Genomic DNA, 461,373 nt, shown 5'->3' with positions numbered 1-461,373 from the left:
TTATGCAATGCAGATATGGGCACAGCCCGATAAATTGGCGAATTTCGGTCTGACCGTGCAGGACTTGCAAAATGCCTTGAAAGATCAGAACCGTGAATCTGCGGCAGGTGTGCTAGGACAACAACCGGTACAGGGATTGGATATAACGATTCCTATTACAACTCAAGGACGCCTTTCTACGGTTGGACAGTTTGAGGATATTGTGGTGCGTGCCAATGCAAACGGTTCCATCATTCGGTTGAGGGATGTGGCACGTGTTTCTTTGGAGGCTTCTTCCTACAATACAGAGAGTGGTATCAACGGTGAGAATGCCGCCGTGCTTGGTATCTATATGTTGCCGGGTGCCAATGCGATGGAGGTGGCTGAAAGAGTGAAGGAAGCGATGGCGGAAATTAGCAAGAACTTCCCGGAAGGGTTGAGCTACGAGATTCCGTTTGATATGACAACCTATATTTCAGAATCTATCCATGAAGTATATAAAACCTTATTTGAGGCTTTAGTACTGGTAGTGTTGGTGGTATATCTTTCTTTACAGAGCTGGCGTGCGACGTTGATTCCTGTAGTGGCGGTACCTATTTCATTGATCGGTACTTTCGGTTTTATGCTGATTTTTGGTTTCTCTTTGAATATCTTGACTTTGCTCGGATTGATTCTTGCCATCGGTATTGTGGTGGACGATGCAATTGTAGTGGTGGAAGGAGTAGAGCATATTATGGAAACGGAAAAGCTGAGTCCTTATGAAGCTACCAAGAAAGCGATGAACGGACTGGCAAGCGCCTTGATTGCCACTTCATTGGTATTGGCTGCTGTGTTCGTTCCTGTCAGTTTTTTGAGCGGAATTACAGGACAGTTATATCGTCAGTTTACAGTGACGATTGTAGTGTCCGTACTCATTTCCACAGTCGTAGCTTTGACATTGAGTCCGGTCATGTGTTCTCTGATCTTAAAACCGGATAGTGGGAAGAAGAAAAACATTGTTTTCAGGAAAATCAATGAATGGTTAGGTATTGGCGGTAATAAATATGTAGCTGCCGTTACCCGGACTATCAAGCATCCTCGCCGGGTGTTGAGTGCTTTCGGTATGGTGTTGATAGCCATAATGTTGGTTCATCGTATTATTCCGACTAGTTTTTTGCCCGTAGAGGACCAGGGTTACTTTAAGATTGAATTGGAATTGCCGGAGGGAGCTACTTTGGAACGTACGCGCATTGTGACCGATCGTGCCATTGCTTATCTGGAAAAGAATCCATACATAGAATATATTCAGAATGTGACGGGAAGCAGTCCGCGTGTAGGCAGTAATCAGGGACGTGCCGAGTTGACGGTTATACTGAAACCTTGGGAAGAGCGCAAGAACACAAGTATCGAAAAGATTATGGATACAGTGGAGAGACATCTTGAGGAATATCCGGAATGTAAAGTCTATCTTTCCACTCCGCCGGTGATACCGGGTTTAGGTACTTCGGGAGGCTTTGAAATGCAGTTGGAAGCTCGTGGGGAAGCCACTTTTGACAATTTGGTGGATGCGGCGGATACATTAATGTATTACGCTTCTAAAAATAAGGCATTGACGGGTTTGTCTTCTTCTTTGCAATCGGAGATACCGCAGCTCTATTTTGATGTAGACCGGGACAAAGTGAAAATGCTCGGTGTACCTTTGGCTGATGTATTTTCTACCATGAAAGCCTATACCGGCTCGGTATACGTAAATGACTTCAATATGTTCAACCGTATATATAAGGTATACATTCAGGCGGAAGCTCCTTACCGTGAACATAAGGATAATATCAATCTATTCTTCGTCAAGGCCTCTAATGGAGCTATGATACCGTTAACATCTTTAGGAAACGCTTCTTATACCACAGGGCCGGGTAGTATCAAGCGCTTCAATATGTTTACTACGGCAGTCATTCGTGGGGCGGCTGCGCAAGGATACAGTTCCGGACAAGCGATGGAGATCATGGAACAGATTGCTCGTGAACATCTTCCCGACAATATCGGTTTGGAATGGAGCGGACTTTCTTACCAGGAAAAACAGGCCGGAGGTCAGACAGGCATGGTGATGGCATTGGTATTCCTTTTCGTATTCCTCTTTCTTGCCGCGCAATATGAAAGCTGGACAGTACCTATTGCCGTATTGCTTTCTTTGCCCGTTGCCGCTTTGGGTGCTTATCTTGGGGTATGGGTATGCGGATTGGAGAACGATGTGTATTTTCAGATCGGTCTGGTCATGTTGGTGGGGCTTGCCGCCAAGAATGCAATTTTGATTGTTGAATTTGCTAAGGTGCAGGTTGACAAGGGAGAAGACTTGGTGCAGTCGGCTATTTATGCGGCCCGTTTACGTTTCCGTCCGATCTTGATGACTTCTCTCGCGTTTGTGCTCGGTATGCTTCCAATGGTTTTGGCTAGCGGACCCGGTTCGGCAAGTCGGCAGGCAATCGGTACAGGTGTCTTTTTCGGAATGATATTTGCTATTGTATTCGGTATCATTCTTGTACCGTTTTTCTTTGTGATGGTATATAAGACGAAGTCTAAACTCTTAAAACAGAAGAAATGATGAAACGAAAGAAACTATATATTGCCATATTGTTATTTGCAGGAATATTGACTTCCTGCAAGGTAGGAAAAAGTTATGTCCGTCCCGATCTTCATCTACCCGACAGTTTGGCTCAACATCAGGACTCAGTTAGCTTTGGTGATCAGGACTGGAAAGATATTTATACGGATTCTACATTGAGAAGCTTGATAGAACGGGCATTGGATCATAATAAGGATATGCTGATAGCTGCTGCCCGTGTGAAAGAGATGGCTGCACAGAAGAGGATTTCTACGGCAGCATTGCTTCCTGATATAAAAGGGAAAGTGACGGCAGAGCGTGAACTCGAAAATCATGGAGGAGAGGCTTTTAAGAGGTCGGATACCTTTGAAGCGCAGTTTCTAGTTTCTTGGGAACTCGATCTTTGGGGAAATTTGCGTTGGGCGCGTTCGGCTAGCATTGCCGAGTATTTACAGTCAGTAGAGGCACAACGGGCACTCCGAATGACTATTGTAGCGGAGGTGGCACAGGCATATTATGAGTTGGTGGCTTTGGATACGGAATTGGATATCGTAAAACAAACCTTGAAAGCCCGTGAAGAAGGAGTCCGTTTGGCTCGTATCCGTTTTGCCGGAGGATTGACTTCGGAGACGTCGTACCGTCAGTCGCAGGTGGAATTGGCACGTACGGCAACTTTGGTTCCGGACTTGGAACGGAAGATTTCCTTGAAAGAGAATGATATAGCTTTTCTGGCAGGTGAATATCCAAACAAGATTGCCCGCTCACGTTTGCTTCAGGAGTTTAAGTCACCGGAAACGCTTCCTATCGGATTACCGTCCACTTTATTGGAACGTCGTCCCGACATCCGTCAGGCTGAACAAAAGCTGATTGCAGCCAATGCCAAAGTAGGGGTGGCTTATACGAATATGTTTCCGCGTCTTGCCCTGACAGGAGGATTTGGCTCGGAAAGCACGTCTCTATCGGAACTGTTGAAATCTCCTTATGCGGTTATGGAAGGGGCTTTATTGACTCCAATTTTTGGCTGGGGAAAGAACCGTGCCGCATTGAAAGCGAAAAAGGCGGCCTATGAAGCCGAAGTACACAATTATGAGAAGTCTGTATTGCAGGCTTTCAAAGAGACACGTAATGCGATAGTGAATTTCAACAAGATAAAAGAGGTATATGAGCTTCGTGCGAATCTGGAACGTTCGGCGAAGAGCTATATGGATCTTGCACAGCTTCAATACATTAACGGTGTCATTAATTATCTGGACGTGTTGGATGCGCAACGTGGATACTTCGATGCGCAGATCGGCTTGAGTAATGCGATTCGCGACGAATTGATAACTGTAGTACAACTTTATAAGGCTTTAGGTGGAGGTTGGAAACAAAATCCCTAAACAAAAGAAAGAAGAATTTTCATAATTCGGAAAAAAGTGCGAAATTTGCAACGCTTTTCAAGTTTGATAAGAAACTTACTAACACCTTTAAATAAAAATAAAGAAAATGACTAAAAGTGCATTGCAAATCGCAAGGGCTGCTTATCAGCCCAAACTTCCAAAAGCATTGGCATCAGGAGCCGTTAAAGCAGTGGCAGGTACTGCTACTGAATCTGTAGCCGATCAGGAAGCTATCAAAGCTTTGTTCCCCAACACGTACGGAATGCCGTTGATTACATTTGAAGCCGGTGAAGCGGTAGCTCTTCCTGCTATGAATGTAGGTGTGATTCTTTCGGGTGGTCAAGCTCCCGGTGGACACAATGTGATTTCCGGTTTGTTTGACGGTATCAAGAAACTGAATCCGGAAAACAAATTGTATGGTTTCATCTTAGGTCCCGGTGGCTTGGTAGACCATAACTATATGGAGCTGACTGCTGACATCATCGACGAATATCGTAATACTGGTGGTTTCGATATTATCGGTTCCGGTCGTACGAAATTGGAGAAGGAAGATCAGTTTGAAAAAGGACTTGAGATTATCAAGAAACTCGGTATCAAAGCATTGGTTATCATTGGTGGTGACGACTCTAACACAAACGCTTGTGTTTTGGCTGAATACTATGCCGCCAAGAAGTATGGTGTACAGGTAATCGGTTGCCCGAAAACAATCGACGGTGACTTGAAGAACGATATGATTGAAACTTCTTTCGGTTTCGATACAGCTTGTAAGACTTATGCTGAAGTAATCGGTAACATCCAACGTGACTGTAACTCTGCACGTAAATACTGGCACTTCATCAAATTGATGGGTCGTTCGGCTTCTCACATTGCATTGGAATGCGCTTTGCAGGTACAACCGAACGTATGTATCATTTCAGAAGAAGTTGAAGCTAAGGATATGTCTTTGGATGACGTGGTAACATACATCGCTAAAGTAGTGGCAGAACGTGCCGCACAGGGACATAACTTCGGTACAGTGTTGATTCCTGAAGGTTTGGTTGAGTTCATTCCGGCTATGAAACGTCTGATTGCTGAGCTGAATGACTTCCTGGCTGCTAATGCAGAAGAATTCGCTCAGATTAAAAAGTCTCACCAGCGTGATTATATCATCCGCAAACTTTCTCCGGAGAACTCTGCTATCTATGCAAGTCTGCCGGAAGGTGTTGCCCGTCAGTTAACTTTGGACCGTGACCCTCATGGAAACGTTCAGGTATCATTGATCGAAACAGAAAAACTGTTGTCTGAAATGGTAGCTACGAAGTTGGCGGCTTGGAAAGAAGAAGGTAAGTATGTAGGTAAGTTTGCTGCTCAGCACCACTTCTTCGGTTACGAAGGACGTTGCGCTGCTCCGTCAAACTTCGATGCAGATTACTGCTATTCTTTGGGTTACACAGCTTCTATGCTGATTGCTAACGGTAAGACAGGTTATATGTCTTCTGTACGCAATACCACTGCTCCTGCTGCCGAATGGATTGCAGGTGGTGTGCCTATCACAATGATGATGAATATGGAACGCCGTCACGGTGAAATGAAACCGGTTATCCAGAAAGCATTGGTAAAACTGGATGGTGCTCCTTTCAAAGCATTTGCCGCACAACGTGACCGTTGGGCTATTGAAACGGATTATGTATATCCGGGTCCGATTCAGTACTTTGGTCCTACGGAAGTTTGCGACCAGGCAACAAAGACTTTGCAGTTGGAACAACAGAAATAATCTTAACTGTTAGCGGTTAACGATTAACGGTAAATAATAAATTAACGATGGACGGTAGGTGTCGTATGACAGATTATCGTTCATCGTTTTTCACTAACCCTTAATCATTCAGTCATTTGTCGTCACGTAATAATCCGATAGCTGCAGTTCAGAAGAAAAAGACGGTTTCCGCCACTCGAAAAAAGGGAACTGCTTCTTCTAAATCTTCCCGTGCCCCGAAAAGGGTGCAGATGAAGATGAGCCATGGTATGCCTGTCTGGTTGCGTAATATTCTGGCAGTACTGATTGTGGGTTGTTTCTCTGTTGCTTTCTATTATTTCTTTATTCGCCCTTATGCTTATCGTTGGAAGCCTTGCCACGGATTAAAAGAATATGGAGTTTGTATTCCTGACGGCTACGATGTTCATGGAATTGATGTTTCTCATTATCAGGGAAAAATAGACTGGCAGAAACTTCGGCAAAACAAGGAGACAGTGACTCCTTTGCATTTTGTCTTTATGAAGGCGACAGAAGGAGGCGATCATGGTGACACTACTTTCTCGGCAAACTTTGCCAATGCGCGTAATCATGGATTTATACGTGGAGCTTATCATTTTTATATTCCGAGTACAGATGCTTTGAAGCAAGCCGACTTTTTTATTCGTACGGTAAAACTGGATACCGGAGATTTGCCCCCTGTGCTTGATGTAGAAGTGACCGGAAGAAAGAATAAGACAGAATTGCAGCAAGGTATCAAGCGCTGGCTCGACCGTGTGGAGGCTTATTATGGGGTAAAACCTATTCTTTATACTTCTTATAAATTTAAAACTCGTTATCTGGACGATTCTATCTTTAACGCATATCCTTATTGGATTGCCCACTATTATGTGGACTCTGTGAAATATCAAGGTAAATGGGATTTCTGGCAACATACGGATGTGGGAAATGTACCCGGCATTGAAGAAGAGGTGGATCTGAATGTCTTCAACGGTACATTGGAAGATCTCAAGAAGCTGACAATAAAATAGCAGCTGTTTCTTTTTCAAACAACTTATCTCTTCTCTTATTTGTTATAATCGTATTATTATTAAAAATATACGATTATGAACTTTGATATAGCTATTATTGGTGGAGGCCCGGCCGGTTATACGGCTGCCGAAAGGGCAGGTGCAAACGGATTGAAAGCTGTTCTTTTCGAGAAAAAGGCAATAGGGGGAGTATGTCTGAATGAAGGATGTATTCCTACTAAGACTTTATTGTATTCTGCTAAAATACTGGATAGTGTTAAGGCTGCTTCCAAATATGGAGTTTCTGCTGAATCTCCTTCCTTTGATTTGTCTAAAATAATGAGCCGTAAAGATAAGACGGTGAAGATGTTGACAGGTGGTGTGAAGATGACTGTAAACTCTTATGGTGTGACGATTGTAGAGAAAGAGGCTTTCATAGAAGGGGAGAAGGACGGGCAGATTCACATCTCTTGCAGTGGTGAGACCTACTTTGTAAAATATCTGTTGGTGTGTACCGGTTCTGATACGGTAATACCTCCGATACCGGGATTATCGGAAACCGCTTATTGGACTTCCAAAGAGGCTTTGGAAGTAAAGCAGCTACCTAAGACTTTGGTTATTATAGGTGGCGGTGTAATAGGGATGGAATTTGCTTCTTTCTTTAATAGCATGGGCGTGAAAGTTCATGTAGTGGAAATGATGGCTGAAATTCTAGGGGTGATGGATAAGGAGACAAGTGGTATGCTTCGTTCCGAATATACCAAAAGAGGAGTTACTTTTTATTTGAATACGAAGGTGGTGGAGGTGAATCCTCATGGAGTGGTGATAGAGAAAGATGGAAAAACTTCGACTATTGAAGCCGAACAGCTATTGCTTAGCGTGGGGCGTAAAGCGAATCTCTCCGGTGTAGGATTGGATAAGCTGAATATCGAACTTCTGCGTAACGGAGTGAAAGTGGATGAACATTTGCTGACATCTCACCCTAGGGTGTATGCTTGCGGGGATATAACAGGTTATTCCCTGTTGGCACATACTGCCATTCGGGAAGCGGAAGTTGCTATCAATCATATTTTGGGAGTAGAAGACCGAATGAATTATGAGTGTGTTCCGGGTGTCGTCTATACTAATCCGGAAGTTGCAGGAGTAGGAAAGACAGAAGAAGAACTGATCAAACAGGGGATTCCTTATCGTGTTTCGAAGTTACCGATGGCTTATTCCGGACGATTTGTGGCGGAGAATGAGCAAGGCAACGGACTTTGTAAATTGATTCAGGACGAAAAAGGAAAAATCATAGGTTGTCATATGCTAGGGAATCCGGTATCGGAATTGATTGTGATAGCAGGAATTGCTATTCAAAAAGGTTATACCGTAGAAGAATTTCAGAAGACAGTATTTCCACATCCTACGGTCGGAGAGATTTATCATGAGATTATGTTTTGACTTCTGCGATCTATGATTCGATGTATATATAGTCCGTCTACTGATATTTACTTCCATTTAGCGGCGGAAGAATACTTGCTGAAACAGGGAAACGAAGATGTTTTTATGCTTTGGCAGGATACTCCTTCTGTTGTGATAGGAAAACATCAACGCCTGCAGGCAGAGGTGGATCGGGAATGGGTAGAGCGGAAACGGATACATATAGCCCGTCGATTTTCGGGTGGAGGAGCAGTGTATCATGATTTGGGTAATGTCAATCTGACGTTTATTGAAAAAGCTTCGCGTTTTCCCGATTTTACCGTTTATCTTCAGCGGACACTGGATTTTCTGGTTGCTATGGGGATAATGGCAAAGGGGGACGATCGGTTGGGAATCTATCTGAATGGATTAAAAATATCGGGAAGTGCGCAGTGTGTACATAAAAACCGGGTTTTATATCATTGTACTTTGCTTTATGATACAGACCTCACCGCATTAAATAAGGCATTAAATCCTAAATCATTGTTCAATGAAGAGGGAAATAAAGAGAGAATATCTTCCACATACGCTGTTCCTTCGGTTCGGAGTGAAGTGACAAATATCCGTAGACACGTATCGAGGGGGAGCGTGGACGATTTCAAGGAAGAGGCTTTTCGCTATTTCAGCCGGTCACAGGTGGTCAGTTCCTTCAGTGAGGAGGAGAGGAGGATTGTCAACCGGCTTCGGAAAGAGAAGTATATGCGGGATGAATGGATATTAAAAATACCTTAACATAAAACTTTCTATTTCAACCTATTGTTCTACTATATCAAGGTTGAATAAATAAAATTACTGTCTATGTCAAGATTCGAAATAAAAATGCCTAAGTTGGGCGAGAGTATAACAGAAGGGACGATCGTTTCCTGGTCTGTGAAAGTGGGTGATATGATTCAGGAAGATGATGTTCTTTTTGAAGTGAATACAGCTAAAGTAAGTGCTGAGATACCTTCTCCGGTAGCGGGAAAGGTTGTTGATATTTTATATAAAGAAGGAGATACCGTAGCGGTGGGTACGGTGGTCGCTATTATTAATTTGGATGGTGAAGCTACATCTGACGAAGAGATTATCCATGAAGAAAGCGTAAAAGAGGAGGAAGAACGTTGGTATTCTCCCGTTGTCATTCAGTTGGCAAGAGAAGCGAAGATTTCTAAGGAAGAACTGGACTCTATTCAGGGAACCGGTTATGAAGGACGGCTGAGTAAGAAAGATATTAAAGATTATATTGATAAAAAGAAAAGAGGAAGTAATAAAACGTCTGCTACCGTTCCTTCTGAATCTGTAAGTCCTCAATCTTCTCCGGTTGAACCTAAATCTGCTGCCCCTGTCGCAATGTCGGGAGTAGAAGTGAAGGAGATGGATCGTGTCCGTCGGATTATTGCCGACCACATGGTCATGTCCAAGAAAGTATCTCCGCATGTCACCAATGTGGTCGAAGTGGATGTCACCCGGTTAGTAATTTGGCGTGAGAAGAACAAAGATGCTTTCTTCCGTCGTGAAGGTGTGAAGTTGACCTATATGCCTATGATTGCGGAAGCCGTAGCGAAAGCATTGGCAACCTATCCGCAGGTGAATGTATCGGTGGATGGATACAATATTCTCTTCAAGAAACATATCAATGTGGGTATTGCCGTTTCTTTGAACGATGGAAATCTGATTGTGCCTGTAGTACATGATGCCGACCGTCTGAGTCTGAACGGATTGGCTGTTGCCATTGATTCTTTGGCTTTGAAGGCGAGGGACAATAAATTGCTGCCCGATGATATTGACGGTGGTACGTTTACTATTACTAACTTCGGTACATTCAAGAGTTTGTTTGGAACCCCTATCATTAACCAGCCTCAGGTTGCCATTCTGGGTGTAGGTTATATTGAAAAGAAACCTGCTGTTGTAGAGACTCCGGAGGGGGATACGATTGCTATCCGTCATAAAATGTACCTTTCTTTGTCTTATGACCATCGTGTAGTGGATGGAATGCTGGGAGGGAATTTCCTCCATTTTATAGCTGATTACCTGGAAAACTGGAAAGGTTGATAACCGATTATTTTATTCATTAAGAACTTCATTAACTATGAGACAGTATGATATAAAAAATACAGATGTCGAAACTTTGAAGAAGTGGTATCATCTGATGACATTAGGGCGTGCGCTGGATGAGAAGGCGCCGTCTTACTTATTGCAATCTCTAGGTTGGTCTTACCATGCTCCCTATGCGGGACATGATGGAATCCAACTGGCCATCGGGCAAGTCTTTACTCTTGGCGAAGATTTCCTGTTTCCCTATTACCGGGATATGCTGACCGTACTATCTGCCGGAATGACTGCAGAGGAAATTATCCTGAACGGTATCTCAAAGGCAACAGATCCCGGAAGCGGAGGACGTCATATGTCGAACCATTTTGCCAAACCTGAATGGCATATCGAGAACATCTCTTCCGCAACAGGAACACATGACCTTCATGCGGTGGGTGTGGCAAGAGCAATGGTATATTATGGGCATAAAGGAGTGGCTATCACCTCGCATGGAGAATCGGCGACTTCCGAAGGATTTGTCTATGAGGCCATCAACGGTGCCAGCCTCGAACGGCTTCCTGTTATTTTTGTAATACAAGATAACGGCTATGGAATTTCCGTTCCTAAATCGGAACAGACTGCTAACCGGAAAGTGGCGGAGAATTTCTCCGGTTTCAAGAATCTGAAGATTATCTATTGCAACGGAAAAGACGTATTCGATTCGATGAATGCCATGACCGAAGCTCGTGAATATGCTATCAGCACGCGTAATCCGGTGATTGTACAAGCTAACTGTGTTCGTATCGGTTCCCATTCCAATTCGGATAAGCATACCTTATACCGGGATGAGAACGAACTGGAATATGTGAAGGATGCCGACCCGTTGATGAAATTTCGACGAATGTTGTTGCGCTACAAGCGTTTGACTGAAGAAGAACTGCAACAAATAGAAGCTAATGCTAAAAAAGAGTTGTCTGCTGCCAACCGGAAAGCTTTGGCTGCTCCCGATCCTGATCCTAAGAGTATTTATGATTTTGTAATGCCGGAACCTTACCAACCGCAGAAATATAAGGATGGAACTCATGATGCGGAAGGGGAAAAGACTTTCTTAGTCAATGCGATTAACGAAACATTGAAAGCGGAATTTCGTCATAATCCCGATACGTTTATCTGGGGGCAAGATGTTGCCAATAAGGAAAAAGGCGGTGTGTTTAATGTAACGAAAGGTATGCAGCAAGAATTTGGGGAAGCACGTGTGTTCAGTGCCCCGATAGCTGAAGATTATATTGTAGGTACAGCTAATGGAATGAGCCGCTTTGATCCAAAGATTCATGTTGTGATAGAAGGAGCGGAGTTTGCCGATTATTTTTGGCCTGCTGTCGAACAATATGTGGAATGTACGCATGAATATTGGCGTAGCAATGGAAAGTTTGCTCCTAACATCACCCTGCGTTTGGCTTCCGGTGGTTATATTGGCGGAGGACTTTATCATTCTCAAAACATAGAAGGTGCTTTGACCACTTTGCCCGGAGCGCGTATTGTCTGTCCGTCTTTTGCGGATGATGCAGCCGGGCTACTCCGTACCAGTATGCGTTCCAAAGGCTTTACTTTATTCCTTGAGCCGAAAGCATTGTATAATTCCGTTGAGGCTGCTGCAGTCGTACCGGAAGATTTTGAAGTTCCTTTCGGAAAGGCACGTATTCGTCGTGAAGGGACAGATCTAAGTATCATTACGTATGGAAATACAACGCATTTCTGTCTGAATGCTGCGGAACGGTTGGAGAAAGAAAAGGGGTGGAAAGTAGAGGTTATAGATATCCGTTCTTTGATTCCTTTGGACAAGGAAACGATATTCGAATCAGTGAAAAAGACGAGTAAGGCATTGGTTGTACATGAAGATAAAGTTTTCTCCGGCTTTGGAGCGGAGCTTGCCGCAATGATAGGTGGAGAGATGTTTCGCTATTTGGACGGACCTGTGCAACGTGTCGGCTCTACCTTTACACCCGTCGGTTTCAATCCTATTTTGGAAAAGGAGATTTTGCCGGATGAAGCTAAGATCTATGAAGCAGCCAGGAAGTTATTAGAATATTAAACAGTATGGATTATGAAGAAGATAGGTTTGTTTTATGCTGCCAAAGCTGAGAAAACGAGTTGGGTGGCGGAAAGAATACAGAAAGAATTCGGTGAAAGTCATATAGAAGTGGTACCGATAGAACAGGCTTGGCAGAACGATTTTGCCGCTTATGATTGTTTTATTGTCGGAGCCTCCACTTGGTTTGACGGAGAGTTGCCTACTTATTGGGACGAGCTGTTGCCGGAGCTTAGAACGATGGATTTGAAAGGAAAGAAGGTAGCTATCTTTGGATTGGGAGATCAGGTACGCTATCCGGAAAACTTTGCCGATGGTATCGGGCTATTGGCAGAAGTATTCGAAGAAGACGGGGCGGCATTGGTGGGCTTTACTTCTTCGGAAGGATATACTTTTGAGCGTTCCAGAGCATTGCGTGACAATCAGTGGTGTGGGTTGGTTATCGACTTGGATAATCAGTCGGACCAGGCAAAAAAGAAAATCAAGGATTGGTGTGAACAAGTAAAAAAGGAGTTTGCGTAACTCCTTTTATAAGCTATTATATATTATGAGGGTGTCATAATGAATAATCTGCGTTTTGACACTCTCTATTTTTATCCCTGTATTCCTTGTTTCTGTTGGCAGAGTAATAGTATTAAACTTTATAAATGAATTTCACTGCCGCCCAGCGATTCTTTTCTTTGTGATGGATATAAGTCAGTCCGTTCTTTTCCGCTTCTTCGCGGATAACAGGGATGTCATCCACATAAAATCCGCTCATGTATAGTTCCGCTCCGGGATGCATACAAGTGACATATTGTTTCATATCATTCAGTAGGATATTGCGGTTAATATTAGCTATAACCACATCAAACGGCCCTTTTCCGGAAAGTGAAGAGGCATCTTCTTGAGAAACGGCAATATTATCTACGTGGTTCAATTCGATGTTTTCGATAGAGTTTCGTACACACCATTCGTCTATGTCGATAGCGGTACATGGATGTGCGCCTTTCATTCGTGCAAGGATGGCGAGAATAGAAGTTCCACAACCCATATCCAGCAATGATTTATCTTTCAGCTCGCTATCCAACAGTTCTTCGATAATAAGGCTGGTAGTCTCGTGATGTCCTGTGCCGAAAGCCATTTGCGGATTGATTACGATATCGTATTCTGCTTTAGGAACATCCTGATGAAATGTACTGTGGATTACACAGCGGTCACCGATGATAATCGGTTGAAAGAAATTCTTTTCCCATTCCTCGTTCCAGTCCTTGTCTTCTGCTTCTGCATATGTATAGGTGATTTCCGTATCGGGTAGAGGAAATTCGGCGATTGCATTCTTTATGGAGGTTTCGTCACATAAAGTTTGTTGGATATATGCGGTTAATCCGTTCTCATTTTCAACAAAACTCTCGAAACCGGTTTCGCCTAATACGGCAGCTAATACATCATTTACAATCTCTGTGGACGGATTCGTATGAAAAGTGAACTCAAAATACTTCATAGTTGTTTCTAATGCTGGTGAATAATGTGCAAAGATAATCACAATTTTAGGGAAATCCCTACTATCCTTTGGGGAAAATCTCCCCAAGGCGATAAATCTCTTCCTTATCTTTGTAACGTGAATAAGTTTAAGTAATTACATAAACCCAGATGATATGAAAAAGATTGTTTACTTCTTGCTAGTTGCCTTGTGTCTCCCGATAGGCTTGATGGCACAAAGCGTTGATGACGACCTTTACTTCGTACCTTCCAAAGACAAAAAGGAGAAAAAAGAAACTCCGGTGAGGAAGGAACCGAAAAAACAGGTGACAAACATCTATACTTCACCGGGAACTACAGTTGTGGTTCAGGACCGTAGGGGGAGAACACGGGATGTGGATGAATATAACCGCCGTTACGATGCACGTGATAATGAATTCGTAATGGATAATGATACCTTATATATAAAGGAGAAATCTACTCCGGACTTGGACGGGGAATGGGTGACCGGCGAATTCAATGGTACGCAGGACGACTATGAATATGCCGAACGCATCATCCGTTTCCGTAATCCGCGTTTCGCTATCAGTATCAGCAGTCCGTTATATTGGGATGTAGTCTACGGACCGAATTCTTGGGACTGGAATATATATACTGATGGTATGTATGCTTACGCATTCCCGACATTCAGTAATCCACTTTGGTGGGATTGGCGTTATGGTTCATACGGCTGGGGCTGGAATTATGGTTGGGGCTGGAATCGTCCTTATTATGCTTGGGGATATTATCCGGGCTATTGGGGCGGCTGGCATGGTGGCTACTGGGGTGGCTGGTATGGCGGTGGATATTGGGGACATCATCATCACCATTATTGGAACAATGGATATGGTTGGGGTGGTGGCCGTTATAATGGTATGATGTATACTAACCGTCGTTCTCCCAATAGGTATACAGGTAGTCGTGCGGGAAATACCAGATATACATCTAATCGTTATCAGTCTACACGTACTTCTAGTAATCGTTATCAGTCTACACGGACATCTTCTGATAGAGGGACTTCAGGTCGTGTTGTTGGTACTAGAGAAAATGGCAGAATAAGGTCGGGTATTGGTAATAGAGTGGATAATACATCTTCTCGTAGAGATACGTACACTCGTCCGAGTAGTACCCGAAGCAATACATATACTCGTTCTAGTAGTACCCGGAGCAGTACATACGGAAATCGTGTGAACAGTACCAGACCATCAGGAAATTCTTACAATAGGGGGAGTTCAACTAGAACTTATGAAAGAAATAACGGCAATTTTTCAAGAGGGAGCGGTAACCGAACTTCTTCTCCAAGCAGTGGTCGTTCCGGTAGTTCTTATTCTCCAAGTAGAGGTACTTCTGGTGGTAGCTATTCATCAGGCAATCGCGGGGGAAGCAGTAGTCGTGGTAGCTCTGGAGGAAGTTCGACGAGAGGTGGTAGCAGAAGATAAAGACTGTATTATACAATAATATTGATAAGCGTATGAAAAAGGTAATAAATATGGTTGTGCTTGCTTTTATGACAGTGGCAAGCATAAGTGCTCAAACTATATATGATGGTGCCAAATTTACTCAAAAAGATTTGAATGGAACTGCCCGCTTCGTAGGAATGGGTGGAGCAATGGGGGCTTTGGGAGGTGATATTTCTACAATGGGAACAAATCCTGCCGGCATTGGTATTTATCGTAGTAATGATATTATGGGTACTTTCGGCTTCCTGTCTTATGGCTTGGAAAGTAATTATGCCGGTTCAAAGTTTAATGTAGATAAGACTCGTATGTCGTTTGATAATATCGGATTTGTATTCTCAAATAAAATAGGGAATCAGACTGCTTTGCGTTATGTTAACTTTGGATTTAATTATACACGGTCGAAATCATTTGATAAGTATATGACAATGGAGGGGCTGATTAATTTGGGAGCTAATAATGCTATTCTTTCTCAAACTAATCAGATGGCTAACCAAGCGAATAGGATGATTGATACTTATGGTGAGTATATTCACGAGTTAGCAGCGGATGATATAAACTTATTTAGAGACCCTAAGGTTGGCTGGCTGGCTGCTACAGGCTGGAACGGATATTTGTATAATAGAGATGATGTAAACGATGGATATATAGCTTATTTACCACAACCGTTTTCCTATTTTGATTCTCATGAAAAAGGTGGAATCAATCAATTTGACTTTAATTTGGCGTTGAATTTTAATGACCGTGTATATTTGGGGTTGACTGTCGGTGCTTATGATATTGATTATTCCAAAATGTCTACTTATGGAGAAGAATATGGAGATTATGTGGAAAATAATGTAAATTATGGTCAGGCAAGTTATGAGATAGGAACTGAGAATAGAATAAAGGGTTCCGGTGTAGACTTTAAATTTGGTGCTATTGTACGCCCTTTTGAAGATTCTCCGTTCCGTATTGGTGTGGCTATTCATACTCCTACATTCTATAATTTGACCATTAAGACGAATGTTCGGGCTATAACACGTACTCCAGAACAGAAAACTCAGAATATTGTGGAGGAAGTAGTGGATTCTTATGATTATACGAATGGAGAAGATTATGGGTATGATTTTCGTTTTCGTACACCGTGGAAGTATAATTTCAGTTTAGGGTATACTTACGGTTCATCTTTCGCTATTGGTGCGGAATATGAATATCAGGATTATTCAACCATGCGTTTCAGTTATGATGATGGCTATGAAATGGGCTGGGAAAATGACTTGGCGAAAATGATGCTGAAAGGTGTAAATACCTTTCGCATCGGTGCTGAATGGAAAGTAATTCCTGAGTTTGCTTTCCGTGTTGGATACAATTATGAATCGGCGGCTTTTAAAAATACAGCTTATAAAGATTTGAGCCCTAATTCAATTAACACAGATACGGATTTCGCCAACAGGAAGGCGAATAATAACTTCACGTTGGGTATTGGGTACAGAGGTTCAAATTTTTATGCGGATTTAGCATATATGTATAGTACTTATGATGAAGATTTTTATGCTTTCAATGACGCTGCTTTGCAGAAAACGAAAGTGACGAACGATCGTAGTAAAGTGCTATTTACACTAGGCTATCGTTTCTAAACCAGACAGTTTTCAATTTCAATAATAACTTTTGTGTGTAAAGAATCCCTGGAATGCTGAGTGTCTACAGTACTTCCGGGGATTTCTATTAGTCGTCCGTTATGAACGGTTGTCCGTCTAATATTCTATTTTATCCTCCTTGTTCATCCATGCTTTGAAAGCGGAAATAGCTTCCTCGTGCAATAAAATCTCAGAAGGAAGTTTTCTCTCTTCCGGTTTCAGTCCCAGTTCATCATAGATGAAGGAATCATCGAAGCCAATATTTTTTGCGTCGGTTTTATTGTTGCCATAGTACATTTTGTCCAACCGTGCCCAGTAAATGGCACCTAAACACATGGGGCAAGGTTCGCAAGAAGTATATATCTCATAGCCGCTAAGATTGAATGTACCAAGCTTTGCAGCGGCAGCGCGTATGGCGCTTACTTCGGCATGAGCGGTAGGATCGCAGGAAGCGGTGACACGATTTACTCCGGTGGCAACTATCTCTCCCTCTTTAGTGGCAATCACAGCACCGAAAGGACCTCCACCATTTTCGATATTCTCCTTTGAAAGCTCGATGGCTTTCCGCATCAATTCTTCTTTAGTCATGGTATAAAATAGATTGTTAGTTTAATATGAGGATTATATCTTTCCAAGAATCTTATCCATTACCCAGTTGGTCAGTGTTGCACTTTCACCGTCGCAGGAACAGATAGATTTGCCCAATAAATGGTCTACTACGGCTTGGATAAGAGGTTGCTGTACGTGTTCCGGGTTGCCGATACAGATTTCTTCCCGTCCTTTTTCTGTGTGCAGGCCGATAGGTTCGTAAGTGAAGACAGAAAAACAAATCATTCCTTTGTCCCCAATAATCTCTATACGGTCTTCGCGAGCTGAATCATGAGCAACAAAGCACCAGGAACCACTGCCTACCAATCCGTTATCGAACTGGAAACAAGCGCTCAACGTATCCTCGGCAGGATAAAGCCCGCCACGATTGCTCTTGTAGCCGTTTGCTTCGAGGATACATCCGAACATATCCTGTAATAAATCAATCTGATGCGGAGCAAGATCGTAGAAATAACCACCGCCTGCAATGTCAGCCTGTACACGCCAGGGAAGATTTTCACGGTTATAATCCAAGTCACGTGGCGGTTGGGCAAAACGGATCTGTACATTGATTACGTTACCGATAGTTCCGTTTTCCACCAATTCTTTTACTTTCTGGAAGTAGGGAAGATAACGGCGGTAGTATGCAACGAAACAGGGAACTCCCGTTTCTTTGGATATGCGGTTAATGCGGGTACATTCTTCGTATGTGACGGCCATCGGTTTCTCAATATAGGCAGGCTTGCCTGCTTTCATCGACATGATGGCGTATGTAGCATGGGATGAGGGAGGAGTAGCGATATAGATAGCATTCACTTCCGGATCATCTATAAGTTCTTGTGCATCGTCATACCATCTTTTGATACCTCTCTCTTTGGCGTATGCTTTTGCTTTCGCACCGTCACGGCTCATCACGGCTACTACTTCCGAATGTTCTACTTTTTGGAAAGCAGGGCCGCTTTTAGTTTTCGTCACTTCTCCGCAACCGATGAATCCCCATTTGATTATCTTTTCACTCATAATACAATTACCTATTTACTTATTCTAATAAACTCCAAAGATAAAGCAATTTTTTGTCAAGAGCAACTTTATTGATTATTAACTTACTGGAGGAATTTGGAAAATAAAGCCTCTATTTTGCTAAAATGGAGATGTTGTTTGTATGGAATAGATTTTCCGTTTCGGGTGGATAGGACCTTTGTTCTTGTGAAAGCACATCCTATTTGCAGTATAAAGGCAGGTGAGTAGAGATAAGCCCGGGGATGAAGGACAATATGCCAATGGGGAAATGAGAAGGAAAGCTGGGATGAGAAGGAACTTATCCCTTTTTGAAAAAGAGAAAGGCGAGAATTGGAGTTCCCGCCTTTGCGTGTAGTTTAATTGAAACTACTTTATCATTAACTCTGTAAAGATACGACATTCGGAAGCGAAAGTCAAGTCTTTGATGGTTTATTTTTGGTAATAGGCATTCTCACTAGGAGGAATAACCTTTTTGACCGTTATCTTTCCCGGCACAACTAATTTCTGGTCGTTACCCAATGAATTATCATAAATAAGAGTGATGGTGAATTCTGTATCCATATTTACTTCTGGAGCTTTGAAAGTGATTTCTGTTGCGTTTTTACTCTCCATCGTTATTGATTCTTCATTAGCCTGCAGTGTTGTGACAATATTCAAATCAGTTCCTGTGATAGTGATAATGTCGCCTGGCTCTACTTCACCGGATAAGGTAGTAGAGGTTGTAGGAATAACAGGTGCAATATAAACAGTCAGCTCCTCACATACAACTAGATGATGTACTGAATTATACAATACGGCTAGAGGAACGACTTTTGTTTCTTCGAATACTTCAGTCGGCACATAAACAGTGAGTGATTGGTGGTCACGATCCGTTTGCGGTGTTTTAATATCAATCGTGATATCGTTGCCGAAATATACTTTGGAGATAAGATGCATATTTTCGCCTGTCAGAGTAATTGCTTCTCCCGGTTGTACGGTTGTTGCTTCCATCATATTGACGGAAGTCTGCGGTATATCAATATCATTGTCACGGGTACATCCGCTTAATAGACATATCAGGCATAAGGTTACCGTCAATGTGATAGCTGCTATATAATTTCTTTTCTTCATGATCTTTCTTTTTTAGCGTTGATAATAAAGGTCGAATGTAATGTAGGCAATACCTTGATTGTTCTTATCACCGTTATTGACTTTGCTGGATTGATCGTAATCGATGTGCACATCCAGAATATCAAGAATTCCGTATTTGTTTTTATATTTATTGTGGAATACGATAATACTGCCTTTTTCAAAAATCTGCTCACTTACTGTACCTTCAGCTTCTTCTGCTTTACGAGTGCGGACAGAGCTTTTAGTAATGTTCAGACTAGTAAAAAGTGTAGGAGTAATTTCCAATTGATCTTTGTTGGTTCTTATCTGTTCGATAAGTGCCGCATTTTTAGTTGTATTCAATACTACGAATCTAGTTTGTACTGCCGTAAATGATGTATATTCTGTGGGCAGATCTGTGTTGGGCAGAGGAGATGTTCCACACCAGTAATTTTTTAGATTGTTTTTGGATGGATTAAGTATGCCATCCGGTGAATTTAACTGAAAATCCAAAGTCCCGTTTACACATGCCCCGAAATCTATCTTATCATGATTCTCCTTATCTTTCAGAACACAAGGAGTACAGATAGGATTACCGTCAGCAGAATTACCATTAAGCATACTACCATAACCATATTTACTGTTACGTGTCCCTATCGCTTGATTAGCAGCGAATAAGTTCTTCATTCGAATCACCTTACAAGCGTCGGCTAGAATGATCTCTTTCGTCTCGTTATAATACGTCACTTTTATTTGCACTGTACTTGTTTCATCCAAAGTCGGTACTCTAAATACAATGATATTTTCTTCCTGACTGACTGGAGTGCATTTCTCTTCTCCAAAATAGATATACTCAATCAGATTGAGATGTGTGCCGCTTAAGGTAAGCAGGCTTCTTTCCATCAGGCTTTCCTGATCTATCTTCTCTATTTCCGGTTGGTCTTTTTCTACGAGAAAATCATCGGATTCTCCCTTTATTTCAGACTCACCACCTGTTTGATTGGTATACTTTAAAGAAACGGTCGTATTATCATCAATGATAAAAGGTACTTTGACGGCAATTTCTTCTTCACTCTGATAGACAATTTCTCCTTCTTCGTCTCCCATATAAACTTTGGAGATAATATCAAGGTCTGTTCCCAAAATCTCTACATTATTTCCGACTCTTCCACCTTTCGGAAATTCTGTCACAACCGGAGTAGGATAGGTGACTGTAAATGATTGAGAACTTTCCGCACGGGTACTTTCGCTATCATCATTTTTGCGTGAGGTAGAAAGTACAATTTTGCCATTCTTTGTACCCTCACGAGGAACTACGATTACGATTTCCTGCTGTGATAGTTTATAAAGTATCTGTGCCTCCACACCACCAATGGTTGCAGTTTCTATATCGCGTAGATTATTACCTTTGACAGTTACCTGTGTTCCTGCTTTTCCGCTTACAGGAGCAAACTCAATGATTTCCGGCGCTCCTTGAACCTCTGTCTCAATGCTCAACTTTTCGTTGCAACTTGTCAATGTGACAAGTACACAGAGGACCAATAGGCTATATAGTTTATTTTTCATACTGTTTTCGTTTTGAGAATTAGTAATGTGGATTTTGGGTGATTACACTTGGATTATTGTCTATCACACTTTGAGGGATAGGAAGCAATAATTGCCATTCCGCCATTGGGTTGACGGTGAAAGCATATTCTCCGTAGAAGCTCTCGGTTTCTGTAATTTGTTTATTGATAGTTTCCAAAGCCTTGCCCCAACGAACGAGGTCGAACCAGCGTTGGTTTTCGAATGCCAGTTCCAAACGACGTTCTTTTTCCAACTTTTCACGGAAAGCGGAACGTACAGGCACTTCGGAAATGTCGATAGCCCCCAATCCGGCACGGCGGCGTACCTCGTTGAGATACGGTAGTCCGGCAGCGGGACCGTCTATCTTGTTCAGTACTTCAGCGTACATCAACAGTACATCTGCATGACGAATAACAGGCCAGTCGTTTTCTGCGTCATAACGTACGCTGACGGGCGAAACAAATTTCTTGATATATGCCGATTGATTTGAAATGACTACCGGATCTTTCTTACTCGGGTCAATATAATGATCGCTTACGCTAACTTCTTTACGCAAGTCACCTTCCGGATAAATACCTAGTACTTCAGTGGTCGGGTAGTTGCGCCCGTCTCCATCTCCCGTCACTACATTGGCACCACTCTTGGTAGGCGCAAATGTGTTGGCAAAAGGAGAGCCGATCCCCAGACTTCCCGATTTGTAACGGACAGCAAAGATTATTTCATCATTCATTTCTTTGGAAATATCAAACACATCAGAATAACTGACAGTCAACTGATCTCCTTTTACATCCACTACCGATTTGAGCAGCTTCTTGGCTTCTTCATATTTCCCGATAGTCAGATAAACTTTGGCAAGCAAAGATTGAGCGGCCGGCTGGGTGACGCGTCCTAAATCGGCTACATCGTATGTCACATCTTCCAAGTCATCAATGGACGTTTTCAAATCGTCAATAATCTGCTGATAGGTAGCCTCCACACTGCTACGGTCTTTCTTCATAGCATCTGCTACACTCAATTCTTCCGTTATAATGAAAGTCGGACCGAAAAGACGTACTAGGTTGAAGTAATGATAAGCACGGATGAAACATGCTTCTCCCTCAAATTGAGCCCGTTTTTTCTCATTGGCTACTACCGCCAGATTCTCAGGAGCAAGTACGTTATTGCAACTGTTGATATTACTGTAAGTGGCTTCCCAATAAGTACGTATGTTCGCGTTGCTGGCATCCATTGTACCAAGATCCAATGCCTGTTGTTGCAGGAAAGCGTCATTGGTGGAGCTGTTGCTATTCATGCGGGTATTGTCCGCACGCAGTTCGGTAAGTGTCCATTCAATGTTTAACGGAGCCTGCATACCTCCGTAACAGCCAATAACGGCAGTATTCATTTCTGCTTCATTCTTATAGAACGAACTGTCGGGGATATAGGAGTCCGGTGTGATGTTGAGGTCACAGGAAGAAAGCCCCGGCAGACAAGTAGACAGACTAATGATAAATATATGTTTTAGTTTCATTTCTGTACGTTTTAAGATGATTAGAAATTAAGTTCGAATCCGAAATTGACGGTAGACTGTATCGGGAATCCTCCGCGTTGGTATCCGTTCACCAATGGCGAAGCGTACGATCCGCTTGTCACACGGGCTTCCGGATTGATACCCCGGTAACTCTTTCCCCAGAAGTAAAGCAAGTTCTGACCGGAAGCATAAAGGCGAAGCGAGTTGAGTCCTGCCTTTTTCAGTTTTTTCTTATCAAATGTATAACCTAAAACTACGTCGCGCAATGCTACGAATGATCCGTTTTCAATCATGTAGTCGGTGAACTCCCATGAGATTCCGGCAGAACCTACTGTCGGCGTGCGTCCGTCGCCTGGATATTCGGCACTGATCCAGCGGTCTTTCGCATAATTGCGATTGAATTTCTTGGATTCGGTATAGTATCCGTCACCGTTGAATACATCCAGTCCGCTTACACCTTGAATCAGGAAATAAAGATCGAACCCTTTCCATCTGAAGGTATTGGAAATACCCCACGTCGCTTTCGGGAAGGGATTACCAATGACGGTACGGTCTTTGTCATTGATGACACCGTCGTCGTTGACGTCTACAATCTTGAGACTGCCCGGAGTGGCACTTGCCAAGTGTGGTGAAGAATCCAGGTCGGCCTGATTGAGGTAAACTCCGTCAGTCTTGTATCCGAAGAAAGAAATGGCACGATGACCGACTTGTGCCAGATAGGTTTCGTTACGTTCTCCGGTAGAAATCAGTCTTTCTTCACCGGAAAGTTCGAGTAACTTGTTGAAGTTGGATGAGATGTTGAACGAGGTGGTCCATTCAAAATCCTTAGTACGGATATTGTGTGTATTCAATTCGATTTCGATACCACTGTTACGGATGCGCCCGATATTGTTCCAATAGTCACTGTAACCCATGAAAGATACGACCGGTTGCTTGAACAGCAGTTGCTTGGTGATGGAATAGTATCCCTCCAGTGTCAGGTTTATGCGATTGTTCAAGGCACTGAAATCGATACCGGCATTATATTCGTAAGTCTGTTCCCAAGTGATGTTGTAATTGCCTTTTGTTGAGGTAGCCTTGTTGAGTCCGGGAATGAGTGCTCCTGTTCCACTGCCTAATGGGTAGTTGCTGGCATAAAGCAGATTGTAGTAAGAGTTGGCAGGAATATTATTGTTGCCCGTTACACCGAAGCTGGCACGGAGTTTCAGCATATTCAACCAACTGATACCTTTCAGGAAGGATTCTTCCGAAACACGCCATCCCAGAGATACGGATGGGAACCAGCCCCATTGGTGTCCGTCGGCAAATAGGGAACTACCGTCCGTACGTAGACTGGCGGAGAACAGGTATTTGTCGGCATAGCTGTAATTGATACGTGCCAGAGCAGACATCATAGCAGTACGGAATTTAACCGTATTTGTTTGGCTTACATCAAAAGAGGTAGCTGCATTGAGTGTATGGACATAGTCGGTCGGGAAGCCCAAGCCTACGATATTCGCTGTGGTTTCCGATGTTGTCTGTGCTGTATATCCCAATAAGGCTGCATAGTCATGCTTACCTTTCTTACCGGTATAGTTCAGTGTGTTTTCGCTCAATAAGTCTACATAGAGACGGTTTTTATAAGTACCCATCGCCGATTCCTCATCTTTGCGGGATTCGTAGTTGCGGTACTCGTTATTTTGACGGTATTTGATGTAGAAACCGTTGGAGGTGGTAAAGGTAAGTCCCTTCATTATCTGCACATTGATAGAAGAATTGGCTTGCAGGTTATAATCTTCTTTGAAGCGTTCTTCGGTATCCATCAATGATTTCGGATTATTGTTGCTGGTGTTGAAAGGGCTTGCTTTCACTTGCGTACCGTCTTCACGGGTGTACATGATATTGCTGAAGTCGCTACCGCGTGCCCATGAGCCGATGGCTTTTCCGGTGAGAGCTGCCGTTTCTGCCGTATGGCGTACCGGCATGAAAGACGGAGTACGGTAGAAGTCGATAAAGTTGGTCGATGGAGTCTCTGTTTTGGTGTAAGACGGAGCGATGTTCAAGCTGAGATCTACACGCTTGGATAACTTCGCGTTGATGCGTGAGCGGAGATTCAGACGTTTGTAGTTACTGTTAATCATAATACCGTCTTCCTGTGCGTAGTTGCCGGAGATATAGTAAGTAAGACCTTTCTTTCCACCCGATACGGAGAGTTGTACCTGATGGATTTGCGGAGTATCCTGCAGACCTTCACGTTGCCAGTCGGTATAATTATCGATAAGCCCGAAGGCTTCGTCATTGGCTGCTATGGATTTATTTTGCAGGGCAGCCTCGTAGCCCATCATATTGTAATAGTCTTTAGAACTCATGATGGGGTGCAGCTTGTAGGCCCATTTTAATCCGGTAGAGGCTTTTACGCTATATTTGGCTTTACTGGCACTTCCTTCTTTTGTAGTCACCAGGATAACACCGTTAGCCGCACGTGAACCGTAGATGGCAGCGGAAGCGGCATCTTTTAATACTTCGATGGAAGCGATATCCGCCATATCGAGCGTAGAAAGTCCTTCGGGAACAGGATAACCGTCAATGACAATCAATGGAGAGCTGTCGGCACTGATGGAACCCATACCACGAACACGGATTTGAGGGGCAGCTCCGGCTTCGGAAGTGGAATTCTGGATATTCACACCGGCAATCTTTCCTTGCAGCAGTTGGTCTACTTGCGTCACGGGAATATCTGTGAGACTGTTGACATCCATCTTGGATACCGAACCGGTCAAGTGAGATTTTTTCTGTACACCGTAACCGACCACTACTACTTCGTCCAACACTTTTGTGTCTTCCTTTAATTTGATGTTCAGAGTTTTCTGATTATTGACAGGTACTTCTTGTGTGGTGTATCCGATATAAGAGATGACAAGTATAGACTTGGAGGAAGGGACATTTAATGTAAATTTACCATCTATATCGGTGATAGTACCGGTGGTACTTCCTTTTACCTTCACATTTACTCCGGGAACACCGCCTTGACTATCGGCAACTGTACCTGTAACTGTAAATGATTGTGCGTAGACAACCGTTACGAACGGGGTGCATAATAACAGCAAGAAAGCTATTATTAAAGGATAATGAAACGATTTATTCCTCATAATATTGGGATTTAATAGGATTTATTCTAAACTGTATAATAAATGCATACGGCTGGAAACTGGAGTCGTACGGTATTTGGCGCCGATAGTTTCGTATCCGGCTTTCGGATCAAAGAAAGAGGCTTTGCGGAGTACCCAACAAGATTCATCTTGTTTCTTCTCCCATTCTTTGATTTGCTGGTAAGGCCATTGGCTTTGGGGCTTGCCGATATAAGGAATTACAAACTTCAGGGCAGCAGTAATGGAACGTCCGTCTTTGCTGGTAGCGTTGTAAATATCGATTCCTTCTGTGGAAGCAATGAAAGACATATCCAGCATATGAGTCAGGTTAAAGAGCGTATAGCCGAATGCGGTTGTGCGTTCCAGTTCCAACGGTTGTTTTCCGTCCGGTTCAATTTGAGGGAACAAACGCTTTTCAGGAAATGCTTTCAATATTTGTGTTGCTAGTTCTTTATTACCTATGTAGAGTGCGTATGCTGTCAACTGTACGTCATATGCCAAACCATGATTGTTTTTCGCCGCATTTTCTTCGGCAGCAACCGGACTGGTCTGTATCCATTCAACGAACTGTGTGAACCACTCTTTCATACCTTTCTTGATGGCAGGTGTCATCGCCTTTGAGCTATCCAGCAAGGTGAGCGCATCCAGCATTTCTACAAAACAATACGTATCGATCATGCCTGTTCCACGTCCTAATCCTTTTCTGTGGCCGGGGATAGTCTGCCCGTAGTTTAAGTTCGGATTCATTTTTGTTTTAGCGTCCAAGAACCAGACATTCAGGAAATCAGTAGCTTTCTTTGCATATTGTTCGTTACCTGAAAAATAGTAGGCGATTCCCAAAGTAGTGACGGCTTTCGCCATATCCCCCAATCGATTACGGTCTAATTTTGACAGTTCGGGATTACGTTGTCCGTCTTTACGGATATAGGGTAACCCGTCCGGTTTGGAAGGATCAGGCCACCAGTAAGGGCCCATACTCATATAGTCATGCTTGTCACCGCTAGAGGCCGTCATACTTTTGTCCATCACAGACGGAGGAGTCATTTTCATCGCTTTGTCAGCGTCTCTCATTAAAGTTTTAATAGCCGGAGCGTATGCAGGGGTATCGGCTTTAGCCTTCACTTTAGCCAGCTTTTCTGCCGGATAGATACGGGTATTAACGGTCTGTGCATTCATTGGAAGCAGACAAACCAGAGTAAAAGCACTCAATAGTAAGTTTCTCATAATTATTTTATTTTAAGCGAATTAGTTTAGCCATAATAAAGGGTGTCGGATAGGAAGGTTGCGTATCACTTCCTCATTGGTAGGGAAATGTTCCAGCTTCTTCCATGTCTGAAAGTAGTCTTTTCGGTAGTGATGTATGCTGCCGAATAGCAAGAACGGATGCGCAACAGGCCATTCTTCCCAAAACATGATGTCCGGTTGGTGTTTCCACGAGTTTTTGTCTTTCACAAAAGGAAACAGCCAGGCAATTCCTTTTTCGATATTCCGTCCGTCTGTTGTGGTGTAGTCCCATAGATTTTCTTCGGGAGTTGTCAAGAGATGACAAAGAGTAGTCATCGCGTCCAGATTAAAAAGAGAGTAACCGTAAGGTTTGGTGCGTTCCAGTTCTAAGGGAAAACTGCCGTTAGCGGCCATCTGATTGGGGATCAATATTGTCCGGTAACGTTCGCGGCAGAAATGAATCATTTCTTCATTCTGCGTGAATAAGGCGAAGGCAGCGGCTTGCATAGTCCAACAAGTGCCGTGATTATTCTTGGCTTCCATCTCATTGATTCCGTAACGGTGGGTAGACATCCAGGTCAGATAGTCGGAAAACCACAGGCGGATCGTTCTCAGTTCCTTTTCTTCGATGATTCCCTGCGCTTCCATTAACCGGAGTGACTGCACGACTTCAATCAGATGAATGGTATCGATGATTCCGATTCCGCGTCCGGTAGCTATACCTTTGATAGCTTGTGCATACAAGAGATTAGGGTTCATCATTGTCTCTTGATCGACAAACCAGGCACGGATATGACGCATGGCGGCTTCTGTATATTTTTTGTCACCTGTCAGTATCCAGGCGGAGGTCAGGTCGCCTACCAACTGGCTGAATCGTATCATGGCATGACGGTGAGCGGTGAAGTTGTCCGGATTCGTTTCTCCATCACGACGGATGAACGGACCGTCCGGGTCTTGAGGGTTTGCCCACCAGTAATCACCTTCGGAATAGAAGTCGTGAATGCCTCCCGCGCTTCTTTGAGCACGGGCAGCAGTGACGGTCACAGGTACGGACTCTAATGCTGCGTCTGCCCGTTGCAGGGTTTCTGCTTGTAGGAGTCGGCGTACTTGTTCTTTCACATCTTCTTTAGCCGTCACCGTGGTGAGGCCGAAGAGTATCATTAATAATCCTATTGAAATTCTTAATCTGTTCATTGTGCATTCAATTGAGTGTAAACGGTTTTGATTCCGGCTGATTGAACGGATACGTAACAAGCGTCGGTTACTTGGGCACGTATCATTGCTTTTCCATTATAGGCTTGTACTTTGCGTGATCCGGTCGAAGTACCCAAGTTTTGAAGTAGTTTTCCGTCTCCGGCAATTTCAAATGAGATGATGTTAGCTGCGTCCAGACAGAGAACTCCTTTTTCATCGGTCAACTGTGCTTCAACGCGAACGATATTGTTACCTTCAGGATGATGTGTCACCTTTAATTGTTTCGGTTCTCCCCATTGGCTGGTTTGATAAGCAACGGTGATCTCATCGGAAACGGTTTCCTTACTCTTTACGGCTACCGCTTTCAAATGATTATTTCCTTCACGCAATATACTTTTCCAGCGAAGTCCGGCTGCCGGAAAGTCCTGGCTGTTCCGTTGTTTTATGCCTTGGCTGACTCCATTGACAAACAGTTCTACTGCTGGACAGTTGGAGTATACCAGTATTTCTTTAGGTTCGTCTGCGGCCCCCCAACGTGTCGGCCATGTGTGGCCGTAGATGTGTATCATCGGCTTCTCCGTCCAATAAGACTGGAATACATAAAACACTTCCTTCTTGGTGAAGTCCCGTTCGATTACTCCCTTTTGATTGACGTATGGTACCGGATTTTCCGGTCGTAGAGGAGTGGAGAAATCTTTGAAAGGCCAATAGGCTGTTCCTGTCAGCCAAGTCATGGTTTCCTGTTCTTTCAAGTGCCAGTCCACTAGTTTTACAATATAGGATTCCGACCAGTCACCGTCTCTCGATGCACGGGCGTCACCGCCAACGAAGGAGAAGTCTCCTGCGCGTTCATCGGCTCCGGCTCCGACAGGAATGCCGCCCAATGATTTGAAAGGGTCTTCCGAATGTCTTCGGGCATGAGAGTCACCGCCCCATTCCACATGCAGGAAGTGTTTAACCTGTTTCATCTCTTTCTCGGAGGTAGGCTTGTAGTCGGTGAATTGCCCGCGATACCAGCCTGCCCAGATGGAAGGGGAATATACATCGACAATATCTTTACAGAAGTCGCACCGGCGGATAGAAGTGACACGTGACGGATCCAGACGGTGTGCCAGGTCATTCAGTTCTTTCATAAAGGCGCGTATCTGTGATTGTTCGAAAGTCGGGAAATCATTCGGCCAGTCATTCTCATTGCCCAGTCCCCAAAGAATTACAGAAGGATGGTTGTAGTGCTGATTTATCATGTTTGTGAGCATTCGTCGGGCTTGTGTCTGGTAGCTCTCTCCACCCAAGCCACCGCGACACCAAGGGATTTCTTCCCAAACGAGAATGCCCAGCTCGTCACACAGGCGGAGAATGATATTCGATTGTTGGTAATGTCCCAGACGGATGAAGTTGACGCCCATTTCTTTCATCATCTTTATTTCCGTTACCATTTGCTCTTCTGTCATGGCAGCGCCTACGCCGGCATGATCTTCGTGGCGGTGGGTACCTTTTAGTAACAGGCGTTTGCCGTTCAGTTTGAAAGGCCCATAGTCTACAAACTCGAAATGGCGAAAGCCAATCTGTTCTGTTACGGTTTGTTCGCCTTCAGTAGTTTTGAGAGTGAACTCGCAGGTGTATAGCTGAGGCTGCTCCGGGCTCCAAAGTAGCGGGCTTTTGACAGCAATGTCGAATAGTCGCACTTCTCCTAAGGGAAGAACATCCGTCACAGTCTGTTCGGCTACTTTCTTGCCGTTCGGGTCTTTCAGTGTGAGGTGCACCGTGGCTCGGCGGGTATCATCCGGATTATAGAAGTTGGCTTGCACTTTCAGGCTTGCATTCTTTAAATCTTTTTGCACCGGAGTCTCCAGTTTGAAACTACTGAAAGAAAGCGCAGGTTGATAAACCAGATTAACGTAACGGTAAAGTCCGCCGTACACATTGAAGTCCGATAAATCTGAAGGGATCATTTCCGTATCTCTTGAATTATCGCAACGGATAGATAAAGGTATTTTTCCGTTGAAACGCTTCCGGCAGTCGGGATTGGCCAATGCCTGCCGGATAGCCTCTGTGATGTCGACGCTCCATTCATCGTAACCGCCTACATGGGTACCGACTTTTTGCGTGTAGATATATACTTCTGTTTTTTGTCCGGCTCCTTCAAATTCGAGGATAGTACGGCCATTGACTGAGGGATTCTGAATATCGAGCAAAGTACGATACCATCCGGGACCCTGGTAATAGTTGACATCCGGATCTACAGCATCTTCCGCATTGAAGCAGTGAGGAAGGGTGACCGGTTGCCAGATGGGCACAGCTTCCGAAGAACCGGGTGCTACCATGCGTACAGCTTCCCAGATGCTTCCGAGATCACCTTTGAGATATTCCCATTGGTCGGTCAGGCGGATTCTTTGGTTGGTAGGAATCCGGGCACTTATCGGTAGAGCGAATGTTATAAGGGCTGTCAATATGTAGATAATTGTTTTTTTCATGGTCTGTATAAGTGATGATGATTAGAGTTGTTCTCCTTTTTCCAATTTGTTTTTACGAAGCAGGGCTTCGAGGAAATAATAATCGGCATATACGATAGGTACATCAATTTCGCTGTCGTGAGGTTTGGAACCGGTACTGTGGAGTAGCAAGAATCCGTTGTCTCCATTCTGTTGTGCACGGTAGCTGGCAGTGAGATTCTCTAAAATCCGATCGGCTTCCTGTTTGTAGAGATCCTTGTTTTCCGGTACGTAGGTGCTCAGCTCATAGAGTGCGGAAGCTATACAGGTTGCTGCAGATGCATCGCGTGGTTCGTCCGGTATTTCAGGAGCATTGAAATCCCAGTAAGGAATCAGGTCTTTGGGTAGGTTGGGATGGGTGAAGATGTATCTTTCTACCTGTTTTGCCTGTTCCAGAAATTCGGGGAGTCCGGTTTCACGATAACATAGAGTGTAGCCATATAGTGCCCATGCTTGTCCGCGTGCCCATGCCGAGTCGTCGGAATATCCTTGATGGGTGACTTTACAAATCGGGCTACCGGTGATCGTGTCGTAATTGACCACGTGGTATGTACTGAAGTCATCGCGGAAATGATTTTTCATCGTAGTCCGTGCATGACTGACTGCTATATTATAAAAGGTGGAATCGTTCGTTTCGCGAGAAGCCCAAAACAATAACTCCAGATTCAGCATATTGTCGATGATCACGGGACATTCCCATTGGTCGGCGTGATGATCCCAAGAACGGATGCAGCCTACGTTGGGTTTGAAACGGGTAATCAGAGTCCGGGCAGATTCGATAAGTATATCTTTATAGGTAGGGTTACCGGTCAGACGGTAGCCGTTGCCATAGCTGCAATACATTTTGAAACCCATATCGTGTGTAGTGCCGTTTTTCTTTTCGCGTTCCAGCATTTCAGTATGTTTTTCGGCTTTCTCCTTCCAAAAAGGATCGTGCGTATATTCATATACATACCAAAGTTCTCCGGGAAAGAATCCGCTCGTCCAGTCTCTGGAAGGTACGAGGTGTAAAGAACCGTCCGGTTCCGTGTTACGTGGGTTGGTAAGCTCACCCCATTGTTTGGCGATTCTTTTGTCTCTGCTTTCTTGGGATTCGTTTGCACGCGCTTCATCTATTTTAGAAAAAGCATACTTGAATTGTTGTTCGGCAAAAGTAAAATTAGAAGCAACTAAATTTGACTCTTTGGGAGATTGGCAACCAACTAAAGCGGTCACTCCGATGCTAAGGGCTAAAAGATAATGTTTCATATTTTCATATTTGTTTCCATATTATTATTTCTAAGTAGGATGTTGCAAATGTATGGAAACAGTGCGAATTTGGTTTGTCTGGTAGTACCGTAAGTTTATAAAATCATCCCATTCTTATATAGGACAATCGCTTCTGTGACGTTCTTGGAACGATTTTTATAACTTGGAATGATTTTACAAACCTTTGATGTATTCGGTGGGCGAGACTCCGTAGGTAGCTTTGAAACATTTGGTGAAATAGGCAAGTGTGCTGAATCCGGTGGCTATTGAGACTTCTGTTATGTTCATGTCCGTTTCTTTCAGTAATTGCGCAGCTACTTCAAGACGCTTGTGGCGAATCAGGTCATTCAGAGATAAATCTGTCACTGCTTTGAGCTTGCGGTAGAAGTTACTTCGGCTGAATCCCATCTCGTCGCATATCAACTCAACTTTTAAGTCCGGGTTGGCAAGATGACTTTCTATAATTTCGAATAATTTCTGCATGAATTTATCATCGGCGGAACTGGCTTCGATACCCATTGACTGGAGCGAGAAGTTTTTTCCATACATTGATTTCAGTTTTTCCCGTTGCGTCAGCAGGTTGTAAATTCGTATTAGCAGCACATCTATATTGAACGGCTTTACTATATAATCATCAGCCCCCGAAAGGAAACCTTCTTTGACGTGCATTACCATGGTGCGGGCTGTAAGTAGAATTACCGGAATGTGTCCCGTCTGCAAATCATTCTTTATCATGGAACAGAGTTCCAGTCCATCGACTCCCGGCATCATGATGTCTGTCACAACTAAATCGGGAAACTCTTTCAGTACGATATTGAAGGCTTCGGAGCCGTTATCCGCTTCGAGTATCCGGTAATAGCGTTCAAGATGTTCTTTTACATAGCTGCGTATGTCCTCATTGTCTTCCACTAGCAGGATTGTCTTGCCTTTCAAAAAAGGAAGTTCCTCTTCGGAGTCAAGAGCTTGCCCAACTACTGCCTGCTCTTCCTGTACATCTTCGGGTTGGGTATTTTTCGTGTCTTCCTCTGTTGGTTGCACCTGCTCATTATTCGGAAGTATGATAGTGAATATGCTTCCTTTCGGCTGATTAGAGTCCACACTAATTGTGCCGTGATGTAAATGTACGATGGATTGTGTCAGACTTAGGCCGATACCTGTTCCGTTTACGTTGTCATTGACAGTCTGTGGGGTATTGACTTGATAGAACGGATCGAAAATATGGGTACGGGCATTTTCCGGAATTCCTTTCCCTGTGTCCGCTACCTGGATGATGATACGATTGTCGGGAGCCGTTATTAGTCTTAAAGAAACTGTCTCTCCTAAAGAAGTGAATTTAAAAGCATTTGAAAGCAGGTTGAATATAGCTTTTTCCAGCAGACTTTGGTCGAAATACACAGGGATTTCCCCTTCTGGAGCTTCATATTGGAAAGTAATCTGTTTGCTTTCCGCTATTTGTTTGAAGGTGTAATAAATTTCAAGCAGGAAAGCATTCAGATCCGAGTGGGTAAGTTTCAATGTGAGGCTACCGCTTTGATTTTTTTGCAAATCCATTAATTGATTGACCAGCAACAACAGGCGGCGGGCATTCTTTAATACCAAATCCAGTTTGGTTTTGATAAAGAGGGGAACTTCTGCCTGACGTACCAGCTCATCGATAGGGCTGATAATCAGAGTTAGCGGTGTGCGCAATTCATGTGAGAAGTTGGTGAAAAGCCGGATTTTGGTTTGATGAAATTCCTCCATCCGTTGCTTTTCCATTTGTCGCATCCGCAGGTTCAGTTCCAGCTTGTGCTTGCTGTACATATAATATCCGATGGTGTAGGTGATTCCTATAAACAACAACGCGTAGATGATATAAGCCCAAGTTGTTTTCCACCAAGGAGAAAGGATTACTATTTCCAAAGTCTTTCCTTGAGAGTTCCATACACCGTCATTGTTGGAGGCAATGACGTGGAATGTATATTTGCCGGGAGCAATATTGGTATAGAAAGCTTCTTTACGGGTTCCTACATGGTTCCAATCTTGGTCATGGCCTATTAATTTATAAGCATATTGATTCTGTTCGTGCAGGATATAGTTCAGGGCGCAATATGCGATAGAGAAATTATTCTGGTTGTAGGCGAGGGTAACCGTTTCCGCATCGTCCGGGTTGGTCTCCAATAATTGGCTTTTATCACCCGGTTGTACAACTTTATTGTTAACAGTCAATCGGGTAAGCACTACCGGTGGCATCATATTATTCTTAATCAATGAACGGGGAGTGAAAGAGAGAAATCCGTTGCTTCCACTAAAATAGACTTCTCCATTGGGCAAGCAGATACCTCCTTGGGGGGTAAACTCCAATGTTTCGAGTCCGGCAAAGCAGTCATAGGTATGCACTTTTCCTGTTTTTGTATTTATTTCGGTAATGCCGTTATCTATGCTTGCCCATATATTCTGATTATATTCCACCAGGGTATATACTTCCTCATTCGCCAATCCTTCTTTTGCACCGATATGGCGGATGATTCCTTTACCTTCCTGATACTGATAAATTCCTGCGCCGAAAGTTCCTATCCATATCTCACCGTTCGTTTTTCTCAGTATACCGGTGATATAATTGTTCTCCAGTTTACGGGACGGTTCTTTCTCTTCTGTTGAATATCGTATCAAGGTTCTTTTTTCCGTATCATATTCGTAAAGTCCGAATGAACGCGTCCCGATCAGGTATACGTTTTCACGAAGCGGCAGAAATGCCCGTATACTGGAGAAACCAATTGTTTCTCCAGTATCTCCGATAGGGAATTTACGGGTTACCTTTTTATCTTTCGTAATTCTGACCAGTCCCTGACGGGAAGTCGTTCCTAGCCAGATAGTTTCTTTTGCATCGCGATAAATAGTATAAATACCTAGATTTTTCTCTTTGAACTGGTGGATAAGTGAAAAACGTTTTGTCGGAATGTGGAAGCAATACAGTCCGCCGTTATTTGTTCCACACCAGATATTTTCTCCTTCTACCATCAGAGATTTGATGATATTCTTATTATGCATCCCTACAGGATGTTCTAATAGATAATTGGCGTATTCTTTTGTGGCCGGATTGAATTGCAATAGCCCGCCACCTTCTGTTGCTATCCAAAGGGAATTGGAACTATATACCATCGGACCGAAAATGTTATATAGCTTTTGCTCACTGTTTTCTAAAGGGTGGTAGAATATAAAACGGTTATTAAGAGGATTATAATAATTAACCCCACCGGAATAAGTTCCTACCCATAATGTTCCGGCACGGTCTACACATAAGCTGCGTACAGAAAAGTGGCTTAGATTATTACGATTTGCTTCGAATGTATTGTATTGGGTGATGACGTCATTCGTCAGATTGAGAACGCTCAGACCATCGAATGTTCCGATTATCAGCCGTTGGTTTTGTTCCTGAATACAACGAATGTAATTATCCGTCAGCCCACTGTTATGCTTTGAAAAAGTGACAATGCTCTGTTGGTCCGGGTTCCATTTATTCAGCCCTTTCATATCCGTACCTATCCATATCTGATGCTGTGAGTCTTCAAAAATGCAACTGATGGTATTATCGGAAAGGGAAGGAGTACTCTCTTTGTTCAGCTTTTGTATGATATTCAGGTTTTTATCGCATATCAGCAGACCTTTGTTATGAGTGCCTATGTAGAGTCTTTCCTCCTTATCTATATATAGAGAGGTGATCGATTCCCGTTCCAACAGTCCGTCAAAAGTTATGGGCTGGAATGTATTCTTTTCCGGTATCCAACGGCAGAGTCCCAAACGTGTGCCTATCCATAGCTCTCCTGACTTATTCAAACAGAGCGAAAGTATCCTGTTACTGGGAAGTGACGGATAATCTGCTATTTGGTAATTGGTGATAAGATTGGTCTTTTGATTGAGATAATTCAGTCCGTTGGTCGTTCCAATCCAAAGCCCTCCATGAATATTATCCGGCAGTAGTTTGGTGATGTGATTGTCTGTTAAGGAATTGGTGTTTTGATTGCTGTGTTTGTAAATAGTGAAAGTGGCTCCATCATATTTATTCAGTCCGTTGCGGGTGGCAAACCACATATATCCTTTGGCGTCTTGACAAATATCGAGTACGGATAACTGTGATAAGCCGTTGTTCAGATTGATTGTTGAAAAGTTGAATGCCCGATTTTCTTCCGCATACGAAAGGGTATTGCCGAAAGACAATAGAGAGATGAAGAAAAATAGATAAAAAGTATAGGATTGTTTTCGTTTAGTAAATAGATTGATAAGGTTATTTTTTATCATAGTATTTCTTGTAAATCTTTTGATATTCTTCTTCCTTCTGGAATCTATCCAGCCATGCATTCAAACTGTCGAGTAAGACAGGTGATTGTTTGCTGACTGCCCATGAGTAGAATTGTGTGAAACTGATTGCCGTGTTGATATCTATTTGTGGCAAAGAATCTGCAGCAGCCCGTGCGATACTTTCATCACATACGGCATAGTCGATGTCTCCATGTGCCACGAGTGAAATCAATTGTTCCGAGCCGTATTTTTCTATTTCCTTTATATAAATGGTATCTCCAATCTCATTTCCCAAGTTCTGAATACGCAAGATTGACGGGGAACCCTTTATGACATGGAGTGTTCTTTGCGCTAAATCCAACTGACTGCGTATGTAGAGGGAATCGTTTTCTCCGGTTGCTTTCCGTTGCACTAACACTTGTTTGTTGAGTACGATGGGAGAGGTGAGCAGTAAAGAATCCTTCAATTTGCTGGTTGCTAATATACCGTATGCTATTACGTCATAACGGTCCTCGCTCAATCCTCTCAGACGATCTTCAAAACTCATATAAGGGCTGATGTCAACTCTTAGTCCTTTATCTCGGCCGAATGCCTGTATCAGTTCATAATTAAACCCTGCAACCGTATCCCCGTCTACATAAAAACTGATGGAATTGTACTCTGTCGCTACACGTAATACACCTTCTCTGATAATATCTGCATAGTCGCGTGGGGGAAGCGGTTGTTTTTGCTGATTGTCGCATCGACGGAAACAGAAGAACAATGCCAGTACGATAATTACAGGTATCAGATATCTAAGCAATCTTATTTTGGGGCGTGTCACCATAAGCTGTAGAAGTTTTATCAATCATAGAAGTTCCATGAAAGGCCGAATTTCAGCACACGTGGGTTGATAGGGTAATGAGGAGACAGGAAATAATTCGGTCTGCTCATTCCTTGATTCACGTGATACATCATTACATAGAAACGTGTACGCTTTAAATGTAAGTTTGCGTAAACATTTACAATAGGATAGCCGCCTATCTCTACCTGGTCGTCTGTTGGTTGCAGATGGAAGTTCTGAATGGCGGGCATATATGCAGGGGCATTGTATTTGGTAAAATATCTTAGATCAGCGCCCAATTGTACGCTGAGTACTTTTTTTGCCAGTTTGAACTGCATATAAAAGTTATGATATAGCGAGAGGTCCGGCAAGGGAAGCACGGTCTGGTCGCTGGACTTCTGCCAGGTTATCTCATTATCCAAATGGAAGATACCCAATTTGAAGTCCTGATTAAGACTTGCTGACAACACTTGCAGACTTCCGCTTTTTTGTTCGGGCAATGCTTGCTGATTGAAATAAGTATAGTTCTTTATATTCTCTACTCCTGCTTTCAACTTAGTCCTCCAGCGGGCAATGCTCAATTCTCCTTCAATGCGGGTATGGAATTCCTTATCCATATCATTGTCCCACCAGAAATGCTTGGAGTGATAGTGGCGCATATAGAACGGAGCCAGTTTATTGCTGACCTCTCCACGGGCTATAAGGCTGACCGTATCTTTCCACAGAGGAAAATTCAAGTCTATATCGCCTTTTACATTAAACTGTCCGATTGCTTTTCCTCCCAGTCCCACTTCACCGATGGCATGATAATGGAGTACATTACCTTCACGTTTGGACAATTCTCCTCCTACGAATATCTCATTCTCATTGTATTTGTCATTTCCTATGCCTTCCAGGTTCATCAGTGTATATTTGCTGATTTTATAGGAGGCAAATGCCGTCAGTCCGGCTTTGGCATATTTATTGAACCCTTCCAACAGGGCAATACCTACGGTGTTTTTGATTCCTATATAGGTCGTACTGTCTTTTACTAATGGATTATCAGGCTCTAAATAAGTGTTCTGATAGTAATCTTTCACGTCATCTTCAGAATGGAAACTATGCCGTGCACGTTCCACTTGAACGGTATGTATAAAACTGGTGACCGGAACGAATTCTTGTTTGGCGGGCATGGTGTCGTTTTCAGCCTGTGGTATATCCCGTTTGAATCCCAAGTTATAGCGTTGGGTCAGAAAAACGTAAAAGTCGTGGTTACGGTTGGTCGTAGCGCTTAGTATGGTAGGAATATTCGTTGATTCATACTCCCTTTGACCCTGTGCCATTTCCTCCGGTGCAGTGATATATCGGTCATCTTCGATACCTCCGTTCTCGTTTGTTTTCAGATAGTTATTGCTGTATATGGCTTGCATTTGGTAGCGGTCGCCGATATAACTACCGAAAAAAGCTGCATTGAAATGTGATGTACTTTGATTATTGTAATATCCCCGTCCGTACAGATAGTCTATGTTGAAGCCGAAAGCCAGACGTTTGTTTACATTGACAGAGAAGTATGATTTGAAACGTTCTTCCCCGTTCACCTTGTTACCGGCTTTGTGATATGTCAGGTTGGTATAAGGTACGTTACTGTTCGTAAAGTTGAATTCCGTAGGACGGATAAAGAAACTGGAGAAAGGCTCCATGAAAATAGTTGGCTCAGGGTCACGACGGTCGAAGAAAATACGTGACATACGGGGAGAACCCATATTGGCCAGATAATTGTAATGTCCGGTCAGTCCGTCAGTTAGGTTCGTGTTCTGGAAATGATGATATGCAGTATCCGCCGGAATCATAGTCCGGTCACCCAACTGGTTTTTGATACGCCACATATATAATTTGGGAGGTAACCCCTGTACTTCAACATTTGCACTGTCCAGTTTGTCCGGAATCATGGCAGGGTCTACCTGATTACCGTATTGGTCGTATCCGTTTTCGTCGATTCTTTGGCGACCATTATCAAACTGTGCATGAACAGTTGTCAGACCTATAACGGTAAGTAATATATATAATAGTAAGATTCGTCTCATAATTGGAGGCAAAGATACTTACTTTAATTGATTTAATGATAATGGATAATTGAAAATTATGTTGCATACGTACAACACGTAGCTAATAATTATCAATTATCCATTGTTCACTATCCATTAATTAAACTTCGCGGATAAGCTCCATACCTTTCTTGATAGCTTCCTCGTTCATAGGAATCAAGTGGTGGTGGCGTTCCGGCAAAGTCTTTTTCAAGCCTTTGATGACATTTTCTAAAGTAACAATCGGGCGAAGTTTCAGCAGACCGCCTAATACGATCATGTTGAACGCTTTAGCGTTGTTCATTTCATTGGCTGCATCCATTGCGTCGATACGGTATACTTTGATGTCTTTGCGGGTAGGAGGGTTGATTATTCCGTAACCGTCATAAATCAAGACACCACCGGGTTTCACCTTACTTTCAAACTTTTCGAGTGAAGGCTGGTTCAAGATGATGGCGGCATCGTATTTACTAAGAATCGGTGAAGATATCTTGTCATCGCTGACGATTACTGTAACGTTGGCAGTACCACCCCGTTGTTCCGGACCGTATGCCGGCATCCAACTCACTTCCTTGCCTTCCATCAAACCGGAATAAGCCAGAATCTTACCCATAGACAATACGCCTTGTCCACCGAATCCTGCTATAATTATTTCTTCTTTCATTGTTCTGTTGACTTTTAGCGTTATTCTTTATCTTTTAAATCACCCAGCGGATAGAACGGGAACATATGTTCTTCCATCCATTTGTTTGCTTTTTCCGGGGTCATCTTCCAACCGGAACTACAAGTGGAAACGATTTCTACCAAGTTGGAACCTTTACCGTTCATCGAGTTCTCGAAAGCCTTGCGAATAGCTTTCTTCGCTTTACGGATGGCCGGTACCGATTGTACGGACTGGCGGCTTACGTAAGCTGTTCCTTCCAGTTGGGCGGCGATTTCTGTGATTTTCAATGGATAGCCGTGAAGTTCAACGTCACGTCCGTAAGGACAAGTCGAGCTCTTCATACCTACCAGTGTAGTCGGGGCCATCTGACCGCCTGTCATACCGTAAATGGCATTGTTGATAAAGATAATCGTGATGTTTTCGCCACGGTTCAAAGCGTGTATAGTTTCGGCTGTACCGATACAAGCCAAGTCGCCGTCACCCTGGTAAGTAAATACGAGGCGATCAGGCCACAGGCGCTTCACAGCAGTTGCCACAGCAGGAGCACGTCCGTGTGCAGCTTCCTGCCAGTCAATATCCAAATAGTTATAGGCGAAAACTGCACATCCTACCGGAGAGATTCCCACCGTTTTATCTTCCATACCCATCTCCTCTATTACTTCGGCAATGAGCTTGTGTACCACACCGTGACTGCAGCCCGGACAGTAGTGCATGGCGTTGTCGTTCATCAGAGTCGGTTTTTTGTAAACCAGATTCTCGGGTTTGATTATTTCTTCTTTAGTCATAACTTCTTCTCCTTATCTGTTGGTGAACCGTATAAAAAACTCCATCAGCTTGACAAAGATTGCCGCGCCGCATACGTAGATAAACATTTTGAAATCTTCCTTTCCTACAACGAAATAGGTGATAATGGCTGCAACAGCCAGAATCATGAAAAGGATGTTCAGTACGTTTCTTATTTTATCGGGATTCATCGTTTCGTTATTTGATTATTTTTTCTTCCAAAGCAGTTACAATTTCATCCGGATCGGGGACGATACCACCGAGACGTCCGAAATGCTCTACCTTTATTTTACCGTTAACAGCCAGGCGGACATCTTCAATCATCTGTCCGGCATTCAACTCCGTAACAAGCATACCTTTTACTTTGTCAGCATAAGCGGCAATAGCCTTTGTAGGGAACGGCCACAAAGTAATCGGACGAAGGATACCTACCTTGATACCTTTCTCACGAGCCAGCTCCATGGCTTTCTGACCGATACGTGCCATTGAGCCAAAAGCAATAATCAGATATTCTGCATCTTCACAGTTTATTTCTTCAAAACGTACTTCGTTTTCTTCGATTTGGCGATACTTAGCCTGGAAGCGGAGGTTGTTGATTTCCATTGCTTCCGGTTTCAGTTCCAAAGAAGTGATGATGTTCGGTCTGCGATCTTTAGCCTTTCCGGTAGTAGCCCACGGACATTGCTCAATCACTTCCGCTTCTGTGCGGCGTGGCTTTTGTGCAGGAAGCACTACCTTTTCCATCATCTGTCCGATCACACCGTCAGCAAGAATAATGGCTGGATTACGATATTTGAAAGCCAGTTCGAATCCCAATGCCACGAAATCTGCCATTTCCTGTACAGATGCCGGAGCAAGAGCGATTAGCTTGTAGTCGCCATGACCACCGCCTTTCACAGTCTGGAAATAGTCGGCCTGACTCGGTTGGATGGTTCCTAATCCGGGACCGCCACGCATCACGTTTACAATCAGACAAGGAAGTTCGGCACCTGCGATGTAAGATATACCTTCCTGTTTCAGACTGACGCCGGGACTTGAAGACGATGTCATTACCATTTTTCCGCTGCCTGCGCCTCCATATACCATATTGATAGCTGCCACTTCACTTTCTGCCTGGAGTACTACCATGCCGGTTGTTTCCCACGGTTTCAGTTCGGCAAGTGTTTCCAACACTTCCGATTGGGGAGTAATAGGATAACCGAAGTATCCGTCCGCACCGCAACGGATAGCTGCGTGGGCGATGGCTTCGTTTCCTTTCATTAATACAACTTCTTCTGCCATATTCTTTTCTTTTATTCTACTTTTACTTTATACACTGAGATACATCCGTCCGGACAAACTGTTGCACACGAGCTGCATCCATTACAGGTATCTTCTTTCACTTGCCAGGCATAGTTATAGCCTTTCATGTTTACCTCTTTGTTGAGGGCGATTACATCGAGCGGACACGCCACTACGCATAGGTTACATCCTTTGCAACGCTCCGTGTCGACTACGATTGCTCCTTTGATTTTTGCCATAATCTTTATTTATTACGTTATCTTTGAGTTCGATTATTGATTATACATATCTTTGTGATAGAAGTTTAGAATATCTATCGCCATTTTCCGGGCCTGAACGGCGGGGCTGTCAGGATTAAGGTCGATAGCGTACTGGTAATTGTCCAACGCTTGCTTCCAGTCTCCTTTTTTCCGGTAGGCATTTCCCCGTAAATAGTAGAGAATATCTTTCTCGTTTTCGACAGAAGTGTCTAGGAGAAGTTGGTTCAATTGCTCAATCGCTGTGTCCACATCCCCCTGATTGATAAGCTCTTTTAGGTTTTCTATTTGCTCCATTTCTTTTGTCTTTCGGGATTCTGAAACGCAAAGATAGTTTTTATTTGTGTAAATGAGACAAATGAAGCCGGAAATTTGTATTTGGGAAAAGACTTTCCTGTGGATATTGTTATGCTCACAAGGATAAATGAAATAAAAAAAGACCTTCACTTTTTCTCTGTATCGACCTGTTTATCGGAATTAGCGGGTGAAGGGCAATCTTTTCACCTGCTGTTTCACCTTCCTTGAATCCGAATCAAATATACGGTCACTTTAGTCTATTGTATTGGCAATAGACTTCTGGGAGACTAATGGATAACTTCGTGTACCTTATTAGAGAAACTCCTTGTTAGGGTAGACAAAGTTGCATTTCATTAGATGTATTCTATAAACAAAGGCTTCGTTTGTAAAAACAAAGGTTTGGTTTATATAAACGAAGCCTTCATTTATAAAAACGGAACCTTCGTTTATAGATTGTTTGTAGTAGAAAGCAAGTTAGGTTGTAACAAAAGTAAGTTTAGTTGGATTGAAAAATAAGTTCTACTACAATAGAAACATAGAGAATTAGCATATTATCGGATTGTATGGGTGAGGAGAAGGTGAAAGAGCTGCTCTTCACCCGCAAACATTGATAAACAAAGCGTTTTAGCGAAAAGGTGAAGGGCATTTGAAACAGGAAAAAGTGTGTAAATTGTAGGGGTGGACAACAATGAAGATTTAGATTTTTGCAAATAATAGCAGAAATAAGGGCAGATAATCTTTCAATTCATTTCGCAGAAGCTCCATTGTTTTTTGTTTGTACCGATTGATGGACTTCACGCTAAGATTCATTTCTTCCGCAATTTCCGCATGGGTCTTTCCTTCAAAGAAACTTTTTATAAATACCGTGCGATAACTTTCCGGGAGTTTATTCAGTGTTTCGTACAGCATTCTGTATAATTCGTCAAGGGTATATACGCTGTCCGGTTCCACTTCGTAAATGGGAGCTTTCTTTTGAACAACTTCTGCATAGTTCCATTCATACTCTTGATGTTTCAGATAATTCAGGCAGCTGTTTTTTACACACATTTTGATATATCCCAATGCCGTGTCCGATTGAAAATCAAAAGAATCTATTTTATCCCATAGTGAAGTAAATACATCCGAAACAATATCTTCCCGTGTCTCTTTATCATCAATAAATCTTTTTGCATATAGGACGAATGGAGCATAAAACTCTTCATAAAGTTGCTTGAAGGTCTGTTCTTTAGGCTGTTTTTGAAAAGATATTTTCATTATTTTGAGATTCTGTTGTTTTTCATTTCGTTGCAAATATATAATAAGATAATTAGTAAAATTGCATATTCTCATTTTTTTTCTGTTTTAAATAAGTATTATGGCTTTTATTTTATCAGATTCAAAAAAAATAAAATTTATCTGTCCCTTTTGGAAGGCTTTAATTGTATTATTAGTGTTGTTGAACTTAAAAGAATAGATTATGGAATAAACACATCAATTAAATTAATGCAATCAATAGCCAGCTTCTCCTTAATTCTTTGTATAGGGTCTCGCAATCGTTTATGAGAATTAAAAATAAGGTATCTTGAGTAAATTATAGTACTGAAATAGAACAGGAGAAATTGATTGGCAATGTTAAATCATTTAGTAATAAATTATTAATCAACAAAAAAGTTAGAAACATGAAACGATTAAGGTTTTTATTTATGACAGTAGTTTGTACTGTGCTCTTCTCGTGTGGAGAAGATGACGGTACTCAGAACCATTCGGTTACTGCATTTGCGGGTTATGGTGGTGCTGCTGTAACTGTTGACAGAGAAAAGGCTATGGTGGGTGAAACTGTAACTATTATGGCGACTCCCAATGATGGTTTTCTGTTTAAAGAATGGAAAGTAAGAGTTGGTAATGCAGTTATTGAGAATGTGCAAGCTACCACTTCTACATTTACGATGCCTATGGAGGATGTGGTAATTGTAGCCACATTTATGATAAGAAATGATGTGCTTGAAAGGATTACTGATCCTGTATTGAAGGCTTATTGTCAGTCTCGGATGGATACGGAGCAGGAAATAGATGGAATTGTTTATCCGAAGTGGGATAAAAATAATAATGGTGTGCTTTCTCCGGACGAAGCAATAGAAATAAAAGCGATAGATGTGACTGGAGGTATGAATGGAGCAAAAGTTAAAAGTGTAGATGGATTATTAGAATTTTTGTCATTGGAAATTCTGAATATTTCCGGAAATGAGTTAACCGCATTAGATCTGAAATGGACAAATCTTACAAAACTTGATTGTAGTAATAATAAATTGAGTGACTTATCAATTGGTGGGATTAAAAAATTAAAGAAGTTATATTGTAACAGTAATCATTTGTCTTCATTAAACTTGAAAACAATGCTGTATGGAGATGGATATATGCTTTGTTGTGGAAATCAAACAGCAGAGGATGGAGAACCTCAAGCTATTGAAGTCTTATTATCAGGTGAACAATTTGCTTTTTGGGAAAGTGATTTGAAGGGCCTTGATGAAAATGCGAATGTAGTAGCTGAAATAGCACCTGAGGTAGATATATATTTGACAATGACTAAGGTCACTAAATTCCCACTTGGTACTTTGATGGTAACATTTTCGGATACTAGCAATAATAGTATACAATTGTACTTGGAATCATTATCAAATTTACTTCCAGGTGAATATTCTAAAGATCAACTAAATAATAGTATGAATAATGTTCGGATACAAAGTGCTGGAGGAAAACGAGCGTTAGATTCTGACGATCCAGGTTCGTTTACGGTGGAATATGATGAGGCTAGTGGAATTTATACTGTCAGGGGAGTGCTAAACTTGAAACCGAATGTATCTTATCCTGATTTGAATGTTGTGGGATTTGAATATGTAGGTTCTATATAATAGAAAAGAAGAGTATGAAAAGATACTTCCTTTTTTTATTATTGAAAGATTATTAGTTTTTTGTGTCCTTTTTCGGTGAATCGGTTGTATTATTTATATAGTTGCAATTATAAAAAGAGGAAATATGAAAAATAAAGAATTGGAAGTATTGTTGCGAAAAGCACAGGCATTAGGAGATGACATTAGAGAAATGGAGTCTATTGATGCATCGGAAGCATATCATCGTGACCGAGTTAAAGCAAAAAGGGTGCGAACGAAAAAAATGTATAATCAACTGATGCGTTGTGCGGCATTTCTAACTATACCGTTGCTGTTAACTTCCTTAGTCTTTGGATATTTATATCTTGGAGAACCAAAAGAAGAGGTAAGATATGCAGAAGTAACTTCTACAATGGGTACGGTGATACGTTATGAGCTTCCGGATCACTCTATTGTATGGTTGAACTCTGGTACTACATTGCGTTATCCTACAGTGTTTAATAAAGATAATCGTAGTGTAGAGTTGAAGGGAGAGGCTTACTTTGAAGTAAAGGCAGATCATGAATATCCGTTTTGGGTACATACGCCGAATGGGTTAAGTGTATATGTTTATGGAACCAAATTTAATGTTGCGGCCTATGAAGATGATAGTTACATAGAGACTGTATTAGAAAAAGGTAGAGTAAATGTAGTTACACCTAATCGTGAAACGATTGTTTTAACTCCTGGTGAACAACTATTGTATGACAAACATACTTCACGAGCAGAAAAGGAAAAGGTTGATGTTTATGGAAAAGTGGCGTGGAAAGAGGGAAAAATGATTTTCAGGAATGCTTCATTGGAGGAAATTCTAAAACGCCTGGAACGCCATTTTAATGTGGATATCGAGTTCCATAATAATTCAGGAAAAACATATAATTATAGAGCAACTTTCCGGAGAGAAACATTGACTCAGATATTGGATTATTTGGCAAAGTCTGCAAATTTGAAGTGGGAAATCCAAACGCCTGAACAGCAAGAGGATGACACATTTACGAAGACAAAAATAGTAGTGAATTTATATTAGTAATAACCTTTTAAAAGACTATGTATGACACAGAAAAAAGAGTAAAAAAGGAAGAGAGTCGCTACCAACGACTATCTTCCTACAATTTAAGATTCACGGCACAGGGTCTCGCAAACGCTAGCCGGAATCAAACCATAGTTCATTTAGTAATAAACTTTAGTCAGCTACAAATGTATGAAAAAAAATCATTCATTTATCGCATTATGTTCTAAATATGCTTTAAATCTAAAACTTCCTTTGGTTATGAGGGTCAGTTTAACGCTGCTTTTTGCAGTAGTACTACAACTTTCTGCCGCAAATGGCTATGCACAACGCATACGAGGAGCCATTTCGATGAGCAATGTATCTGTTGAACAGGTACTGAATAAGATAGAGGAATCTTCTGATTATGTATTTCTCTATAATGACAAAGCGATTCAAAAGAACCGTATTGTCTCAGTAAATAATACCTCCGGTAAGATACAGGATATCTTGGATGAAGTATTTCGGGGTACTTCTATTTCTTATACGGTAGTGGATAAACAGATTATTCTTTCTGAGAAACCTTTAGTACAGAAAACTGTGGAAGATACGACTATCCCGGTGAAAGGTACAGTAAAGGATGTGAATGGAGAGCCTCTTATTGGGGTGAATGTCAAAGTAAAAGATTCGAATATCGGTACAATTACGGATATTGATGGTAATTTTACGCTTAAAACCAAAAAAGGAGATATTCTGGAAATCTCTTATGTAGGATATACTGTGCAAAACGTAACAATTACAGGCAATACTGTTTTGAACATCGTGCTTCATGAAGACAATGCGGTGCTTGATGAGGTAGTGGTGACTGCATTGGGTATCAAACGTTCAGACAAAGCATTGAGTTATAATGTACAGAAACTTGGTGATGCTCAATTTATGTCAGTCAAAGAGGCTAGTGTACCGAATGCACTGACCGGTAAGGTAGCCGGTGTGACTATCAGTCAGGGTGCTTCTGGTATTGGTGGTTCCACTAAGGTGGTGATGCGTGGTAATAAATCTGTAAATGCAGAGGGAAATAACAACGCATTATACGTATTGGATGGTATACCTCTACCCGATCTTTTCCCTAGAAGAGGAGCCAGTTCCAATGCTCAGTATGGTGGTGTGGATGAAGGTGATGGCATTTCTAATATCAACATGGAAGATATTGCAGAGGTGACAGTGTTGACCGGCCCTTCAGCAGCAGCTCTTTATGGTGGTCAAGCAGCTAATGGTGTAATAATGTTAACTTCTAAGCAAGGTGGAATGAAAGATGGGAAGCCTCGTATTTCATTTTCTCATTACTCTGATTTTTATCAACCACTTCTTTTGCCGAAGTTACAAAATACGTATGGAAGTCGAACGGATGAATTTTCGAGTTGGGGACCCAAATTGGACATTCCTGCAAATTATGATCCGGCAGATTTCTTTGATACGGGTATGAGCTTTTCCAATAGTATTGGAGCACAGTTGGGAACGGAAAATCATAAATCTTATATCTCTCTTTCTTCTTATAATGCCCGAGGGATAGTTCATAATAATAATCTTGATCGTTATAACGTCTCGTATAATGGTACATATTCTATTACAGATAAGCTTTCTTTGGCGGCTACTTTTATGTATACGAACAAAAAGGCACAGAATATGCTTTCGCAAGGTGATTATTATAATCCAATTGTACCGATTTATCTATTTCCTCGTGGAGATAATATAGATAAGTATAAATCATATGAACGTTATAGTGCAGATAGAGGATTCCCGGTTCAGTTCTGGCCATATGGTGATCAAAAAAGAAGTATACAGAATCCGTATTGGATTACGCATCGTAATTTCAATATTAATCATAATGAACGTTTCATTATCGGTGGAAGTCTGAAATATACTTTTAATGATTGGTTTAATGTCAGTGCTCGATTCCGTACGGACCGTGATAATAAAAAGAATGAAATCAAGAATTATGCTTCTACCTTGCTGTTGTTAGCTTCTAGTTCGGATAAAGGTTCTTACTTGTTGGCAACGGAGAAAAATATTCAGGATTATGGAGATGTGATTGCTAATTTCCAGAAAACAATATCAGACTGGGGATTTGTAGTAAATGCGGGTGCTAGTTTTAAAAATGTAACATTTGATTATACAGCTAACTCTAATAAACTGGAGTTCGGTGCACCTCTTGCTAGTGTCGCCAATAAGTTTACATTGAATAATCTGACTCCGGAACCGCAATATCAAGAGGGTAAAAAAATGAAATCTCAAGCTGTATTCTTCAGTGCATCTGTGGATTGGAAGAGAAAGGTATTTCTTGATGTAACAGGACGTAATGAGTGGACTTCACTGCTTGCTAATACAAAAAACAAAAGTTTCTTCTATCCGTCGGTAGGTATGTCTTTTGTTTTGACGGAATTTTTCAAGATTCCAGAAGAGATACTGACCTTCTCCAAGCTTCGTCTTTCGTATGCTAAAGTAGGAAATGTCCCTTTATCACTTGCTGGAATCACTATTCCTTCTTATCCGATTAGTCCGGGTGGTGGTGTAAGTATCAATCCTGATTTGCCTATTGATAATTTGAAATTTGAAAAGACTCAATCGTTTGAAATTGGTTTGAATGCTCGATTCCTTAATAATAGATTAGGATTGGATATAACATACTACAATGCTAATACGTACGATCAACTATTCAAGTTCAGAGCACCGGAAAGTAGTGGTTATGCTAACTTCTATGTGAATGCGGGTAAAGTAAATAATAAAGGGCTTGAAGCTTCTATTGATGCAGATCTGACGTTTGGAAAATTCAACTATTCACCGAGATTGACCGTCACATACAATAAGAATAAAATTGTGGAATTGGTGAGAAATATTCCTAATCCGTTTACCGGAGCTGATATGAATGTTTCCCATTTTGATATGGGAGGTCTTTCTTATTCATTCCGCAACTATATTGATGAGGGCGGATCTATTGGAGATATATATGTCAATTCGGTAAAGAAAGACGGAAATGGATACGTTTATGTAAATCCGAATACATTGAGTATGGTAGTTGATAATGAGAACTTGGTATATGCGGGAAATACTAATCCTGACTGTTCTCTAGGATTTAATAATGAGTTTAGTTATAAAGGGTTTACATTGTCGTTCTTGATTGATGCAAGAATTGGTGGAAAGGTGGTTTCTGCTACACAGGCTGTTCTTGATTCTTTTGGTGTATCCGAGCAGAGTGCAAAAGCCAGGGATAATGGTGGTGTACTTGTGAATGGAGTGTTGATGGACGCTGAAACTTACTATACTCAAATGGGAGCAGGAACAGGTGTCTTGTCTAATTATGTATACGATGCTACGAATATACGTTTGAGAGAAGCTTCACTTTCCTATCGTTTCAAACCACTGTTCAAGAATTTCGTAAAAGATCTGACTCTCTCGGTAACGGGACGTAATTTGTTTATGATCTATAATAAGGCTCCTTTTGATCCGCAACTGACCTCTTCGGTTGGCACCTTCTATCAGGGCATTGATTATTTCTTGATGCCAAGTTTAAGAAGCTTCGGTGTAAGTCTTAAATTTACATTATAACTAAATTAACAAACAGATGAAAATGATACTAAATAACAAATATTTCGGTAAAGGTTTGCTTTTAATTTCTGCTTGTTCTTTGTGGATGTTAGAAGCCTGTACGGGAGATTTCATAGAGACGAATACCGATCCTAACGCGGCAACGGAGGAAGAATTGGGTTATGATAACTTAGGTACAGGATCTATGATAACACAGATGCAATATCAAATGTATCCGTGTATTACAAAAGATCAGAATATAGATGTCAACAACTATCAGAAAATGTTTTGTCTTGCTGGAGATATTTTCTCCGGACATCAGGGGGCTTCCAATATGTTTGATAGTAACGGACGAAATAATACGACTTATGATATGTATCCTGATTGGTGTGCGGCTGCATATACGGTAGCTTATCAGAATTATATGGCTCCTTGGTATACCCTTTATACTAAAAGGGATATTAATCCTTCTACATTTGCTGTGGGACAGATTTTGAAAGTGTTTGGTATGCACCGTATTACGGATATGTATGGCCCGATTCCTTATAAAGATTTTGCTCCTGCTTCCGATGTTCCTTTTACTTCCCAACAGATTATTTACAAGCAGTTCTTTGAAGAGTTGGATGAAGCCATTGGTATTTTAAAGGCGTACATAAAGGATAATCCAGGGGCTAAGCCGTTAGCTAGTTATGATAAAATTTATGGAGGTGACTTTGAAAAGTGGGTAAAATTTGCCAATTCATTGAAATTGCGTTTAGCTCTTCGTATTGTGTATGTGGATGCAACAACAGCTCAGCAAAAAGCGGAAGAAGCAATAAGAGATGGCGTATTTACTGATAATGAGGATAATGCAATGTTGAAGGTCGATGGCTCTGCTACGGTTAATCCTTTATATATGATTTGTTATACCTATAATGATAGCCGTTTGGGAGCGACAATGGAAAGTTATTTGAAGGGTTATGAGGATCCACGTTTGGATATTTGGTTTGCTAAATCGGAGGTATCTGAGTATAAAGACTATAATGGAATTAGATGTGGAAGTATGTTTACAGGAAATGATTATAAAATATTTTCTAATTTGAATGTATCCTCAAGTACTCCCATTCAGTTTATGAATGCAGCTGAGGTTTATTTCCTGCGTTCAGAGGCTGCTCTACGCGGATGGAATGCGGGAGGGAATGAGAAGACACTATATGAGAGTGGAATCATGACAGCCTTTTCTCAGCCATTGGGGGCAACTCAGGCAAAAGCTGGAGATGCTAGTGCGTATATAAAAGGCACAACTTTGCCACTACCATATACTGATCCTAAGAATACTAGCTATAATAATGCTAGTGTTGGACAAGTATCTGTTAGTTGGGAAGATGCTACTAATTTTGAAGAAAGATTGGAAAAAATCATCACTCAAAAATGGATTGCTTTATTTCCTGATGGTCAAGAAGCATGGAGTGAATTTAGGAGAACGGGGTGTCCGAGAGTAATTCGGGTTGCCAGAAATAATAGTGGTGGACTTATTGACACGAAAAAACAGATCGCTAGATTACCATATCCTACAAATTTGGCTAAAGATTATCCAAATTTATACCAGGAAGCTGTAAATAATTCTGATTTATTGGGTGGTGGAGATAATGGCGGTACGAGACTTTGGTGGGATAAGAGAAGTGATAAGCCGTATCAAAATTAAAAAATGTTTAATCTTAATCATTTGATATTTATATGAAAACAGACCGAATTATAAAATTTTTGTGTTGCATATTTGTCGTAACTCAAATTATTGGATGTAGCGATTGGATAGAAGCGGAACCTGTTATCCTGCCTGAATTGCAATATAAAGAGTTGACACCGGAGGAGGAAGCTGCATTGATTGCTTATAAAAATTCAGATCATAAAATATTTTTTGCATGGATGAATTATAGTCCTGCAACAGCTTCTATGCAGACCCGTTTGAAAGGTATACCAGACAGTCTTGATATCGTGTCCTTTTTTACAGGATATGTGAATAACAAACAAAATCGAGAAGATGTGAAATTTCTTCAAGAGCGAAGAGGAACTAAAGTTTTATTGACAATGTGGCCCGAACCCTACTTTGCTATTAATTCAGAAGGTGAGGAGGATTTAGATTCTATGATTGTATATGCTGAAAATCTGGTTGATTCTATTTACACATGGGGATTGGACGGATTTGATTTGGACTATGAACCAAATTTTGGTGGTAAAGAATATTCTCAACAAATGATGCGTACCTTTATTGATGTGATGAGCAAATATTTGGGACCTAAATGTGATGAACAATTTAAAGTGGATGGTAAACATAAATTGTTGGTTGTTGATGGACAATGGTTAGACGCTGAGTATGCTGATCGTTTTGATTATTTTATTGGGCAAGCCTACAGTGCAGGTTCTGAAAGTACGTTAAATAGTAGATGCCAGGGTGGTTATCAGGATTATGGAAAAGGATTTCCGAATGAAAAACGGATCTTTTGTGAATGGGTCAGTCAAGTTGGTAATGCATTTGGACATGGAGGAGTATCTTACTATTATAAAGGTGAATATATTCCAAGTTTGTGGGGAATGGCTCATTATGCAGCGGAAAGTCCGAAAAATGTGGCAGGTTGTGGTGCTTATGTTCTTCAGTTCGGATATTCCGAAAGTAACCATTTGAATCTGCCTGTACCACCTAATAACTACTATTATGCGCGTCAAGCTATTCAGATTATGAATCCTGCGAATAAAGGGAATGGAAGTGGTGAAGACGAAAACGTTGAAGTAGAAAATAACATTAAAGTAGCAAAAAGATGAAGAATTTATTTCAAAAAAATATATTAGCAGTTGCTTGTCTTTCATGTTTGTTTTTGGGGACGTCATGCAATGAAAGTATAAAAGTGGATGCCGTTTATATTACAGCTGCCGAGAATACACCTATAACGACATTTTCTGCAACTAATAACGAAGATGAATTAGGAATTACTATTTCTAGCTCGTTGATTGCAAATTCTAATATAGAAGGTGAACTTATGATTGATAATTCATTGGTAGAACGTTATAATAGTGACCATGGAGAGTCTTATAAAACTTTGCCAGAAGGTGCTTGTGTATTGTCTAGTAACTCTGTGTTAGTAGAGAATGGTAAATACCGTTCGGAAGCAGTTAAATTAGTTGTGAAGGATATAGATGCAATACAGAAAGGAGTTAACTTTTTGTTACCTATAAGATTGGTTAGTAAGAGCAAGGATTATCCAAGTTTGCCGGGAAGTGATGTTTTGTATGTCATAGTCAATAGGAAGTTACTTGTAAATGTTCCAAAGTTGAATGGGCAGAACTATTTTAAGATAAACTTTAAAGATAATGATGTTAGTAGATTCCAAAATATGACTGCGTTTACTCTCGAAGCTAGGGTCAGTATGTGGGAATTCCCTAAATATTATGGAGGTAACTTGATGGGAATTATAGGTTTTCCAGGAGGAGATAATTCGGAAAAAGGAGCATGGATATTTGTGGATGGAACGCCAGACCGTGTGGGAGGTGAAGGAGATGTGCCTGTCTTTATGTTTTCAACAAAAGGTTGGTCCGTATATGCTGGTAAATTGGGTTATACGCTCGAAAAGAATGCCTGGTATCATGTAGCTGGAGTATTTGAAAACAATACACTTTCTTTATATATTGATGGAATTCTGTTTGTACAAGCAGAATATGCCAACCCTATTTCTTTCTCGGATGAATTTTATATTGGTGCTGCGCCTGGAGTACAAAAGGGTTTCTATTTGAAAGGATCTGTAAGTGAAGCACGTTTTTGGACAAGGGCATTGAAGGCTTCTGAATTAAAGAATCCTTTGCACCGGTGTTTTGTAGAGGTTGATAGTGAAGGACTCGAGGGATATTGGAAGTTGGATGATATGAATAATGAATGCAAAGACTATACAGGTCATGGTCATACTGCAACAAAAGAGGGTAGTGGAGATCTTGAATGGACGAGGTTGTAAATTAAACTGTGTCAACAAAGGGAATGAATAAAATATTAACTTTGCAAACACAGTTTATTTATGAGCGAAGAATTTGATTTTGAAAGTATCAAGAACAAGGCCATCGAACAGCTAAAAGCCGGTAAGCCCTTGTTGGGAAAGGATGGAGCGTTTGCTCCCTTATTGGAGAGTATTTTAAATGCGGCCCTTGAAGGCGAGATGGATGCCCATCTCTCCGATGAAGAGCGTATGAGTGGCAATCGTCGTAACGGAAAGATGCGGAAGCAGGTACAGACTTCCATGGGTGAAGTGACCGTATCTACTCCGCGTGACCGCAATGCCACGTTTGAGCCTCAATTTATAAAGAAGCGTGAGACCATTCTTGCCGAGGGTGTTGCAGACCGCATCATCGGGCTTTATGCTTTGGGAAACAGCACACGTGAGATAAGCGACTGGATGGAAGAGAATCTGGGTAACCGTGTATCTGCCGAGACAATCAGTTCCATCACCGACCGTGTACTTCCGGAGATAAAGGCATGGCGTTCCCGGAGTCTGGACCCGGTTTATCCGATAGTCTGGCTCGACGCCATTCATTACAAGGTAATGGATGACAGAGGTTGTGCCGTCAGCCGTGCGATCTACAATGTCCTGGCTATAGACAAGGAAGGACGTAAGGACTTACTTGGCATGTATATCTCTAAAAATGAGGGCGCAAACTTCTGGCTGAATGTGTTGACCGATTTACAGAACCGTGGCGTGCGTGACATCCTCATAGCTTGTGTCGACGGTTTGAAAGGCTTCCCCGATGCCATCCAAAGCGTGTTCCCCAATACCGTCGTCCAACTCTGTATCGTCCATCAGATACGCAATTCCGTCAAGTATGTCGGCAGCAAACATCAAAAAGAGTTCATGAAAGACCTGAGACGTGTCTATGGCGCTGTAAGCAAGGAAGCCGCGGAAACAGAGCTTCTTAATCTGGATGAGAAATGGGGTGAGAAATATCCGATTGTCATCAGGTCATGGCAGGACAACTGGGAAAGGCTTGCTGAATACTTCCAGTTTACACCGGATATACGCCGCATGATATATACCACCAATACTGTCGAGGGCTATCATCGCCAAGTACGGAAAGTTACAAAAAACAAGGGCGTATTCCCTAATGATACCGCCCTTGAGAAGCTTGTCTACCTCGCTTACCGCAACATACGCAAGAAATGGACCATGCCCATTGCTAATTGGGCGGCCATCGCTGGGCAATTAGCGATAAAGTTTGGAGATAGATTTAAATTATTGTAATTTTACGCTCGTCGGGACGGGTGGTCCCGCCCCTTGGCGCTGGCCGCTCCCCGACCGATGAGTTTGAAAGGAAAATAGAGCATGACACAGTTTATTTTACGCCCCCTGAATGGACAACCGAAGTTCCTTGTCCTTGATTCTTTTAACTTATAAGCTTTGATATAAAAGACCATGCTCAAATGTTTAGTGCATGGTCTTTTTTATTAATATCTATATTAATAGATTTCCTGTTTCGTTTTCTCTTAATAAAAAAAGAGAGAATATTCCTTTTGCGGAAATATCCTCTCTTTTTCACCTAAAACTTAGCCCTTTTATCTCAATTACTTACTATTATAAGCCACCAACATCCAAACTAGTTTTTCCTGTTCTTTCAGATAATCGCTCATCATCGAAGCGGTTACTTCATCTCCGGCTTGAGAAGCGATAGACAAAATCTTGCGTTCCTCACCGATCAGATAGCTGATAGACTGGAGAATGCTGTTCAAAGCTTCGTCACCATTGCTCACCTTGTCCACTTCATTGATATTAGCCACTTTCAGATAATCACTGAATTTGTTGGCAGGAGTTCCGCCCAACATTAGGATTCGTTCTGCTATTTCGTCCACCTTTTCGGCTGTGTCGTCATACATCTTCTCGAACTGGCTGTGGAGAACGAAGAAATTATGTCCTTTGATATTCCAGTGGAAACCGCGAAGATTGGTGTAATATACTTGGAAGTCCGCTAATAGTTGTTGCAAAGATGCTACTACGTTGTTTGCTCCCGATTCATTCAGTTTGATAAATTCTAAAGTTTTCATATTCGTTTTATTTTTAATGATTTATACTCGTTTTATTTTTTTTCTGTACTGCAAAGATAAGGCGTAAAATGCTTGCTGTCAAACTGAAAATTTCTATCTTTGCATAGATGAAATCTATAACTTTAAATAATTTGATAGATGACAATACAACAATTGGAATACATATTAGCGGTAGATCAGTTCCGGCATTTTGCCCGGGCGGCTGAATATTGCCGGGTGACGCAGCCTACATTGAGTGCCATGATTCAGAAGTTGGAAGACGAGCTGGGCGTGAAACTGTTCGACCGAACCGTGCAACCCGTTTGCCCTACTACTATCGGGCAAAAAGTGATTGATCAGGCACGGGTGATTTTAGCTCAGGCAGCTCAGGTGAAAGAGATAATCAGTGAAGAGAAACAATCATTGTCCGGCATATTCCGTTTAGGAGTATTGCCGACGGTAGCTCCTTACCTGCTTCCGCGTTTCTTCCCCCAATTGATGGAGAAGTATCCGGAGTTGGATATTCGGGTGACGGAAATGAAGACGCAGGATATTCAGCAGGCCTTGCACGCCGGAGATCTGGATGCGGGAATTATCGCCAGCAAGCTGGAGGATAGTTTTCTGACGGAAGAAACATTGTTTTACGAGCAATTTTATGCGTATGTATCCAAGAAAGAACCCTCCTTCAAACATGATGTTATCCGCACCTCCGATATAACCGGTGAACGGCTTTGGCTGTTGGATGAGGGACATTGCTTTCGCGACCAACTCGTTCGCTTCTGCCAGATGGAAGCGGTGAAAGTCAGTCAGATGGCTTATCGTTTGGGTAGTATGGAAACCTTCATGCGGATGGTGGAAAGCGGAAAAGGAATCACGTTTATCCCCGAACTGGCTGTCGTGCAGTTGACGGAAGAACAACGTAAACTAGTGCGGCCCTTCGCTATCCCGCGTCCTACACGCCAGGTTGTGTTGGCTACAAGCAAAGATTTCGTTCGCCACACTTTGCTTTGCGTCCTCAAGGAAGAGATAAAATCAGCGGTCCCTAAAGAAATGCTGACGTTGCAGTCCGTTCAGTGTTTGCTGTAGTCTGTCAACTCAGTGTTTGCTGTAATCTGTCAACTCGGTGTTTGCCGTAATCTGTCAACTCGGTGTTTGCCGTATCAACTTACTTTCGTCGTTTTATTCTTGAGCCATTGGCTTATTTCAGCTCCTTTGAAATAGATAATCAAGGAGCTGACAATAATAATCATTCCTGCCACTGTACTGAATGTGGGATATTCGTCCGGCAGCATAACCCAACTCAGTACTGCACCGAGAATGGGATTGATCAGCCTGCACATATTGATATCGCTGACTTTCGCTCCTTTGCTTTGCAAGGCGATAAACCAGAAGCTGAAGGCGAAGACCGAGATAAATACGAGAATGCCGAGACTGATATAGAATCCGCTTGGCTTTCCGATGAAAGAATGATAACCTTCCGTGCCCAATCCTACCATATATATAAGTAGTCCTCCGAAAAACATCTGTACGGCATTCAGGAAAATAGGATTCACCTTTCCCTTATCTTCCGAAACAGAGATGGCGGAATAGCCTTGAAAAATGATACTAAGCAGCAGAAGCACGATACCCGTAATTCCTTTCCAGTCGAGCGGCTCGCCGTCACTTCCCATTCCGATGATAAGGAACAGTCCGATAAGGCTGACAATGAGACTGATAATCTTATGCGCGTTTAGGCGGTCATCGCTTGCGAGCAGATGAGCCAACAATACATTGATAAGGGGAGTCATTCCCATGATGATAGACGAGATGGCCCCGCTTACAAAGTCCACGCCAAAATAAAAGGCCGTGTATCCCATAAACATATTGATAAGCACCAGGTTCAGAAATAGTTTGCTGTGTTGCCGTATTTCCTGCCACATTCCTTTGTGCCAGGTATATGCGAATAAGATAATCCCCACAGTCGTGAAACGGAGTCCGGCAAAATTCATGGGAGTGAAATCGTAGCTCAGTCCTTGTTTGATAAAGGGATTGACGATAGCCCATAGAACAGAGGCCAATATAGCATAAAAGGGTCCTTTTTTCATTTGAAATAATTCCTTTGTTTAAAAAATGTTGCAAAGATAGCTATAATTGTATAGATATACTTTGATTTTCAGACTTAATTGCTTATTTTTGGAAAATAAACAAATAACAATATTGATTTACTATGAAGAAGTACATTTCAGAAATGATCGGGACAATGGTACTTGTCCTTATGGGATGTGGTAGTGCCGTTTTTGCGGGCAGTATGGCGGGAACAGTAGGTGCCGGTGTGGGCACGGTAGGTGTGGCTTTGGCCTTTGGATTATCAGTAGTGGCGATGGCGTATGCTATCGGAGGCATTTCGGGATGTCATATTAACCCTGCTATCACTTTAGGGGTATTTCTGACAGGACGTATGAATGGAAAAGATGCAGGAATGTATATGCTTTTCCAAGTGATCGGAGCTATTATCGGCTCGGCTATTCTTTTTGCTTTGGTTTCTACCGGAGCCCATGACGGTCCTACGGCAACGGGATCGAACAGTTTTGGTGACGGGGAGATGTTACAGGCATTCATCGCGGAAGCGGTATTTACTTTCATTTTTGTATTGGTAGTGCTTGGTGCTACCGACTCGAAGAAGGGGGCAGGTAATTTGGCAGGACTTGCTATCGGTCTCACTCTGGTGTTGGTGCATATCGTATGTATTCCTATTACGGGCACTTCTGTCAATCCGGCACGCAGTATTGCTCCGGCATTGTTCGAGGGAGGAGAAGCCTTGTCACAGTTGTGGCTATTCATCATTGCTCCTTTCGTCGGAGCTGCCTTGAGCGCTGCCGTATGGAATTATCTGGGAGATAAGAAATAACTCATAAAAAAAAGAAAAGGACGGCAGTTTCACAACTACCGTCCTCTTTGCGTAATTAATATATTAAAAAAAGAGTGTTTTTCATCTTAGATTAGCAGATTAGGGAAATTTTACTTCATAAGTTTTAATGCCGCTATATAGGGTATTTACGCGAATTCTCAGTCCTTTCTTTCCTTCCATCCGGTCCTTGATTTTATCCAGCTTGAAAGAGACGTATCCCTCACCCAAAGTCTGGGGATAGTCTCCCTCACTGTTGTGACGGAATTCAAGATTGATATATTCATCCTTTCCGCTACCGTCTTCTGCGGTAGGAGCGGCTTCCGCTTTGGGGATTACCAGATTCAGGAAATGTTTTTTATCTGCACTGTGCGTACCGTAGTATTGGAATTCAATCGTCAGATATTTGTTATCTTTGTTGATACGCATATCAGTAGTGTTTATTTTATCATCTCCGATTTTCTCTTCAGTATTTTCATCGTCATCCATCTCGACGATATCTTTTGTAAGTATTTCATTAATCTGTTTTACTAGCACATTGTAGTCATATCCGTTTACGGGAGTTTCCAGTTCGTTAAAAATGACAAAGGCGCGTTGCCCCTCTGCAAATTCTGCACTGTTCCATTCCTGACCATTATTGGGATACATCTTTTCACCGTTATCGAGAGTGAAATAAAAATCCTTGCTATCCTGGCTGATTTTGTTGATCGTGCTGATAACCAGCAGGTCGGCCGGACCGTCGTTATCGTCCAGACATGACTGAAGAATCAGCGTAGTGGTCATAATAGCAAAGATAAAGGCAATGAATTTAAATTTCTTCATATACATACTTAGGTTTTAGATTGATTATAATTATTGCTTTGTATTGGAGAAATGCGTAGAGAACGGAAATATTGCATTCGAATCTGTTAAAGAAACAAAAGTGCAAAAAGAGTTGTTCTCTAGGTGCAGTATTTCTATCTTTGCTGCATTTATAAGGTAAACACGTGTATAGGAGAATGGAAGAATTTGAGTTGTCGGAACAATGCAGGCTAGGCAATAACCGTGCCCGCAAGGAGCTGTATGAGCAGTATGCGGGGCGTATGCTTGGCATTTGTCTTCGGTATACCGGCGACCGTGATACTGCCCAAGACCTGCTTCACGACGGTTTTATAAAGATATTCGATTCTTTCGATAAGTTCACCTGGCGGGGTGAAGGTTCCCTGCGGGCGTGGATGGAGAGAGTGATGGTCAACATTGCATTGCAGTATCTTCGCAAGAACGATGTGATGAATCAGTCGACACCTTTGGAAGAGCTGCCAGAGGAATATGAAGAGCCGGATGCATCCGATGTAGAGGCGATTCCGCAAAAAGTGCTGATGCAGTTTATCGAAGAGTTGCCCGTCGGATACCGTACCGTGTTTAACCTTTATACCTTCGAAGACAAGTCGCATAAGGAAATTGCCCAAGCATTAGGTATCAATGAAAAATCTTCGGCTTCGCAACTGTTTCGCGCGAAGAGTGTATTGGCAAAAAGAGTAAAAGAATGGATAATGCATAATGGATAGATAGAGATGGAAGAGAAAGAATTGTGGATGAATAAGTTGAAGGAGAAGCTCGCGGATTATTCCGAGCCTGTACCTGCTTCCGGTTGGGAACAACTGGAGAAAGAGCTTATGCCTCCTGTGGAGAGGAGAATATATCCTTATCGAAGATGGATGATGGCTGCTGCAGCCGTTATATTACTGGCCGTTGTCTCGTCCGTAAGCCTGTATTTTCTGGGAACACCTGCTGCGGATCATATACGTCATACGCAAACTCCGGCATTGGCTTCTATGCCCGATGCGTTGCCGGGAGTGCAGCGACCGGATGTACAGGGCTCTTCCGTGGAACCTGTATTGAGACCGGTGGCTCGTGAGAACCGGTTGGCTAAGGCGGCTCCTGCAGTTGCCGAACATAAGGCGATAGGAGACGAATTTGCAGTGAAGGAGGTTGAATCTGTTTCGGAAGAAGTTGAACCTACGGTGAAGGAAGAAGCGGAAAAAATGGAAGAAAAGCGTTCGGATATGACACAGACAGAGAATGATGACCGATCTACTGTCAGAAGACCTCGCCGGCCTTCCGGTAAGGATAAATATCATATTCCGGCAGAGAAAGCGACTTCCCGAAAAGGGACATGGTCGATGGGGCTTTCAGTCGGCAATTCAGGAGGGGCTTCGACGGAAGTGGGGACAGGAATCAATCCTTACATGTCTCGTGTGAGTATGCTTTCTGTTTCAGACGGTTTGATGGAGATTCCTAACGACCAGACATTGGTTTTTGAGGGTGGAGTACCTTATCTGCTTCAAAAGGAAAGGCGGGTAGTAGACATTAAGCATCACCAACCCATCTCTTTCGGATTATCCGTCCGTAAAGCTTTGGCGAGAGGCTTTTCCCTTGAGACGGGGCTGACCTATACATTACTTTCTTCGGACGCGAAACTTGCAAATGAAGAACATCAGATAGAACAGAAGCTGCACTATGTCGGTATCCCATTGCGTGCCAACTGGAATTTTCTGGATAAGAAACTCGTGACTCTTTATGTATCCGGTGGTGGTATGGTCGAGAAGTGTGTTTATGGCAAGCTCGGTTCGGACAAGGAGACGGTGAAACCTCTGCAATTCTCGGTATCCGGTGCAGTGGGTGCGCAGTTGAATGCCACGAAGCATATCGGTATTTATGTAGAACCGGGTGTCGCTTACTATTTCGATGATGGTTCGGATATTCAGACGATACGAAAGGAGAATCCGTTCAATTTCAATATACAGGCGGGTGTCCGTTTAACTTATTAGATAGAAACTTTCATGCGGTATCTTTGCTTATTCATCGAATAACCTCTATATTTGTGGGATACTAATTTGAAGATGCAATGGATACATTGGAACGTAAACTGCCGATTGGGATACAGATATTTTTCAATGTTTTTGCTGGATTGATGTTTGATAACTATTGGTTCCAGACCGGTACTCCCACATATCTTGTGGATTTGTTGAAGCAAAGCGACTATGATTTACGTTTGTTGATAGATGGGTTGGAAGTCGGTAGTTCCGGTTTTGCGGAATACCGTGCCGAGACAAAGAATCCCCTTCCGATGATTTACCAAAGCGGTTATCTGACTATTAAAAACTTTGATAAACTATTGAACCTATACACGCGAATATAAAGTAGTGTAATGTTGCAAAATTCTAGGATATGGTGGATTCAACAGATGAAAAACATTTATTAATAGATTTAAGAGACGGTTCTTTTCAAGCATTCGAAAGATTGTATAATATGTATAGTGGTAAACTGTACAATTTCATTATGCGGTTGTCTTCCGGCAATCAATATATGGCAGAGGAGATAGTGCAGTCCACTTTCATCCGTATATGGGAAGTGCGGGAGAAAGTAGACTCCGATGCTTCATTCATATCCTTTCTCTGTACGATAGCTAAGAACCTGTTGATGAATATGTACCAGCGTCAGACTGTTGAATATGTTTACAATGAATACTTGATGAAAAACGGGGTAGACCGTGATTCGCAAACCGAAGATAACATCGATTTGCGTTTTCTGAACGACTATATTGATTCTTTGGCGGAAGAATTGCCGACACAACGCAAGAAAATCTTTATATTAAGCAAGCGTCAGAATTATACAAATAAGGAAATAGCCGAGATAATGGGAATTTCCGAAAGTACGGTTGCTACCCAACTATCTTTGGCGGTAAAGTTTATGCGCGAGCAGTTGATGAAACATTACGATAAGATAATTGCGCTTTTGCTCGCTTTTTGTGTTAATGAAATGTAATTATAACCTGCTCTTTTAGATAAAGGATAAGATGAAAATGTATACTAGTAAATAAGTAGGCAAGAAGATGGATAAGACATATTATAAGGAACTGATTGAAAAATATTTCGAAGGAAATATAACGGATGACGAAATAAAGGAATTGTCCGGCTGGATAAAGAACGACCGTCGGTTGCAGGACTGGTGGGAAGATGAATTCTCCCGGTCGGATACCGATATCAACCCGATACTGCGTGATAAACTCTTTGCACGTATCAAAGAAAAGACACAAGGAAAAGAGAAAAAAAGAACCATTCGCCCGAATTATTGGAGATGGGTTGCCGCTATGCTTCTACCTGTCTGTATCGTTTTTTTTACCTACTATCTTATAGATTCTTCCCGGACAATGGAAGCCCCCTTTGTGGTGAAAGCCAATAAAGGGGACAAAGCGACTATTGAATTGCCGGACGGCACGAATGTCGTGCTCAATTCAGCTTCCCAATTAAGTTATCTGAATAATTTCGGAGAAAAAGTTCGTCGTGTGCAACTGAATGGTGAAGCCTATTTTAAAGTAGCCCATGATGAGAAACATCCCTTTGTCGTGCAAATCGGTGATTTGGAAGTGAAAGTACTTGGTACATCTTTCAATGTATCCGCCTATGAAGACTCCAGGGATGTGACAGTTGTTCTGTTGGAAGGGAAAGTAGGTGTTTATGTGCAAGCAACCTCACATATAATGAAGCCCGGAGATAAAATTGAGTACAATAAAGTCACTCATAAGATAACAACCACCCAAGTGCATCCGAGTGATTACATTGAGTGGACAAAAGGAAATATGTACTTTGAGAAAGAATCTTTGGAAAATATCATGAAAACCCTCTCACGTATTTATGACGTAGAGATCCGCTTCGATTCCGGTAAACTACCTAAAGAATACTTCACGGGAACTATTCCGGCTGGCGGTATACAGAATGCTTTGAATATTTTGATGCTAACTTCACCTTTCTATTATGAGATGGATGGTTCGGTGATTGTTTTAAAAGAGAAATAAATAGATAAGTATTATCTCAAATAGTAATAAAAAGCCATTTCGGAATTTCACTTCTAAGGAATGGCTTTTTTATTCACAGGATTGAATTGGTTAACAAGAGTTAAAGATTGATAGGCGCTTGGACGGGAGGATATAGCAGTCTGTATACCTATCAAACAACTTAAAAGTTTGGATATATGAAAAACAGAAAACACCTTGTAAATCTCCCTCAAACCCACGGGGAGAGAAGTAAGAACAGGAGAACACTACGGGCTGTATGCCTGCTATTGTTTCTAAGCATCTCTTTTGCCGCTTATTCTCAAATAACGGTTAATTTGAAAAATTTGTCTTTAAGAGCCTCCTTAAAGAAGATTGAGCAAGTAAGTAGCTACAAATTTTTCTACAATGAAAATCTACCCGAGTTAGATCAAAAAGTATCTCTGAATGTAAAGAACGCAACAGTAGAACAGACGATGAATCAACTGTTGAACGGAATGGAACTGACTTATAGGCAAGAGAAAGATAATGTACTTGTTTTACTTCGTAAGTCATCGGAGAAACAGGAGACAAAGAAAGTGACAGGAATCGTGGTTGATGAAAAAGGAGAACCCATCATCGGAGCCAGCGTTCAGGTGAAAGGAGAGAATAACGGTACGATCACCAATATTGACGGATATTATTCATTGATGAATGTTCCCGAATCGGCTACCTTAACCATTTCCTATATCGGCTATCGGACAGTCACTCTTCCTGTTAAAAGCCAAAATACCGGAAAAGTGACATTGATAGAAGATAGTAAGATGATTGATGAAGTAGTAGTGGTTGGTTATGGAGTTCAGAGAAAGAGAGACGTGTCCACCGCCATTTCCTCCATCCGTGCATCGGATATTGCAGACGTTGCGGCAACAAGTATTGAACAGGCATTGGTCGGGCGTATGGCAGGTGTGCAAATCACTCAACCCAATGGTACACCAGGGGCAGGTTTTGAAGTCAAAGTGCGTGGGGTAGGAACAGTAACTGCCGGGAGTTCTCCGTTGTATGTTATTGACGGAGTGCCGTTGAGTGACGATACAGGAGACGCTACCGGTATCACAGTCAGCCCATTGGCATCCATCGAGACATCTGATATTGAATCTATTGAAGTACTGAAAGATGCTTCGGCTGCCGCCATTTACGGTTCGAGAGGAAGTAATGGCGTTGTCATCATCACCACGAAACAAGGAAAAGAGGGAAAGCCGGTTGTGAAATACAACGGTTATGCAGGTGCGCAGATGGTGACCGATAAAATCGACGTGCTCAATGCCTATGAGTATGCCCAACTCGTATTCGACGGTCACAACAATACTTACTATGACCAATTGCGGGCAGCGGGCAAAGCTGATTTATATAATCCGTATGCAACGAATCAGGAACGTTGGAATAATTTAAAAACCGGAAGTATTGTAGAAAATCAAGGATGGATGCTTCCCCCGGAAATACTTCCTTATGTGAAAGGTGAGCAAGGATTGGTGGATACAGACTGGCAGGATGCTGTATTGCGTACGGGTTTCATTACGAAACATAACTTGTCCGTAAGCGGAGGAAATAAAAATATAAAATATATGCTTTCCGGAAACTATCAGAATGAAGAGGGAATAGTTATCAATTCTGATTTTACGAAAATGGGATTCCGTGCCAAAGTAGATGTGAACTATCATCGTTGGAAATTTGGAGGAAACATTAATTTGACCCGGAATATCTATAACCTGGTGAATACCGAAGGACGATATGGAGATGACGGAGTACTGTCACTGGCATTGGGAGCAGCCCCTATTTATCCGATTTACGATGAGAACGGTGAATTTAATTATGAACATAATAACACTAGCTACGGACAATCCAAATTGAATAATCCGGTAGCCGTGGCTACACTTATTGAAGACCAGATGACCTCCATACAAATGCTGGGAACCGCATATGCAGAATATGAAATACTGAAAGGATTAAATTATAAAATGCAAGGAAGCTGGAATTATAATAATTATGTGCGCGATTACTACCGTCCGGCAGCTTTACCTAACTCAACAAACCGTACTCCACCCTCCAACCCGACTGGAGAATCACGGACTAAAAATAAATATACCTGGGTTTGGGAGAATACATTAAACTATAAAAAGAAAATAAACAAACTGCATAACATAAGTGCATTGGCCGGATGGACCGCTCAACGATATCAGAGTAATGCCAATCGAATTACGGCTACAGATCTTCCGATGAACGACCTGGTGCATACGATACCCAGTAATTCTACAGCCACTAAATACGACTCGAATAAAGAAGCCTGGTCCTTGCTTTCAGGTATTGCCCGGGCACAATATAGCTATGCGGACAAATATATCTTCTCGGCAGCCATCCGCGCTGATGGTTCTTCCCGTTTTGGAGAAAATAATCGTTGGGGATATTTTCCGTCCGTGTCCGGAGCGTGGTATGTGACAGAAGAAGACTTTATGAAGCCGCTGTCTTCCTGGCTGACTAACTTGAAACTTCGTGCCAGTTGGGGAGAAACGGGAAATATGAGTATTGGTAACTATGCTTCCTATGGCATTGTAAATGGTGATAATTACGTATTTGGCGGCGTGTATAGTATCGGATCGAAAGAGAGCACTTATGGTAATCCCAATCTGAGTTGGGAGAAAACTTCCCAAGTGAATTTAGGTTTGGAAATCGGTTTGCTTAATTGGTTGAATATTGAAGTCGATATTTATAAAGGTATGACTTCTGATATGTTACTGGATGTGCCTGTGATGGAAGCTTCCGGTTTCTCTACGATCCTTCAGAACATAGGAAAAGTAGAGAACAAAGGACTTGAAATCACTTTAGGAACCAATCTAAAGTTAGGCAAAGTGCGCTGGACCAATAGCTTTAATTATGCCATGAACCGTAATAAAGTAAAATCGTTGGGAGGTGCGACGGAAATGGTCACTCAAGCGAACAGCGTGATTGATTTCATAACCAAAGTAGGCGAACCGATTGGTAATTATTACACTTATGTCACTGACGGAGTATATAAAAATCAATCAGAGATTGAGACCGATGTAGCCAATGGGATTATTGTACCCAATGCACAACCCGGTGATTTCCGCTTTAAGAAGTTGGGAGAAGACGACACCATCAATGCCGACGACAAGCAGATAACCGGAAACTATATGCCCGATTTCACGTATGGTTATTCTACCTCACTACGCTATCAGTCATTTGACTTTAGCCTTTCCTTACAAGGCGTCTATGGAAATGAGATTGCCAACATCAATCGTCGTTACTTGGCTAATATGGAAGGAAATGCCAACCAGTTAGCTCTTGCAAAAGACCGCTGGCAGTCGAAAGATGACCCGGGCAGTGGCAGTGTATATAAAGCGAATCGTAGCGCAACAGGTATGAACTCTGTTATTTCTACCTGGCATATTGAAGATGGTTCGTATATGCGTATTCGTGAAATCACATTAGGATATACACTCCCTAAACATTTGTTGAAGCGGATGGGAATAAGTAATCTGCGTATTTACGGATCAGCATTCAATCCGTTTACATTCACTAAATATAGCGGATACAATCCTGAAGTCAGCACTAATTCCAGTCCCATCATGCAGGGAGTTGACTATGGTACCTATCCATTGTCGAAAAGTTTTGTGGTGGGAATTAACTTTAGTCTGTAAAATAAAAAATACAAATGAAAGATATGAAAACGATATTAACCAATTTATGTGTCATAACCGTTGCTCTGTTCTCATTATCAGGCTGTAGCGATTTTCTGGATGAGAAACCGCAAGGAAATACCGGGACTACCGGAAACTTTTACAAGAATAAAGAAGATATAGCATATGCGCTTACCGCTGCTTATGCCAACTTACAGACAAGTGCCATGTATCAAAACAATCTGGTATTGATGACAGATGTTCGTTCGGACGATTTAGGTTCGTTTACCAATACTGGAGGGAATGCGGGACGGGAATATAGCATTAAAATATTTACTGCACAGTCAGACAATCAGATATTCCGTCGTGTATGGCAAAAAACGTATGAAACGATCTATCGTTGCAATAATGTGATTTACCACGTTGACGTAGTAAAAGAGAACAAACTGAAACTCCAGTACGAAGCTGAAGCACGTTTTCTACGGGCGTTGTGTTATTTCAATATTGTCCGTTTCTGGGGAGATGCCCCTCTGATTCTTACTCCGTTGACAGCAGCAGAGGTTGCAGAATGTGAACGTAATAAAGTAGCGGACATCTATACGGCTATAGAAACTGATTTGTTGTTTGCTTCGGATGTGAATAACTTGCCGAAAGTATTTACCGGGAAAAACTCTGGGCGTGCCACCTCATTGGCAGCCAAGGCCCTTTTAGGTAAAGTATATCTTCAGGAGAAGAAATGGCAGGCGGCCAAGCAGACATTGGGCGAACTTATCAACACAGATAATGCTGGTACACATACATTATTACCTGATATTGCCAATGTGTTCAGTACAGCACCGGCACCGGGAAGTTCCGCTTCCGATTTTAAAAACTATGCCGGTTGGTCACCGCAAACGATGAACAAGGAAATCCTATTTGAAGTTATTTTCGACAAAGATATTGCAGGAGAGGGACGTAATGCGTTGGCATATCACTCTAATCAGGCAGACTTGAACGAAGTCTTTAAACTGACCAATACAGCCAAGTGTATATACAGTTCTACCGACCGTCGCGCTGATTTGATGCGAAGTATGAAAGGTACCAATACCGATAATAACCTGTTGGTGAAATATGCTGATATTCAAAGTTCGTTAGAACAATACGGTTACAATACTCCGATACTTCGTTGGGCGGATGTACTGTTGATGTATGCCGAAGCTTGCAATGAAGTTTCTTTCGACAATTCCGCAACCAGTCCGGCACTGTTGGCACTGAACGATGTCAGAACACGTTCTTATGTTGGCGGAGCATACACGGGTAATCAACTTTCTGATCAGGATGCCTTCCGAGATGCTATTTTCTTAGAGCGTCGTTTGGAATTCCCGATGGAGATGCAACGCTGGTTCGACCTTATCCGTTCGGGAAATGCAATCAATGAACTGTCCAAGATTGGGATTATTATAGATCAAGACGATCTGTTGTTTCCGGTTCCCAATAGTGAAGTGACCTTGCGCAACAATCCGGATAAGTTTCCTCAAAATCCAGGTTACTAAGCTGATATAATTGTATACGGTTACGAAAACCTAATAAGTATAATCACGAAGATGAAAATAAAGAAAACAATCATTGTATTGCTTTTATGTTTTCTTCCTGTAGCCTCCTCTTTCGCGCAGAAAGTGGGAGAGGCCTTGTCTGCATGGAAAGAAGGATATATGGACATTCACCATATTAATACAGGCTGTGGAGAATGTGCTTATATCATCTTTCCCGACGGTACCACAATGCTGGTAGACGCAGGAGAAAATAAAGCCGACAACTCCCGGCATGTATTGCCCAAACCTAATGCCGGTCGTACTCCCGGCGAATGGATCGTGGATTACATCCAAGCGATGGCACCCGATCAGAATCAGCAGTTGGACTATGCGTTGATTACTCATTTCCATAGCGACCATATGGGAGGTGTATTCAAGACGAAGAACGAATCGGGCAGATATTATAATACAGGTATAATAACCGTGGCGGAAAATATCCGGATCAATAAATTGGTGGACAGGGGATTTCCGGACTATAAGTTTCTAGTTAATACAGAAGATAAAATGATAAAGAATTACTTCAATTTTTTACATTTTACGAAACGTAGAATCCATGTGGAGCAATTCCGGCCGGGAGTGGAGAATCAATTCAAACTCTTGCATGATTCCATCCGTTATGCCGGGAGTTTCAGTGTACAGAACCTCTATGCCAATGGCTGGCTGTGGACAGGAAAAGAACAAGAGACGAAATACCTGTTTCCTGATTTTAGTACACTGGAAAAGTATGATATTCCGCAAGAGAATACGTTGAGTTGTGCGCTGAAAATCACATACGGCAAGTTTTCGTATTATACCGGAGGAGATGTGACCGGCTATCCTAAACCGGGAAGAAGCCGATTCCATGATGTAGAAACACAGATGGCTTCCGTTGTGGGGCGCACGGAGGTATGTTGCGTGAATCATCATGGATACAATAATGCCACTAATGATACTTTTATTTCCACTCTGTCTCCGCGGATATTTGTCATTCAGGCAAGTGATGCCCTGCATCCCAATCATTCTACATTGGACCGGATGCTTTCCAAACAGATATATCCCGAAAAGAGGGATGTGTTTGCTACTAATTTGCATCCTGCTGCTGAAATAGTGATTGGCAAGAATGTGGAAAAGATGAAAAGTAAGCAAGGGCATATTGTTGTCCGGGTATTGCCGGGAGGTGCCGAATATTATGTTTATATTTTGGAGGATAGCAATACCAAACGTAAAATTAAGCAGATATACGGTCCTTATGTCTGTCGTTCGGCATCCTGTTCGGAAGCTGCAAAATAACATTGAAATGAAGTTGAATTATAGTAGATAAGAAACAATGAAAACAATCAATTATATAGTAAAAAGAGGTCCGATAGCGGTATTATTTATGATATTTATCACGTTTTGTGCTTGTAGTGATGATGATCAGCCGCAGAGTCAGAAAGCAGAAGTGACAGATTTCTCTCCTGTAATGGGTAGTCGCAACACGTTGCTTACCTTGAACGGAGTTAATTTTGGCACAGATCCGAATCAGGTTAAAGTGACCATAAATGGAAAAGAAGCATTGGTGAAAACAGTCACCAATGAAGTAATCACAGCTGAAGTGCAGAAAGGCACCAGTTCGGGGTTGGTGAGGGTCATTCTCGGTGAGAGGCCCAATGCGCAGATATTGATTTATGATCAGTCTTTTACGTATGTATCTAATCAGGTTGTATCCACTTATTTAGGAGGAAAAGGCAGTGGCGAGACAGATGGGGATTTTTCTATGGCTACCTTGTCCAAGCCTCGTTTTTTGGCGTGGGGGAAAGAGAATGCTTTGTATATTGTTGAGGACGGAGCAAGTGTGGCAGATGATATGGCATGTATTCGTGTAGCAAAGAATAATCAGCTGATTACTCTCTTGAAAGCTACGGAAAGCCCGTTGGTGCAACGGATACGGGCTATCGACTTCTCATTGGATAAGAATACAATGTACATAGCTAATGATAGTAATGCGGATGGAATTATGGGATTCGGTACAATGACCAATAACGGAAATAAGTTTGAGAATTTGACTTCACTATGGGAGCAGGGCGGCATTACAACTGTGAAAGTACACCCGAAGACCGGGGCTGTCTTTATCGGATATCATTCCGGTTCATGGATATATCAGTATGATGGTACGGACTTTATCCCTAAATGTCAACTTCCGGATGCCTCTGGAGCGGCTGCAAGCAAAGGGAATATCAATGGAATTGCATTTGATAAGTCAGGTACGACCGCCTATTTTGTTTCACGTAAGAATCATGTGATATATAAGGCAAATTACGATCTTGTTACTGGAGAATTTAGCGATGTGAAGTTGTTAGCCGGCTCTTTTGGGGTGACAGGATATGCCGATGGGACAGGTACTTCTGCCAAGTTTAACGAACCGTCACAGGGTGATGTGGGCGAGGACGGTAATTTCTATGTAGCCGACAGGGGAAACCATTGTATCAGGGTCATCACTCCCGACGGTGAAGTGTCAACCTATGCAGGACAAAATAAGGCAGGTATGACAGATGGAATCGCTTCACAGGCAGAATTTAATAATCCGGAAGGTTGCCAGTTTGGTCCCGATGGAGCATTGTATATAGCCGATTATTCCAACCATGCTATCCGTAAAGTAGAGGATGGTCCTATGCAACCTTAATGACTAATATCAATCAAAGAAAGAATAACATGATAAAAAATAGATTTTTATGTAGCTGCCTGTTGGTGTGGTGTACTTTTATCTCGTGCGCACAACAGTCTGATGAGAATGTGAGCAAAGCACTGCAGATGATAGATGGGCAGTCGGTGATGGTCGTTTCGCATCGTGCCGACTGGCGCAACGCTCCCGAAAATTCCTTGCAAGCTATTCAGAATTGTATTGAGATGGGAGTGGATATGGTGGAAATAGATTTGAAGAAAACCAAGGATGGGCATTTAATTCTGATGCACGATAAAAAGATTGATCGTACAACAACCGGGAAAGGATTGCCACAAGATTACACCCTGGCGGAACTAAAGAAGTTGCGTTTGAAAAATGGAGCCGGACATAAGACTGCTCATCTCATTCCAACCTTGGAAGAGGTGATGAATCTGTGTAAAGGTAAAATTCTGGTTAATGTAGATAAAGGATATGACTATTTTCAGGAAGCTTATCAAGTGCTGGAAAAGACCGGTACAACCAATCAGTGTATCATCAAATCTGATTTTCCATATGAGAAAGTGGCGGGTGAGCACGGCGAAGTGCTTGAAAAGATGACTTTTATGCCTGTTGTCAATCTGGACAAGCCGGAAGCACAGGCTATTATCGACGGTTATATCAGTAATCTGAAACCTGCTGTTTTCGAACTGGTATTTAGTAAGGATTCGGAGGAGACATTACGGTTAATAAAAAGGGTACGTGATAGTGGGGCAAAGGTCTTTGTAAATGCCATGTGGCCGGAGTTATGCGGTGGACATGACGATGATAAGGCCGTTGAAGAGCAGAAGTATGAGCAGAGTTGGGGGTGGATCTTGGAGCAGAACATAGGTCTTATCCAAACAGACCGCCCCTGTGAACTTCTTCATTATTTGAAGAAAAAGAATCTTCATCCATAATAGAATAAACATGTTGAAACAGCTTATCAATTTTTACAAGGTCTCCTCACCGAGACCTTGTAACAGGGAAGCTTTGTCTTCACCCGACTCGCAGCATCTTCTTTCCGATGCCCGTCGCCTGAAATACCTGAAATGGTCTACGTTCCTTTCAGCCACTTTCGGTTACGGCATGTACTATGTTTGTCGTCTTAGCCTGAATGTCGTGAAGAAGCCTATCGTAGATGAAGGGATCTTCTCCGAAACAGAACTGGGAATTATTGGTTCGGTACTTTTCTTCACTTATGCCATTGGGAAATTCACGAATGGTTTTCTTGCCGACCGTAGTAATATCAATCGCTTTATGACTACCGGTTTATTGGTCACGGCTTTGGTTAACCTCTGTTTAGGTTTTACCCATTCGTTTCTTTTGTTCGCTATACTTTGGGGGATCAGCGGTTGGTTTCAGTCTATGGGAGCTGCCTCTTGTGTAGTGGGACTTTCCCGTTGGTTTACGGATAAGGAACGGGGTTCCTATTATGGATTCTGGTCTGCCAGCCACAATATCGGTGAAGCATTGACCTTTCTGATTATTGCGTCTATTGTCAGTGTACTGGGTTGGCGTTACGGTTTCTTTGGGGCAGGTATCGTGGGATTGATTGGTGCATTGATCGTCTGGAAGTTCTTTCATGATACTCCTGAAAGTCAGGGCTTTCTTCCTGTGAATATTCCCAAAGAGAAAAAGGAGATGAGCGTCACGGAAGCGGCCGATTTTAATAAGGCGCAGCGACAGGTATTGTTGATGCCTGCTATCTGGATACTGGCTCTTTCGAGTGCTTTTATGTATATCAGCCGTTATGCCATCAATAGCTGGGGCGTTTTTTATCTGGAAGCGCAAAAAGGATATTCTACGTTGGATGCCAGTTTCATTATTTCCATCTGTCCGGTCTGTGGTATTATCGGCACCATGTTTTCGGGAGTCATTTCTGATAAGCTGTTTGGTGGTCGTCGAAATGTTCCGGCGCTGATATTCGGATTGATGAATGTTTCTGCACTTAGCCTGTTCCTATTGGTTCCGGGCGTACACTTCTGGATAGATGTGTTGGCCATGGTTCTTTTCGGGTTGGGTATCGGAGTTCTCATCTGTTTTCTAGGTGGTTTGATGGCTGTCGATATTGCTCCCCGTAATGCTTCCGGAGCGGCTTTGGGAGTAGTCGGTATCGCCAGTTATATCGGAGCCGGATTGCAAGATGTGATGAGTGGCATTTTAATAGAAGGTCAGAAGACGGTTCAAAATGGAGTGGAGGTTTACGACTTTACCTATATCAATTGGTTCTGGATTGGTGCGGCTTTACTATCTGTTTTCTTTGCCTTATTGGTTTGGAATGCGAAATCGAAAGAAGTGGATTAAAAGTGAGTACATTAGGTTAAAAATAAAGTCTTAGTTTTCGAAGTATTAGTTACTATTTCGGGGGAGAGTTATTATAAGTCTTCCCGGAATAGTTTTTATTTATTTAATAATTTAATGTGATTGTTTTATGAAACACGTATTTGACGATGAGTTATTTTGTTCGTTGAAAAACGAACTTAGTGAGGTAAGCGCACAGATTGATGCGCAAAGTGCAAAATTGATGGGGCTGATCGACCAAAAAAAAGAATATCCGCTCAACTGATTCGGGAAACGAAGTCGGAGATACCTGCTAGCATAGAATATCTGGGAGATCCGAAAAGATTCATCGCCATTATTCTGCGGGCTATTGATCAGAAGAGGTTGACTTTCAATGGAACTGCTAATAGCGAACAGACTATCCGTTATTTAGCGACTGTGATAGACGTGATTAGCCCGAAAACTGGCAAGGTACTTAAGGTAGAGACACTGGTATCTTATGCGAAGAAGATACATGCCGGAGAGATAGAGGGCTGTAAGGAAGAGGAGTTTGACTGGCTTGGATAAGCCAGGTTGCTGGATTGAGAAAAACGTGGCGGGAAATTTGAAAAAGACGGTGGGCTTTTTCAGATTTCCCGCTGTCTTTTTCAGAAAGAGAATACAAAAGTGTGAGAGGTGTGAGAGAGAGTTTTCAACTTTCTACTTTTCTATTATTTAATTCTATTATCTATATATTCAATTAAAAAAAATACAAATGTTACAAATCCTCTCTCACACCTCTCACACTTTCTTGGTAAATAGAATGAAAATAGATAAAAAACAGGAAATTTTGTTGTATAGTTGAACAACGTTTCGTATATTTGTAGTATGGAAAGACACCTAAAAAAGAGATTGAAAAAGCAAAGATATTAAGAAAGGAGTATTATGCAGATAAACAATCATCAGCTAGTAGATTATGATGTAGTTCTTGATGCGAAATTTGGTGCAGAAGGAACTCCTGAGCGTGCGGAAGCAGAGGAGAAAGCCTATGCTTTTTATACAGGGCAGATTATTGAGGATGCACGGAAGAAGGCTAAAATCAGTCAAGCTGAATTAGCCCGGCGTATAGGTTCTGATCGTTCTTATATATCCCGAGTGGAGAGTGGTCAGACTGAACCTAAGGTATCTACTTTTTATCGGATAATGAATGCCTTAGGGTGTAGAATCGAATTTTCGATGAATTTGTAGGGATAAAAAAATGCAGAGTTATCTTTGACAACTCTGCATTTTTATTAGCTACTGTACCCAATCATGGGTCGCTCTTCTTATTCGTATAGCCTGTTCGATTTTACCTGTTCGGGGGCAATGATAAATACGGCATATCTTCTTCCATTTCTTCCCTTTTTAGACTCAAAATTATGCTTAACCATTACTTTGCCAATCTGGATCTTCGCTCCGATGGAATATTGATAACCGGTACGCTCACGGATCAGTTCGGCAATTTCGCTGACAGTGAGGTACTGTACCTTTTCAAACCGTTCCGGCTTGCGGATATGGGTGAGTACCAGCTCCTCTTCCGGTGAATGGAAAATGAAATCTTCATTATTCTTTTCGATCCGGTTGTTGTCCTCCTGCGTGAACCAATATTGATAACCCGGAGTGTTGAGCAAATGCTTTATCTGCGCATACAGTTGAGTATAATTGATTTTGATAAACTCGATGGAATCGGCATGGAAACAAAGGAAGCGTCGGGTGCCTGTCGTGTCGTGAAGAATCTCCTGATAGTTGCACGTTCCGGCAAAGGAGGCGGTGTGTGGGAAGTTCTGCGAACGGCGTGCGTACGGGAGACGGATACTGATTACTTTGCGGGTCACCAGATCCTTGAATGTATTCAGATCGCGCCCGCTCATTCCCTCGAATTCGTCAAGGTTGATAAGCATTGATTGCGCTATTTTGGCCAAATCGTCTTTACTGTTCGGATTGATAAGGCCGGTAGAAAGATAAGTGCGCAGTTCGGGCGGAAGCAGGTTGTTGATAAAGGTTGTCTTGCCGATATTCTGCACCTCGCTGCATAGTAAAAGCACGGTGTGGTTGACGACATCGTCTTGGGTGGCGGCAGCGCACATCCCTACCAGATAACGCTCCAGGCACTCCGTCCAGAAACTCTGGTGGTTGGTACGGACACTGTCCGCCAGAATACGGATATAATCTATCCCGTCCCATTCGGGAAGCTCCTTAAAATACTTGCGGATAGGGTGGTAGCTGCTACTGAAATCGGAGTAAATCAGATTCTGAATCATCTTCACGTTGCAGGCATAGCCCAGCTCATTCATCTCCATCCAAATGCTGTTCTCCATCCTGTCGTCAAGAATGCGGAAAGGATCCGGCTGCTCTGTTTCGGAAACCCTCCGGCGATATTCCATGATGTGGAGCAACTCGTTATAGCGCGTCTCATAACACTCGCTGATATGCTGTTCTATTTGCAGCATTCGTTTTTGGGTACTGTTCAGCTTGTTCGTGTTGAACTCCTCCGTATGTGCATAAGCACTGGCAATCAGCGAATCCGTTTCCTCCGCCGGGAGGTCGGTAAACAGGCTCTTTATGAAAGCTGCCGCTTCCTGTTCGGGAATGCCGTGACGGTTGTATTTGCACGCCAGATGATGCAGGTAATTGTTGCGGTTTCCTTCGGTGTATTTTTCCGACTTGTTGTGATAGTAGTTCAGGGTCACCATTAATGAAGCGTGTGAGGAATGATAGTTGCGTGCGGTCTCTTCACTGACCGGATTGTTGTCCGTTTCCTGCTTTTTCCTTCCGGGTGTTTTCTTCTTCTTTTGCGTTTTATAGAACAGAGGGGGCTGTTCCACGATGAAGGGAGTGGCGTCACGATTGAAATAGATGCCCGGATCATATGACAACAGACAGGTACGCCCCACATCCTGACCGGAGGTGTCAATCTCGGTCTGACAAAGTTGGGAGTAAAAAGAAGCGACCTTATTGTAGGCTGCATTGTGGAAATCTTCTATTTCCTGAATGGTGTCGGGCAATGTCCCGTCCGGCCGTTGTGTGTGCGCTATGATTTTCAGTCCCATCCCTTTGGGGCTGATAAAGGCGATTCGGGTGTAGCTGCACGCTCTCACCGTTTGCAGGATACGCGCTAACTCTTCTTTACTCAAATGGTCTATATCTATCACGATATATCCCAGATATTTGACAAGGGTCGCATTGGAACGGCCACCCCGATAATTGGCGGAGAATGTGACGGAAGGCAGTTTCTTCTTCTCTTCGTTTGCAGCTTTCTCTCCCTGCTCCAGGAAGGTGCGTCGTACGCTTTCTACTATGTTACGATACTTTGCACTACCGATGGCAGATACGATTTCTTCTTCGGTCATTTCTGCTATGATGCGATAGAAGTCAAGAAAAATGTTGAATTGATTCATTTCTTTAGTTTACTTTTTTAGTCGGCTGCGAAATAACTCTTTTGCAGCGAGATGTAACGAAACTTTCGGGAAAATAGTGAAAAGTTCTTTCAGGGCTCTCCCAGATATTGCACGATGGTGGCCACCTGTTTGGGAGAGAGCAGGCGGTTGCGTGCACGGTAACCCTCCGCTTCCAGTTCGTGTAGGAGAGGGAGGTTGAAGAGGATCCATCTCCGGAGAATTTGTAAGGCAACTTTGATACATACGGTAGGGTTGTAAAGATGTGCCAGCTCTGCTTTCGTATAGGTGCGGATGATGAAGAGGTTTTCTTTGTTATTCATAACTGATTGTTCTTGTTGTATGCTATAAAGTTACTGAAAATAAACGGTTTGGGAAAGGAATAACCTCACTTTTATTCATTGGAAATCAAGAAACTTCATTCGAGATCAAGAAACTTCGTTGGGGAACAGGGAGTGTGGAAGAGGTTGTATCTTTGTGTCGTTAACAAGAAGGAAATGCATTTCGAATGTACAAAAACTTTAAAATTATTTTAGTATGGCAATGACAGTTTCTTATTCAGTAGTACCGCGTAAGAATCCTGCAAAAAAGGATGAACCGGCTAAGTATTATGCCCAAGCGCAATCGGCGGGCGAGTTGGATTTTGAAGAGTTGTGTGAGGCGATCACCAGTCGTTCCACCTGTACGGAAACGGATGTGCGTGCCTCGATTTCCGGTATTCTTTATGAGGCGAAGCGTTCGTTGAAGGCGGGGCGTATTGTGCGGCTGGGTGATTTGGGCAGTTTGCAGATCGGGTTGACCAGTGAGGGAGCAGAGTCGGTTAAGGAGTTCGCCACTTCGATGATCAAGGGAGCGCATATCATTTTCCGTCCGGGAAAACAGTTGGCGGAATTGCTGAAGATTCTTAGTTATCAGCAAGTGCGTACACGCGCGGCTGCCCAGTCGGGCGATGGAAGCGACGGCGGCAACGGTGACGGAGGTAGTGGTGATAAAGGTGACGGCGGTTCCGGTGATGGCGGATCGGACAACAACGGAGAAGCTCCGGACCCGGCAGAATAATAGTACTAACATTAATTTGGGAAAAATATGAAAGAGATCGTAAGTAAAATCCTGGAGGTGATCATGTGCCTCATTCCTTTCTTCGGAAAGGGAAAACGTGAGAGAGTAGTGAGGGAAGTGCGTTATAATGCTACGCACAAGGAGGTGTGCAACGTGAAAACAACGGAAAGGGCGAAGGAAGATGAGAAAGATTAGTCTGATTGTCATTCATTGTTCCGCCACCCGTGCCGACCGTGATTTTACGGCAAAGGATGTGGATACGGCTCACCGTTTCAGGGGATTCTCGTGCTGGGGGTATCACTATTACGTGCGTAAGTCGGGGCAGATAGAACCGATGCGGGACGAGGATATGGTAGGTGCTCATGCGCGTGGCTACAACTCGATCAGTTTAGGTGTGTGCTTTGAAGGCGGATTGGACGCGAACGGGAAACCGGCAGATACACGCACCCCGCGTCAGAAAGAGGCTTTGCATCGCTTGGTGGGAGAGTTGTTACAGCGTTATCCCGAAGCGAAAGTTGTGGGACACCGGGATCTGAGTCCTGATACGAATTATAACGGAATCGTGGACCCGTGGGAACGGATCAAAGAATGCCCCTGTTTCGAGGTGATTGAAGAATTCTTCAACTAATTGACCACCACAGTAGTGAAATATTCTTTAAATACCTTCGCGGCTTTTTCAAGTTGGTCGGGGGTATTTTCTTTTACGTCTTTCAGCTTGTATTCCTGCTCCATCGCTTCATACTTATGTACGCCTAATGTGTGATAAGGCAGGATTTCCACTCGTTGCACCATCTTGTATTTTCCCAGAGCCTCTCCTAAACGGCGGATATCTTCTTCGAAATCGCTGTAGCCGGGCACTAATACGTAGCGTAACCAGAACGGCTTTTCGTTCTTTTCGAGCCAGGCTGCCGTGCGTAGCGTCTGTTCGTTGCTTCTTCCGGTCAATGCACGATGGCGTGCCGGATTAAACTCCTTGATATCGAGCAAGACAAGATCTGTCAGTTTGAGAAGCTCTTCCACATCTTCGTTCCAGATACCGCCGTTGCTGTCTATGCACACATGAATCCCTTTCTCTTTCAGTTCGCGAACCAGCGGGACGAGAGCTTTGGCTTGAAACGTGGGTTCTCCGCCCGAGAAAGTGACTCCTCCGCGTTTACCGAAGAAAGGACGCTGGCTCATGGCCATACGGATGATTTCTTCCGGTGGGGTGGGAGTGCCGCCTTTGCCGGCTATCGTATCCGGGTTGGCGCAATACAGGCAACGGAAATTGCAACCTTGAAGAAAAACGACGAGCCGTAAGCCCGGCCCGTCAAATGTTCCCATACTTTCGTATGAATGAACTCGTACGAGTTGAAAGTTGAAAGTTGAAAGTTGAAAGTTCATGACTTTGTGATTGAGTTTTTGGTGGTTTTTACGATACTTGCTAATAATTTTATTAGTTCACGGCAATCTTGGTGGATTGATTCAAAAGAGCTGTTAGTAATATAGTCGCTGTCTTTCAGCAGCATGAGCCAATATTCCGTTTCGTTGGCTTCTTTTAAAGAGATATTCATTTTGTTTAAAAAATCAGCTCTGCTTTGGGCATGTTCTGCTTCACGGCATAGGGCTCCTATGGCTGTTCCACTCCGAAGTATTTGTTTTGATAAAACATATTCCTTCTTTTCATGATATAAATATTTGTATAACTTTATAATCCGAAGCGCAAAACTGTACGATTTTCCTCCTACTATAGCCTGCCCCATATCCTAGTCATTCTCAAAACTTTCAACTTTCAACTCTCAACTCTCAACTAAAATCGTTCGTGGAACGAACGATTGATAACCTCCAATTGGTGTTCGCGGCTCAACTTCACGAAGTTTACGGCATAACCGGAAACGCGGATGGTAAGCTGCGGGTATTTTTCCGGATGTTCCATCGCATCATAAAGCATTTCACGGTTCAGAACATTCACGTTCAGGTGGTGAGCGCCTTTGGTGAAGTAACCATCCATCATTGTTACCAGATTTTCGATACGGTCCTCCTCAGTGGCTCCCAATGATTTCGGAACAATGGAGAACGTGTTGCTGATACCGTCTTGAGAGTCGCGGTAACGAAGTTTCGCTACGGAACTCAAAGAAGCGATAGCACCGTTCTTGTCGCGTCCGTGCATCGGGTTGGCTCCCGGAGCGAAAGCGACACCTTTGGCACGTCCGTCGGGAGTGGCGCCGGTCTTCTTGCCATACATCACGTTGGAAGTGATGGTCAGCAGCGAAAGGGTAGGACGGGCATTCTTGTAAACCGGAAGTTTCTTCAATTCTTCACTGAAGAAATATACCAGGTCGACACCCAAGTGGTCTACCTTGTCGTTGTCATTTCCGAAGCAAGGGAACTCACCTTCGATATCGAAACCTTCCGTCAGACCGATGTCGTTGCGGCGTGCGGTTACTTTCGCATATTTGATAGCCGACAGTGAATCGAGCGCGATGGAGAGTCCGGCTACACCGTAAGCGAGGTTGATGCGCGGGTTCGTATCTACAAGCGCCATCTGGGCTTTCTCGTAGTAATACTTGTCGTGCATATAGTGGATGATGTTCATCGCTTCGTTGTAGACGCGGGCGATTTCCGTCAATACCTTTTTATAATTACTCATCACTTCCTCAAAGTTCAGCGTGTCGCTGGTCAGTACAGGGATGTTCTTTACCATTACCGTACCGGTGTTCTCGCAACGTCCGCCGTTGATGGCAAGCAGCAGGGCTTTCGCCAGGTTGCAGCGTGCACCGAAGAACTGGATCTGCTTTCCGATTTCCTGATAAGATACGCAGCAGGCGATTCCGTAGTCGTCCGACTGGCGCACTTCACGCATCAGGTCATCGTTCTCATATTGGATGGAAGAAGTGTCGATAGAAACTTTAGCACAGAATTCTTTGAACCCTTCCGGCAGTTCCGGGCTCCACAGTACAGTCAGGTTCGGTTCCGGTGAAGGACCGAGATTGTACAATGTCTGCAAGAAACGGAAAGAAGTCTTTGTAACCTTCGTGCGTCCGTCGTTGAGACGGCCTCCCAGAGATTCGGTTACCCAAGTCGGGTCGCCGGCAAAGATATCGTTGTAGGATTGCATACGCAGGTGGCGTACCATACGCAGTTTGATGACAAACTGGTCGATCAGCTCCTGTGCGAAAGACTCGGTGATGGTTCCTTTGCTCAATTCATATTCCATGTAGATATCGAGGAAAGAAGAAACATTACCCAATGACATGGCTGCTCCGTCTTGTTCTTTCACGGCAGCCAGATAAGCCATGTACACCCATTGTACGGCTTCCTGTGCGGTATAGGCGGGACGGCTCAAGTCGAGACCGTAGTATTCGCCCAGCACCTTCATATCCTTCAATGCCTTGATCTGTTCCGCTACTTCTTCGCGCAGACGGATGCGGGATTCGGTCATCGGGCCGGTCAGGTTGCGGAGGTCTTCTTTCTTGGCCTCTATCAGTCGGTCGATACCGTAAAGAGCCATACGGCGGTAGTCACCGATGATACGTCCGCGCGCATAGTTGTCGGGCAGTCCGGTGAGGAATCCCAATGAGCGGAACGAACGGATTTCTTCTGTATATACGTCGAATACCCCGTCATTGTGCGTCTTACGGTAATGAGTGAAAATATCTTTTACGCGGTCGTCCACTTCGACACCGTTTTCGTGACACGCCTTGCTTACTACGTTGATACCCCCGAAAGGTTTGATGGCACGCTTCAGCAGTTCGTCTGTCTGCAGACCGACGATCAGCTCGTTTTCCTTGTCGATATATCCCGCTTTGTGGGAAGTGATGGTAGATACGGTAACATTATCCAGTGCGCGGACACCGTTGTTTGCTCTCTCTTCAGCCAATGCTTCGAGGCAGCGGTTCCATACAGCTTTTGTGCGTTCGGTAGGTCCTTCGAGGAAAGATGCATCTCCGTAGTACGGAGTGATGTTATGACTTACGAAATCTCTTACGTTGATTTCGCTGCTCCAAAGACCGTCTTTAAAGATCTTGTTTAATTCCATAATGATATAATTAGAGGTTGTAGTTATCCTTTTCTTTAGAGCGCACAAAGTTACAATCATTTTTCATATAATCAGCATAAATATACTCTGATTTTATGCTGTCCAACATAAAATACCTATAAATTGCTATCTTTTGGAAATAGATGGCTGATTTTTTTAGAGAAACTCTTGCAGATTTGAAATATCTTCGTACCTTTGCACCGCTTTTGACGAAAAGCACTCCTGATAAAGGAGTTTTGGAGAGGTGGCAGAGTGGTCGATTGCGGCGGTCTTGAAAACCGTTGAAGGTAACACTTCCCGGGGTTCGAATCCCTGTCTCTCCGCTGAAAAGCAGCAGGTTAGCTGCTTTTTTATTTTATAGGGAAGCGAATTTCCCCCTTAAGGAGAGGTGCTCGAGTGGTTGAAGAGGCACGCCTGGAAAGCGTGTATACCCCTAAAGGGTATCACGAGTTCGAATCTCGTTCTCTCCGCATGTTCATTATTTTTTTGATTACGAAAACGGCTGTCTTGATTTGTCAGGAGAGTCGTTTTTTTGTGTTGTATAGAGATACTGGGAAAATAAACCTGTCTTTGGCGGGGACTTTAGGTAAATAAATGTTTATCTTCGTATTTAATAGGTAGCAAACCTAAAAAAGATATTGAAGTATGAGACGAATTTTACTGGGACTATGTTTTCTATCTTTCCTCAATAGTGCGTCCGGACAAGAAATTCCCTTGCCGGAGAGTATGCCGCAGGCTCATCCGAGAGTGCTGACTACACCGGAAGGGAAGCAGGAAACGTGGAACTTGATTAAGACCGAAGAATGGGCAAAGGATGTTTTCGATAAGCTGAGAGAGCGTACGGAGAAATATACCGATCTGACGGCCACCCGGCCGGATTGGTTGTTGTCGCGTCTGGCTATGTATTGGAAATCCCATGCTACTGAGGTATATATAAAAGGTGAAACTTTCGACCATGCGGGCGGTGAGAAAGCTCCGTATCCCACCGTGCGCTATACGGGAACACGTGGAACTGCCGCTACTCACGGCCGTCCCCGACTGGCGGATATTGTGCCGTACGATGATGATGATAACGGGAATGTGATATTCTGTAATAATGCGCTTCCCGACCGTCCTATGGAGAGTGTGCATCCGTCTAAAACCGGACGTAACATCGAAAGTCTGAATTGTGAGATATTGGGAATCGCCCGTGATGCTGCTTTCCTCTATTGGATGACGGAGGAGGAGAAATTTGCAAAGTTGGCAGCCGGAGTGTTCGATACTTATATGACGGGTATTTATTACAGAAATGTTCCGGTTGATCTGAATCACGGTCATCAGCAGACACTGGTGGGGCTGACTTCCTTTGAAGTGATCCACGAAGATGCGTTGCATATCGCTGTCCCTCTATACGACTTCCTGTATGATTATCTGAAAGCAAACTACCCGCAGAAGATGGAAATCTACGCCGGAGCATTCAAGAAATGGGCGGACAATATCATAGCGAACGGAGTGCCGCATAATAACTGGGATTTGTTGCAGGCACGGTTTATCATGAATGTGGGGCTGGTGCTGGAAGACAACAAGGCGTATGCCGATGGGAAAGGACGGGAATATTACATAGACTATGTGATGAACCGTTCCGGCATTCGTCAATGGAGCTTGACGCGTCTTGCCGAATATGGTTTTGACTCTAAAACGGGTATCTGGGCGGAATGTCCGGGATATAGCAGTGTGGTGATTAATGATTATGCCAATTTTGTGAATCAGTTTGACAACAACCTGCAATATGATTTGGTGAAGGCGATGCCTGTATTGTCGAAAGCGGTAGCGACAACCCCTCAATATCTGTTTCCCAACCGTATGATTTGCGGTTTCGGAGATACGCATCCGGGGTATCTGAACACTAATTTCTTTGTCCGTATGATACAGAATGCACAGGCAAACGGGAAGAAGGAACAGGAAGACTATTTCACTGCCTTGTTGAAATGCCTGAATCCCGGTGCCGGAAATGAGAAAGCGGAAAAGAAGAATGTGCGGGTGTCTGTCAATTCTTTTTTTGAAGATAAGCCATTGACGCTGAATCCGGAGGTGCAGGCGGGAAAGATAGAAGAATATGTCTCTCCTTTGTTCCATGCACCTAACGTCTCTTGGCTGGTGCAGCGAAATGGTATGGATCCGCGCAGCAGTCTGATGATTTCGCAGAATGGAAGTGAGGGCAACCACATGCACGCCAACGGCATTTCTATGGAACTTTACGGAAAAGGATATGTGCTGGGACCCGATGCGGGTATCGGTCTTTTCCTGTATAGCGGGTTGGATTATGCGGAATATTATTCTCAGTTTCCGAGTCATAATACGGTTTGCGTAGATGGAATATCGAGTTATCCGGTGATGAAAAGCAATCATTCTTTTGAGTTGCTCTCCTGTTTTCCGGCTTCGGCGGAACCGGGTGGGGAGTTTACCTCTGTCACATACAGCAATCTCTATTTCCGCGAACCGGAAAGCAGGGCGGATCAGACGCGTATGATGAGTATCGTCACCACTGCTCCGGAAACGGGGTATTATGTGGATGTGTTCCGCAGCCGGAAAGAAAAAGGAGGGGACAAGATGCATGATTATTTTTATCATAATCTCGGGCAGACGCTCACATTGACCGCTGCCGACGGAACGGATCTGAATCTGCAGCCTACGGAGGAACTGGCGTTTGCCGGTGCGCATCTTTATGCCTATTCTTATTTATATGATAAGAAAGTAGCGGCTACCGGCAAGGATGTGAAAGCGACCTTTACCATTGATATGAAAGATAAGGGAGGCGATGATATATCCATGAATCTCTGGATGAAGGGAGAACCGGACCGTGAAGTCTTTACGGCTCTGTCGCCTATGACCGAAGGGTTGAGCCGTACACCCGGTATGCCTTATAATATAAAGGAGCAACCCACATTGACTTTTGTTGCCCGTCAGCATGGAGAGGCTTGGAACCGTCCTTTTGTCGCTGTTTATGAACCGAGTACACGGAAAGAGCCGTCGGCTATTCAGGCTGTGTCCTACTTTGATGCGGAGGCAACTGCTCTGACGGATTTTGCCGGAATCTGCGTGAAAAGCAAGAATGGGCGTACAGATCATATCTTCTCGCTTTCCGACGCTACGCAGACGGCTACTTATCAAGGGATGAAAGTAAAAGCGGATTATGCGGTAATCAGTAACCGGTATGCGGGAGATAACCGTACGCTGTTTATGGGTAACGGAACGCAACTGATAGCACCGGGAGTCAGTATCCGTACTTCTGTTCCCGCCCATGTTCTGCTCGAACAGAAGCAAGGGAAATGGTATATCTTGTCTTCCGCTTCTTGCACGGTGGTGATCGGCGGCAAGAAGATGAAAGTGGAAGCTGCACCGAAGACAAAAAGATGTATATCCTGTCCATAGATTGATAATATTGTAATGTATTGGCAGACTGCTAAGGAAATATTGCAATAAAAAATAAAAAAAACGTAGGCAAACGTTGTGAATGCCATATTTTTTCTAATTTTGCGGCTTCTTGTCTGATTCGGAAGAAACGGACAAGAAGTCCTTATTTATATAGGGTGGATATTTAGTGGGAAATATTTAGTGGGAAAATAATTATGGTATATGCACTGAGAAATGGTCGCAGAGTGGTCGCTCTGTTGTCATTTCTGTTATTGTGTTGTGGGGTACATGTACACGCACAACGAGTGGCTGTGAAAACGAACACGTTGGGATGGCTGACTGCCAGCCCTAATGTCGAGGCCGAATTTGTTTTGGGTCGTCATATCTCTCTCAATATGGGAGTCGCTGCGAATCCGATCAGTACAGACAATTTTAAAACTACTTTCACACATTTTCAGCCGGAAGTACGTTATTGGTTAAACCGTCCGATGGTGAGCCATTTTCTAGGTGTCACCGCTTTCGCGAACAATTTTAATATGCTGGTTAAAGATGTGCATCACAAAGGCGATGCGCTGGCAGTCGGTTTGACGTACGGTTATGCTTGGGTGCTGAACGATCATTGGAATATTGAGGCGACGGCAGGTATCGGGGTGATGCACTACCGCCAGTTTAAGTACGACAAGGGTGCTCCGAAACCGGATGCGGCGAATGACAGTAAGACAACGCTGGCACCGGTGAAGCTGGGAGTGTCTTTTGTGTATATTATCCGGTAACGGAACGAACATTTATAGTTAGAAAAGAGAATGAAAATCAATTGTAAACGTGATAGATTAATCGGAATCCTCCTGGCAGCCATGCTGCTACTCGGTACGGATGCGTACGCCCAACGTATGCGTGTGCAAGGACACGTCACCAACCAACAGGGAAAAAGCATTCCGAACGTGAATATTATAGATCCTGTAACGAATGAACGCATTGAAATCTCCGATGAGGACGGACGCTACAGTGTGCTGGCGGAACGGCACGGATCGTTGAAATATACCTGTGTCGGGTATGAAGACAAGACGGTCAAGGTGGGCGGAAAGCAGATTATCAACGTGGTGCTCAAAGATGCGGTCATTGAACTTGACGAGGTGACTGTGATTTCAAAAGTGAAGGATAAAGTGGTGCCCGAGCCTACGGACATTGAGATAAAAGGCAATTACTTCCATCTGAAAACCCGTGTGCCGGTGCCTAAGGAGATGTTCACTTCCAACCGCCGTCTGGTATTGCAACCTTCTATCTATGATGTGACACAGAAGAAGCGTTTGCTGTTACGTCCCGTGGTGTTCGACGGAGGTACGTATAATACTACCCAGCGGCGTATGTATGATTATAATATCGAACAGGACCCGCTGCACGAATACATACAGGTGAAGACTACTTCCTCGCGGAACGGGGATATTATCGCCTATCATGATTCTATCTATATAGAGTATCTGCAACATGATTATCGTGCGGATGTGCATCTTGCGATGGAGAATTACCGTGCTATTATCTATCGGGATTCTTTCTCTATCGCACGCGGTACTGTCAATCCGTTGCGTTTCCTGGAATATAAATTCTCCGCTTTCAATCTGACGGATGAGAAATATCTCCCCAAACCTGTGATGCAATTGAGGGATACCAAAGGAGAAGTCAACTTGACTTTCGTTGTGGGAAAAGCTGATCTGGATGATAAGAATCCACAGAATCAGGTGGAACTGAATCGCTTGAATCAAGAGTTGCACGCTATCGAGATGAATCCGGAGGCTTCATTGAAAAGTTTCCATATTACGGGTGTCGCTTCGCCGGACGGTTCGTATGAATCGAATCTGCGACTGGCTAAGTTGCGTACGGACAAGGCACTGGACCGTATCTTGTCGCAACTCGACCCGGAGACCCGCAAACTTCTGGAGGTGAAATCGGACGCGTCGGTCGCTTCGTGGAAAGAAGTGGCGGAGTTGCTGCGGAAAGATTCCAGACAGGATACGGCCGACGAGATCACGGAATTGATTAAGCGATACGGAGAAAAGAATTACCAGTTGAATCGCGCTCTGAAATCGAAACCTTTTTATAAGGAGGTTGCTGCTGTGTATCTGCCTAAGTTGAGAAAAGTGCAGTACACTTACGGATATTCTATTTTCCGTTCTTTGACGGATGAGGAAATTATGCAGCTCTATAAGAAAGATCCGAAGGAGCTGACACGTTTTGAATATTACCGGATGATTGCAACGGCTAAAACGCCGGATGAAAAAGAGAGGTATTGTAAAGAAGCTCTTGAATTGTACGATAACTTTACGTATGCGGCGAATGAGCTGGCTGTGTTGAATATTCAGAAAGATACGCCGGACTCCAAGATTCTTGAACCGTTCGTCAGCAAGTCAGCTCCGGTGGAATTGCTTTCCAATCAAGCGATTGCCCTGTTGCATGAAGGTAAATATACGAAGGCTGATTCTGTGTTGACACTGCTTCCTGAGGGAGTTGTTGCCGATGATTTGCAGGCGATCGTTCAGGCGATGGCAGGCTATTACGACGATGCGTTTGAGAAAGTGGCGGCTACCAGTCCTTTCAATGAAGTGATCATGTTGCTGGCGATGAAGAAGAATAAGGAAGCATGGGAGAAGGCTTCGCAGCTGAATACGGGCTCGGCTCGCGAGTATTATGTGAAGGCTATCGCTGCCAACCGTATGGAAAAGGTGGGTGAAGCACTTACGTATATTGAGAAAGCTTTGGAACTGGATCCTTCCTTGCTGGAGACCGCGAGAGTGGACGGCGACATTATCGACCTGTTGCCCGAAGAGCAGAAAATAAAGAATGATAATACAACGAAAGAGTAAATGATGGATATCCTCAGAATCAAAAATAAATATGCGGCAGTGGCATTGTTCTTGATGTTGTCTGTTGCTTTGCAGGCACAGGATTATGGTGCATTGAAATATATGTTGCAGAAAAGACCTGCCAATGAGAGGTTTGAAAGTAATAAATTCAATGAACACCTCTTTTTCTCTGCCGGGCTGGGACCTTACGGTTTGCTGACGAGCGGAGGACAGGATGGCATGGGAATGACAGCCAATGCTTTTATAGGCAAATGGTTCACTCCTGTTCACGGCGCGCGTCTGGGAGCGACTTTGGGCTATTTGCCGTCGGAAGTATATAACAGTAAGATAAAAATGGTAGGAGGCAGCTTCGACTACCTGCTGAATATATCTTCTCTTACATTCGGATACAACGAACAGCGCAGGTTCGAACTTTTGGGTATAGCGGGAGTTGAAGCCGGCTATTCCAGGGCCAATGACAATTCGGCCGGTGATAATCCGGCTGTGAAGAATGGACATGAGTTCTATTATGGTGTCCGTATGGGATTGCAGGGGAATGTCCGTCTTTCACGGACACTCGATTTATTTGTCGAACCCCGAATCGGATGGTATAACGATGGATTGGGGCATACGGAAAGTTGGAGAAACTATAAAATGGGAGGATCGGTCTTGGTGGGTCTGACCTATATGCCTGCTGCGGCGATGGGCAGGAAGATTCATTTTGACAACTTCGATAACAGCTCATTCCTCAATCATATGTTTGTCTCGTTGTCCGGTGGAATCAGTACGCTGAAAATGCCGGGGATAAAGAATACACTCAAAGGATTCGGACCGCAGTTCTCTGCCGGAATCGGTAAATGGTTCAGTCCGTCGTCGGGAGTACGCTTGTCCGGAACCGTTGGCTACAGCGATACGCCTGCCGGTAGTGCGAGCAGCTATTTCAAGCATGTAGACCTGCATGCCGATTATTTGCTCAATATCAATAATATACTTTGGGGATATGATGAACAGAGGCTTTTCACTTTGATCGGTATAGCCGGTGTCAATCTGTCCGGGACAAAAGGAGTGGCGCAGACAGCCAAGTATGCACCGGGATTGGGTATCGGGCTTCAAGGAAGTTTCCGGTTGAACCGTTCCGTAGATTTGTTTGTGGAACCCCGCCTTAATGTTTATCAGAAGAGATATGCCGGTGGATGTGGTTTCGGTAGTACAGACCAGCTCGGAGAACTGAACTTCGGTGTGACGTATCACGCAATAGACCGTGCAGCCCGTCCTCAGAATGGATTCTCAAGCAATCATATTGCCGACAATCTATTCATGACGTCAGGTATCGGGGCACAGTTATTCCTGAATAAGACTAATCTGAAACATCTCGCTGCATGGGGACCGCAACTTTCCGCTTCTATCGGAAAATGGTTTACTCCGTATTCCGGTCTGCGACTGGTAGGGACGGGAGGTTTCTTCTCCAATTATTTGCTTCCGACAGATATGGAGGCGGAGAGACTCAGACATATCACCGTAACCGGAGGATTGGATTATTTATGGAATATCACTTCTACTATGAGCGGATATGATCCGGAACGTATTTTTGAACTGATCGGTTCGGTAGGATTTAATCTGGCTTATACGTCGAATTCAGAGCATAAGTTCCAGCCGGGACTCAATGCGGGGGTACAGGGAGTATGGCACATCAATGATTTCTTCGGTTTGTATCTCGAACCGCAAATCCGCCTGTATCGTGATAAGTTTATCGAAGGAAATCTGGGCTTCATGCAGAAGGATGTGATGGTGGGGATCAATGCCGGTTTCCATTATCGTTTTGTTCCTTATTCCAAAGCGGCCAATCGCAGTGTGTTTGAGAAAGATGACAAACGGTATTTTATATCGGGAGCATTGGGCGTAAGCAGTCTGCTGGTTGCCAATCGGGATTTGGTAAAGAATATGGGTGTGGAAGCTAAGGGTAGTATCGGAAAATGGTATACTCCGCTTTCTGCATGGCGTGTGAACGGAACAATCATGTATAAGGCGAAAACACCGGATAAGTTGAATCTTCATTATGCGGGGTTAGGAATGGATTATATGATGAGTCTCGCTACTTTGGCGAAGGGATATAGCCGGGATCACGTGATAGATGTTGTTCCTTTTGTCGGAGTGACAGCCGGATTGGTACGTCGTAGAGGTGAGTTTAAAGCTGTTCCGGGTATTGACGCCGGTGCGCAAGTCAAACTGAAACTGGGCTCTTCCCTCGACTTCTATGTGGAACCCAAAGTGGGCATTCGCACGGACACGTATGATGGTATGGATCAGGGAAGACCCGACCGCGTTGCTTCTATGGTGGGAGGATTGATTTACAAGTTTAAAATGCCTAGCTTTAAATAAAGTTAGCATTCTACTTACAAAAATACAGCTGTATATTCGATAAAAACAAATTCAAGAGTGAAAGTTTTGTCGCTCTTTACTTGATTTTGTCTGCTAACTGTTATCTTTGTTTCAAAATAATAGTGGAGTAGGATAAGGGGATTTCATTTTTCGTTCGTACTAATAATAGTACTACAAAAAAGAAAACTATGAAGATTCGAATATGCATATTGATTATTATATGGGGGATATTATATCCGGAGTACCTGAACTCGCAGGAATCCCCTTACGTATTCCGGCAAATCGGAGTTGTCGAAGGATTGCCGGATAACTATGTCAAGAGTGTTTTTCCTATTCCCGACGGACGTATCGGGGTGAGAAGCACTGTGTTGCTAAGCCTGTATGACGGTGCGAACTATTCAAATTTCCCTTTCAATATTCATGGTGAATATCCGATAGTATATAACCACATCATTCCGGAACAATATATTGATACCGATAAACGTTTGTGGATGAAAGAACGTAAAAGCCTGCGCGTTTTTGATTTGACTACCGAACAGTATATCTATAATGTAGATTCGCTGTTTCTTCAGTTCGGGTTGAAAGATAGGGTGGAGGATCTGATTATTGATTCCGAGAAGCGTTATTGGTTTCTCACGCCGGGATCTTCCGTCTATACGTATGATACGGAGACGAAATCGGCAGAACTGGTTTGCAGGAATGATGAGTTTATGGAATATTATGGCGGACTGTTGGGAATAGAAAGTCACGGCAACTATAGTTGGATGGTACATCAGAAAGGGGCTATCCGCTGCTATGACTGGGAGAAGAAACGTTTTATTCAGGAACTCGATTTCTTGAAAGGCCAGCTGAAACCGGATGACCGTGTTGTCTTACGGATACTCGATAACGGTGACTTCTGGCTGATGTGGGATCGGGGGATAGGTTACTATGATGTCTATAATAAAAAATGGAACCCGATTTCAAGTATCCGGTTGGGACATTATTCATGGTTCACCTCAATGGATGTGGATAAAGGTGGAAATGCGTGGGTAGGAACCGTTATCGATGGATTTTATGTAATTGATATGCATAATTTCTCCGTAACTCAAACACTGGATATACCTTTGTTGTCGGGCAACAGAGTGAGAAATGCAGTTCAGAGCATTTATTGCGATCATGAGAATAATTCCGTCTGGATGGGGCTTTACAATCAGGGAATCTGTTATTACCATCCCAGCATGAACAAGATAATGCTGTGTAATAAGAAAATGATTCGCGGAGATTGGAAAGGAGAGGAGATCCGTTGTATGTTGGAGACTTCGAAAGGCGAGATTCTTATGGGAACCACTTCGGGACTGTATCGTTACGAACCGGCAACACGGAGCTTGAACAGGCTGCATGATGAATTCAATCAAAAGAATTGCCGTGTCCTCTACGAAGACAAAGAAAACCGTATTTGGGTGGGGACCTATCATGACGGATTATATTGTATAGAACACGGGAAAGTAAGATCTTATGACTATCCGGACACGGATTATCAGAATGAGTTGGATTTCAGTAATATACGTGTTATGGTCGAGGATCCTTCCGGACGGTTGTGGGTGAGTATATACGGAGGTGTAGGCTTGTTCAATCCGGAGAATGGACAGATAAAACTATTATCCGAACAGTTTCCCGAGTTGAAGAAATATAAAGTAGCCAATGCGTTGGCTATTGACGACCGGTCTCGATTGGTAGTGGGTAGCGATAATGGCTTGTATATCTATGATCCTGCAAAAAATACAATCTGGATATCCGAACAGGATGGACAAGCCAATTCAATCTTTAATCAAGGAAGTATGAAGTATAACCAGATATTGAAAGATCATGAAGGTACTTTATGGTTTGCTACCCAATACGGTTTGAATGTCCTTACCCATCATGGGCAAAGTTATACATTGGGGAAAGAAGAAGGGTTGTCACAAGCTATCCTGAATGTGGTGGAAGATAAAAATCATGATATATGGATATCGACAGTCACTTCTATCTATAAGATAAAGGTAGACCGTAAGACAGATAAATACAGTTTTCACGTTGTCAGTTATTTGTCCGAAGATGAGATCCGGCAGGATGATTTATATAGCTTTCCTTCCCTGATAACCCGTGACAATCAACTCTTCTTAGGCTTGATGAATGGATTTATTGTCTTTTCTCCTGAGAATATGGTTGATAACCAATGCCTCAATCGGCCTTTATTCACTTCATTCCGCCTGTTCAATGTTCCGGTAGTGTCGGGAGAGGAATATAATGGTCGCATATTGTTTGACAAAGCATTGAGTTATTCGGATGCAGTGCAATTGGAATATGATGAGAATTATGTAACACTTGAATTTTCGGGACTAAACTTCTCTAATCCTTCTCAGACTTCTTTTCGTTATCAGTTGGAAGGTTTTGATAAAGAATGGATTGAAACATCGTTTGAGAATGGACAGGGACGTGTTGTGTATAATAATCTTCCGTCAGGTGAATATGTTTTCCGTGTGTCCGCAGCCGGAAACGACCGGGTATGGGGACCGGAGTCTGAATTCAGAATTGTGATTTATCCTCCGTTTTGGGATACATTGGCTGCCCGCATCCTCTATGCCGTTTTGGGTATTTTGTTGGTCTTCGGTCTTATTTATGTGATTAACCGCCGTAATCGGCAGAAGATGATCCGTATGCAAGAAGAGGAAGCTTTGAGGCAGAAAGAAGAGTTGGACCAGATGAAATTCCGTTTCTTTACCAATATCAGTCATGAGCTGCGTACTCCGCTGACACTGATTATCACTCCGTTGGATATGATGATACGCCGTTTGACGGATGAGACGATGAAAAAACAACTGAATACAATTTATAAGAATGCTCAAAACCTTTTGTCATTGGTAAATCAATTACTGGATTTTCGTAAACTTGAAATGAAGGGTGAGAGATTGCATTTGATGAATGGCGATATGGAGGAGTTTATTGTTTCTGCCTACAATAATTTTATGCCGATGGCTGTAGAGAAGCATCTTAACTTTGTAAACCAGTCGGAACACAGAGCGCTTTATATGTTTTTCGATCGGGATAAAGTACATAAAATTGTAAATAATCTCTTGTCCAATGCCTTTAAGTACACTCCGGAGGGAGGAACCGTGAACTTATTACTTGCGACGGAGGAAGTGGAAGGGAGAAACTATGTGAGAATATCGGTATCCGACACAGGAATCGGAATATCCGAGTCCGATCTTCCCTACATCTTTGACCGTTTCTATCAGGTTGGCAATGAAGGGGATGAAAAGATAGGCAGTGGTATCGGACTCCATCTGGTCAGGGAATATGTGAATATTCACGGTGGACGTATAAAGGTTGACAGTCAGATGGATCGCGGGTCGGTCTTCACCGTTTGGTTACCTATGGATTTGACACCTGAACCGGATGAACTGCCGGATGAAATAGCTGAAATGGAATCGACGGGTATGAAAGAAAAGGAAACCGTTGTGCCTGCGTCAGATGAAAATATGAAGAAATTGTTGTTGGTAGAAGATAATCAGGAATTCCGTACTTTCCTGAAAGAGCAGTTGGAGGATTTTTATCGGATAGTGGAAGCGGCGGATGGTGAAGAAGGGGAAAGAAAGGCGATTGAAGAAAATCCCGATCTCATTATCAGTGATATCATGATGCCGAAAGTGGATGGTATCGAACTTTGCCGTCGTATCAAAACGAATGTGCAGACTTCTCATATTCCTGTGATATTGCTGACTGCCCGTACGGCTGACGATATCAAGATAAACAGCTACGAAGTAGGAGCCGACTCTTATATGTCGAAACCTTTCAACTTTGATATGCTTATGGTACGCATTGAGAAGTTGATAGAACAGCAGGAAAGGAGGAAACAGGAATTCCGTAAGAATATAGAAGTAAATCCGAGCGCTATCACAATTACTTCCGTAGACGAGCAATTGATACAGAAATGCTTGGAATACATAGAAAAAAATATGGATAACCCGGAATATGGTGTAGAGGAGTTGAGTGGCGATTTGGGGATGGTACGCATGAGTCTTTACCGTAAGCTGCAATCCATAACCGGACATACCCCGACGGACTTTATCCGCAGTATCCGTTTGAAACGGGCAGCGCAATTATTGCAAGGAAGCCGATTGCCGATCATCGAAATAGCGAATCGGGTAGGATTCAGCTCTTCCAGTTATTTTTCGAAGTGTTTTAAAGAAATGTTTGGGATGTTGCCTAAGCAATATGCAGAAGAGTCTGGAAAAAAAGAATGACATTATAGTTACGTTTATTAGTTTAATTATTACATTTGTGCCAATTTATAATAAATAGCGATATGAAAGTATTAGTTTTAATTTCATTGGTAGGAGGTTTGTTGTTGTCCTCTTGCGGAGGTAGTTCAAAAAATAGTGCGAACGGTCAGGAAGTGAATCCGGCAGATACCATCTATCTGGGTGATTTGCGTGAAAAGTTTGCAGGGGACAGTCTTTTCTTTAAAGTAGTGGCTCCGGACCTGATGTTGATGGATTACCAGTATTTTTGGCCGGCAACGGAATCGGATGCAATAGAGAAAGGGCTGACAAAAGAATATTATAAGCGTGTCAAGAAAGAAATCACCGAAACAAATGAGGCCATTAAAAAAGGTGTCATGAAAGGTGCGGATGTGAAACGTATTCCGGATTTTCAGGCTGCGCAGTAAAGCAAATACCAGAGATAATCTGCATCTGTGGCGAATCATGCCACAGACTTATGCAAAGTACAGAACAGGGGAGCCGCCAAATGTAACGGCTTCCCTTTTTTTGTTACTATGAAACCTGCATTTATGCCGATGGAATGGGGATATTTTGCAAAAAAACATGCTTGTTACCATAGTTTTGTTTTCTGTTACTTTTGTGTTATTTGTTTTTTAAACTTGTTCTTACTTTTGTAACATCGTTAAACGGATAAATTTAATGCCATGAGTAAACAACAAGCTACATTTGACGACTTCTTTTCAGAATGCTACCTGAAATATCGGGAGTATATCAAAAACTATATCGCTCTTCGTATTTGCCGTCCGTATGAAGCGGAAGATTTGGCACAGGATGTTTTTGTCCGCTTGTGGGAATACAGAACGTTCGTAAACCCCGACACTGTCTGGTCTTTGCTTTTTACGATTGCCCGTAATATTGTGACTGATCAGATACGCCGTTATTATAAGCAGGAAGATTTTGTTGCTTATATATATAATAAGGTGAACGACTCTGATAGAAACACGACGGAAGATGTAATCTGTTATCGCGAATTGAAAGAAAAACATGAGGAGGTGGTGAAAAGTCTTCCTGCCAAGCGCCGCCGGATTTACGAGTTAAGCTTCAATCATGAACTATCTTGCCCTGCTATTGCAGGAAAATTGTCTTTGTCTCCTCGTACGGTAGAGTGTCAGTTATTGTTGGCGCGTAAGACTGTACGTGGTTGTTTGCGGAATGAATTTTCCCAAGTCGGTTAAATACCGTCTCGGAATAAAGCATATTAACTTTAATAATTTAATAGTATTATGGAAATTAAATCCAAATTCTTATGTAGTAGAGGAGTTGCATTGGCTTTTGCCATGTTGCTGGGTGGTTCACCCGGTGTATTGCTCTATGCGAATGATTCTGTAGAAGAGAGTTTGATTGTAGCCCAGACAGGACGTACTATCAAAGGACTTGTCACAGATGTGAATGGCGAACCGCTGATTGGTTGTAACGTAGTGGTTGTAGGAAGTAATGCAGGAGTAATTACCGACATCGACGGTCGGTTTACATTGAACGTGCCTGCGGATGCTAAGCAAATAAAGATTAGTTATATCGGTTATGTAGACCAGATTATCAATTTGAATAATCATTCAGATTTTACAATCAAACTGAAGGAAGACAATAATGCATTGGATGAAGTAGTTGTTGTTGGTTACGGTACACAAAAGAAAGCTACTTTGACGGGTGCGGTAGAATCGGTGAGCAGTAAAACATTGCAGAGTCGTGCAATTACTAATGTCGGCGCAGCTCTGCAGGGAGCTACTCCGGGTCTGGTCGTTACTCGTTCATCTACACGTCCGGGTAATGAAGGCCTGAATTTTCAGATTCGTGGTGCGACGTCTATCAACGGAGGTAGCCCGCTGATTGTTATTGACGGTGTGCCTGCATTGAACTCAGTTTCCTTCCAAAACCTGAATATGGATGATATCGAAAATATAAGCGTTTTGAAGGACGGTGCAGCCTCTATCTATGGAGCAAAAGCTGCTAATGGTGTTATATTGGTGACAACCAAAAAGGGTAAAGGCAAGGCTACGGTGGATTATAACTTCAATATGCGTTTTACTACCAACGGTATTATGTCTTATTCTCCTTCTATGCAGGAATATGCTACTATGTGGATAGAAGCTAATAAGGAAATGGAAACCAAAGACTGGTGGAATTGGGGTGAAGAAACTTTACGGAAGATGCAGACTGGATATGAAGGCATCTATCATACTGTTGATGCGGGATGGGGTGATCTTTTTATAGGCAATGCCAATCGTTTGGATGAGCTGTTTGCACGTCGTTATTCTTATCAGCATAACTTAAGTGTGTCAGGTTCTACTGAAAAAACGGACTACCGTATTTCTTTGGCGTATGCGGATAATCAGGCCAACTTGGCGGTTGCTTATGATGGACAGACACAACTTAACTTACGTCTGAATTATGGAATTAAACTGACAGACTGGTTTAAATTAGAAACCTCAGCCAGCATGATAAAGACAGATACGAGTACTCCCTCTACGGGAATTGATGCTAATATGTATGCTTTTGACCCTCCTTTCTTCCCGGCTAAGAATCCCTATGGACAGTGGTATTCTATTTTTGGAACCAGAGGAGAACGTCAACCGGTAGCTGCTATTTCGGATGGTGGACGTGATGACAGAACGAATCTGACTACTCGTGTAGACTTAAAAGCTACAATTGATATCTGGAAAGGAATCAGTTTTGAAGGTATGGCTTCTTTCCAAAATGAGGAATACCGTCGCGACCGCTATGTTATTCCGGTACAAGTATATGACTGGTTCGGCAATCCGGTACGAACCATCGTGAGTACTCAGCAGACGTTGGATAATTCAGCCGGTGTTTTTCCTCTAAAAGATACGAATAATCCTGCCTATTTGATGGAAGCTAATAACCAGCTTTATCAATATTATTCCGGCTTGCTGAAATATAACCGTACTTTTGCTGATGTACACAATGTATCGGCGACTTTAGGTATTAATGCAGAAAAATGGACATCGAAAAAACTTTCGGCTGCTCGTGAAACGATGGAAGATTCAGGTGTGTATGATCTCGAATTGGCAGGTGGAAAAAGAAACAGTAGTGGAGGGAAAACACAGACCGGTACTTATTCTTATCTTATGAGATTGAATTATAACTATGCAGAGAAGTATTTGGTGGAATTTTTGGGACGTCGTGATGGTGATTCTAAATTCGCTCCGGGATATAAGTTCCGTAATTTCTTTTCCGGTTCTTTGGGATGGGTATTTACGGCTGAAGAATTTATGAATTTTATCACTCCGGTGGTTAGCTTTGGTAAGGTTCGTTTAAGCTATGGTAACTCCGGTAATAATGGAGGTTTGGGTGACTTCTCTTATTTGTCTTTGATTAGTCAGGGTAATACAGCTTTCGGTACTAATGTCTCTCAACAGATATCTTCCGGTTTTGCTAATGGCGGATTGATTAGTTTTGATACGACATGGGAACGGGTGGAACAAAAGAATATAGGTGTCGATTTAAATTTTCTGGATAATCGTTTGACTGCCTCTTTCGACTACTTTATTAAAGATAATATCGGAATGCTTTCTAATGTTACTTATCCCGGAGTGTTGGGAGGAACAGCTCCTAAGACCAACAGTGGTCATCTGAACGTAAAAGGATGGGAAATTACCGTTGGCTGGCGTGATCAAGTGAAGGATTTTTCTTACTATGCAAACTTCAATATCGGAAATAACAAGAGTTTGTTGAAGAATGTAGAAGGTGCTGATACATATACAGCAGGCACGAATAATGTGAACGGCTATCCGTTGGGAGCTTTCTTTCTTTATCGTACTGATGGTTTTTTCAAAGATCAGGAAGAAGTTGATCGCTACTATGCGTTGTATGGTGGTAAAGGTGATTTGCTGAACGTTGGAAAGAACAGCGACAGAGAATTGCGTCCGGGAGATGTGAAGCGTATTGACCTGAATGGCGACTATAAGATCAGTGCTGACGGAAGTACGAACAGTGATTTACAGTATGTTGGCGACTCTGCTCCTCATTTTGTATTCGGATTGAATCTTGGAGGTTCATGGAAAGGGATTGACGTCAGTGCCATGTTCCAGGGAGTGGGGAAACAGTTTATCTTACGTAAAGACTATATGGCTTATCCGTTCCGTATGCGTACCACCAACCAAAATCCTACTTATATTGGTAAGACATGGACAAAAGAGAATCCGAATGCTGAGTTTCCTCGTTTGACCACTAACTCTACGCTGGCTCAATGGAATTATGAGAACAACGATTATATGCTTCAGAACAGTCGCTATATTCGTTTGAAAACATTGGTTGTCGGTTATACATTACCGCAGATATGGACACGCAAGGTAAAATTGGAAAAAGTACGTTTATATTTCTCTGGCAACGACTTGTGGGAAGCAAGTAGTATTCGTGACGGCTTCGACCCTGAAATGGGAGCTGCTTCCAATACCGGAGGGTATCCGTTTGCCCGTACTTGGTCGTTCGGATTGAATGTTACCTTATAATATGTATGAACCAATCGATAAAAAGAAAATAGTATGAAAAAATTAGTTTATATATTGGCTTGTAGTTGTTTACTGGGACTCAATTCCTGCCAGAATACTTTCCTGGATTTGGATCCGTTGGATGCAAAGACAGATGCGGTTTACTTCAAAACACCGGAGCATTTCCGTGAGTATGCCAACGGCTTATATTCGCAGTTAATCGGGTGGCGTTCGGGCATCCTCGATCATATGGATATTCAGTCCGATCTCATAACCAATCCATCCAATCAGTGGAATTTGGGACATGGAACAATTAACGTAGGATATGATGACAGTCGCTGGACGGGTCTTTATGGTAGTATCCGGGCGGATAATATGTTATTGGAGAGAGCGGAAACCTATGCAGGCGATCCAGCGGAAATTACTCAATATGTAGGTGAAGCCTATTTCTTCCGTGCTTACAATTATTTCTATCTGCTGAAATATTTTGGAGGAGTACCTATTCTGACTAGGTCTCTTGATACGGAATCTCCTGAATTATATTATCCGCGTAACAGTCGTTATGAAGTGGTCGATCAGATCTTGGCTGATCTTCAGAAGGCTATTGACAGGTTACCTATCGAACAGAATATCTCATCTTCGGATAAAGGGCACATCAGTAAGCAAGGAGCAAAAGCTTTCAAAGCGCGTGTATTGCTTTACGAAGCTACTTGGCGGAAGAATGTAGGAACACAAACTGATTTTGAAGGTTCGGCAGGACCGGCAACCGATCAAGTGAACGCTTTTCTTGAAGAGAGTATCTCCTTGTCGGAAGAAGTGATGAAAGATCAGGTTTATGCCTTGTGGAACTATAATGGGGATGCGAGAATGAACAACATGAGTAGCCGTTATCTTTTTTGTATTGAAGATGCAGAGAGTAATCCCGGCGGTTATGGAAGAGAAACGAATAAGGAATTCATCATTTATTCTGTGTTCGACCGTGATGCCGCTCCCGGTAAGTTTCAGTTGAATCTGAATATGTCCTATGTTTATCCTAGCAGAAAGTTTATGGATATGTTCCTCTGCAAAAACGGAATGCCGATTTGTGAGGCTAATTCCCAATTCGGTGGTTATTATACTCCGACATCAGAATATAAGAATCGTGATTACCGTATGGAAGCTTACGTAGGGAAAAGTGCGGATGATATGAAACTGAATGGAACTTCTGGTTATGGTAATATGAAATTTATTACTTATAAACCAGCTGCGGAACGTGAAGAATCTGCCAATTGTCCGAACCTTCGTTTGGCGGAAGTTTATCTGAACTACGCTGAAGCGGTCATGACACGCTACAATAAAATAGAGGATACCCAATTGGAAGCTTCTATTAATAATTTGCGCAGACGTGCCAATGTAGCTTCTCTTACGAATGCTTTGGTCGATCAGATTATAGAGTTGACCGGTTCAACGAAGTCGCACGAAGAAGTAATGATGGACGAAATTCGTCGTGAGCGTACAATAGAACTTTATATGGAAGATTTTCGCTTTGATGACTTGAAACGTTGGGGAATGCTGGAACAAGAATTGAATCAACCCCGTTGTGGTAGAGTATTGGGAGGAACAAACTATGGTACGACATTTAAAGATGCAAATGGCAATAATCTTGCTGCTTATAATCCAAGTGCTTATGTAAACGGTGAATTGAAGGTTGAAACAGGACACGGAGAATTATACTGTGTGCAGCTTTCCAAGAAGTCGGATAGTTCACTTTCTTCACGTCATTATCTGTATCCTATTCCGCAACATCAGATTAACTTGAATCCTAATCTGAAGCAGAATCCGGGTTACTAAATCACTTATTAATCTATATATATGAATGTTATGAAATACTCATTAATAAAAAATGCGTTTGGCCTGTTGGCTTTGATTTCTTTTCCGGTGTTATTTGCTGGATGCGAGCAAGACGCAAAATTTAAGGCTTATGTATATCCTACGGCAGAGGTCTCGGAAATGTACCCCAAGCTGGGATATGCGGCAGAGAAGGTTACATTCACGGGAACTAACTTTGGTGACCGGAAAGAGGCTTTGAAAGTTGCTTTTGGAGGAGTAGCGGTGAGCAATATTTTATCTTGTAACAATAACTGCGTAGTGGTAGAAGTACCTGAAGGTGCGGTAGCCGGTGATGTGACTTTACAGACATGGAACAATGAGCCTATCACGGTGGGTACATTTAAAGTATATCCTACTCCTGTAATAGAAGAGATCTTTTCACACAATACGGAATATGGTTCGAATATGGCTATTGAAGGTGATTTAGTTACAATTAAAGGAGCGAACTTCGGAACTGACAAAAAACTGGTTGAAGTGAAGTTTAATGGAACGGTAGCTCCGATCGAATCTTTGGTGGATGAACAGATAGTTGTTAAAACTCCGGCATATAAGTCAGGGCTGGTCACTGTTACTATTCGTCCCGAAGCGAATGCCAATAGCATTACGCTAACCGGTACAGGGTTGATGGATCCTCAGGCAACAGGTGACGTAACGTCTATTTTCTTGCAGAATAGTGTAGCTCCTTTCAGTCCGAGTGGTGCAGTGAATACTTGGGCAATAGCTACAGGATGGCATACATCCGGTGGTTTCGTTGGGGCGAATACTTTACTGTTTACGGAAGAAAATCCTGATGGTTTGTTCGTACTGGAATGTTGGAATAATGGCAAGAAGGAAAATGCGAAGATATATCAGGTTGCCACTTTGCCTAAGGGAGACTATAAATTTACATTGAATTTTGTGGAAATTGTAAAAGAAGCAGGGCGTTTCGGTGTGCATTTTGTGATAGCCGAAGGTGATGAAACTATTCCTAACTTAGTAGCTAATGGAGATAAATTCGATGATACAGATGAGAATACAGCAAAAGTGAAAACGTCCTATCCTATCACGGGTTCTATGGATCCGCATACAAAAGAAATATCACTTCATCTGGATGAGACGAAACAGTTGACCATAGGATTTGTAACTCAGTTGAATAATAAGGGAACGGTAAAACTCTCTGCTATCAGAATTTATAGAGAAATGCCTAATGATAATCAAGATTAAAAAGAAGGTTTATGAAAAAGATATATTATAGCTTATGCTTACTGTTGTCCTTGTTTATATGGACATCATGTGACAAAGGTGGAGAAGAAAGGGTAGACCTGAAGTATGAGGCGCGTACAATTAGCGTGTCCAGTATATCTCCGGTAGCAGGTTATATTGGTGAGAATCTGACAATTAACGGGAAGCAGTTCGGTGTGTCTCCGGAATTGATGAAAGTTTTCATTGGTGAAGATGAAACGGAAATTATTTCATGTTCGGAAGAACAGTTGATTGTGAAAGTACCGCAGGGGGCAACAACCGGGAAAATCATACTGAATTTAATGGGTGATACGTATGTATCGGAGCTCACCTACACAGTACTTGGGCAGCCATCAGTAACAGCTATCTCGCCTGTAATGGCTTTTGCCAATGATGAAATTACAATTACAGGTGATAATTTCGGTTCTACTGTGTCTGCGGTAAAATTAGGATTTACCGGAACAAAGGAAACTGCTTTAGTCATTTCTTGCGAGAATACAAAAATTATAGCGAAAGTACCGGCAAAAGCTGTTACCGGTCCTATTGATTTGACTATCTCGAAACAGCATGTGAATACTCCTTTGAGCACTGGTTCAGGAGAATTTACGGTATTGCAACATGCCTCATTTACTGAAATGTCTGCTGTAAGCGGTTATCGTGGCGCAACGGTTACCTTAAAAGGTGAAGGCTTTGTAGGCACAGATGAGAAATCACTGAAAGTTTACTTTGGGGATACTGAGGCTGAAGTCGTTAGTTCAACAAATGAGGAGATCGTGATAATTGTTCCGGAAGAAGCGACGAATGGTGATAATGCCGTGATGGTAGAAACGGCTTATGAATTAATAGAAGCTGTTCAAGTATTCAATGTACTTCCTTCACCTGTAATAACAGAAGTTTCTAGTGAAAGTGACTATGTTGGTGCAACAGTGACAATCACGGGGGAAAACTTCCCGAAAGAAGTAGATAATGTGAAAGTAAGGTTTGGTAATAATGAGGCTACTATTGTTTCTAACTCGGAAACGGAATTACAGGTTTTAGTACCATCTCCTATTGATGCACAATTTGGAGAACTTGATTTAACAATTTCTATGTCCGATATAATCTTCTATACAGGTCGTTTTATCGTGAAAGAAACCCCATATATAACTTCTGTAACTTCTACTAACATTATTAGTGGCCACTTAGTTACAATAGGGGATGAGATAACAGTTGTTGGTAGAGGATTTACGGAAGATGTACAGGTGAATGTAGGTGGCATAGAAGTGACACCGACGGCAATAACTGAAACAGAAATTAAAGTAAATATTCCTGTTGGTTTTACTGATGGTGAAGTAGTTCTGAAATTTAAGGGAATACCTACAGATGTAACTAGTGATAAATTAACATTGTTGGTGAATGGTACAGATATTACAGAATTTGTATTGAAAAACTATAAACAGCCATTTGTTGGCTTGGAAGTAGGTAGTACTGCTGATTGGCAAACTCCTATGTATTGGAATCCGAATGCTGAAATTAAAAATAGAGATGAGAACGGTGTTGGTGGTATGCAGTATGAGAAAGGTACAACTTATCTTGCATTCCAAAGAGGATATGGAAGACAAGCTTGTTACAATGGTAAAATGTCACAATCGTTTAAGCTTCCGGCAGGAAAATATAAGTTGGAGGCAGTATATCCAGTTATAAATTTAAATAATGGAAAAGATCATGTTTATATAATTATGGGGAAAGGCACATCTAATAATGATATTCCTAATATAGATAAACTAGATGCAAATTCTGATGTATATGTTTATGCTGGAACTCAAGGTCCTGCGTCGGGTTCAGGTATATTTGAAACAGAAATATTTGAGTTGTCAGAAACATCAGATGTTATTGTAGGTTTTCTTATCACTATTGATAATGATAAACGTTGGTTTAAAGTTTCAGAGTTGAAATTGATATATGTAGAATAATAACTGAAAGACATTATGAAAAAAATATATTACTTAGTTGCAGTGTTGGCATGCATGTCCATGACATCGTGTGGTGACGGATTTAATTTCCCGGAAGTGGAAGCTGAGACTGATTTATATAAAATACCTCTACCGGAAACAAGTCTGGTAGAGATAGAGTCGAAAGACATATCAGTTGCGATGGATCATGTCGGAGGTCTTCATACAGAAGAAGATTTTGAGCGTATACGTGAAAAGTTGAAAGCTGGAGAATCTCCTTGGGTGGAAGGATATGAAGTCTTGAAGAACAGTAAATATGCTCAGTTGAGCTTTCAGACTTATCCAACTGAAATTATAGTCAGAGGTGGTGGCAGTGGAGAAAACTATATGAATGCGGCTCGTGGAGCCGCCGCTGCTTATCAGTTGGCTTTACGTTGGAAGATCGAAGAAAATGGTCAATATGCAAAAAAGGCAGTAGAGATTCTGAATAAATGGGCAAAAACCTGTACAGGTTTAGGAGGGGATTCTAATGTCTCTTTGGGTGCCGGAATCTATGGATTTGAATTTGCTATAGCCGGAGAATTGCTGAGAGGCTATGCAGGATGGGCTCCTAAAGATTTTGCCGCATACCAACAATGGATGCTATCTGTCTTTTATCCTGCGAATAAAGATTTCTTAGTTCGCCATCATAATACGAATCCTTTACACTATTGGGCTAATTGGGGATTATGCAATATCGCTTCTACTATGGCAATTGGTATTCTGGCAGATCGTCGTGATATTTATAATGAAGCTATTGAACATTTTCAGACAGGAGAAACCAATGGTCGTATTTCGCTGGCTATCTATCACGTATATGATGGTGCTTATGCTAATTTTGCACAATTACAGGAGAGCGGCCGTGATCAAGGGCATTCATTGATGTGTATTGGATTATTAGGGACTATTTGTCAGCTTGCATATAATCAGGGCGATGATTTCTTCGCATATAAAGATAATATGTTTTTGAAAGCTTGTGAATATGCAGCATGTTTCAATTACACAAATGACGGAGTACCTTACACATTGTATACATGGAATAAACAGAATGCTTGGGGCGGAATATCTCCGGAAGACCAGCCGGAGATCGGAGCAGGCGGACGTGGAGGAATGAGACCGATATGGGCACTTCCTTATTATCATTATGCTAAAGTAAAAAATGTGCTGGATACTAAAGTGAAATATACAGAAATAGCCCGTGATAAGGTCTTCCCCGAAGGCGGAGGCGGTAACTATGGTGAAACAAGTGGTGGCTTTGACGCTCTAGGTTTCGGCACTTTGATGTATGCAAGATAAAAACAAGTAGTTTTGAGAATGAGACATTTGAAATTTATTATAATGTGTCTGCTTGTTATGGGAACAGGGATTTTACGGGCGGAGATACTCGTATACCCTGTCCCGCAAGGTATTTACTATGCCCGTCATAACGACGACTACACAGTAAAAGTACGGCAAGCAGGTGAAAAAGATTGGGTAGACCTTTTCGAATATAACGTAAAGGTGGATATGGATACAAAATCGGATGCAACTATGGTGCAGTTTGATTTTTCCGGTAAAGTGGAAGTATTAATACGGAAGAACAATGGAGAGATCCGTTCGGCAATAGTACGTCCACTATCTAAAGGCATTCAGCCGAAGATAGACGGAAACTTTCTGCTGTTCACATTGGATAAGCCACAAAAACTATCTGTAGAGTTTAACGGTGACCGCTTGAATAATCTACACGTATTTGCCAATCCGATAATTAAGGATATACCTGATAAGAATGATCCGAACGTGATGTATTTTGAGTCCGGTATCCATGAACCTACCGATGCGGCAGGCAAGTGTTTCCGTATTCCTTCCAACACTACGGTCTATTTGGAAGGTGGGGCAGTGCTGAAAGGTTGTCTTAATTGTGACAGCGTGGAAAATGTGAAGATTCTGGGGCATGGTATGTTGCTCGAACCGCAACAGGGCATATCGGTGGCATATTCCAAAAATGTATTGATTGATGGAATTACTGTTGTCAATTCACGTCACTATACCGTTTCCGGCGGACAAAGTCAAGGAATAACCATCAAAAACCTGAAATCATTCAGCTATCAAGGGTGGAGTGACGGACTGGATTTCATGTCTTGCTCCGATATTGTCATTGATGATGTGTTTCTGCGTAATTCCGATGATTGTCTTGCTTTCTATACTCACCGTTGGAATTATTATGGAGATTGCCGGAAAGTACGTGTTCAGAATTCTACTCTTTGGGCTGATATTGCGCACCCCATTAATATCGGTACGCATGGCAATACAAAGACGGGAGATGAAGTGCTCGAAGATATGTTATTCAAAAATATCGATATCTTGGAGCATGATGAAGACGACCGCAATTATCAAGGATGTATGACCATCAACGTTGGAGACCATAACTTGGCACGCAACATAACGTTCGAGGATATTCGGGTCGAAAATATTCAGGAAGGGCAACTGTTCCATCTTCGTGTGATGTATAACCAAAAGTATAATACCGGTCCGGGAAGAGGCGTGAAGGATATTGTGTTCCGTAATATCTCTTGTACAGGCAAGTATATCAATCCTTCCTTGATAGAAGGTTATGATAAGAACCGCAAAGTAGAGAATGTCCTGTTCGAGAATATCGTATTGAACGGTAAGCGGGTGACTTCGCTGGAAGAATTGAATGTGAATAAGAAGGATTTTGTAGAGAAAGTGAGAATAAAGTAGTTATTTTCATAAAGTAATTTTTCAAATTAAGTTTTATTCAAATAAAAGTTGAAAAACTTTTATTTGAATAACTTAATTGTGCTTTGTATATTTGTGAAGAAACATACAAGATTGAATCTTGGCTTAATTTGAGTACCATGAAAAAAAGTATTTTGCTTTTCCTCTTTACTTTGGCGTGTTGGATATTATATGCACAGGAATATCCTAAAGTGATAATTCCGGGTGACTATGCTGATCCAAGTATCGTACGGGACGGAAGTGATTATTATATGACGCATTCTCCCTTTTACTATGCACCGGGATTCCTGATCTGGCATTCTCGGGATTTGATAAATTGGAAACCGGTGTGTCGTGCTTTGTCGGCTTGGGAAGGTTCTGCCATGGCTCCTGATTTGATAAAATATAAAAATAGATTCTATATTTACTATCCATCTGCCGGAACTAACTGGGTAACTTGGGCGGACGACATTAAAGGTCCATGGAGTGAACCGGTGGATTTGAAAGTTTCCGGCATTGATCCCGGGCATATTTCCGATGAGAATGGTAACCGTTATCTGTATGTAAATGAAGGCGAAGTAGTCCGCCTGACGGATGACGGACTAGCCACAATCGGAGAGAAAAAAGCAGTATATGCAGGTTGGGAATATCCCAAAAGCTGGGATACTGAATGTATGTGTCTCGAATCACCCAAACTGAACTATCGGGATGGCTACTATTATATGACATCCGCACAAGGTGGAACGGCAGGGCCTGCTACCAGCCACATGGTTGTTTCCGCCCGTTCCAAAAATATCATGGGACCTTGGGAAAATTCACCTTATAACCCTATTGTCCATACCTATAGTACAACTGATAACTGGTGGTCTAAAGGTCATGGTACATTAATCGATGATGTAAACGGTAACTGGTGGATTATTTATCATGCCTATGCGAAAGGATACCATACGCTGGGACGTCAAACCCTACTCGAACCTATCGAATGGACTAAAGATGGATGGTACCGTACAAAACCGACAGCTACCCCGATACAAACAGATAAACTGATAAAACACGGATTACATCTGTCTGACGACTTTGAAGGTCCTGAACTGGGTATTCAATGGACTTTTTGGAAAGAATATGCACCCCAGGCTTTGACATTTAAACAACGAACATTATGGATAGATGCCAAAGGTACTACCCCGGCTGACGGACGATTGCTGTTGACGACTGCCGAAGATAGAAACTATGAAACGCAAGTCGAGATTAATGTCGGTAAAGAGAATATAGCAGGACTCATCTTATACTATCGTGAAAAAGCCTATGCAGGAATAGTATCCGATGGAAAGAAGTTCACTATCTATCAGAATGCGGATAAGAAAATAGACTTACCCAACACATTAGGGAAGCGATTTACCGTAAGACTTCAGAATCAGGGAAATAATGTCCGGATTATGGTCAGCAAAGACACTAAGACATGGACTACCCTGATAGAAAATATGGATGTTTCACAACTCCATCACAATAACTATTACGGCTTTTTTGCTTTGCGTATCGGTCTGCTCTCTGCGGGAAAGGGAAGTGCGGGATTCAGTCAGTTCCGTTATAAAAATGCCATTCCCCAGGAAAAGGATATGAGTGCTTACCTGATGGTATTCCACAAAGATGAAACCCATGGACTTTATATGGCTATTAGTCGTGATGGCTATACATTTACTGCCTTGAATGATGGCGAACCGGTGATTGCAGGAGATACAATCGCCTGGCAGAGAGGTATTCGTGACCCGCATATCTTCCGTGGTCCGGATGGTGCGTTTTATCTTGCAATGACCGATTTACGTGTTTTTGCACAAAGGGATGGTTATCAGGATACAGAATGGGAACGTGACGGGCGTGAATATGGCTGGGGGAATAATCGGGGGTTAGTATTGATGAAATCATGGGATTTAATAAACTGGAAACGTACTAATATCCGCTTCGACAAACTATCTGCTGGATTGAGCGAGATAGGTTGTGTCTGGGCACCGGAAGTAGCGTATGATGATAAGAATGGGAGACTGATGATTTACTTCACTATGCGTTTTAAAAATGAAGCAAACAAACTTTATTATGTGTACGTGAATGATGAATTTGATAAAATAGAAACACTTCCGCAAATTTTATTCGAGTATCCTAGTGAGAAGGTTTCGGCCATAGATGGAGACATAACAAAAGTAGGTGATAACTATCATCTGTTCTATGTCTCCCATGATGGAGAAGCAGGCATTAAACAAGCTGTTTCGAATCGGATCAATGGCGACTATGAATTTGATTCCCGTTGGTACGATTTGGAACCAAAGGCTTGCGAAGCCCCTAATGTATGGAAACGTATCGGAGAAGATAAATGGGTGTTGATGTACGATGTATATAGCATTCATCCTCACAACTTCGCCTTTGTTGAGACCTCGGACTTTGTGAACTTCAAGAATTTGGGACGTTTCAACGAAGGAGTGATGAAAACAGTTCATTTTACCTCTCCTAAACATGGAGCCGTTATACATTTAACTGCTGAAGAAGTTGATAAACTGGAGAATTATTGGCAGAAGAATAAAAGAAAATATATTCCGATGCCATCTGTACAAATGAATATAATTACAAAATGAAAAGAAACATTTACCTTTTATTCCTTATATTGATATACAGCTTGCCAAGCGCAGCCGATACTCTTTTTCAACTGAAAAAGCTACAAGTGGAATATGCTGTAACTCCGTTAGGGATTGACGTAGAGAAACCTCGTTTCAGTTGGCAGATGGAAGGAATGGCGAGTGAAAGAGGATTGTCGCAGACAGCCCGTCAAATAATAGTGACCGATGAGGCCGGTATGCAAGTATGGGATTCAAAGAAAATCACTGATGATAAATCCTTGAATATCGAATATGCCGGACTTCCATTGAAAGCTGCTACCCGCTATCAGTGGACGGTTCATGTATGGGATATGAAACATAGAAAAACATCCGCTTCTTCCTGGTTCGAAACTGGGCTGATGAGTAGCGATCATACTTATCAGGGATGGGATGGTGCGAAGTGGATTGGGCCAGGCGATAAGGACAGAACTTTCTACTCTCATTATCTTCCGGTTTTTAAGTTGAACTTCTCTTTGCAGTTGGACGAAGCATCGAAAACTACCCATTCGGGATTTATTTACGGGGCAAATGATGAACGTTTGATGGAACGGTACAAGAATCTCTATCAGTTGAAAAAACCAAAAGACGAATCATATATTAAGGTTGAACTGGATATTGCTCCGTTATTTTCGGGTAAAGATGCGGTATTGAATATATATCGGGCAGGCTATCATCCGAATGATAAAAAAGACGTTCCCTATAGAAGCTTCACTATTCCACAGGAGATTATCAACGAGCATAATAAATATGATTGGCATAGGATAAGTCTTCACTCGAATTTGGGCTTTACACAATTTTATGTGGATAATGCAGATAAACAAATCGGCTCTGTTAATCTGAATCCTTTAGGGCAGGGAGGTGACTTTATTGCTTTTCCGGTAGTAGGAGATGTGGGCTACTTTGTTCCTGTCGGACAAGGGGCTTCTTTCTCAAAAGTGGAAATTGCCAACTTCCGAAGTCCTTCAAATGTAATCACTACGTTGCAAGATGCAGCATGCCGTATAGATGGTGCTACATCAGGTGTTTTCACTACTTTCACTCCTGAATCTCATTCAGCCCCCATGCTAAGAACGGTCTTTGCTTCTTTGGATGCGAAAGTAAAGAAAGCACGACTATATGTTACTTCACGCGGTATCTATGAGATTTATCTGAATGGCAGACGGGTAGGAGACGATTACTTTAATCCCGGAATTACTCAATATAATAAAACTCACTTATATCAGACATTTGATGTTACAGAATATATTCATTCTGGACGAAATGCACTCGGTGCCTTACTGTCTGAGGGATGGTGGAGTGGAGGAGCAACTTTTACGGGAGATAACTGGAACTTCTTCGGTGACCACCAGTCATTACTGGCAAAACTGGTAATCACCTACGCCGACGGACAGGAGAAAGTGATAATAACCGAACCCTCTACCTGGCAATATTACAATAAAGGCCCTATCTGTTACAGTAGCTTTTTTCAGGGAGAAGTGTATGACGCTCTGCGTGATGCAAGGCTGGAAGGATGGAGCACGGCTACCTATGATGCCGTAGGTTGGAAACCTGCCTGTGAAATTGCCTTGGAAGGTAATATCAGTACGGAAGGGAACCCGGATAAACCTTGGGTAAATGATTACTCTGGTTTTGAACTGATAGGACAGTTCGGCCAGACAGTGAAAGCGAAAATGGAACTGACCGCCCTCTCGATGGAAGAAGTACGCCCCGGTGTATTTGTTTATGATATGGGACAGAATATGGTGGGAGTGCCTAAAATAAAACTGTCCGGCATGAAACCCGGAACAAGAATCTATCTGCGTTTTGCTGAAGTGAAGTATCCGGACTTGCCCGAATATAAGGACAATATCGGAATGATTATGTTGGAGAATATCCGCGCTGCCATGGTGCAGGATATCTATATCGCCAAAGGGGGTGAGGAAACGATTCTTCCACGTTTCACCTACCATGGCTATCGCTTTGTGGAAATAACAGGCATTGACAACCCCCTTCCCGTAGCGTCGGTGAAAGGAGTAGTGCTTAGCTCTATTCACGAATTGACTTCCTATTACGAGACATCGAATGTGAAAGTAAACAAGTTGTGGGAGAACATCACGTGGTCTTCTTTGGCTAATTTCATATCTATCCCCACCGACTGCCCTCAACGGAACGAACGTTTAGGATGGGCGGGGGATATTTCTGTATTTTCCCGCACGGCTACATACTTGGGAGATGTTTCGCAATTCTTGAGAAGATACCTTCGCTCTATGCGTGATGTGCAGCGTGAAGACGGACGCTTCCCTGATATTGCTCCTTTGGGTGGAGGATTCGGTGGTTTGTTATGGGGGAGTGCTGGAATTACAGTGCCTTGGGAGTGTTACCAGCAATATGGGGATAAAGTCTTGTTGGCTGAACACTATGACGCCATGAAACGATATATTTCCTATATCCTCGACAAGACTATCGACCCGAAAACAAACCTGCTTGTGCAGAACAGAGCATGGGGAGATTTGTGCGATTGGCTCGGGCTCGAAGATAATAGGAATGATAAATCTCTCTTGTGGGAAGCTTATTTTATTTATGACCTCGAATTAATGAGCAAGATAGCCACCGTTTTGGAAAAGACCGCAGATGCGGAAGAATACCGGAAGTTGCACAGCGACAGAAAGGCTTTCTTTAACAGCACCTACCTGCAACCGGAAACCTGCAAGACCATCCATTCCGCTTTCATACCGAAGAGGCAGGGAACACTGGTAGATACACAAACTTCTTATGTTCTTCCATTGGTATTCGACATCATTAATGAAGAGAATAAATCGAAGTTTGTCAAGAACCTGATGGAGACAATCGCCAGGGAGAACAAGACAGAACAAGGCAAATGGTGTCCACCTTATTCGTTGATGACAGGGTTTATAGGAACGGCATGGATCAGTAAAGCTTTGTCGGATAATGGTTGCAGTGAGGCGGCATATAGACTGTTACAGCAAACAAACTATCCGTCGTGGCTGTATTCAGTGGAGCAGGGAGCCACTACTATTTGGGAACGGTTGAATTCCTATACTCACGAAGATGGATTCGGTGGAAATAACCGTATGAATTCTTTCAATCATTATTCTTTTGGTGCAGTCGGTGCATGGATATACAATTACTCCTTAGGCATAGAACGGGATGAAAACTTTCCCGGATTTAAACACTTTGTGCTGAAACCGGAAGTGGATACTACTGGAAATATGACTTATGCCAAAGGATATTACAACTCTATGTATGGGCGTATCGAAAGTAGTTGGAGAGTAGAAAAAGATGCAGTTATTTATCAATGCATAGTTCCGGCTAATACAACTGCAACGTTGCATCTTCCTGCAACTTCAGTGAAGAATATTGTTGAGGGGAATAGAACTTTAAAGAAAAGCAAAGGGATAGAGTATGTCGGAATAGAAGATGGTAAGGTAGTATTGCGGCTTTTGTCTGGTAGCTATTCTTTTAAAGTTGCAAAATAAACCATTTAAGTATTGTAATCTTGCTAGATAGTAGGAGTTGTTCTTGTTGAAGGTCTTGTCAAGAACAGACATTTTATAAATGTTGTTTTTGACAAGACTTTCAGATATTGGGCCTTGGTATGGATTTATAACTTCATTTGCCGTTCTTTCTCATCATCCACCACAGCCATCATTCCTTCTACTTGTGCAAGAGCCAGCATACGTCCGTGAAAAGAATATCCCGGGTTGTAGCCTTTATCTTCATCTCCCAGCATCATTCGTCCGTGATCTACACGCATCGGTAATCCCGGATTCTCATTTTCGAAGATACGGATAAGGTCAATCAGATGTCCTCTTCCCGTAAGATGGGAGCTTTCAATGAAGTTTCCACCTTGCATGGCAGCTGTGCTGCGCAGATGTACGAAATGAGTTCTTTTCGCAAATTTCTTAGCCAACTCACGTGTATCGTTATGTTCGCCTGCACTCAAAGAGCCTGCACAGAAAGTCAATCCATTATGAAGATTATCTACGGCATTCAGGAACCATTCAATATCATTTTCATTGGTAACGATACGTGGTAAACCTAATACCTGGAATGGAGGGTCATCCGGATGTACGCACATATTAACTCCATATTCTTCGCATACAGGCATGATTGCAGATAAGAAGTAACGCATATTTTCACGCAAAGCATCCCGGTCTATATCTTTGTACAAAGCAAGTAACCGCTTGAAGATGGAAACCGGATTCTTATCTCCTTCTTTGATATTGCCATTAACAAAACCTTGAGTCTTGACAATGATCGTATCAATCAGAGCGTCTTTTTCTGCTTCTGTGATAACCTTATCTAGCTCGGCAACTTTCTGAAGTTCTTTTTCAGTGTAATCTTTTTCAGCTCCTTCACGTTCCAAGATTCGGATATCGAAATAAGCAAAGCGGATATGGTCGTAATACAGGGAACTGGTACCATCTGGCCAAGGGTGTTGCAAGTCTGTACGTATCCAGTCAATAACGGGCATGAAGTTGTAACATACTGTCTTTATACCGCATTTGCCCAAATTGGCAAGGCTTATTTTGTAGTTTTCAATTAACTGTTCACGTTCCGCTCCTGCGTATTTGATTGCTTCGCATACAGGAAGACTTTCCACTACCGACCAACGTAAACCATAAGATTCGATGTATGATTTCAAATCGTTAATAGCTTCTACTGTCCATATTTCACCATTCGGTACATCATGCAGGGCAGTGACAATCCCTTCTACCCCTATTTGTCGGAGCATCGGCAAGGTTATCTTATCCTTTTTGCCGAACCATCTCCAAGTCTTTTCCATCATAGTCTTTCTTTTTATAACAGGCTATTATTTATTGCTTAAACTCCGCTGAATGCACTGAAACCACCATCAATAGGTAACATTGCTCCGGTTACGAAGCTAGCGGCTTCACTACACAGGAAATGCACTGCACCATTCAACTCTTTGATGTCGCCGAAACGTTTCATTGGGGTTTTAGCCAATACTTTCTTGCTTCTATCTGTTAATGAACCATCTGGGTTGATGAGTACACGACGGTTTTGGTCGCCGATGAAGAAGCCCGGTGCAATAGCGTTTACACGGATACCATCACCGTATTTAAGTGCCATTTCGCTTGCCAGCCATTGAGTGAAATTGGCTACGGCAGTTTTTGCAGCCGAATATCCCGGTACGCGGGTGATAGCGCTGTATGCTGCCATTGAGGATACATTAATGATACATCCTTTGCCTTGTTTTGCCATTACTTTACCGAATATCATAGATGGATAGACTGTCCCGTTCATATTCAGATTAGTCACTTTTTCCCAGCAAGAGATATCCATATCATAGAAGTGCTGATCCGGCTCAAGAGTAGCTCCCTGCATATTGCCACCGGCAATGTTCAATAGAATATCGATCTGTCCCCATTTGGCTACGATTTCTTTGGCTACTTTCTCCAGGCTGGCGATGTCAAGTACATTACCGATGATACCGATTACATCGTCACCGTATTGCTTAAGTTCAGCCACACGGTTGTCCAGTTGCTCCTGACGAATGTCAATAGCTACTACTTTTGCTCCCTGCTGTACAAAGTGTTGGGCAATATTTCCACCCAGTACACCACCTGCTCCGGTAATAACAGCAACTTTACCGGCAATACTAAATAATTCGTTCATGGTTTCTATTAAATGTTTTTATGAATGGATGCAAAAATAGTGGGTTTTTATACATGCTATGATGCGTATTTTTGCAAGATATTTACCTATCTTTGCAAAAGCAGTTTAGAAAGGAGATTTATGAAGAAGATAATGAATGAGAAGTTGACTATTACGACTTCCAATCCCGTCCGTGCCCGCTTTTATGAATATCCGCGTTTCACGTATCCGTGGCATTTTCATAGTGAGTATGAAATTATTTATGTGGAGAAGGGAGAGGGGGATTGTCTGGTGGGTGACAGCATTATCGCCTATTCAAAAGGTGATTTGATTCTTTTCGGTTCCGAACTGCCTCATAGTATGCAAAGTCCACCGGACGACGGGGAAGAATCTGATAACGAAGAAAAATCCGAACTGAAAGTAAGAGGAGTCAATATTCAGTTTGAGAAAGACTTTATGCATTATTCTATTTCTCAATACTCCCAGTTTGTTCCTATCAGGAATTTATTGGAGGATGCTTGCAGAGGAATAAAATTCACAATTACCCGTTCGGGGAAAATCATTAAGTTATTGAAACAGATTCCTTCTGCTAAAGGAGCAGATCAAATTATCCTGTTGCTTTCACTTTTACAGATGATGGCTATCAGCAATCATAAGAAATATCTGACTACTTCTCATTATACTCCGTCCCCTTCGATTATGCGTAATGAAAGAATGGAAAAGGTGATTGCCTATTTGAATAAACATTATACCGAGTCTATCGGTCTGGATGAAATTGCTTCTTATACAGCGATGAACCCTACTGCTTTCTGCCGATACTTTAAAGAAAATACAGGAAAGACATTCAAAGAGTATGTACTTGATATGCGTATCGGATATGCTTGTAAACTATTGAATAGTAGTATGATGAATATATCTCAAATCAGTGCTACTTGCGGATTTGAATCACCTGTACATTTTAACCGCATCTTTAAAAGGGTGACAGGAATGACACCGACTTTATATAGAGAGCAGATGGAATAAGCTTTTCAGGCAATAAACATTTGAGTATAATTTCTTCCTCGTTCGTATATAATAGGAAAGATGAATAAACATGAACGTAAATAGAATGAAGAAAAGAATTTTGCTTTTGTTGTTGGTGATACCGGCATTGGTAAAAGCGCAAGATGTGATGACAGAAACCCGTCAGGAACTGACGTCTCCTGATGGAGCTTATCGTTTTACCTTTTATCAACGTGCGGTGGGAGAGGATAATGCACAAATGTATTATACCTTGACTTATAAAAATCGTCCGGTGATTGAAGAAAGTAAATTGGGAGTTTTGATTGAGAATCAACTGTTTGAGTCGGCGTTGGGAGTTCCGAATGATACTTGTCATTTTTGGTGTGAAAATCTGAAGTTGACTGGGACTGAACAACGAAAGGCGGATGAAACATGGAAGGCCGTATATGGCGAACGTGCGGAGGTTCGTGATTGCTACAATGAGATGACTTTAAAATTCAAAAAGGGAGAAGGGAATGGCAATCAGGATGGTGGTTATGATAAGCGTAAGAATTACTTTATGAACATTATTGTTCGTGCTTATAATGAAGGAATTGCTTTTCGCTATCATTTTCCGGAAACGACAAATGGACTTTTCTTACATATCGTCGGTGAGCAGACTAGCTTCACAATGCCTGAAGGAACGATGGCATATTACGAACGTTGGGCACAAGGACCTTGCGTACTTCGTCCGTTGGAAGGATGGGGCAAAGAGGAGAGTGAGCGTCCTTTGACCTTGAAACTGCCTGATGGATTATCTGTAGCTTTGTTGGAAGCGGAAATGGTGGATTATGTTCGTGGTAAATTCCGTTTATCGGCAGAGAAACCTTCCACTTTGGAGACAAGCCTGTATAGTAGTGTCGATATTATTTCTCCTTACAGTACTCCGTGGCGTGTAATCATGGTTGGCGAACGTCCGGTCGATTTAATTAATAATAATGATATTGTCTTGAATCTGAATCCGGCTTGCAAACTGGCTGATACTTCTTGGATCAAACCCGGGAAAGTATTCCGTTCGGGCGACTTGAAACATGATAGAGTAAAAGCAGCCATTGACTTTGCGGCAGAACGTGGTATTCAGTATGTGCACATGGATGCAGGATGGTACGGACCGGAAATGAAAATGAGTTCGGACGCTACTACTGTTTCTCCTGATAAAGACCTTGATATACCCGCTTTGTGTAAATATGCCGAATCGAAAGGAATCGGACTTATGGTGTATGTCAATCAGCGTGCATTAGTGCAGCAGTTGGATACTCTGTTGCCTTTGTATAAAAAATGGGGACTGAAAGGTGTCAAGTTCGGTTTTGTACAGATAGGTAATCAGCGTTGGAGTACTTGGCTGCATGATGCAGTTCGTAAATGTGGAGAATATGGTCTGATGGTAGATATTCATGACGAATATCGTCCGACAGGTTTCAGCCGTACTTATCCTAACCTGATGACGCAGGAGGGTATTCGTGGAAATGAAGAAATGCCGGATGCCACACACAATACGATTCTTCCTTTTACCCGCTATCTGGCAGGTGCAGGAGACTATACGCTTTGCTATTTCAATAATCGGGTGAAGAATACGAAAGCACATCAGTTGGCGATGGCAGCTGTGTATTACAGTCCTTTGCAATTTATGTTTTGGTATGACAGACCGGAATTCTACCAGGGAGAAGAAGAACTGGAATTTTGGAAAGCAATCCCGAGTGTATGGGATGACAGCCGCGCGTTAGATGGAGAAATTGGTGAATATATCGTTCAAGCACGTCGTTCGGGGAATGACTGGTTTGTAGGAGCAATGACGAATACGGAAGCCCGCACAATTACATTGACTACGGATTTTCTGGAACCGGGTAAGAAGTATATGCTTCACCTGTACGAAGATGATGACAAGCTGAAGACACGGACGAAAGTACGCAGTACTCATAAGAAGATAAAAACCGGAGATAAGCTTGTTTTGAAGCTAAAATCAAGTGGCGGAGCCGCATTGCATTTCACTCCACTGGAAAAATAAATTAGTTGTTTATAGATAAATGCAACTATAATAAATGCAATTATAAGAAGCATTATGAATAAATATTTTCTTGTTGTTTTGTTATCTCTGTTCATGCAGACTACCCGAGTTGCAGCAGCTCCCTGGCAGTGGTCCGTAGAAATAAAAGAGCTGATTTCAGAAGAGACAAACGCCCATCCTTCTGCCTATCTATGGATACCGGAAAACTGCAAACAAGTCCGTGCCGTCATCATTGGGCAACATAATATGACCGAAGAGACAATTTTCGAGCATCCTGAATTTCGGAAGAATATGGGTAAACTGGGAATTGCAGAGATATGGATCACTCCCGGAATAGACCAACGCTGGGACGTGACAAAAGGTACCCAGCAAATCTTTGAAACAATGATGAAGAACTTGTCTGAAATAAGCGGATATGCAGAACTGGAGTTCGCTCCGGTCATCCCTATCGGACACTCGGCAATGGCTACTTATCCGTGGAACTTTGCCGCCTGGAATCCCGAACGTACATTGGCTGTACTCTCTATTCACGGTGATTCTCCCAGAACTCATTTGACAGGTTACGGGCGTGCGAATTTGGATTGGGGAACCCGTACGATTGAAGGTATCCCTTCATTAATGGTAATGGGAGAGGACGAATGGTGGGAAGACCGGTTGATAACCTCTTTCGATTATCGTCGTGAATATCCGAATGCTCCCCTTTCATTTCTTGCTGATGCAGGACATGGACATTTCGACATATCCGATGAATTGATTGATTATCTTTCTCTTTTTCTAAAAAAGGCAGTGGAATACCGGTTGCCGAAACATTCGTCATCGGATATTCCGGTTCAGTTAATTCCGGTAGAAGCAAAGAATGGCTGGCTGGCAGACCGTTGGCGAAAGAATGAAAAACCTACAGCCGAAGCCGCTTCCTATGATAAGTATGAAGGAGACAAGCACCATGCATTTTGGTATTTTGATAAGGAAATGGCAGATGCCACAGAAAAATATTACGCTAATGAGCGTGGAAAGACAGAACAGTATATCGGCTTTGAGCAAAAAGGAAAACTGATAACTTTCAATCCGAAATCCCATGTACGTATGTCTCCTTCTTTTCAACCTGAAGCGGATGGAGTCACTTTCCACTTGAAAGCAGTGTACACCGATACGTTAAGGAACGAATATTCAAAAGAACACAGTACACGTCCCATTCGAATGTCGAGAATTTGCGGTCCGGTGGAAGTGGTGAATGATACAACTTTTACTGTTCGTTTCTATCGGATGGGATTGGATAATCCAAAACGTACAGGAGGCATCTGTCTGATGGCTTCCGTAAAACAGGATCATAAATACCGGAGTGCCGTTCAGCAGGTAGAGATTCGTATTCCTTACCGGAATAAGGAAGGGATACCCCAACGTATAATTTTCCCGAAACTATCCGATGTAAAGGCTTCAGTGAAAGAAATAAGTTTAAAAGGAACTGCTGACTCCGGCCTTCCGGTTTACTATTATGTAAAAGAAGGGCCGGCAGAGATAAAGAGGGATAAACTGGTATTGACTAAAATTCCCCCGCGTGCAAAATTTCCGGTAAAGGTGACAGTGGTAGCCTGGCAATATGGGCGTAGCGGAGAACCTAAAGTGCAGACTGCTGAAGCAGTAGAGCAGAGCTTTTATATTACCGCCCGTTAGTTTGACAAAGAGATTGTTCAAGGAATCAGAGTACTAATTCCTTGAACAATCTTTCCAAAGTCTTATCTAAATCAGTAGAAAGTCCCGGATGTGGGCGAGATACTTGTATGCAGGAACTTTTTACTGCAGTCAGCCAACGAAATCTGTCAGGAATATCCATATTGGCTATGGCTCCTCCTTCTTTATTTCCCATGCATATCTTGTCAAAGACCTGTAACCCTTCTTTCAGGCAGTTAATATCCAGTTCGGAAGAAAACAGTTTTAGTTTGTTCTCATCTATCGTATAGAGGGATTTCAGGTATTTGGCTTGTTTGGAAAACAACACAATCCCCATATTGATAAACTCCTCCCGTTCTACTTTAGGAACGAAACGGATGACTGCGTATTCATATAAGTGCCTTTCTTGCATTTTGCGCTTCATTTACAAATGTTTCGGAATGCTTAATCCTTTCTTCTAAGAATCGAATATAAATGTCTCTCAAATCCTGTGGAGTTTCTGTGCCTTCTGTCCAGTTTAACCAGTCATCGGGAATAGCATTGACTATCTCACGGATTTTATCAGAAGTTAATATCTGCCTGAATTCAATATCTACCTCTTCCAGTTTATCGGCAAACGGCAATAATACATGGTCTTTTATCTGTACAAAAGGAACCAGTGCCTGTTTTTGCCAGTTAGTCCAGGAATGGTGGAAATAAAGGGATGCCCCATGATCTATCAACCATAGTTCTTTGTGCCATATCAACATATTGGTGTTTTTAATGGTACGGTCTACGTTAGTCAGCAAGGCATCCAGCCATACTACTTGCGAAGCCGTTTTTCCATCTACTTGATGTACTATCGGATCAAAAGTCAACGAACCGGAAAGGAAATGCAATCCCATATTCAGTCCGCGACTCCATTGAAGTAGATCCTGTATCTCTTCGTCTGCTTCCGTTCGTCCGAAGGCCTCGTCCAGATTCAGAAAAACTATTTCGGGGACTCTGAAACCCAGTGCACGGGCTATCTCTCCACCAATCAGTTCGGCAATCAGTGCTTTTGTTCCGTGGCCTGCCCCCCTGAATTTGACTACATACTTAAATTCATCGTCAGCTTCGGCTAAAGCGGGCAATGAGCCTCCCTCTCGCAGAGGAAGAATATATCTTGTAACATTTGCCGTACGTAAATCCATGTAGCTCCTTTCTTTGATTTGGGGAATAAAGATAGGACGTTTCAGATGAATTTTATAAGAAAGTGGGCTTTAAATTAAAGAATTGTAGCTTAATTAAATAATTTTGTGGCTTTGAGTGTTTAAGGCACCTTGTTCGTATCTTATAGATAAAAGATAGAAATAATATGAATAAGAAAGTTTTAGTTACGGTAATCTTGTTTGGTTCATTGACAGTATCGGGTATAGTGTCAGCTCAATCTGTATATCCCGGACAACATCAGGGAAAGTTGAAAAAGGAAACAGTCGCTCCCCTTCAGGCGGAAAGTTTTGATTTGAAAGATGTTCGCCTGTTGCCAAGTCGTTTCCGTGATAATATGCTTCGGGATTCTGCTTGGATGACGTCAATAGATGTGAATCGTCTGCTACATAGCTTCCGTACCAATGCCGGTGTATTTGCCGGACGTGAGGGCGGATATATGACAGTGAAGAAACTGGGTGGTTGGGAATCTTTGGATTGCGAACTTCGCGGACATACTACCGGACACATGCTCTCGGCACTTGGTTTGATGTACGCAGCTACCGGCAGTGAGATATTCAAACTGAAAGGCGATAGCTTGGTTAACGGATTGGAAGAAGTGCAGAATGCACTGAAAAACGGATATTTGAGTGCCTGGCCCGAGGAACTGATAAACCGGAATATTCAGGGAAAAGGTGTATGGGCTCCCTGGTATACTCTGCACAAACTTTTCTCCGGACTGATAGATCAGTATCTGTATGCGGATAATAAGAAAGCATTGACTATCGTCACCCGAATGGGCGATTGGGCATACAATAAATTGAAACCCCTTAGTGAAGAAACACGTAAACTTATGATCCGCAATGAATTTGGCGGTATCAATGAATCATTCTATAATTTATACTCAATAACGGGAGACGAACGTTATCGCTGGCTGGCGGAATATTTCTACCACAATGACGTAATCGACCCTTTGAAAGAACTTCGCGATGACTTGGGAACGAAGCATACCAATACTTTCATCCCGAAAGTGATAGCTGAAGCCCGCAACTACGAATTAACCCACAACGAGACAAGTAGGAAACTTTCGGAATTCTTCTGGCACACCATGATTGACCATCATACTTTTGCTCCGGGATGCAGCAGTGACAAAGAACACTACTTTGATCCGAAGAAGTTATCTCAACATCTGACCGGCTATACCGGAGAAACTTGTTGTACCTATAATATGCTCAAACTTAGCCGCCATCTTTTCTGCTGGACGGGCGATTCATCTATTGCAGATTATTACGAAAGGGCATTGTATAATCACATCTTGGGACAACAAGACCCTGAAACAGGTATGGTAGCTTATTTTCTGCCTTTGCTTTCCGGGTCTCATAAACTGTATAGCACAAAAGAGAACTCTTTCTGGTGCTGCGTAGGTAGCGGATTTGAGAATCATGCAAAGTTTGGAGAAGCCATCTACTACCATAACAATCAGGGAATATATGTAAATCTATTTATCCCTTCACAGGTAACCTGGAAAGAAAAAGGACTGACAATCCGTCAGGAAACGGAATTCCCACAGGAAGAAACAACGCGTTTTACTCTCCGTACAGAAAATCCTGTTCGTACCACCATTTATCTGCGCTATCCTTCGTGGAGCAAGGATATAAAAGTGTTGGTGAATGATAAGAGAATATCTGTAAAACAGAAACCTGGTTCTTATATTGCCATTACCCGTGAATGGAAAGGTGGCGACCAAATCTCGGCTACTTATCCGATGCAAATCAAATTGGAGACTACCCCGGATAACCCGAACAAGGCAGCTCTGTTATATGGTCCATTGGTATTGGCAGGAGAACGGGGGACTGAAGGTATGCAAGCACCTGCTCCTTTCTCAAATCCGGCTCTTTATAATGATTATTATACCTATAATTTTCATGTCCCAGCACATTTGCGTACCTCTTTGAAACTAGATAAGAAACACCCTGAACGTGCCTTGCAACGTGTAGGAAGTGATTTGAAGTTTACGACAGAACAAGGAGATGTGATTCGTCCGTTATACGATTTGCATCACCAGCGCTATGTCGTATATTGGGATTTACAATCAGAAAAATAGATAGTAAACAACGATATGAAGAATCGTTTATTAATTGCCGTTTTTGTAAGTGTCTGCTTTTTGTCCGGTTCTTGCAAAATATCATCCGGTCAGGGAAGTCAGTATGACTTCTCTTCTTTGGATTCTGTTATCCAAGGATGGGTAGACAAGGGATATTACCCCGGAGCATCCATTTGTGTAGTGAAGAATGATACCGTCATTTTCCAGAAGAACTATCGAGACTATACGCCCGATACAAAAGTATATGTCGCTTCTGCCGGGAAATGGGTAGCGGCTGCTGTCATTGGCGCAGTGGTAGACCGTACTGATTTGGGATGGGATGATCCGGTAGAAAAATGGTTGCCGGAATTTAAAGACGATGCTAAAGGTAAGATTCCTCTCCGGCAATTATTATCCCATACATCAGGAGTACGTCCATATCTTCCCGAGCCCCGTGTAGATAACTATAATCATTTGGATTCGGCAGTCACTGAAATTCTTCCTTTGGATACAGTCTTTACTCCCGGCACTCGTTTTGAATATGGTGGACTTGCCATGCAAATTGCCGGAAGAATGGCAGAAGTGGCGATGGGAAAGGAGTTTGAAACTCTTTTCCAGGAATTGCTGGCACAACCTTTGGAGATGAAGAACTCTCATTTTACCCCAATCAATACGGATGGCGGACATGCACCTATGTTAGGGGGCGGACTGTGTACTACCTTGAATGATTATCTTCATTTCCTGTCTATGATTTATCACGATGGAATGTATAATGGCAAGCAGATTATATCAGCAGAAACAATAAAGGAGATGCAGGCCGACCAAGTGAAAGATGCCATCATCCCTTCGCATGACTCGGATAATTATGTAGCGAAAGGACTGGGACAATCCCACAATGGAATCTACGGATTGGGAGAATGGCGTGAATTAATAGATAAAAAGACAGGTGAAGCTTATCAGATAAGTTCACCGGGATGGGCTGGTGCTTATCCGTGGATAAATAAACACGATAAGGTTTACGGATTCTTCATTTCTCATGTAACAGGTTCTTCTGCTAAAGAAGACGGTTTCTCTTCTTTCTTCGGCAGCCCTGTCATTTCACGGACTGTTTCAGAAATACTGAAAGGCAAGCCATTGGTTGTCAAACAAGGACGTATCAGTGTAGGAAACGGCTCTCTATACTATGAAGAAGCCGGTCAGGGTGAACCGATAATTTTTGTTCACGGTCATTCGCTCGACCATCGTATGTGGGATGAACAATTTTCTGTGTTTGCGAAAAAGTATCATGTCATTCGCTATGATTTAAGAGGATACGGCATTTCTTCTGCCCAAACAGAAGATTATCAATTTATGCATGTTGAAGATTTAGTTACTTTAATGGACTCTTTACATATCTCAAAAGCGCATATTGTCGGGCTTTCTTTGGGTGGATTTATCACTGCTGATATGTTGGCGTATTTCCCAGACCGGATGTTATCAGCTTTTTTAGCCAGTGGAAATATCCGGAAATCGAAAGGTCCCAGTGAGCCGATGACTAAAGAAGAAGCAAAGGTGCGTGATGAAGAAATAGCTGCCCTGAAAAAGAAAGGAGTGGAGGTGATGAAGAAAGAGTGGTTTGAAGGATTAATGAAATCCGGTGGAAGTCAACGTGATCGGATGCATGCGCCTTTGTGGCAGATGATTGACGAATGGGGTGCATGGCAACCGCTACACAAAGAAGTACGGGTAGTAGCAGGGCTGGATGCTATTGAAAAATTAAAGAAGAGTCACCCTGCCGTACCTGCCTTAATTGTAGAAGGTCATTCTTCTGATAACAAATTCTTAAAAAATCCTCCCATATTGGAATATCTACCTAATGGAAAGCTGAAGGTCATAGAGGATTGCGGGCACATGATGAATATGGAGCGACCGGAGGAATTCAATGCAGCTTTAGCAGAATTTTTAATCAATATTAAACAGTAAAATAAAAGCAATAAATATCATGAAACAAATAGTTCTATGTCTGATCGGAATATTATTTGCATCGTTTGTATCTGCACAAAAGATAAATCATCCTTCGCTTTTGTACACCCCTCAACGTATTCAGCAGGTAAAACAACGTATGCAGAATGAACCGAAATTGCAGGAAGCCTGGGAAGATATTCAGAAAACTGCGGATGAAGCCTTACAGAAGAAAGATTTCAACCGGTTGGATTATTTATCGTTGGCCTATCTGATGACGGATAATAAAGAGTATGCAGATGTAATCAAAGAGATCCTTTCGAAAGCTGTGGAAGCTGAATCCTGGGGAGATATGGAAATGATGGCACGTATTCCTGCCTGGCGTTCGCAACTGGGCATGGCACATAAGAGTTTTCTTTCTGCCATAGGCTATGATGCGGCTTATAACGTAATGTCTTCTTCGGAAAGAAAAAAGATTGCCGAAGGCTTGAAACGATTGGCTGTAGAACCTGCATTGGGCGACTGGCTGCTGGAACCTACCCGTATTCATTCTTTGAATTCTATGGGACATAACTGGTGGACTTCCTGTGTATGCCAGGGTGGAATATTAGCATTAAGCCTACAGAATGAACTTCCCGAAGTAAAAGATTGGGTGGAGCAACTTCATGAATCACTTCCCGAATGGTTTGACTTTGCAGGCGATGCCTTGCAACAGAAAGCAAAGAGCTTTGATGAGGCCGGAGGAATGTATGAAAGTCTGAATTATGCAAACTTTGGTATTCAGGAAGCTCTATTGTTTCGGATCGCTTGGATAAACACTCATCCGGGACAAAATCCCGGTGATATACCCCAATTGGCAAAACTTCCGAACTACTTTTCTCAAGTATGCTATCCCCGTATAGGTATGCTGCATAGTTTGAATTTTGGTGATAGTCATAAGAACGTATCAGCAGAATCCAGTATGATGTTATTGTATGCATTGGGACTGAAAGACCCGACTATTCTGTGGTATATAGCCCAAGTAGAGCAAGGACAGCATCGCGATGGATTTTTTCTGAATCGTCCGATGGGTTTTCTCTATACCCCTGATTTGAATAAAGCCCCCGTAACTCCCGATTTGAAAACCTCACAATTATTCTCGGATTTCGGTTGGGCTACTATGCGTACTTCATGGGAAAAGGATGCTACGATGCTTGCTGTGAAAAGCGGTCATACGTGGAATCATTCCCATGCGGATGCCAACTCCTTTATTGTTTTTCATAAAGGCGTTGATATTATCAAGGATGGAGGAAACTGCTGGTATCCCAATCCGAATTATCGCAACTATTTCTTCCAAAGCCAGGCACATAATGTAGTCCTGTTCAACGGGGAGGGACAACCTCGTGAACAACAGTATAGCGGCTCTACTTTGCGAGGAAATCTTTATCATCTCTTGGATGCAGGCAATGTGAAATATGTTTTGGCCAATGGAACAGGACCTGTCTCTAATAATTTCAGCCGTAACTTCCGTCATTTCCTGTGGATGGATAATGTGATTTATATGATCGATGATTTGAAGACACATAAGGTAGGACAGTTTGAATGGTTATGGCATACCAATGGAACCTATAAGAAATCGGGCATTGACGTAAATGTGACAAATGGAAATTCTTCAGTAGTCATTCGTCCTTTATATCCCCGCATGCTGGCTAAGTCCGATTTTGTGCACGACTATCCCGAAGATTTATATTGGGAAGAAATAGAAGCTCCTACGGAAGATCTGAAAGGAACCGAAAAATATTATTCATTCCATTTACCAGCCGAGGTGAATCGTGTGAAAGGACTGACAGCTATTATTCTGAAAGATGCTCCCGATGAAAAAGACCTGCCTCAAATGGAAAGACGTGAAGGGCAGGACTGGATAGGGCTTCGTATCCGTCATAAAGGTAAAATTACCGATTTATATATCAACCAACTGGCAGACGGAAGATTAATGCACAGTAATTCATGGATTATGCCCGACGGCTGGATGACAGATGCTTATATGTTTGCAGTCTCTTACCCGGAAGGTACTGAAGCAAAGGATGCTAAGGACTTCTTCATTGCCTACGGAAGTGCATTGAGACGGGATAATGAAACCTACTTCTCCTCATTGGCTAAACTATTTGTTATTCAGAAAGCAGAAGATAAGAAACTTAATCTTTGGATAGACGGACAGCCGAAGATAAATACCACTTTTAGAAGCACAAAGAAGCCTGTGTCTGTAGAAGTGAATGATAAGAAAATCCCGGTAGTTTATCAGAAATCGCAGGTAAAGGTGAAACTTTAAATAAGTATATCCGGGATAGATTCTATCTTTTTAAAGAGAGTAAGTTCCTTGTTTTTTGTGCAAACCTATATAAAATCCGAGATATTTTATGTAGGTTTGCATTGTTTCGTTAAATATGAATCCTCTATGCATAATCTAATACGACATATAGTAAAGGCTTTAGTTACTCTTTGTCTGCTACTCATAAGTATGCCTATTTATCCGATTTCTTACTCTTTTCGCAGCATTTCCGAAACAGACGGACTTTCCGACCTGATGGTCAGCTCTTTTTATAAAGATTCATTAGGCTATATCTGGATTGGCACGGCAAGTTCTGTTGAACGTTTTGACGGAGTCCATTTGAAACATTATCCTATATTAGGGAATAATGAAAAACAAAAATGGGTGAATGTAATAACAGAGACGGCTGGTAATAGGATATGGATAGGAAATGATATGGGATTGTGGACGGTTCATAAGGAAACAGAAAAACTGGAACCCTTTAGTCCGGAGACTATTAATTGTGGTGTTCGTGCCCTTTTACCAACTCGGGATGGAGGATTGTATATAGGTAGTGAAAAAGGATTATTTATCTATCGAAATAATCAATTGGAGCGACTGACAGTAAGTTCCGACATCTTATCGGCAGAAAATTTCATCGTTGCATTGAATTTGGATGAAAATGGAGCTTTATGGATTCTTACCAAAGGTGGATTACATTCCATGAATATTTCAAACCGGAAAATAACCTCTTATCCATACAAGCAGGGATTCTCCTATAGAAATATGACACGTATCGGCCAAAAGCTCTATTTAGGAACAATGGATCATGGGTTGCTATGTTTTGATAGCTCGACGGGTGAGTTTAAAGAAAATATTATTGACTTGGGTTGTAATGTTATCATGTCTCTCTCCAGTGATGAAAAGAATTTGTTGTATATAGGCACTGATGGAAACGGGGTACATTTTGTTTCTGCGAATAACATGAAGATTGTTCGTACCTTTTGTTACGAATCGGGAAATAAACAGGCGATCCGTTCCAATTCTGTCTATGCATTATTGGTTGATAGGGAAGGAGTGATTTGGATTGGTTTTTATCAGCTAGGCTTGGATTATACACTATATCAGAGCGGATTATTTTCTACCTATGCCTATCTTCCTTATTTCGACTCCAAAGAGATGCCTGTTCGTGCAATAGCTGTTTCGAAAGACGAGAAACTGATAGGTTCGCGCAATGGACTTTTCTATATAGACGAAAAGAAACAGCGGTTTAAAAGTTTTAAGGTTCCCGAATTACGTTCCAATATGATCTTGTGTATTTATGCTTTTGAAGGAAAGTATTACATAGGTACTTATGGTGGCGGTATATATATCCTCAATCCTTCCACGTTGACTTTATCCGATTTTGAAACAGCAGACCTAAAATCAACTCCATTCCTGAAAGGACATGTGTTTTGCATAAAATCGGATGATGAAGGAAGTTTGTGGATGGCGACGTCTATGGGACTTTACTGTTATAGAGATGGAAAGCAAATCCGGCATTATACTACCGAAAATTCGAAATTACCGGGAGAAAATGTATATGATATATGTTTTGATTCCACTCGTAAAGGATGGATTTGTACAGAGAACGGTTTATGCATTTGGGATCCATCAACCAATAGTTTGAAGTCGGATATGTTTCCTGAAGGGTTTATTCATAAAGATAAAATCCGGACAGTATACGAAGATTCTAATCATGAGCTTTATTTCCTTCCGGATAAAGGTGCTATTTTTATATCTGATTTGTCGATGAATCATTTTCGGAGAATGCAGTCGGGCACTCCTTTGGATGGAAAGGATGCAATGTTTATTATAGAAGATCATGAAGGTTGGTTGTGGATTGGTACTAATTTGGGCTTATATCGTTATGATAAGAAAGATAATTTTATTCCCTATAATTTCGTAGATGGCTTGCCCAGTTCTATATTTATTACTTGTTTCCCTGTGATAGATGAAGAGGGTACGATGTGGTTCGGCAATTCGAAAGGTATGATTTATCTGACCTCGGAACAAAACGGCAGAAAAGCAAAATGGCATTATCCGGTTGCTATTACCGATGTATTAGTGAATGGAAAGCAATCGGTTTATGCTAAGATGAGTAGAGAAAATAACGTGTATAAAATAAAATTGGAAGCAGATCAGCGTAATCTGACAATCCGTTTCTCTGGGTTCACTTATTCGGAGCCTGCATATATGTCTTATAAATGTAAGATGGAAGGGATAGATAGCGACTGGCAATTATTGAGTGGACAATCTGAAATAACGTATTATGACTTATCATCCGGCAATTATCAGTTTAGAATTCATCGGGTGGATGATCCGGAGTCAGAAATTTGCCTGATGGTGACTATTGCTCCTCGTTTCAATGCTGTTATGTGGAGTGTGACTGTTTTAGTGATATTGATAATAACCTTGGCTTATATATATTATCGCCGGAGAATGAAACGAAACAACCTGATTCAGTCGAAGGAAAAACAGCAACCGGTAATAGAAGAAAAATATAGAAAGAGTAATGTGACTGAAGAAGAATGTAGGCGCTTGGCTGGCGAACTGGAACTTCTAATGCAAAGGGATCGACTATATGTTAATCCAAATCTGAAAATAGCAGATTTGGCTGCAATATTGAATGTTTCCACTTATACATTATCCTATTTATTCAATCAATATTTGGATAAAAACTATTATGACTATTTGAATGACTATCGCATAGAGGAGTTTAAGCGTTTGGTTGATAAAGATGAATATTCTAAATATACGTTGACAGCTTTAGCCGAACTATGTGGTTTTAGTTCGCGCACCTCCTTCTTTCGCTATTTTAAAAAGGTTATTGGAATTACTCCGAATGAATATATTCGAAGTATCGGAAAGACCAATGAAGAATAATATACCTATGTACCTTTCATTTTAAACTTTAGATTGATAAATATCTCTTTAGAGTCTCAAATAATAAATTGAGACTCTATGGAATTGAGAGTTAACTACTTGATAATTAGGGTGTGTGATGATCGTTTGCTCTCCGCCAATAGGACGGAATTTATCTCTTTCTTTTTGAATATCCGTTTTCATATTTACCTTCTATATTTGCCAACGTAATGATAAACAAAAATCTAAGCAATGGAAAATATAGATATGTCATCCGTACAGCTGATTACTGATTCTTATCAGAATTACCATCGTTCCGTTTACTTGTATATCTTATATAAGATAGGAAAAGATGAAGACGCGAAAGATCTGGCCCAAGATGTATTTTTACGTTTGATGGATTATAAGCAAATGTTGCGACCGGAAACAGTAAAGTACTTTATCTTCTCTATTTGTCGGAATCTGGTTACTGATTATTTGCGTCGTCATTATAAAATGCAGGAAATCACGTCCTATTTTTTAGATCAGATTCCTACCTCTACCAATGATGTAGAGAGTCAGATAATAGCCAATGATATATCTACATGTGAGCAGAACAGGGTTCTTCGGCTTCCTGCACAACGGAGGAAAATTTATGCGATGAGCCGTTTCGGTCATAAATCATCAGCAGATATTTCCGCTTGTCTCGGGTTATCTGTCCGTACAGTAGAAAATCATTTGTTTATCAGCCGGAAAGAAATCCGCGAATATATCCAACAGTGTATCTAATATTAGAATAAATAGTATAAATGTTAGTTTTAAATTTTATGTATATGAAAAAAAATCTCTTCAGATTTTCATCGAGAAGGATTCTATTCTCCACGGTGATAGCCTCTGCTCTTCTAGCAAGTGGTTCGCAGACTGTCTTTGCAGATGCTGGGGAAGTACAAGCCGTATTACAGGCTGGTGCAATCAAAGGAAAAATTGTGGACTCTAATGGCGAACCTGTCATTGGCGCCAATGTCAAAGTGAAAGGTACCACTAATGGGACAATAACCGATATAGATGGAAATTTTGCTTTGAATAATGTATCGGGCGGTACTTTGACTATCTCTTTTATAGGTTATAAGACATTGGAAATTCCCGTAAAAGGCACGAATTTGGCACGTATTGTCATGCACGAAGATACAGAAGTATTGGATGAAGTCGTAGTAGTCGGTTATGGTACAATGAAAAAAGAATCATTGACCGGTTCGGTAGCCGTAGTAGACCAGAAAATATTTAAAGACAAAGGTACAGTAGCCAATCCACTCCAGGCAATGCAGGGACAAGTGCCTGGTATTCGCATCACCCGTTCTTCAGCTGCTCCGGGAGAAGAAGGATGGAATGTATCCGTTCGTGGTGCTGTTTCAAAGAATTCTACCGAGCCACTTGTGATAATTGATGGTGTACCGGCTGATGGAACAGGAGTTTTGGCACAGCTAAATGCCTCGGATATTGAATCCATTAACTTTCTGAAAGATGCATCTGCAGCAATTTATGGTTCAAAAGCAGCGGGTGGTGTTATATTAGTTACGACCAAAAAGCCTGATGCGGGAAAAGCAAAAATTGAGTATAGCGGTTCTTACACACGCAAAATTGTTGGTTTACAACCCAAATTGATGGGATATGACGAATGGACAGATGCTGTTATACAGGCTGTAAAGAATGATCCGGAATCAACTTCTGATGCTTGGATACAATATGCTACTATGGCTAAGGAATTAAAAGGACAATATTTAGATTTGTTGAATGGACAGAATCCTTCCCAGCCTATGCCGGGATATTTTGCCGGAGTACCAGATCTGGTTTTCATGGATGTCGATTGGAATGATGTTCTATGGGGAGGGGCTAATTCCACTCAACACGATTTAAGTATTTCCGGAGGAACAGAGAAAGCGAACTACCGTTTATCGTTAGGATATTTATATGATGGGAGTACTTTGAAATGTGGAAATAACTCTAACGAACGCTATAATGTACGTTTATCTAATAATTTTAAAGTTACGGATCGTTTTAATATAACTTCTGTGATATCGGCCAGTCGCCAAAATCAGGTAGCTCCGACGATGCTTAGTTCAGTAGTTTCAACATTGCCTCTTCATCCGGGATTTCCTGTTGCTACAATTGATGGGAAACCTTATCAATGGGGATCTGAATATGCTCCTAACTGGTTGGCGGAGTTGGGAGGAGATAATAAGCTGCTGGTAACATCTTTGAATATCAATGAAACATTCAAATATGAGTTTATGAAAGGGCTGAATTTGACTGCAACTTTGGGATATGCCACTAATGATGCAATCAGAGATGAACAATACTTATCAATAGAATGGTATAGTTACAATGGTAATAAATTGAATACTGATAGTAATCCTTATCCTACTTCGTCAGAAAGTTCTTATACTAAGAGTACAGCAAAAACAGATAATTATACGGCTTCTGCCTATTTAACTTACACAAAAAACTGGAGAGGCGTTCATGATTTCAGTGCGATGTTAGGAACACAATACGATCGTAAGTCTTATCAATACAGTGCGACAAAGGCAAAAGATATCCAGCCCTCTTTGGAAGTATTGAATGGTAGTGGAGAAGTAAGCATAAATAAGGTTGAAAAGTATGAAGAGGCTTTAATGTCTTATTTTTCCCGTCTTAACTACAATTATAAAGGTAAGTATCTTGTGGAAGCTAATGCACGTTATGACGGTTCGTCTAAATTTCAGCCGGAAAATCGTTGGAGTTTTTTCTATGGTTTTTCTGGAGGATGGAGACTTACGGAAGAGTCTTTTATGGCTCCGGTGAAAAATGTTTTGGATGAGTTGAAACTGAAGGTCTCTTATGGAGAAGTAGGTAATCAAAGTGGTATTTCCCGTTTTGATGGAATACAGTTATATGATTATCATTCTGCCGGAGGTGTGTACATTGGCGATGGACGTATTTCTTATGTTGCTGCTTCCGGAACACTGGTGAGCAAAGACAGGACATGGGAGCGGATTCATAATTATAACATTGGATTGGATTTCTCCACTTTAAACAATCGTCTTTCCGGGTCCATTGATTTTTATATGAAGAAAAATAACAATATGTTGATAGAACGTCTTTATCCTGGTGTATTAGGTGGAAAGGCTCCATCAGGTAACGATGGAAAATTTGAGAGTAAAGGATATGATGGTACTATAAACTGGAAAGATCGGGTTCGGGATTTTTCTTACCATGTGGGAGTTACCTTTAGTTATATGACTAATACGCTGAAAAGTGGTGGAACAGACGTTATTTCGGCCGGATATAATGGATCGGTAAACGGATATCCGTTGAACTCTATATTTGGGTATCAATATGTTGGTAAAATACAGAATGAAGAACAACTCAAGAAATATAAAGAAAAATACCTAGGGACTAATACCGTTAGTTTACCTTCTGTAATACGTTTGGGAGATAATATGTATCAGGACGTAAACGGAGATGGACGATTAACACAGGATGATTTAGTTTATCTGGGTTCTGATGATCCAAAAGTTTCTTACTCTTTTAATTTGGGTTTTGAGTGGAAAGGTCTCGATTTCTCGGCAGATTTTCAGGGGGTAGCCAAACGGACAGTATTTCGTGAAGCAGACGCATATAAAGTGCCGTTTAGAACCGTCTACCGGAATACTTCTGACTATACATTGGGAAATACTTGGAGTCCGGAAACTCCAAATAACCGTTATCCGGCTTATACTACTAATTCGAGAATTAATACTTATAATTATATGGCTTCTTCCTGGTCTGTAGAAAATGGTTCCTATCTCCGTTTGAAGAATATAGTTGTAGGATATACCTTGCCCTCATCTGTGTATAAGAAGCTAAACAATGTAATCAGTAATATGAGAATTTATGTATCAGGTGCGGATCTTTGGGAAGTATCGAAGATTAATGACGGATGGGATCCGGAAACTACTCGTACAGTGAAAGGTGGTAGAGAACGTTACCCATTTAATAGAACGTTTACGGTAGGTTTAAATGCAACTTTTTAATTTTATACGATCATGAAATTAGTTAAATTCAATACAATATTATTTTTGTTGTTAGGACTTGCTTTCCAGTCATGCCTGGATATCGAACCTAAAGATCAGCTTTCGGAAACCAATTATTGGAAAAATCCGGATCAGTTCACTTTATTTTCTAGTCAGTTTTATGGTTGGACGCATAATTTTAGTAATATCGTAAGCGATGGGTTGCATAGTGATTTGCGTTCAGATTTGTTGATGACTTCTACATTAAGTGAATATAGTAATGGAACAAATACTATTCCTCAGGAAGATAAGAATTATACAGATATCTATAGCAGAATTCGTCAGGTAAATATTTTGCTGAAAAATGCAGAGAATTATTCGTCTCCATTAGATATAAAAGTCCCTGTAGCGGAGGCGCAGTTTTTCAGGGCATATTTGTATTTCGACTTATTACAGATTTATGGAGATGCGATTATTGTAAAAGAACCAATGACAATTGATTCACCGGAATTGCAAGTGTCGCAGAATCCGAGAGAAGAGGTAGTCGATTTTATTATTCAGGATCTGAACAATGCTATTGCAGGGCTACCTGCTTATAAATCTCTTTCGGCTGCCGAGGAGGGACGAGTTTCTATGGAGGCTGCACAGGCCTTTTTATCCAGAGTGGCGCTTTATGAGGGTACATGGCAAAAGTTTAGAGAGAATGACGAAAGAGGTAAAGAATTGTTGAAGATAGCTGTAGATGCAGCAAAGGCGGTAATAGACAGCCGTGTCTTTTCTTTGTTCCAACCAAAAGAATTAGGCGTTTTTGCTTATAAGTATCTGTTTATATTGGAGAATACCCAATCAAATCCTGCCAATCTGACGAAAAGTGCCAATACGGAGTATATCTTCTCCAGAAGATATGATGAAGTGCTTAACTCGATAGGCTTTAATATTACTCAAGGATTTGTTAATAAGGCTGTGTTTATGACGCGTAAGATGGCAAACATGTATCTGACAGATAAAGGATTGCCTATTGACCCAACAGACGAGAATATGTATAAAAAGATGGATTCAGAATTTGCGAATCGTGATAATAGAATGCAGAATACAATGATGATAGCAGGACGTCCATATTGGGCTAATACAAATGGTAGAATGACATGGAAAGAAGATGCCACGGATTTGGAACTTGCATTTTATAAGTCTTTTGATCCGAAATCTCGAAGTGGATATTTCTGTCAAAAGTGGGCTACAGAACGAAAGGTGGCGAGTGGTAAAGAAGGGTACGACTTTCCAATTATTCGTTATGCAGAAGTATTATTGAACTATGCTGAAGCTGTATATGAACTTAATGAGAGTGAGGGAAAAGCAGACGATCAAGCTGTGACGGATGCTCTTAATATTTCTTTGAATTTAGTACGTACACGAGTGAATCCTGATATGGAGTACTTGACGGTTGCATTTGCCAAAGCGCATAACTTGAATCTTCGAACAGAGATTCGTAGAGAACGTACGGTCGAATTATTCCACGAAGGGTTCCGAATGGATGATTTAAAGCGCTGGAATATAGCTGTTAATGAAATGAATCAGAATCTGTTGGGAGTGAAATGGGAAGATACAGAGTTTGAAGAGAAGTGGACGGCAATGTCGAACGCTACGGATGCTGAAGGTTGTATTATTATGGAAAGTGGCAGAAAATGGAATGCAAAGAATAACCTCTATCCTTTATCTGCCGACCAATTAAGATTGAATACAAATTTGAAACAAAACCCAGGATGGGGTGAATAATGCGTTGATACATAAATATTATGATTATGAAATACATTAATATAAAAATAAAAAAGGAACTTTTCTCTTTGTTGACCGTACTATGTCTGTCAGCAGTGTTAGGTGCATGTTCCGATGAAAAAACGTATGAAGCGTTAGATGAAGCATCAATTTTAACAGAAATCAAACTAAACGTGACAAATCCTTTGCCACTGTTGATTGGAACGGATTCGGTAATTTCCTATTCTGTGGCTCCGGATTATGCTACGACAAAAGAAATAGTATGGAGTTCTGATGATACAGAAATAGCTACGGTGGATGAGACTGGACGTATTTCTGCCCATAAAGTGGGAGAAGTAACTATAAGAGCTCGTTCAAAAGCTGGATACGTAGCTACAGCTTCTCTGAAAGTACAAGTCATTAGCGAAATAATAAAAGTTTCGGATTTTACTGTAACTCCGGAAAATCCAGAACTTTTTGAAACGGGTACACTGCAGTTAAATGTGGCTATCTCTCCAGAAAATGCCACCTATAAAGCGATGAAATGGACAAGTGAATCACCGGACATCGTTTCTGTTTCTGAAACAGGTATAGTAACAGGTTTAAAAGTCGGTACTGCCCGGATTAAAGTGGAGGCAACAGATGGTAGCGGGGTAGCAAAAACTGTTACTGTAAATGTGAAAGAACTAATTCCGGTAACTGACATTATTGTGGCAGATGAAGATCGAAATTTAGCAATGTATGAGACTTCTAAATTAAATATTAAGGTTGTTCCAGATAATGCGACTTCAACAGCTTTATCATGGTATAGCTCTGATTCTAACATTATTAGCATTGATGAATTAACAGGAGTATATACGGTAAAGACTTATGGAAGCGTTACATTGACAGCGAAACAGGGAAATTTTGAAAAGTCTTTTGATGTGACTGTAGTAGAAGGGAAGATTAACGATACATTCTTGTACAACACGATTTGGGCAAAGTTTAGTAATGATGCAAATACAGTTGAAGTAGTAGACGGTAATTTAGTGGTGATACCAGCAAAAATAAGTGGTGGTTATCGTGCGCAAATAGCTAGAGACAGAAACACTTATAAGACCGATTTTCATCCGGGCAATTATCCGATTCTTGCTCTGAAAATCACTCAGCCAGAGGTTGCAGCAGATTATCAATTGGATGTCTGGGGAGGTGACATAACCGGAGGAAAATATGGAAACGCCCGAAATACAATGCCGACAATCCAGTTAGAAGATGGAACCGTAGTTTATTATGCTGATTTGTCAAATAATGGTTTAGGTTTTGGTGGTTATTATCTTTCCGCAAATGCTAAATCAACGATAACTAATGTAATATTTGGACTGTTTTACTCCTCTGCCATCACGGATAGTGATGTAGCTACTGGGTTGGCAACATTCAAACTACATTGGATGAAAACATTCCGAAGTGTTCAGGCTATGAAAGATTATTTGAATGTAAATGAGTGATTATTGATAATATAATGTTGAATTTATGAAAAGGAATTTTATTTATACCATTTTGTGTGCATTATTGTCATTAAATACAAGTTGCGCATCTGAATTTACAGAAGAAAAAAGTTCTGATATTGATAATTGGCCGGCATCACCGACTTATACCTTTACGCATCCTTGTTTATTGCATACAGATGCAGACTTTGAGTATGTGTATCAGAAAGCAATGGTAGAGAAAAAACAACCATGGCTGATGGGATATGAAAAGTTACAGGAAAGTCCACGTGCTCAAAAGAATTATGCACCACGTCCTGTTGCGAAAATAGAAAGACCGGGTAGCGGATATAACGCAATTAGTGATGATGGAGCAGCTGCTTATCAGTTAGCTTTGATGTGGAAAATGACAAATGATACTGATTATGCAGATGCCTCTATTCGGGTAATGAATGAATGGGCAAAGACTTGTAAGGCGATTACAGGTACTGAAGCCATATTAGTGGCAGGATTTACCGGATATCAATATGCGAATGCGGCTGAGATTATGCGTGACTATGAAGGATGGAAAAAAGATGATTTCGAGAAATTTAAGCGATGGATTGTCGATTTGTATTTTCCTATATGCGATGCCTTTCTAGGTAATCATGATGCAAATGCTCCTTATAGCACTTGGATGAGTTGGGAACTTCCTGCCATGGTTTCTATATTATCTATAGGTATTTTATGTGATGACTCGGATAAAGTGAATGTAGCATTAAACTATTTCTACAATGGAGTAGGTGCAGGTTGTATCAAGAATTCTGTGGTGGCCAGACATAAAGATCCGGATGGACATGTGGAGACATTCGCTCAAAGTCAGGAAATGGGGCGCGATCAGGGACACTCTACATTAAATGTACCTCAGCATGCATATTTTTGCCAAATGGTTTTGAATGCTATCGGAACAGATTTGTTTGCGTATGATAATAATTTAATTCTTGATTTATGTGAATACACGGCAAAGTATAATTTGAAACCAAATGAGATTCCGGCAATGCCGTATACTACCTACTATACCACTAAAGAGCCTATACATGATAAGCTTGACCCGGATGGTCAAGGTCGCGCACGTCCGGGATGGGAACTTATTTATAATCATTATAAAGTGAAAGGAGCAAATCCTTATTATTCGAGAGAATTTGCACGTACAATGAGACCCGAGGGTGGTGGCCATCGTGGGACAGCAGAGTCTGATGATATGGGATTCGGTACATTGATGTACACAAGAGAGCCGGTTGAAGTTGGTGAAGATCAGGCCGCTTATCCTGTTAGAGAGTATTAGTGATTAGTGAAAGATTGTGCCAGAAGTTTTTAAGTTTAGCGAACTTTTGGCACATTCTTCTAGTATATGACTCATGAATATGAGTTTGTTTGATTTATTGAAAAGTATGAAAAATATAAAATTCATTCTATTTGTTATTTCCTGTTTGTTTGGAGTAAATATGGCCTATAGTCAGCAGAATGAATGGGAGAATCCAGTAAAATACGAGTGGAATAAGGAACAACCACATACTGATTTTATGATTTATGATCGTTCCGGGGATGCAATTAAAGATGAATATGAATTATCTCCTTGGTATAAATCACTGAATGGTAAATGGAAATTTATCTATTCACCTGCTATTGATAAAAGTGAAAAACAGTTTTATCGTATGGATTTATCTAACGATTATTGGTCTGATATTGAAGTGCCTTCCAACTGGGAGTTGCAAGGATTTGGTGAACCCATTATCCGCAATATACAATATGTTTTTTCACCTAATCCACCCTATATTGATGTGGAAAATCCGGTAGGAACTTATCGAAAGACTTTCACTGTTCCGTCTGACTGGCAAAACAAAGAGGTAATGCTTCATTTCGGTTCCATAACGGGCTATGCACAAATATACGTAAATGGTCAAAAAGTCGGTATGACCAAAGCCTCCAAAACTCCGGCCGAATTTAATGTGACTAACTATCTGAAAGAAGGAGAGAATTTACTGGCAGTGCAGGTTTATCGTTGGCATGATGGTAGCTATATGGAAGATCAGGATTTTTGGCGACTGACCGGGATTGAGCGTGATGTATTCTTACAAGCTTACCCAAAACTGACTATTTGGGATTTCTTCTTAAAATCAAGTCTGGATGGCGCATATAAAAATGGTATATTCAATGCCACCGTAGATTTGCGTGAATTTACAGGCAACCATATAAAAAAAGGAACACTCAAACTGGAATTATTGGATAAAACCGGCAAAACAGTTTTGTCACAACAAAAGAAATTTAACGTAGAAGAAGAGTTTACCCGGTTAGCTTTTTCGGGTGTCATAAAGAATGTATCTAAATGGAATGCCGAAAAACCATCTCTTTATGATTGTGTCATCACACTTTTGGATGATAAAAACAAGCAGCTTGCAGTTACTGCCTATAAGACAGGTTTCAGAAAGATAGAAATAAAGAATGCCCAACTATTAGTGAATGGCATTCCGACTTATATAAAGGGTGTCAACCGACATGAACATAACGACAGCTTGGGTCATACTCAAACTCGCGAAATTATGATGAATGACCTGAAGCTGATAAAGCAACTGAATATGAACGCCGTTCGTACCAGTCATTATCCCAATCATCCGTTGTTTTATAAATTATGCGACCAATATGGCATTTACATTGTAGATGAAGCTAATATTGAAACCCACGGAATGGGATCAGTTCCTTATTTCAAAGATACCATTCCACATCCTGCTTATCGTCCCGAATGGTATGCAGCCCATGTAGACCGTATCACTCGAATGGTAGAAAGAGATAAAAACCATCCATGTATCATTGGCTGGTCATTAGGAAATGAATGTGGTAATGGACTCGTATTCCATGATGAATATAAACGCCTGAAAGAATACGATCCAAGCCGTTTTGTACAGTTCGAACAAGCTTGGGAAGATTGGAATACAGATATTGTTTGTCCGATGTATCCTAATATGTGGAAAATAACGGAATATGCCAAGTCCGGTAAACAGCGTCCGTTTATCATGTGTGAGTATGCTCACGCCCAGGGGAATAGCAATGGAAATTTTAAAGACCTTTGGGATGTTATTTATGATAGTCCTAATTTACAAGGTGGCTTTATCTGGGATTTTATGGATCAAGGATTTAAAATGAAGACAGAACCGAGAGACGGACGTACCTACTGGATGTACAATGGCAAAATGGGAAGTTATAAATGGTTGGAAGATAAGAAAGGGGAATTAAATACAGGAACTGATGGCTTAATCTCCGCTAATGGTATTCCCAAGCCGCAAGCGTATGAAGTAAAGAAAGTCTATCAGTACATTCAGTTTAATGCGAAAGATTTGAGTAAAGGAATTATTTCAATTAGAAACCGTTATGACTTTACCAATCTGAATGAATATGCTTTCACTTGGGAAGTTTTTAAAAACGGAGAGAAATTCTCTACAGGAAATTTCAATGTTGAATTAAAACCTCATGCGGAAAAAGAGGTACGATTGAATCTTCCAGTCATTCCGGAAGATGGAAATGAATATTTTCTCAACCTCTATGCCTATACAAAGGTTGCTACCGATTTAGTTCCCGTACATCATGAAGTAGCTAAAGAGCAGATAAAATTGAATAAGAGCAGTTTCTTTACTTCTCTTCCGGCTTGTTCGGGTAAGTTGTCTTATGAAACGAAAGACCATATTTTATCTTTCAAATCAGGTGCTGTCTCTGGCAAGATTGATTTGAAGAAAGGTGTTTTATTTAATTATACAATAAATGACAAACAACCCATCAAGCAATATCCGGAACCAGCCTTTTGGCGTGCTCCGGTTGATAACGACTTCGGCAATAAAATGCCAGCTTTGGCAGGTGTTTGGCGGACAGCTCATGTCAACCGTTATGTGAAGAATGTAATAATAGACGAGAAGAATGAAAAGGGATTGTCCATAAAGATTGATTGGATATTAAGTGATATTCAGGTTCCTTACACGATAGAATATTTAATACGTAATAATGCATCTATTATCGTGACAGGAAGCATTGACCTGACAGGGACGAGACTTCCCGAACTTCCCCGTTTCGGTATGCGGATGGAATTGCAACACCCCTATGAGAATCTGACTTATTACGGAAGAGGACCTTTTGAAAACTATATCGACCGCTATTCAAGTTCATTCATCGGACGTTATAATGATAAAGTGGAAAATCAGTTTTACTGGTATATTCGTCCGCAGGAAACCGGCAACAAAACAGATGTCCGCTGGCTATCTTTACTGGATAACGAAGGACAAGGAGTGAAAATAACAGGTCTGCAACCTATCGCATTCTCTGCTTTGCATTTCTCACCGGAAGATCTTGATCCGGGGCTAACCCGCAAACTGCAACATACTATTGACATTGTTCCTCAAAAGAATATCTTCCTGCATATAGACTTGAAGCAGCGTGGACTGGGAGGTGATAATAGTTGGGGAATGTACCCACATAACGAATATAGGCTACTTGATAAGAAATATACATATAGCTATATGATTGAATTGATTCAAAAATGAGTAGAAAAAACAGAATCACTTGTATATTCCTGAAAAAGGTAATTGCATTGGCAGGAGGCTTCTTTCTGTCTGCAAGTTTATCTGGACAGAACATTACGGACTTGTCCGTGATAGAAGATAAATCTGCCGATCGGGTTGACTTATTAAATATAGGAACTACTCCTGCCATCCAGGATTCCGTATTTTTACATCCGGAGCGTATTCGTTATAATCATCGCTGTTTTCAATTGGAGGGGAAAGATACATTTATCTTTAGCGGAACTTTCCATTATTTTCGTGTGCCGCAACCTTTATGGGCAGACCGCTTCCGTAAATTGAAAAAGGCAGGTTTTAATTGTGTGGAAACATACATTCCCTGGAATTGGCATGAACGTACAATGCCGCGTTCCGTTGATGATGAATCACAAATAGATCTCCGTGAATTGGACGATTTCTTGAAAATGGCAGAAGAGTTTGGACTTTACGTCATTCTTCGTCCGGGTCCTTATATTTGTGCAGAATGGAGTGGTGGTGGGTTTCCGCAATGGATTATGCGGAAGAAACCTGCAAAAACAGCTTTTGAAACATGGTTGCAGAGTAATGATCCGGAGTTTATGCGTTGGAATGAGCATTGGTATCGTGCCGTGTGTCGTGTAGTGGTTCCTCATCAGTTGACGAATAAGCCGGTAGGGAGTACAGGCGTGATCTTGTTTCAGGTAGAAAATGAATTTAACCGTGTTCGTTGGTTCACGAAAGAAACGAAGAAGGATTATTTGGAGAAACTGACTTTGATTGCACGTAAGTATAAAATAGAGGTTCCCATAATAACCTGCTGGACTGACGAATCACGAAATGTAGAAAACGGGGTTTTGAATGGAGTAGTAGATATGGTGAATAGTTATCCTCGATGGCAGATTGAACGGGCTTTAGGTAGGCAAGTGGATTTGTATATGAAAACTCAATCCGGAAAGCCATTGATTTCCGGAGAATTGCAGGGAGGATGGTGCTGCGAATTAGGCTGGCAGTTGAGTTGGAATCAGGACGGACTCCCACCTGTGCAAACACAGAATATTACTCTGTATACCTTGCAACGAGGATTTAGCGCATTGAACTTCTACATGGCAGTAGGTGGAACCAACTTTGACGACTGGGCTGCCCGGCAACAGGTTACTTCTTATGATTATGCAGCGGCTATAGGTGAATCAGGTGCTACAAACGAACGTTACCGTCGTTTCTGTGGATTGACAGCGTTTGTCCATGAACATGGGGTGAATATTGCTCGTGCTGATTTGAAACCATTAGATTATTCTTCTACCGATCCGGCAGTGAAAATGGCTATGAGACAGGCGAAGAATGGAGACCGATACTATTTCATCCGTACCGAAGAACATTCACGGCAGCATTTTGGCACTATTACAACAGCAGATTGGGCTATTGATTTTGCTTTGGAGCCTTTTGGTGCGATGGTTTATTATTTACCTGCCGGCAGTTCACAGGGAAAATGGTATCCGGAACTTCCTGAACCGCAAACTTATGCGATTAAAACCGTTAGCGAACTTGTCAAGTTAAACAAATTGGGTGAATGGACGGACGAGATACCTACCCGTTGGACTAAACTGAAAAAAGGGGAGACTGTGGATGAGAGAGGTATTTATGGTCGTCACTTCATTTACTATAAAGCATCCGTATTTGAGGGCTGTACTCTTGAGATAGGTCGCATTGGGAATAAAGTAGTGAATAATAGTGCGGCAGATACCGTATTAGTGTCTGTAGATGGTAAGTTGATCCCTATTTCATCAGAAACAATGGAAAGTGCTTGCTATCATATTCCGGGTGATTCGCTAAGTGGCAGGAAAGTGGAGGCGGTGATGTTATATGAAAGTCGGGGTCTGCATCATCACACGAATGCTTCAGTGGAGAAGTTTTGGCAGATTGGTCCTGTGTATGTACGTAGTAAAGGGGTAGATGTTCCCTTGCACTATGCTTATGTGGAGAAAGAACGTGGACTTCGCTATTCATCAGGAGATAATAGTATGCCATCCGCGCAATCTCGTATAAATAAAGAGGAACCTTTGCTCAAATGGTATCAGTATTCGTTTGAACTACCAGATAAAAAACAGGTGACTCCCTATGCTTTTAGATTGGAGCAGCAGGGGAATGGCTTTATTTATGTCAATGGGCATTGTATCGGACGTTGTTGGGAACAAGGACCGCAACGTGAATATTACATACCTGAATGTTGGTTGTATGCGGATAAGCCTAATATAATAACTGTAAGTTTGCGTCCTACGGCACGTGGGGAGCGTATAAATGCAGTTGATATAAGTGTTTTTAGGTAGATTTCTTTCTTCAACCGTATGATTATTAAAAAATACGATATGAGAAGATATAAATTATTAGCGTTAGCTTTTTTAGTTCTGCCACTGAATGCACAGGAACACCTGAAATTATGGTATGAACAACCTGCCCGGCAATGGGTGGAGGCTTTACCCCTTGGTAACGGACAAATAGGTGCAATGCTATTTGGGGGTGTTGAAAATGAACTGATACAGTTGAATGAAGGTACTCTTTGGTCTGGTGGCCCGCAAAAGAGAAATGTGAATCCGGACGCTTATACATATTTAGCTCCTATTCGGGAAGCATTGGCAAAGGAAGACTATCAGACGGCAACTCAACTTTGCAGAAAGATGCAGGGGCATTATACCGAAAGTTTTTTGCCTTTGGGAGATCTACGTATTAAGCAAAGTTTCGATAGTAAAGTGGAACCTGCTCATTATGTGAGAAGTCTGCAGTTGGATAAAGCGATTGCAACGACACAGTTCGAAGTGGGTGGTGTGAAATATATGCGTGAAGTATTTACTACGGCGCCGGATAGCATTATGGTTATGCGGTTCACTGCTGATAAACCTGGTATGTTGACATTGGACATTAATCTGGCCAGTCTTCTTCAACATACGATTACTGTTCAAGGAAATACTTTACTTGTAATGCACGGACAAGCTCCTGCACGTGTGGATCCTAATTATTATAATAAACCGGGTAGGGAAGCTGTAGAACAAATAGATAAAGATGGACGGACAGGTATGCGTTTCCAGACCATTCTGAAAGCTATTCCTGTGGCAGGCTCAATTCATACAGATAAAGAAGGCATTCATGTGAAGAATGCCGATGAGCTAACTCTTCTCTTGTCAGCGGCCACTAGCTTCAATGGTTTTGATAAACATCCTGATAAAGAGGGAAAGGATGAAAAACTGATTTCCGAGCGAAGAATTGACCGTTTGAAAGAAATAACCTTTGATGAACTGAAAACGAGACATATATCAGATTATAAAACTTATTTTGATCGTGTATCTTTGCAGTTGGCAGATACTTTGAATAATAAAACGAATGAGATGCTTCCTTCGGATTTTCGATTGAAACTTTATTCTTATGGAAACTACGATCCGAAACTGGAAGAGCTTTATTTTCAATATGGGCGGTATTTATTGATTTCTTCTTCCCGTCCGGGCGGTGCGGCTGCCAATCTGCAAGGTCTGTGGAATAAGGATTTTCGTCCGCCCTGGAGTTCCAACTATACTATCAACATTAATACGGAGATGAATTATTGGCCGGCGGAAACGACAAATTTGTCAGAGATGCATTTACCACTCATAAACTGGATTAAGAATCTGTCAAAAACGGGAAAGGTCACAGCGAAAGAATATTATCGTGCAAAGGGCTGGGTGGCTCATCACAATTCGGATATTTGGGGATTAAGCAATGCCGTAGGGAATTGTGGAGACGGTGATCCTGTTTGGGCAAACTGGTGTATGGGAGGAAATTGGCTTTGTCAGCATTTATGGGAACATTACTGTTTTACGGGGGATAAAGAGTTTCTAAGAAATGAGGCATATCCTGTTATGAAAGAAGCTGCCTTGTTCTGTTTCGACTGGTTGGTTGAGAAAGATGGTTATTTGATTACTTCCCCTTCTACATCACCGGAAAATAACTTTTGGGCGGATAACAAGCGTTACGCTGTATCAGAAGCTACCACTATGGACATGGCGATTATTCGTGATTTGTTTACGAATCTTATAGAAGCTTCAGAAGTACTGAACGTTGATAAGAAATTCCGTAAGCAGTTGATCGAAAAGAAAGAGAAACTGCTTCCTTATCAAATTGGATCTCAAGGTCAATTGCAGGAATGGAGTAAAGATTATAAAGAGACGGATCCGCGTCACCGGCATCTTTCTCATTTATTTGGATTGCACCCGGGACGTCAGATATCTCCTCTGACTACTCCTGAACTGGCAAAGGCTGCCAACAGAACTTTTGAAATTCGTGGTGATGAAGGAACAGGATGGAGTAAGGGATGGAAAATTAATTTTGCAGCCCGTTTGCTGGATGGAGATCATGCCTATAAAATGATTCGTGAAATCATGCGTTATTGCGATCCGGCAGCAGGTGGTGCGGGTGGTACTTATCCTAACTTCTTCGATGCTCATCCACCCTTTCAAATTGACGGAAACTTCGGCGCGACAGCCGGCTTTGTAGAAATGCTTCTTCAAAGCCATTTGAAAGAACTTCATTTGCTCCCTGCATTGCCTCACGTATGGCCTTCCGGAAGTGTTTCCGGATTGAAAGCACGCGGTAACTTCGAAGTGGATATGGATTGGGAAAATCATCAGTTGAAACAAGCAAAAATAAAGTCGAATATAGGTGGTGAATGTGTGCTAAGGACTTCCGTACCTGTAAAAATAAAAGATGCAGAGTCGAAACAAGTGAAAGAAGGGAGGTATTATATAAACACTTTTAAAACGCAAAAAGGAAGTACCTATCTAATTGAGACTTCAAATTATTAAATAACAATGACCAATAAATAATTTAAATAGCATTGAGTAAATGCAATTGCCTCTTCGTATTTGTCTATAAACTTATAGCAAATATGAAGAGGCAATTCTTATTATTTATATTTATCACTTGTGCGGTTGTCACGAATGTGCAGAGTGCAAACCAAAGTATAAATGGAACTTACAATATTTTGAATTATGGCGCGGACACACTGAATGTCTGTACACAAGCCATAAACAATGCTATTGAGAGTGCCTACCGAAATGGCGGTGGAAAAGTGATAATCCCTGCCGGAAGATTCCGGTCGGGTACTATTTTTCTGAAAGACAATATCGAATTACACTTATCGGGTGGAGCCATATTGGAAGCTAGTGACGATTATTCAGATTTTCCTCTTATGCCGCCTACTACCTATCGTTCATTGAAAGATGCCGGTGGATGGTCTGCATTAATCTATGCCGAGAAGGCTAATCATATAAGTATCACAGGAAAAGGAACGATTGATGGCAAAGGGAAAGGGAGAAAGGGACGTGTTCAGGGAGTTGCAGGAGATTGCAATGGACGACCGCGTAATATTCTTCTAATATCTTGCAAGAATGTATCTGTCTCGGGTGTGACGATGCTTAATTCTGCCATTTGGAACCAACATTATCTGGATTGTGAAGATGTGACCGTTACAGATATCAGAGTTTTTAATCATGCCAACGGTAACAATGATGGTATCGACATTGATGGCTGTCGCAGATTTATATTGTCTGATAGCGTTATTGACTCCGATGATGACGGTATTGTTCTAAAAAGTACTGGCATTGCTCCTTGCGAGGATATTGTAATAACTGATTGCATCGTCAGCAGTTTTGCCAATGCAATAAAATGCGGAACGGAATCCACCGGTGGCTTTCGCAATATTCTTATTTCCGATTGCATAGTGAAACCAAGCCGTTCTGAAGGCGAACGAGTTATCAAATCAACTCCTACCGGTATAACAGCAATATCTCTGGAAGTAGTCGACGGTGGAGTGATGGAAGGCGTAACCGTTAATAATATATTGATTGAAGGTACGGAATGTCCACTGTATATACGTTTGGCTAATAGAGGACGCAAGCATATCAGTAGCGCTCCTATTCCTCCAATAGGCGTGATGCGGAACATCCAAATTAGTAATATCACTGCCTACGGTACTGGAAACTTCTGTTCTTCTATTACCGGTATTCCCGAACGTAAAATAGAGAATATCTACTTAAATAATATCCGTTTTGTGAATAAAGGAGGTTTGGCAAAGGGGAACTTTCTGACAAAAGAACTTGTAGAAGGAGTACGGCATGATATGGCTAAAAGTATGTGTCCGGATAAATATTGGGCTTCTTTCAAGGATATTATTGAGGATGAAAAAGGCTATCCGCAGCCTACTGTATGGCGCAATCTTCCCAGCTATGGCCTGTTTATCAGAAATGTAGAGACTTTGGAGTTGAGCAATGGAACATTCATTTCAGAAAAGCCGGAATCTCGTAATCCTATTATTGCAGTGAACGTAGATAAGCTGTATTTGCACCAAATAAATGCCGGGCAAAACTCATCCTCCGAGGTACTTTTACATAAAGTGCCGGACATTGATGCAGATCCGTCATTGAAGGTTCGTATCGAAAAGTAATTTAAGCAATATATTGGATGAGGCTTTAGAATGCTAAAAATCAATACTCATGTATCTTGTTTCTGTATAAACTTTAATGGATAATTTAAATTGTATTGAGGAAATGTGTATCTTTGTCTTTGAAAAACTTATAATATGTGATATTACTAAGACAGATAAGTTTGATACGTTTAATAAGAAAGAATTGTTAGCAGGTGAGAAGCACGATTAAATATCTGATATTCTTAATAATATGCTTGGCTTGTAGTATAAATATACAAGCCCAGAGTTATACTTTCCGTAATCTTGTTATGTCCGACGGCTTGTCCGGTTTGCTAGTGAATGCTATTTATAAAGATTCGGAAGGATTTGTATGGCTCGGCACAGATAACTGTCTCGACCGTTTTGATGGAGTGAAAATACGACATTTTGAGTTTCGGAGTATCGAATCCGGAATGAAAAAACGAGTAAATTGTATTGTAGAAACAGATAATAATCAGCTTTGGGTGGGAAATGGTGTCGGACTTTGGCGCTTAAACCGTACGGGTGTACAGCTAGAGAGAATCGTTCCCGAGAAGATCGATTTTTCAGTCAATGCCTTGTTGACTGATAAAGATATCCTTTATATTGGTACGGAAAAAGGATTGTTTATTCAGAAAGAAGGTCAATTACAACAGATATTGACAGATAGGAATATGTTGGCCGCTTGCAACAGGATTATGGATCTTTGCCTGAATGAAGATAAAACTGTTTTATGGTTGGCTACTGTGAAAGGGTTGTTTGCTTATTCATTGAGGGATGGGAAAATGGCTTCCTGGCACTTCCGGGAGAATGTGCCTGAAGCCGATTATTTCCGTTGTATAACCCGTATCGGTGATACCCTTTATTTAGGAACAATGAGTCAGGGGGTAGTACGTTTCGATATAGGGAAGAAAACTTTTTCTCATACAGTGTCATTGGGATGTGATGTTATCTCTGATATTTCCAGTGATGGGAAAGAAACTGTATATATAGCTACAGACGGTAATGGTGTTCACTTCCTTTCTCATAAAGAACAACAGGTAATGCGCCGTTTTTATCATGATGTGAATGATAAAGAAGGGATTCACAGTAATTCTATCTACTCATTACTTGTAGATGATAGAGGAGCAGTTTGGGTTGGACATTTTCAAGCAGGATTGGATTATTCACTTTATCAAAATGGTCTTTTCCGTACTTATGCCTACCCGCCTCAATTTAATTCTACTAATCTTTCTATCCGTTCTTTTGTGAATAGAGGAAAAGAAAAGGTTATCGGTTCACGCGATGGTTTGTTCTATATCAATGAGTCTATAGGAGTAGTAAAGAGTTTTGTAAAACCTGTCTTGACTTCCGATCTGATACTGACAACCTGTTTTTATCAAGGAGAATATTATATCGGTACATACGGTGGAGGTATGATGGTACTCAATCCGGAAACATTATCTCTTAATTATTTTGCTCAAGGTGATACTGAACTGTTTCAAAGAGGGCATGTGTTCTGTGTGAAACCCGATACAAAAGGAAATCTTTGGATAGGTACTTCGCAAGGATTATACAGTTATAACGGACGGACAAAGCAGATCAAACATTTTTCCAGTGCTAATTCTCAATTGCCGGAGGGTAATGTTTATGAAGTTAACTTTGATTCTACCGGTAAAGGATGGATTGCTACAGAAACAGGTATGTGCATTTATGATCCTGCCTCTCAAAGTTTGCGTTCCAATGTATTTCCGGAGGGATTCGTTCATCGGGATAAAGTGCGTACCATCTACGAAGATGCTGAACACAATCTCTATTTTATCCGTGAGAAAGGGAGTCTGTTTACATCTACTTTAACGATGGATCGTTTCTGGAATCGCTCTATCTTTTCTACTCTTCCGGACAATTCGCTGATGTCTGTTATAGAAGATAACCAAGGTTGGCTGTGGGTGGCTTGCAATGACGGGTTGTTGCGTATCAAAGAAGAAGGGGAGGAGTATGATGCTTTCACCTTCAATGATGGAGTGCCGGGACCAACTTTTACGAATGGAGCCGCTTATAAAGATGAAAAAGGACTATTGTGGTTTGGTAACACCAAAGGGCTGATTTATGTTGATCCGAAACGTGTGGACGAAGTGCGTGGCAAGGTTCGTCCGATTGTATTTACCGACATACTGGCTAATGGCGTACCTTTTACCAGTTCCTCTTTGAAATACAATCAGAATAATTTGACTTTCTGTTTTACAGATTTCGCCTATGGTCTGCCATCTGCCTTACTATATGAATATCGATTGGAGGGAGTGGACAAAGACTGGAAATTATTGGCTGCACAGAACGAAGTCTCTTATTACGGACTTTCTTCCGGAACTTATACTTTCCGGGTACGTCTTCCGGGAAATGAGCAATCGGAAGCTATCTGTCAAGTGACAGTACGCCCTATGATACCTTGGTGGGGATGGGCACTTTCCATTTTATTAATCGTAGGAATTATAGCCTTTATACGGTATTATGTTTGGAAACGTATGCGTCGTTTACTTGCTTCTTCTGCTTCGTCGATTTCGACATCAACGGAGGAGGAAATACAACAGAGAGAACAAACAGGAGAACATCCGGAAGTAATTTCAGAGCAACAATCTTCCACTGTTGAAGAGAAATATAAGACCAATAGACTGACCGAAGAGGAGTGTAAAGAACTTCATAAGAAACTGGTGGCTTATGTAGAGAAAGAAAAGCCATATATCCATCCCGACTTAAAAATGGGTGACTTGGCTTCTGCATTGGATACTTCTTCACATTCATTATCGTATCTTTTGAACCAGTATCTTAATCAGTCTTACTATGACTTCATCAATGAATACCGTGTCACTCAATTCAAAAAGATGGTAGCAGATAGCCAATATTCCCGCTATACTTTGACTGCACTGGCAGAGCTTTGTGGTTTTAGTTCGCGTGCTTCTTTCTTCCGTTCATTTAAAAAGAGTACGGGAGTTACTCCGAATGAATACATTCGTAGTATAGGCGGAACAGCCAAAGAAGAGTAACTTTTCGCCTTATTATCCCTGAAATCTATTTTGCACCCATATTCCCTTCACCCTTCACTTCTCCCTGTTCATCGGGGATAGAGGGTGAAGGTTCTTGATTCACTAAGTGACTTTCTTCCTTTCACTTGTTTCTTTCCATTATCTATTAATAGATAAGTTCTTCTTCTCCCTATATAAACTTCTTTTGGTCCTATTGCAAAGTTGTTTTTTATAGGGAGTAATCTATAAACGAAAGCTTTGTTTTTATAAATGAAACTTGCGTTTATAAAAACAAAGCTTGCAATTATATAATTGAAGCTTGCATTTATAGTTTACCCTTAATCAAACGTAACTTTGCAATAAGTGCAAAGCAAGTTTGTCTTTAATGAAATGAAAGTTTTCTCTTAATGTTTATGTCTCATTAACAGCTTTGATGAAACAATGAATCGGTAAGATCGTGAAATGGTGAAGTTGAAGAGGAGAGAAAGGTAAGGGCAAACAGGTGTAAGTGGAGCGAGAATGCGTGGATTTTAGTGTATAGAGTCTCATTTTATAAAGTGATACTCTATTTGGAATGAGTATAATTTATTGATAATGAGAATAATGTGTTTAAATAAGTCTATCTAGATTCGTTGAGATTGATCTGCCTTATTTTCTAGCTGTTATATCCGAAATCCCCTCTATATTTGCATCGTGATTAAAACCGAAAAAGATAGTATTATGGAGACAATAGCTAACACTTACGACGACATTATCACCCGTTCTTATGAAGAATATTATCAGGTGATTCTTACCTATATTACTTATCGTATCACTCATCGCTACGAAGCGGAGGATCTAACCCAAGATGTATTTGTACGTCTGTTGGACTACAAACAAATGCTCCGTCCCGACACAGTGAAATATTTTTTGTTCACTATTGCCCGCAATATTGTAATCGACTATATCCGTCGCTATTATAAAAAGCAGGAAATAGATGGCTATATCTATGATACCATGTCTACTTCTACGAATGAAACCGAAGAAAAAATTATCGGTGATGATTTAATGACAATGGAGCGGACCCGTCTGGCTGCCATGCCCGAACAACGTCGGTTAATTTATACATTAAACCGTTTCGAAAATAAAACTTCATCGGAAATTGCTAATGAGCTGAATCTTAGTTGCCGGACAGTTGAAAATCACCTATTCTTAGGACGTCGTGAAATGCGCGAGTTCTTCCGAAATTGTATATAATCTTATTTAACTAATAAATAACCCTTTGTGCTTATGGAAAAGGAGTCTGAATTTACAATGAGGTATCTGTATGCCTCGTCTTATTTTAGAGAACGAAAAATTAATATTATTTTTAAACCTCAAATTTAATGTTATGAAACAAAGAGGATTAATTTTTAATTCACGACCGGGCAAAACCGCAGTGTTTGCCTTGGGATTGATGTTGGGACTGTGTCCTGTTTCGCAGGCATGGGCTGATACGGATTTAAGTGACAATCAAGTAGTAATGCAGACGCAAAAGAAAGTGAAAGGTCAAGTGATTGATGCGACTGGCGAACCATTGATTGGTGTGAATATTAGCGTTGTTGGTGGAACTGAAGGCACGATTACTGATATTGACGGGAATTACACGGTCAGTGTGCCGGCAGGTGCAAAATTGAAGTTTAGCTATATAGGCTATAAAGACCAGCTAGTGGAGGTGGGTACGCAAACTATTGTCAATGTGAAAATGCAGGAAGATAGTGAAGTTCTGGATGAAGTAGTTGTTGTGGGATATGGTTCACAGAAGAAAGAGACATTAACTGGTGCGGTGACAGTCGTTTCCGATAAAATGCTGGAAAATAAAGGTGCTATGTCGAGTCCAGTACAGGCATTGCAAGGGCAAGTACCGGGAGTTATTATTACCCGTTCCTCCGGTGCTCCGGGTGATGAAAGCTGGGGAATGAAACTGCGTGGTGCTGTATCGGCCAATTCCACAGACCCGTTAATCATTATTGATGGAGTAGAATACGAAAGTGTGAATGAACTTCGTTTGCTTAACTCTGCCGATATTGAATCCATCAACTTTTTAAAAGATGCTTCGGCGGCTATCTACGGATCGAAGGCAGCAGGTGGTGTTATTTTGGTGACCACCAAACAGGCTAAAGAAGGAAAGGCTAAAATAGAATATAGTGGTTCTTATACGCATAAATTTGTGGGTTTACAGCCTAAAATGATGAGTATTGACCAATGGAGTGAAGCTATTATTACTACTCGTCACAACGATGGTTTAGGTGATGATGACCAATGGATTAAATATGCACAGCTTGCTCAAGCTTATAAAGGTGGATATATTGATTTATCTAAAAATCCGAATCCGATACCCGCTTTCGGTGATGTGGACGATTATGTCTTTATGGATACTAACTGGCAGGATGTATTGTTTGGCAATGCAGGTTCTACGCAGCACAATTTGAGCGTATCCGGTGGAAACGAAAAGTCGTTGTATCGTCTTTCTGTAGGTTATATGTATGATGATAGTACATTGAAATGGGGAAATAATAATAATAAACGTTTCAATGTTCGTTTGACGAATACGGTAAAGTTGACGGATAGGTTTACTATCGAATCCGTGATGGCTTATAACCGCCAAGATCAGGTGTCTCCAACGATGATTGACAGGGTTCTGACTTCCAGTTATCCCCAGCCGGGATTGCCTTCCTCTACTATGGATGGCAAACCTTATCATTGGGGTGGAAATTATACTCCCAACTGGTATGCAGAACTGGGAGGTGATAATAAATTGAAAGTATCCGGTATTAATATTAGTGAGAATTTGAAGTATCAATTTACTTCTTACTTGGATGCAGTAGTCAATTTAGGTTACAATACATCTACTGCGACACGTGATGGGGTAAAGAACAGCATTACTTGGTACACCTATGACGGAACGTTGAGTACGGCAAAGACAAATGCTATCAATAATCCTAATCAGGCCTCTACGGAATATTCGAAATCTTTTGCCCGTACTGATTACTACTCTGTTTCAGGCTATCTGAATTATCACCAGACATTGGGAGAAAAACATAATGTTACAGCTATGCTTGGTGCACAATATAATTTGAAAGAGTATGATTATACAGTGGTGACAGCGAAGGATGTGCAGAGTTCATTGGAAATATTGAATGGATCGGGTGAAATAACATTGAAAAACTCGGCAAAAACTTCCGGTCCAAGTAAATGGCATGAAGCTATGATGTCATATTTCGGACGTTTCAATTACAATTATATGTCTAAGTATCTGTTGGAAATGAATCTCCGTTATGATGGTTCTTCTAAGTTCCGTCCTGAGAACCGATGGGATTTCTTTTATGGATTCTCGGGTGGATGGCGTCTTTCCGAAGAGGAATTTATGAAAAACGTAAAATTTGTCAATGAACTAAAATTGCGTCTTTCTTATGGAGTTGTTGGTAATCAGTCAGGTATTTCACGTTATGATGGTATGCAGTTATACAACTTTAATTCAGTCAATGGGGCTTACATTGGCGATGGAAGAATCTCCTATATTAAGACTAGCGGTGAAATTGCTACTATGGGACGTAGTTGGGAACGTATTCATAATTATAACTTAGGATTGGACTTTCATTTGTTTGACAGCCGCCTGCAGGGTACGGTAGAGTTGTTTATGAAGAAGAATAACAATATGCTGATAGCAGTTGCTTATCCGGGAATTCTGGGAGATAAAGCTCCTGCTTCCAATAGTGGAAAATTTGAAGCAAAAGGATATGAAGGAACTGTGACATGGTCAGATAAAATTGGAAAAGTGAATTATCATGTGGGAGGTACATTTACCTATGCTGATAATAAACTGGTAGACTATGGTGGAGTGACGGTATTTAAATCCGGCTTTGTAGACAAACAACAGGGATACTCGTTGAACTCGGTATTCGGTCTGAAATATTGTGGAAAGATTCAGACAGAAGAACAATTACGCAAGTACATTTATAAATATTATAATAGTAACGGTATAGGTATGCCGAAGGATCTCCGTTTGGGTGATAATATGTATGAAGATGTAAACGGTGATGGTAAGTTGGATGAAAAGGATTATGTTTATTTGGGTTCGGATGATCCGAAAATTTCCTATTCGTTCAATGTCGGAATAGAATGGAATAATTTTGATTTGTCTGCTGTATTCCAAGGTGCGGCCAAACGAACCATTTTCCGTGACGAAAGTAATGATAATTATCGCATACCGATGCGAGCCGCTCACTTGAATTCAACGACACAATCTGTGGGAAATGTGTGGAGTCCTGATAATAGAGACGGACGCTATCCGACATATACTAATATTAGTACGATTAATAATTATAATTATCAGTGTTCTTCTTGGTCGGTAGAAAATGGTAATTATCTGCGTCTGAAGAGTTTGACATTAGGCTATAACTTCCCGGCTTCATTGCTTAGCAAGACAAAAGCGATCAGCAGACTTCGTATATACGTATCTGGAGCCGATTTGTGGGAAGTGAGTAAGATTAACGATGGATGGGACCCCGAAGCTTCACGCAAGGTATCCGGTAATGGACGTTTCCCGCTCAATCGTACTTGTACTGTCGGATTAGATGTAACCTTTTAATACTTAGAATATGAAAATAGTAAATACAATAAAAACTATATTGCTGCTTTCGGTAGTGGTGATTTTACCGTCTTGCCTTGATCTTGATCCGCAAGATCAAATGTCGGATGCAAATTTGTGGCAGACTCCAAATGATTATAAACTGTATGCTAATCAGTTTTATGAATGGACTCGTGATTTTTCGAGTGCCGTATATGATGGTCCTCATAGTGATACCCGTTCGGACTTGATGACTTCAAGTAGCTACAATGAATATAGTAAGGGAATTAATAATATTCCGGTGTCGGATGGAAATTATACGGGAGCTTATACAAAGATTCGTTATGCTAATATTTTGTTACAAAAAGCAGAAAGTTATCCTAACCCGACAGACATAGCACGCTATGTTGCTGAAGCTAAGTTCTTTCGTGCATACGAATATTTTGATTTACTTCAGTTATTTGGAGATGTAATTGTGGTGACTGAACCTATTGATATCACCGATCCGAAAATGAATGCCCCTCGTGATGACCGTTCGAAAGTGGTAGACCTGATCATTGAAGATTTGAAGCAAGCCATTCCTGATTTACCGAAAGAGAATGCTATTGCAACAGCTGATAAGGGACGTGTTTCACAGGGAGCTGCCCAGGCTTTTCTTTCTCGTGTGGCGTTGTATGAAGGTACATGGCAGAAATTTAGGACAGGGGATGTAACTCGAATCAATGATTTGCTTGATATTGCTGCTGAGTCTGCTTGGGAAGTAATTGATAGTAAGCAGTATGAAATATTTAAACCGGCAGAATTAGGTACAGATGCTTATAAATATCTATTTATTTTAGAAGATGTTCAGTCCAATCCGGCTAATATTAAGAAAGATAAAAATAAGGAATATATTTTCTCACGTCGTCATGATGAAGTGATTGCTCCAATCGGTAAGAATATTACTAAGAATTGTTTTGCCAATGTACAATGGGTAACTCGTAAATTGGCGGAAATGTATTTGGGAGCGGATGGACTTCCAATTGACAATGCGCAGTCGACTGCCGGTGTTGACTATTCTACTCCAGACAACGAGTATGCAAAACGTGATAACCGCATGACGAATACTTTAATGGCACCGGGACGGAAATATTGGAATAACAATGCTTCTCATACCACTTGGACAGATGCGGATAAAGCTGCTTTTGATAATAAAGATTTCTATCCGACTAGTGGTAGTGGATATAACAATCAAAAATGGGCAACGGAACGTAATGTGAAAGATGAATATGAAGGATATGACTTTCCGATTATTCGTTATGCTGAAGTGTTACTGAATTATGCCGAAGCGGTATTTGAGAGAAATGCGGATGCAGAAGGTAACATCATGGATGCTTCTAAAGTGGATGCAGCATTGGTATATTTGAATGAGGTTCGTCAACGTGTGAATCCGAATATGCCGGGACTCACTACTTCTTTTGCTACTACTCATAATCTGAAAATGCGTGAAGAGATTCGCCGGGAGCGTACAGTGGAACTTTTCAATGAGGGCTTCCGTATTGATGATTTGAAACGTTGGAAAACTGCTGAAACGGAAATGCCGGAGAATATGTTAGGCGTAAAATGGAACACGTCCGGTGATTGGGCAACGTGGGCCGGAAAATGGTCTCCTTCTTATTCGTTGGAAGATGGCTGTTTGCTTATCGAAACCAATCGTGTGTGGAGTAATAAAAATTATCTTTATCCACTGCCGTCAGACCAACGTCAGTTGAATCCTAATATCGGTCAGAATCCGGGATGGTAACGTCGGGAAGAACTGATTTTATATGTTGAACATTAAAAGAATAGAATTATGAAATATACATTATTGAGTCTAGGCTTAGTGGCTGTTTTCTCATTGTCGGCATGTGATGACGGCAAGGTGTTTGGTGATGGGCTGGATGAAAAGACACTAATCTCCGAGATTGAATTGACCAATGTGGAGAATGGAAAATTAACATTGGCTGCAACTGTAGATTATACAGACTCTTTGATTACTTATAAATATTCTCCGGAACAACCGAGTAACCCTAAGGTTAAATGGACATCATCGAATGAAAAAGTAGCTACTGTGTCACAGGATGGACTTGTGCATGCTGTAAGTGCAGGTAAGGCAAATATTATGATTACTCCGGAAGTAGGCTTTGGTGCAACTGCTCTTTTTGAATTGACTGTTGTGCCTGAATTTAAGCCGATTACAGATTTTGAATTTACGGAAGCCGATAAGGCTGAGCTATTTGTTTCAGAAGAAAGGACATTGAAACCAACCATTCTTCCGGCAGACCGTACTTATTCGACGATAACATGGAAAAGTAGTGATACGTCTATTGCGACTGTAACGAAAGATGGTGTAGTGAGAGGTATTGATGGTGGAGAAGAAGGAAGAATTGTCACCATTACTGCTATTTCTTTGGATAGAGGAGGCTATGAGGAATCTTTTGAGCTAAAAATAATTCCGATAATTTATATTGATGAAATAATATTTGGAACACAAGCGGACTTGTTGCCGGGTGAAAGTATGAAACTGAACTTTACTACCTCTCCGGAAAATGCAACCGTAGCTTCTTTGGACTGGTCTAGTAGTGATCCGAATGTTGTAGAGGTAAGTGATCAAGGAGTTGTAACTGCCAAGAATTATGGTGAAGTTACTATTACAGCTACTACAACTGAGAAACAAAAGTTTACCACAACTGTGAAAGTACCTTATGGTCTGATGAAATATTCATTTGAAACATCATTGTCTCCTTGGTATTTAAAACAGTCTGATGGGTTTACTTCATCTGTAGATTTTAAGGATGGAGGAGCAGTTGTGTCAATGAATCCAAATCCTTCGAAAGGAAATTCTTGTCGTGCCGATCTTGTATTAACGGCAAATGGTAGTTATAAAGATAAAGTGTATTTGAATGTAGGTGTATACAGGTATTTAGCAATAAAAATGATTAGACCTTATGGAGGAAATAAATTGCAAGGAAATGTCAAATTAGATACACAGTATGGTGCTTATAAAGAAAATGAAGGAAGTGGAAATAATAAATATCAAATTCTGGATGGTGAAGAAACTCCAGGAAGTCCGGAGGTGTATTATTATGACTTACAAATCGAAAATGCGGTTGGCAATGGGACAAATAAACCTTTCCATACATTCTCACAGACAGAGGAAGAAGAAATAAGGACATTCCAATTTGTAATGGCTGACTTTAAAGAGGCTAATGGATCAAATACTGAATATACTGTATATTGGGTTCGTACATTTAAGACGTTAGATGATTTGAAAGCTTTTGTTGAACAAGAAAATAAGAATTGATAAACTATGAGAACGAAAATATATATATTATCAACGATGCTTGCATTCAACTTGAGTGCATGCACCGATATCGAAGATGGTACTACTGATATCGATTCATGGCCAGCTATAAATGAATATACATTGAATCATCCTTGTATGCTTCATACGGATGCTGATTTTACTTATGTGAAGTCTAAATTAACTCAGTCTCCTTGGAGCGAAGGATTAGCTAAATTGAAAAATTCGGGATATTCCTATTCTGGTTATACTCCTGAAGCACAAGAGATCTTGGGACGTATGGATAAAACGAATTGGTCTGCTGCTTTTCCTGATTGGTGGAATAATTATACTTATTTCTACGAAGATGCGGCAGCAGCTTACCAATTAGCCCTTCGCTGGAAACTAGAAAATGATTTAGCCTGTGGACAAGCTGCAGTTAGAATCCTGAATGAGTGGGCTACTACTTGCAAAGGACTTGTTCGTGTCAAGAGTCTTGCCAACGATAGAACGTATGATCCGAATGGAGAAATTGCCGACCCGAATGAATATTTGATTTCTATTAATGTTCATCAGATAGTAAATGCTGCAGAAATCATGCGTACAGACGAAACTCTTTTCAAGAAGGATGAATTGGCTGCATTTCAAACAATGGTAAAGAATGTTTTTTATCCGGCTGCTTCTGATTTTCTGGCTCATAAAGAAAGTTGCAAACAGCACAGTTGGTTGAATTGGGATCTGGCACAGATGACTTCTATTTTATCTATTGGTATTCTTTGTGATGATCAGGATATGATTAATGAGGCTATTCTTTATTTTAAATATGGAGTAGGAAATGGTTGTATTGACAATGCAGTACCTTTTCTTCATCAAGATCCGGATGGTCATGGAATGTTAGGGCAAGGACAGGAGTCCGGTCGTGATCAGGGGCATGCAACGCTTTGTGTTTCTTTGATGGGGGCATTCTGCCAAATGGCATATAATATCGGTGAGGATTTGTTTGCTTATGATGGAAACAAGGTACTTGCTATGGCTGAATATACGGCTAAATATAATTTGTGGAAAGACTTTGGTGATACTTCTTCCACGTCAGATGAGAAGTTTGTGTATCGTAAAAAAGATTTCCCCTATACCTATTATGAGAATTGTAGCTGGCAGTGCCCTGAACTTTCTTCTCAGGAAGAGAATGATAAATCGAGAGGTGAAATACGTCCTTGTTGGGCTTTGATTTATAATCATTATAAAACCAAAGGCTTGGATGCATATTATACCAAACAGTTTATGGATGGCATGGGTGTCGAAGGTGGTGGAGGACATTACGGAGGCACAAGTGGTGGATTTGACCAATTAGGGTTTGGTACACTAATGTACACAAGAGAATAAAATATTATTTTCTAAAAATAATTATGAGGGGATTAGGTATTTACCTAATCCCCTTCGTATATATAAGCAAATAGGTCAGTAAATAGATTGTTTTAAAAAAAGAGATAAGATTCAGTTTTACGGCTGATTAGTTTTATATAAGGTAGAAAGAACCTGTTTTTAGGAATGACACTTGAATTAAGAAAAGAATTATTAGTTAGGTACTATGCGTAAAAAGATTCTGTTTTTAGCAGGAATGATGGCATGCTGTTCATTGGCAGGTGCACAAGAAATTTCTAAGACCTGGGTGGCTGATAAGGGAAATGGAACTTATCAGAACCCGGTTCTTCATGCAGACTATTCGGATCCGGATGTATGTGCAGCCGGAGATGATTTCTATATGACAGCGTCCAGTTTTAATTGTATTCCCGGAATTCCTATTCTTCATTCCAATGACTTGGTGAATTGGTCGCTGGTAAACTATGCGTTACCAGTTCAGGAGCCGGAAGAATTCTTCGATAAGGCACAGCATGGTAAAGGCGTATGGGCACCGGCTATTCGTTTTCATAACGGGGAGTTCTACATTTACTGGGGTGATCCGGATTATGGAATCTATATGATTAAAACCAAAGACCCGAAAGGAAAATGGAGCAAGCCAGTATTGGTGAAAGCCGGGAAAGGTATGATTGATGCCACTCCTTTGTGGGACGAAGACGGAAAAGTATATCTGATACATGCTTATGCCGGAAGCCGTAGCGGAGTGAATAGTATTCTCGTTATTTGCGAACTGAATGCAGAGGGAACAGAAGTAATTTCCGATCCGGTGATGGTATTTGACGGAAATGATGGAAAGAACCATACGGTAGAAGGACCGAAGCTTTACAAACGCAACGGATACTACTATATTTTTGCTCCGGCAGGTGGAGTAGCAACCGGTTGGCAATTAGTACTTCGCTCGAAGAACATTTACGGTCCTTACGAATCGAAGATCGTAATGGCACAAGGAAAGACAAATATCAACGGGCCTCATCAGGGCGGCTGGGTAGATACGAATACAGGAGAATCCTGGTTCGTTCATTTTCAAGATAAAGGAGCTTACGGACGTGTGATTCATCTGAATCCGATGACTTGGGTAAATGATTGGCCTGTAATCGGAGTAGACAAGGATAAAGATGGTTGCGGTGAACCGGTAACGACCTATAAGAAACCGAATGTAGGAAAGACATATCCGATAGCTACTCCGCCGGAGAGTGATGAATTCAATACCCGTCATTTGGGGGTACAATGGCAATGGCATGCCAATAAAAAAGACACTTACGGGTTCACGACCGACTTGGGGTATATTCGTCTTTATGCAGGCAGCCTCTCGAAAGAATTTGTGAACTTCTGGGAAGTTCCTAACTTGTTGATGCAAAAGTTTCCGGCTGAAGAGTTTACAGCTACGACCAAGTTGACATTTACTGCCAAGCAGGATAGGGAACAAACCGGAATCATTGTGATGGGATGGGATTATAGCTATCTCTCCATTCGTAAGGCGGGAGACCAGTTTATTCTGCAACAAGCAGTCTGCAAGGATGCGGAACAGCAAAATCCCGAACAGATAAAAGAATTGGCAAACATTCCGGTGGAACATCTGAAGATGCCGGGAGTAGCAGATAATGAGTGGCAAACAGTTTACTTGCAAGTAAAGGTTCGAAAAGGAGCCGTTTGTACATTCGCTTATAGTCTGGACGGAAAGAAATACACGACAGTGGGAGAGCCTTTCACAGCCCGACAAGGCAAATGGATTGGAGCCAAAGTTGGAGTATTTTGCGTAACTCCGAATGAGGGCAATCGTGGATGGGCGGATGTAGACTGGTTCAGAGTCAATTAAAAATTAAGAATTAGAAATTAAAGTAGATATATCAGATTAAGATGAAAAAGATTGTAGTAGGTCTGGCTGTGGTGTTAGGTTTTTGTATGTGTACTCACAAGCCTTCCGGTACATTGGATGTGAATAAGGCATTGGACTACTGCGCAAAGCAGACACAACGTACACTTACGGAACTGGAAACAGATTCCGGAATTGACTATACGATGATGCCGCGCAATATCATGGCTGACGAACAACATTGGAATTGTCGTAAGGCGACGAAGGAGGAGTGGTGTGCTGGTTTTTGGCCGGGAGTACTTTGGTATGATTACGAATATACAAAAGATAAGCAAGTGTTGGAAGAAGCAAAGAATTTCACTCACTCATTGAAGTTTCTTTCTCATATTCCAGCTTACGATCACGATTTGGGATTTCTTGTATTTTGTAGCTATGGAAATGGTTACCGTCTGACTAAGAATCCGGCATATAAACAGGTGATATTGGACACTGCCGATACATTAGCTACCTTGTTCAATCCAATTGTAGGAACAATTCTTTCATGGCCTCGTGAGGTAGAACCGCGTAATTGGCCTCACAATACAATCATGGACAATATGATTAATCTGGAAATGCTTTTCTGGGCAGCTAAGAATGGCGGTAATCCTTATTTGTATGACATTGCCGTGTCTCATGCGGACAAAACGATGAAAAGCCAGTTCCGTCCTGATTATACTTCTTATCATGTGGCTGTATATGATACCATCACAGGCAATCTGATTAAAGGTGTTACTCACCAGGGATATGCCGATAGTACAATGTGGGCGCGTGGACAGGCATGGGCTATTTATGGATATACTGTGGTCTATCGTGAGACAAAAGATCCTAAATACTTGGATTTTGCTCAGAAGGTAACGGATGTTTATTTGGACAGACTCCCTGAGGATAAAGTTCCCTATTGGGATTTTGATGATCCGAGTATACCGAATGCTCCCCGTGATGCTTCGGCAGGAGCGGTGGTTGCTTCTGCTTTGCTCGAATTGTCTACCTACCTTCCTAATGGAACAGGAAAACGTTATAAGGATGCGGCAATCGAGATGTTGACGAGTCTCAGCTCCGACAGTTACCTAAGTGGTGAAAGCAAACCTTCTTTCTTGCTCCATAGTGTAGGGCACTGGCCGAATCACTCGGAAATAGACGCTTCTATCATTTATGCCGATTACTATTATATCGAAGCATTGTTGAGGTTGAAACGTCTGCAAGAAGGATACGGAGTGCTTGGATAATAAGGCTCTTTTGAATACTGGTAAGAATAATAAATGCTCTGTAAGAAAGATTCATTCGTTGCAGAGCATTTTTACTGGTTAGGTTTGGACCTATTTATTGTTTTACCTTAATGATGTCATAATTCAAATCACTAACGGCTTCCTGTAGGCTGTCATTTACCAATCGAAGAGTTGTATCATTCACAATTACGAAATACATGGGAGCTTCACCACTTTTCGGGGTTAATTTGACTGCAGTAACAGGTTTTTTGTTTACCACCTTATGTATTGTCTGTTGCTTTCCATTGGAAGTGAAAGTCTTGTTCTGACCTTGGCCTTGAGCGTCCAGGTAAGTCATATCCAGTGTGTAAGTAGTATCAACACCATCAGTTGCAGCATTCAGGGTTAACACATAATCGATACCCGGACCGTCGGCAGCAGGAAGAGTACCGGCATAGACTTCTGTCATTTCGGTAATCGGAGTCATAGCGAGGGCAAGACTGTCTGCTTGTGCCTCTGCGGCTTTGTTGGCTTTTGATTGGCAAGATGCCAAAGCAGCTACGACGGCTGCTAACATAATTACTTTTTTCATTGCTAAGTGCTTTAAGTTAATATAAATATAGTGAGCTATCGCTCGGTTTTACTTTACTCCTCTTCCCGTTTGATGACAAGTAGTTTGTCTACTCGTCCCCGATCCATATCCACTACTTCGAATTGCAGATTCTTGTATGTGAAGATGTCTCCGGCTTTCGGGATACGACCAATCAGGAACATTGCCAGTCCGCCTAAAGTTGTGAAGTCTTCGGATTTCAGGTCTTCGTATGATAAAATTCCCATCTCTTCCATAAAATCGTCAATGTTCATTGAAGCTTCTACCAACATCGAACCATCCTGCCTTGTGACGATTTCTTCTTCTTCCGTTTCGTCCTCTTCAAGGATGTCTCCGAAGATACTTTCCGTCAGGTCGTGCAGTGTGATAATACCTTCCGTACTACCATACTCGTTAACAACAACTCCGAACTTGTTTTTGTTCTTCTTAAATAGCTCTAAAACTTTATTTGCATACAAACTTTCCGGAATAAAGAGAGGGGGACGGGCTATTTCACGTAAGTTAAATTTCTGCTGGTTACCGACCATCAGGATAATATCTTTCACGGACACTACACCGATAATCTCATCTTTCCGTTCGTCTACCAATAGATATTTGCTGTAATGTTCCTCTTCGATCACTTTCATTACCTTTTCCCGCGTATCATCCGGATGGAGGATAATGAGATCCCTGCGGTGTGTCATCAACTCATTGGCTCGCTTGTCCGAGAAGCGGAACACATCACGTATCATTTCCGTTTCCTCTTTGTCAATCACACCCTGTTCCGAGCTTTGGTGAAGAATCATCTTAATCTCCTCCTGTGTCATAGGGCGTTCTTCACTTTTCAGACCGATGAGCTTATTCAACAAACGGGTGGATATACTGAGTAACCAAACAAAGGGGTAGGAGACTTTTGTCAGCAGAATCATAATCGGACTGAATAAGATGGCATATTTCTCCGGATTACTAAGAGCAATGGATTTAGGGACCAATTCTCCGATAATGAGAGAAAGATAGGTAATGACTGCTACCGTAGTAATCATGGCAAGATTACGCGCATAAGCTTCAGCTCCCGGAATAAGGGAGAAGAGAGGAACGAGATCATCGGCAATGGCTACTCCACCATACGCACCGGATACGATACCGATCAGGGTAATACCTATCTGGATGGTGGATAAGAACTTTTCTGGTTCTTCCAACTGTTTCAGAACTCCGCGTGCGGATTTGTTACCTTTAGCGACAAGTGTTTCAAGACGTGCTTTGCTGGATGATACCAGCGCAATTTCATACATGGCAAAAATGCCATTCAGTATGAGTAAGAAAAGAATTATAAGAAATTCCATAAATGGATTAAAATGGTTATTGCTTCGAAATTACATGAAATCAAGACACTATGCAAATCTGTGTAATAGATTAATGATTTTTTAATACTAGTGGGGTCTTTTTATCGGAAAAAGAAAAGGAGATACAAAGGTTGTAAAACCAACGTATCTCCTTTTTCCGTCCAATTCAGGAAGGATGTCTGTTATTTTTTAGCATAAGTATCCGCCTTTGCTTTGGCTCGCTCGATTCGCTTCATTGTATCGGGATGTGAAGAGAACATCTTTTGGAGATAAGAAGGCTTTTCTGCACCTTCTGAGAGTTTTGCCAGCTTGGTCAGCGAATTAGCCATGGCATAAGGGTCGATACCATTCTTTACACAGAACTCTACACCGTAATCGTCGGCTTCGCCTTCTTGTTTTTGTGAATATTGCGCACCTGCCAATGCTTCGGCCATAGCTCCGAGTTCAGAGTCGGTCAGTTTGGCAACCTTGTCGCTGGTAGCACCGGCTGCATTCTTTACTGCCGAACGAAGGTAGGCGTTCTTCATGGCGTCTTTTGAATCGGTATGAACTACATGACCGATTTCGTGACCTACTACGGCCATGACTTCTTCGTCAGTCATTACATCCATTAGTCCGGCACAGATACGTACACTGCCGTCACCACAGGCAAATGCATTGATATCTACTACTTCATATACGCCGAAGTTCAGTTTTAACCCGTCTACTTCTTTAATATGCCCGGTCAGTTTTTCCAGGCGTTTGCCGTATTCCGTATCCGGTTTGGTCAATGGATTGTGAGTGTCCATCCATTCCATGTATTCCTTACTCATGTTGGCAATATCGGCATCAGATAATGTTACGGCTGATACTACGTCTTTGCCGGCTTGTAATGCTTTCCCTAAATTAAACTTTTTGCCGAACTGTGCAGATGCTGTCATACCCATTCCTAGTAGGATAAAGGCGATCATAGTAATTTGTCTTTTCATACTTTTAAAAGTTTTTATGTTAATATTCAAATGTAATTCCTAAGGTAGGGAGTAAGGTCCCACTTGACTGCTTGATACGTTTCATTCTATAATGCTGACTATCGGCTGGAGCTTCCGGGTTATCGATAACACCGGTACTCATCAGTACGTCCTGTTGTTTTAGCTTGCTTACGGTGATATTCTGCAAATCCAGATAGAATCCCAGCATACAGTGTTTCAGGTAAAAAGTCTTATCCACACGGATATCTACTTGGGCAAAGGCGGGAAGGCGTTCCTTATTATACTTCGAATAGTCATAATATGCCTTTCCTTGTGCATCCCAGGCAGATACCAGAGAGGACTTCTCTTCATCGTAGGGGGTATAGGGAGCACCGCCGATACAACTGACTTTCATTCCGACGCTCCATAGATGCGGGAGATTGTAAGTTCCCCGTAGATTGAAGATATATCGGTTATCCCATGCGGATGCGATGTATTCACTTTCTTTATTGTTACGGTATTCACTTTTGAACAGGGTGAGAGAAGAAGCCAGGTTCAACTTTTTGGCAATTAACCATTTTACTAAGATTTCTGCTCCATAAGAACGCCCTTGTGCGGTGGAAGTTAGCAGTTCATTGCCAATCACTCCGTAATCATTTCCTTTGCAGGCTAGTGGAATGCCGTCTACAACGGAGAGCGGAATCTTATCATAATCTTTGTAGAATCCTTCAATGGAAACTTCAAAAGTGTCTCCTTTCCGCCAACTGACTCCCAAACTTTCCTGACTGACTTTCATATAGCGGAGGTTGTATTTGTTGGCGTATGCTCCATAATTGTTTTTAAATCCAAGTGCCGTATATGAAGGAAGCTGATAATAAAGTCCGGCATTGCCGCTTACAAACCAGTGATCGGTTAACTGATAAGAAAGCGATATGCGGGGTGATAATTGGTCGGAGAGGGATTTCATTGCCGATGAATAGTTATTGGCATCGGCCCGTAACCCTAAAGAAGCAGTGAAACGTTCATCCATTGAAGAATAGTTGACGGTACCGAAAATTCCCCATCGTAAAATATCCAGATAGGTGTGATAATCGAATATTTGTGCCTGATTCGTGTATATCTTTTGAAAAGTTGTATTAGAGTATTGGCTATAATCTAAGTTCACTCCAAGATTGATTTTCCAGTTTCGGATAGAGGATTTGTTCTCGAAACGGAACTTCGTTTCTTGTTCGGTAGAACGGAGGCGAAGCATTAGATTGTCCGGAACACCTTCGTCATTCTGGCGGTATTTCGTGTTACGGTTGTTCAGATAACTGTGGCTGACGACTATTGATTGCACATGTGCTCCTGCGTAGTGTCGGTAAACAGAGCCTAATGTAAACGTCTCCTGCTTGATCTTAGGCAGGTAGCTTAGAATGTATTCGTTGTCTTCACTATCCGCTTTTGTGTTCAAGCGCATATTGTCGATTCCTCCCAATCCTAAAATAGTCAGTTCATTTTGTTTGTTGAATCTGGTTTTCAATTTGAACTGTGCGTCTGTGAAGGTCGGCAAGAAAGGGAGGTCAAGCATATCAAAAAGGAATTGCAGATAGGACTGGCGTACGGATACCAGATAAGAAGTTTTTTTCCCGATATGCCCGTTGGAAGCAAGGGAGACTTCAGAAGCTCCAAGTGTTGCTTTCAGCGAGTTGTGTTCCATATCTCCGTCACGTAATTTGAAATCTAGGACAGAACTGAGTGCATTTCCTTTATCTGTAGGGAAAGCACCGGTATAAAAATTGACTTCACGTATCAAGTCGGCATTGAGGATGCCTACGGGACCACCGGAAGCTCCTTGCGTGCTGAAATGGTTGATGTTGGGAATTTCTATTCCGTCTAGATAAAAACGGTTTTCTGAAGGGGAACCGCCACGTACGATCAAGTCGTTGCGGTAGCCTATTGGTGAAAAGGCAACTCCGGGATAAGACTGTACGATTCGTGAGATGTCCCGGTTGGCTCCCGGACTCTTTTCTATTTCTTGTAGTCCTATGATACGCAGGCTGACAGGGCTTTCCAAATCACGCCGGAAAGGGGAAGCAGTGACAGTAATGCCTTCGAGCTCCGTCAGGTTCTCTTCCATCTCTATCGAGATATTTAAATTTCTGGTGGACAAGATATATTCAGGCGTAGTGACACTTTTGTAGCCGATAGCTGTTGCTTGTAAACGATAGATACCGGGAGGTACCTGCTCTATTGTAAAGTGTCCTTCTGCATTGGTTACGCCACCTTTATTCAGTCCGATGACCGTTACGTTGATAAACTCTAATGGTTGACGGCTGTTTTTGTCTATTACTGTTCCTTTTATCTGATGCACAGGTTGAGCTTGAATCAGGAGAAGCAGAAAACTGCAAAAAAAGAAAAAGGTAAGAAGTCGCTTCATACAATTAGAGTTTAGTGGTGCAAAAATACATAAATTGTTTTATTTCTCGTTTATAAGTTCTATTTTTGTGAGACCTATTAAACAGATTCTTTGATGAAAACTGTAAATTTGATTACTGGCAATGATGCGATGAAGGCGCACATTGTTCAGAAGACACGAAAGAATTATATATTAAAATAGAATAATACACAATGAAAAAACTTCTGTTAATTACTCTTTTTCTTGGTTGGGCAGCTCTCTCTTTTGCTGCCAAAGTAGATACCTTATTGATTAAAAGTCCTTCCATGAATAAGGATGTGAAGGTGGTGGTAGTAACTCCGGATGTAGCATTGGGAAAAAAAGCGCTAGCTTGTCCCGTTCTTTATCTGCTGCACGGCTACGGAGGAAATGCCAAAACATGGATTGGAATAAAACCGAATCTTCCACAAATAGCGGATGAAAAGGGAATGATTTTTGTTTGTCCGGATGGGAAAAATAGCTGGTACTGGGATAGTCCGCTCAATCCGTCATATCGTTACGAGACGTTCATTTCATCGGAGTTGGTTAAGTATATTGATGGGCATTATAAAACGATTGCTGATCGGAAAGGACGTGCTATTACCGGATTGAGTATGGGTGGACATGGAGCAATGTGGAATGCGATCCGTCATAAAGATATATTTGGCGGTGCTGGAACGACAAGTGGTGGAATGGATATCCGTCCTTTCCCGAAGAACTGGGAAATGTCCAAGCAGTTAGGAGATTATGATTCAAATAAAGAAGTGTGGGATAATCATACTGTTATCAATCAGATCGATGGTCTTGAAAATGGAGATTTAGCCATTATAATCGATTGTGGTGAGAGCGATTTCTTCCTGAAGGTGAATCAGAATTTACACCATCGTTTGTTGGAGAAAAAGATTGACCATGATTTTATTACCCGTCCGGGAGCACATAACGGACAGTATTGGAATAACTCTATTGACTATCAGATACTTTTCTTCGATAAGTTTTTCAAGAAATAAATTGTATTGATATGATTGGTGCACTATATTAGTGCCATGATTGTGCCGCCTCTTTGTCACAGTTATCTTTTTAGGAGCCCAGTGGGGCTCCTTATTCAATGGCAATTGATATGTTCTGAGTATTGATCTTATTGGAATAATGTGTGCGGCTATAAATGCTCGTAGGTTTTCCTTCGTTGTCGAATGTATAAGAATAAGTAGTATATTCATTATTATTGTTTTCAGGAGTGGAGCGGGCTACCAGATGTTGCGTCGGCTTGCCTAAGATTCCGGCAAATAGGGCGCATTGGTGGAATGAAAGCGGATAAGTTTCTAATAAATCCAAACAGGGCAGGCGATAGTAATTGATTGTTTCTCCGGCTTCATACATTATTTTATTTTCTCCGTAATCAGTGAAAGATTCATTTGTCAGTGACGGGGAAGTAACACTGATCAGCTCTCCGTATTGATAAACAAGCGACAGGGTATGGGAAGCGTTTTCGGGCTGTAGTGTACCATTTATAGATGTAATATTTTCATGCAGTTGAGTTAAGTATCCGTCCGTGTATGTAAAGTTATATTGGCGTACTTGGGAAATGGTCGTGTATGTACATTGAGTTGCATAACCTTGTTCATTCAATGTATATATCCATTTGTTATCTTCACTATCTATCATGGTGACAAGGTTGTTCTCATATTGTAAAGTTACCTGATGAGAAAGTTCCTGTACAATTTCGGCACCAATGCTGATTGACTGTGTATTGGTATAGGAGGTGAGCTTATTATCCGTATATACATACTCATTCTTTATAGTGTTGATAGCAGTGGAGGTGGTCATATATGTCTCTTCAACTTCGGTCATTACCATTTTAGACATTGTCGGAACAGGTATATTAATCTCATTCCACGTCTTCTCTTTCTCATCATCGTCGGAACAACTGAGAAGTAGAATAGTGGTGATAAATAGTAGAACTACTTTTTTCATTTTAAATGTTATTAAAGCCTTAGCCCTTTACTGCTAAAACGTCGGCTGGCTGGACTGTTTACACTCTTTTCAACCTTGAAGCGAGTCTGTGTTGTACTTTCTTCTGGAGCTTCGTCATCTTTAGGCGGATATGTACCGTCCAATACTCCTATGGCGATCTTCAGCAATCTTTCACTTTTACCATCCTTGTCGAATGTACCGAATGGTAGGAATTCACAGTAATTTGTACTCCCATCTATTGTGGTTTCACTGACTTTTAAATCGGTAGCTGGAGAAATGGCACCATAAGTATCGTGTTGGGAATTGTAAACTGTACATACTACCGGGTTGACCGACCATAGAAATTCTTCATTAATAAACTGTTCTGTTGCTACATTTTGTCCCTTTGTCGAACTGCCTACAGTAGCAATAGGATATACATCCTCTAAAAAAAGACTTCTAATGAGCATTTCCGGTGCTCCCATTGTCGTTCCGCTGGTAATGGCGATTAAACTGTGTAAGTCTAAATTAATCTCTCTATCTGTACCGAACAGAATAGTGGCGTCTTTATCCGTATTTTTATCATTATATTCAAGATAAGCCATTGGCTCTCCTAAACGGTCGGCTGAGGTCAGAATAGTACCTAACAACTGAACACAATCCATTGAACCTCCCTCATTGTAACGAAGGTCAAGAATAACAGCTTGTACGCCTGCTTCCTTGAACTTTTGCGAGACACTGCGTAATTCATTGTTGTATTTTTCCGGCTCGGCTTTTGTACCGGCTATGAAGCTATTGTACATGAGATAACCTACCTTTATATTTTTGACCGGTGACTCAATAATCTCATATTTATGTACGGGATTGTCTTCTACTATCCGTGCTGCAGGCATTTCAACGGGTTCATCTATTGGAACAACTCTATATTCCATCGTCGGTCCTTCATCTTCTCCGTCACCTCCCTCATTTCCGTCTTCTTCATCTTCTATTTTCACCTCTTTCCACTCGCCCAAAGTCAGTTCTACCGCTTTGGTTCCTTGCAATAAATATGTCTCATATTTCTTACTAATGTAGGAAGTGTCTACTTTCATGATCCAATCACCGCGTTCTAAACCCGCCTGTGCGGCAGGGGAACCTGGAATAACGTAAGTAATCAATGCGTTGTAGGCAGTGTCAATATCCGGATTTCTAACTAATGAATAATCAAATCCATATGTGGGCAATGGGGTTGCCATAACAGAGTCTACAAATGAATAACTATCCTGCTTCGATTTCACTTTAGACAGGAAAGAGGCTGGTTCTACAAATAAATTTACATCATCATAGGAAGGTAGCTCCTGATACCATAGATAGTTCTGTTGCATGATGTCTAATATCCATGTATCCAATGCTGTTTGGTGGGCATACTCCGGCCAGCGGTCAACACCACAGGAGAAGAAGCCACTGAGAGATACGATGGTCAGGGCGGGTATAAGGATTATCTTTCTTAATTTTGTCATCATAAAAAGCTTTTCACGTTGCAAATGTAGGAAATACTTTGCTTATCTACCACATTTATGGTATAAAAATGCCTTTAATGTGTGATTGGCTGTTAGAGAATCCTGCGTTATCTTTGTGCTTCCAAAATGGTCAATAGGCATTAGTAAAATAGAATAAGTGATTAATAAACAGTAATTTCATGAATGTAGCTGCATTGTTATCGGGAGGTGTTGATAGTTCGGTGGTTGTTCACTTGCTTTGTGAGCAGGGCTACAAACCGACTCTTTTTTATATAAAGATCGGTATGGAAGGAGCGGAGTATATGGATTGTTCGGCAGAGGAGGATATTGAATTATCGGTTGCTACTGCCCGAAAGTACGGTTTATCTCTCGAAATAGTTGATTTGCATAAAGAATACTGGGAAAATGTAGCGACTTACGCCATTGGTAAGATCCGGCAGGGATTAACGCCGAATCCGGATGTGATGTGCAATAAACTAATAAAGTTTGGTTGCTTTGAACAACGCATCGGGAAAGAGTTTGATTTTACGGCTACCGGTCATTATGCTACTACGATACAGCGTGATGGAAAAGTGTGGCTGGGTACGGCAAAAGATCCCGTAAAAGACCAGACGGACTTTCTTGCACAGATTGATTATCTGCAAATTTCCAAACTAATGTTTCCCATTGGAGGATTGACGAAACATGAGGTACGTGAAATTGCAGACGCGGCTGGATTACCTAGTGCCAAAAGAAAAGACAGTCAGGGCATTTGCTTTTTGGGAAAGATAAACTATAATGATTTTGTCCGTCGTTTTCTTGGCGAGCGGGAAGGAGTGATTGTAGAATTGGAAACCGGAAAGAAACTAGGTACACATCATGGCTATTGGTTTCATACTATCGGGCAGCGGAAGGGACTTGGTTTGAGTGGAGGTCCTTGGTTTGTTGTTAAAAAGGATATTCAGGAAAATATCATTTATGTATCTCGCGGCTACGGTGTAGAGACCCAATATGGGAATGAATTCCAAATGCGTGATTTTCATTTTATAACAGATAATATTTGGAAGGGTCAGGATAAGGAAGTGGATATAACCTTTAAAATTCGTCATACTCCTGAATTTACTAAGGGGAAGCTCATTATGAAGGGAGATAATCAGTTTCATATCCTATCTTCTGAAAAGTTACAAGGCATTGCTCCAGGACAGTTTGGAGTGATTTATGACAAAGAAGCTCGGATTTGCGTGGGAAGTGGGGAGATTATCTGTTAAATAGTTCTTTTTGAGTGGCGAAGATTGAATAAACAAGATTATTTTCATTACTTTTGTTTCGTAGAATTATAAATAAAGGAGGTTTGATTATGACAACGATGGAATTGAAAAGCCTGAAAATGGACTTGGTTGAGGAACTTCTGAGTTTGAATGACAAAGAGATGCTCAATCGAGTAAAAACCTATTTGAAACGACTTAAGAGGATGGAAGCTGAAAAAGAAGAGGACGAAATCAGTAAGGAAGAGATTCTTGCAGGGATTGATGCCGGGCTGAAAGATGTAAAAGCCGGGAGAACAAGATCTGCTTATGAACTCATTAATGAACTATAGTATAGAAAGTTCTGCCTCATTTGATAAAGAGGCAAAACGTTTAGGGAAGCGTTACGTTTCATTTAAAGAAGATTATTTGAAACTTCTTGATGAATTATCTCGGAATCCTCAACTTGGAACAGATTTGGGACATGGTTTGCGTAAGGTACGTATGAAAATTACTGCAAAAGGAAAAGGTAAAAGTGGAGGTGCAAGAGTTATAACCTTTACTGTGGTGATTTCCCAACAAGATGCGGTGTTAAACCTTCTTTATATCTATGATAAGGCGGATAAGGCTTCTATATCAGAGAAAGAGATTGAACAACTTCTGAAGCAGAATGGTTTGAAAACACATCAGATATAGTATTCCGCTAAATCAACAATTCCCGCCCGCATGGCATATTTGGTGGCTTCATGCACATTATTTACGCCTAACTTGCGGAAGATATTTTTACGGTGGCTGTTAATCGTATGAAAACTAAGGTTTTTCTCCGCTGCAATCTCTTTTGTCGTTTTGCCTAGTGCGATTTCTTTTAGAATATTCTTTTCTGTTTGCGTTAGCAAATGATTGTTTGTGGACAAGGTAACAGACGGAGAGCCAGTTCCCGAAAGCAATAGGTTGCTGACATGATTGCAGATATATCTTTGTTTGCGGATAGCGCATTGAATCGCAGTGATAATTTCCTCTTTGGAATTATCTTTCATTACTACTCCAAAAGCCATGCTGCTAAATAATATTTGTCGAAGGAAGTTAAGACTTAGCTCATCGGAGAATAGGATCCAATCGGCCTTTTTAAACCTTTCCTGTAGAACGATCAGTTCATCTGCCCCGGCAAAATTGAATAGTGTGTAATCAAGAATAACCACTGCTTGCGGGTACAATCGCAGCAACTGAATCAGCTCTACTTTATTATCAGCTTCTAGAAGTGCGGATACATCTTTTTGCTTGGTCAGTAGGAACATCATTCCCGCTTTGCTGATATCTTGATTGTCTGCAATGATAAATTCTCTCATAATAGGAATAGTTAAATAAAACTCCGCTACAAATGTACATATTTTGTGCGATTTGTAGCGGAGTTTTAATTAGATTCTTGAATTCCGATTACCAGGAACGTCCTTTGAAGATGTTGGATTGGTCAAGCGGAACGATATTTCCGTTCAATGTCAGATTGTTGTTATTGAAGTTCGGGCTGATTGTAACCGAAGCTGTATTATTTCCACTGCTCATGTTGATGAAGACCTGAGCGGAAATACCAATACCTTGAACGCTGAATGAACAGTTCACATTTCCTTTCTTGTCAATGTTCATTTTCATATCAGAAGAATTACCATCTACAGTGACACCACCGATCCCGTTAGGACCTGGATAAGCTGTATTGAAAGCAGTCTGCACAGTGGCTCTGTTGCCATTCATCAAAACGAAGTTGGTGTTTGAAGTCACGAAAGCACTCATTCCATTGCGGAAGATTACTTGATTGGCTTCCAATACAAATTGCTTGTTCTTTAAAGCCTGTACAGCTTGTTGATAGGCTGCCATGTCCTGTACTTGTTCTTCGGCACGGAGTTTTGCTCTTTCTGCGTCTCTTTGAGCTTTTCGTTCTGCGCGGCGGGCTGCTGCGTTACTTTCCTGTGCATACATCATCGTGCTTGCACTCACTAATACTAATGCTAATAATGCAATAAACTTTTTCATAACTTTTTTTTGTTTAGGTTTAATACGTTGTCCGTTTATTACAAAAACAAAGAGTATGCCAGATTGTTCACGAACGTCGTGCAATTTTGTATCCGATAGCTGCGACGGCAATACTCATTAAAGGGCTGATAATGTTGAAAAAGCAATAGGGAAGATATACAAGTGTGGGCACACTTAAAATGGTGGCCTGAGTCATCCCGCAACTGTTCCATGGGATCAGTACGGATGTAACGGTTACTGCATCTTCCGTCGTGCGGCTTAGTAAGCAACTTTCATATCCTTTCTTGGCATATATGTCACGAAACATATTTCCCGTCAGAATGATACTGATATATTGGTCGGCTGTTGCCAGATTAAGAAACAAGCCTGAGCAAACCGTACCTCCTACCACACTGACCGTCTTTTTCATAAATCGAACAAAGATTGAAGTGATACTACCCAACATACCGCTGGCCGTCATTGCTCCACCAAAACACATGGCACACAGAATGAGCCAAATCGTATTCAGCATTCCGGACATGCCGCGTGTGGCAATCAAATCTGCCAGAACGGCATTGTCTGTGTGCAGACTTGTGCTTCCATATATCGTTATCATTAATCCTTTGAACAATGAATCGAAGCCGGAAGTTGCCATTCCGGAAACCTCCTGTAATAACTCCGGCTGGAAAATCAAAGCGAAGACTCCTGCCAGCAGTGTCGATAAAAATAGGGTAATGATGGAAGGAATCTTACGGGCGATTAATATGCCTGTTACAATAGGTACAATCAAGAGCCAGGGAGTAATGTGGAACTTTTCATTCAAAGCAGTTGCCACTTCGGTGATATGTTGTGTATTGCTGGCATCGTGTGAGAATCCTGCCACAGTAAAAATAATCAAAGTGATTATGAGGGAAGGAACTGTCGTTATCATCATGTATCGGATATGCCGGAATAGTGGAGTATCAGTTACGGAAGCTGCCAATATAGTTGTTTCCGATAGAGGCGAGACCTTATCTCCAAAATAAGCTCCGGAAATAATGGCTCCTGCAATCCATCCCTCTTCAAATCCTTGTGCCCTGCCGATACCCATCAGTGCGATTCCAATGGTAGCGATGGTGGTCCACGAACTACCGGTCATAACGGAAATAAGTACACAAATGATACAGGTGGATGCTAAGAAGAAACTGGGATGTATGATTTGCATTCCATAATAAATCAAAGTAGGTACTACTCCGCTGATCATCCACATTCCACTTAATGCACCGATAATCAATAGGATGATAATAGCCGTTGCCACTCCGGCCACATTGTTTGTGATGGCAATCTCATAATCTTTCCAAGGGATTTTGTAGAATGCCATACCGATAAGAATACAAATAGCGGTAGTGGTGAGTAATGATACTTGACTTCCTCCACTTAAAGCATCACTACCGAAAGTATGGATAGTACCGAATAATAATAGTATAAGTACGATAATTGGTATCAGGGATACAAAAGGGGAGGGGGCTTTTTTCATATTAAGTTCTTTAATGCTCTATATTATTTTGGTTTGCAAAGATACAACAAAATGATCGAAATTCTTAGCGTTATGGAACAGAGCAATAAAAATTAGTATAAGTTTATATATTCTTGGTGCATAGAATCAGCCCCAATTTACCTTACGTTTTAGCCACCAATATCGTATGAAAAGTATTCCGGTCAGAATCAGAGCGATAGATAGTCCGGTGTAGAAAACGGAAATAAAACTGTCGGGTAATAGATGGAAACTCCGGATGGTAATGCCTAGAGAGATCATGAATATCATAATGATCCAACTCTTTACATCAAAAAAAGAAAAAGGGCAGTTACGGGTTTTCTTTTTCTCTTCAATTCGCCGGGTGTGTTTATAATAAAGTCTTTTAAAGATGAGTACGAAGAATAACAGGAAAACTACAGTTGCTTCTCCGATTTTGAACATCCAGTCTTGGGAGTTGTTTAACCATGTAATGATTCCTATTCGTAATATATTGATACCGGCTGTAATCCATACTGCGCCGGCTGTAATGAGTAAGATTTGTTTGTTAACTCCGTATTTCATTCGCTTTACTTTTTTTGCTATAAACGGTTTTACTGCTTATTTTGTTGAGTCATTTCTTATGATTTATAACTCATTTTATGAAAAAAGTGGTGGAAACCGTATTTCCTTCCCCATCAACGGCTGTCAGAGAGTGTTTTCCCGGTTCAGGTTGCAAGGATATTTTATGAAAATCCTGTGTTTGCATCAGATATATATCATCGAGATGCCAGAAAACGATTGCTTTGGGATTGTTGTGAGCCAGTTCGACAGTGATGAATCCTTTGTTACCATCCAATTGTTTCGGTAGCTTGATTCGTGCATTCATCGGAGGATAAATGAATTGCATGGGTTGGAAACTATCTTCTCCGCAACCTGATTTGAACGGAGGAAGAGGCTTGTATTCCGGATGATGCTGTTTATAATACCATTCCCACACAGGAGGCAGTGCGAACCATGACCTTGGGAAAGTAGGCTCCGTATTGGCACAATTCTCATAAATACGATATTTCTCGTCGGCAGATAAAGTAATGAAGTGATGATATGGGCAGGATTCTGTTCGTAGTCCGGAGGGAAGTATAAGCACTGTGTCCGTCTCCTCGCAGAAGCGTCCTTTCAAATGACCGGATTGACGGCATACCTCTGCATCAATAAAAACACCGGTCGGACGTTCAAACCACGATGAAGAGGGAAGATAGTTGAATACATCGAATAATACGGGACCTGCCGTTTGTGCGCCCGCTAATCCCGGTTTTCCTTCACCGGTTGCGTTTCCTACCCATACGCCGACTGCGTAACGAGGAGTGACGCCTACCGCCCAAGCATCCCGGAATCCATAACTCGTTCCTGTTTTCCAGGCGATGGTCTGCATGGAAGGGATGGACTTCCAATCGATCTCTTCGGGGCGGTTGACTTCTTTTAGCGCGTCGAAAGTTTGCCACACTGCACCCTTGTCCCAAGTGAATTTTTGTTGTATCGCTTCGTTTTTGTTCTCTTCTCCCATTAAGATGTCGGCTTCTTTTTGAGGGACTGCATCACTATGCTGATTCGGAATCAGACTTCGTCCCATTTGTGCGTACGCATTTGTTACATCCCATAAAGTGGCTTCTGCTCCTCCCAGAATCAGGGATAAACCGTAGTGGGACGATGGACGGGTGATTGTTTTGAATCCAGTCTGTCGCAGGAAATTATGAAATTTGGGAACACCATATTTTTGTAACATTGTCACGGCTGGAATATTCAGTGAACGGGCAAGTGCTTCCGAAGCGGGCACAGCCCCCTCATACTGCCTGCTGAAATTCTGCGGACTGAATCCGTTTATGTTAATGGGGATGTCAGGAAGTAGCGTATGTGGCAATAATGTCCCCTCCTGCAACATCGCATAATATAAAAAAGGTTTCAAGATACTTCCTGTGCTTCTGGGAGCTTGAATTACATCCACCTGATTACCTCCTTGCCGATGGTCGAAATGTACATTCCCGCAATAGGCTATCACTTGATTGGCAGGGAGGTCGATTACTAAAATGGCCAAATTGCGGATATCGCTTCGGTTAAATTCATTGCTCCAACGTTCAGCGATGTCTTCTATATGCATTTGAATCCCCCGGTCAATGGTGGAACGCAAGTACTGTCCATTTCTTTCTTTGTAGAAACGGCTGACTAAGTGGGGAGCTGTTTGCGGAAGAAGATGTGGCTCTTCGGGAAGAGGTTCGCTGACAGCCAGCTCATAAGTAGACGAATCTATGATTTCTTTCTCATGGAGCAGTTTAAGGACCCGGTTACGTTTGGCAAGTAATGTCTCCCGTCCTTTGGATAGGTGAATCATGGCTGGAGCATTGGGTAATACGGCGAGCATGGCCGATTCCGCCCATGACAACTCTTCGGCTGAATGACCGAAATAACGCCAGGCGGCCGCATCCAGTCCTACCACATTTCCTCCGAAAGGGGCATGAGATATATACATGGATAGGATTTCTTCTTTAGAAGCCCTGAATTCCAGACGTGTAGCCCAGATCATTTCGATTATTTTCTCTCCGAAAGTTCTGGGTTTGTTTCGTGCAAGCCGGATAGTTTGCATGGTCAGCGTGCTTCCTCCGCTTACAATACGTTTGTTCTTGATGTTTTGATAAATGGCTCTTCCGATGGCAAGTGGATTAACACCCCAATGGTGATAGAAATGTCTATCCTCAAAAGTGATAAAGCAGTACTTTATTTTTTCCGGTGTCATCTTTCTCGGAGGGAAACGCCACTGTCCGTCGGAAGCAATACGTGCTCCCAACAGTTCTTCGTTCTTATCAGTGACGACAGTCGAGTAGGGGACATGAAAGAGTTGTCGGGGAAGACAAAACATATATCCCGTCACCAAGAGAGCAATACTGCCAAGTATTACTTTCCGGGTGACGGATAAATTTCTGAATACCTCCGATATCTTAACTTTCATGAACAGCGTTTGTTCTTATCAACAGAATTCGTATTAGCGACTCACCGTTGTTCTTCCTGCTTTGCTTCGTGCCTGCACGGTTGTATCATACATGGCTTCGCACTGAATAGCCGGAAGAATGAAGTTACCGGCGTATGCCGCTTGCAATCTGATAGTAAATACCTTTGTCTCACCACGGTACAAATTGAAATAGGTCAATACACGATCGTCGCGGATATCCTGATAGGAGTAATTGATAGCTGTATCGGCAGTCGCCATTCGTTCATTATATATTTCCCACCCGGATGGTATGATATGTGTCAATGCCAGATTGGTATAATCCGATGTTCCGCTAATATTGGATATGGAAACGACAGCGGTAAAGTCAGTTCCTTGTTTAATTTCTTCTGCGGATATGGGCGTGCCGTTCAAGGTTGCATATCTTATATCCATCCGAAGATTGTCTGAGATGGCGGGTAGCGTATCGTTCAGCAATTGTGTGCGCGTGATAATATCTACTCCCAATGCTCCTTTGCCTTGATTCTTCACAGAGACTGTTCCGGATTTCGGTGAAGTAGGAATCTCTTTGTCAAATACCGCTTTGGCAGATTTCACGGCAGGTTGTTGCTTGCCGTTCCATGTCCATGTGAAATCAAGTGTACCTGATAACTTTTCTGCCAAGCGTCCCATTGCCATGAGGGCAAATGCGGTAGACTGAGTATTGAAATAGTCCTCTTGTGACAGATTCTGCGAGACTTTCTTTGCTTGTTGAAGTGCATCCCGTTCCCGGTTCATCAGGATTAATGTTTCCAGAATCATCGCTTCATCCCGGTCGGACGAACCGTAAATAAAGTTCATTGAAGAATAGGGAGGGATACTGGTTTCTGCCCTATATACCAATTCCTCGGCTGGTTTCATTTTTCCTGTCAATGCGTAGGCGGCTGCCAATCTCCATTTGGCTTGAATAGATAATCCTTGCTGTTCCTTCATTCTGTTCATAGCTCCGTACTCCGGCACACCGGCCAATGCCAGCGTGTATAGGCGGAAGGCTTGCATCAGCTCCGACTGCCATAGTTGCCAGCTGTTTGCATCCTGTGGCATACGCCAGTTCTGGGCTGCTGCACGTTGGAAGTGTTTCCACTTATTCAATACGTTTGAATGGACGGCATATCCCTTTTCTTGTGCCAATGTCAGGAACATTCCGGTATATGAACTGATCCATTCGTCTGCGACGGCATTCCCCGGCCAATAGACAAAACCGCCATTGGGAAGTTGCCGGGCATAAATCTGACGGATAGCCTCCTGTACATTTGTTTTTATTTTCTCTGCTTCCTGTTCGTTTACCGTTTTAAATTGAGAGATAAACAAAAGCGGCAATGCTTTGGAAGTCAACTGCTCCGTACACTGATGTTGGTAATCGTATAAGAAGTCGAATCGACGTGTGATATCTACGGATGGGATACGGGATACTTCCAACTGAATATGATTGTTGTCGGAAAAACCGCTTAGGATATACGATACCTCTCCACTTTGTCCGGCTTCCACCCATTGGCTGTTGCGTAATGTCACGACCGGATTCGGATTGCGTACGTCTATTTCGATGGTTTCTTTAGTCTGCTGTCCACCCCCGTTTGCCGTCAGATGGATAGTTGCTTTACCTGTTTTGTTTCCGGTCTTCAATGTAAAGAATGTAAGCTGGTCGCCCGGTTGATTGAAGGTTAGCGACTGTTGCGAAGGGCCGGCAATTTGTACTCCTCCACCGGAAACCTGAATAGATACGGTGACATTCTTTACCTGATTTTCCATTGCAAAGATATTTACCGGAACAGTGATTTCCTCTTGAATACTAAGCACGCGCGGCAAGGTGGAAAGCAGCATTAACGGTGTCCGTACATAGGCCGTCTTTTCTGCATTTCCATAAGCACCGTCCTGCCCTGCCACTACCATAGCGCGTACAGAACCTACATACATCGGAAGTTTCAATGTATGTGTCTGATGTTTGCCTTTTCCCAAATAGAAAGGACCAATGAATTTAACGACCGGTTTGAACCGGTTTGCTTTTGCATCTGCCGGTTTCAAAGCTGCGTCCCCACCTGTACTGAAAAGAGAACCGTAACTTCCGGCGGAAGCTCCCAATACATTGTCGTACATATCCCATGTCCGGATACCGAGCGCTTCGCGTGAATAAAAGTCATTCCAAGGATCGGGTGTCTTGAAGTTCGTAAGGTCCAGCAGACCGTCGTCTACGATAGCCAATGTGTAAGTCATCGGCTTCCCGCTCTTTTCACTGACGGTCACATTGAAGTCCGTTTCCGGTCGTAGCACTTCCGGCATTTGTATTTGCGGTCTTAATATCGTTTGACTGTTGGTTACGAATACCGGGACAACACCATACATACGGATAGGCAAGTCATTCACTGTCTGCGCATGAGGCTGCAACAAGCTGATGTGCAGATATACATTCGGAGCCATTTCTTCTGTGATCTTGAACGTATATTTTGTGTCTCCTTTGCTGGAAACTTCGATCCATTCCTGTTTGAGTACCGTCGATCCGTTCTCGATGGATACCAATGCACGTCCGTTGGCTGCTGCGGGGATAATAGCCATAGCTGTTTCTCCTATCTCATAGGAATCTTTGTTCAATGAGAAAGCAAGCATTTTAATACCACTGGGGTCCGATTTACTTGAACGTCCCCTCCATTCGGGCCAGTCTACGTAGACAGTACCTCCGGTGGCATGTCCGCTTTCTTTGTCTTTCACATAGACCAGATAACGTCCCCAATTGGGATAATCGACGCGGAATTTGAAAGAAGCCTTTCCATTGTTGGTTTGCAGACTCCCGCTGGCTACCGGAGTGATGGAAGTCCCGTTTATATAGGAACTGAAAGATTCTTCATTGTTTTCCCACCACCAGCTCCAACTGATACGGTAGATTTTATATTCCAGATTTGAACGGCTCACCGCCTGTCCTTCCGGATTCACCGTAACAATGTCAAATACATGATCTTTGTCCGTTTCTATGTATTTGCCTTTCGGCTGATTCAAGTTAATGCCCACATACGATGTGAACGGAGAGAAAGGAACGCTTTGGGTATAGATACTGGCATCTCCTCCCGGTTCGAATACACGGGTGGTGAAAGATGCGTTTAGCATACCCGGTGCATTAGTTGCAGCAGGGAGTTTTAAAGTGACTCCCGCTCTTCCTTCCGCGCTGAGCATTCCGTCAAACACATTTGTCTTGATGGTAGTGAAATCAGTAGCCGGATTATTGAAAATATACTGTCCGTAGTTTTTGAATTGTGTATTTACTTTAGACAGAGACATCTCTACTTTGGTTTTCAGATGTGAAGCCGTAGCCCCTGTCAGCCAGGCAGAAGTGAGTGGAGCATAGACTTCTTTGTCTGTTGCTTGAAGAATTCTAGGCAATGCCAACGTTATTTTAAGTCGGTTGGGTTTTATTGTTTCGATGCGTAGCCCTTTATGGAAAGTCGAACCGCCTACTTTTACGTATGCGTTCCACAGACCGGTAGGAGCATCTGCCTGAGTAGGGACAGTAAATGTGTAAAAGCCATTCATCCCTTGTGTTGAGATCATTTTGGTATAGAATTGGCCTTTCGGATTGTAGATTTCCAGCGCTACCGGATGTTTGTCCGGTATTCTTTTTTCCTGGTCTTCCAGAATGAAAGATATATGTAAGGTGTCTCCCGGTCTCCATACTCCTCTTTCACCATATATAAATCCTTTTAAGCCTTTTTGAATATCCTTTCCACCCACATCGAAGCGGCTGACCGATTGCTCTTCACCGTCTACGACACGTACGTATGCTTTTTGTCCGTCTGCCTCCGCTACGATAATGAAGGGAACTCCTTTCGGAACGATTTCCGTCAAGCCTTCTCCGTTTGTTTCTCCCTTACCAATGGTTTGTAACTGGAAATTGTAAACAGTTACTTGCGCCTTTCCGACAGGTTTTGTGTCCAAAATGTTGTTTACTGCAATCCACAGATTGTTCAAGGAATTCTTCTTTACGATCATTCCCAGATTAGAGGCAAAGACATTGCAGGTAGCTGTCCGGTCTGCTCCCATATAGTAGGACGGGTGGCACGGATTATCCCGTTCTTTCCACCGATACAAACTCCAGTCCATAGTTTCACCGTTGTAATAATAATAAGCCTCAGGAGTGTCCCATACAGCTTCGTCTGCCTCTGACAAAATACTACCGCTAACTTTTGTCAGACCGTCGGAAGTCGTGTCGGAAAACTTCATTTCTTTGTTTTCTTCACTTCCACCGCAAGGATAAGCGGAATATTCTTGGCGGAAAGACAGGATAACCCGGTAGATGGCGCCCGGTTCTTGATGAATCAGTCCGGCAAGGTCGATAGAGTAATCTTCCCATTGATGAATATCTTTTGATGAATCCTTGCTTAGCCACAATGTTTTCTTATAAACCAGGCGTCCCGAACGGCGCAACTCATTGGCAGAGGCCAGAGAGTTGTTTTGCATGAACATCAAGATGTTATTCTCAAAGATGCGGATAACCTTTAAATCTACTGCATACAGATTGACAGCGCGGAATGGAATAATCAGGCTTTTCGAATCGGGAAGAATAGCGGCTGAGGTAGCCATCTCTACTTGCGGTTTCAGATTCAATTCGCTGAATGAGATAGAGTGGGAAGTCCCCAGAGTACGGTCTTGACTGCTTTTTATTCCTTCATGGATATTCAAAGTCAGTTTATTTATTTTGTTGGTTTCAAAATAGATAAGAACCTGGTTATCCTTAATTTGGGTGATGTAAGAAGATACTTCCGGTATCTCGATCAGTCCTTTCAGATCTTGCGTATTGGATATGGGAGCAGAGAATACGACTTCAATCCCGTTTTCCGGTTGGTCAATGCGTTTGGCGGTCAGAAAGCGGAAACTGTCTTTTGCCGGAATCATGATTTCTTCGATTTGCGTATGGTCAATTCCTGCGGGATTTCCGTTTGCTGTCAGTTGGATTTGGTAATCTTCCGCTTCCCGCAAGATCCGGTTAATACTGAATTCATAACGAGTCGGATTGTTGGTGGAGGTAATATCGACCGGATAATTTTTACTTTTACCATTGTCGGCTATCAGCATTTTTTCAACTTCTTCTTTCTTCACAACGTCACTAAAGCGTATTTCTCCTTTTATGTTCACTTCGTCGGGTTGAGTAGCTGTAATCGTTATAGGTTCTGCATGAATTGTGAAATTACGTTCCTGCACCCGGAATGAGAAGTTAAATTCCTTTAGTTTTTTATCTACCTCGATAAAATCTCCAAGCTGGAAAGTTCCTTCGTAGAACGTTCCCGGTTTTAAAGTACCTTCTTCCGGAACAAATTCGATGGTGTTATTGCTAATCCAATATGCTTTTCCTTTCAAAGACGGTGAAAAGCTGAACGGATTATCTTTTAACTCATTATTTACGTCAACCATAGGTTGATCGTGTGTCAGCTCGATGCGTATAGTCGAACTTTGGGAGATGACTCCTCCTGTGTAGGCATTTACATAGGGGGCATATTCTGCAGAGGGGATGATGTCTTTCGGACTGTGCGTACATGCGGAAAAGGTCACAATCCACATTATGAAAAAGAATAGTTTGGTAGCGAGGCTGCTACGTCCAGTTTTTATTTGTCCCATAGCAAAGAGTTTTTATTGGTTCAGTGGACAAATATACTGTTTTTATAATAGATTCTTTTATAGACAGGGGTATTTTTCCTTCAACTTTTTCATGAAGGACTTGCTTACTTGTAGGAGCTCGGCGTCATTAAAAGGGGGAAGTAATACACAATTATTGTCTTCAATTGATGCCAGATAGCTGATATTAATAATGTAGGATTGACTGATCTGAAGCAAATAAGGGTGTAAACTCAATATCTTTTGCGAGTTCGTGTTTCTCTTTAATATCAGAGTATGTTTGTTGGATAGCATGACTTCCCACAATTTGCTTTTTGAGTTATAGCGGAAATAACCGATTTCTTTCAGGTGAATCAGTTGTAAGCTTCCGGTAATAGTAGTATATAAGAATATGCTTTCTTGATTTTGCGTAATTTGTGTCTGCTCGCAATGATCAATGTTGATGTTTTGATTGTTCATAATATTAATTTATTAATTTCCCATGTCGTAGTTTTTATTTTCTGTCAAAAGTAGCAGATTACTCTTAATTATAAAAATGAAAAGTGTCTCATTTCTATAATGAGACACTTTTATTATTAAGATTTGTACGTTACAAAATAGAATAATTCTATTTACTTTGTTGATATTCAATGAACTTACTGGGAGAAATACCATATCTTTCGGAAAAGTTCCGGTAGAAGGTTGCCCGTGAGCTAAATCCGCATGCAAACATCAACTCTTTCACATTTTTTTCCGGATTTTGGGCGATTAGTTGTTTGAAATGCTCTAGTCGGATATAATTAATATATTCACGGAAACCTGTAAATCCCTGACTTTTGATTGCATCCGAAATATTGCGTTCTTTGTCATTTAAGGCTTCTGCCAAATCTTTTATACTGTATTTCTGATCTGTGTAAGGATGTTCTTTCTTTAAATAGCTCTCGATTGTGGTGAAGAGTGCGAGTGGCTGAAATGAGTTTCTCATTTCAGGATTTTCTTCTTCTATATCATACACCATACTGATATGGTCTGAAAACGGATTCTCATATCGTAAATATAGCATTGAGAATAAAACGGTAAAAACGATTGCTGTAATACCGAATAAATTGAAGATAAACTCATTAATGCTTAATGTGAATAGGATGTATATACCAAGAAATAGGAATAAGAATCCCATGAATAGATACATATTTCTATTCATCTTACGATGTGTCTTAACACGGCTGGTGACATAAACGAGAATAAAGAGAGGAGTGATGACAGAAAGCAGAAATATACTGATTCTGAGTTTGACATCCATATTACCGATATTGGGCATTATCTCATTTAGTGAATGGATAGCCGTTATGTTGCCATTGAAGCACAGATAGCAGATTCCTACCGTTATGGTAATGATAGGAGGCAATAAGAAGGTGAATATTCTGAAATGGTTGAAATATCCCGGAGATAATGATGCGATGGGAAATAGTGCTACGATATTGGCCAAAGCGTACCATTTAAGCATTTTATCAATATTGAGCAATTCTGTGAAGTCATATTCCGGAGTGTCCGTGACAATCGTCAGCCACCCGATGTTTTCCCATGAAAACATGAACCCTATACCGACTGCTATGATTCCCCAATATAATTGAGGATAATTGTCTTTGGCACGAATGATAAGAATAATCCCCGATATAAGGGCAATCAAATCAAGTGCTAGTTCAATTGATAAATGTAGTATTCCCATGTTTATGACGCATTTCTTATATATTTAGTCGAAAAGTAGCGAAGCAAAGATAAGTAATTTAGCCATATCAGACAACAGAGAAGAAAGCATAGAGTTCTTGTGAGGTTATACCTTGATATATTATATTTCTTTAGAGGAGTCGTTTTCTGCCAATTCTTTAATCTGATGATAAATATACTAATAATCAGTACTCAATGCGTAAAAATACTCATCGGATTGTTATATCTGTCTATAGAATGATTATATTTGTAGAACTAAATATTGATAACTATGCCTGAAAAAGAAATGAACTCATATCGTCTGACTAGTATGGAAGAGCTTACAGATCAGATGCTTGCAACTTTAATGAAGGAAGTAGTGGAAGAAGCAAAAAAGAAGTTGGTTTACTTCTTGGAGTAATGGTACTTCATGGAGAGTATATCAACCTCTACCCTGTCATCGTTTACAGAGTAAACGAGACGATGTTCTGAGGTGATTCTCCTTGATCATTTACCAGTCAATTCATATTTTAGCGGTTCTGGCTTCCCAATCCCAGTATAAGGATGCTCTGCAATATCGTTCAGTAAAACTGTAATCTTATTCAGAATAATCTTATTGCCACTCTGTGAGAAGTATAGATATTCCTTCCGTGCTTGGTCAGATAATATTATTCTGTACATGATGCTCGCTTTAAGAAGTCTTCTATGCTCTCTCCATCTTTCTGTGCTATATAATTGCCGTTTTTTATATCTTCCTCACCTTGACGTATGGCTTCCATCGTTTCAGGTGACGACATTATATATTCCGTTTCCTTTAATGAGTTGTATTCATCAAGGGAAATCATCACTACTCCTTTACCATTACCACGATTAACAATTACAGTATCATAGTCATCAATCACTGAATCAATGTAACCTTTAAGGTTCGCTCTCAAATCTGTATAGTTAGCTGTTCTCATATATCCTCCTTCTATTTAATGCAAATATATGTACTTATATGCGTACTTGCAAATTTAATTAGTTAATTATTAGATATAAAGAAAGGACACCAACGTTAGATTAGTCTTATCCAGAATCTTCTTAATCTCCCTTACGCTATTAACAAAGAAGTAAGCCTCTTCACTCTTCATTCCATCTAAGATAAAGTAACTTATATCTTGATATTGCTTGATAATCTTAGCTGCTGTTTCATAAGTCTTCCCACTTTTATATGGATATATAGTAATCTTGTCAACAGTCTTCCAGTTCGCTACAGCTCTATTTTAAGGATAATCAGCCACGCCTAACCTTAGAGATTCAAACTCTATTTAAGCTATAATTTACTCCAATTCCATCACCTAATTACAATTAATTATAAGAAGAATAGCAAGAAGAAATGAGTATTGGATAGGGGATAAGTATTGTAGTATAATTAAAATGAAAATCCCCATAACCATTACAGTTACAGGGATTTATATATTAGCAATGTATTATATTACTTGCTCAAAGCAGTAGCTACGTCAACCGCACAAGCTACTGTACAACCTACCATCGGGTTGTTACCAATTCCCAGGAATCCCATCATTTCTACGTGAGCAGGAACTGATGAAGAACCAGCGAACTGAGCGTCTGAGTGCATACGGCCCATCGTGTCAGTCATGCCGTATGAAGCTGGTCCGGCAGCCATGTTATCCGGGTGAAGAGTACGACCTGTACCACCACCGGAAGCTACTGAGAAATAAGGTTTGCCTGCAAGAACACGTTCTTTCTTGTAAGTACCAGCAACCGGGTGTTGGAAGCGAGTCGGGTTAGTAGAGTTACCTGTGATAGATACGTCTACACCTTCTTTCCACATGATAGCTACACCTTCGCGAACATCGTCAGCGCCATAGCATTTTACTTTTGCACGAGGACCGTCAGAGTAAGCGATTTCGCGAACAACTTTCAGTTCACCTGTAAAGTAATCGAATTGAGTCTGAACATAAGTAAAGCCATTGATACGAGAGATGATCTGAGCAGCGTCTTTTCCAAGACCGTTCAGGATGCAACGCAACGGTTCTTTACGTACTTTGTCTGCTTTTGCAGCAATCTTGATAGCACCTTCAGCAGCAGCGAAAGATTCGTGACCTGCCAGGAAAGCGAAACATTTAGTTTCTTCGCGCAGCAACATAGCAGCCAGGTTACCATGACCGATACCAACCTTACGATCGTCAGCTACAGAACCCGGAATACAGAATGCTTGCAGACCGATACCGATAGCTTCAGCAGCTTCAGCAGCATTTGTACAGTTTTTCTTAAGAGCGATAGCAGTACCTACTACATAAGCCCATTTTGCATTTTCAAAACAGATAGGCTGAGTTTCTTCACACGTTTTATAAGGATCAAGTCCGGCAGCTTCGCAGATTGCGTTAGCTTCTTCGATATCTTTGATGCCGTTAGCGTTCAAGGCTTCGATAATGCCTTTCATACGACGGTCTTGGCTTTCGAATTTTACTTCTCTAATCATAGTTTCTTTCCTCCTTATATTATTCGTGACGTGGATCAATAGATTTAACTGCTCCCTGTTCTGCTGTTACGCGTCCATAAGTACCTGTAACTTTTTTCAAAGCTTCGTTTGCATCGGTACCTTTCTTGATTTCGTCCATGAACTTACCCATGTGTACGAATTCGTATCCGCAGATTTCGTCGTTCTTGTCCAAGAAGATTTGTTTGATATAACCTTCTGCCATTTCGAGGTAACGAGGACCTTTAGCCAAAGTACCGTAAAGAGTACCTACCTGGCTACGCAGACCTTTACCCAAGTCTTCCAGACCTGCACCGATGATCAAACCACCTTCTGAGAAAGCTGATTGGGTACGTCCGTAAACGATTTGCAGGAACAGTTCGCGCATAGCAGTGTTGATAGCGTCGCAAACAAGGTCGGTGTTCAATGCTTCGAGAATTGTTTTTCCCGGAAGGATTTCAGCAGCCATAGCAGCAGAGTGAGTCATACCGGAACATCCGATAGTCTCAACCAAAGCTTCCTGGATAATACCTTCTTTAACGTTCAGTGTCAGTTTACAAGCACCTTGTTGAGGAGCGCACCAACCGATACCGTGTGTCAAACCTGAAATATCAACGATTTCTTTAGATTTTACCCATTTGCCTTCTTCGGGTATGGGAGCCGGTCCGTGATTAGGACCCTTCTTTACAACACACATGTGTTCCACTTCGTGTGAATAAGTCATAATTAGCTCTTTTTTAAGTGATATAATTAAAAATACGTAGTCACGATTCTCTAAATCGCCCACAAAGGTAGTCGATTTATTTGTTTCTGCAAACCGCCTTTTATTACTTTTTTGTGAAAAGAGATAAATCCCTTTATGTTTTTCTCAGTTTGTAAAGTCGGGATTGCATTTGCCGAAGTTTAAAGACTGACAAGTGGATTGTAAATGTGCTTACAACGTTTGAGAAACTACTGCTATTATTGGCATTGTCTATTAATGGTAAACTTGTTTTCTTCTTATCGTAAAGTTCTTTTCACCTAATCTCTAAGTTGCTTTAGACTACTACTAAACTATAAACGAAGGCTTCGTTTTTATAAACGCAATCTTCATTTGTATAATCAAAGCCTTTGTTTTTATAAACGGAACTTTCATTTATAGTTTGTATGCAATCGAAGTAAATTAATTATCGGTCGAAAGCAACTTTGTCTATGCTGGAGTGAGACTTATCTGGTAGTAAATAAAGGTGATGAACGCATTGATTTTCGGAAGAGAATAGTAGGACATATTCGTTAAATGGTCTAAGTATGATCATTTATGAGTCGAAATTGAAGTTTTGGTGGAGAAAAGTGCAATTCTTAGAATAAACGGATAAAAGATGATTTTTTGCTGAATTAATTGATATTCAGTATGATAGTTCAATGTGACGAACGCTGAAAGTGATAATAGAGTTCGTTTATCACTTTATTATCATCCTATTGTCACTGTCTATTGTCATTCTTATCTTTTTTATTATCAGTTGATTAACTCGTAAAAGTGACAAGTGACAATAAAACTGGCGTTTTGAAACCTTATGTAGATGTTAGCTTATAATTCGTAGGGCTGCAAATTTATTTGTGTGTTTCGTACTTGGATATAGGATGAAATTCGTAGCTTTGCACATCATTTATTTGGAAAGAACTATGATAGAAGTAATGGAGTCCGCTTTGCAAAAAGCTGCGGGTGAGGGAATGGATGAATTCATCCAAGTGTTTACCGATAAATATAAGGAGGTGATTGGTGGTGAACTGACTGCCGAAACTATGCCTTTGTTAACGGGGGAACAACATTCTTTACTCGCTTATCAGATTTTTCGTGACGAGATAATGGTTGGCGGATTTTGTCAGTTGATTCAGAATGGCTATGGCGGATATATTTTTGATAATCCGTTTGCTAAGGTGATGCGTTCATGGGGAGCGGATGAATTGTCGAAATTGGTCTATAAAGCAAAAAAAATATATGATGTCAACCGGAAAGACCTGGAGAAGGAACGGACGGATGATGAATTTATGGCTATGTACGAGCAATATGAGGCTTTTGATGAATTGGAAGAGGCTTATTTGGAGATGGAGGAACAGGTTACGGCATTGGTCGCAAGTTATGTGGATGACCATTTAGACCTTTTTGCAAAAATAATAAAATGATGAATGCAGTATTTTTTAAGTCTTTGCATTTAGTAAGTGTGAATCAGAATTTATATCTTTGCAAAATCTAAAAAATATGTTTATGAAACAGATGAAATTTTTATTAGTAGCTTTGATGGCTGTGGTGATGAGTGTGTCGGTGACTTCTTGTATGAAAGGAGAAAATGAGTCGTCTTATGATTTGGGAATTTATGCAACTGTTGTTGATAATATGACTGTCACTTTGCTAAGTGATGACGGAAATGTTTATTATCCGGAAAATCCTGCCGCTTTGAAGGTTAGTGGAGAAACGTCATATCCCAAAAGAGTTTTTGCTTATTTGAAATACGCAGAAGGGGTAACTGCCGCAAGTGAGAAGAAAATTGTGACAGTTGTACAGAGTGGTTCTTTATATACTCGTTCTTTATGCACGCAGCCAGATACTATTAAGAATGATATTCCATTGGCTGGTTTAAGTGAGTTTGTATTAGTTGATACTAAGCAAGTTTTATACACTAATGTCCCTGCTTATTGTAATGTATTATTTAGCCTTTATATCGATGATTCAACGGTCATTGTTGATTTGGTACCTGTAACAGCTAGTGGAAATGAATTGACGGTTAAGCTACAACAAACGATAGGAAATAAAGATGCATCATATACAACTTCTGGATATGCAAGTTTTAGTATACCTTCTGTTAGTGAAATCAATAGGGTTTTGGCGGAAATACATAAAGACTCTGAAGAAGTCCCTGTCTTGACATCTGTGGGTGGTAAAATTAAAATAAAGATTATCGGAGAAGGTAAAAATCAACAAGCATATACACTCTCCGCAAAGGAAGTGCAAATAGATAATTAAACATTGAACTACAAAGAACTATTTAACATAGCAATGAAATTGATTTCCTCTCCGGCTAAGGCTTGGGAGGAAATTTCTATGGAAGAGGATAGGCGAAAAGTATATATGGCTTTTGTTTATCCTATGATTGGTTTATGCGGTCTGTCCGTATTCATTGGTTCGTTACTGACCAATGGATGGGGAGGCCCGCAAAGTTTCCAGATAGCTATGACCAATTGTTGTGCCGTAGCGGTAGCCCTGTTCGGAGGCTATTTTCTGGCAGCATACGCCATAAATGAGATGGGGACGCGAATGTTTGGTATGCGCAGTGATATACCATTGGCACAACTGTTTGCAGGATATGCGCTTGTTGTACCATTTCTGCTCCAGATTGTAACCGGACTATTACCTGATTTTAGAATTATTGCTTGGCTGCTGCAATTCTACATCGTATATGTGGTATGGGAAGGAGTTCCCGTATTGATGGGCGTAGAAGAAAAACTGCGATTGAGATACACCCTTTTCTCGTCTGTGTTGTTAATACTATGTCCGACGGTGATTCAGATTGTTTTCAATAAACTGACAGCCATACTTAATTAAATGTGTGAAGATGAAACAACCCTCTGTAAATATAAAAAATAAACGGGCTACGTTTGATTACGAACTGATAGATACCTATACGGCAGGTATTGTGTTGACAGGTACGGAAATCAAGTCCATTCGTCTGGGAAAGGCAAGCCTGGTAGATACGTTTTGTTATTTTGCGAAAGGCGAATTATGGGTGAAGAATATGCACGTCGCCGAGTACTTCTACGGTTCGTATAATAATCATACGGCACGTAGAGAGAGGAAGTTGTTGCTCAACAAAAAAGAATTGGAGAAACTCCAAAGGGAAATGAAGAATCCCGGCTTTACGATTGTTCCCGTGCGTTTGTTTATCAATGAGAAAGGGTTGGCGAAACTCGTAGTTGCCTTAGCGAAGGGTAAGAAAGAATACGATAAACGAGAATCGATCAAAGAGAAAGACGACCGCAGGGATATGGCAAGAATGTTCAAACGATGACATGATAGGATAAATGAAAAAGACAATTTCTCAGATTGTATCCGAACGCATTCTTATCCTGGATGGAGCAATGGGTACAATGATTCAACAATATAACCTCAAGGAAGAAGATTTTCGTGGTGAGCGGTTTGCACATATTCCCGGACAATTGAAAGGAAACAATGACCTGTTGTGTCTGACACGTCCGGATGTGATTCAGGATATTCACCGTAAATATCTTGAAGCCGGTGCGGATATCATCGAAACGAATACATTCAGTTCGACCACTGTTTCTATGGCTGATTATCACGTGGAGGAATACGTGCGTGAAATGAACCTTGCCGCAGTGAAGCTTGCCCGCGAACTAGCCGACGAGTATACAGCGAAGAATCCCGAAAAACCGCGTTTTGTAGCGGGCTCTGTCGGACCTACGAATAAAACCTGTTCCATGAGTCCGGATGTCAACAATCCGGCTTATCGCGCTTTAAGCTATGACGAATTGGCTGCATCCTATCAGCAACAGATGGAGGCTATGCTTGAGGGTGGGGTAGACGCTATCCTGATTGAAACCATATTTGATACGTTGAATGCTAAAGCGGCTATTTTTGCTGCCGGACAAGCAATGAAAACAACAGGTGTCAAAGTACCCGTTATGTTGTCGGTGACCGTATCCGATATTGGTGGAAGAACCTTATCCGGACAGACGTTGGATGCGTTTCTTGCTTCCGTTCAACATGCCGACATCTTTTCCATCGGTTTGAACTGTTCGTTCGGTGCCCGCCAGCTGAAACCTTTTCTGGAACAATTGGCGGCACGTGCACCTTATTATATAAGTGCTTATCCGAATGCCGGTCTGCCGAATAGTCTGGGCAAGTATGACCAGACTCCTGCGGACATGGCCCATGAGGTGAAAGAATATATTCACGAAGGATTGGTCAATATTATCGGTGGCTGTTGTGGAACAACCGATGCTTACATAGCCGAGTATCCGGCTTTGGTGGAAGGTGCGAAACCTCATATTCCTGTTGCCAGGCCGGATTGTATGTGGCTCTCCGGACTTGAACTGCTGGAAGTGAAACCGGAAATCAATTTTGTGAACGTCGGCGAGCGTTGTAACGTGGCAGGCTCACGCAAATTCCTCCGGCTCATTAATGAGAAGAAATATGATGAGGCCCTTTCCATAGCCCGCCAACAAGTGGAGGACGGAGCTTTGGTGATTGATGTGAATATGGACGACGGACTGTTGGACGCAAAGTCGGAAATGATAACTTTCCTGAATCTTATCATGTCCGAACCGGAGATAGCCCGTGTTCCGGTGATGATCGACTCTTCTAAGTGGGAGGTAATAGAAGCCGGATTGAAATGCCTTCAAGGTAAATCGGTTGTCAACTCTATTTCTTTGAAAGAAGGGGAAGAAGTCTTTCTTGAACATGCCCGGATTGTCAAACAGTATGGCGCTGCTGCCGTAGTAATGGCTTTCGATGAGAAAGGACAGGCGGATACTGCCGCCCGTAAGATAGAGGTTTGCCAACGTGCTTACCGACTTCTTGTGGATAAAGTGGGGTTCAATCCGCACGATATTATCTTTGACCCCAACGTGCTTGCCGTAGCTACAGGGATTGAAGAGCACAATAATTACGCGGTAGATTTTATCGAAGCTACCGGATGGATAAAACGGAATCTTCCCGGTGCGCATATCAGCGGGGGAGTAAGTAATCTTTCTTTCTCGTTTCGCGGCAATAATTATATTCGTGAAGCGATGCACGCCGTATTCCTTTATCATGCCATTCAGCAGGGAATGGATATGGGTATCGTGAATCCGGGAACCTCTGTTCTGTATAGCGACATTCCGACGGACGTATTGGAGAAGATTGAGGATGTCGTGTTGAACCGTCGTCCGGATGCAGCCGAGCGTCTTATTGAGTTGGCGGAATCTTTGAAAGCGACCATGAACGGAACAAACGGACAGACGGCTGTCAAGCAGGATGCATGGAGGGAAGATTCTGTTCAAGAACGTTTGAAGTATGCTTTGATGAAAGGTATCGGTGATTATCTCGAACAGGATCTGGCGGAGGCTTTGCCACTCTATAATAAAGCGGTCGATGTGATTGAAGGTCCGTTGATGGATGGAATGAATTATGTCGGTGAACTTTTCGGGGCGGGTAAAATGTTTCTTCCTCAGGTTGTAAAGACTGCGCGTACCATGAAAAAAGCCGTTGCCATCTTGCAACCCATCATCGAATCGGAAAAGACGGAGGGAACGACCTCTGCCGGAAAGATATTATTGGCAACCGTGAAAGGTGACGTGCATGATATTGGAAAGAATATCGTTGCCGTAGTAATGGCTTGCAACGGTTACGATATTGTTGATTTAGGAGTGATGGTCCCTGCCGAAACCATTGTGCAGCGGGCTATTGAAGAGAAAGTGGATATGATCGGATTGAGTGGGCTGATTACACCGTCTCTCGAAGAAATGGCTCATGTGGCAGGTGAACTAGAGAAAGCGGGATTGGATATTCCTCTTTTGATTGGTGGAGCCACCACGTCGAAGATACATACGGCATTAAAAATAGCTCCTGTCTATCATGCTCCGGTAGTGCATTTGAAAGACGCTTCCCAGAATGCGGGCGTTGCCGCCAGATTGTTGAATCCGCAGGCGAAAGCCGAACTGGTAAATGAGTTGGAAACGGAATATAGAGCGCTTCGTGAAAAGAGTGGTTTGCTGCGTCGTGAAACCGTGTCATTGGAAGAAGCCCAGAAGAACCGGTTGAATCTGTTTTAGCATTCTGTATAAGAAAAAAGATACGCTATAATTAGTATTAGTAAGCAAAAGTTTTGTCTTTTCAATAAATTCCTTACATTTGCGTTCTAATTAATTCATATCTAATACGCAAATGTTTGGAATAGACGACCCTTTTATCATTTTGCCATACCTGCTTTCAGTGGTATGCGTGGTGTTTGCGGCCTGGTTCGGGCTGAAATATTGGAATAAGGACGACGAAAAAGACGAAACACGATGAATACATTTACACTTGGACTGATTGTGGTAGCCTATCTGCTGTCACTCGCTTATTTAGGCTTTCTGGGATATAAGAAAACGACGTCCGCCAGCGATTATCTGGTAGGTGGCCGTCAGATGAACCCTATCGTTATGGCACTTTCCTATGGGGCTACTTTCATTTCGGCGTCCGCTATCGTTGGTTTCGGGGGAGTGGCTGCCGCTTTCGGAATGGGAATCCAATGGCTGTGTTTCCTCAATATGTTTATCGGAGTTGTCATTGCTTTTATCTTTTTCGGTTTGCGTACCCGACGTATGGGGGCAAAACTGAACGTGAGTACTTTCCCACAATTATTAGGGCGTCATTTCCGTTCGCGCAATATACAAGTATTCATTGCTGCCGTCATTTTTATCGGAATGCCACTATATGCGGCAGTCGTAATGAAAGGCGGTGCGGTCTTTATCGAACAGATTTTTCAGATAGACTTCAATATCTCTTTGTTGATATTCACTTTGGTGATTGCCGCTTATGTGATAGCGGGAGGAATGAAAGGAGTGATGTATACGGATGCGTTGCAGGCGGTTATCATGTTCGGCTGTATGCTTTTCCTGCTGTTCTCTTTGTATCAGGTGCTTGATATGAATTTTACCGAAGCCAATAAGGAATTGACGGCAATCGCTCCGTTAGTTCCGGAAAAATTCAAGGCATTGGGACATCAAGGGTGGACGGCAATGCCGGTGACCGGTTCTCCGCAATGGTATTCATTGGTCACTTCCCTTATTCTGGGAGTAGGAATCGGTTGTCTTGCACAACCTCAGCTGGTGGTTCGCTTTATGACTGTGGAGAGCAGCAAGCAGTTGAATCGCGGGGTGTTCATCGGTTGTTTTTTCTTGATAATAACCGTAGGAGCTATCTATCATGCCGGCGCATTGAGCAATCTTTTCTTTTTGAAGACGGAGGGTGCGGTAGCAACGGAGGTAGTACAGGATATCGATAAGATTATTCCCTATTTTATAAATAAGGCAATGCCCGATTGGTTTGCGGCACTCTTTATGCTGTGCATCCTTTCGGCAAGTATGTCTACGCTCAGTTCACAATTCCATACGATGGGGGCTTCCGTCGGTTCCGATATTTATGGAACGTACAAACCCCGTTCGCGTGACAAGTTGACTAACGTTATTCGTCTTGGGGTACTGTTTTCTATCTTGGTCAGTTATATTATTTGTTATATGCTTCCGCATGACATCATAGCACGTGGCACTTCTATCTTCATGGGAATCTGTGCCGCTGCTTTCCTTCCCGCCTATTTCTGTGCGTTGTATTGGAAGAAAGCCACCAGGCAGGGAGTGATGGCAAGTCTGTGGGTAGGAACCATCGGCAGTTTGTTCGCTCTCGTATTCCTTCATCAGAAAGAATCTGCCGCATTGGGTATCTGTAAGGCGTTGTTTGGCAGGGATGTGCTGATCTCCACCTATCCTTTTCCGGTCATAGATCCGATATTGTTTGCGTTGCCTCTGTCTGTGTTGGCTATTATCGGAGTCAGCATGATGACCTATAAGAAATAAGTATTACGCTTTGATTTTCTTTTTGTAGGATTCATAGCGCGACAGGATGTCACGGACAAAATTATAAGTTTCTATGCCACGAAAATACCCGTTTTTACAGATCGGGTCGGTGAAGTACTCTTCATTGCTTTTGAGCAAGATGAAGTTTTCTACATTGTCTTTCCATACCAGTTTGTTCTTACCGTATTTCTCGGCCAGTGCCATCGCATCATAAATATGTCCTAATCCGGCATTGTAGGAAGCCAGGATAAAACTGAGACGTTCCTGCTTATCGGGAATCATGCTGAGACTACGGTCGGTAGCTGCGATATATTTGACTGCCGCTTTGACGCTTTCTTCCGGATTCTGTTCCTTTCCGGGCGGAACTCCCATAGCCCGTGCGGTAGCGGGCATTAATTGCATCAACCCTTTTGCTCCGGCCCAAGACACGGCTGTGGTGTCGAAATTGGATTCCGTGTAAGCCAATGAAGCAAGCATACGCCAATCCCAACCGATATCTTTGGAGTACTTCTTGAATAAATCATCATAGTGCGATATCTTCCCCTCTCTTAGTGAAAGGATAGGAGAATGGGGCATCATTTTGCTATTCTCGAAGTAGCGTTTCATACTGGCTGTATAGGCAGGAGAGGTCATATTTTCCTCATGCCATTTGGTGGCTGCTGCCGCCAGCTCGGGACAGTCTTTTCTCACAGCCCATGATGAACGTTGGTCAAAACTGATAGACAAGTCAATATTTAAATTGGGATAATATGTTTTATTGAGCTTGGCCAAATCGTTGTCGGCTACCGTATATGGAATCTTGCCTTGTGCTACTTGTGTGATCAGGTCTTCGGTAGTGATACTGTCATTGGTTACTTCGTGGATTTGAATGCCGCCTCCCAATTCGTCGTTCAGGTTGACAAGACGGTCGTAATACTTTCCGGGCTTTACATAGATATCTTTCCCAATCAGCTCCGTTACATCTTTCAAGGGTTTCTGTTTTCCTTTTCCCTGTTGTACAATAACCTGATGGGTGATGATATCCTCACCGCAATAGATAAGGCTGTCTTTCCATTCCTTTGTTACGGGTAGATTGTAGGCAATCATGTCTCCTTCGCCTGCCAGTAATTTCCGGATCAGTTCGTCGACACTGTTAGCTACTTCGATCCTAAGTTTTAATCCCAGACTTTTGGCAAACTGATCGCTAAGTTCGTATTGAAATCCCATTTCCTGTCCCCGATAAATGAAGTAGGAAGTAGAACTGTATAGTGTCAATACGACCAGTTCACCGCTGTCTTTTATCTGCGGAAGGTCGTATGCGTTCTCGCTTACAGGATTGGGTCGCGTGTTCTTACATCCGAACACGCAACAGAATAATACAAGGAATAAAGGAATGATCAGTGTCCTAACGCCCATTCTTTAATTTTTAATTTTCAATTTTTAATTCTTGAGGTGCTTCTTGATATACATTGTCAGAATATCAATAGCTACCTTATTGTTTCCGCCTTCCGGTACAATAAGATCGGCATAACGCTTGCAAGGTTCGATGAATTGCAGATGCATTGGTTTCAGAACCCGCGTATAACGTTCCATGACCGCTTCGGCAGTACGTCCGCGTTCAATCACGTCTCTTTGGATAACGCGTATCAGTCGTTCGTCAGGATCAGCGTCTACAAATATTTTGAGGTCCATCATGTTGCGCAATTTCTTATCACATAAAGCAAGGATTCCCTCAATGATAACCACTTCGCGAGGTTCGATGTGAATCGTTTCGGGCTGCCGTGTACAGGTAAGATAAGAATAGGTAGGCTGTTCAATGCTTTTCCCTTCTTTCAACTGCATGACATGCTTGGATAGCAAACTCCATTCGAAAGCGTCCGGATGGTCGAAATTGATATTCTGACGTTCTTCCACCGGGACGTGGCTACTGTCTTTGTAGTATGAGTCCTGAGGTAGTAACACCACTTCTCCTGCGGGGAGACTTTCTATGATTTTCCGTACAACGGTGGTCTTTCCGGAACCTGTTCCGCCTGCTATGCCTATTATTAACATCTCTTTAAGTATATATTTAAACTAAATGGAGTAAATTTGCATTGTTTATACAGTATATAAGAAGACAAATATAGAAACAATTCATTAAAATAGCAACGGTAATGGTAAAACACATTGTATTATTTAAGTTAAAAGACGATGTTCCTGCTGAAGAGAAGCTGGCAGTCATGACTAAATTTAAGGAAGCGATAGAAGCACTTCCCGCTAAAATCTCTGTAATCCGTGAGGTAGAGGTCGGATTGAATATAAATCCGGGTGAGACTTGGAACATCGCACTTTACAGTGAGTTTGATACTTTAGAAGATGTGAAATACTATGCAACGCATCCGGAACATGTTGCGGCCGGTAAGATTCTGGCTGAGACAAAGGAGAGCCGTGCGTGCGTGGATTATGAGTTATAACCCCCAATAATAAAAGAATGAAAAAACTATTTTCTTTTCTGCTCTTAAGCTTTGTGGCCTATGTGTTGCAAGCGCAGATACAGGATCCTGTGAAATTTAAAACGGAGTTGAAATCTCTTTCCGATACGGAAGCGGAGATTGTATTTACTGCAACCATTGATAAGGGGTGGCATGTATATTCTACTGAGCTTGGAGAAGGAGGACCTATTTCCGCCACATTCAACGTCGATAGCAAATCGGGGATTGAACCGGTAGGAAAGTTGAAACCGGTAGGTAAGGAGATAGCTACTTTCGACAAGTTGTTCGAGATGAAAGTACGCTATTTCGAGAACACGGCTAAGTTTATCCAAAAGGTGAAGTTCACAGGAGGGGCTTATGCGATAGAAGGGTATCTGGAATATGGAGCTTGTAATGATGAAAGTTGCCTGCCTCCGACACAGGTTCCGTTCAAGTTTGCCGGAGAAGCTAAGGGTAATACGGTGGCGGCTAAAGAGGACAAATCGGTTAAAGAGGATAAAGCAGAGAAGAAAGATAACGCAGACAAGACGGAGACAGATTTAGCTGTTTCAAAAGATACGGTTGCCATGGCCGAACTACTTCCCGCTACTCCGGTGGATGCGTCTACAAGTATCCAGCCTGCTGTTGCATCCAGTGAGCTTTGGAAGCCGGTCATTAGTGAACTGCAAGCGCTGGGAGAGGAGCATGGACAGAAAGATATGTCTTGGATATATATTTTTATAACGGGTTTTCTCGGTGGGCTCTTGGCGTTGTTCACTCCTTGTGTATGGCCGATTATCCCGATGACCGTCAGTTTCTTCTTAAAACGTAGTAAAGACAAGAAGAAAGGAATTCGTGATGCGTGGACGTACGGTGCGTCTATTGTAGTGATTTATGTTGCGTTGGGGTTGGCTATTACACTGATTTTCGGTGCCAGTGCGCTGAATGCTTTGTCTACCAATGCTATCTTTAATATTCTCTTCTTCCTGATGTTGGTGGTTTTTGCAGCTTCATTCTTTGGGGCTTTCGAGATCAGGCTTCCGTCGAAGTGGGGAAATGCGGTAGATAGTAAGGCTGAATCAACGACCGGTCTGTTGAGTATCTTCTTGATGGCTTTCACTCTATCTTTGGTGTCTTTTTCTTGCACAGGTCCGATTATCGGATTTTTGCTGGTACAGGTGTCTACTACGGGAAGTGTGGTTGCTCCGGCAATCGGTATGTTAGGATTTGCCATTGCATTGGCTCTGCCGTTTACTCTGTTCGCTCTGTTCCCGTCATGGCTGAAGTCTATGCCGAAGTCCGGTGGATGGATGAATGTGATAAAGGTGACGTTGGGCTTTCTTGAATTGGCATTCGCACTTAAGTTCTTGTCGGTAGCCGATTTGGCATACGGATGGAGACTGCTCGACCGTGAAACGTTCCTTGCTTTGTGGATTGTGATTTTTGCTTTGCTTGGATTCTATTTGTTGGGTAAGGTTAAATTTCCGCACGATGATGATGATAATAAGGTAGGAGTTACCCGTTTTTTTATGGCGCTTATTTCTTTGGCATTTGCGGTATATATGGTTCCCGGTTTGTGGGGAGCACCGTTGAAGGCGGTAAGTGCATTCGCTCCGCCTATGCATACGCAGGATTTTAATTTGTATGAGAATGAGGTGCATCCAAAATTCAAGGATTACGAGTTGGGAATGGAGTATGCCCGCCAGCAAGGTAAGCCGGTTATGATTGACTTTACCGGACATGGTTGTGTGAATTGCCGTAAGATGGAAGCTGCCGTATGGACAGATTCAAAGGTGAGTGATATTATTAATAAGGATTATGTGCTCATCTCTTTATATGTAGATGATAAAACTCCGCTTTCGGAACCGGTGAAAGTAGTAGAAAATGGTACAGAACGTACATTGCGTACTGTAGGCGACAAATGGAGTTATCTGCAGCGTGTGAAATTCGGTGCCAACGCCCAGCCTTTCTATGTATTGCTGGATGGTCAGGGAAAACCGTTGAACAAGTCGTATGCTTATGATGAAGATATAGCTAAATATATTGACTTCCTGCAAGTAGGACTGGAAAATTATAGGAAGGAGAAGTAATGACTTCTCTTGCGATGGATTGAGAAAAGGCGGCTTCATTCTTGGATGAAGTCGCCTTTTATTTCGTCTCTACCAGCCAACGATTGATATTGTATAAATTCCACACCTATCTTCATACTTGCCGATGGCCTTTCTGATAAGGAATCAGATCTCCTTTTTCGTCAATCTGTTTCAACATTTCTTTCGCAGTTCCATTTAATTTGAAATCAAACACAGGGGTTTGAATACAAGATAGAAGATAACTTGATAATGACTTTCGGTCTGGTCATTCAATTCGTATGGAATATCGGCAAAGAAAGCTTCAAGACGGGTGAGGAAAGATTCATAACCACCTGTGCGTAATTCTTGAACGAATTTGCCGATATAAAATCCTTGATCGCACGTTCTTTTCTAAAAATACAATATGCAAATGAGAATTTAGGCAGAAGACGAATATAATCTTTTCAGAATGTTTTCAGTATCATGTTTTTTCTTTGCGTAGAATAAATTACTATCTTTGCTACTTTAACCCGATAATCAATGAGTAGAATATTATTAAATACAAGGATTTGGCTATTAATGCTATTGTTTGTTATCGTTTCTTCTGTTTATGCACAAGATGATGATTTCACAACTTGGACGAAATTTAAAGTAAATCATAAGATTGATTCCCGGTTTTCTGTCTCCGGTGATGTGGAACTGCGTACAAAGGATGATATGAATAAGTGGGATCGTTGGGGACTTACTGTCGGAGGCGACTATCGGGCATATTCCTTTTTGAAATTGGGAGTTGCTTATGAAACTCATCTTCGTGATTTAGGGGATTCGGGCTGGAAATTCAGGCATCGTTATCATTTAAGTGCTACGGCAAGTTTTCGCTATCAGTGGTTGAAAGTTTCTTTACGGGAAAGATTCCAACAAACTTTCGATAGTGGTGATGCAGAAACTCGTTTGCGCTCTCGTTTGAAGTTATCTTATGCACCTACAAAAGGAATTGTTTTCCCTTACTTTTCTGTTGAACTTTACCAAAGTCTGGATGATGCACCTTTTTGGAGAGTGGCTCGCATGCGTTATCGACCGGGAATAGAAATAGATTTGGCTAAACGCTGGTCGTTGGATGCCTTTTATTGTTATCAGTATGAACCTTCAAAAGGGAAACATATTGCCGGAATAGAAGTAGGCTATTCTTTCTGAAATTGCTAGCTCTACTATCATAAACTAGTGAGTCTCTAATATAATAATGTGGGGATGGATTTCTATGATTTTAACAACTGATTTATAACAGCTTGATTATTGGTGTATTACATATAAATGTGAAAAAATCTTAGTAAAACAATACTTCATGTCCTTTTTATTATATACATTTGCCGCCAATACATCAAAATGGTGTGTTGAAATTGATGATTCCTCAGTGCAACAGACGTGTTGTTCGGTATCCCATAACTGAAAGCGAATACTTCCTCTTATGCTATTCTTCTGTCCAATCAAAGATTTCTATTTGGAAATAAATAAAGATATTAAGATGAAAGTATTTTATAACCTGCAGAGATGTGTAGGTTTTCTCGTTCTTTTCTCTATTTTGCTTGCAGCTTGTGTAAATCACATTTCGGAGGAGGAAGAAGCTGGTGTGGTAGTTAATGATGGAAATATTCCATTGAAAATTATAGCTGATATTCATGAAGTTGCCAATACGCGTGTGGCAAATAACACCTTTGAGAAAGGAGATGAAGTGGGGCTGTTTGCATTAGCCGGTTCTACTACCATACAGGAAGAACGTTATGCGGACAATCTTCATTTTGTTCGTTCGGTCGATGGAGAGTTTATAGCTGATGAATCGGTGTATTATCCGGATGATGGTGTGACGCTGAATTTAATCAGTTATTATCCATATCGGGAAGAAGGAGTAGCTATGGGAGAAAGCAAGATGCCGGTATCTATTGAAACAGAGCAAAATATTCCGGTGAACTATTCTCATTCAGATTTTCTGGTTGCTACTAAAGAAGATGTACTGGCGAGTCAAGAAGCTGTATCCTTGACTTACAATCATAAATTTTTCCGCTTAAAGATAGCTTTGGTACCTGGAGAGGGAGAAGACGTGGAAAGTATGTTGACGGCCAATCCTAAACTTTCTGTTTCCGGCTTTTACACAAAAAGCATTTATGACTTTCAGAAGAAATCTTATTCCTCCTTTACGGATGAAAAAGATATCATTCCTGCCGGTGAGTGGGAGATTGTCGATGAAAGGCTAGTAGGTAAAGACCTGATTCTGATACCTCAGGAAGCGACAGTAGGATACCAATATATAACATTGGAGGCTAACGGAAAACCATACACTTGCTTGTTGCCCTCTACTTTGAAACTTCAGGAAGGCAAACAAAGAGAACTGGAAATCACTTTTGTAGCGGCGGAGGATATTCTCATGAGCAAGCTCAATGGAGAAATCAATGATTGGGAGGGAACTGAAGTAGATCATACAGGATCAGAGACTCTTCATAAATATATAGATGTGTCAAAGTTAACTTTCGAGAACTCAAACATTTGTAAAGTGCTGAATAAAGGAAAACAAGTGGCTGAGATTTGTAAGGAGTATCTGGTAACTCCGGATTTTTCTTCGCAAGCAATCGTAGTCTATCCGATGAAAGAAGATGGAACGGCTGACTTATCTCGAGGGCTTGTTGCACAATTGTTAGGAAAAACCGGCAAAGTGCATGGCGGAAATGTTGTATGGGATACGGAAAACCACTCCTTGAATTATACATCGGGCACCTTACCGGCTCGAAATAATATTTATGTGATGGCGAATGGGGAAGTCTCTTTATCGGTAGCTATGGGGGATGATGTATTACAAGTCTTGGCATTGGAGGATGTCGCTCGTGATGTACGTGGAGGGATGATCCATAATTATCCGTTGGTGAAAATCGGAACCCAATATTGGATGCGTGACAATTTGAAAGCCTCTTTCTATATAGATGGTAATGAAATCCCTAAATTGGATGCAGTGACAGATGGTGCAATCGGATACCTACAATCCGAAGCGAATGCAACATATTATTTCTATACTGCTAGTGTCGCATTATCCGGTAATATTCTGCCGAATCATTGGAGTGTCCCGAATTGGGAGGATTGGAATATACTAAAAACTTACTTGAAAGAAGATGCTTCCTTATTAAAGTCCGGTACATGGCTACCCTTGAACACCGGAGATACAGCAGAGCCTGCGACTAATTGGTCTGGTTTTGATGGAATTCCTGTGGGAATGTATGTGGGAACCTTTCAGGCAAATTATGAAGGCAAATATTTGGCATACTGGACTTTGGATGAAACAAATTCAGAGATAGCCGAGACTGTATTTTATCTGAAAAGTGATACGAACCTGATAGAATCTTCTAAAGCAGGTACTGATAAAAAAGCGCTGGCTATCCGTTGTATTCGCAAGTAAATAGATGAAATTCATCCTTCTTTTTCATATTTTGATTATATTTGGGAAGTGAAACTAATAAAAGAGAACCATGAAGAAGATAATAAATCCCTGGAAAGGGTTGGAGGGATACAATTGTTTCGGTTGTGCTCCCAATAATGAAGCCGGAGTAAGAATGGAATTTTACGAGGACGGCGAGGAAATCGTAAGTATCTGGAAACCTCGTCCGGAGTATCAAGGTTGGATTGATACATTGCATGGTGGTATTCAGGCCGTTTTGTTGGATGAGATTTGTGCTTGGGTCGTACTCCGTAAATTGCAGACAACAGGAGTAACTTCAAAAATGGAGACGCGTTACCGGAAGTCAATTGATACGAAAGACTCCCATGTCGTGTTGCGTGCATCCATCAAAGAAATAAAGCGGAACATTGTTATCATTGAAGCGAAGCTATATAATAAGGATGACGAAGTATGTACGGAAGCTGTTTGTACCTATTTCACATTCCCGCAGGAAAAAGCGAGAAAAGAGATGCATTTTCTTCAATGTGATGTAGAACCGGAAGAAATATTACCTTTAATTTGAAATGAAAACTCATTTTTTTGTGATAAATGTTTGGCAGTATCAAACAAATACTTTACTTTTGTCGCAGTTAATAAAAGAAATATGAAATATACAGCTATACATCATCATCATCATTTTCCTAACGAATAACTCGGTGGGCGTGGATGATATTGTATATGTCTCTATATAACGATAACGAAGGCTTGCCGAATACGGTAAGCCTTTTTTATTTTACTCAAAACGAATTGTAATTAATAAAATAATAATTGATAAAGTCATGTTAAGAATCGCAGTACAAGCCAAAGGACGTCTTTTTGAAGAGACAATGGCACTTTTAGAAGAATCGGATATCAAGTTGAGCACAACGAAACGTACCTTATTGGTGCAGTCTTCCAATTTCCCTATCGAGGTACTTTTCCTCCGTGATGACGATATCCCGCAAACAGTGGCTACGGGTGTAGCTGATTTGGGAATTGTCGGTGAGAACGAGTTTATGGAAAAAGAAGAAGACGCTGAAATCATTAAACGTCTGGGATTCAGTAAATGCCGTTTGTCATTGGCCATGCCGAAAGATATTGAATATTCGGGATTATCATGGTTCGAAGGAAAGAAGATTGCCACCTCTTATCCGGTAATCCTTCGCAACTTTTTGAAAAAGAGTGGGGTGAATGCCGAGATTCACGTGATTACCGGTTCGGTTGAAGTATCTCCGGGTATTGGATTGGCCGATGCAATTTTTGATATTGTAAGTTCAGGTTCTACTTTGGTTAGCAACCGGCTGAAAGAAGTGGAAGTCGTGATGAAATCGGAAGCCTTGTTGATTGGCAATAAAAACATGAGCGACGAGAAAAAAGCAGTACTCAAAGAACTTCTGTTCCGTATGAACGCAGTGAAAACAGCTGAAGACAAGAAATACGTGTTGATGAATGCCCCCAAAGATAAATTGGAAGAAATTATTGCCGTATTACCCGGTATGAAAAGTCCTACTGTAATGCCGTTGGCACAAGAAGGTTGGTGCTCTGTGCATACGGTACTTGATGAAAAACGTTTCTGGGAAATCATCGGAAAGTTGAAGGGACTGGGAGCTGAAGGTATCTTGGTGTTACCGATTGAAAAGATGATTCTGTAATATATCGAGATAAACCGTATAACGTGATTGAAATAAATAATCTGTGTAAATCAGTGTAATCTGTGGTGAACCATGAAATTGATTAAATATCCCTCAAAGGAGCAGTGGGCGGAACTTCTGAAACGTCCGGCGCTCAATACCGAGAGCCTTTTTGATACCGTCCGTTCTATTATAGATAAGGTAAAGGTGGAAGGTGATAAAGCTGTGTTGGAGTATGAAGCCACTTTTGATAAAGTTACTTTGTCTGCCCTTGCTGTAAGTCCGGAAGAGATACAGGCAGCCGGAGCATTGGTAAGTGATGACTTGAAAGCAGCCATCTCTTTAGCTAAACAAAATATTGAAACGTTCCATTCTTCCCAACGTTTTGTCGGCAAGAAGGTAGAAACAATGAAGGGAGTAACTTGTTGGCAAAAGTCAGTAGGTATCGAGAAGGTAGGTCTCTATATTCCGGGAGGAACGGCACCTCTTTTCTCAACAGTTCTAATGCTGGCCGTTCCCGCTAAAATAGCAGGATGCAAGGAGATTGTACTTTGTACGCCTCCGGATAAGAATGGAAATATTCATCCCGCCATCCTTTTTGCAGCCCAACTGGCAGGAGTCAGCAAAATATTCAAGGCGGGAGGCGTACAGGCTATCGCCGCTATGGCATACGGAACGGAAAGCGTGCCTAAGGTTTATAAAATTTTCGGTCCCGGCAATCAATATGTGACGGCTGCCAAACAATTGGTGAGTCTGCGTGATGTAGCGATTGATATGCCCGCAGGTCCTTCCGAAGTGGAGGTATTGGCTGACGCATCGGCCAATCCGACTTTCGTTGCGGCGGACTTATTGTCGCAGGCGGAACATGGAGTGGATAGTCAGTCCATGCTGATCACAACATCCGAGCAACTTCAGACGGAAGTAATGGCGGAAGTAGAACGCCAGTTGGCAAAACTTCCCCGTCGTGAGATAGCAGCCAAATCATTGGAAAACAGTAAGCTTATTTTGGTGAAAGACCTTGATGAAGCATTAGAGTTGACCAATGCTTATGCACCGGAACATTTGATCATTGAAACGGAAAACTATATGGAAGTGGCCGAGCGGGTGACGAATGCCGGTTCTGTATTCTTGGGTTCCTTAACTCCCGAAAGTGCCGGTGATTATGCTTCGGGAACGAATCATACGTTGCCTACCAACGGATATGCCAAAGCATATAGCGGTGTAAGTCTGGACAGTTTTATTCGAAAGATTACATTTCAAGAGATTCTTCCTGAAGGAATAAGAACAATAGGTCCGGCTATTGAAGAAATGGCAGCTAACGAGCACTTGGATGCACATAAAAATGCGGTTACTGTCCGTCTGAAAACCCTAATTTAATAATGAATATGAAACGCTTACAAGAACTAACCCGGCCGAATATCTGGAAACTGAAACCCTACTCTTCGGCTCGTGATGAATATAAAGGAGTTACAGCTTCTGTCTTTCTGGATGCTAACGAGAATCCGTATAATACGCCCCACAACCGCTATCCGGATCCGATGCAGTGTGAATTGAAAGCAATGTTGTCGAAGATAAAGAAAGTATCTCCTGAGCATATATTTCTCGGAAACGGTAGCGATGAGGCCATCGACTTGGTTTTTCGTGCATTCTGCGAACCGGGTAAAGATAATGTAGTGGCTATCGATCCTACCTATGGAATGTATCAAGTGTGTGCCGATGTGAATGATGTCGAATACCGGAAAGTATTGTTGGATAATAACTTTCAGGTCTCTGCTGATAAGTTATTGGCGGCTACCGATGAACATACCAAACTTATTTTTCTTTGCTCACCCAACAACCCGACAGGAAATGACTTACTCCGTTCTGAGATAGAAAAAGTACTGAACCGATTTGAAGGATTGGTAATGTTGGATGAGGCCTACAATGATTTCTCTGAAGCTCCTTCTTTTCTCGAAGAGCTGGATAAATATCCTAATCTTGTGGTATTCCAAACATTCTCCAAAGCGTGGGGATGCGCTGCTATCCGTTTAGGAATGGCCTTTGCTTCTAAAGAGATTATCGATATCCTCAGTAAAATAAAATACCCTTATAACGTCAATCAACTTACCCAACAACAAGCCATCTCCATGTTACACAAATACTATGAGATAGAACATTGGGTGAAGACGTTGAAGGAAGAGCGTGATTATTTGGAAGCGGAATTTGAGAAACTTCCTTGTACCATTCAACTCTTTCCGTCCGATGCCAATTTCTTTTTGGTTGAGGTAACGGATGCTGTGAAAATCTATAATTATCTGGTAGGTGAAGGTATCATTGTGCGCAACCGTCACACCGTTTCACTGTGTTGCAACTGCCTGCGTGTTACCGTTGGTACCCGTGTGGAAAATGACACTTTGTTGGCTGCTCTTAAAAAATACCAGGAATAAATTATGAAAAAGAAAGTATTATTTATAGACAGAGACGGAACGTTGGTTATCGAACCGCCCATCGACTATCAGCTCGACTCATTGGAGAAGTTGGAGTTCTATCCGAAAGTATTCCGCAACTTAGGCTTTATTCGTAGTAAACTCGATTTCGAATTTGTAATGGTCACCAATCAGGATGGACTGGGTACTTCTTCTTTTCCGGAGGAAACCTTCTGGCCTGCTCACAATCTGATGTTGAAAACGTTGGAGGGCGAGGGAATTACTTTTGACGAGATTCTGATTGACCGAAGTTTTCTAGAAGATAATGCTCCTACCCGTAAACCGCGTACCGGTATGTTGACCAAATATCTGGATAACCCGGAATATGATCTTGCCGGGAGCTTTGTTATCGGTGATCGTCCTACGGATGTGGAACTTGCCCGAAATTTAGGGTGTCGTGCCATTTATTTGCAGGATTCTACAGAAAGCCTCAAAGAAAAAGGGTTGGAAGAAGTCTGTACCCTTGCAACTACGGATTGGGATCGGATAGCCGAGTACTTGTTTGCCGGTGAGCGGAAAGCGGAAGTACAGCGCACCACCAAAGAGACAGATATCTATGTAGCTTTGAATCTTGATGGAAATGGAATGTGTGATATCTCTACCGGTCTTGGCTTTTTCGATCATATGCTCGAACAGATTGGAAAACATTCCGGCATGGATTTGACAATTCGTGTGAAAGGCGATCTGGAAGTGGATGAGCATCATACCATCGAGGATACCGCCATTGCATTGGGTGAATGTATCTATCAAGCTTTGGGTAATAAGAGGGGTATTGAGCGTTATGGCTATGCTCTGCCGATGGATGACTGCCTCTGTCAGGTTTGCCTCGATTTCGGCGGACGTCCCTGGCTAGTATGGGATGCGGAGTTCAAGCGTGAGAAGATAGGGGAGATGCCGACAGAAATGTTCCTGCATTTCTTTAAGTCGTTGAGTGACGCTGCAAAGATGAATTTGAATATTAAAGCAGAGGGACAGAATGAACATCATAAGATAGAAGGTATCTTTAAAGCGCTTGCCCGTGCTTTAAAGATGGCTTTGAAGCGTGATATCTATCATTTTGAACTTCCATCCAGTAAAGGAATGCTCTGATGAGAACAGAATGAGAATGTGTCAAAACGCAGATTAATGCAAATAATCTGCGTTTTATTATTCATTATGACACCCTCATAATATAGTATTTATAAACTTTCAATTTCCTTAAGCCACATGGCTGAACTTGCGTCACTAGGCATTCTCCAGTCTCCTCGCGGACTGATAGAAATACTTCCTACTTTAGGACCGTCGGGCAGACAGGAGCGTTTGAATTGCTGATTAAAGAAACGGCGGAAGAAAGTCGAAAGCCATTTCTTGATGGTTTCTTCATCATAAACACCTTTGAATGCACTATTTGCCAGATAGAATATCTTGGAAGGTCGGAAGCCGAAACGCAAGAAATAATAAAGGAAGAAATCGTGCAACTCGTATGGACCTACCAGATCTTCTGTCTTTTGTTTTATTTCCCCGTTTTCATCTGCCGGAATCAGTTCCGGACTGATAGGAGTATCTACGATATCGAGTAAAGTTGCTTTTGAATTTTCATCCACACCATTTTCAGCTACCCATTGTACCAGATATTTTACAAGAGTTTTAGGAACACTGGCATTTACACCGTACATGGACATATGGTCGCCATTGTAAGTCGCCCATCCCAATGCAAGTTCCGATAAATCTCCAGTTCCGATGACCATCCCCCAAGTCTGATTGGCAACATCCATCAATATTTGGGTGCGTTCACGTGCTTGAGAGTTCTCGTAGGTGACATCATGTATATTTATATCATGATCTATATCCTTAAAATGCTGGATGCAAGCTTCCTTGATACTGATCTCACGTATCGATATTCCCAATGATTTCATCAGGTCAAGGGCGTTGTTGTAAGTACGGTCGGTTGTTCCGAAGCCCGGCATGGTGATACCGAGAATATTTTTTCGAGGTAGTCCCAACTTATCAAAAGTCTTCACGCAAACAAGTAATGCCAGCGTTGAATCCAATCCGCCGGAAATGCCGACTACGGCAGTCTTGGCTCCGGTATGAGCCAGCCTTTGAGCCAGCCCGGCTATTTGGATAGAGAAGACCTCTTCACAGTGTTCGTTTAATTCAGCTCCTTGGGGCACAAAAGGATGGGGATTGAACTTCCGGGTTAGCACAAGCTCTTTGCTGTTGACAAATTCTGTTGAGATAGTAACCGCTTTTTTATCTCCCGGATTTGCCTGGTTGGCAGCAAAAGTCGTATTTATCCTACGTTCGGCTCGGATACGCTCTACATCTATTTCGCTGATAATTAGTTGCTCTTCCATGCTGAAACGCTCACTGCGTGCAAGAAGCGTTCCGTTTTCATAGATCAACCCGTTGCCTGCAAATACTACATCTGTGGTCGACTCTCCGAAACCACATGACGAGAATATATATCCGGCAATACAACGTGCGGACTGTTGGTTGATAAGTGAACAGAGATAATTATGTTTCCCGATTCCTTCATTGTCGGCGGACATATTGAAAATGATCTCCGCCCCCTGCAATGCGAGGGAGGAACTAGGCGGAATAGTAGCCCAGAGATCTTCGCAAATTTCGATACCAAACGTTGTATCCGAAGTCTCGAAAAGAAGATTTGCTCCGATCGGAACAATCTGTCCGCATAGACGTACAACATCTGTTTTTACTTGAAGCGAGGAAGTAAACCAGCGTTGTTCGTAGAACTCTTTATAATTGGGCAGGTAGGTTTTAGCGGTAACACCTATTATCTTTCCCTTTTGAATAGTCACGGCTGCATTGACTACCATTGAATTGACGATAACGGGCATACCGACAATGGATATGATATCTAATTGGCGGGTATTATTTAATATTTGCATTAACCCCATTTCAGCTTCTTCAAGTAATAGCTGTTGTCCGAACAGGTCACCGCAAGTATATCCTGTGACACTCATTTCAGGGAATACAATGATCTGTACTCCTTTTCCTTCGGCTACAGCAATCAGACTTTCTATCTTCTCTACATTGAATTTGCAGTCAGCCACTTTGACGTGTGGCACGGCTGCTGCTACTTTCACGAATCCGTAGTTCATCTTATACCTTATTTATATATAGTGGATGCAAAAATAGGAAATAGTTTTGAATATTTATCGTTTCTATTGTGAATCCTCAAAAAGAGATATTTTAAGTGGTTTAGGATACTGTTGCTTAAACAATTAAATGATGTATCAAAAAGATAGTCTATTTGCGTATTTCTATAAACTACATCTGGTAGATTTAACTATATAATCGATTTTTTTGATAATATAAACTATTAAAAAGATATTAGTGGAAATTTGGTGCAAAATATGCGACATTTTGTTTCTTTTATTTAACTATAATATTTATATTTGTAGCCAAATTAAAGCAATTTATATGCTTATAACACTAAGAACAAGCAATATTACTTGTTAGCGAATATAATTTAAGAGAAAATGGATATATTTTTTATTTCTACAGTTGCAGCACAAAAGCAGTATATTAATATTTGGCGTAATATTAAGAACCAGCCAAGTTAAACATATCTATTCTATTTTATCACAAACTATCGAACTATCTCTTTGTCGTTGCTGACGATAGAGCGGATGCGTTTTATAATTGCGAACAATCAAGAAAAATAAATCAAATTTATTAATTTTAATTCAAGTATCAAAGATGAGAAAATCAATTCTCTTGTTTGTACTCTTTGCTCTACTGAATGTCCCTCTCATGCTTTTTGCACAAGGTGGATATAAGGTAACGGGACAAGTCGTTTCGGCGGAAGATAACGAGCCGATGATTGGCGTGTCTGTGTTAGAGAAAGGTACAACGAATGGTGTGATTACCGATATAGATGGTAAATACACTCTTGAGATTAAGAGGGCGGGAAACGCTGTTTTGCAGTTCTCTTACGTCGGTATGCAATCTCAGCAACATGCGGTCAATGCCCGAACCGGTACACTTAATGTTCGTCTGGTTTCAGACGCTGCATTGATAGACGAAGTAGTGGTAGTGGCATATGGAACGCGCAAAAAAGGAACGATTGCGGGTGCCGTATCTGTCGTAAAGGCGGAAAAAATGGAAAATGTGCCGGCGGCAGGGTTCGACCAGTCTTTACAGGGACAGACTCCGGGCTTGTCGGTCATTTCAAGTTCAGGAGAACCCAGTAAAGCTGCTGTCTTCCAGATTCGAGGTACAAACTCCATTAACTCGGGAACGTCTCCATTGTTTATTTTGGATGGTGTGCCTATTTCCAGTTCCGACTTTAATACCATTAGTCCGGGGGATATAGAGTCCATATCCGTGTTGAAGGATGCCTCGTCCACTTCTATCTATGGTGCCCGTGCGGCCAACGGCGTGGTTGTGATTACTTCCAAACGCGGGTTGGCAATGGATAAAGCAAAAGTGACACTGCGTGGTCAGTGGGGATTTTCACAATTGGCATCGGATGACAATTGGATGATGATGAACACTGCAGAGCGCATTCAATTTGAAAAAGAAATAGGTTGGGGTAAAGGCAAGGACTACAATCTGCTTTCACGTACTGATGTCAATTGGTTGGATGAAGTGTTCAACGACCGTGCTCCGTTGCAGAGTTATGAGTTGTCGGTCAATCGTGCCACCGACCGTTTGAACTATTACGTTTCGGGAGGTTTCTACGATCAGGATGGTATTGCTCAGAGTTCTACGTTCCGTCGTTACAATATACGTGCGAATGCCGAGGTAAAGGCCAGCAAGTGGCTAAAGATAGGTACGAACACGATGATGGCTTATGAAGAGGTAGAACAGGCCGAAGAAGGAGACATGGCGCTGTATACTCCGATTTCAGGTTCACGCTTTATGTTGCCTTATTGGAGTCCTTATAATCAAGACGGTTCTTTGGCTTCGCAAAATGATGGAACTTGGACGGGAACAGGACAAAATCCGATCGAATGGATGGCGAACAATCCTACGAGTCATAAAAAATATAAGCTGTTGTCCACTGTTTTTGCAGATATTACTCCGATAAACAACCTGACGGTTCGTGCGTTGTTCGGAGCGGATTATACACGTTCCAAAACATTCATGCAATCGTATCCGAGCTACATTATTAATGATAATTCCGGTGTGGCCGGTCGCAGTTCGTCCGATATTCTCAGCCTGACTGAAACTCTTACGGCCAATTACCATTGGACGTTGAATGACAACCATTCTTTCAATTTCATGCTTGGACAGGAAGCGGTCGATTATCGTTCTGAAGGTTTTCAAGTAGTCACACGCGGGCAGAACAATGATAAGCTGACCAATGTCACTGCCGGTACGCGTGCGCTTTCCTGGCAGGATGTCTCCAGTTCCTATTCTTGCCTGTCGCTTTTTTTTCGTGGCGAGTACAATTTCAAAAATCTGTATTATGCTGAAGTGACAGCGCGTACGGATGCTTCTTCCCGTTTCGGTAAAGACCATCGTTGGGGAGCATTCTGGTCGTTGGCTTTTATGTGGAACATAAAGAATGAAGCTTTTCTGAAAGATGTGAGCTGGTTGACCTCCGCGCAGGTAAAGGCGAGTACCGGTACTTCGGGTAACTCGGAAATTCCTTATTACGACCATCTCGCACTTGTTTCCGGAAACGCCAATTATAATGATGAAGCCGGTATCTACCCTATGCAAAGCGGAAATGAGAAGCTGAGTTGGGAGCAGACTTGGGCAAATAATATAGGTGTGACTTTCGGGATTTTCGATCGTGCCAATGTGAATTTTGATTTCTATTATAAGAAAACGACCGATATGCTGATGTATGTACCCAAACCTTATGCTATGACCGGTGAAAGTAGTGGATGGCAAAATGTCGGTGCCATGATGAATCGCGGTGTGGAGATAGCGGTGGACGGTGATGTAATCCGCACAAAAGAGTTCACCTGGAATCTAAGCGCGAATGTGTCTTATAATAAGAATAAATTGTTGGAACTTTATAATGGTGTGCAAGAGTATGTAAACTCTACTACCGGGTTGAAATATCTGGTGGGACATCCTGTGCATGAATACTACCTGAACCGTTATGCCGGAGTCAATCCTGCCAATGGTGATGCTTTGTGGTATACTGCCGACGGAGAACTGACGACCGGGTTTCGTGAAGAAGATAAAGTGATGACCGGTAAGACGTTTGACTCTCCCTGGATGGGAGGTTTTGGAACCACCCTTACCTGGAAAGGACTTTCATTGTCTGCGCAGTTCACCTGGATGGCGAAACGCTATGTGATGAACAACGACCGCTTCTTTGAAGAGAGTAACGGGTTGTTCAGTGCTTATAATCAGTCGAAACGATTGCTGTATAACCGTTGGAAAAAGCCCGGTGATATCACGGATATTCCTCGTTACAATGTGAACGCTCAATTGGACGATCGCTTTCTTGAGAACTCTTCATTCCTGCGTTTGAAGAATTTGACGTTAGGATATTTGCTGCCCCAGTCATTGTTGAAGAAAACTAATTTCTTCACATCCGCACGGGTTTACCTGCAGGGGCAAAATCTTCTGACTTGGACCGGCTTTACCGGACTCGACCCGGAAGTATCAAGTAATATTTATAGAGCGCAATATCCGGCTTCTCGTCAATTTACCTTGGGTGTTGAAGTTTCATTCTAACTAGTATATTAAAGAAAGATGATTAAGAAATTTAAATTATATTTCCTGTTGGCCACCGTGGTGTTTTCTGCCACTTCTTGTTTGGATAAGATGCCCGAGGACTCTATTCCTTTCGATGAGGCTATCCAGACGGTAAGTGATGTGAATCAGGCGGTAATAGGTATTTATGCTGCTTTTAAAAGCAGTGCCCTCTATTCCGGCAATCTTACGCTGTTGCCTGACTTGCAGACAGACTTTGTATATGGAATAAAAGAAAATACGAATATTTACGGAGATATCTGGCGTTGGAAGGATATCCTGTCTACAAATAAGAGTATCGAGGCTGTTTATGCAGCATTATACAATGTAATCAATCGTTGTAATTTTCTGCTCGACCGTGTAGACGGGGTTAGAAAAATAACGACCGATGATAATGATTTGGATAAGATAGAACAGTATTGCGGAGAAACCTATTTTGCCCGTGCGCTTGCCTATTCGGAGTTAGTGAAGCTTTTCTGTAAGGCTTATGAGGACGACGATGATGCAGCCAATCAATTGGGTGTGGTTCTGACGGAACACTATCAGGGAGATGAAGTGATGAAGCGTGCGTCGCTGAAAGATTCTTATGAGTTTATTCTGAAAGATCTCGACCGTGCAGCCGAATTACTGGCATTGGACAAAGATTATGATCCCTCTCTTGACGGTGCTTTGTACAACAATGCTACTTATTTTAACGAGTACACAGTATACGCCTTGCGCGCACGTGTCGCTCTTTATATGAGAAAATGGGATGAAGCTATTAAGTACTCGAGCAAGGTGATAGATAGCAATTACTATCTCTTGTCCAGTTGTACTAACAATATTTCTTCCGATGTCAGCTATTATAAGTATATGTGGACCAACGACCTTTCTACTGAAATTATCTTTAAGGTAGGTTTCACGGTCAATTCTTATGGCGGCCGTTTAGGAGAGATTTTCTTTAATTACGACTATACCAGTTTCCGTCCTGATTATGTGCCGGCCACTTGGGTGATCAATTCATATAATAATAACGACTTGCGTGTGTCTACTTTCTTCCAGTCCTACACTACCGGCTATAGCCATCATCTCTCATGGCCTTTGCTGATAAAGTATTTTGGTAACGAGACATTCTATAATGCCAAGATACTTCATGTCTCTATGCCGAAAGTCCTTCGTTTGTCGGAACAATATCTGATACGTGCAGAGGCTTATGTACAGAAAGAACAGCCGGATTACGGTCGTGCCGGAAAAGATATCACAGCCATTCGTACGGCACGCTATACCACTTATGGAGGTTCTACAGCGTTGAGTGCCGCTAATGCGATGGAGGTTATCGAAGCCGAGCGTGTGAAAGAACTTTATATGGAAGGGTTCCGCCTTCATGATTTGAAGCGTTGGCACAAGGGATTCGAGCGTAAGCCGCAAGACCAGTCATTGGACAGTGGCGACAGATTGAAAGTCGAAGCTGACGATCCTTTGTTCGTGTGGCCGATACCGCAGCATGAGTTGGATGCTCCCGGTTCGCAAGTAGAACCGAATGAAAGTAACAAATAAGATTAAAAGTATACGATAATGAAGAAATTATTAATAGGATGTATGGCAGCCATTGCTGCTCTGGTAGCTCTCTCCGGATGCGACCAGGACAAGGTGGTGTACAACGGAGCCAGTTATCTTATGTTTTCCGACACGCTTTATTCTTATCCCGTGCAAGAAACGAATGAGATATTCAAAGTTCCTATTTCCACCACTGCTCCTGTCGACTACGACCGCACTTTTGCAGTTGAAGTGATAGACCGGGAGAGTAATGCCGTGGAAGGCAAGCATTACAATATATTGTCGAACACCGTTACCATAAAAGCGGGTGAAATGACTACAAATGTGGATGTGCAGGGTTTTTATAAGAATCTCAACATTAATGATTCGTTGGGTTTCGCTATGCGGCTTATCATCCCCGAAGCCGATCAATGGAAGTTGTACGGGACAGAGGCGAAAGTCGTGTTGCACAAAATCCGTCCGTTTGACATCAAGAACTTTACCGGATATTGTGTCGTCACTTCGACTTATTTCCAAAGTTATATGAATAATTTGGAGTTACGTTTGGTAAAATCCGATGTCGTAGAAGGCAAGGAGAACACGGTTGTCATACATAACCTCTACTATGACGGATACGATACGGAAATCACTTTTAATCGTGACGACATTCAGGAACCGCTGGTTGAAATGGAAGAACAGGTATGTGCTACTACAGGACAAGCTTTCGGTGCTCCTTATGGCAACGGTAAGTTATTGATCAGTCAGCCTACTGCCTACACTTCATATTACAGTACCAACGAGAATTTCGTATTCCAGTATGTCACGATGAGTGTGGACGAAAGAGATGGAACATCATTTGGCACGGTAGGTACATTCATGCATGTCATTGAATGGATAAGTGATGCCGAAGCGGAAAAATTAAAAGAACAAGGATATTAAAAAATAAGTAATATAATATAGATATGAAAAAGCTTAGTTTAAAACCACTAGGGGGTATCTGCATGAAGACATTATGCAAGAGTTTGCTCTTCATCGGCTTACTTACGACTTTCGGCCTGTCGGCATGTTCGGACGATGACGATGATGCGGTGACTCCGATATTTCCCGAGAAGCAGAATCTCATTTGCAATGCCGGTGATACAAGAGAATTTACTTTCACGGCTAATACAAATTGGAGTTTGGCCTCTTCTGCTATTTGGTGTAAGTTCAAGACCGATGACATGGAAGAGTTTATTATGTCCGGAACAGCCGGAACACAAACTGTTACACTTTTGATTACCGATGATAACCAAAAAGTAGGTAATACCAGTGTAGCCAAATTGGAATTGACGATGGGCGGTCAGACCATTGTGATTGGAGAGATTACTCGTTCTCTTGTGGACTATGAGTTGACGATATATGATAAAGATGGAAATGAAATTTCTGACGGAGAAGCGCTTAATGTGGGTTATCGGGAATTTGCCCAGTTTAGTGTTAAAGCTAATTTCCGTTTCGCTGCTACCAATCTGCCGGGTTGGGTAGAATTAGAAGGTGGAGCTATGGTAGGAGCTGTTAATCAGCAAGTGAAGGGTGGCTTGAAGATAATAGAGAATGAAAGCCGTGAAAAGTATCCGGTGGGAGCTGATGAAGGGAATGTGATTACGTTCTCTGACGACGAAGGAAGGGCTTTCCGTTCTGTCAAATTGTCTTATGAGGGTATGGCTCCTGGGGTAATGGAATTGACTCGTCCGTCGACTAATCAGTATGATTGGGTTGTATCTTTAGATGGAAAGACTTTCACTCATGGTGGAAGTAGTACGGCAGGCACAGGAAGCAGCAATACTACTTTCAGAAATCGCTTACCGTTTACGGTTAAGACGTTGGAAGATGATTATGAGGTAGTATTTGTAGAAAAAGGTTGGGATGGTAATTTATGGGTTATAGATCAATCTAACCCGTATGAACTATGGATGAGTTACGAGGATAAAAATGCAGAGGGCAAGAAAGATGGACATATTAAGCTCACTATAAATGAATATGTACCTGAATATGGGGCTTCTAAGGAAAGAACTGGATATGTACTCGTATTTTCTCGCGCTGAGTATGAAAGTATAAAAGATGATTTACAAGAGACTATCATTGATGGTGAAGAAATCGTTTATAAATATTCGGAGGCTAATCTTGTTCTTCAGTTCACTCAAAAGGAAATAAAAAGTGGCAGTGATACACAATTTTTCTCTGCACAAAACGCAATAGGAAATATGGAAAGTATTGAGTGTTCGACATATATGGGGGAGGACGCTAGTTATTATAAAAGTGAATATGGAGTACAAGGCATTTCTGAAATAAAGGAACCAACCAATAGTATATATGTAACCGTTACTTTTGAAATTTATGATGCTAAATGTTATTATTTGGACAATGAAGGAGATGCCCCCAATGATATTATATCCCCATCTGGTAATACAATGAGTGTCTCGACTACTGTGGCTGGTGGCAGGGATATTTTTATAGTTGTTTCCGGTGAGACTGCAAATGATAAAGCGATGTTAATTGTTCGGGCAAGTAATATAACCGAAGGTGGCGGAGGAGAAGCTGCAACAGTCTTTACTGTAATGGACCCTACAGGGGCATCTCAACCTGTTTGTAAACCATATGCCGGTGTTGATTATGGAGGTGCTAGTTGGATTATAGGTGAGCTAGGTTTGACAGATCTTTTTGAGATTACCGAACCGTCGACATCTATGAATATATATTTGGCTACTTCTAAAGTTTCTTCATATACATGCCATGAAACTGAAAATTTCTCAACTATTAATGTTGGAGACAATATAGTTATACTTGATGACAAAGATGGTGTGAATGTATGGCTTGGCGATAATTCTATAGCAAAACCTATACTTCTAGTAATTACAGGAGAAGATAATCAAAAACATGGCTTGTTTATCTCCATTAAATAGTAATCAAATAATAGATTAAATGAATCTACAAAAATTATACTCAATATTCTTCTTGCCCCTCATTATCGGCTTATTGACGATGGTAGTGGTGACAGGGTGCTCCGATGATGACGATGAATTGCAGACCCAATACGGTTATGTGCAGTTCAAAGTCTACAAAAGTACCTCTTATAAAGAAGGAACAACCACTCGTGGGACGGATAAACTGGATTCGTTGTTCATGGCGCAAAAAATTATGGTTGTGATGAATTATAACGGTACGACCGTTTCGCAGACTTTGCCTTTAAACGCATACAATACGGATAATGCGGAATATGGTCTGCGTAGTGACAAATTGCAGTTATTGGCCGGTACTTACAAAGTTATTGGTTATTATCTGTATGACAAACTCGATAGGGTCCTCTTGGCAGGTCCCGGTGGCGACAATGATGAATTTGTCATTATCAGTGGAGGGCTTCGGGAACAAGCATTGACTGTAGATGCTGTACCCCGTGGAACTGTAACTTTTAAGTTGTCGAAAGAAGGGCTTCGTGATATAACTACCACACGTGCATCTGGTGAATATCTGTTTAGCAATATTCGCATCATAGACGTGACGGTGATGAATACTTTCACTCGTGTCACGAAAGAGTTGAAAGGAATGAAAGTCACTTATGAAGAAGGTTCGAAGGAACATCAGAACCCTACTAATCCTAATGACAAATATATGGATATCGGCGTGGCGACATGTGACTCTGCCGTATGGCTTCCTGCCGGTACTTATCGGGTAGTGGCATATACCACTTACTCAAAGAGTGGTGCGGTAAAAGCTCAGCTTGAAACACAGTCTGTAAGAGGCGAACCGTTTGTTGTGAGAGACAATGAATTGACAGAAGATGCGAATGTGCCCATTCTATTGTCGGAGACTGCAGAGTACATCAAAGACTATTTAGCGCTGAAAGCTATCTGGGAGGCATTGGATGGACCGAACTGGAGATACAAGGCCTTTACGGTGAATAATAATACTGTGAGTCGTTCGAACTGGAATTTCAATAAAGAATTGGATATGTGGGGAGATCAGCCGGGTGTGGAACTGGATAATAAAGGACGTGTCACCGGACTTTCATTGTCAGGATTCGGTGCCAGCGGCAGGGTGCCCGATGCTATCGGACAGTTGACGGAATTGAAAACACTTGCTTTTGGTACACATAGCGAAGTGTTGACCGGCAGACTGTTCGGTGAGGATGAATTGACCTCTAATATGAGTGATGAGCAGAAGCAAAGAATACGTATGCACTATAAGACAATGTATCTTGACTATGACCCGCGTCTGAATATGTCGGAAATGTTGCAAAACGGTATCAACCAACATCCTGATTTGCAGCCGATAAAGAAAGATACCCGTGTCACATTGAAGGATACGCAAATAGGCGGGCTGACTAATAATATCACATTTATTTCAAAGGCTATGCAACGATTGACCAAGTTGCAGACACTTTATCTGGCTAATTCGCCCATTACTTCTGATAATATTGCTACAGGATGGGAAGATGCCGATTCTGAATATGCTAAACAGTATGCGGACGAAGATTTGAGCTGGAGTAATCTGAAGGACCTGACAGACGTGGAATTGTATAACTGTCAAAATATGAAGCAGGTTCCGGATTTTGTGTATGAGCTTCCGGAATTACAGTTGTTGAACCTTGCTTGCAACCGGGGCATCGAACCACAACAATTGAAGGACGATTGGCAAAAGCTGGCTGATTCTCCGACAACGGGACCAAAGATTCAGATTCTTTATTTAGGTTATAACAAGCTGGAATCCTTTCCTCCATCCACGTCTTTACAAAAGATGGAAAAACTGGGTTTGCTTGATTGTACACACAATAATATAGAAAAGGTAGAAGCTTTTGGTACAGGTGTCAAGTTGTCAAGCCTTATGTTGGATTATAACCACATTGAGGAAATTCCTGACGAATTTTGCGCATTTACAGATCAGGTGGAAGGATTGAGCTTTTCTCATAATAAGCTGAAATATATCCCGAACATCTTCAATGCCAAATCTGTGTATATTATGGGCTCTGTCAATTTCTCATATAATGAGATCGGTTCGGTAGACGGCAAAAATATAAATTGCTCGTTGGCTAATTATAAGGGTATTAATGCCAGTACGGTAACCTTGTCGTACAACAAGATTAAGAATTTCCCTAAAGAATTGTTTGCGGCCGGTTCTCCGATTTCAACCATCGACTTGAGCAACAATGAAATGGAATCGATTCCGGCAAATTCACTTAAGCCGAAAGAAGGAAATTATAAGAATACGTATTTGCTGACTGTCATTGATTTGCGATTTAATAAGCTGACAAGTTTGTCTGATGATTTCCGGGCAACTACCTTGCCTTATTTGAGCAATATGGATGTTAGCTATAACTGCTTCTCCAAGTTCCCGACACAGCCGTTGAACAGTAGCCAGTTGCTGGCTTTCGGTATTCGCCATCAACGGGATGCCGAGGGTAACCGTATCTTGCGCCAATGGCCGACGGGTATTACTACTTGCCCAAGCTTGATACAGTTGCAAATCGGCTCGAACGACATCCGTAAAGTGGATGAGACTTTGACACCACAACTTCGGATATTGGATATCGCAGATAATCCGAATATATCTATTGATGTGACCAGCGTATGCTCTTATATTAAAGCGGGTGCATATATGCTGTTCTATGATACTACTCAGGATATTCGTGGTTGCGATGCTTTAGGTATTGAACGATAATATAAAAGATTGTATTAATGAAATATTTTAGTAAAATAACATTAGGACTGATTCTTTGTGCGGGGTTCGTAACCTCGTGCAAGGATGATGATGAAACGGGAGTCGACGGCTTGACGATAGATAAGGAAGAAATTACTGTCGGTGCCGAAGGCGGCACTGAGCAGGTTGCCGTTTCATCCAATGGTCAATGGGTGGTTCGGACGTCACAACCTTGGATTGCCATTTCACCGGCAAACGGTCTGGGGTCGGCAGTGTGTAGTCTTGATATAGACTCTACACTGGCAAATGTATCGCGTACAGCACAGATACGTTTCTCTATGGACGGCAGAGAGCCGAAATTAATAACGGTTACACAATTCGGTTTCGGCAAACAGATTTTAATAAAGGAACCGGAAGTGGAAGTGCTGAGTTCGGCTTCTCTTGATAAACGTCAGTTTAAAGCTACTATTTCTGCGAACGTTCAATTCAAAATCGATAGAATTGATTATTCTTTTGCCGAAGAAGCATCAATGAGCGAGGAGAAAAAAGCGGAAGTAGAGACGGAACGTGAAGGCTGGATAACAGAGCCCAAAGAGGCGGATTTGAAAATGGACCTTGACAGAGGTGCCCGTCCGCGTACTATCAAGGTGAATTTCAAATGGGCCATGAATGTGGTGCCTTATACTCGTGTGGCAAAAATCCGTTTGGTTTCGGCCGATCCCAACGATGAATTGGTGGACAACAACAATAATAAAATAGATGCTGTTGTGCTCACTGTGACACAAAAAGCCGCTATGGAGATTACAGATGACCGTAAGGGCGACTCGTTGGCTATTATCACCATCAATAGCAAACTCCAGTCTATGATGAGCTTTGATACCAGTGAAAGTATGATGAACTGGGATTTCGTAACACTTTGGGAGACTACCGATAAGGAGATAAAAGACGGGGAAGTTCCTGAAGAGGCTGTAGGCCGTGTACGTGCTGTAAGCTTTGCCATGATTGATTTGAAAGACGGCGAAACATTGCCGAAAGAGATTCGTCATCTCAAATATCTGGAGTCATTTACTGTTCAGAGCAACGCCAACCGACAGATACGTACGGTATATTTGGGAGAGGATATTTGTAGATTGGAATATTTGAAGAACTTGTCATTATTCTCTTTCGGTATGAATGCTTTCCCGGATAACTTTGCTGAGTTAGGTGACAAATTGGAGAGCTTGGATTTGACAAGTAACAATTTCTCATCATTGTCGGTAGTTACTGATAAGGTGAATAAAGAAAATTTCCCGAAATTGAAATATTTGTCATTGACCGGATGCCGTGCTACGGAAACGTTGTTGGATTTAAGTCAAATTGATGGAAGCAATAAATATAACGGTAAGGACGTAGGTTTGCACTGTGACATTTCTCGTGGAAAACCAGAAAGAAACGCTCTCTTGAAGTTGTTGGTTTGGGACAAGCTGATTTCATTGGAACTCTCTTATAATTTCCTGGAAGGGGAATTGCCTACGGATGATGAGGTGAAAGCGGCGTTGACTGCTGCCGGTAAACCGGAAACTTATCAAGAGAAGGATTTCTTTACTGATTTGTCTGCCGAACCGTCCGCCTATCTTGACCATATATCCAAAGATACTTGCCAATGGTTGTTGACGGATAATAATCCGGTTACCTTTAAGAAGCAAGCTCCGGTATGCGGGAAGGACATTCCACGTGTGTTGCCGTTTGCACGTACACTGCGTTTCAATTTGAATTTCTTTACCGGTGCGGTGCCGAACTGGCTGTTGTTCCATCCTTATTTCGCATACTGGAATCCGACAGCTCTGCTCTTTAATCAGCAGGAAGGCGGTAAGAATACGGCGGGAAGTGCGGTTGGATTTAATAATGTGGAGGTCGTAAACTACGATTATTCTTATTATTATGGAGCTAAGGATCCGGGAGCTGATAAAGTCGTTAGTGGAGTGGCCTATCCGTTGTATTATAGGAAATTTGTATTATCGGATACTACAGATTAGGCTGACTGTGAAATGAATATCATTAACAAGAACAATTTTAAAAAGGAACAATGAAGAAAAAATTCTTATATACAGCACTGTTTGCCTTGCTATTGGCAGGATGCTCGGAACAAGAACTTGTAGAACAACCGTCTACCCCTTCGGGGGGGACGGAAGTTCAGCTTCCGGCTGATGTCACTTCGGGTGAGTTGCTGATTAAATTCGATCCAGCAATGACCGATATTCTGGATCGGGCTGTCACGGTGGCAACCAGAAGCGGCGGAGCTATGACCCGCTCGGGGATTCCATCTACCGATGAGGTGCTGACTATTTTAGGTGCCTATCATTTTGAACGTATCTTCCCGGTGGATACCAGGAATGAAGAACGTACGCGCGCTGCCGGACTGCATCTGTGGTATCGGGTAAAGTTTGATGAAAATACGGACTTGAAAGAGGCTGCAAAACGTCTCGGCAAATTAGGAGAAATATCCAAAGTGCAAGGCAACAGCCATATAAAACGTGCTTACAACACTCGTGGTTATCGGAGCTACATAAGTGAGAGTGCTTTGCGGCAAAAGGCGGCTACTCGCGCTACGACTGCGGATGGCGGATTCAATGATCCGGGCTTTTCTTATCAATGGCACTACGCCAATAGTGGTAGTAATGAATTTGATAATCAGAACGGGTTGGGTAACGGCTCTGCCGTGGGATGTGATGTCAATTGTCTGAAAGCTTGGGAAAAATGTACGGGCGATCCGTCTATCATTGTCGCAGTCTTGGATGAAGGGGTAATGAATACTCATCCCGATTTGGTAGGCAATATATGGATTAATGAAAAAGAACAGCCTTTTGCGGACACCGATGCGGATCATAACGGCTATAAGGATGATAGATATGGCTATAATTTTGTAAGTGATACAGGGATTATTTCTTGGTGGGAAGTTGCTGATACGGGACATGGAACACACGTAGCCGGTACCATTGCAGCGATGAACGGCAACGGTGAAGGTGTTTGCGGAATTGCTGGCGGTGGTCCGGGAAAGCCCGGAGTGCGGATTATGTCCTGCCAGGTATTTTCCGGTGAATACGGTGTCGGCTTGGATGCGGAAGCCAGAGCAATCAAGTATGCGGCTGATAATGGTGCTGTCATTCTGCAATGTAGCTGGGGATACAATTCTTCTTTGGCCAGTATGATTGAGGGATATAGTCCCGGACCGGGAACGGAAGAAGAATGGGTGAGCATGAACCCGTTGGAGAAAGAGGCATTAGATTACTTTATCAATAATGCGGGTTCTCCCAATGGAGTGATTGACGGTGGACTGGCGATTTTCGCTTCAGGCAATGAATATGCGGGCATGCCGGCATATCCGGCCGCTTATTCTAAATGTGTATCCGTGAGTGCGGTAGCCGCCGATTTTACTCCTGCCTCTTATAGTAATTATGGGGTGGAGGTAACGGTTTCCGCTCCGGGTGGTGATACGGAATATTATAATCCGTTGGGACAGGAAGATCCGGAAAGTTGGGAATCTGGTATCCATTCAGGCTCTATTCTTTCTACATGGATACAGAACGGTTCTCCTGTTTATGGGTTTATGGATGGCACTTCTATGGCTTGTCCGCATGTGTCGGGAGTAGCGGCATTGGGATTATCGTATGCGGTTAAGTTGCGCCGTCACTTTAAAGCGAGCGAGTTCATCGAATTGCTTAAGACTTCTGTGAAGCCGTTGGATAGCTGGTATACAGGTGGAGAAGTGAAGAAGTACTATCGTAACCATCTGTCTTCGGGTGCTTCTCTTACACAAGTGCCGTTGTCGAAATACGTCGGTAAAATGGGCACGGGATTGGTTGATGCCGGAAGCTTGCTTGATAACATCGAGGGCAGTGGTTCGGATATGGTAGTACCGAATGTATATGTGGCAGAGGGTGCGGAATCGACTTTGAATCTGGCTTACTACTTTGTGGACGGAGAACAGTTGACATATACGTGTACATCGAGTGATACTACTATCGCTACGGTGGCTGTAAGAGGTACGCTTATGACTGTATCCGGAATAAAGACCGGTGCGACCCGCATTACTGTAAAAGTGAACGGTGGAAGCGAGCAGACGATTACCGTCACTGTTCGTAAGAAAGCTAATGATAACGGTTGGATGTAATTTTGATATTCAATGAAACCCCTTACTTGGATACGGTTATTTTTATTCTGTGTGAGCGTCGGACAGTTCCGGGTGGTCGAAGCCCGGAACCTCTGTGCTACATTACAGGAGAAAGTCGATTCGTTGCTAAATCCTCCATTAATGAAACAGGCGGAACAGATTTTGCGTTTCGACAAAACTGTGATGGATATCGGGGTCTTGACTGAAGATGACGCTCCAAAGGCATTTCGTTTCATGTGTACGAACGTAAGCGGTAGAACGGTACAACTTGCCCGTGTAAATACAACTTGCGGTTGTACGGCGGCGGAGGTTTGCACCGGAGAGATCCTTCCGGGTGAGTCGAAAGAGATTGTTCTGATCTACAATCCGGCGAATCATCCCGGTACGATAGACACGAACGCTTTCGTTTATCTGTCTTCTTCGGACACAGCTCCTGTAGCACGCCTTACATTAATAGGCAATGTATTGCCTACGGCGGATAAATGGGCGCGCTATCCGTATGCGATGAATAAATTGAGACTGAAACAAAACCGGGTGGAATTTCGGGAAGTAGGTTCAGGAAGGCGCTCTTCGGAGCGGGTATTGTGCGGCAATAGTGGAAATGTTCCATTGCGCCTGTCGGTATCCGGCATTCCGGAGTTTGCGACTTTCCGTACCGAACCGGAAGTGATTGTCCCGGGAGAGGAGGCCGATATTGTGATTACAATAGATGCTTCGTTGATTCCTGCGGAGAAAGGTGATTCGTTTGCCTTCCCTGTCATCATCGAAGGAGTAGGGGGACAACCGTCGGACCGGACATTGAATATTATGGTAAACCGTATTAAGTAACGATAAAAACAATAAAGAAAACATGAAGAATATTTTCAAACTTATGGCTTTATTTGCCTTTGTCCTCTGTTTCGCTTCTTGTGACGACGACGAAAAGGCGGACATTCCGTCATTGCCGGTCACTGCCGCAAACTTGAACGGAACTTGGCAACTTACCGAGTGGAACGGACAGCCTTTGGCTGAAAGCACGTATTGCTACATAACATTTAATCGGAAAGAACTGACTTTCAAGATGTATCAAAAGTTCGATAGTATGTACGCACGTTGCATTACCGGTTATTTCAGCATTGAGAAAGATCCTTATTTAGGATACGTTATCAGTGGGGAATATGATTTTGGCAATGGTGATTGGAACAGCGATTATATTGTAACAGACTTGCTGGAAAGTGGTTCGATGATTTGGACGGCAAAGGATAATGAAAACGACGTGAATAAATATGTTCGTTGTGAAAAAGTGCCGGAAGAAATCGTAAAGGAAGCGGAAAAGGACTATTAACTATTGACCTCAATTTTAATAAAGAATCTCAATTTTCCTTTTTTAAAAGAGGGAGATTGAGATTTTCTTTATAGGAAGTATCAAACTCCCGGTCTTATTTGTTTTGGCATTTATTATCTAAAATAGATAGCTTTTGAAAAAAAACGCTAACTTTGCATACTAGTATATATCTTAACAGGATAATAAAAATGGAAGCACCTGAAGAAAAAAATATAGATTTTGAAGGAGATGAAACTTTAAATCCTTCCTCATTGGTTGTAGAGGAAGCTGTTGAGGATGTGTATCCGGATGCTGTACTTAATATCGCCCGTGAAACAGGTTCCGTCTTTCAACTGAAACGTAGGTGGGAAAAAACTCCGTCGATGTTGGACTTGACTCCTCCTTTTCAGCGTAATCTGGTTTGGTCCTCTAAACAAAAGAGTGAGCTGATAGAATCCATTATTATGGGAATACCGTTACCGGCATTTTATGTGAAAGAAAATCCTGAAGGCGTATATGTAGTGGTGGATGGCAAACAACGCTTGAGTACTCTTTTCGATTTTATTGATGGTAAGTTCAAACTTGAGGGGTTGTCTATCTTAAAAGATCATGTAAAGAGCTATTTCTCAGATCTTTCTCCCATAGAACAAAATAAGATTGAAGACTATACACTGACGATTAATGTCATTAAAGCTCCCACAAGTGACCGTGTCACATTCGATCTTTTTGACCGTGTGAATCGAGGAGGTACAAATCTCAATAATCAGGAGATGCGCAATGCACTTTATCAAGGGACGTCTACGCGATTGATTGATGAACTAGCCGAAAATATGAATTTTTTAGATGCAACAGAGAATACAATTCCTCCAAAACACATGAAAGACAGATATCTTATTCTCCGTTTTCTAGCTTTTTATATGTGGAATGAACATCTTTCAGTGGATATCGAGACTGGTTTGAGGTTAGAATATAAGAGTAATTTGGAAGATTTTCTAGGTAAAACGATGGCGTATCTTAATAATCTGACTTCTCAGGATAAATTAATCGCAAGATTGAAAATCGTATTCAATGATTGTATGTATTATGCGGCAAAATACGTTGTTCCCCTTGGAGGGTTTAGGTTACCGTCTGATGGAGGTAAGCAAAAACGGCCTATTAATATGGCTTTTTTTGAGAGCTTTAGCTATTTGATTGCAAAAATGGATGAAGTGAATGAAAATCATGTTCGTGAGGTTTATTTCTCTATATTGAGTAATAAAGAATATGTAAACTCCCTTACTTATTCTGTTGATAGTCGCAAACAGACTTATTTGCGTTATGAAATAATTAAATCATATTTAAAAAAAACGAATCCTAATGTTAAATAGATATAGAATTGAGAATTATAAATCGTTTCGAGAAAATGATTTTGAGTTAAGAAAACTGAATCTGTTTTCTGGTGCTAATTCTGCCGGAAAGTCATCGGCTATACAGGCACTGTTGAATGCGGCCGATAATTTTCGAAAGGAGACAACTGAACATAGTATTGTGACCCGTCATACTCCGGTTGTCACATTCAATGAAACCCGTAATTTCATTACGAATGCAAAAAGTTATAGGATTGGTTTGTATGATGATGAGAATGAGATCAACCTATTATTCACGCCGGCAGACGATGCCTTTAAAGGTATTAATGTTGTGCAAGACGGAAAACCTAAAGGTAATTTATATTCTTTATTGCATAATAATTTATTCTATTTGCCGGCTATGAGAACCGGAAGATTGGATAATTCGACAATTAATCCGAATGCGGAACAGAACCCGTTGGGGCTTAACGGTGAATTTGTAATAGATTTCTATCAGAATAATAGGACTCAGCTTTTGCCTGAATCTTTATGGGCAGGTAAGGAAATCAAGACTTTGGAAGGACAAGTGAATCTTTGGCTAAAAAAGCTCACTGGATATCGTTTGATTGTCGAACTGGATGGAACACAATATAGAGTAAAATTCGAAACGATTGGCAGTAAGCAGCTTTTTCCCTATCATGTCGGTACAGGCATTAGTTTTATTACTGAAGTAATAATTGTTTGCTTGGCCCTTCCGGAAAATGGCATGGTTATTATTGAGAATCCTGAGATTCATCTCCATCCGTCTGCACAAGCTGATTTGATTGACTTTTTTGCTATGGTCGCAAAGTCTGGTCGACAAGTGATAATAGAGTCTCATAGCGACCATTTGTTTAATGGTATTCGTCGTTTGTTGCACAAAGGAAATATTACGCTGGCTGATGTAAATGTATTCCATTTTACTCGTGAGGAGGATGGCTTGACTAAAGGTGAGTCGGTTACCCTTACTCAAGAGGGGGGAATACGTAATTATATTCCCGGTATGTTTGAACAGTTTGATAAAGATCTTGATGATATTCTAAGTTAATATAGATATGGACTGCATATTAAATGAACTGTCCTTGAATGCTCAGTACGATGATATAGATGATTTTTCTACATATGGGGTAAAACCGTTGTCTGATGTTTTGCGTGATGTTTATTCTTTGGGAATAGGGTTACTTTATAAAAAAAGTGATTTTTATAACCGTCGGGTTACATCTAGTGAAACCTTTCATGATATTATATTCAGTCCGGTTGCTAAAGTTAATGACTATATGCGCCAAATGAAGAGTCAGTTGGCTAAATTACAGAATGGGCCATATTGGGATGAAGAAATCCGCCACGATGCAGATAAATCATATTTTATTGTTAGAGAAGATGCGGACGATCTTGAGGTTACAATGACATCTGTGGCGGAAGCGCAAGCACGACAAGCCTGTCTTATATCTTTTACCAAATCTGATTTTCTATTTGATAAATTATTCATTAAAATTCAGGAAGATGGAATATTGGATTCTGTTTTTAATGTCTGGAATGGGAATCAGCTTAGAGAAGCTCTTTTTGTATCGGGACAGATTTCAATGGAATTGTATTTTAAGGATAAATTTCGAGGTAAACTGAGTTTTGATGGCCTAGATTCCAGAAACGGATTTAATCTTTTATCAAAAGAAAATGTAGAAATGTTTATTTCCGGTTTTGAGAAATTTGAGAAACTGTCATGGCCGGAGATTGTAAAGGATGAGGGCTTCGATTATAAAGAATTTAGTAAAAACAGGAGAACAAGTCCCTATTTCTCTAATGAAATATGGCAATTGAAGGTATATAAATTTCGTATCGATCGAAAAATCCGTTGTTTTGGCAATACTATTGATGGAGTATTTCATGTTCTACGTTTTGATTTGAATCATGAACTCAGCGATTTAGGATAGCTACAGTTGGATAATCACTTAAATCGGATTAATTTTTCTCATAAATAATTTGATAATTTCGAAGAACTATTTATCTTTGCATTGGATTTATAATTGTAATGAATACAAGTTTGGAAAAGAGGAGAAGAATTATGAAACCGTATGACCGATTAATAGAACATAATATAAAGCCTTCAATGCAGCGTATAGCTATCATGGAGTTTCTGATGGAGCATCCGATTCATCCTTCGGCTGATGATATATATATGGCATTATCTCCTTCAATGCCTACGCTTTCAAAGACAACGGTTTATAATACATTGAAATTATTCTCAGAACAGGGAGCGGCTTTGATGCTTACTATTGATGACAAGAATACAAATTTTGATGCGGACACCTCAATGCATTCTCATTTTTTATGCAGACGATGCGGACATATTTATGATTTGAAATGTCCGGAGACAATAAAGAAAGTGGAGCAGCAGGAAATGGAAGGCCATCAAGTTACTGAGGTTCATTATTATTATAAAGGTATTTGCAAGAATTGCTTAAGTAAAGATATAGAAACACGTATTGACTAATTAATTTAAAATTGAGAAGAAAATGAAAAAATTTAGATGTACTGTTTGCGGTTACGTTTATGAAGGTGACGCAGCTCCTGAGAAATGTCCTTTGTGTAAAGCTCCTGCCAGCAAATTCGTAGAAGTTGTTGAGGTAGAAGGTGGTGCATTGTCTTTTGCTGACGAGCACGTTATCGGTGTGGCAAAAGGTTGTGACGAAGAAATGATCAAGGACCTGAACAACCACTTCATGGGTGAATGTACTGAAGTTGGTATGTATCTTGCTATGAGTCGTCAGGCTGACCGTGAAGGTTATCCTGAAGTAGCTGAGGCTTTCAAGCGTTACGCTTGGGAAGAAGCCGAACACGCTGCTAAATTTGCAGAGTTGCTGGGTGACTGTGTATGGGATACCAAAACTAACTTGCAGAAACGTAAAGACGCTGAACAAGGTGCATGCGAAGATAAAAAACGTATTGCAACCCGTGCTAAAGCTTTGAACTTGGATGCTATTCACGACACTGTACACGAAATGTGTAAAGACGAGGCTCGTCACGGTAAAGGTTTTGAAGGTTTGTACAACCGTTATTTCGGTGATAAATAATCAAGCCTCATAATAACTCTTAAAAGGTCTGTGTTCTCATACGAATGCAGACCTTTTTTGTTTATATTTGCTCGTCAACTTTTAAATGCCGCAATTATGAGAAAAGTACAACTGTTGTTAGTTTGTTTGATGTTTTCTGTAGTCGCTTTGGCTGCTGAAAAAGTAATTAAGTTGCCGAAACCCAACTTGAACCGTACAGGTTCGGTAATGAAAGCCTTGTCCGAACGGCATTCTACTCGGGAATTTGCCGCAAAGGCTTTGAGCTTGTCGGATCTTTCGGATTTATTATGGGCTGCTAATGGAGTTAACCGCAAAGACTCGGGTAAACGTACAGCTCCTTCTGCTTTGAATAAACAGGATGTGGATGTGTATGTTGTTTTATCGGAAGGAAGTTATTTGTATGATGCCCAAAATCATCAGTTGACTCTAGTTGCTGAAGGAGATTATCGCAGCGCAGTTGCAGGTGGGCAGGCTTTTGTGAAATCGGCGCCTGTCTCTTTGGTTCTGATCAGCGATGTTTCTCGTTTCGGAGATGCAAAGAATGCCCGTAACCAGTTGATGGGAGCTATGGATGCAGGAATCGTTTCACAGAACATTTCTGTCTTTTGTTCTTCCGCTAAATTGGCGACAGTGCCGCGTGCATCGATGGATGGCGATCAGTTGAAGAAAGTGCTAAAGCTAAAAGACAGTCAGATTCCCATGATGAATCATCCGGTAGGATATTTTAAATAAGAAATGCGGGGATATAAAAAAGTGACGATATCTTTATGGGATACCGTCACTTTTGATTTTACTTTAATAGAAATTCATCAATTGCTTTTTTGTAGGTTGCTTTATCGGCAGCTCCACGGAAAAGCTGTGGATCTCCTTTCATGGGGATGAATACGAACAAAGGGATACTTGTTGCATTGAACAGGGCTGCCAGTTCTTTCTGCTTGTCTACATTCACTTTATAGATAATTATCTTCCCTGCATATTCCTTTGCCAACTCTTTCATGATAGGAGCTGTCTGCCGACATGGTCCACACCAGTCGGCATAGAGGTCAATGATGGCAGGCTTGTCGCCTTTGTATTTCCACTCCTTTGATTTCTCATAATCGAAGACGTCTTTCAGAAACATTTCCTTGTTCATTACGACGACTTCACCGTTACCTGTTACTTCTTTTTTACCTTGATTGGTTTCAGCTTTGTCATTGAAAGCGTATATAATCACGCTTACCATGACGAAAGCTACCATTGCTAATACTTTCTTCATTCGTTATTTTATCTTTTATGTATAATGTTTCTCAATTACCCCTTGCAGTTCGCTGCTGTGGATTACACCTGAATGTCTCCAGACAGCTTCTCCATCTTTGAACAGTATAAAGGTCGGTACTGCTTGTATACGGTATTTTGTAGCCAGCTCTTCATGCTGGTCAACGTCTATCTTTACAATACGCGCTTTATCACCTACGTTCTGTTTCACTTCTTCCAAAACAGGTTTCATAGCTTTACAGGGTCCACACCATTCCGCAAAAAAATCTACTAAAACCGGCATCGGCAACTTTATTAAATCTTCAAACTTTTCCATAAATCTTTCCTTTCTTAAAATTAACTGTCAGTCATTGAAGACTGCAAATATAAACTTTGTTTTATATATATAACGGGAAAATGCCGTTTTTGTTCACAAAATAGTAATTGTAGAGACATCTTATTGTAATGTGAAACAGGGAATTTTGCGTATCGAAACGGAATAAAGGTTGAACTAAATAATGATAGCCTATGAAATTCTTATTTATTGTTCAAGGTGAGGGTAGGGGACACTTGACACAAGCCATCACCCTCGAAGAAATGTTACTGCGTAACGGGCACGAAGTGGTGGAAGTGCTGGTGGGCAAGAGTTCGTCACGTACCTTACCGGGATTTTTCAACCGGAGTATTCATGCACCGGTGAAGCGTTTTATCAGTCCGAACTTTCAGCCTGCAGCAGATAGTAAACGCCCGAGTTTGAAGAAAAGTGTTTTTTATAATTTGCGGAAGATACCGGAATACTTTCGTAGCATGTGCTATATAAATCAGCGGATCAAGGAGACGGGTGCAGAGATTGTCATTAACTTCTACGAACTTTTGACGGGACTTACATACGCTTTTTTCCGTCCTTCCGTCCCGTATGTATGCATCGGACATCAGTACTTATTTCTGCATCGTGATTTTGAATTTCCGGAGAAGAACTTTGTTCAACTATGGATGTTACGTTTCTTTACGCGGATGACGGCTATTAGGGCTTCGAAGAAGCTAGCTTTATCTTTTAGAACTATGGAACAGGATGATGTGCATCGGATAGTTGTAGTACCACCTCTGATTCGTCAGGAAGTGACGTCCATCCAACCGGAAGAGGGGAATTATATTCATGGATATATGGTGAATTCTGGTTTTTCCGATAGTGTGGAGAAGTTTCACATTTGTCATCCGGAGATACCGCTGAAATTCTTTTGGGATAAAGCGGATACGGAGGAAGTGACAAAGGTTGATGAGACGCTCCGTTTTTATCAGATTGATGATATCAAGTTTCTCAACGGAATGGCTGGTTGCCGGGCTTATGCAAGTACGGCAGGGTTTGAATCTATCTGTGAAGCGATGTATCTTGGAAAACCGGTCTTGATGGTGCCGGCACATATCGAACAAGATTGTAATGCCTATGACGCGATGCAGGCAGGTGCGGGAATTATCAGAGATTCTTTTGATTTGGAATCGTTGCTTCGTTTCGCCGGAAGATATACTCCGAACCGGAACTTTACCTCTTGGGTGCGTAGCTGTGAACGGCGGATAATTTTTGAATTGGAAGAAACAATGAATGTGGTGATTGATGAAATGTATATGGTAGAAAGCTTTGTCTGATTGACGGGGAATGAGCAAAGAAAAATGGATAATGAAGTCAGATGATTCAATCATCATTCATTATCCATTTATTCTTTATAACTGTTTAGGCTCTTTATTCCTCAATAGTCAATTCATCAATGATGTGGGAAGCTCCCGCATATTTATCTATAATAAAGAGTGTATAACGAATGTCGACACAGGCTGCGCGCTGTGATGACGGGCGGAAAGCAATGTCGCCCGTCAATCCTTCAAAGTTACGGTCGAAAGCAGTTCCTACCAGCTGACCTTTGCCGTTGAAGACCGGGCTGCCGGAGTTTCCTCCCGTATTGTCGGTGTTTACAATAAAGCAAACGGGCATTTCACCATTCTTACCGTAACGCCCATAATCCTTGGCTGCGTATAACTCCTTCAATTTCTGAGGAACTACAAATTCCCAATTGCCTTGATCTTCTTTTTCCATCACTCCTTTGAGGGTTGTGTGAGCGTCATAAACAGCTCCGTCGAACGGTTCGTAAGAAAGTATCTGACCATAGGTTAGCCGTAAAGTTGAATTTGCGTCCGGATAAATAGGAATTCCCTTATCCTTTCTCATATCCATCATACCTTTTACCCATACTTTGTGGGCTGCATCGTAATTCTGATTCGCTTCCTTCATGGCGATAGCGGTTTTCAGTATACCGTCGGTAATAGAGTATTTGAATAATATCATCCAATCATATCCTATCTTATATAGGCTTGGCTTTTTGATGAACTTCTCAAAGTTTTTGGGATTACCGAAGATGGAATGTTCGAAACATTCGTCGATAAATGCATCTATACTTCCTTTGAAGCGTGAATTGATGATTTCAAAGATATTGATCCGTTGTTCTGCCGGAATATAATTAGCATAGGTTTTCAACATTTCTTTTCCCACCATCCGTTCTACTTCGGGGAAAGGAACAGATGCGAAGTATTTTTCACCTTCCTTTTTCAGTTTTTGAGTCGCTTCTTTTATCTGCCCCTTGTCTTTCGATTTCAAGGCAGCTACCAATTCCATAGTGGAAGGAATACGCATGAAGTCAAGAGCTGTCACTAATGCTTCATTCAAGGCTTGTTGATGGTAGAGCGCATCACGACGATGAGCTACAATGGAACGGATTTCGTCGAATGCTTTTTGGTAAGAGTCATCTCCTTTTTCACGACCGCGTGCCAGAAGTTCTTCTTGTTGTGCACGCTTGGTATCTAAAACCTTGAGCCGTACCAAACCTTCGTTCATACCAATCGCGTTTTTCCAATAGTTGGCAGATGACGCATATTTGCTGGCATAATGAATACGTACGGCAGGATCTTTAAGCATTTGCTCCATAAGTACCTTTTGACGTGCTCCACGTACATGTTGGCGCATGAAATTGGTTGTTTGCATCCGTTCCTCCACTTCATCGGAAATCATGTATCGCCAGTTACGTCCCGGAAATCCCATGACAAAGGTAAAATCACCTTCTTGTACACCGGCCAGGCTGATGGTGAGATGCTTCTTCACTTTTAACGGTACATTGTCTTTCGAATAGGCTGCCGGTTTTCCGTTCTTGTCCGCATAAATGCGGAACAGCGAAAAGTCACCCGTATGGCGCGGCCACATCCAGTTGTCGGTATCCGCTCCGAACTTTCCAATGGAAGAAGGAGGGGCACCGACCATACGGATATCACTATACACGGTTTTTATGAACATATAATATTTGTTCCCGCCGTAAAAGGCTTTGAGCTCCAGTTTGGTAGCGGGAGTAACTTCTATGTTCTCGGCTTTGGCAAACCGTTCCGCTACTTTACTAAGATAGCCGGGGGACAGGTAATTGATTCCGTCAGGATCCGGATCTTTTTTCAACTGCTCGTTGACGTAATCCGTCACATCAAGAATCCGATCGATATAAGTAACGGTCAGTCCCGGAGTAGGGAGCTCCGCATCGCGGTTCATCGCCCAAAAGCCTTCTGTCAGATAGTCGTGCTCCACGTTGCTGTGTTGCTGGATGGCTCCGTAACCACAGTGGTGGTTAGTCAGTACCAATCCTTCGGAAGAGATAACCTCTCCCGTGCATCCTCCTCCGAAGTGTACGACTGCATCTTTCAAAGAAAGACCGTTGGAATTGTAAACCTCTTCAATAGGAATCTCAAGTCCAAGCTCGCGCATGGCAACTTCATTCTGTGTTTTCAAGTCGGTCAGCATCCACATACCTTCGTCGGCGTAGATACTGAGCGTTGCCAATGAAAAGACTGCAAATAGGATTTGTTTTTTCATTTATTCTACAATTGTCATTTCGTTTATCAGATGTCCGCAGTTTCCTAATTTCTCCAAGATGAACAGGACATAGCGGATATCCAGATTGATGCAACGTTGCAGGTTGTTGTCAAAGTTGATATCACCACTCAGCGATTCCCAGTTTCCATCGAATGCACAACCGATCAGTTCTCCGTTCTCATTCAGAACCGGACTGCCTGAATTACCTCCGGTGATGTCATTGGTTGAAAGGAAGCAAACCGGCATGTCACCGTTCGGCAAAGCATAACGGCCGTAGTCCTTTTTCTCTATCAGCTCTTTCAACTTGGCAGGTACGACAAACTCACGATCTTCCGGATTTTCCTTTTCCAGAATACCCTTGGTAGTAGTGTAGTAGTTATAGTGTACACCGTCTTTCGGGTCGTAAGGTTTCACGTTACCGTAAGTCAGGCGGATTGTAAAGTTCGCATCCGGATAAGAAGGAACAGGTAATTTCATTTCACCCAAACCGCGGATGTAGGTTTTGTGTAATAAAGCCAATTCCTTGTCCATATCCTTCAACTGTCCTATGAGTTGTTCGAGTAAATCATATTTGGACTGGCAATATTGCAAAGCCAGGTCATTATCAATAGCTTTTACGGTCGGTTTCTTGATAAACTTCTCGAAGTTTGCACGATTGGCAAAAATGGAATTGTCATACATATCATCGATAAATTTATTATAGTCGCCTTTATATTTCTGTTCGATAAGTTTGTAGATAGACGGACGTTGCTCTGCCGGAATCATTTCCGCATAAAGAGGGAACAATGCTTTGGCCACCTTACGGTCTACTTCGTGGTCATAGTCTTTGTTATGAATCTCATCATATGTCTCTTTCAGAGCTTCGATACGTACTTTAATCAAAGAATCGTTCTTTTCTACCAATGCTTCCCGAGTTTTGGACAGCAGGGTACTTCCGAACTCGATAGCTCCAAAGAACGTTTCTCTTAAACAAGTGAACTGATAGTTGAGAGGAGCTGTCTTGGCTACCAAGTCATCTATCTTCTTCACTACCTCCGCATAATCGGTATTGTTCTGCTTTCTGGCAAATTCAGCGAATTTGGCTTCCTGTGCCGCTTTTGTGCCCAGTACATCATTATCGATAATTGCCTTGTTCATTCCGATGGAATTTTTCCAATAGTTGCTGGAACCTGCATATTTGTTGGCATATTGGATACGGATCTTGTCACTGGCGTTCATTACTTCTTTCAAAACAGCCAGACGGGCTCCACGGATGCGGATGCGCGGCTCATTTTCCGATTCCATGCGTTCTTTTACTTCCGATACGGTCAGATAACGGCTTGTACTTCCGGGAAATCCCATAATCATGGCATAGTCTCCTTCTTTCAAGCCCTTGATAGAAATAGGCAAATGTTTTTTTGTTTTCAAGGGAGTATTGCTTGCACTGTATTCTGCCGGTTCTCCGTTGGCATCCGCATAAATACGGAACATAGAGAAGTCACCGGTATGACGGGGCCACATCCAGTTATCTGTTTCTCCGCCAAACTTACCGATAGAAGAAGGAGGAGCTGCTACCATACGTACATCCGGGTATACTTTCTTATAGAACATATAGAATTTATTTCCGGCATAGAATGGGAGTGCCTGCGGCACGATTCCTTTCTTGTCTTTCAGATCGCTTTTTGCATACAGCTCTTCTGCCAGTTTCTGGAGAAACGCACCGCTGAATGATTCAGTCTCAGTGATTTCTTTAGCAGCAATCTTAGCATTGACAATATCAGTGATATCTTCGATACGTTCGATAAATGTAAATTTCAATCCCGGAGTAGGAAGTTCCATCTCTCTGGAAGTAGCCCAGAAACCATCCGTCAGGTAATCGTGTTCGATGCTGCTATGTTGTTGGATGGAAGCATATCCGCAATGGTGATTGGTCAGAATCAATCCTTCCGGTGAGATAATCTCTCCGGTACAGCCTCCTCCGAAGATACCGACAGCGTCTTTTAGGGAAACTCCATGGGGGTTATATAAATCTTGCGCTTCCAGTTTCAAGCCTTGTTTTTTCATCATGTCTATGGAATGCTGCTGTTGCATTAGCTGCAATAACCACATACCTTCATCCGCTTTAGCGGAACATACGATTAGCGCAGTCAGCGCCAATAAATAAAGTTTTAGTCTATTCATTCTTTAATGCTGATAATTAAAATATTTATGATTCTATTTTGTCTTTTCCACTCTCAACTCTCCACTTTCCACTCTCCACTTCTCAAAGCTTCCATGATATTGGCAGGTGGACGTTGGTTCATTAATTCATTCTTCATGAAATCCATATAAGGCGCTACGTGCTTAAAGAATTGGTAATATCCTTTGCACAGATAATTCAAGCCGGGTTCGCCTTCCGATGTACGACTGAAGCGATTCTTCGGACATTCTCCGTTGCAGGCAAACAGGAATTCGCATTCCTTGCACTGTGTGGGGAGAGATTGGTATTTCATGTTGCCGAAGTGATGTTGGCGTTCACTGTGCATCATTTCCACCAATGTCTGATTATAGATGTTTCCCAGTTTATATTCGGGGAAAACGAAGTGGTCGCATGAATATACATCACCGTTGAATTCCATAACACCGGCGTGTCCGCAAGTTTTTGCCATCGTACATATTCCCGGCTGTTCACCCATCCAGTTTGCCAGCGTAGAGTCGAATATCTGTATGTAGTAGTTGCCTACGTCTTCTTTCACCCATTCGTCAAAAAGAGTACACAGGAAATTGCCCCATTGCTCCGGAGTGACGGAGAAGTCGGCCAATTTTCCTTCCTTGTCTTCGGCAAGAGAGGCGAGATGCCGTCCGTCTTGATGCGGAAGAATACGTTCGACGATAGGGGCGAACTGTATATAATGACAATCTATCTCTTTGAAAAAGTGATAGAAGTCCAGCGGATAGTCAGCGTTAAAGTCATTGACAACGGCCATTGCATTCCATTCTACATGGTGTTTTTTCAGCAGATTGATACCCTGCATCACTTTCACGAAGGAAGGTTTGCCCATTTTGTTTTTGCGGTATTCGTCATGAAACTCCTGTGGGCCGTCGATGGAAACTCCTACCAGCCAATTGTTGTCGTGAAAGAACTGGCACCATTCGTCGGTGAGCATTGTTCCGTTCGTCTGAATACAGTTGTCGATGGTACGTCCGCGAGCATATTTCTTTTGCAACTCCATAGCCTTCTTATAGAAAGAAAGCGGGCGCATCAGCGTTTCACCCCCGTGCCAGGTGAAAAGCACCTGCGGCATGGTTTGTGAGTTAATATACTCGTCGATGAATTTTTCCAATAGTTCATCGCTCATTACGTGTCTCGGGTTTTCTTTGTATAGATTCGCCTTTTCCAAATAGTAGCAATAGTCGCAGGCCAGGTTGCATACGGCACCCACCGGCTTTACCATCACATAAAGCGGTTTGGCAAAAGGGGCATAAGTTGATGTTTTCATAACCGCAAAATTAGGTAAACTAAATGAAAAAAAAAGCCTTCTCCGTATGTTTATAAGGATTATTAAAGAAAAGAGACTTACAAGATTTAAATATTGATAAAATGTTTCTCTGAAAAATGAATCAGTTGTACCTTTGCACGCAGAATCAAATGAATAGACGAACGTGAATAGACTTTTACCTTTATTGTTTTTGCTCCCGTTTCTGGCTTCCTGCACTAATAAGTACAAGATCGAAGGAACATCTTCTGTGAATAGTCTGGATGGAAAAATGCTGTATCTTAAGTCCTTGCGTGATGGTGAATGGGTGAAACTGGATTCTGCCGAGGTAGCGCACGGTCTGTTCTCCATGAAAGGCAAAGTCGACTCCGTACAAATGGTGACACTTTATATGGATGATGAAAGCATCATGCCGATTGTGCTGGAAAATGGAAAAATCAAGGTAAATATCAGTAATTCGGATATCAAAGCGGTGGGTACTCCTTTGAATACGGCACTATACGAGTTTATTGAGAAAAGGAACCGACTGGAGGAAAGTATCGGAGAGTTGGAACAGAAAGAAACCCGTATGGTGATGGACGGAGGTGATTTGGATGAGATTCATTCACAATTGGCAATGGAAGGAGATTCGCTGATGAAAGAGATGAATCAATATGTGAAAACTTTCATTTCCACCAACTACGAAAATGTGTTGGGACCCAATGTGTTTATCATGCTTTGCAGTTCGTTGCCTTATCCTATTATGACTCCGCAGATAGATGACATCATAAAAGACGCTCCTTATTCTTTTAAAAGCAATAAACTGGTAAGAGAGTTCCTTTCGAAGGCGAAAGAGAATATGAAACTGATAGAAGAGCACAAGCGTCTGGAAGAAAATGCTTCGGTAAAGAAGTGAATATAACTTCTCTATTATCGGTCTTGATCTTCGTTCTTTATCATTCCCTTATGTTTCTCCGGTAAGGCACTTTCAACGGCGGCGTATGCTTCCGCCATAGTCGCTTTGATATTTTCCATACCTTTTCCTTTTGGCGGAATAGGCTCATGAATCGTGAGAATCATGCGGTGACGGTGTATCCATTTGCCTGTACGCGGGAGGATCTCAAATGAGCCGTCAATGGTGACGGGCACTACTGCTAGTTGCAAGTCATCCGCCAATTGAAAAGCTCCTTTCTTGAAATACCCCATGTGTCCGGTGAAAGTACGAGCCCCTTCCGGGAAAACGACCAAAGATACTCCGTCTTTCAAAGAGTCCTTCGCCTGCCGGATCGTTTCCAACACTTTCTTCGGACCGGACCGGTCTACAAAAATGTGCCCTGCGCTTTCGCAGGCTTTTCCAACGAATGGCAGTTTACGCAGACTTTTTTTCATCATCCATTTAAAGTTTCTTCCGATAAAACCGTAGATCAGGAATATGTCGAATGAACCTTGATGGTTGGGTACAAAAATATAGGAAGTCTTATCATGCAACTTTTCACGCCCTTGAATCTTTACGGGAATCAACAGGAACAGACAGATTAATTGTGACCATATCTTTCCCGGATAATATCCCCAGATGTGGGCTCCTCCCAAAAGAGAACCTACGATGGTGACGAGTGCCGTAAGGATAGTCAACACTAATAATATAGGTAAAGCGATGCAAATCTGATAAATATAATAAAGTATCTTCATAGGGTTGGATTTTTACATTGCAAATATACATGATTATTGTAAAAAAGAGATGCGGATACCATATAATCTTTTCGATTGTGTTATTTTTGTCTCTCGTTATTAGAGATAGCTGTTAAAAATATGATACGTATATTACATACTGCCGATTGGCACTTGGGGCAAACGTTCTTCGGTTATGACCGTATGGAGGAGCATGAGGCGTTTTTAGATTGGCTGGCGGGAGAAATCCTCCGGCAGGAGATTGATGCATTGATTATAGCCGGAGACGTGTTTGATGTTTCCAATCCTTCGGCTGCTTCCCAAAGTATATATTATCGGTTTATATACCGGGTTACGGCGGAGAATCCCAATCTGCAAATTGTGATTGTTGCCGGAAATCATGATTCGGCGGCACGTTTGGAAGCTCCTTTACCTTTGTTGCAGGCTATGAGAACAGAGGTCAGGGGAGTGGTACGTAAGCTGGAAGGCGGAGCGGTTGATTACGACCATCTATGCGTGGAACTGAAGAACCGGCAGGGAGAAGTTGAATTACTTTGTATGGCGGTTCCTTTTTTGCGTCAAGGGGATTATCCGGTAGTGCAGACAGAGGGGAATCCTTATGCGGAAGGGGTTCGTGAACTTTATACGCAGCTTTTGCGAAGGTTGTGGAAACGTCGTAAGCCGAATCAGGTCATTCTTGCCATAGGTCATCTGCAAGCTACCGGTTCGGAGATTGCAGAAAAGGATTATAGTGAACGCACAGTGATAGGCGGACTGGAATGCGTGTCACCGGAGGCTTTTCCCGAACAGATCGCTTATACGGCTCTAGGACATATTCATAAAGCGCAACGGGTATCCGGCCGGGAGAATGTACGCTATGCGGGAAGTCCGATTCCGATGTCTTTTGCCGAAAAGCATTATCATCACGGAGTGGTAATGGTGACTTTTGACGAAGGGTGTACGGTGGATATCCGACGGATAGAATGTCCGAAATCAATACCTTTGATAAGCGTTCCGAGCGGTGAGCCGGAATTGCCTGAAAAGATATTGGAGATGTTGGGCGAATTGCCAGAGACGGAAGGAACCGCTCCCTATCTGGAAGTGAAGGTTTTGCTGGAAGAGCCCGAACCCATGCTCCGGCAGGAGATAGAGGATGTTTTGGCGGATAAAAATTATCGCTTGGTACGCATTGTCTCTTCTTACCGTACTGGTGCGGAAAATGTGGAGAAAGAGGAGACGGACTGGAAAAAAGGATTACAGGAGATGTCACCGTTGCAGATTGCACAGTCTGCATTTGAGAAGATTTATCAGTCAGAAATGCCGGAGGATTTGGTTGATTTGTTTCAGGAAGCCTATCTGGCTGCCACCCGTAAAGAAGAGGAGGAAAGATGAAAATATTAGCTATACGATTGAAGAATCTTACTTCCATTGAAGGGACGGTGGAAGTGGATTTCACCGCTGAGCCATTGCGATCGGCCGGCATATTCGCTATTTCTGGTCCTACGGGAGCGGGAAAGTCAACCTTGTTGGATGCGTTATGTCTGGCGTTGTATGATAAAGCGCCCCGTTTCGCCGCTTCGGTGGAAAGTGTGAATCTGGCGGATGTAGGAGATAACCGGATTAATCAGTCCGATGTGCGTAACCTGTTGCGTCGTGGTACAAGTGACGGTTATGCAGAAGTTGATTTTCTAGGAGTAGACGGACGCCGTTACCGCTCTTGTTGGTCGGTGAGACGTACGCGGAATAAAGTGAGCGGCTCTTTGCAGCCGCAAATGATGGAGGTGAAGGAGCTGGATACGGGGAAAGAATTTCAAGGGACGAAGAAGGAGTTGCTAGCACAGTTGGTTGAGTTGATCGGGTTGACGTATGAGCAGTTTACCCGTACCGTATTGTTAGCTCAGAATGACTTTGCCACTTTTTTGAAATCTAAAGGAGCGGCTAAGGCGGAGTTGCTTGAAAAACTGACGGGGACCGGAGTGTATTCTTTCATTTCGCAGGAAGTGTTTGCCCGTAATAAGGTAGCGCAGGAAGAGGTAGCTTTGATTCATAATAAGATGAGTGTGATTGAATTGATTCCGGAAGAGGAACAGCTTGCCTTGCAGAAAGAAAAAGAGTTGTTGGCTGAAAAGCGTTCGGAAGGAATTAAATTGCTGGCGGAACAGAATGCGCAGTTGAATGTTGTCCGTTCATTGAAGACGCAAGAGGAACTCCGGACAAAGAAGCAGAAAGAGGAACAAGGAGAACAGGCCAGACTAAAGACCGCTTTGGACACATTGGCCTCGCAGGAGGAAGGCTTGGTTCGTTTCAAGGCCCAATGGGAAGCTATACAGCCGGACTTGAAGCGAGCCCGTCAACTGGATGTGCAGATACAGTCCCAACAAGAGGGTTATATACAGTCCCAACAACTATTGCAGGCAGCCCGCAAGCAGGTGCAGGAGCATGACAAGAGAAAACGGATGGTTGAGGAACAGTTGCATTTGTCTTATCAGACCTTACGTCGTCTATTGAATGTTGCAGGGACGGAAGACAGTCTGCTGCTTGAACAGGTGGAAGAAACTTTACGGCAGGAAGAGGGAAATTTGTCTGCCGGAATAGAAACGAACGAGAAACGCCTGGAGCGGTTGAATGCTTTCGGATATCCGTCGTTAGCTGAAGAACAGGTCAAGTTGCAGAAAGAATTGGCACGTCAGCAGAATATCCGGCAATTGACGGAAGCGTTGAAGAAGGCGATGTCGGAAATAGAGCATTTGGAAAAAGAGACGGCAGATTGTTCGAAGGAGCTTTCGGAACGGGAAGTTGCCTTGAAAACAGTACAACGTCTTTATGAAAACGCCCGCATGGCGGTAGGGAAGGATGTGAAAGCTTTGAGGCGGCAGTTGGAGGAAGGAGAAGCCTGTCCCGTTTGTGGTAGTACTTCGCATCCGTATCATCGGGAACAGGAAGTGGTGGATACTCTTTTCCGGAATATGGAGCAGGAGTATAATGCGGCAACAGCGGTTTATCAGCAGGTGAACAACCGGAGCATTGCCTTGCAACGTGATTTGGCACATCAGAAGATGATTGCGGGGCAGGTACGTGAACAGTTGTCGGCTTTCCAAAAAGAAAGCGCCGACACCGGAAATGAGGAACAGATACAACAACGCTTGGGAGAACTGGCGAAGCTTATTTTAGAATACCGTAATCTGTATGCGGAATGGCAGCGGGGTGATGAAGAGATAAAGAAGCTGCGTTCGCATTATGAAGCCTTGCGTGAGAATGTTTCCCAATGCCGTTTAGCCATGCAAAAGGTATCGGCTGCCAATGAACAGTCGGTGCTATTACAGAATGCCGCGATTGCCGAACAAAAGCGTTTTGAGGTGATAGAGAAAGCATTGGATACACTTCGTCGGGAACGTTCGGGCTTATTGAAAGGAAAGAGTGCCGATGAGGCGGAAGCCGCCGTAGCAAGGCGCGAAGGAGAATTGAATCTGGCGTTGGAAAAAGCCCGTAAGGAGGTAGAGACGGCTCAAAACGGACTTTCCGGCTTGCAAGGAGAGCTGAAACAGATTGCGTCGTCTATTGAAGAGTTGCAAGTGCGGCAGAAGCAAATCGAATTCCCCGAACAGCTTCCGGAAGCAATAAAGAAACAACAGGAGGAGAATCTGAATACGGAACGCAGTCTTTCCATTATTGAAGCCCGTTTGTTGCAACAGGCTAAAAATAAAGCGGCGGTGGAGCAGATAGCAAAAGAACTTTCAGAGAAACAATCGGTTGCCGACCGTTGGGCAAAGTTGAATAAGCTGATTGGCAGTGCGGATGGAGCAAAATTCAAAGTCATAGCGCAAAGTTATACCTTGAATCTGTTATTGCTTCATGCCAACAAACATTTGTCTTATCTTTCCAAACGCTATAAATTGCAACAGGTTCCCGGTACATTGGCCTTGCAGGTTGTCGACTGTGATATGTGCGATGAGATACGAACGGTTTATTCCCTTTCTGGAGGCGAATCATTCTTAATCTCGCTGGCATTGGCATTGGGATTGTCATCTTTATCCAGCAATAATTTGAAGGTGGAGTCGCTTTTTATAGACGAAGGGTTCGGATCTTTGGATGCGGAAAGCCTGCGTACGGCGATGGAAGCATTGGAGCAACTGCAAATGCAGGGAAGAAAAATAGGCGTGATCTCTCATGTGCAGGAAATGAGCGAACGGATTTCCGTTCAAGTGCAGGTACACAAGAAAGTGAATGGAAAGAGTGTGCTTAGCGTTGTAGGATAAGCACACTCTTTCCTCTTTATTATCTGAATTCGTTTAATTCGTTCAGATTCTTTTTGATTTCGTGGATACGGTTTAGGAACTTCTTGCGGTAAATCCATAAGATCAGTCCGAGACCGCCTCCCCATAACAGGACAAAAAAGGAAATCATGCCTATACCGTATTGCCATACTTGCCAGTAAATGAATGAAAGAACAGCCAATACCAGAAGGAAAAAGATGGCAAACAGACGCTCTCTGATGGTCCATCGGTGGATGCGGTTGACACGGCTGATTACTTCTATCAAAGGCATTTCGTCTACTCGGGTCCGCTGGAGGTAGCGGGTAGTGACGATATCCCAGCAAAGTGCGGGAATCCAAGCAAGAAGGATAATGATATAGATAGGGTTCAGCCTGTTGTGCAACAGGACTTCCGCCAAGAACAGGATCAGTATCGGCAGGGAAATCAGAATCAGCTTTATGTTTAGATTGGCAATGGCGTGAATGCCCTTGCCGGTATGTCCCAGCAATTTCGAAAGTTCCTCTTCTTTAATGAGCTCTTTGTCCTTCAGGTGCTCATCGAGTACATTCCAGGATTTCTTCAATTCTTCCAGTTCCATATATCTTTAGTCTTCCTTTTTCATTTTTTTTAGTTTGTCTTTGATGCGGCTTAACTTGGTAGCTACATTCGTTACCGTCAGTCCGGTAATCTCCGCAATCTCCTCGTAACTCTTCTCTTCGAGATAGAGCAGGATGATGGATTTGTCGAGTTGCCCCAATTGATTGATCATCCGGTAAAGCTGTTTCAGCATTTCATTGACCGGATCGTGCGCTTCGATACTCCAGTCAATCTCTTTGGTGAGGCTGACAATTTCCGGTATATTCTTTTCCTTGCGATAAAAACTGATGCAGGTGTTGAGGGCAATACGATAAATCCATGTCGATATTTTACACTCTTTCCTGAATTTGGGATAGGCTTTCCAAAGGTTCAGCACAACATCCTGGTAAAGGTCATTGAGAGGGGCATTGGGATTGGCGTACAGATAACACACCTTATAGATCACCCGTTCATATTCACGGATGACCGACAAGAATTCTTGTTCAACAGGCCTGTCTGTTTCTGCCGACTGTTCCCTCATGAGCGTTATTGTAAATTGGCAGCCAGGAATTTGCGTATCTCTGCCACACTCTTATTCCGGCGGCGGGCATAATCTTCGAGTTGGTCTTCTCCAATCTTCCCTACTGAAAAATATTCGGAAGCCGGATGTGAGAACATAAGTCCGCAGACGGATGCGTGAGGATACATTGCCCCGTTTTCGGTCAGTGAGATGCCTATCCGTTTCATATCCAATAGTTCGTCCAATAGGAAATTGACGGATTGGTCGGGCAAAGACGGATAACCGACCGCCGGACGAATACCTTGATATTTTTCAACTAGCAAATCCTCAATGCTTAAATTCTCATCTTTCGCATATCCCCATACTTCTTTTCGTACATACTCATGCATCTTTTCCGTAGCAGCTTCAGCCAGACGGTCGGAAAGAGTTTGGACAAGCAGATGTTTGTAGGGATCTTGCTCGTAAAGCCCTTCCATATCCGCATCGATGGAAGCGGCGAAAGCGCCGATCGTATCGGCTATGCCGGAAGATGAGGGGCGCACAAAGTCACTTAAACAAAGGAATGGACTGCCGTCTCTTTTAGGTGTTTGCTGGCGGAGTAAAGGAAACGTGATGTATTGGTCTTGTTCCTTTTCAATCACCAGATTGTCTTCGTCGGAGTTTGCTTTACAGAGCTTGAAGATTGTCTTTACTTCATAATCCTTGTCGAGCAGATCCAGCATACGGTTGGCCTCTTTGAAAAGCTGCATGGCTTCGGAGGCTTTATTCCGTTCTTCTTCCGGAAAGGTGGTCAGCCATATGGCACGGCAGGCATCGCATCCGTGAATGTTGGCGATAGCTGCGAAACGTGGTTGGAACCCCCATGCGTGGAAAAAGTAAATCCAGTTGATGTAGGGGGCGACCGTATGTATTTTATAAGATAAGACTGTAGATTGCATAATGGGGCTTGTTTTTCTGTTTGAGAAATTCACTTACTATCTGAACCTTAACTCTTGTCCACGATAGTTCTTGTCTATCTCTCCGTTATTATATAGCAGATGCCCGTTTGCAAAAGTCTTTTCTACTTTCCAATTGAATGTATGTCCCTCCAACGGGCTCCATTTGCATTTACTTAAAATGCAGTCTGCCGTTACCGTCCAATTGCTGTCCGGACGTACTAACACAAGGTCTGCTTGATAACCTTTCCGGATGAATCCCCGATTCTGTATTTCGTACATTTGGGCAGGAGCATGAGCCATCTTCTCTACCACTTTCTCTATTGTAAATACTCCTTTGTCCACTAGTTCCAGCATACTGACCAGTGAAAACTGAATCATTGGCATTCCCGACATCGCTTTCAATGCCCCTCCTTCTTTCTCGCTTAGCAGGTGCGGAGCGTGGTCTGTTGCGATGGCGTCTATCAAACCGCTATTGACAGCCTCCTGCAGGGCCTTCCGGTCTTTTGCTGTTTTGATGGCGGGGTTGCATTTGATGCGTGCGCCCAGTGTCCGGTAATCTTCCTCTGTGAAAAGCAGATGAGAAACACAGGCTTCTGCCGTGATTCGTTTTTGTGCCAGAGGAGCGTTTGAGAACAGACTGAGCTCTTTGGCAGTGGAGATGTGCATGATATGCAGGCGGGCATTTGTTTCACGTGCCAGTTGTACCGCCAGCTCCGAAGAACGGTAACAGGCTTCCTCCGAACGTAGGAGCGGATGAAGGGACAGCGGGACATCTTCTCCGTACTCTTTCTTGAATTTATCTGTATTTTCTTTGATGATTCCCTGATCTTCACAATGGGCGGCGATAAGCAAATCGGTACCGCCAAAGATATTGCGCAGACTGGCCATCCGGTCTACCAGCATATTACCGGTACTTGAACCCATGAACAGTTTAACGCCACAGACACGGTGTTTGTCCAACTTTGCAAACTGAGTGTAATTGTTGTTGGTTGCTCCGAAATAACAAGAATAGTTGACGGCAGATTTCTCGCTTAATAAAGCGAATTTCTCATCAAGAGCTTCCAAAGTGGTGGTCTGTGGATTGGTATTCGGCATATCCATGATTGAGGTGACGCCACCCGCCGCAGCAGCACGGCTTTCGGTGATAATATCCGCCTTATGGGTAAGACCGGGATCGCGGAAGTGTACGTGCTCGTCAATGGCACCCGGCAAAAGATAACATCCGGTTGCATCTATTATTTCATCACAGGGGGCAGACGCTTTTTCTTCGCCAACCAATATCTCGGCGATTTTCTCGTCTTCAATCACAACCGAACCCGGAACTGTTCTTCCTTCGTTGACAATAATGGCATTTTGAATCAGTGTACGTTTCATTTCTTTTGCGGGAATTTATGGAACCAACTATTTACTTTTAATTTAATCACACCGAATATGGCTTCTCCAAAGATGCTGCTATTCATCTTGGAAGTACCCAATTCGCGATTGATGAATATCACCGGGACCTCAATGATTTTGAAGCCGCACTTATAAGCCGTGAATTTCATTTCAATCTGAAAGGCGTATCCTTTGAAGCGGATGTGGTCTAAATCTATCGTTTCCAATACCTGGCGACGGTAGCAGACGAATCCGGCGGTGGTATCGTGCACGGGGATTCCTGTGATAAACCGCACGTACTTGGAAGCGAAATAGGACATGAGTACCCGCCCCATCGGCCAGTTTACTACATTTACCCCACTGACGTACCGGGAACCGATGGATACGTCGCCTCCCTGTTCCGCACAGGCCTGGTACAGACGGGGCAAATCGTTCGGATTATGGCTGAAATCGGCGTCCATCTCAAAGATATATTCGTATGTATGTTCCAATGCCCATTTGAATCCGGTGATGTAGGCGGTTCCTAATCCTAACTTCCCTTTACGCTCGATCATAAACAAGCGTTCGGGAAACTCTTGTTGCAGGGTTTTTACAATAGTTGCCGTTCCGTCGGGTGACCCGTCTTCTATTACCAGAATATGGAATACTTTGGGAAGTCCGAAAACGGCACGGATAATATTTTCGATATTCTCTCGTTCGTTATAAGTAGGAATAATTACAATGCTGTCTGATGTCTGCATATAGATACTATAATATTTAAGAACAAAAGTAGTTCTTTTCCTTTAGTTATAGATGAACTAAGGAATATTTAACGTGTTCTGCGGCTCATTATGGATAACTCCGTACCTCACCGGAATTAAGCCCACACCTTACGGGAGGTAAGCCCACGTCTGACTGATGCTAAGCCCACGTCTGAGCGATACTGAGCCCACGCTTTACCGAGACTCAGCCCACGTCTCAATGGCGCTGAGCCCGTAGTTCGGTAATTCTTACTGTGTATTTCTTGATAATACTTCCATTTTTAAAGTATGTACTCCCAATCTTTTTTGTACTTTTGCGGTGAAATTTTATAGGTATGACAATAACTGAGTTGCAACAACAATATGCTGCCCACCCCAATACGGCAGTAATGAAGCGCTTGTTGAAGGACACTTCTGTTCAAACTGTTTTTTGTGGAGGACTGTATGCGTCTGCTGCTTCCCTTTTTTCTTCTGTATTGGTGCAAGAGGGTGGTTGCCCGTTTGTGTTTATCTTGGGTGATCTTGAAGAAGCCGGGTATTTTTATCACGACCTGACACAGATATTAGGCTCGGAAACGGTGCTTTTTTTCCCGTCTTCTTTCCGGCGTTCCATCAAGTACGGACAGAAAGACGCAGCCAATGAGATTTTGCGTACGGAGGTGCTGAGCCGTCTGCAGAAAGGAGAGAAAGGTTTGTGTATCGTCACTTATCCCGATGCGTTGGCTGAGAAAGTGGTATCCCGTAAGGAACTGAGCAATAAGACCTTGAAACTGAGTGTGGGTGAAAAGGTGGATACTACTTTTATAACGGATGTGTTGCATAGTTATGGTTTTGAATATGTGGATTATGTATATGAACCGGGACAATATGCCGTTCGTGGCAGCATAATCGATGTTTTCTCTTTTGCTTCGGAATATCCTTATCGTATTGACTTTTTCGGTGATGAAGTAGAGAGTGTCCGTACCTTTGAGGTGGAGTCTCAGTTGTCTCGTGAGAAGAAAAAGGAAGTGTCTATCGTTCCGGATTTGGCAGTGACGGGAGAGGTAACCACTTCTTTTCTGGATTTTATTCCGAAAGAAACCGTGCTCGCCATGCGTGACTTTCTTTGGTTGCGCGAGCGAATCCAAGTGGTGCATGATGAGGCGTTGACTCCGCAGGCAATAGCCGTTCAGGAGGCCGAAGAGAATGGGGAAATTACGTTGGAGGGAAAATTGATCGATGGCAGTGAGTTTACTGTACGCGCTCTTGATTTCCGTCGGTTGGAATTTGGTAACAAGCCAACCGGAACGCCGGAAGCCAGTGTCTCTTTCAGTACATCCGTCCAGCCTATCTTTCATAAGAATTTCGATTTGGTGGCTTCCTCTCTCAAAGAGTATCTGGAGAAAGGTTATCTGCTTTATATATGTAGCGACAGCACGAAGCAAACGGATCGTATCAAGGCTATTTTTGAGGATCGTGGTGATAAGATACAATTTACTCCTGTTGAGCGTACCATTCACGAAGGGTTCGTTGATAATACGTTGAGGCTGTGTGTGTTTACAGACCATCAGTTATTCGACCGTTTCCATAAGTATAATCTGAAGAGTGATAAAGCCCGTTCGGGAAAGGTGGCCCTTTCCTTGAAAGAATTGAACCAGTTTACTCCGGGCGATTATGTGGTGCATACGGATCATGGTATCGGACGTTTCTCCGGTCTGGTGCGTATTCCGAATGGAGATACTACGCAAGAAGTCCTGAAACTGGTTTTTCAGAATGATGATGTGGTATTTGTTTCTATCCATTCTTTGCACAAAGTTTCCAAATACAAAGGAAAAGAGGGAGAGGCTCCCCGACTTAATAAATTGGGCACGGGTGCGTGGGAGAAACTGAAAGAGCGTACAAAGAGTAAGATAAAAGATATTGCCCGTGATCTGATTAAGCTGTATTCGCAGCGTCGCCAGGAAAAGGGCTTCTCTTATAGTCCGGATAGTTTCTTGCAGCGTGAGCTGGAAGCTTCTTTTATTTATGAAGATACGCCGGACCAGAGCAAAGCGACAATTGATGTCAAGGCGGATATGGAGAGTGATCGTCCGATGGATCGTCTGGTCTGTGGGGATGTGGGATTTGGAAAGACAGAGGTTGCCATCCGTGCGGCTTTCAAGGCGGTTGCCGATAATAAGCAGGTGGCTGTGCTTGTGCCGACTACGGTGCTTGCTTACCAGCATTTCCAGACATTCCGCGACCGCTTGAAAGGATTGCCTTGCAGGGTGGAATATTTGAGTCGTGCACGTACGGCCGCACAATCTAAAGCTGTGTTGAAAGGATTGAAGGAGGGGGATGTCAATATACTGATAGGTACTCACCGCATCTTGGGAAAAGACGTCCAATTTAAAGACTTGGGATTGCTGATTGTTGATGAAGAACAGAAATTCGGAGTCTCTGTAAAGGAAAAGTTGCGGCAGCTGAAAGTGAACGTGGATACATTGACAATGACCGCTACTCCGATTCCCCGTACGCTTCAGTTCTCGCTGATGGGTGCGCGCGATCTGAGTGTTATCTCTACGCCTCCGCCTAACCGTTATCCGATTCAGACAGAGGTGCATACCTTTAATGAGGAGGTGATTACGGATGCGATTAATTTTGAAATGAGCCGTAACGGTCAGGTGTTTTTTGTCAATAACCGGATAGCTAATTTGCCGGAACTGAAAGCGATGATCGAGCGTCACATTCCGGATTGCCGTGTGGCTATCGGTCACGGACAGATGGAGCCGGCGCAATTGGAAAAGATTATTCTGGATTTTGTCAATTATGATTATGATGTCCTTTTGGCGACTACCATTATTGAGAGCGGTATTGATATCCCGAATGCAAATACGATTATAATCAATCAAGCGCAGAATTTCGGCTTGAGCGATCTTCATCAGATGCGTGGGCGGGTAGGACGTAGCAATAAAAAAGCATTCTGTTATCTGTTGGCTCCTCCGTTAAGCAGTCTTACCGCAGAGGGAAAGCGGCGCCTTCAAGCGATTGAGAACTTTAGCGATTTGGGAAGCGGTATCCACATTGCCATGCAGGATTTGGATATTCGCGGAGCCGGTAATCTGTTGGGGGCGGAACAAAGCGGATTTGTTGCCGACTTGGGATATGAGACGTATCAGAAGATTCTCAGTGAAGCTGTTCATGAACTGAAGAACGATGAATTTGCAGATTTGTATGCGGAGGAAATCAAAGGGGAAGGGCAGATCAGCGGTGAAGGATTTGTGGATGAATGTCAGGTGGAAAGTGATTTGGAATTGTTATTACCGGCGAATTATGTGACCGGTAGCAGTGAGCGTATGTTGCTTTATCGCGAATTGGACAGTCTGACATTGGACAAAGACGTCGCAGCTTTCCGTTCTCGTCTGGAAGACCGCTTCGGCCCTGTTCCGCCGGAAACGGAAGAATTGCTCCGTATCGTTCCTCTGCGTCGGTTGGCGGCACGTTTGGGAGCGGAGAAGATATTCTTGAAGGGTGGACGCATGACATTGTTCTTTGTCTCCAATCCAGATAGCCCGTTCTATCAGAGCCAGGCTTTCGGAAAGGTGATTGATTATATGATGAAGTATACCCGCCGTTGCGATCTTCGCGAGCAGAACGGGAAACGGAGTATGCTGATTAAAGATGTGTCGAATGTGGAGACAGCGGTTAGCGTATTGCAGGAGATTGTTGCGTTACAACCGAATGGGCTTTAGTAAATTGCCTCCTTTAGTGAGATTAAACTGAATAAGTTTGTTTTTTGAGGAAAGTCTGTCTATCTTTGGGCTTATAATAAACAATATGAGAGATATGGCTGCAAAATATAAATCACAGGAAAATGAAAAGCCGGAACAGGTAAATGATCCGGTAGCTACTTATCAAAGGGCCGGTTCTGATGTATGTCTTTGTGTTCCTACAGAATACGAACGGGAAATTATAATGCGTTCGGAAAAAGATTATGAAGAAGGTCGGTTGTATACTCAAGAAGAGGTTGACAAGCAAGTGAGACAATGGCTGGATTAAAGATTGTGTGGACGGAAACTGCTACAATCGTTTTGCGACAGATTCTTACTTTTTATTATGTTAGAAATGGAAATTCAAAATATAGCCGTTCCATCTATACAATGATAAACGATGTGCTAAAGTTAGTTGCCAAATACCCATATATGTATAAAGCTACCTCTATACCTAACGTACGTGTTTTTCATTGTGATTACTTTAAGGTGTATTATAGGGTGCTTGAAGAACAGATTCTTGTGGAAGCTGTTTTTGATACTAGACAGGATCCGGGTAAAGCCCCTTTTTAAGGAGCTATCTCTTTTTTCCGTATAACTTATCTATCAAATCCCCCCGTCCGATACGTCTCAATTCATTAATGATATTTTTCCGTTCTTCCGGCTTGTACCAGAAGAAAAATTGACGTTGTGCCAGTTTTTCCCGTTGAGTCTTGGCGCTGAATATCGGTTCCAGCGTGTAGGGATGGTATCCGGTGTACCATGCTTCCGTGGCTACTGTCATAGGAGTAGGGGTGAAGTCCTGCACTTGTTCCAAATGAAAATCCAGCCGTTTGGTAATAACGGCAAGTTCCGCCATATCTTCTTCTTTGCATCCGGGATGCGAGGAAATAAAATACGGAATGAGTTGCTGACGCAGGTTCTCCTCTTTATTGATTCGGTCGAATATCCTTTTGAATGTTTCAAACTGCTCGAAAGGAGGTTTGCGCATTACGGATAATACCCGTTCACTTGTATGTTCCGGAGCAACTTTCAGTCGGCCGCTAACGTGCTTGACAATCAATTCGCGGGTATATTCGGCGGTACTGCGGTTGATGGCCTCATCTTTACTCCGATGCAATAATAAGTCATAACGTACCCCGCTGCCTATAAATGATTTCTTAATGCCGGGCAAGGCATCTACTGCGTGATAAATATCCAATAACGGACGATGGTCTGAGTTCAGGTTCGGGCAGACTTTCGGATGAATACAGGACGGACGCTTGCATTTCTTACAGATAGACTCGTCTTTCCCTTTCATCTGATACATATTGGCGGAAGGACCACCCAAATCGCTTAAGTATCCTTTAAAGTCCGGCAACTGAGTTACCTCTTTTACCTCCCTCAGAATGGATTCTTTGCTGCGGCTGACGATGAACTTTCCTTGATGTGCGGAAATGGTGCAGAATGCACACCCGCCAAAACATCCCCGATGGATATTGATGGAGAATTTTATCATATCGTATGCCGGAATCCGCTTCCCTTTATATTTGGGATGAGGCATACGGGTATAGGGCAAATCGAAAGAACGGTCAATTTCTTCCTGGCTCATCGGGGGATAAGGAGGATTGACGACTACGATTTTGTTTCCGACAGCTTGCGTGATGCGTGAAGCCGCATATTTATTGGACTCTTCTTCAATATGCCGGAAATTGCTTGCCTGTTTCTTTTTGTCTGCCAGGCATTCCTCATGCGAATAGAGCTGTATATCTTCCGTATCGGAAGTCCACTCAGAGGCACGGCAAAGATAGGCTGTCTGAGGAATCGTTCCGATGATTGTTTTTAAATCGTTGACAGTGCATACAGCGTCTTCTGTCGGCAGCAAACCTTTTATTTTACGGGTTAATTCGACAATCGGCTTTTCGCCCATTCCATAAATAAGCAAGTCCGCTCCACTATCGCATAAAATGCTTTTCTGTACCTTATCCTGCCAATAATCATAATGGCTTAACCGCCTCATGCTGGCTTCAATTCCTCCTAAGATGACAGGAACATCCGGATAAAGTCTCTTGAGAATCTGACTGTAAACAGTAGAGGGATAGTCCGGCCGCATATCCGGGCGCCCGTCCGGTGTATACGCATCTTCGCTACGCAATCGTTTGTTGGCGGTATATTTGTTTACCATCGAGTCCATGCACCCGCCGGAAATGCCAAAGAACAGGCGCGGACGCCCCAACTTCTTGAAATCGCGCAAGTCATCGCGCCAGTTAGGTTGGGGTACAATGGCTATTTTCAAACCTTCCGCTTCGAGAATGCGGCCGATAACGGCTGCACCAAAAGAAGGGTGATCTACGTACGCGTCCGCACTGAAAAGGATGATGTCCAGTTCATTCCATCCGCGAAGTTCTATTTCTTTTTTGGTAGTAGGTAACCAGTCAGTCAATCGATATTCTTTCATGCTGCAAAGATACGCATTATACGGTGAACTGTACTGTCATTTGTTCTCCGTCATAAATTTCGCGGAAACCGATGCCTTGTTCGGACAGATATTCCTTCAGGTCCTGAAACGCATCGGCATGGTTCATGATAATCTTCAGTGTTTCACCGGGAGACGCATTACACATCGCTTTTATTGCAGGAATCAGCGGACTATAGGCTGTGATTCCGCAAGTATTTACTGTAATCATTATGCCTCCTCTTCTTCCGTTTCCGGACTGGAAAGCCACGTCAGATAGAGCTTGATAAGCTGTTGCAAGCCGAATGCCTTCATATTATTGTGGTAAATCACATCAATACAGAGGTCCAGCAAGTCCTTGCTGTCTTCTTCCTGACTGGCGATGAGGGAACGGATATTTAGTTTCAACTTGTCCAAAACCGCTTCGTCTACAATGCCGGTACTATCAATGAGATGGCGGAACAATGCATATTTCTCGATCGTTCTCAGATTCTCATTAGAGACCTCTATGCTGCGTGTACCGCTGGGATTTGCTTGTATAGTATACATCTTTTCTAGTTTTAAGGGTTATTATAGTAGCAAAGATAGAACTTAAAATGAAAAGCAGATTAAAAAAAAGGATATTTTTTATCTCTGCGTAAAGAATCCCAGTATACCTGCCATGATAGTTGCCCGGTCGGCTTCCGATTGTATGCTTTCAAAAGGAAATCCCAATACGAAGGTACGGTAGTTTCCTTTATAAGCGATACCTGCGCTTTGGTTGCCGGGAACGTATGTAAAGACAGGAAATGCCGTATCTACCGGAACGATACAGTCGGGAGCAGGGACGGCATAGCTGGTTTCATTAGGCGTTCTCGGTATGGTAATCGTACGTCCCAACCCGTTAATGCGGTTTGAGCTCTTGTCCGTCATGCTGTTTTGATAACCGTATTTTAAGATCTTCTCCGTAAATTCCCGGTTCCCCTGTGTTCCACTCATATCGCTTCCCACGTATGCACCACTGACAAATAGATTTCCTCCCGACTGGCAATAACTGGTGATGATCCGTTGCATGGCCGAAGAAAATGTTTTGTAGTATACTTTATGGGCCGGATCTTCTTTCTCCATTCCCAAAATGTAGTCCACAACCGGATAATCTTCCAGTGTGACTGTACCGTTTTCCACAGCCTCGTCGCTGCATGACACGAAACTATATTTGCCGGCGGCTTGAATCGCTTTTCCATGAATGAAAGGATAGTCGAATGTGTTACCTGCTATTTTCATTCCTTCCAACTCGCGCCCGCTATATCCCAGACTGCCTTCTCCTTCTTTTCCGGCCTGTGCCCGATCGAACCCTATTTGCGCCCCACTGAATGAGATGTTTGATAAATAAGGAACTCCGGGATCTTGTTCCAGGTCGAATCCTGCTTTGTCAAACGTATTAATGACAGCCGGTCCGCTGACTCTGTCGAATCCATTGATTATCAATACTCTTTCCCGTTCGCGTTTGGCCTTATAAGCAGAGAGTATCTCGGACGGGAAGCTTTCACCACCCCGATTTACGGCAGTTACTTTAAAGGAATAAACGAGTCCCGGCTCTATTTTGACGGTATGGGACGTCTTGCTGACTAATGTACCGTTGTCGAAACCACCATAGCCAATGCGTGTGTATACAATGTACTCATGTGGCTGTGCAGTGGGTTCTTGCGGATCGTTTTCACCTTTCCACGAAAGTTCCAACGTATTCTTTTTCTTTCCGAAGCGGATAGCAAAATTGCTGACAGGAAGAGGTTGCACTACATATTCTTTGTCATGCTGGCCGGCAACAAACTGCAAGATACCTTTATAGATGGCACGTCCCACCGTAAACTTGAAATTCGGATCATGTCCCAACTGCATATCGGCAAAGTTCTGATGGGAAAGTAATTCGATAATGGTAGAAGGAGTAGCCGGAAGACGTGTCTCGCTGTAATTGCGGTTCCACATACTGCGTCGTGTCCAAGACAGATTATAACTTGAATATATATCTTTCTGAATCTGAGTGAGTAGAATATCGGCCAAATCCCGTGAGGCATACCGGTCGATTCCTGTGTTCAGTTTTCCATTATTAAAATCAGTGGTGTATATTCCCAATGAGCCGATCAGCTCATCCGTTTTGCTGCATCCCGCATCGCTATGCAGTGCCATTGTCATTTCCAAAGGAATACCTAAACCGGGTTGTTGCGGATTATAGACAGAACCTCCGGATAAATAATTAATTGTGTTGGAGCGTGTATTGATGTCATCCGCATAATCATTTTCACCTTTCCGCCCCGCATATACTTCGTATGGCATTCCCGCCCATTGGGCAGAGTAGCGTGCCCCTTCCAGATAACGGGGTAAACCGCTTATCTTTCCTCCCCGCGCAATATTTCCCATTCCTCCCCCGAAACGTACCGCATCTGCGCATACTACGCCATGCTCGCTACTCTCGTTGCTTAGCACTACCATACCGTAATCGTTATTGCCTTTGTCAAACTCGAATGTGCCCAGATAAACCCAAGTGCCTCCGCCTATCTTTTGATTCACTTTGAATTCGGTCACCCCTCCATTGTGGAAAACAAGATATTTGGCGTCGCTCACGCTATTAGGCAATGTCCGGTAAGAGACATAAACCGCGTATTCTCCTTTTGCCGGTAGGGTAGGCACCCATTCGGCGAAAGCCTGGTCTTTATTTTTCTTCTTCTTTCTTTCGGTCGTAATAAAGCGGCAGGTCCCGTCTGTGAAGGGATTTTCTCCATCTCTATAAATCGCCTTCTTTTGAGCGAATCCTTTTATCGGAGCAGTAGCCCAATGTGCTTTTTTGCTTCCTACTTCCAGATAAAGAGAAGCATTAGGTGTATCGTTGTCCACAATGATCTCATTTTTCTGAGTATCCCGTTCGCGGGGAGTGTAGACGATTGCGCCTGCGTTTTCCAACATCGGGATTACGTACGGAAGGACAAACGACTGTGTGAACAGATCTTCCGTTGTGCAAAACAGACGGGGGCGTTGCCATCCCCATTCATTCTTGTCGTTCTTGAAATAATTGCCGTGACTTTGCCAGATTGCGATATGTCGGTCTTGCAATCCTCGTGATATTTCATTGGGCCGTGAAATGTTCTTTACCCACGCTGCGCCTTTATAATCGGTTTTCAAGGACATCCGTTCCTTATCCTTTTTCTTGTTCCGATAAATATTCGGGATAAGTTCCTCAATGGGCTTTCCATCTGCAAAGATAGTGAGTCGATAGTAGTGGACAGGCCCCGGAAGCAGCTCCTTCACTTGGTTGTAAACAGCTTCTACAGTCTCCGGTCGAAAAGGCTGATAAGCAAAACTCTCCGAAGCATGGATAGCAATCGTTTTGCGTTCATAATCTATATCAACACTTTTCAGTTTAGGCGTACTGATTTTCACCGTTGCGGTATATCTGCCGAAATAATCTGTCAATCGTTCTTTTACATTCCTTTCAATGTCCTGAGCAGAAAGGAAATTTACTCCCAATGTAAGGCATAGGAAAAACACTATTATCTTCATACTTGCTGCTTTTTTATACTCACCACAGAGGAAAGGAGGACACAGAGGGGTAAATGCGGAAACTACATAATTCTTTTATTTATGAAGTCCTCTGTGTCCTCCTTTCCTCTGTGGTGAATTACTCCGCAAAAATAAACAAAAAAGAGCGAGAAGTATCCCACTTCCCACTCTTCTTTTATTGTTTTATATTCTCTTAATCAAGAATACCTTCTTTCCTTATAGCGGAATGTATTCAACAAACGCTTCCATTGCCTCGTATGAAGCCAAGCCCAATTTGTCATACAATGCAGCTGTACCGCGATTACGGTCCTCGCTGCGTTGCCAGAACAGACGTTCATCGTTACCCAAGAAAGGAGCGCTTTCCATCTGCGACTGATGCTTCAGGATAGAATTACGTTTCGCACGAAGTTCTTCCGGGCTGATAGGCACTGCCATTTCAATGTTCTCAATTTCCCATTCGGCCCACGCGCCGCGATACATCCAGATACGGCAGTCTTTCAGCCACTTGGCACCTTCTTCTTTTTCAAGGTCGATGGCAGCGAATACTGCATCCGTACATACACGGTGTGTACCGTGCGGGTCGGCCAAGTCGCCGGCTACGAAAATCTGATGAGGTTTCACTTCACGGAGCAGGTTGCGTACGATTTCTACGTCGGCTTCGCTGATCGGATTCTTTTGAATCTTACCCGTTTCGTAGAAAGGCAGATCAAGGAAGTGGCAACGTTCCAATGGAATGTTATTATATGTACAAGCAGTACGGGCTTCACCGCGACGGATCAGACCTTTGATAGTCAGTATGTCACGGCTGTCCATATCACCGTCTTTCTTCGCTTTCAGGAAATTACGTATTTCTGCGTACTTTTCATTGATAACCTGGTCCTCACTATTGTTGAAGATCTGGTTGAATCCGTTGATGAAGTGCATGAAACGGATTACTTCTTCATCACCTACAGCGATATTGCCGGAAGTTTCGTATGCTACGTGTACTTCATGTTTCTGCTCTACCAGACGGCGGAGAGTTCCACCCATAGAGATAACGTCATCATCAGGATGGGGAGAGAAAATAATCACACGTTTCGGGTAGGGTTTTGCACGTTCGGGACGATAGGTGTCGTCAGCATTCGGCTTGCCGCCCGGCCATCCGGTGATGGTGTGCTGCAAATCATTGAAAATTTTGATATTTACATTGTATGCAGAACCATAAAGAGCCAACAGTTCACTCAGACCGTTTTCATTATAATCCTTGTTGGTCAGTTTCAAAATCGGTTTGCCTGTCAACTGGCACAACCAGACAATAGCGCTACGGATCAATTTGTCATTCCATTCGCAGGAAGTTACCAGCCACGGACGTTGGATGCGTGTCAGATTCATGGCTGCCGAAAGGTCAAGAGCTACATGCGCATTGTTGTGAGTTTGCAGATAAGAAGCAGGAATAGTATCGGTAATCGCACCTTCCACACACTCTTTAATCATAGCTGCTTTGTTCTCGCCCCATGCAAGCAGATACACTTTCTTTGCACTGAGGATGGTAGCTACTCCCATCGTGATAGAACTGATCGGAGTATTATCCATTGTTCCGAAAATTCTGGATGCTTCATTGCGTGAAGCGTTATCCAATAAAATCAGACGGGTGGTAGAGTTCAAGCGTGAACCCGGTTCGTTGAATGCGATGTTACCCACACGGCCGATACCCAATAAAGCAATATCAATGCCTCCGAAACTTTCGATACGTTGTTCGTAGAGACGGCAATATTCAAAGATTGTATCTTTGGCAATGCTTCCGTCGGGAGTGAATATATTCTGCTTGTCGATGTCGATATGATCCAACAGCATATTCTTCAAAGCGTTGAAATTGCTGTTGACTGCATCAGGAGCCAATGGATAATATTCGTACATATTAAATACGATCACATTACGGAAGCTGAGTCCTTCTTCCTTGTGCATACGAATAAGTTCCGTATATACGTGTCTGGGAGAATCTCCTCCCGGAAGAGCCAATACGCAGAAACGTCCGGCTTTTTGTTTTTCGCGGATGGTTTGTGCTATTTCGCGGGCAATGTAGTTAGCGCCTTCTTCTACAGATTCGTAAATGTCCGTAGGAATTTTTTCGAGTCTTGTCAAGACTGATTTTTCAAAAGCATTCTCCGGTCTGTAATATCTGGGGGAGACCCGGTGGAGACTGATTTGAGAACTAAGATTTGTTTTCATAAAGTTGTTAATTAAGTTATGTAAGATTAGAGTTCTTACGACTGTATTTTCACGACAAAGATACAAAAGAGGTTTATATAATTAACTACCTACTTCTCGGTATTGTTGTCGTTTTAATTGGTTTTTAACATTTGTTTGATAGCAACTATGACAGATGAAATTCGTCTGCATCTTTCCATACCGGAAATTTTTCTCTGAATTGACGGAGAGCGGGCAGGTTAAGAGTTGCCGTAGCTATTCCTTCCCGGCCGTCGGGCAGCGAGGCTATCTCTTCTCCGAAAGCTGAATAAATTTTACTTCCTCCATTATAGTCCAAATGGTAACCGTCGGTTCCTGTCCGGTTGACACCGCATACATAGCACTGATTCTCGAACGCGCGAGCCCGAAGCAACGTATCCCATACCGGGCGGCGGGGGATAGGCCAGTTGGCTACATATATCAATAAGTCATACTCACTGTTTACATTTCGGCTCCATACCGGGAAACGAAGGTCGTAGCAGACTTGCAGACAGATGTTCCATTCGAGGTAGGGAAGGATAAGCCGTTTCGTGCCGGCGGAGAAATGTTCGGCTTCCCGTCCCATGCGGAACAAATGCCGTTTGTCGTAATAGAATTCTTCTCCTTCCGGTGTCAGAAAAAATGCCCGATTGTAGAACAACCCGTTATCCGTTGCGATATAACTTCCGCAGATGGCTATCCGGAATTGCCTGGTCCATAATTTGAGAGTCGTAATGGTTTCACCGGAATTAGGTTCTGCCAACGTTTTGCTCTGCATACTGAAACCGGTAGAAAACATTTCCGGTAAAACAACAATCTCCGTTGTTCCACAGAGACTTTGTAGTTTCTTGTGGAGCAGACGGAGATTTTCTTGTTTGTTTTCCCAAACGATATCGGTTTGTACTATGGAAATACGGATTGAATCCACACTGTTTAGTGATTAAATATCGCCAAGGGCAAAATTCTCAGGATGTTTTCCTTGAAAGTCCTTGAAATAAAGTTTGATTTCTCTCATGTCTTTATCAATATCTCCCGACGGCATGATGGCTTTCGTTGCCGAAATCATCTTTTTGCTGTAATCGATACCGATCAATACGATGGGTACTTGCGCTTTCAAGGCGATATAATAAAAACCCTTTTTCCAATTTGGATTTGCCTTGCGGGTTCCTTCGGGCGTGATAGCCAAATGAAACTTTTTGCATTCGTTGAAATGTTTGACCATCTGATCCACCAACGAAGTTTTCCGACTACGGTCTACGGGAATTCCGCCGACTGCTTTGAAAAAAAGTCCGAGTGGAAAGAAAAACCATTCTTTCTTCATCATGAAACTTGTCTTACGGCCTAAAGCACCGTAAAATAGTTTTCCAATAAATAAGTCAAGGTTCGTAGTGTGTGGAGCGGCACAAATCACGCATTTATCATAATTGGTTACCGTAACGTTTGTCTTCCACCCCAATAGGTGGTAATAGATAAAGCTATAAATTGCTTTCTTCATTCTGTTTTTTAGTTCAATTTTCCGATCGCTTCAATAATCTCGTTTACTTTTGCATTAAAGTCTGCACGGAATTTCTTATAAAAACCTTTCACATTTCCCGGTTCGGTGTGACTGATGCGGCATACAAATTCATCCTGCATTTTCAGCACTTCCGCCATTAGCTCATCGGCCTTAGTCTTGTCAGTACCAGGTATAAACATACTGTTGATTAAACACTCGGTGAACAATTCTCCTGCGATATAGTTTACATTCTTTTTGAGTTCTCTTCTACTTGCCATAATCTTTACATTTAATGGTGAATAATAAAAAATATTTGTGGTAAAGATAGTTACTTTCTTTGATTTAGGCGAATAAATGGTCTGAAAAATGAAATAGAAGTGTTTTTATATGTATATTGTTTGTTGTATCTGGCTGGAGAATTTGAACGAAAATTAAACTTTAATGAATGATTCTATACTGATAATTGTAATGAATAAATCGTCTTGTCTGTTTTTATCCCTTTTTGAACGATTTTTAAACTACAAATGATAATAAAAGAAGTACTTTTACAGAGTATTTAGAATAACATACTTAAGCATCATGAAAAAGAAAAAAGTGAAAAGGAAATTACTTAAACTTTGTAGTCTTGGACTACTTGGAATCACAGTGTGCACACCTGTCATGGCACAACAAATTAACTATCAGGCGAATCCCCGTACTGGTGCTTTGCAAGCGTTGACAATAGCAGGTGATCCACAAGGAATGAATTGGTTGGTAGCGACAGATGGTAGTCAATATTCGTGGATTAAAGAGAACTATGGATGGGGATTGGGATATTTTACTCAGATAAAAGGAAATCGACAGGATGAAGTACATTGGAATGTTCCTGTTGAAATAAGGCAAGGTGGAAAAGAAATAATTTATTTTACTGGTGATATTCGTATTCTGGTAAAAAGATATATGAGAGATGAAGATTTGGTAGAAGAATATATATTTCGGAATCTAGGAAACGAGCATATTTCGCTTGCTGACATTGGAATTTATACTCCTTTTAATGATAATTACCCCAATTCTCAAACATGTATAAATGCCCGTACAAATACTCACATTTGGGAAGGAGACAATGCTGCTTATGTAAATGCTCTTCGGATGGGTGGTTATGCGCCGCATTTAGGTTTAGTTGTAACAAAAGGAGCGGTTAAAAGCTACGAAATATGGGAGCGTGGTAATGATAAGGCCAATTCTCATACGCGAGGAATCATAGCTTTGAATTTGCCGGATATACAATTGGAACCGGGTAAGGAATATTCAATATCTTGGCGCTTATTCTCACATAAAGGCATAGATGATTTCCAACAAAAAGTATTAGAAAAAGGAAGTGTGTTCGTGTCTTGTAATAAATATGTTTTTGAAAAAGGAGAAACAGCCCGAATAGAATTAGCAGGTGCTTCTGTAGTTCAGAAATGTATAGTGAAAAAGAACAGTATTATTACTCCTATGCATAAAGAGGGAGATAAATGGATTGCGGAAATTGTAATGGATCAGCTCGGAGAAGTACATTTGGATATCTCCTATGGAACGAATAAACAGACACATGCTACTTGTTTGGTAATCAGTAATGTGGATAGTTTAATACAAAAACGGGTGGATTTTATCCTCAATCATCAACAAATGAAGGGATCAGATAGAAGAAAAGATGCTTTTATGGTGTATGACAACGAAAAAAATGAAATATATTTGAATAATACTCCAAATTGTAATCCGGTAGACCGAGATGAAGGTGCTGAACGCGTAGGAATGGGTGTGTTGTTGGCTAAATACTATCAGTTACATCCTAGTTCAGAAATAAAAGAATCTCTTTTACGATATACGAAATTCTTGCGAAACAGATTGCAAGAGAGTGATTATAAAACATTCTCATCCGTTGATCGGAAAGGTAGGAACAGAGCTTACAATTATGCTTGGGTATCCGAACTTTATTTTCAAATGTATGGTATTACTAAAGATAAGCAGTATGCTGTTGATGGCTATAAGACATTACGTTCTATGTTCCGGCAGTTTGGTCATGGATTTTATGCCATAGGCATACCTGTACGTTTGGGATTACAGATGTTGAAAACAGCCGGAATGCAAACTGAATATGAAACATTGAAAAACGATTATATACGAGTAGGGGATACTTTTGTGAAAAATGGATTGAATTATCCGGCAAGTGAAGTTAATTATGAGCAAAGTATTGTAGCGCCGAGTATCATGTTTTTACTCCAACTTTATCAGGAAACAGGTATTCAAAAGTATTTGGATGAGGCAAAACGGCAAATGTCTGTGTTGGAAGCGTTTGCGGGAAATCAGCCAAGCTATCATCTGAATGAAATTGCGATTCGCCATTGGGATGGTTATTGGTTTGGAAAACGAGAAATGTGGGGAGATACTTTTCCACATTATTGGAGTACATTGTCCGGAGCTGCTTTCTATCTTTATGCGCAATGTACGGGAGATAATTCTTATAAGAAGCGTGCGGAAAATGTAGTAAGGAACAATCTTTGTTTGTTTTTTGAAGATGGTCGTGCCTCTTGTGCCTATATATATCCCAACAGAGTGAATGGTATGAAAGGTGAGTTCTATGACCCATATGCTAATGATCAGGATTGGGCATTAGTTTATTATTTGTTGGTGAGTGATAATATTTATTGATTGGGAGATTCGTCTTATCTCAAAAAATATGTCAAAAAGAAAACCGGCTAGTCACATTTAGTGGCTAGCCGGTTTTCTTTTTGTTTACTTTTTCCTGTTTATTGTGGAGTACCGAAAGCGGCAAATTCATAAATGCCATCGGCCCACATTGCCGAATTGTTCTTATGTACATTTACAACGCCATAAACGCGTAGGCGTAAATACCTGTAAGGAGTCAGGTCTTCAATGTTGGAGATAATAAATCCTACTTGCCAATTTTGTTTACCATCTACAAGCATCTTATAACTCTTTCCGTCTACACTTCCTTCAATCGTATATTTATAAGCAGCTTCAGAACCATTGACCAATCTTGTGGAAAGATTAATCTCTGAGATGCGGGCATTTTTCTGCATATCTACAATCAGTATATATGGAGTACCTGTTGCTGTATTGGAATTCTTTTGGAAAAAGGCTGAAGACTCTAACGAAACTCCATCAGTAACACAATCTGCCTTAACTCCTTTTGCTCCGGTGACAGTAGATGTAACAGGCATATTTAATGTTAAATTTTTACCATTCTGTACTGGAATAATACCATGTTTATCACTAAATTCCAGATATCTGTAATAATCCATTGACGCATATCCCTGATTGAAAGCAGCTATGGATATTCTTGGAAAATTACCCTCCGGAGTCTGATGTTCACGCTGTGCCCCCCAATGATAACTCCATACTCCGCAACTTGTTCCCACCATACTAATCCTGTTAAATTGTGCATCGAAAGTGGAGTTGTTGCCAATTTCTCTCATCAGTGTCCATTCACCTCCTAAATTAGTAGTAGATGTATACACAGTCTGACTTGGATACCATCCCGAAGCCTTTGAACTGAAGAAATAATACTCTCCCTCTTTTTTGATAATGGCTGGAGTCTCTCTGTGCAACCCCTTGCATATTGTATTCACTAATGAAACAGGTTTAGTCCAGGAATTATCTAATTTATAGATATTTATATCGCTATTCATATTGGTGGCTGAGAGCAGATACGCTGTATTGTCATCATCAATGAAGAGTGATTGATCTCTAGACTCATGTCCTAATGGCCGTTCCATCGTACCTACTTCTAGTTTACCTTTAGGAGTAATCTGTGCCAGGTAGATTTTGGCAGCACTGTATCCTCCTTCATCTTCGTAGTGAGCGGATAGTACGACCTTACCCGTTTTAGGATTATGCCGGAAAGCAATACCTTCAAAATTTACATTGGGATAAAAAGCTAATTCACGAGGAGCACTCCAATTTCCGTCAAGTCCTGTTGGAGAATAGCTTTCAGATGCCATCCAACCTTTAAGCGATTGCCCGTTCACATTCTTCTCAGTATTTTCCATTTTATAGGAATAGTAAAGATTACCTATTTTCATTCCTTGAGGCTTATTTGTAGAGCCTTTACTAATGTACTTTCCATTCAAGTTATCGTAAACTTCAACTTCACCGACAGGTATAAATGTGGTAGCTTGTTGGGAGATTGCTGTTCCTATTTTCTTTCCATCTTTAAATGCTTCTACGTGATACGTAAAAGTTTTGTCAACCTTTAGGTCATAGTCATCGTATGTGCCTCCTTTGGTTTCTCCGATGAGTTCTCCGTCACGATATATCTTGTAAAGATCAGTATCTTTCCGCTGCATCCAATTCAACTTCACATTTTTGGCTTCTTTTTCGCCTACGAGTTTAAAAGTAGTGGCTGTCACTGCCCAAGTCCCAGTACTCTCTCCGGTTTTTGTTTCTTTCGACTGTGCGACAGAAGAAGGAAATACCGGCAGATCACATAAACATACGAATACAAGTGCAAGATAAAACTTTAATTGTTGACTTTTAATGTTCATAATACAATTCTTTAGTTACGTTTGAAATATGGGCAGAAAGTTATTTAGTTCCCATGAGTTTCAGATTATTAGCTCTGTAAGTAGCTGAGAACAAATCAGCCTCCTTGTATGTGTACTTGCTTGAATCGAAATATACAGCAAAATCCTGCATTAGTTTTTTTGAATATTCAGTGAGATACAAATTGGTTCCGTCGAATGTGTTAGAGCCGGAAACAGTAATGTATTTCTTATCTTTGATATTCTGTATCTGATAGTAACCATCTTCCTGTAGATTGAACATCCAGCGTTGACCGTTATCTTTCTTTTCAGGATTCAAGCGTAAAGTACCGAACAGGGATTCGAGGAACTTTCCGGTTTTTATATCTTTTAATTTGTATACGTTAGGAGTTTCGGTTTTGATAAATTCGAAATTCAGATTAATATCATCATTGTCATCTGATATGGTGAATCCATTAGCAGGCTTGGATACCAGACGGTCGGATATTTTTTCCAATAAGGAATAGATGTTTCCGGAAATAATGGTTGCAGCACGTTTGTAGCGATACATATTGTTGAATATGCTCAAATCCCATTTATCGTACCATTTTACAACTGGATATCCTGAACGCACGCTGATGGGTAACCATACAAAATGTGATTTTCCCGGATCATTTCTGTTCCAGCGGTCTCCCATATAAATAAATGCTTTATCTTTATCAGGCAGTTGGAAAACATAGTTGCTCTGCGAGTTGTAAGTTACTTGTTTCAATTTATCAACGGCAAAATTTGCTCCTGTAATCCATTCACCTAATATATTAAAGGTATAAGCGGTTCTTCCCGGATTTGGATCCCATCCTGTACAACCGGAAAATAATCCGAAATACATATCGCCTACCTTAAAGATGGAAGGTGCCTCATACTTAAGTTCTTTTAGTATCTTTGTTTCAGTGGAAGTCGGCTCTAGAAAGTCATCTCTAAGTAAGGATATATTTGTATTTGTGTTCATGTCGGTAGAACAGAAATGATATGCCTTACCGTCTGTATCTACAAATAGAGTTTGGTCACGTGATTCGTTTTTATTAGGGCGTAAAGTCTTGTATAACGTATAAGGCCCTTCTATCTTATCACTGACTGCGATACAGACTCGTGCTGCGCTGTAATCGCTATTATTGATTTCCCAATGGCTCCACATTACCCATTTATTTGTTTTTGGGTTATAGATGACTTTGGGACGTTCAAATAAACGTCCGTGGGAGATGTCATTCAAGTCATCCTTGGCTTCTCCGGTCGTTTTCAAAGAAAGTCCCAGACGTTTCCAGTTATACAAGTCTTTAGATTGATAACAGCTCACTCCGTTTGATACGAATCCGGTACGATCTTCTCCGAACCAATAGTAAGTACCTTGATTAAATACCACACATCCGCCATGTGCATTGATTTGTTCTCCATTTACATCCTTCCACAAAACACCCGGACTTATCTGGGTATTTTGCGAAAAAACGGAAATATACGAGAATATAAGACTGATAAATAAAATATTTCTCATATTTATTCTTCGATATTGATAGTTATTTCAGGTTGTGCGGGGGCATAAGCACCGGATTCATCTATAGTAAAATATTCTACTTCGGCTGTATTATCCATGAAACCGAATTTAGGAGAATATACGCATGATACACCGGTCAACTTGGCATTATCTACCCGAATAGATCCGATGTCATTTCCCCATCCTCCACGTCCTACACTGAAGGCAACTCGTATTTGCTTGCAGTCGGGCGAAGTAGTGTAATCCATAGAGTAAGTTTCCCAGTCTTTGCTTGCTATTTCTGTAACAACTCTCTTCTCTGTATCTTGTAACTCTTCGATTGTCATTTTTCCGGTAAGTTTACCTTCTTTTTCAGCAATACCGCCTTTCAATAGAGCAGATAAAGTGTACGTTTCATTAGGAGCGACATTGACAACTTGTGCTAGAATACCGTCACTCCAACCGGTTGCCCATTTGTAAGGCCTGATTTCAAATACATGATTGTCTAGATCCTGTTCGTTGTCTAGTTCTTCTGGTAGGATGTACTGTTCAGAGTTCCAACGGTCACCTATAATAACATCCCATCCTTCGATACGGGTAGTCAGTTTACTGTCGGAATCTACATCGAATTCTCCTTCAAAGCCCGGATTTTTTAAAAGATTTTCTACCGGTTCACCAATCCCGGCTGTAAAGTTTGGTTGCGGAGCATAGTCTTTGATACGTACAGAATCTATAGGAACTCCATCTCTGAAGATGAAAGCGCGGTTATCGGGAGTTATGGCAAAGCGGTAAGTATGAGCCTGACCGTCGTTATTGTAAAATTTACCTCTTCCACCTTCTTTTCCGCTGGTAGCCGGATTATTAATAGCCTTCTGATAGTTATTGTATATACCTATTTCGGAAGAATTAAAATATGCTTTAAATCCATATCCCTTTTCATTTACAAAATAAGGATAAAAATTCTGTTCCGTATCATCGGTTTTTATCCTAAATTCGATAGTGTATCCTTTAGAGCCGGGAGTAAATGATTTTGTAAACTCTACATCCTTTCCTCCTTTATATGTAGGTGATTTAGAAATATCCTTTATGGGAAGTGAAGTACCGTATCCTTTAACCTTCACATACGAACGTGTGTCACCGCTTCTTAATACGAGTTTTCCTTCAGTCAGTATTTTTGTACTGTTCAAAGTTACGGTTACTTTTTGTTTTCCCTTATTAGCCGGTAGCACGGTAGGAGATACAGTGAAGCCATTGGGAGCGGTTACTTTGATTTCTTTCCTGGGTAAAGCCGTAGAATTGACTATAAACGAAACTGATTTGTTTGTCCCGTTAATAATCAATTGTGGTAAGTGGGCATCTACCGGCACTTCTTCTGTTTCCTTTTTGTCGTCTTTGGGTAGAGCCGCATAAGTTGCTGTTACACCACTTGTCAATAGCACCATTGTTAAGAACATGATTCTTACATACTTCTTTTTCATGATATTGAAATGTTTGAATAAATTAATTATTTAGTGATTACTTGTTTCTGATTGCAAATTTGATGAAACATTTTTAGATAAGAGTTCTATAATAATTCAAATGCGTTTGATTTTAAATAATGTGTTTTGTGAGGGATAAGAATCATTCAGTAAGGTTCAAAAATCATTCATATATGCTTTCTTGAATGGGTAATTAATATATTTTAAGATGTTTGCCTGTCATTACCGCTAAATTTTGTTTTAATATTGCATTGAGAAATGATTCTAATTATTCAATATTACTATGAACTATACAATTCGATATTATATATTATTCTCTTTTCTTTCTGTTTTTTCAAGTGTTGTCGCACAACAGATGTCTGTGACTACCTTGCCTTTGAACAACTATTTACCTTCTAGTTCGGTATTGCGTGTTCATTGCGATAAGGAGGGTTTTTTATGGTTGGGAACAAAAGATGGATTGTGTCGTTATGATGCCTATCGTATATTAACTTTCCGTTCCGGTCTAAAAACGCCGGATTTATTGACAAACAATGAAATTACCTGTATTGCAGAAGATGATAACGGTTTTTTGTACATAGGAACTAAGAAAGGTTTGAATATATTGAATAAACGAACTTATCAGATAACTCCGGTTGAACATAATGATATAAGAGACCAAGAGATCCGGACAATGATAGTCGACAGTAAAGGGTGGCTTTGGGTTGGTACATTAACTTCTGTATTTCGTTGTTCCAATGATTTTTCATTTTGCAAAAGGTATGATGCATCTTTGCCTGTCACTAGTGTAAATTCTATCTATGAAGATCAGGATAAGAATATATGGGTTACTTTGTGGCAAAAAGGACTTCATAAATATGATTCGGGAAAAGATACGTTTGTTAGTTTGCCTAAAATAGGGGCTTGGGACAATCCGTTCAAAATTTTTCAGGATGATAAGAAGCAGCATTGGGTGTTAACTTGGGAGAGTGGAATATATTTGTTTTATCCGGAAGAAAAACAAGAGTTAATGTATCATCATGTTAATGTGGAGAGTGAAAATAAATGGGATGAGAGCGGCTGTTTTAGTATTGTTCAGGACGATAAGTATGGATATATTTGGATTGTGTCCACACAAGGACTTTATGCACTTCAGAAACGTCCGGGGGATAAGGTAAGTAATGTTGATATATCTCATATTTCTTCTAAATTGAATAATATTTTTAGTGAAATTGTCAAAGACGCATTGGGTAACCTGTGGATCGCTGCATTTAATGAAGGGGTGTCTATGATTGACTTGAATAAGCCCTTTGTCCAGAACAACTTACTTCCAACTATTCGAAAAAAAACAGGGTTTAACGCTAATGTGAAAAATATATATGAAGATGAAGATGGTGATTTGTGGATCAATCAAAACCGTTGGGGAGTAGGTATATTTGAACCCAATTCAACTGATATTCAGTTTCATACTGATATTCCTTCACTTAGAGGAATATCGAATTTGAAGAATATTAGTTGCATGGCACCAGTGTCTTCTCTTCATGAAGTTTGGTTAGGAACTGAATATGATTCTGAGATATATAGGGTAAAGAAAGAAAAAGGGAATATACGATTATTGGGGGTCTTGAATTTAAAGAAATATGTAACAGAGAATCCGGGAGATCCGTATTTGTTTTATGAAGACAGTAAACGTAACTTTTGGATTATAACTACTGCAGGTATATTAGTAAAACCAGCAGGGAAGAATGATATTCAAGATACACATATTATGCTGAAGGGCATAACCGGAATTGGAGAAGGAAAAGATAATACCTTATGGATCAGTACCAAAAAAAAGGGTGTATATACAGCTGTGATTCCTTCTCAATTAAAGTTTGAGAAATCAAGTTTAAAGAATTTGAATTCCCAAACAGATGGTTTGATAAGTAATAATATTACTGCTATTTGTGTAGATAATAGCGGATTGATATGGCTAGGTAGTGAAGAAGGTAGTGTTTTTACTTACGATTCCCAAAAGAAGAAAGTTACAGATTTGTCGAATGTGTTTGATATGCTTGAAGAAAGTATTTTCAATATTGTAACCGATCGATTAGGGCATATATGGATTTCTACCAACAAACGGGTTATAGAATACGAACCGAAGAACGGAGGAATTATGGACTATTCTACTATGGATGATATATTGGTGAATTCTTTTATGCCAAACTCTTACTTTATAAGTCGTTCAGGTAAAATGCTTTATGGTGGTAATCGAGGTATCACAGCATTTACTCCTTATGAAGGTTTGTCCGAACATCCTCGGAAGATTAAGACTATGATAGCGGATATAAAAATAGACGGAATGTCCGTTCTTTTGGAGAAGAATAATAATCGTTTTGATTTGAGCGATCAGAATATAACTTTGAACTCTGGAGATAAAAATATCGAGATAGATTTCTCTTCTTTGAATTATGCTTTCCCGAATAAGATCAAATATGCCTATAAGATGGAAGGGGTAGATGATGACTGGGTATATGTCAGAGGGGACCGTCAGTTTGCTTTTTACAATCAACTACCTAAGGGAAAACGGATTTTTTATCTGAAGGCAACAGATGTGAATGGTTTGTGGAGCGAGTATGTATCTACAGTTTCAGTATATAAACAACCGGCTTTTTATGAAACATGGTGGGCATATACATTATATGTTATTTTTGCAATTATATGCATTTATCTTTTTTATCGGAGGATACAAAAACGTATGCAATTACGGCATGAATTGAAAATAGCACAGATAGACAGGGAAAAATCAGAAGAGCTAGTGCAAACAAAATTGCGCTATTTTACAAATATATCTCATGATTTATTGACACCTCTTACTATTATTACTTGTTTGGTTGATGATGCAGAACTGACTGGTGGAGAACGAATTCCACAGTTAAATATGATTCGTTTGAATGTGAATAAACTAAAACGTTTATTACAGCAGATTCTTGATTTCCGTAAGGTAGAAAGTGGAAATATGAGATTATCTGTATCTCAATGTGATATTATTCCTTTTGTCTCAGAGGTTTGTAGTGTGAATTTTGCACCTTTGATGAAAAAGAAAAAACAGAACTTTGTGTTTTCATCTGAAGATCAGACACTGACAGCTTGTTTTGATGCGGACAAAGTAGATAAGATTGTGTCCAATCTTTTATCCAATGCTTGTAAACATACGGATGCCGGTGGTGAGATAAAACTGATGATGAAATCTTATCAGGCTTCCGGACATTGTCATCTGTGTATTCAGGTTTCGGATACAGGAGAAGGTATTGCCTCTGAAGAATTGGAACATATTTTTGCCAGATTTTATACAGCTCAAAAGAAAGATGGGAGTGAGTCCAATGGTATCGGCTTATCATTGACTAAGGATTTGGTCGAACTCCATCACGGAGATATTAAAGTAGAAAGTGAATTGGGCAAGGGAAGCATTTTTACAGTAAATTTCCCGATTGATGAAGAAAGTTATGAGGAAAATGAGTTTGCCATAGAAAAAGTGAGAGAAAAGAAAGGCGAAATCATATTAGGTGATGTAGATTTGGATGAATTTGAAGAAGGAATGAGGGATATGCGTCAAGCCAGCGAACATCATCTGTTGTTGGTGGAAGATAACGAAGAATTGTTGTATCTTATGAAGCGGATTCTATCTCGGAATTATCATGTCCTGATTGCTAAAAATGGGGTTGAAGCTTTAGAAGTAGTGAAAGAGAATGAAATAGACATAGTGATTAGTGATGTGATGATGCCTGAAATGGATGGGTTGGAATTATGCCGGAATTTAAAGTCTAATTTGGAAACCAGTCACATTCCGGTCATTTTATTGACTGCCAAAAATACGGTGGAAGATAGGGTTGAATGCTATAATGCCGGAGCTGATGGATATATTGCTAAACCATTCGAATTGAAAATACTTGAAGCGCGCATTAATAATTTTATAAGTCATAAAAGAAGTAAACAGGAAGAATTTCGTTCTAATGCGGATGCGCAGATTGATGCGTTGGAAACTTCGGTTGTTGATAAAGAATTCTTTGATAGAGCTGTTGCCGTGATTAAAACGAATATTTCTGAAGGTAATTTTGATGTTGTTCAATTGGCAGATGCATTGGCAGTCTCTAAATCTTCTCTTTATAGAAAAATGAAAGTTGCGACAGGATTATCTCCGGTTGAGTTTATCCGAAATATCAGATTAAAACATGGTAGCCAGTTGCTGAAGGATAAATCCATATCAGTGGCAGAGGTCGCTTACGAGTGTGGATTTTCTAATCCCAAATATTTTGCCACTTGTTTTAAGGAGGAATTTGGGGTAACTCCGAAAGAATATCAGAAATCATTAAATTAGAAATTGTATATCCAATATTTGCTGAGTGAGTACGTGTCTTTTATATGAAACACGTACTTTCTTATATATGAGTACTATAGGTAGTTTTGAACGATATTTGAACGTATACTGAATGATTATTGAACTTTCTTAAGGTGTTTATACAAATGATTCAATTTTATACGCTTTTGAATGATTGCTGTACTTTCTTCTTATAGATAAATCTCATATTTGCAACAGAATAATTTCCTATACTTCTAACTTATAGGAAAAGTATATGTGTTTAGTGTTTGAGTCTTTAATTTTTTAATAATTAAATCTAATAGATATGGTGAAAAATGCATTCATCCGTCTGTTTGTAGTGATGGTCTTCTTAGGAATTGGCAATAAGATGAGTTCGAAGACATTCATTCAAAAAAAACAAAAGCAAGAATTGTTGGTGTCCGACAAGGACATTGAAAAACACAAGCAAGATTCTGTGGGATTTGTGGAACAGAAATCAAAACTTCAGCATTCGTGGGGAACTTTTAGTCCAAATGTATCTCTAGATGTGCCAAGTATCTCTCGTTCTCCTTTTATTTCTCTTCAACAATTGTTGAAAGGAAATACAGCAGGGGTGTATGTTCAGGAAAATAATGGTGAACCTGGAAGTATACAAAGTATGCTTATACATGGATTGTCATCTCCGGTTTTCTCAAATAAAGATATTTCGGGAATACAGCCGGTTGTGTATTTAAATGGAGTACCTTTATTATTGGATAATCCATTTAGTTATGATGTAAAGTTGTATGATGTGAATCCATTGGGTGGGGCTAGTAATATACTGGCAGGGCTTGACCTAGGTATTATTGAATCCATGGAAGTAATTAAAGATCCGTTGAAGTTGGCGCAATTAGGGCCACTTGCTTCTAAGGGTGCTATTTGGATTCAGACTAAAGATGGGTATTGGGGAGGAAAACATTTTTCTGTAGATGGTTCTTTGGGTTTTGTTACACCACCTTCTGGCGTTAAGATGACAAATGCCGGATATGAAAGAGCTTTTCGACAGAACTTTTTTGATACTTATGGAATATTGAATGCTAATCAATATCTGCCGAAATATCTTCAGGATGATAGAGATGATTTATATTTTGGAGAGCCGGATTGGGCTGATTCATATTATAGATATGCTCCTCAATATAATTTAAATGTTACTGTTGGAGGAGGAAATCCTATGGCTAATTATTTATTTACTTTAGGAACATCAAGAAATGCCGGAGTTGCAGATGAAACCGGATATAATAAATACAATATTGGTTTCTTTTTGAATATGGTTCCATTGAAGGGGTTGACAGCTACTGCGCAAGTGAATGGGGGAATGTCGAATCGTTCACGTAATCGTAATTTTAGGGACCATTATGCTGAAGTAGAATATTTGCCGGATTTCTCAACACCGATAGCTCCGACTAAAATCGGCTATTCACTTTTTATGTCAGAATATGATAAAGTAACGAGTGAAAATGATAATGATATGATAAACGGCTATTTGGGTTTGAATTATAAATTGGGTAACTTTGTGGCTAACGCAAAATTGCAATTGGATTATAATACGAATGATAGTCATTTGTTTTTTCCGTCTACTTTAATGGAATCAGTGAGCTTCGTGTCTGATTATTCAGCTTATAACAGAAGACTTCGTGGAGTAGCAGACATAGCTTATTTGTTCAGGTTTGGAAAGAATCATTTGCTCAATGTAAAATGGGATGGTTCTTTTCAGTCAGACCTTCAGCATTACAATTATACTCGTGCTTATGATGGGGATGATGATAAAAAAACAACTACAGCTAGCAAAGCCAATTATAAGCTTTACCGATATGCGGATAGGATGGATACTCGCCTTGTCTCCACCTCGTTCTATTTAGAATATACTTATAAAGAGTTAGTGAATGCCGGAATTGTTGTCAGAAGTGATGGCACTTCGAAAATGCAAATGGATAATCGTTGGCTGTTTACTCCTGCATTTAATATAGGCTGGAATGTAAAAAAACAGTTTTGGGCAAATTCTCCAGTTATTTCAAACTTATTCATCAATGCTTCATGGGCAAGAATGGGTAAACTATTAGAAAGCGATCGTTTTGCATTGGGACCTCAATATTCGGCAGAAGATATGAATTGGATTGGGCAAACAGTGATTTCTTCTCAAAATGGTTTGGGAACTATTACGCGTCCTTATTCTCGTGGATGGGTGGGATATGGAATCGGTTGGCCGTATGCAGAGAAGCTAAATATAGAGTTGGCAGGCGCTTTTTTGAATGATCGTCTTAAATTTAGTTTAGGTTTTTATAATAACTATGATAAAGATCAGATAATTCAGATGCCTGTTCCGCAGGAATATGGATATAAATATCAGTTTAAGCAGGGGATGGATGTTAATAATAGAGGGATTGATTTTTCCATATCATCCTCGATATTGTCCAATCCCAAAGGGATAAATTGGGATACCTCATTGAATGTCAATTACAATTGGAATGAACTGAAACGATTGCCGGAAGGAGTACAAGAGGTTACTTTGGGGGATCGTAAACTAACTGTAGGGAAATCTATTGATCAATTTTGGTTGCTTCAGAATATCGGTATATATCAAACGGATGAGGAAGTTCCCGTGATAGATGGTAAGCGATTGAGTATAAATGGAATTCCTTTGAAGAAAGGAGATCCTATTTGGGTAGATCAGAATGGAGATAATATGATTGACGACCAAGATAAAGTAATGAAAGGACATATGTTGCCACCATTTACAGGTGGTTTTATGAGTGAGTTTAGATATAAACGTTTTGATTTATCTTTCAATTTATTTTGGGCTGTAGGACATCATGCTCTGAATAATCGCTCTTGGCAACGTTATGACTTTATGACTTTAGATAATCAGAAATCATTGGCTGCTGTCAAAGAAATATTCTTTTGGCAAAATACCAATGACAAAAATGATTATCCAATTTATAATCCACTGAGCAAGACACACCCTTATCGTCAGGATCAGGATTTATTCTTGGAAAAACTGTCATATTTAAAATTAAGGACATTGACTTTAGGCTACACGCTTCCTTTGAAGAAAAAAGGAAAGTATGCCCCAAATAGTATTTATTTATATCTGACAGCAAATAACCTATTTACGATTACAGCGTTTAGTGGAGACGATCCGGAATTGATTGAATTCAATGGTTGTTATTCGGGATACGCTCAATCTCTTCCTCGCTCTTTGACTGCGGGATTCAAATTTAATTTTTAAATCTAATAATACCGATATATGTATTTAACTAAATTACATCGAATAAAAAGGACTTTTGGAGTTTCTATGCTATTGGCTGCTACATTCTTTTGTCAGTCGTGTAATAGTTTTTTGGATGTTGATGTACGGCATGCTGCTTCAGAAAACCAGCAATGGCAGACATTTGAAGATACTCGTGCGGCATTGATGGGAGTTTATGGACTAATGAGATCTGCATTGGCCGAAAATAATTCTTATTGGGCTTACGGGGAGTTACGTATGGGAGATTTTACTGTTTATAACAGTAATGATTTGAAAGCAGTCGTCAATAACGAATTGAGAAATCCACAGACTTATTTGGAAGAATTATCAGATTGGAGAAGGTTTTATGCAGTTATTAATGCGGCTTCTGTTTTTATAGAGAAAGCTCCTCAAACAGTAGAATTGGATAAAGCGTATTCAGAGGCAAATCTTAAATATGATATAGCCCAAGTCCGATTATTGCGTGCATTTTCTTATTTCTATATGGTACGCATATGGGGGGATGTGCCTTTACTTACACAATCGTATGATAATGGTTTGTTTAAGGAAATTCCCCGTACGGATGCGCAGACTGTTCTAAATTATGCCAAAGAAGAAATTCTGGATGCAATAGTCGATTTGCCATTTGAATATGGAACAGAAACAAGCAAATATTATAATCAAGTTGCGAATTATTGGAGAGGTTTGTTATTAAACAAATTATCAGCTTATACAATATTGGCGCATATATCGGCGTGGGAGGGAAATTATTCGAATGCGGCTACGTATGCTGGTTATGTAATATCTCATGCTTCAAACATTGAGGCAGATTATATTGATGTTAAAGACTTGACTTCACCTCAAGGACTATTTTCTATGGAAACGAAATTCAACGGATATAAGATTGTAAGTTTTAATTTTCCTTATGAACACTTTGAAGCGACGCAAAACGGGCATATTGAACAGTTAACGTTAGCTGCTCCTTTTGTTCAAAAGAGTTATCCGGAAATTTATGTGTCCAAAGACAGCTTGTTTTCTATATTTGATGATTTGACTGATACACGTTTTGGAATCAATGCTTCGGCAAATGATAAATATTATACTAATTATATTAATGATTTGAATACTGAGACTCCATTATTTACAAAAATCAAGGTCGTTCAAGATGGAAAAGGAGAAGATAATGATTATGCTGTTTTCGGTTCTTCCATCATTTTCTCTCGTCTGGAAGAAATTACTTTGTTGCGTGCTGAAGCTTTAGCTGCACTAAATCGTGGAACAGAAGCAATAGCTGATTATAATACAGTGCGGAGCAATCGAGGTTTACCATTACGTACATTTAAATACTTTGAAGCAGATTGTCATAAATTGCTTGCTGCTATTTTTGATGAACGTAGAAAGGAGCTGATGGGAGAAGGATGGAGATGGTTTGATCTGATTCGGAGAGAACGATTGCTGAATGATAATCCGGTGATGCGGGAACTGATAGAGAGAGAAGGCATATATTGGCCAATAGCCTCTGAGGTGTTGTCTGCCAATAAATCACTTACGCAGAATAAATATTGGGAATAATCAAAAAATAACAATGCTATGAATAAATTAATAACAGCTTTATTGATTTCAGTATTCTTATGTTCTTTATTGATTTCATGTAGAAATTATGATGAGGCTGGCTATGTAAATTCCGGTACTAATCTTGGAATTACTTATTTTGATGGAACTACATTGGATTATTTGAAAGCAGGAGATCCTATTTTGAATGTTAAATATGATTCAATGATGAAAGTGATAAATAAAATACCGGATTTTAAGTTCTTTAATGAAGAGACGGGACATACGGTGTTTGCCATTCCCGATACTTGTTTTCAGACGGCAATCACTAAGTTGAATAACTATCGTCAACAAAATTCTTTAGGTAAAAATGTTTATTTAGATGATTTATTGATAGAACCTTTTGAAGTGGAAAAGGAAATTGATCAGGGAGAAGGGTTGGATCCAATTAAAGTCATCATAAAATATGATTATCGTGCATCACTGGATACTTTACTTTGCCGATATATGTTTGATGGAGTTTATGATTCAAAAAAAGTTTTAGAAAATGAAGGGGGGATGAATATCGAATCTTATCATTATGGTTATCAGATGAATCTGTCGTCTGGACGGAATCACTCGGAAGGACTGATGGGAGGAGGAAATCGATATTTCAAGATAAGTGATACAAATAATTCTGTGGTGGTGGATAATTGGGCTATTAGTCCTACGTTGTGGAATGATATATACACTACTGATGGAGTTGTCCATGTGTTGACGTTGGGACATGAGTTTGGCTTTGATAACTTTGTTTACTTTTTCAAAAATCGCTTTAATGAGTATGAAGACAACAAAAAATAGATATAGATTGGCAGCTATGGCAGGTCTTATTTTATTAAGCACTTCCTGTGTAAATAAATTTCTTCCCGAAGACTTGGATTCGTTTGATCAGGATGCGGGTTTTACTCAGTTGGTTTATAAACCGAAATTAGGTCGTACTACTGTTTATACAGATAATTATAATACGGCGAATTCAACCCTTCCATTAACGTTTGAGATTACTAGTATTACTAATAAAGATGGTAGTCCGGCCCCTGAGTTGACTCAGAGTTTTCCGGTGAAAGTATGGAAACAGCCTTATTTGGGAACTGAAAAATCAGTTGCGGAAATAGAAGCCAAAAGAGGAATAGAATATCGTCCGTTATTTCAGATACATAAGCATTCCGGAAACATGGTTATGTGGGCAAATGCTTTGTCTTCTTTCGTGAAGTGTAGTCCGGCTGATTGTTATGTTTTCGATGTTGTTGCCCGGAATTCCGGAGGATATAAGTATACTACCCGTATGGAATTAACTCCTGAGCGGGAAGCCGATTATGAACCGAGTAACTATGACCCTGAAACGGGATTGATTACCAGTGAATATTTACCGGCAACTTCCACTCGTAGCCTGTATACCGAAGACAATAACTATATTTTGGAGGAAGATGTGCATGTATACATCAGACAGAATGAGGACATGGAAGGTGAGGAGAAAACATTAACATTCCGTTTTTATGATGATAATTATGTGCCTATAAATCCTGCAGAGTTTGATAAGACAGATTGGGACAAAATGGCGGAAGGCTTGTTTTTTAATAAGGAGCAGACCTCAACATACGTAAGATATAATGTAGCATATCCTTTACCTTTGCTGGAATTGCCTATGTCTTACACAAATAAGGAAGGGAATAAGGTACATTTAAGTTTCACTGCTTCCAGATTGAGCACGAGCGGATATCGTATCAATCCGAATCTTCAGTTTGACTTTGCTATTTATACAGAAGGACATTGGGAGATCATCTTTGTTTTCTCAACCGGAAAACCATTGTTGGGTAATATTGAGAGTACTAATCATTAAGGATAATTCAAATGAAAAAGCTATATAAATATATTGTTTTTATATTCTTCCTTTTCACAACTATAGATATGATTGCTCAAGATTTTCTTGTCAAAGGAGTTGTTCGGGAGAAAGAGGGGAGACAAATGACTGTTCCAGGAGTTTCAGTTTTTGTAAAAGATCAAAAGACGAAAAAAGTATTGCGGGGTACAACGAGCAATTTGGATGGCGAATTTAGTGTCCGCGTTCCGGCAAATGCTCAGTTAGAGTTTTCCTGTATCGGATATGAGCCTGTTGTCAGACGCATAACAAAAAATGAAGACAATTTAAGAATCTATATGGTAGAGTCTGTGAATATGATAGATGAAACTGTAATTGTAGGTTATGAGAATAAGAGAAAGACTTCGGTAACAGCTTCTACGGTAGTGGTGGATAGTAAGGACTTAGCAATGACACCTGTTGCCAACCCGATGGAATTGCTTCAGGGACGTGTGGCAGGATTTGATTTGCAGATGAATAATGGTACTCCCGGTTCGATCGGACAAATGAACATTCGTGGTGTTTCCAGTTTGAATGTGTCCGGTGATGGTGAGAATGCCCAACTTCTTTCAGGCACTCCATTGTTTGTTATTGACGGTATTCCGCAAGAAGATGTGGGTGACTATGATTCTCAGGGATTATTGAATAATTCCGGTGTCAGTCCTTTGTCAATGCTTCCTTATGAGGATATTGATAATATCCAGGTGCTTAAAGATGCGGCTGCTACTTCATTGTACGGTTCCAAAGGTGCTTATGGAGTAGTGCTGATTCAGACTAAAAGAGGAAATTCTCCGAAGCCCAGATTAGTTTATTCTGGCAATTTTAAAGTGAATACTCCACCTAGTTTGCGTGATGTGGCGATTGGTAATGCAGAGCGGAGAGCCCGTATTATGCAGATTCTGCAAAATGATACTTCTATCTATCATGGCTTGAATGCAATACACGGACTACCTGCTTTATCGGACAGTTTGAATCCGTATTACAATAATAATACCGACTGGCAGGGAAACTTCTATCGGAGAACGTATAATCAGACACATAATGTTAGTTTTTCCGGTGGTGATAAGGCTTTTAATTATAAGATAAACGGTAATTATTATACAGAGAAGGGTATCATACAAAATACCGACTTTAACCGTTATGGCATAACCATGAATATGGGATATGCTCCTAATGATAAATTCGATCTGGATGTGAAAGTATCGGCAACTTTTGCTATCAACAGTACTGGTAGTGGTGATAATTTCTCTCAGAAAGGGGTTGCTTCGGGAAGTAATGCTTCTTCTTTACTGCCTCCACCTTCCTTATATACTGCGTCCAATGAAGCATTGAGTATTTTTAAGGTGGATGATGATAAAACGAGTTCGGTGTATGATGCTAGTTTGAATGTTGGTTATAAATTGCCTTGGAATCTTCAATGGCGAGCTACGGTTGGCTATAAATATACTCGGGATGAACAGGAGACTTTTACTCCGGCAATATTAAGTCAGGTAGATGGTAATCCGAATATGGCAATTTGGTATAATGCCAGTAATCGTTCACATAGTATCTATGGGCGTACTACTCTTTCCGGAAATGTAGATGTCGGACTTTTGACACTGGGCTTGACTTTAGGAACAGAACTTAGTCTTTATAAAAAAGGAGGAAATGAAGTTTCCCTGAAAGGAATGTCAAGCGATTATATATGGGGACCGATAGGTTATGCTCCGAAATTGACAAATGGAACCGCTTATAGTTCTACGAATAACAATACTTTGTCATTCATGATCAACCCAAGCATCGGATGGAAAGGAAATGATAAATACGTATTGACTCCTACCATTCGTCCGGAAGTAAATTCTTCTTACGGGGCTAAAATTAAATGGACGATAAATCCGGGATTGGGATTTAAATGGAATTTCACAGCGGAAAATTTTATGGAAAAATGGAGAGAACGTTTCCTGTCATCCGGTGCTATACGTGCTACGTGGGGACGTTCTGTCAGATACTCTGCTTCCCGTTATGATATTTGGGGTGTTTATAATCTTTTGGAGGATACCTATAATGGTTCTTCCATTACTCCTATCGACTTCGGAAATTTGCCTAACCAGGATTTGAAGCCGGTAACCACAACTCAATGGAATTTGGGGCTTGACCTGAACTTCTGGAATGGGAAATTAATGTTCACGGCGGATGCTTATTATAAACAAACAGATAATGATTTGAGAGAGACGGCTCTTGCCAATCATAATGGATTTGATAAGATAAAAAGTACAGAAACAAGTTTGGTCAATTACGGTTTGGAGTTACAGGTAGGAGGGCGTCCGTTATCAAGTCAGAGCGATTGGAATCTTTACTGTAATTTTACTCTTGCTTTTAATAAAGATGTCATTACTAAATTGCCAAATGATTTGCGCCAGATTATTGCATCCGATTATACATACGTCAACAAACTGGGATCTAATACATTTGGAAACTATCTATATGTATATAAAGGAGTGTATGCGACCGATGAGGATGTTCCGGTCAATCCTGCTACCGGTAAACGTTTGCGGGTAGGTGGAAATACCTCTGAAGAAGCCTATTTTCGTGCAGGAGATCCGATATGGGTTGATGTGAACGGAGATTATGTGATTGATGAGAAAGATAGAGTTATTGTTGGTAATTCTCGTCCGAGGGTAACAGGCGGATTCAGTTTGAATTTGCGTTATAAAGCGTTTTCTATCAACACGAATACTTCTTTTACTTTGCGGAGGGATATTATAAATAAGGCGTTGGCGGATCGTTTCGCTTCATATGGTAATCCTTTGACGAAATCATTGGAAAAGGAGGGGGCTATGGTACCTATTGATGCCTATAATTTCTGGACACCTGATAATCGTTATGGAGCAGAATATCCAAATCCTTATGATTATACGCGTTCCAATATTATCAAACCGTATCGTGCGGAACAGACCTTATTTATGGAAGATGGTTCGTATTTTAAGATTAACACTATTTCAGTAGCCTATGATGTACATAAAAGTATTCTTAAATGGTTCGGTATAGGTTCTATGACTTTGAATGCCAGTATGAATAATGTTTGGACTTTCTCCAATTATTCTGGAATAAATCCGGAAAATGTAACGTCATTGGGGTACGATAATTCTGGTGGTTATCCGAATGCACGTTCTTATACGGTAGGTATTATAATCAGATTGTAGTATGTTAAAACAAATAATTCGTATGAAAAAGAATATATTCATTATATCATTACTTGCCGTTTCGCTATTGAGCAGTTGCGGTTTGATAAAAGTAGATGCGGATGATAAGTTGCCGGGAGATGAGTTTTGGATAGAGGGGAATGCCGGTAATGTGGAAACTTATATGTTGAGTATTTATAACAATTTCCGGAAAGCCACAATGATAAAATCTGCCTTTTTTGTTTATTCAGGTGATTTTCGATGTGCGCCTATTGGATATTATAGTGGTGACAGGGACCTGTTGGGATATTTGACGTCAAATGATATGGCCGGATTGAAAAGTAGATATGATTCCGGAAATAACGGTGAAGGAAGTGTTGGTCAAATAACGAATTGGAACTATTTTTATCAGGTGGTTCAAGGTGCGAATATTTTGTTGAAGGAAATCGATGAAGTTCCGGATATGACTGATCAACAAGTACGCAACTATAAGGCAGAAGCTATTTTTATGCGTAATTTAGCCTATTTCTTTATGGTCCGGTTGTTTGGAGATATACCTTATTATACGGTTGCCTATAATTCTGAACCTTTGTCTCGTACGAGTATGGTGACTGTATTGCAAAATTGTCTGGCGGATCTGCAGGCACTTATTGATAGTGATCCGGATAAAACTGCTTTGCCATGGAGATATTCGCTTAATTCAAAATCGGGAGTTCGTGCTACACGTGGAGCTGTATTGGCTTTGATGATGCATATTAACCTTTGGTTAGTCCGTTTTGATTCAAAACAAAGTAATACCTATTATCAAAACGTTGTTTCTTTGGGAGATGAATTGGTGAATAGAAATGATAACTCTTATGAATTGGTTGATATGAGTCGCTCTTCCTTTATATTCAAAGGTGGAACTAAGGAAAGTCTGTTTGAGATAGCTCAAAATATCAATAGCAATGAGATATTTGATCAAACAGCTATTTTTTCCAATCACTTTGCCTATTCTTGTTATATTAATCGAACTACACCGAGCTACTATTATAAAAGGGAGTTTTTAATAAAACTTTTTCCCGTGAATGGAGAGGACAAACGGGTGTCAAGTTGGTTTAATGACAATATATATATGGCTGATAAGATCGACCTTTATCCCAAGGAAATAACCAAATTTATGAATCCGGATACTTATAGTGGAGATAATATAACATCCAATTCGGGAAATCAGATCGTGTTCAGGTTTGCTGATGCCATTTTACTTTATGCTGAAGCCTTGGCTGCTATAGGAGAGGAAGGAGAAGCACAGGCACAATTGAATAAGATACGGGATAGGGCAGGTGCCACTTCTGTAATGTCTACCGGAACGGATTTGCAAAATGACATATTTTGGGAACGCGTGCGTGAGTTGATTGGAGAAGGACATTATTACTATGATTTGGTACGTACAGGAAAAATTCACGATACTAATTTCTGTGAGACTCCGATCAGTCGATCCAAATTTAACGAAGGAGCATGGACTTGGCCGATTTGCCGTAAGGCATTGGTAAATAATCCGTATATGACGCTAAATAACTATTGGGAATAATCTAAAATGAAAAACGATATATGAAAAAGAATAGAAAAAAAGGAGTTGTAATTATTTGTACTCTGTCGGCATTTTTTGCTATATGGAGCTGCTCTAATGATGATTATTTGATTGACGGAGGAACCAGCAGCCCTTATTTTGAAGGCACTATGTGGAAATATTTGAATACGGAACCACAACATGAGCGATATTTTTCCAAACTTGTGGATGTTATTGAGTATGCCGAAATGGAAGATCTTTTTAAAAAAGAAGATGTTACCTTCTTTGCTCCTACCAGTCAGACTATCAATAAGAGTATGAAGTATTTAAGCGATTATAACTATAATTATTATGGTGGTGAAGAAGTTACTGACATTCGTCAGGTAAAAAAAGAAGTATGGAAGGACTTCCTTTCTTTATACATTGTTGAGGGAAAATATGAATTGAAAGACCTCCCCCAATTGGACACATTGGCTATAACAGCTTACCCCGGTCAGGCCTATCGCTCTTACAACGGACGCCCGATGAATATCGGTGTAGATTATGCTTCGGCGAATGGGGTGAAATATGCAGGATATCGTATGTTGATTTATTCCTATATCAATAACTGGGGTAGTAGTGTGGAAGACCGTGATATGATAAACGCGAAGGTAGCTACTTGCAATTTACAGCCTTATAATGGTATTGTTCATGTCATTCGTTTTATAGATCATGATTTTGGCTTTGATAAACGTTTATTCATGCAAAAGGCTTTGGAAAAAGGGATTGATCCTGTTCCACCTGTCGAAGATGAGAAAAGTGAAGCTGTAGCGAATTTAAGTTTTACTTCAAAAACGGAATAATTATGAATATGAAAGCAATAGTTCTGGTGAACCGGATTTTATGTTTGTTGTTCATCGTATCGTTTTTGAGCGCCTGTAATGAAGGGCTGGACGATAGTATAAAGGAAGACCCTTATAAAGGAGGGAAAACTCCCTTTGGTATTCAGTTGAAAGATGAGGCTCCATCGCCGGAGAGTGCTAATCCGGAAGATTTAGTTGAATTTAAGGCAGTAGGATTAGAGAATCATTGGAATCCTGATACAAAGAAAGCCGAGTTTAAATTTTTTCTTTCGGAACAAGAAGTCGAAGTGGTTAATGTAACTGAATCCTCTGTGACAATTCGCGTACCGAAGAGCATTAGTACCGGATCTTCCTACATAGAGATGGAGGGGCAGATCTTCTATGGCCCTACACTGAATATTTTGGGAAACGTTTCTGTGGATAAATCATATGGTTTATGGCGGACACAGAGGGTTACCGGTGGTGTGATTTTTAATTATCTGAAAGGGGATAATTTGGATAATGCCTGCTATATCTTGGGTGAATTCACTGCAGTGGGACCACATATAGAGTGGATATATGATCGGGGAGGAATAGCTCTGATTGATAAGCAAGGGTTGGTTGCACCGCGATATTCATCTGGTTTTGGAATAGGGCATGGAGCTTCTTCATTTGTTACATCGGAAGATGGGTATGCTATATCTTCCAGATTGTTATCTATGTCTTATGTCAATAATAGTGCAAAAAATATTTTACTTTCAGGATATTATGATGAATATGAAAGTGTAGAGAATATCTTCAATATCACTGTTCTGAAAAACAATGTAGCTCTGGAAACCAAGGATATCCAGTTGCCTCGTAGATTGACCGGAAAATTGGAGTGGAAAAAAGTTCCGAGTTTTAATGGCGGGACGCTTGAGCAGGTACTTCTTTCTTTTGCTACTTCCGATGAGCAAGTTATTGCTGTGGGGAATTTTACCCAATATTGCCGGAATGATTATGATAATTCTTTTTATGAAATTATAAAGCGGAATTATAAGGAGGTTGGACCGATTATCCGTATGAATATGGCTGGAGAATTGGATACTGAATACCGGGTCGGAAAAAGTAAACCGGAAGGAGAGATTAAAGATGCGGTGATGGATAGAGATGGGAATGTAATTATTGCCGGAAATCTTTCTGCTTTTGACGGTGAGCAGGTATTTAATTTGTTGAAAGTGAATACGGCCTCCGGTGAACTGGATCAGACATTTAAGTCTAATATCGGCTCCGGAGTAAATGGAGCTATATCAATGATTCGTTATAATACGACATTGGATAAGTTTGTGATAGTCGGTGAGTTTACTGAAGTCAGTGGTGAACCCTGTCCTGGAATAGCTGTCATCAATGGTGATGGTACTTTGGACAGAACTTTTATTCCGCGTGAGATTGAAGGCGGAAAAATAAGTTTTGCTTCTTTGCTTGACCTGAATAAGGTAGTAATTGCCGGTACTTTCAGTAAGTATGATGGGGTTATGCGTCCCGGATTCCTTATCTTAGAGGCTGATGGGGAAGCGATGCAAGGGTTTAACGTTCCCGGTCAATTTTCCGGACAGATCTATCAGGCTGTTGAGACGTATGCCACAACAGGATTTAAGGGATTATTGTTACTTGGCGACATATACCGTTTCAATGGGGAGACTGCAAGGAATGCTGTGATGATTGAATTGGATTTTTAATTATAGAGGAAAGATACAATGATACATAAAAATATAATAAAGAGACTATTGGCTTCTCTACCTCATCTTTTTATGATTGGTGCATTGGCATTCATTACATGGTCATGTAATGACACAATGGAACAAATGCTGAAAGAAGACTATCCCGATAATAGTAGTGAAACATATGAGTCGGGTCATGTGCTACTGATTGTTATGGATGGTGCAAGCGGGAAAGCTGTGCAGCAGGCATATAATATATCTAAGACACCCAATTTGCGTGCAATGGCTCCGCATTCAAAATATTCCTTCAATGGACTGGCCGATTCTAAAAAGGATATGGTGAGATTCACGAATGATAGGGGGTGGGCTAATGTCTTGACAGGTGTCACGTCTCATGGTATTGGTACTACAGATGAAGTGACCGATACTGAGAAAGGGATTGAGCAATTATATACACCTTCTCTCCCTGTTTTACTAAAGCAGAAAAATAGTAAATTGGTATTCAGTTTGTATGCTTCAACTCCATCATTTTATGATGCATTCAAAAAAGATATTGATCATGCGGAGAATGCCGGAGATGATAATGAAGTCACAGAGCAGGTTGTCGGAGAATTACAGAGAAGTGATAAAGCTCCGTCTGATCTAATTATCGCTCAGTTTGATGGAATACGGAAAGCCGGACAGGAAGAAGGATTTTATATCGAGCAGGGAGGAGAGATTGTGGCTACTGATGGAGTGGTCTCTGCTATACAAACGGTAGATGGTTATATAGGGCAAATAATGAATGCGCTCAAATCCAGACCTAACTTTGCGGGAGAAAATTGGTTAGTGATTATCACTTCAAATTATGGCGGAGAACCGATAAAAGAAACAGAGGCTACTTATTATTATGATTATTTGAATCGTAATACGTTTACTATGATGTATAATGAGAAAGCTTCTACTCAGTTGCTATTGAAGCCTTCGAGTGAAACATTGAACTATGAATATTATACAACTGTCTTTTCTAATAAGAAATATGCCCAAATATTAGATCCGACTTTATTTAATATGGATACTCAGGAACAAAAGAATTCTTATACCCTGCAATTTATGTTTATGACAACAAAAGTCAACAGCTCGGGATGGTGGACATTTGTTTCTAAAGGCTCCGGTGCTTATTATCCGGGTAAAGGATGGGCTGTTCATGCCCAATATGGTAATTATAATATTGATGCCGGAGGACGGTATTATTCTAATGCACCTGTGAATGATGGGAATTGGCATGTGCTGACTTTCGTTTTCGATACGGAGAAAAAGAAATTACGGATATATACAGATGGAGTGATGGGAAGTGAGAATCCATTACCAACTACTCTTAATGATGTGGGCGATCCTTTAATTATCGGTCACATGAAGGATAGTGATCCGATTAATGGTCCTTTTTGTGTATCAAATCTCCAGTTCTATAATGTGGCACTTCCTGAAGATTTTATTAAAAAGAACTGTGGAAAAACCCGTCTGGAAGAACTTAAAAATGAGTATTGGGATAATTTGTTGGGCTATTGGCCCAATGACCGTGAAGAGGATTTTCAGAAAGAACTTATATATGACTATTCCCAATACGGAGACCGGAATGATGATAGCCATCCTAATCATATGCATTGGGGAAACGGAGAACGTGAATGGCTGACCGGGAGTTCATTTCAACAACACGTAAATCCTACTCCAAATGAATCTTTCTATACGGCAGTATTCAATACGGTTGATGTACCTTATCAGATATGCCAGTGGCTGGGAATCATAGTCGACCGCAACTGGAAATTGGAAGGTCAAGGGTGGCCGTTGGACTATTCATCAATGGATAAAGATTAACCTGATAAAACAGATAATATGAAGAATAGAATACTTTACTTTTTATTGACCGCTTACACCAGCTTTGTTTTTGGTGGGTGCGATATCGCTTATAAATACGATATAGAAAGTGGTACGGATGATTATACGTCGGATAAAGCGGATGCAAATATCGATACAGACAGCTCAATAGATGTCAGTATGTATGCTCAAGCACGTATTTTCCCGGGATTGGTGGATACGACGCGGGAAGAACATGTGGATGCGACAATTACATTGGATCTTACCAAGCGTTATGTAGATGCATCAACTTTGGGAATGCAATGGGTTCCTGCAGCTGTTTACAGTACCGGGTTATATGCTGGTGCAGGTGAGTTGATTACCATCCAATTGGATGAAGACGTAATGGGACTTTCCGTACAGATAGGAAGCCATACGGATGACTTGACCACTGTGAATTCTTTTTTGCGTGAGCCTGTAGTGTATACTACTAAAGCTTTATTTCCCGGAATAAATACTGTCCGTAATCCTTTGGGAGGGACTATTTGGATTTTGAAAAATGGAAAAGCGGAAGGGAGTAAGGATTTTACTTTAAAAATCAGTGGTGCCTACAGCTCGCCGGACTATGTACAGGGAGAGACAAACCAGGATATTTCATCATGGATGGAAAAGGTGAAAACTACTACTGTACCTTGGATGGAGATAAGAGGAGAACGTGTGATTTTCACACTGCCTACTGCACGTGTTGCAGATGAGATACGTTCCAATGAACAGTTTGCTTCGAATTTGGAGGAAGTGTTGCAGACATGGGATGTGGCAATAGCAGAATATTTCTATAAATTCAATGGCTTTGAATTTGGAAAGGAAGATTTGAAATATCGTGCTCCGGATTATTCGGAACGAGTGGTGTTTGATGTACAGTTAGAGGACAATCTTTATATGCGTAATGGCAAGCAGACTATTATGGCTGTTAATTCCGACCGTATCATGCAGGAACTGACTGATCTGGAAACCTTAAAAACCGCAAATTCGATTTCCATATTTACCATGCTACAGGAACGCTATTCTACTTATAGTTTTCGAAATCCGTGGTCTTGGTCGCAGCATTTGACAACTGCTGCCGCTCATTTACCTCTTTATCGGGTAGGAGAAAAGACGATGATCACGGAGGGGACTCCCATGGGAACAATTTTCTCTGATGAAGATGTGAAAGAACAATTCCCTTTGGCTTTGTCGTATGCGACAGCCGATAGTTCAAAATGGTTTGGCTATGATGGTGATAAATACAAAAGTTTTGCTTTGCTGTCCCTTGTGCAGTTGGGATATTATGATAAGGAAAATCCTTGGCAAATATTGTCGAAACTGAATGCTTACGGTCGGACCAACGGGGTAACTAATAATGAGAATGGAGAATTTGTATTTAAGTACTTGTGTGATTATTATCGTAAAGATTTTACTCCTTTCTTCGAACATTGGGGCTTTTCGGTAAGTGATAGTTATCGGGTGTATGCGGCTCAATATGATAAATTAGATAAAAAAATATGGGAATACGACCCTTTCCAACCGAATAAGGAATTGCCTGATTATGAGGCTGACGGTTATTGTTATAGAACTGACCGCCGTAATTGGGAGGCTCAGGCATACGATAAGTCTTACAGACAAAACATTTATCCGGGTAATACGGATGGAGAGTTGACTTATGGACCTGCACGTATGTTTGATGGAAAAAAGAATACGGTATGGCAGTCTGATTACTCAGATGAGGGCAATATTCCGGAACTGCCTTATTATATTGTTATTGATATGAAAGAGAAAAGCTCCATTGATGGATTTTATATAGCAAACGGACATGGGGGATTTCGGATACAACACCTGATTGTGCAGACTACGGACCATTCGGATATTAATATTTCCGATTCTAATGTAGAATGGAAAGATTTGGTTGATTTGAAGGAAGGTACTGATGATTTTAAAGCAGCATGGCGTAATGAACGTTTTTTTGAGTTTCCGGATGGAACCCAGTCTGTTCGTTATTTGCGCCTGGTGATTCCGGATGTCAGCTACGTGAATGAACAAGAAAAAAATCAGGCTTTAGGGAGAAGACAGGCATTGTCGGAATTTGGTACATTCTATTACAAATGAAACTATTTAAATTGCAATTATGAAACGTTCGATAGATAAATTAATTTTTGCCATATTGGTGGCTGTCTGCTTTTGCTTGCAGGCATGTACTGAATATGAAACTCCCGCCGAAATCGCTGTAGATAAAGAAGAAGCGGCTATTTCATCATCTGATATCCAAAGGAAAGTACTATGGATAAACATTGACGGAGCTGTGGGTAAGGAGGTAGAGAGCCTTGTAAAAGGATCTTTATCTCAAGGAGCCATAGCTGGGATGTTGACAAAGAGCAAGTATTCGTGGATGGGATTTAGTGAATCTCGCAAATTGGAAAACGAAATAGAGGAAGATCCTGTGACGTGGGCAACTATGTTGACAGGAGTAATTCCTGAAAAACACCATATTGTAGATAATTCATATATGGCGGAATTTGACGTAGATCCGGCCAATCCGAATGAAAAGGTAGTTTATTATCCTACTATCTTGCAATATATTACGACGTATGATAATAAAATGGAAACGCTGTGTGTCACTCCTTGGGAGAAGTTGAATACCGGATTACTTAATTATGCCAATAAAACTCATACCACATCTGGTGATGAAGAAACAAGAGAAGTTGTCTTGAATAGTCTGAAGGAAGGTGATTATACATTGACTTTGCTAAGTTTCTCCGGTATGTTGGAAGCAGGTAAGCAAGGAGGCTTTGTTGCATCAAATACCGCTTATGTGGCTGCATTAGGAAAGATTGACGGATATATTGGTGAATTTCTGGATGTCATTGAAAGTCGCAAAAATATATATTATGAAGATTGGTTGGTTGTGGTCACTTCCAATCATGGTGGAGATGCGGAAGGACATTATGGAAATGTAGAGGAAACTACCCGTAATACACTGGGAATATTTTATTATTCTCATTATGAGCCGTTAGAGATGAAAGGAGAATCTATGTATGGGGCTTTGTTTAGTCCGGAGATTCAGGCGGTGGCCTATGATACGCTTGCAAAGTATTATGGACTGGGCGAAGATAAAGAATTCTCGTTAGAGTTCGTGATGCGTAATACCCCTCGTAAGGATGGTTCTTATGGAGGAAATAACTGGGATCGCATTATAGGTAAAAACGGCTGGGGTATTTATAGACAGAGAGAGACAGCTAGTGCCAGACTTGAAGGAGGTGATGGAGACAAATCGACGGAAGAAGCGGTAGCAGCGTTCAATGATGCTTTATGGCATACTTATGTGTTAAGTATTGGCAAAATGAATAATGGAACCCGTAAGTTCAGGGTTGCATACGACGGTTTGGTAGTTTTGGACAAGTCTATAATGACGATTGGTCAAAAGAAAGACACGACTTTGCTTACAATAGGTGGAAGTGGTATGCCTACATCTTATTATGTGTCTGAAATAAGAATGTGGAATTCTGTATTGGATGATGCCACGTTGGCGGCTAATGCTAACCGGTTGAATATTTCGGAAAGTGATGCTGATTATAAAAACCTGACTAGTTATTGGAAGTTCAATCCGGACAGAATATCCAATGATACGATTATTCAGAATAATATTCAGGGGATGTTGGACTTGAATTTTATAAGAAAGGTAGATGGTAAAAACAGTATACTTCCTGATGAGAATAAAAGGGATCGAATTTCGTTATTGTCACTCCCAAATACTTTATCTGGAAAAATAAAGAGTGGAAATATTATGATGGAAAACACTTTGGTCGTTCCACAGATATTATATTGGTTGAAAATTACAGTAGATTCGAAAATTGATGGTTTTACATTCCTCAACAATTATAGTGCTTCAGAAGAGTGGAGGGAGAAAGAGTTGGAAGTAAGTAAGTGAAGAGGGATAATATAGTGTTTCCTTAGTTATTCAGTAACCCTTCACCTTCTGCCTATATCCCTTTGTTCATGGGAGAAAGCGGGTGAAGGGCTGCCCTTTCACCCGTTTCTTCACTCGAGTTATTCGAATAATTTTGCCGGGTTAATGCTTAAGAACTGTTCGGCTTTCATTCCTCCTTCTCCGACCACGAAAGTTGCATAAGGATGATACAAATTCCGCACTGCTTCAAGTCCTGCATTGTACGTTTCACTGTTGCTTTTAACTTCTATCGCTACAATCCGGTTTTTCTTTTTCAGTATATAGTCTACTTCTTTATCCTTTTCTCTCCAGTAAAACACTTCATAATTGCCGGTGAATGCATTAGACACAATATGGGCGCCAATGGCGGATTCAAAAATACGTCCCCATTCTTTCCTGTTGAGAATGGCTTCTTTGAAAGTTAAATCGTTGTATACGGTTTTTAATGCATTGTTATATACCTGGAATTTAGGGGCACTTGCCCTTTGGCGTGATTTATCCATTGCGAACTTTTGTAGTCCGGTCAGTAATCCGCTGTCTCCCAGTAAGTTTAAATATCCAGCCAGTGTTGTTGTGTTTCCGGCGTCTTGCAATGCTCCTACCATTTTGGTCAAGGACACGATTTCACCGGAATAGGCAGTCCCCAATTCGAAAGTCTGCCGTAGCAGTGCCGGTTTACTGATGGGAGAGTCATATAAAATATCTTTATTGATTGTGGCGTCTATGATTGCTCCGTTAATATATTGCGCCCATCGCTCTTCATCCTCAATCAAGAAAACTGCACCAGGATATCCGCCAAAATAGAGATATTGTTCCAGGCTTATTCCGAACGCATCCCGCATTTCCGGATATGACCAATGGGTCATTCTGATTTCTTCGAAGCGTCCCATCATGGAATCGGATAGCCCTTTCTCTAACAATACACGTGAAGAGCCGAGCAGAACAACTTTCATGTTGATATCATTGAATGTATCTGCATCCCATTCTTTTTTTACAACTTCGCTCCAATTCTTTATTTTCTGAACCTCATCGATTATCAGAATGAACTCAGGTAGATTTTCGACCCGCATCTGTACTCTTGCCGTATTCCAACAATCTGAAATCCAAGATGTCTGTGTGGCGGGAATGCTGTCTGCCGAATAGATTTGATAAGGTATGTTCAGGTCATTGACTACCTGTTTGATAACTGTCGTTTTTCCCACCTGGCGAGGTCCTAGCACTACTTGTAGAAAATGCCGGGACTCTTTCAGTCTTTCTGTAATGATTTGATATTGTGCTCTTTTATACATACTTTTGAATTTTACTCAATGGCTAGCGTAATTTTACTCAATGCATTGATTAATTTTACTCAATAGATAACGCAAATATACATAATCAGTTGCTCATTATCTACCTTAACATTATTTTTTATCCTTGTATTTTATATCTACGGAAACCCGGTAGTTACCTGGAACGGGAGTGTAGATAGGTTGATGGGTAGTCCCTTTGTTTTGGAGTTTCTTTTCCGCAATCAGTCTTTTGATATGCCGATATGCCGTAATCTGTGTCATTCCGCAGAGATATTGGAAGTCTTTCCGGGTGATAATCTGATTCTCGGCAAAGTATTTCGTTAATTCCATGTCTATCTCAGTGTTGGACAGTTCGGTGGAGTGCGGTTTGTACTTTGAACGCTTGAAGTGCATGTCGGAAAGTTCCGCTTTCAACTCCTTGTCCGCCTTGAATTTGATAGCTTTTAATTTGACTTTGTGCACTCGTTTTGCCTTAGGATCTCGTATTTCTTCTTCACAGCTAAGAGTGACTTGCAGATATCCCAATCCGTCGATATGCACTTTCTTTCCTTCCTTGAGACATTGAGCCACTTCGTATTTCAATTCTTCCAGTGTAGCTATAACGTCCGACGGACTTAATGAACAGCGTTCGTGGATCCGGTAAACCAAATTTTCCGTATCTACTGTTTCATAACTGATGGGACGTGCGTGATACCTCACCTTATTCTTTTTCTCCTTCGGCATAGGAGTCTTATATAGTTCAAATTGTACTGCCATACTACTTTCTTCTTTCTTTAGATGTTTATAGATTATCTTCCCTATATTTCTCGATTTTCTTCCGGATATTTATTACTTATCATTATTGTGATAAGTACTTATCATAATAATGATACTTAATTATCATGGATGTGATAAGATGTTATCATTACTGTGATAAAATGAAAATGTCCGCATCAAAGGTAAGACTTAATTAGGAGATAAACAAGGAATAACCGGATAAAGTACGAAGTTCATTTATATGAAAATGAGTGGATTAAAAAGTTGCAAATCCCATTGTTCAGGTATTATATTCGCAACCGTTAAAACTAAAAACGGAAATTTTATGGAAGAGAAAAGTGTATTATTGGTATGGTGGCGGAAAATTGTAAATCACTTTTGTAAAAGTGAAGTAGAAAAGCGAATAGAGGAAACAGAACTGGCTCCTAAAACGAAGAAGTTGACAGAAAGCGTGGAATGTTTCTTGAAATCCCGTTATGATTTTCGCTATAATATTCTGACGGAAGAAACGGAATTCCGTTCGATGGAGCAGGTGGAAGAAGGATTTCTGCCAATCAATCAACGTGTGTTGAATACGTTATGTCTGGAAGCTCATGAGTCGGGGATTCCTTGTTGGGACCGTGATCTGTCACGTTGCATTTATTCCACTCGTATTGCGGAGTATCATCCTTTCAGACTCTATTTGGATGAATTGCCTACGTGGGATGGCATAGACCGATTAGCTGATTTGGCACGGCGGGTTTCTACCGATTCGGCTTGGGTGAAAGAGTTTCATATCTGGATGTTGGGAATGACTGCGCAATGGATGGGAATCATGGGAGAACATGCCAATAGTGTGGCTCCTTTGCTTGTCAGTACGGAGCAGGGGTATCTGAAATCTACTTTTTGTAAGTCCCTACTTCCTGCTGTGCTTCAGCGATATTATATGGATAAGGTGGATTTGACAAGTGAAGGGCGTGTGGAGCGAAGATTGGCGGAGATGGGACTTCTCAATCTTGATGAATTTGATAAATATCCTCCGACAAAGATGCCGTTGTTAAAAAACTTGATGCAGATGGCTTCATTGAGTTTATGCAAAGCATATCAGAAAAACTATCGTTCATTACCGAGAATCGCTTCTTTTATCGGAACATCCAACCGGAAGGAGCTGTTGACAGATCCGACGGGTAGCAGGAGGTTTATTTGTGTGATGGTGGAACGTCCTATCGATTGTAATGGGATTGAGCATAAGCAGATTTATGCGCAGTTGAAAGCGGAAATCTTGTCTGGCGAACGTTATTGGTTTACAAAGGAGGAGGAACAGGTATTGCAGAGGAATAATCTGTCTTTTTACCGTCAAGGTCCGGTAGAGGATGTATTGCGTTCTTGCTATCGTTCTGTAGAAAAAGGGGAGGAGGGTGAACTTCGTTCAGCAGCCGAGATCTTTCAATGTTTGAAAAAGAAGAATCCGTCAGCGATGCGTGGGGCGAATCCGGCAAGTCTGGCGCAAATTCTGGTAGCGGTGGGGATAGAACGGAAACATACAAAGTTTGGGAATGTATATCGGGTGGTACAAATTGGGTAAAAGAGAACTGGCTTGGGTGACGGCTTGAGTGAAGGAAGCCCCCTTCACCCGCTTTAGCCCATGGATAAGGCTCTGTAGCGAAAAGGTGAAGGGCCCATAAAAATTACTTGGGATGTGAGGGCTTCACTCGAAAATAATATTTATCTTTGAATGTTATCTACCATTGAAGCTTATTTGAGCGGAAAGAAAGAACTTTTCAAAGGACTTGCCATTGAGAAGTTGGAACAGGAATGGGAAGAACATCCTATCCTGCATCTGGATTTGAATACGGAGAACTACAAAAAACCGGATAGCTTGCGAAGACGGCTGGACAGTACTCTTATCGATTGGGCTTTCCAAATAAGGAAGTTGAGAATGGTTTTATTAAGTATCTGTTATAGCAATGGCCGTAGCGATGTTGTGCTGCAAACCAAAGATTATATCTATGTGATGGAACTGAAACTGGATGGTAGTGCTGACGAGGCTTTACGCCAGATAGAGGAAAAAGGGTATGCTTTGCCTTTCGTCAAAGATTCTCGTAAGTTATATAAGGTAGGTGTGAACTTTTCTTCTGAGACACGTGGCATTGAGGAATGGAAAATCGTGGAGCCATCCATATATCAAGTTTAAAATAAAAATAAAGCCCGATAGTAGCCGTAAGATTGCTATCGGACTTTTAATTCCAAAGCATCTGTTTGGGAGTTGTTGTTTTATTAAGATATATGAGGATAGGGGAATATATTATTGATTGAATGAATCATTTTTGAACCTCTTTGAATGATTATTGAGGCTTTATTCATTGTTATTGCTAGGATTTGGAGTTTTTTGATTGATTAGAGTACCTGTTTTTCTTCTATTTTTAAGAACTTTGTCCCAGTGAATTATTTCGATGATTGGTGATAGTTGTGATTTTTTAAATTATAAATAAAATAGAATAGACATGAATTGCACAAGAATGAAAATTAGCTTTAGAAAGAGTGTTTTGAACGTACTCATTTGGGGAGTAATGATGCTATTTGCTTATCCGCTTTCAGCACAAACAAATGGAAAGCCCGGCAAAGGATTGTATGAACTGTTTAGTACCAAAATACCGGATGGTGCGCAGTGGGAAAAACCGGATAATAGATATGTACGCGACGGAGGATACTCGAAGAAGTCAGAAAACTATATATATTTGGATGACTCGAAGAGTCCGGCCAAACTGACGGGATTATCTATTCCTATCCGGGAGAATCCGGGTCCGGGCGAGTATCGTTATATCACTTTTGCCTGGATTAAGTGGGGAGGTGACCAAATAGGTATGCAGTTTCATGTATCAGATAAATCAGTTAATCAGAAGGGGAAAAAATATGACTTTACATATATAGCAGGAAAGTCAAAGGATGTGATTAATCCTTTGAAAGGACTTAGTGTGGGGGAAGTTCCAGGACATTGGATGGTAATGACACGTGACCTTTGGAAAGATTTCGGTAATATCACATTGACAGGAATTTCTTTTATCTGCCCTGAAAGACGTGATGCTGGTTTTGATGAAATATTTTTGGCTAAATCACAAGAGGATATAAAAAATGCTCCCAAGGTTCTGCCTAGTGAAATAGCAACTCCGGTTCCTGTAAATGAGGATGAAGAACAGTTGGTATATGAAGAAGCGGCTACAGACAAGAATGAACAGCCGGAAGGAGTACAGATAGACTGGGCTGCACAAATCAAGGCGGGTGGTTCAATGATGTATCCACTGTATTTGCTGGGATTAATCGCTTTGGTCATTGCGATACAACGATTGATAACTTCTCGTGAAGGTCGCCTGGCTCCGAAACCCCTTCGTGAGAGTGTGAATGAATGTCTGGTTAAGGGTGACCTGAAAGGGGCTTTGGCAGCATGTGACAAATATCCCTCTACATTGGCTAATTCTTTACGTTTCATTCTTGAACATATAAAGGCTGGAAGAGAAGCTGTCAGTCAGACAGCCGGAGACATGGCTGCTCGTGATATTCGTACTCATCTCGCACGTATCTATCCACTTTCGGTCATTGCTTCGCTTGCTCCGCTGATCGGTCTTTTGGGTACGGTTGTCGGTATGATTGAAGCATTCGGGTTGGTAGCATTATATGGAGATGAAGGCGGGGCTTCCATTTTGTCCGATTCAATCTCAAAAGCTCTGATTACAACTGCCGCCGGTTTGATCATCGCCGCTCCTGCCATTGCTTTGTATTTTATCATTAAAAACCGTATTATGAGAATGGCTTCTTTGGTAGAGGTGGAAGTAGAAAATGTAATAACTACTCTTTATCTGGAGGAAGATAACTCAAAGGGGACAGACGTATCTAAATAAGAGAAGTACAGCCATGAGATTAAATTATGATGATGAAGATAAGGTAGAGGTGCAGATGTCTCCTTTGATAGACTGTGTCTTTCTGCTATTGATCTTCTTCCTCGTGACTACCATGATGAAGAAATGGGAAATGCAAATCCCATTGTCGCTTCCTTCGATGACGTCCAGCCTTTCTACTACACGTGCGGGAGAAGAGGCTGTTATCATTGCGGTAGATGAGGATAAGAATGTGTATCAGGTAGTGGGGCACGATGCTTATTCGGGAGAGAGCCACTATATACCGATTTCGGACTTACATGCTTTTCTGACTGAACTTCGTAATAGTGAGGGGACGGAAATTGCGATTGATGTGGCAGCTTACCGGACTGTTCCGGTGAGTACGGTGATAGAGATATTCGATCAATGTCAAATACAAGGGTTCACGCGTACACGTGTCCGCTTGGGAAGTAAACCATATTTAGGCCTATGAGACTATCGTTGTTTAATAATGAAGATGAACCGGAAGTGTCTATGTCGCCTTTGATCGACTGTGTGTTTCTGCTATTGATCTTTTTCCTTGTATCGACAATGACAAAGGTGAAAAACAGGGATATTCCGGTGGATTTACCTACTTCGGAGTCTGCGGTTAAATTGAAACCGGATGACAAACAGGCTATTGTGGGACTGGATGCTGAAGGTAACTTTTATTGGGACGGACAACCTTGTTCAACCAATTTTATGATGGAACAATTGCGGGAGACTTGTATCTCTGATCCGGGCCGGCGTATCCGCATCGATATGGATAAGCATACTCCGTTCGGCCGTTTTGTGGAAGTGATGGATGCTTGTCAGTTTTATAATTTAACGAATATAGGAATACGGACTTATGACGAAAACTACAACAGGGAGTAGCCGTCTGACGGTTATCCTGTCATGGATTATTGCACTGGCCTGTTTCGTGGGAGGAGCTTTGTTTATATGGATGATGCCGTCGCCGGATCAGGGAGCTATTGATTTGCAGGCGAAAAAACAAAAGTCTCCGAAAAGCGTCAGTGAAAAAATAAAGAAGGAGCAGTCGCAAAGGGTGCTTCCTGCCAACTATTCCGAGCAACTGGTTAAACAGTCGGAAGTGTTGGTTAAAAAGAATTTGGAGGATCAGCTTCGTAAGTTTCAGGAAATGGCCAAGAAGATGAGGGAACGGAAAGATGAGTTGTTGACTAAGGTGGAAACACGCCAGTTGCCGCGTTCAGCTCCTGCCGATGCTAATGATACATCAAAAGCAAGAAATATACCGCAAGCTGGTAATCCTCCGGCGAATGCATCTGTAGAGGATATGTATGCTCTTTTGCGTGAATATGAAGCTGAAATACAACAGAATCATTTGGCGACTAATGCTGCCAAACAAGCTCTTTCGAGAGGACTTTCATTTCCTGAAGTGTATAATTCATTAAAGGCGGGTGCTTCCCGTATGCCAAGTTTTGACGAATTGATTCGGATGCAGGCAAAGGGTGGAGAATGGGGGACTTCGGATGGCAGTAATGCCAGTGCCGGTTTGAGTATAAAAAGTACGGCTGATTTGAATAACTATCGTGGATTGTTGGGACAAGCGACACGGCAGGCCGGACTTGCTCAATCACGTCTGGAAAATCTTTTCGGAGTAGTGAAGCAGGTAGGAAAACCTGGTGGAGGTGCCGGTGAAGGTAATGGTCAGCCTGGTGGAAGCGAAGGCGGAGGCAATGGAGATGGAAGCGGTAATGGTGGCATGGGTGAAGCAGCCCAGGGGAATGGGAACAAGCGACCGATGAATCATTATGCAGGCTCACGTTTGAATCAGGCAATGGTGAAAGCACAAGCTTTACCCGGACGTCGTTTTTCTAAGAATGCAGAACGCAAAGGGTGGTTGTATATCAACACCTGGTATATGATTGGTCCATGGGATAGTTATGGACGGGAAGATTTTTCGATTGTGCATCCACCTGAAATTTCTGTGGATTTTGATGCTGTATATACGGATGGACAGGTGGGTATGGGAATTATGGAAACGGATTCCGACCCGATTAAAGTAATTGGAGAAGAGGTGCATTTGGATGGAACATTGCGTTGGAAATTTATGCAAAGTGAGTCTATGCACAATACGGTGCCCGTTACTACCGGAAATTCAACCTATTATGCTTATACGGAGCTTTATTTTGATGAGGCTACTACGATGTTGGTAGCTATCGGTACGGATGATAGCGGACGGGTATGGATTAATGGTAAAGATGTGTGGCGTGATTATGGTACCAGTTGGTATAATATTGACGAGCATATTGCTCCTTTTGAATTCAGGCAAGGATGGAATCGTGTTCTGGTTCGATTGGAAAATGGGGGTGGAGGAGCTTGTGGATTTAGCTTCTTGATTATTCCGCAGGATTGAATAGAAAATATATCAACAGTTTGGTTCTTGTAGTGTCGGGAAAGAAAAAGAATACTAACTAACCCTCTCTATGAATGCTAATCCTGTCGGTACTATAAAAGGTGCTGGCAGGATTTTATTAAATGATGGGATAATAATCATTCAAAAGCGGTCTTCATATAACATTGAATGATATTTGTACTGTTTTGGTTGATTTGAAGACCTTTGTTTTTCGATAATGTTCCATCTTTGCAATTGTAATCATAAAGTATAATATAGAGACTTTATATAGACTTGTAAAATGGTGGATTCAAATTTGATTAATTGATATGTGTGTTTATTTTTTAGTTTTCAATAGGTAATAGTTTTAGTTTTTGGGGGTAATTAAATGGGATTGGTTTTCAAATTCGCTATCGGTTTTTAATGGAAACATTAACCGGTGGTGAATTTCTAAAGAGATTAATGTATCATGAAAACAATAGAATAGATTGAAAATGAAAAGACCTTTATTGTATTTGCTTATTTTGTTAGTGACTGTATTCAGCACTTCTTGTACTCAATCTTCAAAGGGAACATTTGAGGTGGGTGACAAGACTTTCTTGCTTAATGGAGAGCCGTTTGTCGTAAAAGCGGCAGAGATTCATTATCCTCGTATTCCAAAGGAATATTGGGAACATCGTATTAAAATGTCTAAGGCGTTGGGTATGAATACCATTTGCCTTTATGTTTTCTGGAACTTCCATGAACCGGAAGAAGGAAAATATGATTTTACCGGGCAAAAGGATATTGCAGCATTTTGTCGTCTTGCACAGGAGAATGGTATGTACGTCATTGTGCGTCCTGGTCCTTATGTGTGTGCAGAATGGGAGATGGGCGGATTGCCTTGGTGGTTACTGAAAAAGAAAGATATTAAGCTCCGTGAACAGGATCCGTATTATATGGAACGTGTGAAACTGTTTATGAATGAAGTTGGTAAACAACTTGCTGATCTTCAGATTAGCAAAGGTGGGAATATAATTATGGTACAAGTAGAAAATGAATATGGCTCATTTGGTATTGACAAGCCTTATATTTCTGCTATCCGTGATCTTGTGAAGCAAGCGGGATTCACAGGGGTACCTTTATTCCAGTGTGACTGGAATTCTAATTTTGAGAACAATGCTTTGGATGATCTTCTTTGGACTGTCAATTTTGGTACGGGAGCCAATATAGATCAGCAGTTTGAACGTTTGAAAGAGCTTCGTCCTGATACTCCATTGATGTGTAGTGAGTTCTGGTCCGGATGGTTCGATCATTGGGGAGCGAAGCATGAAACACGCAGTGCGGAGGATTTGGTAAAAGGAATGAAAGATATGCTCGATCGTAATATTTCATTTAGTTTATATATGACTCATGGAGGTACTAGTTTCGGACATTGGGGAGGAGCAAACTTCCCGAACTTCTCTCCGACATGTACGTCTTATGATTATGATGCACCTATCAATGAATCAGGAAAAGTCACTTCCAAATATTTTGAAGTACGTAAATTGTTAAGTAACTATTTACCTGAAGGCGAATCGTTGCCGGAAATCCCGGATTCTATTCCAACGATTACTGTTCCTTCATTTAAATTAGATGAAGTGGCGATACTGTTTGATAATCTGCCGGAGCCAAAAATCAGTGAAAATATTCAGTCAATGGAAGCGTTTGATCAGGGTTGGGGAAGTATTCTATATCGAACTACACTTCCGGCATCTAACAAAGAGCAAATTCTGACAATTACGGAGGCTCATGACTGGGCACAGGTTTTCCTTGATGGCAAGAAATTGGCCACGTTAAGTCGTTTGAAAGGGGAAGGGACTGCTATTCTTCCACCTGTGAAAGAAGGAGCCCAATTGGATATTCTGGTAGAAGCGATGGGTCGTATGAATTTCGGTAAAGGTATTTATGATTGGAAAGGTATTACTGAAAAGGTGGAAATTCAATCGGACGGTGCTGCTGTTACTTCATTGAAGAATTGGAAAGTTTATAATATCCCGGTTGATTATGCTTTTGCAAAGAATAAGAAATTTGTGAAACAAGATAATCCGAAAAAAGACCCTGCGTATTATCGTGGAACATTTACACTGGATAAAACCGGTGATACTTTCCTGGATATGACTAATTGGAGTAAAGGGATGGTCTGGGTGAATGGTTATGCTATTGGACGTTACTGGGAAATAGGACCACAACAAACCTTATATGTGCCGGGATGTTGGTTGAAGAAAGGTGAGAACGAAGTGATTATATTGGATATGGCTGGACCTATACAACCGGAAACGGCAGGCTTGCAACAACCTATTCTCGATAATTTACGCGTTCATGGTGCTGCCTATGCACATCGTAAAGTAGGTGAGAACTTGGACTTGAGCGGAGAAACGCCCGTTTATAAAGGTTCTTTCAAGGCGGGTAATGGTTGGCAACATGTGAAGTTTGGAAAAGAGGTGGAAACACGTTTCTTCTGTCTGGAAGCATTGAATGCACATGATGGGAAAGATTTTGCAGCCATTGCGGAATTGGAGTTACTGGGAGCTGATGGCAAGCCCTTGTCACGCCAACATTGGAAAGTTGTTTATGCAGATAGTGAGGAAACGGAAGAAGCGAATAATATTGCAACGAATGTGTTCGACTTGCAGGAATCTACCTTTTGGCACACAAGCTATTCTTCGGCTGCCAAACATAAATTCCCGCATCAGATTGTGATTAATCTCGGTGAAGATAAGGTAGTAACCGGATTTTCATATTTGCCGAGAGCAGAAGCCGGTAAGACAGGCATGATTAAAGATTATCGGGTATATCTGAAAATGACACCCTTTAAAATCTAAAGGGAATAATAAGATAATTGTATGTCTATGATGTACACTGAAGACATTTAAGTCATAAGGTTAATTATTAAGTTTGTTCATTAAGTTATAGAGAAGTAAAAGAATAACTTTCACGTGAGTGACGGTTTTTCTTTTACTTTTCTTTTTGTATTTTTGTAGATGGGATTCTATCTAATCTATACAGAATTAAAATTGAACAGATTATGCTGGACGTTATTTTGATTATCATTGGTGCTCTCTGTATGATTGCCGGATTAGCCGGTTGTATTCTTCCGTTTCTTCCCGGCCCTCCCATTGCTTACTTGGGACTGTTTATTCTCCATTGTACAGATAAGGTGGAGTACAGTACTACGCAACTAATTGTATGGTTGCTGATTGTGGTTGTATTACAGGTCCTGGATTATTTTACTCCAATGTTGGGCAGTAAATACAGCGGTGGCAGTAAGTGGGGAAATTGGGGATGTATAATAGGTACCCTTGTCGGTCTTCTTTTCTTGCCATGGGGGATTATTCTCGGTCCGTTTCTGGGGGCTGTCATTGGGGAACTGTTGGGAAATAAGGAATTCTCACAGGCGCTTAAATCCGGATTCGGTTCCTTAATAGGATTCATATTGGGAACCTTGTTAAAATTGGTTGTCTGCGGTTATTTCTGTTATCAGTTTATTGCCGGTTTTGTTTGATGAATATAAATAAAGCTGCTCTCCGGAAAGAAGAACAGCTTTACTGCTTTGTCTACTTTATTTCAGGCTCATTTCACCGGAATCTTGTCGATACGTTTCTGATGACGTCCTCCTTCAAACTCGGTAGAGAAAAACTCGGTTAAAATCATGTCCGCTTCTTCTGTGCTGATGAAGCGTCCCGGCATGACCAAGATATTGGCGTCATTGTGCTGACGTGCCAAATGCGCAATCTCTGCATTCCAGCAAAGAGCTGCACGAATCCCTTGGTGCTTGTTCAGTGTCATATTGATTCCGTTTCCACTGCCGCAGATAGCAATACCGGGATAACATTCACCCGATTCCACTGCAAGAGCCAGCGGGTGGGCATAATCCGGATAATCTACACTTGCTGCAGAGTTGGTCCCGAAGTCTTTGTATGCCCAGCCTTTTACTTCCAGCCAGCCGCGAACATATTCTTTCAGTTCAAAACCGGCGTGGTCGCATGCTAATCCGATTGTTTTCATTAGAGCATTGCTTTTACTTGGTTATATACATTCTCGGCTGTGAATCCAAGTTTCTCATCCAGTACTTTGTAAGGTGCGGAGAAACCGAAAGATTCCAAACCCCATACTTTGCCATGACAGCCTACCAGACCTTGAAGAGTAACAGGCAAACCGGCGGTTAAACCGAAAATCTTGGCATTTGCAGGGAGAACAGATTCTTGGTATTCGTTGGATTGGTTACGGAACAGCCCTTCAGACGGAGCAGATACAATACGTACTTTTACACCATCTTTACGAAGCAACTCTGTACCGGCTACCAAAGTGGAAACTTCAGAACCGGAAGCTACTAAAACTACATCCGGGTTTTCGTCAGAACCGGCCACGATATAAGCGCCTTTCGCTGCTTGTTCGTAATCTGTTCCTTCCGGTAAGTTGGCAATATTCTGGCGGGAGAAAATCAGACCTGTCGGAGTGGACATATTCTCCATTGCAAGTTTCCATGCGATAGTTGTTTCTTCTGCATCTGCCGGACGGAGTACCAACATAGAGTTGTGTCCCTTGTGGTTTTTCAGTTTTTCCATCAAGCGGATTTGTGCTTCCTGTTCTACCGGTTCGTGAGTAGGACCGTCTTCGCCTACACGGAACGCATCGTGTGTCCAAATGAACTTCACGGGTTGTTCCATCAATGCAGCCATACGTACGGCAGGTTTCATGTAATCGGAGAATACGAAGAATGTACCGCAAGCTGCGATTACACCACCGTGAAGCGACATACCGATACAGATACAAGCCATTGACAGTTCAGATACACCTGCCTGGAAGAATGCTCCGCTGAAATCGCCTTTCTTGAACGAATGAGTCTTTTTCAAGAAACCGTCGGTCTTGTCAGAGTTGGAAAGGTCGGCAGAAGCTACAATCATATTTTCTACTTGTGTAGCGAGAGCACCTAGTACGGTTGCCGATGCGGCGCGAGTAGCGCTGCCTGCTTTCTGTTCGATAGCGGCCCAATCCACTTTCGGAGCTTTGCCGGAGAAGAACAGTTCCAGTTTGGCTGCAAGTTCCGGATTAGCTTTTGCCCATGCGGCTTTCACTGCATATCTTTCAGCTACGATCTTTTTCAATTCTTCTGCACGTTTAGCATACAGTTCGGCTACTTCCGGGAATATAACGAACGGGTTGGTAGGATCACCGCCTAAATTCTTAATTGTATTTACATATGCGTCGCCACCGAGAGGAGCACCGTGTGTAGCGCAGTTAGCTTCATAGCTGCTGCCGTCCGCCTTGCGTGCACCTTTACCCATCACAGTCTTACCGATAATCAATGTCGGACGTTCCTTTTCCGCCTGTGCCTTTTTGATAGCTGCACGGATTTCGTCAGGATCGTTACCGTTGATACTCAGTACGTTCCATCCCCATGCCTCATACTTCATGGCAGTATCTTCTATAGTTACATCTTTCGTTTCTGTAGAAAGCTGAATGTCGTTGGAGTCGTAGAACATGATCAGATTATCCAGACCCAATGCACCGGCAATACGTCCGGAACCTTGAGAAATCTCTTCCTGGATACCGCCATCAGAGATATAAGCGTAGATAGTCTGATTCATCACTTCGTTAAAGCGTGCTTTCAGAAATTTAGCGGCAATGGCAGCACCTACGGCAAAGGTATGTCCTTGTCCCAGCGGACCGGAAGTGTTTTCAATGCCCCGCATGATGTCTACTTCCGGATGTCCCGGAGTGGGGCTTCCCCATTGGCGGAATTCTTTCAATTCATCCAATGTGAATTTACCGGTCAGTGCCAATGTTGAATAAAGCATTGGAGACATATGTCCCGGATCGAGGAAGAAACGGTCGCGTCCTTCCCAGCGGGGATTCTCCGGATCATATACTAAAAACTCAGAAAAGAGTACATTCACAAAGTCAGCACCACCCATGGCACCACCCGGGTGACCGGAATTGGCTTTCTCAACCATTGAAGCAGCGAGAATACGGATGTTATCCGCTGCACGATTCATAAGTTTATTATCGTTCATATCATTAAAATTAATTGATTTCTGTAAGATTGTTGGCAAAGATAACTCTTTATGTGGATTTAACAATCCAAAAGAGCTATCTTTTTTGTTACCATTTTACTTGCCTTCTTGTTTATAATACAATAAGTAATAGCCCTTGATTTACTGTAACTCTAAAGTAACAATCGACTTAGCAGGAAGTTTTACCTTCATTGTGCCTTTATTGATTTTTACCTCTTTGAAAGGTGCCGGTTTTACAATATTAGGATTCTCAAAAGAATTGTAATCGGTGAGTTTTGCAGAGGTCAGGATTTCTCCGGTAGCCTTCTTTGCCTTTGTGTCTCCCAGATTGATGGTGATTTCCTGTGCTTCATCGGCATTTACGTTTGAAAGGGAAATATGGATAACACCGTTTTTGTCTTTGGAGGCTGTGGCGCTTACCATCGGTACGGTACGGTTATCGCGTACATTCATCTTTTCACACTCCAGGTCGATAGGGAGATAAGTGGCGTCTTGATGTACCTTATACATTTTGAAAACATAATAGCTGGGAGTCAGTACCATCTCTTTTCCTTTTGTCAGAATCATGGATTGAAGTACATTGACAACTTGTGCGATATTTGCCATTTTCAGACGATCGGTGTATTTATGAAATACGTCAAGGCTCAAAGAGGCAACGAAAGCGTCGCGCAATGTGTTTTGCTGATAGAGGTGTCCTCTGATGGTTCCAGGTTCTTCGTCCCACCAAGTTCCCCATTCGTCAAGTAAAAGGGCGATTTTCTTATCCTTGTCATATTTGTCCATGATGGCGCAATGTTTTTTGAGGACTTCTTCCACTTCGAGGCATTTGCCCATTGTCCAGTAATAGTCGTCTTTGTTGAATTGAGTAGCGGAAGTTTTACTGCCACTCCAGCCCGTTACGGTGTAATAATGAAGAGAAAGACCTTGCATACGGTGTCCTACACGATTCATCAATACATCAGTCCAGTTATAGTCGTAATCGCTGGCTCCGCTGGCAATCTTGAAGAGACGGTTGCCGTCATAGTTGCGGCAATAGGTGGAGTAACGACGGTACAGGTCTGCATAGTATTCGGGACGCATACTGCCGCCACATCCCCAACTTTCATTTCCTACACCCAGATATTTAATCTTCCATGCCTTGTCGCGCCCGTTTTTGCGGCGAAGGTTCGCCATAGGAGAGTCACCGTCAGATGTCATATATTCTACCCATTTGGCGAGTTCCTCTACCGTACCGCTGCCTACATTTCCACTGACATATGGTTCGCAACCCAGCATTTCACACAGGTTTAGAAACTCATGAGTACCGAAACTATTGTCTTCAATGGTTCCTCCCCAGTTGTTATTTACCATCTTCGGACGGTTCTCTTTGGGTCCGATACCGTCCATCCAGTGGTATTCATCGGCAAAACAACCACCCGGCCAACGAAGAACAGGGACGGCGAGTTCTTTTAATGCATTGAATACATCTGTGCGATATCCCTTTATATTAGGAATATCCGAATTCTCGCCTACCCAAAGGCCGCCGTAGATACATGAACCTAAATGTTCGGCAAACTGACCGTAAATTTCTTTTGGGATAATTTCTTTACCTTGATCGGCGTGTAAAGTGATGGTAGCGCTCTTTTGTGCAGAAAGAGATACTGAAGCTGCCAAAAAGGCTGTGCTGACTAATAATTTTGCTTTCATAAATGGTATTTGTTTAATGATTGTTTTTTTTATTTTAGTAAACGTACTTCGTAGATAGCAGGAGTCCATTCCGTCCCGTCAGGGATGAAACGTATCGGGCAATTGCCCGTGTTCAACTTTTGGGGCAGGGCATAAGAAAGAGTAATAAAACCGCCTTTGTCCGCTTCACTGATTGTCGGTTTAACAGCCAACTTTTCATTATTCAAGAGGATAGCCATTTTGTTCCGGTCATCTTTCCGTATCGTAATCAGGAGACGGCTTGCTTCCTCTTTTACTTTCAGTTGATAGCCGAACCAACCTTTGGCACGGCGGAAGTGTCTGTCTTTATCCGTTCCGGTTTCTGCCTGCTCATATTGGATAGCATGGTCAGACTCCGGTTGCTGTTCACCGGGAAAGATAAGATCAATAGTTTGATTGGCTAATTCGGTCGTTTTTCGTTCGGCTGTTGCCATTTCTTCTTGAATGGCTTTGAATTGCTCTTCGCTTGTCTGTCGGAAGTAAATGGCATAACGGGAATTATGCAGGCGGAAGAAAGGAACGAGTTCCAATGCTTTGCCTTGTGCCGGATAGACATCTCCATTGTAACGGAAAGCGATCCGGTTCCCCTTTTCTTTGTGAAGATCTTTGCATATTGAATTGGGATCTCCTATCAACATCGGGACTTCCTGCAAAGGAATTTGTTTGCCATGTGCGATATGGCCGCCGCGACTGTCATCGGCATACAGACCATCGAGATGTTCTGTGCTTGTGGAAGCTGCAAGAACGATAGGACCGTATAAGAAAGCATAATAATCTTTCTTGTCGGGGATTTGTTCAATAGTAACTTTCATCGGCAGGTTGAAGGTTATGACGTCTCCTTTTTTCCATTTACGGGAAAGAGGAAGGTATTGATTTCCTTTTTTCGTGGGAAACGTTTCTTTCTTCCCATTAATGCTAATTGAATAGTTGGAAGATTGGTTAGCCCATTCCGGAATGCGTATCATTAAAGTACGTTGTTTCTTAGAAGCTTTATCTATTCGCAAAGTAACCTTATTGTCATCGGGAAAGCGGGTTTCCTGTGTCAAGATGACGCCTTGTTCTTTCCAGTTCAGTTGTGAGGGGATGAAAAGATTGACATAAAGCGTATCTTTCTGATGCGCATAAATGAATTCACCGTATTTGGTATGGTTTTCCAGACCAGAGCCGACACAACACCACATAGATGTTTCCGGTTGTGAATAAACGCGGTAATGTCCCGGCCGCATAGGGGTGAAGTATACAAATCCGCCTTTATCCGGCTCTTGAGACGCTAGGATATGGTTGTAAAGCGCACGTTCGTAATAGTTGATGTAGTTGGGGTCGGGCTCATTTATATTGCAGGGATTGTGAGAGTTCTGATAAAGCATTTTAGTAAGGCGGAGCATATTGTAGGTATTGCAGGTCTCCGGCCCTTGCACATCGTTTATCATGGAGGTAAAATTATCGGCCGGATGGAAATGCTCGCGTACACTATTCCCTCCGATACAGACAGAGCGATTGTTGACAACCGTATTCCAGAAGAAACGGGCTGCATGATCCCATTCTTCGGCGTGATTCCAGTTCTTGTCGTCCTGTGAGAGTTCGGCGATTCGTTTGTAACCGATCACTTTCGGTATTTGGGTATTGGCGTGCATGCCTGTCAGTCGGTCCTCATCTTTGATAAGCGGATCAAGGATAATCTTATGGGAAAACCGACGTGCCAGTTTCAGGTACTTTTTATCTCCCGTAATTGCAGCTACGTCAGCGAAAGTCTCGTTTAGTCCGCCATGTTCGCTACGGAGCATATCCTGTATTTGCTGATCGCTCAGACCGGAAGTAATGTCGATCATCCAATCTGTAAAAGCAATCAACATCCGGCGTGCCCGGTCGCTGCCTGTATAGAGGTAGACGTCCCGCAATCCGGCGTATGTCTTGTGTATATTGTAGAGAGGCACCCATTTGCCATTGAGGTCGAAACCTCCGGCACGGATATTACCTGCTTTAATTTCTTTCCAAAGTTGGAGACTGCCCGGAGTTCCTCCGATAAAACCTGTTCCGACAGCTTGTTGGGCACGGTATAGCTCGTCAAGCATATAGTTAAGCCGGTTGTAAACTGCGGTATCTCCGGTAGCGGCATACATCATGGAGAGTGCGGATAAATAATGTCCGCCGATGTGTCCGTCCAGTCCGGTGTTTTCCCAATTGGTATAACTCGGAGCTTTCGGAGTGAGTCCCGCTTCGCGTAAGAAAGGAGCCAGCAAGCGATCGGGATTAAGGGCGAGTATGTAATGCAAATCAGTCTGTTGGGCTTGTAAGAACGGACTATCCAATAGTTTGACGTCTTGTAAGGGGAAGTATGACACCTGTGGAACGTTCTGTGCTTTAGACAGTGAGGCGGATAGGAGAAGTGCAAGTATGAACGACGTGGTTTTCATGATAATAGTTTCCCCTTGTCCCTCTCCGGAAAGGAGAGGGAATGGGGATAGTTTATGTTAATACTTAGGTGATTAAGAAAGAAGCGGAGAGCCCTCCATGATGAGGGCTATTTGAATTTCACTGCTGCTTCTTCGATGGGCAATCCTGCCTTGTAGTTCTCGATGTATGTATTAAAACCGGCTACGTCCTCAGCGCTAGGCGATACCTCGATACCGGCGTCTCCGACAAATACTTTCTCATCCAGAAAATCAGCAAGCGATTGTTTTTTCTCATTGTTCATGAGGTAAGAACCGAGCAGGGCAATACCCCAAGCACCTCCTTCACCGGCTGTTTCCATTACAGAAATAGGCGAGTTGATGGCAGCTGCGAGTATTCTTTGACCTACTCCCTTTGTTTTGAATAATCCACCGTGACCTGTGATTCTGTCCACTTTGATTTTCTCTTCATTGAACAGGATATCGTTGCCAATCTTGAGTACTCCGACGGAAGCGTATAAATGGCTTCTCATGAAGTTTGCCAGATTGAACTTGTCATTGGCAGAACGTACAAACAAGGGCCTTCCTTCTGCAAGTCCTGTGACGGGCTCACCTGAAATATAATTGTAGGAGAGTAGACCTCCGCAATCGGTATCACCTGTGAGAGCGATGTTATAGAGCTTGCTATAAATTTCGTTCATGTCTACAGGTATGCCCAGAAGTTCCTGGTATTCTTTGAACAAGTTAACCCATGCGTTGAGATCGGATGTGCAATTGTTGCAATGTACCATAGCTACCAGGCTTCCGTCCGGAGTGGTGACCATATCGATCATCTCGTATGGCTTTGACAACTCTTTCTCCAATACAATCATGGAGAAAGAGGATGTTCCTGCCGATACGTTTCCTGTACGTTGTTTCACAGCATTGGTTGCAACCATACCGGTACCCGCGTCTCCTTCCGGCGGACATACCGGTATTCCTGCCTTCAAATGACCGGATGCATCGAGTCTCTTGCTTCCTTCAGTTGTAAGGACACCTGCACTTTCACCTGCCGACAGTACCTTGGGCAGGATATCTTGCAGTGTCCAACTGTACTGATTCGGAGCAATCAGCTTATCGAACTTCGCCACCATTTCGGCTGAATAGTTGTGGGTGGTCGGGTCTATGGGGAGCATTCCGGATGCATCGCCTATGCCCAATACTTTCTCGCCTGTCAACTGCCAATGCACATAACCTGCAAGAGTAGTCAGGAAGTCAATGTCTTTGACATGTGCTTCGTTGTCCAGAATTGCCTGGTACAAGTGAGAAATACTCCATCTCAACGGAATGTTGTAGACAAACAGGTCTGATAAAGCTGCTGCCGCGCGACCGGTATTCGTGTTTCTCCAGGTACGGAAAGGTACGAGGATTTCTTCTTTTGCATTGAAGGGCATATAACCGTGCATCATGGCACTGACACCGATAGCTGCCAGGTTCTCGATCTCTATGCCGTATAAGTTCTTCACGTTGGAGCGGAGATCGGCATAGCAATCTTGCAGACCGGACCAGATGGCTTCGATACTGTATGTCCAAAGCCCGTCAACTAGCTGGTTCTCCCAAGTATGGTTTCCTTGAGCAATCGGCTTGTTTTCCTGATCAATCAAAACGGCTTTTATCCGTGTAGAACCGAGTTCGATTCCAAGAATGGCTTTGCCTGTTTCGATTGTTGATTTTGCATCTGATTTCATGTTGGATAGGGTTTAGCAAAGTGCTTTATTCAACATATAATATACTTCATTCATGCGCAACTCTTTCTTGAAGCAGCTGATAGTCGTATCTTTATTGATATGTACCATTTCGATACCTGCGATTTCAGCATAATCTTCCCAGTATTCAGCGGTCAGATCATATGAGAAGCAAGAATGGTGAGTACCACCTGCCAGAATCCATGCACCGGCACCTACTTCAAAGTTAGGCATTGGAATCCAAAGAGCGGAAGCAACCGGTAATTTCGGCAGCGGTTTCGGTTCGATACATTCCACATCATTTACAATCAGACGGAAACGGTTGCCTAAGTCTACTACAGTTGCAGTACAACCTGTACCGACTTTAGAAGTAAAGACAAGACGAGCTGTCTGGCTCTTACGAATACCTATACCGAGGAAGTGCACTTCCAGACGAGGTTTGTTGGCTGCGATAAGCGGACAAACTTCCAACATATGTGATTGTAAGATAGAGCTTTGTGCACCGTTGAAGTTCAATGTGTAATCTTCGAGGAAAGAACAGCCTTTCGGAAGCCCTTGATTCATTACCCATACAGTGCGGTAGAGAGCAGCGGATTTCCAGTCGCCTTCGGCACCGAAACCATAACCTTCCGCCATCAGACGTTGAGAAGCAAGTCCCGGAATCTGGTCGAAACCGTTGTGCTCCAAGTCGCCCAAGTCGTCAAAATTGGTTGTGAATCCTTTTGCGCCTTTCGCTTTCAAGATAGCGCGAAGAGCCAATTCTGCTTTTGCGGCATTCCATACCTTCTGATAAGCTTCGGTTGATTTGTCTTCCAAAGAAGCATCGTGGTCGTATTCTTTGAAATAAGTAGCTACTAATGCGTCTACGTCAGCGTCCTTGATATCTTTGTGATATTCCATCAGTTCGCTTACCGGACAATAGTCTACATGATAACCCATACGTTGTTCCGCTTCCACCTTGTCACCGTCAGTTACGGCTACATTGTTCATCTGGTCGCCAAAACGAATGATCAGCATATCTTGAGAATCTGCCCAACCTGCACAAACACGCATCCATACGGCAATCTTATGCAGTGTGTCTTCGTCTTTCCAATAACCTACTACCACTTTGCGACGGATACGCATACGAGTACAGATGTGTCCGAATTCACGGTCGCCATGAGCCGACTGATTCAGGTTCATGAAGTCCATATCCATTGTATCCCAAGGAATTTCCTTGTTGAACTGAGTATGCAGGTGCAACAACGGTTTCTTCAACTGTTGCAAACCGTGAATCCACATTTTTGCAGGAGAGAAAGTATGCATCCAAGTGATGACACCGACACATTTCTCGTCGTTGTTGGCAGCTTTGAAAACAGCTTCCACTTCTTTGGAAGAGTTGGCAGTTCCTTTGTATACCACTTTTACAGGGAGTTTACCGGAGTTGTTCAACCCGTTAACCATTTCATTAGAGTGTGCGTCTACTGCGATTACTGCGTCACCTCCGTACAGGAGCTGTGCTCCTGTTACAAACCATACTTCATATTGATCAAATGCGTTCATAATGTTTTGCTTTAATTTAATTTCTAGTTTTTAATTGATTATTGTCCGTAATAAGCATTCGGACCATGCTTGCGACTGAAATGTTTTTCAATCAGCAGAGGATTCATTGTTAAATTGGGATTAACGGCGTATGCGATACTTGCCATTTTTGCTACCTGTTCCATTACTACGGCGTTGTGTACTGCATCGTGTGCGTCTTTTCCCCAGGAGAAAGGACCGTGATTCTTTACCAGCACGCCCGGTGTATGTACGGGATTCAAACCTTCAAAACGCTTCACGATCACGTTCCCGGTTTCCAGTTCGTAGGCACCTTTCACTTCTGCTTCGGTCATATCTGCCGTGCAGGGGATAGCGTCATGGAAATAATCGGCATGAGTAGTTCCGATGTTCGGAATGTCGCATCCGGCTTGCGCCCAAGCGGTCGCATAGGTAGAGTGGGTATGTACCACTCCGCCGATTTCCGGGAATGCTTTGTAGAGTACTACGTGAGTCGGAGTATCTGAAGATGGCTTCAGCCGTCCTTCAACGACCTTGCCATCCAGATCCACTACTACCATATCTTCTGCTTTCATTTCATCGTAACTTACACCACTGGGTTTGATTACTACCAACCCGCTTTCACGGTCGATGGCAGAAACGTTCCCCCAAGTAAAGATGACTAATCCATGCTTTACCAATTCGAGATTGGCATGAAATACTTTTTCTTTCAGTTCTTCCAGCATATTGATTATAATTTGAATTTCGGATCTTTACGATAAATCTTGCTATTAAACTTATATAAGGCTGCCCCTCGTTTGGAACATAGCTTATCTATCTTATCGGTCTTTTCCACATAATCCATTCCGGCAACACGCTTGCGGAAGTTGCGCTTATCCATCGTTTCACCATAAATGGCTTCATATAAACTCTGCAATTTGGATAGTGTGAAAAGTTTAGGCAATAAGTTGAAACCGATAGGTTCGGTAGAAGCTTTTTGTCTCATCAACTCCCTTGCTTTTGTCACCATTGCAGGATGATCGAAAATCAGTGGGGGAAGTTCATTGATGTTTACCCAGTAAGCGTTATGTTTTCGAACCAGTTTCCGGTCATATTCATTGACGTTGACCAACGCATAGTATGCAACGGAGATTACCCGTTCTCCCGGATCACGGTCGACCGCTCCGAAAGTTCCCACTTGTTCCATATACACGTTTTCCAATCCGGTAAGTTCCGCTAGTACACGTTTGGCCGCATCGTCCACACTTTCGTTTTCTTGCACGAATCCTCCCATCAAAGACCATTCGCCCATTGCTGGTTCAAAATTTCTTTTCAGCAGTAGCAGACTTAATTCACCATCGTTAAATCCAAAAATGATACAGTCAATGCCTACATGAAAACTAGGATTCGAGCTATAATAATTGTTCATCGTTTTTTTATATTAGTTAATTAATTGTTACCAGAAATACCAGTAGAAAGCTGCGGTAATAGCCAGGATAATTGCTGTATGGATAATATCCCAATGATTCCAACTTGCACGTGTAGCCGCTTTTTGTTCTTTCGTAGCCGTACCGAATACCAAGCCTTGAATCTTTTCCGCTGTCGGAGCTTTTGTAGCCAGGCTGACTGCGATTACAATAATGATGCAGAATAGGAACATCCATCCGCAGAAGAACAGCCAGTTCATATCATAGAACAGATATTTGAATGTAGAGTCTGCCACTTCTCCGGCATTGCTATAATATACTTTAGCACCCAGACGAGTTAAGCCGATAACCATACCGGCTATCAATCCCCACATACCACCTTGAGCGGAAGTACGCTTCCAGCAGATACCCAATAAGAAAGCGGCTGCGATACCCGGAGCCAATACAGACTGAACATCCTGCAAATAAGTATAAAGAACGTCACCTACACTACGCATGATAGGAATCCAAAGGATACCTAAGATTACAATTACAACTGTTGCAACCTGACCGATACCTACCAGTTTCTTTTCCGGAGTTTCCGGTCTGAAACGTTTGTAGAAGTCAATAGTAAACAACATGGCGGATGAATTGAACAAAGAGGCTAAAGAACTCATCAAAGCTGCAAGGATACCGCATACAACCAGACCTTTCACACCGGCCGGCAACAATTTAGCGACCAAAGTGGGGAAAGCGGCATCGGCATTTGCTGTTCCGTTAGCCAGCAACGGAAGAAATCCTTCACCACCGGCACCGATATATTTCTGATGCAATGCAAATGCGATCATACCCGGAATAAGAAACAAGAAGACAGGCAGCAGTTTCAGGTAAGCACCGAAGATGGTACCGCGACGTGCTTCCATCTCATTCTTTCCGGAAAGTACACGCTGTACGATAAACTGGTCAGTACACCAATACCAGAATCCGATAATGGCGGAACCGATCAAAGCACCTAGCCAAGGGAAGTTCGGATCATCGTTACTACGGATTAGATTAGTCATTGTATCTCCGTAATCATTTACTGTTACCGCACCGCAAACTTTCATCATTTCGTTCCAGCCACCCAGTTCTTTAAAACCAAGCACGAGGATGATCAACGAACCAAGCAGAAGGATAGGAGTCTGGAGTACAGAAGTATACAATACGGATTTCATACCCCCGAAGATAGTATAAAGTGCTGTCAGAACTACCAATCCGATTGCAGCAATCCAGAAGAAGTCGATTCCCCAAAGTTCTTTGATACCGAATACCTGTTGGAATACCAAACCACCGGCATAGACTGTTACAGCTACTTTTGTCAATACATAACTTACTAAAGAAATAACGGATAAGATCGTACGTGACTGTGGGTTATAACGTCGCTCCAAGAATTCCGGCATTGTGTATACCATGCTTCGTGTATAGAATGGAACGAACACCCATCCCAAAATCAGAATCATCCATCCTTGAATTTCCCAATGAGCCATCGCCATACCACTGGAGGCTCCGGCGCCTGCCAGTCCTATCAAGTGTTCCGAACCGATGTTTGATGCGAAGATAGAGGCTCCGATTGCGAGCCAAGTTGCGTCACGTCCGCCTAAGAAATAATCTGCCGAGTCATTTTGTTTTTGTCTGACTACCCAAACAATAATACCGATCAGCGCCAAAAAGAAGACGCCGATTACCACCCAATCTAATGCTTCCACAATAAATATGATTTATAAGTTAATATTATTTCTCTACTGAGAATTTGAAAATACATTCGCTGTTATAGGTTTGTCCCGGTTCCAGAACTACTGAAGGCCAATCAGCTTTGTTGGGACTGTCCGGATAATGTTGTGTTTCCAGACATACGGAAGCACGTTGATTGTAAACGATACCTTTCTTTCCGGTTACAGTACCGTCGAGGAAGTTACCTGTATAAACTTGGATACCCGGTTCGTTGGTATATACTTCCAGAGTGATACCGCTTTCCGGTGAAGTCAGTTTGGCAGCTACCTGCGAAATGTCTCCCTTAGTGTTCAGTACCCAATTGTGGTCATAACCGTTTCCGTTTTTCAACTGGACGAAATCATAGTTACTGATGTCTTGCCCTACTGTTTTCGGAGTCGTGAAGTCCATCGGAGTATCTTTTACCGGGGCAATTTCACCTGTTGTCATGAAAGTGCTGTCTACCGGAGTATAGTAGTCTGCATTCACATACAGAATATTGTCGGTTGAGGCTTTCGACGGATTGCCGGCCAGGTTGAAATAAGAGTGGTTGGTCATGTTGATGATCGTCTTTTTGTCGGTAGTTGCGCTATATTTAATATCGATAGCGTTGTCTTCTGTCAGTGTGTAAGTGACTTTGGCTGTTACATTACCTGGAAAATTTTCATCACCGTCGGGTGAGATACGGGTTAGTTCCAATGTCATCGGATCAATAAGATTTGCCTCATATACTTGATATTGCCATCCTTTGGGACCTCCGTGCAGACAGTGCCCGAAATTGTTTTGTGGTAGCTGGATGGTATCACCGTCAAGAACAAAACGTCCTTGATTGATACGATTGGCATAACGTCCGATGGAAGCACCGAAGTCGCTGGGGACATTGATATAGTCGGCAATACTATCGAAGCCTAAAACTACATCCTGCATCTTTCCGTTTTTGTCCGGTACCATGATAGACACGATACGACCTCCGAAATTAGTAATGCACACTTCCATGCCTGCTTTATTCTTTAAAGTATAAAGATTGGTTTGGGCATTATTTACTTCTGTTTGAAATTTTGCCGGATCAAGACCTGATAGAGTCAGCTCGGAAACCGGCTTGTTATTGCACGCAAAGAGCATAAGTGCGGCAAATCCTGCTAGTAGAAAATGTTTTTTCATGGTTATATTTTTTTATGTAAATGAGTTGATTATCTTAATTCGGGTGTAAAAGTAACACTTTGTTTCGGTGTATTCAATACACTGACGTATGTTATACAACATAAAACGTAAAAAATGCACTTATTGTTATACCTTATTATTATATATACATAGGCGGATATAAAAAACTTATTTTTCTAATGAAGGAAAAATATTCGGTTGCGAATGTGTATCGGTCTATGTGTTATCTTTGCATGAGAAATAAGGGCGTTTTTTATGATATGATGGAAAAAATGGGGGAAAAGTCCGTTTGTCTACCTATTATCCTTTTTTGTCCACTTCGATAAATGTCGGAATATCTAATTTTGGCATTGCAAAGTAAGTGCTGCGAAGCTGAAAGACAGTGAGTGCGGCAAAGAAAAATCTGTTTAATAACAAAAATCTGTATTATGAGGACTAAAAGATGGTTGTCTGCAATGGCAACAGTAATTTTAACTTTATGTATGTGTTCATGTCAGGATTGGAATGAGCAGGATGCTCCGGCGGGAGATCAGCAAATACCTGTTTTGACAAAGGTAGGTTCCTATTCTTTCGAAAGTCTCGAAGGATTTCAGGTTGGTACATATGAGAACGGACAGAATCCGGAGATTATAAAAGACCAAGAAATTGGTAGTAAGGTACTCTATTTGAATAATGGATATATCTATGGAGAAAATCCATTGACCAATAAACGTCTTGAATCGGGGGCGTCTGCTACGATGTGGATAAAATTGGCAGGAGAAGATGTTCAGGTGCGTAACACTGATGAAGAAAGTGAAGAAACAATAGCAACTAGGACTGATGGAAAGTCTCTTTTGGCTTTTATGGATGATACAGAGAAAAGTAAATTGGTGATTACTTCAAATGCCGGACTGATTTATAATGGAGCTGTGTTGAGTGAAGGTTTTTCAGAATTAACTCCGGATATATGGCATTATGTTGCTATAAATATAGGTAAAGACGGCTATACTGTTTATCTGGATGGCGAAGAGTGGGGAACGTCCTCATTACAAACTGAGATTTACAATCAGTTAGTGGACCACTTGACCTCTGTAGCTACTCGTTTATATATTGGTTATGGATTGGAGACTCCTCCGGGTGAATTTTGGATGGAAGATTTGAAGATTTATAAAGATCTGGTCGGAAAGAATGAAATCAAACGTCCTGGAATCGGAACTACTACTATTGGGGCAACTGACTTTTCTACAGGGTTCTTGGGAGCTTTCTCAGAGGTGCTTTCTGCCGAAGGGGATGCAATATATCATTATCAATTTAAGAATTATACCAAAGGTGTTGCCAATCATCAGAATTGGATGTTGCTTATTTCCAATGGAAAGGCTATTGGGGAAGAAGGATATCAGGAATATGCTTTGGTTCGTGCGGATGCCTATGGATGGTTGTCCGGGAATTCAGAAAACACAATTCCTGACAGTGGCTATCCTCTTTCTGATGTATATGGTCAGTTCGGTAGTTGGGAGAAGTTCAGAAGTGAAATGAATGGAGCGGTTGTGGATTTGACAGTGACAAGATATGGGACTTCTATTACGATGAATGCGGTGATTATTTCACAGCAAGATAAGAAGTATACTTATTCTTGGTATCATCCTACTATTGCTGGTGAGGGTACGGTTGGTGTATTCCTTTCTGTTGATAATGCATACCTGGAGGTGGAGAATAAGGAAACTTCTGTAACTCCGTTAGAGATACAAAACGGACAGTTGGGATTTTCCGATTACTCGACAGCATTTAATACAATGTTTACGGAGCCTATTATATTAGAAGACTATACGGAAGTTGTTTATGAGTTTACTAATTATACGCAAGGGCCGGGTAATGAAAAGAACTGGTATCTGGTGTTTACCAACGGAAAGACAAGAGGACAGGAGGGGTATGTAGAACATGCGATTATTCGTGCTGATAACTGGGGATGGTTGAATGGACTGTATGATGCTGAGCATACATTACTGGAGATGGATTGTGCACCTTCATGTAATTACGATTGGAATACATTTGTCTCAGATATGAATGAAGCGAATGTGAAGATGACTGTTAAACGTCGTGCAGGCAAGATTAGTTTCTATGCTGCCATAACGACAAAGGATAATAAAAAATACTCTTACTATTGGATGTATACACTGCCTGCTGATGTAGATGTAATCAGTTCATGCTTGACAGTCGATAATTCTTATCTGGTAATGAAAAATAATCCTGTTGCCATGTCGTTCACAGAACCGAGCACACAGTTGGGAGCAAGTGACTTTACTACGGGGTGGTGGCAAGCGTTCTCCCCGGTGATTTCTGGAACAGGAACGAATGCCTCTTTCAAGTATACATTTACAAATCATAATAGATGTTTGAATGTTTGGGAAAACTGGGCAGTGGCGATAACTAATGGTACGGCTTTCGGAGATCCTAATTATAAAGAATATGTAGTGATTCGTGCAGATAATTTTGGATGGGTAGGTGGAAATGATCGGCTATTTGGTTTCGAGACCAATCTTCCGGATTATACTTGGGCATTGAATGGTGCAAAAGTTGTTCTGACTATTACTCGTGATAATAAGGATATTAAGTTGAATGCTGATATTACGACGGAAAGTGGAATCTCTTATTATTATAAAGGCACACTTACTGGTGTAATTACAGATGTAACGAATACGATTGGTACTTTCTTGACATTGGACAGTGCTTGCCTGACTGATATCACATCGGAAGCTATAAATGGGGAAGATATTCCTGAACCTAGTGATTTGGAAACGGTAGGAACAGTAGATTGTTCGACTGCTTTTCTAGGAGATGTTTCTGAAGTAAGGACATTGGATGGTAATGGGGAATTCTATTATAAATTTACTAACTATACAAGTGGTGAGCTGAATTGGCATAATTGGATGTTACTTGTTTCTAATGGTAAGGTAACCGGGGAAAGTGAATATATAGAATATGCGTTAATCCGTGCCGACAATTATGGATGGTTGAATGGCATTAATGATGATGAACATCGCCCTGTACGGGATTGTAACTATAATTGGGGGACATTTACGGAAGATATGAAGGGAGCGACAGTCGAGATTAGGATGAACCGTCAAGGGAATACTGCATCCGTGAGAGCGGATGTAACCACTGTCGGTGGTGCAAAATATTGGTATGTATGTGAACTTTCAAACCTCCCGGACAGCGGTATTATAGGAACGTATTTGAGCGTTGAACGTGCTTATTTGGAGATTGATACAGAGGCCTCTTATGTCAAAGGCAATAATAACTAAAAGTCTAATATATGAATAGAAAGAATAAAGTAAATTCAAAAATATCCGGGAGCATTGTTTTCCGGCTATTATTGACCTTTTGCCTTATTTCCTTTTCTTTGGGAGCATACGCTCAGAAGAAACAAGTGAAAGGTGTTGTAAAAGATCCCTTGGGGGAGACGGTGATTGGTGCCAGTGTTCTGGAAAAAGGAACGACAAATGGTACAGTGACCGATTTTGATGGTAATTTTGTGTTGGAGGTATCGCCCGATGCAATTCTACACGTCAGTTATATCGGTTATCAGACTCAGGATATTCCGGTAAAAGGAAAGGCGATGATTTCGATTACACTGAAAGAAGATACGGAAGTATTGGATGAGGTAGTCGTGGTAGGTTATGGAGCGCAGAAAAAAGAGAGTGTGGTGGGAGCTATCTCACAAGTCTCTTCAAAGGAACTGTTGAAATCACCGGCAGCTAATGTTTCTCAGGCATTGGCGGGTAAGATCTCCGGTGTGATAACTTCACAGACTTCCGGTGCACCGGGAGCTGACGATGCAGATATCTATATTCGTGGTCGGGCTTCATTTGCAGGAGACAATCAGCCGTTGATTCTGGTGGATGGCGTAGAACGTTCATTCTCTCAGATATCACCGGATGATATTGAGTCTATCTCTGTATTGAAAGACGCTTCTGCTACCGCTGTATATGGTGTACGTGGTGCCAACGGTGTTATGCTGATTACAACCAAACGCGGTAAGGAACAAAAGCCTAAAGTAAGCCTGACAGCCAATTGGCAAATTCAGAGCCCTACGCGCAAAGATACTTATCTGGATTCTTATGATTCTGTTGTACTTTTGGAAGAAGCGCTGGCTAATGATGGAATGGCTTCACAATATTCGGCTTATGACCTGAATATGTACCGGAAATCGAGGGACGGACAGCTAACAGGACTTGACGCCATGCTTTATCCGAATGTGGACTGGTATGATACAGTACTTCGCAGTTCCGCTCCGGCACAACGCTACAATGTAAATATCCAAGGAGGAACGAAGCGTATTCGTTATTTTGCATCTGCCGAATATTACAATCAGCAAGGCTTGTTTAAGAACTTCAGTACTGACGAATATGGAAACAGTTCCAACTCCAGTTATCGTAGATACGCTTTTCGTGGAAATCTGGATTTTCTGGTAACGGACGGCTTGACTTTGTCTGTCAATTTCGGAACACGTTTTGAAGAACGTCGTACACCGAATTCCGACGAGCGGATAGATGGTAGTTACAGTGAAGTTTTCTATCAGATGAATCATACTCCGGGATGGTTGTTCCCGGTTACTTATGCAATTGGAGAAGGAGAAAATGCCCGGACATTGTATGGTGGTAATTCACAAAATCAGAATAATATAGTCGGTCGTTTGGCAGAAGCGGGTTTTACGCGTGCCACAAATACAATCAACGAAACGAATTTCATCGTTGACTATGATATGAGTTGGCTGACACAAGGATTGAAGGTCAGAGGAATGGCGTCATTTGACTATGATGCTTACTATAACCGTAAATTTACTTCTACATTCGCTACTTATGAATTGGCGGATAAGGACAATTATAATTCGTTGGCAGGTTATACGAAATTCAACGATGATACGGAATTGGGATATGCCGGAAATGATCAGACTACAACTTATAAACTCTATATGGAGGTACAGTTGAACTATGCCCGGAAGTTCGGCAAACACGATGTAACAGCAATGGCTCTTTACAATCAGAATGACTATCGTTATCAGGCAGAACTGGCAAAACGTTATCAAGGATTGGTAGGACGTGCCACTTACGGATACGATGACCGTTATCTTGCAGAAGTAAACTTCGGTTACAACGGCTCTGAGAACTTCCGTGAAGGAAAACGTTTCGGTTTCTTTCCTTCTTTCTCTTTAGGATGGCGTATTTCCAACGAGAAATTCATGCAAGGAACTTCTAAATGGTTGAATAACCTTAAACTTCGCGGTTCTTACGGTGAAGTGGGAAATGATGTCTACATGGTGAACGGCGTACAACAGCGATTTCTGTACGAGCCTGTATGGACACAGTTGGCAAATGCATATATGTTTGGTGGCAGCCGTTGGGAAACAGGTATTTACGAGAGCCAGTATCCTAACTATGATGTAACTTGGGAGCGTGCCAAGAAGTACAACGCGGGATTGGAATTCAGTTTATGGAATAATCTGTTGTCCGGTAATATCGATTATTTTTATGAGAGCCGTTCGAATATCCTGACCACTTACCAGTCGCGTCCTCAATGGGTAGGCGTGAATATGGCTGCCGGGAATCTCGGTGAAACCAAAAACTCCGGTTTCGAGTTGGAGTTGAAGCACAACAATCGCATTGGAAAGGACTTTTATTACAATGTAGGTTTCACTTTTTCACATGCCCGCAATGAGATTATCGGTATGGACGAACCGGCGTTGAAGACGGATTACCGTAAACGTGAAGGTCATGCCATCAATCAATACTTTGGTCTGATCTGCGACGGATTTGTCACTTCTGCCGATCTTGCCAATCCGGACTTTCCTCAGTCTACTTATGGGGCAGTCAAAGTGGGTGACTTGAAATATCGTGATATGAATAACGACGGTTTTATTGACGACCGTGATGAGACGTTTATCGGTTATAGCGATATTCCGGAAAATACCTATGCGCTGACATTGGGAGCACAATGGAAAGGTATCGGTTTCAGTGTAATGTTTCAGGGAGTGGATCATGTGTCACGTTTCTATGACGCTGAAGCAATGTATGCCTTTGTCGGTGGCGGTAAAGTGAAAGAGCATCACATCGGACGCTGGAATCCGGCAATGTCCGAAGAATGGAATATGACAAATGCCACTTATCCGTTGCTGCACTATGATGCGAACGGCAATCACAACCAGAGACAAAACTCTTTCTTTCTGAAAAACGGTGCTTTTCTCCGTTTGAAGAATATAGAACTGAGCTATACTTTGCCGCAGGACTGGGTGAAGAAAGCATTTATGTCGGAATGTAGGGTATTCGTAAATGCGAATAATCTGATAACTTGGGATCATCTTGATGGTCTGACAGACCCGGAAAGCAACGGATCTAACCGTTATCCGATCATGAAGACGGTGAATTTCGGCGTTAATATTCAATTTTAATTCCCTTGCCTTATGAAAATAAAGAAAACAATCTTATATACATTTCTGGCTACTGCCATAACGGGAGCTTCTTTGACTTCCTGCGAGGATATGTTCGGCGGATTTTTGGATAAACAACCCAGCAACGAGTTGTCGGAAGATGAAGTGTTCAGCTCATGGACCAATACCGAGCAGTTTCATTTTGATACATACAATTTTCTCCGTCACGGTGCGTGTCGTATCAACAGTTCGTGGATGGATGCGGCTACCGATTTGGCGCATACCAGCTATTCTTATGGAGGAACGCGTGTCAGCTTCAATATCGGAAATTACTATACCTCCGGAGCTTCCAACGAATTGACGGATACGTGGGAGACTTATTATCGGGGTATCCGCAAATGCAATATGCTGTTGGCACGCATCAATCAGGTTCCTAAGTCATCAGATGATACTCAGGAGAATTATGAGAGAGATTTACGAGTCTATAAAGCGGAAGCCCGTTTTTTCCGTGCCTATTTCCATTGGGAGTTATTCCTGAGATACGGAGCGATTCCCGTTATCACGGAAGTACTCGATCCCGATGGTGATTTGATTACAGATTATAAGGAGCGTCCCACTGTGAAAGAGTTTGTTCAGGATTTCATATTGAAAGAGTTGATTGGTGGTGTGGAAGTTACGAATGGAACTCCCGGCGGCTGTATGCCCGATCTGCTTTCATTGGATGAGGTAAGAAAAGACCTTGCCAATCTAGGTGGACGTATCACTCAACCTGCCGCATTGGCGTTGGCGAGCCGTATTGAGTTGTATATGGCAAGCAAGCGTTTTGCCGGTCAGACCGATGTAACTTGGCAAAATGCGGCCGACCTTGCCAAACTCTTTATCGACAAATTCGGTAGTGATGGTCAGAAAGACAATAAATACTCTTTGTATCGTGGTACAGGAGATGCGGATATACCGAAATTGAATTATCAGAATGCTATCCTGACTACTGCGACGGATCAGGGAAAGAACCCCGAAATAATCTTCTGGAGAAATGATGCGGTTGCCGGTTGGGCTGCTATTGCAAATGATACTCCGGTGGGAGAGGGAGGAAACGGAGGACTGTGCCCGTCTCAAAATTTGATTGATATGTACGATATGCTGGATGGTTCGTCTCCTTTTACGGAATATGACGAGACCGGTGCTCCGGTTTATGATAAGGCAACATTAAAACCTAGCGGCATTGTTGCAGGAAGCCGTTACAATGATAATAATCCTTGTAGCAGCCGTGACCCGCGTCTGAATGCGTCCATCCTTTATCATGGCTGTACTTGGGGAAGTGGCATTATTGATGTTATCAAAGGTCATCGGGACAATCCGACAGGAAATGCGAATGCTACTCCGACAGGATACTATGTCCGCAAATATATGCCGGAGAATATCTTGACGAACAATCATGCCGGTGTTGAATATAGAAATTGGATTATCTTCCGGTATGCGGAGATTCTGTTGAACTATGCGGAAGCATTGTGTGAGTCAGGTAAGGTTCCCGAAGCCTTGCAGGCTATCCAGCCTTTGCGTGACCGGGTGGGATTAAGTCTGAAATTGACAGAACGTGCTGATTTGAAGGAGCAGGAAGCTGCACTTCATTTTATCCGGAAGGAACGTACAGTGGAGTTGGCTTTTGAGGATCATCGTGCTTGGGATTTGCGTCGTTGGAATGTAGCGGAAAAAGCATTGGCGCGCGATATTTACGGTGTAGAGGTCACTCAGGAAAGAGGTCAACTGAAATATACGCGTAAGGTTGTCGGTAACCGTGTGTTTGAAGAAAAGATGTATCTCTATCCGATACCGGAAGCAGAGGTCTGGAAAACAGGCATTGAGAATAATCCGGGTTGGTAATCAATAAAAGACATAACGAATATGTATAGAATAGTAAACTATAAAAAGATACGTACAGGGTTGCATAGAATGTTGGTCATTACCCTGTTAGGCTCTCTGTCCGCCTTTGCTTGGGCACAGGAATCCGTATTGAAGGGTAGGGTAGTCGATGTGGAAGGTAATCCGATTGTGGGGGCTGTTGTCAATGTGCTTGAAGGCAGCCGTGTCGCACTGACTGATAAAGACGGATATTTCAGTCTGAAGAAGGTCGCTCCAGCTGATGAAATCTATGCCTCTTGTGTGGGCTATTTGCCAGCTACTGCCATCGCTGCTTTTGATGGTAACTTTATGATGGTGCTGAAAGATGACCTGGATGTTTATGCGCATACGGCTCCTGTGCCTTTTGGCCGCAAACCGGTGAAGTTTATGACCGAAGCTGTTTCTACCGTCACAGGCGAGGAACTTCAGAAACATCCGGTCACAGTTTTGCAGAATGCGTTTACTTCTACACTCACCGGAGTTGAAACGTATGAAAAGAACTCAGAGCCGGGATGGAGTGAAACATTGTTTTATATTCGCGGTCTTCGTACTATGAACAATAACCTGGCCAATGACGGTCAGATAGCGGAGAAACCCTTGGTCATTGTCGATAATGTAGAGCGCGACTTGTCTTTTCTGGATGCTTATCCCATTGAGTCGATCACGGTATTGAAAGATGCGGCGGCCGCAGCTATTTACGGTATGAAAGGAGCGAATGGGGCTATCATCGTGACAACGAAGCGTGGGGAAGCCGGACGTACAAAGATCGATTTTACCCAAGAGGTAGGTTTTCAGACTCTTTCGGGACTTCCGGAAAGTCAGAATTCCTATAATTATGCCATGACGAAAAATCAGGCTAACTATCTGGACGGATTGGCACCTGAATTCTCTGCACATGATATCGAGATGTACCGTCGTGTGTCCAATGGAGAAAAGCTGACGGGTATGGAGCAGTACAAATACTTCAATACTAACTGGTATGATACAATGTTGAGGGATGTTGCTCCCCAATATCGAACCAACCTGCAAGTAAGCGGGGGAAACGCCCGTGCACGGTATTATGTATCCTTTTCCTATCTTCGTCAGGAAGGCATGTACGATACCGAATGGACAAATTATAATGACGGTTATAGCACACAGCACGTGTTGAACCGCTATAATCTGCGTTCCAATATCGATATTGACGTGACTAAGTTTCTGAATGTTTCCATGGATTTGGGTGGCCGTATTGATAATATCAGTCAGCCGGGTATTGATACGTATGCTTTGTTTACTTGGGGAGGCGGTGAGAACCTGCCTATCTATCCGGTGTACACACCGAACGGAAGTTTCTTTTTCCCGACAGATAGCGACGCGAAAAACGGAGCTGCCCAGATTGCCGGACGTGGAATTGAGAAAAACCGTCGTCGTAACCTTTATACAACGATTACCGCCAACGGTGATTTAGGTGCATTGGTGGAAGGGCTGAAAGCCAACCTTACTTTTAGTTTTGACTCGTACGAGACGTTCCAACAAGTACAGCGTGCCGATGTGGACGGGTTCTATTACAACTTCCGTGATGAAGTAAACAGTGTAGATGATTACTCGTACAAACGTATGCGTACATCCGTATCTCTACCTAATCCCACGACATCTCCACGTGACTATTACTACAACATAAATCTTAACGGAGGTTTCTCTTATCAGAATGTGTTCAATCGGAAACATTGGCTGGATGCTAAAGCGTTTATCCGTACTTATCAGAATGTGGTACGTGGTCAGTACTCTTCCAACCGTTATTTGTCATATAATGCGCAAGCCACATACGTTTATGATAATCGTTACATCTTGTCCGGAAATCTCTCCTATATGGGATGTGATAATTTTGCTCCGGGCGACCGTTATGGACTGTTCCCGGGTGGTTCTGCCGGATGGATTCTATCGGAAGAGCCTTGGTTCAAGAATGATGCGGTGAAGTTATTGAAGTTCCGTCTTTCTTACGGCCGGGCGGGTATGTCGAATATCTATACTACCAGTGACGGAGGAGTGCCTGCCGTACGCTATCCTTATCAAGGTGCTTATGCACAAGGAGGTGGCTATAGCTTCGGAACGGGACAAGCATACGATGAAGGTGTTTATGAATCATTGGTAGGTAACAGGAATATCAAATGGGAAATATCTGATATGGTAAACTTCGGAGTTGATTTTGATCTTTGGAATAAGAAGTTGTATGGACAGATTGATGTGTTCAAAGAATGGCGTTCCAATATTCTCATTACCCGTTCTACTACTCCGACCGGTATGTTTGGTGTTGCCGTTCCGCAGGATTCCTATGGAAAAGCGGAAACGAAAGGTGTGGAGATTACTTTGGGACATACGAATAAGATAGGTGATTTAACTTACCATATTCAAGGTATGTTAACTTGGAACACGAATAAAATTACCGATATGGATGAAACGGCGGTGGATTATGGTTATCAACGGAAAACTGGAAATCGCATCAACCAAAGCCAGTTGTTGCAATGGGAACAGTGGGCAAGTGATCCGAGTTTGATTCCGACTTCCCATCAGGACGCCATTGATCATCCCGAGAAGTATCCGTATCATTCCGCCGGTGTGTACAAATTGGGTAATGCAGTGTTTAAGGATGTGAACGGTGACCGCATCATTGATACTTATGATAAAATGCCGATGGGGTATACTAAGATTCCGGAATTGATTCCGACTTTGAATGTAGGTTTCGAATGGAAGGGATTTGATGCGCGCGCTGTCTTTACGGCATATCTGAACCGTACGATCGGATGTCGTGAGAATATGGATAACGGATTTGGCTGGGGAGGAACTTCTACTCATGCTGTAACTTCCACATGGGGATATTATACCGATGATCCGACAGATCCGAGAAATATTAATGCAAAATATCCTCGTCTGTCCAATTCGTTCAGCAACATCGACCGTAACTATCCGTACAATGAGTCGGATATCTGGGTAGTCAATGGAGATTTTCTGTCTTTGCGCAATGTTGAGGTTGGTTATTCTCTGCCAAAACAGTGGATAGCAAAGGCGAATCTGACCAAATGCCGTATTTACTTCAGCGGCTATAATCTGTGTAGCTGGAGTCATCTGCCGGACGGTTTCGATCCGGAGAACCCTACCAACTATATTTGGGCTTATCCGAAGACTAAATCGTTCACCTTTGGTATTAATGTTGGATTTTAAAAGTGTATCGTATGAAAATTAGAAAATATATATCACACATCATGACGGGGATGTTGTTGCTTTCGGGAACGTCTTGTAGTGACTTCCTCGATAAAGAATATGACGCTACCCTGACTGTGGACAAAGTGTTTAATAACGAAACATTGAGCCGTCAGTTTCTGAGTAACATTTATGCCAGTCTGCCCGACGGACTGGCTCCGTTCACGGATGCACAGTTCCTTGATGCGTCCAGAGATTGTATGACGGACAATGCGACATCCTATTGGGGATTACACTATTATACTAAAATAGCTACTGACTCTTACACTGCCAAAGACCATCCATTGTTGGGGCAGTGGAATGTAAACTTCGCCGGTATCCGTAAGTGCAACACATTTCTGAAGAATCTGAAAGCTGAGGTTGTAGGCAACAGTGATTTGGATGGTGACGACAATCATTTGTACGACCGCTACTGTAATGAGGCTATTCTGCTTCGTGCCATTTTTCATTTCGATTTGGTATGCTGGTTTGGTGATATGTTGATAGTGGCGGAAGATGAGAACGGAGAACCGATAATATTCGATAAAGACGATTATGGGGTGATGAACCAACCCCGCAAACCGGCAGCCGATGTGTTGCAGTGGGTGGCGGATCAGTGTGATCTGGTAAAAGATGAACTCCCCTTCCGTTACAGTGATGAATCGGTGAATTGGGGGCGTGTCAACGGTGCCACTGCCTATGCGCTGAAATCGAGAGCATTGTTGTACAAAGCTTCCAAACTGAATAACCCGGAAGGAAAAACGGCTTGGTGGAAAGAAGCTGCCGATGCGGCAGTGGATTTTATGACTAGAAATACCCAACAGTCCATTCCTTATGCTTTATATGCCTCTGATGCGGCTGATAATGCATATTATGCCGGTTCCGTAGCCAATCCGGTCAACAATAATGAAATCATTCTTTCCCGATCTCTTTGGTGGACAAACCGTATCGAACAGGTCTTTCTGCCCGTTGGGTTCACGGGAAGTTTTTCAGGAACGGGGCGTACCAATCCTACGCAGAATTTTGTAGATTGTTTTGAAATGGCAAATGGTAAACGGATCGATGAAGGTGGTTCCAGATATGATGAAGATAATCCGTATGCTAACCGTGACCCGCGTCTGGATCAGATTGTATTCCATCAAGGCTCTGTTTGGGGAAATGAAAATGACAACGAGAGTCGGCAGGTAGATGTACGTACAGTGGGCGGAGCGGATTATGCAGCGTCTCTAGGAGGAACTTGTACCGGATACTATGTCAAAAAGTTTGTGAATAATATATCTTGCCAGAATCCGATTAATTATCCTCATTCGTGGACTATCTTCCGTTATTCGGAAATACTGCTGAATGCAGCCGAAGCTTATTGTGAGATGAACGAATTGACTAAGGCGGAAGGATATGTAAATGAAATCAGACAACGTGTCGGTATGCCCGATTATGACGGTTACGACCAAACGGAATTGCGTAAGAGAATCCGTAATGAACGTCGTATCGAACTGAGTTTTGAAGATCATCGTATGTTCGACTTGCGTCGTTGGAGGGCTTATGACGGAGTGACTGCCGAAAATGAATTGAATAAACCCCGCTATGAGCAGCTGCTCAACTTGTATGGGGTAGAAGTGAGCGGCACTTTACCGGAGCCTGTATATACTTATGGTCCTGCCCGTGCGGCACAGAATGGCGGTCAGATTGAGACACGTGTATTCAATGTCCCGAAAAACTATTACTTCCCGATACCCGATGCAGATGTGAAGATGGCACCGGCATTGGGACAGAATCCGGGATGGTCTGTAGAAAGCTCATCTAATAATTGAAAACGAATAAAAATGTGAATTCATTATGAAAAATATATTGAATATTTTAAGTTTCGTTTGTATGTTCTCATGTGGGGCGTGCAGCGATGATGATAAAGCCTTGGGAGGCAATACAGATGGCATTACCGTAGGCAATGTTACGGTTCCCGATGTCACCTATTATTCGGCGAAGTTGAAAGTGGAAATTGAGGGCTCTTCTACTTCCATTCTGAAGAAAGGGTTCTGTTATAGTACGGTTCCTACTCCCGACCTCCGGGATAATTTGTTGGAAGTGCAGGGGGAGAGCACTGTATTAGAATCCGAACTGACAGGGCTGGAAGAACAAACTACTTATTATGTACGTGCGTTTGCTACGGCATATAGTGGGGAACCTGTTTATTCGGAAGAGGCTTCTTTTACGACACAAGGTTCTACTGCTGCGGATAAGCTGGCGGATTACGTTGCTCCCGATTATGATGACGACTATACGAATATTTCATCTTGGACACAACGTTCCCGTTGGAATCTGGCAAATGTTCATGACCCTACGGTTATGAAAGCCGGTGACGGATATTATTATATGTATCAGACTGACGCTTCTTACGGAAATGCACACGCTGCTCACGGTCACTTCCATGCCCGCCGTTCTAAAGACCTTGTCAATTGGGAATATATGGGCGCTACAATGAATGCCGCTCCTTCTTGGGTTTTGGAGAAGCTGAATGCCTATCGGGAGCAGATGGGGCTTGATCCTGTCACGCAACCGCAGTATGGTTTCTGGGCGCCTGTGGTCAGAAATATGGGAAATGGAGTTTACCGGATGTATTACAGTATTGTGATAGATAATTTCATAGCCAACGGTCGTCCTAGCGTAGAAGCTAACAAAGATGGTTCATGGGGTGAACGTGCTTTTATCGGACTGATGGAAACTCGTGATCCGGCTTCTAATGTATGGGAAGATAAGGGAATGGTGGTTTGCTCCTCCTCAGATAAGGCGATGGATGATTATTGGGGTAATAATGGCAACTATCAGAATGCTTATTTTTATTTTAATGCTATCGACCCCACTTACATTGTTGATACAGCCGGAACCCATTGGCTGATTTACGGTTCATGGCATAGCGGTATCGCAGCAGTAAAGGTAAACCCGGAAACAGGCAAGGTAGATGCTTTGGAAGGAGCGAATCCCCCTGCACCTTGGGCGTTGTCCGGACAATATACGGTAAACAACTATGGCAAGCGTATAGCTTCGAGAGCGCCGAACAACCGTTGGCAGGGTTCTGAAGGACCGGAGATTGTCAAGAGAGGGGACTATTACTATCTGTTTTTGGCTTATGGTGCTTTGGATGTGGAATATAATACGCGTGTTGTCCGCTCCGAGAATCCTGATGGTCCTTATAAGGATATCACGGGGACAGAAGTGACAAATGGTAAGGAGGCTTATCCGGTAGTGACCCATCCATACAAATTTGATAATAGTTATGGTTGGGTAGGTATTTCTCACTGCGCTATTTTTGATGATGGACAGGATAATTGGTTTTATTCTTCTCAAGGACGTTTGCCCAAAGACATTCCCGGTATAAATTCTTCCAACGCTGTGATGATGGGACACGTTCGCAGTATCCGTTGGACAATGGGAGAGAAAAATGATGCGATGAATGATTGGCCTGTCGTCATGCCGGAACGTTATGGAAATGTTCCTCAAGACTTAACGATATCAGAAGAAGAATTGATCGGTGATTGGGAATTTATGCAGTTGGATGGAAATCATAACGGTCAGCAATTCACTTCTCTGACTTTAACGTTAGGTGCGAATCATAAATTGACCACAAGTACAGGTTTTTGGAAAAATATGTCATGGACGTATGATGCATCACAACAGGTATTGTCATTGAATGATGGTAATATTCGGATTTATTTGCAGCGTGAGGTCGATTGGGAAGCAACTCCCCGTATAGCGACTGTTGTAGGTGCCGGTTATTACAAAGATTCAAGCGGCAATTGGAAAACAAACTGGATGAAGAGGCTTAAGTAAGCTCAGAAAGTAAGATTGGAGAAAATAGAATGAAGGTGTGTCATAATGAATAATAATTTGCGTTAATCCGCGTTTTGGCACACTTTCATCTTATTTTTTTATTCTTCATGATTCATCAACCCGCTCGGCGTCACATTGAACTGTTTCGTGAAGCACCGTGTGAAGTACTTCGGATCATTGAATCCTACCTCGTAGGCAACTTCCGCAATATTCATATTCTTGGTTTCTCTGTTTTTCAGAATCAGCTCCCTTGCTATGTTCAGACGATAATTCCGTATGAACTGTCCGGCAGACTGGCCGATGAGGCTCTGCAACTTTTTATTCATCAGACTTTTGCTTACGCCTACCGCTTCGCAGAAATCGCTGACCTCAAAATATGAGTTTTTATAGTTTTCTTTGATAACCTCCATTACCTGGTTCAGGAATTTCTTATCGCCGGACTCCTCTTCCATATTCAGTACATCCACATCCATATCCAGCGTAAACTTACGCTGATACCGTTTCCGGTTTTCCAGAATGTTCTGAATGCGTGTAAGCAACAACGTTTCGTCAAAAGGTTTCAGCAGATACTCGTCCACGCCCATACGATAACTTTCCAGTCTTGCCTCCTGTGAGGTCTTAGCCGTCAGCATGAGGAAAGGTATATGCGAAATGGCAAATGTCTCCTTTACCCGTCGCGAAAGCTCGATACCGTCCATGACAGGCATCATCAGATCACTGATAATGAAATCTACCGGATTGCTGCTGAGAATATGCAAAGCCTCTTCTCCGTTCGCGGCTTCCAGTACATGATATTGTTCGCGGAGGATGGAACGTATATAGCCCCTCATATCCGGATTATCCTCCACAATCAGAATCGTCAGAGCCTCTTTCTCTTTGGGAGTGTCGGAAGATTGCACAGGAACCGTTTCCGCATCGTTATGATCGATAATGATTGTCTTGCCATCCGTTTCGCTTTCCTGCTGCAAGGGGAGAAGAATGCGGAACGAACAACCGGCATGACGGTTATTGAGAGCCTTTATCTCCCCGCCGTGCATCTGTACGATCCGTTTGCAGAGATAAAGTCCGATACCTGTACCTGCCTGACCGTAGACCGGATATTTTACTTGGTTCTGTGATTGGTAGAACCGATTGAAAATTCGGTTAAGATCCTCCTCCGGTATACCCGCCCCCGTATCCTTTACGCAGATATATATTTTCTTCTGTCCGTCTGCCGCAGTGAGCGCAGAGATATAAAGTGATACCGTCCCTCCGTTCGGTGTAAACTTGATGGCATTGCTCAACAGGTTCGTTATCACTTTGTGCATCGCCTCTTCGTCATACAGAATCTCCGGTGTTTCCATTCGGTAGTAACGTCTCAACACTATATTCCGTTCTCCTGCGAATACCTCGAAAGGAGTGACCAGTGAATCTATGAATTTAAGGAAATTTCCTCGTGTCTTTACAATCTCCAGTTTCCCGGATTCCACTTTCCGAAAGTCCATAAGCTGATTGACCAGGGATAATAAATATTTGGAGTTGCGTTCCACAAAATTCAACTGCTCGATTACCTGCGGATTATAACTCAACTTCAATGCACGCTCGATCGGTCCGATAATCAATGTGATCGGAGTACGGAACTCGTGAGTGATATTGGTAAAGAAAGAAATCTTATCCAGTGTCAGCTCCTGCACCTTGCGCGACATACGGACAAGCTGCGCTTTCTGCCTGGTGATTTTCTCATTCTGCTGTGTCAGCATCCGGTTCTGCCGTGAAAGTTCTTCCGTCTGATTTTCCAGAAGCTGCTTTTGTTGTTCCAACTCGTGGGTACGTTCTTCCACAGTGCGATGCAGATACTCTTTCTGACGTTTCAATGTACGGATTCTCCATTGATAGAATTGCCATGTTCCTATGACGATAAGGACGATGACCGACAGGATAAACCAGACACTTTTATAGAAGTAAGGAATGATTGTTATTTTCAGCTCCGTGATGTTTGCTCCCTCACTTTCTCCGTCGGGTGTGTACTTTACCTGCAACGTATACTTTCCCGGAGGCAGATTGGTGTAGCTGGCGAAGCGTCGGTTGCCGGGCACCTGTACCCATTTATCGTCGAATCCCACCAGCCGGTAACTGTAAACCGCCGCATTGCCCGATTCAAAGTTAAGTGCGGAGAACTCCAGAGAAAAGGATTTTTCTTTCTCATGTAGCTTTAACTCCGTAGTAGTAGCAATATTCTGCGGTAAATATTCATTTCCGGGCAGTATCTCCTCATTACCTATTCTCAGACGGGTAAAGCGTACTTTGACGGGAGTTACGGGCATGGATGGACGATTGTTCTCAATGGCAACCAACCCGCCTACGCTGCCGAAATATAGCAAGTCGTGTGATGAACGGCAGGAAGCATTCCAATAAAACTGGGTGTCGATCAAACCGTCATATTTCGTGTAATTGATAAAACGGTTTTCTACCGGATGATAGCAGGATAAACCATAGTTGGTTCCTATCCATATATTTCCGTTATTGTCTTCCAATATTCCCCGCACACTGTTATTGGGCAGTCCGTGTGTCGTATTATAGGAGAAGAATTTTTCTTTCCCTTCTGGGTTGATGATCCGTTTATAAATGCCGAACCCGTTACTTCCCAGCCACAGAGTGCCGTCCTTTGCTTCATAAAAACAAGTGATTTTCTCTATCAGACGGGAGTCCGGGTCGTCCAGTTTATAATTCAAATGTCTGTATTGGAATTCTCCTTCTGCCGACCGGGAGTGAAGGTCGACAATATAAACTCCTTCCAGACAGCCTATCCACAACTTGCCATCTCTGTCGATGATGGAACCGATGCAGCCGTGTACATTTGCGGCAGCCTGCCCGGCTAGAGGAGAAACAAGTTCTTCCTTCGCTATGTCATAAAAATAAAGACCTTGGTTGGCGCCTATCCATACTCCGTTATTAATCGAATCGTAGGCTAGTGCGCCAATAAAGTCGACAGGAAACCCGTTGCTGGTCTGTGAGGAAATCACCTTCTGTACAGATTGTGGTGTTTTCAGGTCAAGCCAATTGATGCCACCTCCCCAGGTTCCAACCCAGAGACGGTTGTTCCGATCGGCTGTCAATGCACTGACAGAGTTATGGCTCAATCCCCCGCGTTCACGTGTATAGTGAGTGAAACGTTCGCTGCCCGGTTCCTTCCTGTTCAGTCCGCCTTCTACCGTTCCCACCCATAAAGTACCATACTTGTCCTCATAAACGGCATTTACCGGATTGCAAGAGAGACTTGACAAGTTCTCTTTATCATGCCGGTAGCTGCGTATGGACAACCGTCGGGGATTCAATAGGTTGATTCCTCCGGTTTCCGTGCCGAACCATATATGGTCTTCCTCCGCCAGTATGCAATTGATAAAATTACTGTTTAGCGAATTGGAATCATTTCCCGGAAGATCATAGGCGATACGTTCAAAGTCATCCGTTATCGGATTGTAAATGTTGATTCCACGAAGGGTTGCCACCAGCAGTTGCTTGTCGTTAGTGATGGCCAGATCCGTCAGATAATTCTGGGAAAGGGAATAGGGATTGGTTGAATCGTGTTGATACTGTTTCACTACATTTCCGTTTTTGTTATAACGGAACAATCCCCGATCGGTGGAAATCCATACCTCGTTTTCCTTCATGAGGAAATCGGAAATATACGTTCCCGCTTCAAAAGTCAGACATTCGGCGATAGAGCCCATTGTCAGTTCTCCTTGTTGGTTCAAGGATATCTTGTGTATTTTCCCATTGACTCCCATCCATATATTTCCGTCTTCATCAATATCCTGCAAAGCAATGTCGGGTCCATTCGGAACGACGGGGCTAAGTGTGGAAATCGTTTTCACTTCTCCTTTTTCGTTGAACTCGATGCGGTGCAGCTCGTTGGCGCAATGCAGCCAGATACATCCTTGACTGTCTGTGATGACATGGGTGGCCGGTGATTTCAGAATCTTAAAAAGTATCCCCTGAGGATTGCGGGGAATGACAGGCTTTAGCGTAGACAAGTCAATGATATCCGTACCTCCTTCGGAGATAATCCAAAGGCGTTGGAATGCGTCTTCACACACTTTGCGGATGAAGTTACTCTTCAGCTTACAATGGGAAGTGCTCGCGTTGTAATGGACGAACTCATAACCGTCGAAACGTGAGAGCCCTCCTCCGGCAGTGGATATCCAGAGAAAACCACGACTGTCCTTATACACATCGTCGACAAAGTTATGAGGCAACCCTTCGTTCATGGTGATATAAGTGATATTGTATCGGTCGGCAAAACGTTCCTGTGCTTGTGTCCGGTTTTGACCTGTTATCCAGAGAACAGGATAGATAAAAAACAATATGAATAGGTGTTTTTTCATATAAGTACGTATTAATAGGAGCAAAGTTAAAAGATAATCTCAAATCGAGAAAACAGAAGGGGGCTTCTTTTCAGCAGATTGCAGTATTGTCCACCAATCGTGTTCGTATGTCCACCTGTGATTAGTGTAACGGGGCGTATTTTTGTACCATGATTGATGAACAAATACACTGATGTTATGAAAAACTTGTTTTTGCCCGTTTTTTTATTAGCAGGCAGCTTGTTCGCGAGCTGTACCACTGCTGTATTTAAACCGACCCCTTCAGCGAATCCTTGGGATGATAACTATTTATCCGTAGCTAAGATGGAAGACTACCGCCAATGGGGAACATACAATGTGCACGATCCGTCCTGCCGCAAGCTGGGCGATTATTACTATATGTATTCTACAGACGCAATTTTCGGTGAGAACCGTCGCGAAGCTCAAGAAAAGGGAGTACCTTTGGGATACATCCAGATGCGTCGTTCAAAAGATCTGGTACATTGGGAATTTCTAGGGTGGGCTTTCCCTGAGATACCCGGAGAAGCGGTTGAATGGGTACAAACTCATGCAGGCGGACAGGGGGCCACCAATATATGGGCACCTTATATTATTCCTTATAAAGACAAATACCGTCTGTATTACTGTGTGTCTGCATTCGGACGTAAAACATCCTATATCGGCCTGGCTGAATCCGCTTCTCCTGAAGGTCCTTGGACGCAGGTCGGATGTGTTGTCAGAACAGATGATTCCACTGCCATGAATGCTATTGATCCGAGTGTGATTGTTGATGATGCCACCGGCAAATGGTGGATGCACTACGGTTCCTTTTTTGGAGGGCTCTATTGTGTCGAACTGAATCCCGAAACCGGATTGACTGTAAACGAAGGTGACTTAGGGCATTTGACAGCCCGCCGCGCCCATTATCGGAAAGATAATCTGGAAGCGCCGGAGATTATCTATCATCCCGGTTTGAAGCAGTATTATCTGTTCACTTCATACGACCCTTTGATGACGACATACAATTTGCGTGTCAGCCGTTCGGAGACTGCCGAAGGTCCTTTTACCGATTATTTTGGTAAAGCAGTGAAGGATACGACCAACAATTTCCCGATACTGACAGCACCTTATCGTTTTGAGAATCATCCCGGATGGGCGGGAACGGCTCATTGCGGAGTCTTCTCCGATGGGGAAGGAAATTACTATCTGGCACATCAGGGACGCCTCTCTCCGCAGAATCAGTTGATGGTGCTGCATTTACGCCAGTTGTTCTTTACTCCGGAAGGTTGGCCGGTCGTTTCTCCCGAAAGATATGCAGGTACACCGTCACGTCGCTTCACCGAAGCCGATCTGGCAGGGGAGTGGGAAATCATACGGGTACAGGAACCGAGGTATGAGCGTCAGTTGGAAGCCGGACAGATTCTATGGGGAGAAGGCGAACTGAAAGAAGAGGAGTGGAATCTTTCTTCCCGCTTCCATTTATTGAAAGACGGTACTTGCAACGGTGAAATGGTTGATGTGGAGGGAAAGTTTGTCCTTACAGGCGGGAAGTGGTCTTTTTTGACCGAAAACCATCTGTTAATGCTTGATTTGGGTACGGAGAAGATAGAGAATCTGATTATCTTTGCAGGACACGACTGGGAGAATGAGACGGAAACCATTCTCTTTACCGGACTCGATAGTCGGGGACGTTCTGTCTGGGGAAAAAGAATAGAATAACTATATAATTTTTTATTGAAAACCATGAGAAGATACACAAATTTATTGGCTATAGTGGCCTTATCTGCCGGAATGGCACTTCATGCGCAAACCAATGAAATGGTGATACAGACAAAGAAACTGGGAGCGGAAATCCAGCCTACCATGTACGGACTCTTTTTTGAGGACATCAACTATGCGGCCGACGGTGGCTTGTACGCCGAACTGGTGAAGAACCGTTCGTTTGAGTTTCCGCAGAACCTGATGGGATGGAAAACTTACGGTAAAGTAACTTTGATGGACGACGGCCCTTTTGAACGGAATCCGCATTATGTGCGTCTTTCCAATCCGGGACATGCCCATAAACATACCGGACTGGATAACGAAGGCTTCTTTGGTATCGGTGTCCGAAAAGGGGAGGAGTATCGTTTCTCTGTTTGGGCACGTCTGCCACAGGGGAACGGAAAAGAAACATTGCGGATTGAATTGGTGGATACCAAGTCTATGGGCGAACATCAGGCGTTTGCCACCGCTGACTTGACAGTCGATTCGAAAGAATGGAAGAAGTACCAGCTGATCTTGAAGCCGGGTATGACCCAGCCGAAATCGACACTTCGTATTTTCCTTACTTCCAAAGGAACAGTGGACCTGGAGCATATCTCTCTCTTCCCGGTCGATACGTGGAAAGGACATGAAAACGGACTTCGCAAGGACTTGGCACAGGCTTTGGCAGATATCCATCCGGGAGTCTTCCGTTTTCCCGGTGGTTGCATTGTTGAAGGTACTGATTTGAATACCCGTTATGACTGGAAGAAATCGGTTGGTCCGGTAGAAAACCGGCCTTTGAACGAGAACCGTTGGCAGTACACTTTTACCCATCGTTTCTATCCGGATTATTATCAGAGTTACGGATTGGGATTCTATGAATACTTCCTGTTATCGGAAGAAATGGGTGCCGAACCGCTTCCTATCTTGAATTGCGGTCTTTCCTGTCAATACCAGAATAATGATCCGAAAGCGCACGTTGCCGTTTGCGATCTGGACGGTTATATTCAGGATGCACTCGATCTGATTGAGTTCGCCAATGGTGATGTGAACTCTACATGGGGAAAGGTGCGTGCCGATATGGGACATCCTGCTCCCTTCAACCTGAAATTTATCGGTATCGGTAACGAGCAATGGGGAAAAGAATATCCGGAACGTCTTGAACCGTTCATCAAGGCTATTCGTAAGGCTTATCCGGATATGAAGATTGTAGGTAGTTCCGGCCCTAATTCAGAAGGAAAAGAATTTGATTATCTGTGGCCTGAAATGAAACGCTTGAAAGCTGATTTGGTAGACGAGCATTTCTATCGTCCTGAAAGCTGGTTCTTGGCTCAAGGTGCGCGTTATGATAATTATGACCGCAAAGGTCCGAAAGTCTTTGCCGGCGAATATGCTTGTCACGGTAAAGGTAAGAAATGGAATCATTTCCACGCTGCCTTGCTTGAGACTGCCTTTATGACCGGTTTGGAACGTAATGCCGATATTGTCCATATGGCTACATACGCTCCGCTTTTCGCTCATGTGGAGGGATGGCAATGGCGTCCGGACATGATCTGGTTCGACAATCTGAATTCCGTACGCACTGTAAGCTACTATGTGCAACAGTTGTTTGCCCATAATAAGGGGACCAATGTTCTTCCGCTTACCATGAACAAGAGAAATGTGACGGGAGCTGAAGGACAGAACGGGCTTTTCGCCAGTGCGGTGTACGACAAGAATAAGAATGAGCTTATCGTAAAAGTAGCCAATACTTCCGATACGGCTCAACCGATTTCGTTGAAATTTGAAGGCTTGAAGAAACAAGACGTATTATCTGACGGCCGTTGCATCAAGCTTCGCTCACTTGATTTGGACAAGGATAATACGCTTGAACAGCCTTTTGCCATCACTCCGAAGGAAATGCCCGTGTCTATTCAGAACCACGTGTTTTCTGCCGAGCTGGAGCCGAACACATTCGCTGTTTATAAATTTACGAAGAAATAAAGGATAACATGATTCGTTTTAATAAAGCAAGGTTAGTTGGGGTTAGATTAGTTGTTTTATCATTTGTGCTGGCAGCCTTTACCGGGCTGTCGGCGCAGAATGATACTACGTTTGTTGCGAATGGAAACCCCATTATAAAATATAAGTATGTAGGTGATCCCGCGGCTATGGTACATGATGGGAAAGTGTATATTTATGGCGGACACGATGAGTGTCCTCCTCCCAATGAGCATTATTTAATCAATGAGTGGTGTGTCTTTTCTTCTCCCGACTTGAAGACATGGACGGAGCATCCCGTTCCTTTGAAAGCGAAAGATTTCAGTTGGGCAAAGGGGGAAGCATGGGCAAGTCAGGTCATTGAACGGGACGGTAAGTTTTACTGGTATGTGACGGTGGAACATAAGACGATTCCCGGAAAGTCAATCGGTGTGGCTGTGTCGGATTCGCCTGTCGGACCTTTCAAGGATGCTCGCGGTTCAGCTTTGATAACCAATGATATGACGACAGAATATACCAAGATTGCTTGGGATGATATTGATCCTACTGTTTTCATTGATGATGACGGACAGGCATATCTATGTTGGGGGAATACGCAGTGTTATTATGCGCGATTGAAAAAGAACATGATCGAACTTGACGGTCCGATTATGCCTATTAATCTGCCCCGTTATACGGAAGCTCCCTGGATACATAAGCGCGGGGATTGGTATTACCTCTCATACGCTTCCGAATTTCCCGAAAAGATGTGTTATGCGATGAGCCGCAATATCAACGGACCTTGGGAATATAAAGGTCTCCTGAATGAACTTGCCGGTAACTGTAATACCAACCACCAGGCTATCATCGAATTCAAAGGAGATTGGTACATGGTTTACCACAACGGTGCTATCAATCCTTTCGGTGGCAGTTTCCGCCGTTCTGTCTGTATCGATCGCTTGTTTTACAATGAAGACGGTACAATCAAAAGGATGCAGATGACAACGGAAGGGGTGCGGTAAAGAATATAATACTTATTGCCATATAGTTATAAGTTAGGGTGTTTTATAACAATTTCTCGGGATGTGTTAATTCTTCTACCAATTCATATACTGTAGTGCAAGGCTTATGCGATGCATAGTCTGTTCCGGAAAAGGATTCTCTTAGACGTTGGGCATATTTTATAGCTAATGATTCGTTACCTATACGCTGCAATATGTCAAATGTTTCTGGGGATTTCTTTTTATATCGATAACTTGTGTCATTCGTCTTATTTTGGACTTCTCTTTCTATTTTTTCAATATATTGAGCCCGAGATATGCCGGTATCCAAATATTGAAAGTGTAGATAATACCATAGTTCGAAAGATTCATTAGACCATGCACAAAGAATATGATTTTTGTGTGCAAGTCTTATTGCATCATTGAAATCGTTGAAATCATCTTTGTCAAAAACAGCCCATACTCGGTCAAACTCTTTATTTGATTTGTTGCGGATAGCCATAGTCTCTTTGATCAGACTAACTGTTCCCTGTCCCTTTCCTTCGATTGTTACTTCACGAATATCTGAATAACGGTCTTTTATCAAGGCCTTGAAATAGTTCGGCTCGGTTCTTTCACCTTCGCATACGATCAGGAAACTGACAGATACATTACGTACTGCTATTTTTCTTCTTTTATCTAACTTCGCCTGTCTCTGTGCTTTTTTAATTTCCTCAAACCGATGTTTCGGCAGTAATTTACTCATAGTATGTCAATCTTTAATATAGGGGATTGCTCCGTAACGTCCGTTAATATAATCTTTTTCAAAGCTCCGGTCTTTCCTTATTTTATTTCCTTCCGGCTCTCTGAATTCTGCTAATGAATAGAGATCGGTAGCTTCTGAATGATCTTTTTCAGTAAACCAAATCTGATCTCTACGGAATGTTTTTACATTCAATAAATTAGTGTCGTGAGTCGCAAAAATCAGTTGAGCTCCCTTAGGATTCGTCTTCGGGTTATTGAAAAGTTTAATTATATGTTGGGTTAGCAACGGATGAAGCTTGGAATCAAGTTCATCCACAATTAACGGATAACCAAAATCCAATTGACCGATAACTAAAGCCGCTAAGTCAAATAATTTATTAGTTCCTGATGACTCATGTTCTTTCATCGAAAAACGGGTTTCTCCGATAATTTCTCCTTCATCATTGTATAAATGATGTATCGTGTATGCTTTGATCTCCTCAGCTAGTTTCTCATCTTTAGGAATTTCAAACTTGGTAAATCCTACATTCATTGAATTTAGAAAACCTTGTACTTTTTGTTGAAATTCGAGACTAAATGTTGCTTGGGTACATAATTTATTTGTAAAGGTAGACAAAGACTCATGATTAATGCCTGATATTATTGCAATACTATTGATTGCGGAAATAATGTTACCGGCTATTTCACCGTTGAATGAATCGACAGTTGATAAAAACAATCCGTTATCACGCACCTTTTCTTCCAGTCCTACTCCTTCACTGTATTCATCTCCTATTCCTATTCCTTCTTCTATCCGGCCGAATAGGCATATTTCTTTTTTGTTTTTCCCTTTCTTTACATATAACCATTCTTCATATACTTTTTGGTTATCTGCGGTGAAACCATACGTGTATATTTGTTTGTTTATAAGCAGTTCAATTTCAAAATATGAAGGTTCCTGCACAGTATGTGGATTTAATAGAAAGGGGGTGATATTTAATTTATCAGTAGAGTTCAACTTGGAAGATGTACTGATGATTTCTCTGAATTTTCTAATCGCTTTCAATAGATTACTTTTTCCACTGGAGTTGGCTCCATAAATAACGGCCGATGGAAGCAATTTATAACCGTCTCTTTCTATAATCGATTCATTCAATTCTTTAATAGCGGTAGCTTCCATGCTCAAAACTTTTTTGTCTCTGAACGAACGATAGTTACCTACTGTAAAATTGATTATCATATTGCTTTATATTAAATTATCTATTCTATAGAACATGGCAAAGATACGAATAGTTTTATATATTTTTCCAAAAATGAGAAATTTTCTCGTTTTTGGAATGATGTGGCAGTCATAAATGATTTTGGTATATAAAAGGGCGACTCTCCATTACGGAAAGCCGCCCTACTTAATTATCTGATACAACCGGATGGTCTTTTATTCCAATCTGCGAGAACCGTCACCGATTACTACATCATACACTTTCGGGCTTCTGCCGAATTTAGCTTTGAACGCAGCTTTGGTCTTTTCAACGAAGTTGTCATACAATTCGTTCTTGACAAGGTTGATTGTACAACCACCGAAACCGCCACCCATAACACGTGAACCGGTTACGCCATATTCTTTAGCGCAGTCGTTCAGGAAGTCGAGTTCTTCGCAGCTTACTTCGTACAGCTTGCTCATGCCGTGATGAGTTTCGTACATCTTCTTACCTACAGTTTCGTAATCATCTTTTTCCAAAGCATCGCAAACGTCCAATACACGTTGGATTTCCTCGATTACGTATTCTGCACGCATATAGTCTTCGGCACTGATTTCAGCTTTAGCCTCTTCTAACATCTCCATCGTACAGTCACGCAGGAATTCTACGTGCGGATGTTTCTTCTGGATAGCGGCAACGGCAGCTTCACAACTTTGGCGGCGCTTGTTGTAAGCGGAAGAAGCCAATTCGTGCTTGACAACTGAATCCATCAACACCAGACGGTAACCTTCCGGATGGAACGGGAAATACTGATATTCCAATGAACGGCAATCCAGACGGATCAAGCTGCCGGCTTTACCGAATACGGAAGCGAATTGGTCCATGATACCGCAGTTCACGCCACAATAATTATGCTCTGTAGCCTGACCTACCTTAGCCAATTCAAATTTATCTATCTTGTTGTCACCGAACAATTCGTTCAATGCGAAAGCGTATGTACTTTCCAAAGCGGCAGAAGAAGACATACCTGCACCTAGAGGCACATCACCTGCGAAAGCCGTATTGAATCCTTTCACGTCAACGCCACGTTTGATCATTTCACGGCAAACACCGAAAATATATCTTGCCCAACTTGCACGGGGAGCATCTTCCTCGTTCAAGCCGAATTCTACATAATCTTTCAAGTCGATAGAGTACGCTCTTACTTTGTCAGTACCGTTCGGTTTGATTTCTGCAATCATACCTTTGTCTACTGCACCCGGAAAAACGAATCCGCCATTGTAGTCGGTATGCTCACCGATCAGGTTGATACGGCCCGGAGAAGCATATAAAAAACCTGTAGTTCCGTCAAAGTGTTTGATAAAGCGACTTCTTACATATTCTGTATCCATGATATTGATATTTTAAAGATGAATAAATTAGTATATTATTATTCCACAGGAATATCTTTGTTTACATTCTTGCAACCTACCAGACCGTAGAACAGCAGATAAGCAAGAGCAGCGATAATCAGCCAGTAGCTTGCCATATAACCTACAGAGTCAGAAATACTCTGTTGGATCAGCGGCAATACACCACCACCGACAACCATCATCATGAAAATACCGGAAGCCTGTGCGGTATATTTCCCCAAACCTTCTACTGCAAGGTTAAAGATACCACCCCACATTACAGAAGTGCAAAGACCACAAAGAACAAGGAACAATGCACTGACAGGAACTTGTGCCATCATAAATCCTTCACCTACTGTATAACCCGGCATTGAAACCGTAACGTCTTTCGGAGTGAAGATAGCGATTAATACGAAAATGATAGCAGTAGCAGAAACAACGATTAATTGTGCACGGCTGGAGACCTTACCACTGATAGCACTACTTGCTGTACGTCCAACAAGCATCAGTAACCAGTAGATAGCAGCGATAGCACCACCGATAGCAGCACCATTCATAAGGATTCCCGCACCTTTATCGCTCGGATCGGCAAGATAGAAGTTCAGGGTACCGGGAATACCGATTTCGATACCTACATAAATAAATATGCCGATTACACCCAATACAGTGTGGCGGAAACTCCAAGGGCTGTGAGAAAACTTTTCTTTCTTTGCTCCGCCTTTTTGCAGATGTGGCTCAGGGATAGCAACAAATGAGATAACGATGAATGCAGCTACAAATACACCCATAGCGACAAAGAGTAGAGGAGCAACGTCCGACATGGCTGTTTTTTCGGTCACTGTACCGATCAAAGCACCGACGAAGAGCGGAGTCAATGTACCAGACAAAGAATTAAGAGCTCCACCTGTCTGAATCAGCTGGTTACCTTTGTTACCACCGCCACCAAGAAGATTCAACATAGGGTTAACCACTGTGTTAAGCATACAAACGCAGAAACCGCAGATGAATGCGCCAAGCAGATAGATGATAAAGTTTAATTTGATAACATACTCACCAAAAGCGAATACTTCGGCACCTGCTCCGAATAAACTGGAGAGATACTGTGTGAACAAACCGAGAAAACCTACCGCCATTGCGATCAACGCTGTCTTCTTGTAACCGATCTTAACGAGCATGTTACCGGCCGGAATTCCCATAAACAGATATGCAAGGAAGTTCATCATATTTCCCATCATACCTAGTGTGTTCGAACCTGCGTATTCATTTCTCCAAATCGTTCCGAAAGGAGCAGCGAGGTTTGTTACGAAAGAGATCATCGCAAAGATGAAGAACATCGTGATAATTGCGACGAGATTACCGTTCTTTTTTTCTTGTGTCATGGTTCAAAAAAAATGTTAGTTTATAAATTAGGTTAGTTATTTTTTAATTATTATTCTACGGAAAATTTGTAAATAGTGATTTGTTGATACTCATCGCCCGGTAGCAAGGTAGCCGATGGAAAATGAGGCTTGTTCGGAGTATCCGGGAAACATTGAGCTTCAAAGCAGATAGCGCTTCTTGCAGGGAAGGTAGCACCGTGTGCACCTTCGAATCCGTTGAGCCAGTTTCCGGTATAAAGCTGTACACCGGCTTCCGTTGTATATACTTCCATGAGACGTCCGCTTTTCGGATCCTTGCAGGTCGCGGCCAACTCAAGCGAACCGCTCTCTGTCTTGTTCAATACGTAGCAATGGTCATATCCTGCGCCGAATACCAATTGCTGGAACTTATCATCGATACGTTCGCCTACGGTGTGCGGAGTACGGAAATCCATCGGTGTACCTTCTACTTTGGCTATTTCTCCGGTAGGGATGGAAACTTCGTCAATAGGTGTATAGAAATCAGCGTTGATAGTAACGATATGGTCGTTGACAGTAGGAGTGGGAGCGGCTATGCCGGCAAGATTGAAGAAACCGTGATTGGTCAGATTGACTACTGTAGCTTTGTCCGTTGTAGCGCGATATTCAATATTCAGAGCATTCACCTCGTCATCCAGGCGGTAAGTCATTTCTACTTCCAGATTACCGGGGAACCCCTCTTCGCCGTCGGCGGAAACATAATTGAATTGCACTGTACCTTCATCAATCTGAACAGCGTCCCATACGCGGGCGTGGAAACCGGTAGGTCCTCCATGCAGGGAGTTCGGCCCGTTGTTGATGGTGAGTTCATGTTCTTCGCCGAACAAGGTGAATTTTCCTTTGGCAATGCGGTTGCCGTAACGTCCGATAGTCGTACTCAGGAAAGGTTCGGGACTGTTGATTACATGGTCGATACTGTCGTGTCCGAGAATCACATTGGCATACTTACCGTTTTTATCCGGTACCATAATAGAAAGAATGGCGCATCCGTAATTTGTTACAGCTACTTCCATTCCCTTCTTGTTTTTGAGGATAAATAAATCAGTTTCTTTATTGTTTATCTCCTTTTGGAAATCTTTCCGGCTGAGCCCTGATAGATTCCCTTCTGTTGGGAATGTGTTATTCATGTCTGGTATTATTAAAATTTCCTGCAAATAAAAGGAAATTCTTTCTTACTCACAAATATTCCTATTAAATATAGTCTAAAATTTGAACTATTTTTCGTATGTTTGTTCCCGGATTGAAACAATCCGAGCGAATTTAATCTAAGTTTATAACAAGAAAAACAAAAATGTATCCATTAAAATTCGAACCCATTCTGAAGCAGACGCTTTGGGGGGGCGACAAAATTATTCCGTTCAAGCATCTGAACGCTGACTTGAAGGGAGTAGGAGAAAGCTGGGAGATTTCCGGCGTTGAAGACAATGAGTCCGTTGTGGCAAATGGCCCGGACAAAGGTTTAACCTTGGCTGATATGGTAAGAAGGTATCGCGAGGAATTGGTGGGAGAAGCGAACTATGCTCGTTTCGGAAACAAATTTCCGTTGCTCATCAAGTTTATCGACGCTAAACAGGATTTGTCCATCCAGGTACACCCGACAGACGAACTGGCGAAGAAACGCCATAATTCAATGGGTAAGACAGAAATGTGGTATGTGGTAGATGCCGACAAAGGAGCAAAGTTGCGTTCGGGATTTTCCGAACAGATTACTCCGAAAGAATATAAAGAACGTGTGTTGAACAATACGATCACTGACGTATTGCAGGAATACGAGATTCATCCGGGTGATGTGTTCTTTCTTCCTGCCGGACGTGTGCACAGTATCGGGGCAGGTTCATTCATCGCCGAGATTCAGCAGACTTCCGACATCACTTACCGTATCTACGACTTCAACCGTAAAGATGCGAATGGTAAAACCCGTGAGCTTCACACTGATTTAGCCCGTGAAGCCATTAACTATGAGGTATTGGATGATTATCGCACGAAGTACGAACCTTTGAAGGATGAGCCGGTGGAATTGGTGGCTTGTCCTTACTTCACTACTTCTTTATATGACATGACTGAAGAAATCAGTTGCGATTATTCGGAACTCGACTCATTCGTGATCTTTATCTGTATGGAGGGATCATGCGTAATGAAAGATAATGAAGGCAATGAACTGACAGTCAATGCGGGAGAATCGATCTTGCTGCCTGCTACGACGCAGGATGTCACTATTACTCCCGTAGGAGGTAATGTGAAACTGTTGGAAACGTACGTATAATTAATACTTAATCGCCATAATTTAGTCATCCGACTTTGTTCTGTTATGATAATGGGCAAAGCCGGGTGACTTTTTATTATATAAATGTAATACATAAATTAATTAGTAATGTAAATGAAAAACAAAAAAGGATTTAGCCGATGTGCGAATGATTACATCGGCCGTTTGCGTGAGGAAGGACGTTATTCTACGGCTCATGTTTATCAGAGTGCCATTTTTTCGTTCAGTCAGTTTTGTGGTACGTGCAATGTGTCGTTCAGACAAATTACTCGTGAGTGTTTGCGGCTTTACGAGGAGCACCTTTGTGAGCGTGGCTTAAAGCCCAATACCGTTTCTACGTATATGCGTATGATTCGTAGTATCTATAATCGTGGAGTGAAAGCCGGCAATACACCCTATGTGTTTGCTCTGTTTCATGAAGCTTATACAGGGATCGATGTCCGGCAAAAGAAGGCGTTACCTCTCTTCGAGTTATATAGACTTCTGTATGAAGATCCCCAATCGGAACGTTTGCGCCGTACACAGGACATTGCTTCCCTGATGTTTCAGCTCTGTGGAATGCCGTTCGTCGATCTGGCTCATTTGGAAAAGTCGGCTCTTGAAAATAATGTACTGCGTTACAAACGTGTCAAGACCAAAACTATTATGTGTGTGGAAGTGCTTGATAGCGCGATGGAGAAGATGAACCGACTCTGGAATACGCGTGAGCCCCAGCCGAATTGTCCCGACTACCTGTTTGATATTCTTCGCGGGGATAAGAGCCGGAAAGATGAAAGGGCTTATCGGGAATACCAGTCCGCCCTCCGGAAATTTAATAATGATTTGAAAGAACTGGCAAGAGTCCTACATTTAAAATCACCTGTCACTTCATACGCATTACGCCATTCTTGGGCTACTATTGCCAAATATAGGGGCGTATCTATCGAAATGATCAGTGAGGCGTTAGGGCATAAATCTATAAAAACGACACAAACTTATTTGAAAGGCTTCGGACTTAAGGAACAGACAGAGGTAAATAAAGGAAATTTATCTTACATCAAAAATAGCCATTCAGGCAAGTAAAAAGTTGCAAAGTGTTATAAATCAATAGTGAATAGTGGTAGTTACTTCTTAGGTAACGGAATTAAAATTTGTCGCAAAGATAGTCAAAAACATAGATAGTAAACAAGTAATCCTTTAGTTTTTTTCGTTTTATTCGATTTTTTGAATAAAAAATGCTTGAACATGAAATAACAGTATTTTCATGTTCCATGTTTCCTTTTGCCTAATTTCAAGATTTTTTCTTGCTAATTATTAGGCTCTTACCTTTTTTATACCCATTTGTATGTGTAAATTCTCTCTATACCGTCAAAGTGCGTTTTATCCGTTACCTAAGAAGTAACGGATGTATATGGGGTAAAAAAACATGATTTTAACAAACCGAAAATCAGAAAATGCTGGGCCTAGTAATGGGACAGGGGAAGGCGTAGCACACTCTAAACGCTGGTATGTCGCCCTGGTTCGTATGCACCATGAGAAGAAGGTTGCCGAGTATTTAGGTAAAATGGGGATTGAGAATTTTGTTCCTGTCCAGCAGGAGATTCATCAGTGGAGTGACCGTCGTAAGATGGTTGAAGCAGTTCTTCTTCCAATGATGGTATTTGTCCATGCCGATCCGAAGGAACGTAAAGAAGTTCTAACTCTTTCTACAGTTAGTCGCTATATGGTGATGCGAGGTGAGAGCACACCGGCAGTGATTCCCGATGAGCAGATGGCTCGTTTCCGTTTCATGCTCGATTATTCCGAAGAAGCTATTTGTATGAGTAGTTCCCCTTTGGCACGTGGTGAAAAAGTACGTGTCATCAAGGGCCCTTTGACCGGACTGGTTGGTGAACTGGTCAATGTCGATGGCAAAAGCAAGATTGCCGTCCGGCTGAATATGCTGGGATGCGCTTGTGTCAATATGCCTATTGGTTATGTCGAGGCTATCTGCGAGAAAAACTAATCCCGTCATCATTTATCCACCATTCACATGAATACGAAATTATCCGGTGCTTTTGCACTGATATTCTTTTTTTTCTTTTTCTCGGCTTGCCAGTCCTATAAGAAAGTACCTTACTTGCAGGATGCGGAGATTTTGAAACAGGCGAATACGCAAGTTGCGCCTGTTCAGGACGCAAGGCTGATACCGGGTGATGAAGTTTCCATTCTTGTTTCCACTTCCGATCCGGTTGTTTCGCAGCCTTTCAATGCGCAAGGCAGTACGTTTCTATTGGACGATCAGGGAAATATCAATTATCCGGTTCTAGGTAAACTTCCTTTGAACGGTTTAACAAGTCGTGAAGCTGAAAACCTGATCACGGAGAGACTGAAAGCATACGTTAAAGAAAGACCTACGGTAGTAGTCCGTATGTCCGGCTTCAAAGTTTCAGTTTTGGGAGAAGTGGCCTCACCCGGTGTTTATCCGGTAGTGAACGAGCAGATCAACGTACTCGAAGCCCTTGCCATGGCAGGAGACCTGACCATTTATGGTGTTCGTGATAATGTAAAATTGATCCGCGAAGACCAGAATGGGCATAAACAGTTTGTTACACTCAATTTGAACGACGCGGATCTGTTATTATCTCCTTACTATCAGTTGCAACAGAATGACATCCTGTATGTCACTCCCAATAAAGTCAAAGCGCAGAGCGCAGACATCGGAACAAGTACAACGATGTGGATTTCGGGATTTTCTATCCTGATATCTATTGCCAGTTTGCTGGTCAATATACTTAGATAATACTTTTTTATTCACCACAGAGTACACAGAGGACGCAGAGGAAAGAAATAATCTGTGGTGAAAAAACTCTGTGTCCTCTGCGTCCTCTGTGGTGAATCCCTTAAGCAGCCGGATCAGGCGCTTCACCGCCACCATCCGGTTTCGGATCAGGCGCTTCACCCGAATCAGAACCTCCTCCGGCAGTTGTCGGTTTCTGATATTCGGTCTGCTGTTTCAACTGGCTGTCGAGTTTCAGGTTGGTGGTTGACAAATTACCGGTAGCACGGGCTTTCAGACGCATACCAGTGATGTTTTTCTCCAATGAGAAATCTTCCAGCGTATCAGCCGCCTTACTGCGGATGCCCACACCAAAGATGGCAAGGTCATCGATTTTCACACATTTGCCGTCGAGCAGCAGTTCCTTGATGCAGTCTACCATGTCGGAAAGTACACCTTTGATGACACCACCGGAATACGGTGAATTGTGTTTCGACATGTGTTCGGCAAGCTTGGTCAAATCAAACGTCTCGTCACTTACCGCACGGGCGAACCACTTGCCTGCATTCAGGCCTTTTTGCTGTTGGTTTTGATAAATTTTGTAACGAATCATAAAACAATAATTAAAGGGTTAAACATTGTGTCCGGGAGATTCTTTTCCCTTTCGACGATACAAAGATACAACTCTGAAACCCGCAGAAATCAATAGTCTACAGTTGCACGTGATTGTTGTCAATTATGCGCAGTAACGGTCGGTTATTCAATGGAAAAACGTAGGATATGTGAATATGTTTTGTTATTTTTGTAACTGTAAATCAGAAACTTATTCATTATGAACGAATTCAAAATACGCGCCTACGGCCGCATGGAACTGGCTCAACTTTATTCTCCGGAACTAACTGACATTGCTGCATATCGAAAGATGAAGAAATGGATCTCTTTATGTCCTGGACTTCTGCAACGCCTGTACGACTTAGGTTACGAATCAAAGCGCCGCTCATTCACCCCGTTGGAGGTGAGAGTGATTGTAGACGCCTTGGGAGAACCTTAGAAGAGCGGAAAAGTAAAGCACCGCTTTAGCAATCGTAAAGCTATGCTTTACCACCTCTAAAGCGCCGCTTTAGGATTCATGAAACGTCCTGTTGTTATGCCAATGCAAAAAATGCACTTTTTACAGGGACTCCCTAACACACGCACACATGCGTGCGCGTATAAATGCTTTTATCATCTGTATGGATAAACAATCCTTTTTTTATCAGACGATTCAGCCAGCTGAGAGCCGTGTTAGGTTTGATTTTCATCTTTTCGGCCTGCTCCAACAACTGGGCGCGGGTGAACTGGTTGCCTATTATTTCAAAAAGTGCATCCCGGTCGGCATTGGCTCTATGTTTGACCTCTGTGGAAGGAAGAAAGGATAAGATATGTGTGGCATGACGATAGAGCGGAGTTACAAGTTCCAGCACCGCATGGAAATCTTCAGCGGTGATTGTCACATCCCAACGGGTGATAATACCGTCTTTGATATTATCGGCGGCAATCTCCTTGTCAGGGGTCAGCAGAGGGGCGGAAGAGTCCTTGAACTGATAAGGCTGGTCGCATTCCAGTGCACGAATCATAGCTATTTCTGCCATGATACGGCATATATTGACAGCCAGTCGGGCTATGGAACTGCTCATTTCGTTATCGTTGGCAAGTCCCGAACGGAAAAACAGATCGGCAAAGAGGGTATTGAACTCTTGCTTTTGCTCATCAGTGAGCCGGAGCGTATGAAGCCCGTGTGCTTTCATCAGGTCCAGTTGCTTTTTCCATTCCAGACCTATGCCTGTGAAGATGGCTTCCAGATCGGTTTCGCCACTTTCAAACTGGTTGACCCATGTCCATATACCGTGCATATAATAAAACAGCTGGCGCGAGAAGAGACCGTTCTCTGTCGAGGGAATGAGTGGTTTTACCTGTGCGGGCGTGCCGGAAAGCAGGACGGAAAGATAGCTTTTCTTTACTTCCCGGTATTCCTGGTCGGTGCGCCGGTTGTACGACAGACGGTCGTGGTCAAACGCTTTGCGGAGCGTATCGCTCCAGTGGCCGTATTCAGAGCCGATAGCAGCGGAGATGGTATCCGCTTCGGTTTCGCAGATAAGCCCTGTGCCGTTGGCATCCATGATATTTTGCAGAATACCCGTTCCGGTGTTATTACCCGAGATGAGAAACATTTTATTCTTGGGCATTTGAGGAGCTTCCACTTTGCAGCGCTCCTTTCCCATGGTATCATAGGCGGCTTTCTCTTTTTTGTAGGCCTTGACCTCTTCCGCTACTTTTTGGCGGATCTCGTCATGAATAGGCTCTACAAGCAGCCGGATGAACGAAAGAATTCCCTTACCCGAGGCGGAAGGGGCTACAATAAAACTTTGCAGGCAAGGAGACTGGAGTTTGCCGGCGTATGGACATCTCACATATCGCTCCATGCTGGCACCTATGGCGGTCAATGCTCCGAGCAGCATGACATCGCGTTGTGTGGGGCTGGTGGCATAACTCATGATGAGCAACAGGATTTTCGGCCAGTCCGCTTCGGTGAAAGAGGGCAATGGCTGGTTCGGGTCACTCCCGTCCTGCAGCTCTTCGGATTCGTCCGGTTCTTCATTGTCCACCTTATTATATACGTGCGTGTGTGAGATTTTTAGACGGTGCATTTCCTGCATTTTTTGCATTTTTCCGGTGGTTCATCATTTCCTCTTTGCAGAGAGTTACACCCGCCCTTTCAGCAAGATGGAATGCAGTGCCCAGATGGACATCTCCATGCCGGGTGGTAAGTGCATTGGAGAATATCCGTTCGGCATGTTCCCGTTCGTACTTGGCAGACACCCGGCACAACCGATGGAAAAACTCGCGTCCCGCTTCTCCGCAATCCGTTGCGATGGCGAACGCCAGTTGTACATATTCAGCATACGTAGGGGCAATATCCGCTCCTGTAGTTTCAACCGCCTCACAGAGGCGGCATAACGATTCAATTTCGTCCATAATTTTAATTTATAATTTTTAATTATTGATTGTTTCTAAACAACGCTCCCGGATCATGACTAAGAAAGCAAGACCTTACAATGTCCTTACCGGAAAAGTCTACCCCTTTACGTTTTTCTCCGAGTGGGGGAGGTGTTTCCGTACCATAGAGCAGCACGGTGAACATCATTGCCAGTTTCATATTTTCGATGATACTGTCTGTGTCGTTAGCCATGGGTAAATGACCGTAGGGTACGAATGCTTTCACACCCCGTCCGCTGGGACTGATAAACGTGAGTACAGGATGCAGAAGGTGGTCATTAAACAATGTGCTGCGCATTTCCACTGCCTCCTGATAGGAGTCGAGATGGTCGATATCTACCACCACCAGATGTGAAGAAGCTACGAAACTTTTGCTGTTGCGACGCGAGAACGTACCACAGGGAGTCACATAAGGCAATAGTGATGCTTTTGCTGCCCGTATATCTGCGGAATGGCGTACTTGTTCGGTCAGAATTTTGAGATTCTCGTTGCAGGTTATCATTTGAAAAACTTGCTCTACGGAGACTTCGCAGGAGGGAATCAGTGTTGCAGGAGTAACAATCCGTCCCTGTTCATTTTTGATGGGAGCAATGGGAGGCATGAAATAAGACATTCTAAAATCGTTTGTCATAACATTTGTATTTTTTGATTATCGATTTGACTTTTCAAAACGCGGTGCGAAGGTAGAAATAGCTTTTAAATATATCGTTCAGACATATCTGAACGGATATGCATAAAATTAACGTATAACACAATGTATTTAACAATTAATAAAATTATAAACATGAAAAAATTTAGTCATCCCGTACTGGGTCATTTCATCGCAGAGGAGTTTGAACGTGCTCACTTGTCAATAGAGGCTATGCGTAAAGAAATCCACATGGGAAAACCTACTTATTACAAGATGATATCTGGGGAGATTTACGTCTAAGTGATTTTACCCGTCTTTTTTCCTATTACTATGACAATCTCACAAAAGAAGAGTTTCGAGCCAAAATGGTGGAATGGGGAGAACTTTATATTGAATATAGGGAGAAAAATGAGGATATGGATGAAAGTCTAAATCAAGAATAAAGTAATGCAGGAAGTCCAACGTTTTAATAAAGTCCTAAAATCTTTTGTCCTTTCAGGGGACATCATCTTACTGAACTTACTGTTGTGGGTGTTCGATTCTCTTTGGGGAAACCATTCCCTTTTTGAGTTTTCCATGCCTCTTTTCCAGAACATGGCTTTGATGACTTTATGTTATCTGGTTTGCAACATTCGTTCCGGAGTGATCCTTCATCGTCCGGTGGTTCGTCCGGAGCAAATCATGCTTCGGGTGGCACGGAACATGATTCCTTTTGTATTGATGGTGCTGGGTCTTTCATACATTTTCCATTTTGAATGTGTTAACTTGCGTCAGTTGGGGGCATTTTGCGTAGTTCTCATTATCGTTATTATTTCTTATCGCCTGACGTTTCGAGCTATTCTGGAGCTTTATCGCAAAAGTGGGAAAAATGTCCGGAAGGTAGTGCTGGTGGGTAGCCATGAAAATATGCAGGAACTTTATCATTCCATGACGGATGATCCGACATCCGGGTATCGTGTACTGGGATATTTTGAAGATTCTCCATCAGACCGCTATTCTGTGAATATAACATATTTGGGACAGCCTTGCGAAGCCGTTGATTATTTAGCCCGTAATGTGGGAAAGGTAGACCAGCTCTATTGCAGTCTTCCTTCTGCCCGTAGTGCTGAAATTGTACCGGTTATCAACTATTGTGAGAACCATCTGATTCGTTTTTTCAGTGTTCCCAATGTCCGGAACTATCTGAAACGGAGAATGCATTTTGAAATGCTAGGTAATGTTCCGGTACTTTCTATCCGTCGTGAGCCACTGGAGTTATTGGAAAATCGCATTGTGAAACGTAGCTTTGATATTGTTTGCTCGCTACTGTTCCTTTGTACCCTTTTCCCGATTATATATATCATTGTGGGACTGGCTATAAAGATAAGTTCTCCCGGACCTGTCTTTTTCAAACAGAAACGAAGCGGTGAGGATGGTCGTGAATTTTGGTGTTATAAGTTTCGTTCGATGCGGTTGAATGCACAAAGTGATACGCTTCAGGCTACGGAATGTGATCCTCGTAAAACCCGTATCGGTAGTTTGATTCGCAAGACGAATGTGGATGAGCTTCCTCAATTTATTAATGTACTGAAAGGGGATATGTCTTTAGTGGGTCCTCGTCCACATATGTTGAAGCACACAGAAGAATATTCCCATTTGATAAACAAGTATATGGTTCGTCATTTTGTGAAACCGGGTATTACAGGTTGGGCACAAGTGACAGGTTTTCGTGGAGAAACGAAAGAGCTTTGGCAGATGGAAGGACGTGTGCAACGTGACATCTGGTATATCGAGCATTGGACGTTCATTCTAGACTTATATATCATGTATAAGACTGTATATAATGTACTCCGTGGAGATAAAGAGGCGTATTGAAATAATTAAAAGATTAAAAATTAAAAATTATAGGCGCTTATGAAAAAAATGGCTGGATTGATTCTTGGCTTGTTACTTGCTTTTTTGCTGGTATCTTGCCAGGCATACAAGAAAGTACCTTATTTACAAGATACAGCTTTTGTAAATGATACAAAACAGAGTGTTCGTCAGACAGGTGTGAAGGTAATGCCAAAGGATTTGTTGACGATTGCCGTGTCTTGTTCTACTCCGGAACTGGCTGCACCTTTCAATCTGGTAAATTCGGGTACTGATGCTCCACAGCAATATTTGGTAGATAATCAGGGGAATATCAATTTTCCAGTGTTGGGCGAGATTCATGTAGGTGGATTGACTAAACTGGAAATAGAAAACCGGATTATAGATAAGTTGAAGGTTTATTTGAAAGAAGTGCCGCTTGTAACTGTGCGTATTGTTAATTATCGGATTTCGGTGTTGGGAGAGGTCAACAAGCCAGGCAGCTTTGTAGTCTCTAACGAGAAGATTAATTTGTTGGAAGCTCTTGCAATGGCAGGTGATTTGACTATTTATGGTATGCGTGATAATGTGAAACTGATCCGGACAAAGCAAGATAACAAGCAGGAAATTATTACTATGGACTTGAATAAGGCCGAAACGGTACTGTCTCCTTATTATCAACTACAACAGAATGATATAATTTATGTGACACCTAATAAGACTAAGGCTAAGAATTCGGATGTTGGAACTAGTACGGGATTGTGGTTCTCTGGCGTTTCTATTCTGGTGTCAATAGCTAACTTGCTAATAACTATATTACGATAAAGTCATAAAATAAATGATCAAAAATGAAAGAAAGCTTGTACGAAAATAACATGAATGAATTGGATGAAGAGAAGGTCAATTATCAGGAGCTTCTTTTCAGATATATAATCCATTGGCCTTGGTTTGTGGCTTCTATTTTGGTATGTTTAATTGGAGCTTGGATATATTTGCATTTTCAGCCCCCTGTGTATCAAGTCTCTGCTTCTATTATGATAAAAGATGATAAAAAAGGTGGTGGAGGTGGTTCTGTTTCTGATTTAGAGAATTTGGGAATAGGTGGAATGATCACTTCTACGCAGAGTATTGATAATGAAATTGAAGTATTGCGTTCAAAAACGATACTTAAAGAAGTTGTCAATAATCTGGAACTTTATATAACTTATTATGATAAGGATGAATTTCCTAAAAAAGAACTGTATAAAGCCTCTCCGATAATTGTGAATTTGACAGCACAAGAGGCAGATAATTTGCCGGGTGTAGCTATGATTGATATGAAGCTTACTCAAGAAGGTGGTTTGGATGTAAATTTGAAAGTGGGTTTGAATGAGTATAATAAACATTTTGATAAACTTCCAGCGGTGTTGCCTACAGATGTAGGTACGTTTGGGTTTGCATTGAAAGATTCTTTATCAAATGGGAAGATAGAAGGACAGAATATTACGCGAAATATCAGTGCCATAGTTAGTCAGCCATTTGGGGTAGCAAAGGGATATCAGGGGGCATTAACGATTGCACCCACCTCTAAAGCAACTTCTGTTGCCACAGTCTCATTGGTCAATACGAATATTCAGCGTGGACAAGATTTTATCAATAAGCTGATGGAGATGTATAATCGGAATACGAACAATGATAAAAATGAGGTTGCCCAAAAGACGAGGGAATTTATCAATGAGCGCATTCAGATCATTGATGAAGAGCTGGGAAATACAGAAGATAAACTGGAAGCTTTTAAAAGAAATGCAGGATTGACGGATATCAGTAGCGATGCCCAATTGGCTGTATCGGGAAATGCCGAATACGAGAAGAAACGCGTGGAAAACGGTACACAGATCAACTTAGTTCGTGATCTTAATAAATATATCAATAATCCGTCGAATGAGTATGAGGTGTTGCCTAGTAATATTGGTTTATCAGATAATGGGCTAACTACTCAAATAGATCGTTATAATGAGTTGATTATCGAGCGTAAACGTTTGCTTCGTACTTCTACGGAAAGTAACCCGATGATTGTAAATCTGGATGCAAGTATTCGTGTTATGAAAGCAAATGTGAAAGCTGCTATTGACGGAACGTTGCAAGGTTTGCTTATAGTCAAAGCTGATTTGGATCGTGAAGCTAGTCGTTTTTCCCGTCGTATCAGTGACGCTCCGGGGCAAGAAAGACAGTATGTAAGTATTGCCCGTCAGCAGGAAATCAAGGCAGGACTTTATCTGATGTTGTTGCAGAAACGTGAAGAGAATGCTATTACATTAGCTGCTACTGCCAATAATGCTAAGATCATTGATGAACCGGTGGCTGAAGGTGGTCCGGTATCTCCGAAACCTAAAACAATTTACATGATTGCTTTAGTGTTGGGTGTAGGTTTGCCTGTCGGCGTCATTTTTCTAATCGGTCTTACTAAATTCAAGATTGAAGGTCGTGGCGATGTGGAGAAATTGACTCGCCTGCCTATTGTGGGAGATGTACCTTTGACTGCTGAAAAAACAGGTTCCATAGCCGTATTCGAGAATCAGAATAATTTGATGAGTGAGACTTTCCGTAATGTACGTACGAATTTGCAGTTTATGTTGGGAAATGGTCAGAAGGTAATACTAGTGACTTCAACGGTCAGTGGTGAAGGTAAATCATTTGTATCAGCAAATCTTGCCATCAGTCTTTCTTTATTAGGAAAGAAGGTGATCATTGTCGGTCTTGATATTCGTAAACCTGGTTTGAATAAAGTTTTTAATCTTCCGCGGAAAGAGCAGGGTATAACTCAATATCTTTCGAATCCAGAAAGGAATCTGATGGATCTCGTTCAAGCTTCTGATGTGAGTAAGAGTCTGTATATTCTTCCCGGCGGTACAGTTCCCCCCAATCCAACAGAATTATTGGCCCGTGATGGTTTGGATAAGGCTATTGATACGTTGAAGAAAAACTTTGACTATGTGATACTGGATACCGCCCCAGTCGGTATGGTAACAGATACTTTGCTTATAGGTCGTGTGGCAGACTTATCTGTTTATGTATGTCGTGCAGATTATACTCGGAAAGCGGAGTTTACTTTGATTAATGAGTTGGCTGCCGATAATAAACTTCCCAATATCTGTACCGTTATTAATGGTCTTGATCTTCAAAAGAAAAAATATGGTTATTATTACGGTTACGGTAAATATGGTAAATACTATGGTTATGGTAAGCGTTATGGTTATGGTTACGGGTATGGAGAACATAAAGTGAAAGAAGAGTAAACCTGAATATAGAATCTTAAAAAAACGTGCCAAAGTCGGTGTGTTATAGTCAACAATTTGACAGTTTCCCCAATACTTTCCTTTCCTATTGAGAGTTTTAGTTGAATTTCAATATGAATTTCCAAAATGAAACAGATAATATCATAGACCTTTTCTTTTTGTTGAAAATATGATGGAGGCCAACAATACTATAAATAATAAGCGAATAGCCAAAAATACATTGATATTATACTTGAGGATGTTTATTACCGTAGGCGTTAGTCTCTATACCTCTAGAGTAGTACTTGCTAATTTGGGTATATCCGATTATGGGCTCTATAATGTGATTGGTGGCTTTGTCAGTATGTTTTATATGATTACAGCGTCTTTAACTCAAGCTGTAAGTCGTTTTATTACATTTGAATTAGGGAAAAATGATATGAAGAAGTTAGAGGATACATTTTCCACCTCTGTATTTATTCTATTTATTCTTTCTTTAGTAGTTGTTTTGTTAGCGGAAACAATAGGATTATGGTTTGTAAATTATAAGTTAAATATAGATGCTGACCGAATAGTAGCCGCCAATTGGGTTTATCAGTTTACAGTATTAGCTTTTGTACTGGAGATGTTGAGTATACCTTACAGTGCGTTAATCGTTTCTCATGAAAAAATGGGTATGTTTGCCTTTGTCACGATTATGAAAGTAATTCTAATGTTGGGAGTTGCATTGCTTTTATCTGTCAGTCCACTCGATACCTTAATTTTTTACGGCATTCTAACTTTCGCAGTATCTTTAGGTGTACAAGGAATGTATTATGTGTATTGTCGATGTAACTTTCGGGAATCTTCTGTGCATATACATTTTGACAAAGATTTGTTTAATAAGATGTTTGGGTTTGCCGGTTGGAATTTTTTGTCTACTGTCGCTTCTATGCTTAGCAGTCAAGGAGTCAATATGATGTTGAATATTTTTTTTGGAACTCCGGTGAACGCGGCAAGAGGAATCGCTGGGCAAATAAACGGTACAGCTGGTGCTTTTTCGAGGAATTTCACCATGGCACTATCTCCACAAATTACAAAAAGTTATGCAAGTGGAGATAAACGATATTCAAAGACTTTAGTTTGTCAAGGGGCGAAATATTCATTTCTGTTGTTACTAATGGTTGCGTTACCTGTTATGTTGGAAACTGACTATGTACTTTCTTTATGGCTTAAAGAAGTCCCCCCTTATGCTTCGGCATTTGTGCAGTTGCAGCTAGCTTATGCATTAGTGGATGTGCTGGTATATACTAATTTGGTTTTGAACAATGCAACAGGTAAAATAAAAACTTACCAATTATTAATTAGTATAACACAACTTGCTATTATACCTGTTTCGTATATAGTGTTGAAATTGGGTGGAAATCCGGTGTTGACTATTGCCATGACTAATTTAATGTATGTTTTAATCGTGGTTCCACGTATTAATTTGAACCGTAAATTTATAGGTATTACGTTTGGCTATTTTTTTAAGACTGTCATTTCCAAACTATTTATTGTGTGCTTTTTAACTACTACGACTTGCCTGCTTATACAAACTAGACTGGAAGTGTCTTTTGTACGTCTCATGCTAATAACTTTTATTTCTACGTTTTGCATAGCTATTTTGGCTTACTCTATTGCTTTGTCTGCTTCAGAACGAAAGGTAATAATGGGCATTGTGAAAAATTGGATTTCAAGAAGTAGAATGTGATGTTAAATAATAGGAACTTAGTACTTGCTATAGCTTTAATAATGGTAGTCATCTATCATTTCCCTTGTAATCTTTTTGGAAGATTTAATATAGGATATATAGGAGTCGATATTTTTCTGTTTTATAGTGGATATGGCATTTGTAAGTCATTGCTAAAAAATAAAACAACTAATTTTTACAGAAATAGATTGAAACGGATATTTCCAATGTTTGCTGTCTTTACTTTATGTATGGCAGCTTTGAAAGGTACTTTGAATGATATTTCATTATTATTACAACAAATTACTACATTGGCTTTTTATGTAAATCCGGACAATGCTACTGATTGGTATCTTTCGAGTTTGTTTTTATTATATTTATTGTCTCCTATTTTTCTATTTATAGTCAGTAAATGTAAACAGTGGGCATATGTTCTTATTTTATTGGTAATCTTTCTGATATTACACTTCGTAGAAGTGTCTATGTGGCAATATCAATGTTTAATAGGAAGAATTCCAATTTATATTTTGGGTATCTTTTATTCATATTCTAAAATAGAAATCATATCTTTTAAGTACTCATTACCTCTATTTATATTAGGTTGTTTTTTCTGGTTTTATGGATATAGATATTTGGGAACGGATCTTATGGCGCTCTTGATTATTCAACTAATTATACATTGCTTTAAAAGAACTCAGTTACCAGATAGTCAGATTCTATATTATGTAGGAGCTCATTCATTAGAGTTTTATATAGGAAATGTGATTGCATTGCAAATGCAGCATTTGTTTTCTGAATCTCTTTTATCTGTCTGTGTGTTCAATATTTTGGGTACAATTATTTTAGGATAAGTAACTAATTAAAATTAAGCAGCATTATGTTTAAGTTTAATACCCAAGGTATCCCCGACAGCCGCCAATGCCCTATTGACGGTGTAAAAGAGGTTGTCGCTACTTGCATAATCCTGCGGTCTGATCCATTTAGTTTTCATTATTCTCCACAAGGTTTCTGCAAGATTCAGGTGAGGGGAATACGGTGGAAGGTAAAAGAGAAAAAGTCCGCGTTTCTCCCACAGTTCTCTCAATTCCTTTATTTTCTTGTTTCGATGTACGCTCGCATTGTCAAGCACGATGAACGTATCTTTCTTTATGTTCAAGGAAAAGGTGTCAAGGTATTCAACGACCTTGTCCGCGTCAATACTTTCAGTCGTGGTGAACCCATGATAGCGGTTGTTCCTGTCTATCATGCCGAAGATGTTGACCCTTTGTGCCTTTTGGGATGGGATATACACGTCTTCGTTACGGAATTGCCAGCCGTAAGGCACATAGCCTTCGGTGCACACATGGCTTTCATCGGCGTAATAGAGGTCTATCTTGCCGTTTATGTTCAGATGTTCAAGTTCTTGCAACTTCTCGGTCTTATACGCATAGAGTTGCGGCGAGGGGACTCCCCTTGGGCGTTTTCTTATTCGCTTATATCTTGCGCCAAGGCTGATAAAAAACGCTTGAATGTCAGGTCGCTCGCTTCCTTGCCAGTGGCCTTCTGCCAGGCTTCCCGAGCTTTGCTGACGCTCTGCCTGTCCTGTTCTATGGCCTTGCGAACAACTTCCTCGTCCGTACAGTCCATGATAGGTTTTCGCCCACGGCCGGGACGGGTCTGCAAGCCGTCGATGCCTTCCGACAAGAAACGTTTTACCCAAGAGTTGACAGATACATGTGACATCTCCGTCTGCAAACCTATGGCCTTGCTGGAAAGTCCAGTCGATTTGAGCAGTACGGCACGACAGCGCATCCGAAAGCAATGGCTGTCTCCCTGTCGGAAACCCGTTTCCAACGCCAAGCGTTCGGAATCCTTTAATATGATTGATTTGATTTTGCCCATAAGTGCATATTTGAATTTTATGAGGCAAAGGTATCAAAACCTTATGATATAAACCAATTATGAACATCTACTTATTTATTAGCTTTACTGAACGAGAGGATTCTTACTCCATTCGTAAATTTGATTATAGAAAAGAGATGAAAAAATATATTCACTATATTCTCTATACATTACTGTGTAGGTTTTCTAGTTGTTTCAATCTACATAATGCTACAGTGAGATGGATTATTTATCATTTATCTCCGTCCTCTAAAATAAATATTGATAGTAGTAAATGGATAAAGTCAAGTATTAGTTCTTTTGGGGAAAACAATGAAGTTTCAATAATGGGAGAGGCAGATTTAGTATATAGTAATATCGCAATTTGTGGGAATAACAATCGTGTTGTTCTCAATGGATGTACAGGTATATTATCTCTCATTATTCGTGGTAATAACTGTCATGTTGTCATAGGTCGAAAAACATCAATGGAGCAATGTTATATGGTATGTATGGGGCAGGGCAATTCTATTATAATTGGTGATGATTGTATGTTTAGTGGGGGAGTAGAAATATGGAACTCGGATACTCATCTTATAACTAATCTTGATGGTAGTCCCATAAATAAGTCATTGCCTATAAATATAGGTAATCACATTTGGTTGGGAAAATATGCGAAAGTGTTGAAAGGGGTTACTATAGGTGACTCTTCTATTGTCGGAATGAATAGCGTTGTCACCAAGAATATTCCTACACATTCAGTTTCTGCCGGAAATCCTGCTAAAATAGTGAAAGAAGCAGTTGATTGGAAGAAAGGGTTTATTGAAATATAATATACTGATATCTGGATATTGATGGAGAATAGTAATTATAAGATTTATGCAGTAAATTATGCTGATGCATGTTTTGAAGAAGTACGTAAGGTAAATAGTGAGTCTGCACGGATATTTGGTAAAGTAGATGGAGTGTTGGAATTTTGTCCAGCAGATATTACAGATTTTCGTTCTGAATATTCTAATATTTTTGCATACCAACGAGGTGCAGGGTTATGGTTGTGGAAGCCTTATATAATTTATCAAGCTTTACAGCAAATAGAAGATGGAGCATGGCTTTTTTATTGTGATAGTGGAGCAATGTATTATAATGATGTACATATTCTTGCAAATTGTGCTATTAAAGATGGTGAAGACCGAATGGTATTTCAGTTAACATGGGCTTCTGCCCATCAATATACGAAAGCAGAAACTTTTGAATGGATGAAATGTAGTGATAGAAAACATTTTCAAGTAATGGCTACGTGTTCGCTTTGGAAGAAAACACAAGAGAATTTTTGTATTATAAAAGAATGGCTTGATGCATGTTGCGAAGAATGTCTTATTTCTCCTAAAAAGTTTGATGAATCTATTTCTGAAGATCCAGAATTTATTACTCATAGAGAAGATCAATCTATATTAGATATCGTTGTTCGGCGACATGGTATAAGTCCTTATCGTGATCCTTCTGATTATGGGGTAAGGAATTACTTTTGGAAGCCACTTAAGGAAGGTGAGAGAGAGAGCCCCTATCCTGTAATTATATTATCATTTCGTCGTAATGATCCGTTTGCTTATAGGTGTGAGTTTCGAAGACGGTACAGTCTGTGGTGTTTTTGTCTGCAACACTGGGGGATTTATCGGAGAGTGTTTGCTCTATTAAGGAAGTTGAGGATATGGAAATCGACTTTAACTGGAGTAGGAATTTGATATATGTATTGCAAGAGTTTGATTATTTATTGATAATATCTAAAATAAGTATTTGATGATTCCTAAAATAATTCATTATTGTTGGTTCGGTGGTAAAGAAAAACCATATGTGGTGATAGAATCTATAAACTCATGGCGAAAAAAATTGCCTGATTACGTATTTTTAGAGTGGAATGAGTTAAATTTCGATTACAAACAATGGCGTTTCTGTCGAGAAGCCTATAACATGCAAAAATTCGCTTTTGTTGCAGATGTCTGTAGATTATATGCATTATCAACTGTCGGTGGTATATACTTAGATACTGATATAGAGGTGATTGGGTCGTTTGATAAATTCCTTAATCAACAATCGTTTGTAGGTCTTGAGGATGAAGGTAAAATCAATACAGGCTGTATTGCTGCGGAGCCAAATACTCCTTGGGTGGTTGGATTTCTAGATACGTATAGATATAAACATTTTATTAATATAAAAGGGCGTGATTTGAGTTGGCCGAATTCTTATTTATTAAAACTTTATTTGGAGAATAGTAAATCGTTACCTCGTATATATCCTTTAGATTTTTTTTGTGCAAAGCACTATACTACTAATGAATTGGCCATAACGGAAAATACAGTATGTATTCACCATTATGATGGCACATGGTGTGGAGAAACCTTGTCATTTGTAAAAAGATTGAGAAATTTGTGGATAAGATTATTTAAATAAATATGATAAATTATAGGTAAAATCATAATGAAATGTTCTACTAATTGGTATAATCCTTTGTTAAGTGTAATTCTAAATTTTTATTACTTACCATTTAAACAAGCAAGACGTCTACCTATAGCCTGTTATGGATGGCCGCATTTTATATCAATGCATGGCAATATTATTATTGAGACCGAAGATATTTATTTTAAAATGATACGTTTAAATGTTACGCAGCATAATCCATATAATTCTTGTGGAACATTCGAATATGTAAACGATGGTGGTTCTTTAATATTTCAAGGTTCTGCTGTTATAATGTCCGGTAGTCGTATAATGTTATACTCGGTTGGTAGGATTGTTATAGGGACAGGATGCTATATTTGTAGTTGCTGTAATGTTGGTTGTCAAGAAGAAATTGTCATTGGTAAAGATGTAATTATTGCAGCAGGTACTACTATATACGATACTGATTTTCATTATAAATATAACATTAAAAAACAATCTGTGAAAGATATACATTCTAAAATTGTAATAGGAGACAGAGTCTGGTTATGTACACGAAGTTACCTCTCAAAAGGTACAATAATACCTAAAGGATGTATTGTTTCTGCTAATACTGTAATTTCTCGTTCATTAGGAGAAATAAAAGAATATAGTATAATTGCAGGCAATCCTGCTAAGGTTGTAGCTGAAGGATACATTATAGTAAAAGGTGCTTTAGAGGAAGAGTTATTAGAGAAATTTCTCCAAAGTGATTGTGGTGAGTTATTGGTTCAATATGAGATTTAGATATGCTAAATTAATTTAAGGATATGATTAAACGGATTTATGTAAAAATATACAAAGCTTTATGGGGGGATTGGGCATACAATTTGGTTATTCAGAATAATTGTGAAAAACGCGAATTACTTCCGCATTATTGTGATAAAAGTATTCCACACTCACAACAAAAAATTATTGTATATATAAATAATGGTTGGACTTGGCATGCAGGTTTATGTGATAGATTAAGGGCTATAACTGCGTTATTCGATTGGTGTAAAAAAAATAACCGGAAATATAGAATTAAATTTATTCATCCTTTTTGTCTACAAGATTATCTTATTCCAAATGAATATGATTGGTTATTAAATGATAGTGATTTAAGTTATAATTTGAAGTTTTCATTGCCTGTTAGAATGATGTATGGCCCTGATGTGGAGCGTTTGCGCCTTAGTGGTCATCTTTATCCGCTCGTAAATAAATGGATGGATGATAGATTTGCTGTCGATAAACAACAAATCCATGTGTATACTAATTTATTTACAGATAGTTCTCTGGATAATTTCGGCAAAAGTTTTAATGAACTATTCAAACCAGTTCCCAAGCTACATGAGCAAATATGTTTCCATTTGGAAAAGATGGGGGGGAAGTACATTTCGATATCTTATCGTTTTACTACATTGTTGGGTGATTTTGAGGATTGTACTACTGTTGTGTTATCATCAGAAGCACGTAGTAAATTAATTGATGAATGTCTTAGAGCAGTGGAGATTATACGCAAATATGCTCCATTACATGAACGCGTATTGGTGACATCAGATAGTCCTACATTTATAGAGAAAGTGAAACAACTGCCTGATGTGTATGTCATTCCAGGTAAAATTGGACATATAGATTATCAGCATAGTGATGATGTGAATATGAAAACATTTCTCGATTTTTTCTTAATATCTAAAGCTGAAAAAGTATATCTCGCTCGTTCAGGGCAAATGTACCGCAGTGCATTTGCTAAGACAGCGGCTATGGTAAATGGTAGACCTTTCGAAATCTTTGAATTTTGAACATTGTAACCATGTCAGACAATATATAATGAAAATGAATATACCTGTAATATCTATTTTGGTTCCTATATACAATGTGGAAGCTTATCTCATTCGTTGCATAGAATCTGTATTATCGCAAGATTTTGAGGACTATGAACTCATATTAGTAGATGATGGAAGTCCTGACCATTGTCCACAAATCTGTGATGAATATGCGACAAGAGATAAACGAATAAAAGTGATACATAAGGCTAATGGAGGACTTGTGTCTGCTCGATTGGCTGGTTTTCAGCAGGCAAAATCAAAGTATATAATGTTTCTTGACTCGGATGACTGGTTGGCAGAAGGTGCACTTACAAAACTTCTAAGTACGGCAATTGAGGGGGAATATGATGTGGTAAAAGGTATACATAAGTTGTATTATAATGAAGATAGGATAGTAACGGACTATCCTCGCTTAAGAAATATTACAATCTGCAACCCTTTACAATATTTAGAATCACTTATTCGTTATGATATCCCCTGCTTCCTTTGGGCTGGAGTGTACCGTAAAGATCTGTTTTCAGAAAATGACTTTAAAAAAATAATTAAGATATCTGTCGGTGAGGATTTGTTGACTAATATGATTATTTGGCCTCGTGTTTTTAAGTATCAGATTATAGATGATGTGGTCTACTATAATGGTGTGAATGGTACATCTCTTATGCATTCATTAGTATCTTCTTTATCTTATCTTGAATATTTTGGAGCATTGATGTATCAATTGACAGTTGATGCTGGGATAGAAATAAAATATCTTATTGATAGAGATCGCTGTATAGCTCATATTCGAACTTTTTTTGTTCCTGAATTACCTTGGAATAATAAAGTATATAGTCAAGTAAAAAATTATTTGTTTGTTAATGAACATTTGTCAGAACTACGCAAATATATAGATCCTAAATTTTTGAAATTTGTGAGACATAAACCTCTTTTTTTTATCTATAGTCGATGCTATTGTATGTTGTTTAAGATATTAAAGTTGAAGAATAAGACAAGACGAATTTTGTATTCTCCTGAAAATCGAAAATAAAAATGAAAAAGATATTTGTATATGTATCCTCTTTGCGATTAATACTGCATTATTTGTATTATAGGACCGCGATAAATAAAGACGTGATAGCAAAAGATGTGTTGCGAAATTCTTATCAATTTATGGGTGGTAAGGGATCAACAGGATTCTATTCTTTTTGTTATTTGATGACATTCTATACAATGTTCAGAAATGTATTTTATGCTCGTGTGGGGAGGTATCACCATTTCTATGCGAAGTTTTTAGGGATTTTTGCAAATGCACAACCTTTGCTTGATATATCTGAAACATCAGAAATAGCTGGAGGATTGTTAATTCAGCATGGTTATGGTACTATTATATCACCTGCCAAGATGGGACGTAATTGTTGGATAAACCAAGGAGTAAGCATTGGACATAGAACAGAGGTGGGACAACCAATTATCGGTGATGACGTTCGTGTGGCAGCAGGAGCTTTGGTGCTTGGTTCTGTAAAAGTAGGTAGAGGGGCAACTGTAGCTCCTGGAGCTGTAGTTTTGAAAAATGTACCTGCCTATGCCATTGTGGCAGGTAATCCGGCACAAGTAATTGGTTTTAATATGACACCAGAACAAGTAATTGAATATGAAATGCAGCAATATCCGAAAGAAGAGAGATTTAGTTTGGATAAACTACAAAAGAATTTTGAAAAATACTATATGGATAGGCGAGAAGAAATTGCAGAGTTTTTGAAATAATAAATATATGTATACATTTAAAGAATATAAAAATGCTTGTAAGCAAACAGATTTGCAAGGTAAACTAATAAAGATAGCTTTACTTGGTGATACAGCTACACAATTTCTGGCTACATCTATTAAGGGAGAAGGAATCTTGCGTGGTTATAATGTCAAACTATGGGAGGCAGATTACAACCAAGTAGAATTACAAGTGATGGATCCGGTCTCTGAGATGCATGAATTTTGTGCCGATTATACTGTCGTTTTTCAGTCAACACATAAGATATTAGAAAAATATAATATGATGAGTCCTACCAAACAGGCTATGTTGGCCGATGAACGTCTCAATTTTATTCATTTATTATGTGAGCAAGTAAAAGGACGTATCATCTATTATAACTATCCAGAGATTGAAGATACAGTTTTTGGTAGCTATGCTTCGAAAGTGGAAAGTTCGTTTATGTATCAACTTTCTAAGTTAAACTTTGAATTATTCAAACTTTCGCAGCAGTATCCTAATTTATTTGTTTGTAATTTGGCAGGGTTATCGGCTAAATACGGTCGCGATATAATGTTTGATCCTTCAGTATATGTTAGTACTGAAATGATTTTCAGTCTTGATATGTTACCTTATGTAGCATCACGTACTGTTGACATCATTGCAGCTGTGGAGGGTAATTTTAAAAAATGTCTTATCCTTGATCTTGACAACACTGTATGGGGAGGAATCGTGGGTGATGATGGTTGGGAAAATATTCAAGTGGGACATGGGCTTGGTGTTGGTAAGGCATATACAGAAATTCAGCAGTGGGTCAAGAAACTGAAGAATCGAGGTATTATCATTGCTGTATGCTCAAAGAATGATGAAGACAAAGCAAAAGAACCTTTTGACAAGAATCCAGAAATGGTATTGAAATTAGATGATATTGCCGTATTCATTGCTAATTGGGATAATAAAGCCGATAATATTCGTGTTATTCAGAATATACTTAATATAGGTTTCGATTCGATGGTTTTTCTTGATGACAACCCATTTGAGCGTAATATGGTTCGTGAGAATATTCCAGGAATTGTTGTCCCAGAATTACCAGAGGATCCAAGTGATTATTTAGAATATCTCTACTCACTAAACCTTTTTGAGACTACTTCTTACAGTCTTGGCGACAATGATCGGACTAAACAATATCGGGTTGAAGCACAAAGAATTTCTTTACAGAAAAAATTCACTAATGAGGAGGATTTTCTGAAGTCACTTAATATGATTAGTAAGGTTGAGTGCTTTAACAATTTTAATATACCTCGTATTGCACAACTTTCTCAGCGTAGCAACCAGTTCAACTTGCGTACAGTTAGATATACTGAAGCGGAGATTATTGCTATCAAAGAGAATAAAGATTATGCTACTTTTTCATTCACTCTCACTGATAAATTTGGTGATAATGGTTTAATATGTGTCATTATTTTAAAGAAACTGGATATAGAAACTTTATTTATAGATACATGGTTAATGAGTTGCCGAGTGTTGAAACGCGGAGTGGAAAATTTTGCTCTTAATACTATCGTTGAATATTCTCGTCGGAATGGTTTCAAATTTATTGTTGGAGAATATTTACCAACTATGAAGAATAGTATGGTAGAACAACATTATCCTAAGCTTGGTTTTGAGAGAATAGGGGATTCAGAGGCAGCAAAGTATATGCTTGATATTGCGAACTATAAAGGTCTAAAGTGTTATATTGAAAGGAAATAGAGATGATTGAACTATTCAAAAATATGCAATCGATACATCATACATTTAAAGTAACAGAAGATGTATATAATGCATTTCAATTATGCAGTGGTGATTTCAATCCACTTCATACTGATGAAAGGTTTGCTAAAAGTAAAGGTTTTAATGAACGGGTGATGTATGGTAATATACTCAATGCTTTTGTTTCAAAACTTATAGGTGAGTGTCTGCCAACACAGAATGTTCTCATTAACTCGCAAGATATAAGTTATCGACAACCGGTATTTATGAATGATATATTAGACGCTGAGGTATCTGTTGAGGAAGTTTTTGAGAGTGTCAATGTTGTTAATCTTAAGTTTTATTTCAAAAATGAGAGTAGAAAAACAGTTGCTCGTGGACATGTACAAATAAGTGTAATATGAATATATTAGTAACAGGTGGAACTGGAGGATTAGGCCGTGCAATCGTAACATCTTTGGCTGCAAATACTGATAATTGTGTGTATTTTACTTATTGCAAATCTGATATAGATGCTAAGACTATTATGTCAAAGCATAAGAATGTAGTTGCTTTTAAATGTGATCAGACGAAAGTAGAAGATTTGCAAAAAATGACAGGAGTCATGAAAGAGTGGAATCTTGATGTATTAATTAATAATGCATGGACTGGTTCACCTGAAGGAATACGTTTTCATAAACTGACAGTAGAACAATTGGCTGGGGATTTTCAAAACAATGTTTTGCCTACTATCGCCATTACATTGGCGGCACTTGAAATATTCCGTAAGAAAAAAAAAGGTAAAATAATTACAGTACTTACGTCGTCTCTTATTGGAGTTCCACCATTAGGCTATGGAATGTATAGTTCATCAAAAGCGTATATAGCACAAATGGCAAAAACGTGGAGTAGGGAATATATAAAGCTGGGAATTACCAGTAATTGTGTTTCTCCGGATTTTATGTTGACTAATTTTACAGCTAATACAGATTCTCGGGTAATAGAGCAATTAGTAGCAGAGCATCCGTTGAAACAAATTTTGCTTGCTGAAGATACTGCGGCCGTGATTGAATCTTTGGTTTACGCCCCGCAGCACGTGAATGGTGTAAATATACCCGTAAATGCAGGGATGAATATTTTATAATTTAAATAAAAATAACATGAAAAAAAAAGAAATTTTGGTGCAAGTTCAGGAAATATTTCGTGACGTGCTTGACAATGATGAACTTGAGATTGACTTCGATACAGTCTCTGATGATGTGGAAGAGTGGGATTCACTTTCACATATACAACTGGTTGTTGGTATTGAGAAACATTTTGGTTTGAAATTTACCTCACAGCAAATTATTAGTTGGGACAATGTAGGCTCTATGTGCGCTGATATAGCTGCACGTGTTTGACATGGAAATATTCAATCTTTTGTTCTTATTGTTACTGCTCCTAACTTTTCGTAGGAAAAGTAACAATAAGGAACTAAGTCTACAAACATGTAATGTTCTAAAAGGCATAGCTATATTAGGGGTATTTGTTGGTCATTGTAGTAAGGAATTTCATGGTTTAGTCCTTTACAAGTTGTTCTGCTCTTTGGGATTATTCTCTGTTAGTTTATTCTTTTTTATTTCAGGTTATGGACTGATGCAGGGAGTGATCCATAAAGCAGATTATCAAAAGTCTTTTTTGAGAAAGAGAGTACTACCAATCATTTTGACATATACTATAGTGGTACTATTTTACTGGGGAATATCTGATTTTGAAGGTTTGGATTGGAAAAGAGTATTATTATGTTGTTATATTCCCTTTTCTTGGTATATTTTTTCTATAATCAATCTCTATGGAATGACTTACATAGCCTTGCTTTATACTCAAAATGCTAGAAAAATAATAATTATAGTTACTTTACTATTAGTTGTTTATATTGCAGTAGCATTGTATTTTGAACAGTTTTTACCATATCCTCTACTTGGTGGATTACAGATGATAACATTTATCATAGGTATGATGTTAGCTACATTTAAAGGGTTACATAAGCTACTGGCAAATAATAATTGGTTTGCTTTATTTGTCTTTTTATTCTTTGTCTTTTGGGGATTTAATTTAACTGATAAATATGTGCATTGGCCAAAGGTGATTATAAATGTGAGTGATGAAATTCAGTCTTATATATTTCCATTTGTTATTTTTGGTTTTATGCGTTTGGTAGAAGTGACGCATCTGGAATCATTATGGAGAGTTCTGCAGCGTTATTCCCTTGAAATATATTTGTTTCATGGATGCGTGTTGTTTGGGATGCTTGAACGATACTCATTTTGTAGTGAGTTATACATATTTGTGGTGTTTAGTATAACATTAGTTTTATCTGTGGCAACGAAAAAAGTTGTTTGTTTGATATCAAATTAGAAAATTAATATATTCATGTTCAGATTCGTATATAAGAGAACCATGTTTCTGAGGCTAGCATTGAGAAAGCCATTTAGATGGATTTCATTATTTTTTCTAATTTGGATCTATCGGACCATATTTATAGCTTCTGATGATGGAGGTTTGGCAGCTGGCTTACAGATATTTTCTTTGACAGGTATGTTTTTTCTCGTTTATCGTCGATGGCCAAGATGCATTAGTAGGCTAACAAGAACGAATATGATTCCTATTAATACTCTATTGTTGTTTTACGGATATGCTTTGTTGAGTGTTTTATGGGCCTATAAACCATTTTTTGCATGCTTTATGGTGGTACAAAACTTCGTTTTTATACTGCTTACATTTTGGATGTTTAGTCTTTTAGATAGTTTTAGGCAGATTGAAAAGGCTTTGGTCTATTTTCTATTGATAGTAGCCATTTTTTCAGCTATTGGTGCACGTTTAATAGGTTCTTTTTCTTTATTTATCCATTTGCTTCAAACTGGTAGTGTGTCTGCACTTTGTGTGGCTTATTGTTTTGGAGAATGGATTAAAGAGAATAAGGACAAGAGGCGGAAATGCTTTTTGAGAAACTCTATGATCTGTGGCTTCATCTTGTTGATAACAAGTACAAGTAGCGGTGCTAATGCATCCGCAATTGCTGGGATGGGAGCTGCAATGTTTTTCTGTGGTAAAGCATTCTGGGGAGTACTAATAATAACTGCTGGTGTTTTAACTTGGTTCTTTCGGGATCAGATGATGGATTTACTATTAATCATAATGCCTGGTAAAACGCGTGAATCAGTGGAGTCGGTTACTGGTCGTGAAAGGCTTTGGAATGACATATTATATTTTGCAAGAGAACGTCCTTTATTTGGTTGGGGGTTTGCTTGTGTTGAGCGTGTTGTGAGTGAGAAAGGATCAGTACTTTCACCTGATGCTCATAATAATTATCTCGGATTCTATGGTAGTCTAGGCTTTGTAGGATGTATATTTGCTGGCATTCATCTCTTTTTTTCATTGTCTTCATTTATCCTACAATCAAAGAAACTTGGCTTTACGGGACTGACAGCAGCCATAGTAACAGCATTGTTTAATGGTTATTCTTATGGATTTCTTTCTGGGAAAGGTTGCATAATAACAATTTCATACTTTGCAATAATTACTGTTGGTTACCACTTTCTGCGTGTACAACGCAAATAATGATATATGAAAAATAAAAGAATTAGTATTGCATTTAGGATTGCCTCAGTATGGTGCACACTATTTGTTATTTATCGTCATTCACTGAACTTTGCAGCTTTCTATCCTGATTGTGTATCGAATTTTCCTGATAATTATAATACACAGATACAAAATTATATCATGTATCAGACAAGACTTGCTGTACCTTTTTTCTTTATAATGTCAGGATTCTTCTTTTTTAAAAATGAGTCCTTGTCCATCTATGGATATAGGCAAAAAATAAAGTCTAGGATAACAACCCTTTTTGTTCCATATTTGTTTTGGATGCTGATAGGACTTGCTATTTTAATCGTTTCAAAACAAATATCAATTGAAAATTTCAATTGGTTTGAATTGCTGTCTGGTAAATATAGTTTTCATCTGTGGTATGTAGCCTCATTGATGGTATTAGTTGTGTGTTCACCAGTCATGGAATGTATGAGGCGAGTGAAAGTCTTATCATTTATGGTTTTATTGTTTTTAGCATGGTGCTGGATTCCAGTAGACTGTAATATATTATCAACAGAAGGTGTGCTCTTTTTCTTTATTGGCTCACTATGTTCAGATAATACACTGGAGCGATTAATATTACCCTTAAAGTGGATAATCCCTGCTGCTGTGTTGTGGCTTTTTATACCTTTCATTTCTATTGAAGGTTGGAACCTTTTATTTTCTAAAATGAGTATCATTATAGGAGTATTATTGTTATGGAATATTTGTTATCATTACTCTTATAAATACAATGAATATTGGACTTTATTAGCTTCATGCTCATTTTTTGTTTTTTGTGCACATTTTTTTTCAATAAAAATAATGAAGGTGTCTATAGCCCAAGTATTTTCATATAATGATTTAGCATCGCTTTTGTGTTTTTTGATTTTACCTATTGTGACATTTGTACTGCTTTATGCTATAGCTCTATTCTTGCGTAAATATACATCCAAGTTGTATAATGTTATTTCAGGGGGAAGATAATATGGTACAATATACTTATTTGAATAAAAATAGATCAAATGCAATAAAAGGGTTGCTTATTATTATAATAGTACTTGGGCACAATCATATCCTTGCACCTGGCACGACGGTACATGGGATGAGGGATTATCTTTACCAGTTTCATGTGCAGGCATTTTTTATACTACCATTCTTCTATCAGAAAAAATTTGAAGTTTCATGGAAGCATATATGTGATGTGTTAGTAAGAAATTGGGTTCCATACTTTTGGGTATGTTTATTATGTTATGTGACGTTAAGCTTCACAAATCATCATTTTAATTTCAGTTGGGGATATGTGATGGCTTTTATTAATGGTACCCAGTCACCGCTCAAGCATTATTTTGGTTTTGTTTTTCCATGGTTTTTACCGACATATTGCTCTTTGTATATATTGTTTCTGTTAGCAAGTAAATATAGATGGTTTTATTGGGTACTTTTAGTATTATCATTATTTACATGGACGATGACATGGGCAGATTATTATGTCTTAAAAACAACTATTCCTTTTGGAATTGGTTTGGCTTTAGGTTTTTTTGCTTATGGCGTAATAACGTTTCATCTTAATAAATATTCTTATACTATAAAATATGTCGGACTATTGATTTTTATATTTCTCACAGTAGGTTATTGGGTTGATATGAGTATACCCTATACAGAACATATGTTTCCTATATCATTCTTTTTATCAGTGCTTTGTATTGCGCCATGTTTGAATTGTAAATGGCTGTGTTTGTTGGGTGAAAATTCGTTAGGTATATACATGTTTCATGTTTTTTTTGTGAATTTATATTGTTTGATATTCCCGGAAAATTTAGTGAACGGGTTGATCAGTTTTGTTGTAAGTCTTATAATATCTTTAGTAATAACATTAATAATAAATCGGTATGACATAACGAAGCATTTATGCTTTCCAAGGTCATGGCGTGATATATGTAATTTAAAAAAATGAAAATATTATATTGTAACCCAATTTTTCTTGACTATCGTTTACCATTTTACAGATGCCTGAAGGATATGTTTCATGGTGAATTTTATGTTATGTATTCTACCATTCGTTATAAATTGCGGAATGGTGAACATTTATTGAAACAGATTCCAGAGGTGTTAGGTGATAATGCTCTACCTTTTAATAAAGAGTATCTTTTCAATACCTACGAGATGTCGTTTAAAAAATATAATGGTGAAAAAGGAAAGCGCATACCGTTTACTCGCGGTCTGCTAAAGGCTGTGAGACTTGTTAAACCTGATGTATTGATAACAGAAGGATTTTATCAATGGACACCTTTACTGATTTTGTATTCTCTAATGTATAAAATTCCTTTATTAATGGGTTACGAACGCACAAGGTATACTGAACGAAACACTGGTTGTTTGAAAAAAATGTATCGTAAGCTTACTGATCTATTTGTGTCTGGATATTTAGTAAATGGTAGTGAAACAAAACTTTATCTGCTATCGCTGGGAATTAGTGAGAAAAAAATATTTGTAACAGGTATGAGTGCCGATGGGACTCAGCTTAATGCTAGAATATCATCTATGCAAAGGAAGGAGAAAAATGAACTGAAAGCTACATTTAGCAATGGATCTCTTGTGTATTTGTTTTCTGGGCAGTTGGTAGAACGCAAAGGTGCTGAATATTTATTAAATGCTTGGAGGAAGCATATTGAAAGGAATCCGGATGACGCATTAATAATGATTGGTGCCGGTCCTCTTTTTGAAAAGATCAAGAAAGAATTTGGAGATATGAAATCGGTTCATCTATTAGGAAAGATACCATATGCTGATGTCTTTCGTTATTATGCAATATCAGATGTGTTCATTTTGCCCACATTGGAAGACAATTGGAGTCTTGTTATACCAGAAGCAATGTCATGTGGTTTGCCTGTGGCTACATCCATATACAATGGGTGTTATCCGGAGTTGGTGCATAGAGATGAAAATGGGTGCACGTTTGATTCTTATAAAGAAGACTCTATAATAGAGGCTTTAGAGTATTTTCATCATCAGGATTTAAAGATGATGGGGATGGCATCAAGACGATTGGAGGAAATTTTCAATACAGAAAATTGCGCTCAAAGAGAGTATCAAGCAATATTAAATTTTTGTCCGAAAGCATAGATGTGTAAAATGTGGATATAGTAGCCTAAGTTATGAAAATAAAAACACTAACAACCTATGATGTCTATAACTATGGAGCATCATTGCAAGCGTATGCCTTGCAAGCTTATTTAACTCAAAGAGGGCATGATGTAGAAATAATAAACTTTCAACCAAAATATCTGACACATAAATACGACTATTACTGGGTGAATCCGGAGTCTAGGATGAGTCGCTATACCCTAACTCGCTTTATGTATCGTATAGCAAAGTGGATGCAGCGACAGACGACCCTTTCCCGCAAGCGTCAGTTTGATTATTTTAATCATTATGTATTGAGAGAAACACAACAGGTATATTACACCTATGAAGAATTGTGTGAAAACCCACCACAGGCTGATCTCTATATTGTGGGAAGTGATCAGATTTGGAATGTGTTTTACGAGACAGGACGCGATCGAAGTTTTTATCTTGACTTTGTGAAGGAAGGACGCAAAGCTTCATATGCTGCAAGTTTCTCGTATCTGAATATTCCAAATGATGAGATGGAGCGTATTAAGGTTTCTTTGATGACATTTTGTGGTGTTGCTGTTCGGGAATATCATGGGCTTGATATCTTGAAGAAGATGGGTATAGTAGGGGATTGGGTACTTGATCCTGTGTTTTTGCTTTCCTTGGAAGAGTGGAAGTGTCTGATGAAACCAATGGTGGGGCAGGAACGTTATTTGTTGATTTACGATTTCGAAGGAAACAATGAGCTGAAGGTCTTTGCGCGGGAATATGCAAAGAAGTTAGGATTGAAAATTTATGCAATTGTAGATACTTATCCTTTGCGTTATGCAGATAAAAATTTTACTAATGTAGGACCTGTTGATTTCGTGACGATGATTTACCATTGTAATGCTTTTGTTTCGAATTCTTTTCATGGTACTGCATTCAGTATCATATTCCAAAAACCAGTGTTTGTGTTTAATCGTCATCGACATAAGGTGAATTCGCGGATGGAGAGTTTATTGCATCTATTTGAATTAGATGATTGTCTGATAGAAACACCAATGCAAGCAAAAGCAGCTCTTATGAAGCAATTTGATTACGAATATATAAATAAAATACGTCTAAGGGAAATTGAAAAATCAACTCAATATCTTGATAAATTATTATGAATATAAATGGGGTTACTGCTTGTTGTGGGTGTATGTCTTGTGTTTCTGTTTGCCCTAAAAAATGTATAAGTTTGGTTACGGATATACTAGGTTTTATTTATCCACAGATAGATGAAGATGTTTGCGTGGATTGTTCTGCTTGCACAAAGGTATGCCCAGAGATTGTAAAACAGCCATTAGAAATGCCGAAACATACATTTGCTGGATGGTGTAAGGATGAGAAGACACGAAAAAACTGTACATCGGGAGGCTTAGCTACTGCTTTGTCGAGATTTTTCGTGGAACAAGGTGGTGTGGTGTATGGTAGTGCTTTTATACCGCCTTTTGATTTTAAGCATATTCGCTGTGTGGATATAGAGGACTTAGTGATGATTTGTGGCTCAAAATATGTTCAGAGTGCCATGTCTGAAGTCTATGAACAAATGAAAAATGACTTGTGTAGTGGATTGAATGTGATGTTTATTGGAACACCTTGCCAAGTGGCTGGTATAAAAGTTCATTTCTCTAAATATGCAGAACAACTTTATCTGATTGATATTCTATGTCACGGTACGCCTTCTGTAAAGCTATTGAAAGACAACTTACAAGTGGATGATCTTACCAACATAAAGTTTAGAGATAATAATTGTTACCAAATATCTTATCGGACAAATGGAATGCAGATAATTCGTCCACAATATAAGGATTTATATCTCAAAGGTTTTTTGAAGGGAGTAATATTACGTGAGAGTTGTTATTCTTGTAGGTATACACAAAAATGTCGTGTGGGCGATTTGTCTTTGGGAGATTTTTGGGGATATAAAAATGAAAACAAAGGCATTTCTCTCTGTTTAACGAATACCATTAAAGGGAAAATGCTACTTACTTCTTGTCGTTCGATAGAATATAATGAAGAGACCATAGATATGGCTTATGCCCATAATCAACCTTTACGAGGTCATATTGCTTATTCATGGCGTACATATTTATTTAGAAAGTGTTATTCTTCTATAGGCTTTAAGTGGGCTTCAGTATTAGCTATGCCAGATATTTGGATAAAAAGTTTATTTATTAGAATGAATAAATAGTATGCTAAAAATCTATTCAGCAGAATAGATTAACAAAAAAAGAAATCCTATAAAAATCAAACGGTTTCTTAATGATATTGATTTACACTGTAGTTGTTAGATATGATTTTAGTTTCTAATGATTAGTCTTTTTTATTGTAAAATAGGCTTGAAAGATACTAATATTCACTTATATGCCAAATGGTGGATAAATACTTAAATAAAATATAATGGATAAGAATATTGATATGTCTATTATTATTCCCGTTTACAATGCTATCCCATTACTAGAGAGATGTCTTGACTCTATTTTTAGGCAAGAGACAATATACTCCTACGAAGTGATATTGGTAGATGATGGTAGCATAGACAATTCTGTGGAAACGATAAAAGCTAGAAAGGAATCGAATATAATATTGTTTCAACAACAAAATGCGGGACCGGCAGTGGCTCGAAATAAGGGTGTAAAACTTGCGCATGGTAGATATTGTGCATACCTTGATGCTGATGATTATTGGGAGCAAGGTTTTATTGAAAAAACAGTCTCTTTTTTAGATGAACACCTTGATTGTATAGCTGTTAACGTAGCGCAGCGTCATTTGACCGTTTCCGGTTCTTCTATTGCGCCCGTATGTAATGAAAAATATAAAGAGCCTTTTATTTTGGATGATTTCTTTTCGTTTTGGGCTGATAATATGCATGTTTGTACAGGCAGTGTCATCATTCGAACGGATATTTTACGCATTATAGGTGGACAGCGTGAAGAGTTACGTATTACTGAAGACTTGGAATTTTGGGCTTTGGTTTCTACTTATGGGCATTGGGGATTTATTCCTGAAATTCTTTTCGTAAGCGATGGTGGTGATGTTACTCGTTCACAGGGGTGGTTGAACAAAATGATAATTCGGTGGAACAATGCTCCAAGTATTGGTGAATGGGAGAAGCGCATCATTAAAAGATTGCCTATGGAATTGCCTATTGGTTATCTAAAGGCTCGCGGACGGATAGCACGTAATTTGATTTATTGTCAATTGCTTTCCGGTCGCCTTCCTTTGAGTAGAAATGAAGCTTTAAAATATGGAACGTGTTTTAAGAAAGACCCTATTGGACGTTTGATGAATATAGCAAAATATACTTCTTTTACATGGTGGATACTTGCCAAATTTTTGAAATATAGAGAATATCATCGAAGATAATGAAACCGACAATTCTTTTTATTCTTCATCTGCCACCACCAGTGCATGGAGCAGCGATGATGGGGCAATATATCCATGACAGCAAAGTCATTAATGAGGCTTTTGAATGTCATTATATCAATCTTACTACTGCGAAAAATATTAATGATATTGGTAAAGTAGGTATTAGAAAGCTAAAACATTTTGTGAAGTTGCTAAATACCGTTCGTAGAGAAGTGAAACAGCTGAAACCATCATTAGTTTATGTGACACCTAATTCTAATGGTGGTGCTTTCTGTAAAGATTTTATTGTGGTACAGATGCTGAAGATATTCGGTTGCAAAGTGGTGGTACATTTCCATAATAAAGGGGTGGCAGAACGAAAGGATGATTTTCCGTTCAGTTTCCTTTATAGGATATTTTTTAGGAATTTGAAAGTTATACTGTTGGCAGAGTCTCTATATGTAGATATAGAGAAATTTGTGGACAGGAAAAATGTCTATATCTGTCCCAACGGTATTCCTGATTTATAAGAAGATGGAAAAGACGTTTAATATATTTTTCCTTTCTAACATGATGGCGGAAAAAGGAGTGTGGGTGTTGATGGATGCCTGTAAACTGTTAGAACAACAGAATTGTAACTTTGAATGTCATTGTGTCGGGAAATGGAGTGATATTACTGAAGATAGCTTTAATCAGTATGTCTTAACGAAAGATTTGAAGGGAAAAGTCTTTGCTCATGGCGCGAAATATGGCGATGATAAGAGTGTGTTTTGGAAGAAAGCGGATATTTTTGTATTTCCTACATTTTATCATAATGAATGCTTTCCATTAGTCTTGCTGGAAGCTATGCAGCAAGGAGTAGCATGTATTGCCAGTGATGAGGGGGGGATCTCGGATGTGATAGAAAATGATGTGACCGGATTTGTAGTGGAGAAGCGAAATGCCAAAGCGCTGGCGGATAAGATCGCTTTCTTGATGGAGCATCCGGAGATTTGCCGAAGAATGGGAGAGGCGGGAAAAGAAAGATTCGAGAGAGAATTTACCTTGTCTCGGTTTGAGAATAATATGGTAGACGTGTTAAATCGTTGTTTATAAACAACCAATCATTTTACGATAATGCTAAAATTGAAAATGCTTTCTATTGTGGAAAGTATGGATGAGTTACAGCAGCTTCCAGAAGGTAAGGTGCTGATTAATACTGTAAATGCTCATTCATTTAATACCGCTCAAAAGGATTCTTTGTTTGCTGATGCGCTCATGAAGGGGGATGCACTGATTCCAGATGGTATAAGTATTGTGAAAGCTTGTGGATGGCTGAAAGCTAAATCGCAACCCAAAGAGCGTATTGCCGGGTGGGATCTGTTTTTTTATGAGATGGACAAATTGAACAAGAAAGGTGGTAAGTGTTTCTTCATGGGGAGTTCTGAAAATGTGCTTTCTATGATAAGAATACGTGTGGCAACAGACTATCCGGGCATCAGGGTAGAGACTTATTCACCGCCATATAAATCTGAATTTACGAAAGAAGATAATGAGGCCATTATTGCGGCTATCAATCAGTATGATCCGGATCTTCTATGGATTGGGATGACTGCTCCAAAACAGGAGAAGTGGGTTTATACTCATTGGGATGAACTTGATATTCATTGTCATGTGGGTACGATTGGGGCTGTGTTTGATTTTTTTGCCGGTACGGTGGAGCGTGCGCCGATATGGTGGCAGGAACATGGACTGGAGTGGGCATATCGTTTGTTGAAAGAACCGAAACGTATGTGGCGGAGGTATATAATTGGCAATTCTCTGTTCTTGTGGAATATTTTAAAGGAGAAGATAGCAATCATTGATTAAATATAGAAATAATATTATACAGGAAATCCAACGTTTTAATAAAGTCCTGAAATCTATTGTCCTGTTGGAGGACGTTCTATAGCAGCACACGAAGTATATGGTGATGAGTTTTTCAAAGAGGCAACAAAGTATAACCCAAACTCACCCTACTCGGCTTCAAAAGCAGGTAGCGACCACTTTGTACGTGCTTTTCACGAAACTTATGGTATGCCGACTATTTTTATTCCTATTTAAAATTTATAGAAACAAAAAGAGGAAAATGGATTGATTTTTAGAATAAAGAGATAACTTTGCAAAAAATAAAGGAACAAATGACAGAGGATTATTCACATAGAAAAAAGAGGAAGCCTGTACAAAAAACAGCTAAAGAACAGGCGGGTGCTTATTATTCTAGTATGTCCTATACAAAAGAGACACCTGATTATGTGAAAGAAGATATCCGTATTGGATTAGAACAGTATAAGAGGGGAGAATGTCGTAGTATTTCTTCTTTTATGAATAAGTATGAGAAATGAGTCAGTATAATCTCATTATATCTCCTAAAGCAGAGGAACGCATTGATTCGGTAATTGATTTTTTATTAATAGAGTTGGGATTTCAGTCGCAGCAAAAATTTATAGCAGAGTTAAAACATTGTTTTTAAAATTATAGAAATAAATCCTTTTTGATATATTGCTTTAGAGTACGATGTTTAGATGATTTCTTCATTCAGAAGAAAATAATTGTGGTTTAGGCTGTGTGTTTTCAGGTTTACTTACTATCTTTGTAGTGAAGATGCTATTAATTGTATTTTAATATGCAAAAAGAGGAAATATTACGATTGATCAAAGAAACAATAGCTAAGACAATACCATCTGGCGCTAAAGTTATTTTATTCGGATCACAAGCTCGTGGAGATGCTAGGGAGGATTCGGATTGGGATATTCTTATTTTACTGAATAAAGATAAAGTTGAATTAGATGACCATGATTATATTTCTTATCCTTTTTTTGAACTTGGATGGACTATTGACGTACAAATTCATCCCATCCTTTATACTTTTAAGGACTGGATGGAAAGGAGCTTTTCACCATTTTACAAGAATGTAGAACGAGAGGGGATTGATTTATGTTAAGTGCAGAAGAAGAAATTCTTCCGCTTATTGATAAGACTGTAATGTTTATTTCTAAAATGGAGGATTTGTTGACTTTTAAGTAGGGTATAGTAAGGTTCCTTATTTTATCTCAAATTCTTGAAATATGTCCGTACCTTCTGCATCTGAATATAATTCACCTCCAAAGTTTTTTTATCATAGAATTAAATTCACTGCTAGTTTTGTGTTATAGAATGAAAGCAGTATATTTGTATGCACCATAATTAAAAGGTTGTAGTATGTATGAGCAATAAAATATATCCTATTGGTATCCAGAACTTCGAGAAAATCCGTCAAGACGGTTATTTCTATGTTGATAAAACGGCCTTGATGTATCAGATGGTAAAGACCGGGAGTTATTACTTCTTGAGTCGTCCGCGCCGTTTTGGAAAGAGTCTGCTGATCTCTACCCTGGAAGCATATTTTCAAGGGAAGAAGGAACTATTTGCTGGACTGATGGTGGAGAAGCTCGAAAAAGATTGGATAGAACATCCAATTTTGCATCTTGACCTTAATATCGAGAAGTATGATGTTCCGGAGAGTCTGGATAATATTTTGGATAAATCGTTGACTGCTTGGGAAAAACTTTATGGTGCCGAACCATCGGAACGTTCGTTCTCCCTACGCTTTGCCGGTATTATAGAACGCGCTTATGAAAAGACCGGACAACGGGTGGTTATTCTGGTGGATGAATATGATAAGCCGATGTTGCAGGCAATTGGCAATGAGGACTTACAGAAGCAATTCCGGGATACATTGAAGCCTTTCTACGGGGCTTTGAAGACGATGGACGGCTGCATCAAGTTTGCGTTGCTGACTGGGGTGACAAAATTTGGCAAGGTGAGCATATTCAGTGACTTGAATAATTTGAAGGATATTTCAATGGATGAACGCTTTGTGGATATTTGCGGTATCACGGAGAAAGAAATACATGACAATCTGGAGGAGGAATTGCATCAGTTGGCAGAAAAGCAGAAGATGAGTTATGAGCAGGTGTGCGCAGAATTGAAAGAGTGTTATGATGGTTACCACTTTGTGGAACATACCATCGGAATCTATAACCCTTTCAGTCTGTTGAACACGTTTGATAAGATGAAGTTCGGCAGCTACTGGTTTGAGACGGGGACACCCACTTATCTGGTGAACTTGTTGAAGAAGCATCACTATGATTTGGAACGGATGGCTCATGAGGAAACAGATGAACAGGTGTTGAACAGTATCGACTCGGAATCTAGTAATCCCATTCCGGTGATTTACCAGAGCGGATATCTCACCATTAAGGGGTATGACGAACGTTTTAGCATATATCGTTTAGGTTTTCCGAATCGTGAAGTGGAAGAGGGGTTTGTTCGTTTCCTGCTTCCTTATTATGCGAACGTGAATAAGGTAGAGTCTCCGTTTGAAATTCAGAAGTTTGTCCGTGAAGTGGAATCTGGTGATTATGACTCTTTCTTCCGACGTCTGCAAAGTTTCTTTGCAGATACAGGCTATGACGTGATTCGCGAGCAGGAGTTGCATTACGAAAATGTGCTTTTTATCGTTTTCAAACTCGTTGGCTTCTATACCAAAGTGGAATATCATACGAGCGAAGGACGCATTGACCTTGTGTTGCAGACGGACAAATTCATATATGTCATGGAATTTAAGTTGAACGGTACGGCAGAAGAAGCCTTGAGGCAGATTAACGAGAAACATTATTCACTTCCTTTTGAAGCGGATAATCGTAAGCTTTTTAAAGTGGGGGTAAACTTTAGTTCGCAAACAAGAAATATAGAAAAATGGATAGTGGAAGAGTAATACCTTTTATCTCATATTCCTGAAGTATGCACGTATCTTCCTCATAATCTTGATTCCCATTACCACCCCATCGAATATCGCCATGCCTGTATTGAACGAACGCATAATGGCATCCGCTTTGTTGGTAGCCGGAGCTAGCGGAGCGAATATCTCGCGTGTTGTGGCAGTCATGGCTTTCTTTTGAGCATGAATCTCATTTAGAAGTTTCTTTTTACGTTCTGCGATTTCTTCTAAAGTAATTTTCTGTGGTGGTGTTTGTGCACTCATAATTTATTTATTTGAATCGGTTAAAAATAAATTAGCGAGGAAGTTCACCATCGGAGAGATGATGAGCTGCTTGCGGAAAATAATAACTAGGAAGATAAGGACGATGTTGATACCGGCAATAATGGCAAAACTAGCCATGAGACCACCGACCAATGGCTCTAATATGTAAGCCAATGCAAAAAGCAGGTAAAACAGGGCTACCATGCCTAAGATAATAAGTACTAATATCATGATTAACGTTGAGAATAGTATGGTTAACTTTTCCGTTAATTCTAATTTGGTGTATTCTTTCTGAAGTTCTAAATATTTCTTGAACTCGAAAAATAACTGCTGGAAATTCTCAATACTTTTATCGTCTGCAAACATGGTCGCTCTGTTTTAGTCTGTTGTTACTCATTTACTCTGCTATTTCTCCTTTCATCTCAGCTGCAATCTCGTCAACAAGATTTTCCATCTCATTACGGTTGAGCTTGATACCTTTCTTACGGAGAATCTCTGCAATTTTATGACGAGTATCTTCTCCCTTCTCAGGAGCAAATAAAATACCAAGGGCTGCGCCTACGGCTGCACCACCCAGAAAAGCTGCTAATACATTCAATCCTTTCATAATTTGTAATGTTTAAAATGATTATGATACAACAAATATAACATTTTTATTGAAAGGTTGTTCATGAAAACGAAAAAAAAGTGCTCAGTTTTATATTTATTTTTTTCTTCTTCGGTTTAATCTTATTTAACTGACTTTCGAGACTAACCAATATAACTTAAGGCGTACTTTTGCCAACTAATATTGTAAATCGAAACATAATGGAAGCTAAAATTGTTTTTATTACCGGTGCCAGTAGCGGAATTGGTGAAGGTTGTGCCCGTAAGTTTGCAAAAGAGGGATGGAATTTGATTCTGAATGCACGCACCGTGTCGAAGTTGGAGGAACTGAAGGCTGAATTGGAAAAGATGTATGGTGTGCGGGTATATATACTTCCTTTTGATGTACGTGACCGGAAGCAGGCTGCCGCAGCTTTGGAATCTTTGCCCGAAGAATGGAAAGCGATTGATGTGCTGGTCAACAATGCCGGACTGGTGATTGGCGTGGATAAGGAGTTTGAGGGGAGTCTGGATGAGTGGGACATCATGATCGATACGAATATAAGAGGGTTGCTGGCTATGACACGCATGGTAGTACCCGGTATGGTGGAACGCGGACGCGGACATGTTATCAATATCGGTTCCATTGCCGGTGATGCCGCTTATCCCGGAGGAAGCGTGTATTGTGCGACTAAAGCTGCTGTAAAAGCTCTGTCGGACGGTTTGCGGATTGACTTGGTGGATACACCATTGAGAGTAACGAATATTAAGCCGGGTATGGTGGAAACAAATTTTACGGTAGTACGTTATCGTGGAGATAAAGAGGCTGCTGATAATTTTTACAAAGGGATTCGTCCGTTGACGGGAGATGATATTGCCGAGACTGTCTATTTTGCCGCATCGGCTCCCGAGCATATTCAGATTGCGGAGGTACTTTTAATGCCTACTTATCAGGCTACGGGTACTATTTCGTACAAGAAAAAGACGGAATAGAGGTTTTTTTGCCGGATTTCTTTGCCGGATGATAAAATTTCTATTATTTTGTTGCCCGAAACTAAATGTAGATGGACAAGGATATAGAATTATTAATTAAAACAAGAGTATAGGATTATGAAAAAATTAGTCGTATTGGGAATGGGAGTATGCTTGGTGCTGGCTTTTGCATCTTGTAAATCCAGCGAAAGCGCCTATAAGAAAGCTTACGAGAAAGCAAAACAGCAGGAACTGGCGGAACCGCAGGTGGAAGCTCCGGTAGAAGTGACTCCGGTAGTGGCAGCTCCTGTGACAACACCTAAGGTGGCAGATACATCCGGCGTTCGCCAGGAAAAAGTTACAGTGGTTTCCGGCAATGAGGGATTGAAAGATTATAGTGTAGTGGCAGGTAGTTTTGGCGTTAAAGCAAATGCGGAAGGTCTGAAAGATTGGTTGGATGCACAAGGTTATCAGTCAACTATCGCATTCAATGCAGATAAGGCAATGTATCGTGTTATCGTAAGTTCATTTGCCGACAAAGCTGCAGCAGCTGAAGCCCGTGATGCTTTTAAAGCCAAGTATCCGAACCGTTCGGACTTCCAGGGAGCCTGGTTGCTGTATCGTGTTTATTGATTTCTTTTTGGTAATATATACTTGGAAAGAACAAATGTTGTTTCCAAATAAGAAGGCGGTAACTGGGAAGTTACTGCTTTTTTATTGAGAAAGGGTTGAATATCTATTTAGATATTTTTATCTTTCTACTAAAAGAAGTTATAAATGTCAATGGGGAAACTTTTATAGCAAAGAAAGTTTTTACTTTTGTCAATTCTTAATTTGGAGAATTCACAGCCTTGATGGAAATGAGGTTTTAATAAAAGAATTAAATGGAACAAAAATATGTAATGGCTGCTATTGATGCGGCATTGAAAGCAAGTGAAGAAATACTGTCTATTTATGAGGATCCGGCATCGGATTTTGAAATAGAAAGAAAGGCTGATAATTCTCCACTGACAATAGCGGACAGAAAAGCACATGAAGCAATTGTTGCCGTTTTGAGCAAGACTCCTTTCCCGATCCTTAGTGAAGAAGGGAAACATCTGGATTATGAGGTCCGCCGTAAATGGGATACTTTATGGATTGTGGATCCTTTGGATGGTACAAAGGAATTTATCAAGCGTAATGGGGAATTTACAGTGAATATTGCTTTGGTGCAGGACTCAGTGCCTGTGATAGGGGTTATTTATGTGCCTGTAAAGAGAATACTTTATTTTGCGGTTGAGGGTGTGGGAGCATATAAGTGTTCCGGTCTTGTCGGTCTGGAAGATGATACGGTGACATTGAAACAGATGATAGAAGATTCGGAACGATTGCCGTTGGATGATCCTCGTGATCATTTCATAGTCGTTGCTTCCCGTTCGCACCTGTCGCCTGAAACGGAAGAATATATTGCAGACCTGAGGAAGAAGAAACGCGGTGGCATTGAGTTGATATCGCGTGGAAGTTCTATGAAGATCTGTCTGGTGGCGGAAGGAGAGGCTGACGTGTATCCGCGCTTTGCTCCGACTATGGAGTGGGATACGGCTGCCGGACATGCGATTGCACGTGCTGCCGGAATGGAAGTGTATCAAGCCGGAAAGGATGAGCCGTTACGATATAATAAGGAGGACTTATTGAATCCTTGGTTTATTGTTGAGCCCAAGAGAGAACACTAATTGATGTTTATATGACATTTGAAATTGTATTTGTACTATTGGCCCTATTAGGAATGGTAGCTGCCTTGGTTGCAGATAAGATGCGTCCGGGTATGATACTTTTTTCAGTAGTGGTATTATTTTTGTGTGCCGGTATTCTGACTCCCAAAGAGATGCTTGAAGGCTTTAGCAACAAAGGTATGATAACCGTTGCTTTGCTATTTCTGGTGAGTGAAGGGATCCGACAGTCGGGTACGCTGGGACAGGTGATAAAGAAGCTGTTGCCTCAGGGGAAGACAACGGTGTTTAAGGCACAGCTGCGTCTTTTACCTTCGGTGGCGTTCATCTCCGCTTTCTTGAATAATACTCCTGTCGTTGTTATCTTTGCTCCTATTATCAAGCATTGGGCCAATTCGGTGAAGCTTCCTGCTACAAAATTCTTGATACCTCTTTCTTATGTCACTATTCTGGGTGGTATTTGTACGCTGATCGGTACCTCTACTAATCTGGTGGTGCATGGTATGATATTGGATGCCGGATTCGAAGGCTTCTCGATGTTTGAACTTGGAAAAGTAGGAATTTTTATAGCCATTGCCGGTATTATTTATCTGTTTGTTTTCTCGAAGCGTCTGTTGCCGGATGCACGCCCGGATACGGCGGTACCGGATGAAGAAGTAGAGGAAGGGGAGAAGCTGCACCGGGTAGAGGCTGTATTGGGTGCGCGTTTTCCCGGTATTAATAAGAAACTGAAGGATTTTAATTTCCAACGCCATTATGGGGCGGAAGTGAAGGAGATAAAGACACGTAACGGACAACGTTTTGTTACGAATCTGGAAGATATAGTGCTTCATGAAGGAGATACTCTGGTGGTGATGGCTGATGATACGTTTATTCCGACATGGGGAGAATCTTCCGTATTCGTGCTGTTGACAAATGGAAGTGACCCTGATACTGCCGGAAAGAAAAAACGTTGGTTTGCTTTGTTTCTTTTGGTGTTGATGATTGTAGGTGCAACAGTGGGTGAACTTCCTATTGTGAGGGAAATGTTTCCGGATATCAAACTGGATATGTTCTTCTTTGTCTCTATTACTACTATTATTATGGCATGGACGAATCTGTTCCCTGCCCGCAAATATACTAAATACATTTCATGGGATATCCTGATTACGATTGCTTGTGCTTTTGCGATCAGTAAGGCGATGGTAAATTCGGGAGTGGCGGATTGCGTTGCTAAGTTCATCATTGGGTTAAGTGATGATTACGGTCCGCACGTGTTGCTTGCAATGCTATTTATTATCACAAATCTGTTTACGGAGTTGATAACCAATAATGCAGCGGCGGCTTTGGCGTTTCCTTTGGCACTGTCGATCTCTGCACAGATGGGAGTCAGCCCGACACCTTTCTTTGTGGTAATTTGTATGGCTGCATCTGCCAGTTTCTCTACACCGATTGGTTATCAGACGAATCTGATTGTGCAAGGTATCGGTAACTATAAGTTTATGGATTTTGTGCGTATCGGATTACCGCTAAATATTATAACCTTCTTAATTTCTGTTATTCTGATCCCGATGATCTGGAACTTTTAATAAAACTAATTTATAGATGGAAGAAAAGAATCATATATATCCTATCTTTGACCGCATGATGACACGGCAAGATAAAGAAGAGCTTTTGGGACAGCATAGTGTCATGATATGGTTTACCGGACTGAGCGGGTCGGGGAAAAGTACAGTTGCCATTGCATTGGAACGCGAACTGCATAAGCGTGGACTGCTTTGCCGTATTCTGGACGGGGATAATATCCGTAGCGGAATTAATAATAATTTGGGCTTTTCGGAAACCGACCGGGTGGAGAACATTCGCCGTATAGCCGAAGTGTCAAAGTTGTTTTTGGACAGCGGCATTATAACAATTGCTGCTTTTATCAGTCCGAATAATGATATTCGCGAAATGGCGGCGAATATAATCGGAAAGGATGATTTTCTGGAGATTTTCGTAAGTACCCCGTTGGAGGAGTGTGAGAAACGCGATGTAAAGGGGTTGTATGCGAAAGCCCGCAAAGGAGAAATAAAGAATTTTACGGGAATCTCCGCGCCTTTTGAGATACCGGAACATCCGGCTTTGTCGTTGGATACTTCTAAACTAAGTCTGGAAGAATCTGTGAATCGTTTGCTGGAGCTGATTTTACCTAAAGTGAAGAATGTGAAATGAAGAATGAAGAATTGGGAATGAAGAATTGGTATGCGGTTGTCGGCAAATTCATAATTCGTAATTCATAACTTTTAAAATAAATGGAAGAATATAAATTAAGTCACTTGAAAGAGCTCGAAGCAGAGTCTATTCATATCATCCGCGAGGTGGCGGCGGAATTTGAGAATCCGGTGATGCTTTACAGTATCGGAAAGGATTCTTCGGTGATGGTGCGTTTGGCGGAAAAAGCGTTTTATCCGGGTAAAGTGCCATTCCCTTTGATGCATATCGATTCGAAATGGAAGTTCAAGGAGATGATTCAGTTCCGTGACGAATATGCTAAGAAATATGGATGGAATCTGATTGTAGAAAGTAATATGGAAGCTTTCAATGCAGGGGTGGGACCTTTTACGCATGGAAGCAAAGTGCACACTGACCTGATGAAGACACAGGCATTGCTTCGTGCTCTGGATAAGTATAAGTTTGATGCAGCGTTCGGGGGAGCCCGTCGTGATGAAGAAAAATCACGTGCGAAAGAACGTATTTTCTCTTTCCGGGATAAGTTCCATCAGTGGGATCCGAAAAACCAGCGCCCTGAATTGTGGGATATTTATAATGCCCGTGTACACAAGGGGGAGAGTATTCGCGTATTCCCGTTGAGTAACTGGACAGAGTTGGATATCTGGCAGTACATTCGGCTGGAGAATATTCCGATTGTCCCGTTGTATTATGCAAAGGAACGTCCGGTAGTACAAATGGATGGTAATCTGATTATGGCGGATGACGACCGCTTGCCGGAAAAATACCGTGACCAGATTGAAATGAAGATGGTCCGTTTCCGTACGCTGGGTTGTTGGCCATTGACGGGTGCTGTAGAAAGCGGCGCTTCCACAATCGAGGAGATTGTGGAAGAAATGATGACTACTACTAAGAGTGAACGGACAACTCGCGTGATTGACTTCGACCAGGATGCGAGTATGGAGCAGAAGAAACGTGAAGGATACTTTTAATTGTAACAAGTGATGGCAGATAATAAATTAGATATAAAGGCTTTTCTGGATAAGGATGAGCAGAAAGACTTGCTGAGACTGTTGACCGCCGGTTCGGTTGATGATGGGAAATCAACGCTGATCGGACGTTTGTTGTTTGACAGTAAGAAATTGTACGAAGACCAGTTGGATGCGTTGGAGCGTGATAGCAAACGTGTGGGAAATGCGGGTGAACATATAGACTACGCATTGTTGCTCGATGGTTTGAAAGCCGAACGGGAACAGGGTATTACGATTGATGTGGCTTATCGTTATTTTTCTACCAACGGCCGTAAGTTTATTATTGCGGATACTCCGGGACATGAGCAGTATACTCGTAATATGATCACCGGCGGATCTACGGCTAACTTAGCGATTATTCTGGTAGACGCCCGTATGGGAGTGATTACACAGACACGCCGCCATACTTTCCTGGTATCTCTGTTGGGTATCAAGCATGTCGTACTGGCCGTAAACAAGATGGACTTGGTGGATTTCTCGGAAGAACGGTTCAACGAGATTGTTGCCGAATACAAGAAATTCGTTGCTCCGTTGGGAATTCCCGATGTGAACTGTATTCCTCTTTCCGCTTTGGATGGAGATAATGTAGTGGATAAATCGGAACGTACTCCGTGGTATAAAGGAATCTCTTTGTTGGATTTTCTGGAAACCGTTCATATCGATAATGACCATAATCTGTCTGATTTCCGTTTCCCGGTTCAATATGTACTTCGCCCGAATCTGGACTTTAGAGGTTTCTGCGGTAAGGTCGCATCCGGTATTGTCCGTAAGGGAGATACGGTGATGGCACTTCCTTCGGGAAAAACGTCTAAGGTAAAAAGTATCGTAACTTATGACGGGGAGTTGGATTATGCGTTTCCACCGCAATCTGTTACGTTGACTTTGGAAGATGAGATTGATGTGTCTCGTGGTGAAATGCTGGTGCATCCGGATAACTTGCCTATTATCGACCGTAATTTTGAAGCAATGATGGTGTGGATGGACGAGGAACCGATGGATATCAATAAATCTTTCTTTATCAAGCAAACGACTAATCTGAGCCGCACCCGTATTGATGCGATTAAATATAAGGTGGATGTAAACACAATGGAACACCTTTCTGTTGATAATGGGCAATTGACGGCAGATAGTTTGCCATTGCAGCTCAATCAGATTGCACGTGTGGTGCTGACTACTGCCAAAGAACTTTTCTTTGATCCGTATAAGAAGAATAAGTCATGCGGTTCATTTATCTTGATTGATCCTATTACGAATAATACTTCGGCTGTCGGTATGATTATCGATCGGGTTGAGGTGAAGGATATGAGCAATACGGATGATATTCCTGTTTTGGACTTACCGAAGTTGGGAATTGCTCCGGAACATTATGAGGCTGTAGAAAAAGCAGCAAAGGAATTGGAACGTCAGGGTTTTGCTGTGAAAATAATAAAGTAAGAAAAGTATGGGATTACTCGAATTTAATAAACTTCCGATTAATACGCTGGTAGGTGCAGACTGGAAAACGTTTAAGGCTATCACTGTCGGTCGTGAAATAGATGCGGCTTACAAGGGAAAATACCGGTTGACAAAGGCGGTGTGCCGTTTACTCTCTCCATTAGCCGGATTGCAGAATAGCCGGTATGAAAAGCTATTGGCCAACCAGCCATTGGAACATGATCCGGTATTTATTCTGGGACATTGGAGAAGCGGAACTACTTTTGTTCATAATGTGTTCTCTTGCGACAAGCATTTTGGGTATAATACAACGTATCAGACTGTGTTTCCTCATTTGATGATGTGGGGGCAGCCTTTCTTTAAAAAGAATATGAGTTGGCTGATGCCGGATAAACGTCCGACCGACAATATGGAACTGGCCGTGGATCTTCCGCAGGAAGAGGAATTTGCATTGTCGAATATGATGCCTTATACTTATTATAATTTTTGGTTCTTGCCGAAATGTCAACAGGAATATGCAGACAAGTATCTGTTGTTTGATGATATTACAGACGCGGAGTTGAAAGTATTTGAAGAGGTATTTACGAAACTGATTAAGATTTCTTTGTGGAATACGCATGGTACTCAGTTCCTTAGCAAGAATCCTCCGCACACCGGCCGGGTGAAGGAATTGGTAAAGATGTTCCCGAACGCTAAGTTTATTTACTTGATGCGTAACCCGTATACGGTATTTGAATCTACACGCAGTTTCTTTACAAATACGATTCAACCGTTGAAGTTGCAGGATATCAGCAATGAACAATTGGAGGAAAATATCCTTTCTATCTATGCAAAACTTTATCATAAGTATGAATCGGACAAACAGTTTATCCCCGAAGGTAATCTGATGGAGGTGAAGTTTGAAGATTTTGAAGCAGATGCGATGGGAATGACAGAGAATATTTATAAGTCACTTTCTATTCCGGGATTCACGGAAGCGCGTGCTGACATAGAAAAGTATGTGGGTGGTAAGAAAGGATATAAAAAGAACAAGTATAAATATGATGATCGCACAATTCGTCTGGTTGAAGAGAATTGGGGATTTGCTTTAAAACAATGGGATTATAATTTATAAGAAGAAAAAAGAAAGGAAAGTAATGGTTCAGAAAATCGTTCATCGCCTGTTGATGACAGGTTTTGTTGCATTTTTTTCTTCCTTGTCTTTGATGGCGCAGCATAAAGTCGAAATGCTTCCTTTTGGAGACATGGATCAATGGGTAGACCGTCAAATAAAGGAGTCGAGCATTATTGGCGGAAATACAAAGAATGTATATGCGATAGGGCCGACCACTGTAATCAAGGGAGATCAGGTTTATAAAAATATGGGTGGTTCGCCTTGGGGTACTTCAAACGTGATGGCAAAAGTAGCCGGAATTACCAAGACGAACACATCGGTTTTCCCCGAAAAAAGAGGGAATGGATACTGTGCGCGGCTGGATACTCGTATGGAAAGTGTGAAGGTGCTGGGACTGGTCAATATCACGGTGCTGGCGGCCGGTTCTATTTTTACCGGATCGGTGCATGAACCTATTAAAGGTACTAAGAATCCACAGAAGATGCTGCAGACCGGTATTCCGTTTACTAAGAAACCGGTAGCCCTTCAGTTCGACTACAAGGTGAAGATGTCGGATCGCGAAAATCGTATCCGTGCTACCGGATTCAGTAAGATTACGGATGTTCCCGGTAAAGATTATCCCGCAGCTATTCTGTTTTTGCAGAAACGTTGGGAAGATGCGGAAGGAAACGTGTATGCGAAACGTATCGGTACAATGGTGACCTATTATTATCACTCTACGGACTGGAAGAATAATGTTTCCTATGAAATTATGTATGGTGATATTACAAGTCGTCCTGAATATAAGGCTCACATGATGCGTCTGCAGGTTACTGAAAGTTACACGGTCAATAGTAAAGGCGAAAGTGTACCTATTCATGAGGTGGCTTGGGGGGATGAGAATGACGTCCCTACCCATCTGTGTCTTCAGTTTACATCCAGTCACGGAGGGGCATATATAGGTTCTCCGGGAAATACATTATGGATTGATAATGTAAAGTTAGTATATTAAAGGTACAGCAGAAAAATAAGAATAGCCAATGATAAATTTGTCGTTGGCTATTTTTGTTTTATAAAAAAAGAATGGAGGTGTGATTTTTTACGTGATTTTTTGCGTGTATTATATTAAATATCTATATTTGCAGTAATTTTTAAGAAAATAAGTTCATCTTATTCTCTTTTTGATGGAAATATATTATTTACTAAAATAAATTGAGATGAAAAAGGGTTTATTATTTATTTTATTGGCGGCAGTTTCTGTTTGTCTGCCTGCTCAGGAAAAAGAAAAAGCAGCAACTAGCTATAGCGTAGAGACAAACCGCTTTGGAGCTAATTGGTTTATTAGCGGTGGTCTGGGAGCCCAGATGTATTTTGGAGATAATGACAGTAAGTTGGATTTTGGAAAACGACTTGCTCCTGCATTGGATATTGCTGTAGGAAAGTGGTTTACTCCCGGAATCGGTTTGCGTATTGCTTATAATGGTCTTCAGGCTAAGGGAGCTGCTTTGTTTGAAGATGATGCTTACGTAAAAGGTGGCGTTATGTCTAACGGATATTATAAGCAGAAATGGAATATCGCCAATTTTCATGGTGATGTTATGTTGAACCTTACTAATATGTTCTGCGGATATAAGGAAGACCGTCTGTATTCATTCATCCCTTATGTGGGTGCAGGATGGGTTCATTCTTGGACAAAACCGACAGATGATAATATTGGTTTTAATTTAGGTTTGATTAACCGTTTCCGTTTGTCGTCTGCTTTGGACTTCAACGTGGAAATGCGTAGTCTGTTTATGAAAAATACATTGGCTGGTGAGAATAAGGAAGCTATGTTAGGACTGACTGTAGGTGTTACTTATAAATTTAAGAAACGCGGTTGGAATGCAGTTCCTACAGTTCCGATGGTTCCGGAAAGCCAGTTGAACGATATGAGAGACAGAGTAAACGCACTGAAGGGTGAAAATGAATCTTTGAAGCGTGACTTGGTTGAAGCACGTAATAAGAAACCGGAAGTGATCGTTAAGAAAGAAGCCGGATTTGTTCCACGCCTTGTTGTAGTATTCAATATCGGTAAGAGCAATATCAGCAAGAGAGAGTACATGAATATCGAAGCTATGGCTAAGGGTATCAAGGAAAATCCAGGAAAAGTATTTACTATAACCGGATATGCTGATAAAGGTACAGGTTCTGCTGAATACAACATGAAGTTGAGTAAGAAGAGAGCTGAAGCTGTTCGTGACTTGATGGTTAACGAATTCGGAGTTCCTGCTTCTCAGTTGAAGGTTGACTATAAGGGTGGTGTTGGCAATATGTTCTATGATGATGCTAAACTGAGCCGTGTAGCAATTGTTGAAGAATAATATACATTTGAAATATTATAATAAAAGAGACGTTTCCTTTCACGGGAAGCGTCTTTTTTTGTATTTTTGTGCCCCATGAGCAGAATAGTAGCAATAGATTACGGAAGAAAACGTACAGGAATAGCTGTCAGCGACACCATGCAGCTGATTGCCAATGGCTTGACGACAGTTCCTACACATGAGCTTTTGAATTTTATCGGTGATTACATCGCTAAGGAACCGGTAGAGCGGATTATTATTGGATTGCCTAAGCAAATGAATAATGAAGTTTCGGAGAATATGAAAAATATAGAACCTTTTGTCCGTTCACTGAAAAAACGTTTTCCTGAGCTTCCTGTGGAGTATGTGGATGAGCGTTTTACCTCCGTTCTTGCGCATCGGACTATGCTGGAGGCAGGACTGAAAAAGAAAGACCGGCAGAACAAGGCTTTGGTAGATGAGATTAGCGCTACAATTATTCTGCAAACATATTTGGAAAGTAAACGTTTTTAATTTAGACAAAGAATAACTTAATTTTTTAGTAGAATATCAGATATGATTTTACCTATTTATGTATATGGCCAGCCTGTTTTAAGAAAGGTGGCAGAGGATATAACTCCGGATTATCCGAATCTGAAAGAGTTGATTGCAAATATGTTTGAAACAATGGTGCATGCGGACGGTGTAGGATTGGCTGCCCCGCAAATCGGTTTGCCAATTCGTGTTGTTACCATTACATTAGATCCGCTCTCGGAGGATTATCCTGAATTTAAAGATTTTAATAAAGCTTATATCAATCCCCACATACTAGAGGTCGGGGGAGAAGAAGTAAGTATGGAAGAAGGATGTCTGAGTCTGCCGGGTATCCATGAGACAGTGAAAAGAGGAGATAAGATTCGCGTGAAATATATGGACGAGAATTTTGTGGAACACGAGGAAGTTGTAGAAGGCTATCTGGCTCGCGTAATGCAACATGAATTCGACCATTTGGACGGTAAGATGTTTATTGATCATATTTCTCCACTTCGTAAGCAAATGATTAAGGGAAAACTGAATACGATGTTGAAGGGGAAAGCTCGCAGTTCTTATAAGATGAAACAGGTAAAATAAAGATAAAAAACGTTTATATCCCTGTTAAGTAAACGAAAAGCATTATTTTTGCTTCGTTTACAAGTATAAAATGTCGATGATAAAGAGAATATTAACAGTATTATTACTGTTCCCCACACTGGTATGTGCTCAGATAAATACGGATCGGGTGATGACTATCGCCCGAAACGCTCTTTATTTTGAGGATTATGTACTTTCCATTCAGTACTTCAACCAGGTAATTAACGCTAAACCTTATTTGTATGAGCCTTATTTTTTCAGGGCTTTGGCCAAACTGAATCTGGAAGATTTTCAAGGTGCGGAAGCAGACTGTGATGCGGCTATCCAACGCAATCCGTTTGTGGTAGGTGCTTATCAGATTCGTGGCCTTGCCAGAATCCGTCAGAGCAAATTTGACGGGGCTATTGAAGATTATCAGAAGGCTTTGCATTATGATCCGGAGAATATCACTCTGTGGCATAATTTAACGTTATCTCATATTCAGAAAAAGGATTATAATTCAGCAAAAGAGGATCTGGAAAGTTTGCTGAAAGTGTCTCCCCGTTATACACGTGCTTATTTAATGAGGGGGGAAGTGTCTTTGCAGCAGAAGGACACCATTGCTGCCTTGACCGATTTCAATAAGGCGCTTGAATTGGATAAATATGATCCGGACGCATGGGCTGCACGGGCAATTGTGAAATTGCAGCAATCCAAATATGCAGAGGCGGAATCGGACTTTGACCGGGCTATTCATTTAAGTGCGAAGAATGCCGGAAATTATATTAATCGTGCATTGGCAAGATTTCATCAGAATAATCTGAGAGGTGCTATGAGTGACTATGATTTGGCATTGGATATTGATCCCAATAACTTTATCGGACATTATAATCGTGGTCTGCTTCGTGCACGGGTAGGGGACGACAACCGGGCAATTGAGGACTTTGATTTTGTCATTCAAATGGAACCGGATAATATGATGGCTGTCTTTAATCGTGGTTTGCTCCGTGCGCAGACAGGTGATTATCGTGGGGCCATACAAGACTATACGACTGTTATCAATCAGTATCCTAACTTTTTGGCCGGATATTATCAGCGTTCGGAAGCCCGTAGAAAAATTGGGGATAAGAAAGGAGCGGAACAAGATGAGTTTAAGGTCATGAAAGCCCAGATTGACAAGCAGAACGGTGTGACTAATAAGGATGTTGCCCAGAATAAAGATAAAGCGGACGGAAGTGGAGATGAAGATGGAGAAAAAACACGTAAGAAGTCGGATAAGGATATGAATAACTATCGTAAGATAGTAATTGCCGATGACTCTGAAGCCGAACAGCGCTATACGAGTGATTATCGTGGACGTGTGCAGGACAAGAATGTAAATATCACACTGGAACCCATGTTTGCTTTGACTTATTATGAGAAAATGAGTGACGTGAAACGTTCGGTGAATTTCCACAAGTATATTGAGGACTTGAACCGTACGGGAATCCTCTCTAAACGTCTCCGTATTACGAATATGGAAGCTCCGTTGACAGAAGAACAGGTGAAATTCCATTTTGCTTTGATCGATACACATACATCCGCTATCGTGGCTGATGAAAAGAGCGCTCCGAAGCGTTTTGCCCGTGCGATTGACTTCTATCTGGTACAGGACTTCTCAAGTGCTGTGGCTGACTTGACACAGACGATTCTGTTGGACGGTGATTTCTTCCCGGCTTATTTTATGCGTGCGCTTATCCGCTGTAAGCAACTGGAATATCAGAAGGCGGAACAAGCCGCCGAAACGGATATTCCGGGTGATAAACGTAAAGAGATTACTGCGGTTGATTATGAAGTAGTAAGGAAAGACCTGGACAAGGTGATCAATCTGGCGCCGGACTTTGTTTATGCTTACTATAACCGTGCGAATGTCTCTGCTATGCTGAAGGACTACCGGGCTGCTATTGCCGATTATGACAAGGCGATCGAGCTGAATCCCGATTTTGCGGATGCTTACTTTAATAGAGGTCTTACCCATATATTTTTAGGTAATAACAAACTGGGCATTTCTGATTTAAGTAAAGCCGGTGAGTTGGGTATTGTTTCTGCTTATAACGTGATCAAACGTTTTACGGATCAGACGGAATAACATTTATTTGATAAAAAATGGAAAACTCAAAAGATTTACTTACTTTTGCGTTCAAATTGTGAAAATATAACATCATCTATTATGATAAAGATAAAATTTCCCGATGGCTCTGTTCGTGAATATAACGAAGGAGTGAACGGTTTACAGATTGCAGAAAGTATCAGTTCGCGTTTGGCACAAGATGTTTTGGCTTGTGGCGTGAATGGCGAGACTTATGATTTAGGACGTCCTATTAATGAAGATGCTGATTTCGTGCTTTATAAATGGGATGATGAAGAAGGCAAACATGCTTTTTGGCATACAAGTGCTCACTTGTTGGCTGAAGCTTTGCAGGAACTTTATCCGGGCATTCAGTTCGGTATCGGTCCGGCCATTGAAAACGGATTCTATTATGATGTAGATCCGGGAGAAGCGGTAATCAAGGAAAGTGATCTGCCTGCTATTGAAGCTAAGATGCAGGAACTGGCTGCCAAGAAAGAGGATGTAGTCAGAGAGAGCATTGCCAAAGCGGATGCATTGAAGATGTTTGGCGATCGTGGGGAAACTTATAAATGTGAGTTGATTTCCGAATTGGAAGACGGACATATTACTACTTATACGCAAGGGGCATTTACTGATCTTTGCCGTGGTCCTCACTTGATGACGACTGCTCCGATCAAAGCTATCAAACTGACTACGGTAGCCGGTGCATATTGGCGTGGTCAGGAAGACCGTAAGATGTTGACACGTATTTATGGTATCACGTTCCCGAAGAAGAAAATGCTGGATGAGTATCTGGTATTGTTGGAAGAAGCCAAAAAACGTGACCACCGTAAGATCGGCAAGGAGATGCAGTTGTTCATGTTCTCGGAGACGGTAGGAAAGGGACTTCCGATGTGGTTGCCGAAAGGTACTGCATTACGTCTGCGCTTGCAGGAATTCTTGCGTCGTATCCAGACTCGCTATGACTATCAGGAAGTAATCACTCCGCCGATTGGCAACAAGTTACTGTATGTGACTTCCGGTCACTATGCAAAATATGGCAAAGACGCTTTCCAGCCTATTCATACTCCGGAAGAAGGAGAAGAGTACTTCTTGAAACCGATGAACTGCCCTCACCATTGTGAGATTTATAAGAACTTCCCGCGTTCATACAAAGACCTTCCATTGCGTATTGCTGAATTTGGAACAGTTTGTCGTTATGAACAAAGTGGTGAGTTGCACGGTTTAACTCGTGTACGTAGCTTTACGCAGGATGACGCTCATATTTTCTGTCGCCCGGATCAGGTAAAAGATGAATTCCTTCGTGTAATGGATATCATCTCTATTGTGTTCCGTTCTATGAATTTCCAGAATTTTGAGGCTCAGATATCATTGCGCGATAAAGTAAACCGCGAAAAATATATTGGTAGCGATGATAATTGGGAAAAGGCAGAGCAGGCTATTATCGAGGCTTGTGAAGAAAAAGGATTACCTGCTAAGATTGAATATGGTGAAGCGGCTTTCTACGGTCCTAAGCTTGACTTTATGGTGAAAGATGCAATCGGTCGTCGCTGGCAGTTGGGTACTATCCAGGTAGATTATAACTTGCCGGAACGTTTTGAACTGGAATATATGGGATCTGATAATCAGAAACACCGTCCGGTTATGATCCATCGTGCACCGTTCGGATCAATGGAGCGCTTTGTTGCTGTGCTGATTGAACATACCGCCGGTAAGTTCCCATTGTGGTTGACACCCGACCAAGTTGCTATTCTGCCGATCAGTGAGAAGTTTAATGAATATGCGGAACAAGTGAAGATGTATCTGAAAACTCACGAAATCCGTGCGATTGTAGATGACCGTAACGAAAAAATAGGTCGCAAGATCCGTGATAATGAGATGAAACGTATTCCTTATATGCTGATTGTCGGCGAAAAAGAAGCAGAAAATGGTGAAGTTTCTGTTCGTAGACAAGGCGAAGGGGATAAGGGAACCATGAAATTTGAAGAATTTGCTAAAATTTTGAACGAAGAAGTTCAGAATATGATAAATAAATGGTAACTTTGCAGCCGTTTCATGATAAATATTTAGTAGAACAATAAAAAGATCAAACTAGGAAGTAAACGTTTTTAATGAAGAATGACACTTTTAAAGGGCAATACAGAATCAACGAACAGATTCGTGCCAAAGAAGTCCGCATTGTAGGCGACGATATTGAACCGAAAGTATATCCTATCTTTCAAGCCTTGAAAATGGCCGAAGAGAAAGAATTGGATTTAGTGGAAATTTCTCCTAATGCTCAACCCCCTGTTTGTCGTATTATTGATTACTCTAAATTTCTTTATCAATTAAAGAAACGCCAGAAGGAACAAAAAGCGAAGCAGGTTAAGGTCAATGTAAAAGAGATCCGTTTCGGACCTCAGACAGATGATCATGATTACAACTTCAAGTTGAAGCATGCTAAGGGCTTTTTGGAAGATGGAGATAAGGTGAAGGCTTATGTGTTTTTTAAGGGACGTTCCATCCTTTTTAAGGAGCAAGGTGAAGTTCTTTTGCTTCGTTTTGCCAACGACCTTGAAGATTACGCGAAAGTAGATCAGATGCCTATACTTGAGGGAAAGCGTATGACTATACAACTTTCTCCGAAAAAGAAAGAGGCAGCTAAAAAGCCGGCAGCACCGAAACCTGCCGCTCCTGTGCAGAAAGCTGAAAAGCCGGAAGCTGAGGAAGAATAAGAGAAAATGCGTAACGCGCAGGTATAGTGCGTTGCCATTATATATTTAATAATTTAAAAATAAGTAAGATGCCAAAGATGAAGACTAACTCCGGTTCTAAAAAAAGGTTTACCCTTACCGGAACAGGTAAAATCAAAAGAAAGCACGCTTTTCACAGTCACATTTTGACTAAGAAAACTAAGAAGAGAAAAAGAAATCTGTGCTACTCTACAACTGTTGATACAACAAATGTAAGCCAGGTTAAGGAACTCTTAGCAATGAAGTAATCAAAAGCGTAAAAGTATTATTAAAGTATTAACCGAATGCATTAGCCTGAAGTTCGCTGCGTGAAGTAGCGGCGCTAACATTCAAAAAAAGTAAAACTATGCCAAGATCAGTAAATCATGTTGCTTCAAAAGCAAGAAGAAAGAAAATTTTGAAATTAACCAGAGGTTACTTTGGTGCAAGAAAGAATGTATGGACCGTAGCTAAAAACACTTGGGAAAAGGGTTTGACTTACGCGTTCCGTGACCGTAGAAATAAGAAAAGAAACTTCCGCGCTCTTTGGATACAGCGTATCAATGCAGCAGCACGTCTTGAAGGAATGTCTTATTCTAAATTGATGGGCGGTCTGCACAAAGCCGGTATTGAAATAAATCGTAAGGTTTTGGCTGATTTAGCTATGAATCACCCGGAAGCTTTCAAAGCTGTGGTTGCTAAAGCAAAAGCTGCTTAAAACTCAACAGTTTATGAATTACAAAGTGTCAGTTGCTAGGCTAGTAACTGGCACTTTTTCTTTGCACGACAGTGAAAACAGAATAAAAAAAATGTTAGTAGGTAAACAAAATCCTTTTTTTTCTTGCTAATATCAAGGATTCTTATTACATTTGTGATACAAAAATATTAGCCGTATCGACTGGATCGGGAAACTCTTCAAATTAATCTGATGCACCGAGAAAGCTTCGTTCTTCAATGGCGGGCCACATCCTTCGGGACAGCTTTAAGCCGGTGGATTACAAAGAGGGCGAGCGCTCAAATCTTGTTCTATCAGAGTTTCATCACATCGTCGGTACGGCTTTCTTATATACTTTTCTATGATATTTTATTTCTCAGGTACAGGTAATTCAAAGTGGATCGCTAATCAGCTGTCTAAGGAACAAAAAGAGGATTTAGTTTTCATTCCCGATGCATTGAGGAGTGGAGTGTTGGAGTTTTGTCTCAAAGAGGAAGAGACGATCGGATTCGTGTTTCCTATTTACTCGTGGGCGCCTCCTGAGATTGTATTAAGCTTTATTCAAAAACTATCACTGAAGGGGTACAGAGGCCAGTATTTGTTCTTTGTATGTTCTTGTGGAGATGATACCGGCCTGACTCAACAGGTTCTGACGAAAGCGTTCAGGCATAAGGGATGGGAATGTCATGCCGGCTTTTCAGTCACCATGCCTAACAATTATGTATTGCTTCCGGGATTTGATGTGGATAGCGAGGAACTAGAGAGGAAGAAGTTGGCAGAGAGCGTCGCGGAACTTAAAAGGATAAATACTTTGATCAGTAAAAGAGAACACTTGTTTTCCTGCCACGAAGGCAGTATTCCTTTTATCAAAACGAGAATAATCAATCCTTTATTCAATCGTTTCCAAATGTCACCTAAGCATTTCTATGTAACAGATGACTGTATCGGATGTAGGCGTTGTGAGAAGAATTGTCCGATGGAGAATATTACTATGTCAGAAGGGAGGCCGGTCTGGGGAATGAATTGCACCTCATGCCTGGCATGTTACCATGTATGTCCCCGGCAAGCGGTGCAATATGGGAAAAGAACAAAAGGGAAGGGGCAGTATTTCAATCCCAATTCCGGCTATTGATCTTTGATTTTAATGCTGCAATGAGATAGGTCTTCGATGATTGCAAGGCTTTCTACTCTGACACCCTGCTCTTCCAGCACTTTGCGTCCGTTTTGGAATGCTTTTTCAATGATGAATCCCATTCCTACCAGATTTGCTCCGGACTGCTTAATGAGATCAAGAACACCTAATGCCGCATTTCCGTATGCAAGGAAGTCATCTACAAAAAGTATGTTGTCATTTGGAGTCAGAAAATCGGAGCTGATAACAACTTCGTAATCACGGTCTTTTGTAAACGAGTGGACGGTGGTACTTAGTGCATTCTGAATCGTTTTGGGAGATTTCTTTTTGGCAAATACAACAGGCAAATCCATCAGGTAACCTGTCATGATAGCCGGAGCAATGCCACTGGCTTCTATTGTCATGATTTTATTTACGTTTGTGGCTGCAAAACGGCGGACAAATTCGACTCCGATTGATTTCATCAGAACAGGATCCATCTGGTGGTTGATAAAACTATCCACTTTCAGAATACCTCCTTCGTAACATTTTCCATCTTGCAGAATTCTTTTTTTGAGTAATTGCATATAATCTGATATTAATTAATAATGTGCTAATATGCCATTCCGGATGATGAAACAAAGGACGGCATATTAGCACATGAACTATTTTAGTCTTACTTGTTATCTCTTAAATCTTTCACGCGAACGGCTTTCCCCTCGCTTTGAGGTAGAGAACCTTTCTTAACCAGTTTTACTTTGGGAGTAACCAGGATTTCGTCTTTCAGTTGACGGGTAATATCCTTGCGTATTTTCTCCAATTCAATATAATTGTCGGTAGAAAGATCGCTCAGTTCCACTTCAACAATCATTTCATCCTGATTATTGATTGTTTCCAGCGTAATTAAATAGTTGCTGCCCAATTCGGGGAATTGTACCAGGATTTTCTCTACCTGCATCGGGAAAATATTGACTCCCTTGATGATAAACATATCGTCACTACGTCCTTTAATCCGGTCAATACGGATATGTGTACGACCGCAAGGGCATTTTCCCGGAAGAATACGGGTTAAGTCGCGGGTACGATAACGGATGAGCGGCATCATTTCCCGATCAAGGGTAGTGAGTACTAATTCTCCGGTTTCTCCTTCAGGAACAGGTTCGCCTGTTTCTGGATCAATGATTTCTACTAAGTAGCAATCCTCCCAAAAGTGCATTCCGTTCTGTTCCAGACATTCGAAAGCAACACCGGGACCGTTCATTTCCGTCATACCGAAACTGTTGTATGCTTTCACACCCAACATCCGCTCTATTTTCCGACGTTGTTCATCTGTATGGGGCTCTGCACCGATTACCAAAGTTTTCAGTGTGGTGCCTCTTGGGTCTAGTCCTTCTTCCTGAAAGACCTCTGCAAGACGAATGGCATAGCTTGGTATGGCATGCAGAGCGGTTGTCTTAAAGTCATTGATGAATTTAATCTGCCGCTTGCTGTTACCGGCTGCGGCAGGAACGGTAAGACAGCCCAGACGTTCGGCGCCATATTGGAACCCTAGTCCTCCTGTAAACATTCCATATCCTGAACTATTCTGAAAAACATCTGTTTTACGGATTCCTACCGTATATAGGCAGCGGGCTACCAGATTTGCCCAAGAATCAAGGTCGTGTTGTGAGTGAACGATAACTGTCGGATTTCCGGTAGTACCACTGGAAGAGTGAATACGCACACCATCATTCCTCATATCTCCCGCCACCAGTCCGAAAGGGTAGTGGGCACGCATATCGGCTTTGGTCGTGAACGGTACTTTACGGATATCATCCAGCGATTGTATGCTGTCTGAGGTGATACCATGTTTACTGAAAACCTCCTTGTAGTATGGAGCGTTTGCAGCGATACTGATTGTTTTCTTCAAGCGTTGAAGCTGCAATTCCTGCAACTTCTCCCGACTCATGGTTTCTATTTCTTCTTCCCAGTATTGTGTACTCATGGCAGTCTCTATTATTACATAAGCTTTTCCGCAATTTCCTTGCCGGCAGCCAATGCTTTAAGATTCATTTCTACAATTGCTTCCCCTTTACGTTGGAAAATCTCACGAATGCTGTCCTGCACTTTTGCGTAGTCAATGCCAAGAAATGGAATTGTTGCTCCCAACAGGACGATATTGGCTACCCGTGCGGAACCGGCTTCTTTGGCAACTTTATCTACATTCAATACTATCTTATGAGGTAGTTTGTTGATTTCTGCCATTACTTTGTCCGTTTCCGGATAGTTGGGAATATTGACAAAAGGAGTTTCATTAGTTACCAGCCACCCTTCAGAGCTAAGGTAAGGAAGATATCGAAGGCCTTCCATAGGTTCCAGTGAGATAATAAGATCACATTTGCCGGAAGGAATCAAATCGGAAGCAATCGGCTGATCGCTGATGCGGAGGTTGGATTGAACGTCTCCTCCGCGCTGGCTCATTCCGTGCACTTCTGCTTGTTTCATATAAAGTCCTTCCTTTAAAGCGGCTTTACCGATTACGGTAGCAATGGACAAAATACCCTGTCCGCCTACTCCTGATAATATAATATCTTTTTTCATGGTTTACTTGCTTCTTTTTTTACGTGCTAATGTCTGGATACACTCTCTGCGTGGAATAATGACAGATACGCCACGATATTCGATTTCTTCGCGTATGATCTGTTTCATCTCTTCGTAATTCTTCTTCAAAGGAACAACCACTCTGATATGGGCGGGCTCTACACCGAGACCTGCACAGATTGCTTCGATACGTCCGGTTCCTGCAGAATCTTGCCCGCCTGTCATAGCGGTAGTCTCGTTGTCGGATATTACAATTGTCACATTGGCGTTTTCATTTACGCAGTCTAATAATCCCGTCATACCCGAATGAGTGAATGTGGAGTCGCCGATAACGGCTACGGCCGGAAACAGGCCTCCGTCGGCTGCACCTTTTGCCATAGTGATAGAAGCACCCATATCTACGCATGAGTTGATAGCATTGAATGGCGCATTTGCTCCCAGTGTATAACAGCCGATGTCACTGAATACTTTATGGGCGGGATATTCCTCTTTGAGCACTTCAGTCAATGTGGTATACATATCGCGATGGCCGCAACCTTCACAAAGTGCGGGCGGACGCATCTCTACCACAGACGGAATGCCAAATTCGGATTTGTTCTCTTTGCCTACCGCACGGGCTACCGAGTCAGGATTCAGTTCTCCGTCTTGCGACAAAGTGCCGTCTAAACGTCCTTTTACCTTTATACCAATACCCAGATAACCTTTCAGTTGTTTTTCTACAAAAGGTTGACCGTCTTCCAAAACAAGAATCTCATCGCAAGACTCTACCAACTGATGGAGTTGCTTTTTCGGCAGTGGATATTGTCCGATTTTGAGTACCGGATATTCACAGCCTTCGGGGTAGTTTTCCATCAGGTAATTGTAGCCGATACCACATGCGATGATTCCTAGTTTCTTGTTAGGACCATCTGTATATTTGTTGTACGGTGATTCTTCGGAGGCCTTTATGAACTCATCTTGACGTGAAAGTAATACTTTATAGCGTTTGCGGGCATTTCCCGGCAACAGGATGAATTGACGCGGGTCGTTGCTGAATGATATTTCATTCTGTGGTTTCTGTTCCTTGCGTTCTACTCCGGAACGGGAATGCGCAAGACGGGTTACCATACGCATTAAAATAGGTTCTCCCATTTTCTCGGAGAATTCAAAACCGCTGTACACCATGTCATACGCTTCCTGCTGATTGCTGGGTTCGTACATAGGGATGAGGGAGAAATCTCCGTAGAAACGGCTGTCTTGCTCGTTCTGTGAGGAGTGCATACTAGGATCGTCTGCCGCTATCACAATCAGTCCGCCTTTCACGCCGGTGATGGCAGAGTTGACAAAACAGTCGGCGGCCACATTCATACCTACATGCTTCATGCAGACTAAGGCCCGCTTGCCGACGAAAGACATACCTAAAGCAGCCTCCATCGCTGTTTTTTCGTTGGCACACCAACGGTTATGTATATTCCGTTCGGTCGTTATCGGGGCCATCTGAATATATTCCGTAATCTCAGTTGAAGGAGTACCGGGATAGGCATAAACACCTGAGAGTCCGGCATCCAATGCAGCTTGTGCAATGGCTTCATCGCCAAGTAAGAGTTGCTTGCTCATATATTTCTTTTTATTTAGTGTTGATCACAGTTTGTTATTCTATCGGGCAAAGATAGGCTTTTCAGTTCGTTTTATCACAAATTTACTTGAAAATCTTTCTTTCATTCAGTGCTTTCCAATATTTTCTTGCATTTGCCATGTGTTCGGCATAATTGGATGCGAAATTGTGAGTCCCGGAAAAGTCCTCTTTGGCACACATATAAATATAGTTGTGCTTGGTATAATTCAATACACTGTCTATCCCTTTTTTAGAGGGGATACGGATAGGTCCGGGAGGTAATCCGGTATTTATATATGTGTTATATGGCGAATCGATTTTCAAATGCTCGTTCGTAATACGTCGCAGACCAAAATCCTGTAGGGCAAATTTGATTGTCGGGTCTGCTTGCAGGGGCATATCTTTGTGCAGGCGGTTGATGTATAATCCGGCTACCATTGGCTTTTCTTCATTATTATTGGTCTCTTCTTCAACGATGGAAGCAAGTGTGCTGACTTCTTCCGGTGTCATACCGATCGCAGTGGCTTGTGCCAACCGTTCTTTGTTCCAGAAACGTTCATGTTCCTTTCTCATACGTTCGATTAATTCATCCGCACTCATATCCCAGTATACTTGGTAGGTTTCGGGAATGAAAAGACCGGGCAAGGTTGCTTCTGTGTATCCTAGTCGGGCTTGAACGATGGAATCAAACAACCGGCGGGCAATCTCGGCAGAATCGATCATTAACTGTTTGCCCATACTTCGTGCCAGTCGTTCTAAAGTACGGACACTTCCGACTGTGAGATTCATCGGCTCTTGGTAACCTCTGGAAAAACGGCTGTATACATGGTATACATTGTCGTTCGGACGGATGGCATAACGTCCCGTGTGTATATTCTGTTCGAGATTTTTGTATTTGGCCATCCAATGGAATCCGGCGAGTTTGTTGACATATCCGAACTTTTTTATTTTATTGGTAATAGAATCGGCCGTATCGTCCCGGTCTACGTAAATGTATACGGTTTTGGACGGATGGAATTGGGGAGCAAACAGGTAGTAATAAATAGTCCCTCCTGCAATAGCGCAAAGTAAAAATGTTCCAATCAGAATGGATAATAAAATAGTTCTCTTTTTTTTCTTCATCTTATGAGACGTTATTTTTGCAGCGTCAAAGATAAGAAGAATTTGAATAGGAGTGGTTTCTTTCTGAGATGAATCTTTCTTCTGCAACATTTTTGTCTTTATATTAAGTATTATACCCGGAAAAACAAAAATGTCACATCGCTGATAATTAGATGTTTATGGGTAAAAATAGGGCTAAATTAAGATAAGTTCACAAAAAACGTCTAGATGTTTTTAGCTTTTTGAGAACAAAAAATGCATTTTTTTCTGCAATGCTTTGTCACTGAGTTACTTATATGATTTTATAGCTATTAATACTGTTCTATTGGGTTACAGTTGAACAACAGTGGAGAAGGACAAGTGCAATTGACAGGTTGCACAACAGTATCACGCTGGTTGCTCAACAGTAACAGCTTAATATCTCGGCAGGTTTTATTAATATGCCGCAAGGTTTTATTAATATACCACCGGATTTTATTTATTGGTAAAGAAGAAATCAATCGGTTCACTGCATGATTTTAAGATATAATACGGTATTTCTGATTAATTCGGCCATTGGAAATAATCAGCTTCTGCTTCTATCTTGTTTTCTATTTCATCGGGAAGGGCCGCAAAGAAATCCATGTTTGTAAGATGTTCAATGCTATCTATTGTCACTGCGTATGTAGAAAGTGGCTCTACTGACTGTTTATTGTTGAATAAGAAACCGATAGCCCGCATAGGCTTTACGAAAGGGGAGAGGATTACCTTGAAAAACTTTTGGGGCACTACAACTTTATTTTTTCCGATCGTTTTGGGTTGTCCGGTTATAATAGGTCCGCATATAATGATAATGGCGCTGTCTGCTATCGCCCAATCCCGGATTTTCTCTTCCAGATTTTTCCAACCTCTTCTGTTTAATTGCGGGTGTTGCGGACACATATTGCTGAAGTAAAATGATTCTTTCATAGCTTGCGGACTCCATTTCATATCTGCAGCCGGTGCCATGTGTCCTTTGTCGTATCCCGAATGTGCATAGTCTGTATTGGTTGCTATCAAGCCTCTGACCTGCGGGTCGGTAATAAAACGGTTACTTCTTTTCTCCTTTCCCTTTGTTTCTTTACGAGTCAATTCGTATGAAACCCAATTGGGGAGTTTTAAATCTTTATTGTAAGAAACAGTGTATCCGGTGTGATGGATGATCTGTTCTTGACGTCGGGTGAGTGACACCGGTATTTCCAACTCTTTAATTGTCAGATTTTTACCTCCCGACTTATTGTTCTCCGGTTTCGTACCTTTCTTTTTTTTATCTTCCGGCTTCTTGTTCTCCTGCTTTTTGTCAGATGAAGTTTGAAATGATGTGCTGGTCTGTGGCTTTTCTTTTTGAGAAGTATCAATGCCCTGACAATATAAATAAACGCCGTAAAGAATAGGTATAAGTATAATGATGGTGATAATACATCCCAATTTATAATTGGAACGTGATTCTTTTTTGAATAATTTTCTGTTTTTGCCTTTCTTTTTTCGATTCATTGGTTTGCAGGTGGTAATGGGGTTGTTTTTATTCTTCTTTTCTCATGCTGAATTCGCAACCGCAATATTGTTGATTGTAAAAATTATATTCTTTGATGATTGCGATGCGTCGTTCACTTAATCCGCCTTTACGCCAATTCTGTTCCCAATATGTGACATCAGGATAATGTGTCATGGCATATCGTCCGGCTTCATTTATCTGTTCCAGGCTTTTCCAACGGCTGGAAGCAAGGGTGGTGGTAATTACGGAGAAACCATGCTCGTGGGCATAACGGGCGGTTTCCAACAAGCGGCTCTTGAAGCAACGCAGGCAACGTCCTCCTCTTTCGGGTTCCTGTTCCATTCCTGCCATTTGGCAGCGCCAGGCTTCGTGGTCATAGTCGGCGTCTACAATTTCCAGTCCTAATGATTGCGTATAACGGGTGCATTCATCTTTTCTTATGTTGTATTCTTCCTGTGGGAAAATATTGGGATTGCAATAGTAAATGACAGGGGTTATATTGTGTTGCATCAGACATTCGATGATAGCTGACGAACAAGGAGCGCAACAAGTATGAAGTAAGATTTTGTCGGCCTCTCCCGGAACTTCGAGTTGGAATTTCTTTTTCATGCGGTAAAGTTAGTATATATTTTGTCATACCATGCAACACTTTATAATTTATTCACAGGCGGAATTATCATTGATTATTGGGACAAAAAGTATCGAAAACAAAAGTTGTTATAAAAATAGCTCAAAAAATAGGCGGATTCTTTTTGTAGTTTCAAATAAAGCTGTAATTTTGCACGCCGTAAACGAGAGACAAATGCCGCTATAGCTCAGTTGGTAGAGCAACGCATTCGTAACGCGTAGGTCGCCAGTTCAAGTCTGGCTAGCGGCTCTCAAGTAAAACGCTGATTATTAATTGTTTAATCAGCGTTTCTCTTTTTTGAAAATTCAATTCCGAATAAAAAAACATAAATCTGCGTATATATTTGCACAAAATTGTATAGTAGAATTGTGTTTTGATTATTCGACTATGGCAACAATCAGATTAACAATTTTAAGTTCCATTAAGGAACATGATGGTAGGCTTCCCATCTTAGTCTGCATTTCCCAAAAGAAAGAACGTGCCTACATAAAAACAGAGTTTCTGTTAGATGATATTGCAGAATTCGATAACGGTAAAGTCGCTTACCGGAAGGATGCGAACGTCATGAATAAAAGGCTTGAATTTTCGAATCCCTGCTTGCTACAAATTCAGTCAAAAAAAAATCTTCAATAGTGGAATTGACTGAACCGCTATTGAAGATAGTTTATTAACATTAATACCGTTATAAGTATGAATGTATCTAATTACAGCAGCAAAGTTAGTGAAAAATTTCCTGCCTGCAATAGTGTGAATACATCAAATGTAAATCACACAAGTGAAATCAAAGCGTATAATCATCCGTTGTTCGGAAATGTACGTATGTTTGTGGATAACGGCAAGCCGTAGTTTTGCGCAACTGACATTGCGATTTCGCTTGGGTATTTAAATTCCCAAAAAGCAATCAAAGATCATTGTAAATCAGCCGGGGTAACGATTCGTTCAGTAGGGGTACAGACAGGCATAAAGGGTGATGGTACTCCAGCAATACAAAACTTTGATATGAGATTTATCAGTGAAGGCAATATTTACCGTCTAATTGCGAAAAGCCAATTACCTAAAGCCGAAGAATTTGAAAGTTGGATATTTGATGATCTTGTACCTACTGTTATTAATACCGGCAGTTATTCTCTCCAGGTTCCCCAATCTTTCAGTGAAGCTCTCATGCTTGCAGCGCAACAGCAAATGAGAATAGAAGAACAGCAAAAAGAACTTGTATTAAAGGATGAAGTAATAGCGGATAAAGACGCTCAAATAATAGAACTTGAAAAAGAATCAGAGTACACAAGGATAATACTTCAAAGTAAGTCTACTGTACTGGTTACTCAGATAGCGCAAGACTATGGAATGACCGCAAGAAAATTTAATGCTTTGCTTCGTGATTTAGGGATACAACACAAGGTTCGCAACCAATGGATGCTATATAGTCAGTACATAAATAAGGGGTATGTTCATAGTGCTACTCATAATTTCACTCATAGAGATGGGAATCCAGATGTAAGCCTTAATACTGAATGGACACAGAAAGGAAGACTGTTTCTTTATGAGGAACTAAGAAAGAATGAGATCCTGCCTTTAATCGAGCAGTAAAGTAATGGATAAGATAAATGTAAATGATATTCCGGATGCAGTACTATTGAAATACTGCATCCGTGATTATAAGCGTGAGAAGCAATTAAGAGAGCAATATGAAGTTGATCTAGTGAATTTGAAACGTTCTCTTAATGTTATGACAGATATGTGTGAATTGGTGACACAGCCAACGACTAAAATGATAGCAGAGTGGGCGGATAAGAAAATAGCTGTTTATAAATCCTCAAATGTAAGTTTGAATAAGGCAATGGCTGAACTTAAAGCAGAAAACGCTAACTTAGCATCTATAAACAGAGAGTTAATGAAAAGAATAGAATTATTAGAAAAAATGAAAAACTAAAATATGGCAAAGGAATGTTTTTATGAACTGTTTTCTTGTATAAAGGATGACAGTCATCTTGCCGACTTGTTTAATCAAGTTCTGCATAAACTGGATATTGTTAGAATGATGTCAGCACCATCTACATTTGAAAAAAAGGAAGAAGATGAATATGTAGCGAAAATGTTTTATGAAAGTTGTCTTTGGGAAATGTACTTGCATGGTGTTATTGAGAAATTGAACTTCTGGAAGAATCTTCTCAATGAGTATGAAACAGAATTTGGTTCGAACTGGAAGTACTATGCTTCTTCAAAACGTCTTGAATCAATTAAAGAATATGGCGGAGATGATAAAGATTATGATACCGAAGGTAATATTCGGACTCTGAACTTGTCAAATGAAGATTTGGAGTGTTATTCGATTCTTACAGACTTGGTACAGGATGACTGGAGAGATATTGTACAAGAAACCAAAGCAGAGCATCTTTCTGGATTATGTGCTTCATTACAGACGCAAGCTAAAATCTCTATAACAGATGTTTTAAAGAATATATCGGGGCAGGAAATTCCGATGTATAAAGAAGACAAAGATGGCAATATGGTTAAAATGACGTTTGCGGATCGTGCACTTTCAAAAGCATCAGATGAATCACGAGCCGATGATCTTTCTACTATGGTTTTGTTCGTTTGTAACAGTATTCAGTATTTTATTGAGAAAATTAGAAATTTTGAAAAGTTTTGCGACAATAAAGAACAGCTTATTTTAATATATAATGATGTTGTATGTTTGCTGAATCTTGATATTGGCAAAATGGAATACTATAGGCAGCTGTATTCATAAAACATATATAAATGCGTACCTCGTAAAGTCGAGGTGCGCTATTGCTTTATTATAGGAATATTTAGGGAAATGTGTTTGAAATCAAAGAAAAACAGGAAAAAACTTGACTATGTGCAAATAAGTGTTTTAATTTGCAGAATTATCCACAAATAAAAACATAAAAAAATGAAAAAAATTTTCTTCTTACTTTCCATTGCAATGACTTTGCTATTTACTTCTTGCTCAAAAGATGATGACGATGAATCTAAAGATAGTTATTTACACGAGATAATGGTTAGAGAACATAAATATAAATTTGGCTCTGCCGATTCCTTTGGCGAAATGTATGAAAACTATTTTTATGATTGTAATGGAAATCTTTTAAGAAAAAAAACGAATTACTATATTCCAGTAGTACAAGGAAGGATTAGTCATGAATATACATATAAGTATGACACCAATAATCGTTTGATAGAAAAAAACGATTACACACTAACACTTTTAGACCATAAATATATCTATTCATATAATTCCATTGATTCTGTTTCAAAAATGATAGTCTACGATGATGATGGAGATTTATATGAAACCTGGACTTATGAATATGACAATATGAAAAAATTAGTAAAATCAACAGTTGTTGAAAACTGGTTAAGTGGTAATTTTGGTTATATTAATGATTATACATACTCTGGTAACAACGTAACAAAAACATCATACAACCTTGAAGATGGAACACTATTTGGTATTACTCTTGATGAATATGATTCACATGGAAATCTAACAAGTAATACTTGGACTAATGGGGAAACAGGAAAATCGACAAAACAACAAGGGATAACTTACGAGTACTTATCTAACGGAAAAATTTCTAAAACAACATCATGGTCTATGTTTCCAAATGATTTAACTTATAAAAATTATACATACAATGCAGATGGAACATTGCAAAAAATCCATATTTCTTATTCATATAAAACGGAAGAATCGGATTTGATTTACGAGTATATTTATAAATAATAGTAGGTCTCTAAATAATAAAGCCGGAGCATAAAACTCCGGCTTTATTTATATTATTTCATCAATTCAAAGAATTTCTTGTATTCATCATCATCGCCCATTATTATTCTTAAAATATCCTTTTCTGTTAATTTACTTTTTTTATGTCCCATATTCTTTCTTATAAGAATGAACAAAGCAAGATAGTTTTGAAAGTTAGACATTTGATTTGGATTATTACAATTCACATTCCACTCTGTGAATTTCTTTATTATTTCATCGGTTCCGTAAATGAGTAAATCCTTTTTTACATTAATAATTCTGTCTGGCAAGTCATTGGGTTTAGCCTTTTGGTGAAGCCTTTTCCTTCTCTCATTATATCAAAGAAAATGGAAAAGATTTCATTGTATACATTGTATTTTTTATCTGATATTTGATTTTTTATTGATAAAATTTTATCATGTTGGGCTTTTATTATAAATCCTAAAATTGTGGATATAAAGGCTAGAATACCAACTATTAGTTCTGAATACGAAAATGCAAATTCTTTAATCATGTTTAATTAAATTGGTTTTTGTTCATCTGGTTTAATCATTACATTTTTCTCTGTTTAAAATTGCTATACCATAAATAAGCCCTTCCATTTCATATGCAGCATCACTAATATCACCTGAATACCATTTGTCTTTTATACCCTCCTGTATTTGAATTGCTCGTTGATATGAATCAGGATACAGATCTTTATTTTCTTCCATAAAAGAAAGGCTTGCTTGTATAAATCCCTTGTCCGTAAATTCCGAATTACGTCTATCCATAAGTACCATTGCGGATTTTTGCACACTTTTCACCCTGTCTAATCTACTATTCATATCTGTTATCCAGCCACTTATAAATATGACAACAATAAGCGTGACTGCAAGAAATGTTTTTTTTGTTCTCCATTTTTCAGGTATAAAAAGACTTATGATAGTTACTATACCTGATATAATTCCTAAAAGTACATAATAATTCATTTCTTATCCCTCCATCTTAATTTTAGTACTCTATTTAATTAATTCAGCTTCTAATAGATAGCTATTAGGCTTTAGCTTCATTTGATAATACTTTATATTTCGACCTTTCAAAGAGTTTTTTACCAGTTCTTTGTCGGATTCAGCCATTCGAAGGCCAAAATATATCCCAGTGACGGATTCGGGTGATATTCCCAATAAGCCAGAGGAATATAAAGTTATTCTAATTTCTTCTTCGCGTTCCCATGCCGTTGATTTAGTAGCGATTAAGCATTTTATAAATTGTGTATCATCTACTAAATTGTAAGTTATGTTATTCATTGAAAATTCTGGAGTATCATTTTTATATTGAACATTGAAAATACCGTGCAATTGTCTATTTGATAAAGACTTTTGTAGCTGTTCAAAATCATATTCAATACAAAAACCTTTATGTCCATTAGTATAATATGCCCATAATAATTCATTAAAGACTGTTTTGCTTAAAGAGAATATTCCTAATTCAGTTCTTACTTGTGCTATTATCTTTGCATAATTATCTTTTGCTATATTTATAGAAAGTCCACTTTTCTCAATGAGGTTAAAAACTTCATACATCTTACTGTCATTAACTATGGTCTCAGCTGGGTCATTAAGATTTTGTGCGGTTGGCGCATATATTTGATTATTGACAAGAGTCAACAAATCTCTATATATTTCAGCTCTATATTTATATAATTTCATAGTGTTAGTGTTTTTATTGAATACCCTATACTCTGTTTGGCGACTGTATGGGGCGTTTGGTGATTAAAAGGAAAAGCCGGATGGTTAGTCCGACTGTTCTGCTTTTATCTTAAAAGATTGTATAAATTTTCTAATTTATGTAAGGAGTTGATGCATGTATTTTCCTTTGCGGCTTGAAATACAATATCATCTCCATATTGTACGGGAGCTGAAATTACAATATGAATATTTTCTTCTTCCTCTATTTTTATAGCATACAAACTCATCAAGTCAGTAATTTTAAGTTTTAAGATATCTGGATAAGAGTTGAGTGGAACAAAACCAAATTCAGTCAGAATACTGGGTGTTATTGATTTGGGTTCACACTCTTCTTCATTTAAATCTAAAATGCGATTATGTTCATCACAAACATTAATTACTGTAGGCATTCCTACGTTTTGTATTATTCCTAATACGGTATAATTAATACCGTTTGACACAATGTGGTTTCCGATTTGCAATTCACGTGCATTAATCATAATATCACCTCCTATTTTTATTAGTTTATAAATTCTCAGCCAGTTTCTTAATATCCTCCTTACTATTCACTACATGAGTATTGTCTCCTATACGGATAGCTCCCACTACTGCGTTAAATTACATTATGTTAAATGAAATATTCACTAAATATTAGAATCTAATCTTTGCGCTTCAATATATATTTTGCCGCTTTCATCTCCTTTTTATCATCCCGATAATATGTAACATATCCCTCCATTTCACTACCACAATTTAAGAAGCAAAGAGAGTAGTTTCCCATCTCCATGTTTTTATTATCTTTTGATTTATACCAGACTACAAAAGTTAAATTGCAAAATTTGCCTTTAAAGTAATACTTTCTATTTTTAAAAATGCCATTTATCGTTTCTACTGTTCCAATAACATTCTTACCTACTCGATGAATTATTATCTTCTCCTCGTAATTAGGGTCCTCGTAATCATCTCCAATAGGTCGTCCATACCATACTCCATTTATATTAACATCATCGGTAGAAAACAAATTGATAATATAACTTAGGGTAATCATAATAAAATTACGACATAAAAATATAATAAATGCAGATACTATTGTTGTGATTACATCAAACCCTAGTGAGGACAGAAAATTTTCCATAATCGTGTGTTTTAAATATTAAACAATACACAAATGTAGGAACAATATTTAACTAATCAACTATTTCCCTACTTTTCTTTGATTTCAGCCATAATTTTCTCCAATTCGACCATCGTGGTGACTTTGTAGAACTATGGTAGGTAAAGTAAAAGCCGGAGAAATCCGGCTTTAATTACTTTTATTATGTTATGAGAATTTGAACTGATTAGTGCAGTCTTCAATTGCTTTAACTTCTCCAATAAAAATACCTTCTATCACTGCTTCTTTATTATCTTTAGAACATCCAGTTAATTATAGAAAAGATTAAGGTTAAAGATAATAAGGCTGAATTAATTTCCATAAGAAAGGATATATCATGCTTACTTGAAGGAAACTTCAAAGATATGGATATTTTACATAAGCTTTTTAACAGTAGGAATTAAACAACATGCGCACGTCGTTAGATTGACGTGCGCATGTTCTATTTGGGTGTATTTTGAGAAAATGTTGCTTGAATCAAAGAAAAAAATAGTAAAAACTTGATTTTCTTCATAATTGTGTGTTTATTTGTGATTGTATAAACATTTCAAGAAACGTGATTAAATAATGATATAAATCAAGTACTATGATTTTCAATATTTACACATACCAATTTAAACCAATATATCAAGAACGTACCTTATTTTGCGATCCTGACTTGGAGGCTAAAAAAGCAATGGAGAAAAAGAATATTATATTTGCTGAAGCTTTGAAAGATGTTATCTTTGCATACAGAAATAAAAAGCATAACGTTCACTTCATAGTTAAGACAAATGATTTTTTTATTTTTCAGATATCTAATCCAAGAAAAATTATCATAGAAAAGTCTTTTCAAGTGAGTGAAGAATTGAATGAGCCAAGTGCTTATGTAATTATACATAATGATAGAGAAGTACAACGAATGGCTATTCAGCAAGATTTATTAGCTTTTTCAGACACTAATGTTGTTGCTAGTATTATTGCAAATTCTGTGCGACAAGTATTACAGGATGCTTTTCTGCAAATCTCTATTAGAAGGGAGTATAGTAGAAGTGAGTTTTGGGATATTGTAAATGCGAATTCAGATCAAATCACAAGTATTAAGTTTAAATTTGATTATCCTAATTTACCTAGAGTAAGGTCGTTGATTCCTGAAATGCTGAAAAATGCAAGTGCACGAACAAGGAGTTCTACAACTACGCTTGAATTTGAAGCTGAAAAAGATAAAACTCTATATATCGATGAAAACGATAAGGATATTCAAGAGTTGAATAATGGTGCAGCTGATTGTGGATCAGAAGTTGCTATTGGACTCAAAGGATTTAGGAGGAAAATAAGAACAGGTCATACTACTAAGGAAATAGAATTGGATGAACTACAAATAATAGGAAATCCAAATGATATAAAAGACATTTTAAAGAGTATAGTTTGATGAATAGAGCTATAAAAATAATAGCATACTTAGCAATCGCATCATTATTGAGTTATTTGGCAAATAATGGTGATAGAGAGGTAAGCATCCGATAAAGTACACTATAAAAAAAGGCTGTATCTCCTTTCAAGTTAAGCAGCCATCTATGGTTGTATCTCCATCATTCTTTATTCCTTTCTTTCCATTTGTGTGGCAACATTTGTAGCAGTTCCTCATAATTTGCCTTCTGCATATATGGCATTCTTGCTATAACGTCATTCAGATACGTGCGCGGATTTACTTTATGCGCTTTGCACGTTGCCAGCAACGAACAGACGACACTCATGCTGACGGCCGCCTGATGGTCTCCACAGAACAGGTAGTTCTTTCTACCCAGTGTGATTGGTCGGATGGCATTTTCAGCCAGATTGTTATCAATATGGATACGTCCGTCCTGCAGATACCTCATCATGTTCTCCCAGCGGGTATAGGCGTAGGTTATCGCCTTCCCGGTCAGGCTGTTTGGGCTGTATTTTATCCCTTCTGTTTCCATCCATAGCTTCAAGGCATCCATAATGGGGCCGGCAAGTTCCTGACGTTTTCCCATTCGTTCATTTTCTGTAAGCTGCATCTGGTCACAGTCATGTTCTATGCGATATAGAAGCTGTATTTCTTTTAAGGCATGTTCCGCCATCTGTCTGTTTTCAGCAAGTGCCTGCTCAAAATACCTGCGTATATGAGCCATGCAGTTAACAAGGCGCACGTTCGGGTTGGCCTTGAAAGCAGATTCGTAACCCTCAAAGCCGTCACATTGGAAATAACCCTTGAAGTCTTTAGCCAGTTGCCCTATCACCGTACCTGACCGTGATCCTTTGTCATAATGGAAAAGCACCAGTCGTTCGACTACTGCCCTGACCATCCACAAGTATTCCTTGTTGGTCTGATGTCCTGCCTTGTCCAGTACAGGTACGGTCGTTTCATCCCCCTGTATGTAGTCGGATTTCATGATTTCCTGCCTGAGTACCTCGTAAAGTGGCTTGAGAAGTTCAACCGCAGGCTTGAACCATCCGTCTATGGTACTTTCACTGGCCTTGAAGCCCAGGTGATGCAACTGTTTCACCTGGCGGTAGAAGGGAAGATGATACTCATATTTCTGCAGGAGTATCTCCGCCAAAAGTGTAGGCCCCGCTATCCCTTTGTATATAGGCAACAGCGGCATGGCTGCTATCTCCACTCCTTTTCTGCCGAGGGGTGGAAGTGAAGTGTTGTCTTTAAGGGCATACTTGGGGCGTACAATCTCCTTTATATACAGTTGTCCGGGCTTATGTTCCACCACACGGGTCACTTCCTCACCAATCTTCCTGTACAGTTCCAGGTCAATGTCTTCCGGCTCGATGATTACCCTTTCAAGTACGGGAAGACCTTCCATTATCCTGCGGTTATTCCGTTCCCGTTTCTTGCTCTCCACCGTTTCTTTTGTGATGGTCTGCACCGCTGCTTCACGCGCTTTTTCCAGTTCAGCCGCATTATCAGGAAGAAAGTCACCGAACAGGTCAGGCTGGCTGGAATCAAGAGACGGGAGTTTCTCTGACTTGTGACCGAAAAGCTGGCGGTTCAGCCATGCGACTTGAGCCGTCAGCTCATTGAGACGATTCTGTAAGGATTCATTCTGCCGGGTAAGCCTGATGATGGTCTCAGCCTGGGATGCGTTCACCTGCTGCAGGGACTGCAGCATTGAGTTCATCTGTGAAAGCATCTCTTCCTGAGTCATAATCCGTTTCTTTTAATTACACTATAAATGTACAAAATATATCCCGGACAGACAAGGAATACGACATCTATTTTTATACGGTATATACATTTCGTTCCGCCCTCAGACGTCTCAAACGCTGCCCGGGAGATTCCCGGATTCCTTCCACCATAATGACAAGATCGCGCCATTCCATCGGATAGCTGCGCGACTTCTCATCATATTCGGGAACCTTGAAATGACCGGCTTCAAGGCGTTTGACATACATCACCAGACCGCCATCCTCGGCATGGAGAAGCTTCATCAACTTACGGCTGCTGCCTATGAAGATGAATACATCACCGTTCCTGACACTGCAGCCCATACGCTCGTGTACCACACCGCAGAGGGAACTGATACCCTTGCGCATATCAGTCCTGCCGGGGCAGAGAAAATACCGCATCGTATCATTCAGACAGAACATGGCAACAGGTGTATTGGTTAATCAAACGGGAAGCGGCCTCTTCCATACCGGCACCCAAATGGGCGCGGACGCCATTAGGAAACAACAGGGTCATTCCGGAAACGGAAGAGGAGGAAGCAATACAGGGGGACTTGAGGCTGATGGGAGCTAAGACTGATTGGGGAGCAGATGTTTCGTGATCGGGAACACTGGAAGATTTACGTTTCCAATAATTGTACGTGGAGTAACTGACATGTTCACGTTGCAGAAATTTCACAAGACTCAGACCGCTTAAACGATGCAGTTCCTGTAAAGAGCTAAATTGTTCTTGTGTCATAATGAAAATATGTTAGAAGTTCATGCAATATTGCAAAGGCAAAGGTGCAATGAAAATATAACAAAGAAAACGGGTACTTTATCGGATGCTTACATAGAGAGTTTATAAAAGGATTCTCTTCAAATATTATATCATTACTTACCACAATTCTAGCAATTAACATACCTACAAGTACCCTTATTATTTCAGAAATAAACAGGATAAAAGAAAAGATGGATATTCATTCTACGGCAACTTTTAATGAATTGAAGCATGGATTAATTATGCAAATAGTTGTTTTGGTATGCTTGTTCGTAATTCAAACTTTATGCGCCTTTCTTAAGAATAAAAATATCATTGAAGAATCAGTGATAAATATTGTTTCTGACTCTTTTGTAATCGCTGCATTTATATATTATCTTGAAGTAATATATGATTTAGGAATTGCACTATTTGATTTAATAACTTTCAAAGTTAAAGATAAGTAGTTAATTTGTATCAGCACAGATACTTTTAAGTGTAAGGGGTGAGTGAATCACCCTTGATTTATGAGAAAGAGGAACATTTACTGAATATCCCTGCTAGCGGCTCTCAAAAGGAAGTCTATTAACTATCTTGTATTTAGTTATTTAGACTTCCTTTTTTATTTACAGGTTCTTCAATTTAATTAGCTTTCAAACATTCTGCTACGTGCCAGCATACATGCACCAACAATACCAGCCTTATCTTTCAACTTGGATGTGATACTCTCTGAATCCTTGTTGACCAGATTCAGAGAGTATTTACGTACCGCAGTCTTTATAGGTTGGGTTATATAATCACTAGTCAACGATAAAGTACCACCTATAATAACCAATTCCGGATTAAAAATATTGATCAGTCCTGCAATTTGTTTTCCTAGCTTCTGTCCGATCTCTTCTACAATTTCGATACAGAGTAGATCTTCTTTGTTTACTGCCGCAATTATCTCATCAAGGGTTATGGGATCTTCTTCGGCAGCGATTCTAGTTGATAATATAGAGCTTTCCCCGTTCCGGATGCGTTCTAAAAGGATACGGTGAAGGGCAGAACCGGAAGCTTCGGTTTCTAAGCACCCTTTTTTGCCGCAGTGGCAGATAATTTCATTATCATAAGTGCTCATGTGACCGAATTCACCGGAAAATCCTGATTTACCTGTATAAATCTTGCCATCTATGATAATTCCGATTCCCAATCCCCAACTTACGTTTACAAAGATAATATCTTTTTCTCCTTTTACGCAGCCTTGCATATATTCTCCATAAGTCATAGCCCGTGTATCGTTATCGACAGTAACTTTGTAGCCCAGTTTCTCAGACAACACATCTGCCAATGGTCTTTCTTCGAAATTGAACTGACTGAAACTGTATCCAGATTCAGGATTCACACGTCCCGATACATTTACATTAATATTTAAGATTTTCTCTTTGTTGATGGTGAGCTTTTTTATAAAATTGAGAATCAGCTTGCATAACTCATTCATTCCCTCAATTGAATTCTCAAAATTATAAGGTATGTTCATTTTCAGTTCTACCATATCGCCTTTAAAATTTATCAGGCCGATATTGACTGCAAATCTTTTGATATCTACACCTAAAAAGTAACCGGATTCGGGATTAAGTCCATAAAGGTTCGGATGGCGTCCGCCACTGGTCTCCAATTTTCCATAATCATTAATATATCCGTCATCACACATCTCGCCAATAAATTTGGTGACGGTTGGTACACTCAAATCCAGCTCTTTTGAAAGATCGGGAATTGTAGAACTGCCATTATATATATAATGTGTAATAATTCTCTTTTTGACGAGAGCGCTTTTAGAGCCCTTTTCTATTTCTTTCAAGAATTGTTGGTTCATATGTTTGGTTATTTGGTAATATCTACAAAGATAATTAATTTTTTTATTAAATGTGGTGTTTTGTGTGGAAAAAATTAGAATCAAGTGGGTGATGTTCTCTTTATTGCTTTATACCTATAATAAGGTATGGTGTTCACGATTCATTATTTACTTTTGTATATCAAGTGCATAGAGTCTCTATTATCTTTTATTCTGATTGTTTTTGAACTTATGTTTGTGAATTATATATTTAAATGCAACTTTATTAATAAAATATTTTATTATCTATTGTTTATTTAATAAATATACCTATATTTGTGGCGTGATATTAATTAAAACACATTGTGACTTCAATAGGTTAACATATATACAATGTAGAAAAACCAAAAAATTAAAGCTATGGAAACAAATAATCGTAGAGATTTTCTAAAAAAGGCGGTCTTGGCCGGAGCGTCAGCTTTGGTGGCTCCTTCTTTATTTGCTACCGGTGAAGAGGAGAGTGAAATATCTATTCTTAAAAATGAGAAGAATGGTTTGGAGAGTAATTTAATTGTTCCTAAAAATAATGGTCTGAAAATAACAGGAACCTTTCTGGATGAAATCTCCCATGACATTCCTCATCAGAATTGGGGAGAAAAAGAATGGGATATGGATTTCCAACACATGAAAAAGATTGGAATAGATACGGTGGTAATGATTCGTTCCGGTTATCGAAAATTTATAACTTATCCTTCGCCTTATTTATTAAAGAAAGGATGCTATATGCCGTCAGTTGATTTGGTAGATATGTATTTGCGTCTTGCTGCTAAATATAATATGAAGTTTTATTTTGGTTTATATGATTCAGGACGATATTGGGATACAGGTGATTTAAGTTGGGAGATTGAGGATAATAAATATGTGATAGACGAAGTCTGGAAAATGTATGGAGAGAAGTATAAAAGTTTTGGAGGCTGGTACATTAGCGGAGAAATTAGCCGGGCAACCAAAGGTGCAATCGATTCATTTTATACAATGGGAAAGCAATGTAAAGATGTTTCAGCCGGACTTCCTACTTTTATTTCTCCTTGGATTGATGGTAAGAAGGCGATTATGGGAACAGGTAAACTGACAAAAGAAGATGCAGTTTCTGTACAACAACACGAAAAAGAATGGAATGAAATTTTTGATGGTATTCATGAGGTGGTAGATGCATGTGCTTTTCAAGATGGACATATTGATTATGATGAATTGGATGCTTTCTTTTCTGTCAATAAAAAATTAGCGGATAAGTATGGGATGCAATGCTGGACAAATGCCGAATCTTTTGATCGTGATATGCCTATTCGTTTTCTACCCATTAAGTTTGATAAACTTCGGATGAAATTGGAAGCTGCCAAGCGTGCCGGATATGATAAGGCTATAACCTTTGAATTTTCTCATTTTATGAGTCCACAATCTGCTTACTTGCAAGCAGGAAATTTGTATAACAGATATAAAGAATATTTTGAAATAAAGTAATATTATGCAATCTACAATTAATTTTGGCTATCTTATATTCCTTTCTGTTGTGGCTGCTTTGGGCGGTTTTTTGTTCGGATATGATACGGCAGTTATATCCGGTACAATTGCTCAGGTTACTCAGCTTTTTCAACTGGATGCATTGCAGCAGGGATGGTATGTAGGGTGTGCGTTGGTCGGTTCAATCATTGGAGTCCTTTTTGCCGGCATTTTGAGTGATAAATTAGGGAGAAAATTGACTATGGTTATTTCTGCTATTCTCTTCTCCGCATCGGCTTTAGGATGTGCTCTCTGTACGGATTTTACGCAATTAGTGGTGTATCGTATAATTGGAGGTGTCGGGATAGGCGTTGTTTCCATAGTGTCTCCTCTTTATATTTCGGAAGTTTCAGTAGCACAGTATAGAGGGCGTTTAGTCTCTTTATATCAACTGGCTGTGACCGTTGGCTTCTTAGGAGCTTATCTGGTTAATTATCAGTTGTTGGCTTGGTCGGAAAGTGGTACTTTATTGGGTGCTCCTCTATTAAATAAGATATTTATAACTGAGGTATGGAGAGGTATGTTAGGCATGGAAACGTTACCTGCGATATTATTCTTTATAATCATATTCTTCATACCGGAGAGTCCTCGTTGGTTAATTGTACGAGGGCAGGAGAGGAAGGCTGTAAATATTCTGGAGAGAATCTATAATTCGATTACAGAAGCAACGAGCCAATTGAAAGAAACTCAATCAGTTTTGACTGCTGAAACAAGCTCAGAATGGTCGTTATTGATGAAACCCGGCATTTTGAAGGCAGTAATTATAGGTGTATGCATTGCTATTTTGGGTCAATTTATGGGAGTCAATGCGGTGCTTTATTATGGTCCTTCTATTTTTGAGAATGCAGGACTTTCAGGAGGTGATTCTCTTTTTTACCAAGTTCTGGTAGGACTTGTTAATACTTTGACCACCATTTTGGCTCTTGTCATCATTGATAAAGTTGGTCGTAAGAAGCTGGTGTATTACGGAGTTTCGGGAATGATTGTTTCTCTGATTCTTATCGGCCTGTACTTCCTTTTCGGAGAAACACTGAATGTCTCAAGCCTCTTCCTGCTTATTTTCTTCCTGTTCTATGTATTCTGTTGTGCCGTGTCTATCTGCGCTGTAGTGTTCGTGCTTCTCTCGGAGATGTATCCCACCAAAGTTCGCGGACTGGCCATGTCAATAGCAGGATTCGCTCTCTGGATCGGAACGTACCTGATCGGACAGTTAACCCCCTGGATGCTCCAGAACCTTACCCCCGCCGGAACATTCTTTCTGTTCTCCATCATGTGTGTACCGTATATGCTCATCGTATGGAAACTAGTCCCGGAGACGACTGGGAAGTCACTGGAGGAAATTGAAAGATACTGGAACCGTTCGAAATAAATATAAAACAGATCTTAATTATTTTAATGTACTAACAAGTGGATTGTAGAAATGGTAGAAGATGTTTTTTGTATGGCCATTCAATAAACGTTTATCATCTGAATAGCTGTCGATACAGTCCTGATAATAAATTATATTATGGATTTTAAAAAATTAGCAAATCAATACAAGGATGAATTGTTGAACAATGTTCTTCCTTTCTGGCTCCAATATTCTCAAGACAAAGAGTTTGGCGGCTATTTCACCTGTCTGGATCGTGAAGGCAAAGTATTCGATACAGACAAGTTTATTTGGTTGCAAGGGCGTGAGGTATGGATGTTCTCCATGCTTTACAATAAGGTGGAGAAACGCCAGGAATGGCTGGACTGTGCCGTTCAAGGTGGCGAATTCTTAAAGAAATACGGACATGACGGAAATTACAACTGGTACTTTTCCCTCGACCGTTCGGGTAGACCGTTGGTAGAACCGTATAACATATTCTCCTATACTTTTGCGACAATGGCTTTCGGACAATTGAGTTTGGCAACCGGTAATCAGGAGTATGCCGATATTGCCAGAAAGACATTCGATATTATCTTGTCCAAAGTTGATAACCCTAAAGGAAAATGGAACAAGCTTCATCCCGGTACACGTAACCTAAAGAATTTTGCTCTGCCGATGATTCTCTGTAATCTCGCTATGGAAATAGAGCATATTTTAGGTAAAGACTACCTGGAACGAGCTATGGACACTTGCATCCATGAAGTTATGGACGTCTTTTATCGTCCAGAACTCGGTGGAATCATTGTCGAAAATGTAGATATAAACGGTAATCTTGTGGATTGTTTTGAGGGTCGCCAGATAACTCCCGGTCACGCGATTGAAGCGATGTGGTTTATCATGGACTTGGGTAAACGTCTGCATCGTCCGGAACTGATAAAGAAAGCAAAAAACACGACTCTTACCATGCTTGAATACGGTTGGGATAAGGAGTATGGCGGTATCTATTATTTCATGGATCGTAATGGTTTTCCTCCCCAACAATTGGAATGGGACCAGAAACTTTGGTGGGTGCATATCGAGACACTTATATCTCTGCTAAAAGGTTATCAACTAACCGAAGATAAACGGTGTCTGGATTGGTTTGAAAAAGTACACGATTATACGTGGGCACACTTTAAGGACACCGAATATCCGGAATGGTATGGATACTTGAATAGAAGAGGTGAAGTGTTGCTACCTTTGAAAGGTGGTAAATGGAAAGGGTGTTTCCATGTACCAAGAGGACTGTATCAATGCTGGAATATACTAGAACAACTAGAATTAGAAAAAATTAATCGACTTAATGTAATGCATATATCCCAAGGAATTTATGTAAATAGTGATAATATTTTATAGTTGTAAATATGAAACAAAGAAACTTTAAATTTAATTTATTGAAGAGCATTTTATTGATATTGATGTGTATAATATGCTCGTGTATATGTGCCCAAGAAATATCTATACGAGGGGTTGTTAAAGATATTCAGGGAGAACCTCTTATTGGAGCTACAATCGTAGTAGTAGGTAGTACAAATGGTACGACGACTGATATCAATGGAAATTTTACGTTGAATGGGGTTTCAACTACATCTGTCTTAAAAATTGATTACGTAGGAATGCAACAACAATCCGTAACGGTGAAAGAGAAAAAATTTTTTAATATCACAATGTCTGAAGACACAAAATTATTAGATGAGGTTGTTGTTGTTGGTTACGGTACACAAAAGAAAGGAATGTTAACCGGTTCTATTTCAAATGTAAAAAATGAGAAATTAACTACTGCTCCTATTGCCAATGTAACCAATATGTTGGGAGGACAACTTCCCGGTGTAATAGCCAAACAAGAGGCAGGACTTCCTGGCAGTGATTCTTCGTCATTAAATATTCGTGGTTTTGGTATTCCTTTAATTATCGTAGATGGAGTCGAATCTTCATTGAACAATATTGATGCTAATCAAATCGCCTCTATTTCGGTATTGAAGGATGGAGCTGCCTCCATTTATGGAGCTAGAGCCGGTAATGGTGTAATTCTTATTACAACCAAACGTGGTACTAATCAGAAACCGACCGTTACCGTTAATTCTTCATTTACTTTGCAAGGCTCAACACATATCAACAAACCGCAAAATGCTGGTCAAAGTGCACAATTGGCCTTGGAACTTTATCAAAATCAAGAAAAACCTGACGAAGCTGCTCCATATACTCCAGAACAGATAGAAAAATATTTTCAGGGTACAGACCCGCACTATCCCAATACTGATTGGTTTGGTCTTGCAATGAGAAAATATGCTCCCCAGCAAAATCATAATATCAGTATTTCCGGTGGAAATGAACATATTAAATTTTATACCTATTTGGGATATAACAAACAGGAAACTATCATTCGTCATAATGGTGGCGATTATTCACGTTATAATTTCCAGTTAAACGTTGATGCTAAAATTACTAAGAACTTTTCGTTGTCAGTGGATGCAAATTCCATTTATGAAGATAAGTGCTTTTCATATATGGGATTGAACGGAGGAGCAAATTTCTGGTTAAGATTATATAGTACGGATGCAAAGTATCCAGCAGAACTACCTGATAAATCGAAACTTGCCTATGGAGGAATTGCAGAAGGTAACATTATAGCAGCCGGGAGTACGGAACTAAATGGCTATCAAAAAAACAGATATAGGACAAACCGTATTAATGCGACAGCCAAATACGATGTTTTACAAATACCCGGACTTAGCCTAAAAGCATTTGTCAGCATGCAGGAGATTTCTGATAAAATGAAAGAATTCAGAAGACAGAATCTGTTTTACAGTTATGACATTGACACTGATCAATATACCCTAAATAGAGGTAGTGACCCGACGAAGTGTACCGAATCTTACACATATAACAAACAATTCATTCAACAATACTCTATTAATTATGAGAACACGTTTGTTCAAGAACATAAAATTGCCATTATGGGATTATTTGAATGTACCGATTATAAAGGTGATTATTTGATGGGAAGCCGTTCCAATTACACAAATACGGCCATTGAACAGATAATCGCTGGTGACAACACCACTTCAATAGCAGATGGAACTGCAAGCGAAATGGGGCGTGCCAGCTGGATTGGCCGTTTAAATTATTCCTATAAGAATAGATATCTGTTAGAAGCAATCTTTCGTGCTGATGCATCTGCCAGATTTCCCAAACACCATCGATGGGGATATTTTCCTAGTATATCCTTGGGATGGGTAATGTCAGAAGAATCATTTATGAATCGTTTATCATTCATTGATAACATAAAACTGAGAGCAAGCTACGGTGAATCTGGTGATGATGCAGTAGGTTTAAATGTAGCGAATGAGTTTCCTTATTTATCAGGTTATGGATTTGATGGTCAATATAGATTAGGAGATGTAACTTATTCAGGATTATATGTTACTGGATTAGCAAATCCGGCATTAACTTGGGAAAAGATGAAGATTTACAATGGAGGAGTGGATTTCAGTTTCTGGAATAGGAAGTTGTATGGCTCTGTTGATGGATTTTACCGTCTTCGCTCCGGCATTCCTGGCACAAGAGTGAATTCTGTTCCTTCGAGTTTTGGTGCCACGTTGCCTACGGTGAATTTAAATGCTATCAATACTCGTGGTTTTGAGCTATTATTGGGAACTTATTGGAAATCGGGAGATTTCTCAATGGACATTACCACTAATTTTACTTGGGCCCGTTCAAAATGGGATAAATACGATGAACCCGATTATGAAGATGAAGATCAAGATAGATTGAATAGGAAAACAGGAAGATGGACTAATCGTCAGTTTGGATATGTGTCAGACGGTCTGTTCCAATCTCAAGAACAAATAGACAATTTGCCGTATGTTTATTCTGACCTTGGTAATAATTCTTCATTACGTCCGGGCGATGTGATTTATAAAGACTTAAACGGAGACAATGTGTTGGATTGGAGAGACCAGACTGAAATAGGTAAGGGCTCAACACCAGATTGGATAGCAGGTCTCAACGGTACATTCAAATGGAAAGGGTTCGATGCGACATTCTTGTTACAAGGCGCTTGGGGATATTCTACTAATGTAGATTTGCAAAGTGTTCCAACTAATTTTACGTATGAACATCGTTGGACCATAGACAATTTCGACTCTAATGCCTTAGTGCCACGCTATGGTGGAGCTTCAACCAATAGTTTGTTTTCTGATTATCGTTTACATAATACAGCTTATCTGCGTATGAAGTATGCATCTATAGGATATGAAGTTCCGAAGAGATGGATGAATAGGGTTGGCATTCAAAAATTGAGATTCTATTTAGCTGGTACCAACCTGTTTACACTAAGTACATTAAGCAAATATGGAGTCGACCCTGAGGTTGCTGATGGAGTTTCTACAGTTTACTATTATCCTCAGCAGAGGACATTTAGTTTTGGAGTCAATTTAGAGTTCTAATATTAAAAAAAATTATATGAAAAAGATATGTATAAACATTTCATGCATTGCGGTTATATTATTATGCATTTCATGCTATGATGTATTAGATAAAAGACCGCTTAATATATATACGGATGATGATGTTTGGTCTAACGCCACTCTTCTGGATAATTTTATAGCATCACAATATATGTACACTCCGGTAATGGTGGGCGATGCGACTACATTGTTTAATAGTTGGACTGGAAGTCCGATGAATCAAGATCCGCGCTCGGCTGATATGAATTATTTTTTCGGAAACAGTTCGCAGGCGTTTGGCCCTCGGTTGATAATGGATATTACGGATGAAACCAAATATAACTCAGATTCATGGGATAACTTGGCTGCTTATAAAATTTCAGGAATTCCTTCAAATGGCGGTTGTTCCGAATATTGGGAAAATGCATATTATACTTTACGTAATCTGAATAATGCCATTGCTAATTTACCTAATTCTCCTCTTGATGCAGAGTTGATACAGCTTAGATTGGCGGAATGCCGTTTTTTACGTGCCTATATATTCTATTCAATGGTTAAGCGATATGGTGCATTTCCTATGCTGACCGTTGTACCTAATGTGGATTCTCCTTATGAAGTACTTTATCCTAAAAGAACACCGGAAAAAGAAGTTTACGATTTTATCATTTCTGAGTGTGAAGATATCAAGGAGGATTTAGTCGGTCAGACGGACTGGGGACGTGCAAGCAAGTGGGCTGCTTTGGCTCTTGAATCTCGTGCGGCACTCTATGCCGGAAGTATTGCCAAATATGGCAAGGTGCAATTGGACGGATTGTTAGGCATTTCTTCCAGTGAAGCTGATGGCTATTTTCTGAAATCTTATAATGCTTGTCAAGAGATAGTAACGAAGGGAGGCTTTAAACTGTATGATGAGAATAGCGATAAAGTGCAGAATTTTAAGGATTTGTTTCTGACCAAGAAAAATTGTGAGGCTATTATGGTCAAACAGCATTATGGAACAGGATTTAATAGTGGTGGGGGACTTTGCACATGGTCGTGGGATATGATGCAAGCTCCAAATCCTAATGTGTGGAATTGTGGAAATGAAAATGGTCCATACCTTGAAATGGTAGAAGAATTTGAATATATTGATGGTACATCCGGTAAACTTGATAGAGACTATGTGAAAAATCGTTTATGGACGATGGAAGAATTATGGGCTAATAAGGATCCTCGGTTTAAAGCGTCTATCTATACCAATGAAGATGAATGGGAAAAATGTACGGGCGAAGAATATGGAAATGGAAAAATAGATTTTCATATAGGCTTAAGAAAACCTGACGGCACAACTTCGTATAACGCTAACGATAGTTATAATGGCGTAAAAGCTGTAGGATATCAAAGTCAGCATCATGTTCTTTCCGGAGTGACAAACACCGGGTTCGGCATTATGAAATATGTAGATCCTTCTGCTAACAATATGATTTGGCTATGTGAATCACGTACTGATTATATGATTTTCCGCTATGGTGAAATTCTATTGAATATGGCTGAGGCTACTTATGAGTTAGGAAAAGACGGAGAAGCTCTTGAACTTGTGAATCAAATCCGTAAAAGAGCCGGCATTAGTAAACTTACTTCTATTGATTTAGACAAGATTAAACATGAAAGGAAAGTAGAATTGGCTTTTGAGAACCACAGATATTGGGATTTGCGTAGATGGCGTGATGCTGAAGAGGCTCTTACGCAATGGTACACAGGTATACGTTATGTTTTGGATTATGAAACACGTAAATATTGGATTGAATTCTTAGATCATGTTGACGGAGCTAATCAGCCCCAGTTCCCGGAATCTAATTACTATTTCCCGATTACCCAGAATAGAATCGGAGCTAATCCTAATTTGGTGGAAAATCCAGGATACTAATGCCTGAAATTTATTTGTAAAAACAAATATCCTAATATAATTTAATTAGATTATGAGAAAAAACATATTTTTAATTACATTGTTACTTTTGGCTTTGATACCTTGTAGTTCTTGTTCGTCTGATGACAATGATATAGCAGATGTGAAAGAGGTAGATCAGAAAAAAGGTGAATTGGAAATGATATATTCCATTGCAGACGAATTAGACATGAAAGTAATCTGTGATGTCAATTTATCTGGTGGCAATTATTATGGTAAATATGCTGCAAGAGAGTTGATTAGTAAATGTGATAATTATATTAAGTTATATCATAATTGCTATGGACATCATGCATCATTTTGGGGATGGTATATTAATACCGAGATCAATCCTTTGACTGAAATGCAAAAATCAAAGTCGTTGTTTTGGAGAGAACTTTGGAAAGGAGTGGCAGAGAGTTGTCATAGTGTTGCTCCAGGAACAAAAGTGACGATTTCTCCTTTTTTCATCCTAGATCAAGGCACTCATCGGGGATTCAAGTTTATAACGCCGGAAGAAACCGAAACATGGTGGTATAATACATTGAAAGCAAGCGGAATTGATATTATCATGCTACAAGATTCAGGTGCGGAACATTTGTCGTTCTTTACTCTTGCCGAAAGAGAAGCTTTTTATAAAGCTTTTTATAATGCTTGTCGAAGAACCGGCAAAGAACTTTGGGGCAATATAGAGACGGCTGAAATATTAGCTCGAGACTGGGAACACGCTTTGGAGATGGAAAGAAATGGAACTCAGGTGTGGCGTTTCACTCCGATCGACTGGCTACAGGAGAAAATAGAATTGGCTGCCCAATATACTACAGGTATTGTCAGCTGGGGGTATTATCCTTATATGGATCCTTCTACTGATAACAGCCCGTTAGTAGTGCATGGATCCGGTATGGATAATGTGACTAGACAAGCTAATTATAATGCCTATCTGGAGTATCAGAAAAGAGTCTCTTCAACAATACCGACAGGAATGAAAGTTCAACCCCAAATTAAAGGAACCTTATGGTGGTTCCCGACCGATTTGGGCAGTCTGGACGGAGAAGAACTTGAAACTGCCATCCGTAAAGAAATCACCAATCAGAAAAAATTGGGGTTTGAATACATTTGGCTTGTTAATGCTTGTAATCACTTTGTTGTAAAATAATAAAATGAAACAACATGAAAAATATAATTTATATTCTATTATCAACAGTTTTATTAGTAGCTTGTTCTAACGACGAGAAACTTTCTCTGGACAACTTTTATGCAAGTGAAGATTCTCCTTTGACATTCACTATGCAAGCTCCCTCTATCAGTGGAGAAGAAGAGATGAATTTTAACAAAGAAGGATTAGAAGGATATTTTGGTCTGACACTACAAGGGAAAGACGGAGGTTACTATGATGATAAGGACTATAATAATATGCCTTATCAGAGGAATGGAGACGAATGGATTTCAATCAGTGAAGAATTGATGATAAGCAATAGTGAAGGACATCTTTTTGCATATTACCCATATAATGAAACAATAACTAACATAAAACAACTGCCGATTGTTGTTGATGATAGTCAGACCGACTATCTGTATGCCGCTCCTATTGTTGTCAGTAGCGTAAACTCGCGAGTGTCCCTCTCTTTTCATCATGCCTTGGCTGTATTGGAAGTTGATATTGCACGCAATACGAATGTTGCTGATTCTAAATTGAAATCTATTTCTATTAGTGGCTCGGGCATTGGCACAACAGGTGTGTTGGATGTAACAACGGGAATAGTTACCCCTACTAATTCCGGTCAGGAAATAGTTGTTACTTATAATGATGAATATGTGCCGACGGTTGATGAGGTAGAGGCTGATAATACAAAAGCATTGAAAAAATATATACTGCTTGTGCCCAATCAGTTGGAGAACGGAAAACCAACAGGATTAGATGCCGGGAAGATAAGTATCAAAGTGAAAATGGATGATACGACTTATAAGCTTGACACTAAGAGGGCTGTGACATTAAAGCAAAATGCTTTGTATAAGTGTAAGGTGACAAGTATTACCTCCGACACATTTATTTCCGAGACAGAAAATCTTACATTCGTCAATGATAGAGGAAAGCAAGAATATAACGTGAAAAATATTACAGGAATAATGATTACAGATAAAGAATATCTACCGGGCAATCATAAAATGATAGTGCGTACTACATTCAACTCCGATCCGGTGAAATGGCGTATTACGAATGACCCATTTGTCGATATCCCGTATTTTTCTACTTCCGATGGAAGTAATTCATACGTTGTAATATTCGATGGAACAAGTACAGATTTTCCACATATATCTGATGGCTCATGGCTCGGTAGCGAAGGTGCCTTAAATGATTTCGATGGTAAAAGTAATACAGCTGCTATGATAAAGGCAAATGGTGGTTATGAAGGAGATGAGTATCCTATTATAAAGGCAAATGCTGCTGCTTTAAAAGAGGGGTGGTATATACCTTCATTAGGACAATTGGCTGTAATTTATAAATATAGAAACCAACTGAATGCGGAATTGCATCGTATTAAAGCTGCCGGTGGCGATGTTGATGATGTCATCAGTGGAGGATATGCTCTTAATTGGTCTAGTACGACCAATGGCGGTGGTAGCGCATGGGTTGTATATTTTGATTGTGGTATATGTGGAACTCGTATGCAAATCGATGAGAGTTGGACACGCAATCCAAATTTGGTTCGCGATGTTGAATAATCATTCGTCTTTTAATTTTTATTGAGAACTGATTTCGCAATTTTAATGTGTAAAATATTACAAATATGAAAATATTATATGTAACAACATTTTTAGTTTTATCTACAGGTCTCTTTTTTACAGCGTGTAGTAATGATGAAGATACTATCTCGGATGAAATTGTCATTCCTGATGAAGAAGTGGTGGAACCGGTACCATTGCAGATTTCTGTTTCAATAGCCGAGCTGACACGTTCGCTTATTACAGAAAGCGGCTTTAAGGATAATACCTCTATTGGGGTGTCCATGATGTATGTGAATGGCGAAGACTATGGAGAGGGTAACAAGAATCAGAAATACACCTCTGTGGGTGTCGGGACAAACCAAGTTTGGAAGAGCGCAGCTGATGTAAAAGTATCTTCTCGATCAGGTTATGCAGTTGCTTGCTATCCGTATGCTGAGAAAAACAACGATTTTACTGCAATTCCCATTGATAATAAAGATTGCGTTGATTATATGTATGGTTCAGTTGCCCATGTCAATAGAGACAAACCACAAGCCTGTTTAGTGATGCGTCATGCAATGGCTGGTATCATGGTGCGATTCAGCAAAACAGAAAATTATGCAGGCGATGAATCGATTTCAAATATTCGTGTTTCTTCCAAGGCGCTGGGTAAGAAAGCTGTCTTAAATGCTTTGAAGGGGACTATCTCGAACATTGAAAATTTGAATGCAGCTTTGAATTTTGAAGAAACGTTTACGTCGATTACAACAAATCCGGAGGAGACTACAACTGAAATGATAACGGCAGTTCCCAATATTAACGAAAAAGTTGACATGACTCTTTTTTTCCAGATTGGTCAGACTGAAAATTCCATTGATATTGTAGAAAATGTAGCTTTCGCAATGGGAAAAATTTATGTGATTGATGTGGAATTCCGTCCTGGTAAACTCGTCGTTTCCAATGTATCAATTTATGACTGGGAAAATAACGGAGATTATGAAGGGTTTATAAGACCAGAGAATTAAAATATTATTTTTAATTAAGGTGGTTAAAGAGCGGGCCTCTTTCTTATCTGTCTTTTAGCCACTTTTTTCTTTAATTAAAACTGTAAATATTGGGTAGAAGATATGAAAAAAAGCTGTATATGTTTCATTACTTGTTTTTGTCTTATTATGGGAGGTTGCTCTTCTAAACCGAAAGGGACCGAAATGACCCGTAAAGAAAATATTTTGGAGATTATTTATTCTGTTGCAGATGAATTGGGTATGAAAGTGATGTGCGATATGAATATAATCGGTGGGGGATTATATCATCCGGACGACAATCATGACAGTATACTTACTGTGTTGAAAAAGAAAAGTGATAAGCACATTGTTGCATACCATGAGATGTATGGCAATCATCCTTCCTTTTGGGGCTGGTATTTGAATAATGAAATAAATCCCATGGACAGTCTGGATTATAAGCAGGCCCATTTCTGGAGACAGTTGTGGAAGTCTGTAGCTAATAAGTGCCATGCTATTGCTCCGGGCAGCAAAGTGACAATATCACCTTTCTTTTTGTTGGATAAAGAAGAGTTCCGCGGATTCAGATATCAATCGCCTGCCGAGTATGAGGCTTGGTGGTTTAATACAATGAAAGAATCTGATATTGACGTTCTGATGTTGCAGGATTCCGGAGCCGAACATTTAAGTTTCTTTACTCTTGATGAAAGAGAGCCTTTCCTTGCTGCGGCAGCCAAAGCCTGCCAGAGAGCCGGAAAGGAATTTTGGGTCAATGTGGAAACCGGACAGGTGGAAGCTGACAACTGGGCGGAAGCATTGGAAATGGAGCATAATCATAGTCGGGAATGGGCATTTACTCAGATAGACTGGCTGAAACAAAAGTTGCTTCTTGCCGCAAAATATGGCACAGGTATTATTAATTGGGGGTATTATCCTTTTATGAATCCTAAAGATGAATATGAAGCGGAAGTGGATGGACAAAAAGTCAATGCTGATAATCGGAAAGCAAACTATGAAGCCTATAAAAACTATATTGAATCACTGACAGACAATATTCCCGATGGATTATTGGTTCAACCTAAATTGCAAGGTACTTTGTGGTTCTTGGAGGCGGGTATGGAAAATAAAGATATGGCTACCTTGGAAAAAGAATTGCGGGAGGAAATAACCAATCAACGAAACTTAGGCTTTACGTATCTGTGGATTTGTAGTACATCTTATTATTTCACAGCGGAAAAAAAATAAATTATGAAAGGACATATTTATTCTGGTGTTTTGGGGCTGTTTATACTCTGTGCATGTAAAGCTGAGAATGTGGAAATTTCCGATATGAAATGCGAATATACGAGCCATCCTATCTGTGTGGATTCTCCTCAGCCCCGGTTCCATTGGAATTATCATTCCGATAATGCTGACTTTAAGCAAGGTAGCTATTGCCTGTATCTTTCGACAGACAAAGGCTGTCTCTATCTTCCTTCTCGAAAAATAGCCGGCAATTCTCTTGTTTGGAGTTCCGGTGTTGTAGAATCTGACCTGTCGGCAAGCAAGTATACAGGGATGAAAAAATTGGAATCTTGCACGAAATACTATTGGAAAGTAGTTGCCACAGATAAGAACGGAAAAAACATGATAGAGTCACCGATAGACAGTTTTGAAACTGCTAAAATTTATCCGGAGAAGTGGACAGGAGAATGGATTACTGATAGCTACGATAAGGATTATCTTCCGTCGCCGATGTTAAGAAAGGTGTTTCAGACAAGAGATGCCGGCATTCAAAAAGCACGTTTGTATGTGAGTGCTGCTGCTTATTGCAAAATGAATATTAACGGAGAACCGGCCTCATCGGCTGTTCTTAACCCCGGATTTACTCATTATGATAAAAGGAACTTATATAGTGTTTGCGATGTCAGTGGTTTGCTGAAACCTGGAAATAATGTGATATCTGCGGTATTAGGCAACGGATTTTATAATGAAATTTTTCCTTTGGGTGTATGGGAGTTCGAAAAGGCAAGATGGCGCAATCGGGCAAGGATGATATGCGAATTGCATATATTATATGTGGATGGTGTCCGGCAAGTAGTCGATTCGGATTCTTCTTGGAAAACCTCTACAGGCCCTTATTTGCAAAATAATATATGTGGAGGAGATACTTATGACAAACAGCGGGAGATTGTCGGTTGGGAAAAAGAAGATTTCGATGATGCGTCATGGAAACAAGCGGTATGTGTGTCTGGACCATCTTCTGTTATGAGTGCCCAGATTATGCCTGCTATAGAAATAGACCGAGAGGTTTTGCCCATATCTATGAAGAACTATGGTGACAGTGTTTACGTATATGACATGGGAATCAATATGGCGGGCTATTGCCAACTTTCAATCAAGGGAGAAAGTGGTACAAAAGTGGCGGTACGTCATGGTGAGCTGTTAAAACCGGATGGTCGTTTGGAAACGGGAAATATAGATATTTATTTCTCGAAACGTCCTGATATCGATTTTCAAACGGATCTTTATATTCTGGATGGTAAAGACAATGTACTTGTGCCGGCGTTTAATTATCATGGTTTTCAGTATGTTGAAGTAAAAGCCGACCGCCCTGTGCATCTTACTAAAGAAAGCCTGAAAGGATTATTCTTTCATACGGCAGTAAAACCTGTAGGAAAATTCAGCTGTTCGAATAGTTTGTTGAATGATTTATGGGAAGCGACGAACCAGTCATATTTGTGTAATTTGATGAGTATTCCTACAGATTGTCCGCAACGGGAAAAAAATGGGTGGACAGCTGATGCGCATGTTAGCATGGATTTGGGATTGCTCAATTTTGATGGGATTACATTTTATGAAAAATGGATAAATGACATAATCGACAACCAAACTGAAGACGGAAGAATATCAGGAATTATTCCATCATCAGGTTGGGGATATGAAGATTGGATTGGTCCAGTATGGGATGCAGCATTATTCATTGTACCAATGAATTTATACAGATATTATGGTGATAAAAAAGGCATTGAAATGGTTTGGAATACCTGCCAAAAATATTTGCATTATTTATCAAGTCGTGAAAATGACGAGGGGACGGTAACTTTTGGTATTGGAGACTGGTGTTTTTATAAAGCACAAACTCAAACAGACTTTACTACTACCTGTTACTATTATATGGAAAATGAATATATGGCAAAATTTGCAGACTTAATAGGTAAAGACGGGACGATCTATAATTTGAAGGCAGAAAAACTGAAAAGTTTGATTAATGCGAAATATTTTAATAAAGATAGTTGCATATATGCAAATGGTACTCAGGCTGCGCAAAGTATTCCTTTATATTTAGGTATTGTCCCCGAAGAATATACGCAAAAAGTTGCAGACAAATTGAGCCGAATATTGGTACAAAATAACAATACACTTGATTTTGGCATGTTGGGTAGTAAAACCGTACTACGTATGCTTGCTAAGTATGGTTATGCAAATCAGGCTTATGAGTTAGCAATAAACGAGGATATGCCTTCATGGGGATATTGGATGAAACAAGGACTTACCACTTTATCTGAAAAATGGAAGATATTTAATTCATCGAAAGACCAATCCCTCAACCATATATTTATGGGTGACATCAGTGCCTGGATGTATAATATACTGGCAGGTATTAATTATGATGAACAACATCCTGGATTCAAACACTTTTTTATCCAACCGCACTTTGTCAACGGTTTGGATTGGGTGGATGCTGAATATAGTTCAATAAATGGACTAATAAAATCGTCTTGGAAACGTAATGGCAATGAAATTACTTTAAATGTAATAGTTCCCGTAAATACGACAGCTACAGTTAAGGTAGGGAATATAAGCAAAAAGCTAAATGCTGGTAATTATTGGCTAAAATTTACTGATAACAAATATTTGATAGAATTTAGAGCCTTCTTAAAGAGGGCGTAAAGTAAACATGAATATGATCTGTTGATCCGGATGCCATACAATATGAATATGTTATGCATAATGTATAAAGAATTTGGTACTGATATACTATCAGTACCAAATTCTTATGTATGTTATTGAGGATTTACAAATACCTCGTCACAAAATAGCCAGCTACCACGAGTCAAAGCTATCACCTTTATATAACGGGCTTTCCCATTTACTTTAGCCTGTGCCATGTCAATCCAACAATCATGTTGATCGTTAAGACTAATCTCCATAGGAACGGAAGCTGCTAATTGGTAATTCACTCCATCTTTGGAGAGTAAATAGGCCACACTCGAAGGTAATTGTATTGAAGCCGGAGTATATTGTAAGAAGCGAGCAGCCAACAAGCCAACCTCCTTTACACTACCTAGGTCTATTACAATTTCCATATTTTTGTTCTCAAAACCGACCCACTCCTTATCTAGATAGGATTCTATGCCTTGTTTACCATCCGTCAAGCTATTTGAAGCATATCGTTCGCTAGGTGTGGAAAGATAATTAACACTCTTTCCTATGCCTTGATGTGAAATATTTCCTTTGAAAGAAGCTTCTAGCAACGACCAAGGTTCTTTTCCTGTCATCCAATCGGTATAGTTTCGATAAGTTTTTGCGGCTTCTATAGGTTGTCCGATAAACATTGGTGAGTCTGGTTTATCAACTATTCCATAAATCGAAAAACTTACTACTGTTTCAACTCCAGCTTGAGATACTCCGACAAGTTGAGATAAATATCTGGGAAAAGCAGCCGGAACAAGTGCAGAGTTTCTAGAATTTGTCTCCTTTTCCCATGTGAAAGATTCAATATTGGCCCAAAAACGAATTCCTGCTTCTTTATGAATAGTGTTGAGAAGTTTAAAATTTTCTTTCATACGTTGCATTGGCATAGGTTCTCTAACGCATCCTACTTCATCCTGATAAGCTATAATATCCACTTTCAGCTTCTTTATTTGTTCACCAAACTTGGGATTCCGAATATCTGCAGAATATAATCCGTATGGAGAAATCATAATCTGTGCTTGGGGAGTCAAATTTCTTGCAGACTCAGCCAAAGTATTGACAGCCTCTATTGCATGGTCAGATAAATAAGGGGCTATCATATCTTCTACAGGTAGATACCAGCCATAAAATGATTTATGCTCTTTAAACAAGTCTGCAGTTTCTTTCATGATTTTTTGTTGAAGTTCTTTTATTGTTGGTTCTCTTATATTGTCATCTTGATTTACAGCCCATCCACAACTCATAAATACCTTCATTCCATATTGATCGGCAGCTTCCATGATAGCTTCAACCGGGCTTTGCCTACTTGATGGATAGGCATGTTTCATAAACGAGGACGGATAATATGCCTGACGTTCATTAGCTACTGCCATAATAACCAAATATTCAAGTCCGATTTCTGAATATTCCTTTATCTTTTGCTTCCAAAATGCAGGTGCCGTACAATCCACATGAAATGGATTCATATACTTATTACGTACGTCTTGATAAGGTAAATTCAACCATGTTCCTTGTACTGTTTTGGTTGAAACAATCTCATCTTTAATTCCAGCTTTCCGATTATGCAATATTTTCTCCCGGTATTTTTGATACCCCTCAAATAAATCAATAGTTCTTTTCTCACCTACACGGATAGACATCTTCGGATCATTAAATACTCCTGGAAACTGATAACATAGAATCTTTTCAAAATTATCGAATAAATTCAAATCGTGAATGATTTGTTCTATAGGACGTGGATATAATGACTGATCTTCGTTAAAGAGGAAGGCCTCTAAATCGAACCACAGATGAGAACCTGCATCATTACACAACTTTTGCAACATAGTAGCCGCCTGTTTACCTGTCAGGTCATTTTCAGGCATACGAGCAAAACCAAAAGGACAGAGGATATCCAGATTCTTCAACAAAGCCGGATAGGTTTCTTTTCCATTAGGAACATCCATACTGTTTGTTGCCAGCATAATAGGTTTGGCTGGGGCCATCCGGTTACAAAACTTTTTAAATTCGGCAAAGAAATTGACAATATCATTTTTACGAATCTGACGTTTTTCCGGAGTTTTTTCCCAATTATCTAAACCACCGCCACTCTCTTCAGATACATAGAATCCATAAAAAGAAGGGTGATGACCATATTTATCCCAAAGTTCTTTAGCCACTCTCTTATGCCATTCCAAAGATTCGGGAGTAAAATCAAACCAAGCAAACATTCCTACTCCCATCATTACGTGCATATCATGTTTATCTGCTTCTGCAAGAATTGCTTCAACAGGATCTTTTGCGGCAATTTCCATCCTTCCTTCGTATAGGTCGGATGGATAAAAAGCTTTGCCTTGGTAGGTTTCTACAGTAACGTCATGTTTACCGACATATTGTTCATTTCGAAAAACCTCTTGTATCACAATCATATCCATACCTACTTTATGCATGGAACGAATCATTTCCCGCCATTGATCGTCGGTCATACGCCGCAGATCATTGTTCCAATGTTTGCCTTCAGTTTCACTCCAATGGTAAATACTGGTCCAAGCACCATCTATTAAGCGAGTGGAACGGATATTGGAATCTATAATTTCAATATCACGTGTTTGGATTGTTTTCTTTGTTCCATCCTTTACAACAAGGATTATTTTATTTTTTCCAACTTTATCCCTCGTCTGCATGTTATATCTGATGGTGAGGGGATTATCTTTCTCTACTTGACAAGTAGAATGATACAATAATGCGTTTCTATCTATCTTATTAAGATATAGTGAAACATCCAAGCTACGGACAGAAGTATCATAGTTTGTAATCCCCACCCTTATATCTAAATCAACCTGATTTGTAATAGTAGCGGGAGGAATTAATGTTAAATCTATACCCGCCTTTCCTCTTGCCCATAAGCTACAAGAAAGCAAACATATAATAAGTCCTAATGTAGTTTTTTTATACATATTTATTTCAATAAAGAAATTGCGCTAGAAAAAGAAAAAACTTTCATCTATTTCCAGTTATAATAATTATTTCAATGAATTATAATAATTTCTATATCCTTCAAAGCTATCATAACCAGGCTTGAATGTTGCCCAACTAAAATTGGTTATAAGATCAGTATATTGACTGGCTACGGCCAATTGTTCTTCTAGCTCCGCCCAGGTTTTGGCACGATAATCTACAGGAGGATAGTATGAATAAAAGAAAGACTCAATGTCTACTCCAAACTTCACTCCTGCTTCTTCACAAGCTTTTTTGATATAACCATAGTAATTGGGAAGGTCTATGCGTACATCCACCAAACTACGACCACCTAAATCCTGCAAATACATATAGTCAACATTCTCTGTTTCTTTTAATAATGCTTCAAACCATTCACCGCACATCTCAGCCGGCATACCTCTCCACAAAGCCGGAGCAATATATACAGGTTTGTTACATTTACTTTTAGCAAAAGTAGCTACACGGGTCAAGTAGTCCGACAATAATTTACGTTTATTTTCTTCCTGCCATCCTGCCGGATATTTGGCATCGTGAAACTCTTCCGTAATATACCAACCTGCAAAGCTCGGATGATCCGCATATTTCCTAGCTAAATCTCCTGCAACCACTTCATTGCGTGCCAGCAATACATCATAGGTCCATTTATCGTCTAGCTTTTCAATATTATAATCTCCCCCATTAAGCCCTAAGATAATTTTGAAGCCTGTTTTTTCCGCTGCATTCATTATCTTGTCAATTATAGGACATTCTGTTTGCACACCTTCACCGTTCCAACCTACAGTAGAGCCTGAATACCATGATATTGTATTTTCTGCTCCATATCCAACACTATATTGGACGATCCAAGTATCAATACCTACTTTTTTACATTCTGTAAAGTAGGTTTCCCAATCATCGTACTCCGGATTTTCATAATACACTTTGTTCAATTGAATAAACATACTTGAGAACTTGCCTTTCTTTTCATACTGATGCTGATATGAGGTAACCTGTTCTAGAGCATCAAGATATACTGTACCTGTTCCAGACTCATCTTTCTCATTAACTATGTCAATACGATAACCAAAAACTTTCGATAAGTTCAATTTATCATCAGGTGCCAAACCTTTATATAACTGGAAAGATTCATAAGGTATAATTAATTTCTGCCAGCCATCCTGTTGTAAAATAGATTTGTTGATGTACTGAAAATACTGATTTTCCATTTGAATACCAGGCTCCATTTTACTATCTTGAATAAGCATTACCCGCAAAATACCCGGATTCTGACTATTCCCTTTTATCCATAATGAAAGTCCTAGAGGATGAAAGGACAGATCTGTACGATAGTTTCCCCAAATTTCTTTCATAGTCACATATTCGGGTTCTGTACTGATAGACTTCGCAGCAAAGGTATAATTGACAGCAAGCGCTCCTAATCCTTCTTTAGCGTCTTCTACTGTTTGTCCACTGATAGCGGCAGATGGAGAATTTTCTCCCACGCTCATTACATAATTACGTCCATCGGTAAAGTCATAGTTCTCTATGACTTTAGTATCTTTAGCATTTTGTTCCACATACGCCACAGCATCTTGATTGACAGTCTCAGGTAATGCTACACGATGTATATCAATATCATCATCCGAGCAAGAGCACAATGCTACGATTGTACCAAATGCTAAATATTGTATTACTAACATATTTTTCAGTGTCATATTTGTTCTAGATATTTTTAGGTTATGTTTCTAAAGCTATTGTTGCGTAGGAGGATAGTATCTCATTTCATACATTGCCACTCCAGATTGTGATTTATCAGCAGAGACAATAGTAGCATAGATATAGGCCTTATTATTATCTACTTCTACAGCCACATCTCCCCATTGATTGATGTTGTTTACCGCGTATTGTTCAGATTCAAAAATCAGGAATTCATTATAGTTGTCTGAATCAGGATTCATTGCGGTCCAATTATTCTTGTCGGTAATATCAAATACCTTCAGACAGACACTTGAACTACCAAAAGCCTGCGTAAGCATTGCCAAGAAGCGATGGCCATCTATTTCAAAGACACGAAATCCCAATAATTTATAATCAAAATTCCTGCGATTCATTTCTGTAAGATTGTTTAATTCTTCATTAAAACAATAGATGTGACTACCTAACAATTGTTGTGTATCTGAATTTGAATATTGGAAATAAGACAAGTAAATATCCGAATTATCAGCAGTTGTAAGACGTTGAATATTTGCAGACTCCCAAACCCCAGTTATATTATCAGAGAAATCAACCTTTACAGGAACTGTACTTACCGGTACACCATCGTTGAATTCAAAACGATAATATTCTTTGCCTTGTGCACCAAAATAAGTATTACCGGAAAGTGCATATACATATGCTTTCCCTTCTTTCAGATTGCCGACAATACTAAAACGATAACCTAGCATAAGTGGACATCCATTATCATGCATATAATCAAGAAGTAATTTCGGCTCACTATTCATATCTTCATAATAATACAACATAAATCCAGCCCCATAGATATTTTCACGTGCTGCAACAATATGTCCCGCATCATCTGTTTTAACTTGTGATATAAAGGTATGCGGCGCTTTTATTTTCTTTTTCAAGTCAGCATTTTGCTCACCGTAAACTTTAATATAACTTTCATCATAGTTTTCCACACCGTCATATAACACAAATTCATTGTTAGATATGGCAATAGACGAAATCCAAACAGGCCATATATAATCTAAATCGTTACCGTTCTTAAACCATCTTTTTTTAAATGTAGCGATAGGACCAACCGGAATAGCTTTGATAATATAGGTTTTTACTATCCCTATCGCTGTTTTGACTCTTAATTCAAATGGAGAAGTCAAGTCTATCGTTCCGGGTAAACCTGGTTGTACAAAACAATCATTCTCCAAACTAACTATCAAATTTACCTTTGACAAGTCCACAGGATCTTCTATAGGTGAAGGAAATTTGAATTCAATTATATCTCCATCTTTATATGGACCTCTTTTAGTAGGACTAAAAATCTGACTCTCACCCGCGATTTTCGCAGTTAGACTCAATAATCCTTCTTCCGCTTGTGGAGTATTACCCATATCCACTTCACCACATGAAGTAATGCCAAAGGCATAAGTAGCCAAAAGCAATGACTTAAATATATTCTTCATATCGTTTTTCTATTAAATATTATCTCCATTCTTCAAATTGCTCACACAGCTCATTTGACTGTAATTCTGTATAAGGTATGGGGAATCGTTTATATTTATCCAAATATATACGAGTCTTGCCATTGTCACAGTCCACATCCTCATAGGTAATTGTTTCATCGGCTTGCCGTATAGGCTTTTTACCTTTAAGATGCGTATTATTCAATGTAGACTTGGCCAAATTCCAACGGCGTAAGTCCCAAAAGCGATGACCTTCGAAAGCTAATTCTACCATGCGTTCGTGACGTAAGTGGATCATAAATTGATCAATAGTCGTGGCCTCTACTGCAGGAAGGTGCACTCTATTTCTTACATTATTCAACTCAATCAACGCCTCCTTTACAAATCCTTGTTGTGCCATCGCTTCTGCATAGATCAATAATACTTCAGCATAACGCATATAATAATAAGTGTAGTCGTTCTCTTTAAAGTCAATCATATCTTCGTCCATGAATTTTCGAATATAATAGCCGGTAGAAGTCGTGTTTCCTCCTAATCCCCAACCATCTCTTCCACCTTCATAAGCCTCGATAGTACGTCCTTTCCAAGAGGCCCCATTGTAAAGAATAGAAGCATAAAAACGAGGTTCACGCCCTTCATACGGATTTGTGGCATGGATATCCCAAGAGAAATCTGTACCATTTGCCATTTCATACTGTGAAACAAGATTCTCAGTCGGGGTAGCTTCAGCATTGCCGTTATCACCCGGCGGACAATAAGTGACATCAAAAGTATAGGCTAAATCCGGTTTTATATAACCAAACTCCATTACGCTTTCTTTATTTTCCACCTTATCACTTCGTCTGATCTTAAACAAACCTGCATAATCAGGATAAAGGTCGTAGCCCATACCCATTACCATAGCTGCGGCATCAGAAGCATCTTTCCATCTTTCTGCATAAAGCATGGCTCTGGCCTTCAGCCCCCAAGCAGCTCCTTGCGTCAGTTTGCCTTGTTCAGCAGCCTCCTTGTTCGGCAAATAACGTGCAGCAAAGTCTAAGTCTTCTGCAATAAAATCCCAGCATTTGTCCGGCTCACTTAACGAATGATTCTTCTCGCCCAACGGAGGCAGTTCGCGGAAAATAATTAAGTTTGCCCCATAACGACGTGCCATTTGGAAATAAACATGAGCTCTAAAAAAACGCACTTCTGCTTCCGCCTTCTGTTGTATAGTTTTAGATAAATGTTGTCCATGTTTTTTCAGACCATCTAAAAAACGGTTGCATTGCGTCACCCAATTATATCCCCAACTCCAATTTTCAAAAACATTATTGGCTTGATCTATCGGCAGTGAGCCAAAAGCCCATAAGTTCTGACTGGCATGAGGCAGAGTCATTTTTACAATATCACTATAACCATCTTCAGCAATAGCAGAAGCATAATAATCAGATCCGATCAACGGATAAAAGCTGTTGAGGTACAACTCTACATTCGTCTCATTTTTCCAAAGAACATCTTCTGTATAATTACTTGTAAGTTCTGGTTCCAGACTACATCCTGCCAACCCTATACAAGCCCAAAGCAAACATATACTTTTTCTACATACAATATTAAATATCTTCATAGGTTTCTTTTATTAGAAGGTTATGTTAAGCCCAAATTCATATACTCTTTGTTGTGGGTAATACCCCTGATTTACATTAGGCATTTCCGGATCGAAATATTTAACTCCGGTTAATGTAAACAAATTACTGCCAGATACATAGGCACGTACCTTTTCAATCCCTACTTTTCTAGTTAATTCAGCAGGTAAAGTATAACCAATTTGGGCATTTTTCAAACGGATATATGTTCCATCCTTTACCCACCAATCAGAATATTTACCACCATTCAAGCGGGCTTCCGTACTTAAGCGGGGATATTTAGCATTACGATTTTCAGGAGTCCAAGCGCCTTCTACCAAATAATACGGAGCATTGCCATCTGCATAAAATGGTCTTGTATAAAATGTATCATCTACCCAACCAGCTCCTGGATAGGACCCACACAAATAAACATCAAACAATGCAGAACCCTGGAAAAAGGCATTAAAATCAAAACCTTTCCAATTTGCAGATAAGTTCAATCCATAAGTCATTTCCGGAATATTACTACGCCCGATAGGTACCATATCTTGTTCCATCGTAATTTTGCCATCGCCATTTATATCGACAAGTTTGATATCTCCCGGTAAAGTAGGTCCGAATACTGCACTATTAGCTATTTCCTCTTCTGACTGAAACAACCCATCAGAAATAAATCCAAAATATTGTCCCATCGGCTTGCCAACCAAACGTTTAGCATTAGGAACATTTGTTGTTTCATTTATCTTTAAGATTTTATTACGTGCCCATGACAGATTTCCTTTGATACTGTAATTTACTTCTCCTATTTTATTTTGATGAGTTAGTACCAATTCAAATCCTTTGTTCTCATGCTCACCACTATTAACCAATGAACTGTAATAACCACCTAATGATGGAGGATAGGAACCGGACTGGGCTTCTATTTTACGTTTAGTCAATGAATAGAACATATCAAATTCTACCCCTAAAAGACCTTTCCAAAACATTGCTTCAAAACCGATATTATAAGTATTTGTATATTGCCATTTCAGATCTTCATTAGGGATACTTCCTATATTAAGGTAACGTTTTAATGTACTGCCCAATGCAACATTAGGCTTATCGCTCAAAGAAGCCAAACTCATATAAGAAATGCCATATCCTAACCCTGTCTGACTACCTAATTGCCCAAAGGAAGCACGCAATTTCAGGTTATCAATAAAGTTTAAATCTACATTATCTTTAATGAATGATTCTTCAGATATACGCCATCCTAAAGAAACACCGGGAAACACACACCAACGGTTTCTACTCGGCAAAAGAGTGCTTCCATCAATACGACCGGAAATTTCCACTAAATATTTATCTGCATAATCATAGTTCAGACGTGCAACATATCCTCCTCGCTTACTTTTGTTATGTATACCCAATACACTATTAGGAATTACTTCATCTCCCCAACTTAAATCCAGTATGTCATCCACCGGATAACCTCTCTTACCAGCTGACATACTCGTATATTTTACTCCGCCGTATTCGTAAAGGAATAGAGCCTGAATACCATGATTCTTAATTTTAGTCTGATACTCCAAAGATGGTTGGATATAATAGTCGTATTGATCGACATAGTCCTGTGATACACTAGTAATTCCATCTGCCAACAAGCGACCATAGGCTTCCCCCCATGTGCGGGTTGATTGATTATAAATAGCTAGTTTATAAGGAGTCTTATCTATTTTCGTCATTCTATGGAAATAATCATAGGAAGCGGTAAACTTTGCGGTCAATCCCTTAATTCCGGGAATTTCATATTTTAAGGTAACATTAGTTTCCATTCTTTTTTCACGTAAATCAGAAACTCCTCCAAGGTCACGAACTGCTACTGGGTTTTGGTTTCCATTGCCTGCCCCATTAAGGCTACCCACCGGAATGCCACTGTAAGTGGTCGCAGGCAAGTAGGGAAATGACAACATGGCTTGTTGCATAATAGCACCAGTACCCAAAGCTGGTTCGGAAGTATTAGAATGGCGGATTCCCATACCTAAAGCGATACTGAAATTACTAGTTACTTTTGCGTCAATGTTAGTACGGATATTATATCGGTCATAAGAGGTGTTATCAATCACGCCATTTTGATTATAGCTGCCTACTCCGACATAATACTTGAAGCGGTCATTTCCACCGGATAATGAAACATTATTACTATAGGTAGGCGCCACCGATTTAAATACAAGATCAAACCAATCGGTGTTTGTATATACTCCTTGTGGATCTCCATTTACTGCACGTGCGATTTCATCGTTAGTAAAACGTAAACTTTCTTTGGAATATCCATCCAATTCCTGTGCCTTGTTATACCATTTCATATAATCCGGTCCATTAAGAAACTTCGGAAAACAAGTATTAGTGCTCAAACTTATGGAAGAATTAATATTTACAGTTGGCTTCTGGTTATCTCCCCTTTTAGTCGTAATCAAAATTACTCCGGCAGAACCATTAAAACCATACACAGCAGCTGATGCAGCATCTTTCAATACCGTTACAGATTCTATTTCATCAGGGCTCACTGCAGGAAAAGGTCGAACAATTCCATCGACAACAACCAAAACATTCCCGTCACCATTTCCTGCTCCACGTACCATCAATGAAGTAGCATCTTCTCCCGGCTGTCCACTATTTTGTGTTGCAACCAAACCAGGTAATCGCCCTTGTAGTATTGTAGAGAGATTAGAGGATGGGGCTTTCTGTAATTCTGCAGAACTAACTTGTACCACAGAACCTGTTACACTCATCTTTTTCTGTGTTCCATACCCCACAACCACTACTTCGTCAAGCAAAGCCGCGTCATCTTCCAATGTTACATTGATAATAGTTCTATTTCCGACTTTTACTTCTTGGGTAGCCATACCTATAAAAGAAAAAATAAGAGTACTCTTTTGAGAGACATTAATATTATAAATACCATCTACATTAGTAACAGTTCCCATACTGGTTCCTTTTACCTTGACACTAACACCCAATAAAGGTTCTCCCGATGCATCCACAACTTTTCCATGTATCATTGTCTGTGCGTACAAGCTTGGTATACATACACAAAACAACAATAAAAGACATGTAAAAATCCTACTCATTTGAGTTTTTACTCTAGTTTTACAATAATTGTCTATCATAATATTATAAAGGGTTAATACAATGATTATTTATAAATCTTTTAATATATTCCAGCATTGATACAGTCCTCTTGGTACGTGGAAACACCCTTTCCATTTACCACCTTTCAAAGGTAGCAACACCTCACCTTTTCTATTCAAATATCCATACCATTCTAGGTATTCGGGATCTTTGAAATGTGTCCATGTATAGTCATGCACCTTCTCAAACCATTCCAGACATTTACGGTCACCTGTAAATTGATAGCCTTTTAGCAGAGATATAAGTGTCTCGATATGCACCCACCAAAGTTTCTGGTCCCATTCCAATTGTTGGGGAGGACAACCGTTACGATCCATGAAATAATAGATACCGCCATACTCCTTATCCCAACCGTATTCAAGCATGGTAAGAGTCGTGTTTTTTGCTTTCTCTATCAGTTCCGGACGATGCAGACGTTTACCCAAGTCCATGATAAACCACATCGCTTCAATCGCATGACCGGGAGTAACCTGGCGACCCTCAAAACAATCCACAAGATTACCGTTTATATCTACATTCTCGACAATGATTCCACCAAGTTCGGGACGATAAAAGACGTCCATAACTTCATGGATGCAAGTGTCCATAGCCTGTTCCAAGTAGTCTTTACCTAAAATATGCTCTATTTCCATAGCGAGATTGCATAGAATCATCGGCAGAGCAAAATTTTTCAGATTACGTGTATCGGGATGAAGCTTGTTCCATTTTCCTTTAGGGTTATCAGCTTTGGACAAGACAATATCGAATGTCTTTCTGGCAATATCGGCATAC

General features: G+C 41.1%; 339 protein-coding genes, 3 tRNA genes and 8 pseudogenes (2 of these 350 running past the window's edge). 224 read left to right on the top strand and 126 right to left on the bottom strand.

From position 1 onward, the window contains the following. The 9 genes from ACNOGP_RS18785 to ACNOGP_RS18745 all read left to right on the top strand — a co-directional run. Positions 1–2,557, top strand: the 3' portion of a protein-coding gene (locus ACNOGP_RS18785; RefSeq protein WP_143867878.1) for an efflux RND transporter permease subunit. It extends 548 nt beyond the left edge of the window; 2,557 of the gene's 3,105 nt are visible here — the last part of the coding sequence; its start codon lies off the left edge, out of view; its stop codon occupies positions 2,555–2,557. Continuing rightward, the gene (locus ACNOGP_RS18780; RefSeq protein ID WP_195475475.1) at positions 2,557–3,936 is read left to right on the top strand and encodes an efflux transporter outer membrane subunit; all 1,380 of its coding nucleotides are present in this window, start codon (positions 2,557–2,559) and stop codon (positions 3,934–3,936) included. The genes ACNOGP_RS18785 and ACNOGP_RS18780 overlap by 1 nt, the downstream gene beginning before the upstream one ends. A gap of 106 nt (positions 3,937–4,042) precedes the next feature. Then, positions 4,043–5,689 (top strand): diphosphate--fructose-6-phosphate 1-phosphotransferase, encoded by a 1,647-nt coding sequence (locus ACNOGP_RS18775; RefSeq protein WP_143867880.1) that lies wholly within the window; start codon positions 4,043–4,045, stop codon positions 5,687–5,689. Positions 5,690–5,805: 116 nt separating this feature from the next. Continuing rightward, positions 5,806–6,696, top strand: a complete 891-nt coding sequence (locus tag ACNOGP_RS18770) for a glycoside hydrolase family 25 protein (protein WP_272719953.1) — start codon at positions 5,806–5,808, stop codon at positions 6,694–6,696. 75 nt (positions 6,697–6,771) lie between these two features. Continuing rightward, positions 6,772–8,115: a dihydrolipoyl dehydrogenase gene (gene lpdA / locus ACNOGP_RS18765; RefSeq protein WP_272719954.1), complete on the top strand. Its 1,344-nt coding sequence runs from the start codon at positions 6,772–6,774 to the stop codon at positions 8,113–8,115. A gap of 12 nt (positions 8,116–8,127) precedes the next feature. Beyond that, a complete protein-coding gene (locus tag ACNOGP_RS18760) occupies positions 8,128–8,865 on the top strand; it encodes a lipoate--protein ligase family protein (RefSeq protein WP_287665185.1) in 738 nt (245 codons plus the stop codon). Positions 8,866–8,931: 66 nt separating this feature from the next. Beyond that, the gene (locus tag ACNOGP_RS18755) at positions 8,932–10,164 is read left to right on the top strand and encodes a dihydrolipoamide acetyltransferase family protein (protein ID WP_186967137.1); all 1,233 of its coding nucleotides are present in this window, start codon (positions 8,932–8,934) and stop codon (positions 10,162–10,164) included. Positions 10,165–10,201: 37 nt separating this feature from the next. Beyond that, positions 10,202–12,235: an alpha-ketoacid dehydrogenase subunit alpha/beta gene (locus ACNOGP_RS18750; protein WP_418213486.1), complete on the top strand. Its 2,034-nt coding sequence runs from the start codon at positions 10,202–10,204 to the stop codon at positions 12,233–12,235. Positions 12,236–12,247: 12 nt separating this feature from the next. After that, positions 12,248–12,754 carry a flavodoxin gene (locus tag ACNOGP_RS18745; protein WP_195475460.1) on the top strand — a complete coding sequence of 169 codons (507 nt, stop codon included), beginning with the start codon at positions 12,248–12,250 and terminating at the stop codon, positions 12,752–12,754. A gap of 112 nt (positions 12,755–12,866) precedes the next feature. On the opposite strand, the gene prmA is transcribed toward ACNOGP_RS18745, so the two are convergent. Then, entirely contained in the window at positions 12,867–13,715 is an 849-nt protein-coding gene (prmA, locus tag ACNOGP_RS18740; RefSeq protein WP_418213485.1) for a 50S ribosomal protein L11 methyltransferase, read from the bottom strand. 154 nt (positions 13,716–13,869) lie between these two features. Here prmA and ACNOGP_RS18735 point away from each other — a divergent pair, with 154 nt between their 5' ends. Both ACNOGP_RS18735 and ACNOGP_RS18730 read left to right on the top strand, forming a co-directional pair. Further along, complete coding sequence (locus ACNOGP_RS18735) at positions 13,870–15,171, top strand: hypothetical protein (protein WP_418213484.1); 1,302 nt, start codon at positions 13,870–13,872, stop codon at positions 15,169–15,171. A 32-nt stretch (positions 15,172–15,203) separates the two neighbouring features. Then, on the top strand, positions 15,204–16,808 hold the full coding sequence (locus ACNOGP_RS18730) for an OmpP1/FadL family transporter (RefSeq protein WP_418213483.1): 1,605 nt from the start codon (positions 15,204–15,206) through the stop codon (positions 16,806–16,808). Between the two features lie 117 nt (positions 16,809–16,925). Here the strand turns inward: ACNOGP_RS18730 and ACNOGP_RS18725 are convergent, their stop codons facing one another. The 20 genes from ACNOGP_RS18725 to ACNOGP_RS18630 all read right to left on the bottom strand — a co-directional run bounded on the left by ACNOGP_RS18725 (position 16,926) and on the right by ACNOGP_RS18630 (position 43,567). Next, positions 16,926–17,396 (bottom strand): nucleoside deaminase, encoded by a 471-nt coding sequence (locus ACNOGP_RS18725; RefSeq protein ID WP_186967143.1) that lies wholly within the window; start codon positions 17,394–17,396, stop codon positions 16,926–16,928. A gap of 33 nt (positions 17,397–17,429) precedes the next feature. Continuing rightward, complete coding sequence (locus ACNOGP_RS18720) at positions 17,430–18,416, bottom strand: Gfo/Idh/MocA family protein (protein WP_007757406.1); 987 nt, start codon at positions 18,414–18,416, stop codon at positions 17,430–17,432. A 429-nt stretch (positions 18,417–18,845) separates the two neighbouring features. Next, on the bottom strand, positions 18,846–19,526 hold the full coding sequence (locus ACNOGP_RS18715; protein WP_418213482.1) for an IPT/TIG domain-containing protein: 681 nt from the start codon (positions 19,524–19,526) through the stop codon (positions 18,846–18,848). A gap of 12 nt (positions 19,527–19,538) precedes the next feature. Next, positions 19,539–21,071, bottom strand: a complete 1,533-nt coding sequence (locus tag ACNOGP_RS18710) for an IPT/TIG domain-containing protein (protein WP_418213481.1) — start codon at positions 21,069–21,071, stop codon at positions 19,539–19,541. A 19-nt stretch (positions 21,072–21,090) separates the two neighbouring features. After that, positions 21,091–22,581, bottom strand: coding sequence for a RagB/SusD family nutrient uptake outer membrane protein (locus ACNOGP_RS18705; protein ID WP_418213480.1), 1,491 nt, complete (start codon positions 22,579–22,581; stop codon positions 21,091–21,093). 20 nt (positions 22,582–22,601) lie between these two features. After that, positions 22,602–25,709 carry a SusC/RagA family TonB-linked outer membrane protein gene (locus ACNOGP_RS18700; RefSeq protein ID WP_418213479.1) on the bottom strand — a complete coding sequence of 1,036 codons (3,108 nt, stop codon included), beginning with the start codon at positions 25,707–25,709 and terminating at the stop codon, positions 22,602–22,604. Positions 25,710–25,730: 21 nt separating this feature from the next. After that, complete coding sequence (locus tag ACNOGP_RS18695) at positions 25,731–26,933, bottom strand: alginate lyase family protein (protein WP_143867895.1); 1,203 nt, start codon at positions 26,931–26,933, stop codon at positions 25,731–25,733. Between the two features lie 21 nt (positions 26,934–26,954). Further along, a complete protein-coding gene (locus tag ACNOGP_RS18690; protein ID WP_418213478.1) occupies positions 26,955–28,127 on the bottom strand; it encodes an alginate lyase family protein in 1,173 nt (390 codons plus the stop codon). Then, the gene (locus ACNOGP_RS18685) at positions 28,124–30,601 is read right to left on the bottom strand and encodes a glycoside hydrolase family 2 TIM barrel-domain containing protein (RefSeq protein WP_418213477.1); all 2,478 of its coding nucleotides are present in this window, start codon (positions 30,599–30,601) and stop codon (positions 28,124–28,126) included. Before ACNOGP_RS18685 ends, ACNOGP_RS18690 begins: the two co-directional genes overlap by 4 nt. A gap of 21 nt (positions 30,602–30,622) precedes the next feature. Next, positions 30,623–31,867, bottom strand: coding sequence for a glycoside hydrolase family 88 protein (locus tag ACNOGP_RS18680; protein WP_287665145.1), 1,245 nt, complete (start codon positions 31,865–31,867; stop codon positions 30,623–30,625). 174 nt (positions 31,868–32,041) lie between these two features. After that, on the bottom strand, positions 32,042–36,145 hold the full coding sequence (locus tag ACNOGP_RS18675) for a two-component regulator propeller domain-containing protein (RefSeq protein ID WP_418213476.1): 4,104 nt from the start codon (positions 36,143–36,145) through the stop codon (positions 32,042–32,044). Then, a complete protein-coding gene (locus ACNOGP_RS18670; RefSeq protein WP_143867902.1) occupies positions 36,132–36,971 on the bottom strand; it encodes a transporter substrate-binding domain-containing protein in 840 nt (279 codons plus the stop codon). Before ACNOGP_RS18670 ends, ACNOGP_RS18675 begins: the two co-directional genes overlap by 14 nt. A gap of 17 nt (positions 36,972–36,988) precedes the next feature. Then, positions 36,989–39,031 (bottom strand): putative porin, encoded by a 2,043-nt coding sequence (locus ACNOGP_RS18665; RefSeq protein WP_418213475.1) that lies wholly within the window; start codon positions 39,029–39,031, stop codon positions 36,989–36,991. 121 nt (positions 39,032–39,152) lie between these two features. Further along, on the bottom strand, positions 39,153–39,695 hold the full coding sequence (locus tag ACNOGP_RS18660; protein ID WP_007758949.1) for a 2-oxoacid:acceptor oxidoreductase family protein: 543 nt from the start codon (positions 39,693–39,695) through the stop codon (positions 39,153–39,155). Between the two features lie 20 nt (positions 39,696–39,715). Then, positions 39,716–40,480 carry a thiamine pyrophosphate-dependent enzyme gene (locus ACNOGP_RS18655; protein WP_007757401.1) on the bottom strand — a complete coding sequence of 255 codons (765 nt, stop codon included), beginning with the start codon at positions 40,478–40,480 and terminating at the stop codon, positions 39,716–39,718. A 12-nt stretch (positions 40,481–40,492) separates the two neighbouring features. After that, positions 40,493–40,669, bottom strand: coding sequence for a hypothetical protein (locus ACNOGP_RS18650; RefSeq protein WP_007757400.1), 177 nt, complete (start codon positions 40,667–40,669; stop codon positions 40,493–40,495). A 7-nt stretch (positions 40,670–40,676) separates the two neighbouring features. Beyond that, positions 40,677–41,759, bottom strand: coding sequence for a 3-methyl-2-oxobutanoate dehydrogenase subunit VorB (locus ACNOGP_RS18645; RefSeq protein ID WP_418213474.1), 1,083 nt, complete (start codon positions 41,757–41,759; stop codon positions 40,677–40,679). A gap of 11 nt (positions 41,760–41,770) precedes the next feature. After that, positions 41,771–41,998: a 4Fe-4S dicluster domain-containing protein gene (locus ACNOGP_RS18640; RefSeq protein ID WP_004297419.1), complete on the bottom strand. Its 228-nt coding sequence runs from the start codon at positions 41,996–41,998 to the stop codon at positions 41,771–41,773. Positions 41,999–42,031: 33 nt separating this feature from the next. Next, on the bottom strand, positions 42,032–42,313 hold the full coding sequence (locus tag ACNOGP_RS18635) for a tetratricopeptide repeat protein (protein ID WP_007757398.1): 282 nt from the start codon (positions 42,311–42,313) through the stop codon (positions 42,032–42,034). Positions 42,314–43,009: 696 nt separating this feature from the next. After that, a complete protein-coding gene (locus ACNOGP_RS18630) occupies positions 43,010–43,567 on the bottom strand; it encodes an RNA polymerase sigma-70 factor (protein ID WP_195475467.1) in 558 nt (185 codons plus the stop codon). A 404-nt stretch (positions 43,568–43,971) separates the two neighbouring features. Here ACNOGP_RS18630 and ACNOGP_RS18625 point away from each other — a divergent pair, with 404 nt between their 5' ends. The 7 genes from ACNOGP_RS18625 (at position 43,972) to ACNOGP_RS18595 (ending at position 55,044) form a co-directional block, all read left to right on the top strand. After that, entirely contained in the window at positions 43,972–45,201 is a 1,230-nt protein-coding gene (locus ACNOGP_RS18625) for an InlB B-repeat-containing protein (RefSeq protein ID WP_418213473.1), read from the top strand. Positions 45,202–45,325: 124 nt separating this feature from the next. Next, positions 45,326–46,246, top strand: coding sequence for a FecR family protein (locus ACNOGP_RS18620; RefSeq protein WP_418213472.1), 921 nt, complete (start codon positions 45,326–45,328; stop codon positions 46,244–46,246). A 243-nt stretch (positions 46,247–46,489) separates the two neighbouring features. After that, a complete protein-coding gene (locus ACNOGP_RS18615; RefSeq protein ID WP_418213471.1) occupies positions 46,490–49,810 on the top strand; it encodes a SusC/RagA family TonB-linked outer membrane protein in 3,321 nt (1,106 codons plus the stop codon). A 22-nt stretch (positions 49,811–49,832) separates the two neighbouring features. Beyond that, positions 49,833–51,473 (top strand): SusD/RagB family nutrient-binding outer membrane lipoprotein, encoded by a 1,641-nt coding sequence (locus ACNOGP_RS18610; RefSeq protein WP_418214779.1) that lies wholly within the window; start codon positions 49,833–49,835, stop codon positions 51,471–51,473. Between the two features lie 26 nt (positions 51,474–51,499). After that, positions 51,500–52,588, top strand: coding sequence for a glycoside hydrolase family 18 (locus ACNOGP_RS18605; protein ID WP_418214778.1), 1,089 nt, complete (start codon positions 51,500–51,502; stop codon positions 52,586–52,588). Continuing rightward, entirely contained in the window at positions 52,585–53,769 is a 1,185-nt protein-coding gene (locus ACNOGP_RS18600; RefSeq protein ID WP_418213470.1) for a DUF1735 and LamG domain-containing protein, read from the top strand. The genes ACNOGP_RS18605 and ACNOGP_RS18600 overlap by 4 nt, the downstream gene beginning before the upstream one ends. Before the next feature lie 60 nt (positions 53,770–53,829). Then, positions 53,830–55,044 carry an IS256 family transposase gene (locus ACNOGP_RS18595; protein WP_121765586.1) on the top strand — a complete coding sequence of 405 codons (1,215 nt, stop codon included), beginning with the start codon at positions 53,830–53,832 and terminating at the stop codon, positions 55,042–55,044. Between the two features lie 320 nt (positions 55,045–55,364). Here ACNOGP_RS18595 and ACNOGP_RS18590 read toward each other — a convergent pair whose 3' ends face one another. Next, positions 55,365–55,841: a Dps family protein gene (locus tag ACNOGP_RS18590; RefSeq protein ID WP_418213469.1), complete on the bottom strand. Its 477-nt coding sequence runs from the start codon at positions 55,839–55,841 to the stop codon at positions 55,365–55,367. A gap of 138 nt (positions 55,842–55,979) precedes the next feature. Between ACNOGP_RS18590 and ACNOGP_RS18585 the strand changes: the two genes are divergently transcribed. Continuing rightward, entirely contained in the window at positions 55,980–56,906 is a 927-nt protein-coding gene (locus ACNOGP_RS18585; RefSeq protein WP_007754061.1) for a hydrogen peroxide-inducible genes activator, read from the top strand. Between the two features lie 74 nt (positions 56,907–56,980). Here the strand turns inward: ACNOGP_RS18585 and ACNOGP_RS18580 are convergent, their stop codons facing one another. After that, a complete protein-coding gene (locus ACNOGP_RS18580) occupies positions 56,981–57,904 on the bottom strand; it encodes a DMT family transporter (protein WP_418213468.1) in 924 nt (307 codons plus the stop codon). A 122-nt stretch (positions 57,905–58,026) separates the two neighbouring features. On the opposite strand from ACNOGP_RS18580, the gene ACNOGP_RS18575 reads away from it, so the two are divergent. After that, positions 58,027–58,707 (top strand): MIP family channel protein, encoded by a 681-nt coding sequence (locus tag ACNOGP_RS18575; protein WP_143868758.1) that lies wholly within the window; start codon positions 58,027–58,029, stop codon positions 58,705–58,707. A gap of 99 nt (positions 58,708–58,806) precedes the next feature. Here ACNOGP_RS18575 and ACNOGP_RS18570 read toward each other — a convergent pair whose 3' ends face one another. After that, positions 58,807–59,526: a NigD-like protein gene (locus ACNOGP_RS18570; protein WP_143868760.1), complete on the bottom strand. Its 720-nt coding sequence runs from the start codon at positions 59,524–59,526 to the stop codon at positions 58,807–58,809. Between the two features lie 176 nt (positions 59,527–59,702). Between ACNOGP_RS18570 and ACNOGP_RS18565 the strand changes: the two genes are divergently transcribed. From ACNOGP_RS18565 to ACNOGP_RS18500, 14 genes and pseudogenes are all read left to right on the top strand, one after another. After that, positions 59,703–60,251: an RNA polymerase sigma factor gene (locus ACNOGP_RS18565; RefSeq protein ID WP_007758964.1), complete on the top strand. Its 549-nt coding sequence runs from the start codon at positions 59,703–59,705 to the stop codon at positions 60,249–60,251. Between the two features lie 6 nt (positions 60,252–60,257). After that, on the top strand, positions 60,258–61,514 hold the full coding sequence (locus ACNOGP_RS18560) for an outer membrane beta-barrel protein (protein WP_287668966.1): 1,257 nt from the start codon (positions 60,258–60,260) through the stop codon (positions 61,512–61,514). 125 nt (positions 61,515–61,639) lie between these two features. Then, positions 61,640–61,876 (top strand): annotated as a pseudogene (locus ACNOGP_RS18555) (AAA family ATPase); the annotation flags it as partial. A 38-nt stretch (positions 61,877–61,914) separates the two neighbouring features. Next, positions 61,915–62,511, top strand: a complete 597-nt coding sequence (locus ACNOGP_RS18550) for an RNA polymerase sigma-70 factor (protein ID WP_418213467.1) — start codon at positions 61,915–61,917, stop codon at positions 62,509–62,511. 67 nt (positions 62,512–62,578) lie between these two features. Then, positions 62,579–63,541, top strand: coding sequence for a FecR family protein (locus ACNOGP_RS18545; protein ID WP_418213466.1), 963 nt, complete (start codon positions 62,579–62,581; stop codon positions 63,539–63,541). 176 nt (positions 63,542–63,717) lie between these two features. After that, entirely contained in the window at positions 63,718–67,212 is a 3,495-nt protein-coding gene (locus ACNOGP_RS18540; RefSeq protein WP_418213465.1) for a TonB-dependent receptor, read from the top strand. A 23-nt stretch (positions 67,213–67,235) separates the two neighbouring features. Further along, positions 67,236–68,723 carry a RagB/SusD family nutrient uptake outer membrane protein gene (locus ACNOGP_RS18535; RefSeq protein ID WP_418213464.1) on the top strand — a complete coding sequence of 496 codons (1,488 nt, stop codon included), beginning with the start codon at positions 67,236–67,238 and terminating at the stop codon, positions 68,721–68,723. 51 nt (positions 68,724–68,774) lie between these two features. Beyond that, positions 68,775–70,031, top strand: a complete 1,257-nt coding sequence (locus ACNOGP_RS18530; protein ID WP_418213463.1) for a ComEC/Rec2 family competence protein — start codon at positions 68,775–68,777, stop codon at positions 70,029–70,031. Positions 70,032–70,068: 37 nt separating this feature from the next. Beyond that, positions 70,069–71,403, top strand: coding sequence for an IPT/TIG domain-containing protein (locus ACNOGP_RS18525; RefSeq protein WP_418213462.1), 1,335 nt, complete (start codon positions 70,069–70,071; stop codon positions 71,401–71,403). 128 nt (positions 71,404–71,531) lie between these two features. After that, positions 71,532–72,338: a glycerophosphodiester phosphodiesterase family protein gene (locus tag ACNOGP_RS18520; RefSeq protein ID WP_270540249.1), complete on the top strand. Its 807-nt coding sequence runs from the start codon at positions 71,532–71,534 to the stop codon at positions 72,336–72,338. Between the two features lie 10 nt (positions 72,339–72,348). Further along, positions 72,349–73,725 carry an MFS transporter gene (locus ACNOGP_RS18515; protein ID WP_418213461.1) on the top strand — a complete coding sequence of 459 codons (1,377 nt, stop codon included), beginning with the start codon at positions 72,349–72,351 and terminating at the stop codon, positions 73,723–73,725. A gap of 127 nt (positions 73,726–73,852) precedes the next feature. Then, positions 73,853–73,987 carry a hypothetical protein gene (locus ACNOGP_RS18510; RefSeq protein WP_007754083.1) on the top strand — a complete coding sequence of 45 codons (135 nt, stop codon included), beginning with the start codon at positions 73,853–73,855 and terminating at the stop codon, positions 73,985–73,987. A gap of 98 nt (positions 73,988–74,085) precedes the next feature. Then, positions 74,086–74,268 carry a hypothetical protein gene (locus tag ACNOGP_RS18505; RefSeq protein WP_017142324.1) on the top strand — a complete coding sequence of 61 codons (183 nt, stop codon included), beginning with the start codon at positions 74,086–74,088 and terminating at the stop codon, positions 74,266–74,268. Positions 74,269–74,625: 357 nt separating this feature from the next. Then, positions 74,626–74,928: a helix-turn-helix domain-containing protein gene (locus tag ACNOGP_RS18500; RefSeq protein ID WP_143868786.1), complete on the top strand. Its 303-nt coding sequence runs from the start codon at positions 74,626–74,628 to the stop codon at positions 74,926–74,928. Between the two features lie 77 nt (positions 74,929–75,005). Here the strand turns inward: ACNOGP_RS18500 and ACNOGP_RS18495 are convergent, their stop codons facing one another. Both ACNOGP_RS18495 and ACNOGP_RS18490 read right to left on the bottom strand, forming a co-directional pair. After that, a complete protein-coding gene (locus ACNOGP_RS18495) occupies positions 75,006–77,117 on the bottom strand; it encodes a BT4734/BF3469 family protein (RefSeq protein WP_418213460.1) in 2,112 nt (703 codons plus the stop codon). Between the two features lie 89 nt (positions 77,118–77,206). Continuing rightward, entirely contained in the window at positions 77,207–77,437 is a 231-nt protein-coding gene (locus ACNOGP_RS18490) for a DUF4248 domain-containing protein (protein ID WP_007754094.1), read from the bottom strand. Between the two features lie 214 nt (positions 77,438–77,651). On the opposite strand from ACNOGP_RS18490, the gene ACNOGP_RS18485 reads away from it, so the two are divergent. The 3 genes from ACNOGP_RS18485 to ACNOGP_RS18475 are packed head-to-tail and all read left to right on the top strand — an operon-like array spanning position 77,652 to position 78,801. Beyond that, positions 77,652–78,173 (top strand): HU family DNA-binding protein, encoded by a 522-nt coding sequence (locus ACNOGP_RS18485; RefSeq protein WP_007758995.1) that lies wholly within the window; start codon positions 77,652–77,654, stop codon positions 78,171–78,173. Positions 78,174–78,200: 27 nt separating this feature from the next. Further along, the gene (locus tag ACNOGP_RS18480) at positions 78,201–78,368 is read left to right on the top strand and encodes a hypothetical protein (RefSeq protein WP_007754099.1); all 168 of its coding nucleotides are present in this window, start codon (positions 78,201–78,203) and stop codon (positions 78,366–78,368) included. Next, the gene (locus tag ACNOGP_RS18475) at positions 78,355–78,801 is read left to right on the top strand and encodes an N-acetylmuramoyl-L-alanine amidase (protein ID WP_272721204.1); all 447 of its coding nucleotides are present in this window, start codon (positions 78,355–78,357) and stop codon (positions 78,799–78,801) included. The genes ACNOGP_RS18480 and ACNOGP_RS18475 overlap by 14 nt, the downstream gene beginning before the upstream one ends. Here the strand turns inward: ACNOGP_RS18475 and pflA are convergent. From pflA to pflB, 3 genes are read right to left on the bottom strand one after another with little or no spacing between them, the layout of a single operon-like run. Next, a complete protein-coding gene (gene pflA, locus ACNOGP_RS18470) occupies positions 78,798–79,556 on the bottom strand; it encodes a pyruvate formate-lyase-activating protein (RefSeq protein ID WP_418213459.1) in 759 nt (252 codons plus the stop codon). The genes ACNOGP_RS18475 and pflA overlap by 4 nt on opposite strands. Then, complete coding sequence (locus tag ACNOGP_RS18465; RefSeq protein ID WP_007759001.1) at positions 79,553–79,915, bottom strand: four helix bundle protein; 363 nt, start codon at positions 79,913–79,915, stop codon at positions 79,553–79,555. The genes pflA and ACNOGP_RS18465 overlap by 4 nt, the downstream gene beginning before the upstream one ends. 47 nt (positions 79,916–79,962) lie before the next feature. Next, positions 79,963–82,191, bottom strand: a complete 2,229-nt coding sequence (pflB, locus tag ACNOGP_RS18460; RefSeq protein WP_007759003.1) for a formate C-acetyltransferase — start codon at positions 82,189–82,191, stop codon at positions 79,963–79,965. Between the two features lie 238 nt (positions 82,192–82,429). On the opposite strand from pflB, the gene ACNOGP_RS18455 reads away from it, so the two are divergent. From ACNOGP_RS18455 to ACNOGP_RS18375, 17 genes are all read left to right on the top strand, one after another. Continuing rightward, positions 82,430–82,514, top strand: a tRNA-Ser gene (locus ACNOGP_RS18455). A gap of 59 nt (positions 82,515–82,573) precedes the next feature. Beyond that, positions 82,574–82,661, top strand: a tRNA-Ser gene (locus ACNOGP_RS18450). 175 nt (positions 82,662–82,836) lie between these two features. After that, positions 82,837–85,602, top strand: coding sequence for a heparinase II/III domain-containing protein (locus ACNOGP_RS18445; RefSeq protein ID WP_418213458.1), 2,766 nt, complete (start codon positions 82,837–82,839; stop codon positions 85,600–85,602). A 197-nt stretch (positions 85,603–85,799) separates the two neighbouring features. After that, on the top strand, positions 85,800–86,357 hold the full coding sequence (locus tag ACNOGP_RS18440; protein WP_007759007.1) for a DUF3575 domain-containing protein: 558 nt from the start codon (positions 85,800–85,802) through the stop codon (positions 86,355–86,357). Positions 86,358–86,387: 30 nt separating this feature from the next. Continuing rightward, a complete protein-coding gene (locus tag ACNOGP_RS18435) occupies positions 86,388–88,442 on the top strand; it encodes a tetratricopeptide repeat protein (protein ID WP_195630171.1) in 2,055 nt (684 codons plus the stop codon). 3 nt (positions 88,443–88,445) lie between these two features. Then, positions 88,446–90,800, top strand: coding sequence for a hypothetical protein (locus ACNOGP_RS18430; protein ID WP_418214777.1), 2,355 nt, complete (start codon positions 88,446–88,448; stop codon positions 90,798–90,800). 188 nt (positions 90,801–90,988) lie between these two features. Next, positions 90,989–95,065, top strand: a complete 4,077-nt coding sequence (locus tag ACNOGP_RS18425) for an ATP-binding protein (protein WP_418213457.1) — start codon at positions 90,989–90,991, stop codon at positions 95,063–95,065. A 62-nt stretch (positions 95,066–95,127) separates the two neighbouring features. Continuing rightward, positions 95,128–95,490, top strand: coding sequence for a hypothetical protein (locus tag ACNOGP_RS18420; protein WP_143868226.1), 363 nt, complete (start codon positions 95,128–95,130; stop codon positions 95,488–95,490). 258 nt (positions 95,491–95,748) lie between these two features. Then, the gene (locus tag ACNOGP_RS18415) at positions 95,749–96,279 is read left to right on the top strand and encodes a sigma-70 family RNA polymerase sigma factor (RefSeq protein WP_272721200.1); all 531 of its coding nucleotides are present in this window, start codon (positions 95,749–95,751) and stop codon (positions 96,277–96,279) included. A 48-nt stretch (positions 96,280–96,327) separates the two neighbouring features. After that, complete coding sequence (locus tag ACNOGP_RS18410) at positions 96,328–99,573, top strand: SusC/RagA family TonB-linked outer membrane protein (RefSeq protein WP_418213456.1); 3,246 nt, start codon at positions 96,328–96,330, stop codon at positions 99,571–99,573. 33 nt (positions 99,574–99,606) lie between these two features. After that, on the top strand, positions 99,607–101,382 hold the full coding sequence (locus ACNOGP_RS18405; RefSeq protein WP_418213455.1) for a RagB/SusD family nutrient uptake outer membrane protein: 1,776 nt from the start codon (positions 99,607–99,609) through the stop codon (positions 101,380–101,382). 30 nt (positions 101,383–101,412) lie between these two features. Then, on the top strand, positions 101,413–102,624 hold the full coding sequence (locus ACNOGP_RS18400; RefSeq protein WP_238535043.1) for an IPT/TIG domain-containing protein: 1,212 nt from the start codon (positions 101,413–101,415) through the stop codon (positions 102,622–102,624). 11 nt (positions 102,625–102,635) lie between these two features. Further along, positions 102,636–104,594 carry an IPT/TIG domain-containing protein gene (locus ACNOGP_RS18395; protein ID WP_418210870.1) on the top strand — a complete coding sequence of 653 codons (1,959 nt, stop codon included), beginning with the start codon at positions 102,636–102,638 and terminating at the stop codon, positions 104,592–104,594. A gap of 15 nt (positions 104,595–104,609) precedes the next feature. Then, on the top strand, positions 104,610–105,908 hold the full coding sequence (locus ACNOGP_RS18390; protein WP_007759021.1) for an alginate lyase family protein: 1,299 nt from the start codon (positions 104,610–104,612) through the stop codon (positions 105,906–105,908). A gap of 18 nt (positions 105,909–105,926) precedes the next feature. Further along, positions 105,927–107,330: a glycosyl hydrolase family 28 protein gene (locus ACNOGP_RS18385; protein WP_418213454.1), complete on the top strand. Its 1,404-nt coding sequence runs from the start codon at positions 105,927–105,929 to the stop codon at positions 107,328–107,330. Positions 107,331–107,467: 137 nt separating this feature from the next. Further along, positions 107,468–109,951 (top strand): family 43 glycosylhydrolase, encoded by a 2,484-nt coding sequence (locus tag ACNOGP_RS18380; protein ID WP_418213453.1) that lies wholly within the window; start codon positions 107,468–107,470, stop codon positions 109,949–109,951. Then, positions 109,948–113,448, top strand: a complete 3,501-nt coding sequence (locus ACNOGP_RS18375) for a family 78 glycoside hydrolase catalytic domain (protein WP_418213452.1) — start codon at positions 109,948–109,950, stop codon at positions 113,446–113,448. Before ACNOGP_RS18380 ends, ACNOGP_RS18375 begins: the two co-directional genes overlap by 4 nt. 125 nt (positions 113,449–113,573) lie before the next feature. Here the strand turns inward: ACNOGP_RS18375 and uxuA are convergent, their stop codons facing one another. Beyond that, a complete protein-coding gene (uxuA, locus tag ACNOGP_RS18370; protein WP_418213451.1) occupies positions 113,574–114,761 on the bottom strand; it encodes a mannonate dehydratase in 1,188 nt (395 codons plus the stop codon). A gap of 35 nt (positions 114,762–114,796) precedes the next feature. Then, positions 114,797–115,612, bottom strand: a complete 816-nt coding sequence (locus ACNOGP_RS18365) for an SDR family oxidoreductase (RefSeq protein ID WP_418213450.1) — start codon at positions 115,610–115,612, stop codon at positions 114,797–114,799. A 120-nt stretch (positions 115,613–115,732) separates the two neighbouring features. On the opposite strand from ACNOGP_RS18365, the gene ACNOGP_RS18360 reads away from it, so the two are divergent. The 3 genes from ACNOGP_RS18360 (at position 115,733) to ACNOGP_RS18350 (ending at position 120,308) form a co-directional block, all read left to right on the top strand. Next, positions 115,733–116,614, top strand: coding sequence for an AraC family transcriptional regulator (locus ACNOGP_RS18360; RefSeq protein ID WP_418213449.1), 882 nt, complete (start codon positions 115,733–115,735; stop codon positions 116,612–116,614). 70 nt (positions 116,615–116,684) lie between these two features. After that, positions 116,685–118,637, top strand: coding sequence for a glycoside hydrolase family 97 catalytic domain-containing protein (locus ACNOGP_RS18355; RefSeq protein ID WP_418213448.1), 1,953 nt, complete (start codon positions 116,685–116,687; stop codon positions 118,635–118,637). A gap of 54 nt (positions 118,638–118,691) precedes the next feature. Beyond that, positions 118,692–120,308: an alpha/beta fold hydrolase gene (locus ACNOGP_RS18350; protein ID WP_418213447.1), complete on the top strand. Its 1,617-nt coding sequence runs from the start codon at positions 118,692–118,694 to the stop codon at positions 120,306–120,308. A 25-nt stretch (positions 120,309–120,333) separates the two neighbouring features. Here the strand turns inward: ACNOGP_RS18350 and ACNOGP_RS18345 are convergent, their stop codons facing one another. After that, entirely contained in the window at positions 120,334–120,717 is a 384-nt protein-coding gene (locus ACNOGP_RS18345) for a DUF3037 domain-containing protein (RefSeq protein ID WP_418213446.1), read from the bottom strand. Then, positions 120,695–121,477, bottom strand: a complete 783-nt coding sequence (locus ACNOGP_RS18340; protein WP_117935110.1) for a HipA family kinase — start codon at positions 121,475–121,477, stop codon at positions 120,695–120,697. The genes ACNOGP_RS18345 and ACNOGP_RS18340 overlap by 23 nt, the downstream gene beginning before the upstream one ends. 164 nt (positions 121,478–121,641) lie before the next feature. Here ACNOGP_RS18340 and ACNOGP_RS18335 point away from each other — a divergent pair, with 164 nt between their 5' ends. The 21 genes from ACNOGP_RS18335 (at position 121,642) to ACNOGP_RS18235 (ending at position 164,319) form a co-directional block, all read left to right on the top strand. Beyond that, a complete protein-coding gene (locus tag ACNOGP_RS18335) occupies positions 121,642–123,576 on the top strand; it encodes a glycoside hydrolase family 127 protein (RefSeq protein ID WP_418213445.1) in 1,935 nt (644 codons plus the stop codon). 15 nt (positions 123,577–123,591) lie between these two features. Continuing rightward, positions 123,592–125,517 carry an alpha/beta fold hydrolase gene (locus tag ACNOGP_RS18330; protein WP_418213444.1) on the top strand — a complete coding sequence of 642 codons (1,926 nt, stop codon included), beginning with the start codon at positions 123,592–123,594 and terminating at the stop codon, positions 125,515–125,517. 19 nt (positions 125,518–125,536) lie between these two features. Then, the gene (locus tag ACNOGP_RS18325; protein ID WP_418213443.1) at positions 125,537–127,804 is read left to right on the top strand and encodes a heparinase II/III domain-containing protein; all 2,268 of its coding nucleotides are present in this window, start codon (positions 125,537–125,539) and stop codon (positions 127,802–127,804) included. A gap of 126 nt (positions 127,805–127,930) precedes the next feature. Then, positions 127,931–130,708, top strand: a complete 2,778-nt coding sequence (locus ACNOGP_RS18320) for a two-component regulator propeller domain-containing protein (RefSeq protein ID WP_418213442.1) — start codon at positions 127,931–127,933, stop codon at positions 130,706–130,708. Positions 130,709–130,939: 231 nt separating this feature from the next. Continuing rightward, on the top strand, positions 130,940–131,455 hold the full coding sequence (locus tag ACNOGP_RS18315; RefSeq protein WP_272701792.1) for a sigma-70 family RNA polymerase sigma factor: 516 nt from the start codon (positions 130,940–130,942) through the stop codon (positions 131,453–131,455). Positions 131,456–131,499: 44 nt separating this feature from the next. Continuing rightward, positions 131,500–134,715 carry a SusC/RagA family TonB-linked outer membrane protein gene (locus ACNOGP_RS18310; RefSeq protein WP_418213441.1) on the top strand — a complete coding sequence of 1,072 codons (3,216 nt, stop codon included), beginning with the start codon at positions 131,500–131,502 and terminating at the stop codon, positions 134,713–134,715. A gap of 12 nt (positions 134,716–134,727) precedes the next feature. Further along, entirely contained in the window at positions 134,728–136,467 is a 1,740-nt protein-coding gene (locus tag ACNOGP_RS18305; protein WP_418213440.1) for a RagB/SusD family nutrient uptake outer membrane protein, read from the top strand. Between the two features lie 26 nt (positions 136,468–136,493). After that, positions 136,494–137,930: an Ig-like domain-containing protein gene (locus tag ACNOGP_RS18300; RefSeq protein ID WP_418213439.1), complete on the top strand. Its 1,437-nt coding sequence runs from the start codon at positions 136,494–136,496 to the stop codon at positions 137,928–137,930. Between the two features lie 25 nt (positions 137,931–137,955). Continuing rightward, entirely contained in the window at positions 137,956–139,233 is a 1,278-nt protein-coding gene (locus ACNOGP_RS18295) for an alginate lyase family protein (RefSeq protein WP_418213438.1), read from the top strand. A 106-nt stretch (positions 139,234–139,339) separates the two neighbouring features. After that, complete coding sequence (locus tag ACNOGP_RS18290; protein WP_418213437.1) at positions 139,340–142,474, top strand: glycoside hydrolase family 2 TIM barrel-domain containing protein; 3,135 nt, start codon at positions 139,340–139,342, stop codon at positions 142,472–142,474. Next, the gene (locus tag ACNOGP_RS18285; RefSeq protein WP_418213436.1) at positions 142,471–144,792 is read left to right on the top strand and encodes a beta-galactosidase; all 2,322 of its coding nucleotides are present in this window, start codon (positions 142,471–142,473) and stop codon (positions 144,790–144,792) included. The genes ACNOGP_RS18290 and ACNOGP_RS18285 overlap by 4 nt, the downstream gene beginning before the upstream one ends. Before the next feature lie 39 nt (positions 144,793–144,831). Continuing rightward, positions 144,832–147,294 (top strand): glycosyl hydrolase family 95 catalytic domain-containing protein, encoded by a 2,463-nt coding sequence (locus ACNOGP_RS18280; RefSeq protein ID WP_418213435.1) that lies wholly within the window; start codon positions 144,832–144,834, stop codon positions 147,292–147,294. A gap of 83 nt (positions 147,295–147,377) precedes the next feature. Continuing rightward, positions 147,378–148,934 (top strand): glycoside hydrolase family 28 protein, encoded by a 1,557-nt coding sequence (locus ACNOGP_RS18275; protein WP_418213434.1) that lies wholly within the window; start codon positions 147,378–147,380, stop codon positions 148,932–148,934. A gap of 194 nt (positions 148,935–149,128) precedes the next feature. Beyond that, on the top strand, positions 149,129–151,954 hold the full coding sequence (locus ACNOGP_RS18270; protein WP_418213433.1) for a two-component regulator propeller domain-containing protein: 2,826 nt from the start codon (positions 149,129–149,131) through the stop codon (positions 151,952–151,954). A gap of 699 nt (positions 151,955–152,653) precedes the next feature. Continuing rightward, complete coding sequence (locus tag ACNOGP_RS18265; protein WP_195532443.1) at positions 152,654–153,169, top strand: RNA polymerase sigma-70 factor; 516 nt, start codon at positions 152,654–152,656, stop codon at positions 153,167–153,169. Between the two features lie 133 nt (positions 153,170–153,302). Next, positions 153,303–156,542, top strand: coding sequence for a SusC/RagA family TonB-linked outer membrane protein (locus ACNOGP_RS18260; RefSeq protein ID WP_418213432.1), 3,240 nt, complete (start codon positions 153,303–153,305; stop codon positions 156,540–156,542). A 10-nt stretch (positions 156,543–156,552) separates the two neighbouring features. Beyond that, positions 156,553–158,304: a RagB/SusD family nutrient uptake outer membrane protein gene (locus tag ACNOGP_RS18255; RefSeq protein ID WP_022275095.1), complete on the top strand. Its 1,752-nt coding sequence runs from the start codon at positions 156,553–156,555 to the stop codon at positions 158,302–158,304. Between the two features lie 48 nt (positions 158,305–158,352). Beyond that, a complete protein-coding gene (locus ACNOGP_RS18250; protein ID WP_418213431.1) occupies positions 158,353–159,843 on the top strand; it encodes an Ig-like domain-containing protein in 1,491 nt (496 codons plus the stop codon). A 6-nt stretch (positions 159,844–159,849) separates the two neighbouring features. Then, entirely contained in the window at positions 159,850–161,205 is a 1,356-nt protein-coding gene (locus tag ACNOGP_RS18245) for an alginate lyase family protein (protein WP_418213430.1), read from the top strand. Positions 161,206–161,410: 205 nt separating this feature from the next. Next, positions 161,411–163,057 (top strand): glycoside hydrolase 43 family protein, encoded by a 1,647-nt coding sequence (locus tag ACNOGP_RS18240; protein ID WP_418213429.1) that lies wholly within the window; start codon positions 161,411–161,413, stop codon positions 163,055–163,057. 41 nt (positions 163,058–163,098) lie between these two features. After that, entirely contained in the window at positions 163,099–164,319 is a 1,221-nt protein-coding gene (locus ACNOGP_RS18235; protein ID WP_418213428.1) for a glycoside hydrolase family 88 protein, read from the top strand. Positions 164,320–164,413: 94 nt separating this feature from the next. On the opposite strand, the gene ACNOGP_RS18230 is transcribed toward ACNOGP_RS18235, so the two are convergent. From ACNOGP_RS18230 to ACNOGP_RS18215, 4 genes are all read right to left on the bottom strand, one after another. Beyond that, entirely contained in the window at positions 164,414–164,890 is a 477-nt protein-coding gene (locus ACNOGP_RS18230; RefSeq protein ID WP_007754320.1) for a copper resistance protein NlpE, read from the bottom strand. Positions 164,891–164,943: 53 nt separating this feature from the next. Then, positions 164,944–166,230 carry a hemolysin family protein gene (locus tag ACNOGP_RS18225; protein ID WP_007759053.1) on the bottom strand — a complete coding sequence of 429 codons (1,287 nt, stop codon included), beginning with the start codon at positions 166,228–166,230 and terminating at the stop codon, positions 164,944–164,946. A 182-nt stretch (positions 166,231–166,412) separates the two neighbouring features. Continuing rightward, on the bottom strand, positions 166,413–167,198 hold the full coding sequence (locus ACNOGP_RS18220; RefSeq protein ID WP_007759054.1) for a M48 family metallopeptidase: 786 nt from the start codon (positions 167,196–167,198) through the stop codon (positions 166,413–166,415). Between the two features lie 19 nt (positions 167,199–167,217). After that, entirely contained in the window at positions 167,218–169,596 is a 2,379-nt protein-coding gene (locus ACNOGP_RS18215; RefSeq protein WP_418213427.1) for a TonB-dependent receptor, read from the bottom strand. A 191-nt stretch (positions 169,597–169,787) separates the two neighbouring features. Between ACNOGP_RS18215 and ACNOGP_RS18210 the strand changes: the two genes are divergently transcribed. After that, a complete protein-coding gene (locus ACNOGP_RS18210) occupies positions 169,788–170,600 on the top strand; it encodes an alpha/beta hydrolase (RefSeq protein WP_007759056.1) in 813 nt (270 codons plus the stop codon). 91 nt (positions 170,601–170,691) lie between these two features. Here ACNOGP_RS18210 and ACNOGP_RS18205 read toward each other — a convergent pair whose 3' ends face one another. Both ACNOGP_RS18205 and ACNOGP_RS18200 read right to left on the bottom strand, forming a co-directional pair. Further along, positions 170,692–171,564 carry a DUF4595 domain-containing protein gene (locus ACNOGP_RS18205; RefSeq protein ID WP_186968607.1) on the bottom strand — a complete coding sequence of 291 codons (873 nt, stop codon included), beginning with the start codon at positions 171,562–171,564 and terminating at the stop codon, positions 170,692–170,694. An 11-nt stretch (positions 171,565–171,575) separates the two neighbouring features. Then, entirely contained in the window at positions 171,576–173,045 is a 1,470-nt protein-coding gene (locus tag ACNOGP_RS18200; protein WP_418213426.1) for a S41 family peptidase, read from the bottom strand. 176 nt (positions 173,046–173,221) lie between these two features. On the opposite strand from ACNOGP_RS18200, the gene mnmA reads away from it, so the two are divergent. The 3 genes from mnmA (at position 173,222) to ACNOGP_RS18185 (ending at position 174,961) form a co-directional block, all read left to right on the top strand. Beyond that, the gene (gene mnmA, locus ACNOGP_RS18195) at positions 173,222–174,289 is read left to right on the top strand and encodes a tRNA 2-thiouridine(34) synthase MnmA (protein WP_418213425.1); all 1,068 of its coding nucleotides are present in this window, start codon (positions 173,222–173,224) and stop codon (positions 174,287–174,289) included. 89 nt (positions 174,290–174,378) lie between these two features. Then, positions 174,379–174,618: a hypothetical protein gene (locus tag ACNOGP_RS18190; protein ID WP_418213424.1), complete on the top strand. Its 240-nt coding sequence runs from the start codon at positions 174,379–174,381 to the stop codon at positions 174,616–174,618. Then, on the top strand, positions 174,608–174,961 hold the full coding sequence (locus tag ACNOGP_RS18185) for a type II toxin-antitoxin system RelE/ParE family toxin (protein ID WP_195532433.1): 354 nt from the start codon (positions 174,608–174,610) through the stop codon (positions 174,959–174,961). Before ACNOGP_RS18190 ends, ACNOGP_RS18185 begins: the two co-directional genes overlap by 11 nt. Here the strand turns inward: ACNOGP_RS18185 and ACNOGP_RS18180 are convergent. The 12 genes and pseudogenes from ACNOGP_RS18180 to ACNOGP_RS18125 form a co-directional block, all read right to left on the bottom strand. Then, positions 174,952–175,611 carry a DNA-binding response regulator gene (locus ACNOGP_RS18180; RefSeq protein WP_418213423.1) on the bottom strand — a complete coding sequence of 220 codons (660 nt, stop codon included), beginning with the start codon at positions 175,609–175,611 and terminating at the stop codon, positions 174,952–174,954. The genes ACNOGP_RS18185 and ACNOGP_RS18180 overlap by 10 nt on opposite strands. A gap of 88 nt (positions 175,612–175,699) precedes the next feature. Further along, positions 175,700–176,290 carry a DUF4251 domain-containing protein gene (locus ACNOGP_RS18175; protein ID WP_143864757.1) on the bottom strand — a complete coding sequence of 197 codons (591 nt, stop codon included), beginning with the start codon at positions 176,288–176,290 and terminating at the stop codon, positions 175,700–175,702. Positions 176,291–176,357: 67 nt separating this feature from the next. Further along, complete coding sequence (locus ACNOGP_RS18170) at positions 176,358–177,785, bottom strand: Na+/H+ antiporter NhaC family protein (protein ID WP_418213422.1); 1,428 nt, start codon at positions 177,783–177,785, stop codon at positions 176,358–176,360. A gap of 126 nt (positions 177,786–177,911) precedes the next feature. Continuing rightward, positions 177,912–178,346 carry a hypothetical protein gene (locus ACNOGP_RS18165; RefSeq protein WP_007759076.1) on the bottom strand — a complete coding sequence of 145 codons (435 nt, stop codon included), beginning with the start codon at positions 178,344–178,346 and terminating at the stop codon, positions 177,912–177,914. Between the two features lie 70 nt (positions 178,347–178,416). Next, positions 178,417–180,762 (bottom strand): penicillin-binding protein 1C, encoded by a 2,346-nt coding sequence (gene pbpC / locus ACNOGP_RS18160; RefSeq protein WP_418213421.1) that lies wholly within the window; start codon positions 180,760–180,762, stop codon positions 178,417–178,419. Positions 180,763–180,795: 33 nt separating this feature from the next. Continuing rightward, positions 180,796–186,396 (bottom strand): alpha-2-macroglobulin family protein, encoded by a 5,601-nt coding sequence (locus tag ACNOGP_RS18155; RefSeq protein ID WP_418213420.1) that lies wholly within the window; start codon positions 186,394–186,396, stop codon positions 180,796–180,798. 57 nt (positions 186,397–186,453) lie between these two features. After that, positions 186,454–186,852: a LytTR family DNA-binding domain-containing protein gene (locus tag ACNOGP_RS18150; RefSeq protein WP_418213419.1), complete on the bottom strand. Its 399-nt coding sequence runs from the start codon at positions 186,850–186,852 to the stop codon at positions 186,454–186,456. A 148-nt stretch (positions 186,853–187,000) separates the two neighbouring features. Continuing rightward, a complete protein-coding gene (locus ACNOGP_RS18145) occupies positions 187,001–188,098 on the bottom strand; it encodes a helix-turn-helix transcriptional regulator (protein ID WP_195476461.1) in 1,098 nt (365 codons plus the stop codon). A 383-nt stretch (positions 188,099–188,481) separates the two neighbouring features. Further along, a pseudogene (locus ACNOGP_RS18140) lies at positions 188,482–188,757 on the bottom strand (Txe/YoeB family addiction module toxin). Further along, positions 188,745–189,035 carry a type II toxin-antitoxin system Phd/YefM family antitoxin gene (locus ACNOGP_RS18135; protein ID WP_007759108.1) on the bottom strand — a complete coding sequence of 97 codons (291 nt, stop codon included), beginning with the start codon at positions 189,033–189,035 and terminating at the stop codon, positions 188,745–188,747. The pseudogene ACNOGP_RS18140 and the gene ACNOGP_RS18135 overlap by 13 nt, the downstream one beginning before the upstream one ends. Positions 189,036–189,550: 515 nt before the next feature. After that, positions 189,551–190,561 (bottom strand): GGGtGRT protein, encoded by a 1,011-nt coding sequence (locus ACNOGP_RS18130; protein WP_143864750.1) that lies wholly within the window; start codon positions 190,559–190,561, stop codon positions 189,551–189,553. Positions 190,562–190,580: 19 nt separating this feature from the next. Further along, on the bottom strand, positions 190,581–191,282 hold the full coding sequence (locus ACNOGP_RS18125; protein WP_007759112.1) for an iron-sulfur cluster assembly scaffold protein: 702 nt from the start codon (positions 191,280–191,282) through the stop codon (positions 190,581–190,583). Positions 191,283–192,220: 938 nt separating this feature from the next. Between ACNOGP_RS18125 and ACNOGP_RS18120 the strand changes: the two genes are divergently transcribed. The 7 genes from ACNOGP_RS18120 to ACNOGP_RS18090 all read left to right on the top strand — a co-directional run bounded on the left by ACNOGP_RS18120 (position 192,221) and on the right by ACNOGP_RS18090 (position 199,144). After that, a complete protein-coding gene (locus ACNOGP_RS18120; RefSeq protein WP_032839677.1) occupies positions 192,221–192,721 on the top strand; it encodes a DMP19 family protein in 501 nt (166 codons plus the stop codon). 76 nt (positions 192,722–192,797) lie between these two features. Then, positions 192,798–193,559, top strand: coding sequence for a hypothetical protein (locus tag ACNOGP_RS18115; protein WP_255508154.1), 762 nt, complete (start codon positions 192,798–192,800; stop codon positions 193,557–193,559). Between the two features lie 33 nt (positions 193,560–193,592). Then, the gene (locus ACNOGP_RS18110) at positions 193,593–194,138 is read left to right on the top strand and encodes a Yip1 family protein (protein ID WP_418213418.1); all 546 of its coding nucleotides are present in this window, start codon (positions 193,593–193,595) and stop codon (positions 194,136–194,138) included. A gap of 10 nt (positions 194,139–194,148) precedes the next feature. Further along, positions 194,149–194,601: an SsrA-binding protein gene (gene smpB / locus ACNOGP_RS18105; protein WP_007759119.1), complete on the top strand. Its 453-nt coding sequence runs from the start codon at positions 194,149–194,151 to the stop codon at positions 194,599–194,601. A gap of 13 nt (positions 194,602–194,614) precedes the next feature. Continuing rightward, on the top strand, positions 194,615–197,362 hold the full coding sequence (metH, locus tag ACNOGP_RS18100; RefSeq protein WP_418213417.1) for a methionine synthase: 2,748 nt from the start codon (positions 194,615–194,617) through the stop codon (positions 197,360–197,362). 112 nt (positions 197,363–197,474) lie between these two features. Next, positions 197,475–197,600 carry a symporter small accessory protein gene (locus tag ACNOGP_RS18095; RefSeq protein WP_007759122.1) on the top strand — a complete coding sequence of 42 codons (126 nt, stop codon included), beginning with the start codon at positions 197,475–197,477 and terminating at the stop codon, positions 197,598–197,600. Continuing rightward, a complete protein-coding gene (locus tag ACNOGP_RS18090) occupies positions 197,597–199,144 on the top strand; it encodes a sodium:solute symporter family protein (RefSeq protein WP_270489388.1) in 1,548 nt (515 codons plus the stop codon). Before ACNOGP_RS18095 ends, ACNOGP_RS18090 begins: the two co-directional genes overlap by 4 nt. A gap of 3 nt (positions 199,145–199,147) precedes the next feature. On the opposite strand, the gene ACNOGP_RS18085 is transcribed toward ACNOGP_RS18090, so the two are convergent. Together ACNOGP_RS18085 and udk are read right to left on the bottom strand one after the other, a co-directional pair. Next, positions 199,148–200,539 carry a transglycosylase SLT domain-containing protein gene (locus ACNOGP_RS18085; protein ID WP_418213416.1) on the bottom strand — a complete coding sequence of 464 codons (1,392 nt, stop codon included), beginning with the start codon at positions 200,537–200,539 and terminating at the stop codon, positions 199,148–199,150. A 24-nt stretch (positions 200,540–200,563) separates the two neighbouring features. Further along, the gene (gene udk / locus ACNOGP_RS18080; protein ID WP_007759125.1) at positions 200,564–201,175 is read right to left on the bottom strand and encodes a uridine kinase; all 612 of its coding nucleotides are present in this window, start codon (positions 201,173–201,175) and stop codon (positions 200,564–200,566) included. A 101-nt stretch (positions 201,176–201,276) separates the two neighbouring features. Between udk and ACNOGP_RS18075 the strand changes: the two genes are divergently transcribed. Together ACNOGP_RS18075 and ACNOGP_RS18070 are read left to right on the top strand one after the other, a co-directional pair. Continuing rightward, positions 201,277–201,576 carry a Dabb family protein gene (locus ACNOGP_RS18075; RefSeq protein ID WP_418213415.1) on the top strand — a complete coding sequence of 100 codons (300 nt, stop codon included), beginning with the start codon at positions 201,277–201,279 and terminating at the stop codon, positions 201,574–201,576. Positions 201,577–201,593: 17 nt separating this feature from the next. Further along, on the top strand, positions 201,594–203,663 hold the full coding sequence (locus tag ACNOGP_RS18070) for a cytochrome c biogenesis protein CcdA (RefSeq protein WP_418213414.1): 2,070 nt from the start codon (positions 201,594–201,596) through the stop codon (positions 203,661–203,663). A 58-nt stretch (positions 203,664–203,721) separates the two neighbouring features. Here the strand turns inward: ACNOGP_RS18070 and ACNOGP_RS18065 are convergent. Continuing rightward, positions 203,722–204,041, bottom strand: a pseudogene (locus ACNOGP_RS18065) (AAA family ATPase); the annotation flags it as partial. A gap of 141 nt (positions 204,042–204,182) precedes the next feature. Between ACNOGP_RS18065 and ACNOGP_RS18060 the strand changes: the two are divergent. The 7 genes from ACNOGP_RS18060 (at position 204,183) to hisB (ending at position 212,284) form a co-directional block, all read left to right on the top strand. Then, entirely contained in the window at positions 204,183–204,836 is a 654-nt protein-coding gene (locus ACNOGP_RS18060; protein ID WP_418213413.1) for a DUF2490 domain-containing protein, read from the top strand. A gap of 328 nt (positions 204,837–205,164) precedes the next feature. Then, a complete protein-coding gene (locus ACNOGP_RS18055; RefSeq protein WP_418213412.1) occupies positions 205,165–207,081 on the top strand; it encodes a fimbrillin family protein in 1,917 nt (638 codons plus the stop codon). 70 nt (positions 207,082–207,151) lie between these two features. Beyond that, positions 207,152–207,643 carry a PaaI family thioesterase gene (locus ACNOGP_RS18050; protein ID WP_186967908.1) on the top strand — a complete coding sequence of 164 codons (492 nt, stop codon included), beginning with the start codon at positions 207,152–207,154 and terminating at the stop codon, positions 207,641–207,643. A 256-nt stretch (positions 207,644–207,899) separates the two neighbouring features. Further along, positions 207,900–208,751 (top strand): ATP phosphoribosyltransferase, encoded by an 852-nt coding sequence (hisG, locus tag ACNOGP_RS18045; RefSeq protein WP_418213411.1) that lies wholly within the window; start codon positions 207,900–207,902, stop codon positions 208,749–208,751. Positions 208,752–208,823: 72 nt separating this feature from the next. Next, positions 208,824–210,107 carry a histidinol dehydrogenase gene (gene hisD / locus ACNOGP_RS18040; protein WP_418213410.1) on the top strand — a complete coding sequence of 428 codons (1,284 nt, stop codon included), beginning with the start codon at positions 208,824–208,826 and terminating at the stop codon, positions 210,105–210,107. Between the two features lie 8 nt (positions 210,108–210,115). Further along, positions 210,116–211,156: a histidinol-phosphate transaminase gene (gene hisC, locus ACNOGP_RS18035; protein ID WP_418213409.1), complete on the top strand. Its 1,041-nt coding sequence runs from the start codon at positions 210,116–210,118 to the stop codon at positions 211,154–211,156. Positions 211,157–211,159: 3 nt separating this feature from the next. Further along, positions 211,160–212,284 (top strand): bifunctional histidinol-phosphatase/imidazoleglycerol-phosphate dehydratase HisB, encoded by a 1,125-nt coding sequence (gene hisB / locus ACNOGP_RS18030; protein ID WP_418213408.1) that lies wholly within the window; start codon positions 211,160–211,162, stop codon positions 212,282–212,284. 89 nt (positions 212,285–212,373) lie between these two features. Here the strand turns inward: hisB and ACNOGP_RS18025 are convergent, their stop codons facing one another. After that, complete coding sequence (locus tag ACNOGP_RS18025; RefSeq protein WP_418213407.1) at positions 212,374–214,299, bottom strand: NAD(+) synthase; 1,926 nt, start codon at positions 214,297–214,299, stop codon at positions 212,374–212,376. Positions 214,300–214,900: 601 nt separating this feature from the next. Here ACNOGP_RS18025 and ACNOGP_RS18020 point away from each other — a divergent pair. The 15 genes from ACNOGP_RS18020 to ACNOGP_RS17950 all read left to right on the top strand — a co-directional run bounded on the left by ACNOGP_RS18020 (position 214,901) and on the right by ACNOGP_RS17950 (position 235,666). Continuing rightward, positions 214,901–217,843: a SusC/RagA family TonB-linked outer membrane protein gene (locus ACNOGP_RS18020; RefSeq protein ID WP_418213406.1), complete on the top strand. Its 2,943-nt coding sequence runs from the start codon at positions 214,901–214,903 to the stop codon at positions 217,841–217,843. 18 nt (positions 217,844–217,861) lie between these two features. Beyond that, on the top strand, positions 217,862–219,397 hold the full coding sequence (locus ACNOGP_RS18015) for a RagB/SusD family nutrient uptake outer membrane protein (protein ID WP_418213405.1): 1,536 nt from the start codon (positions 217,862–217,864) through the stop codon (positions 219,395–219,397). 18 nt (positions 219,398–219,415) lie between these two features. Then, complete coding sequence (locus ACNOGP_RS18010) at positions 219,416–220,315, top strand: DUF4984 domain-containing protein (protein ID WP_418213404.1); 900 nt, start codon at positions 219,416–219,418, stop codon at positions 220,313–220,315. A gap of 23 nt (positions 220,316–220,338) precedes the next feature. Continuing rightward, entirely contained in the window at positions 220,339–222,315 is a 1,977-nt protein-coding gene (locus tag ACNOGP_RS18005; protein WP_418213403.1) for a DUF5003 domain-containing protein, read from the top strand. 19 nt (positions 222,316–222,334) lie between these two features. Then, positions 222,335–225,067: a DUF4458 domain-containing protein gene (locus ACNOGP_RS18000; RefSeq protein WP_418213402.1), complete on the top strand. Its 2,733-nt coding sequence runs from the start codon at positions 222,335–222,337 to the stop codon at positions 225,065–225,067. A gap of 17 nt (positions 225,068–225,084) precedes the next feature. Then, positions 225,085–227,061, top strand: coding sequence for a BACON domain-containing protein (locus tag ACNOGP_RS17995; protein WP_418213401.1), 1,977 nt, complete (start codon positions 225,085–225,087; stop codon positions 227,059–227,061). A 50-nt stretch (positions 227,062–227,111) separates the two neighbouring features. Further along, the gene (locus ACNOGP_RS17990; protein ID WP_418213400.1) at positions 227,112–229,196 is read left to right on the top strand and encodes a subtilase family N-terminal domain-containing protein; all 2,085 of its coding nucleotides are present in this window, start codon (positions 227,112–227,114) and stop codon (positions 229,194–229,196) included. 12 nt (positions 229,197–229,208) lie between these two features. Continuing rightward, positions 229,209–230,024 carry a DUF1573 domain-containing protein gene (locus ACNOGP_RS17985; RefSeq protein WP_418213399.1) on the top strand — a complete coding sequence of 272 codons (816 nt, stop codon included), beginning with the start codon at positions 229,209–229,211 and terminating at the stop codon, positions 230,022–230,024. Between the two features lie 22 nt (positions 230,025–230,046). Further along, positions 230,047–230,520, top strand: a complete 474-nt coding sequence (locus ACNOGP_RS17980; protein WP_418213398.1) for a lipocalin family protein — start codon at positions 230,047–230,049, stop codon at positions 230,518–230,520. Between the two features lie 188 nt (positions 230,521–230,708). Continuing rightward, a complete protein-coding gene (locus tag ACNOGP_RS17975) occupies positions 230,709–231,866 on the top strand; it encodes a DUF262 domain-containing protein (protein ID WP_418213397.1) in 1,158 nt (385 codons plus the stop codon). Next, positions 231,856–232,911, top strand: coding sequence for a DUF3696 domain-containing protein (locus ACNOGP_RS17970; protein ID WP_418213396.1), 1,056 nt, complete (start codon positions 231,856–231,858; stop codon positions 232,909–232,911). The genes ACNOGP_RS17975 and ACNOGP_RS17970 overlap by 11 nt, the downstream gene beginning before the upstream one ends. 7 nt (positions 232,912–232,918) lie before the next feature. Further along, positions 232,919–233,794, top strand: a complete 876-nt coding sequence (locus ACNOGP_RS17965; protein WP_418213395.1) for a hypothetical protein — start codon at positions 232,919–232,921, stop codon at positions 233,792–233,794. Between the two features lie 131 nt (positions 233,795–233,925). Then, complete coding sequence (locus ACNOGP_RS17960) at positions 233,926–234,354, top strand: Fur family transcriptional regulator (RefSeq protein ID WP_186967902.1); 429 nt, start codon at positions 233,926–233,928, stop codon at positions 234,352–234,354. A gap of 22 nt (positions 234,355–234,376) precedes the next feature. Continuing rightward, complete coding sequence (locus ACNOGP_RS17955) at positions 234,377–234,934, top strand: NADH peroxidase (RefSeq protein ID WP_007759170.1); 558 nt, start codon at positions 234,377–234,379, stop codon at positions 234,932–234,934. A gap of 96 nt (positions 234,935–235,030) precedes the next feature. Next, positions 235,031–235,666 (top strand): SagB/ThcOx family dehydrogenase, encoded by a 636-nt coding sequence (locus tag ACNOGP_RS17950; protein WP_418213394.1) that lies wholly within the window; start codon positions 235,031–235,033, stop codon positions 235,664–235,666. Positions 235,667–235,724: 58 nt separating this feature from the next. Here the strand turns inward: ACNOGP_RS17950 and ACNOGP_RS17945 are convergent, their stop codons facing one another. Continuing rightward, the gene (locus tag ACNOGP_RS17945) at positions 235,725–236,189 is read right to left on the bottom strand and encodes a thioredoxin family protein (protein WP_007759177.1); all 465 of its coding nucleotides are present in this window, start codon (positions 236,187–236,189) and stop codon (positions 235,725–235,727) included. A 15-nt stretch (positions 236,190–236,204) separates the two neighbouring features. Continuing rightward, positions 236,205–236,504: a thioredoxin gene (gene trxA, locus ACNOGP_RS17940; RefSeq protein WP_007754485.1), complete on the bottom strand. Its 300-nt coding sequence runs from the start codon at positions 236,502–236,504 to the stop codon at positions 236,205–236,207. Positions 236,505–236,695: 191 nt separating this feature from the next. On the opposite strand from trxA, the gene ACNOGP_RS17935 reads away from it, so the two are divergent. Then, positions 236,696–237,811 (top strand): glycosyltransferase family protein, encoded by a 1,116-nt coding sequence (locus tag ACNOGP_RS17935; RefSeq protein WP_272720205.1) that lies wholly within the window; start codon positions 236,696–236,698, stop codon positions 237,809–237,811. Between the two features lie 94 nt (positions 237,812–237,905). Here ACNOGP_RS17935 and ACNOGP_RS17930 read toward each other — a convergent pair whose 3' ends face one another. The 3 genes from ACNOGP_RS17930 to ACNOGP_RS17920 are packed head-to-tail and all read right to left on the bottom strand — an operon-like array spanning position 237,906 to position 243,523. Beyond that, the gene (locus ACNOGP_RS17930) at positions 237,906–240,065 is read right to left on the bottom strand and encodes a S46 family peptidase (protein ID WP_418213393.1); all 2,160 of its coding nucleotides are present in this window, start codon (positions 240,063–240,065) and stop codon (positions 237,906–237,908) included. After that, complete coding sequence (locus ACNOGP_RS17925) at positions 240,066–242,225, bottom strand: S46 family peptidase (protein WP_418213392.1); 2,160 nt, start codon at positions 242,223–242,225, stop codon at positions 240,066–240,068. It lies immediately after the preceding gene. 53 nt (positions 242,226–242,278) lie between these two features. Further along, the gene (locus tag ACNOGP_RS17920; protein ID WP_418213391.1) at positions 242,279–243,523 is read right to left on the bottom strand and encodes an anaerobic sulfatase-maturation protein; all 1,245 of its coding nucleotides are present in this window, start codon (positions 243,521–243,523) and stop codon (positions 242,279–242,281) included. A gap of 163 nt (positions 243,524–243,686) precedes the next feature. Between ACNOGP_RS17920 and ACNOGP_RS17915 the strand changes: the two genes are divergently transcribed. Continuing rightward, positions 243,687–244,415 carry a DUF4369 domain-containing protein gene (locus ACNOGP_RS17915; RefSeq protein ID WP_418213390.1) on the top strand — a complete coding sequence of 243 codons (729 nt, stop codon included), beginning with the start codon at positions 243,687–243,689 and terminating at the stop codon, positions 244,413–244,415. A 14-nt stretch (positions 244,416–244,429) separates the two neighbouring features. Here ACNOGP_RS17915 and ACNOGP_RS17910 read toward each other — a convergent pair whose 3' ends face one another. Beyond that, the gene (locus tag ACNOGP_RS17910; RefSeq protein ID WP_007754498.1) at positions 244,430–245,188 is read right to left on the bottom strand and encodes a lysophospholipid acyltransferase family protein; all 759 of its coding nucleotides are present in this window, start codon (positions 245,186–245,188) and stop codon (positions 244,430–244,432) included. A 120-nt stretch (positions 245,189–245,308) separates the two neighbouring features. On the opposite strand from ACNOGP_RS17910, the gene ACNOGP_RS17905 reads away from it, so the two are divergent. Both ACNOGP_RS17905 and ACNOGP_RS17900 read left to right on the top strand, forming a co-directional pair. Next, positions 245,309–246,559: an exonuclease SbcCD subunit D gene (locus ACNOGP_RS17905; RefSeq protein WP_418213389.1), complete on the top strand. Its 1,251-nt coding sequence runs from the start codon at positions 245,309–245,311 to the stop codon at positions 246,557–246,559. Further along, positions 246,556–249,423 (top strand): AAA family ATPase, encoded by a 2,868-nt coding sequence (locus tag ACNOGP_RS17900; RefSeq protein ID WP_418213388.1) that lies wholly within the window; start codon positions 246,556–246,558, stop codon positions 249,421–249,423. Before ACNOGP_RS17905 ends, ACNOGP_RS17900 begins: the two co-directional genes overlap by 4 nt. A 19-nt stretch (positions 249,424–249,442) precedes the next feature. Here the strand turns inward: ACNOGP_RS17900 and ACNOGP_RS17895 are convergent, their stop codons facing one another. Genes ACNOGP_RS17895 through ACNOGP_RS17875 form a run of 5 tightly spaced genes read right to left on the bottom strand, consistent with a single transcriptional unit; the run spans position 249,443 to position 253,568 of the window. After that, entirely contained in the window at positions 249,443–250,018 is a 576-nt protein-coding gene (locus tag ACNOGP_RS17895; RefSeq protein WP_186967894.1) for a hypothetical protein, read from the bottom strand. Between the two features lie 6 nt (positions 250,019–250,024). Continuing rightward, positions 250,025–250,537: an RNA polymerase sigma factor gene (locus tag ACNOGP_RS17890; RefSeq protein WP_007759202.1), complete on the bottom strand. Its 513-nt coding sequence runs from the start codon at positions 250,535–250,537 to the stop codon at positions 250,025–250,027. Positions 250,538–250,542: 5 nt separating this feature from the next. After that, positions 250,543–251,454 carry a vitamin B12 dependent-methionine synthase activation domain-containing protein gene (locus ACNOGP_RS17885; RefSeq protein WP_418213387.1) on the bottom strand — a complete coding sequence of 304 codons (912 nt, stop codon included), beginning with the start codon at positions 251,452–251,454 and terminating at the stop codon, positions 250,543–250,545. Positions 251,455–251,490: 36 nt separating this feature from the next. After that, positions 251,491–252,828: a dihydroorotase gene (locus ACNOGP_RS17880; protein WP_418213386.1), complete on the bottom strand. Its 1,338-nt coding sequence runs from the start codon at positions 252,826–252,828 to the stop codon at positions 251,491–251,493. After that, positions 252,825–253,568 carry a polyprenol monophosphomannose synthase gene (locus ACNOGP_RS17875; protein ID WP_007753522.1) on the bottom strand — a complete coding sequence of 248 codons (744 nt, stop codon included), beginning with the start codon at positions 253,566–253,568 and terminating at the stop codon, positions 252,825–252,827. The genes ACNOGP_RS17880 and ACNOGP_RS17875 overlap by 4 nt, the downstream gene beginning before the upstream one ends. A gap of 335 nt (positions 253,569–253,903) precedes the next feature. Here ACNOGP_RS17875 and mfd point away from each other — a divergent pair, with 335 nt between their 5' ends. The 3 genes from mfd to ACNOGP_RS17860 all read left to right on the top strand — a co-directional run bounded on the left by mfd (position 253,904) and on the right by ACNOGP_RS17860 (position 257,869). Next, positions 253,904–257,278, top strand: coding sequence for a transcription-repair coupling factor (gene mfd / locus ACNOGP_RS17870; protein WP_418213385.1), 3,375 nt, complete (start codon positions 253,904–253,906; stop codon positions 257,276–257,278). A gap of 94 nt (positions 257,279–257,372) precedes the next feature. Continuing rightward, complete coding sequence (locus tag ACNOGP_RS17865) at positions 257,373–257,585, top strand: hypothetical protein (protein ID WP_195476123.1); 213 nt, start codon at positions 257,373–257,375, stop codon at positions 257,583–257,585. Continuing rightward, complete coding sequence (locus ACNOGP_RS17860) at positions 257,573–257,869, top strand: type II toxin-antitoxin system RelE/ParE family toxin (protein ID WP_186926091.1); 297 nt, start codon at positions 257,573–257,575, stop codon at positions 257,867–257,869. The genes ACNOGP_RS17865 and ACNOGP_RS17860 overlap by 13 nt, the downstream gene beginning before the upstream one ends. 4 nt (positions 257,870–257,873) lie before the next feature. Here the strand turns inward: ACNOGP_RS17860 and ACNOGP_RS17855 are convergent, their stop codons facing one another. The 8 genes from ACNOGP_RS17855 to ACNOGP_RS17820 all read right to left on the bottom strand — a co-directional run bounded on the left by ACNOGP_RS17855 (position 257,874) and on the right by ACNOGP_RS17820 (position 267,242). After that, on the bottom strand, positions 257,874–259,733 hold the full coding sequence (locus ACNOGP_RS17855) for a YgiQ family radical SAM protein (RefSeq protein ID WP_418213384.1): 1,860 nt from the start codon (positions 259,731–259,733) through the stop codon (positions 257,874–257,876). A 16-nt stretch (positions 259,734–259,749) separates the two neighbouring features. Continuing rightward, the gene (locus ACNOGP_RS17850; RefSeq protein WP_418213383.1) at positions 259,750–259,962 is read right to left on the bottom strand and encodes a sulfurtransferase TusA family protein; all 213 of its coding nucleotides are present in this window, start codon (positions 259,960–259,962) and stop codon (positions 259,750–259,752) included. After that, positions 259,962–260,279, bottom strand: coding sequence for a hypothetical protein (locus ACNOGP_RS17845; protein ID WP_007753530.1), 318 nt, complete (start codon positions 260,277–260,279; stop codon positions 259,962–259,964). Before ACNOGP_RS17845 ends, ACNOGP_RS17850 begins: the two co-directional genes overlap by 1 nt. A gap of 78 nt (positions 260,280–260,357) precedes the next feature. After that, the gene (locus ACNOGP_RS17840; protein ID WP_418213382.1) at positions 260,358–263,264 is read right to left on the bottom strand and encodes a xanthan lyase; all 2,907 of its coding nucleotides are present in this window, start codon (positions 263,262–263,264) and stop codon (positions 260,358–260,360) included. A 216-nt stretch (positions 263,265–263,480) separates the two neighbouring features. Then, positions 263,481–265,472: a glucosamine-6-phosphate deaminase gene (locus tag ACNOGP_RS17835; RefSeq protein WP_007759217.1), complete on the bottom strand. Its 1,992-nt coding sequence runs from the start codon at positions 265,470–265,472 to the stop codon at positions 263,481–263,483. Between the two features lie 145 nt (positions 265,473–265,617). Beyond that, positions 265,618–266,397: an amidohydrolase gene (locus ACNOGP_RS17830; protein ID WP_418213381.1), complete on the bottom strand. Its 780-nt coding sequence runs from the start codon at positions 266,395–266,397 to the stop codon at positions 265,618–265,620. Between the two features lie 12 nt (positions 266,398–266,409). Beyond that, positions 266,410–266,964 (bottom strand): 1-acyl-sn-glycerol-3-phosphate acyltransferase, encoded by a 555-nt coding sequence (locus ACNOGP_RS17825; RefSeq protein ID WP_418213380.1) that lies wholly within the window; start codon positions 266,962–266,964, stop codon positions 266,410–266,412. Positions 266,965–266,972: 8 nt separating this feature from the next. Next, positions 266,973–267,242, bottom strand: coding sequence for a hypothetical protein (locus ACNOGP_RS17820; RefSeq protein WP_007759219.1), 270 nt, complete (start codon positions 267,240–267,242; stop codon positions 266,973–266,975). 301 nt (positions 267,243–267,543) lie between these two features. Between ACNOGP_RS17820 and ACNOGP_RS17815 the strand changes: the two genes are divergently transcribed. Continuing rightward, a complete protein-coding gene (locus ACNOGP_RS17815; RefSeq protein ID WP_418213379.1) occupies positions 267,544–269,637 on the top strand; it encodes a DUF5695 domain-containing protein in 2,094 nt (697 codons plus the stop codon). 98 nt (positions 269,638–269,735) lie between these two features. Here the strand turns inward: ACNOGP_RS17815 and ACNOGP_RS17810 are convergent, their stop codons facing one another. The 3 genes from ACNOGP_RS17810 to ACNOGP_RS17800 are packed head-to-tail and all read right to left on the bottom strand — an operon-like array spanning position 269,736 to position 274,475. Beyond that, a complete protein-coding gene (locus tag ACNOGP_RS17810; protein ID WP_418213378.1) occupies positions 269,736–271,493 on the bottom strand; it encodes a family 43 glycosylhydrolase in 1,758 nt (585 codons plus the stop codon). A gap of 40 nt (positions 271,494–271,533) precedes the next feature. Beyond that, positions 271,534–273,018, bottom strand: coding sequence for an RICIN domain-containing protein (locus ACNOGP_RS17805; RefSeq protein WP_195476135.1), 1,485 nt, complete (start codon positions 273,016–273,018; stop codon positions 271,534–271,536). Positions 273,019–273,020: 2 nt separating this feature from the next. After that, positions 273,021–274,475, bottom strand: a complete 1,455-nt coding sequence (locus tag ACNOGP_RS17800; protein ID WP_418213377.1) for a carbohydrate binding domain-containing protein — start codon at positions 274,473–274,475, stop codon at positions 273,021–273,023. A 283-nt stretch (positions 274,476–274,758) separates the two neighbouring features. On the opposite strand from ACNOGP_RS17800, the gene ACNOGP_RS17795 reads away from it, so the two are divergent. The 12 genes from ACNOGP_RS17795 (at position 274,759) to ACNOGP_RS17740 (ending at position 298,528) form a co-directional block, all read left to right on the top strand. Then, entirely contained in the window at positions 274,759–278,811 is a 4,053-nt protein-coding gene (locus ACNOGP_RS17795; RefSeq protein WP_418213376.1) for a hybrid sensor histidine kinase/response regulator transcription factor, read from the top strand. 307 nt (positions 278,812–279,118) lie between these two features. Further along, positions 279,119–282,058 carry a SusC/RagA family TonB-linked outer membrane protein gene (locus tag ACNOGP_RS17790; protein ID WP_418213375.1) on the top strand — a complete coding sequence of 980 codons (2,940 nt, stop codon included), beginning with the start codon at positions 279,119–279,121 and terminating at the stop codon, positions 282,056–282,058. An 18-nt stretch (positions 282,059–282,076) separates the two neighbouring features. Beyond that, a complete protein-coding gene (locus ACNOGP_RS17785; RefSeq protein ID WP_418213374.1) occupies positions 282,077–283,630 on the top strand; it encodes a RagB/SusD family nutrient uptake outer membrane protein in 1,554 nt (517 codons plus the stop codon). An 18-nt stretch (positions 283,631–283,648) separates the two neighbouring features. After that, the gene (locus ACNOGP_RS17780; RefSeq protein WP_270539212.1) at positions 283,649–284,449 is read left to right on the top strand and encodes a hypothetical protein; all 801 of its coding nucleotides are present in this window, start codon (positions 283,649–283,651) and stop codon (positions 284,447–284,449) included. Continuing rightward, positions 284,430–285,485, top strand: a complete 1,056-nt coding sequence (locus tag ACNOGP_RS17775) for a DUF5007 domain-containing protein (RefSeq protein WP_418213373.1) — start codon at positions 284,430–284,432, stop codon at positions 285,483–285,485. The genes ACNOGP_RS17780 and ACNOGP_RS17775 overlap by 20 nt, the downstream gene beginning before the upstream one ends. Positions 285,486–285,496: 11 nt before the next feature. Then, complete coding sequence (locus ACNOGP_RS17770; protein ID WP_195475537.1) at positions 285,497–288,685, top strand: SusC/RagA family TonB-linked outer membrane protein; 3,189 nt, start codon at positions 285,497–285,499, stop codon at positions 288,683–288,685. Between the two features lie 22 nt (positions 288,686–288,707). Then, positions 288,708–290,234, top strand: a complete 1,527-nt coding sequence (locus tag ACNOGP_RS17765) for a RagB/SusD family nutrient uptake outer membrane protein (protein WP_418213372.1) — start codon at positions 288,708–288,710, stop codon at positions 290,232–290,234. Between the two features lie 20 nt (positions 290,235–290,254). Then, positions 290,255–291,055, top strand: coding sequence for a fasciclin domain-containing protein (locus tag ACNOGP_RS17760; RefSeq protein WP_418213371.1), 801 nt, complete (start codon positions 290,255–290,257; stop codon positions 291,053–291,055). A gap of 8 nt (positions 291,056–291,063) precedes the next feature. Further along, a complete protein-coding gene (locus tag ACNOGP_RS17755) occupies positions 291,064–292,752 on the top strand; it encodes a DUF5008 domain-containing protein (RefSeq protein WP_418213370.1) in 1,689 nt (562 codons plus the stop codon). An 18-nt stretch (positions 292,753–292,770) separates the two neighbouring features. Then, positions 292,771–294,588, top strand: coding sequence for a LamG-like jellyroll fold domain-containing protein (locus ACNOGP_RS17750; protein WP_418213369.1), 1,818 nt, complete (start codon positions 292,771–292,773; stop codon positions 294,586–294,588). A gap of 18 nt (positions 294,589–294,606) precedes the next feature. Next, complete coding sequence (locus tag ACNOGP_RS17745) at positions 294,607–296,709, top strand: M60 family peptidase N-terminal accessory domain-containing protein (RefSeq protein WP_418213368.1); 2,103 nt, start codon at positions 294,607–294,609, stop codon at positions 296,707–296,709. A 19-nt stretch (positions 296,710–296,728) separates the two neighbouring features. Beyond that, positions 296,729–298,528 (top strand): alkaline phosphatase family protein, encoded by a 1,800-nt coding sequence (locus ACNOGP_RS17740; protein ID WP_195532374.1) that lies wholly within the window; start codon positions 296,729–296,731, stop codon positions 298,526–298,528. Between the two features lie 119 nt (positions 298,529–298,647). Here ACNOGP_RS17740 and ACNOGP_RS17735 read toward each other — a convergent pair whose 3' ends face one another. Together ACNOGP_RS17735 and ACNOGP_RS17730 are read right to left on the bottom strand one after the other, a co-directional pair. Next, on the bottom strand, positions 298,648–299,835 hold the full coding sequence (locus ACNOGP_RS17735) for an ATP-binding protein (RefSeq protein ID WP_270539204.1): 1,188 nt from the start codon (positions 299,833–299,835) through the stop codon (positions 298,648–298,650). 111 nt (positions 299,836–299,946) lie between these two features. Continuing rightward, positions 299,947–300,591 carry an HU family DNA-binding protein gene (locus tag ACNOGP_RS17730; protein WP_186967889.1) on the bottom strand — a complete coding sequence of 215 codons (645 nt, stop codon included), beginning with the start codon at positions 300,589–300,591 and terminating at the stop codon, positions 299,947–299,949. Positions 300,592–300,916: 325 nt separating this feature from the next. Between ACNOGP_RS17730 and ACNOGP_RS17725 the strand changes: the two genes are divergently transcribed. The 9 genes and pseudogenes from ACNOGP_RS17725 to ACNOGP_RS17685 all read left to right on the top strand — a co-directional run bounded on the left by ACNOGP_RS17725 (position 300,917) and on the right by ACNOGP_RS17685 (position 310,363). Further along, entirely contained in the window at positions 300,917–302,155 is a 1,239-nt protein-coding gene (locus ACNOGP_RS17725; RefSeq protein WP_418213367.1) for a DUF3874 domain-containing protein, read from the top strand. Between the two features lie 150 nt (positions 302,156–302,305). Beyond that, positions 302,306–302,488: pseudogene (locus ACNOGP_RS17720) on the top strand (AAA family ATPase); the annotation flags it as partial. A 45-nt stretch (positions 302,489–302,533) separates the two neighbouring features. Continuing rightward, a pseudogene (locus ACNOGP_RS17715) lies at positions 302,534–302,764 on the top strand (PD-(D/E)XK nuclease domain-containing protein); the annotation flags it as partial. A 310-nt stretch (positions 302,765–303,074) separates the two neighbouring features. Then, complete coding sequence (locus ACNOGP_RS17710) at positions 303,075–304,466, top strand: MotA/TolQ/ExbB proton channel family protein (protein WP_418213366.1); 1,392 nt, start codon at positions 303,075–303,077, stop codon at positions 304,464–304,466. 13 nt (positions 304,467–304,479) lie between these two features. Then, positions 304,480–304,935 carry an ExbD/TolR family protein gene (locus ACNOGP_RS17705; protein ID WP_049703056.1) on the top strand — a complete coding sequence of 152 codons (456 nt, stop codon included), beginning with the start codon at positions 304,480–304,482 and terminating at the stop codon, positions 304,933–304,935. After that, positions 304,932–305,357, top strand: coding sequence for an ExbD/TolR family protein (locus ACNOGP_RS17700; protein ID WP_049703055.1), 426 nt, complete (start codon positions 304,932–304,934; stop codon positions 305,355–305,357). Before ACNOGP_RS17705 ends, ACNOGP_RS17700 begins: the two co-directional genes overlap by 4 nt. Then, the gene (locus tag ACNOGP_RS17695) at positions 305,332–306,861 is read left to right on the top strand and encodes an OmpH family outer membrane protein (RefSeq protein WP_418213365.1); all 1,530 of its coding nucleotides are present in this window, start codon (positions 305,332–305,334) and stop codon (positions 306,859–306,861) included. The genes ACNOGP_RS17700 and ACNOGP_RS17695 overlap by 26 nt, the downstream gene beginning before the upstream one ends. Positions 306,862–307,334: 473 nt before the next feature. Beyond that, positions 307,335–309,683 (top strand): beta-galactosidase, encoded by a 2,349-nt coding sequence (locus ACNOGP_RS17690; RefSeq protein WP_418213364.1) that lies wholly within the window; start codon positions 307,335–307,337, stop codon positions 309,681–309,683. A gap of 203 nt (positions 309,684–309,886) precedes the next feature. Further along, entirely contained in the window at positions 309,887–310,363 is a 477-nt protein-coding gene (locus tag ACNOGP_RS17685; protein ID WP_022276059.1) for a DUF456 domain-containing protein, read from the top strand. Between the two features lie 68 nt (positions 310,364–310,431). Here the strand turns inward: ACNOGP_RS17685 and rpiB are convergent, their stop codons facing one another. From rpiB to ACNOGP_RS17635, 10 genes are all read right to left on the bottom strand, one after another. After that, a complete protein-coding gene (gene rpiB, locus ACNOGP_RS17680) occupies positions 310,432–310,866 on the bottom strand; it encodes a ribose 5-phosphate isomerase B (RefSeq protein ID WP_007759225.1) in 435 nt (144 codons plus the stop codon). Further along, complete coding sequence (locus ACNOGP_RS17675) at positions 310,866–312,875, bottom strand: transketolase family protein (protein WP_418213363.1); 2,010 nt, start codon at positions 312,873–312,875, stop codon at positions 310,866–310,868. The genes rpiB and ACNOGP_RS17675 overlap by 1 nt, the downstream gene beginning before the upstream one ends. A 141-nt stretch (positions 312,876–313,016) precedes the next feature. Continuing rightward, a complete protein-coding gene (locus tag ACNOGP_RS17670; protein WP_195475554.1) occupies positions 313,017–314,561 on the bottom strand; it encodes an alpha-N-arabinofuranosidase in 1,545 nt (514 codons plus the stop codon). 29 nt (positions 314,562–314,590) lie between these two features. Continuing rightward, positions 314,591–316,993, bottom strand: a complete 2,403-nt coding sequence (locus ACNOGP_RS17665) for a beta-L-arabinofuranosidase domain-containing protein (protein ID WP_418213362.1) — start codon at positions 316,991–316,993, stop codon at positions 314,591–314,593. A 107-nt stretch (positions 316,994–317,100) separates the two neighbouring features. After that, positions 317,101–318,696: a xylulokinase gene (locus ACNOGP_RS17660; RefSeq protein ID WP_418213361.1), complete on the bottom strand. Its 1,596-nt coding sequence runs from the start codon at positions 318,694–318,696 to the stop codon at positions 317,101–317,103. 12 nt (positions 318,697–318,708) lie between these two features. Further along, complete coding sequence (araA, locus tag ACNOGP_RS17655) at positions 318,709–320,235, bottom strand: L-arabinose isomerase (protein ID WP_007753681.1); 1,527 nt, start codon at positions 320,233–320,235, stop codon at positions 318,709–318,711. Between the two features lie 38 nt (positions 320,236–320,273). Further along, positions 320,274–320,957, bottom strand: a complete 684-nt coding sequence (locus ACNOGP_RS17650; RefSeq protein ID WP_007753683.1) for an L-ribulose-5-phosphate 4-epimerase — start codon at positions 320,955–320,957, stop codon at positions 320,274–320,276. A gap of 5 nt (positions 320,958–320,962) precedes the next feature. Beyond that, positions 320,963–321,640 (bottom strand): NUDIX hydrolase, encoded by a 678-nt coding sequence (locus ACNOGP_RS17645; protein ID WP_143864694.1) that lies wholly within the window; start codon positions 321,638–321,640, stop codon positions 320,963–320,965. A gap of 27 nt (positions 321,641–321,667) precedes the next feature. Further along, the gene (locus ACNOGP_RS17640) at positions 321,668–323,362 is read right to left on the bottom strand and encodes a sodium:solute symporter (protein ID WP_287666074.1); all 1,695 of its coding nucleotides are present in this window, start codon (positions 323,360–323,362) and stop codon (positions 321,668–321,670) included. A 25-nt stretch (positions 323,363–323,387) separates the two neighbouring features. Further along, complete coding sequence (locus ACNOGP_RS17635; RefSeq protein WP_186967880.1) at positions 323,388–324,527, bottom strand: aldose epimerase family protein; 1,140 nt, start codon at positions 324,525–324,527, stop codon at positions 323,388–323,390. Between the two features lie 428 nt (positions 324,528–324,955). Between ACNOGP_RS17635 and ACNOGP_RS17630 the strand changes: the two genes are divergently transcribed. The 6 genes from ACNOGP_RS17630 to ACNOGP_RS17605 are packed head-to-tail and all read left to right on the top strand — an operon-like array spanning position 324,956 to position 339,870. Then, entirely contained in the window at positions 324,956–327,808 is a 2,853-nt protein-coding gene (locus ACNOGP_RS17630) for a hypothetical protein (RefSeq protein WP_418213360.1), read from the top strand. An 11-nt stretch (positions 327,809–327,819) separates the two neighbouring features. After that, positions 327,820–330,951, top strand: coding sequence for a SusC/RagA family TonB-linked outer membrane protein (locus ACNOGP_RS17625; RefSeq protein WP_418213359.1), 3,132 nt, complete (start codon positions 327,820–327,822; stop codon positions 330,949–330,951). Positions 330,952–330,969: 18 nt separating this feature from the next. Continuing rightward, on the top strand, positions 330,970–332,811 hold the full coding sequence (locus ACNOGP_RS17620; RefSeq protein ID WP_418214776.1) for a RagB/SusD family nutrient uptake outer membrane protein: 1,842 nt from the start codon (positions 330,970–330,972) through the stop codon (positions 332,809–332,811). A 21-nt stretch (positions 332,812–332,832) separates the two neighbouring features. Further along, positions 332,833–336,027 (top strand): SusC/RagA family TonB-linked outer membrane protein, encoded by a 3,195-nt coding sequence (locus tag ACNOGP_RS17615; RefSeq protein ID WP_418213358.1) that lies wholly within the window; start codon positions 332,833–332,835, stop codon positions 336,025–336,027. A 17-nt stretch (positions 336,028–336,044) separates the two neighbouring features. After that, positions 336,045–337,856: a RagB/SusD family nutrient uptake outer membrane protein gene (locus ACNOGP_RS17610; protein ID WP_418214775.1), complete on the top strand. Its 1,812-nt coding sequence runs from the start codon at positions 336,045–336,047 to the stop codon at positions 337,854–337,856. Between the two features lie 25 nt (positions 337,857–337,881). Then, a complete protein-coding gene (locus ACNOGP_RS17605; protein WP_418213357.1) occupies positions 337,882–339,870 on the top strand; it encodes a family 43 glycosylhydrolase in 1,989 nt (662 codons plus the stop codon). Between the two features lie 98 nt (positions 339,871–339,968). Here ACNOGP_RS17605 and ACNOGP_RS17600 read toward each other — a convergent pair whose 3' ends face one another. Beyond that, the gene (locus ACNOGP_RS17600) at positions 339,969–344,234 is read right to left on the bottom strand and encodes a two-component regulator propeller domain-containing protein (RefSeq protein ID WP_418213356.1); all 4,266 of its coding nucleotides are present in this window, start codon (positions 344,232–344,234) and stop codon (positions 339,969–339,971) included. Between the two features lie 156 nt (positions 344,235–344,390). Here ACNOGP_RS17600 and ACNOGP_RS17595 point away from each other — a divergent pair, with 156 nt between their 5' ends. Genes ACNOGP_RS17595 through ACNOGP_RS17585 form a run of 3 tightly spaced genes read left to right on the top strand, consistent with a single transcriptional unit; the run spans position 344,391 to position 348,937 of the window. Next, positions 344,391–345,932, top strand: coding sequence for an arabinan endo-1,5-alpha-L-arabinosidase (locus ACNOGP_RS17595; RefSeq protein WP_418213355.1), 1,542 nt, complete (start codon positions 344,391–344,393; stop codon positions 345,930–345,932). 24 nt (positions 345,933–345,956) lie between these two features. Beyond that, on the top strand, positions 345,957–347,939 hold the full coding sequence (locus ACNOGP_RS17590; protein WP_418213354.1) for an alpha-L-arabinofuranosidase C-terminal domain-containing protein: 1,983 nt from the start codon (positions 345,957–345,959) through the stop codon (positions 347,937–347,939). A gap of 8 nt (positions 347,940–347,947) precedes the next feature. After that, complete coding sequence (locus tag ACNOGP_RS17585) at positions 347,948–348,937, top strand: glycoside hydrolase family 43 protein (protein WP_143864682.1); 990 nt, start codon at positions 347,948–347,950, stop codon at positions 348,935–348,937. Between the two features lie 43 nt (positions 348,938–348,980). Here the strand turns inward: ACNOGP_RS17585 and ACNOGP_RS17580 are convergent, their stop codons facing one another. The 5 genes from ACNOGP_RS17580 to ACNOGP_RS17560 all read right to left on the bottom strand — a co-directional run bounded on the left by ACNOGP_RS17580 (position 348,981) and on the right by ACNOGP_RS17560 (position 354,753). After that, on the bottom strand, positions 348,981–349,661 hold the full coding sequence (locus ACNOGP_RS17580; RefSeq protein ID WP_143864681.1) for an RloB family protein: 681 nt from the start codon (positions 349,659–349,661) through the stop codon (positions 348,981–348,983). Between the two features lie 6 nt (positions 349,662–349,667). After that, positions 349,668–350,879 (bottom strand): AAA family ATPase, encoded by a 1,212-nt coding sequence (locus tag ACNOGP_RS17575; protein ID WP_270539188.1) that lies wholly within the window; start codon positions 350,877–350,879, stop codon positions 349,668–349,670. A gap of 195 nt (positions 350,880–351,074) precedes the next feature. After that, positions 351,075–352,229, bottom strand: a complete 1,155-nt coding sequence (gene galK / locus ACNOGP_RS17570; RefSeq protein ID WP_007753699.1) for a galactokinase — start codon at positions 352,227–352,229, stop codon at positions 351,075–351,077. A 38-nt stretch (positions 352,230–352,267) separates the two neighbouring features. Beyond that, positions 352,268–353,608, bottom strand: coding sequence for an MFS transporter (locus tag ACNOGP_RS17565; protein ID WP_007759242.1), 1,341 nt, complete (start codon positions 353,606–353,608; stop codon positions 352,268–352,270). A 50-nt stretch (positions 353,609–353,658) separates the two neighbouring features. Then, positions 353,659–354,753, bottom strand: a complete 1,095-nt coding sequence (locus ACNOGP_RS17560) for an aldose epimerase family protein (RefSeq protein ID WP_186967870.1) — start codon at positions 354,751–354,753, stop codon at positions 353,659–353,661. 164 nt (positions 354,754–354,917) lie between these two features. Between ACNOGP_RS17560 and ACNOGP_RS17555 the strand changes: the two genes are divergently transcribed. The 4 genes from ACNOGP_RS17555 to ACNOGP_RS17540 all read left to right on the top strand — a co-directional run bounded on the left by ACNOGP_RS17555 (position 354,918) and on the right by ACNOGP_RS17540 (position 358,650). Next, on the top strand, positions 354,918–355,889 hold the full coding sequence (locus ACNOGP_RS17555) for a type I phosphomannose isomerase catalytic subunit (RefSeq protein WP_007759244.1): 972 nt from the start codon (positions 354,918–354,920) through the stop codon (positions 355,887–355,889). A gap of 114 nt (positions 355,890–356,003) precedes the next feature. After that, positions 356,004–356,951: a tyrosine-type recombinase/integrase gene (locus ACNOGP_RS17550; protein WP_418213353.1), complete on the top strand. Its 948-nt coding sequence runs from the start codon at positions 356,004–356,006 to the stop codon at positions 356,949–356,951. A 343-nt stretch (positions 356,952–357,294) separates the two neighbouring features. Next, the gene (locus ACNOGP_RS17545) at positions 357,295–357,873 is read left to right on the top strand and encodes a UpxY family transcription antiterminator (RefSeq protein WP_007759250.1); all 579 of its coding nucleotides are present in this window, start codon (positions 357,295–357,297) and stop codon (positions 357,871–357,873) included. Positions 357,874–357,900: 27 nt separating this feature from the next. Then, a complete protein-coding gene (locus ACNOGP_RS17540) occupies positions 357,901–358,650 on the top strand; it encodes a polysaccharide biosynthesis/export family protein (protein ID WP_007759252.1) in 750 nt (249 codons plus the stop codon). 100 nt (positions 358,651–358,750) lie between these two features. On the opposite strand, the gene ACNOGP_RS17535 is transcribed toward ACNOGP_RS17540, so the two are convergent. Further along, a complete protein-coding gene (locus ACNOGP_RS17535; RefSeq protein ID WP_418213352.1) occupies positions 358,751–359,239 on the bottom strand; it encodes a DNA-binding protein in 489 nt (162 codons plus the stop codon). Between the two features lie 219 nt (positions 359,240–359,458). On the opposite strand from ACNOGP_RS17535, the gene ACNOGP_RS17530 reads away from it, so the two are divergent. Continuing rightward, positions 359,459–359,677: a DUF4248 domain-containing protein gene (locus ACNOGP_RS17530; protein WP_004297475.1), complete on the top strand. Its 219-nt coding sequence runs from the start codon at positions 359,459–359,461 to the stop codon at positions 359,675–359,677. 133 nt (positions 359,678–359,810) lie between these two features. Here the strand turns inward: ACNOGP_RS17530 and ACNOGP_RS17525 are convergent. Both ACNOGP_RS17525 and ACNOGP_RS17520 read right to left on the bottom strand, forming a co-directional pair. Next, a pseudogene (locus ACNOGP_RS17525) lies at positions 359,811–361,641 on the bottom strand (DUF3987 domain-containing protein). Positions 361,642–361,663: 22 nt separating this feature from the next. Continuing rightward, the gene (locus ACNOGP_RS17520) at positions 361,664–362,293 is read right to left on the bottom strand and encodes a BT4734/BF3469 family protein (RefSeq protein ID WP_418213351.1); all 630 of its coding nucleotides are present in this window, start codon (positions 362,291–362,293) and stop codon (positions 361,664–361,666) included. Between the two features lie 447 nt (positions 362,294–362,740). Here ACNOGP_RS17520 and ACNOGP_RS17515 point away from each other — a divergent pair, with 447 nt between their 5' ends. From ACNOGP_RS17515 to ACNOGP_RS17495, 5 genes are all read left to right on the top strand, one after another. Continuing rightward, a complete protein-coding gene (locus ACNOGP_RS17515; RefSeq protein WP_418213350.1) occupies positions 362,741–364,147 on the top strand; it encodes an undecaprenyl-phosphate glucose phosphotransferase in 1,407 nt (468 codons plus the stop codon). Between the two features lie 39 nt (positions 364,148–364,186). Further along, the gene (locus ACNOGP_RS17510) at positions 364,187–364,948 is read left to right on the top strand and encodes a polysaccharide biosynthesis/export family protein (protein ID WP_418213349.1); all 762 of its coding nucleotides are present in this window, start codon (positions 364,187–364,189) and stop codon (positions 364,946–364,948) included. A 23-nt stretch (positions 364,949–364,971) separates the two neighbouring features. Next, positions 364,972–367,398 carry a GumC family protein gene (locus tag ACNOGP_RS17505; RefSeq protein WP_418213348.1) on the top strand — a complete coding sequence of 809 codons (2,427 nt, stop codon included), beginning with the start codon at positions 364,972–364,974 and terminating at the stop codon, positions 367,396–367,398. A 169-nt stretch (positions 367,399–367,567) separates the two neighbouring features. Continuing rightward, positions 367,568–369,109, top strand: coding sequence for a lipopolysaccharide biosynthesis protein (locus tag ACNOGP_RS17500; protein WP_418213347.1), 1,542 nt, complete (start codon positions 367,568–367,570; stop codon positions 369,107–369,109). After that, entirely contained in the window at positions 369,109–369,939 is an 831-nt protein-coding gene (locus ACNOGP_RS17495; RefSeq protein WP_418213346.1) for an acyltransferase family protein, read from the top strand. The genes ACNOGP_RS17500 and ACNOGP_RS17495 overlap by 1 nt, the downstream gene beginning before the upstream one ends. 14 nt (positions 369,940–369,953) lie before the next feature. Here the strand turns inward: ACNOGP_RS17495 and ACNOGP_RS17490 are convergent, their stop codons facing one another. Next, positions 369,954–370,556: an IS630 family transposase gene (locus tag ACNOGP_RS17490; protein WP_232305450.1), complete on the bottom strand. Its 603-nt coding sequence runs from the start codon at positions 370,554–370,556 to the stop codon at positions 369,954–369,956. Continuing rightward, on the bottom strand, positions 370,553–370,969 hold the full coding sequence (locus ACNOGP_RS17485) for a helix-turn-helix domain-containing protein (RefSeq protein ID WP_024988925.1): 417 nt from the start codon (positions 370,967–370,969) through the stop codon (positions 370,553–370,555). Before ACNOGP_RS17485 ends, ACNOGP_RS17490 begins: the two co-directional genes overlap by 4 nt. 137 nt (positions 370,970–371,106) lie before the next feature. Between ACNOGP_RS17485 and ACNOGP_RS17480 the strand changes: the two genes are divergently transcribed. The 26 genes and pseudogenes from ACNOGP_RS17480 to ACNOGP_RS17355 all read left to right on the top strand — a co-directional run bounded on the left by ACNOGP_RS17480 (position 371,107) and on the right by ACNOGP_RS17355 (position 393,563). After that, the gene (locus ACNOGP_RS17480; protein ID WP_418213345.1) at positions 371,107–371,781 is read left to right on the top strand and encodes an acyltransferase; all 675 of its coding nucleotides are present in this window, start codon (positions 371,107–371,109) and stop codon (positions 371,779–371,781) included. A 21-nt stretch (positions 371,782–371,802) separates the two neighbouring features. Further along, on the top strand, positions 371,803–372,690 hold the full coding sequence (locus ACNOGP_RS17475; protein WP_418213344.1) for a hypothetical protein: 888 nt from the start codon (positions 371,803–371,805) through the stop codon (positions 372,688–372,690). Between the two features lie 55 nt (positions 372,691–372,745). After that, on the top strand, positions 372,746–373,396 hold the full coding sequence (locus ACNOGP_RS17470; RefSeq protein ID WP_418213343.1) for a glycosyltransferase family 32 protein: 651 nt from the start codon (positions 372,746–372,748) through the stop codon (positions 373,394–373,396). Positions 373,397–373,423: 27 nt separating this feature from the next. Then, complete coding sequence (locus ACNOGP_RS17465; protein ID WP_418213342.1) at positions 373,424–374,170, top strand: acyltransferase; 747 nt, start codon at positions 373,424–373,426, stop codon at positions 374,168–374,170. Positions 374,171–374,193: 23 nt separating this feature from the next. Then, positions 374,194–375,204, top strand: coding sequence for a hypothetical protein (locus tag ACNOGP_RS17460; RefSeq protein WP_418213341.1), 1,011 nt, complete (start codon positions 374,194–374,196; stop codon positions 375,202–375,204). A gap of 34 nt (positions 375,205–375,238) precedes the next feature. Further along, on the top strand, positions 375,239–376,258 hold the full coding sequence (locus ACNOGP_RS17455) for a glycosyltransferase family 2 protein (RefSeq protein WP_418213340.1): 1,020 nt from the start codon (positions 375,239–375,241) through the stop codon (positions 376,256–376,258). A gap of 2 nt (positions 376,259–376,260) precedes the next feature. After that, complete coding sequence (locus ACNOGP_RS17450; protein WP_418213339.1) at positions 376,261–376,974, top strand: serine acetyltransferase; 714 nt, start codon at positions 376,261–376,263, stop codon at positions 376,972–376,974. A 7-nt stretch (positions 376,975–376,981) separates the two neighbouring features. Further along, positions 376,982–378,706, top strand: a complete 1,725-nt coding sequence (locus ACNOGP_RS17445; protein ID WP_418213338.1) for an HAD-IIIC family phosphatase — start codon at positions 376,982–376,984, stop codon at positions 378,704–378,706. A gap of 2 nt (positions 378,707–378,708) precedes the next feature. Continuing rightward, on the top strand, positions 378,709–379,110 hold the full coding sequence (locus ACNOGP_RS17440) for a MaoC/PaaZ C-terminal domain-containing protein (protein ID WP_418213337.1): 402 nt from the start codon (positions 378,709–378,711) through the stop codon (positions 379,108–379,110). Continuing rightward, complete coding sequence (locus ACNOGP_RS17435) at positions 379,107–379,829, top strand: SDR family NAD(P)-dependent oxidoreductase (protein WP_418213336.1); 723 nt, start codon at positions 379,107–379,109, stop codon at positions 379,827–379,829. Before ACNOGP_RS17440 ends, ACNOGP_RS17435 begins: the two co-directional genes overlap by 4 nt. Positions 379,830–379,845: 16 nt before the next feature. Continuing rightward, positions 379,846–380,085 (top strand): acyl carrier protein, encoded by a 240-nt coding sequence (locus ACNOGP_RS17430; protein WP_418213335.1) that lies wholly within the window; start codon positions 379,846–379,848, stop codon positions 380,083–380,085. A 1-nt stretch (position 380,086) separates the two neighbouring features. Further along, positions 380,087–381,082 carry an acyltransferase family protein gene (locus tag ACNOGP_RS17425; RefSeq protein WP_418213334.1) on the top strand — a complete coding sequence of 332 codons (996 nt, stop codon included), beginning with the start codon at positions 380,087–380,089 and terminating at the stop codon, positions 381,080–381,082. Between the two features lie 240 nt (positions 381,083–381,322). Continuing rightward, the gene (locus tag ACNOGP_RS17420) at positions 381,323–382,285 is read left to right on the top strand and encodes an O-antigen ligase family protein (RefSeq protein ID WP_418213333.1); all 963 of its coding nucleotides are present in this window, start codon (positions 381,323–381,325) and stop codon (positions 382,283–382,285) included. Between the two features lie 6 nt (positions 382,286–382,291). Continuing rightward, positions 382,292–383,281, top strand: a complete 990-nt coding sequence (locus ACNOGP_RS17415) for an acyltransferase family protein (RefSeq protein WP_418213332.1) — start codon at positions 382,292–382,294, stop codon at positions 383,279–383,281. Continuing rightward, positions 383,259–384,251, top strand: a complete 993-nt coding sequence (locus tag ACNOGP_RS17410; RefSeq protein WP_418213331.1) for an acyltransferase family protein — start codon at positions 383,259–383,261, stop codon at positions 384,249–384,251. The genes ACNOGP_RS17415 and ACNOGP_RS17410 overlap by 23 nt, the downstream gene beginning before the upstream one ends. After that, a complete protein-coding gene (locus tag ACNOGP_RS17405; RefSeq protein WP_418213330.1) occupies positions 384,248–385,420 on the top strand; it encodes a glycosyltransferase family 4 protein in 1,173 nt (390 codons plus the stop codon). The genes ACNOGP_RS17410 and ACNOGP_RS17405 overlap by 4 nt, the downstream gene beginning before the upstream one ends. A 32-nt stretch (positions 385,421–385,452) precedes the next feature. Further along, positions 385,453–386,562, top strand: coding sequence for a polysaccharide pyruvyl transferase family protein (locus tag ACNOGP_RS17400; RefSeq protein ID WP_418213329.1), 1,110 nt, complete (start codon positions 385,453–385,455; stop codon positions 386,560–386,562). Next, positions 386,559–387,629: a Coenzyme F420 hydrogenase/dehydrogenase, beta subunit C-terminal domain gene (locus ACNOGP_RS17395; RefSeq protein ID WP_418213328.1), complete on the top strand. Its 1,071-nt coding sequence runs from the start codon at positions 386,559–386,561 to the stop codon at positions 387,627–387,629. The genes ACNOGP_RS17400 and ACNOGP_RS17395 overlap by 4 nt, the downstream gene beginning before the upstream one ends. 209 nt (positions 387,630–387,838) lie before the next feature. Next, a complete protein-coding gene (locus ACNOGP_RS17390; RefSeq protein ID WP_418213327.1) occupies positions 387,839–388,804 on the top strand; it encodes a glycosyltransferase family 2 protein in 966 nt (321 codons plus the stop codon). After that, on the top strand, positions 388,804–389,316 hold the full coding sequence (locus ACNOGP_RS17385; RefSeq protein WP_418213326.1) for a hypothetical protein: 513 nt from the start codon (positions 388,804–388,806) through the stop codon (positions 389,314–389,316). The genes ACNOGP_RS17390 and ACNOGP_RS17385 overlap by 1 nt, the downstream gene beginning before the upstream one ends. A gap of 4 nt (positions 389,317–389,320) precedes the next feature. Continuing rightward, positions 389,321–389,881 (top strand): glycosyltransferase family 4 protein, encoded by a 561-nt coding sequence (locus ACNOGP_RS17380; protein WP_418213325.1) that lies wholly within the window; start codon positions 389,321–389,323, stop codon positions 389,879–389,881. 21 nt (positions 389,882–389,902) lie between these two features. Then, on the top strand, positions 389,903–390,634 hold the full coding sequence (locus ACNOGP_RS17375; protein ID WP_418213324.1) for a WecB/TagA/CpsF family glycosyltransferase: 732 nt from the start codon (positions 389,903–389,905) through the stop codon (positions 390,632–390,634). A gap of 87 nt (positions 390,635–390,721) precedes the next feature. Continuing rightward, positions 390,722–390,853, top strand: a pseudogene (locus tag ACNOGP_RS17370) (GDP-mannose 4,6-dehydratase); the annotation flags it as partial. A 92-nt stretch (positions 390,854–390,945) separates the two neighbouring features. Continuing rightward, complete coding sequence (locus ACNOGP_RS17365) at positions 390,946–391,149, top strand: hypothetical protein (RefSeq protein ID WP_418213323.1); 204 nt, start codon at positions 390,946–390,948, stop codon at positions 391,147–391,149. 281 nt (positions 391,150–391,430) lie between these two features. Beyond that, positions 391,431–391,748 (top strand): nucleotidyltransferase domain-containing protein, encoded by a 318-nt coding sequence (locus ACNOGP_RS17360; RefSeq protein WP_418213322.1) that lies wholly within the window; start codon positions 391,431–391,433, stop codon positions 391,746–391,748. 261 nt (positions 391,749–392,009) lie between these two features. Continuing rightward, a complete protein-coding gene (locus ACNOGP_RS17355) occupies positions 392,010–393,563 on the top strand; it encodes an ATP-binding protein (protein WP_418213321.1) in 1,554 nt (517 codons plus the stop codon). Positions 393,564–393,569: 6 nt separating this feature from the next. On the opposite strand, the gene ACNOGP_RS17350 is transcribed toward ACNOGP_RS17355, so the two are convergent. Genes ACNOGP_RS17350 through ACNOGP_RS17340 form a run of 3 tightly spaced genes read right to left on the bottom strand, consistent with a single transcriptional unit; the run spans position 393,570 to position 394,437 of the window. Beyond that, positions 393,570–393,830, bottom strand: coding sequence for a hypothetical protein (locus ACNOGP_RS17350; protein ID WP_007759319.1), 261 nt, complete (start codon positions 393,828–393,830; stop codon positions 393,570–393,572). 3 nt (positions 393,831–393,833) lie between these two features. Next, positions 393,834–394,196: a phage holin family protein gene (locus tag ACNOGP_RS17345; RefSeq protein WP_007759320.1), complete on the bottom strand. Its 363-nt coding sequence runs from the start codon at positions 394,194–394,196 to the stop codon at positions 393,834–393,836. Positions 394,197–394,227: 31 nt separating this feature from the next. Then, on the bottom strand, positions 394,228–394,437 hold the full coding sequence (locus ACNOGP_RS17340; protein ID WP_007753720.1) for a YtxH domain-containing protein: 210 nt from the start codon (positions 394,435–394,437) through the stop codon (positions 394,228–394,230). A gap of 200 nt (positions 394,438–394,637) precedes the next feature. Between ACNOGP_RS17340 and ACNOGP_RS17335 the strand changes: the two genes are divergently transcribed. The 18 genes from ACNOGP_RS17335 to ACNOGP_RS17250 all read left to right on the top strand — a co-directional run bounded on the left by ACNOGP_RS17335 (position 394,638) and on the right by ACNOGP_RS17250 (position 412,940). Continuing rightward, complete coding sequence (locus ACNOGP_RS17335) at positions 394,638–395,408, top strand: SDR family oxidoreductase (protein ID WP_007759322.1); 771 nt, start codon at positions 394,638–394,640, stop codon at positions 395,406–395,408. A gap of 117 nt (positions 395,409–395,525) precedes the next feature. Next, positions 395,526–396,020 carry an SPOR domain-containing protein gene (locus tag ACNOGP_RS17330; protein ID WP_007759326.1) on the top strand — a complete coding sequence of 165 codons (495 nt, stop codon included), beginning with the start codon at positions 395,526–395,528 and terminating at the stop codon, positions 396,018–396,020. A gap of 251 nt (positions 396,021–396,271) precedes the next feature. Continuing rightward, on the top strand, positions 396,272–397,099 hold the full coding sequence (gene cysQ, locus ACNOGP_RS17325) for a 3'(2'),5'-bisphosphate nucleotidase CysQ (protein WP_182505705.1): 828 nt from the start codon (positions 396,272–396,274) through the stop codon (positions 397,097–397,099). 11 nt (positions 397,100–397,110) lie between these two features. After that, positions 397,111–398,664, top strand: a complete 1,554-nt coding sequence (locus ACNOGP_RS17320; RefSeq protein ID WP_186967838.1) for an SLC13 family permease — start codon at positions 397,111–397,113, stop codon at positions 398,662–398,664. A gap of 16 nt (positions 398,665–398,680) precedes the next feature. Continuing rightward, the gene (gene cysC, locus ACNOGP_RS17315; RefSeq protein ID WP_007759333.1) at positions 398,681–399,289 is read left to right on the top strand and encodes an adenylyl-sulfate kinase; all 609 of its coding nucleotides are present in this window, start codon (positions 398,681–398,683) and stop codon (positions 399,287–399,289) included. Positions 399,290–399,369: 80 nt separating this feature from the next. Further along, positions 399,370–400,278: a sulfate adenylyltransferase subunit CysD gene (gene cysD, locus ACNOGP_RS17310; RefSeq protein WP_007759335.1), complete on the top strand. Its 909-nt coding sequence runs from the start codon at positions 399,370–399,372 to the stop codon at positions 400,276–400,278. 12 nt (positions 400,279–400,290) lie between these two features. Next, positions 400,291–401,751 carry a sulfate adenylyltransferase subunit CysN gene (gene cysN / locus ACNOGP_RS17305; RefSeq protein WP_007753737.1) on the top strand — a complete coding sequence of 487 codons (1,461 nt, stop codon included), beginning with the start codon at positions 400,291–400,293 and terminating at the stop codon, positions 401,749–401,751. Positions 401,752–401,758: 7 nt separating this feature from the next. Further along, positions 401,759–402,865, top strand: a complete 1,107-nt coding sequence (locus tag ACNOGP_RS17300; RefSeq protein WP_418213320.1) for a sulfotransferase family protein — start codon at positions 401,759–401,761, stop codon at positions 402,863–402,865. A 22-nt stretch (positions 402,866–402,887) separates the two neighbouring features. Continuing rightward, on the top strand, positions 402,888–403,856 hold the full coding sequence (locus tag ACNOGP_RS17295) for a PCMD domain-containing protein (RefSeq protein ID WP_007759351.1): 969 nt from the start codon (positions 402,888–402,890) through the stop codon (positions 403,854–403,856). Between the two features lie 205 nt (positions 403,857–404,061). Beyond that, entirely contained in the window at positions 404,062–405,204 is a 1,143-nt protein-coding gene (locus ACNOGP_RS17290; RefSeq protein WP_418213319.1) for an OmpA family protein, read from the top strand. 75 nt (positions 405,205–405,279) lie between these two features. Then, the gene (ruvX, locus tag ACNOGP_RS17285) at positions 405,280–405,696 is read left to right on the top strand and encodes a Holliday junction resolvase RuvX (protein WP_022276045.1); all 417 of its coding nucleotides are present in this window, start codon (positions 405,280–405,282) and stop codon (positions 405,694–405,696) included. A 42-nt stretch (positions 405,697–405,738) separates the two neighbouring features. Next, positions 405,739–406,293: a peptide deformylase gene (def, locus tag ACNOGP_RS17280; RefSeq protein ID WP_007759354.1), complete on the top strand. Its 555-nt coding sequence runs from the start codon at positions 405,739–405,741 to the stop codon at positions 406,291–406,293. A 76-nt stretch (positions 406,294–406,369) separates the two neighbouring features. Continuing rightward, positions 406,370–408,400 carry a tetratricopeptide repeat protein gene (locus ACNOGP_RS17275; RefSeq protein ID WP_418213318.1) on the top strand — a complete coding sequence of 677 codons (2,031 nt, stop codon included), beginning with the start codon at positions 406,370–406,372 and terminating at the stop codon, positions 408,398–408,400. A gap of 81 nt (positions 408,401–408,481) precedes the next feature. Continuing rightward, positions 408,482–410,422 carry a threonine--tRNA ligase gene (thrS, locus tag ACNOGP_RS17270; protein ID WP_007753754.1) on the top strand — a complete coding sequence of 647 codons (1,941 nt, stop codon included), beginning with the start codon at positions 408,482–408,484 and terminating at the stop codon, positions 410,420–410,422. Positions 410,423–410,493: 71 nt separating this feature from the next. Further along, complete coding sequence (gene infC, locus ACNOGP_RS17265) at positions 410,494–411,096, top strand: translation initiation factor IF-3 (protein ID WP_055278283.1); 603 nt, start codon at positions 410,494–410,496, stop codon at positions 411,094–411,096. Positions 411,097–411,164: 68 nt separating this feature from the next. Next, positions 411,165–411,362, top strand: a complete 198-nt coding sequence (rpmI, locus tag ACNOGP_RS17260) for a 50S ribosomal protein L35 (RefSeq protein WP_004326827.1) — start codon at positions 411,165–411,167, stop codon at positions 411,360–411,362. Positions 411,363–411,460: 98 nt separating this feature from the next. After that, entirely contained in the window at positions 411,461–411,811 is a 351-nt protein-coding gene (gene rplT / locus ACNOGP_RS17255; protein WP_004297540.1) for a 50S ribosomal protein L20, read from the top strand. 358 nt (positions 411,812–412,169) lie between these two features. Further along, on the top strand, positions 412,170–412,940 hold the full coding sequence (locus tag ACNOGP_RS17250) for an EFR1 family ferrodoxin (RefSeq protein WP_270539160.1): 771 nt from the start codon (positions 412,170–412,172) through the stop codon (positions 412,938–412,940). On the opposite strand, the gene xpt is transcribed toward ACNOGP_RS17250, so the two are convergent. The 7 genes from xpt to ACNOGP_RS17215 form a co-directional block, all read right to left on the bottom strand. Beyond that, on the bottom strand, positions 412,934–413,506 hold the full coding sequence (gene xpt, locus ACNOGP_RS17245) for a xanthine phosphoribosyltransferase (RefSeq protein WP_007753774.1): 573 nt from the start codon (positions 413,504–413,506) through the stop codon (positions 412,934–412,936). The two genes, ACNOGP_RS17250 and xpt, sit on opposite strands and share 7 nt — an antisense overlap. 89 nt (positions 413,507–413,595) lie before the next feature. Further along, positions 413,596–414,903 carry a phenylacetate--CoA ligase gene (locus ACNOGP_RS17240; RefSeq protein ID WP_007759373.1) on the bottom strand — a complete coding sequence of 436 codons (1,308 nt, stop codon included), beginning with the start codon at positions 414,901–414,903 and terminating at the stop codon, positions 413,596–413,598. A gap of 14 nt (positions 414,904–414,917) precedes the next feature. Then, entirely contained in the window at positions 414,918–415,499 is a 582-nt protein-coding gene (locus tag ACNOGP_RS17235; protein WP_143864632.1) for an indolepyruvate oxidoreductase subunit beta, read from the bottom strand. Between the two features lie 3 nt (positions 415,500–415,502). Next, positions 415,503–417,095 (bottom strand): thiamine pyrophosphate-dependent enzyme, encoded by a 1,593-nt coding sequence (locus tag ACNOGP_RS17230; RefSeq protein ID WP_195475639.1) that lies wholly within the window; start codon positions 417,093–417,095, stop codon positions 415,503–415,505. Between the two features lie 82 nt (positions 417,096–417,177). Further along, complete coding sequence (mltG, locus tag ACNOGP_RS17225; RefSeq protein WP_418213317.1) at positions 417,178–418,215, bottom strand: endolytic transglycosylase MltG; 1,038 nt, start codon at positions 418,213–418,215, stop codon at positions 417,178–417,180. A gap of 522 nt (positions 418,216–418,737) precedes the next feature. Next, a complete protein-coding gene (locus ACNOGP_RS17220) occupies positions 418,738–419,706 on the bottom strand; it encodes a DNA/RNA non-specific endonuclease (protein WP_418213316.1) in 969 nt (322 codons plus the stop codon). A 28-nt stretch (positions 419,707–419,734) separates the two neighbouring features. Continuing rightward, positions 419,735–420,316: an epoxyqueuosine reductase QueH gene (locus tag ACNOGP_RS17215; RefSeq protein ID WP_418213315.1), complete on the bottom strand. Its 582-nt coding sequence runs from the start codon at positions 420,314–420,316 to the stop codon at positions 419,735–419,737. 195 nt (positions 420,317–420,511) lie between these two features. Here ACNOGP_RS17215 and ACNOGP_RS17210 point away from each other — a divergent pair. The 7 genes and pseudogenes from ACNOGP_RS17210 to ACNOGP_RS17180 all read left to right on the top strand — a co-directional run bounded on the left by ACNOGP_RS17210 (position 420,512) and on the right by ACNOGP_RS17180 (position 424,083). Next, a tRNA-Thr gene (locus ACNOGP_RS17210) sits at positions 420,512–420,584 on the top strand. 441 nt (positions 420,585–421,025) lie between these two features. Further along, entirely contained in the window at positions 421,026–421,181 is a 156-nt protein-coding gene (locus ACNOGP_RS17205; RefSeq protein WP_418213314.1) for a hypothetical protein, read from the top strand. Positions 421,182–421,193: 12 nt separating this feature from the next. Next, positions 421,194–421,424, top strand: a pseudogene (locus ACNOGP_RS17200) (Bro-N domain-containing protein); the annotation flags it as partial. Between the two features lie 72 nt (positions 421,425–421,496). Further along, positions 421,497–421,922, top strand: coding sequence for a phage antirepressor KilAC domain-containing protein (locus tag ACNOGP_RS17195; RefSeq protein ID WP_418214774.1), 426 nt, complete (start codon positions 421,497–421,499; stop codon positions 421,920–421,922). A 4-nt stretch (positions 421,923–421,926) separates the two neighbouring features. Further along, positions 421,927–422,265, top strand: coding sequence for a hypothetical protein (locus ACNOGP_RS17190; RefSeq protein WP_418213313.1), 339 nt, complete (start codon positions 421,927–421,929; stop codon positions 422,263–422,265). 3 nt (positions 422,266–422,268) lie between these two features. Next, the gene (locus ACNOGP_RS17185) at positions 422,269–423,084 is read left to right on the top strand and encodes a hypothetical protein (RefSeq protein WP_418213312.1); all 816 of its coding nucleotides are present in this window, start codon (positions 422,269–422,271) and stop codon (positions 423,082–423,084) included. 165 nt (positions 423,085–423,249) lie between these two features. Then, the gene (locus ACNOGP_RS17180) at positions 423,250–424,083 is read left to right on the top strand and encodes a hypothetical protein (protein WP_418213311.1); all 834 of its coding nucleotides are present in this window, start codon (positions 423,250–423,252) and stop codon (positions 424,081–424,083) included. Between the two features lie 53 nt (positions 424,084–424,136). Here ACNOGP_RS17180 and ACNOGP_RS17175 read toward each other — a convergent pair whose 3' ends face one another. From ACNOGP_RS17175 to ACNOGP_RS17150, 6 genes are all read right to left on the bottom strand, one after another. Then, complete coding sequence (locus tag ACNOGP_RS17175) at positions 424,137–424,394, bottom strand: hypothetical protein (protein WP_418213310.1); 258 nt, start codon at positions 424,392–424,394, stop codon at positions 424,137–424,139. Further along, the gene (locus ACNOGP_RS17170; protein WP_418213309.1) at positions 424,370–424,618 is read right to left on the bottom strand and encodes a hypothetical protein; all 249 of its coding nucleotides are present in this window, start codon (positions 424,616–424,618) and stop codon (positions 424,370–424,372) included. The genes ACNOGP_RS17175 and ACNOGP_RS17170 overlap by 25 nt, the downstream gene beginning before the upstream one ends. 31 nt (positions 424,619–424,649) lie before the next feature. After that, complete coding sequence (locus tag ACNOGP_RS17165) at positions 424,650–425,075, bottom strand: hypothetical protein (protein WP_418213308.1); 426 nt, start codon at positions 425,073–425,075, stop codon at positions 424,650–424,652. Between the two features lie 30 nt (positions 425,076–425,105). Then, positions 425,106–425,795: a DUF2971 domain-containing protein gene (locus ACNOGP_RS17160; RefSeq protein WP_418213307.1), complete on the bottom strand. Its 690-nt coding sequence runs from the start codon at positions 425,793–425,795 to the stop codon at positions 425,106–425,108. Between the two features lie 104 nt (positions 425,796–425,899). Next, positions 425,900–426,313, bottom strand: a complete 414-nt coding sequence (locus tag ACNOGP_RS17155) for a hypothetical protein (RefSeq protein ID WP_055167980.1) — start codon at positions 426,311–426,313, stop codon at positions 425,900–425,902. Positions 426,314–426,471: 158 nt separating this feature from the next. Continuing rightward, positions 426,472–426,948, bottom strand: coding sequence for a hypothetical protein (locus ACNOGP_RS17150; RefSeq protein WP_055167978.1), 477 nt, complete (start codon positions 426,946–426,948; stop codon positions 426,472–426,474). 604 nt (positions 426,949–427,552) lie between these two features. Between ACNOGP_RS17150 and ACNOGP_RS17145 the strand changes: the two genes are divergently transcribed. Further along, complete coding sequence (locus tag ACNOGP_RS17145) at positions 427,553–428,377, top strand: hypothetical protein (RefSeq protein ID WP_217731662.1); 825 nt, start codon at positions 427,553–427,555, stop codon at positions 428,375–428,377. Positions 428,378–428,537: 160 nt separating this feature from the next. On the opposite strand, the gene tnpC is transcribed toward ACNOGP_RS17145, so the two are convergent. The 3 genes from tnpC to tnpA all read right to left on the bottom strand — a co-directional run bounded on the left by tnpC (position 428,538) and on the right by tnpA (position 430,885). Continuing rightward, the gene (gene tnpC, locus ACNOGP_RS17140; protein WP_060451333.1) at positions 428,538–430,127 is read right to left on the bottom strand and encodes an IS66 family transposase; all 1,590 of its coding nucleotides are present in this window, start codon (positions 430,125–430,127) and stop codon (positions 428,538–428,540) included. Between the two features lie 73 nt (positions 430,128–430,200). Beyond that, positions 430,201–430,569 carry an IS66 family insertion sequence element accessory protein TnpB gene (tnpB, locus tag ACNOGP_RS17135; RefSeq protein WP_060451332.1) on the bottom strand — a complete coding sequence of 123 codons (369 nt, stop codon included), beginning with the start codon at positions 430,567–430,569 and terminating at the stop codon, positions 430,201–430,203. After that, complete coding sequence (gene tnpA, locus ACNOGP_RS17130; protein WP_060451331.1) at positions 430,553–430,885, bottom strand: IS66 family insertion sequence element accessory protein TnpA; 333 nt, start codon at positions 430,883–430,885, stop codon at positions 430,553–430,555. The genes tnpB and tnpA overlap by 17 nt, the downstream gene beginning before the upstream one ends. A gap of 212 nt (positions 430,886–431,097) precedes the next feature. Between tnpA and ACNOGP_RS17125 the strand changes: the two genes are divergently transcribed. Further along, positions 431,098–431,352: a hypothetical protein gene (locus tag ACNOGP_RS17125; RefSeq protein WP_418213306.1), complete on the top strand. Its 255-nt coding sequence runs from the start codon at positions 431,098–431,100 to the stop codon at positions 431,350–431,352. 179 nt (positions 431,353–431,531) lie between these two features. Here ACNOGP_RS17125 and ACNOGP_RS17120 read toward each other — a convergent pair whose 3' ends face one another. Beyond that, complete coding sequence (locus ACNOGP_RS17120) at positions 431,532–432,740, bottom strand: ROK family transcriptional regulator (RefSeq protein ID WP_418213305.1); 1,209 nt, start codon at positions 432,738–432,740, stop codon at positions 431,532–431,534. Between the two features lie 378 nt (positions 432,741–433,118). On the opposite strand from ACNOGP_RS17120, the gene ACNOGP_RS17115 reads away from it, so the two are divergent. The 10 genes from ACNOGP_RS17115 to ACNOGP_RS17070 all read left to right on the top strand — a co-directional run bounded on the left by ACNOGP_RS17115 (position 433,119) and on the right by ACNOGP_RS17070 (position 449,663). Continuing rightward, positions 433,119–434,219 carry a DUF4434 domain-containing protein gene (locus ACNOGP_RS17115; protein WP_418213304.1) on the top strand — a complete coding sequence of 367 codons (1,101 nt, stop codon included), beginning with the start codon at positions 433,119–433,121 and terminating at the stop codon, positions 434,217–434,219. 4 nt (positions 434,220–434,223) lie between these two features. Beyond that, a complete protein-coding gene (locus ACNOGP_RS17110; RefSeq protein WP_418213303.1) occupies positions 434,224–435,627 on the top strand; it encodes a sugar porter family MFS transporter in 1,404 nt (467 codons plus the stop codon). 138 nt (positions 435,628–435,765) lie between these two features. Then, positions 435,766–437,004, top strand: a complete 1,239-nt coding sequence (locus tag ACNOGP_RS17105) for an AGE family epimerase/isomerase (protein ID WP_418213302.1) — start codon at positions 435,766–435,768, stop codon at positions 437,002–437,004. An 8-nt stretch (positions 437,005–437,012) separates the two neighbouring features. After that, positions 437,013–440,096 carry a SusC/RagA family TonB-linked outer membrane protein gene (locus ACNOGP_RS17100; RefSeq protein WP_270541925.1) on the top strand — a complete coding sequence of 1,028 codons (3,084 nt, stop codon included), beginning with the start codon at positions 437,013–437,015 and terminating at the stop codon, positions 440,094–440,096. A gap of 16 nt (positions 440,097–440,112) precedes the next feature. Beyond that, positions 440,113–442,002, top strand: a complete 1,890-nt coding sequence (locus ACNOGP_RS17095) for a RagB/SusD family nutrient uptake outer membrane protein (protein WP_418213301.1) — start codon at positions 440,113–440,115, stop codon at positions 442,000–442,002. Between the two features lie 52 nt (positions 442,003–442,054). Next, positions 442,055–443,176: a DUF4434 domain-containing protein gene (locus ACNOGP_RS17090; protein WP_418213300.1), complete on the top strand. Its 1,122-nt coding sequence runs from the start codon at positions 442,055–442,057 to the stop codon at positions 443,174–443,176. A gap of 14 nt (positions 443,177–443,190) precedes the next feature. Continuing rightward, positions 443,191–444,744 carry a fimbrillin family protein gene (locus tag ACNOGP_RS17085; RefSeq protein ID WP_418213299.1) on the top strand — a complete coding sequence of 518 codons (1,554 nt, stop codon included), beginning with the start codon at positions 443,191–443,193 and terminating at the stop codon, positions 444,742–444,744. A 65-nt stretch (positions 444,745–444,809) separates the two neighbouring features. Further along, positions 444,810–445,751: a fimbrillin family protein gene (locus ACNOGP_RS17080; protein WP_418213298.1), complete on the top strand. Its 942-nt coding sequence runs from the start codon at positions 444,810–444,812 to the stop codon at positions 445,749–445,751. A 183-nt stretch (positions 445,752–445,934) separates the two neighbouring features. After that, positions 445,935–446,975: a DUF4434 domain-containing protein gene (locus tag ACNOGP_RS17075; RefSeq protein WP_418213297.1), complete on the top strand. Its 1,041-nt coding sequence runs from the start codon at positions 445,935–445,937 to the stop codon at positions 446,973–446,975. A gap of 3 nt (positions 446,976–446,978) precedes the next feature. Then, positions 446,979–449,663 (top strand): family 78 glycoside hydrolase catalytic domain, encoded by a 2,685-nt coding sequence (locus ACNOGP_RS17070; RefSeq protein WP_418213296.1) that lies wholly within the window; start codon positions 446,979–446,981, stop codon positions 449,661–449,663. Between the two features lie 113 nt (positions 449,664–449,776). Here the strand turns inward: ACNOGP_RS17070 and ACNOGP_RS17065 are convergent, their stop codons facing one another. From ACNOGP_RS17065 to ACNOGP_RS17040, 6 genes are all read right to left on the bottom strand, one after another. Then, the gene (locus ACNOGP_RS17065) at positions 449,777–452,623 is read right to left on the bottom strand and encodes a DUF4434 domain-containing protein (RefSeq protein WP_418213295.1); all 2,847 of its coding nucleotides are present in this window, start codon (positions 452,621–452,623) and stop codon (positions 449,777–449,779) included. 66 nt (positions 452,624–452,689) lie between these two features. Continuing rightward, the gene (locus tag ACNOGP_RS17060) at positions 452,690–454,345 is read right to left on the bottom strand and encodes a DUF4434 domain-containing protein (protein ID WP_418213294.1); all 1,656 of its coding nucleotides are present in this window, start codon (positions 454,343–454,345) and stop codon (positions 452,690–452,692) included. Positions 454,346–454,396: 51 nt separating this feature from the next. Beyond that, positions 454,397–455,827, bottom strand: a complete 1,431-nt coding sequence (locus ACNOGP_RS17055) for a hypothetical protein (protein WP_418213293.1) — start codon at positions 455,825–455,827, stop codon at positions 454,397–454,399. A gap of 19 nt (positions 455,828–455,846) precedes the next feature. Continuing rightward, positions 455,847–457,430 carry a RagB/SusD family nutrient uptake outer membrane protein gene (locus ACNOGP_RS17050; protein WP_270541915.1) on the bottom strand — a complete coding sequence of 528 codons (1,584 nt, stop codon included), beginning with the start codon at positions 457,428–457,430 and terminating at the stop codon, positions 455,847–455,849. A gap of 12 nt (positions 457,431–457,442) precedes the next feature. After that, positions 457,443–460,472: a SusC/RagA family TonB-linked outer membrane protein gene (locus ACNOGP_RS17045; RefSeq protein ID WP_418213292.1), complete on the bottom strand. Its 3,030-nt coding sequence runs from the start codon at positions 460,470–460,472 to the stop codon at positions 457,443–457,445. Positions 460,473–460,610: 138 nt separating this feature from the next. Next, positions 460,611–461,373, bottom strand: partial view of an AGE family epimerase/isomerase gene (locus ACNOGP_RS17040; RefSeq protein WP_418213291.1) — the 3' portion only. 401 nt of this gene lie beyond the right edge of the window; only the last 763 of its 1,164 coding nucleotides appear in the window; the start codon falls outside the window, past its right edge — the gene reads right to left on this strand; its stop codon occupies positions 460,611–460,613.

This window comes from Bacteroides difficilis, from assembly GCF_048319815.1.
In the GTDB taxonomy this organism is placed as follows: domain Bacteria; phylum Bacteroidota; class Bacteroidia; order Bacteroidales; family Bacteroidaceae; genus Bacteroides; species Bacteroides zhangwenhongii.
Note: the sequence above shows the minus strand (reverse complement) of the source record. Positions and strands in the feature narration are given on the sequence as shown.

What these genes read in the sequence shown, in the direction of transcription:
- ACNOGP_RS17820 (WP_007759219.1), bottom strand. Translation starts at nt 267,242, where the DNA reads ATGGCAAGTAGAAGAGAACTCAAAAAGAATGTAAACTATATCGCAGGA.
- ACNOGP_RS17580 (WP_143864681.1), bottom strand. Translation starts at nt 349,661, where the DNA reads ATGAGTAAATTACTGCCGAAACATCGGTTTGAGGAAATTAAAAAAGCA.
- ACNOGP_RS17355 (WP_418213321.1), top strand. Translation starts at nt 392,010, where the DNA reads ATGAGCAATAAAATATATCCTATTGGTATCCAGAACTTCGAGAAAATC.
- cysN (WP_007753737.1), top strand. Translation starts at nt 400,291, where the DNA reads ATGGCAGATAATAAATTAGATATAAAGGCTTTTCTGGATAAGGATGAG.
- ACNOGP_RS18330 (WP_418213444.1), top strand. Translation starts at nt 123,592, where the DNA reads ATGAAGAATCGTTTATTAATTGCCGTTTTTGTAAGTGTCTGCTTTTTG.
- ACNOGP_RS17990 (WP_418213400.1), top strand. Translation starts at nt 227,112, where the DNA reads ATGAAGAAAAAATTCTTATATACAGCACTGTTTGCCTTGCTATTGGCA.
- ACNOGP_RS17965 (WP_418213395.1), top strand. Translation starts at nt 232,919, where the DNA reads ATGGACTGCATATTAAATGAACTGTCCTTGAATGCTCAGTACGATGAT.
- ACNOGP_RS18175 (WP_143864757.1), bottom strand. Translation starts at nt 176,290, where the DNA reads ATGAAAAAGTTTATTGCATTATTAGCATTAGTATTAGTGAGTGCAAGC.
- ACNOGP_RS18660 (WP_007758949.1), bottom strand. Translation starts at nt 39,695, where the DNA reads ATGAAAGAAGAAATAATTATAGCAGGATTCGGTGGACAAGGCGTATTG.
- ACNOGP_RS18425 (WP_418213457.1), top strand. Translation starts at nt 90,989, where the DNA reads ATGAAGATTCGAATATGCATATTGATTATTATATGGGGGATATTATAT.
- ACNOGP_RS18315 (WP_272701792.1), top strand. Translation starts at nt 130,940, where the DNA reads ATGGAAAATATAGATATGTCATCCGTACAGCTGATTACTGATTCTTAT.
- ACNOGP_RS17230 (WP_195475639.1), bottom strand. Translation starts at nt 417,095, where the DNA reads ATGAGCAAGCAACTCTTACTTGGCGATGAAGCCATTGCACAAGCTGCA.
- ACNOGP_RS17495 (WP_418213346.1), top strand. Translation starts at nt 369,109, where the DNA reads ATGTTAAATAATAGGAACTTAGTACTTGCTATAGCTTTAATAATGGTA.
- ACNOGP_RS18165 (WP_007759076.1), bottom strand. Translation starts at nt 178,346, where the DNA reads ATGAAATACGGAGTTAACAAACAAATCTTACTCATTACAGCCGGCGCA.
- rpiB (WP_007759225.1), bottom strand. Translation starts at nt 310,866, where the DNA reads ATGAAAACAATCGGATTAGCATGCGACCACGCCGGTTTTGAACTGAAA.
- rplT (WP_004297540.1), top strand. Translation starts at nt 411,461, where the DNA reads ATGCCAAGATCAGTAAATCATGTTGCTTCAAAAGCAAGAAGAAAGAAA.
- ACNOGP_RS18735 (WP_418213484.1), top strand. Translation starts at nt 13,870, where the DNA reads ATGAAAAAGATTGTTTACTTCTTGCTAGTTGCCTTGTGTCTCCCGATA.
- ACNOGP_RS17765 (WP_418213372.1), top strand. Translation starts at nt 288,708, where the DNA reads ATGAAAAAGAATATATTCATTATATCATTACTTGCCGTTTCGCTATTG.
- trxA (WP_007754485.1), bottom strand. Translation starts at nt 236,504, where the DNA reads ATGGAAAAGTTTGAAGATTTAATAAAGTTGCCGATGCCGGTTTTAGTA.
- ACNOGP_RS18300 (WP_418213439.1), top strand. Translation starts at nt 136,494, where the DNA reads ATGAAATACATTAATATAAAAATAAAAAAGGAACTTTTCTCTTTGTTG.
- ACNOGP_RS17405 (WP_418213330.1), top strand. Translation starts at nt 384,248, where the DNA reads ATGAAAATATTATATTGTAACCCAATTTTTCTTGACTATCGTTTACCA.
- ACNOGP_RS18215 (WP_418213427.1), bottom strand. Translation starts at nt 169,596, where the DNA reads ATGAAGCGACTTCTTACCTTTTTCTTTTTTTGCAGTTTTCTGCTTCTC.
- ACNOGP_RS17420 (WP_418213333.1), top strand. Translation starts at nt 381,323, where the DNA reads ATGATTCCTATTAATACTCTATTGTTGTTTTACGGATATGCTTTGTTG.
- ACNOGP_RS17780 (WP_270539212.1), top strand. Translation starts at nt 283,649, where the DNA reads ATGAATAAATTAATAACAGCTTTATTGATTTCAGTATTCTTATGTTCT.
- ACNOGP_RS17170 (WP_418213309.1), bottom strand. Translation starts at nt 424,618, where the DNA reads ATGATTAAAGAATTTGCATTTTCGTATTCAGAACTAATAGTTGGTATT.
- ACNOGP_RS17340 (WP_007753720.1), bottom strand. Translation starts at nt 394,437, where the DNA reads ATGAAAGGATTGAATGTATTAGCAGCTTTTCTGGGTGGTGCAGCCGTA.
- ACNOGP_RS17890 (WP_007759202.1), bottom strand. Translation starts at nt 250,537, where the DNA reads ATGAGGGAACAGTCGGCAGAAACAGACAGGCCTGTTGAACAAGAATTC.
- ACNOGP_RS18225 (WP_007759053.1), bottom strand. Translation starts at nt 166,230, where the DNA reads ATGGAATTTCTTATAATTCTTTTCTTACTCATACTGAATGGCATTTTT.
- udk (WP_007759125.1), bottom strand. Translation starts at nt 201,175, where the DNA reads ATGTTAATAATAGGCATAGCAGGCGGAACAGGTTCCGGAAAGACCACC.
- ACNOGP_RS17095 (WP_418213301.1), top strand. Translation starts at nt 440,113, where the DNA reads ATGAAAAAGATATGTATAAACATTTCATGCATTGCGGTTATATTATTA.
- ACNOGP_RS17395 (WP_418213328.1), top strand. Translation starts at nt 386,559, where the DNA reads ATGAATATAAATGGGGTTACTGCTTGTTGTGGGTGTATGTCTTGTGTT.
- ACNOGP_RS17585 (WP_143864682.1), top strand. Translation starts at nt 347,948, where the DNA reads ATGATTCGTTTTAATAAAGCAAGGTTAGTTGGGGTTAGATTAGTTGTT.
- ACNOGP_RS17160 (WP_418213307.1), bottom strand. Translation starts at nt 425,795, where the DNA reads ATGAAATTATATAAATATAGAGCTGAAATATATAGAGATTTGTTGACT.
- ACNOGP_RS17630 (WP_418213360.1), top strand. Translation starts at nt 324,956, where the DNA reads ATGAGGACTAAAAGATGGTTGTCTGCAATGGCAACAGTAATTTTAACT.
- ACNOGP_RS17695 (WP_418213365.1), top strand. Translation starts at nt 305,332, where the DNA reads ATGACGAAAACTACAACAGGGAGTAGCCGTCTGACGGTTATCCTGTCA.
- ACNOGP_RS18115 (WP_255508154.1), top strand. Translation starts at nt 192,798, where the DNA reads ATGTTTATGAAACAGATGAAATTTTTATTAGTAGCTTTGATGGCTGTG.
- ACNOGP_RS18645 (WP_418213474.1), bottom strand. Translation starts at nt 41,759, where the DNA reads ATGGCAGAAGAAGTTGTATTAATGAAAGGAAACGAAGCCATCGCCCAC.
- ACNOGP_RS18150 (WP_418213419.1), bottom strand. Translation starts at nt 186,852, where the DNA reads ATGAACAATCAAAACATCAACATTGATCATTGCGAGCAGACACAAATT.
- ACNOGP_RS17345 (WP_007759320.1), bottom strand. Translation starts at nt 394,196, where the DNA reads ATGTTTGCAGACGATAAAAGTATTGAGAATTTCCAGCAGTTATTTTTC.
- ACNOGP_RS18715 (WP_418213482.1), bottom strand. Translation starts at nt 19,526, where the DNA reads ATGAAGAAAAGAAATTATATAGCAGCTATCACATTGACGGTAACCTTA.
- ACNOGP_RS18410 (WP_418213456.1), top strand. Translation starts at nt 96,328, where the DNA reads ATGGAAATTAAATCCAAATTCTTATGTAGTAGAGGAGTTGCATTGGCT.
- ACNOGP_RS18585 (WP_007754061.1), top strand. Translation starts at nt 55,980, where the DNA reads ATGACAATACAACAATTGGAATACATATTAGCGGTAGATCAGTTCCGG.
- ACNOGP_RS17795 (WP_418213376.1), top strand. Translation starts at nt 274,759, where the DNA reads ATGAACTATACAATTCGATATTATATATTATTCTCTTTTCTTTCTGTT.
- prmA (WP_418213485.1), bottom strand. Translation starts at nt 13,715, where the DNA reads ATGAAGTATTTTGAGTTCACTTTTCATACGAATCCGTCCACAGAGATT.
- ACNOGP_RS18335 (WP_418213445.1), top strand. Translation starts at nt 121,642, where the DNA reads ATGAATAAGAAAGTTTTAGTTACGGTAATCTTGTTTGGTTCATTGACA.
- ACNOGP_RS17120 (WP_418213305.1), bottom strand. Translation starts at nt 432,740, where the DNA reads ATGAACCAACAATTCTTGAAAGAAATAGAAAAGGGCTCTAAAAGCGCT.
- ACNOGP_RS17960 (WP_186967902.1), top strand. Translation starts at nt 233,926, where the DNA reads ATGAAACCGTATGACCGATTAATAGAACATAATATAAAGCCTTCAATG.
- ACNOGP_RS18285 (WP_418213436.1), top strand. Translation starts at nt 142,471, where the DNA reads ATGAGTAGAAAAAACAGAATCACTTGTATATTCCTGAAAAAGGTAATT.
- ACNOGP_RS18085 (WP_418213416.1), bottom strand. Translation starts at nt 200,539, where the DNA reads ATGGGCGTTAGGACACTGATCATTCCTTTATTCCTTGTATTATTCTGT.
- ACNOGP_RS18025 (WP_418213407.1), bottom strand. Translation starts at nt 214,299, where the DNA reads ATGAACTACGGATTCGTGAAAGTAGCAGCAGCCGTGCCACACGTCAAA.
- ACNOGP_RS17745 (WP_418213368.1), top strand. Translation starts at nt 294,607, where the DNA reads ATGAAGAATAGAATACTTTACTTTTTATTGACCGCTTACACCAGCTTT.
- ACNOGP_RS17300 (WP_418213320.1), top strand. Translation starts at nt 401,759, where the DNA reads ATGGGATTACTCGAATTTAATAAACTTCCGATTAATACGCTGGTAGGT.
- ACNOGP_RS18180 (WP_418213423.1), bottom strand. Translation starts at nt 175,611, where the DNA reads ATGAGAGAATTTATCATTGCAGACAATCAAGATATCAGCAAAGCGGGA.
- ACNOGP_RS18125 (WP_007759112.1), bottom strand. Translation starts at nt 191,282, where the DNA reads ATGACTTATTCACACGAAGTGGAACACATGTGTGTTGTAAAGAAGGGT.
- ACNOGP_RS17075 (WP_418213297.1), top strand. Translation starts at nt 445,935, where the DNA reads ATGACCCGTAAAGAAAATATTTTGGAGATTATTTATTCTGTTGCAGAT.
- ACNOGP_RS17575 (WP_270539188.1), bottom strand. Translation starts at nt 350,879, where the DNA reads ATGATAATCAATTTTACAGTAGGTAACTATCGTTCGTTCAGAGACAAA.
- ACNOGP_RS17855 (WP_418213384.1), bottom strand. Translation starts at nt 259,733, where the DNA reads ATGAAAGAATATCGATTGACTGACTGGTTACCTACTACCAAAAAAGAA.
- ACNOGP_RS18145 (WP_195476461.1), bottom strand. Translation starts at nt 188,098, where the DNA reads ATGGGAATACTACATTTATCAATTGAACTAGCACTTGATTTGATTGCC.
- ACNOGP_RS18725 (WP_186967143.1), bottom strand. Translation starts at nt 17,396, where the DNA reads ATGACTAAAGAAGAATTGATGCGGAAAGCCATCGAGCTTTCAAAGGAG.
- def (WP_007759354.1), top strand. Translation starts at nt 405,739, where the DNA reads ATGATTTTACCTATTTATGTATATGGCCAGCCTGTTTTAAGAAAGGTG.
- ACNOGP_RS17090 (WP_418213300.1), top strand. Translation starts at nt 442,055, where the DNA reads ATGAGAAAAAACATATTTTTAATTACATTGTTACTTTTGGCTTTGATA.
- ACNOGP_RS17445 (WP_418213338.1), top strand. Translation starts at nt 376,982, where the DNA reads ATGTATACATTTAAAGAATATAAAAATGCTTGTAAGCAAACAGATTTG.
- ACNOGP_RS17375 (WP_418213324.1), top strand. Translation starts at nt 389,903, where the DNA reads ATGCTAAAATTGAAAATGCTTTCTATTGTGGAAAGTATGGATGAGTTA.
- ACNOGP_RS17975 (WP_418213397.1), top strand. Translation starts at nt 230,709, where the DNA reads ATGGAAGCACCTGAAGAAAAAAATATAGATTTTGAAGGAGATGAAACT.
- ACNOGP_RS18060 (WP_418213413.1), top strand. Translation starts at nt 204,183, where the DNA reads ATGAGTAGAATATTATTAAATACAAGGATTTGGCTATTAATGCTATTG.
- ACNOGP_RS18590 (WP_418213469.1), bottom strand. Translation starts at nt 55,841, where the DNA reads ATGAAAACTTTAGAATTTATCAAACTGAATGAATCGGGAGCAAACAAC.
- ACNOGP_RS17600 (WP_418213356.1), bottom strand. Translation starts at nt 344,234, where the DNA reads ATGAAAAAACACCTATTCATATTGTTTTTTATCTATCCTGTTCTCTGG.
- ACNOGP_RS17775 (WP_418213373.1), top strand. Translation starts at nt 284,430, where the DNA reads ATGAAGACAACAAAAAATAGATATAGATTGGCAGCTATGGCAGGTCTT.
- ACNOGP_RS17970 (WP_418213396.1), top strand. Translation starts at nt 231,856, where the DNA reads ATGTTAAATAGATATAGAATTGAGAATTATAAATCGTTTCGAGAAAAT.
- ACNOGP_RS18665 (WP_418213475.1), bottom strand. Translation starts at nt 39,031, where the DNA reads ATGAGACGAATCTTACTATTATATATATTACTTACCGTTATAGGTCTG.
- ACNOGP_RS17590 (WP_418213354.1), top strand. Translation starts at nt 345,957, where the DNA reads ATGAGAAGATACACAAATTTATTGGCTATAGTGGCCTTATCTGCCGGA.
- ACNOGP_RS17935 (WP_272720205.1), top strand. Translation starts at nt 236,696, where the DNA reads ATGAAATTCTTATTTATTGTTCAAGGTGAGGGTAGGGGACACTTGACA.
- ACNOGP_RS17740 (WP_195532374.1), top strand. Translation starts at nt 296,729, where the DNA reads ATGAAACGTTCGATAGATAAATTAATTTTTGCCATATTGGTGGCTGTC.
- ACNOGP_RS17215 (WP_418213315.1), bottom strand. Translation starts at nt 420,316, where the DNA reads ATGAAAAAGAAATTCCAACTCGAAGTTCCGGGAGAGGCCGACAAAATC.
- ACNOGP_RS18275 (WP_418213434.1), top strand. Translation starts at nt 147,378, where the DNA reads ATGAAGAGGCAATTCTTATTATTTATATTTATCACTTGTGCGGTTGTC.
- ACNOGP_RS17920 (WP_418213391.1), bottom strand. Translation starts at nt 243,523, where the DNA reads ATGAAAACATCAACTTATGCCCCTTTTGCCAAACCGCTTTATGTGATG.
- ACNOGP_RS18655 (WP_007757401.1), bottom strand. Translation starts at nt 40,480, where the DNA reads ATGACTAAAGAAGAAATAATCAAACCCGAGAATCTGGTTTACAAAAAA.
- ACNOGP_RS17860 (WP_186926091.1), top strand. Translation starts at nt 257,573, where the DNA reads ATGGCTGGATTAAAGATTGTGTGGACGGAAACTGCTACAATCGTTTTG.
- ACNOGP_RS18050 (WP_186967908.1), top strand. Translation starts at nt 207,152, where the DNA reads ATGAAGAAGATAATAAATCCCTGGAAAGGGTTGGAGGGATACAATTGT.
- ACNOGP_RS17545 (WP_007759250.1), top strand. Translation starts at nt 357,295, where the DNA reads ATGATTTTAACAAACCGAAAATCAGAAAATGCTGGGCCTAGTAATGGG.
- ACNOGP_RS17880 (WP_418213386.1), bottom strand. Translation starts at nt 252,828, where the DNA reads ATGAAACGTACACTGATTCAAAATGCCATTATTGTCAACGAAGGAAGA.
- ACNOGP_RS18075 (WP_418213415.1), top strand. Translation starts at nt 201,277, where the DNA reads ATGGTAAAACACATTGTATTATTTAAGTTAAAAGACGATGTTCCTGCT.
- ACNOGP_RS17335 (WP_007759322.1), top strand. Translation starts at nt 394,638, where the DNA reads ATGGAAGCTAAAATTGTTTTTATTACCGGTGCCAGTAGCGGAATTGGT.
- ACNOGP_RS17100 (WP_270541925.1), top strand. Translation starts at nt 437,013, where the DNA reads ATGAAACAAAGAAACTTTAAATTTAATTTATTGAAGAGCATTTTATTG.
- ACNOGP_RS18580 (WP_418213468.1), bottom strand. Translation starts at nt 57,904, where the DNA reads ATGAAAAAAGGACCCTTTTATGCTATATTGGCCTCTGTTCTATGGGCT.
- ACNOGP_RS18760 (WP_287665185.1), top strand. Translation starts at nt 8,128, where the DNA reads ATGATTCGATGTATATATAGTCCGTCTACTGATATTTACTTCCATTTA.
- ACNOGP_RS18540 (WP_418213465.1), top strand. Translation starts at nt 63,718, where the DNA reads ATGAAAAACAGAAAACACCTTGTAAATCTCCCTCAAACCCACGGGGAG.
- ACNOGP_RS17150 (WP_055167978.1), bottom strand. Translation starts at nt 426,948, where the DNA reads ATGGAAAATTTTCTGTCCTCACTAGGGTTTGATGTAATCACAACAATA.
- ACNOGP_RS17770 (WP_195475537.1), top strand. Translation starts at nt 285,497, where the DNA reads ATGAAAAAGCTATATAAATATATTGTTTTTATATTCTTCCTTTTCACA.
- ACNOGP_RS18390 (WP_007759021.1), top strand. Translation starts at nt 104,610, where the DNA reads ATGAAAAAAATATATTACTTAGTTGCAGTGTTGGCATGCATGTCCATG.
- ACNOGP_RS17950 (WP_418213394.1), top strand. Translation starts at nt 235,031, where the DNA reads ATGAGAAAAGTACAACTGTTGTTAGTTTGTTTGATGTTTTCTGTAGTC.
- ACNOGP_RS17195 (WP_418214774.1), top strand. Translation starts at nt 421,497, where the DNA reads ATGCTTGCAGCGCAACAGCAAATGAGAATAGAAGAACAGCAAAAAGAA.
- ACNOGP_RS18120 (WP_032839677.1), top strand. Translation starts at nt 192,221, where the DNA reads ATGATAGAAGTAATGGAGTCCGCTTTGCAAAAAGCTGCGGGTGAGGGA.
- ACNOGP_RS17080 (WP_418213298.1), top strand. Translation starts at nt 444,810, where the DNA reads ATGAAAATATTATATGTAACAACATTTTTAGTTTTATCTACAGGTCTC.
- ACNOGP_RS18295 (WP_418213438.1), top strand. Translation starts at nt 137,956, where the DNA reads ATGAAAAGGAATTTTATTTATACCATTTTGTGTGCATTATTGTCATTA.
- ACNOGP_RS18135 (WP_007759108.1), bottom strand. Translation starts at nt 189,035, where the DNA reads ATGAGAACAGCTAACTATACAGATTTGAGAGCGAACCTTAAAGGTTAC.
- ACNOGP_RS18015 (WP_418213405.1), top strand. Translation starts at nt 217,862, where the DNA reads ATGATTAAGAAATTTAAATTATATTTCCTGTTGGCCACCGTGGTGTTT.
- ACNOGP_RS18205 (WP_186968607.1), bottom strand. Translation starts at nt 171,564, where the DNA reads ATGAAAAAAGTAGTTCTACTATTTATCACCACTATTCTACTTCTCAGT.
- ACNOGP_RS17730 (WP_186967889.1), bottom strand. Translation starts at nt 300,591, where the DNA reads ATGGCAGTACAATTTGAACTATATAAGACTCCTATGCCGAAGGAGAAA.
- ACNOGP_RS18720 (WP_007757406.1), bottom strand. Translation starts at nt 18,416, where the DNA reads ATGAGTGAAAAGATAATCAAATGGGGATTCATCGGTTGCGGAGAAGTG.
- ACNOGP_RS18775 (WP_143867880.1), top strand. Translation starts at nt 4,043, where the DNA reads ATGACTAAAAGTGCATTGCAAATCGCAAGGGCTGCTTATCAGCCCAAA.
- ACNOGP_RS17365 (WP_418213323.1), top strand. Translation starts at nt 390,946, where the DNA reads ATGACAGAGGATTATTCACATAGAAAAAAGAGGAAGCCTGTACAAAAA.
- ACNOGP_RS17145 (WP_217731662.1), top strand. Translation starts at nt 427,553, where the DNA reads ATGATTTTCAATATTTACACATACCAATTTAAACCAATATATCAAGAA.
- hisB (WP_418213408.1), top strand. Translation starts at nt 211,160, where the DNA reads ATGAAAAAGAAAGTATTATTTATAGACAGAGACGGAACGTTGGTTATC.
- ACNOGP_RS18290 (WP_418213437.1), top strand. Translation starts at nt 139,340, where the DNA reads ATGAAAAATATAAAATTCATTCTATTTGTTATTTCCTGTTTGTTTGGA.
- ACNOGP_RS17985 (WP_418213399.1), top strand. Translation starts at nt 229,209, where the DNA reads ATGAAACCCCTTACTTGGATACGGTTATTTTTATTCTGTGTGAGCGTC.
- ACNOGP_RS18500 (WP_143868786.1), top strand. Translation starts at nt 74,626, where the DNA reads ATGCAGATAAACAATCATCAGCTAGTAGATTATGATGTAGTTCTTGAT.
- ACNOGP_RS18670 (WP_143867902.1), bottom strand. Translation starts at nt 36,971, where the DNA reads ATGGTGACACGCCCCAAAATAAGATTGCTTAGATATCTGATACCTGTA.
- ACNOGP_RS18635 (WP_007757398.1), bottom strand. Translation starts at nt 42,313, where the DNA reads ATGGAGCAAATAGAAAACCTAAAAGAGCTTATCAATCAGGGGGATGTG.
- ACNOGP_RS17665 (WP_418213362.1), bottom strand. Translation starts at nt 316,993, where the DNA reads ATGAAAACCACGTCGTTCATACTTGCACTTCTCCTATCCGCCTCACTG.
- ACNOGP_RS17800 (WP_418213377.1), bottom strand. Translation starts at nt 274,475, where the DNA reads ATGAAAAAGAAGTATGTAAGAATCATGTTCTTAACAATGGTGCTATTG.
- pbpC (WP_418213421.1), bottom strand. Translation starts at nt 180,762, where the DNA reads ATGAAAGTTAAGATATCGGAGGTATTCAGAAATTTATCCGTCACCCGG.
- ACNOGP_RS17825 (WP_418213380.1), bottom strand. Translation starts at nt 266,964, where the DNA reads ATGAAGAAAGCAATTTATAGCTTTATCTATTACCACCTATTGGGGTGG.
- mfd (WP_418213385.1), top strand. Translation starts at nt 253,904, where the DNA reads ATGACAATAACTGAGTTGCAACAACAATATGCTGCCCACCCCAATACG.
- ACNOGP_RS17530 (WP_004297475.1), top strand. Translation starts at nt 359,459, where the DNA reads ATGAACGAATTCAAAATACGCGCCTACGGCCGCATGGAACTGGCTCAA.
- ACNOGP_RS17220 (WP_418213316.1), bottom strand. Translation starts at nt 419,706, where the DNA reads ATGAATCGAAAAAAGAAAGGCAAAAACAGAAAATTATTCAAAAAAGAA.
- ACNOGP_RS18345 (WP_418213446.1), bottom strand. Translation starts at nt 120,717, where the DNA reads ATGCAAGAAAGGCACTTATATGAATACGCAGTCATCCGTTTCGTTCCT.
- tnpC (WP_060451333.1), bottom strand. Translation starts at nt 430,127, where the DNA reads ATGACTCAGGAAGAGATGCTTTCACAGATGAACTCAATGCTGCAGTCC.
- ACNOGP_RS18710 (WP_418213481.1), bottom strand. Translation starts at nt 21,071, where the DNA reads ATGAAAAATAAACTATATAGCCTATTGGTCCTCTGTGTACTTGTCACA.
- ACNOGP_RS18780 (WP_195475475.1), top strand. Translation starts at nt 2,557, where the DNA reads ATGAAACGAAAGAAACTATATATTGCCATATTGTTATTTGCAGGAATA.
- ACNOGP_RS18730 (WP_418213483.1), top strand. Translation starts at nt 15,204, where the DNA reads ATGAAAAAGGTAATAAATATGGTTGTGCTTGCTTTTATGACAGTGGCA.
- ACNOGP_RS17980 (WP_418213398.1), top strand. Translation starts at nt 230,047, where the DNA reads ATGAAGAATATTTTCAAACTTATGGCTTTATTTGCCTTTGTCCTCTGT.
- ACNOGP_RS17470 (WP_418213343.1), top strand. Translation starts at nt 372,746, where the DNA reads ATGATTCCTAAAATAATTCATTATTGTTGGTTCGGTGGTAAAGAAAAA.
- ACNOGP_RS18055 (WP_418213412.1), top strand. Translation starts at nt 205,165, where the DNA reads ATGAAAGTATTTTATAACCTGCAGAGATGTGTAGGTTTTCTCGTTCTT.
- ACNOGP_RS17350 (WP_007759319.1), bottom strand. Translation starts at nt 393,830, where the DNA reads ATGAGTGCACAAACACCACCACAGAAAATTACTTTAGAAGAAATCGCA.
- ACNOGP_RS18630 (WP_195475467.1), bottom strand. Translation starts at nt 43,567, where the DNA reads ATGAAAATATCTTTTCAAAAACAGCCTAAAGAACAGACCTTCAAGCAA.
- ACNOGP_RS18385 (WP_418213454.1), top strand. Translation starts at nt 105,927, where the DNA reads ATGAGACATTTGAAATTTATTATAATGTGTCTGCTTGTTATGGGAACA.
- ACNOGP_RS17905 (WP_418213389.1), top strand. Translation starts at nt 245,309, where the DNA reads ATGATACGTATATTACATACTGCCGATTGGCACTTGGGGCAAACGTTC.
- ACNOGP_RS18545 (WP_418213466.1), top strand. Translation starts at nt 62,579, where the DNA reads ATGGATAAGACATATTATAAGGAACTGATTGAAAAATATTTCGAAGGA.
- ACNOGP_RS18575 (WP_143868758.1), top strand. Translation starts at nt 58,027, where the DNA reads ATGAAGAAGTACATTTCAGAAATGATCGGGACAATGGTACTTGTCCTT.
- xpt (WP_007753774.1), bottom strand. Translation starts at nt 413,506, where the DNA reads ATGCAATTACTCAAAAAAAGAATTCTGCAAGATGGAAAATGTTACGAA.
- ACNOGP_RS17805 (WP_195476135.1), bottom strand. Translation starts at nt 273,018, where the DNA reads ATGAGAAATATTTTATTTATCAGTCTTATATTCTCGTATATTTCCGTT.
- ACNOGP_RS17480 (WP_418213345.1), top strand. Translation starts at nt 371,107, where the DNA reads ATGAAAAAATATATTCACTATATTCTCTATACATTACTGTGTAGGTTT.
- ACNOGP_RS18200 (WP_418213426.1), bottom strand. Translation starts at nt 173,045, where the DNA reads ATGATGACAAAATTAAGAAAGATAATCCTTATACCCGCCCTGACCATC.
- ACNOGP_RS17910 (WP_007754498.1), bottom strand. Translation starts at nt 245,188, where the DNA reads ATGAAGATACTTTATTATATTTATCAGATTTGCATCGCTTTACCTATA.
- ACNOGP_RS17900 (WP_418213388.1), top strand. Translation starts at nt 246,556, where the DNA reads ATGAAAATATTAGCTATACGATTGAAGAATCTTACTTCCATTGAAGGG.
- ACNOGP_RS17700 (WP_049703055.1), top strand. Translation starts at nt 304,932, where the DNA reads ATGAGACTATCGTTGTTTAATAATGAAGATGAACCGGAAGTGTCTATG.
- ACNOGP_RS17835 (WP_007759217.1), bottom strand. Translation starts at nt 265,472, where the DNA reads ATGAAAACAAATCTTAGTTCTCAAATCAGTCTCCACCGGGTCTCCCCC.
- ACNOGP_RS17275 (WP_418213318.1), top strand. Translation starts at nt 406,370, where the DNA reads ATGATAAAGAGAATATTAACAGTATTATTACTGTTCCCCACACTGGTA.
- ACNOGP_RS17925 (WP_418213392.1), bottom strand. Translation starts at nt 242,225, where the DNA reads ATGAATAGACTAAAACTTTATTTATTGGCGCTGACTGCGCTAATCGTA.
- ACNOGP_RS18745 (WP_195475460.1), top strand. Translation starts at nt 12,248, where the DNA reads ATGAAGAAGATAGGTTTGTTTTATGCTGCCAAAGCTGAGAAAACGAGT.
- ACNOGP_RS18280 (WP_418213435.1), top strand. Translation starts at nt 144,832, where the DNA reads ATGAGAAGATATAAATTATTAGCGTTAGCTTTTTTAGTTCTGCCACTG.
- ACNOGP_RS17735 (WP_270539204.1), bottom strand. Translation starts at nt 299,835, where the DNA reads ATGTATAAAAGAGCACAATATCAAATCATTACAGAAAGACTGAAAGAG.
- ACNOGP_RS17450 (WP_418213339.1), top strand. Translation starts at nt 376,261, where the DNA reads ATGAAAAAGATATTTGTATATGTATCCTCTTTGCGATTAATACTGCAT.
- ACNOGP_RS18475 (WP_272721204.1), top strand. Translation starts at nt 78,355, where the DNA reads ATGAGAAAGATTAGTCTGATTGTCATTCATTGTTCCGCCACCCGTGCC.
- ACNOGP_RS17705 (WP_049703056.1), top strand. Translation starts at nt 304,480, where the DNA reads ATGAGATTAAATTATGATGATGAAGATAAGGTAGAGGTGCAGATGTCT.
- ACNOGP_RS18320 (WP_418213442.1), top strand. Translation starts at nt 127,931, where the DNA reads ATGCATAATCTAATACGACATATAGTAAAGGCTTTAGTTACTCTTTGT.
- ACNOGP_RS17595 (WP_418213355.1), top strand. Translation starts at nt 344,391, where the DNA reads ATGAACAAATACACTGATGTTATGAAAAACTTGTTTTTGCCCGTTTTT.
- ACNOGP_RS17415 (WP_418213332.1), top strand. Translation starts at nt 382,292, where the DNA reads ATGAAAAATAAAAGAATTAGTATTGCATTTAGGATTGCCTCAGTATGG.
- ACNOGP_RS18615 (WP_418213471.1), top strand. Translation starts at nt 46,490, where the DNA reads ATGAGGGTCAGTTTAACGCTGCTTTTTGCAGTAGTACTACAACTTTCT.
- ACNOGP_RS17320 (WP_186967838.1), top strand. Translation starts at nt 397,111, where the DNA reads ATGACATTTGAAATTGTATTTGTACTATTGGCCCTATTAGGAATGGTA.
- ACNOGP_RS18250 (WP_418213431.1), top strand. Translation starts at nt 158,353, where the DNA reads ATGAAATATACATTATTGAGTCTAGGCTTAGTGGCTGTTTTCTCATTG.
- ACNOGP_RS18650 (WP_007757400.1), bottom strand. Translation starts at nt 40,669, where the DNA reads ATGAATCCCGATAAAATAAGAAACGTACTGAACATCCTTTTCATGATT.
- ACNOGP_RS18675 (WP_418213476.1), bottom strand. Translation starts at nt 36,145, where the DNA reads ATGATAAAAAATAACCTTATCAATCTATTTACTAAACGAAAACAATCC.
- ACNOGP_RS17660 (WP_418213361.1), bottom strand. Translation starts at nt 318,696, where the DNA reads ATGAAATCAGATGCAAAATCAACAATCGAAACAGGCAAAGCCATTCTT.
- ACNOGP_RS17455 (WP_418213340.1), top strand. Translation starts at nt 375,239, where the DNA reads ATGAATATACCTGTAATATCTATTTTGGTTCCTATATACAATGTGGAA.
- ACNOGP_RS17755 (WP_418213370.1), top strand. Translation starts at nt 291,064, where the DNA reads ATGAAAGCAATAGTTCTGGTGAACCGGATTTTATGTTTGTTGTTCATC.
- ACNOGP_RS18005 (WP_418213403.1), top strand. Translation starts at nt 220,339, where the DNA reads ATGAAAAAGCTTAGTTTAAAACCACTAGGGGGTATCTGCATGAAGACA.
- ACNOGP_RS17625 (WP_418213359.1), top strand. Translation starts at nt 327,820, where the DNA reads ATGAATAGAAAGAATAAAGTAAATTCAAAAATATCCGGGAGCATTGTT.
- ACNOGP_RS18415 (WP_272721200.1), top strand. Translation starts at nt 95,749, where the DNA reads ATGAGTAAACAACAAGCTACATTTGACGACTTCTTTTCAGAATGCTAC.
- ACNOGP_RS17645 (WP_143864694.1), bottom strand. Translation starts at nt 321,640, where the DNA reads ATGAACAATTATTATAGCTCGAATCCTAGTTTTCATGTAGGCATTGAC.
- hisD (WP_418213410.1), top strand. Translation starts at nt 208,824, where the DNA reads ATGAAATTGATTAAATATCCCTCAAAGGAGCAGTGGGCGGAACTTCTG.
- ACNOGP_RS18570 (WP_143868760.1), bottom strand. Translation starts at nt 59,526, where the DNA reads ATGAAGAAATTTAAATTCATTGCCTTTATCTTTGCTATTATGACCACT.
- ACNOGP_RS18685 (WP_418213477.1), bottom strand. Translation starts at nt 30,601, where the DNA reads ATGAAAAAAACAATTATCTACATATTGACAGCCCTTATAACATTCGCT.
- ACNOGP_RS18130 (WP_143864750.1), bottom strand. Translation starts at nt 190,561, where the DNA reads ATGATTAGAGAAGTAAAATTCGAAAGCCAAGACCGTCGTATGAAAGGC.
- ACNOGP_RS18480 (WP_007754099.1), top strand. Translation starts at nt 78,201, where the DNA reads ATGAAAGAGATCGTAAGTAAAATCCTGGAGGTGATCATGTGCCTCATT.
- ACNOGP_RS18260 (WP_418213432.1), top strand. Translation starts at nt 153,303, where the DNA reads ATGAAACAAAGAGGATTAATTTTTAATTCACGACCGGGCAAAACCGCA.
- cysC (WP_007759333.1), top strand. Translation starts at nt 398,681, where the DNA reads ATGGAAGAAAAGAATCATATATATCCTATCTTTGACCGCATGATGACA.
- ACNOGP_RS17380 (WP_418213325.1), top strand. Translation starts at nt 389,321, where the DNA reads ATGGAAAAGACGTTTAATATATTTTTCCTTTCTAACATGATGGCGGAA.
- ACNOGP_RS17945 (WP_007759177.1), bottom strand. Translation starts at nt 236,189, where the DNA reads ATGAAGAAAGTATTAGCAATGGTAGCTTTCGTCATGGTAAGCGTGATT.
- galK (WP_007753699.1), bottom strand. Translation starts at nt 352,229, where the DNA reads ATGGATACAGAATATGTAAGAAGTCGCTTTATCAAACACTTTGACGGA.
- ACNOGP_RS18520 (WP_270540249.1), top strand. Translation starts at nt 71,532, where the DNA reads ATGATAGATGGGCAGTCGGTGATGGTCGTTTCGCATCGTGCCGACTGG.
- araA (WP_007753681.1), bottom strand. Translation starts at nt 320,235, where the DNA reads ATGAACGCATTTGATCAATATGAAGTATGGTTTGTAACAGGAGCACAG.
- ACNOGP_RS17070 (WP_418213296.1), top strand. Translation starts at nt 446,979, where the DNA reads ATGAAAGGACATATTTATTCTGGTGTTTTGGGGCTGTTTATACTCTGT.
- ACNOGP_RS17425 (WP_418213334.1), top strand. Translation starts at nt 380,087, where the DNA reads ATGGAAATATTCAATCTTTTGTTCTTATTGTTACTGCTCCTAACTTTT.
- ACNOGP_RS18600 (WP_418213470.1), top strand. Translation starts at nt 52,585, where the DNA reads ATGAAGAATTTATTTCAAAAAAATATATTAGCAGTTGCTTGTCTTTCA.
- ACNOGP_RS17500 (WP_418213347.1), top strand. Translation starts at nt 367,568, where the DNA reads ATGATGGAGGCCAACAATACTATAAATAATAAGCGAATAGCCAAAAAT.
- ACNOGP_RS17725 (WP_418213367.1), top strand. Translation starts at nt 300,917, where the DNA reads ATGGAAGAGAAAAGTGTATTATTGGTATGGTGGCGGAAAATTGTAAAT.
- ACNOGP_RS17290 (WP_418213319.1), top strand. Translation starts at nt 404,062, where the DNA reads ATGAAAAAGGGTTTATTATTTATTTTATTGGCGGCAGTTTCTGTTTGT.
- ACNOGP_RS17240 (WP_007759373.1), bottom strand. Translation starts at nt 414,903, where the DNA reads ATGAGTACACAATACTGGGAAGAAGAAATAGAAACCATGAGTCGGGAG.
- hisC (WP_418213409.1), top strand. Translation starts at nt 210,116, where the DNA reads ATGAAACGCTTACAAGAACTAACCCGGCCGAATATCTGGAAACTGAAA.
- ACNOGP_RS18420 (WP_143868226.1), top strand. Translation starts at nt 95,128, where the DNA reads ATGAAAGTATTAGTTTTAATTTCATTGGTAGGAGGTTTGTTGTTGTCC.
- ACNOGP_RS17385 (WP_418213326.1), top strand. Translation starts at nt 388,804, where the DNA reads ATGAAACCGACAATTCTTTTTATTCTTCATCTGCCACCACCAGTGCAT.
- ACNOGP_RS18755 (WP_186967137.1), top strand. Translation starts at nt 8,932, where the DNA reads ATGTCAAGATTCGAAATAAAAATGCCTAAGTTGGGCGAGAGTATAACA.
- ACNOGP_RS18090 (WP_270489388.1), top strand. Translation starts at nt 197,597, where the DNA reads ATGAATACATTTACACTTGGACTGATTGTGGTAGCCTATCTGCTGTCA.
- ACNOGP_RS18400 (WP_238535043.1), top strand. Translation starts at nt 101,413, where the DNA reads ATGAAATACTCATTAATAAAAAATGCGTTTGGCCTGTTGGCTTTGATT.
- ACNOGP_RS17995 (WP_418213401.1), top strand. Translation starts at nt 225,085, where the DNA reads ATGAAATATTTTAGTAAAATAACATTAGGACTGATTCTTTGTGCGGGG.
- ACNOGP_RS18705 (WP_418213480.1), bottom strand. Translation starts at nt 22,581, where the DNA reads ATGAAACTAAAACATATATTTATCATTAGTCTGTCTACTTGTCTGCCG.
- ACNOGP_RS18340 (WP_117935110.1), bottom strand. Translation starts at nt 121,477, where the DNA reads ATGGATTTACGTACGGCAAATGTTACAAGATATATTCTTCCTCTGCGA.
- ACNOGP_RS18610 (WP_418214779.1), top strand. Translation starts at nt 49,833, where the DNA reads ATGATACTAAATAACAAATATTTCGGTAAAGGTTTGCTTTTAATTTCT.
- ACNOGP_RS18690 (WP_418213478.1), bottom strand. Translation starts at nt 28,127, where the DNA reads ATGAACAGATTAAGAATTTCAATAGGATTATTAATGATACTCTTCGGC.
- ACNOGP_RS17550 (WP_418213353.1), top strand. Translation starts at nt 356,004, where the DNA reads ATGAAAAACAAAAAAGGATTTAGCCGATGTGCGAATGATTACATCGGC.
- ACNOGP_RS18515 (WP_418213461.1), top strand. Translation starts at nt 72,349, where the DNA reads ATGTTGAAACAGCTTATCAATTTTTACAAGGTCTCCTCACCGAGACCT.
- ACNOGP_RS18490 (WP_007754094.1), bottom strand. Translation starts at nt 77,437, where the DNA reads ATGAATAACAAAGAAAACCTCTTCATCATCCGCACCTATACGAAAGCA.
- ACNOGP_RS18265 (WP_195532443.1), top strand. Translation starts at nt 152,654, where the DNA reads ATGGAGACAATAGCTAACACTTACGACGACATTATCACCCGTTCTTAT.
- ACNOGP_RS18245 (WP_418213430.1), top strand. Translation starts at nt 159,850, where the DNA reads ATGAGAACGAAAATATATATATTATCAACGATGCTTGCATTCAACTTG.
- ACNOGP_RS18620 (WP_418213472.1), top strand. Translation starts at nt 45,326, where the DNA reads ATGAAAAATAAAGAATTGGAAGTATTGTTGCGAAAAGCACAGGCATTA.
- ACNOGP_RS17685 (WP_022276059.1), top strand. Translation starts at nt 309,887, where the DNA reads ATGCTGGACGTTATTTTGATTATCATTGGTGCTCTCTGTATGATTGCC.
- ACNOGP_RS17155 (WP_055167980.1), bottom strand. Translation starts at nt 426,313, where the DNA reads ATGATTAATGCACGTGAATTGCAAATCGGAAACCACATTGTGTCAAAC.
- ACNOGP_RS17535 (WP_418213352.1), bottom strand. Translation starts at nt 359,239, where the DNA reads ATGATTCGTTACAAAATTTATCAAAACCAACAGCAAAAAGGCCTGAAT.
- mnmA (WP_418213425.1), top strand. Translation starts at nt 173,222, where the DNA reads ATGAATGTAGCTGCATTGTTATCGGGAGGTGTTGATAGTTCGGTGGTT.
- ACNOGP_RS17510 (WP_418213349.1), top strand. Translation starts at nt 364,187, where the DNA reads ATGAAAAAAATGGCTGGATTGATTCTTGGCTTGTTACTTGCTTTTTTG.
- ACNOGP_RS18595 (WP_121765586.1), top strand. Translation starts at nt 53,830, where the DNA reads ATGAGCGAAGAATTTGATTTTGAAAGTATCAAGAACAAGGCCATCGAA.
- ACNOGP_RS17605 (WP_418213357.1), top strand. Translation starts at nt 337,882, where the DNA reads ATGAAAAATATATTGAATATTTTAAGTTTCGTTTGTATGTTCTCATGT.
- ACNOGP_RS18220 (WP_007759054.1), bottom strand. Translation starts at nt 167,198, where the DNA reads ATGAAAAGACAAATTACTATGATCGCCTTTATCCTACTAGGAATGGGT.
- ACNOGP_RS17165 (WP_418213308.1), bottom strand. Translation starts at nt 425,075, where the DNA reads ATGAATTATTATGTACTTTTAGGAATTATATCAGGTATAGTAACTATC.
- ACNOGP_RS18255 (WP_022275095.1), top strand. Translation starts at nt 156,553, where the DNA reads ATGAAAATAGTAAATACAATAAAAACTATATTGCTGCTTTCGGTAGTG.
- ACNOGP_RS17180 (WP_418213311.1), top strand. Translation starts at nt 423,250, where the DNA reads ATGAAAAAAATTTTCTTCTTACTTTCCATTGCAATGACTTTGCTATTT.
- ACNOGP_RS17845 (WP_007753530.1), bottom strand. Translation starts at nt 260,279, where the DNA reads ATGTATACTATACAAGCAAATCCCAGCGGTACACGCAGCATAGAGGTC.
- ACNOGP_RS17670 (WP_195475554.1), bottom strand. Translation starts at nt 314,561, where the DNA reads ATGAAAGCAAAATTATTAGTCAGCACAGCCTTTTTGGCAGCTTCAGTA.
- ACNOGP_RS18020 (WP_418213406.1), top strand. Translation starts at nt 214,901, where the DNA reads ATGAGAAAATCAATTCTCTTGTTTGTACTCTTTGCTCTACTGAATGTC.
- ACNOGP_RS18525 (WP_418213462.1), top strand. Translation starts at nt 70,069, where the DNA reads ATGAAAACAATCAATTATATAGTAAAAAGAGGTCCGATAGCGGTATTA.
- ACNOGP_RS18155 (WP_418213420.1), bottom strand. Translation starts at nt 186,396, where the DNA reads ATGGGACAAATAAAAACTGGACGTAGCAGCCTCGCTACCAAACTATTC.
- ACNOGP_RS17250 (WP_270539160.1), top strand. Translation starts at nt 412,170, where the DNA reads ATGATATTTTATTTCTCAGGTACAGGTAATTCAAAGTGGATCGCTAAT.
- ACNOGP_RS18360 (WP_418213449.1), top strand. Translation starts at nt 115,733, where the DNA reads ATGAAGAAGATAATGAATGAGAAGTTGACTATTACGACTTCCAATCCC.
- ACNOGP_RS17410 (WP_418213331.1), top strand. Translation starts at nt 383,259, where the DNA reads ATGTTATTTCAGGGGGAAGATAATATGGTACAATATACTTATTTGAAT.
- ACNOGP_RS17295 (WP_007759351.1), top strand. Translation starts at nt 402,888, where the DNA reads ATGGTTCAGAAAATCGTTCATCGCCTGTTGATGACAGGTTTTGTTGCA.
- ACNOGP_RS17330 (WP_007759326.1), top strand. Translation starts at nt 395,526, where the DNA reads ATGAAAAAATTAGTCGTATTGGGAATGGGAGTATGCTTGGTGCTGGCT.
- ACNOGP_RS17850 (WP_418213383.1), bottom strand. Translation starts at nt 259,962, where the DNA reads ATGATTACAGTAAATACTTGCGGAATCACAGCCTATAGTCCGCTGATT.
- ACNOGP_RS18750 (WP_418213486.1), top strand. Translation starts at nt 10,202, where the DNA reads ATGAGACAGTATGATATAAAAAATACAGATGTCGAAACTTTGAAGAAG.
- ACNOGP_RS18110 (WP_418213418.1), top strand. Translation starts at nt 193,593, where the DNA reads ATGAAATTGATTTCCTCTCCGGCTAAGGCTTGGGAGGAAATTTCTATG.
- ACNOGP_RS17840 (WP_418213382.1), bottom strand. Translation starts at nt 263,264, where the DNA reads ATGAAGATAATAGTGTTTTTCCTATGCCTTACATTGGGAGTAAATTTC.
- ACNOGP_RS17565 (WP_007759242.1), bottom strand. Translation starts at nt 353,608, where the DNA reads ATGACACAAGAAAAAAAGAACGGTAATCTCGTCGCAATTATCACGATG.
- ACNOGP_RS17790 (WP_418213375.1), top strand. Translation starts at nt 279,119, where the DNA reads ATGGTGAAAAATGCATTCATCCGTCTGTTTGTAGTGATGGTCTTCTTA.
- ACNOGP_RS17390 (WP_418213327.1), top strand. Translation starts at nt 387,839, where the DNA reads ATGGATAAGAATATTGATATGTCTATTATTATTCCCGTTTACAATGCT.
- ACNOGP_RS17650 (WP_007753683.1), bottom strand. Translation starts at nt 320,957, where the DNA reads ATGCTGGAAGAACTGAAAGAAAAAGTATTTCATGCCAATCTCGAATTG.
- ACNOGP_RS18010 (WP_418213404.1), top strand. Translation starts at nt 219,416, where the DNA reads ATGAAGAAATTATTAATAGGATGTATGGCAGCCATTGCTGCTCTGGTA.
- ACNOGP_RS18235 (WP_418213428.1), top strand. Translation starts at nt 163,099, where the DNA reads ATGAAAAAGATTGTAGTAGGTCTGGCTGTGGTGTTAGGTTTTTGTATG.
- ACNOGP_RS17205 (WP_418213314.1), top strand. Translation starts at nt 421,026, where the DNA reads ATGAATGTATCTAATTACAGCAGCAAAGTTAGTGAAAAATTTCCTGCC.
- ACNOGP_RS18435 (WP_195630171.1), top strand. Translation starts at nt 86,388, where the DNA reads ATGAAAATCAATTGTAAACGTGATAGATTAATCGGAATCCTCCTGGCA.
- ACNOGP_RS17235 (WP_143864632.1), bottom strand. Translation starts at nt 415,499, where the DNA reads ATGAAAAAAGATATTATATTATCAGGAGTAGGCGGACAGGGTATTTTG.
- rpmI (WP_004326827.1), top strand. Translation starts at nt 411,165, where the DNA reads ATGCCAAAGATGAAGACTAACTCCGGTTCTAAAAAAAGGTTTACCCTT.
- ACNOGP_RS17435 (WP_418213336.1), top strand. Translation starts at nt 379,107, where the DNA reads ATGAATATATTAGTAACAGGTGGAACTGGAGGATTAGGCCGTGCAATC.
- metH (WP_418213417.1), top strand. Translation starts at nt 194,615, where the DNA reads ATGAAAAAGACAATTTCTCAGATTGTATCCGAACGCATTCTTATCCTG.
- ACNOGP_RS17785 (WP_418213374.1), top strand. Translation starts at nt 282,077, where the DNA reads ATGTATTTAACTAAATTACATCGAATAAAAAGGACTTTTGGAGTTTCT.
- ACNOGP_RS17110 (WP_418213303.1), top strand. Translation starts at nt 434,224, where the DNA reads ATGCAATCTACAATTAATTTTGGCTATCTTATATTCCTTTCTGTTGTG.
- ACNOGP_RS17555 (WP_007759244.1), top strand. Translation starts at nt 354,918, where the DNA reads ATGTATCCATTAAAATTCGAACCCATTCTGAAGCAGACGCTTTGGGGG.
- ACNOGP_RS18495 (WP_418213460.1), bottom strand. Translation starts at nt 77,117, where the DNA reads ATGAATCAATTCAACATTTTTCTTGACTTCTATCGCATCATAGCAGAA.
- ACNOGP_RS17440 (WP_418213337.1), top strand. Translation starts at nt 378,709, where the DNA reads ATGATTGAACTATTCAAAAATATGCAATCGATACATCATACATTTAAA.
- ACNOGP_RS18680 (WP_287665145.1), bottom strand. Translation starts at nt 31,867, where the DNA reads ATGAAACATTATCTTTTAGCCCTTAGCATCGGAGTGACCGCTTTAGTT.
- ACNOGP_RS18485 (WP_007758995.1), top strand. Translation starts at nt 77,652, where the DNA reads ATGGCAATGACAGTTTCTTATTCAGTAGTACCGCGTAAGAATCCTGCA.
- ACNOGP_RS17460 (WP_418213341.1), top strand. Translation starts at nt 374,194, where the DNA reads ATGATTAAACGGATTTATGTAAAAATATACAAAGCTTTATGGGGGGAT.
- ACNOGP_RS17400 (WP_418213329.1), top strand. Translation starts at nt 385,453, where the DNA reads ATGAAAATAAAAACACTAACAACCTATGATGTCTATAACTATGGAGCA.
- ACNOGP_RS18095 (WP_007759122.1), top strand. Translation starts at nt 197,475, where the DNA reads ATGTTTGGAATAGACGACCCTTTTATCATTTTGCCATACCTGCTTTCA.
- ACNOGP_RS18550 (WP_418213467.1), top strand. Translation starts at nt 61,915, where the DNA reads ATGGTGGATTCAACAGATGAAAAACATTTATTAATAGATTTAAGAGAC.
- infC (WP_055278283.1), top strand. Translation starts at nt 410,494, where the DNA reads ATGAAGAATGACACTTTTAAAGGGCAATACAGAATCAACGAACAGATT.
- ACNOGP_RS18375 (WP_418213452.1), top strand. Translation starts at nt 109,948, where the DNA reads ATGAAAAGAAACATTTACCTTTTATTCCTTATATTGATATACAGCTTG.
- ACNOGP_RS17520 (WP_418213351.1), bottom strand. Translation starts at nt 362,293, where the DNA reads ATGACAAACGATTTTAGAATGTCTTATTTCATGCCTCCCATTGCTCCC.
- ACNOGP_RS18565 (WP_007758964.1), top strand. Translation starts at nt 59,703, where the DNA reads ATGGAAGAATTTGAGTTGTCGGAACAATGCAGGCTAGGCAATAACCGT.
- ACNOGP_RS17875 (WP_007753522.1), bottom strand. Translation starts at nt 253,568, where the DNA reads ATGCAGACATCAGACAGCATTGTAATTATTCCTACTTATAACGAACGA.
- ACNOGP_RS17750 (WP_418213369.1), top strand. Translation starts at nt 292,771, where the DNA reads ATGATACATAAAAATATAATAAAGAGACTATTGGCTTCTCTACCTCAT.
- ACNOGP_RS17885 (WP_418213387.1), bottom strand. Translation starts at nt 251,454, where the DNA reads ATGCAATCTACAGTCTTATCTTATAAAATACATACGGTCGCCCCCTAC.
- ACNOGP_RS17125 (WP_418213306.1), top strand. Translation starts at nt 431,098, where the DNA reads ATGGATATTCATTCTACGGCAACTTTTAATGAATTGAAGCATGGATTA.
- ACNOGP_RS17955 (WP_007759170.1), top strand. Translation starts at nt 234,377, where the DNA reads ATGAAAAAATTTAGATGTACTGTTTGCGGTTACGTTTATGAAGGTGAC.
- ACNOGP_RS17430 (WP_418213335.1), top strand. Translation starts at nt 379,846, where the DNA reads ATGAAAAAAAAAGAAATTTTGGTGCAAGTTCAGGAAATATTTCGTGAC.
- ACNOGP_RS18310 (WP_418213441.1), top strand. Translation starts at nt 131,500, where the DNA reads ATGAAAAAAAATCTCTTCAGATTTTCATCGAGAAGGATTCTATTCTCC.
- ACNOGP_RS17360 (WP_418213322.1), top strand. Translation starts at nt 391,431, where the DNA reads ATGCAAAAAGAGGAAATATTACGATTGATCAAAGAAACAATAGCTAAG.
- tnpB (WP_060451332.1), bottom strand. Translation starts at nt 430,569, where the DNA reads ATGTTCTGTCTGAATGATACGATGCGGTATTTTCTCTGCCCCGGCAGG.
- ACNOGP_RS17515 (WP_418213350.1), top strand. Translation starts at nt 362,741, where the DNA reads ATGCAGGAAGTCCAACGTTTTAATAAAGTCCTAAAATCTTTTGTCCTT.
- ACNOGP_RS18640 (WP_004297419.1), bottom strand. Translation starts at nt 41,998, where the DNA reads ATGGCAAAAATCAAAGGAGCAATCGTAGTCGACACGGAGCGTTGCAAA.
- ACNOGP_RS17050 (WP_270541915.1), bottom strand. Translation starts at nt 457,430, where the DNA reads ATGAAGATATTTAATATTGTATGTAGAAAAAGTATATGTTTGCTTTGG.
- ACNOGP_RS18695 (WP_143867895.1), bottom strand. Translation starts at nt 26,933, where the DNA reads ATGAGAAACTTACTATTGAGTGCTTTTACTCTGGTTTGTCTGCTTCCA.
- ACNOGP_RS18510 (WP_007754083.1), top strand. Translation starts at nt 73,853, where the DNA reads ATGAAACACGTATTTGACGATGAGTTATTTTGTTCGTTGAAAAACGAA.
- tnpA (WP_060451331.1), bottom strand. Translation starts at nt 430,885, where the DNA reads ATGACACAAGAACAATTTAGCTCTTTACAGGAACTGCATCGTTTAAGC.
- pflB (WP_007759003.1), bottom strand. Translation starts at nt 82,191, where the DNA reads ATGGAATTAAACAAGATCTTTAAAGACGGTCTTTGGAGCAGCGAAATC.
- ACNOGP_RS17690 (WP_418213364.1), top strand. Translation starts at nt 307,335, where the DNA reads ATGAAAAGACCTTTATTGTATTTGCTTATTTTGTTAGTGACTGTATTC.
- ACNOGP_RS17190 (WP_418213313.1), top strand. Translation starts at nt 421,927, where the DNA reads ATGGATAAGATAAATGTAAATGATATTCCGGATGCAGTACTATTGAAA.
- ACNOGP_RS17615 (WP_418213358.1), top strand. Translation starts at nt 332,833, where the DNA reads ATGTATAGAATAGTAAACTATAAAAAGATACGTACAGGGTTGCATAGA.
- ACNOGP_RS18395 (WP_418210870.1), top strand. Translation starts at nt 102,636, where the DNA reads ATGAAAAAGATATATTATAGCTTATGCTTACTGTTGTCCTTGTTTATA.
- ACNOGP_RS17810 (WP_418213378.1), bottom strand. Translation starts at nt 271,493, where the DNA reads ATGAACATTAAAAGTCAACAATTAAAGTTTTATCTTGCACTTGTATTC.
- ACNOGP_RS17865 (WP_195476123.1), top strand. Translation starts at nt 257,373, where the DNA reads ATGGCTGCAAAATATAAATCACAGGAAAATGAAAAGCCGGAACAGGTA.
- ACNOGP_RS17085 (WP_418213299.1), top strand. Translation starts at nt 443,191, where the DNA reads ATGAAAAATATAATTTATATTCTATTATCAACAGTTTTATTAGTAGCT.
- ACNOGP_RS18070 (WP_418213414.1), top strand. Translation starts at nt 201,594, where the DNA reads ATGAAAAAACTATTTTCTTTTCTGCTCTTAAGCTTTGTGGCCTATGTG.
- ACNOGP_RS17065 (WP_418213295.1), bottom strand. Translation starts at nt 452,623, where the DNA reads ATGTATAAAAAAACTACATTAGGACTTATTATATGTTTGCTTTCTTGT.
- ACNOGP_RS17930 (WP_418213393.1), bottom strand. Translation starts at nt 240,065, where the DNA reads ATGAAAAAACAAATCCTATTTGCAGTCTTTTCATTGGCAACGCTCAGT.
- thrS (WP_007753754.1), top strand. Translation starts at nt 408,482, where the DNA reads ATGATAAAGATAAAATTTCCCGATGGCTCTGTTCGTGAATATAACGAA.
- ACNOGP_RS17055 (WP_418213293.1), bottom strand. Translation starts at nt 455,827, where the DNA reads ATGAAGAATATATTTAAGTCATTGCTTTTGGCTACTTATGCCTTTGGC.
- ACNOGP_RS18240 (WP_418213429.1), top strand. Translation starts at nt 161,411, where the DNA reads ATGCGTAAAAAGATTCTGTTTTTAGCAGGAATGATGGCATGCTGTTCA.
- ACNOGP_RS18305 (WP_418213440.1), top strand. Translation starts at nt 134,728, where the DNA reads ATGAAATTAGTTAAATTCAATACAATATTATTTTTGTTGTTAGGACTT.
- ACNOGP_RS17710 (WP_418213366.1), top strand. Translation starts at nt 303,075, where the DNA reads ATGAATTGCACAAGAATGAAAATTAGCTTTAGAAAGAGTGTTTTGAAC.
- ACNOGP_RS18185 (WP_195532433.1), top strand. Translation starts at nt 174,608, where the DNA reads ATGAACTATAGTATAGAAAGTTCTGCCTCATTTGATAAAGAGGCAAAA.
- ACNOGP_RS17540 (WP_007759252.1), top strand. Translation starts at nt 357,901, where the DNA reads ATGAATACGAAATTATCCGGTGCTTTTGCACTGATATTCTTTTTTTTC.
- ACNOGP_RS18230 (WP_007754320.1), bottom strand. Translation starts at nt 164,890, where the DNA reads ATGAAAAAAGTAATTATGTTAGCAGCCGTCGTAGCTGCTTTGGCATCT.
- ACNOGP_RS17815 (WP_418213379.1), top strand. Translation starts at nt 267,544, where the DNA reads ATGAAAAAGAAAAAAGTGAAAAGGAAATTACTTAAACTTTGTAGTCTT.
- ACNOGP_RS17465 (WP_418213342.1), top strand. Translation starts at nt 373,424, where the DNA reads ATGAAATGTTCTACTAATTGGTATAATCCTTTGTTAAGTGTAATTCTA.
- ACNOGP_RS17475 (WP_418213344.1), top strand. Translation starts at nt 371,803, where the DNA reads ATGGAGAATAGTAATTATAAGATTTATGCAGTAAATTATGCTGATGCA.
- ACNOGP_RS17485 (WP_024988925.1), bottom strand. Translation starts at nt 370,969, where the DNA reads ATGGGCAAAATCAAATCAATCATATTAAAGGATTCCGAACGCTTGGCG.
- cysQ (WP_182505705.1), top strand. Translation starts at nt 396,272, where the DNA reads ATGGAACAAAAATATGTAATGGCTGCTATTGATGCGGCATTGAAAGCA.
- ACNOGP_RS18560 (WP_287668966.1), top strand. Translation starts at nt 60,258, where the DNA reads ATGGAAGAGAAAGAATTGTGGATGAATAAGTTGAAGGAGAAGCTCGCG.
- uxuA (WP_418213451.1), bottom strand. Translation starts at nt 114,761, where the DNA reads ATGATGGAAAAGACTTGGAGATGGTTCGGCAAAAAGGATAAGATAACC.
- ACNOGP_RS18530 (WP_418213463.1), top strand. Translation starts at nt 68,775, where the DNA reads ATGAAAATAAAGAAAACAATCATTGTATTGCTTTTATGTTTTCTTCCT.
- ACNOGP_RS17060 (WP_418213294.1), bottom strand. Translation starts at nt 454,345, where the DNA reads ATGTTAGTAATACAATATTTAGCATTTGGTACAATCGTAGCATTGTGC.
- hisG (WP_418213411.1), top strand. Translation starts at nt 207,900, where the DNA reads ATGTTAAGAATCGCAGTACAAGCCAAAGGACGTCTTTTTGAAGAGACA.
- lpdA (WP_272719954.1), top strand. Translation starts at nt 6,772, where the DNA reads ATGAACTTTGATATAGCTATTATTGGTGGAGGCCCGGCCGGTTATACG.
- mltG (WP_418213317.1), bottom strand. Translation starts at nt 418,215, where the DNA reads ATGAAGAAAAAAAAGAGAACTATTTTATTATCCATTCTGATTGGAACA.
- ACNOGP_RS17895 (WP_186967894.1), bottom strand. Translation starts at nt 250,018, where the DNA reads ATGGAACTGGAAGAATTGAAGAAATCCTGGAATGTACTCGATGAGCAC.
- ACNOGP_RS17505 (WP_418213348.1), top strand. Translation starts at nt 364,972, where the DNA reads ATGAAAGAAAGCTTGTACGAAAATAACATGAATGAATTGGATGAAGAG.
- ACNOGP_RS18440 (WP_007759007.1), top strand. Translation starts at nt 85,800, where the DNA reads ATGGTATATGCACTGAGAAATGGTCGCAGAGTGGTCGCTCTGTTGTCA.
- ACNOGP_RS17105 (WP_418213302.1), top strand. Translation starts at nt 435,766, where the DNA reads ATGGATTTTAAAAAATTAGCAAATCAATACAAGGATGAATTGTTGAAC.
- ACNOGP_RS17760 (WP_418213371.1), top strand. Translation starts at nt 290,255, where the DNA reads ATGAAAAAGAATAGAAAAAAAGGAGTTGTAATTATTTGTACTCTGTCG.
- ACNOGP_RS18325 (WP_418213443.1), top strand. Translation starts at nt 125,537, where the DNA reads ATGAAACAAATAGTTCTATGTCTGATCGGAATATTATTTGCATCGTTT.
- ACNOGP_RS18700 (WP_418213479.1), bottom strand. Translation starts at nt 25,709, where the DNA reads ATGAGGAATAAATCGTTTCATTATCCTTTAATAATAGCTTTCTTGCTG.
- ACNOGP_RS18430 (WP_418214777.1), top strand. Translation starts at nt 88,446, where the DNA reads ATGGATATCCTCAGAATCAAAAATAAATATGCGGCAGTGGCATTGTTC.
- ACNOGP_RS18000 (WP_418213402.1), top strand. Translation starts at nt 222,335, where the DNA reads ATGAATCTACAAAAATTATACTCAATATTCTTCTTGCCCCTCATTATC.
- cysD (WP_007759335.1), top strand. Translation starts at nt 399,370, where the DNA reads ATGGAAGAATATAAATTAAGTCACTTGAAAGAGCTCGAAGCAGAGTCT.
- ACNOGP_RS17045 (WP_418213292.1), bottom strand. Translation starts at nt 460,472, where the DNA reads ATGATACATGGAAAAGTTGTGGATGCATCGGGAGAACCTTTATTGGGT.
- ACNOGP_RS17675 (WP_418213363.1), bottom strand. Translation starts at nt 312,875, where the DNA reads ATGAACGATAATAAACTTATGAATCGTGCAGCGGATAACATCCGTATT.
- ACNOGP_RS17115 (WP_418213304.1), top strand. Translation starts at nt 433,119, where the DNA reads ATGGAAACAAATAATCGTAGAGATTTTCTAAAAAAGGCGGTCTTGGCC.
- ACNOGP_RS18355 (WP_418213448.1), top strand. Translation starts at nt 116,685, where the DNA reads ATGAACGTAAATAGAATGAAGAAAAGAATTTTGCTTTTGTTGTTGGTG.
- ACNOGP_RS18405 (WP_418213455.1), top strand. Translation starts at nt 99,607, where the DNA reads ATGAAAAAATTAGTTTATATATTGGCTTGTAGTTGTTTACTGGGACTC.
- ACNOGP_RS18465 (WP_007759001.1), bottom strand. Translation starts at nt 79,915, where the DNA reads ATGGGGCAGGCTATAGTAGGAGGAAAATCGTACAGTTTTGCGCTTCGG.
- ACNOGP_RS18380 (WP_418213453.1), top strand. Translation starts at nt 107,468, where the DNA reads ATGAAAAAAAGTATTTTGCTTTTCCTCTTTACTTTGGCGTGTTGGATA.
- ACNOGP_RS18170 (WP_418213422.1), bottom strand. Translation starts at nt 177,785, where the DNA reads ATGAAAAAAGCCCCCTCCCCTTTTGTATCCCTGATACCAATTATCGTA.
- ACNOGP_RS18445 (WP_418213458.1), top strand. Translation starts at nt 82,837, where the DNA reads ATGAGACGAATTTTACTGGGACTATGTTTTCTATCTTTCCTCAATAGT.
- smpB (WP_007759119.1), top strand. Translation starts at nt 194,149, where the DNA reads ATGAAACAACCCTCTGTAAATATAAAAAATAAACGGGCTACGTTTGAT.
- ACNOGP_RS18625 (WP_418213473.1), top strand. Translation starts at nt 43,972, where the DNA reads ATGAAACGATTAAGGTTTTTATTTATGACAGTAGTTTGTACTGTGCTC.
- pflA (WP_418213459.1), bottom strand. Translation starts at nt 79,556, where the DNA reads ATGAACTTTCAACTTTCAACTTTCAACTTTCAACTCGTACGAGTTCAT.
- ACNOGP_RS18365 (WP_418213450.1), bottom strand. Translation starts at nt 115,612, where the DNA reads ATGAACGAATTATTTAGTATTGCCGGTAAAGTTGCTGTTATTACCGGA.
- ACNOGP_RS17560 (WP_186967870.1), bottom strand. Translation starts at nt 354,753, where the DNA reads ATGAATAACACATTCCCAACAGAAGGGAATCTATCAGGGCTCAGCCGG.
- ACNOGP_RS18535 (WP_418213464.1), top strand. Translation starts at nt 67,236, where the DNA reads ATGAAAACGATATTAACCAATTTATGTGTCATAACCGTTGCTCTGTTC.
- ruvX (WP_022276045.1), top strand. Translation starts at nt 405,280, where the DNA reads ATGAGCAGAATAGTAGCAATAGATTACGGAAGAAAACGTACAGGAATA.
- ACNOGP_RS17185 (WP_418213312.1), top strand. Translation starts at nt 422,269, where the DNA reads ATGGCAAAGGAATGTTTTTATGAACTGTTTTCTTGTATAAAGGATGAC.
- ACNOGP_RS18210 (WP_007759056.1), top strand. Translation starts at nt 169,788, where the DNA reads ATGAAAAAACTTCTGTTAATTACTCTTTTTCTTGGTTGGGCAGCTCTC.
- ACNOGP_RS18190 (WP_418213424.1), top strand. Translation starts at nt 174,379, where the DNA reads ATGACAACGATGGAATTGAAAAGCCTGAAAATGGACTTGGTTGAGGAA.
- ACNOGP_RS18350 (WP_418213447.1), top strand. Translation starts at nt 118,692, where the DNA reads ATGAATAAATATTTTCTTGTTGTTTTGTTATCTCTGTTCATGCAGACT.
- ACNOGP_RS17635 (WP_186967880.1), bottom strand. Translation starts at nt 324,527, where the DNA reads ATGAAAAAACATTTTCTACTAGCAGGATTTGCCGCACTTATGCTCTTT.